Origin of the sequence: Salmonella sp. SJTUF14076, assembly GCF_015534835.1 — a bacterium.
Lineage (GTDB): Bacteria > Pseudomonadota > Gammaproteobacteria > Enterobacterales > Enterobacteriaceae > Salmonella > Salmonella enterica.
Map to the genome: position 1 here is coordinate 1 of NZ_CP064674.1, position 461,373 is coordinate 461,373.

A 461,373-nucleotide genomic window follows, 5' to 3' on the forward strand; every position below is an offset into this window, starting at 1 on the left:
GTGTCACTTTCGCTTTGGCAGCAGTGTCTTGCCCGATTGCAGGATGAGTTACCAGCCACAGAATTCAGTATGTGGATACGCCCGTTGCAGGCGGAACTGAGCGATAACACGCTGGCTTTGTATGCGCCAAACCGTTTTGTGCTCGATTGGGTAAGAGATAAGTACCTCAACAATATCAATGGATTACTCAACACATTCTGCGGCGCGGATGCCCCACAACTGCGTTTTGAAGTGGGAACAAAGCCCGTTACGCAAACGCTAAAAACGCCTGTGCATAACGTTGTCGCGCCTGCGCAGACAACAACGGCGCAGCCGCAGCGCGTAGCGCCTGCGGCCCGTTCGGGCTGGGATAACGTACCAGCGCCGGCGGAGCCGACCTACCGCTCCAACGTCAATGTAAAACATACATTTGATAACTTCGTCGAAGGTAAATCCAACCAACTGGCGCGCGCGGCGGCACGTCAGGTGGCGGATAATCCTGGCGGCGCTTATAACCCGTTATTCCTCTATGGCGGCACCGGTCTGGGTAAAACTCACCTGCTGCACGCGGTGGGTAACGGCATTATGGCGCGTAAACCCAACGCGAAAGTCGTGTATATGCACTCCGAGCGCTTTGTGCAGGACATGGTAAAAGCCCTGCAAAATAACGCCATCGAAGAGTTTAAACGCTACTACCGCTCCGTTGACGCATTGCTGATCGACGATATTCAATTCTTCGCCAATAAAGAACGATCCCAGGAAGAGTTTTTCCACACCTTTAACGCTCTGCTGGAAGGCAATCAGCAGATCATTTTGACGTCGGATCGCTATCCGAAAGAGATCAACGGCGTTGAGGATCGTCTCAAGTCCCGCTTTGGCTGGGGGCTAACAGTGGCGATCGAACCGCCAGAACTGGAAACCCGCGTGGCGATCCTGATGAAAAAAGCGGACGAAAATGATATTCGTCTGCCAGGCGAGGTCGCGTTTTTTATCGCCAAACGTCTACGCTCTAACGTACGTGAACTGGAAGGCGCGCTGAACCGGGTGATCGCCAATGCCAACTTTACCGGCCGGGCGATTACTATCGACTTTGTGCGCGAAGCGCTGCGCGATTTACTGGCGTTGCAGGAAAAACTGGTCACCATCGACAATATTCAGAAGACGGTGGCGGAGTATTACAAAATCAAAATTGCGGATCTGCTTTCTAAGCGTCGATCTCGCTCGGTAGCACGTCCGCGCCAGATGGCTATGGCGCTGGCAAAAGAGCTCACCAACCACAGTCTGCCGGAAATCGGCGATGCGTTTGGCGGGCGCGACCACACTACCGTACTTCATGCCTGTCGTAAAATTGAGCAACTGCGTGAAGAAAGCCACGATATCAAAGAAGATTTTTCGAATTTAATCAGAACATTGTCGTCGTGATCCTATGAAATTTACCGTTGAACGTGAACATTTATTAAAACCGCTTCAGCAGGTCAGCGGCCCGCTGGGCGGTCGTCCTACGCTGCCGATTCTCGGTAACCTGCTCCTCCAGGTAGCGGACGGTACGCTTTCTCTGACCGGCACCGATCTTGAAATGGAGATGGTCGCGCGCGTTACGCTTTCTCAGCCGCATGAGCCGGGTGCTACTACCGTGCCGGCGCGGAAATTCTTTGATATCTGCCGCGGCCTGCCGGAGGGCGCGGAGATTGCCGTTCAGTTGGAAGGCGATCGGATGCTGGTGCGTTCTGGCCGTAGCCGCTTCTCGCTGTCTACACTGCCTGCCGCCGATTTCCCGAATCTTGACGACTGGCAAAGCGAAGTTGAATTTACGCTGCCGCAGGCCACGATGAAGCGCCTGATTGAAGCGACCCAGTTTTCGATGGCCCATCAGGATGTGCGCTACTACTTAAACGGTATGCTGTTTGAAACGGAAGGCAGCGAACTGCGCACTGTTGCGACCGACGGCCACCGTCTGGCGGTGTGCTCAATGCCGCTGGAGGCGTCTTTACCTAGCCACTCGGTGATTGTGCCGCGTAAAGGCGTGATTGAACTGATGCGTATGCTCGACGGTGGCGAAAACCCGCTGCGCGTGCAGATCGGCAGTAATAATATCCGTGCGCACGTCGGCGACTTTATCTTTACCTCGAAGCTGGTGGATGGTCGTTTCCCGGATTACCGTCGCGTATTGCCGAAGAATCCGGATAAACATCTGGAAGCGGGCTGCGATATCCTCAAGCAGGCGTTTGCCCGCGCAGCAATCCTCTCGAATGAGAAATTCCGCGGCGTGCGTCTGTACGTCAGTGAGAATCAGCTCAAAATCACCGCCAATAACCCGGAACAGGAAGAAGCGGAAGAGATTCTGGACGTGAGCTATGGCGGGACGGAGATGGAAATCGGCTTTAACGTCAGTTACGTGCTGGACGTGCTCAATGCGCTGAAGTGCGAAACCGTGCGCATTATGCTGACGGATTCCGTATCCAGCGTACAGATTGAGGATGCGGCGTCACAGAGTGCTGCCTACGTTGTTATGCCAATGAGGCTGTAGAATCTGAAAAGGGGCTGGTTTACTTGCCATTTCGCCTCCCGGCAGTGCTCGAAATGCTCACGTACTTCGTGTACGCTCCGCTTTCTGCGCGCTGGCGGTAGACGAACTGGCTGCGACACACACGCCCCTGGACGAGTGTACTAATATATGTCACTGACGCGCCTTTTAATCAAAGACTTCCGCAACATAGAAAATGCGGATCTCGCTTTATCCCCCGGCTTTAATTTCCTGGTTGGCGCCAACGGTAGCGGCAAAACCAGCGTGCTGGAAGCTATTTATACGCTTGGTCACGGTCGGGCGTTTCGCAGTTTGCAGCCTGGCCGCGTGATTCGTCATGAGCAGGAAGCGTTTGTTCTCCACGGGCGCCTGCAGGGCGAAGAGCGTGAGACGTCGATTGGCTTAACCAAAGATAAGCAGGGCGACAGCAAAGTCCGTATCGACGGTACCGACGGTCACAAGATCGCGGAGCTGGCGCATTTAATGCCGATGCAGTTGATTACGCCGGAGGGGTTTACTTTACTCAACGGCGGCCCCAAATACAGAAGAGCGTTCCTTGACTGGGGATGCTTTCACAACGAAGCCGGATTCTTCACCGCCTGGAGCAACCTGAAACGATTGCTGAAACAGCGTAATGCCGCGCTGCGCCAGGTGAGTCGTTATGAGCAATTGCGCCCGTGGGATAAAGAGCTGATTCCGCTGGCGGAACAAATTAGTACCTGGCGGGCGGAGTACAGTAGCGCTATCGCACAGGACATGGCGGATACCTGTCAGCAGTTTTTACCTGAATTTTCCCTGACGTTCTCTTTCCAGCGCGGCTGGGAGAAAGAGACAGACTATGCGGACGTGCTGGAGCGAAGCTTTGAGCGTGACCGTATGTTGACCTACACCGCGCACGGGCCGCATAAAGCGGACTTTCGCATTCGCGCCGACGGCGCGCCGGTGGAAGATACCCTGTCGCGCGGGCAGCTAAAGTTATTGATGTGCGCCTTACGTCTGGCGCAGGGCGAGTTCCTCACCCGCGAAAGCGGGCGGCGCTGCCTGTACCTGATAGATGATTTTGCCTCTGAACTTGACGATGCGCGTCGCGGACTGCTGGCCAGCCGCTTAAAAGCCACGCAATCGCAGGTCTTTGTCAGCGCAATTAGCGCTGAACACGTTATAGACATGTCGGATGAAAATTCGAAGATGTTTACCGTGGAAAAGGGTAAAATAACGGATTAACCCAAGATTAAATGAGCGAGAAACGTTGATGTCGAATTCTTATGACTCCTCCAGTATCAAAGTCCTGAAAGGGCTGGATGCGGTGCGTAAGCGCCCGGGTATGTATATCGGCGACACGGATGACGGCACCGGTCTGCACCACATGGTATTCGAGGTGGTAGATAACGCTATCGACGAAGCGCTCGCAGGTCACTGTAAAGATATCGTCGTGACTATTCACGCCGATAACTCCGTGTCCGTAACGGATGATGGCCGTGGCATTCCTACCGGGATTCACCCGGAAGAAGGCGTCTCGGCGGCGGAAGTGATCATGACCGTTCTGCACGCGGGCGGTAAATTTGACGATAACTCCTATAAAGTCTCCGGCGGTCTGCACGGCGTGGGCGTCTCGGTAGTTAACGCTCTGTCGCAAAAACTGGAACTGGTTATCCAGCGAGATGGCAAAATTCACCGTCAGATCTACGAGCACGGCGTGCCGCAGGCACCCCTGGCCGTCACTGGCGATACCGATAAAACCGGCACGATGGTGCGTTTCTGGCCGAGCCACGAAACCTTCACTAACGTCACTGAATTTGAATATGAGATCCTGGCGAAACGCCTGCGTGAACTGTCATTCCTGAACTCAGGCGTCTCCATCCGCCTGCGCGACAAGCGCGACGGCAAAGAAGATCATTTCCACTACGAAGGCGGCATCAAGGCGTTTGTTGAATATCTGAACAAGAATAAAACGCCGATCCACCCGAATATCTTCTACTTCTCCACCGAAAAAGACGGTATCGGCGTGGAAGTAGCGCTGCAGTGGAACGATGGTTTCCAGGAAAATATCTACTGCTTTACCAACAACATTCCGCAGCGTGACGGCGGTACCCACCTGGCAGGCTTCCGTGCGGCGATGACCCGTACGCTGAACGCCTACATGGACAAAGAAGGCTACAGCAAAAAAGCCAAAGTCAGCGCCACCGGCGACGATGCCCGTGAAGGTCTGATTGCGGTGGTTTCCGTAAAAGTGCCGGACCCGAAATTCTCCTCACAGACCAAAGATAAGCTGGTCTCTTCCGAGGTGAAATCGGCGGTAGAACAGCAGATGAACGAACTGCTGAGCGAATACCTGCTGGAAAACCCATCTGACGCGAAAATCGTCGTCGGCAAAATTATCGACGCCGCGCGTGCGCGTGAAGCGGCGCGTCGCGCCCGTGAAATGACCCGTCGTAAAGGCGCGCTCGATTTAGCCGGTCTGCCGGGCAAACTGGCGGATTGTCAGGAACGCGACCCGGCGCTGTCCGAACTGTACCTGGTGGAAGGGGACTCCGCGGGCGGCTCTGCGAAGCAGGGGCGTAACCGTAAAAACCAGGCGATTCTGCCGCTGAAAGGTAAAATCCTCAACGTCGAGAAAGCGCGCTTCGACAAGATGCTCTCCTCTCAGGAAGTGGCGACGCTGATCACCGCGCTGGGCTGCGGTATCGGTCGCGACGAGTACAACCCGGACAAGCTGCGCTATCACAGCATCATCATCATGACCGATGCGGACGTCGACGGCTCGCACATCCGTACGCTGCTGTTGACCTTCTTCTATCGTCAGATGCCGGAAATCGTTGAACGCGGCCACGTCTACATTGCCCAGCCGCCGCTGTACAAAGTCAAGAAAGGCAAGCAGGAACAGTACATCAAAGACGATGAAGCGATGGATCAGTACCAGATTTCCATCGCGCTTGACGGTGCGACTCTGCACGCGAACGCCCATGCGCCGGCGCTATCCGGCGAAGCGTTAGAAAAACTGGTCTCTGAATATAACGCCACGCAGAAAATGATTGGTCGTATGGAGCGTCGCTTCCCGAAAGCGCTGCTCAAAGAGCTGGTGTATCAGCCAACTCTGACCGAAGCCGATCTTTCTGATGAGCAGACTGTAACGCGCTGGGTGAATGCGCTGATTACCGAGCTGAATGAGAAAGAGCAGCACGGCAGTCAGTGGAAGTTCGATGTTCATACTAATACGGAACAGAATCTGTTCGAGCCGATCGTTCGCGTGCGTACGCATGGCGTGGATACCGATTATCCGTTGGATCACGAGTTTGTGACCGGCGCGGAATATCGTCGTATCTGCACGCTGGGCGAGAAGCTGCGCGGTCTGATTGAAGAGGACGCGTTCATCGAACGCGGCGAGCGTCGCCAGCCGGTAACCAGCTTCGAGCAGGCGCTGGAGTGGCTGGTGAAAGAATCACGTCGCGGTCTGGCTATCCAGCGTTATAAAGGTCTGGGTGAAATGAACCCGGATCAGCTGTGGGAAACCACCATGGACCCGGAAAGCCGCCGTATGCTGCGCGTGACCGTCAAAGATGCAATTGCTGCCGACCAGCTGTTCACTACGCTGATGGGCGATGCCGTTGAACCGCGTCGCGCATTTATCGAAGAGAACGCCCTGAAAGCGGCGAACATCGATATTTAACCTGCCTTAATCCCCGGCCCGCCGCTGGCTGGCCGGGGCATCATGATGTTCATCCATATATCTGAATAGAAACTCTTTAAAGCGCTGCGTGGCGGGCGTTTGTGCGCGCCACGCATGGTAATACACGTTCATATTGCGCCGCAGCGGAGGCGTGAGCGAACAGGTCGCTAATTGATAGCTTTTGGCGTAATGGCGGGAAAAGGTTCCGGCGATCACCACGCCTTCACACTGCGCTGCCAGCGACATGGCGGTCGCCATATGTTCCACCGTCATTTTGGGCTTAATGCGCACGCCAGCGGTCGCGGAGATCATCGGAATGGATTCGTTGCCAACGGCGATCAGCTCTTCGCTCTGAATCTCTTCCCAGCGCACCGTTTTTTTATGCAGCCGATAGTCCGGATGGCAGTACAGGGCGATTTCCGTTGTGAACAGCGTTTGTTTATCGATTTCTGGTTCCAGCGGCCGCTCCGGGCCGATACCGAAATCCGCCTCCCCCAGCATAATGCTCTTTTGCAACTGCGACATGGGTTTATCAATAAGCTGTACGTGGGTATGCGGATGCTGCCGCTTAAAGGCATGGATGATTTGCGGTAGAAAAGCACAGGCAATCAGCGGCGCGCCAACAACCCGTACGAGGGATTTTTTGATCTCTTTCAGGTCGCGGGCATAATTTTCGGCCCGTTGAAACTCTTCAACAACCCGCATGGCGGCGGGTAAAAACTTTTCGCCGTCGGGCGATAGCTTCACCACGCGCGAAGTGCGGTCGAAAAGGGAAACCTCCATCTGGCTTTCCATTTCGTTGATTAAACCGCTAACAGCTCCCTGCGTGATGCACAGATATTTGCTGGCGGCGGTAAAACTACGCAAATCCGCGACGGCCAGAAACGCGCGAAATTGCCGGATAGTTAAATTCATTTGCCACCTGTGTTACCCCTTTACTGAGAGGATTTTATCTCAGGCTGGATAAGGTCGCGTTGATACGACTCGCAAATACAGGGTGTCTGCCTGCGGCGCAGGCAGACTGTTGGCTTATTTTACGGTAATGGTCGGCGACTTTTTCATGGTTTCTTCGGTCAGCTCCTGGCCGATGCCGGGAAGCTCCGGAACGTCGTACATGCCGTTTTTCGGCAGGTAGTTGTATTTACAGGTTTGCGTATTCGGCTCCAGCAGCGCATACCGGTGCAGTTCGTGGATGACGAAGTTCGGGATCGCGGTTTCCATATGCAGCGCCACCGCTGTGGAAATCGGCCCGCCGCAAACATGGATTTGCACCGTTTTGTCGTAAACGTGCGCCATATCGCAGATTTTCTTCACTTCGGTGATGCCGCCGCAGGTGCAGATATCGGGCTGAATAACGCTCAGGCTGCCGTTTTCCAGGAAAGGACGGTATCCCCAGCGCCAGTAAATACGTTCGCCAGCCGCCAGTGGAATATTGACCTTATCGGCAACCTGCTTCATCTGTGCGGGATTTAACGGCATGACCGGCTCTTCGTAGTAGAAGATGCCCAGTTCTTCGATCATGCGGCCAAACTGAATCGCCGAGGTGGTGTCGGTAAAGGCATGCATTTCGGCGATGATATCCACGTCCGGGCCGACTGCATCGCGAATGGCGGCCATACGGTCGTAGCCCAGACGCAGGATTTTATCGGTGAGAGGCCCGTTGAGGTTTTGCTGGTTCCAGTTGCCGTGGCGATCCATTGCGACGGTATCCACTTTTATCGCGTCATAGCCTTCGCTGACGGCGGTCAGCGCCGCCTGTGCATACTGTTCCGGCTCGGTCAGCATATCTTTATCGCTACCGTCCCCCCAGCCAAACTGTAGCTGGCTGGCATAGGTTCTTATTTTCTCGCGGCTTTTTCCGCCGAGCATCTTATACAGCGGCACACCCCACGCTTTACCTTTGATATCCCACAGCGCGATATCAATACCGCTCATTGCTGCGGAAAAGATGCCGCCGCCGCCCTGCCCCCAGAAGGTTTTTTTGAGCATCTTTTCCCAGATAGCTTCGTTATTCATCGGGTCCATGCCGATGATAATGGAGGCTAAATCTTTTGCCATGCCGATGCCCGCAGAGGCGCCGACGCCGTAAGCCAGCCCGACTTCGCCAAAACCGGAAATGCCCTCGTCGGTATTAATTTTTACCACCACCGGACGCCATTTGCTGGTGGCGGACGCAAAATCATTAGCAACATCAATAATATCAATGCTGGTAATTTTCATCATTTACTCCTTGTGATTAATATTTTTTAATCGTTAAAACGAATGCAGATACCACGGCGATAGCGCTGATGAAAACCAGACATAATAAGCCGCCGGTATAGGTTCCTGTAATAGAGATAAATAAACCGATAAATACTGGTGATAATGATGACAGGCCGTTCGCGACGCCGTTCATTACGCCGCTGGCGGCGGAAATAGATTTCCCGGACACCATCCCTTGTAATAATGTCCACGCAACAGGCGTACCCATCGTGCAAAAAGCGACGGCGAAGGAGAGTAGTACCGCTGACATATATTTGTGTTCGGTTATTGTGCCGAAATAGATACTGATACCGGCGAAAAACATTAACACCATTAATATGGGGGCGCTGCGTCCTATTTTATCGACGAAGACGCCCGCGGCGGCTTTGGAAAATATCGACAAGACAAACGGCAGCGACGCCAGCCAGCCCATTTCTGCCCAGCTAAATCCTCTGGCTGATTTAAGATAGGTTGGCAGCCAGGTAATCATCCCCCAGTACAGGCATTGCAGACACAGGTACCATAGCACCAGCAACCAGTAGCAATAGTTGGTAATCACCGGTTTTACCCGCAACATAAAACTTTCGCTGCTGCTTGCGCTTTCCGTTTCCTGCCCGGCTTTGATATAAGCCAGTTCCTGCTCGCTGATACCTTTAAGTTGTTCTGGTTTATCAGCAACATATCGCCATAGCAGCCAGAGTGGAATTAACCCGAGAGCGGCGCATAAAAAGAAGTTGGAACGCCAGCCGTGGGTGCCTATCCACCAGGTGAAAAAAGGCATCGCAATGGCGGGCGCGACCGACTGGCCGACGATCCACGCTGCGTTTGCCCGGCCACGCTCCTGCTTCGGAAACCAGTTTTTAATAAATACGCTTTGCAGCGGATAATAAAAACCCTCTCCGATACCCAGTAATATGCGGCAAATAATAATTAATGCAAACGATGTCGCAACTCCGCCAATAATTAAGGCGATGGTCCAGATTAGGATACAAAGCATCATCGCTTTTCTCGGACCAAGGTAGTCGCCAAGTGGTGATAATACAACATTAGCGATACCATAAGCGGCCAGAAAAACGGTCATCATCATGCCAATTTGCAATGGCATGCCTTCAATACCCATATAGGCTAAGAAGGGTTCGTTTGCGGCTAATACCGAAACATTAACGCGGTCGAGATAGGCAATGAATATTCCAATAAATAAACAGGCAACGATTAAAAATCTTTTCCTGCCAGGCGGGGCGGTAAGGGCCATCGACATTTGGCGATCTCCTTTAATTAAATTAACATCATTTTTGTTTATTTTTACAATAGGGTGATTTATGACCAGGGTAACAATATCGATGAGATTAGAAAAACGGTATTTTCTGTTTGATTAATGAGGTTATCTAATAAATGTGAGTATTCACTGCACAAAACTCGCCTTCTGTACTGAGCAAAAGAGGAAGGTTTGTCTTATTCTTTAGCCCCGTTTATCCCTGACTCTTTTGCTGTTTTTTGAGCGGAATCGCGTTAGCATGAGTCAGGACTCATTTAATGCGGGGATTTCATGGCTATTAAACTCATTGCTATCGACATGGATGGCACCCTTTTGCTGCCCGATCACACCATTTCTCCGGCGGTTAAAAACGCCATTGCCGCTGCGCGTGAAAAAGGGGTAAACGTGGTGCTGACCACAGGCCGTCCGTATGCGGGTGTACACAGCTATCTGAAAGAACTTCATATGGAACAACCCGGCGACTACTGCATCACCTACAACGGGGCGCTGGTGCAGAAAGCAGGGGATGGCAGTACGGTGGCGCAAACAGCGCTCAGCTATGATGACTACCGTTATCTGGAAAAACTGTCCCGTGAGGTGGGTTCTCACTTCCACGCATTAGATCGAAATACGCTTTATACCGCTAACCGCGATATCAGCTACTACACGGTGCATGAGTCGTATGTGGCGACCATTCCGCTGGTATTTTGTGAAGCGGAGAAGATGGACCCGAACACCCAGTTCCTGAAAGTTATGATGATCGATGAGCCTGCCGTTCTTGACCGGGCGATTGCGCGTATACCGGCAGAGGTGAAGGAAAAGTACACCGTGCTGAAAAGTGCGCCGTACTTCCTTGAAATCCTCGATAAACGGGTTAATAAAGGCACCGGCGTAAAATCACTGGCCGAGGCGCTGGGTATTAAGCCAGAGGAGGTGATGGCGATTGGCGATCAGGAAAACGACATTGCGATGATCGAATACGCCGGCATGGGCGTGGCAATGGACAACGCCATTCCGTCGGTCAAAGAGGTGGCTAACTTTGTGACTAAATCGAACCTTGAAGATGGTGTTGCCTGGGCGATTGAAAAATTTGTGCTGAACCCCGATCACTCATCCGGCCATTTTCCCGCCCGATAAGGCATAGTCGCCATCGGGCAAATACGCGCTTAACGACCCGCACTTGCTGCGGGTTTTTTTATGTCTTTCGTTTACGTCTTATAACGTTCCCATAACCAATTGTCGTTTTTGTGATCTAAATTGTAGTACAACATAATTGTGTTGTACTACATTAATGGCATGATAACGACGGTTGATATCACGCTAGTACTACAAAATTGCGGCGTAATTCAGCTATCGCGGTAAAGTAAGAGAGTTCACATCGAGCACAAGGACTCTCTATGACTCTCAATAAAACCGATCGCATCGTTATCACGCTGGGCAAACAGATTGTCAGCGGTAAATACGTACCCGGTTCGGCGCTGCCAGCGGAAGCGGATCTGTGCGAGGAGTTTGAAACGTCTCGCAACATCATTCGCGAAGTGTTTCGTTCGCTTATGGCGAAGCGGCTAATTGAAATGAAGCGCTATCGCGGCGCGTTTATCGCACCGCGTAACCAGTGGAATTATCTCGATACCGACGTGCTGCAATGGGTACTGGAAAACGACTACGACCCGAGGCTTATCAGCGCGATGAGCGAAATACGAAACCTGGTGGAGCCTGCAATAGCACGCTGGGCGGCGGAACGGGCAACATCAAGCGATCTGGCTGAAATTGAGTCGGCGCTAAACGACATGATTGCCAACAACCAGGACCGGGAAGCGTTTAACGAGGCGGATATTCGCTATCACGAGGCAGTGTTGCAGTCGGTGCATAACCCGGTGCTGCAACAGTTAAATGTAGCGATCAGCTCGCTACAGCGAGCGGTATTTGAACGGACCTGGATGGGCGATGCGGCCAACATGCCGAAAACGCTCCAGGAACATAAGGCGCTATTCGATGCGATACGGCATCAGGATGGCGATGCGGCAGAGCAGGCGGCATTAACCATGATCGCCAGCTCGACACGAAGGTTAAAGGAAATCACATGACAGCTCGCTACATCGCAATTGACTGGGGATCGACCAATCTGCGCGCCTGGCTTTACCAGGGCGACAAATGCCTGGAGAGCAGGCAATCAGAAGCAGGCGTTACACGCCTGAACGGTAAATCTCCTGACGCGGTGTTAGCAGAAGTCACAACACACTGGCGCGACAGCGCCACCCCCGTGGTAATGGCGGGCATGATCGGCAGTAACGTAGGCTGGCAAAATGCGCCTTATCTGCCGGTTCCCGCCCTGTTCTCCGCTATTGGCGAACAGTTAACCGCCGTTGGCGACAACATCTGGATCATCCCCGGATTGTGTGTCTCACGCGAGGATAACCACAACGTGATGCGCGGTGAAGAGACGCAACTGCTTGGCGCCCGCGAACTTTCTCCTTCATCTGTCTATGTCATGCCCGGCACGCATTGCAAATGGGTACAGACTGATACGCAACAAATTCATGATTTTCGTACTGTGATGACAGGCGAACTCCATCACTTGTTGCTGCGTCACTCGCTGGTCGGGGCTGGTTTGCCGGAACAGGAAGCTTCTGGCGACGCCTATGCCGCGGGGCTGGAGCGCGGTCTTAATTCTCCTGCCGTCCTGCCTTCTCTTTTTGAGGTTCGCGCCTCGCACGTGTTGGGACATCTTGCGCGTGAGCAGGTTAGCGATTTCCTCTCCGGCCTGTTGATTGGTGCGGAAGTCGCCAGCATGAGCGAATCCTTCGCGGCGCAACAGGCTATCACACTCGTCGCCGGACCCGCGCTGATCTCACGTTACCAACAGGCGTTTCGTGCTATTGGGCGTGATGTTTCAACCGTCGATGGCGATATGGCATTTCAGGCTGGAATAAGGAGCATCGCTCATGCAGTGGCAAACTAATCTCCCTCTCATCGCTATCTTACGCGGTATTACGCCCGATGATGCCCTGGCGCACGTTGGCGCGGTGGTGGATGCGGGATTTGACGCTATAGAAATTCCGCTTAACTCCCCACAGTGGGAAAAAAGCATTTCTTCCGTGGTGAAGGCGTATGGCGGCAGGGCGCTTATTGGCGCTGGTACCGTACTGAAACCGGAACAGGTAGACCAGCTTGCCGGGATGGGCTGCAAGCTGATCGTCACGCCAAATATCCAACCGGAGGTGATCCGCCGGGCAGTGAGCTATGGCATGACCGTGTGTCCGGGCTGCGCCACGGCAACGGAAGCCTTTTCTGCGCTGGATGCAGGCGCACAGGCGTTAAAAATTTTCCCGTCGTCGGCGTTTGGTCCGGGCTACATCAGCGCGCTGAAAGCGGTACTTCCGCCGGATGTTCCGCTATTTGCTGTCGGCGGCGTGACGCCGGAAAACCTGGCGCAATGGATTAAAGCAGGCTGTGTGGGCGCGGGACTGGGTAGCGATCTCTATCGCGCCGGGCAATCCGTTGAACGCACCGCGCAGCAGGCTGCGGCATTTGTTAATGCGTATCGAGAGGCAGTGAAATGAAAATAACTCACATCACCACGTACCGTTTACCTCCACGTTGGATGTTCCTGAAAATCGAAACGGATGAAGGCGTGGTTGGCTGGGGAGAGCCGGTCATTGAAGGTCGGGCACGTACTGTAGAGGCGGCAGTACATGAGTTTGCCGACTACCTGATAGGGAAAGATCCGGCGCGTATCAACGACCTGTGGCAGGTAATGTACCGGGCCGGTTTTTATCGCGGCGGCCCGATTATGATGAGCGCCATCGCCGGTATTGACCAGGCATTGTGGGATATCAAAGGCAAGGTGTTGAATGCGCCGGTCTGGCAGCTCATGGGCGGCCTGGTGCGCGACAAAATCAAGGCCTATAGCTGGGTGGGTGGCGATCGTCCGGCAGACGTCATTGACGGTATTGAAAAATTGCGCGGTATTGGTTTTGACACCTTCAAGCTGAACGGCTGTGAAGAGATGGGCGTGATTGATAATTCCCGTGCGGTGGATGCGGCGGTCAATACCGTGGCGCAAATCCGTGAAGCTTTCGGCAGTGAAATTGAGTTTGGGCTCGACTTCCACGGTCGCGTTAGCGCGCCGATGGCGAAGGTGCTGATTAAAGAACTGGAACCCTATCGCCCGCTGTTTATTGAAGAGCCGGTGCTGGCGGAACAGGCGGAATATTATCCACGCCTGGCGGCGCAAACGCATATTCCGATTGCCGCAGGCGAGCGTATGTTCTCGCGTTTTGAATTTAAACGCGTGCTGGACGCGGGCGGGTTGGCGATTCTACAGCCGGATTTATCCCACGCGGGCGGCATTACCGAATGCTATAAAATCGCCGGAATGGCGGAAGCATATGACGTGGCGCTGGCGCCGCATTGCCCGCTGGGTCCAATCGCCCTGGCTGCCTGCCTGCATATCGATTTTGTTTCGCGCAACGCGGTATTCCAGGAGCAGAGCATGGGCATTCACTATAACAAGGGCGCGGAACTACTCGACTTTGTGAAAAACAAAGAAGACTTCAGCATGGACGGCGGCTTCTTTAAACCCTTAACCAAACCGGGTCTTGGCGTAGACATTGACGAGGCCAGGGTGATTGAACTTAGCAAAAGCGCGCCGGACTGGCGTAATCCGTTGTGGCGGCACGCTGACGGATCGGTAGCCGAGTGGTGATCGCCACGCAGTAGGCTCAACAAACGTCGCCCTCCGGGCAACCCAATTTAAATATAAAAACACACCCTCTGTAATTTACAGGGCATGGTGAGCGGCCTCGCTATGCCCAGAATCTGGAGACAGATGACGATGGATATTTCAGTTACAGCAGCACAGCCGGGGCGTCGCCGCTATCTGACGCTGGTGATGATCTTTATTACCGTGGTGATTTGCTACGTCGATCGCGCCAACCTTGCCGTGGCTTCCATGCATATTCAAAAAGAATTCGGCATTACCAAAGCGGAAATGGGCTATGTCTTCTCCGCTTTTGCCTGGCTCTATACGTTATGCCAGATCCCCGGCGGCTGGTTTCTCGACCGTATTGGGTCCCGGCTGACCTATTTTATCGCTATCTTCGGCTGGTCAGTCGCGACGCTATTGCAGGGGTTTGCGACGGGACTATTGTCGCTTATCGGCCTGCGCGCTATTACCGGGATTTTCGAGGCGCCGGCCTTTCCGGCAAATAACCGGATGGTCACTAGCTGGTTTCCGGAGCATGAGCGCGCATCCGCAGTCGGGTTCTACACCTCCGGACAGTTCGTCGGACTGGCATTCCTTACGCCGCTGCTGATCTGGATTCAGGAAATGCTGAGCTGGCACTGGGTCTTTATCGTCACCGGCGGTATCGGGATTATCTGGTCATTGGTCTGGTTTAAGGTTTATCAACCGCCGCGTTTGACGAAAAGCCTTAGCCAGGCGGAGCTGGAGTATATTCGCGATGGCGGCGGTCTGGTGGATGGCGATGCGCCAGCGAAAAAAGAGGCCCGCCAGCCGTTGACGAAAGCCGACTGGAAACTGGTGTTCCATCGTAAGCTGGTGGGCGTCTACCTCGGTCAGTTCGCCGTAAACTCTACGCTATGGTTCTTTCTGACCTGGTTCCCTAATTATCTGACCCAGGAAAAAGGCATTACCGCGCTAAAAGCGGGCTTTATGACGACCGTACCGTTCCTGGCTGCTTTTTTTGGCGTACTGCTCTCCGGCTGGCTGGCGGATAAACTGGTGAAAAAAGGCTTCTCGCTGGGCGTGGCGCGCAAAACGCCGATTATTTGCGGTTTGCTCATCTCCACATGCATTATGGGTGCTAACTACACTAACGATCCGTTGTGGATTATGGCGTTGATGGCGATAGCTTTCTTCGGCAACGGATTTGCGTCCATTACCTGGTCGTTAATCTCTTCGCTTGCGCCGATGCGGTTGATTGGCCTTACCGGCGGTATGTTTAACTTTATCGGCGGGTTGGGCGGGATTAGCGTACCGTTAGTGATTGGTTATCTGGCGCAAAGCTACGGTTTTGCTCCGGCGCTGGTCTATATCTCCGTTGTGGCCCTGCTAGGCGCGCTGTCTTACATCCTGTTAGTGGGCGATGTGAAACGCGTCGGATAAGTTGGACGTGGCGAGCCGGAAGCCATTATGGCGAAGGATGACCGGCTATCCATGCGTCGAGCGCCGTCACTCCCTGCGTCACGATAGTTTTAATATCTATATCGCTAAGCGGTTGCAATTCCAGCTCCCGACAGGCTTCGGTTGCCTGCGTCATCCCCAGGCTGGCGCAGCCGCTTTTTAATTTATGCGCCAGCCGCTTAATGTTAACGTCGTCATTCATGGCGCGCGCCGCCTCGATCTCCTCGACTAAAGGCAGCGCGCTGTCTTTGAATAACGCGACCCATTGCCGGAGTTTTTCCGGGCCGACAGACGCCATATCGCCGGCAAGTTGATGTTCATTCAGCATCGCCCGCGCATTGTGAGATTTGCCCTGTAAATAGTGCGCTATCATGCGGTAAAGCTCCTCGCGGGGAACGGGCTTTTGAATAATCCCGCAGAAAAGACCGGCGGTACGCTGACGAAGATTATCGTCTATCACATGCGCGCTAAAACCAATGCGTTTCATGGCGGGATACAGGCTCATCAACTGCTGCGCCAGGGTTAAGCCGTCATAATCCGGTAAATCAAAATCCACCAGCGCCACATCAAAGGACTCGCCTTCGGCTAAACAGCGTAGCGCGTCATTCGCGCTTTCAGCTACTGAGACCTTCACCCCTTTACCCGTGAGCATTTCAGCGGTAATACGCTGCGTCAGCATATTATCTTCAATCAGCAACAGGCGTAGTCCGTTAAGATTTATCGGTTCCCTGAACGCATTTTTGCTTGCGGGTTTGGGGTGGCGAACCGGCAGTTGTAAGCGAAAACAACTGCCAACATGAAGCGTACTGGTGACGGTTAGCGTCCCGCCCATCGCTTCTGCCAGGCTGGCGCTGATAGCCAGCCCCAGGCCCGTCCCGCCCCGGCGTCCTGTCGCCTGCACAAACGGTTTGAAAATAGCCGTCAGCTTCGCTTCAGGGATACCGCATCCGGTATCTTCAACCTCAATAAACCAGCTCTGATCGTCGCAAAACGTGCGCAGCACTATGCTGCCGCGATCGGTAAATTTCGCCGCATTACTTAAAAGATTAATCACAATTTGACGTATCCGGCGCGGATCGCCTTGTAGCGTTGAGGGGAGTTGCTCGCTAAAGTCGGTGATGAGCGCCACCTGAACGCGGCTGTGCATTAAATGCAGCGCGCTATTCAACAATTGTCGCGGTTCAAACGGTTCCTCGCTAATGGAAACGTTGGTGCCGCCTACTTCAATCGCCGAGTAATCAAGAATATCGTTAAGAATCGCCAGTAGCGATTCGCCTGAATCATTAATGGCCTGTAAATCGTCGCGGTAGTTTGCCATGAGCGGTTTATCGGCCAGCAATTGTACCGTACCGAGAATGCCGTAAAGCGGCGTGCGAATTTCATGGCTCATGGCGGCAAGGAACGTCGATTTCGCCTCGTTGGCCTTTTCCGCTTCGGCGCGCGCCTGCCGGTGTTCCAGCACCAGCGCATGAAGCTCCGCCGTTTGCGATCGCACTTGTTCCGCCAAATCCTCACGATGGCGGTTCAATTTGCGCACGTTGGCGCGAAACGCTTCCATCAGACGGCTGATGGTATCCAGTTCGCTGACGCCAGCCGCCTCCGGAAACGGCGAGTCAATATCGCCCTCCAGTAGCCGCTGTAAGGCCTGCGTTTGTTGCGCCAGCGGGCGGGATACGGAACGGTAAACCACTCGCCAAAGAATAAAACTTAATGAGCACAGCGCCAGGATACCTAAGATCACTAACCCTATTTGCCCACGCTGACTGGCGTGTGTAAGACGCGCTAACCCAGCCTCGTTTCGTTTTTCGATGGCGTTCACCAACTGCGACACTTCCGTACTGAAGCGGGTAAACTGAAAGAGGTTATTGGCCATAAGCGTTTGAAGCTGGTCGCGGATGGCGTTTTCCTTACGAAACAGGGTAACCAGTGTGGTGTACTGGTTTATTTTCCCCAGCGCGTCGGCGATTTGGGCGCGAACGGTAGGATCTTCTATACGCTGCTGGCGGCGGGATAAAATTTTAACCAACTGATTAAGTTTTTCATCGGTTTCCTCGGCATCGCTCAGCCCTTGCGCGTCTTTTAAGGTCACAATGAGCTGCTTAAACCGCAGGGCATTGACCCGCAACTCATTCATCTGATTCACATACTCAAGGTCGATATCAATCAGTCGGTCAAGCGCGCGTTCAGCCTGATCCCCTTTACCGCTTTCGATAAGATCGTAAATACCGGCCTGGGTGGCGCCCGCAGATGTCGCTGCATTATTGGCCTGGCCGTGAGCCTGGGCGGCAATGCTTTCCGCCGCCTCGGCAATCTGGCGGCTTAACTGCTGTTGCTGTGCGCGCAGCGTGAGAATTTCACCGACCAGCGTTCCCTGCTGCCCAAGCGTTTGCGCAATCTCTTTTTCTTGCCGGGCGATGGCCGAGGTATTAAACCCCTGCTCGCTTAATGCCTGCAAAAGATGGTTAATTTTAAGGCTTTGCGCTTTCAGCATCTTCCCCTGCGCCAGCCAAACGCCCTCGCTGTCGGCATTGGTCAGATTTTGTGCGGAAAAGAGCTCGTAAGCGCTGGCTTCGCTTAACTGCCTGGCCATATTCATCGTGGGGAGCAGCGCTTGCGTATTGGTTTGCTCCACCTGACTAATGACGCGCAGGCTTATCCAGCCGATCACGGTGCTGAGCAGGGTGAGTGCCGCCATCAGGGCGAAGGCCAGCCATAATCTGCGGGTCAGTGAAGGCGTTGACATTTATGCGCCGCGGGTGAAATGGGTTGAGTTGCCGCCGGAAAAACCATTAGGATAAAACCTTGTTGCTGGTGGGGCTATCATGCGCGCGCTTATTTCGTTCTTTTTTTTGATAATCATCGTCTCGAATGTAGAAACGGCGTCAGCCGAAACCGGGTTGCTACACTGGACGCGCGCCGATCGGGCGATTCCCTGGCGGCAAACGTCAGTCAATGCGAGTAAACCCTGGAAACTGTGCGCATTATACCCCAGCCTGAAAGATTCTTACTGGTTGTCCGTCAACTACGGGATGCAAAAAGCGGCCAAATTGTATGGCGTTGATTTAAAAGTGCTGGAAGCGAATGGCTATCGGCAACTGGCGACGCAACAACAGCAAATGACGCAGTGCCGGGAGTGGGGCGCCGACGCTATTCTGCTTGGCAGCAGTACCGATCGTTTCCCGGAACTGGAACGGTATGCCGGTAATGTGCCGGTTATTGAACTGGTGAACATGATTCACGATGCCAGCGTCGCAACCCGCATTGGTCTGCCGTGGTTTCAGATGGGTTATCTGCCGGGACGTTTCCTGGTGCAGTGGAGCAAAGGAAAAACGCTTAACGTTTTACTCTTCCCGGGGCCGGAAGAAGCCGGCGGCAGTCAGGAGATGGTGGCGGGTTTTCGTCAGGCAATTAAAGGCAGCGCCATCAACATTGTGGATATCGCCTGGGGCGATAACGACATTGAAGTGCAGCGAAACTTGCTCCAGGAAATGCTGGAACGCCATCCGGACGCCAATGTGGTCGCCGGGTCGGCGATAGCGGCGGAGGCGGCGATGGGCGAAGGGCGAAATTTGACGACTCCGCTCACGATCGTCTCATTTTATCTGACGCATCAGGTTTATCGCGGTTTAAAACGCGGCCATATCCTGATGGCGCTCAGCGATCAGATGGCCTGGCAGGGAGAATTAGCGATAACGCAGTCGATTAAGGTCTTACAGGGGCAACCGGTGCCTGAAAATATCAGCCCGCCGGTACTTATTTTGACGCATAACAACGCCGACAGCGCGCGCGTTCGTCGTTCGCTATCGCCTCCGGGATTTCGGCCCGTCTATTTGTATCAATACACCTCCGAGGCTAAAAAGTAGCCTTCGCCATGCTGTGTGACCAGCAGTTCCGGCGTAATTTTATGGCGTAAGCGGCGAACCAGGACATCAATCGTGCGGAGATCCGGAGTCTCTACGCGGCGGGCGGAAAGCATTCGCAGCAGACGTTCGCGATGCAGCACTTTGCCTGGGTTGGTCACAAAGGCCAGCAGTAGCTCGTACTCCGCGCGCGTAAGCTTAATGGCTTCACCATTGTGCTCCAGCGTATGATTCATCACGTTCAGGCAGTAACCGGAAAACATATAGCAGTTTTCACTGGCATTTTGCGGCGTGGGGCGGGCCAGATCGATGCGCCACAAAAGGTTTTTCACCCGCACTACCAGTTCGCGCAGTTCCAGCGGCTTGGTGACGTAATCGTCCGCGCCCATCTCCAGCCCGACGATGCGGTCGATTTGGTCGCAACGCCCCGTCACCAGAATAATGCCCACCGTGGAGCGTTCGCGTAGCGCCCTGGTCAGCATCAACCCGTTTTCATCGGGGAGGTTGATATCCAGCAGGATCAGCGAAACGTGCTCATGCTCCATGATGTCGCGCAGGCCCGCGCCGCTGTCGGTCACCGAGACACGATACCCCTCCTGCTCAAAATAGGCCTGTAATCTGGCCTGAGTAACAGGTTCATCCTCAACAATAACAATGTGATGTGACATCCTGCGCGCGGTCTCTTTCTGTTCATATCTGTTCATATATTGCCGTATCCCGTTCATCCTGACCAGTGACGCTGTTCATATTTGCGGAATAAGATCTGCGCATTAAACCATATAATTACAGGGGCTATTATGCGAAAACTCTGGAGAGCGCTACTCAGGCCAAGCGCCCGTTGGTCGATACTGGCGCTGGTCATTGTCGGGATTGTGATCGGCGTTGCGCTGATCGTGTTACCTCACGTCGGTATCAAACTGACCAGTACGACAGAGTTTTGCGTCAGCTGCCATAGTATGCAGCCGGTGTATCAGGAATATAAACAGTCCGTACATTTCCAGAACGCTTCCGGCGTGCGCGCGGAATGCCACGATTGCCATATCCCCCCTGATATTCCAGGCATGGTGAAACGTAAGCTGGAAGCCAGCAACGATCTTTACCAGACATTTATCGCCCACTCGATTGATACCCCGGAAAAATTTGAAGCCAAACGCGCCGAGCTTGCCGAGCGAGAATGGGCGCGCATGAAAGAGAATAACTCCGCGACCTGTCGTTCCTGCCATAACTACGATGCGATGGATCACGCGAAACAGAACCCGGAAGCGGCGCGGCAAATGAAAATCGCCGCGAAAGAAAATCAATCCTGCATCGACTGTCATAAAGGGATTGCCCACCAGCTACCGGATATGAGCAGCGGTTTCCGCAAACAGTTTGATGAACTGCGCGCCAGCGCCAGTACGCATAATGACGGCGATACGCTCTATTCGCTGGATATCAAGCCGATTTACGCCGCTAAAGGCGATAAAGAACCGGCAGGTTCGCTGTTACCTGCTTCTGAAGTGAAAGTCCTTAAACGGGACGGTGACTGGCTGCAAGTGCAAATCGAAGGCTGGACGGAGACGGACGGTCGCCAGCGCGTGCTGACGCAGTTGCCCGGTAAACGTATTTTTGTCGCCTCGATTCGCGGCGATGTGCAACAGCATGTGAAAACGCTGGAAGAGACCACCGTCGCGGCGACCAATACTCAGTGGAGCAAATTACAGGCAACTGCGTGGATGCAAAAAGGCGACATGGTAAATGACATTAAACCGATTTGGGCCTATGCCGACTCCCTCTATAACGGCACCTGTAATCAGTGTCACGGCGCGCCGGACAAAGCGCACTTTGACGCTAACGGCTGGATCGGCACGCTCAACGGCATGATCGGTTTCACCAGTCTGGATAAGCGTGAAGAACGTACCTTGTTGAAATATCTCCAGATGAATGCGTCTGATACCACCAACACGCCGCACAGCGATAAGGGAGAACACAATGAAAAATAAGGACTCGTTACACGTCTCTCGTCGACGTTTTCTGGCGCAGCTTGGCGGTTTGACGGTGGCAGGAATGCTGGGGCCGTCACTGCTGACGCCCCGTAGCGCCCGCGCAGCGGATGCCGTTGCGCCAGGCGCCGCGACGAAAGAGGGTATCCTTACCGGTTCTCACTGGGGGGCGATTCGCGCCACGGTGGTTGACGGTCGATTTGTGGCGGCAAAACCGTTTGAACAGGATAAATACCCGTCCAAAATGATCGCCGGTCTGCCCGATCACGTCCACAACGCGGCGCGTATCCGTTATCCGATGGTGCGTGTCGACTGGATGCGCAAAGGTCATCAAAGCGACACCTCGCAGCGCGGCGATAATCGTTTTGTGCGCGTCTCCTGGGATGAAGCGCTGGATCTGTTCTATCAGGAACTGGAGCGGGTGCAAAAAACCTACGGGCCGAGCGCGTTACTAACGGCGAGCGGCTGGCAATCTACCGGCATGTTCCATAACGCCTCCGGGATGCTGGCGCGCGCGATTGCGCTACATGGCAATAGCGTCAGCACGGGAGGGGACTATTCGACCGGCGCGGCGCAGGTGATTCTGCCGCGCGTGGTGGGTTCAATGGAAGTGTACGAGCAGCAAACGTCATGGCCTCTGGTTTTACAGAACAGTAAAACGATTGTGCTATGGGGTTCTGATATGGTGAAAAACCAGCAGGCAAACTGGTGGTGCCCGGATCACGATGTCTATCAGTACTATGAACAATTAAAAGAGAAAGTTGCCAGCGGCGCTATCTCGGTCATCAGCATCGACCCGGTCGTCACCTCCACGCACGATTATCTGGGGCGCGATAAGGTCAAACATATCGCTATTAACCCGCAGACGGATGTCCCGTTACAACTGGCGCTGGCGCATACCCTGTACAGCGAGAAACTGTACGATAAAAATTTCCTCGATAACTATTGCGTCGGTTTTGACCAGTTCCTCCCCTATTTGCTGGGCGAGAAAGATGGACAGCCCAAAGATGCCGCCTGGGCGGAAAAACTGTGCGGTATTGATGCCGACACCATCCGCGCGTTGGCGCGGCAGATGGCGGGCGACAGAACGCAAATCATCGCTGGCTGGTGCGTGCAACGTATGCAGCATGGCGAACAGTGGTCATGGATGGTCGTCGTGCTGGCGGCAATGCTGGGACAGATTGGTTTACCGGGCGGCGGCTTTGGTTTTGGCTGGCACTACAACGGCGCCGGGACGCCTGGCCGTAAAGGGATCATTTTAAGCGGCTTTTCCGGTTCGACGACCGTTCCGCCAGTGCACGACAGCACGGATTACAAAGGCTACAGCAGCACCATTCCTATTGCGCGTTTTATGGATGCCATCCTTGAACCGGGCAAGGTCATTAACTGGAACGGCAAATCGGTTAAATTACCGCCGCTGAAGATGTGCGTATTCGCCGGGACTAACCCGTTCCACCGACACCAACAAATTAACCGCATAATTGAAGGGTGGCGCAAGCTGGAAACGGTCATCGCTATTGATAACCAGTGGACGTCGACCTGCCGCTTTGCGGATATCGTTTTGCCGGCTACCACCCAATTTGAGCGTAACGACCTCGATCAATTCGGCAACCACTCTAACCGCGGCATTATCGCCATGAAACAGGTGGTGTCGCCGCAGTTTGAAGCGCGTAACGACTTTGATATTTTCCGCGATCTCTGCCGACGCTTTAACCGTGAAGCGGCATTTACGGAAGGCCTTGATGAAATGGGCTGGCTGAAACGCATCTGGCAGGAAGGGAGCCAGCAGGGAAAAGGTCGCGGTATCCACTTACCGACTTTCGAGGTGTTCTGGAATCAACAGGAGTACATCGAGTTTGATCATCCGCAGATGTTTGTGCGCCATCAGGCTTTCCGTGAAGATCCGGACCTGGAGCCGTTGGGCACGCCAAGCGGTTTGATCGAGATTTATTCCAAAACGATCGCCGACATGCAATACGACGATTGTCAGGGCCATCCCATGTGGTTCGAAAAAATCGAACGCTCGCATGGCGGGCCGGGATCGAAGCGCTGGCCGTTGCACTTACAATCCGTCCACCCTGATTTCCGTCTGCACTCCCAACTGTGCGAGTCGGAAACGCTGCGTCAGCAATATACCGTTGGCGGCAAGGAGCCGGTCTTTATTAACCCACAGGATGCCAGCGCGCGCGGGATCCGCAACGGTGACATCGTGCGGGTATTCAATGCACGCGGACAGGTACTGGCAGGGGCGGTAGTTTCCGATCGCTATGCGCCGGGCGTGGCGCGAATTCATGAAGGTGCCTGGTACGATCCTGATAAAGGCGGCGACATCAACGCGTTATGTAAGTACGGCAACCCTAACGTATTAACGCTGGATATCGGTACATCGCAGCTCGCGCAGGCGACCAGCGCGCATACGACGCTGGTGGAAATTGAAAAATATACCGGCCCTATGGATAACGTCACGGCGTTTAACGGTCCGGTCGAGATGGTCGCGCAGTGTGAATATGTACCCGCATCGCAGGGGAATCCGCATGATTAAGCAGCCAGCGCTTGCTCAGGAACAGTACGCCTGCGTATATGCATGGCTGGCGTTACTCTTTTTCCGGGAAGTGGATGATGAAGGGTTAATACAATTACAGTCCGCGGAGATCGCGGACTGGCTGGCGCTGTTAAAGCGTCAGCCCGCGCTGGCGGCGTCGGTGGCGTTACTCGAACAAAAAATTGCCGCGCTTAGCCTGCGCCAGGATGCGCAGCTGGAGCTGGCCGCGGATTTTTGCGGATTGTTCCTGATGACGGATAAAAAATCGGCCTTGCCCTACGCCTCGCAATACCCGCAGCAGGAACCCGGCATGATTAAACATTTATTGCTTGAAGCCGGGATGGAAGTCAACGACGATTTTAAAGAGCCGGCCGACCACCTGGCGATTTATCTGGAATTACTCAGCCATTTACATTTTTCATTGGGTGAATCGTTCCAACAACGGAGAATGAATAAATTACGCCAGAAAACATTATCGTCATTACTGGAGTGGCTTCCGGAATTTACAAATAATTGCCTTAAGCATGATCCCTATGGTTTTTATGCTGCGTTAAGTCAATTATTGTTGGCTATCGTTCGTTTTGATGACGGAAAAGAGGATTTATCCATTGTTGCTGCTGAATAAACCCTGTGACGGACATCGCAAAATAAATCTTACGATAGTCGGGGGTTATCATATCTATAGGTTTAGCCAATTGTAATTATTGATACCAATCAATATCCACTATGGGTTTGTATTTAGTATTGACGGGCCTCATGAGTAAAAAAATAAAATTTAATTAATCATGCCGCAATACCCCATAAGGATAGTGATATGAAAAAAATTACCCTCTATGCGACAACGGTTATCACCGTTGGGCTGTTATGTTATTTAGGTTTGTCCGGGTATGTATGGTATTACGACAAACAGCGCAGTAAAAAAAGCGATGTGCAGGCCTCGGTTGTGGGTGAAAATAATAAAATACTGGGTTATTTCAGGGAGAAAGGATGTGATTATTGTCATACGCCTTCCGCTGAATTGCCTTTTTATTCCTCTTTTCCGGTGGCAAAGCAGCTAATGGATTACGATATCCAGCTCGGTTACAAGTCGTTTAACCTGGAGGCGGTACGGGCCGCCCTGATTGCGGATACGCCGGTGCCGCAAAGCGAACTGAATAAAATTGAATGGGTTATGCAACATCAGACTATGCCGCCAACCCGCTATGTCGCGCTGCACTGGGCGGGGGGCGTCAGCGATAAAGAGCGTACTGACATCCTGAACTGGATAGCCGATCAGCGTGAGCGCAACTATGCCAGCGCCGATACCGACGCCGCGCACCGGAATGAACCCGTTCAGCCTATTCCGCGCAATATTCCCGTCGATGCGAAAAAAGTCGACTTAGGTTTCCGTCTTTATCATGATGAACGTTTATCCGGCGACAGCACAATATCCTGTGCGCATTGTCACGCGTTAAATGCGGGCGGTGTCGATGGCAGAAAAACCTCAATTGGCGTTGGCGGCGCGGTAGGGCCAATAAATGCGCCAACGGTATTCAACTCCGTATTTAATATCGAACAATTTTGGGATGGCCGTGCTGCAACCCTGCAGGAGCAAGCAGGCGGACCGCCGTTAAATCCTATTGAAATGGCTTCTAAATCCTGGGATGAAATTATTAGCAAGCTTGATAAAGATCCTGTCCTGAAAAAAGATTTCCAGGCGGTTTATCCGCAAGGATTTACCGGGGAAAATATTACTGATGCGATCGCCGAATTCGAAAAAACGTTGATAACGCCGGATTCCGCCTTTGATAAATGGCTACGTGGAGATGAAAATGCGCTGACCGCGCAACAGAAACACGGTTATCAATTATTTAAAGAGAATAAATGTGCAACCTGTCACGGCGGTATCATTTTAGGCGGGCGCTCTTTTGAGCCATTGGGATTAAAGCGAGACTTTAATTTTGGCGAAATTACCGCAGCGGATATTGGTCGTATGAACGTCACCAAAGAGGTTCGCGATAAATTACGGCAAAAAGTCCCAGGCTTACGCAACGTCGCGTTAACAGCGCCTTATTTCCATCGGGGCGACGTACCGACGCTGGATGGCGCGGTAAAACTGATGCTGCGTTATCAGGTTGGCACCGATCTGCCGCAAAACGATATTGACGATATCGTCGCCTTCCTGGAAAGCCTGACCGGTGTTTATACGCCATATCAACCTGAATATGCGCAATGACAATGATGCTTGAAGCCAGAGATCTGCACTGCGAGCGGGACGAGAGGACGCTGTTTCGCGGGCTGTCGTTCACCGTGGACGCCGGGGAGTGGGTGCAGGTCACCGGCGGCAACGGCGCCGGAAAAACCACCCTGCTGCGCCTGCTGACCGGGCTGGCGCGCCCGGACGGCGGGGAGGTGTACTGGCAGGGCGAACCCCTGCGCCGCGTGCGCGACAGCTTCCATCGCAGCCTGCTGTGGATAGGGCACCAGCCGGGGATCAAAACCCGCCTGACGGCGCGGGAGAACCTGCACTTTTTCCACCCCGGCGACGGCGCGCGTCTCCCGGAGGCGCTGGCGCAGGCCGGGCTGGCGGGATTTGAGGACGTGCCGGTCGCCCGGCTCTCGGCCGGGCAGCAGCGCCGGGTGGCGCTGGCCCGCCTGTGGCTGACCCGCGCCGCGCTGTGGGTGCTCGACGAGCCGTTCACCGCCATTGACGTTAACGGCGTGGCGCGCCTCACCCGGCGGATGGCGGCGCACACGGCGCAGGGCGGGATGGTCATTCTCACCACCCACCAGCCGCTGCCGGGGGCCGCGGACACCGTCCGCCGCCTGGCGCTGACCGGCGGGGGGGCAGGGCTGTGATGTGGCGTGTCTTCTGTCTCGAACTGCGCGTGGCGTTCCGCCACGGCGCGGACATCGCCGGCCCGCTGTGGTTCTTCCTGATGGTCATCACCCTGTTTCCGTTAAGCGTCGGGCCGCAGCCGCAGCTGCTGGCGCGTATCGCGCCGGGCATCATCCAGGTGGCGGCGCTGCTGGCCTCGCTGCTGGCGCTGGAGCGGCTGTTTCGCGACGACCTGCAGGACGGCAGCCTGGAGCAGCTGATGCTGCTGCCGGTGCCGCTGCCGGCGGTGGTGCTGGCGAAGGTGCTGGCCCACTGGGCGGTGACCGGCCTGCCGCTGATTATGCTCTCCCCGCTGGTGGCGCTGCTGCTGGGGATGGACGTGTACGGCTGGAAAATCATGGCGCTGACGCTGCTGCTCGGCACGCCGGCGCTGGGGTTTCTCGCCGCGCCGGGCGTTGCGCTGACGGCCGGGCTGCGGCGCGGCGGCGTCCTGCTGGGCATTCTGGTGCTGCCGCTGAGTGTCCCGGTGCTGATTTTCGCCGCCGCGGCGATGGACGCGGCATCGATGCATTTACCCGCTGACGGCTATCTGGCGGTGCTGGGAGCGCTGCTGGCGGGCAGCGCGACGTTAAGCCCGTTCGCCACCGCGGCGGCGCTGCGCATCAGCGTGCAGTAGCGCCCCGGCACGACGGACATTTTATGGTTTCAGGAGGTCAGGTGACGACTATGTGGAAAACCCTTCATCAGCTGGCGGCGCCGCCACGGCTGTATCAGATTTGCGGCAGGCTTGTGCCGTGGCTGGCGGCGGCCGGCATCATCGCGCTGGCCACCGGCTGGGTCCGGGGCTTTGGTTTCGCCCCGGCGGACTACCAGCAGGGGGAGAGCTACCGCATTATGTACCTGCATGTCCCGGCGGCCATCTGGTCGATGGGTATCTATGCGGCGATGGCGGTGGCGGCGTTCACCGGGCTGGTCTGGCAGATGAAAATGGCCAGCCTTGCCGTCGCGGCGATGGCGCCGGTGGGGGCGGTGTACACCTTCATCGCGCTGGTCACCGGCGCGGCGTGGGGCAAACCGATGTGGGGCACCTGGTGGGTGTGGGACGCGCGCCTGACCTCGGAGCTGGTGCTGCTGTTTCTCTACGCCGGGGTCATCGCCCTGTGGCACGCCTTTGACGACCGTAAAATGGCCGGGCGCGCGGCGGGCATTCTGGTGCTGGTCGGCGTGGTGAACCTGCCGGTTATCCACTATTCCGTCGAGTGGTGGAACACCCTGCACCAGGGCTCGACGCGGATGCAGCAGAGTATCGACCCGGCGATGCGCTCGCCGCTGCGCTGGGCCATCGCCGGCTTCCTGCTGCTCTTTATGACGCTGTCGCTGATGCGGATGCGCAACCTGATTTTACTGATGGAAAAACGCCGCCCGTGGGTGAGCGAACTGATACTGAAAAGGGGGCACCGGTGAGTCCGGCATTTTCATCGTGGAGCGATTTTTTCGCCATGGGCGGGTACGCCTTTTTTGTCTGGCTGGCGGTGGCGATGACCGTGGCGCCGCTGGCGCTGCTGGCGCTGCACACGGTGCTGCAGCGCCGGGCCATTCTGCGCGGCGTGGCGCAGCAGCGGGCGCGCGAGGCGCGGATGCGTGCCGCACAGGCGCAACAGGAGGCCGCGTGAACCTGCGACGTAAAAACCGGCTATGGGTGGTCTGCGCGGTGCTGGCGGGCCTGGCGCTGACTACCGCCCTGGTCCTGTACGCGCTGCGCGCGAATATCGACCTGTTCTATACCCCCGGCGAAATCCTCTACGGCAAGCGCGAGACGCAGCAGCTGCCGGCGGTGGGCCAGCGCCTGCGCGTCGGCGGGATGGTGATGCCCGGCAGCGTCAGGCGCGACCCGGACTCGCTGAAGGTGAACTTCAGCCTCTACGACGCCGAAGGGTCGGTGACGGTGAGCTATGAGGGGATACTGCCGGACCTGTTCCGCGAGGGGCAGGGGGTGGTGGTGCAGGGCACCCTGGAGAAGGGCAACCACGTCCTGGCGCACGAGGTGCTGGCCAAACATGACGAGAACTACACCCCGCCGGAAGTGGAAAAGGCGATGCAGGAAAACCACCGCCGCCCGCAACGCGCTGATAAGGACACCTCATCATGATGCCTGAATACGGCCACGCGCTGCTGTGCCTGGCGCTCGGCGTGGCGCTGCTGCTGTCCGTTTACCCGCAGTGGGGCGTGGCGCGCGGCGACGCGCGGATGATGGCGTCGGCCGGGGTGTTCGCCTGGCTGCTGTTCATCTGCGTGGCGGGCGCGTTTTTCGTGCTGGTGCACGCCTTTGTGGTTAACGACTTCACCGTGGCCTATGTCGCCGGCAACTCGAACACGCAGCTGCCGGTGTGGTACCGGGTGGCCGCCACCTGGGGGGGCGCACGAGGGCTCGCTGCTGCTGTGGGTGCTGCTGATGAGCGGCTGGACCCTGGCGGTGGCGGTGTTCAGCCGGCGGGTGCCGGCGGATATCGTCGCCCGGGTGCTGGCGGTGATGGGGATGGTCTGCGCCGGTTTTCTGGCGTTCATCTTGTTCACCTCCGGCCCGTTCGCCCGCACGCTGCCGGCCTTTCCGGTGGAGGGGCGCGACCTGAACCCGCTGCTGCAGGACCCGGGGCTGATTTTCCACCCGCCGCTGCTGTACATGGGCTATGTCGGCTTCTCGGTGGCCTTCGCCTTCGCCATCGCCGCGCTGCTGAGCGGGCGTCTGGACAGCGCGTTCACCCGTTTTGCCCGCCCGTGGACGCTGGCGGCGTGGGTGTTCCTGACGCTGGGCATCGTGCTCGGCTCGGCGTGGGCCTACTACGAGCTGGGCTGGGGCGGCTGGTGGTTCTGGGACCCGGTGGAGAACGCCTCCTTTATGCCGTGGCTGGCGGGTACCGCCCTGCTGCACTCGCTGGCGGTCACCGAACAGCGCGCCGGCTTCAAGGCGTGGACGCTGCTGCTGTCCATCTGCGCCTTCTCGCTGTGCCTGCTGGGCACCTTCCTGGTGCGCTCCGGGGTGCTGGTGTCGGTGCACGCCTTCGCCTCCGACCCGGCGCGCGGAATGTTTATCCTCGCCTTTATGGTGCTGGTCACCGGCGGCTCGCTGCTGCTGTTCGCCGTGCGCGGGCACAGGGTGCGTTCGCGGGTGAACAACGCGCTGTGGTCGCGCGAGTCGCTGCTGCTCGGCAACAACGTCCTGCTGATGGCCGCCATGCTGGTGGTGCTGCTGGGCACCCTGCTGCCGCTGGTGCACAAACAGCTGGGGCTGGGCAGCATTTCGGTGGGGGAGCCGTTCTTTAACACCATGTTCACCTGGCTGATGGTCCCCTTTGCCCTGCTGCTGGGGGTGGGGCCGCTGGTGCGCTGGGGCCGGGACCGGCCGCGTAACATCAGGAAACTGCTGCTCACCGCCCTGGTCTCCACCCTGGTGCTGTCGGTACTTTTGCCATGGCTGCTGGAAGATAGAATCATCGCCATGACGGCGGTGGGGATGGCGATGGCCTGCTGGATTGCGGTGCTGGCGGTGGCCGAAGCCGTACAGCGCGTGTCCCGCGGCACGAAAACCTCTCTCAGCTACTGGGGAATGGTGGCGGCGCACCTCGGGCTGGCGGTGACGATTACCGGCATCGCCTTCAGCCAGAATTACAGCGTGGAGCGTGACGTGCGGATGCGGGCGGGCGACAGCGTGACCATTCACGACTACCGCTTCACCTTCCGGGAGGTGCGGGACATCACCGGGCCCAACTACCGCGGCGGGGTGGCCCTCATCGGGGTGACGCGCCACGGCGAGCCGGAGGCGGTGCTGCACGCGGAGAAACGGCTCTACAACACCAGCCGGATGGTGATGACCGAGGCGGCGATTGACGGCGGGCTGACCCGCGACCTGTACGCCGCGCTCGGGGAGGAGCTGGACAACGGCGCGTGGGCCGTGCGCCTGTACTACAAACCGTTTGTCCGCTGGATATGGGCCGGGGGGGCTGCTGATGGCGCTGGGCGGGCTGCTGTGCCTGGCGGACCCGCGCTACCGCCGCCGTAAACCATTGCCGGAGGCCGGATGAAACGCAACGTACTGTTATTACCGCTGCTGATTTTTCTGCTGATTGCCGCGGCGCTGCTGTGGCAGCTGGCGCGCAACGCGCAGGGGGATGACCCGACGAATCTCGAATCGGCGCTGACCGGGAAGCCGGTGCCGGCGTTCCGCCTGGAATCGCTGGAGACACCGGGTCAGTACTATGAGGCGGAGGTGCTGACGCAGGGGAAACCGGTGCTGCTTAACGTCTGGGCCACCTGGTGCCCGACCTGCCGCGCCGAACATCAGTACCTGAACCAGCTTTCTGCGCAGGGTATCCGGGTGGTCGGGCTGAACTATAAGGACGACCGGGCGAAGGCGGTGGCCTGGTTAAAAGAACTGGGCAACCCGTATGCGCTGAGTTTATCGGACAGCGACGGGATGCTGGGGCTGGACCTGGGCGTGTACGGCGCGCCGGAAACCTTCCTCATCGACGGCAGGGGGATTATCCGCTACCGCCATGCGGGCGATTTGAATGCCCGGGTATGGGAAAGTGAACTGAAACCGCTGTGGGACAGATACAGCCGGGAGGCGGCGCAATGAGACTGTTACCGGGCATGGTGATGCTGATGCTGGTGCTGGTTATCTCCGGGTCAGCGCGGGCGACCACCGACGTGATGCCGTTTAAAGATGAAGCGCAGGAGCAGCAGTTCCGCCAGCTCACGGAGCAGCTGCGCTGCCCGAAATGCCAGAACAACAGCATTGCGGACTCGAACGCGATGATAGCCACCGACATGCGCCGCAGGGTGTATGACCTGATGCAGGAGGGGAAGAGCCGCCAGGAAATCATCGATTACATGGTGGCGCGCTACGGCAACTTCGTCACCTACGACCCGCCGCTGACCCCGCTGACGGTGCTGCTGTGGGTGCTGCCGCTGGCCGCCATCGTGGCGGGCGGGTGGATAATCGTCGCCCGGACGCGCCGGCGGGTGCGCCTGCGCCGGGAGCCGCTGCCGGCGGACACCCCGGTTTGCGGCGCGCGCGCCGGGTGGGGCGTTTACGTGCCGGGGGCCGTCATTGCGCTGGCGGTCGGCGCCGGCAGCTACGCCCTGACCGGTGGCTATCCGCAGGTGAGGGCCTGGCAGCAGGCAACGGCGCAGACGCCCGGGCTGCTGGCGCGGGCGCTGGATCCGCAGGCGCAGCCGCTGAATGAGGAGGAGATGGCGCGGCTGGCGCTGGGGCTGCGCACCCGCCTGCAGAATGATGCCGGCAATGTTGAGGGCTGGCTCATGCTGGGGCGCACCGGTATGGTACTGGATAATGCCGGTACCGCCACCGGGGCGTATGCGAACGCCTACCGTCTGGACCCGGAAAACCGCGATGCGGCGCTGGGCTACGCGGAGGCGCTGACGCGCTCGTCCGACCCGGAGGATAACCGCCGCGGCGGGGAGCTGCTGCGCCGGCTGGTGAGCCGCGACCACACGGATATCCGGGTGTTAAGCCTGTATGCGTTTAACGCCTTTGAGCAGCAGCGCTTTGGCGAGGCGGTGGCGGCCTGGGAGATGATGCTGAAGCTGCTGCCGGCGGGTGACGCCCGGCGGGCGGTGATAGAGCGCAGTATCCGGCTGGCGCAGGAGAAATAAGACCCTGACGGCCCGGTGGCGTGGCGCCATCGGGCCTGGCTATCCCAACGATACGCTAAAGCCTGAAAGTGAAGCCCGTGTGCAGTATGATGACGAGCATCGTCTCTTATCAGGACATCCCATGAAACAAATCACCTTTACGCCGCGCCATCACCAGCTTACCAACACCAATACCTGGACACCTGACAGCCAGTGGCTGGTCTTTGATGTGCGGCCTTCAGGCGCGTCATTTACGGGCAAGACTATTGAGCGTGTCAATGTGCATACCGGCGACGTGGAGGTGATTTATCGCGCCGTGCAGGGCGCGCATGTCGGTGTGGTGACGGTGCATCCTGCCGACAATCACTATGTGTTTATTCATGGCCCTGAAAACCCTGATGAGACGTGGCATTACGATTTCCACCACCGTCGGGGCGTTATTGCAACGTCGGAGGGTGTGACTAACCTCGATGCGATGGATATTACTGCGCCGTATACTCCCGGCGCGCTGCGCGGCGGCAGTCACGTCCATGTGTTTAGCCCGAACGGCGAGCTGGTGAGTTTTACCTATAATGACCACGTTCTGCATGAGCGAGATCCGGCGCTGGATCTGCGCAATGTCGGCGTGGCCGCGCCGTATGGGCCGGTTACGGTGCCGGTTCAGCATCCGCGCGAATACAGCGGTAGCCACTGGTGCGTACTGGTTAGCCGCACGACGCCTGCGCCGAGACCTGGCAGCGATGACATTAACCGCGCCTATGAAGAGGGCTGGGTGGGCAACCGCCAGATTGCCTTTATTGGCGATACGCTGTCGCTGACGGGCAAAAAAGTCCCGGAGCTGTTTATTGTCGATTTACCGTGTCATGAAAACGGCTGGAAACAGGCAGGCGACACGCCGCTGACGGGAACCGAATCAACGATGCCATCGCCGCCGTTGGGCGTAGTTCAGCGGCGTCTTACCTTTACTCACCAGCGTGTTTACCCTGGGCTCACTAACGAACCACGCCACTGGGTCCGCAGTAATCCGCAGGCGACGGCGATCGCCTTTTTGATGCGGGACGATAACGGCGTAGCGCAACTGTGGCTGATATCGCCGCAGGGAGGCGAGCCCCGGCAGTTAACGCATCATGCGACCGGCGTACAGTCAGCGTTTAACTGGCATCCGTCGGGTAAATGGCTGGGACTGGTGCTGGAAAATCGGATTGCCTGCTGCGACGCACAAAGTGGGAGGATCGACTTCTTAACCGCCAGGCACGACAACCCGCCGTCTGCGGACGCCGTCGTTTTTTCACCGGATGGGCGACACGTCGCATGGATGGAAGAGGTGAAAGGGTTCCGTCAGCTATGGGTGACGGAAACCGGGCGATAAATCAGGGAGGAGGCATCTTCGCCGGGGGGATGACGGCATTGGTCATTTTCGTCTCCTCCTCGCTTTTCTCGACGCGCGATCTTACCGAACTGTCTTTGCGGAAGATGTCCCACGGCAGAAGGATCGTATCCATCACGGCGGTAAACGGCATATCCAGGATGGCCAACGATTTGGTGCCCCAGTTTGTCTCATCGTTACCGATCATCGTAGCGCTGGCGCGCGTGCCAGGATAAGTACCCTCTTTACCGCCGGTGTGCGACATGACGCTTGAACAACCGCCTAATAAAAGCATCCCATTCCATATTATCAGCGTTAACCACACGTTTTTTATCATCACTCATTCATCTGTTGGTTGTCGTTATTTGCATGATGAGTTATAGCGATCCGTTGCTAAAAATAACATCACCAGTACGTGGCACTGTGGCGGTAATCGCACTTTAACAATCAGTGCTGTCCCAACCAGTCTATGCAATAGCCAATAAACTGCAAAAAAAAGTCGGATTAAAATACTTGAAAAGTACGTATTCAGACCCATTTATAAGACGTAGTGAATAGAAGGGCACGCCTGATGGGTGTTCTGGCAATCCTGGCCTGTCCATGATGGAAGGTCTGACATTCTCGCTGATTTCAGGAGTTTATGATTATGCGTAACTTTGATTTATCCCCGCTGTACCGTTCTGCCATTGGTTTTGATCGTCTGTTTAACCTGCTTGAAAATAACCAAAGCCAAAGTAATGGCGGCTACCCTCCGTACAACGTTGAGCTGGTAGACGAAAACCACTACCGCATCGCCATTGCCGTTGCCGGTTTCGCGGAAAGCGAACTGGAGATTACTGCCCAGGATAATTTACTGGTGGTAAAAGGCGCTCATGCGGACGAGCAGAAAGAACGTACTTACCTGTATCAGGGCATTGCCGAGCGTAACTTTGAACGTAAGTTCCAGTTAGCGGAGAACATTCACGTTCGCGGCGCAAACCTGGTCAACGGGCTGCTGTATATCGAACTGGAGCGCGTGATTCCGGAAGCGAACAAACCGCGCCGTATCGAAATTAACTGATTCCGTCGGGTCGCGTTGCGCGGCCTGTCATCCCATGCTCGCCGTCAGGGAGCATATTCGCACGTAAAGTGTGAAGGTAAAAACTCGCTTCTTAGAAGGAGAAATGATTATGCGTAACTACGATTTATCCCCACTGCTGCGTCAATGGATCGGTTTTGACAAGCTGGCCAATGCGCTGCAAAACAGCGGCGAAAGCCAGAGCTTCCCGCCCTATAACATCGAAAAAAGCGACGATAACCATTATCGCATTACCTTAGCGTTAGCCGGTTTCCGTCAGGAAGATCTGGATATTCAACTGGAAGGCACGCGCCTGACGGTGAAAGGTACGCCGGAACAGCCGGAAAACGAGCCCAAATGGTTACATCAGGGCCTGGTCATGCAGCCTTTTAGCCTGAGCTTTACGCTGGCTGAGAATATGGAAGTTTCCGGCGCGACGTTTACCAACGGCCTGCTGCATATTGATTTAACCCGTAACGAGCCGGAAACCATTGCGCCGCAGCGTATCGCCATTAACGAACGCTCCGCATTAAATAGCTAATAAGCTCCTTGCCTTGCCCCGCCAGAGATGGCGGGGCTTTTTTGTGCCACGAAAAAGGGTAAGACGCTGCCGAAGTCAGGACGTCTGGGCGGTTTTGTAACATGAGAATGTGCGCCATGCTGTATATATGCCTTAACGGTTCAGTCATAATCCCTATAAATTGAAATGTTACTCACAGGGAAGAAAAGATGAGTGATATCGCATTGACGGTCAGCGTTCTGGCGTTGGTGGCGGTTGTCGGTTTATGGATCGGCAACATTAAAGTGCGCGGTGTCGGCTTTGGTATTGGCGGTGTGTTGTTCGGCGGTATTATCGTCGGCCACTTCGTCGATCAGGCTGGGGTGACGCTGAGCGGCGATATGCTGCACTTTATCCAGGAATTCGGCCTGATCCTTTTTGTTTATACCATCGGCATACAGGTGGGGCCGGGGTTTTTCGCCTCGCTGCGCGTTTCCGGGCTGCGTCTCAATCTGTTTGCTGTTCTGATTGTGATTATGGGCGGGTTGGTCACCGCGATTCTGCATAAAATTTTCGCTATTCCGCTGCCAGTGGTGCTGGGGATTTTCTCCGGCGCAGTCACCAATACGCCTGCGTTAGGGGCGGGTCAGCAAATCCTGCGCGATCTGGGAACGCCAGTGGATCTGGTGGATCAGATGGGGATGAGCTATGCGATGGCGTATCCGTTTGGCATCTGCGGTATTTTGCTCACCATGTGGCTGATGCGGCTGATTTTTCGCGTTAACGTCGAGGCGGAGGCGCAGAAGCACGAATCCTCTCTCGCTAACGGTCATTCATTAATTCAGACAATGAATATCCGTGTCGAGAATCCGAACCTCAATAATATGGCTATCCAGGATGTGCCGATCCTGAACAGCGATAAAATCATTTGCTCACGCCTGAAACGCGACGACACGCTGATGGTGCCGTCGCCGGGGACGATTATCCAGGCAGGCGACCTGCTGCACCTCGTCGGCCAATCTACCGACCTGCATAACGCGCAACTGGTGATCGGTAAGGAAGTGGACACCTCGTTGTCGACGCGCGGCACGGATTTACGTGTCGCGCGTGTGGTCGTCACCAACGAAAAAGTGCTCGGCAAACGTATCCGCGATTTGCACTTTAAAGAGCGTTATGACGTGGTTATCTCCCGCCTTAACCGCGCGGGCGTTGAGCTGGTCGCCAGCAGCGACGCCAGCCTGCAGTTTGGCGACATTCTCAATCTGGTGGGGCGTCCTGCCTCGATTGATGCGGTAGCCAATGTGGTCGGCAACGCGCAGCAAAAACTCCAGCAGGTGCAGATGCTGCCGGTGTTTATCGGCATCGGATTAGGGGTTCTGCTTGGGTCAATCCCGTTGTTTGTGCCGGGATTCCCGGTCGCGCTAAAACTGGGGCTGGCTGGCGGGCCGCTGATCATGGCGCTAATTTTGGGGCGTATCGGCAGCATCGGTAAGCTGTACTGGTTTATGCCGCCGAGCGCCAACCTCGCGCTGCGTGAATTAGGCATCGTTTTGTTTCTGGCGGTCGTTGGGCTGAAATCCGGCGGCGATTTTGTCGATACGCTGACACAGGGCGAAGGATTAAGCTGGATTGGCTACGGTATTTTCATCACCGCTATTCCGCTGATTACCGTCGGTTTGCTGGCGCGAATTTTTGCCAAAATGAACTACCTGACGCTGTGCGGGATGCTGGCCGGTTCGATGACCGATCCGCCAGCGCTGGCATTTGCCAACAATCTTCATGCCACCAGCGGCGCGGCGGCGCTCTCTTACGCGACCGTCTATCCGTTAGTGATGTTCCTGCGTATTATCACGCCACAACTGCTGGCGGTGATTTTTTGGGGAATGGGTTAGCGCCTGATGGCGCGTTGCTTATCCGGCCTATGCACTGTGTTAAATCCAGGCTGGATAACGCGCGCCGCACCGGCCACACTTCTGCTCTTCTTCTTATCTTCTTCCTCAATGAACGCGCTAATCAGCGTAATGGCAACGAGCATAATTCCAATTTTTTTCAGTTAGTTATCAATCTTCATCGCCTTTTTTTTCGTCGCGACGGGTGGTTTTTCAGCTTTTAATTCGGCAATAATGCCTTTCCTGGCGGTGGCGTTGAAAAAGGTCGCAACTGAAATGAAAAATAGCGGGAATGAGCGCGGTTGCGCCGAAACACGTCACCAGTGAACTACAGTTATTTTGCAATAAGATTCCCTTGCTGCGGGATAATGTGAAGCATATCAGCAACAACGTGAGTGGTATTCTGAAAACGAACGGGAATACATAAGAACGTAAAAGGAGTCGTCATGAAGATTTCCCGCCTCGGAGAAGCGCCGGATTATCGCTTCTCACTGGCAAATGAGCGCACCTTTCTGGCGTGGATTCGCACCTCGCTGGGATTTCTGGCGGCAGGCGTCGGTCTTGATCAGCTCGCCCCGGATTTTGCCACGCCGGTGATCCGTGAACTGCTGGCGCTATTGTTGTGTCTGTTTGCGGGCGGCCTGGCGATTTATGGCTATCTACGCTGGTTACGTAATGAAAAAGCGATGCGCCTGAAAGAGGATTTGCCCTATACCCATAGCCTGTTGATCATCAGCGTTATTTTGATGATTGTCGCGGTGATAGTGATGGGGCTGGTACTGTATGCCGGATAGTCGTAAAGCCCGTCGGCAGAACGATCCGGGACTGCAACCGGAGCGTACGTCGCTGGCCTGGTTTCGCACGCTGCTGGGATACGGGGCGTTAATGGCGTTAGCCGTCAGGCACCACTGGCATCAGGCGGGGTTCTTGTTCTGGGTGTCAATCAGCGTTCTGGCGATAGTGGCGGTGATTCTTTGGCGTTATACCCTGAGTCGTAATTTGATGGATGTCGCGCATAGCGATTTTTCCGAAACTCATGTCGTGCGTGACAAATTTTTGATCTCCCTCGCGGTGTTGTCGCTCGCAATCCTGTTTGCTGTTACCCATATTCGCCAACTTATTGCATTTATCGGGAATTTTATATGACAGGACGTCAGGACATTGTCGTGAGTGATGACCAGATTCAGGTCGTCGTAAATCGCCAGAATAGCCAGCGCCCTCAGCAACTGTATCGTAACTTACAACGGCTCGGCATTCGCAATGTCCATTTTATCCCATTGTTGGAACATGACCGGAACGGAATGTTGACCGAGGATTCATTGTGTTCAGCAGACTGGGGGCGGTTTTTAAATAGCGTATTTGATATTTGGGTACGTGAAGATATTCAGCGTATCTCGGTTCGCCTTTTTGATGAGACGCTACAGCAGTGGTGCGGCGGCAGGAATGGCGCTGAAGCGCCGGACAAGGTGCCGCTAAGCGCTGAATGTCAGAAGTGCTCTTTATTACGATTTTGCGGCGGCGGATGCCCTGAGCATCGGGATAGCCAGGGGAAAAATCAGCTTTGCGAGGGCTACCAGACCTTTTTTAACTACTCCTCGCCGCATATGCGGGTGATGCGGGATTTACTGAAGCAGCATCGCTCGCCGGAGGAGTTGATGGCGATGCTGCGTTAACGTTACAGGCCTGATAAGCGTAGCGCCATCAGGCGATGGCGTGCCGGATGGCGCTGCCGTCTTTCCGGCACTGAGTGAGTATTAGCGTCCTTTTGCCAGGTATTGTTCCATTTCATCTTCCGGCACCATGCCGCCCCCGGTTGCCCATACCAGATGCGTCGCGTTGCCGAGCTGCGTCTGACTGAATCCATGCCTTTGCTGATACGCGACGGAGGCGCAAATGCGCTGTGGCCCGGCCATCCCCGCCAGAGCTGATGGCTCCAGTCGAATTCCTTCCTCCTGCGCCAGCCAGCCCAGCATGTCATACATTGTTTGATCGTCTAAGGTATAGAGGCCGTCAAGCAGACGCTCCATTGCCCGACCAACAAAGCCCGAAGCGCGACCTACCGCCAGGCCGTCAGCCGCCGTCAGGTTATCAATACCGATATCCTGTACTGAGATGGCATCGTGCAGACCGGTATAAACGCCGAGTAACATACAGGGTGAATGGGTCGGTTCGGCAAAGAAACAGTGGACGTTGTCGCCAAACGCCAGTTTCAGGCCAAAGGCGACGCCGCCAGGGCCGCCGCCAACGCCGCACGGCAGATAAACAAACAGTGGGTGACTGGCGTCAACGACGCGTCCCTGCTGCGCGAATTGCGCTTTCAGACGCTGACCCGCTACCGCATAGCCCAGAAATAGCGTGCGAGAGTTTTCATCATCGATAAAGAAACAGTTTGGATCGGATTGCGCTGCTTTACGACCCTGCTCAACCGCCACGCCGTAATCATCTTCGTATTCCACGACCGTCACGCCGTGGCTACGCAGCTTCGCTTTTTTCCAGGCGCGGGCGTCGGCAGACATATGTACCGTCACTTTAAAACCGATGCAGGCGCTCATGATACCGATCGATAGCCCCAGATTGCCGGTTGAACCAACGGCGATACTGTACTGGCTGAAGAATTGTTTAAATTCCGGCGAAAGCAACACGCTATAGTCATCGTCGGTGGTTAACAGACCCGCCTCCAGCGCCAGTTTTTCCGCGTGCGTTAGCACCTCGTAGATGCCGCCGCGCGCTTTAATGGAACCAGATATTGCCAGGTGACTGTCTTTTTTTAACAGCATTTCACCGTCGATCGTTTGCCCATACTCTTTTTCCAGCCGTTTTTGCATGGCCGGAATAGCGACCACGTCAGATTCGATTATGCCGCCAGCGGCAGCGGTTTGCGGAAACGCTTTTGCCAGATACGGCGCAAAGCGCGCCAGACGGTCATGGGCGGCGTTTACGTCCTGCTCCGTCAGGCCGACATACGGTAGACCTTGTGCAAGAGAGGTGGCGCCCGGGTTAAACCAGGTGGTTTCTTTGAGGGCGACCAGATCCTCGACCAAAGGATACCGGGCGATGAGCTTTTGTATGTTTTCCATAGTACGTCTCTTTACGATCAGATGATAAAGGAAAGCAGGAATGTGCCAGCCAGTGCAACGACAGATGCGATAAACGTGGCCGTCGTATAGTATTTAAACGTTTCATTCAGCGTAGCGCCGCAATACTGCTTGACCAGCCAGAACAGGGAATCGGTCACGATCGTGCAGCCAATGGCGCCGGAACCGATGGCAATAGCGATGATCTCCGGGCTAACGTCAGGATAGAGCGGCAGCATGGGCGCAACAATCGCCGTGGCGCCCATCATGGCTACCGTCGCAGAGCCGACCGCCGCGTGCAGAATCAGCGCTACCAGCCACGCCAGCAGAATCGGGTGCATATGCATATTTGAGAGGATCACCGCCAGCGTGTCCGCCAGTCCGCTACTTTTGAGAATGGCGTTGAACGCGCCGCCCGCGCCGATAATCAGCAGGATGTTCGCAATGGCGCCAAAGCCGTTTTCGGTGTGGGTAAGTAGCGCGCTCATACCCATATGCTGGCGCAGACCGAGTATGTAATACGCCACAAAGACAGCGATAAACATCGCGGTGATCGGATTACCGATAAACTCCAGCAGCGTATACAACGTGCCGTCTTTCGCCATATTCAGTTCAGCGACGGTTTTCACCAGCATCAGGCCAATCGGCAGCAGAACGGTAAACAGCGTTGCGTCCAGCGACGGCAGGGTGTTTTCGGCGCGCACTTCAAGATCCGCAAACTCTGTCGGTACGGGCTTGAACGGCAGACGATTACCCAGAAACTTTAAGAACAGCGGACCGCCGACCAATGATGCCATCAGTCCGACCAGCAGACCGTAGACAATCACCGAGCCGATATCCGCCCCCAGTTTATTTGCGACAAACAGCGCAGCCGGATGCGGCGGTACCACGCAATGGACGGCCATCAGCGCGGTACACAGCGGAATGGCCAGCTTCAGCAGCGAGGTATGGGTCTTTTTAGCGATAGAAAACGCCAGTGGGATGAGCAACACGACGCCCACTTCCACGAACAACGTGATACCGCAAATCAGCCCCACCAGTACCATGATCACGTCAGCAGAGAGCCAGCGGCAGCGCTGGAGCGTAAGCCCGATGCGTTCCGCCGCGCCGGAAACCTCCATCATTTTGCCGAGGATGGTGCCAGGACCGATAACGGCGGCCAGAAAACCGAGCGTACCGCCTATTCCGTTTTCTATCGCCGTGACCATCTCCAGCGGCCCCATGCCCATCATCGCGCCGACAAAGAAACTGGCGAGCAGTAACGCCAGGAAGGGGTGGAATTTAAACTTCACGATGGTCAATACGATTAACACGATGCTGATCAGCAGCGTGCTCACTACCCAGATTTGAGCGTGCATATCTCACCTACCCTGTGATTAATCTGTTCTTATTGGACAGAAAAACAGCACCCCCTGACAAACGATATAATTTGCCATTCACATGATGTAAATTGAATCAACTATGTGATTTCCATCTAATATTGCCTTTATTTTGCGATATGGTTCATTTTGCTTCATCTATGTGCGGATTTTTTCAGCGTGTTTTTTTACACTTCGGGAAATTAAAAGATGACTGAGGTTGCCATGGAACCCCTTCGCGATACCCGAAACCGCTTACTCAACGGCTGGCAGTTATCCAAACTCTATACTTTTGAAGTCGCGGCCAGACACCAGTCCTTTGCTCTGGCGGCAGATGAGCTGTCGTTAAGCCCAAGTGCGGTAAGCCATCGTATCAATCAACTGGAAGCCGAGTTGGGAATCCAGCTATTTGTCCGCTCTCACCGTAAAGTGGAGCTTACCCATGAAGGCAAACGGGTATTCTGGGCGCTGAAATCGTCGCTGGATACGTTGAATCAGGAAATCCTCGATATCAAAAATCAGGAACTGTCCGGCACGCTGACCGTGTATTCACGTCCCTCTATCGCCCAGTGCTGGCTGGTGCCTGCGCTGGGGGACTTTACCCGTCGCTATCCGTCAATTTCTCTCACTATGCTGACCGGCAACGATAACGTTAACCTACAGCGTGCCGGCATTGACCTGGCTATCTATTTTGACGATGCGCCGTCGGCGCAGCTCACGCACCATTTTTTAATGGATGAGGCAATTTTGCCCGTTTGCAGCCCGGATTATGCCCGTCGTTTCGCCTTGCAGGATAACCTGAATAACCTACGGCACTGTACGCTCTTACACGACAGACAGGCGTGGAGTAACGATTCTGGCACCGATGAGTGGCACAGTTGGGCGCAGCATTTTGCGGTAAATTTGCCGGATTCATCCGGCATTGGCTTCGATCGTTCTGATTTAGCGGTGATTGCCGCGATGAACCACATTGGCGTGGCGATGGGGCGTAAACGGCTGGTGCAAAAGCGTCTCGACAGCGGCGAACTGATTGCGCCTTTTGGTGACATGAGGCTGAAATGTCATCAGCATTATTATGTCACCACTCTGCCTGGCAGGCAGTGGCCGAAAATCGAGGCATTTATTCGCTGGTTGCAGGAACAGGTGTGAAGATTTATTACGCTTTGTCGCTACACCTGCCGGGAGTGAATATGCTAAATACGTGCTATCACCGTGGTAAAAATTTTAGGGGGCGTCGTGTTTAAACCGCTTATTGCCTCTCTCATGCTGACCAGCGCGGTCGTCTATGCGAAACCGATGCCTTTGACGGCGGCGCGCTATGCGCAGCAGCTTGGCGTTGGGATGGATGTTGACTGGGCGCGAACGGAACGGGGTATCCGCGAGTTTGATCCGCTGGTCGTGCGGGATTTTAAGGCAAAAGGGTTAACGCATGTCCGTATTCGTGTGGCAGGCGCGCCGACGGAAGCGCGCCTCATCCATTTGCGTAAGCTGGTAGAGGCCTGCGAATACTATGGCGTCATACCCATTATTGCCTATCAGGCGGATGCGTATAAAACCGATCCCAGCGCCAGCCATGAAAAGGAGCTGATCAACTGGTGGAGTGTGGTCGCGCGCTATTTTGGTCAGACATCCCCGCTTCTGGGGTTCGATCTCATTTATGAGCCTGCCGACAAACTTAATCATAATATGGCGTCGCTGAATCGCGTATATGACAAAACCATCCGCCTGATTCACGCCATTGACCCACAGCGGATGATTTTCGTTGCCCCCCGCATGCGCGCCGCGCCAGAGGATTTGTCGGCGCTTAAACTGCCGGCGCAAAGCCAGAACTATGTACTGGCGGAGTGGCACATCTTCCCGTGGGGACCCCTGAAAAGCGGCGGTAAATATCCGTGGACGTCAGGCACGGCGGCGGAAAAAGCGGCGATTCGGGCACGGATTAATGCCGCGGTTCGCTGGCAGCATAAGACCGGCCATGCAAGCTGGGTGGGCGGATGGGCGCCGGGAGAGTCGATAAAAATGACGCCGGTCGCTTCACAGTTCGCGTTTGCCCGTTTTATGGCCTGCGAGCTGAAAAAAGCGCATATCCCGTATGCGATAAACGCGGACACTCAGTTTTATGACGGCGAAGAAGGAGCGTGGCGTCCGGCGCAGGAGCCCCTGCTCAATGCGATGATCGCGCCGGAATGTGAAACGCCCGGCAAAAAGCCGGGCGAGGGGAACGTTAAACCGTCTGCCCCTGATGCGATATCCGTGACGCCAGCGGCAGCCAGCACGCCAGGATCAGCAATCCCATAAGGGTCATCAGCAATCCCAGACTGCCCTGACCGGTTTGCGGCAGCATTGCCGAAAGCCACGCCAGTACGCCGGAACCAATATTTTGCAGCCCGCCGACCAGCGCGCCAGCGGTGCCTGCGAGGAACGGAAACGGCTCCATCGCGCCGCTGGTGGCCAGTGGAAATAACATCCCGGCGCCGAAGAAAAACAGCGCAGCGGGGATGAGTAGCGTCCAGACGTTCATCACGCCAAACCAGCCGGGAATCCACATCATAAGGCCTGCCAGCAGACAGCAAATAACTGACTGCCACATCAGGGTTGAGAAGCGTTTATTCGGGCGTCCGGCAAACCAGGCGCCGAAGAACGCCGCCGGAATCGGCAGAATAAACAGAATGCTTACCACCATACTGCTGAGACCTAATACTGCCCCCATCAGCACGCCGGAACAGGCTTCAAAGACCGCAATGCCAGCCAGCCCGCCGATTAGCATCAGCAGGTAACAGTTAAATGCGCCGTTACCAAACAGCGTTTTATAGCTGGCGATCAGCCGTGTGCGCGGCGCGCCGGCGGGGCGGGTTTCCGGCATCCAGCGCGCCATGCTGAAGGTGACGCCAGCGCAAAGCACCAGCAGGAAAGCGTAACACGCGCGCCAGTTCCACAGGGTATCCAGCAGGCCGCCAATCAGCGGCGCTAACAGCGGGCTGACCAGAATCCCCATATTTAACAGGCTATTGGCGTGACGAAGTTGCGTTCCTTCATACAGATCGCGCGGGAGCGTTCTCGCCATTACTCCGCCAACGCCGGTTCCCATCCCTTGCATGGCGCTGGCGGCAATCAACACCGTCAAACTATGCGTGGTCATGGCGAACAGGGTCGCTACCATAAAAATAGACATGCCGACGAGGATTACGGGGCGGCGCCCAACCCGGTCGGAAAGCGGGCCGTAAAACAGTTGCGAGACGCCGTAGGTCAGGAGGTAAGCAGCCATTACGCTCTGGACGGCGCCTTCCCGGACGTTTAGCGCTTGTGCCATATCGGCGATGGCGGGAATATAAATGGTTTGCGCCATCTGCCCTACGGCCACCAGTAACACCAACATCAACAACAAATTGACGTTTCTCTGCCTTTTCATTTCGCTGATTACTTTTCAAAAAAAGAAAAAATAAGAATAACTTGCTGCGCATTCCCATAAATGCGAGAGGAATCTATCACACCAGAAAAAGAAGGCCAGACAGCAACCAGCAATGGCAGACGAAGGAACGGCAGGATATGTAAACAAAAGCGGCAACAAATGTTGCCGAGAATGTGTTACGTCTGCGGCTGTCATTGGGCGATCATGACAGACGGAGTAAAATCGCCCCGAGGGCAATCCCGCCAGCCGCCACCAGACGTAGCCCGGCCACTTTCTCTTTAAGCAACAGCCAGGCTATCAGCGCGCCGAATAAAATCGACGTCTCACGCAGCGCGGCGACCACCGCCAGCGGCGCCTGGGTCATGGCCCATAGCGCCAGCCCATAAGATCCCATAGTGCCAATCCCGCCCAAAATGCCTTTTTTCCACTGTTGCGCCAGATAACGCGACGCTTCCCGCCGCCGCGCAATCATCGCCCAGGTTAACAGGCAGGCGCCGTTGAGAAAAAATGACCATAGCGTATAGCCCAGCGCCGTTTCGGAGAGTCTTACGCCGGTCCCGTCCACCAGCGTATATCCGGCAATAAAACAGGCGTTAGTTAATGCCAGCACGACACCACGTTGAGAACTGGCGCGGCCATTACAGGCCATCCCAAGTATCGCCATGCAGATCACTGCGATGCCGACCCAGGCCATCGACGACAGGCTGTCGCCAAGAAACAGAACGCTAATGAGCGCCACCAGCAGCGGCGCGGTGCCGCGCATAAGAGGATAGGTCTGGCTCATGTCCGAGACCTGATAGGTTTTCGCCACCAGGACGGTATACACCACCTGGAGCGCGGTAGAGGCCGCTAAAAAAGGGATACTGGCGTGAGCTGGCTGCGGCGAGAAGGGCAAAAGGATCAATGCCATGACCGCCGCGGAACCGCTGACGCCGATCGCGGCGTAGAGCTTATCGTTTCCCGCTTTGACAATGGCGTTCCAGCTGGCATGTAGCAGCGCGGCGAACAGCAAAATGCAGAAAACGGAAAGGGTCATAGCGTCAGGCGTCGTTGAGGGTGTCATAAAAACGTAACATACCCGGGAAGCGAAAGACCAGCGGATAAGGTGAAAGGGGAGCGGTTGCCCGCTCCCCTTCGGTGCGGCTTGAATCTGAATTACTTAAGGTATTTCAGAACAGCATCAAGCAGTTGCAGTGCTGCAACAATGAGTTTCAGGATAAGAATGGTGATATCCACTACGCTCATACGCGTCTCCTGTGGTTAAGGAGCACTGCCAGCCGACGTACCTTTCCGCTGCCTGTTGCCAGCTGTTGCGCACGCGATCCCTTTTGCGAGGAATAGTGTGCGTGTTGACATAACACAGTGTGCTCACGAGGGGGTTAAGGCGCTGACGGCACCACCCGTTTCAGCCAGGACTTCGTTGCGCCGGTTTACGATGCGGCCCCCGCATAACACATTGTGTCAAAGACATTATAGTTAAGTACTGTATAAATGAACAGTAATTTATAGACAGAACGGAGCTTCTGATCCATACTCAAATTCATCAAAATTCGCGCCGAAATTGCGCGTTCTGCACAGAACGCGTATACTTCTGCTGTTGACATAACACAGTGTGCTTCGCGGCTACCACCCGCATTACGCTGTAAGAACCTCGCTTCGGCGAGGTTTTTTGTTTTCCGGCATTGTGAAACGCGTGATCATCAATCCCGGCGATTACCGGAGGGCGCTACGCTTATCACGCCTATACTCAAAGCGTGTAAATTCGTAGAAAAATGTGATCGCTGACGCATTTTTGTGCAGATGAAAATTTTTCCGTTGTCATGCTGAAAGCGCTGTGCTTGTATAAAACGTGTTAATAACAAACAGACAAGGCCCCTAATGAACCCTTCCATGCTGAACGCGACCCTACTAACAACTGCGCCATCTCGCGCAGTGGTCGTCGTGCGTGTGGTGGTGGTCGTCGGCAATGCGCCGTAGGGTCCGGAACACACACGATTCCAAAACCCCGCCGGCGCAAACCGGGCGGGGTTTTTTGTTTAAGACACCTTCCCGGAACGTCGGCTCAGAATAAAAGGAATGGAGCATGGCAAGTTCGGGCACAACATCTACACCTCAGCGCTTTACGGGCGCGGAATTTATAGTTCATTTTCTGGAGCGCCAGGGGATTCGTATCGTCACCGGCATTCCCGGCGGTTCGATCCTCCCCGTTTACGACGCGTTAAGCCAAAGCACGCAAATCCGTCATATTCTGGCGCGCCACGAACAAGGCGCGGGGTTTATTGCGCAGGGGATGGCGCGAACGGAGGGTAAACCTGCTGTTTGTATGGCCTGTAGCGGGCCGGGCGCGACCAATCTGGTCACGGCCATTGCCGATGCGCGCCTGGATTCCATTCCGTTAATCTGCATTACCGGGCAAGTTCCGGCGTCCATGATCGGTACTGACGCGTTTCAGGAAGTGGATACCTACGGTATCTCTATCCCCATCACCAAGCACAACTATCTGGTCAGAAATATCAACGAGCTGCCTCAGGTGATGAGCGATGCTTTTCGTCTGGCGCAGTCGGGGCGTCCCGGCCCGGTGTGGATAGACGTTCCTAAAGATGTGCAGACGGCGACAATTGAGCTGGATGCGTTGCCGTCGCCGGCGGAAAAATCACCCCCGCCGGAGTTTAGCGCGGAGAGTATCCGCGAGGCCGCCGCAATGATTAACGCGGCGAAGCGTCCGGTGCTGTATCTGGGCGGCGGCGTGATCAATGCGCCGACACGCGTGCGCGAACTGGCGGAAAAAGCGCAACTGCCGACGACAATGACCTTAATGGCGCTGGGAATGCTGCCTAAGGCGCATCCGCTGTCGTTAGGAATGCTGGGGATGCACGGCGCGCGCAGTACCAATTTTATTCTGCAAGAGGCCGATTTACTGATTGTTCTGGGCGCGCGTTTTGATGACCGGGCGATTGGCAAAACGGAGCAGTTTTGTCCGAACGCCAAAATCATCCATGTGGATATCGATCGCGCCGAGTTAGGCAAAATTAAGCAGCCGCATGTGGCTATTCAGGCGGATGTCGATGATGTACTGGCACAGTTAATTCCCCATATCGAGGCACAGCCGCGGGAAGCATGGCATCAGTTGGTGGCGGACTTGCAGCAAGAATTCCCTTGCAGTATTCCCCAGGAAAATAACCCGCTTAGTCACTATGGGCTGATTAATGCGGTCGCCGCCTGTGTGGACGACAACGCGATTATTACCACTGACGTAGGTCAGCATCAGATGTGGACCGCGCAGGCTTATCCGCTCAACCGTCCGCGTCAGTGGCTGACTTCCGGCGGGCTGGGCACCATGGGGTTTGGTCTGCCCGCGGCGATTGGCGCGGCGCTGGCGAATCCGGGCAACAAGGTGCTGTGTTTTTCCGGCGACGGTAGTTTGATGATGAATATTCAGGAGATGGCTACCGCCAGTGAAAACCAGTTGGATGTGAAAATCATCCTGATGAATAACGACGCGCTGGGACTGGTACATCAGCAACAGAGTCTGTTCTATAAACAGGGCGTTTTTGCGGCGACCTATCCGGGAAGCATCAACTTTATGCAGATTGCCGCCGGGTTTGGTCTGGACACCTGTGATTTGAATAACGAAGCCGATCCGCAGGCGGCGTTGCAGGCTATCATTCGTCGTCCTGGACCGGCGTTGATCCATGTGCGCATTGATGCAGAAGAAAAAGTGTATCCGATGGTGCCGCCGGGCGCGGCAAATACAGAGATGGTGGGGGAATAAGCCATGCAGAAACAATCACATGATAACGTTATTCTGGAGCTGACCGTTCGCAACCATCCTGGCGTGATGACCCACGTCTGCGGGCTGTTCGCCCGACGCGCTTTCAACGTTGAGGGTATTCTCTGTTTATCGATTCAGGGTAGCGATCAGAGCCGCATCTGGCTTCTGGTCAATGACGATCAGCGGCTTGAACAGATGATCAGTCAGATCGATAAACTGGAAGACGTGGCGAAGGTGGTACGAAACCAGTCCGATCCCACCATGTTCAATAAAATTGCCGTCTTTTTTGAGTAAGTTATTCACTTTCCGAATCAGGCGTGATGACTTTGACGGAACCATTCCGACAGTGAACGGCATAATCTGTCGGTAATGGGCGATCGCTAATCAGGACATCAAAGGCAGAAAGCGGACCAATGCTGGCAGGCGCGACCTCATCAAACAGGGCGTGACGCGCCAGCAAAATTTTGCGCAGACCGCGCTCCATCGCTTTACGTTTGGCGGCAAGATCATCCGGGTTAAACCAGCTCACGCCAAAATGTTCATGTACGCCGCTGGCGGAAATAAACACTTTGCGCGGATTGAGCGAATCCAGCGCCGAAGGATTATTGGCATCATAAAAGGCATCGCTCTTGGCCCGATAGGTGCCGCCGCACAGAATCGCCGTGGCATTAGGCTTTTCATTCAGCGCGATAAATACCCGATGCGAGTAGCAAATCCCGGTAAAGGTAATATCATCCGGTATCATGCTGATAACTAATGGCATTTCCGGACCGTTATCAAAAAAAACCAGATCGTTTTCACGCACCAGGCCGGCGGCCAGGATCGCAACGGGAAGGTCGTCCCGATGATGCGTCTTTTTCGCTGGCAGCGGCATATTGGTTGAAGACGTAGGCTTATTTACCATGACGATATAGCCGCCGAGCAGCGTCAGCGGTAAAGGGTCATCATCCTGGCTGAGATCGCGGCGAATGGTCATCACCGAAACTTCCAGCATCCGCGCGGCGTCTTTCAGATGGATTCGATCGGTCTTTTTCAGTAACTCCATCAAGCGTCGGATACGTTCTTTTTGCTTGGTCTCCATTCACCCTCTCCGCAAATCATGTTGTTATGTTCCATCAGTAACATTTATGTGTTTCTGAGAACATTACAGTGTGGCACTACTATACGTCCGGCCGTCAGGAAATAAAAGTGGGTTTATTCGCGTTTTATAACAATAAATAGTTAATTTTCAGTAAATTGTAACCCTAAAAATGATTTAATGCGCGTATGTTCCGCCAGGGATTGTTCACGAAGTAAATGGCAAAATGATCCTCTAATCGCGATCATAATCACAAATGATACGGAAGTAACATGATAATGTTATTTTAATATCATTGTCGTGTGACGATTTCTGAGAGGGAGTAAAATGGATATCGCGGTTATTGGCTCTAACATGGTGGACCTTATCACCTACACCAACCAGATGCCCAAAGAAGGGGAAACGCTGGAAGCGCCGGCGTTTAAAATCGGCTGCGGCGGAAAAGGGGCGAACCAGGCCGTGGCGGCCGCTAAGCTCAATTCAAAAGTATTGATGTTGACCAAAGTGGGCGACGATATTTTTGCCGACAACACCATTCGTAATCTCGAATCCTGGGGGATCAATACGACGTATGTAGAAAAAGTACCGTGTACCAGCAGTGGCGTAGCGCCGATTTTCGTCAACGCCAACTCCAGCAACAGCATTCTGATCATCAAAGGCGCCAACAAGTTTCTCTCGCCGGAAGATATCGATCGCGCGGCGGAAGATTTAAAAAAATGCCAGCTTATTGTTCTGCAACTGGAAGTTCAGCTTGAAACGGTTTATCACGCAATAGAATTTGGCAAGAAACATGGGATTGAAGTGTTATTAAACCCTGCGCCAGCATTACGGGAATTAGATATGTCTTATGCCTGTAAATGCGATTTCTTTGTACCCAATGAAACCGAGCTGGAAATATTAACCGGTATGCCAGTGGATACCTATGACCATATTCGCGCAGCGGCACGTTCGCTGGTAGATAAAGGGCTGAACAATATTATCGTCACCATGGGTGAGAAAGGCGCGCTGTGGATGACGCGTGACCAGGAAGTCCATGTCCCGGCGTTTAGAGTGAGCGCTGTTGATACCAGCGGCGCGGGCGATGCCTTTATCGGCTGTTTCGCGCATTATTATGTCCAGAGCGGGGATGTGGAAGCCGCCATGAAAAAAGCCGTCCTCTTTGCCGCTTTCAGCGTCACCGGGAAAGGCACCCAATCCTCTTATCCAAGCATTGAGCAATTTAATGAGTATCTTTCGTTGAACGAATAACAATCACCCTGCACTGTTAAAGGTAGCACTATGAACGATAAAAACATCGTTCAGATGCCCGACGGGTATCTGAATAAGACACCTCTGTTCCAGTTTATTTTGTTATCCTGTTTATTCCCATTATGGGGATGCGCAGCCGCGTTAAATGATATTCTGATTACGCAATTTAAAAGTGTATTTTCGCTGAGCAACTTTGCTTCGGCATTAGTACAAAGCGCCTTTTATGGCGGTTATTTTTTAATTGCTATTCCGGCCTCGCTGGTCATTAAAAAAACCAGTTATAAAGTGGCGATACTTATCGGCCTGACGCTATACATTGTCGGCTGTACGCTCTTTTTTCCGGCGTCGCACATGGCGACCTACACCATGTTCCTCGCGGCGATTTTCGCCATTGCGATTGGCCTGAGTTTCCTGGAAACGGCGGCGAATACCTACAGTTCGATGATCGGGCCGAAAGCCTACGCCACGCTGCGGCTGAATATCAGCCAGACCTTTTATCCGATCGGCGCGGCGGCAGGCATTTTATTGGGTAAATATCTGGTCTTTTCCGAAGGGGAAAGCCTGGAAAAACAGATGGCGGGCATGAATGCCGAGCAAGTCCACAACTTCAAGGTGCTGATGCTGGAAAACACTCTGGAACCCTATAAGTACATGATTATGGTTCTGGTAGTGGTGATGGTACTGTTCCTGCTGACGCGTTTCCCGACCTGTAAAGTCGCGCAAACCGCGAGTCATAAACGCCCCTCGGCGCTGGATACGTTACGCTATCTCGCCAGCAACGCCCGTTTCCGTCGCGGTATTGTGGCGCAGTTCCTGTATGTGGGAATGCAGGTGGCGGTCTGGTCGTTCACTATCCGTCTGGCGCTGGAGTTAGGCGATATCAATGAGCGCGATGCCTCAACCTTTATGGTCTACAGCTTCGCCTGCTTTTTTATCGGCAAGTTTATCGCCAACATTCTGATGACACGCTTTAACCCGGAAAAAGTCCTGATCCTTTACTCTGTGATCGGCGCGCTGTTCCTGGCCTATGTGGCGCTGGCGCCCAGCTTTAGCGCGGTATACGTGGCGGTGCTGGTCAGTGTTCTGTTTGGCCCCTGCTGGGCGACCATTTATGCCGGAACGCTCGATACCGTCGATAACGAACATACCGAAATGGCGGGGGCGGTCATCGTGATGGCGATTGTCGGCGCGGCGGTGGTTCCTGCGATTCAGGGTTATGTGGCGGACATGTTCCACTCGCTACAGCTCTCATTCCTGGTTTCCATGCTGTGCTTTGTTTACGTTGGCGTTTACTTCTGGCGCGAAAGCAAAGTGCGCGGCAACCTGGCTGAAGTCGCCGCGTCCTGAGGAGATCAACCATGACAACACGTATTACATTATGGCGGGAGCTTTTTAGCGAGCAGCCGCGTATCTTGCTGGAAAATGATGATGTTACGGTTACGGCGTTTCGTTACGCCAGCGGCGTGGAAGGACTGAAAATACAAAACAGCCGCGGTCATCTGGTGATTCTGCCCTGGATGGGGCAGATGATTTGGGACGCGCAGTTTGACGGTCATGATCTGACTATGCGCAACATGTTCCGCCAGCCGAAGCCGGCTGCGGAAGTGGTGGCAACGTATGGTTGCTTTGCTTTCCATTCCGGACTATTGGCGAATGGCTGCCCGTCGCCGGAAGATACACATCCGCTGCACGGCGAGATGCCCTGCGCTGCCATGGACGACGCCTGGCTGGAGTTAGAGGGCGACAGTCTGCGCGTGACCGGTCGCTACGAGTATGTGATGGGGTTCGGTCATCATTATCAGGCGCAACCTGCGGTGGTAATGCGTAAATCAAGCGCGCTGTTTGATATTCAGATGACCGTGACTAACCTGGCTTCAGTCGCCATGCCGCTACAGTACATGTGCCACATGAACTATGCCTATGTGCCGAACGCCACGTTCCGCCAGAATATCCCGGATACCGCGCTGAAGCTACGCGAGTCGGTGCCAGCGCATGTCAAACCCACGGCGCAGTGGCTGGCGTTTAATCAACGACTTTTGCAGGGTGAAGCCTCGCTGGCAACGCTCAACGAGCCTGGCTTTTACGACCCGGAAATCGTGTTCTTCGCCGATGAACTGGACAAGTACACGAATACCCCGGAATTCAGTATGATCGCCCCGGATGGCACCACGTTCGTGACACGTTTCGCCAGCGCGGAGCTGAATTACGTGACCCGCTGGATTCTTTATAACGGCGATCAGCAGGTTGCCGCCTTTGCCCTGCCCGCGACCTGTCGGCCTGAAGGTTTTCTCGCGGCGCAGCGAAATGGAACCTTGCTTCAACTGGAACCGCAGCAAACCCGGACGTTCACCGTCACGACAGGCATTGTCTGACCGCTCAAGGCTTGAACACCCAGGCACTTATCGTTAAGGTAAGTGTTTTTGCCGGATGGCGGCATTAATGCCTTATCCGGCCTACAACGGCACCTGCCCGTAGGCCTGATAAGTGCAGCGCCATCAGGCATGTCTTAGCGCCAGGATGAACCCATGATTACCGTTGCCCTTATCGACGACCACCTTATCGTCCGCTCCGGCTTTGCACAGCTACTGGGGCTGGAACCTGATTTGCAGGTGGTCGCCGAATTTGGTTCCGGGCGCGAAGCGTTGGCAGGCTTACCGGGGCGCGGCGTACAGGTGTGTATCTGCGATATCTCAATGCCGGATATTTCCGGACTGGAGCTGCTAAGCCAACTGCCAAAAGGGATGGCGACGATCATGCTCTCGGTTCACGATAGCCCGGCGCTGGTGGAACAGGCGTTGAACGCCGGCGCGCGCGGTTTTCTCTCTAAACGCTGTAGTCCGGATGAGCTGATCGCCGCGGTGCATACGGTGGCGACGGGCGGCTGCTATTTGACCCCCGATATTGCCGTGAAACTGGCGGCGGGTCGGCAAGATCCGCTGACCAAACGCGAGCGTCAGGTGGCGGAAAAACTCGCCCAGGGTATGGCGGTAAAAGAGATTGCCGCCGAGCTGGGGTTGTCGCCAAAAACGGTGCATGTCCATCGCGCGAATCTGCTGGAAAAATTAGGCGTCAGCAATGACGTTGAACTGGCGCATCGCATGTTTGATGGTTGGTAATGAACACCTTTTTTTCCCGTTTAATCACCGTTGTTGCCTGCTTTTTTATTTTCTCCGCCGCGTGGTTCTGCCTGTGGAGTATCAGCCTGCATCTGGTAGAGCGCCCGGAGCTGGCGGCGCTACTCTTTCCCTTCGGCCTGCGCCTGGGACTTATGCTGCAATGTCCGCGCGGATACTGGCCAGTATTGCTGGGCGCGGAGTGGCTGCTGGTGTACTGGTTAGCGCAGGAAGTTGCGCTGGCCCATCTGCCGCTTTTGATGATCGGTAGTGTGTTGACGCTACTGCCCGTGGCGCTGACTTCGCGTTACCGCCATCAGCGCGACTGGCGCACGTTATTGCTTCAGGGCGCGGCCCTCACCGCCGCGGCGCTACTGCAATCCCTGCCCTGGCTGGGGCAGGGGGAAGCGGCATGGAACGCGCTACTGCTGACCCTCACGGGTGGTCTGACACTGGCCCCCATCTGCCTGGTTTTCTGGCACTATCTCACCAGCACTACCTGGCTGCCGCTGGGACCATCGCTGGTATCGCAGCCGGTAAACTGGCGCGGGCGGCATCTGATCTGGTATCTGCTGCTGTTTATCGTCAGTCTGTGGCTGCAACTGGGGTTACCTGCTGAACTTTCGCGCTTCACGCCGTTCTGCCTGGCGTTGCCGATTATCGCGCTCGCCTGGCATTATGGCTGGCAGGGCGCGCTCATTGCCACACTGATGAACGCTATCGCGCTGATCGCCAGCCAGACCTGGCACGATCATCCCGTCGATTTATTACTTTCGCTGTTGGCGCAAAGCCTGACCGGGCTACTGCTTGGCGCGGGCATTCAGCGTCTGCGCGAGCTGAACCAGTCGTTGCAAAAGGAGCTGGCGCGCAACCATCGGCTGGCGGAGCGTCTTCTGGAGACCGAAGAGAGCGTGCGGCGCGATGTTGCGCGTGAGCTGCACGATGACATCGGACAGACCATCACCGCGATTCGTACCCAGGCGGGCATTGTGCAACGACTGGCGGCGGATAACGGCGGCGTGAAGCAGAGCGGGCAACTTATCGAGCAGCTTTCGCTGGGTGTGTATGACGCCGTGCGTCGCCTGCTGGGGCGCTTGCGCCCGCGTCAGCTAGACGACTTAACGCTGGCGCAGGCCATCCGTTCGTTGCTGCGCGAAATGGAGCTGGAAAGCCGCGGTATTGTCAGTCACCTCGACTGGCGAATTGACGAAACGGCGCTGAGTGAAAGTCAGCGCGTGACGCTGTTTCGCGTCTGTCAGGAAGGGCTGAATAACATCGTAAAACATGCCAATGCCAGCGCGGTGACGCTCCAGGGCTGGCAGCAGGATGAGCGGCTGATGCTGGTGATTGAGGATGACGGCAGCGGCCTGCCGCCGGGCTCTCACCAGCAGGGCTTCGGCCTGACCGGAATGCGCGAACGTGTGTCGGCGCTCGGCGGGACGCTAACCATCTCTTGTACCCACGGTACGCGGGTGAGCGTCTCGTTGCCCCAGCGTTACGTTTAAGGAAGGATAATGCTTTCGTTTTTAAAAGCCCCGGCCAACGCGCCGCTCATCACCGATAAGCACGAGGTTGACGCCCGCTATCGCTACTGGCGGCGGCATATCCTGATCACCATTTGGTTGGGTTACGCGCTGTTCTATTTCACCCGTAAAAGCTTTAACGCCGCCGCGCCGGAAATCCTTGCCAGCGGCATTCTGACCCGCAGCGATATCGGCCTGCTGGCGACGCTGTTTTATATCACCTACGGGGTGTCGAAATTTGTCTCCGGCATCGTTAGCGATCGCTCTAACGCTCGCTATTTTATGGGCATCGGGCTGATTGCGACCGGCGTAGTGAATATTCTGTTCGGCTTCTCGACCTCGCTGTGGGCCTTTGCTCTGCTATGGGCGCTGAACGCCTTTTTCCAGGGGTTTGGATCGCCGGTTTGCGCCCGTTTGCTGACCGCCTGGTACTCGCGTACCGAGCGCGGCGGCTGGTGGGCGTTATGGAACACCGCGCACAATGTCGGCGGGGCGCTGATCCCTCTCGTTATGGCCGCTGTCGCCCTGCATTATGGCTGGCGCGTCGGAATGATGGTGGCCGGGTTGCTTGCCATCGGGGTGGGCATGGTCCTCTGCTGGCGGCTGCGCGACCGTCCGCAGGCGATTGGTTTACCGCCGGTAGGCGACTGGCGGCACGATGCGCTGGAGGTAGCCCAACAGCAAGAGGGCGCGGGGCTAAGTCGCAAAGAAATCCTCGCTAAATATGTGCTGTTGAATCCCTATATCTGGCTGCTTTCGTTGTGTTATGTCTTAGTGTACGTGGTGCGCGCGGCGATCAACGACTGGGGCAACCTGTATATGTCCGAGACGCTGGGCGTGGATTTGGTCACGGCCAACACGGCAGTATCGATGTTTGAGTTGGGTGGATTTATCGGCGCGCTGGTGGCGGGCTGGGGCTCGGACAAACTCTTCAACGGCAACCGCGGACCGATGAATTTAATCTTCGCTGCCGGGATTTTGCTCTCTGTGGGTTCGCTGTGGCTGATGCCGTTCGCCAGCTACGTCATGCAGGCGGCCTGTTTCTTCACCACCGGTTTCTTTGTCTTCGGCCCGCAGATGCTCATTGGCATGGCGGCGGCGGAGTGCTCGCATAAAGAGGCGGCGGGCGCAGCCACCGGCTTTGTCGGCCTGTTCGCCTATCTCGGCGCGTCGCTTTCCGGCTGGCCGTTAGCGAAAGTGCTGGAGATCTGGCACTGGACCGGTTTTTTTGCGGTCATCGCCATCGCGGCGGGGATCTCCGCGCTATTGCTGCTGCCATTTCTGAACGCCCAGGCCCCACGCGAGACCCACGAAGCGTGATGCACCTCACCTTTTTGCGCTGAATGGGGCAAAACTAAGAAATTTTCCCGGTTTTGCCTGGACGCTGTCGCAGGCCCCTTTTCCTGTGGATTTTTACAATGCCTGCCATTCGCAGGTATAAAAATTAGCTCAGGAGTAATCCATGCTGGCCTTCTTAAACCAGGTGCGCAAGCCGACCCTGGATCTGCCGCTCGATGTGCGGCGTAAAATGTGGTTCAAGCCGTTCATGCAGTCCTATCTGGTGGTTTTTATCGGCTACCTGACCATGTACCTGATCCGCAAAAACTTTAACATCGCGCAGAACGACATGATCTCTACCTACGGGTTGAGCATGACCGAGCTGGGGATGATTGGCCTGGGCTTCTCGATCACCTATGGCGTGGGGAAAACGCTGGTTTCCTACTACGCTGACGGTAAAAATACCAAGCAGTTTCTACCGTTTATGTTGATCCTCTCCGCTATCTGTATGCTCGGCTTCAGCGCCAGCATGGGCGCGGGGTCAACCAGTCTGTTTCTGATGATCGCTTTCTATGCCCTGAGCGGTTTCTTCCAGAGTACCGGCGGATCGTGCAGCTACTCGACCATCACCAAATGGACTCCGCGTCGTAAACGCGGCACCTTTCTCGGCTTCTGGAATATCTCCCACAACCTCGGCGGCGCGGGCGCGGCAGGCGTGGCGCTGTTCGGCGCCAACTACCTGTTCGACGGTCACGTCATCGGCATGTTTATCTTCCCGTCGATTATCGCGCTGATTGTTGGCTTTATCGGTCTGCGTTTCGGCAGCGACTCCCCGGAATCTTACGGTCTGGGTAAAGCTGAAGAACTGTTCGGCGAAGAGATCAGCGAAGAGGATAAAGAGACTGAAGAAAACGAAATGACCAAGTGGCAGATCTTTGTTGAATATGTGTTGAAAAACAAAGTGATCTGGCTGCTGTGTTTCTCCAATATCTTCCTGTATGTGGTGCGTATTGGTATCGACCAGTGGTCAACCGTCTACGCCTTCCAGGAACTGAAGCTTTCCAAAGAAGTGGCGATTCAGGGCTTTACCCTGTTCGAAGTGGGCGCGCTGGTCGGCACGTTGCTGTGGGGCTGGCTCTCTGATCTGGCGAACGGTCGTCGCGCGCTGGTGGCTTGCGTGGCGCTGGCACTCATCATCGCCACGCTCGGCGTCTACCAGCACGCCAGCAACCAGTATGTCTATCTGGCCTCGCTGTTCGCGCTCGGTTTCCTGGTGTTTGGGCCGCAGCTATTAATTGGCGTGGCGGCAGTCGGTTTCGTACCGAAAAAAGCCATCGGCGCTGCGGACGGTATCAAGGGAACCTTCGCTTATCTTATCGGCGATAGCTTTGCCAAGCTGGGTCTGGGCATGATTGCCGACGGCACCCCCGTTTTTGGTCTGACCGGCTGGGCAGGCACCTTCGCCGCGCTGGACGCCGCCGCGATCGGCTGTATCTGCCTGATGGCGATGGTCGCCGTGATGGAAGAGCGCAAAATCCGCCGTGAGAAAAAAATTCAGCAAGTCAATATCGCTTAAATGTGTGCATTTGGTAACGTTTTGCCCGGCTTAACGCCGGGCTTTTTTATGCCTTGCGTTCGTCAGACAGGACATCCGGCGTCTGGCGTAAATGAAGACAGGCGTTAATAAATCACATCCTGACAGGCCAGAACGTCGACAGTTATAAATTTACCGTTATGATGGGCATCCTGTTTGGTGACGGATGTGCGCATGATTTGGTTGATTCTGGCCACGTTTGTGGTGGTGTTTATTGTGGGTTTTCGGGTGCTGACATCGGATACCCGCCGGGCGATTCGCCGCCTGAGCGAACGTCTGAATATTGATGTAGTGCCGATAGAATCGATGATTGATCAGATGGGTAAAACGGCGGGCGGTGAATTTTTACAGTATCTGCATCGCCCTGATGAGTCGCATTTGCAAAATGCCGCTCAGGTGTTACTGATCTGGCAAATGGTGATTGTCGATGGCGGCGATCAGAATTTGCAGCGGTGGCATCGGTTGCTGCAAAAAGCGCGTTTAGCCGCGCCGATCACCGATACACAGGTACGGCTGGCGCTGGGCTTTTTGCGCGAAATGGAACCCGATATGCAGGAGATCAACGCGTTTCAACTGCGCTATAACGCCTTTTTTCAGCCGGAAGAGGGTGTCCACTGGCTGCATTGATACTCTTCACTATCTCGTTAACAAAAGACGAGATGAATGAGGCTGGCAAGGGCGGCGAGCCACGATTAACGGCCGGATGGCGCGATTCATCGTTAGCCAAATAAAGCGTAGCCGCCATCGTATTTGCTAAGGGTGAACCACAGAAGTAACGCACCGAATAACCGCTAACGACGCCAAAACGTCAGCGACTTATAGCTCATCATTTCCGTGACATATATCACGGAAATGTGATCTTGTTTTGAACACTAAAACTGTGACTCCTTGCCATACCTCCTGTCTCAAAATTTCTTATCATAAACTCGAAGTTGTACATGATTGTCTATAGACAACTCTAAATGTTTAGGCGCGCCCCATGAAAACATTGAGTAAAAGTTCACACATCCCACTGTATCAACAGGTTGTGGAATGGATAAGGGAAAGTATTTATAGCGGAGAATTAGTTGAGGATGACCGGATACCTTCAGAGTTTCAAATCATGGATATGCTGGAGGTGAGTCGCGGTACCGTTAAAAAAGCGGTTGACCAACTTGTCCGGGAAGGTGTTCTTGTGCAAGTGCAGGGTAAAGGAACTTTCGTAAAGAAGGAAAATGTTGCTTACCCACTGGGTGAAGGTTTGCTCTCCTTTGCTGAAGCCTTAGCCAGCCAGAAGATAAACTTCACAACCAGCGTCATAACCTCCCGACTGGAACCCGCTAACCGCTTTGTAGCAGAGAAACTGAGTATCAAACCGGGACAAGATGTTTTATTTCTTAAACGCCTTCGTTGTATTGGCGATGAAAAAGTCATGTTGATTGAAAATCGTATCAACATTGATCTCTGCCCCGGTATTATTGATGTAGATTTTACCAGGGAAAATTTATTTTCAGCAATAGAAAGATTATCTGATAAGAAAATAAGTTTTTCTGAAAGCCGTTACGCAGCCAAATTAATTGGTAATGAGCGAGGCCATTATCTTGATATTGGTGAAGACGCACCTGTTTTGCATTTGGAACAGTTGGTATTTTTCTCCAGAGGATTGGCCATTGATTTTGGTAACGTCTGGTTAAAAGGTAATAAATATTATCTTGGCACTATTTTACAGCGCCTGGATGCCTAACTAGCAAAGAGGAATCTATGCAGGATATTCATTTTCGCCGTCATTATGTTCGACACCTCCCTAAAGAGGTGAGTCAGAATGACATAATCAAGGCTCTTGCCAGTCCGTTAATTAACGATGGTATGGTTGTATCTGATTTTGCCGATCACGTCATTACGCGAGAACAGAATTTTCCAACGGGTCTACCGGTTGAGCCTGTAGGTGTCGCTATTCCACATACTGATCACAGGTATGTTCGCCAAAACGCCATTAGCGTTGGAATACTGGCAGAACCCGTCAATTTCGAAGATATGGGCGGGGAACCAGACCCCGTACCTGTCAGGGTGGTGTTTATGCTTGCTTTAGGTGAAAGCAATAAGCAGCTCAACGTACTGGGTTGGATTATGGATGTGATCCAGGATGAGGATTTTATGCAGCAGTTACTGGCCATGAATGATGATGAAATTTATCAGTCAATTTACACACGCATATCTGAAAGAGGTGAAGTATGAGTAAAATGATACTATTTGTTTGCGCAACGGGTGTTGCTACTTCCACGGCTGTGGCAGAAAAAGTAATGGAATATTGTAAAGACAATGGGCTTGATGTTAATTATTCCCAAACTAATGTAGCCTCATTGCCAAACAATACCGATGGTGCAGCTTTGGTTGTATCAACAACGAAAGTTCCTTATGAACTGGATATTCCGGTTGTTAGTGGTCTGCCAATCATTACCGGAGTAGGTGAAGATAAAGTTCTTGAAAAAATAGTTTCAATCCTTAAAGGCCAAGCCTGATTTCATAAATAAAAAACAGATAAATTACCCAGGCGCTAACGCGAGGTCTGGTCACATCTGAATAAGAGGTCGGATATGAATGATATAGCACATACTCTCTATACCGTTGTGCAATATGTCCTGGGATTTGGCCCAACGGTTTTATTGCCGCTGGTCCTTTTTTTCCTGGCATTGTTCTTCAAAGTAAAACCCGCTAAAGCACTTCGCTCATCGTTAATTGTCGGAATAGGGTTTGTCGGAATTTATGCCATCTTTGACATACTTACCAGCAACGTAGGCCCGGCTGCACAGGCAATGGTTGAGCGAACTGGTATTAGTCTTCCTGTTGTCGATTTAGGCTGGCCACCATTGGCCGCAATTACCTGGGGCTCGCCAATCGCACCTTTTGTCATCCCGCTGACGATGCTGATTAATGTCGCCATGCTGGCCCTGAATAAGACGCGTACTGTTGATGTCGACATGTGGAACTACTGGCACTTTGCCCTGGCTGGAACGCTGGTTTACTACAGTACAGGGAGTTTTGTTTTGGGTCTGTCCGCAGCCGCTATTGCCGCGATCGTGGTTCTCAAACTGGCGGACTGGTCTGCACCATTAGTGGCAAAGTACTTCGGTCTGGAAGGTATTTCACTTCCGACCCTGTCATCTGTCGTCTTCTTTCCGATTGGATTGCTGTTCGATAAAATTATCGACAAGATCCCGGGCGTTAACCGTATTCATATTGATCCGGAAAACGTTCAGAAAAAAATGGGAATCTTCGGCGAGCCTATGATGGTGGGTACTATTCTGGGGGTCTTGTTGGGCATCATTGCCGGGTATGATTTTAAACATATCCTGTTGCTGGGGATTAGCATTGGCGGTGTCATGTTCATTCTTCCGCGTATGGTACGAATTTTGATGGAAGGTTTATTACCTCTGTCTGAAGCCATTAAGAAATATTTGAATGCCAAATATCCTGGCCGTGATGATCTCTTTATCGGACTGGATATCGCGGTAGCAGTAGGTAACCCAGCCATTATATCTACAGCACTGATTCTGACACCCATCTCTGTCTTCATTGCATTCCTTCTTCCTGGCAATAAAGTCCTGCCACTCGGAGACCTTGCGAACCTGGCAGTCATGGCTTCCATGATTGTACTGGCATGTCGTGGCAATATTTTCCGGGCTGTGATAACCGCAATTCCTGTTATTGTCGCCGACTTGTGGATTGCGACCAAAATTGCGCCATTTATTACCGGTATGGCTAAAGATGTCAATTTCAAAATGGCTGAGGGGTCAAGTGGTCAGGTATCAAGCTTCCTTGATGGCGGTAATCCCTTCCGTTTCTGGCTGCTTGAAATATTCAACGGAAATATTATTGCTATCGGGCTGATTCCTGTGCTTGCGCTGATTATTTATGGTGTTTTTCGCCTGACAAAAGGAACGGTCTATGCCTGATTACCACGCAGCGCTTGTCATTGACATTGGCACAACTAACTGCAAAGTCAGCTGTTATACCTGTCATGACGTGTCAGTTCTGGAAGTCCGCAAGTTTCCGACGCCAATAATATCGTCGGACAAAGGCGAGGTAGATTTCGATATCGAAGCGCTGTGGCAGGCACTGCGACTGGTAATGGCTGAACTGGTGGCTTCAGTACCGTTTCCGGTAAAAAATATCAGTATTGCGAGTTTCGGTGAGTCTGGTGTCTTTGTGGATAAGGAGGGCGTCATTCTTACCCCGATGCTGGCCTGGTATGATCGACGTGGTGAATCTTATCTCTCGTCATTAAGCAAGGCAGAGGCTGAAGAACTGTATTCTATAACGGGATTGCCACCTCACAGTAATTACTCAGCATTTAAAATGAGATGGTTGCTTGATAACTACTCCTTGCATGAAAGAAAAGATATCTGCTGGTTACATGCTCCAGAAGTGTTGTTGTGGCGAATGACAGGTGCGAAAAAGACGGAAATATCGCTGGCCAGTAGAACGTTGTGTCTGGACATTGCTCACCGTACCTGGTCTCGTAATGCTGCCGGGATTCTCGGCATACCGTTCGGTGTACTGGCTCCGTTGATAAAGCCGGGTGAAGTGGCCGGATGGATGACGGCAACGCTCAGGCAGGAGTTGGGATTACCACATGAGGTAAAAGTCACCCTCGCTGGACACGATCATATGGTCGGTGCCCGCGCATTACAGATGCAACCGGGCGATGTGCTGAATTCTACCGGCACGACAGAGGGTATTTTACTGCTGAATACACAGCCAACGCTTGATGTGCAGGCTCGCAGGAATAAGCTGGCAAATGGTTGTTACTCCGATGGTGAATTTTTCACGCTTTTCGCTTCTCTGCCTGTCGGCGGTTATGCGCTTGAATGGGTGAAAAAAACCTTTCGTTTAACTGATAAGGAAATAAGCACAGGCCTGGAAAAAGCCATGGAGCAATACCTCAAACCTTCCTGGTCTGTCGAGCATGTGCCGGTATTTATTCCTCATTTGCGGGGCTCGGGTTCGCCAAATAAAAATCGGCACACTCGTGGCCTGCTTTTTGGGCTGACGGATTCACTTCCTCCGGAGTCTCTGCTTGAGAGTGTCTTTATTGGCCTGGCGATGGAGTTTGCACACTGTCACGGGTGTTTTAATATCCCGGCGGGCAGGACAGTAAAAGTCATTGGCCCTGCGGTGAAAAACCCATACTGGCTCCAGTTGAAGGCTGACATCCTCCAGTGTCCAATTGAGGCCATTGCTTTTGATGAAACCGTCTCCCTTGGAGCATTGTTGATAGCCTGTCCGAATGTTGTCCCCCCGACTGTTCCTGTGGCTGAGCGATATTTTCCTGACGCGGTTCGTTCTGCAAAGTTGAAAATATATCAGCAGCAATGGCTGTCATTTTACCAATTTAAACTGCGGCAAGAAGGGGCGCTTATTGGTGAATAACTGTGATAACTCAATAGTTCGATAATTTACTTACACTGCTCACATAAATATCTGGAGTTAATATGCCTTTAGTCAATGGTAGGATCCTGCTCAATTGTATTCAGGAAAAACATGTCCTTGCGGGGGCATTTAATACAACGAACCTGGAGACAACAATTTCCATTCTTAATGCAATAGAACGTTCCGGATTGCCCAATTTTATTCAAATTGCTCCTACTAATGCACAGCTTTCAGGTTACGATTACATTTATGAAATAGTTAAGCGACATGCCGATAAAATGGATATTCCTGTCAGCCTGCATCTGGATCATGGGAAAACTCTGGAAGATGTTAAGCAGGCTGTCCGGGCCGGATTTACCTCAGTAATGATTGATGGCGCGGCGCTACCGTTCGAAGAAAATATTGCATTTACCCGAGAAGCTGTCGATTTCTGTAAATCATTTGGTGTTCCCGTCGAAGCGGAATTAGGCGCTATTCTGGGTAAGGAAGATGATCATGTCAGCGAGGCTGACTGCAAAACTGAACCTGAGAAGGTTCAGCGCTTTGTTGAGGAGACAGGGTGCGACATGCTGGCAGTGTCAATTGGTAATGTACATGGTCTTGAAGATATCCCACGCATTGATATCCCGCTATTACAACGCATCGCGTCTGTCAGTCCGGTACCTTTGGTTATTCATGGAGGTTCTGGTATTGACGCGGATATTCTTCGCAGCTTTGTTAATTACAAAGTAGCCAAAGTGAATATTGCGAGTGATTTGCGCAAAGCCTTTATTACTACTGTTGGTAAGGCTTGGGTAAATAATAACAACGAGGCTAATCTGGCGCGTGTCATGGCGAACGCAAAACAGGCAGTTGAGGATGATGTTTATTCTAAAATTAAGATGATGAATAAACATCACTCAGCATTCCGCAAAGTCTCTTAAGGAAAATATATGATTAGACAAAAAGTACGCGTTATGAACAGTACGGGGCTTCATGCGCGGCCAGCCGCTACACTTGCGAAAATTGTCAAAAAATACCAGTCTTCATTAACGCTAGTTAATAATGACAAAGAAATTCCCATTAAAGGAATGATGAGTATTTTGGGGGCTGGCGTAAAGGGAAACACAATGATTGATTTAATTTGTGATGGACAGGATGAACTGGCTTTTATGGATGAATTAAAATCTGCATTTGCTGATGGCTTTGGTGAGTCAGTATAGTGCAATTCCCGTCAAACGGCGCAGGAAGTTGTAGAGGCTTCCTGCACTCATTATCGTATGAATAGCCTTAACAGACCATCGGTAAAACCCTCATTCCAGCACCTTTAGCCCGTGTTTTTGGACAACATTAAGTAGTTTCAGTGACATCCCGCTGGGACGCTTGGCGCCGCTTTCCCACTTTTGAACCGTTGATACGCTGGTATTCAGGTACCGAGCGAAAACCGGCTGGCTAACGTTGAGTTCTTCTCGTAACGCTTTTATTTCAAGTGGCTGCAGGTCTTTGATGCTGCTTAAGCAGGCCGTGTCAAAACTACGCATTGTCTCCTGGGGAATGGCATCCACGCTAAATAATCCAGATGCCGCGCTATGAATCGCTTCAAAGGCAGGGCTTTTGAATTTAGTTTTTGCTGACATGGCGCACCTCTACCAGTTCTTTGTTATTAATGAGTGCCGTTATCTGATCTTCGGTCAGGCAAGCATAGTGTTTTGCTAACTCACGGAAACCCGCGAGTTCGCGATAGCGAATGTTGGCCATATCCTGTTTGGCATACAGGAAGGTGTAAAACCAATGTTCGCCTCCCTTTGCCAATACGATTGCGCGATCGCGATTTTGATTGAGACGTTTTTTATAAACCCCGCCGCCGAGATTATCTGCTTTTCCTTGCAGTACGGCGTCGATGGCCTCGCTTAACTCGTCATCTTTTATCGTGTGGGACTTCGCTTCTCTGTTAAACCACCTGGTTTTGAAGATTCGCATCAGGTTGACATCCTGTAATCTAAAGTATAGCACCAGGTGATACACTATGTCTTACCTTTTGGTTTTACACGCAGCGAGAGAAGATAATTCTCAACGCTCGACCAGCCTCGCAAAATGCAGCGCAACAATGTCAGTTGCTAAAACGTTAATCAGATCACATTTTGTAATGTTACACTGCGTGGATTTTCCGCACTAAAACGACGCAGGTAACCACAATGAATGAAAATATCGCAGAAAAATTCCGCGCTGATGGGGTTGCCAGGCCTAACTGGTCAGCCGTTTTTGCCGTGGCGTTTTGTGTCGCCTGCCTGATTACCGTTGAGTTTTTGCCCGTTAGTCTGTTGACGCCGATGGCGCAGGATCTGGGGATCTCCGAGGGCGTCGCTGGTCAGTCGGTCACCGTTACGGCGTTTGTCGCGATGTTTTCCAGCCTGTTCATTACCCAGATTATTCAGGCGACCGACAGGCGTTATATCGTTATTCTGTTCGCCGTTTTGCTGACGGCTTCTTGTCTGATGGTCTCCTTTGCCAACAGCTTTACGCTGCTATTGCTGGGCCGCGCCTGTCTTGGGTTGGCGCTGGGCGGATTCTGGGCGATGTCGGCGTCGCTGACCATGCGACTGGTTCCCGCGCGTACCGTGCCGAAAGCGCTGTCGGTGATTTTTGGCGCGGTCTCCATCGCGTTAGTGATCGCCGCGCCGCTGGGCAGTTTTTTGGGCGGTATTATTGGCTGGCGTAATGTCTTTAACGCCGCTGCGGTGATGGGCGTACTGTGCGTCATCTGGGTGGTGAAATCACTGCCGTCGCTGCCGGGCGAACCTTCTCACCAGAAACAGAATATGTTTAGCCTGTTGCAACGCCCTGGCGTGATGGCCGGGATGATCGCCATCTTTATGTCTTTTGCCGGGCAGTTCGCTTTCTTTACCTATATTCGCCCGGTCTATATGAATCTGGCGGGCTTTGACGTTGATGGTCTGACGCTGGTGTTGCTTAGTTTTGGTATTGCCAGCTTCGTTGGCACTTCTTTCTCCTCCTACGTACTGAAACGTTCGGTAAAACTGGCGCTGGCCGGTGCGCCGCTGCTACTGGCGCTGAGCGCGCTGACGCTCATTGTGTGGGGAAGCGACAAAACCGTGGCGGCGGCAATAGCGATTGTCTGGGGGCTGGCGTTTGCGCTGGTGCCGGTGGGATGGTCAACGTGGATCACTCGTTCCCTTGCCGATCAGGCGGAAAAAGCCGGTTCCATCCAGGTCGCGGTGATTCAACTGGCAAATACCTGTGGCGCGGCAGTGGGCGGTTATGCGCTCGACAATTTCGGGCTGCTTTCGCCGCTGGCGCTTTCCGGCGGACTGATGCTGTTGACGGCGTTAGTCGTGGCGGCGAAAGTCCGTATTACGCCAATGAGTTGATATTGCTGCCATTTGTAGGCCGGATACGACGTTAGTCGTTATCCGGCAATAATAAATGCTTAATCAAAACCGTTATGCTCTGCGGTGGCGGCAAACCATTCTCCGCTTTTTTTCACCGTGCGCGTTTGGGTGGCTAAATCCAGTTGTACAAAACCATAGCGATTTTTATAGCCGTTCAGCCATGACCAGTTATCGATAAAGGTCCACATGTGGTAGCCAAGACAGTGACAGCCCTCGCTAATGCCTTTATGCAGCCATTTAAGATGCTCAGAGATAAAGTCAATCCGGTAATCATCGTGAATCTGTCCCGCTTGCACAAAACGTTGCTCGTTCTCAACGCCCATCCCGTTTTCGGAGATAAAACAGCGCGGATTGCCGTAATTATCCCGCAGGTTGGTGATGATGTCGTAAATTCCTGGCGCGTAAATTTCCCAGCCGCGGTAAGGGTTCATCTTGCGCCCCGGCATGTCGTAATAGTCAAATAACCACTCCGGCATAAACGGCGCTTGCGGATTCACCGCCGTATCACGGCATTTCACGCGGCGCGGCTGATAATAGTTAATCCCCAGTAAATCGATTTTGCCGTCGGCAATAAGCTGACGGTCGCCTGGCTGACAGGCAGGCAACTGGTCATAGGTTTTCAGCAGCGCCACCAAGTCCGCCGGGTATTCTCCCTTTAATACCGGGTCAAGAAAACTGCGGTTGAATAACAGATCCGCATGATGCGCGGCTTGCACATCGGCGGGATGCTGCGAGCGTGGGTAGGACGGCGTCAGATTCAGTACTATGCCGATTTCACCGTCGTAGCGCCCGGCGCGCCAGGCGCGCACGGCGGTCGAGTGCGCCAGCACGGTATGGTACGCCACGGTGGTCGCACGTTTAAAATCCACCACATTGGGATAGTGGAAGTCGTACAAATAGCCGCCTTCCACCGGCACAATCGGCTCGTTAAAGGTAAACCAGTGCTTCACGCGGTCGCCAAACAAGGTAAAACACGTTTGCGCGTACCGACCAAACGCCTCTACGACGTCGCGATTTTCCCAGCCGCCTTTCTCCTGCATGACCATCGGCATATCAAAATGGAACAGCGTAATAAACGGCGTGATGCCCTGCGCCAGTAGCTCGTCGATGACGTGATTGTAGAAGCTCACCGCTTGTGGATTCACCTCGCCGACGCCGTCTGGAATGAGCCGCGCCCAGCTTAGCGAGGTGCGAAAACTGTTGTGTTTTAACTGTTTCAGTAGCGCGATGTCTTGCTTCCAGTGGCGATAGAACGTTGAGGTTTCTGCTGGACCGACGCCCTGATGAAAACGACCCGGCTGGCGCTCGAACCACACATCCCACGTGGTCTGGCTTTTACCGCCATTCAGACTATCCCCTTCGGTTTGCAACGCTGAGCAGGCGCTGCCCCACCAGAAGTTATCGGGAAAACGGTATCGCATTGTCGTACTCCTTGATCGCGTAAATTCGCTCCAGAATACGCGGTTTTGGCGAACAGAAACCGGTTACAGTCCGCATTTTCGCGACCAAAAAACGGAAAAGGTGTGCTACATCTCAGGGCATTCCACCTTACCGAGAGCCTGCCAGTAGTTATGCTGATTGTTACGTTCTATCGCGATCATCGCCTCCCGAATATGCTGCTGGTTCCCCTCGCTCGCCATGATTTTTTTCTCCCAGGCTTCATCAGTTAGCGCGCCTTTGGGCGTACACATTTTGCGCAAATCCTTTAAAATCGTGGTTTTTTCATGCGCCGTCTGAAGCGAGCTAAACGGAGAGTCGGCATACGTGACGCCCGGTAGCGCGACAAGCGCGGCAATAAGCAGAAGCGTTTTTCGTTTCATAAACGGTATCCTTATCGGTTTGCACTTTTTCAAGAGTAAGTGTAGACCGCGCGACGCTCACTCATCGGGGCGTGCTATCCATTGGCGTTGAAGTCAGGCAAAAGTGGGAAGGCGGTTTCTCGCTGCGCCTTCACTTTCTTGCGTGGCAGAATAGTGTATGTTCTGACTACTCTTTTATTTCGTAAGCGGTAGTGTAATGAGACGTATTGAGATCGTACTGGGAGAGCTGGAACGGCTGACGCGCGGGCTATGTCTTGCCGATTTGGCGCAGGAGACGGCGTTTACGGCGGAGGCGATAGGTTTCAATCTTGGGCTGGCGCGTAACTCCGTCAGCAAAGATCTCAATCAGTTATGGAATGACGGCCTGGCAATCAAAAGCCGTGGCCGCCCGGTCTATTTTTTGCATCGCCAGGCGCTGGAAACGTTGCTGGGACGTCAGCTGGAAGAGTCTGAACGCGAGGTGCGGTCGGTGGCGGATGTGCTGCCGCATGAAGAGCATTACGCGCCCGACGATCCGTTTACCAGCCTGATTGGTTACGATCGCAGCCTGCGCGATGCGGTAGAAAAAGGCCGTGCGGCGGTGCTCTATCCGCACGGTTTACACGTTCTGCTTACCGGGCCGTCCGGCGTCGGTAAAACCTTTTTTGCGGAACTGATGCACCGTTTCGCCTGTGAACAGGCGAGCGGCGCTATCCCGCCGCTGGTCTACTTTAACTGCGCGGAATACGCCCATAATCCGGAACTACTCTCCTCGCATCTGTTTGGTCATCGGCAGGGGGCGTTTACCGGCGCGAATGAACATAAAACAGGCCTCGTGGAGCAGGCGGACGGTGGTTATCTGTTGCTGGACGAGGTGCACCGTCTGTCTTATGAAGGGCAGGAAAAGCTGTTCTCTATTCTGGATAAAGGCGAGTACCGTCCGCTTGGCGTGAGCAGCCAGCCGCGATCAATTTCGGTACGCCTGATTTGCGCCACTACCGAACCGGTCGGGTCGGCGCTGTTACGTACTTTCCAGCGGCGTATTCAGGTATGCATTGATTTGCCGGGTATTCGCCAGCGCTCCGTTGAAGAACAGATCGAACTGATCGTGGGGTTCTTACAACGGGAAAGCCGCAAAATAGAACGCACGGTCAGCATTGATAAACCGTTGTTGCTCTGGTTGCTGAATAAACCCCTGGAAGGCAATATCGGTCAGCTAAAAAGCGATATTCAGTTTCTCTGCGCTCAGGCGTGGGCATCGGGAATGACCGAGCATAACGACACGCTACAGCTGGATAAGCGGCTGGCGGAGATGTCGATTAACCCGACGCCGGAACAGCGTCTATTGGTGGATACTCTGTTTGAGGGTAAAGCGCGGCTAAATATAGACGCGCGCACGCTGCCCGCATTGAAGACGTCGCTGGCGACCGGGGCGGAAATTGAAGAGAGCGACCTCTTTTACAGCTTCCTGACGCGCGAATATGTTAATTTGCGCAACAGTAACGTCCCCCCGGCGGAGACGCTGGCGATCCTGAAAAATAAACTCAGCTCGATTTTTGAATACGGTCTCTACAGCCGCGACAGCGTGGCGCATCCGCCGCGCTATGGCGACCAGATTGAAGAGCGCGTGACGCTGCTGATAGGCTGCGTAGAGCAGGTGTTGGGTTTTTCGCTGCCGGAAAATCTGGTTAACCCACTGCGTAAACACTTCCTGGCGCTGATAGGCTACGTGCAGCGCGGCCTGATCCCGCAGCTTTACTCTTCCAGTTTGATCCTGGATCGCTGCAAAGACGAATATGACAACGCCACGCTGCTGTGTCGGAAAATCAACGAACTGCTGCATATACAGTGTCCGGCGACGGAAGTGGTCTGGCTATGCCTGTTCCTGAAAGAGTGCCGCCATTATCGTCAGCGTATCGATGCCAGCCCCGACTGCGGGGTCATTTTGATCGCTCACGGCGCGACCACCGCCACCAGTCAGGCGCAATATGTCAACCGCGTGCTGGAGCGCGAGCTGTTCAGCGCCATCGACATGCCGTTTGAACAGTCGGTGCATGACACGCTGGAAACGCTGACCCAAATGATTCAAACCCGACAATATCGGCGGCTTATCCTGTTGGTGGACATCGGTTCATTAATCCATTTCGGCAGTACGATCAGTAAGTTATTCCAGATAGATGTTTTGCTCATGCCGAACATCACGCTGACCAGTCTGCTGGAAGTCGGGCTGGATTTAAGCTATGAAACCAGCGATTTACCACAGTTGACGGCGCTCCTGCAGAGTAAAAATATCCCCTGCCAGCTTTGTACGCCGCAGCAGGAGAACGGTGGCAAAGTGCTGGTCATCTCCTGTATTACCGGCATGGGAACGGCGGAAAAAATCAAAAAGGTGCTGGAGGAGAGCTTTGGCGAACTGATGTCGCAGGACACCAGGATGGTGATCCTTGATTATAACGAGGTACGCAGTCTGGAGCGCGTTCAGCAGGCATTGAATGCCAGCGAGCGGCTGGCGGGGATTGTCGGCACTTTCCAGCCGGGGCTGCCGGATATTCCGTTTATTTCGCTGGAAGAGCTTTTCTCCGAACAAGGGCCGGAACTGGTGTTGAGCCTGTTAACGCCCGATCTGTCCAACGCTGAACGCCGTCTGGAGATGGAGCGCAGCGCTATGCGCTTTATCAGCGCGCTAACGATGGAGAGTATCATCAACCATATTTCCGTGCTTAACCCGCAGCGTATTTTGAAAGAGATGGAGGGCGTTTTTAACCATCTGACGTCTTCGCTTTCCCTGAAACCAAGCCGCCAGGTGACACTGCGCTTCCTGATCCACTGCTGCTGTATGGTAGAGCGTATTGTGATTAACCGAAAACCGTTACAGATGGCGCTGGAAAGTCAGCCGAATCTGGACGCGCGCGCATTTAGTGTCATCAAATCCGCTTTTCTGCCGATCGAAGACGCCTACGCCATCCGTTTATCGGATGCGGAATATTTTTATATCTACGAACTGCTCTATAGCTAATCCTTTTACTGGCGGGGCTTCGGGCCTCGCCAGGCCTATCTTCTTCCTCGCGTGACACAAATTCTGGCACAACCTTTGCTCTTCTGATGATGCGTTATGCCGGATAGCGGCGTAAACGCCTTATCCGGCCTAACGGGAGCGTCCTGTAGGCCCGGTAAGCGCAGTGCCACCGGGCAATATATGCCGGTGTTCTCATGTAATTGCGCCAGGAGGCCATTTTGACTACCACACAACCGTTGCCCCACATCCTGCTGCTGACGCATGGCGGCTGGGGACAGCCGCTTTGCAACAGCCTGCGTATGGTCACGGGCGAAATTAAAGGCGTGACGGAAATCGCGCTAATGCCTGTCGATACGCTGGGCGAGTTTTATCAACGCGTCGAGGCCGTGGTGAAAACGCTGCCGGAAGGCTCGCTGATCCTGACGGATTTTGTCGGCGGCACGACGTCCAACGTCGCGGCGCGGCTAAGCGCCGATTATCCGGTGGCGGTGATTGCCGGATTGAATGCGTCGCTACTGCTGGAGGCGCTGGACAGGCGCGAACAAGGGATGCTAACCGCCTGCGTGGATGAGTTAGTTGAGGCCGGGCGCAGTAGCTGCCTGGATGTGGTCGCCCATGTACGTCAGCTACAACAATCACTCTAAGGAAAACATCATGGCCAATATCGTTTTATGCCGCATCGACAGCCGTCTCATTCATGGACAGGTTGTCACGAAGTGGGTCGGACAATCTCAGGCGAACCGGATAGCCGTTGTGAGTGATGAACTGGACGCCGATCCGTTTATGAAAAATATCTACCTGATGGCGGCGCCGCCAAATATCAAAGTGGATTGCTTCGGCAACCAGAGTTTTGCCGCTGCATGGAAAGAAAATCAGCTTGGCGACGGTAACGTGCTGGTGCTTTTTCCCTCACTGGCGGCGGTGCAGGACGCCATACAATTGGGCTTTGACGTCACCCGCATTCAGGTTGGCGGTCTCGGCGGCGGGCCAAACCGCAAGGCGGTTTTTCAGAATATTACGCTGGATGAAAAAGACGTCGGCATTCTTAACGACCTGAAAAACCGTGGCGTTCAGGTATTTTTCCAGACCATTCCGGAAGATAAGCCGCAGCCGCTCGACGATATCCTGAAAAAATTCTAACCCTTTAATAGACACAAAATCATTCTGGATGCATCGAGGCGGCAACTGAGTGAATCCCCTGGAGCTTACTAAAGTAAGTGACTGGGGTGAGCGAAGGCAACCAACAAAGAGGCAGCCTGAAGGATGAAGTGTATAGGATAACACTATGGATACCTTACTCTTTGCAAGCCTGATGGGGTTGTATTACTGGTTTGCCCGTTTACGCCTCGGCTACACCTTCTCCGCGATGCTGTTACAACCGGTGGTGATCGCGGTATTTGTCGGGCTTTTGCTTGGCAATATGCAGACCGCGATGATCATCGGCGCAGGGATGCAGCTCGTTTATTTGGGCGTGACCTCAACGCCGGGCGGCAACGTGCCGTCGGACCCGGCGCTGGCGGCCTGTATCTCCATTCCTATCGCGGTGAAGGCCGGTATGGACCCAAACCTGGCGATCGCGCTGGCAATCCCGTTTGGCGTGATTGGCGTGTTTCTCGATCAGCTTAGGCGCACGCTGAACGCCGCCTGGGTGCATATGGCGGATAAACACGCGGAAACGGCAAACATGGCGGGCATCATGCGTTGCGCCTTTCTTTACCCGGCATTGCTGGGGCTGGTGCTGCGCTTCCCGGTGGTCTTTGCCGCTAACTACTTTGGCCAGGATGTGGTGGAAAGTTTCCTTAAACTGATGCCGCACTGGTTAACCCACTCCTTTGAAATCATGGGCGGCATTCTGCCGGCGCTGGGCTTTGCCATCACCATTATGGTGATCGGTAAAAAGAGCCTGTTGCCGTGGTTTATCGGCGGGTTCTTCGCGGTGTTGTACCTCAAGGTCGACATCATGGCGATGGCCATCTTCGGCACCTGTGTCGCCTTCCTGATTAAAGGCCTGGCGAAAAATGAAGGAGCAGCATGATGAGCAGTGACGTAATGCAACATGAACTGGTTGAGCGTGCGCGGGAAAGCGGGGCGCTGACCAAAGCAGATATCACCAAAGCCTGGTTTATCTACTGGCTGGGCGCCGAGGTTTCCAGCTCCTATGAGCGCTTACAAAGCCTGATTTTCTGCGCCTCGATGACGCCGATCATCAAAAAACTTTACCCGCAAAAAGAGGAGCAGGTAGAAGCGCTAAAACGCCACCTTAACTTCTTTAACTCCGAGCAGACCTTCGGCGCGGTGATTCAGGGCATCTCTATTGCCATGGAAGAACAAAAAACGCGCGGCGAGCCGATTAACGACTCGTCTATCACCGGCATTAAAACGGGCCTGATGGGGCCGCTTGCCGGGATGGGCGACTCGATTATCTGGGCGGCGGTGATGCCGCTGTTGATAGCGATCTTTATTCCGTTCGCGGCAAATGGCAGCGCGATGGGCGGTATTATCCCGCTGATCCTCTACCCGGCGATCACCCTGGCGATCAGCTACGGCATGGTCCACAAGGGATATACGTTGGGGCGTGATTCGATTATCGGCCTGCTGCAAGGGGGGCGAATCAAAGAACTGATCTACGGGGCCAACGTGCTGGGTTTGATCATGATGGGCGCGCTTTCCGCCAGCTACGTCAAAATCACTACGCCGTTAAAAATTAGCGCTTTGAAAGGATCTGAAGTGGTGGTTCAGCAGATCCTCGACTCTATCGCGCCGGGCTTACTGCCACTGGCGGCGGTATTCGCCATCTACTTCTATCTGGTAAAAAAAGGGCCGCGCTACACCACCATTTTGCTGTCGATTGTCGCACTGAGCATAGTCTGTTCGTTGTTGGGAGTGCTGTAAATCATGACGCCGAATATCTATCAACAACTGGGGTTGAAAAAGGTCATTAACGCCTGCGGCAAAATGACCATTCTGGGCGTCTCAAGCGTCGCGCCGGAGGTCATGCAGGCCACCGCGCGCGCGGCTTCCGCTTTCGTCGAGATTGACGCGCTGGTGGAAAAAACCGGCGAACTGGTATCGCGCTATACGGGTGCTGAAGATAGCTATATCACCTCGTGCGCCTCGGCGGGTATTGCCATTGCCGTCGCTGCCGCCATCACCCGCGGCGATCGGACGCGCGTCGCCCTGATGCCGGACAGCGCCGGGATGGCCAATGAAGTGGTGATGCTGCGCGGGCATAACGTCGATTACGGCGCGCCCATCACCAGCGCGATTCGCCTGGGGGGCGGGCGTGTGGTGGAAGTCGGGTCAAGTAACCTCTCCGCCCGCTGGCAACTGGAGAGTGCGATTACCGGGAACACTGCCGCCTTGTTGTACGTGAAATCACACCATTGCGTACAGAAAGGCATGTTGAGCATTGACGATTTTGTACAGGTGGCGCAGGCCAACCACCTGCCGTTGATTGTCGATGCCGCGGCGGAAGAGGATTTGCGCGGCTGGGTGGCGAGCGGCGCGGATATGGTTATCTATAGCGGCGCGAAAGCCTTTAATGCGCCAACCTCCGGCTTTATTACTGGCAAGAAAACGTGGATTGCCGCCTGCAAAGCGCAGCACCAGGGGATTGCCAGAGCAATGAAAATCGGCAAGGAAAACATGGTTGGGCTGGTGTATGCGCTGGAGAATTACCACCAGGGCCAGACGACCGTGACCGCAGCACAGTTACAGCCGGTCGCGGAAGCGATTTCCGCCATCCATGGACTTTATGCCGATATCGAACAGGATGAGGCCGGGCGTGCAATCTGGCGTATTCGTGTGCGGGTGAACGCATCTGAATTGGGGCTGAATGCGCAGGACGTCGAAGCGCAGCTGCGCGGCGGCGAGATAGCGATTTACGCCCGCAAATATCAGCTTCATCAGGGGGTTTTTAGCCTCGATCCACGCACGGTAGCCGAAGGGGAAATGGCATTGATTGTGGCGCGACTCAGGGAGATTGCAGAACATGCAGCAGATTAATTTTTATCGTCAGCGGGTAGCGATTAACGTACTGGCAAAGGATATCGCCAACGCGAAGGCTATCTATGAAGCCGCCGAAGGCCATGCGGTCATTGGCGTACTTTCCGCGCAGTTCGCTACGGTAGAAGAGGGCGTGCCGGAGGTGAAACGCTGGATGGCGGAGGTGCCGTCTATCTCGGTGGGACTGGGCGCAGGCGACCCGGCGCAGTACTACAAAGCGGCGATGATTGCCGCCCATACTCACCCGGCCCACGTCAACCAGACTTTTACCGGCAGCGGCTTCGCAGCGGGCGCACTGGCGGCGACAGGCGGCGAGCAAACACATATTAACGCCCTGGTCAGCCCGACGGGAACGCCTGGCGAGGTGTTGATTTCTACCGGCGTCAGCAGCAGCCAGGGAACGCCAGCCCGCGTTTCCTGTGAAGCGGCGGTACGCATGATGCAGGATATGGGCGCACATGCGGCGAAGTTTTTCCCGATGGGCGGCGAAAAGTCGTTACCGGAACTCTATGCGCTGGCGACAACCGCCGCCCGCCACGGCATGACGCTTATCGAGCCGACCGGCGGTATCTCACTGGATAATTTCGGTATTATCCTGCAAACCTGCCTGGAAGCAGGCGTGCCGCGCGTTATGCCGCATGTTTACAGCTCGATTATCGATCCGCAAACCGGCAATACGCGCCCCGAAGACGTCATTCGGTTGATGGAGATAGTCAAAGCGCTGGTGTGAGATTTATCGCCGAAGAGCGCTACGTTTACTGGGCCTACAGATGACGTGTATTTGTAGGCCCGGTTAGCGTTACGCTACCGGGCGATAATGCGTAGCAGGCTGGGCAAAAATGTACGTATTGCAGCCGTCAGTGATTCCCTTTCGAGCCTCCTCGCAGGGTTAAATTTTCCTGAATGCTGTCTGTATTTTTGGCGAGTACAGTGGCGTCATCTTATTCCTCAGGTGACGGATCGCCATGAAAAAAAGTCCCACGTCCACACCTCATGATGCGGTATTCAAAACGTTTTTACGCCATCCGGATACCGCGCGGGATTTTCTCAATATTCATCTTCCCCATTCGCTAAGAATACGTTGCGATCTGACGACGTTGAAACTGGCGCCGGACAGTTTTATCGAGAAAAATTTACGCGCGTTTTATTCCGATGTCCTTTGGTCGCTAAAAACGTGTGAAGGCGACGGTTATATCTATGTCGTTATAGAGCATCAGAGTACGCCGGACGCGCATATGGCATTCCGGTTAATGCGTTACGCGACTGCCGCGATGCAGCGCCATCTGGATGCTGGCCATAAAACGTTACCGCTGGTGATTCCCATGCTGTTTTACCATGGCGCGAAAAGCCCGTATCCCTTTTCGCTGTGCTGGCTGGATGAGTTTGACGATCCTGCGCTGGCGCGTCAGCTTTATGCGACGGCATTTCCACTGGTAGACATTACGGTGGTGCCGGATAACGAGATTATGCAGCATCGACGTATCGCGATGCTGGAGCTGGTACAAAAGCATATACGTCAGCGCGACCTGATGGGATTGGTCGAGCGCTTAGCGGTACTTCTGATTACGGGAAACGCTAATGACAGTCAGCTAAAAGCGCTGTTTAATTATTTGCTAATACAGCATGGCAGCACGCCTCGTTTTGGCAAGTTTATCCGCGAGGTGGCGCGTCGTGTTCCCCAACACAAGGAGAGATTAATGACGATCGTAGACAGAATACGTGAATCGGGGCGCAGAAAAGGTAAGCGTGAAGGCGTGCAACAAGGTATACATCAAGGTAAGCAGGAGGAAGCCTTGCGTATTGCGCATACGATGCTGGAACAGGGGATCGAGCGAGAGATGGTGCTGATGATTACCGGGCTTTCTGACGAAGAGATTAAGGCAAAGCGCCATTAAACTTTTCCCTCTTCCGCCCGGTCATCGTGATTATCAACGGCGTTAAGCGGCCCGCGCGCGTCGACGGGAATCGAGGGAGATCAGAATCACTGACGAGAGAATGAGCAGCGTGCCCAGCCAGTCCGGCAAGGTAAAACTAATCCCCAACAGCAGTAGCGACAGCAGGGCGCTGCTTAACGGTTCCGCGCAGCTTAAAATGCTGGCTTTGGGGCCACCAATCAGTTGCGCGCCTTTCAAATACAGGCTGAACGTCAGCGACGTACCGATCACCACCAGGTAGAAAAAGGCCAGAATCAGGCTGCCGCTCACCGCAAAGTGCGTTCCTTCTTTAGCGTAGAAGGGCAGCAGAATAAGGCCGCCAAAGGACATACTCCAGCCGACCACTGGCAGCGTGCCGTATTGGGCGATTAGCCTGGAAGGCCAGGTCGTATAAAAGGCGGCGGCAAATGCGGAGGCGATACCCCAGAACAGCGCGGCTGAAGAGATCGACAGCGATGTTGGATTGCCGTGAGTCACCAGTAAAAAGGTGCCGATAAGCGATGTAAGAATGGCGGTTAAGACCAGAATGCCTGGTCGTGTTCTTCGCGCTAATGCAAACCACGCTACAATAATGGTCGGCGATAAAAATTGCAGCACTGTCGCGGTGGCGGCATTGGATTTTTCAATCGTGAGCAGGAAGGTTAGCTGAACGGTGAGCGCGCCCACCACGGAGAAAATCAGCAGACTCAGGGCATCTTTGCGGTTTTTAAGAATTGAAAATATCTTATCGCCGTGCATAAAGGAGAAGGTCACCAGTATCAGCCCGGCGAATAACAAACGTATCATCGTCAGGAACTGTGACGACATACGGCTTTGCTCCATGATGTACTGCGCGCAAACGCCTGAACTCCCCCACAATACGGCGGCAATCAGGACGTTTAGCATCCCTTTTCTGGTGGAACCCATTTTTTCCTCGTCATGTTGTTTTATTTTTTTACGTGCAGGCATCATAACAGAGCTATCGCCGGTATTAAGCAGGAATTTATTGTTTAATGATTTCAGACGAGCTTGTTATCGACATAATATTGTCATTTTTTTGTCATAAGAAAAAATATCAAACAAACTTAAACAGAACGTCACTAAACCCGCCTTTGCACTTTACGGAACATATTGGCTGACTATAATAAGCGCAAATTCATGCAGGAGTAATATGTTGGACAGTCACTTTTACGTAAATCATCTGGCAAGTTAACGCACGCTATTCCTGCGCTGCTTGCCGAACCGGTGGGCAGCAATCTCCCCTTGTGACGATTGTCATCCCAATAATGTTACAACACGCGCATTGTCGCGAGGTAATCGTCATGTTCATGTTTAAACACGCTTTATTTCCTCCGCCGTTAACACGACGCTAATTGCCTCAGGGCAGAAATTTGTCGTGTGCTAAATATAGCACGTACTTATTCTTCCAGAAAAAATGGAGGAACGTATGTTAATGTTTCCTTATATTTTAAATTTACTGGCCGCTATGCTGTTGGGCGCGCTGATTGGCGCGGAAAGACAATGGCGTCAACGTATGGCGGGATTACGCACTAATGCGCTGGTGGCGACAGGCGCCGCCGTTTTTATTCTGAGCTCCATGACGACATCGCCAGACAGCCCCGGGAGAATTGCGGCGCAGATTGTCTCTGGTATTGGCTTTCTGGGGGCGGGCGTCATTATGCGCGAAGGGATGAATGTGCGCGGGCTGAACACTGCGGCAACGCTATGGTGTTCGGCGGGCATCGGTGTGTTATGCGGCTTAGGGCAGTTCAAAAATGCGCTGGCGGCGACGATCATTATTCTTTGCGCCAATATTTTATTGCGTGAAGCGGCGCAGCGTATAAATCAACTCCCAATATCCGCTGAGGGAGAAAAACGTTATATCCTGAAAGTAACCTGTAATAAAGAAGATGAGAGCGCGGTTCGTCAGTGGTTACTGAATATCGTAAAAGAGGCCGCGATCTGTTTACAAGGGTTAGGTTCGGTCCCCGCTCAGGAACAGGGCTATAAAGAAATTCGTGCCGAGCTCGTGGGTCATGCTGATTATCGTAAAACGCGAGAGCTGATTATATCCAGAATAGGTGATAACGATAATATCACCGCAATTCACTGGAGCATTGATAGTCAATAATAGTTTTTTATTCAATTGCAACATTACGCCAGGCGTATAAGGAGGGAATGATGGATATTCCCGAGTCGATAAAATAAAACCCACTCAAAATAGTGAGTAAGCAATAACCTTTTTTATGCATAGATAATTCTCCCGGGGCATTCACCTTGAAATCGTGAGTTTGCTATTCCCCGGGCGTGATATGCAGGAAACACTACACCTTAATTTTGGGGATTCATCATGACTGACATGAACATTGAAAACCGGAAACTCAATCGCCCGGCGTCAGAAAATGATAAGCAGCATAAAAAAGTATTTCCGATCGAAGCGGAAGCTTTTCATAGCCCGGAGGAGACACTGGCGCGGCTGAACAGCCATCGTCAGGGCCTCACGATAGAAGAGGCCAGCGAACGGTTGAAAGTGTATGGGCGCAATGAAGTGGCGCATGAGCAAGTTCCTCCGGCGCTGATTCAGCTTCTGCAGGCATTCAATAACCCGTTTATTTACGTTCTGATGGCATTGGCAGGGGTTAGTTTCATCACGGATTACTGGCTCCCGTTACGCCGTGGCGAAGAGACCGATCTCACTGGCGTGCTGATTATTCTGACGATGGTCAGTTTGAGCGGGTTATTGCGTTTCTGGCAGGAGTTTCGCACTAACAAAGCAGCCCAGGCGCTGAAAAAGATGGTGCGCACCACCGCCACGGTGTTGCGTCGTGGGCCGGGTAATATAGGCGCGGTGCAGGAAGAGATTCCCATTGAAGAACTGGTGCCGGGCGATGTGGTTTTTCTGGCCGCAGGCGATCTGGTGCCCGCCGACGTTCGACTGCTGGCGTCGCGCGATCTCTTTATCAGTCAGTCAATTCTTAGTGGTGAATCATTACCCGTAGAAAAATACGATGTTATGGCTGATGTGGCAGGTAAAGACAGCGAGCAATTGCCTGATAAAGATAAAAGCCTGCTAGATTTGGGCAATATCTGTCTGATGGGAACCAATGTAACCAGCGGCAGAGCGCAAGCGGTCGTGGTCGCGACGGGAAGCCGTACCTGGTTCGGCTCGCTGGCGAAATCCATTGTGGGTACGCGTACCCAGACGGCTTTCGATCGGGGAGTCAACAGCGTGAGCTGGCTGTTGATACGCTTTATGCTGATCATGGTGCCGGTTGTCCTGCTGATTAATGGTTTCAGTAAGGGAGACTGGGTAGAGGCTTCGCTGTTCGCGCTGGCAGTTGCGGTGGGGTTGACGCCGGAAATGTTGCCCATGATTGTCAGTTCCAACCTGGCAAAAGGCGCGATTGCGATGTCGCGGCGCAAAGTGATCGTCAAACGCCTGAACGCTATTCAAAACTTCGGCGCGATGGATGTGCTGTGTACAGATAAAACCGGCACCTTAACCCAGGACAATATTTTTCTGGAGCATCATCTGGATGTGAGCGGTGTAAAAAGCGGCCGGGTATTGATGCTGGCCTGGCTGAATAGTAGCAGCCAGAGCGGCGCCCGGAATGTGATGGATCGCGCCATACTGCGTTTTGGCGAGGGTCGAATCGCACCATCGACAAAAGCGCGCTTCATTAAACGCGATGAACTGCCATTCGACTTTGTACGTCGCCGGGTATCGGTCTTGGTGGAGGATGCGCAGCATGGAGACAGATGTCTGATCTGTAAAGGCGCCGTTGAAGAGATGATGATGGTAGCCACCCATCTTCGCGAAGGCGATCGTGTGGTGGCGCTGACGGAAACACGCCGCGAGCTGCTGCTGGCGAAAACCGAAGATTACAATGCGCAGGGATTCCGTGTATTGCTGATAGCGACACGTAAGCTGGATGGTTCCGGGAACAATCCGACATTAAGTGTGGAGGATGAGACCGAACTTACCATCGAAGGGATGCTCACTTTTCTCGATCCGCCGAAAGAGAGCGCCGGAAAAGCCATTGCCGCGTTGCGGGATAACGGCGTAGCGGTCAAAGTCCTCACCGGCGATAATCCGGTCGTGACGGCGCGTATCTGTCTGGAAGTGGGTATTGATACGCACGATATCCTGACCGGAACCCAGGTTGAGGCGATGTCAGACGCCGAACTGGCGTCTGAGGTGGAGAAACGCGCAGTATTCGCCCGGCTGACGCCGTTACAAAAAACGCGTATTTTGCAAGCGCTACAGAAAAATGGTCATACCGTTGGTTTTCTGGGGGATGGGATCAACGACGCGCCCGCGCTTCGTGATGCGGATGTGGGGATTTCCGTCGATAGCGCCGCCGATATTGCTAAAGAGTCATCAGATATTATTCTGCTGGAAAAAGATCTTATGGTGCTTGAGGAAGGCGTTATCAAAGGGCGGGAAACCTTTGGCAATATCATTAAATACCTGAATATGACCGCCAGCTCTAATTTCGGCAATGTTTTTTCGGTACTGGTAGCCAGCGCGTTTATTCCGTTTCTGCCGATGCTGGCGATTCATCTGTTGATCCAGAATTTGATGTACGATATTTCGCAGTTGTCGTTGCCGTGGGACAAAATGGATAAAGAGTTCCTGCGTAAGCCGCGGAAATGGGACGCGAAAAATATTGGTCGTTTTATGCTATGGATTGGCCCAACGTCTTCTATTTTCGATATCACAACCTTTGCGCTGATGTGGTACGTCTTTGCAGCTAATAACGTAGAGGCGCAGGCGCTCTTTCAGTCCGGCTGGTTTATTGAGGGTCTGCTCTCGCAGACACTGGTCGTGCATATGCTAAGGACGCAGAAAATACCGTTTATCCAAAGTCGGGCGACGTTGCCGGTATTATTGACGACCGGCTTGATTATGGCGATAGGCATTTATATTCCATTCTCACCTCTGGGCGCGATGGTTGGACTGGAGCCGCTGCCGCTGAGCTACTTCCCGTGGTTGGTGGCGACATTATTGAGCTACTGTCTGGTGGCGCAAGGTATGAAACGCTTTTATATCAAACGCTTTGGCCAGTGGTTTTAATGATGTTTGAGGATCGCCCAGATGAATCGCTCACCCGATAAAATCATCGCGCTGATATTTTTACTGATTAGCCTGTTGGTGTTGTGTTTAGCCCTCTGGCAAATCGTTTTCTAACGAGGTGACGCCATGCAAAAAAGAGGGTTGGACAAAATTTTTTATCAGGTTGTCCTGATAGCAATCATCCTGATTTTACTGACTATCTGGATACGATAAGTTGCTGTTGGCGAGCCCCGCTTAAAATAAGAATCGATGTAGTTGTTCTTTTTATGGCGGGGCGCTATTTTCATGGTATCCCACATCAGAAGGGCAATATCATGAATAATCGTCGTGGTTTAACCGCCGTCCTGGCGACGTTGATTACGTTTTCCCTGAGCGCTACGCCTGTGCTGGCGAATCCGGGAAATGGCAATGGCGGCGGACATAGTAATAACGCGGCTAATCAAGGTAATAACGGTAATGGGCATAAAGGAAATGCCGGGCAAAGAACGGAACACCGTAAAAATGGCGGTAAACCGGATCACGTCGAGTCGGACATTAGCTACGCTGTCGCCAGGCAACTGGCAGTGAATTTAGGGCTGACGGGTTATCAGTCTTTACCACCGGGCATTGCGAAAAATCTGGCGAGAGGAAAACCGCTGCCGCCGGGAATCGCTAAAAAAACGGTGCCGGCGTCTATGCTGGGACAATTACCTTATTATCCGGGCTATGAGTGGAAAATCGTTGGGGATAACCTGGTGCTGATCGCGCTCAGTACCGCGGTGGTCACGGCGATTATTAATGGCGTATTTGATTAAGAGCCTATCCCACCAGGCGTTATTGGCGCAGCCAGTTTGGACACGGACAGCGCGCAAAAACCGGAGCGTACACGTAGTACGTGAGGTTTGACTCGCTACGCTCGCCCTTCGGGCCGCCGCAAGCGGCGTTCAAAACGCTAACGCGTTTTGGCGAGCACAGCCCAGGTCCAAAATGGCAAGTAAAATAGCCCCATTAAATGGGGCTATTTAGTCTCTTCAGGGCGTTATTTATGCGCGTTGAGAATCCAGCAGTTCATTATTTTTTACTACTTCCTGCGCTTTGGTATAACTTTCAATCAGTAGCTGATAGGCCGGGAATATTTTGGTATATACATCCGCCCATTCTGCGGCATCTTCCCGATTCCAGGTACGTTGCAGCTCAGAGGCTACCGCCGCGGTATCCATTGGTACTACGCCCGCCTGCACCACGCGGGCCATCGTAATTTCCTGCGCCATTTTACTGTACGTACCGGAGGCATCAATTACCGCAAATACCTTGTACCCTTCCGCGACGGCGCTGATGGCTGGAAAAGCCATGCAGACACTGGTAATAGTACCAGCGATAATCAACGTTTTACGGCCTGTCGCTTTTACCGCCTGTACAAAATCGGCATTATCCCAGGCATTAATTTCCCCTTTACGCGCGACATATTGCGCGTAGGGTGCATTCGCATGGATTTCCGGAATCAGCGGACCATTTGGTCCCTGTGGTACGGATGCGGTAGTAATGACTGGCATATTGCATAAGGTAGCGATTTTAGCCAGCGCCGCGGCGCGCGCGCGTAATTCCGGCATCGGCATGTCGCCGACGGTCTGAAACAGGCCACTTTGGTGGTCAATCAGCAGCATTACTGCGTCGTTAGCATCAATGGCAGGGCGTTGACCGTTAAAATTCGCGGGTGTAGACATAATTCATTCCTTGTTGTTGCCTTTCACTGATAGTCACTATCAGTGTTAAAGTCATTAATCGCCGGGGCGATTTCCGTTTTTAAGCTGATGACAGTAATCTGTTGCCGATTCTGGATTACCTTATTGAGTTCTTTCTGAAGAAATATTCATCGGCATCACCTTCAGTCGATTTACTTTCACGCGAATCTGTTATCACAACAATATTCATATTATGAATAAATGTTTCTATTTTACATGTCAGAGAGGATTATTGATTGAAAAAACAAATTATATCCCTACAAATTGTTTCTGATGGATAGTTTTAAAATTATTTAGTATAAATTTGAAATATGTGGGTTAAGGATTAACTTATTTATATTTAAATAACATAAAGCACAGCTTAAATATTAAGTGGGAAGCGTGCTTTTATTAAGTATGGCTACTGTAACTCTTAATAAATTGGAAACTATCCCTATATAACGAGTGCTGCTTTTTGGGATATTACAAGCCATTATAGGAACACATTGAATAAACCTTGTCTTTCATGTGGGGTAGATTATCAGGATATTTTTTCTCATGATTTATATATGAGATATTAAAGCGTAGTGGCACAGTAAATTTGGCCACTTGATTAAAGGTGATATTCTCACCTCAATACAAAACAGGAGACTTAACGAACAAGAAAACCAAACGTACTTTCACCCCTGAGTCTGCTATAATGAGAAAAGCGGTGTCTACGCTTACCTGTTAATGTCTTATGCCTCTCGCTCTTCTATATGATCGGTATGTGCAGGGGACAATCCATGTCCTGCTACGCAGCCACAGCATCAGACTATACTCAGTGGTGTCTATTAACCCTCTCCAACTACGTTATGTTTTGGCATGGTAACAATGCGATGTTATGGATAATTAACGATAATATTGAATTTAATCCAGAAATGAATCGCCTGGCGTCATTATCGAGGCCAGATCTCAACATTATTCTGACAACGCCCGCCAGTCGCTGCTTGCGCCTTCTGCTGGAAAACGCCCCCTCCGTCGTCTCACAACAAACATTCTTTCAAAAAGTGTGGGAAGAAGACGGCATGGTGGTGTCGGCAAATACGCTTTATCAGAATATCTCCATTATTCGCCGCGGATTACGTACCGTTGGCGAAAATGAAGATACGCTGATAATCACGGTTCCGCGTAGAGGCTTTCAGATTGAGCCTGGTGTGAGCGTCATGACCATCCGTAAAGACTTCGCTCAGGCAATAGAAAAAAAGGGTGAGACGCCACCGCGTATGTCAGGGCGTTGGTTTAAACATTATGTACCTGTACTTTGGATGACCGGGACATTTGCTGTCGGTATTTTGCTTGGCACTATAAGCTGGCAAACCGTTCCTGATAAGGATTTTTACGATCGCTACACGCTGGTTGAAACAACCCTAGGTTGTCATTTTTTCTCGCGGAATGAAGATATCGAAAGCGGCAGCCGCTTTGCAAGCTATAAGTCAATGATTCTAAAAACCGGTATGGATTGTCAGAAATACCCATGGGTCTATTTCCCTTCCAGCAGTCGCACCCCAGCGGTTACGGCATTGATTTGTCAGCAACCTTATAAAACGCGCGGTGATACAGGCTGCGTGACGCTTTTTTTCCGCGGGGTGACACATGGGTAAAAAGGTACTGATGTTAGCCTGCCTGACGCTACTGTTTCTGGGTGTAGGGCTTGGACATCTTTTTCATTTGTATACGGAAAAGAACCGGGATCCAGAGAAATGTACGGCGCCTGTGATTGTGTTTTATAACAACACTCAGGCTAACCTGACGCTGGACTTTATGTATTCGCTGAAAAAACGCACTGGGGTGGTTTCCATCAGCGGAACGTATTACGTCGATAATAAAATGAGCGGTGTGATCCGCCGTGATGTTTCCTATGTATGGAGTGAAAATAAAGACAGCACCCATTTTATATCGACGGATATCAACAAAGTCACGCGTGACGAAACACTGTCCGATGCGGTTATCGAGACGGTTTTACCCGATTTTTATGTCTATCCAGGGAAAAGTATCAGTTACACCATCCTGACTCAGGGCCATCGTGGCTTTATGTTCACCATCGGGAAACGCCCGATATTTTTCTGTACACATTAAGCGGTTTTGGAAGCCGTTCATGAAACCTATCAGCCAAATGAAAGCGTTTCCGGGTAAAAGCCGCTGAAGATCAGCGGCTCTGTTGTTACCTGAATCAAAAACTGTATTTAACCCCCAGTAGGCCTTGGGTATTACTATAGCCCTGGTCACCTACCTGTTGCGCCACGTTACCCCATACGTTCAGGCGCGGGGTAATTTGTCCTTCAATACCCACTTTCACTTCACCAATATTTTTCGTACCACGCATATCGCTGCTGACATCGTCCATCTTCACGCTGGCAGGCTGCGTATTATGGATCCAGTTCGCCTCCACGAACGGCTGGAACTCTCGAGATTTATTGTCATCAATAGCATTGTGGCCGTTAATATAGGCTTTTACGCCCATGCGGGTTAGCAGATTACCGGCGGTATCATCCTTGACGAGGGTACCATTGGCTTCGCGATTGTCGTCAGCCTGCACGCCCATCCATACCACCTGCGCTTTGGGCTGCAACCAGTAGCTTTGATGCGCGCTTTCACCTAACCTGAAGCTGTAACCGGCTTCAACCGAGGCGGTAATTCCTTTGGATTTATATTTCTCAGCGGCCTGATCCTGACCCATGACCTTGTTATCAAACCAGTTGTACAGCATCCAGGTATCCACATAAGCCCCAGACCGATCGATATTGTTAGCATACCAGGTGCCGTAAAGGCCGACGCTGTAACCGGTGACTTGACCACGGGAATGATAGTCACTCACGGACGACTGCGTGCGGTTCTGGCTGTTGGCATAACCTGCCATTGCACCAATATGCCAACGGTCAAGACCGTCAGTGCTCCACTGTGCCAGATCGCCTCCCAGTTGTAACACATAGCTGTTGATGCGGGTTTTTAGCTGCCCGCTACCATCGTTGAAGCGAGTATGGGCGCCGACGTTACGCATCCACAGGCTGGTGACCTTCTTCTCACCCGTCAGCATGTCGGTGTACTGGGTTTCACCCAGACGGTCATGGAGACGCGTCATGAACAGCGTATTTGCCGCATAGTTGTTGGCAAGGTAGCTACCCACTTCCGGACGGAACTGATGTTCTGTTATCGGCGGTGTGTCAGATTGCCCTATGTCAGGAATTGTCGGATCAGGGATGACCGGGTCCACTGGCTCAGGGTCTACTGGATCAGGGTCCACCGGATCGGGAATAACAGGGTCAGGGATAACCGGGTCTACTGGATCAGGGTCTACCGGATCGGGAATGACAGGGTCAGGGATAACAGGGTCTACCGGATCGGGAATAATCGGTTCGTCCGGCTCAATGTAGCTGGTCAGATACCAGTTTTTACCTTTCTGCACCACGTTGTAGTCATAGGCTCCGGCAACAATACGGCTTGCTTTTTCGAAAGTACCGTTAGAATTGCCAGCAACGTTAACAATTTCAATACCTTCAATGGTTTGCGCCCCGGCTCCTCCAATATTATTTACTGCAACAAATGTGTTGCCTGAAGTATTGCCGAGAACCTGCAGCCTGTCCGTTTCGGAATCATCATCGTTGAGCACAGTATTAAAGACCAGCTTACCGCCGTTGCCTACATAATCTTCATTGATGGTGAGCGTTTGCCATGGCTCGCCATCTTCATGGCTGAAGTTAATGGTTGCGCCACTATTCAGCGTCAGGTCAGTGAGCGTTGAGCTGCTGGTCATATTCCAGGTCGCATCGCTCATTTGTACAGAGATAACGCCTGTGCCCGCCGTAGCGCTGGTGATGTATGACGCCCCGTCCCATCGCGAGTTGTCCGTCATATTGAGCTTAATCGTACTGTTCTGCTGCGGTAGCGTACTGGTAGCAGCGGTGGCGCCAGCAGCACGAATATCACCGTCGATGACGAAACGTCCTCCTGAAGAACCGTCAACAATGCCGCCAGTTTCCGTGCTGATAGCGTAACTTTCGCTACTGTTATCGCCCGCCATAGTAATAGCCGCACCGCCTGCCAGATTAATGGCGCCTCGGGAAAGGGCGTATAAACCGGCAGGGGCCTTACTATAGGATGCGGCCTTACTGGCGCTGTTAACGCTAATAGTGGCATTCTCTCCCAAATTAACGGTAGCGTTAGTTGCATATACCGCGTGTGCGCTGGCACCGTTCACCGTAATAGTAGCGTTGTTGCCAAGCTCGGTTCTGGAGGAGGATGCTGCGTAAATCCCCGTAGAGGATGCGCCGGAGGTTTCGATGGTTGCATCGTCACCCAGACGAATCAACGAACCGCTTTGTCCGGTACGCAGCCCCTCTGAACTGTCGCCGGTAGTAACAATATGCGCACGATTGCCGACGACAATCGTATTTTTGGCACGTGACGCATCCCGCATGGCGTTAGCTGTAATTCCACGTCCCTGGCTACCTGTTGTTTTGATATACAGATCGTCGCCGACGTAAATATTGGCCGATCCGGTCCAACCCTGGCCCAGTGAGTTATATCCGGCGTTAATACCGTCACCATCCTGACCATCCACGTAGATGTTGGTACGGTCACCGGTAATAATAAATACCGGGTTATCCGGAGTATTTGCGCCGTGAGTACGGATGCCATCGACGTCTCTACCATTATTCGCGGCATTCGCCGACTGCGTCCGAATGGTCAGGTCGTTGCCAAAAATCACGCCCGGACTTCCCGTCCCGCTGTTCTGAATAACCGTGACAGTGTGTTCAAACGCCTCCGCGCCCGGCCCATTAAGCGTGAGGCCATTGCCATAAACCGGGATGGTGCCGGTGTTCCACTGATAAACGTAGTTGGGCATGGTACCGACTTTGGTGAAACCGGTACTGGCCTGAGCGGGAATAATAGCCTGTAATTCCGGCGGCAACTGGCTGACCAGCCCACTGGATGGCAGACTATCAACGTCAACCCAGGCCGCCTGGGAGGGAAATACCATAGAGGCTAATGCTGCTGATACCGCTATGGCGATGAATGAGTAATTTTGGGGAGTTGGCATTCTGCCTCCTGCATTATGGCGTAAAGCGTCTTCCACATCGCAATAATATGGAAATAATAAAAATGGAAACGGATCTATAAAATATTTGATATTATTTTATGAATGCTATGCCCGAGCTTATTTTCAAGCCGCAGCTTATGCACATAAAGTTTCTTAATATCAATATTGTCAATATTTACAATCTGCTGAATACTTATTCCTGATACAAAGCGCTTCAGTAATATAAATTCCGTATAGTTAAGCGTTCGTCCACGTTTACTGTTGGCAAGCCGACCGGTAAACAAGCGGTGCATCTTTTGCTGTTGCACAATATCATCGTCATCGGAATAAATAATTCCTTGTATTTTATTGCTTTTCAAAATCCAGTAATTGGCCAGCGGAGTTAAACTTCTGTCAGAAATCAGGACAATATGCATACCACTGTTTGCCAGACTGTCAGCCCATTGTAAATCGGTAAATCGTCGAAGATTCGGGAAAGAAAAATCAACAAAGATAAAACCGCTGGATAAATGGTTGTGTCTATCAAGCAATAACTTTTCAATAAACCCTTTTTTCAGGAAAGCATTACCATCTGGCCAGATGGAAAATGCCGCATTATGACAGTATTGCACCCGTACTGCGCTGTCAGGGAATAATTGACAGGATAAATCGCAACTAATGCAATGGACAATTTGTGAAGGCTTTCTCATCATCCTGAACGACTCCCGTCGATGTTTCTATTAATATTTCATTGGTAAATAAATGTGTCAATCCAGATAATATAAAGTACTACGACTGTCAAAAGTCGCGAAATATTGTCAGTGTCATAAACTCCTGGAAAGCACTAAAATACAGCTTTAAAAAACCATGACAGATCCGACAGTCGTAATACATCATTTCGGATTTGTATTTCACGCATTGAGATTTTTATACAGTATCTCCAATATCATAAAAAATCTTAAAACAGCACTATTTGCTAAATCATGAGAGTGATAAATAACGGTTCTCAATACCATCTGTCTGCTGCCTTTGTCACTATCGGGGTGATGTGATGAAATATAAAAGTAAATCCTGTAAACCTGTAATGAATTCTTATTATTAAAACCTAATTTAAGATTTTTTCTTTTATTGCATTGTTATTCAATGACTTAATGGTGAAGTTTGTGCTCTCATCAACTTCTTATATACAAATTTAAGACTATTTTATAGAGACGCATGTAAACTTTAAGGGGGTGTAATGCTAATGCCATGAGAAAATCTTGTAACTTAACGCCGGGAGTCATACCTTGCCAATAAGTTGATCTGACTTAATTCTGATCGTGACAGTCTGAGCAAGTGACAGACTTATTGGTCGAAGCAACTTCAGCTTCTGGCTTCTCTTTTCAATCGCTCATCTGATGAAAACTCTTTCCCGGGGCACATTAGTGAGAAACAGGATGTGGTCAAACCTAATGTCTATAGATGTCGTCAGTCACTTCACAAATATCCGCCTCCTGGCAGATATCTTTAACCGTTCGTCCGGCTTCGACCAACTTAATTACGGCGATGTTCTGATGCTCAGTGAGACGGGCTTTATGCATAGAGATTCCTTCGTCAGCAGATCGATGACGTGATCTCTAAATGTGAATAGCACGATTATGTGGAATACGTACAAAAAATTAAATGAATCGCCACAGGTTTAACAGACACCGCAGAGTCATTTAAGATGGCTTAAAGAGAGGAGCCCATGAGCGGTAAACGTTATCCCGAAGAGTTTATAATTAAAGCGGTAAAACAGGTTATTGAGCGCGGCCATTCTGTTTCCAGCGTCGCAACACGTCTTGATATTACTACCCACAGTCTTTACGCCTGGATAAAGCCGCCATATTCACGACGGTATCATGCAATCACAGGAGTCTAATTTGATATCTTGGCCTGTTGAATTTATTGATTTTTATCTTGTTGGATTTTTACTGGTGCCCACTATTGTGCCCCCAAATGATTTTGCTTGTGGGGTTCTGGGCATTTTGAGCTACTTTTAAGGTTCTGTTTTCCATTGTAGCAAACCGGCGATATCCTTCTCACCTTCGGCTTCTTTTAAGCGCCGTTGTTGTTCAGCAAACTGACTATATTCCGCCTGCGCTTTTTCATCGGCCATTTTCTTACTGACTTTACCTGCGCCTTGTAAAACCTCACGGTCGTTAAATTGCAGGAACTGATCCAGCTTATCCTGCCAGTCGCGTAAAAAGACCTGCTGACGACGACGGGCCTGATCCTCGGCAAAATCCAGCCACATGTTAACTACGCGGTTAAGCTCGCTGACTTCATCTTGAGTGAGATAATTTTTTGCCACCGTCACGTCACCCTTACGTACCTCTTCACCTTTATAGCTGGTTAGCCCCATATGCGGCTGGCTGGCGTCAGCACGCTGATGAATGAGTTCAGCAGCGGTATGTCCGGTACAGGCAAAATGCAACTTGTTCTGGATGGTTTGAAAAAATTGCGTGGTTTCTTTGAGCGATGGTTGATAGTCGGCGGCTAACGCAAAGATCTCTCGTACCCGCAAATAAACCCGACGCTCGCTGGCGCGAATATCGCGGATACGCTCCAGCATCTCATCAAAATAGTCGGGTACAGCCGATGAACCCACGGGCGGATTTTTCAGCCGCTCATCGTCCATCACAAAACCTTTGATCAGGTATTCCTGGAGCGTCTGGGTTGCCCACTGGCGGAACTGTGTGCCGCGCGGGGAGCGAACGCGGTAGCCGACAGCAAGGATGACAGGCAGGCTGTAGTGAAGCCTGTTGCGGCTTACCTGACGGCTACCTTCCTGTTGAACTTGTAAGTAAGACTTACAGGTTGCGTTTTGCTCAAGTTCGCCTTCTTCATAGATCGCTTTAATGTGCTGTGTAACTGCCTGGGGAGTGATCTGATAAAGGTTGGCGATGGTTGCCTGAGGGAGCCATAGCGTCTCTTGCTCAAAGCGGCACTCCACACGAACTTCACCGTCATCGCTGGCAAACATAACAAATTCGCCTGCCGGGGATTGGGTTAAGTATTTGTCTGCCATGCCGCCTCCGCTTATATCTGACTCGCAATGCCGTAATCTGCCTAGTATGCCAGAAATTCCTGGTGAAGCTTATTACGCAGATAGCGTTTATTTTGCGGGCAGCGCCCCCGGATAATGCTTCGCCACGATATCATTCATCTTCTCCACCAGATCCAGACGCTTAAATGTGATATGTCCGCTGCCCTTCTGAAAGTAGCGGATGGTGAACATATCGTCTTCAAAGACCTGCCCTCTGTGATTCGTAGCGCTCCTGATACCATAATCTTGCCGTGCCAAGATAAAGCATGAGCGGGAGATCAACAGGCTGTTTATGTTCCTCATTACGAACCAGTTTTTGAAGCTACTCACCCCAGCGGGTAAATCGGGCTGCCATCGTATCTTCATGCGGCGGCTGTTCTCCTCGCTTGTCGAGCATCCAGGTTGCCGTTTTTCCACTTTCCCATTCCCCGGTAGCCGTAATCATGACCGGAGACGACATTTCCATGTTCAGCGCTTCGGGGCGGAAAACCAGACGTACATCTTCTGTACGGATCGCCAGCGATTTATCTTTTACGTAGAGGCTGGCATCAAAACCACGAATAAAGGGAAACAGCGCCAGGCGTATCGCATCCAGCACTGTCGTCTTGCCCGCGCCATTCGGTGCAACCAGAATCGTAATGTGCTCATCAAAAGTAATATCGAGCTGTCTGAAGCAACGAAAGTTAAGCAGTGAAAGTTTGTCGATTCTCATTACACCAGCCTCACCTGTTTTTATGTTTTAGTATAATAACATCTCTTGCCTGCAATATTGCCCGCTTTAAGCGGGCAAAGGTTACGCCTTTTATCACGTTTTAACTATTTATCCTGTTGATTAAAATGGTTTTTCTAAGGAATTAATAAAATCCTTTCCTGTCGTGTCCGTAGAATATCGACAGCCTGGAGACAAGGTGACTGTTGCTGGTAACCATATTCTTTGCGATCGATACCAACTCGTTCATGTTTTTTCTTCAGAAAGTTATGGCATCGACAAACGTAGCGCCTGCGTTGATAAACGTAAGGCTATAGTGCCTTCAAGTAGATGAGTAAGCTGCGACGTTACTGCTCGTATGAACACCATCCACCCTTATGATGTGAGCCTGTACCCCCATGTGGGTGTTGACCCTTTGGGCAGGCAAGCGCACTGGATGATGCCGTGACGGTAATAAAAACGATAATCATCGCTGTAAATAATCTCTTCATATATAACTCACATTAATAAATTAGAACATATTACTACCTTACAGAATACGCATACTTGATACGGATTTAGGGGATAATATAACGCGTACTTTAGTTTAAATTCTATCCTCCATGTGGCATAGGTTATCAGGATAGGTTTTCGTTATGAATTTTATCCGGGATATTGAAGCAACATATTGGGGGGGATATGAGTTATAAAGATGTTGGTAAGCATGGCTGTGATGTTGCATTGCGGATGGGCTATAAAGAATGCCCCGATGAAAATGCTTATGGTGATGCCTATTATATTAAAGATGGGTTAAAATGGATATTTAATATAACAGGCTTAAAAAAACGGCTTGGCGTATACAGCGACGACGATCTCCGTAAACAGAACTATGATGTAGATACCTATTATCGAGTTGAAAACCAAAAGGAAGAAAGTGCAGATGATGAAATGCAATCGTTATATCATAATTTAGCGGTAGAAGAAGGAGAACCCGTGTATCTGGAGGGAGGCATGTATCTTTATCCGGATGGCTCTATACGTTGATCTCATAATTTTGGCCTGGTAAGCGTTATTTCTTTTGAGAAAGGTTGAATCTGTAAGTATGACCTACAAGTTCGTTTGGTGATTAGTTAAGTCCCGCCCGCGTTAGTCCTGACGTACTTTTATCCCTTCTTTGCGGACGATATCCCACAATAAATGGACGTTCGGTTTTAGCAATCGGTAAATGGTGATTAATAAAATAATATTCCATTTTCTCTCTCAACCTTTCCTTTCACATTATATGCAAGAACTAGTCTTAATAATAAGCAAATACTTTGTCCCGAAATAGAGGACGAATGGTGGGCATAAGAGAAGGATTTTGGCGGAAGATCACAGGAGTCGAACCTGCCCGGGACCGCTGGCGGCCCCAACTGGATTTGAAGTCCAGCCGCCTCACCGGAGACGACGATCTTCCGCGCCTCGATTGCTACATGGAGGCGCGCGCATTATAGCTACTTCCTGGCGTTTCCACATCCCCTCCCGTGCTTTTTTAACTTCCCTTTCCTTCTGCCATGACCGGTTTCATATAAACCCCCATAAAATCCATTAGTTACATTTCATCACACTTTTTGACGCTACCCTGATCACAGAAAACAAGAATCGTAATTTGATAACTAAATAACGGAATATTCACGCTCGCAGGGAAGGTTTACAAAAACTGTAACCGGTATCAGTGAGCGTTGTGAGCGTTAAGGATGCGTAATGAAAAGTGAGATTCTCTCCGTTAAGGAGAAGATTGGTTATGGTATGGGCGATGCCGCGAGCCACATCATCTTTGATAACGTAATGTTATATATGATGTTCTTCTATACCGATATTTTCGGCATTCCCGCTGGTTTTGTCGGCACCATGTTTTTACTGGCGCGTGCGCTTGATGCCATCTCCGACCCTTGCATGGGCCTGCTGGCCGACCGTACCCGCTCTCGCTGGGGCAAATTCCGACCCTGGGTGCTGTTTGGCGCGTTGCCGTTTGGTATCGTTTGTGTGCTGGCTTATAGCACGCCGGATCTCAGTCTGAACGGCAAAATGATTTATGCCGCCATCACCTACACGTTGCTCACCCTTCTGTACACTGTGGTCAACATCCCTTACTGCGCGTTGGGGGGGGTAATAACCAATGACCCAACGCAGCGTATCTCCCTGCAATCCTGGCGCTTTGTGCTGGCAACGGCGGGCGGAATGCTTTCTACCGTACTGATGATGCCTCTGGTGAAACTGATTGGCGGCGAGAATAAGGCGCTGGGCTTCCAGGGGGGTATCGCGGCGCTCTCGGTGGTGGCGTTCCTGATGCTGGCGTTCTGCTTCTTTACCACCAAAGAGCGCGTTGAAGCGCCTGCCACCCATACCTCCATGCGTGAAGACCTGCGTGATATCTGGCACAACGACCAGTGGCGCATAGTCGGCCTGCTCACCATCCTGAATATTCTGGCGGTATGCGTGCGCGGCGGGGCGATGATGTATTACGTCACCTGGATATTGGGCAAACCGGGCGTGTTTGTCGCCTTCCTCACCACCTATTGCGTCGGCAACCTGATTGGCTCGGCGCTGGCAAAACCGTTGACCGACTGGAAATGCAAAGTGAGCGTTTTTTGTTGGACCAATGCTTTACTCGCAGTAATCAGCGTGGCGATGTTCTTCGTACCGATGCACGCCACGATCGCTATGTTCGTCTTTATCTTTGTGATTGGCGTATTGCACCAGTTAGTCACGCCTATCCAGTGGGTGATGATGTCTGACACCGTCGACTACGGCGAATGGTGTAACGGCAAACGCCTGACGGGGATCAGTTTTGCCGGCACGTTGTTCGTGCTGAAACTGGGTCTTGCCCTCGGCGGGGCGCTGATTGGCTGGATGCTGGCAGGCGGCGGTTACGACGCGGCGGCGAAAACGCAAAACAGCGCCACGATCAGCATCATCATCGCTCTGTTCACTATCGTTCCGGCCATCTGTTATCTGCTGAGCGCCGCGATCGCTAAACGCTACTACACCCTGAAAAGCCCGTTCCTGAAAACCATTCTGGAACAACTGGCGCAGGGCGCACACCGCAACGAACAAGAATTTACCCATAAAGAATTGCAAAACTAAAGGAACAGACTATGAAAATTAGCGACGGAAACTGGCTGATCCAGCCTGGCCTTAATTTGATTCACCCGGTTCAGGTGTTCGACGTTGAACAGCACGGGAATGAGATGGTGATCTATGCCGCGCCGCGCGATGTCCGCGAACGAACCTGGCAACTGGATACCCCGTTGTTTACCCTGCGCTTTTTCTCGCCGCAGGAAGGAGTGATAGGTGTACGGATGGAACACTTCCAGGGCGCTTTGGATAACGGCCCACATTACCCACTCAATGTCTTGCAAGATATCAACGTAGAGATGCAGAACAACGCTGAATTTGCCGAACTCAAGAGCGGCAGCCTGAGCGTGCGCGTCACCAAAGGCGAGCTCTGGTCTCTGGATTTTCTGCGCAACGGTGTACGTATCACCGGTAGTCAGGTGAAAAATAACGGCTATGTGCAGGACACCAATAGCGGGCGCAACTACATGTTCGAGCGTCTGGATCTCGGCGTGGGCGAAACCGTCTACGGGCTGGGCGAGCGCTTTACCGCGCTGGTGCGTAACGGTCAGACGGTGGAGACCTGGAACCGCGACGGCGGCACCAGCACCGAGCAATCGTACAAGAATATCCCGTTCTATATCACCAACCGTGGCTACGGTGTACTGGTGAATCATCCGCAGTGCGTGTCGTTTGAAATTGGCTCCGAGAAAGTCTCCAAAGTTCAGTTCAGCGTTGAGAGCGAGTATCTGGAATACTTCGTCATCGACGGCCCGACCCCGAAAGACGTGCTGAACCGCTATACCCAATTTACGGGTCGTCCGGCGCTGCCGCCCGCCTGGTCGTTTGGCCTGTGGCTGACCACCTCATTCACCACCAACTACGACGAAGCGACCGTTAACAGCTTTATCGACGGTATGGCCGAGCGCAATCTGCCGCTGCACGTCTTCCACTTCGACTGTTTCTGGATGAAAGCTTTTCAGTGGTGCGATTTTGAATGGGACCCGGTGACTTTCCCCGATCCGAAAGGGATGATTCGCCGTCTGAAAGCGAAAGGGCTGAAAGTCTGCGTGTGGATTAACCCCTACATCGGCCAGAAATCCCCGGTCTTCCAGGAGCTAAAAGAGAAAGGATATTTGCTAAAACGCCCGGACGGCTCCTTGTGGCAGTGGGATAAATGGCAGCCGGGACTGGCGATTTATGACTTCACCAACCCGCAAGCCTGCGAATGGTATGCCGACAAGCTGAAGGGCCTGGTGGAGATGGGAGTGGACTGCTTCAAAACTGACTTCGGCGAACGCATTCCAACGGATGTGCAGTGGTTTGATGGTTCAGATCCACAGAAAATGCACAACCATTATGCCTACATCTACAACGAACTGGTGTGGAACGTGCTGAAAGAGACCGTCGGCGTTGAAGAGGCGGTGCTGTTCGCCCGTTCCGCCTCGGTGGGCGCGCAACAGTTCCCGGTGCACTGGGGCGGCGACTGCTACGCCAACTACGAATCGATGGCGGAAAGCCTGCGCGGCGGGCTGTCCATCGGCCTGTCAGGGTTTGGCTTCTGGAGTCATGATATTGGCGGATTCGAGAATACCGCGCCGGCGCATGTCTACAAGCGTTGGTGCGCATTCGGCTTGCTCTCCAGCCACAGCCGCCTGCACGGTAGCAAATCCTACCGGGTTCCGTGGGCCTATGACGACGAGTCCTGTGACGTGGTGCGCTTCTTCACCGAACAGAAGTGCCGGATGATGCCGTATCTGTATCGGGAAGCGGCGCGCGCCAACGAAGCCGGTACGCCAATGATGCGGGCGATGATGCTGGAGTTTCCGGACGATCCGGCGTGTGATTATCTTGATCGCCAGTACATGCTGGGAGATGCGGTCATGGTAGCGCCGGTATTTAGTGAAGCGGGCGACGTGGAGTTCTACCTGCCAGAAGGCCGCTGGACGCACCTGTGGCGCAACGATGAAGTGCAGGGCAGCCGCTGGCATAAACAGCAGCATGACTTCCTGAGCCTGCCAGTGTACGTGCGTGACAATACACTACTGGCGCTGGGCAACAATAGCCAGAAGCCCGATTACGCCTGGCATGAGGGTACGGCCTTCCAGTTATTCCATCTGGATGACGGCTGCGAAGCGGTCTGCGAAGTCCCTGCTACGGATGGTTCGACAATCTTTACGCTGCAGGCGAAACGCACAGGCAATACCATTACGGTGAGCGGCGAAGGCGAGGCGCGCAACTGGACGCTGTGTCTGCGTAATATTACGCAGATTAGCGGTACCAAATGCGGTTCATATGCGGGAAGTGAACTGGGCGTAGTGGTCACCCCGCAGGGACATGAAGTGGTGATTACGCTTTAAATCTGAATCGCCGGATGGCGCTGTGAGCTGCGCTTATCCAGCCTACAAATGAGCAAGAACCGTAAGCCCGGTAAGCGCCATCGCCACCGGGCAAGCCCTCAATTACAGCGCTGGCTCCGTTGACGTAACTTCCCCGCCGGACACCACACCCGCTTGCATCGTTTGCGTTATCTGCTGCTTTTGTGCGTTGACCGCGTGTAATTGCCCGTTTACCGTCGGTTTCAACGGCGCATCGGCCTGAATATTGCCGCTGGCCGTGAGCTGAATATTGCCATCGCCAGCAATCGGTAATGCCGGCCAGCCCCACTGCTGTAGCACATCCATTGGTACGCCGCGTCCGTTCAGGCTGATTTGCGTCTGACGCTGCGGCAGTTGCGATACGCTGGCAGTGGCTTCCAGTATCCCTTTTCCAGTAAACGCGCTCAGATCGCTGATGTTGACCGTGCTGGCATTCGCCGTCAACGACAGCGACGGGCGGCGCACGTCCACACGGTTAAAGGTTGCCGCTGCGGCGTTGAGGGTCGCATTGCCGCTCCAGACGCCCCATTGATGATGTTGTACCAGCTCCAGATTTGCGCCGTAGCCGTCCAGAGCGGTGATTTGCCACGGGAAGGTCGGGTCGATATCGATCACCAGATTGCGGCTGGCGCTGAATTTTTTCAGCGTCAGGCTGTTCAGCCAGTCGGGCAACGGCTTCATCCATAACTGCTTCCAGTTTTCCGGCAGCGTATACTCCAGCCCGGCGATAGCGGTATCATCCAGAATCAGCGCTTTGCTCTCGCGTAACCAGGCGCCGGAGGTTCTGACCATACCGCCTTCCCAGCGGGTGGTGAACTGGCGTAGCGCAACGCCCTGTGGTGAAAATTCGGCGTTCAGGATTGGATCGAGCAAGTGCAGCGAGCCGTAAATAAACTCGCTGGCGTTCATCGATAATTTACCTTCCTGACTTTGCCAGTCTTCTTTGCGCAGAGTCAGATTGCGCAAACTCAGGTCAAGATCGGTGACAGCCCAGTCTGGTCCTTGCAGGCTGGAGTCCGTCACTTCAAGACGACCAATCTGCAAAGATGGAACCGTAGTAAGCGGCGCGAAAAACTCGCTCAGGGATTTATCGCTTTGTAACCGAATATCATTCAGCCGCAGATTTTCAACGACCCAACTACCGTCAGCGTTACGCCGGGCGACACCGGTTAACGCTCCGCGCGCCATATCGGCGCCGACGGTGTTTAACATCACCTGATTATGGTCGATACTGCCTTCAATAAGCACATTAGTGGCGGGAACGTCGTTTAACGTCAGCGAACCGGCGCTCAGTTGGATCTGGGCTTTATTACCCAATACCCGACCGGCTTCGGGGCGCCATGGCATAACGCCGCCGTTAACGCGCTGGGCGCTCAACCGCCATTCGCTACCGGGACTATTGAGCGCCATATTGCGAAGTTGCAGGCGGTCGGCCTCAAACGGGAAAGGGGCGGTTTGCACTGAAATATTCAGCGTGCCGTCCTGTAACAGAATCGTGTCGACATGCAGCGGCGCGGTTAACTGGCGAATGCTCAGACCGATATCTACGGTTTTCGCGACCAGGGTAGCAGGCTGACCATCACGACCAAAGGTCACATTCTCCAGTAAAAGATGGGATGGGGCGGAAAAACGATGATCCATCACGTCGAATGTGAGGTGATAACCGCTGTTCTCTGATATCCAGTTGCTGACATGATCTGCGCCCCAGCGCGTTTGCAGCAGAAAATAAAAGCCGAAAATCACCACTAAACAGGCGATCAGCACGTAGAGAAGCAACCTCCCAATCAATTTCATGGTCTTCCATCCCGTGAAATGCACATAGGGGATTTATGCACGATTTGCGTGCAATCCTCAAGACAGGAATGGTGAAAGAGCGTTACAGCAGCGGCGAATCGTGTCGCCGCCGCAGGGTTTTTACGGTTTTTCCGGCGGGAGAATCAGGTTCAGCACGATAGCCGTGATGCCGCCAGCGGCAATTCCGGATGAGAGCAGATTTTTCACCCATTCCGGCGCGAACTGCAGGATCTGCGGCTGTTGCGAGACGCCAAGACCCACGGCCAGCGACAGGGCGATAATCAGAATCGCGCGGCGGTTCAGCGGCTCACGCGAGACAATACGCACCCCGGAGGCGGCAATGGTGCCGAACATCACTAACGTGGCGCCGCCGAGCACCGGTTCCGGGATATGCTGCACAAAACCGCTTACCGCCGGGAACAGGCCGAGCACAATCAGCATCAGCGCGACGACAAATCCCACATAGCGACTGGCGACGCCGGTCAACTGAATGACGCCGTTGTTCTGACCGAAACAGGAATTCGGGAACGTATTAAATACCGCTGAAACAAATGAGTTCAGGCCGTTAGCCAGTACGCCGCCCTTTAGCCGTTTCATGTACAAGGGGCCGGATACCGGCTGCTCGGAGACATCAGAGGTGGCGGTGATGTCTCCGATGGTCTCCAGCGACGTAATCATAAAGACCAGCATCAACGGCAGTAACAGGTTCCAGTCAATGCCCAGACCATAATACAGCGGGGTCGGCACCATCAGGATGTCCTGCGAGACCGGCGCGTTATTCTCAGGCAACATGCCCATAAACCAGGCCAAAAGATAGCCTGCCGCCATGGCAATAACCAAAGAAGCCACGCGCAGGTAGGGATTACGTTGCCGATTCAGCAGGATGATAATGGCCAGGACGACGCCGGCCAGTAACAGGTTTTTCGGTGCGCCAAAGGTGTTGTCGCTCATGGCGGCATAGCCGCCGCCGATGGAAGTTAGCCCCACCTGAATCAGCGACAGGCCAATAATCATCACCACTACGCCGGAGACTAACGGCGTGATAATCCGGCGCGCCAGATGTAGAATGCGAGAAAGCACCATCTCGGTGCAGCTTGCCAGCATCAGCGTGCCGAACAGCGCCGCCATCATCGTCGGGACGTCCGCGCCGCCGGTTTTCAGCGCGGTACCGCCCATAATCAGCGGGGCGACAAAGTTAAAACTGGTTCCCTGGATGGATAACAGCCCCGATCCTACCGGCCCCCACGCTTTGATTTGAATAATAGAGGCTACGCCGGAGGCGAACAGCGACATGCTGATAATGTGCTGCGTATCCTGCGCCGGTAAACCCAACGCCTGGCAGATTAACAGCGCTGGCGTGATTACCGCGACAAACATAGCCAGCAGATGCTGACAAGCGGCAAAAAGGGTTTGAGGGAGCGGCGGTCGATCTTCAAGACGGTAAATTAATTCGCTGTTTTGCGTCTGCGCAACCGGTTGCGCATCTGCCGGCTCGATGGCGTTAACGGACATCAGGGACATTCTCGTGGTGGAAAAGCGGTGATTTTATCTGACCAGGTGGTAAAAGCAAACGATTGCGAGCGAATATTCTTAATATTTAAAAAAGATAAATGCACCTTTTTATATAACTTTTTGCCTTTTTCTGCTTAAAATCCATGCCGAAGACTCGCAAAGAGCTAAAAAACTGACTCAGGAAATGATTTGTGCGCACATGTCACAGCGCATTACAGGAGCTTTAAATGTTTGAACTCGATACCTTATCGACCCTTGTCGCCGCCACGCTGGTGCTGCTACTGGGTCGCAAGCTGGTCCAGTCTGTCTCCTTATTGAAGAAATATACGATTCCGGAACCGGTAGCAGGGGGGTTACTGGTCGCGGTTGCGCTGCTGGTGCTGAAAAAAAGCGTCGGTTGGGAGGTCAACTTTGATATGACCCTGCGCGATCCGTTGATGCTGGCGTTTTTCGCGACGATCGGCCTTAACGCTAACCTTGCCAGCCTGCGCAAGGGAGGACGCGTTGTTGGCGTCTTCCTGGTCGTCGTGGTCGGATTACTGCTGATGCAGAATGCCATCGGTATCGGCATGGCGAGTCTGTTGGGGCTGGACCCGTTAATGGGGCTGATTGCCGGGTCAATTACGCTGTCCGGCGGACACGGTACCGGTGCGGCGTGGAGTAAACTGTTTGTCGAACGTTATGGTTTTGCCAATGCTACCGAAGTTGCGATGGCATGTGCAACCTTTGGCCTGGTGCTGGGCGGGTTGATTGGCGGCCCGGTAGCGCGTTATCTGGTGAAACACTCCACCACGCCGGATGGAATGCCTGATGATCAGGCCGTGCCGACAGCCTTTGAAAAGCCGGATGTGGGCCGTATGATCACCTCTCTGGTGCTAATCGAAACTATCGCCCTGATTGCTATCTGTCTGACCGTGGGCAAAATCGTAGCGCAGCTACTGGCGGGAACGGTGCTTGAACTGCCGGTCTTCGTTTGTGTGCTATTTGTTGGGGTGATCCTCAGCAATGGCCTGGCGCTGGTGGGTTTTTATCGCGTATTTGAGCGTGCTGTTTCGGTGCTGGGGAACGTGAGTCTGTCACTGTTCCTGGCAATGGCGCTGATGAGCCTGAAGCTGTGGGAACTGGCGTCGCTGGCGCTGCCGATGCTGGCGATTCTGGTGGTACAGACCATCTTCATGGCGCTGTACGCGATCTTCGTCACCTGGCGCATGATGGGGAAAAACTACGATGCGGCGGTGCTGGCGGCGGGTCACTGTGGTTTTGGCCTGGGCGCAACGCCGACCGCCATTGCTAATATGCAGGCGATTACCGACCGTTTTGGCCCCTCGCATATGGCGTTCCTGGTGGTGCCAATGGTCGGCGCGTTCTTTATCGATATCGTCAATGCGCTGGTGATTAAGCTGTACCTGATGTTACCGATTTTCGCGCAATAAGGGTTTGTACGGCGGCATTAAAGCCGCCGTGCTCACTAGGCGTTGGAATAACGTTCGGTTTCCGGCATCCAGCGCTCAATCAGCGCTTGTGCCTGCTGCGGATAACGTTCGTGAATATGACGGGCAATACGCTGAACTTCGGGGATCATGGCTTGATCGCGCAGCAAATCAGCTACTTTAAATTCGGCGTTACCCGTCTGGCGCGTGCCCAGTAATTCCCCCGGGCCGCGAATCTCTAAATCTTTTTGTGCAATCACAAAGCCGTCGTTGCTGTCGCGCAATACCTGTAAACGCTTCTGCGCCGTTTTCGACAACGGCGATTTATAGAGCAGCACGCAGTGCGACGCGACCGCGCCACGGCCAACGCGCCCTCTGAGCTGGTGTAATTGCGCCAGGCCCAGTCGCTCAGGGTTTTCAATAATCATCAGGCTGGCGTTAGGAACATCGACCCCCACCTCAATCACCGTAGTGGCGACCAGCAGATGCAGTTCACCCTGCTTAAAGGCCTGCATCACCGCCTGTTTTTCGGCGGGCTTCATGCGGCCGTGTACCAGGCCGATATTCAACTCCGGTAACGCCAGCTTGAGCTCCTCCCAGGTGGCTTCCGCCGCCTGCGCTTCCAGCAGGTCAGATTCTTCAATCAGCGTACAGACCCAGTAGGCCTGACGGCCTTCGGTTGTGCAGGCGTTGCGCACACGATCAATGATTTCATGGCGACGGGTATCCGGAATCGCAACGGTAGTGACAGGGGTACGGCCCGGCGGTAGCTCGTCAATCACCGAGGTATCGAGATCGGCGTAGGCAGTCATCGCCAGGGTGCGAGGAATGGGCGTTGCGGTCATAATCAACTGATGCGGATGAAAGCCCTGCTGCTGGCCTTTTTCCCACAATGCCAGCCGCTGGTGGACGCCAAAGCGGTGCTGCTCATCGATAATGACCAGCGCCAGCCCGTTAAACTGCACCTGTTCCTGGAAGATAGCGTGGGTGCCGACAATCATCTGCACCTGACCGCTGGCAATAGCCTCTTGCTGCGCCTGACGCGCTTTACCTTTTTGCTTACCGGCCAGCCAACCCACTTCAACGCCCAACGGTTCGAACCAGTTGCGGAAATTATTTGCGTGCTGTTCAGCCAGCAGTTCGGTCGGTGCCATCAACGCGACCTGCTTACCGTGGGCAATAGCGCGCAAGGCGGCAAGCGCCGCAACCAGCGTTTTCCCTGAGCCGACGTCGCCCTGAACCAGACGCATCATCGGCACATCCAGCGCCATATCACGTTCGATCTCTGCTACCACCCGCGCCTGTGCGCTGGTGGGTTTAAACGGCAACGACGCCAGCAGCTTGTCTTTCAATATGTTGTTGGTACTTAGCGGCTGAGCGTGATAGCGCTGCGCGCCTGCGCGAAGCGCCAGCATACTGAGATTATGCGCCAGTAGCTCTTCAAGAATAAGCCGCCGCTGTGCCGGGTGTTTGCCGGTTTCTAAATCGGCGAGCTGGAGCGTCGGCGGCGGGCGATGCAAGGTACGTAGCGCCTCCGGCAGGCTCATCATACCCTGCGCCAGTTCCGGCGGCAGTAGTTCGGCAATGGCGCAGGTGTCGAGCAACTCCAGCGCCTGATCGGTAAGCTTGCGCAGTGTCGCTTGCTTCACGCCCTCGGTGGTCGGATAGACGGGGGTGAGCGTTTCCTGAAGTTCCGGCGTGCTGAGATCGCCCTGCAGGCGATATTCCGGATGGATCATCTCTGCGCCATACTTGCCGCGCTTCGCTTCCCCGTAGGCCAGCACACGTCGTCCCGTCGCCAGGCTGTTTTTCATCGCCGCGTTAAAATTGAAAAAGCGCATGGTAAGAATGCCGGAACCGTCGCTAATCTGGCAGGTCATCATCCGGCGACCGCCGAAAGTGATATTGCAGTTCAGCACTTCACCTTCAACGGTGGCGTAGATGCCAGGCAGCAGTTCGCCAATGGGGTAGAGATGGGTGCGGTCTTCGTAACGCAGAGGGAGGTGGAGCAGGAGGTCCTGCACGGTGTGCAGGCCAATTTTCGCCAGTTTACTGCTTTGCGCTGCGCCGACGCCTGTCAGGGAATTGAGCGGAACAGCGTCTAACAAGCGGCCTGACATGGTGATTACCCTGCCGCCTGCATCGTCGCCCACCAGTCAGCATCGGCGTCGATTTCGCCCTGCTGATTGACGCGAGGATAAGGCAGACCTTTACGTTTAGCGACTTTCGCCAGCACCGGATAACCACCCTCAAACAGCAGGCGCTGCTGTTCATCTTCCGGCAGCATACTATTTTCACGCAGATACATGCCCGCGTTCTGTCGCTGGCGCTGGGCTTCATAAAGAATGAGCGCGGAGGCGACGGAAACATTCAGCGACTGTACCATGCCGATCATAGGAATGATGATATCCCGATCCGCCAGGTCTAATGCTTCCTGAGTAATACCGGTTTTCTCCTGACCCATCAGAATACAGGTCGGGCGCGTGTAATCAATCTCGCGAAAGTCTACGGCCTTATCAGAAAGATGGGTTGCCAGAATCTGCATTCCCCGTCCTTTCAAATGGGCTACCGCATCGCCAATGGTACGGTGAGTTTTCACCTGTACCCAACTGTTGCTGCCCGCCGCCGCAGAAGCCATGGTGCGCATCCGGCTACCTGGCCAGATGGCATGGACTTCATGGACGCCAACGGCATCTGCGGTACGAATGATTGCAGAAACGTTATGAGGTTTGTGGACTTGCTCCATGCAGACCGTGAGATCAGGCTGACGCCTGGCGAGCATTTCGCATATACGCGCATAACGTTTTGGATTCATAGCGCTAGTTTCGGTTACGGGTGACTTTAATGACGTCTGGCATCACGCGGATTTTGCGCATGATATTCGCCAGATGTACGCGATCGCGTGCGGTAAGGCGAATAAAGGTACTATAGACGCGACCATCTTTCTCTTCAGTATTCAGGCTTTGAATATTGGAGGTGGTGGTATTAATCGCCGCCGTCAGGTTAGCCAGCGCGCCCTGATGGTTAAACATTTCCACCTTGATTTCGGTAATGAATTCCTGCTCCGTCTCTTTGTCCCATTCGACCGCCATAAATTTCTCTGGCTCTTTCTGGTATCCACGGATATTACGGCAGGATTCATGGTGGATCACCAGTCCTTTACCTGGGCTGACGTGAGCGATGATCGGGTCGCCTGGGATCGGACGACAACACTTCGCAAAGGTGATAAGCACGCCATCCGCGCCTTTAATCGGCAGGTGGCCGTGATTCGATTGCGCAACGGTCGGCACCACGGCTTCGCCTTGCTGCAGATTTTTCGCGACCACTACGCTCATCGCGTTGCCGAGACCGATTTCCGCCAGCAGATCGTCAAGCGTTGCCAGCTTCATACGATCCAACTCGCGCTGAATATTTTCCTGCGGAATTTCCGCCAGCTTACGACTGCCGCCTAAAGCATGGTTAAGCAGGCGACGGCCCAGGCTTACGGAGTCATCACGTTTGAGGTTTTTCAGCAACTGACGAATTTTAGCGCGCGCTTTAGAGCTGACGACAAAGTTCAGCCAGGCGGCGTTGGGACGCGCGCCCGGCGCGGTAATAATTTCGACGGTCTGACCGCTGCTAAGCGGCTGCGACAGCGGATAAGGCTGCCGGTCAACACGCGCGCCGACGCAGGCGTGGCCGATGTCAGTATGCACTGCATAGGCAAAATCCACCGGCGTAGCGCCAGCGGGCAGTTCGACAATGCGCCCTTCCGGGGTGAAAACGTAAATCTCATCCGGGAAGAGATCGGATTTTACGCTTTCGATAAATTCAAACGAACTACCGGCGCTCTGTTGTAGCTCCAGCAGGCTCTGCATCCAGCGCTGGGCGCGGATCTGCGCCGTGGTGCTGGTCTCACCGTGTTCTTTATATGCCCAGTGCGCCGCAACCCCCATTTCCGCCATCTGATCCATGTCTTCGGTACGGATCTGGACTTCAACAGGAACGCCGTGCGGGCCGATCATTGAGGTGTGCAAAGACTGATAGCCGTTCGCTTTGGGAATGGCAATATAGTCTTTCACCCGTCCCGGACGCGGCTTATAGAGACTGTGCATCTGGCCGAGTACGCGATAGCAGGTATCGGAGTCATGAACGATGACGCGGAAAGCGTAAATGTCCATGATCGAGTGAAAACGCTGCTCTTTGAGCACCATTTTGCAGTAGATCGAGTAAAGATGTTTTTCGCGACCGCTAACGCGACACGGAATTCCCGCCTCTTGCAAACGTCCTTCGATTTCAGAGAGGATTTTTTGGATCATCTCCTTACGGTTGCCGCGCGCCGCTTTTACCACTTCTTTGATGACGCGGTAACGATTGGGATACAGCGCTTCAAAACCCAGCTCTTCCAGCTCGGTTTTGATGTGATGAATACCTAAACGGTGCGCCAGAGGACTGTAGATTTCCAGCGTTTCACGGGCAATACGACGACGTTTATCCGGGCGTAACGAGCCCAGCGTGCGCATGTTATGGGTACGGTCAGCAAGCTTAATGAGGATGACGCGGATATCCTGCACCATCGCCATAATCATTTTGCGAAAGTTTTCGGCCTGCGCCTCTTTCTTATCGCGAAACTTGAGCTTATCAAGTTTCGACACCCCCTCTACCAGCTCGGCAACGCTTTTACCGAAAAGCTGTTCCATGTCCTGATAGGTGGCGGGGGTATCTTCAATCACGTCATGCAGCAGAGCGGCCATCAGCGTTTCGTAGTCGAGTTTCATCTCGGCCAGAATACAGGCCACCGCCACCGGGTGCGTGATATAGGGTTCACCGCTTGAACGTGTCTGGCCCTCGTGAGCGTCACGTGCAACGAGATACGCCTGCCGAAGACGCTTAATCTGGTCTTCCGGCAGGTAGGTTTGAATCAGTTGATTCAGGCTTTCAAACAGATACAAGGGCGACCCGCTTTGTGATTAACGACGACCTTCAGCAATAGCGGTAACGGCTTGTAATTCAGCGGCTTCCTGCTCTTGCTGTTCCTGGCGCTCGCGGACGTCGAGGATCTGGTTGTTAATCAGACCTTCTTCGATTTCGCGCAGCGCGATAACGGTAGTTTTATCGTTTTCTTCCGGTACCAGCGGATCCTTTCCGCCTACCTGCATCTGACGAGCGCGACGCGCGGCGACCAGTACCAGGTCAAAACGGTTACCAATTTTCTCTACAGCGTCCTGAACAGTTACGCGTGCCATACTTAAAATGCTCCACAGGTGAAGAAATGACTGGGCATGATACTGAAAGTGGGTTCAGTCTGCCAACAATTTGCTGATTAAAGCGTCATGACGCTGCTTTTGGCGGCTCATACGCAGACGTTCAGCGCGAATGATGGTTTTCAAGTCGCTTAACGCGGTATCAAAGTCGTCATTCACAATAAGATAATCATATTCGGCGTAATGGCTCATTTCTGCAACCGCTTGCGCCATTCGTTTGGCAATGACTTCTTCGCTATCTTGCCCGCGGCCGCGTAAACGGCGATCCAATTCGATCTTTGACGGCGGCAAAATAAAAATGCTGCGTGCTTGCGGCATCTTTTCGCGAATTTGCTGGGCGCCCTGCCAGTCGATATCCAGAAAAACATCAACGCCGGTTGCCAGCACTTGCTCAATGGTTTCGCGCGAAGTGCCGTAGTAATTGCCAAACACTTCCGCGTGCTCCAGAAACGCCTCCCTGCCAATCATGGTTTTAAACTCATCATGATTTACAAAGAAATAGTGCTCACCGTGCACTTCACCCGGACGCGGCGCGCGCGTGGTATGTGAAACGGAAACCTGAGTGTCATACAACGGTTGGGTTTTTAATAAAGCCTGAATCAGGCTGGATTTACCCGCGCCACTGGGGGCAGAAACAATATAAAGCGTACCTTGAGCCATGAGTATCTTACGTCTGTGATTATCGAAATAGAGCCTTGATACGGGCTTATTATACACATCGCCGTTATGCGACGTAGTCTTTGTCACACTTTTTGCGCCAGATTATTGCATTTTGCGTCCCTTTTTCCGCTTTTATCGCGTCGTTGCAGCAACCCACCAAAAAATCTGGAAAGCGGCTCGGATGGTGCATTTTTACCTGTCGGTTTTTATTCACTAAAGCGCTATACCTGCCGGGCAATGTGCGCAGGAGGTTGTGATGAGATTATGGAAAAGTATGGCGTGGGGAATTTTATTGTGGCATTCGCAGAGTGGGGCGCTTTGCCCGGCCTGGCCGCCAGCAAGGGCCGCTGAAGAAATCACCCGTTTACAGCAACAGCTCGCTGACTGGAATGACATCTACTGGAAACAAGGGGTTAGCGCGGTTGACGATAGTGTGTACGACCAACTCAGCGCAAGGCTGGTTCAGTGGCAACGCTGTGTTGGTCAGGATGTTTCATCTACTCCGGTTTCACCGCCGTTAAACGGTACAACAATGCACCCTGTTGCGCACACGGGCGTACGTAAACTCGCGGGCCGACAGGCGGTAGAACAGTGGATGCGCGGGCGCAGCGAGCTTTGGGTACAACCAAAAGTGGATGGTGTAGCGGTAACGCTGGTTTATCAAAACGGTAAACTGGCCAGGGCTATCAGCCGGGGTAACGGACTACAAGGCGAGGACTGGACGCCAAAAATTCGCCTGATCCCCTCTATACCGCAGTCAACACAAGGCGCGCTTGCTAACGCGGTGTTGCAGGGCGAAATCTTTCTACAGCGCGAGGGACATATCCAGCAACGGATGGGCGGGATGAATGCGCGCTCGAAAGTCGCAGGAATGTTAATGCGCCAGGATAACGCCTCCGCGCTAAATTCGTTGGGTATTTTTATTTGGGCGTGGCCGGACGGTCCGGCAAATATGCCCGAAAGATTAAGCCAACTTGCTAAGGCTGGATTCAGTCTGACGAAGAAATATTCCCTGGTGGTAAAAGATGCCAGCGAGGTCGAGCGGGCGCGCCAGTCATGGCTGACGTCAGCGTTGCCCTTTGTGACGGATGGCGTAGTGATACGCATGGCTAAAGAGCCCGCGTCACAATACTGGCGACCCGGGCAGGGCGACTGGCTGGCAGCATGGAAATATCCGCCAGTAGCGCAGGTCGCGCAAGTGAGCGCTATTCAGTTCTCGGTGGGGAAAAGCGGCAAAATTACCGTAGTAGCGTCGCTTGTCCCCGTTATATTGGATGATAAGCGGGTTCAGCGGGTCAATATCGGTTCTGTGAAACGTTGGGAAGCGTGGGATATCGCGCCGGGCGATCAGATCCTGGTGAGTCTGGCGGGGCAAGGCATTCCCCGGCTTGATGAGGTCGTCTGGCGGAGTCGTGAACGGAGTAAGCCTGTGCCGCCTGATAGCCATTTCAACTCGCTGACCTGCTTTTACGCGTCGGCAACGTGTCAGGAACAGTTTATCTCCAGGCTGATATGGCTGGGGTCACGGTCGGCGTTGGGTCTGGACGGAATGGGTGAAGCCAGCTGGCGGGCCTTGCATCAGACGCATCGCTTTGAGCATATCTTCTCCTGGCTTACCCTGACGTCAGCGCAAATAGCCAACACGCCAGGCTTTGCTAAAGGAAAAAGCGAGCAGATATGGCGGCAATTTAACCTGGCGCGCCGGCAGCCGTTTACCCGCTGGATCATGGCGATGGATATCCCCTTAACGCAGGCCGCATTACAGGCCAGCGGCGATCGTTCATGGGAGCAGTTATTAATGCGAACAGAGCAACACTGGCGGCAGTTACCAGCGACGGGCGAGCGTCGTGCCGGGAGAGTCATCGACTGGCGGAATAATCTGCAGATCAAAGCGCTGAGCAGATGGCTGGCTGCTCAGCATATTCCCGGATTTGGGTCTTAGTGCCCTTCATGGCGGTAATAAAATACCGGCAGGCCAAGTTTAAGACGTAGCGCTAATAACCTTGCTGTAAAGCCAAACAGTAGCGTAGAGATAACGACGACATCCGGATTCATGACGTAATGTTGCAGCGCAATATAGAGCACCGCCGAGGCGAACGAAATGCCGGCATATAGCTCTTTTTGAAACACCAGTGGAATGCGTTTGCAGAACATATCGCGGAGCACGCCGCCAAAGACGCCGGTAGTGACGGCGGCTACCACGGCGATAATTGGCCCTTCGCCCATATCAAGGGCTATCTGAGCGCCAATAATAGAGAAAACCACCAACCCCAGCGCGTCAAGTACCAGGAAAAGCTTGCGTAAATAGGGCATGACGGGGGCAACAATGGTGGTCAATACAGCGGCAGTCGCCACAATAATGACATATTCGGGATGCTTCACCCAACCCAGCGGATAGTGACCGAGCAGAATGTCGCGAACCGAGCCTCCACCAATGGCGGTGGCGGTAGCAATAATAATTACGCCGAATGTATCCATGCGACGACGACCCGCAGCGAGTGCGCCCGTCATGGCCTCGGCAGTGATGCCAATTAAATAAAGAACGTGCAACAGCATGATTTCCCCCTAATTTACTGGGGGCGAAGATTAACGATTTGTGCGCTGTATCACGATTGAGATTTTCTAAGGCATTACACGATTAATAAATTTTAGTAATGATTTTAAATTTATAATTAATAATTATTTATTATAAATATCAATAAATTGAACATCATTTTTGTGGTTTATTGTATGCGAGGTTTTTCTGTTTTGACTTAGATAATTTAAAAGAACGGCGCCCTGGACGCGCCGCCGGTGAGTTATTTCATTATGGCTGCTGTGCGGTAAGTTGTGTGATGAAGCGCTGGCGCGAGCGTTCCACATACTGTTGCAAGCCATTGGAATCAAAGAATGCCTGTGTATCGCCGTTACGAAGTTGCTGTCGTTTCTCCAGTAGCCCGAAGCGGTCACCTTTATTGGCAATAAAGATATCAACATGCTGGGCGGCCAGTGTCTTAAAGCTACCCTGAATATCAGTAACCAGGTCAGGGTAATTTTTGTTGTTAATCAGCAGATAGTCGGGCGTGGCGAGACTGTCAGCGTAAATTAGCGTCTTGCCGTTGCGGAGCGTTACGCGCCAGGAAGTTGAGCCGGGCAGATGTCCAGGCGTGAATAGTGCTGTCACGGTTATCCCTCCGAGGCTGATGCTTTCCTGGTTGTGGATAATTTTATCGGTGGTGACGGGCGGAAAGGGGAGCGCATCGCCAAGCGCAAAATCCTGTCGTCCACCCCTCGCCATCTGATCGGCGTTGGGTTGGCTGGCGACCAATTGTGCGCCGCTCCACGCTTTCAAACGTGCCATGCCCCCCGCTTGATCCAGCCGCGCATGGCTATTCAACAGATAGCGCACGTCTGTGAGGCGGAATCCTGCCGCTTCAATATTCGCTTTAATTTGCGGTGCGCTTTCATCCAACCCCGCATCAATAAGAATATGCCCTGCCGGAGTGGTCAGCAGAATAGAAGAGAGATTTTCCGTGCCGACATACCACACGCCTTCTGTGATTTGAAACGGCTTTATAGGCTTAGCCCACGCTTTAAACAGTGATAACGGAGGCGCGGGTGATAACGGTTGTGAAGGATCTAATGCCGCCATGGCAGGAAGTGCTGATGTTGAAAATATACATACAAAGAATAATGCATAGCGATTCATAATGTTCTCCTGATTGAAGCGCCCGCAGTATACCTGGCAGTAATTTAGCCAGGTTCAATAAGAGAGACGTTTAATGAACTTGCTGCAAATGGATATGAACCTGTTAAAAGTACTGTATGTGCTGCTGGAGACGAGCTCTACGGGGAAAACGGCGCAAAAGCTGGCTTTGTCGCCTTCTGCGGTAAGTCATGCGCTAATGAGATTGCGCGATGCGCTAAACGATCCGTTGTTTCGACGGGAAGGGAACCGCCAGATTGCTACGCCTTATGCGCAGGCGCTGCGTGACAAATTGGCGCCTGTGTTTGTTTCGCTTAATGAGGAGCTGTTTGGCGATAAAGAGAACGGCTCCCGTTGTTTCCGGGTGGTACTTCCTCCCGCATTGAACGCGCTGCTTACGCCCGTTCTCGCAGAGAAAGGTCATCTTCATCAGGCGGTGATCGAGTGCCTTCCTTTTGCCCGCCGACCCTGGCGTGATGAACTGTTGGATAGCTCGGTTGATTTGGTGCTGGCAATTGGCGACCATCAAAAGCAGGTAAGCGCTCTGCATTACGAGCGGGTGGGGACGACGCGTTTGATCGCGGTTTATGGCGCGCCATTGCGTTCACGTCTGGAGAATGCCACAGCGTTGAATTTTGCTGATCTACAGCATTATCAACACATTTACTGTTTGCCGTGGACAAAAGAGAACAACGAACTGGACAGGCAGCAGGCTCGTGCCGGGTTTGAACGTCCGCTGGCGTTTGTTTGTCATGATTACAGTCAACTGGCGCCTGCTGTCCAGTCGGCGCCGCTAATGGCGATTGTACCGCGCCCCTGGTATGAAAATTTATCCGATAAGCGCGGTCTTTTTGTCCTGCCGCTTGCCGGGGAGCAGGCGGAAGGCGCTATTTTTATGCAGTATCGGGCTTCAACGGTAGAGTGGAAGCGGCGCCTTATCGGCGCTATTCGCCGGAAATTAAAAACGTACTACCGATAAACGCGAGAGCCCGCATAAGGCGGGCTCTGTGACATATTGAGCGCCAGAATTATTCAATATTCTGAATTTGCTCGCGCATTTGCTCGATCAACACTTTTAATTCAATAGCGGAGTTAGTTACATCAGCGTTGATGGATTTGGAGGCCAGGGTGTTCGACTCACGGTTAAATTCTTGCATCATGAAGTCCAGACGGCGACCTACCGCCTCTTTTTTCTTCAGAATGTTGTAAGTCTCTTTGACGTGCGCTTCCAGACGATCCAGCTCTTCCGCCACATCAATGCGTTGCGCCATCATCACCAGCTCTTGCTCCAGACGGTTGTTTTCCAACTGAACCTGAGCATCTTCCAGCTTCGCGACCAGGCGTTCACGCTGCCATTGCAGGATTTCCGGCATATGCGCGCGGACTTTCGCTACTTCGGCGCTGACGCCTTCCAGACGTTGTTCAATCAGCGCTTTCAGCGCCTGGCCTTCCGTTTCGCGCGCGACGATAAAGTCATCCAGGGTACCGTCCAGCGCGGCTAAAATTTCTGCGGCAATCGCGTCCAGATCCTGCTCTTGCGCCGCCATGACACCTGGCCAGCGCAAAATATCAACCGGATTGATTTCCCCTTCGTCGCTCTGCATTTTGACCCAGTTTGCGGCGCTAACTAATTGTTTCGCGAGCTTTTCATTCAGAATAAGCTCGCCTTGCGCGCTGGCATCGGGTTCAAAACGCAGCATACATTCGACTTTGCCGCGCGTCAGGCGTGTACGAATGCGTTCGCGCACGACGGGTTCAAGACTACGGAACTGTTCCGGCAGACGAAAGTAAGTTTCCAGATAACGCTGGTTTACCGAGCGCATTTCCCAGGTCGCGCTACCCCATTCACCCTTGATTTCACGCCGGGCGTAGGCGGTCATACTGCGGATCATAGATGTTCCCGTTTTTAAAGGAGAGATGAGGGGATTATAGCTATCCATGCCTTGTCAGGATAGGAATAACCATCGGAAGTCCGTATAATGCGCAGCCACATTCGTTTTAAGCCGGAGATCTCAATATGCGTCCAGCAGGCCGTAGCGCTAATCAGGTGCGTCCCGTAACCCTGACCCGTAACTATACAAAACACGCTGAAGGCTCGGTACTGGTCGAATTTGGAGATACCAAAGTGTTGTGCACCGCCTCCATTGAAGAAGGCGTCCCACGTTTTCTGAAAGGACAAGGCCAGGGGTGGATCACCGCAGAGTATGGCATGTTGCCTCGCGCTACCCATACCCGTAATGCGCGTGAAGCAGCAAAGGGTAAGCAGGGCGGCCGTACTATGGAAATTCAGCGTTTGATCGCGCGTGCGCTGCGTGCGGCGGTCGATCTGAAAACGCTCGGCGAATTTACCATTACGCTGGACTGCGATGTAATCCAGGCCGATGGCGGTACGCGTACAGCGTCTATTACCGGTGCCTGCGTGGCGTTGGCGGATGCGCTGAATAAATTGGTTGCCAACGGTAAGCTGAAAACCAACCCGATGAAAGGCATGGTGGCGGCGGTTTCCGTAGGCATCGTTAACGGCGAAGCGATCTGCGATCTGGAATATGTTGAAGATTCCGCCGCAGAAACCGACATGAACGTCGTGATGACTGAAGACGGCCGCATTATTGAAGTACAGGGTACCGCGGAAGGCGAGCCGTTCAGCCATGAAGAACTTCTCACTTTGTTGGCGCTGGCCCGAGGGGGAATTGAATCCATTGTGGCGACGCAGAAGGCGGCGTTAGAAAATTGATTTTAAGGCGACTGAAAAGTCGCCTTTTTTTTGTCCGTAAATTTCGTAAATGATGAAAGTAAGAAAAGGAGCGAATCCATGAAACCGTATCAGCGCCAGTTTATTGAGTTTGCGCTTAACAAGCAGGTACTAAAGTTTGGCGAGTTTACGCTGAAATCCGGGCGCAAAAGCCCCTATTTCTTCAACGCCGGGCTGTTTAATACCGGGCGCGACCTGGCGTTGTTAGGCCGTTTTTATGCCGAAGCGCTGGTGGATTCCGGTATTGAATTTGATCTGCTGTTTGGCCCCGCGTACAAAGGTATTCCGATCGCGACGACGACGGCGGTTGCGCTGGCGGAACATCACGATAAAGACCTGCCGTACTGCTTTAACCGCAAAGAGGCAAAAGATCATGGCGAAGGCGGGAGTCTGGTGGGCAGCGCGCTACAGGGCCGCGTGATGCTGGTGGATGACGTGATTACCGCAGGTACGGCGATTCGCGAGTCGATGGAGATTATTCAGGCGCACGGGGCTACGCTGGCTGGCGTACTGATTTCGCTGGATCGTCAGGAACGTGGCCGCGGCGAGATTTCCGCGATTCAGGAAGTGGAGCGCGACTATGGTTGTAAGGTTATCTCCATCATTACGCTGAAAGACCTGATTGCCTATCTGGAAGAAAAACCTGATATGGCTGAGCATCTGGCGGCTGTGCGAGCATACCGGGAAGAATTTGGCGTGTAAGCGAATTGCCCGGTGGCGCTTTACCGGGCTTATGTTTCTGTCGCCTGGATAAGGCGTGAGCCACTATCCAGTCAGCGTTACTGTAGCTGAGCGGCAATGAGCGGCCAGCGGGCGTCGAAATCGTCCGTTGGGCGGTATTTAAATTCGCTACGCACGAACCGTGAAAGCATACCTTCACAGAAGGCTAACAGCTGGCTTGCCAGCAGATTTTCATCCGTCGTGTAGCCTTCGCCTTCACGCATTCTTTTTTCTCGTAGCACCTGGCGGAGCTGCGCTTCGATGCGTTCAAAAAGCTGATTAATGCGCCCCTGCAGGCGATCCTGTTCAAACATCAGCGCGTGCCCGGTAAGAATGCGCGTCAGGCCAGGGTTGCGTTCGCCAAAACCCAGAATCAGCAACACAATCAGGCGCAAACGCGTGCTGGTGTTTTTTTCATCTTTTAAAATCAGATTGATACGGGTAATCAGACTATCTTCGATAAACTCAATCAGGCTATCGAACATGCGGGTCTTGCTGGGAAAATGGCGGTATAGCGCCGCTTCGGAAACGCCGACCGAGGCCGCCAGTTTTGCCGTCGTGATGCGTTGGCTTCCATCGCTGGATTCAAGCATCAGCGCCAGTGACTGAAGTATTTCTTCGCGACGATTCCTTTTCGCAGTTTGTTTTTCTGCCATGTTACAAAATACCCCTGAAAATAAGCACTTGCCAGGCGAGCACCCACGCTATAACCGCAAACTCAGCGCTTGCGGCAGTATTATGACGTTATGGGGATGCGTAAAATTTACTTACGGCCAGAATGACCGAAGCCGCCCTCGCCACGTTCGGTGGCGTCAAATGCTTCCACCAGATTAAATTCGGCCTGAACGACCGGAACAAACACCATTTGCGCGATACGTTCGCCCGGTTCAATGGTAAAACTGTCCTGACCACGGTTCCAGATCGAAACCATCAGTTGCCCCTGATAATCGGAATCAATCAGCCCGACCAGGTTGCCCAGCACGATACCATGTTTATGGCCCAGGCCCGAACGCGGCAACATGACTGCCGCCAGTGATGGATCGGCGATATGAATGGCCAGTCCGGTAGGTACCAACGTCGTTGCGCCAGGTGCCAGTTCTACGGCGTCGTCGAGACAGGCGCGCAGGTCAAGCCCGGCAGAACCAGAAGTAGCATAAGTCGGCAGCGGAAACTGCTGACCAACACGCGGGTCCAGAATCTTAACGTCGATTTTTTTCATCATAACGGGTCACGATCTCGTCGAGTAATAATTGGCCCAGGAGTTCTTTTCGCTCAAGCGGTAAGACTTTATCTCCATCCTGCCAGAAAAGGTGTAAAGCGTTTTTATCGCTATTAAATCCCTGATTTGAAAGTGAAACATCATTTGCACAAATCAGGTCAAGGTTCTTGCGGATACGTTTTTGCCGGGCGTATTCTTCCACATTATTCGTTTCCGCGGCAAACCCAACAACGTAGGGGCGATTGTCACTGAGTGCGGCCACCCCGGCGACAATGTCCGGGTTTTTGACCATTTTTATTAGTAATTCATCACCTTGCGCCGCCTGTTTTTTGATTTTTTCACTGGCGATAGTCTCTGCGCGATAGTCAGCCACGGCGGCGCAGCTAATGAAAATATGCTGCTGTTGAACGGCGGCCTGAACAGCGGCTTCCATGTCCAGCGCGGTTATGACATCAACCCGTTTTACAAAAGGCGGCGTCGGTAACGAAACGGGACCGGAGACCAGCGTGACATTTGCGCCGCGACGCGCGGCGGCCGCCGCAATAGCGAAGCCCATTTTACCGGAGCTGTGGTTGGAAATATAACGCACCGGGTCGAGCGGTTCGCGCGTCGGACCTGCCGTAATCATGATATTAAGATGTCGCAGATCGTTGACGGCAGCGATTTGCGCGGCGGCCTTATCAACGATAGCTAATGGGTCCAGCATTCGGCCTGGGCCTACATCGCCGCACGCCTGACTGCCGCTATCCGGCCCCCAAATGAACAGGCCGCGAGAGGCGAGCACCTCCAGATTATATTGCGTGGCGGCAGCGCGGTACATCTGTTGGTTCATGGCCGGAAGCACGGCCACCGGGGCTGGCGTCGCCAGGCAGATGGTGGAGACTAAATCATTAGCCATACCCGATGCTACACGGGCGATCAGATCGGCGGTCGCGGGGGCAAGAATCACCAGGTCGGCCCATTTCCCCAACTCGATATGCCCCATCGCGGCTTCAGCGGCAGGGTCAAGCAGACTGTCGGATACGGGATAGCCCGACACTGCCTGTAAGCTCAGGGGGGTAATAAAGGCTTTTGCCGCCTCGGTCATTGCCACGCGCACGTCAGCGCCGCGCTCACGTAAACGGCGCACCAGCTCCGGCGTTTTATACGCAGCGATACCGCCGCTAACGCCGAGAACAATTTTTTTACCGGCCAGGCTCATCATGTCTTTCCTGTTGGATGACTTTGAAAGGCGGCTATTTTATCACAATCTCTACGGCGTCGTGTCTTTGCCTGCGCTCCACTTTGCGAGGCGCTACGCAAGAACAAAATCGGGGCGTCGATCTCTCCCAAAGGCTGTGCCACTATGCCGCTTCCTTAAAAAAGGAGGTGCGCGTATGGATACGTTGGAAGAATTATTGCCGCGTGAAAAAATGCTCAGATCCGGCATTGCTTCCCTCAGCGACGTGGAACTGCTGGCGCTTTTTTTACGTACCGGCACGCCGGGAAAAGATGTTATGACGTTGGCAAAAGAGATATTGCAGCACTTTGGGTCGCTGTATGGCCTGCTGTCGGCGGACTTTGCGCAGTTTCGCGGCGTAAACGGCATCGGCCTGGCGAAATTCGCGCAGTTGAAAGGCATTGCTGAGCTGGCAAGGCGCTATTACAGCGTGCGCATGAATGAGGAAAGTGCGTTGCTGAGTCCGGAAATGACGCGGGAATTTCTGCAAAGCCAACTGACGGGCGAAGAGCGTGAGATCTTTCTGGTGATCTTCCTCGATGCCCAGCACCGGGTGCTTCAGCACAGCCGCCTGTTTTCCGGCACGCTTAACCACGTAGAGGTGCATCCGCGTGAGATTGTTCGGGAAGCGATTAAACTCAATGCTTCAGCGGTCATTCTGGCGCATAACCACCCTTCAGGCTGCGCAGAGCCAAGTAAAGCAGATAAACTTATCACTGAGCGCGTGATAAAGTGTTGCCAGTTTATGGATATCCGGGTGCTCGATCACCTGATAATTGGGCGCGGAGAGTACGTTTCTTTTGCCGAACGCGGCTGGATTTAAGATTCTTTGCGCGATCCATCGGGATCTTTGTCTGTTCGGGACTTGAGCATATCGCCGGGTCAGCGTATACTACGCCACCTTTGAGAATCTCGGGTTTGGCATTTGGGCCTGGCAATCGAGAGTTCAATAGAACTGCGCGATGACCAGGCTGTAAAGCCTGACGAGGCGCCGATACCCCATACGAAGCTCGAGCTAATTTGATTTTTGGAGAATAGACATGTCCCGAGTCTGCCAAGTTACTGGCAAGCGTCCGGTGACCGGTAACAACCGTTCCCACGCACTGAACGCGACTAAACGCCGTTTCCTGCCTAACCTGCACTCTCACCGTTTCTGGGTTGAGAGCGAGAAGCGTTTTGTCACCCTGCGTGTATCTGCTAAAGGTATGCGTATCATCGATAAAAAAGGCATCGAAACAGTTCTGTCTGAACTGCGTGCCCGTGGCGAAAAGTACTAAGTACTAAGAGGAAATAAATCATGGCTAAAGGTATTCGTGAGAAAATCAAGCTGGTTTCTTCTGCTGGTACTGGTCACTTCTATACCACTACGAAGAACAAACGTACTAAGCCGGAAAAACTGGAACTGAAAAAATTCGATCCAGTTGTCCGTCAGCACGTGATCTACAAAGAAGCGAAAATCAAATAATTCTCGCTTTGATGTAACAAAAACCTCGCTTCGGCGGGGTTTTTTGTTTTCTGGCCGTCCCCATATTAATGAGACCTGCCACACAGCCGGAGACGTTATGCCTGAATTACCCGAAGTTGAAACCAGCCGCCGGGGTATTGAACCCCATTTAGTTGGCGCTACTATCCTGCACGCCCATATCCGTAACGGTCGTCTGCGCTGGCCGGTTTCAGACGAAATTTATCGTCTGAGCGATACACCCGTCCTTAGCGTTCAGCGTCGTGCTAAATATCTACTGCTGGAGCTGCCTGACGGCTGGATAATTATTCACCTGGGGATGTCGGGAAGCTTGCGGATACTGTCGGAAGCGCTGCCGGCGGAAAAGCACGACCATGTCGATTTGGTGATGAGCAATGGCAAAATTCTACGTTATACCGATCCTCGCCGCTTTGGCGCCTGGTTATGGACCAAAGAGCTGGAGGGGCATAACGTACTGGCGCATCTGGGACCGGAGCCGCTAAGCGATGAGTTTAATGGCGAATATTTGCAGCAGAAATGCGCGAAGAAGAAGACGGCGATTAAACCCTGGCTGATGGATAACAAGCTGGTGGTCGGCGTGGGGAATATCTACGCCAGCGAGTCGCTGTTTGCCGCTGGTATTCACCCTGACCGCCTGGCGTCGTCACTCTCGACAGAGGAGTGCGACCTGCTGGCGCGGGTGATTAAAGCCGTTTTGCTGCGCTCTATTGAACAAGGCGGGACAACGCTGAAGGATTTTCTGCAAAGCGATGGGAAACCGGGCTATTTTGCCCAGGAGTTGCAGGTGTATGGGCGCAAAGGCGAGCCGTGTCGGGTATGCGGTACGCCGATAGTCGCAACGAAACACGCACAGCGTGCGACGTTCTATTGCCGTCACTGTCAGAAGTAAAATGCCAGGCCCGGCAAGGAAGGAAACTTATTTCAACTTATCCATTAGCGCCTGATGCACATTGTCCGGCAGAAAGTGGGTCACATCGCCCTGATGGCGCGCCACTTCTTTGACCAGCGACGATGAAATAAACGACCACTCTTTGGACGGCATCAGGAAAACGCTTTCCAGTTGCGGCATCAGATGGCGATTCATATGCGCCAACTGCATTTCATATTCAAAATCCGCCACCGCGCGCAGACCACGAATCAGGATATTCGCCTGTCTGTCGCGGGCGAAATTGGCCATCAGGTCGCTAAAGCCCACCACCTCTACGTTACCCAGGTGTGCGGTCGCTTTTTGCGCCAGCGCCACACGTTCGTCCAGGGTGAACATGGGTTTCTTGCCGGGGCTGGCGGCGATAGCCAGAATGACATGGTCGAACATCTGCGTTGCGCGCGTCACAATATCGAGATGACCGTTAGTAATCGGATCAAACGTACCTGGATAAATCGCCCGTTTTTGCATGACAGTCCTCAATGCGTTTTCGGTGGCAGATAAGGTTCCAGCAGTTGCAGCAGACGCTGGAGCGCGCCCTGATTTTGATACAGCACTTCAACTGCGTGACGTCCGTAGAAATTACGATAATCAGCGTCGGTCAGTAAAGAGGAAATTTCTTTTGCCAGCGTAGCCGCATCGGTAATCGTGATAAGTCCGCTCGCCTGATCCAGACGGGCGCAAATATCTTTAAAGTTAAAGGTATGCGGACCCATCAGTACCGGAATCGCATGAGCGGCGGCCTCCAGCGGGTTATGACCGCCGCGTTCAACCAGCGAACCACCAACAAAGGCGAGATCGGCAATGCCATAGAGCAACATTAATTCGCCCATGGTATCGCCTACCACGACCTGGGTGCTGGCGGACGGCACTTCGCCCGAAGAGCGAGTGATGTAGCTTAACCCTGCCTGACGCACAAGATTGATAGCATCCGGGAAACGCTCCGGATGGCGGGGCACCAGAATCAGTAATAAATTCGGGAATTGATGTAATAACGCCTGGTGAGCGGCGATAACGATACTCTCTTCGCCATCGTGGGTGCTGGTGGCAATCCAGACCGGACGGTGCGGCGCCCACTGGCGGCGTAGCGTAACGGCTTTAGCCGCCAACTGCGGCGTAACTGAAATATCAAATTTCAGACTGCCGGTGACCGTGACCTGATTGTTCTTCGCGCCCAAGGCCACAAAGCGTTCGCCATCTTCTTCGTTTTGCGCGGCAATCAGGGTGATACGGCGCAGGAGCGTACGGACAAATTTGCCAAGCTTCGCATAACCCGCGGCGGAGCGGGCGGAAAGCCGCGCATTAGCGATAACCAGCGGAATATGACGTTTGTGCAACGCAGCAATCAGATTTGGCCAGAGCTCAGTTTCCATGATCAATACCAGCTTAGGATCAATCTCATTGAGGAAACGATTGAGCGCATCGGGCAAATCATAAGGCAAGTAAACGTGCTGAACATCGTTGCCAAAGGCAGACTGGACGCGCTCCGAGCCGGTCGGCGTCATGGTCGTTACGGTAATAGGCAGATCGGGATAGCGATGACGTAGAGCGCGGACCAATGGGATGGCCGCCAGAGTTTCGCCCACCGAGACGGAATGCAGCATGATTCCGCCTGGTTTCAACGGACGGCGGTAGAATCCGTAGCGTTCACCCCAACGTTTACGATAGGCCGGCGCTTTACGTCCACGCACCCAAAGCCGTATCCAGATCAGAGGCTGAATAAGGTAGAGAAGAGCGGTGTAAAGCAATTCGAGCATAGTAAATAGCTGACTTATGGATGTGCTGGGGATTCTATGTATTTAGCCTGGGCTTTACCATTACTTTTCCCATTTTTGCGCCAAATTGGCTCAGAAGCGAGGATTCCAGGCGCTGAACCCCATTATTTTTGCATTTTTACGCAATCCATTGAAATTTGCCGCCCTTGTCGCCCCAGACAATGGGAATGACCATTCACAAGAGAGGGATAAATTAATATCTCTTTGAATTTATGATTAAAAAAATGATTGTGTATAAAAATTATTCGTATCGGATTGCTGCGAAAGAAGTGTTACACTAGCGCATCTAAAATGAGTGCGGTATTAGCCATCGGGTTGCTGTGAAGCCTGGGGCGGTAGCGTGCTTTTTTCTGCTTATTTATCCGGACAATTTCAACCAAAGAGTCGCTTGTGGAAAAGCCATTTCGAAGAATTCTGATTATAAAAATGCGTTTTCATGGAGACATGTTACTTACCACCCCTGTCATCAGTACGCTGAAGCAGAATTATCCCGATGCAAAAATCGATGTGCTTCTTTACCAGAACACCATACCGATATTGTCGGAAAATCCGGAGATTAATGCACTCTACGGCATCAGTAACAAAGGCGCAGGAACAAAAGAGAAGATTAAAAACGCGCTATCGCTAATCAAAAAATTGCGTGCTAACTCGTATGATCTGGTCGTCAACCTCACCGATCAGTGGAGCGTGGCGCTTATTGTGCGTTTTTTAAACGCAAAAATAAAAATCTCGCAGGATTTCGGTAATCGTCAGTCTGCTTTATGGAAAAAGAGCTTTACGCATTTAGTACCTTATGCGGGAGAATATGCTGTTGAGCGCACATTATCCGCGCTAAAGCCGTTAGCGCTAAAAAAGTATGTCACGGAAACCACCATGAGCTATCGCCCGGAACATTGGGAAAACATGCGACAACAGCTCAAACAACTTGGTGTGACCCGACAATATGTTGTTATTCAGCCTACGGCACGGCAGTTATTTAAGTGCTGGGATAATGATAAATTCTCTCAGGTTATTGATGCCGTGCAGCGCCGCGGTTATCAAGTTGTACTGACGTCAGGCCCGGCCGCAGACGAGATGGCCTGCGTGGATGCTATTGCACGCGGCTGTGAAACAAAACCGGTTACTGGTCTGGCGGGTAAAACTCGCTTTCCTGAATTGGGCGCATTGATTGACCATGCGGATCTCTTTATCGGCGTTGATTCGGCCCCCGGTCATATTGCCGCAGCAGTCAAAACGCCGGTCATTTGTCTTTTTGGCGCGACGGATCATGTGTTCTGGCGTCCCTGGACCGACGACATCATTCAGTTTTGGGCAGGAAATTATCAGCCGATGCCTGAACGGCATGAGCTTGATCGTAATAAAAAATACCTTTCCGTGATTCCGGCTGAAGATGTTATCGCCGCGACGGAAAAAATGCTGCCGCATGAGGCACGCACCATAGATTTGGACAGCCTGCTATGAGAGTTGCCTTTTGCTTATATAAATATTTTCCTTTTGGCGGTCTGCAGCGTGATTTTATGCGTATTGCTCAAACCGTGGCGGCGCGAGGTCATCAGGTTCGTGTTTATACTCAGTCATGGGAAGGGGAATGCCCGGATAACTTTGAATTAATCCGCGTGCCGGTTAAATCCCGGACGAACCACGGTCGTAACGCAGAATATTATGCCTGGGTGCAACACCATTTGCGCGACCATCCTGTCGATCGGGTGGTTGGGTTCAATAAGATGCCAGGCCTTGATGTGTATTACGCCGCAGACGTGTGTTACGCCGAAAAAGTCGCACAGGAAAAAGGATTTTTCTATCGCCTGACATCACGCTATCGGCATTATGCTGCTTTTGAACGCGCCACGTTTGAACACGGCAAGCAGACGCAACTATTAATGCTGACGAATAAGCAGATTGCTGACTTCCAAAAACATTATCAGACTGAGGCGGAGCGTTTTCATATTCTTCCTCCGGGGATTTACCCGGATAGAAAATATAGCCAACAGATCCCGAACAGTCGTCAAATTTATCGTCAGAAAAATGGTATCTCAGAACAGCAAAAATTACTGTTGCAAGTAGGGTCTGACTTTACCCGTAAAGGTGTGGATCGCTCTATTGAAGCGCTGGCATCGCTACCCGAATCTTTACGGCAAAATACGGTGCTCTATGTTGTCGGGCAGGATAAGCCGAAGAAGTTTGCAGCACTGGCTGAAAGAAGCGGCGTCGGCACGAATGTGCATTTTTTCTCCGGACGTAATGATATTGCGGAGTTAATGGCGGCAGCCGACCTTTTACTGCATCCAGCCTATCAGGAAGCTGCTGGTATTGTTTTGCTGGAAGCCATTACTGCTGGTTTGCCGGTGCTGACAACCGCGGTATGCGGTTATGCACATTATATTGTGGATGCAAACTGTGGCGAAGCGATGACGGAACCTTTCCGCCAGGATGCGCTAAATGAGGTTTTACTCAGAGCGCTGACACAGCCTTCCTTACGCAGCGCCTGGGCTGAAAATGCGCGGTATTATGCTGATACCCAGGATTTATACAGCTTACCGGAGAAGGCCGCAGATATTATCACAGGTGATTTAGATGGTTGAGCTGAAAGCGCCGTTAACCACACTATGGCGCGGTAAAGATGCTTTTGAGGAAGTGAAAACGTTACAGGGCGAAGTGTTCAGAGAACTGGAGACGCGTCGAACATTGCGGTTTGAGCTGGACGGCAAAAGCTACTTCCTGAAGTGGCATAAAGGCACTTCGCTGAAAGAAATTGTGAAGAACCTGATTTCGTTACGTATGCCTGTTCTGGGCGCTGACAGAGAATGGCACGCCATTCATCGTCTACATGAGCTGGGCGTTGATACGATGCACGGCGTTGGTTTTGGTGAAAAAGGCGTAAACCCGCTAACCAGAACATCATTTATTATCACCGAAGATTTAACGCCTACCATTAGCCTTGAAGACTACTGTGTTGACTGGGCTGTTAATCCACCGGACGCGCAGGTGAAGTGGATGATTATTAAGCGTGTTGCGACTATGGTACGTAAAATGCACGCCGGGGGAATTAACCATCGCGACTGTTATATTTGCCACTTTCTTCTGCATTTACCTTTCACTGGTCGCGAAGAGGATTTAAAAATCTCCGTAATCGACCTGCATCGCGCGCAGATACGTCAGCACGTTCCCCTTCGCTGGCGTGACAAAGATTTAATTGGGCTTTATTTTTCTTCAATGAATATTGGCCTGACTCAGCGAGATATATTCCGGTTTATGCGTGAGTATTTCTCTCTCCCCCTGCGAGAGATTTTGCAAAAAGAATCGGGGTTGATTCATCAGGCGGATGTTAAAGCCGCTCGAATTAAAGAAAGAACAATAAGAAAAAATCTTTAATATAAATTTTGTATTTATAAATAGCATAGAGGCTGTATGTTCCTTTTCATATGCATGACTAACTTACAATTGCTCATTGCGCGGTCAATTATAGAAAAAGAGCAGTTGAAGAGTGTTGATGTTTTATTTATTGGCGATGTGCATAACGTAAAAAATCAGTACTATTTAAAAAAAATCCAACCGTTATGTCGGCACTCAAGCATAGTCTCTCAGGTTTCAAAATTTTCGGCATTTAAAACAATTCATAGAACACGGTATGCTAAAAAAATCATGGAATCATATGCCAGAGAATATCATACCGTTTTCTTTGCGAATTTTCATGTCCCGCTTATACACCATATTTTATCGTGTATCTCTTTTTCTGAAATAAAAACCTTTGATGACGGTACAAATAATATTAATCAGCAAAGTATAATGTATAAAAATAAGAATATAAGCGCAATATCAAAGTTAATACGAAAGCTGATGGGGCGTAAATATCATAAAGATGAAATATTAAAGTTAGACGCAAAGCATTACACTCTATTCCCTGATAGAACTAACATAATTAAAAACACCGAGGGAATTATATTGGTACACCACAACGCTCTTCCTGATACGAATAATGGCTTTAAAAAAATATTATTGGGCACTGTATATACTGATGCGTTAAAAAATAAAGAGGATGAGAGTGTTTTTCTTCAGCATCTTCAGATGTTTATCAAGAAAGAAGCGGTTGATATATATATACCACACCCTCGATATGACTCTCATCAGTTTAATGATGTATTGAATGTTAAGTCTGAGTTGATAGCTGAGGACATTATTTTAGAATATCTTGATAAAGGGATGTTATTAGAGATATATGGATTTAATAGCACGGTTCAGTATAACCTAAATAATATCTCAGCTATCAAAAACTATAAAATAACCAGTCCTTTTCTAAAAGATAGCTTTAATCATGGGCTGGGCTTCGATTTTAATCAGGTCTCAGTATAAATATAGTGTTGATCGGGTTTGTTCTTACAGTATTTTAAAAGTGAAGGAAACCGAATAACATGAGTGACAGTAAATGGTGACTTCATTGAAAATAGCGTTTATTGGCGAAGCGGTATCTGGCTTCGGAGGGATGGAAACCGTTATTAGCAACGTTATCCATACGTTTGAAAATAGCTCTCCGAAAATCAACTGTGAAATGTTTTTCTTTTGTCGTAATGACAAAATGGATAAAGCATGGCTAAAAGAGATTAAATATGCGCAATCATTCTCAAATATAAAATTAAGTTTTCTTCGTCGAGCTAAGCATGTTTATAATTTTAGTCAGTGGCTGAAAGAAACGTCACCGGATATTGTGATATGTATTGATGTTATCTCATGTCTTTATGCCAATAAAGCACGTAAGAAAAGTGGTAAACAATTTACTATTTTCTCGTGGCCGCATTTTTCGCTCGACCATAAAAAACATGCAGAATGTATAACGTACGCGGATTATCATCTGGCCATCAGTAGTGGTATTAAAGAACAGATGATGGCACGGGGGATCTCAGAGCAAGATATTAGCGTCGTTTACAATCCTGTCTCTATTAAAACAATCATTGTGCCGCCGCCTGAGCGCGATAAACCCGCTGTATTTCTCTATGTAGGGCGTCTTAAATTTGAAGGGCAGAAAAGAGTTAAAGATTTATTTGATGGCTTAGCTCGTACGACAGGGGAATGGCAGCTACATATTATTGGTGATGGCTCAGATTTTGAAAAGTGCCAGGCCTATAGCCGGGAGCTTGGTATTGAGCAGCGTGTGATCTGGTATGGTTGGCAAAGCGCGCCGTGGCAAGTCGTACAGCAAAAAATAAAAAATGTTACCGCGTTACTACTTACCTCTGCATTTGAGGGATTTCCTATGACTCTGCTGGAAGCAATGTCATATGGAATTCCATGTATTAGTTCTGATTGTATGTCTGGTCCGCGCGATATGATTAAACCCGGTTTGAATGGTGAGCTTTACACTCCGGGTGCTATAGATGATTTTGTAGGACACCTTAATCGAGTCATTTCCGGTGAAGTAAAATATCAGCATGATATTATTCCCGGCACGATTGAGCGATTTTACGATGTGCTATATTTTAAAAATTTTAATAATGCGATATTCTCGAAATTACAAAAGTGATCACTATGAGCAGAAAATATTTTGAAGAAGAAGTCATTCAACAGACTTTAGATTATAACTATGCACAACATAGTGATGCTAATAAATTTAATATAGCTTATGGGATTGATAAAAACTTTCTTTTTGGCTGTGGTGTCTCTATTGCATCGGTTCTCATTGCTAACCGTGAGAAGGCGTTAGCTTTCCATGTTTTTACCGATTTCTTTGGCCCTGAAGATCAGCAGCGATTTGATGCATTAGCAAAACAGTACGCTACGCAGATTGTTGTTTATCTCATTGACTGTGAGCGATTAAAATCGCTACCCAGTACCAAAAACTGGACCTATGCAACATACTTTAGATTCATTATTGCCGACTATTTTTCAGATAAAACAGATAGAGTGCTTTATCTGGATGCAGATATTGCATGTAAGGGAAGTATTCAGGAACTTATTGATCTTAATTTTGCTGAAAATGAGATTGCGGCGGTTGTTGCTGAAGGCGAGTTGGAGTGGTGGACTAAGCGCTCGGTTAGCCTGGCAACGCCTGGGCTGGTTTCTGGCTATTTTAATGCCGGTTTTATTTTAATTAACATACCTCTTTGGACCGCAGAAAATATCTCTAAGAAAGCGATTGAAATGCTAAAAGATCCGGAGGTAGTACAGCGCATAACGCACCTTGATCAGGATGTATTAAATATATTGTTAGTGAATAAAGCGCGTTTTGTTGATAAAAAATTTAATACGCAATTTAGTCTTAACTATGAATTAAAAGATTCAGTTATTAATCCAGTTGATGCTGAGACTGTATTTGTTCATTATATCGGACCAACGAAGCCCTGGCATAGTTGGGGGGCTTACCCCGTGTCACAATATTTTTTACGGGCTAAGAGCAACTCACCATGGTCTCATTGTGCACTTTTAAATCCAGTCACTAGCCATCAGTTACGTTATGCGGCAAAGCATATGTTTAATCAGAAGCATTATACTTCGGGTATAAATTATTATATAGCCTACTTTAAACGTAAACTTCTTGAATAAAACCCATAGGTGATGTAATGGATTCATTTCCTGAGATAGAAATAGCTGAATATAAAGTTTTTGATGAAAGTAATAATAATAATGATGATAACGTATTAAACATTTCTTATGGCGTTGATGAAAACTATCTTGATGGTGTGGGGGTGTCAATTGCTTCAGTTGTACTAAACAATAATATCCCGCTCGCTTTTCACATTATTTGTGATTCATACTCTCCGTGTTTTGTAAAATATATAGAGCGTTTAGCCGTACAGCATCACGTAAAAATTTCTCTTTATCTTATTAAAGTAGAAAGCCTTGAGGTATTGCCTCAAACTAAAGTATGGTCGAGAGCAATGTATTTTCGTTTATTTGCTTTCGATTATCTCAGCAAGAAGGTAAACACCTTACTTTATTTGGATGCCGATGTTGTATGCAAAGGATCTTTGCAAGATCTTCTACAGCTTGATTTGACAGAGAAGATTGCTGCGGTCGTAAAAGATGTTGATTCCATCCAGAATAAGGTAAATGAGAGATTAAGCGCTTTTAATTTACAAGGTGGTTATTTTAACTCCGGCGTGGTTTTTGTTAACCTGAAATTATGGAAAGAGAATGCCTTAACCAAAAAGGCATTTTTACTTTTGGCAGGTAAAGAGGCTGACTCTTTTAAATATCCCGATCAGGATGTTTTGAATATTCTCCTACAGGATAAAGTCATTTTTCTACCGCGACCGTATAATACCATTTATACTATTAAAAGTGAGTTGAAAGATAAGTCACATAAAAAATATAGCAATATAATTAATGATAATACTATTTTAATTCATTATACGGGCGCTACAAAACCATGGCATGCCTGGGCAAATTATCCTTCAGTTATCTATTATAAAAATGCACGACTGAACTCGCCCTGGAAAGATTTTCCCGCAAAAGATGCGCGTACCATAGTTGAATTTAAGAAGCGATATAAACATCTTCTCGTGCAAGGTCATTACTTTAAAGGCCTTCTGGCTGGAAGCGCATATCTTTATCGTAAACTTTTCCACAAATAATTCTCTTCCCTAAATCTCCATTATGATTATTGAAAAAAAGGTTAAAAACTATACCGTCTTTGTCAAAAAAGACGGTGAAAAATACATTGAGATATTCAAAGATTTTCTATCTTATAATCATCAGGTTATTAAAGTTTTCCGTAATATAGAAGATACAAAAGTTGTATTGATTAATACAGACTACGGAAAATATATTCTCAAAGTATTTAGTCCAAAAGTAAAAAATACTGAACGATTTTTCAAATCGTTAGTAAAAGGAGATTACTACGAAAAGCTTTTTCATCAGACAGATCGTGTGCGGCGTGAAGGGTTTGCGGCGCTTAATGATTTTTACCTGCTGGCGGAAATTAAAACATTACGCTATGTAAAAACATACGTGATGATAATTGAGTATATTGAAGGTATTGAACTTGTTGATATGCCAGAAATTTCTGACGAGGTGAGAGGAAAAATCAAACAGTCGATATATTCTCTGCATCAGCATGGTATGGTTTCGGGCGATCCCCATAAAGGTAACTTTATCCTGCAAGGCAATGAGATCAGAATTATCGATTTGTCCGGAAAAAGACCTTCCAGACAACGAAAAGCAAAGGATCGTATTGATTTAGAAAGACATTATGGTATCAAAAATAATGTGAGAGATATCGGATTTTACTTATTGATTTATAAGAAAAAACTCCGAAATTTCCTTCGTCGTATTAAGGGTAAGGAAAAGCGCTGATCAATGTAGCACGTTTGGTTTAATTTAAGGGGCTGACTGACTTTTATTTGCTGCAGCGTTATGACATACTTGAGAGAATTTGAGATGTAATATTAGTTATTGAATATAACATTTATTTATAGGTTGCATGATAAACATACGAGTTTTTTATGGGCAGCGTTAACTTCATAACTCACGCCGATGTTCTGCAACTTATTGCGAAAAGAACGGCTGAAGATTGTATTATTTTTCTTTCTGGTCCTACGTCCAGAAAGACGCCGCTGTCCTTGTTACGAATGAAAGATGTCATTGCAGTCAATGGTTCTGTTCAATATTTGCTAAACAATAACGTCAAGCCATTTTTGTACCTTCTGACGGATGTTCGCTTCCTCCATCGCCGGCGCGAAGATTTTTATAACTTTAGCCGTAACAGTCAGTTTACTATCGTCAATCTTGATGTGTACGAACAGGCTTCAGTGGATGATCAAAAATATATTGAAGAAAACTGTTTAATTATTCGCTCCTTTTATCGCCGAGAAAAAGGGGGCTTTTTAAAGAAAATTAAATTTAATATCCTCAAGCGGGTTCATAAAGCATTACTTATTTCAGTTCCTCTTTCGAAAAGAGGGCGACTGGCTGGATTTTGCAAGGATATCAGCATCGGGTATTGCTCTTGCCATACTATTGCTTATACCGCTATTCAGGTTGCCTATTCCCTCAAGTATGGCCGTATTATATGTTCTGGGCTTGACTTAACAGGGAGTTGCCCACGTTTCTATGACGAATCTACCAGCCCTATGCCATCTGAACTTAGTAAAGACCTGTTTAAAATACTGCCATTTTTTACTTTTATGAGAAAAAATGTGAGTGATTTAAATATCTTTAATTTATCAGATGATACTGCAATTCATTACGATATTATTCCATATATTACAGCCTCGGAACTTGAGGATGAAATATATTACGATAAAATTGTCTAGATACTAGATAAATCATTATTTTGCGTTGCTTCGGCACGCATTTCTTTTTGTATAACATTTCTTTTTCTATAAAGTTAACTATTCTGGATTATAGCTATTATGATTAAAAAAATCATATTTACTGTTACTCCTATATTTTCAATTCCTCCTCGTGGCGCGGCTGCGGTAGAAACCTGGATTTACCAGGTTGCAAAACGATTATCAATACCGAATGCTATTGCTTGTATAAAGAATGCCGGCTATCCTGAATATAATAAAATAAACGATAACTGTGATATTCATTACATTGGGTTTAGTAAAGTTTATAAGCGTCTTTTTCAGAAATGGACTCGTCTCGACCCACTACCCTATTCCCAGCGCATCCTTAATATTAGAGATAAAGTGACTACCCAGGAAGATAGCGTCATTGTTATTCATAATAGTATGAAACTGTATCGGCAGATCAGAGAGCGCAATCCGAAAGCAAAACTGGTTATGCACATGCATAACGCATTTGAACCAGAACTTCCTGATAAGGATGCAAAAATTATCGTGCCCAGTCAGTTTCTTAAAGCGTTTTATGAAGAAAGATTGCCCGCCGCTGCTGTTAGTATTGTGCCTAATGGTTTTTGTGCTGAGACTTATAAAAGAAACCCACAAGATAATCTTCGTCAGCAATTAAATATTGCAGAAGATGCCACTGTTCTCTTATATGCCGGGAGAATTTCGCCTGATAAAGGCATCCTGTTGCTTTTGCAGGCGTTCAAACAATTACGTACCTTAAGAAGTAATATTAAACTTGTCGTTGTTGGCGACCCTTATGCAAGCCGCAAGGGTGAAAAAGCAGAGTATCAAAAGAAAGTACTGGACGCTGCAAAAGAGATTGGAACTGATTGTATTATGGCTGGGGGGCAATCTCCTGACCAGATGCATAACTTCTATCATATAGCCGATCTGGTTATCGTGCCATCTCAGGTTGAAGAAGCATTTTGCATGGTGGCTGTAGAAGCGATGGCAGCAGGAAAAGCGGTTCTTGCCAGCAAAAAAGGGGGGATTAGCGAATTTGTGTTAGATGGCATAACGGGCTATCACCTCGCAGAACCTATGTCGAGCGACAGTATAATTAATGATATTAACCGTGCGCTTGCTGATAAGGAACGCCACCAGATTGCCGAAAAAGCAAAATCCCTGGTGTTTTCAAAATACAGTTGGGAAAATGTAGCGCAGCGTTTCGAGGAACAAATGAAAAACTGGTTTGATAAGTGATTGAGTCCTGATGATGGAAAACGCGCTGATACCGTAATAAGTATCAGCGCGTTTTTTTATCTATTTCTTAGCGCCAGCAGAAAACCGGTAATGATACCAATTTGAGCAATATCGACCTGTTCAAAATTGCCACGAACGATATAAAAACCGACGAAAGATAAAAATAGCAAGAGATGAGCATTGTAGGGGCTTATCTCTACTTTCCTGAAGGTAGAGCTGGCTGTTTCCCTGATGATAGCGCCATATAAATAGACCAGGCTCGCCAGACCCAATATGCCTGCACTAAACCAGATGTACAGAATGGTATTATGCGGACCGATAGATTCTTTAAAGGTCCACGTTGGATAATCGACAACGCGTTTATTATAAACACCATCATACACATCATTACCATAGCCGTAGCCCTTGATCGGGTTTTCCTGAATCAGTATCCACGCGGTGCCCTGGGTTCCGTTAGTATAACGATATGAGCTATCTGTCTGCTGTAATTTATACAGTAAATGTTCTGGGTCTGGTTTGTTATTATGTTGAGTGATAACCAAAGCGCCGATAATGGCTAATAAAATGGCACCAACTCCTATTAACTTCCATTGGCGGTTCAGTATTGCCCACAGAACACCTACTATAAGCACCGCCAACCATGCCCCTCGCGATAGGGTTCCCAGGATAAAGAAAAGGTAGATGGCGCTAAGCACCAAAAAAACCAACTTAATTGAATTTTTTCTAAACAACCAAATATTCAATAATGCTGGAAATAAGAAAACCATGGAATCGGACATATGTCGATGCGCATAGCTTATGAATGGCATAATCCCTTTATTATAGTCCTCGATATACAGAATACTCTCTGCAAGGCAGCGAAGTCCTAAACTTGTTAAAAAGGAGAAAAGTACTATTTTCGCAACCGTTTCTTTTGTTTCATCTTTTAATAGTACGGGAATTAATAAAGTATATAATAAGAAACCCTCCAGTACCGTATTTTCAAATTCCTTGAAACTTTCTTTCATATCTGGCGATATGAGTATGGAATAAACAAGGATTAATGATAATACTGCTACGCTATAAAATACGCTATTTTTGAAAAGAGGGGGGAAACTTTTCGGTGAGCGTGAGACCTGATAAATCGCGGTGATAACCATAAGTATGATTATCAAATGTTTATAACGCGTAATACCATCCAGAAAATACGTGGCAACAAAAAGAAAAACCAGCGCTTTATTCCAGATCGGCTTCCATTTCTCTTTATTTAACGTTAATGATGTGGTTAGCATCTTTTCTCCACAATAGGTTTGGGATGAGACAGAGTCTCTTTAATGAATCTTTCCAAATACGCTTGTGGCATCTAAATTCGCCAGGTTTTGTTCTGGTGAGCAGCATGCCATTTGGTTCTTCCCATAACCTCCAATTAACCCAGGGTCCGTTGGGCCATATAGCGTAATATTCGGTCTGTCGAGCGCGGCGGTGAGATGGCTCAGGCCGGTATCAACCGATACGACAAATTTTGCGCCAGCCAGCACTCTGGCGACCTCCTCCAGGCTCATGCGCGGTAACACATCCACATAGTCAAAGCCTTCGGCCAGTCGTTTAGCCCGGGCCTCCTCATGAGGCGCGCCCCAGGGAAGTTTTATCCGTAATCCGGTGTTGCCCACCATACCGATAAGCTCGCGCCAGTTTGCTTCCGGCCAGTGTTTATCATCGCGGGTTGTGGCATGTAAAAATACCGCATATGGATCGCTAACCGCCTGCTGGCAATGCAGAAAATGTTTTGCGATGGCATAATCGCCCTGCGACTGCGGTTTATCGTATCCCAGGCTTTTGGCGAACAGCTCGCGCGTCCGTTCAACCGCATGTTGTTGCTTTGCGATATGGTGTTTACGGTTATAAAACAGGCTGGCCAGCGGTTCGCGGGCGGTACTCCAGTCCATACCGTGCTTTATCCCATGCGCCAGACGCGTCACCAGCGCCGCGCTTTTTACCAGCCCCTGCGCATCAATCACAGCGTCGTATTGGTATGCGCATACCGCCCGATGAAAGGCTATGCGTTCCGCTTTAATGGGCGCGGAAAACCAGGCCTTGCGCCAACGGCGAATAGCGACGGGAATCACGCGATCGACAGCACTGTGCCAGGACGGAATTTGCGCAAACCCTTCTTCGACAACCCAATCAAATTGAATCCCCGGAATCGCCTGTTGCGCGTCGGTAAGCGCAGGCAGGGTATGTAATACGTCGCCCATCGATGATGTTTTAACGATCAAAACCCGCATTAAACGCCCTCTTCCGACAACAGCGAATGAAGCTCTTCCAGAACCCGCTGCGGCGTGATATCGATCAGGCTCTGGTGATAGCCTTGCGCCGTATCGCCTTTACGCACTTTGTGATAACCCGTAATGAGACGAATCACCCGGGCCTTATGAGACAGCGGCGGCGTGAAATCCGGGCTACTTGGGCCATACAAGGCGACCAGCGGGCGGTCGAGCGCCGCCGCGACGTGCATCAGCCCGGAATCGTTAGTAACGATGGCTTTACAGGCGGCTATCAGAATGACGGCCTGTTCCAGCTGGGTTTCCCCCGCCAGGTTGCGACACCATGCCTGCTGCTCGCTATTCAGCGCCGCCAGGATCTCATTTCCGGCTTCATGGTCTTTTGCCGAGCCAAACAGTACGACCTGATACCCTTCGTTAATGAGCTGCTTTGCCAGTTCGGCGTAGTGATAGTGCGGCCAACGTTTTGCCGGGCCAAATTCCGCGCCGGGGCAAAAGCCGATCAGAGGACGTTCAGAAGATAGTGAAAAGTCGCTGCACATCAGCGACTTTTCACCCTCGCTAACCTGGAGCTGCGGCCAGAGTAGCGGCTGCGGCAGATCTTTCGCCGTGCGCATCACGCCCTTGTCATAAGCCAGCGCCACGTAGCGCTCCACCATCAGCGGCCAAGCGTCCTTATCAAGGACGCGCGCATCGTTCAGCAGGCCATAGCGCATTTCGCCGCGCCAGCCGGTACGGTGCGGGATATTGGCAAAGAAAGGAATCAGCGCCGATTTAAACGAATTTGGCAACACCCAGGCGCGATCGTAGCGCTTCTCTCGCAGGCTATGGCCCAATCTGCGGCGCTCGCCGATTTCCAGCGCGCCGTGGCCCAACGGCATGGGTATCGCCTCGTTAACTTCCGGCATACGCGATAACAACGGACGACACCAGGCTGGCGCCATCACGTCGATTATCGCCTGGGGATAGCGCGCTTTAAGCGTGCGATAGAGACTTTGCGACATCATCATGTCGCCCACCCAGGACGGGCCAATGACCAAAATTTTCATACTTACGCGTCGCGGTTCAGCCAGGCCATATACTCCGTGACGCCTTCGGCGACGGTCTTAAAGGGTTTGTCGTAGCCCGCGTTGCGCAGATTGGTTAAATCCGCCTGCGTAAACGCCTGATAGCGACCTTTCAGCTTATCCGGGAACGGAATGTATTCAATGCTGCCTTTTTTATGGTATGCCAGCGTCGCGTCGGCGACGGCCTGGAAAGATTCCGCACGGCCTGTGCCCAGGTTAAAGATGCCGGACTTGCCGCTTTCCAGGAACCACAGGTTAACGGCGGCCACATCGCCCACGTAAACGAAGTCGCGCTTGAAGTTTTCGCTGCCTTCAAACAGTTTCGGGCTTTCGCCGTTGTTTAACTGTGTATTCAGATGAAATGCCACGCTTGCCATGCTGCCTTTATGGCCTTCACGTGGTCCATAGACGTTGAAATAGCGGAAACCGACAATCTGCGAGTTCGCTTCTGGCAGGATCTGGCGCACGTATTCATCAAACAGGAATTTAGAATAGCCGTAAACGTTAAGCGGTTTTTCGTATTCGCGCGATTCGATGAAGTCAGACGTGCGACCGCCATAGGTGGCGGCAGAAGAGGCGTAGAGGAACGGGATTTCGCGCTCAAGACAATAGTGCAGCAGCTCTTTGGAGTATTGATAGTTATTATCCATCATATACTTGCCGTCCCACTCGGTGGTGGAAGAGCAGGCGCCTTCATGGAAAATAGCTTCGATATCGCCGAGCTCTTCTCCGGACATAATCTGGATCAGGAAATCTTCCTTATCCATATAGTCAGCAATGTTCAGATCCACCAGGTTTACAAACTTGGTGCCGTCTTTCAGGTTATCCACCACCAGAATATCGGTGATACCTTTATCATTCAGGGCTTTAACGATATTGCTGCCGATAAAGCCCGCGCCGCCGGTAACGATGATCATAACTGTAACCTTTGAATTATGGTGTCAGAGACTGTCTCAGACATGAATGCTCTTATCATAACACTATTCATCCATTCACTGATAACCCGTGAGGATACGCGTGATTTATGCTGCATTTTAAAGAAGTGATGACGCGTCATCTCGTATCAACGTATCGCTTTGGGTAATATGTGCTGAAATTTGCCCAGTCTGGAGAATCGCAATGCGTGGGGATTTTTACAAACAGTTAACCAACGATCTGGAAACAGCCCGAGCGGAAGGATTGTTTAAAGAAGAGCGCATTATTACGTCTGCGCAGCAGGCGGATATCACCGTGGCGGATGGAAGCCACGTTATTAACTTTTGCGCCAATAACTATCTCGGGCTGGCTAATCACCCTGAGCTGATTAATGCCGCAAAAGCGGGCATGGACAGCCACGGTTTCGGTATGGCGTCCGTGCGTTTTATCTGCGGCACCCAGGACAGCCACAAAGCGCTGGAGCAAAAGCTGGCAAGCTTCCTCGGCATGGAAGATGCGATTCTGTATTCCTCCTGTTTCGACGCTAACGGCGGCTTGTTTGAGACGTTGCTGGGCGCGGAAGACGCTATTATTTCCGACGCGCTGAACCACGCGTCTATCATTGATGGCGTGCGTTTGTGTAAAGCGAAGCGCTATCGCTATGCCAACAACGATATGGTAGAGCTGGAAGCGCGGCTGAAAGAGGCGCGTGAAGCCGGTGCGCGTCATGTCCTGATCGCCACCGACGGGGTGTTCTCAATGGATGGCGTCATCGCCAATCTGAAAGGCGTCTGTGATCTGGCCGATAAATACGATGCGCTGGTGATGGTTGATGATTCTCACGCGGTAGGCTTTGTCGGCGAAAACGGTCGTGGTTCCCATGAATACTGCGACGTAATGGGCCGCGTAGATATTATTACCGGTACGCTGGGCAAAGCGTTAGGCGGCGCATCCGGCGGCTATACCGCGGCGCGTAAAGAGGTCGTTGAGTGGTTGCGTCAGCGTTCCCGCCCATATCTGTTCTCCAACTCCCTGGCGCCGGCGATCGTGGCGGCTTCTATTAAAGTGTTAGAGATGGTGGAAGCGGGCGCAGAACTGCGCGATCGCTTGTGGGCGAACGCCCGGCAGTTCCGTGAGCAGATGTCTGCCGCGGGATTTACGCTGGCAGGCGCGGATCACGCCATCATCCCGGTAATGCTGGGAGATGCGGTTGTCGCGCAGAAATTTGCCCGCGAACTGCAAAAAGAGGGCATTTACGTTACCGGTTTCTTCTATCCGGTCGTACCAAAAGGTCAGGCGCGTATTCGTACCCAGATGTCTGCGGCGCATACGCCTGAGCTAATTACGCGTGCGGTAGACGCGTTCACGCGTATTGGTAAACAACTGGGCGTGATTGCCTGAGGATGTAAGATGAAAGCGTTATCCAAACTGAAAGCGGAAGAGGGCATCTGGATGACCGACGTTCCGGAACCGGAAGTCGGCCATAACGATTTGCTGATTAAAATCCGTAAAACAGCCATCTGCGGCACTGACGTTCACATCTATAACTGGGATGACTGGTCGCAAAAAACCATCCCGGTTCCGATGGTCGTGGGGCATGAATATGTCGGCGAAGTGGTCGGCATCGGTCAGGAAGTGAAAGGCTTTAAAATCGGCGATCGCGTCTCCGGCGAAGGTCACATCACCTGTGGTCATTGTCGCAACTGCCGTGGCGGTCGTACTCACCTGTGCCGCAACACCACCGGCGTAGGCGTTAATCGTCCCGGCTGCTTCGCGGAATACCTGGTCATCCCGGCATTCAATGCGTTTAAAATCCCGGATAACATTTCTGATGATTTAGCCTCTATTTTCGACCCGTTTGGTAATGCGGTGCATACGGCGCTGTCTTTCGATCTGGTCGGCGAAGATGTACTGGTATCGGGGGCGGGGCCAATCGGCGTAATGGCCGCCGCGGTGGCGAAACATGTTGGCGCGCGTCATGTGGTGATTACTGACGTCAATGAATACCGTCTGGAGCTGGCGCGCAAAATGGGCGTCACCCGCGCGGTCAACGTCGCGAAAGAGAGCCTGAACGACGTCATGGCGGAGCTGGGAATGACCGAAGGGTTCGATGTGGGTCTGGAGATGTCCGGCGCGCCGCCGGCGTTTCGTACCATGCTGGACACCATGAATCACGGCGGTCGTATTGCGATGCTGGGGATTCCGCCATCAGATATGTCTATCGACTGGACAAAAGTCATCTTTAAAGGCTTGTTCATTAAAGGTATTTATGGTCGTGAGATGTTCGAAACGTGGTACAAAATGGCGGCGCTGATCCAGTCCGGTCTGGATCTGTCACCGATTATCACCCATCGTTTCTCTATTGATGATTTCCAGAAAGGTTTTGATGCCATGCGTTCAGGCCAGTCAGGAAAAGTTATTCTGAGCTGGGATTAATATGTATGGAGACCCGATAATTTTATCGGGTCTGATATACGTTTCATCGTAAAAGGTTGGTGTCATTCGCCAACCTTTTTTGTTAGGGAAAATCTGGAAAGCCGTAAAGAATTGTCATAGACATCAAGCATTCGTAATTGCGCTTTACTCTTATTTTACTCGCTAACGTCACGCTCTACTCTGGGTTTTGTGCTTGCTTTTTACTGTAAAAATTAATTATGGCGGCTTAATAGTTTCTTAATAGAGCCACAGTATAAAGGCAGGGTAAATTAAGGTTTTTCTGGTAATCGTTATGAAAAATAGTAAAACCAAAGTGAGTATCATTGTCCCGTTATATAATGCGGGAGCGGATTTTAATGCTTGCATGGCGTCGTTAATCGCGCAAACGTGGTCGGCGCTGGAAATTATTATTGTGAATGATGGATCGACGGATCATTCCGTTGAGATAGCAAAACATTACGCAGAACATTACCCGCATGTTCGACTGCTTCATCAGGCCAATGCTGGCGCATCTGTCGCCCGTAATCTTGGCCTGCAAGCAGCGACCGGCGATTACGTCGCCTTTGTCGATGCGGATGACCTGGTCTACCCGAAGATGTATGAAACGCTGATGACTATGGCGCTTAACGATGATCTGGACGTTGCGCAGTGTAATGCGGACTGGTGCGTCCGAAAAACCGGGCACGCCTGGCAATCTATTCCGACCGATCGTCTGCGCTCCACCGGAGTATTAAGTGGACCGGATTGGTTGCGTATGGCGCTGGCCTCTCGGCGCTGGACGCATGTTGTCTGGATGGGCGTTTATCGACGTGCGTTAATTACCGATAACAATATTACTTTCGTTCCCGGACTACATCATCAGGACATATTATGGTCGACGGAAGTTATGTTTAATGCCACGCGCGTACGTTATACCGAACAATCATTATATAAATATTTCCTGCATGATAATTCGGTAAGCCGTTTGCAAAGACAAGGCAATAAAAATCTTAATTATCAGCGGCATTATATTAAAATTACGCGATTATTAGAAAAGCTCAATCGTGATTATGCCCGTCGTATTCCGATTTACCCGGAATTTCGCCAGCAAATTACCTGGGAAGCGTTACGCGTTTGTCATGCGGTACGTAAAGAGCCTGATATTTTGACCCGCCAGCGTATGATTGCCGAAATTTTTACTTCTGGCATGTATAGACGGATGATGGCTAACGTCCGCAGCGCGAAAGCGGCTTATCAGACGCTGATCTGGTCCTTCCGGCTGTGGCAATGGCGCGACAAAACCTTGTCGCACCGTCGTATGGCCCGTAAGGCGCTCAATCTGTCTTAGCGCTCATGTTTTTAGGCGCGGCGATTTTCCCCCAGCCTTGCCACTGGTGCTGAAACCAGACAATCACGGAACTTTGCGTAATGCTCTCGCCGATGACGCTGAAAAAGCGCGTAGCGTAGACCGGTTGCAGCGGTTTTTTCGGCTTGCACATCTTCACGCCGCGGAAGGGATTGCGCGGCGCGTCAATTTTCTGCGGCGTCACACCAGGTCGGGACGTATCTACCTGCGGTTCGTTGAGCAGGCTGCCTGGGCGTACCAGGGTGATATCCGCCGGCAGGCGATAAACCATCTGTTGCAGCACGCGCACCGTTGCGGGATGCGGATGTCCAATCGCGATAGCGGAACCGTTGCGACGGGCCAGTTCGATAGCGCGATTAAACTGACGGCGAATATCCGCCTCGTTTTGCGTATCGTCGAGGAACACTTTGCGCTTGATCACTTTCACACCCGTACCGGATGCCGCGCGCATCGCCTGGCTATTGCCAATCGTCATGCTGTCGAGAAAATAGAGATTGTAATGTTCCAGCGCCTGCATAACTTTTTGCATACCGAACAGGCTGGAAGTCATTGCGCTGCCCATGTGGTTATTAAGCCCGACGGCATACGGCACGTTGTTTACCGCCTCGCGGATAATGCGCTCGATCTCATCGCTGCTCATATCTGGTCGCAGCGTATCCTTCTCCAGCGGCTGTTTGCTTAGCGGCGCCATCGGCAGATGGATTAACACCTCATGCCCGCTATTGTGCGCTTTAGTTGCCATTTCGCGCGCGTGCGGCGCGTTGGGCAGTACGGCGACGGAGATGTTTGGCGGCAGCGCCAGAACCTGGTTTTCCGTATGCGGGCGATAGCCAAAATCATCAATCACGATGGCGAGCTTGCCAGCGAAAACGGGATGTGCAAACGCCAGCAAAGTGGCCAGCGTGAGAATGGAGCGACGAAACTGAGGCAAAACTTATCTTCCCAACCACGGCTGTGGATTGACGGCCTGACCCTGGCGACGAATTTCGAAATAAAGCGAAGGTCTGCCCTGACCGCCGCTACTGCCCACAAGGGCGATAGGTTGTCCGGCGCGCACCTGCGCGCCTACGCTGACCAGCGCGCTCTGATTATAGCCGTAAAGGCTCATATCGCCTTTACCATGCTCCACGACCACCACCAGACCATAGCCTTGCAGCCAGTCCGCCAGAATCACCCTGCCGTCGGCGATGGCTTTGACCTCGGTGCCTTCCGACGCGCCGATCACCATCCCCTTCCAACGTAGCTCACCCTGCAGCCGTTCGCCATAGCGATGCAATATCGGGCCGCGTACCGGCCAGTATGCCTGACCGCGAGGCGCGCCCAGACCGCCGGTGCGGGACATTAGCGAACGCTCGCTTTCCGTCGGCTTATAGGTGCTGCCTTTACGCGAGGCTTCCTGCTGCTTATCGCGTACCGCCTGCGCTTCGCGGGCTTCACGCTCCGCTCGCGCTTTGGCCGCCGCTTCCGCCCGCGCGATACTGTTGCGTAGGCGTGATTCGTTGGCGCGCAGTTCGCTTAACTGTTGCTGGCCTTGCTGAATAGATGACTCCAGTCCGGCAAGCGTTTTCTTACGTTCATTACGCGCCTGTTCCAGCTTCGCCTGCTGAGCGCGCTGTTCATACAGCAACGTTTGTTGTTGGCTTTGCTTCTCTTCCAGCTCGGCTTTTTGCGTGGCGACCTGTTCGCGAGTCTGTTTCAGTTCGGCGATAGTCTCCTGGCGCGCCTGGTTCAGATAGCCGAAGTAGGCCTGCAGGCGTTGCCCACGCTGGCTCTCTTCTCCGCTAAGAATAAGCTGAATGCCGGTGTGTTCGCCCTGGCGGAAAGCGGCGTCCAACTGCGCGGCGAGATTACGCTCCTGGCTGGCTTTTTGCTGCTCCAGTTTGGCAATTGAGGCGTTCATCTCATCAATTTGCGCGTTTAACTGATCCAGAGTGCTTTGCGTTTCGCGCAGCTTACGCGCTGCGGCCGAGATGGCCTCTTCCTGGGCTTTCAGTTGTGCCAGGAGGCTGGCGCGCTGTTGCTGCTGCTGGCGTACGTCGCGTTCTTTCGCGGCGATATCGGCCTGAATAGATTTGAGTTGATCACGGTCATCCGCGTGGGCGGAAAAGGCGCACAACAATACGCCAGCGCTAAGTACGCTGGCGTAGAACAAAGGCCTGACTGAAAACGTTTTTAGTTTCACGGCCTGTTGAATGGTGTTAATCGCCTTTCCCCTCATGGGGAGGGATTATTCCACGATGAACAGCGGCTTACCAGTCATCTCTTGCGGGATTTCCATCCCCATCAGCGACAGCATGGTAGGCGCAATGTCTGAAAGTTTGCCGCCTTCGACCGCCTTCACGTTTTTCTCGCCGACATAAATCAGCGGCACCGGCAGGTTGGTGTGGGCGGTATGCGCCTGACCGGTCGCCGGATCGCGCATCTGCTCCGCGTTGCCGTGGTCCGCGGTAATCAACAGTTGTCCACCAACGGACTCAACCGCTTTTGTTACCTGTTCAATGCAGTTATCCAACGCTTCCACCGCTTTGATGGCGGCTTCCATCACGCCGGTATGACCGACCATATCGCCGTTTGGATAGTTACAAATGATGGTGTCGTACTTACCGCTTTCGATCGCCGCGACCAATTTTTCAGTCAATTCTGCAGAGCTCATTTCCGGTTGCAGGTCATAAGTGGCCACTTTCGGGGAGTTGATCAGAATGCGCTCTTCGCCAGCAAACGGTTCTTCTACGCCGCCGTTAAAGAAAAAGGTTACGTGCGCATATTTTTCCGTTTCGGAAATACGCAGCTGAGTTTTGTCGTTTTTCGCCATCCATTCGCCAAAGGTATTCGCCAGCGACGCTGGTGGGTAGGCAACGGCAGTTTTGATGTCGGCGGCGTATTCGGTCAGCATCACGAAGTTCAGATTAACCACTTTCTTACGCGCAAAGCCGTCGAAATCAGCATTAACGAAAGCGCGGGTAATTTCGCGCGCGCGGTCAGCGCGGAAGTTCATGAAAATCAGCGTGTCGCCGTCTTCCATCGTCGCATCAGCCTGGCCCTCGGCGCGGATAACGGTCGCTTTGACAAACTCATCGTTTTCATCACGAGCGTAAGCGGCCTGCAGGCCAGCCACAGCGGTATCCGCCTGGAATTCGCCCTGGGCCAGGGTCATCAGATCATACGCTTTTTCCACGCGATCCCAACGGTTGTCGCGGTCCATAGCGTAGTAACGACCGACGATAGACGCCACGCGGCCTTTGCCCAGCGCGGCGAATTTGTCTTCGAATTTTTTCAGCGAGGCTTCAGCGCTGCGCGGCGGCGTGTCGCGACCGTCGAGGAAGGCGTGCAGATAGATTTTTTCTGCGCCGCGCTCTGCGGCCAGTTCCACCATCGCCATAATGTGATCTTCGTGGCTGTGGACGCCGCCCGCGGACAGCAGACCCATAATATGAACCGCTTTACCGGCGTTTTTCGCCTGGTCTACCGCATTGGTCAGGACTGAGTTAGCAAAGAAAGTACGTTCTTTAATTTCAACGTCCAGACGCGTCAGGTCCTGATAAACGATGCGGCCTGCGCCCAGGTTCACGTGGCCCACTTCGGAGTTGCCCATCTGGCGGTCAGGCAGACCCACTTCCAGACCGGATGCGTCGATCAGGGTATGCGGACGTTTTGCCCACAGAGCATCCATCACCGGGGTTTTGGCGTTTAAGATAGCGTTATCCTGCTGTTCTTCACGGTAGCCGTAGCCATCCAGAATCACCAGTACCATAGGTTTTTTAGAAACCGACATTGCGACAACCTCATACTCAATAGACAAAATAATTGCGTAATTTTACTACAGCTGAATCGATAAAATAGCCTCAGAAGATCAAAGAAAGGGATCGCGCTGGCGTGAGAAGGCAAGTAATAGCGTGATTTTTTTTCGTAGCGCCCCGCAAAAATGCATTCCAGTGCACGCTCTGGCTGTATTTGCGCCACTGCACAGGTATACTCCTTTCCTGGTTTTTTAATCACTACGTCGGGAGTTGTTACCCCCCATGCAAGAAATTATGCAATTTGTTGGCCGTCATCCCATACTGAGTATCGCCTGGATTGCGTTACTGGTGGCGGTTTTATTTACCACGTTCAAAGGTCTGACTTCAAAAGTTAAGGTGATTACACGCGGCGAAGCCACGCGCCTTATCAACAAAGAGGACGCCGTTGTTGTGGATTTACGTCAACGTGACGATTTCCGTAAAGGCCATATCGCTGGCGCGACCAATTTGCTGCCGAGCGAAATCAAAGCCAACAATGTTGGCGAACTGGAAAAGCACAAAGACAAGCCGATTATCGTGGTCGATGGTTCTGGTATGCAGTGCCAGGAATCCGCTAACGCGCTGACAAAAGCCGGCTTTGAAAAGGTCTTTGTGTTGAAAGAAGGCGTAGCAGGCTGGAGCGGCGAGAATCTGCCTCTGGTGCGCGGTAAGTGATTACCCGTCGTTTTCATGACGCAAGGGGAATGACTTGCCCTTGCGTCGACATGAAATCCATCGGGTAAAAAAACAGGAGCGAAGTCATGGCCAATATTGAAATCTACACCAAAGCAACCTGTCCGTTTTGCCATCGTGCAAAGGCGCTGTTAAACAGCAAGGGCGTGAGTTTCCAGGAAATTGCGATTGACGGCGACGCCGTGAAGCGTGAAGAGATGATCAAACGTAGTGGCCGAACGACGGTTCCGCAAATTTTTATTGATGCACAGCACATTGGCGGTTGTGACGACTTGTATGCGCTGGATGCGCGTGGTGGACTGGATCCGCTGTTGCGTTAAGGCGTACTCAAGTATTTAAGGACAACACTAAAGGGTTTTACACATGTCAGAACAAAATAACACTGAAATGGCTTTCCAGATCCAACGTATCTATACCAAGGATGTTTCTTTCGAAGCGCCAAACGCACCGCATGTTTTCCAGAAAGATTGGCAGCCAGAGGTTAAACTGGATCTTGATACGGCATCTTCCCAACTGGCGGATGACGTTTATGAAGTTGTGCTGCGTGTTACCGTAACGGCTTCCCTGGGGGAAGAAACCGCGTTCCTGTGCGAAGTTCAGCAGGCCGGTATTTTCTCCATCAGCGGTATTGAAGGCACTCAGATGGCGCATTGCCTGGGTGCATACTGCCCGAACATTCTGTTCCCGTATGCTCGCGAGTGCATCACCAGCCTGGTTTCACGCGGTACGTTCCCGCAACTGAACCTTGCGCCGGTCAACTTTGATGCGCTGTTCATGAACTATTTGCAGCAGCAGGCTGGCGAAGGTACTGAAGAACATCAGGATGCCTGATGAACCAAAGTAATGCGTCAATGACAGTCATCGGTGCCGGCTCGTACGGCACCGCTCTCGCCATCACTCTGGCGAGAAACGGCCACCAGGTTGTCCTGTGGGGCCACGACCCAAAACATATCGCGACCCTGGAGCACGATCGCTGCAACGTCGCGTTCCTTCCCGATGTGCCTTTTCCCGATACGTTACACCTGGAAAGCGACTTAGCAATCGCGCTGGCGGCCAGTCGTAACATTCTGGTGGTGGTGCCAAGCCATGTTTTCAGCGACGTGCTGCGGCAGATTAAACCGCTGATGCGTCCGGATGCGCGTCTGGTATGGGCGACCAAAGGCCTGGAAGCGGAAACGGGGCGCCTGTTGCAGGATGTCGCTCGCGAGGCGTTAGGCGATCAAATCCCGCTGGCGGTGATTTCTGGCCCGACGTTCGCTAAAGAATTGGCGGCGGGTTTGCCGACGGCAATCTCTCTGGCCTCAACCGATGAGACCTTTGCCGACGATCTCCAGCAACTGTTGCACTGCGGAAAAAGTTTTCGCGTCTATATCAATGCGGATTTTATCGGCGTGCAGCTTGGCGGCGCGGTGAAAAACGTGATTGCGATTGGCGCGGGGATGTCTGACGGCATCGGCTTCGGCGCGAACGCCCGCACGGCGCTAATCACGCGTGGACTGACCGAAATGTCGCGGCTTGGCGCAGCGCTTGGCGCCGATCCCGCCACCTTTATGGGGATGGCGGGTTTAGGCGATCTGGTGCTGACCTGTACCGACAACCAGTCGCGCAACCGTCGTTTTGGCATGATGCTTGGCCAGGGCATGGACGTTAAAGGCGCGCAGGATAAGATTGGCCAGGTGGTCGAAGGCTATCGCAATACGAAAGAAGTTCGTGAATTGGCGCACCGTTTTGGTGTTGAAATGCCAATAACCGAGGAAATTTATCAAGTATTGTATTGCGGAAAAAACGCGCGCGAGGCAGCATTAACGTTATTGGGTCGCGCCCGCAAGGAAGAGCTGAGTCGCCACTAGCCGTAAGGAACTGTTTGCATAAACGACCCAACCCGCACAGAACGGGTTGGTCGTTTTCTGCCCGTCTGGAGTAAGCCATGCCGTGTGAAGAACTGGAAATCGTCTGGAAGAATATTAAAGCTGAAGCCCGCGCTTTAGCTGACTGTGAGCCTATGTTGGCCAGTTTTTATCACGCCACGCTACTCAAGCATGAAAATCTGGGCAGTGCGCTGAGCTATATGCTGGCAAATAAACTGGCTTCGCCCATCATGCCCGCTATCGCTATCCGTGAAGTAGTTGAAGAAGCCTATGCCGCCGACCCGGAAATGATCGCGTCGGCAGCCTGCGATATTCAGGCCGTGCGCACTCGCGATCCGGCGGTGGATAAATACTCCACGCCGCTGTTATATCTGAAAGGCTTTCATGCGCTACAGGCCTACCGCATTGGTCACTGGTTGTGGAATAAAGGTCGCCGCGCGCTGGCTATCTTCCTGCAAAATCAGGTTTCGGTCTCGTTTCAGGTGGATATTCACCCGGCAGCGAAAATTGGCCGCGGGATTATGCTCGACCATGCCACCGGTATTGTGGTGGGGGAGACGGCGGTTATTGAGGATGATGTGTCGATCCTGCAATCCGTCACCCTGGGCGGTACCGGGAAAACGAGCGGCGATCGTCATCCTAAAATCCGCGAAGGCGTGATGATTGGCGCGGGCGCGAAAATTCTCGGCAATATCGAGGTGGGGCGCGGCGCGAAAATTGGCGCAGGTTCCGTCGTTTTACAGCCTGTCCCGCCGCACACTACCGCCGCAGGCGTTCCGGCGCGTATTGTCGGCAAGCCGGGCAGCGATAAGCCGTCGATGGATATGGACCAGCATTTTAACGGGATACACCATACGTTTGAGTATGGCGACGGCATCTGAATTGCGCGGTACAACTAAAAAACGCTGTTCCGATGGAGTGCAATCCCGGAACAGCGGAGCGAAGAATTCGCAATGTGGACAATCAGGCTGCGGATGATGTCAGCGTGATGCGATCCAGCGGGCCGACGATAAACAGATATGAAATGAGACCAATAAGTCCCATCGAGCCAACGTATAAAATGGCAAAGTCGAACGACTGAGTATTGGCAAGAATCACGCCGATGACCAGCGGCGTAACGATGCTTGCCATATTGCCGCACATGTTAAATACGCCGCCGGCAATACCCAGAACTTCCTTCGGCGAGGTGTCGCTGAGTACGCACCAGCCCAGGTTACCAAACCCTTTGGCAAAAAAGGCCAGACTCATCGCCGCAATGACCACAAATTCTGAAGAGGTGTAGTTGGCGATCACAATTACGCAAGAGAGCAACATACCGCAGATAACAGGCAGTTTCCGCGCGACGGTAAGGCTATAGCCGCGTTTGAGTAGCCAGTCGGAGAACACGCCGCCGAGCAGGCCGCCAATAAAACCGGCAATGGCTGGAATACTGGCCACAAAACCGACTTTCAGAATCGACATGCCTTTCGCCTGGTACAGGTAGGTCGGGAACCAGGTCAGGAAGAACCAGGTGATAGAGGTGACGCAGAATTGCCCGATGTAAACACCGATCATCATCCGGTTAACACAGACGGTTTTAATCTGCGCGAACGTTATTTTCTGCGGCTCCTTTTTACAGCCCAGAGAGGGCTCGCCACCACCGCTACGAATATAGTCAATTTCCGCTTGATTAACTTTTGGATGGTGCATCGGATCTTTGACTTTCATTAACCAGAATATACCGAGCATCACGCCAATAGCGCCAATATAATAGAAGACAAAATGCCAGCTTAAATTATGCAGAATGATCGTCATTAGCGGGGTGATAATGCCCAGCGAGATATATTGCGCAGCCTGATAAACTGAAGTAACGAAACCTCGTTCATTATTGGGAAACCATTGTACGCTTAAACGACTGTTCGCCGGAAAGGCAGGCGCTTCAATCGCGCCCATCAGCAGACGTAGAATAACCAGTACAATTAATGGGCTGCCATACAGATAGATCGTTCCCTGAAACATGGTTACTAACGACCAGCCAATCAATGCGCAACCGTAAACCAGTCGTGAACCGTAGCGGTCTAATAGCCAACCACCGGGTAGTTGCATAATGACATAGGCGATACCAAATGAGGAGAAGGCCAGGCCCATCGCTTCCGGATCAAAACCTAATTCTTTACTCATTATTGGGGCAACTACGGATAGAGTTGCGCGATCCGCATAATTAAATACGGTAGCAAGAAATAAAAATATAAGAATGGTATGACGCACTTTTGTGCGCTTTATTATTATGTTCATTATCTACTCCTCAGATAAGGGCAGAATGCATCCTGTAAGGTAAGAGAGGCGGGACGGATTCCCGCCAGTCGGGTTAAGGGCGTTTGCCAAATTCACAGGTTAATTGTGTCCAGCGGCGCGCTTGTTCACTGAGCGTGAAACCCAGACCATGACGATCGGAAATCCACATGCGGCCATCGCGCAGCTCAAGTTGCTCGTTGAATAATGGGTTCAGCCACTCGAAATGTTCCAGCCACGGCTCCAGGGGATACGCTGCGGAAAGGTGCAGGTGTACTTCCATCGCAAAGTGCGGCGCCAGCTTACGCCCGTGTTTCGCCGCCAGATCCATAATCTTCAGGAACGGAGAGATACCGCCGACACGCGGCGCATCTGGCTGAACGAAATCGCTGGCATTGCCCAGAATCAACTGCTCGTGTTCCCGGAAACTGGTCAGCATTTCCCCGGTGGCGATAGGCGTATCCAGCGCGGCAGCAAGCTGGGCATGGCCTTCGATGTCGTAAGCATCTAATGGTTCTTCAATCCAGATAAGGTTGAACTGTTCCATTTTACGCCCCATGCGGATAGCCGTTTCGCGATCCCACTGCTGGTTAGCGTCAACCATTAACGGGAACTCATCCCCAAGCGCTTCACGTACTGCGGTTAAGCGGCGAATATCCTCAGCGCAGTTGGGTTGTCCGACTTTCAACTTAATACCGCCAATGCCATTTTCGCGGGAAATCACCACATTTTTCAGCACTTGATCGAGCGGTGTATGCAAGAACCCCCCTGAGGTGTTGTAACACTGAACGGAGTCGCGGTGCGAGCCCAACAGTTTTGCCAGTGGCAGACCGGCACGTTTAGCCTTCATATCCCATAAGGCGATATCGATAGGGGAGATAGCCTGTACCGCCATCCCGCTACGCCCCACCGAGGCTCCGGCCCACAGCAGCTTGGTGTATATTTTGTCGATATCATTGGGATCTTCGCCCAGTAGATTATCGGCTATCTCTTTGGCGTGAGCATAAATACCCTGGCCGCCAGCACGTTTGGAGTAGCTAAAACCAACGCCTTCAAAGCCGTCGCGACTGCGGATTTCGGCAATGATGATTGCCACTTCGGTCAAAGGTTTCTGGCGACCGGTCAGTACCTTCGCGTCACTCACTGGCGTCGCCAGCGGTAGAAAAGCCAGTGATAGCTTCACCCATTCGATACGATCGCCGGTTTCTGCCGCGGTTCTGGTATTCGCCGCTTTTGCATACGTTACGGCGTCGGAATTCGCGCTTAAAGCCATTTTTTTTCTCCTGATAATCACAAAATGATTGCGCTAACATTTTTATTATTAAGCGAGCGCAGGATCCAGAAAGTTGATGTTGATTTGAATATTTGATCACATATGTCGTATAAAAAGCAGGATTTATTGCAAAATGGATCACGATCCAAAAATATCTGGGGGAATGCATAATACAAAATGATGGCGCTATCATTTTGTAATGACTGAGCTTGATAAGCTACTGTATTTACGGCCTTTCCTGATGCGAAGCTGGCAATAGCCGCAGGCATGATGAATAATGCGCGGATAAATCAGCCAATCTTTGCAGGGGCATCAGACGTGAAGAGAACCAAATCACCTCGTGCGCCGACGCTGGAAGATGTAGCACGTAGCGCCGGGCTGTCTCCGATGACAGTCAGCCGGGCATTGAATTCGCCACAACTGGTTCGCCCCAAAACGGTTGAGAAAGTCATGCAGGCGGTTCGCGTCACAGGCTACATACCCAACGCGTTAGCCGGTGGTCTGGCGTCGCGACGGAGTAAATTAATCGCTGTCGTCGTGCCGCAAATTAACAACAACATGTTTGTCGATACCATCCAGTCGCTGAGCGATGAACTGGCCCGACGCGGATATCACATATTGCTGTGCGTGGCGGGATATACCGAACAAACGGAAGCGGAATTGGTGGCGACACTGCTTTCCCGCCGCCCCGATGGCGTGGTGCTTACCGGGATCCATCACACGATAGAACTGAAAAAGGTCATCCTGAACGCGGCTATTCCGGTGGTGGAAATTTGGGACTTAACGCCCACGCCGCTTGATATGCTGGTCGGTTTTTCCCATGAAAAAGTCGGGCAGGCGACGGGGGAGTATCTTCTGAGTAAGGGCTATCGTCGTCCCGGCTTGTTGTGGACCGCCGATCGCCGAGCCGCGCAACGTAAGCAGGGGTTATGTAGTGTTCTTCAACGCCACGCTATTCATGCCGTACCGCAGGTAGATGTCCCCCTTCCGGCATCGCTTTCGCTGGGGCGCAGCGGTTTAAGCCAGCTTTTTGACGAAGGGACGTTTGATGTCATTGTTTGCAGTTCTGATACCCTGGCACAGGGGGCGATGATGGAGGCGGAAAGCCGTGGTTTGCGCATCCCGCATGATTTAGCGGTTATTGGTTTTGGCGACCTTGATTTTGCCGCCAGCAATCGACCGTCAATTACTACCGTAAGCGTTGACAGACGCGCCATTGGCCAGCGCGCCGCTACGCTGTTGGCCGATCGTATTGAACAGAAACCGTGCGCAGAAGCTATTGTGGATATTGGCTTTCATTTGATTGAGCGAGAGTCCGCATAAACGGGAACATGCCATCGGGATCAGCCAGGCCGGATCAGGCGTTAGCCGCCATCCGGCATTGAATATATTACGACCGCAATACCGCGCCGGGATATCCTAACTGGCGCCACGCTTCATACACCACCACCGACACCGCATTCGACAGGTTCATGCTACGGCTATCCGGCATCATCGGAATGCGAATCTTCTGCTCTTTAGGCAACGCATCGAGAATGCTGGCGGGCAGGCCGCGCGTTTCCGGGCCAAACATCAAATAATCGCCATCCTGATAGCTTACGGCGCTATGGGCGGGCGTACCCTTTGTCGTCAACGCAAACAGGCGCTGCGGGTTTTCGGCGGCGACAAAGGCGGCATAATCGTGATGGCGCTGAACCGCGGCGAATTCGTGATAGTCCAGCCCTGCGCGGCGTAAGCGCTTATCATCCCAGGTAAACCCCATCGGTTCGATGATGTGCAGACGAAAGCCGGTATTGGCGCAAAGACGAATGATGTTGCCGGTATTCGGCGGGATTTCTGGTTCGAAGAGTACGATGTTAAGCATGATGCCCCCTTAAATGCGGGGGCAGAATAGCAGAAATTTACCGGGCTCTCACGCGCCAGGCGTTCAGGCGGCATCGCCTTTGCTCATTGGTGCCAGCGCGGCGGGCAAACTTTTCCCCAGTTCCTGCACCAGTGAATCGCCACTGATTTCGCTAATGGATTTCGCGCCGGTCAGGGTCATGGCGACTTTCATCTCTTTCTCGATCAGGTCCAGCAGGTTGGCGACCCCCGCTTTTCCTGCCGTCGCCAGCGCGTAGAGATAGGCCCGACCCAGCAGTACGGTATCGGCCCCCAACGCAATCATACGCACGACATCCAGCCCGTTACGAATCCCGCTATCCGCCAGAATGGCGATATCGCCTTTCACCGCATCGGCAATGGCGGGCAGGGCGCGGGCGGAAGAGAGCACGCCATCGAGCTGGCGGCCGCCGTGATTCGACACCACGATACCGTCAGCGCCGAAACGTACCGCATCGCGGGCATCTTCTGGATCGAGGATCCCTTTGATCACCATTGGGCCGTCCCAGAATTCGCGTATCCACTCCAGATCTTTCCAGGAGATGGACGGATCGAAGTTATTTGCCAGCCAGCCGATATAGTCCTCAAGGCCGGTCGGTTTACCCAGATAGGCGGAAATATTGCCTAAATCATGCGGGCGACCGTTCAGGCCGACATCCCACGCCCATTTAGGGTGCATCACCGCCTGCCAGTAACGGCGCATAGCCGCGTTTGGGCCGCTCATCCCGGAGTGGGCGTCACGGTAGCGCGCGCCCGGCGTCGGCATATCCACGGTAAAGACCAGCGTGGAGCAGCCCGCCGCTTTTGCTCGTTCCAGCGCATTACGCATAAAGCCCCGGTCACGCAGTACATAAAGCTGGAACCACATCGGGCGTTTAAGCGTGGGGGCTACTTCTTCTATTGGGCAGACGGAGACGGTGGAAAGGGTGAACGGAATGCCCTTTGCGTCTGCGGCGGCGGCGGCCTGTACTTCGCCGCGACGGGCATACATGCCGCACAGGCCTACCGGCGCTAATGCCACCGGCATCGACAACGTTTCGTTAAACAGGGTCGTTTCCAGGCTTAAATCGGACATATTTTTCAGCACGCGCTGGCGCAGAGCGACTTGCGACAGGTCTTCCACATTTCGGCGCAGGGTATATTCCGCATACGCGCCGCCGTCGATGTAGTGGAAGAGGAAAGGAGGCAACGTGCGCTGAGCTGCGGCGCGATAATCGCTGGCTGCTGAAATAATCATGATTTATTCTCCCTGGTCATCTCATTATGGTCGCCGGGCAGGCGAGTAATACGCGCCTGGCGGGCCTGGTCTTCATCAAATCGTTTAATCGTGGTGTGGACAAAACTGAGGTGCGCCATCATCGCTTTACGCGCGCCCTCGGCGTTACCGTCCAGAATGGCGTCCATCACCGCCTGGTGTTGTTCCGTCAGCTTTGAGAATACGGGCGGAACGAGATACATACGCTGGCGACTCTGTTTGACGGAGGATTGCAGGACGTCGAAGAAACCGCGCATGGTTTGCAACAGCACCACATTGTGCGAGGCTTCCGCGATCGCCAGATGAAAGCGCACGTCGGCCTGGGAGGCGAGATCCGGGTCTTCGCTGAGCGTCGCATCAAAGCAGAGTCTGATTTTCTCTTTGTCGGCAGCGGTGGCACGCATGGCGGCGTGCCAGGCCGTACTGGCTTCAATGGCGTGGCGGGCCTCCAGAATGTCGAAACTGTAGTCCGGATCGTTCGCCATCAGCATTTTCAGCGGTTGCACGATATTCTGTTCAGACCAGGTTTCGTGCTGCCAGCGGACAAATGTCCCGCCGCCGCGACGGCTCACCAGCACGCCTTCGCTGACCAGCTTCGCCAGCGCTTCGCGTAAAGAGTTGCGTGATACGCCAAGCTGTAGAGCCAACTGGCGCTCGGCGGGCAATTTCATGCCCGCTTCCAGGTTTTGTTCTTCAATCAGCGCCCGCACGCGAGAGGCAATCTCGTCTGACAGGCGTTTTGGCATCACAATCACGGAATCATCCAGGTTAAAACATAGGCCTGAAGCGTAGTGATCACGCCCACCATACAGGTGAAGATCAGGCTGTGTTTGACGGTAAAACGGAACAGATCGGACTCTTTCCCTACCAGTCCCACCGCCGCGCAGGCGATGGCGATAGACTGCGGCGAGATCATCTTCCCGGTTACGCCTCCAGTGGTGTTCGCCGCCACCATCAGTACATCAGAGACGCCGATTTGCTGCGCCGCGGTAGCCTGTAGAGAGGCAAACAGCGCGTTAGATGAGGTATCCGAACCGGTCAGGAAGACACCCAGCCAGCCGAGGAACGGCGAGAAGAACGTGAAGGCGCTGCCGGTGTGCGCCAGCGCTAACGCCAGCGTGGAAGAAAGCCCGGAATAGTTCGAGATAAACGCGAACGCCAGCACCATGCCGATGGAGTAAATCGGCAACGCCAGCTCTTTCAGCGTGCTGCCAAAGGTCTGGATTGCGGCTGAGGGTTTCATTTTCAGCCAGACGATAGACAACAGCGCGGCAAACAGGATCGCCGTGCCGGTGGCGGAGAACCAGTCAAATTTATACACCGCCGCGTAAGCGGTCGCTTCGTGTACAACCGGCGGCATACGGGCGACCAGTTTATCGAGATACGGTACCGGAACGTTAATTACCCAGTCATACAGCGCGCCGCCGGGGGCAAACAACGCTTTAAACGGCGGTACGCTCCAGAGCGTGACCGTGGCGGTCAGGAACAGAAACGGCGACCAGGCGCGAACAATTTGCCCTGTCGTATAGCGGGTGCGGGCCAGCGTCTGATCGACCTGCGACGCGCCCATATCGCCGAAGCGGAAGATGCGTACCGGCTGCCAGCGTTTGAGGAACAGCGTCAGACACACCAGAGACACCAGTGAAGAGATGATGTCCGGCAGTTCCGGCCCGATAAAGTTGGAGCTGAGATACTGGGCGATAGCAAATGAGCCGCCAGAGACCATCACCGCAGGCCAGGTTTCTTTCACGCCGCGCCAGCCGTCCATAATCGCCATAATCCAGAACAGCACGATAATGGTCAGGAACGGTAGCTGACGACCGACCATCTGACCGATTTCAAAGCTGTCCAGGCCCGTGACCTGTCCGGCAACCAGAATCGGGATCCCCATCGCGCCAAAGGCGACAGGCGCGGTGTTTACAATCAGGCACAGCCCTGCCGCATACAGCGGATTAAAGCCCAGACCCACCAGCAGCGCGGCGGTTATCGCCACCGGCGCGCCGAAACCCGCCGCGCCTTCAAGGAACGCGCCGAAGCAGAAGCCGACAATCAGCATTTGCAGACGTTGATCGGGGGTAATCGACAGAATTGACGAGCGAATAATGTCGAATTGCCCGGTCTTTACCGAAATTTTATAGACGAAGACCGCGGCGATGATTATCCAGGCAATCGGCCATAGCCCGTAGAAGAAGCCATACACGACCGATGCCAGCGCGTGATCGACCGGCATTTTATAGAACAGCAGCGCGACGGCGAGCGCGATAACCACCGTCCACGAAGCGGCAACGTAGCCTTTCAGCTTGAGTTTAATCAGGGCGAAAAAGAAGAACAGGATTGGGAGCGATGCGATCAGGCTGGAAAGCCAGATATTACCCGCCGGGTCATAGTTTTGTTGCCAGAGGTTCATTGCAGGTCTCCTGAGAACCACACGCATAATGGGATGAATCTTTGCTCATCTCTTCGTCACATTATGTGTAAAAGTGGTCCTGCCAATATTGTTGTGTATGGATAATGACAACAAATAGTTAACCAGATGTTATTTATTGGCAACGGTATTGTAGAGTTAATTTAGTGAAATGTGAGTAGGCTGTGGTAACGGGCTAAAATTGGTAGGGCCAATTGAGGGGAGAGGACAGCAAAGGGAAGTGAAAAGGCAATGGCATTATGCCATTGCCTTTGATGTCGGGAGTGTTGTTACTTCATTACCACTGGAAGCCCGCGCCAATGGCCGCAGAGTAATCGCCCTGGCTGTTGCTGGTTCCTTGCAATTTATACACCCAGCCCCCGCTTTCACTTACCATGGAGACACCAATGGCGACGGCACTTTCACCATTAAACGTACCGCCAGCAATCGAGGTCATGTTGGCGCCCGGGGCGTAGGCTTGTGGCAGACCGGCCATCGCCATCGCTGAAGCGATACCGCCGCTCATCTTGTTTTCTACACCTTTGATTTTGCTGTTCATTTCACCCATTTTCTGGTCGGTATAGGTGTTTGCTTCTTCGACGCTGCGTTTCAATTGCGCATAGTTAACCGCATCCGTATCATTCACCGCCGCTGAAACATTGCCGATCCGAGTGGTACCGCCACTCCCGTCTCCCAGGTTGAGCACGCTATAGTTAACCGAGCCATCTGCATTGGTTTCATAACGCACGGAGCCTGCTTCTGAGGCTTTCAGTTGCGCCACATTAACCGCGTCAGTGTTGTTCACCCCTGCGGCAACGTTGGTAATACGGCGTTGTTGAGTAGAAGAGCCGACAGACACAGTATTAGCTTCATCTGCGACGGAATTTGTGCCTAACGCCACGCTGTTTTCAGCGGCAGCAATAGAGCCAGAGCCAATCGCGACGCTGTCCGCACCCTGGGCATTTGCATCTGCGCCATCGGTGTTGGTCTTGAAGTACTTGGTGCTACCGGTAGTGACGATATCGCCAATGCCGTTTTCGATATTGGTGACGCGGGTATCCAGATTCGATACCTGAGTATTCAGGTTAGTAATGCTCTGGGTATTCCTGGAAACCTGCGCGTCCGTTACTTTCAATTGACTCACGTTAACGGCATCGGTATCTGCCGAACCCGCCGCGACGTTAGTGATCTGACGTTGACCGTCTTCACTGCCGACAGAGAACTCACCGACAGAGTTCTGCGGTGTGTCCATGTTGTAGGCGGTGTAGTCAGTCTGTGCGCCGCGAGTGGTCTGAGAACCATTACCCATTGCAATACTGTTTGCATGGTTGGCGCGTGCGTTAGAACCGATAGCAATCCCGTTGATGGCATCAGCCATCACCAGTGTATTCAGACCAATACCAATACCTGCATCAGCATTGACGATAGTCTTCGCACCCATTGCCAGTGAGTCAGTTCCGACAGCCAGTGAATCTTCTTCCGTTGAGTTTGCGTGGTAGTACTTGGTCGGTGTAGTAGTGACCGCACCAATGGCATTTTGTAACTGACGAACTGTTACCGCATCTTGCGCTTCAGAGCCGTCAGCAACGTTGGTAATTTGACGATAGCTTTCTCCATCCGTCCCCAATGACAACGCGCCCAGCAACTCTCTGTCTGTTGTATTGTAGCCAATCACCACGCCATCGCTTGTTGCGCTCGTTTCTCGTATACCGGTTGTAATAGCGCGGTTAGAGGTGGAGCCACTGCCCAAAGCGATACTGCCCTCAATGCTGCTGCTGCTGTTTTGGCCAAGAGCCAGACTGCCAGCGCCAGAGGCGACGGCGTCGTAACCTACTGCCGTTGCGCCGTTACCCGTTGCGTATGCATCCTGGCCTTCAAGCCCGTTATCATTCGTACGGATGTATTTCACGCCGGTACCATTTTCCGTGATATAGGTTTCGCTGGTATCGCCGGCTAGTTGGCTAATAGATTCATTATACTGAGAAATCATCATGTTAGTTTCATAGAGCTGAGAGCCATTAACGGCGTCAGTACTGTCACTGGCGATTTCACCTGCTGCCACATTGGTTATCTTATTGGTACCGCTGGTACCGTGGCTGGCGCTGAACGCACCCTCTTCGTCATCCCAGCTCAGTGCATCGGTACCAAGGTTGGTGATGGACGTATTGATATCCGCGATAGCAGAGGTGTTTTGATCCACCTTCTGGTTGGTTTCATACAACTGTGATCCGTTTACCGCGTCTGTACTGTCCTCAGAAAGCGCCCCGGCGGCGACATTGGTTATTTTACTGGTGCTTCCACCGTGGTTTGCGCTGAAAGCGCGGGTGTCTTCGTCCCATAACAGAGCGTTATCAGTGAGGCCGGTAATGGACGTATTAATGTCGGAGACAGAAGTATTCAGGTTCTCAATCGCGGTGCTGTTCTGAGTGATGTTGGTGGTATTGGCGGCGATATCGGTCGTGTTCTGATCCACTTTTTCATTGGTTTCGAACAACTGCGATCCGTTAACCGCGTCGGTACTTTCTTCAGACAGCTCTCCGGCAGCAACGTTGGTGATTTTGTTTGTCGTACTACTTCCGTGGCTGGCAGAGAACGAACCCGTTGTTTCATTCCAGCTCAGGTTGTCAGAGCTAAGATTGGTGATGGACGTATTAATATCTGCGATAGCAGAGGTGTTTTGATCCACCTTCTGGTTGGTTTCATACAACTGAGAGCCGTTCACCGCGTCTGTACTGTCTTCAGAAAGGTCCCCGGCGGCGACATTGATGATTTTACTGGCGCTTCCGTTGCGGTTAGCGTTGAATGCGCTAGTGTCAACATCCCACAACAGGGCATCGTCAGTGAGCGTGGTGACGGAATTGCTCAGGTTGTTGATGCTGGTGGTGTTGGTGGCAATATCAGTGGTGTTCTGATTAATGCTGGTTGTATTGGCAGCGATATCAGTGGCGTTCTGAGACACATTTTCGTTGGTGGCAAACAGCTGGGAGCCGTTAACGGCATCGGTGCTGTCCGCAGCCAGGGTACCCGCCGCCAGATTGGTGATTTTACTGTCGCTTCCGTTGTGCTTAGCGCTGAATGCGCCAGAGGCTGCATCCCAAAGCAGGGCATCATCGGTGAGCGTGGTGACGGAGTCGCTCAGACTGTTGATATTGGTGGTGTTGGTGGCGATATCAGTGGTGTTCTGATTGATGCTGGTGGTGTTGGCAGCGATGTCAGTGGTGTTCTGCGACACATTTTCGTTGGTGGCAAACAACTGAGAGCCGTTAACGGCGTCGGTGCTGTCCGCAGCCAGGGTACCCGCCGCCAGATTGGTGATTTTACTGTCGCTTCCGTTGTGCTTAGCGCTGAATGCGCCAGAGGCTGCATCCCAAAGCAGGGCATCGTCGGTGAGCGTGGTGACGGAGTCGCTCAGGCTGTTGATATTGGTGGTGTTGGCGGCGATATCAGTGGTGTTCTGATTGATGCTGGTCGTATTGGCGGCGATATCGGTTGTGTTCTGGTTAATGCTGTCGGTATTAGCGGTAATTTCAGCGGTGTTCTGGTTAATGCTGCCGGTATTGGTGGCGATATCAGCAGTGTTCTGATCCACTTTCTCGTTCGTATCAAACAACTGAGAGCCGTTAACGGCGTCGGTGCTGTCCGCAGCCAGGGCGCCTGCCGCCAGATTGGTGATTTTGCTGACGTTTCCCGTGTGGCTAGCGCTAAAGGCGCTGGTGCTGTCATCCCACAACAGCGCGTCTTCGGCTAATCCTGCGACAGAGGCCTCTGTATTAGTGATAGAAGTGTTAAGTGCGCTTAATGCACTGCCTACGTTATTGTAGATGCCTGTGCCTACCTCGTAGAGGGGCGCATTCACTGTACCATCAGAATTAACGGAAGCCCCTCCGCCGAGTCGATCGGCGACGGATTGACTTAAAGAATAAATTTGCGCACCTGTAACGGCATCGGTACTGGTGGAATTGATGTCGCCTTTAGCAACGTAGGTGATCTGCCGCTGAGTGGTGCTGTTACCCACGGCGACGGAATTGTCTTCCTGGGCGATAGAGCCCGAGCCAAGGGCAACTGAGTTGGTGCCTACCGCTTTTGCGCCATTACCAAAAGCAGCGCTGTCGTCGCCGCTCGCAGTGGCTTGATAACCTAATGCAGCAGAAGTTGCTCCGCTTGCGACAGATTTATAACCTAATGCAACCGATTTTGCGCCGCTCGAATTGGCATACACGCCCATTGCCATTGAATAACTTCCACTGGCTGAGGATGAGGCCCCCATCGCAATGGCCCGGTCACCGGCTGAAGTCGATTTTACGCCAAGCGCTAGCGAAGAGTCGCCGGTGGACTGGCTGTATGAACCAATGGCGGTACTCCATTTCCCCATTGCGGAGGCATGATAACCCATTGCGGCGCTTGCGCCATCAACGTTGGTGTAAGTATTGGCTGTGGCATCAGTACCAATTGCAATCCACCCGCTTCCCGTTGTGCCTGATACCGTAACACCGCTGCCGGTATCGTTCCCTGCATTGGCCAGCGCATCTGCAGAGACCATAATACTGCTAAGACCGACGAGTGCGGAAACCGCCAGCTTTCTGCGGCCGCTTTTTTTTCCGCGGCTTTTTGCCGTCTCGCTGGTGACAATAAATGTTCCCGTAGCGGCATTCCAGAGGACTTTAAATATTCTGTTCATGAATAAGTGCTTTCCTTTTCTAAAATAGTTGTATCAATGGCTATTATTTTTTTGGCTTCTTTTTCGTATCATTAATAGGTTGTATGCTGTCGAATATGACATTCTCCATGTCAATACCTATTTTTAGATACTTAAGATTATTGGGCGCTACGCCTTTTAATGTTAGCGTGACGTTTGTCCATGCTCCCGGTAAGAGTTCGATTGTCGAGTCCATTTTCGTGTTGAGCAGGAGTTGTCGCCAGCGAGGCAGATCTTTTGCCTCGGAGGGTTTTTTCGTACCCCATGTCATATTAAACGCAAGGTTTGATACGGGAATGCTGAGTAAGTTAACTAAATCAAGATGAATAACACTTCCATTATCTATTGGCTCAATAGATAGAATACGCCCGGCTAATCCGATATTGCCGTTGTTAATAATAAAATAGTGCGTTTGTGATGGGTCCAGTTCTGTATAGTCGAATAGCCGTTGTTTGCGTTCAACGCGGCCAACGACTTCGGCAATCTTTTGAGTCGTGCTGATAACCGTAGTTTGTTGTTTTTCTAGCAAATTTATCTTTACTTCTTGTTCTTTTTGTTGTTTTTCTAACAGGTTTATCTTTGCTTCTTGTTCTTTTTTTTGTTTTTTCAGTTCTTCAACAAGGTGCTTATCTGCGAAGTAATCACAACCAGACAAAAAAAATGTGAATCCCAAAGCAAGCAGGGGGATAAATTTTCCATTTTTGTACATATAAAATATCCTTGTTAATAATTTATATAATATAAATAGTTAACCTATTATTTATACAGCCAACTCATCATTTTGCGAGCATTGCCAATAGCCATTAACGTATGGTTATAATGAAAACATTCATTGCTTCTATAGGAGTGTGCAAATACCCGACGTTGTTTATCAATTACTCATAACAATGCTTTATAAAAATATAATTATAATATTTATGTATGAGCATTTTTTTTCATGGATGATAATGTTATTTAATTTCGCGGGTCAATTATATTCTGCGGGTTATGAGAAAAGAGGATGAAAAAATTCATTGTATAAATACAAACAGGCACGATAGTGGAATTTTTTATCCTGAAAAAGCAGGGATTGCCGTTAAAAATGAACCTGTATATAAACTATGTAAATACTTCTATGAAAAATTCGGAATATAGCCCGATGCATTCAAGACACCCTCCGTACAACGGGTGTCTTGAGAGCCTGGGATGCGGAAGGTTTAGAACTCGCTCTTCGCGAAACCTGTCATCTCTTTGAGCCCCATTTCCCGGCCCAGCGCCGTCATCGGGTGGACAACAATCAGGCCACGCACGCTTTTCTTCAACTTGCCCATGTCGGCCTGCTCTTTTTTAGTGATCGCGCGGCGAAACGGCAGGTTCATCAGCTTCTGCGCTTCTTTACTCAGTTTCTGGCTGTGTACTTCGCGCAGACGGATAATTTCTGCTTCCAGCGTCTCTTTTTCTTTTTCCAGCTCCGCGTATTTATCGGCGGATTCAACCAGAGAGAGACCTGCCTGCTGGTGGCGAATAGCGTCAAGACGATCGCTCAGGCGTTTAATTTCGTTTTTTTCGACTTCTTTCATGGGATAGCTTCTGATAGAAATGGGATAGATACCCTATAGTATGCGCGCAGTGAGTGATTCTTCACAACTCATGACGTAAAGATAATCAATTATGGCAAGTATTACACTGCTCATTATTTAATTATCTCGTTGAGAATAAAATCCTTTTTGACGAAAGAAAAGATGAAGCGCCCTTTTGTCGGCAAGAAAAGCGATTAAGCACATTTTCCTCAATGACAACGCTAAATTGATCCTAAACTCAAATAAGCGACCGCGGGAGTCAGACGCGGGTCACACATGGAGGATCTATCATGGCAAAAATAGGTGAGAACGTACCACTTCTTATTGATAAAGCCGTCGATTTTATGGCGTCCAGCCAGGCGTTCCGTGAATACTTGAATAAAACGCCGCCGCGTGATTATGTTCCTTCCGAAGTGCCGTCGGAGAGCGCGCCCATTTATTTGCAGCGTCTGGAATATTACCGGCGGCTGTACCGACCAAAAGAAGAAGAAAGAGGTTAACGGCGGGATTTACTTTTGAAAGGCCTTTTTTAAGCTGATTTTAGAAATCAGCTCGGTCAGAGAGAGGACCATCGTCGAACGCACCGCCTGTTGGTAGCGCTGAATTTGCATGGCGTATAGCGCCGCGTCGGACGTATCAAAATGCGGCGGCGGCGGCAGCGCCATGACGCAGTGCAGTTCGCCAAACGGCCCGAGGATTTCATCGTCGGTAAAGGCGTACTCATTGCCGTCGTGATTCAGCTCTTCGCGCAGCGCCATTAACAGCTCCGCATCTTCATATTCGGTGCGGCTGAGTACGCCCAGGCCATAGATAAGTTTCAGACGTACCGAAAGATCGCCCAGCGGCCCGTCGCCGTCCAGCAACGGTTCCACAGCGTATTTCACGGCATAGTCGTCTTTGCGAAACACCTGGAGCACCAGAATATTCACCGCCTCGGTCAGTAACTCGACGGCGGTAATCAGGAAGCTCCGTACGGTTTTGCCAGCATTCAGACGCTCAAGCACACGATTTTCAAAGGCCTGGGTTTGTTCCATTATTGCCTGCATATCTGACAATCTGTTATTTGGGCGCAGGCTAACCTGCGCCGGGTTCTGCGTCATTTGGTCGCGTTATATGCGTTAACCGCCTCCGCCACCACATCGCTATTGGCATCCAGCCCGGAAATTTGCGCCAGCGCGGCCTGCGGGCCTTTTTCGGTAATCAGCGCCGCCAACTCTTGCGCCTGCGGATCTTCATCGCTACGGAAATGCATCGCCGCCGCGATCCCTTTGACCAGATTCACATGCGGCAGACCATATTCCAGGGTGCCAAGCAGCGGTTTGATCAGACGGTCGCCCGCGCTGAGTTTGCGTAACGGCTGACGGCCTACGCGTTCGACATCATCTTTCAGATACGGGTTTTCAAAACGACCGAGGATTTTCTGAATGTATGCCGCATGTTTGTCGGCATCAAAACCGTAGCGTTTGATCAGCACCGCGCCGCTTTCTTCCATCGCGCCTTTCACCACCGCGCGAATACCCTCATCGAGAATGGCGTCGCGAATGGTTTGATGACCGGCTAATTTGCCGAGGTACGCGGTTATAGCATGACCTGTGTTCAGCGTGAAGAGTTTACGTTCGACAAATGCCATCAGGTTATCCGTTAACTCCATCCCCGGAATGTTTGGCAACGCGCCTTTAAACTGGGTTTTATCGACGATCCACTCGCTGAAGGTTTCTACCGTCACTTCCAGCGGATCGTTGGTCGCAGAAGCAGATGGCGGCACAATACGGTCAACGGCGGAATCGACAAAACCGACGTGCTGTTCAACCCAGGCTTTATCGCCATCCGCCAGCGCGTTCATTACGTGGCCTTTCAGCTGCGTGGTGCCGCGCACCATATTTTCGCAGGCGATGATATTCAGTGGGGCATCCACTCCCTGCGCCTTACGTTTTGCCAGCCCTTTAGCGATGGCCGGAGCGATACGCTCAAGCACAACCGGACCCACGGCAGTAGTGATTAAATCAACGTGGGCAATCAGGTCGACAACATCATCGCCGATGCTGCTGACAGCGTTGACGCCGGAAACGGTATCCACCTGCTCATTTTCACCCACAACATGAACCTGATAGCTATGACGGGCATTCAGGGCATCGAGTACGACCTGATTTACATCCGCAAACGTCAGTTGTATCCCCGCGTCAGCCAGCAGTTTGCCGATAAAGCCACGACCGATATTACCTGCGCCAAAATGTAATGCTTTCATAGTATTAACCTTCATTAATGTTTTTACCCGAGAGGGCTGGGGTGAGGCTTTTCCCTCAACCTAACCCTCTCCACAAGGGAGAGGATTTTGTAGGCCCGGTAAGCGTGAGCGCCACCGGGCAATAACGCTTACTTACGACCTGCCAGCAGTTCCAGCACTTCATCCACGCTGGTGGTGTGCGCCAGACGTTCGATCACGGATTCATCATCCAGCGCGTTGGTCAGGCTGGTAATCACTTGAATGTGCTCATTGTTACGTGCGGCGATACCAATGACCAGACGGGCAATATCGTCTTCTTCTTCACCGAAGCGTACGCCTTCCGGATACTGGCAGAACACCACGCCGGTTTTCAGCACGCGGTCTTTAGCTTCTACTGTACCGTGCGGTACTGCGATGGATTCACCGAGGTAAGTCGGCGTCAGCTTTTCGCGGTCCAGCATCGCCTCGACGTATTCCGGCTCAACATAGCCGCCTTTCACCAGTTGTTCACCGGCAAAGCGAATCGCCTCTTCTTTGTTAGCGGCTTTACGGCCCAGGAAGATATTCTCCGCGCCCAGCTTGAACAGGTTGTTATCACCCTCCTCAAAGCTGTCTTTCAGATGGTCGCGGACTTTCTCTTCATTAGTATTGTGGCGCTGTGCGGCAACCAGACGTTCGGTCAGGCTGGTGTACAGGCCGCTATCCAGGAAGTTGGTCAGCGAAATATGCTGTGCCTGCGGTACCTGACGCATCGCGCGCTCGGTCAGGTCACGGTGAGTAATGACCAGATCCACATCCGGCGGCAGATTATTAATGGCGCTGTTGGTGACGGAAATCTGAGACAGACCCGCATCCTGCACTTTCTTACGCAGTACCCCTGCGCCCATGGCGCTGGAACCCATACCGGCATCGCAAGCCACGATGATTTTACGCACATGGCTGAGGTCATTGGTGACGTCGCCAGCCGCCAGCGGAGAGGCGCCTTTAGATTCCGCTTTCATGTCATGCATACGACGGGTGGCCGCTTCAATGTCATCTTCTTCTTTCACTTTGCTGGTTTTCAGCAGAATTGCAGACACCACGAAGGAGACCGCCATTGCCGCCACGATGGCCGCGATGTTAGCGAAGTAAGCGCCTTTTGGCGTCATCGCCAGTACCGCCAGAATGGAACCCGGAGATGCCGGAGAGACCAGACCGCCGTTCAGGATGGTCAGGGTGAATACGCCGGTCATACCGCCGAGAATCACCGCCAGAATCAGGCGTGGGTTCATCAGCACGTACGGGAAGTAAATTTCGTGGATACCGCCCAGGAAGTGGATAATTGCCGCGCCGCCCGCAGACTGTTTAGCGCTGCCGCGACCGAAGAACATGTACGCCAGCAGGACGCCCATCCCCGGACCCGGGTTAGCTTCAATCAGGAAGAAGATGGATTTACCCATCTCATGGGACTGCTGGATACCCAGCGGTGAGAAGATGCCGTGGTTAATCGCGTTATTGAGGAACAGGATTTTCGCCGGTTCAACAAAAATGGACGCCAGCGGCAGCATATCGTGCGCCACCATGAAGTTAACGCCCGCCGCCAGAATTTTGGACAGGACTTCAACCGCCGGACCAATACCGAGGAACGCCAGCATGGCGAGGATCATACCGATGATGCCAGCGGAGAAGTTGTTCACCAGCATCTCAAAACCGGATTTGATCTTACCGTCTACCCAACTGTCGAATTTCTTAATGCAGTAGCCGCCTAATGGACCGGCGATCATCGAGCCGAGGAACATCGGCATATCCGCGCCGACAATAACGCCCATGGTAGTGATAGCGCCCACTACGCCGCCGCGTTCGCCGCCAACCAGACGACCGCCGGTATAACCGATGAGCAGCGGCAGCAGGTAGGTGATCATCGGACCAACCAGTTTCGCCAGCGTTTCGTTAGGCAACCACCCTGTTGGAATAAATAATGCGGTGATAATACCCCACGCGATAAACGCGCCGATATTAGGCATCACCATATTGCTGAGGAATCGACCAAAGCTTTGCACTTTGATCTTAATATCGGATGACATAAAAACACCCCTTCTTATGTTGCTGTCGCGCAGGCTGAAAGCCCGAGGTTTGTTAATGTAGCGGCAGAGGTAGCCGGACCCTGTAGTGTAGATACTGCGCAATCTGGCACTGAATCGTTCAACTGTCCAGACAGGGACAATTTATGTGATTTGTGTCACATAAATATAGGGGGTAGAGAGGTAATTGATGTGATATTGATCACAAAGTTACTGTGTAAAAAAACAACGAATCTCATTTTTAGCCCTTAAAAGGCTATTTTATGTGAGATATTTCACACTTTTATTTTGGTGCTTTGTTGAATTTTTGTGATCCTCTTCACAAGAAATTTTAAGCCCGGGTAACGTCAATACGATCCGACAAACATTTTGTCGCGAGCCCTCTCACGTTATGTCATTCAGCAACTTCCTTTTGTGTCTCTTTTCGTCTTATTTGAGCCATACTATGATTTTTACTGGTTGGCAAAAAGGACACGGCATGAAACTCATCGGTAGCTACACCAGCCCTTTTGTGCGCAAAATCTCTGTTCTGCTGCTCGAAAAGGGTATTACCTTCGAATTTATTAATGAACTACCTTACGAGGCGGATAACGGCGTGGCGCAATACAACCCTCTGGGTAAGGTGCCAGCGCTGGTGACGGAGAAAGGGGAGTATTGGTTCGATTCGCCGATCATCGCGGAATATATTGAGCTGCTGGATATCGCGCCAGCGATGCTCCCGCGTGACCCGATGGCAGCGCTTAAAGTTCGCCAGCTTGAAGCGTTGGCTGACGGCATTATGGATGCAGCGTTGGTTTCTGTACGCGAACAGGCGCGCCCGGCGGCGCAACAATCGGAAACGGAACTGTTGCGCCAGCGGGAAAAAATCAACCGCAGCCTGGATATGCTCGAAAGTTATCTGAGCGACGGGACACTAAAAACGGATACGGTCAATCTGGCGACTATCGCGATTGCCTGTGCGGTAGGCTATCTCAACTTCCGCCGGGTCGCGCCTGGCTGGTGCGTTAGCCGCCCCCACCTGGTCAAACTGGTCGAAACGCTTTTTCAGCGCGAAAGCTTTGCCCGCACCGAAGCGCCAAAGGCTTGACGCGCATTATGTCCGCCTGAGCAAACTCACGTTACAATCCCCCTTATGTCGATATCCCTCTCCCGCCAGGAGAGGGCCACCAACAGCCAGGCATTTTCATGACAAGCGAAACGCGTACACTCTACAGCCAGCTTCCTGCTATCGATCGTTTATTGCACGATAGCGCTTTTCTTTCTCTGCGCGATCGGTATGGCCATACCCAGGTGGTTGATCTGCTTAGGCGGATGCTTGACGACGCGCGCGACGTCATCCGGAATACGCAAACACTTCCCGACTGGTACGCAGACTGGGCGCAAGAGGCGAAACTCCGGCTGGAAAATGCGGCGCAAAGCGCGCTGCGCCCGGTGATTAACCTGACGGGGACGGTGTTGCACACCAATCTTGGCCGCGCATTGCAGGCGCAAGAAGCGATTGAGGCGGTAACGCAGGCGATGCGCGCGCCGGTGACGCTGGAATACGATTTGGATGGTGCCGGGCGGGGGCATCGCGACCGGGCATTGGCGACGCTGTTATGCCGTATCACCGGGGCGGAGGACGCCTGTATCGTCAATAACAATGCGGCGGCGGTATTGCTGATGTTGGCGGCGACCGCCAGCGGCAAAGAGGTGGTGGTTTCGCGTGGCGAGCTGGTCGAAATCGGCGGCGCGTTTCGTATTCCGGATGTTATGCGCCAGGCGGGCTGTACGCTGCATGAAGTGGGCACCACCAACCGGACGCACGCGAAAGATTACCGTCAGGCGGTAAATGAAAATACCGGGCTGTTGATGAAGGTGCATACCAGTAATTACAGCATTGAAGGCTTTACCAAAACGGTAGAGGAAGCGGAACTGGCGGAAATCGGGCGAGAGCTGGATATTCCGGTGGTGGCGGATCTGGGCAGCGGTTCGCTGGTGGATTTAAGCCAATATGGCTTACCCAAAGAGCCGATGCCGCAGCAGCTCATTGCCGCAGGCGTCAGCCTGGTAAGCTTCTCCGGCGATAAGTTGTTGGGCGGGCCGCAGGCCGGGATCATCGTCGGCAAAAAAGCGATGATTGCCCAACTGCAAAGCCATCCGCTGAAACGAGCCCTGCGTGCGGATAAAATGACGCTGGCGGCGCTGGAGGCAACGTTACGTCTGTATCTGCACCCGGAAGCGTTGGCGGAGAAATTACCCACCCTGCGTCTGTTAACTCGCAGTGAAGCGTCGATTCGCGAACAAGCGCAGCGGTTACAGGCGCGGCTGGCGGCACGTTACGGCGATGAATTTGCGCTGGAGGTTAAACCCTGCCTGTCGCAAATCGGCAGCGGTTCATTACCAGTAGACCGCCTTCCCAGCGCCGCCATGACCTTTACCCCGCACGACGGGCGCGGTAGTCGGCTGGAGGCGCTGGCGGCCCGCTGGCGCATGCTGCCTGTACCGGTCATTGGCCGAATTTATGATGGCCGTTTATGGCTGGATATGCGCTGTCTTGAAGACGAAAGCCGGTTTATGGAGATGATGCTGAAATGATTATTGCAACTGCCGGACACGTAGACCACGGTAAAACGACGTTGCTCCAGGCGATTACCGGGGTCAATGCCGATCGCCTGCCGGAAGAGAAAAAACGCGGGATGACTATCGATCTGGGCTACGCCTATTGGCCGCAGCCGGATGGTCGTGTGCTGGGCTTTATCGATGTGCCTGGGCATGAAAAATTCCTCTCTAACATGCTGGCGGGCGTAGGCGGTATCGATCACGCTTTGCTGGTGGTCGCCTGTGATGACGGCGTCATGGAGCAAACGCGCGAGCATTTACAGATCCTGCAACTGACGGGCAATCTCCAGCTCACCGTCGCGCTGACCAAAGCCGATCGCGTGGACGAGGCGCGTATCAGTGAAGTACGTGAAGAGGTGCTGGCGGCGCTCGACAACTATGGCTTCGCCGATACCGTTTTATTTGTCACCGCCGCCAATGAAGGACGCGGTATTGCAGAACTTCGTGCTCATTTACAGCAGCTTCCTGCACGTTTACACGCCGCGCAGCATCGCTTCCGTCTGGCTATCGACCGTGCGTTTACGGTGAAAGGGGCGGGACTGGTAGTGACCGGAACGGCGTTGAGCGGAGAGGTAAACGTGGGCGATACGCTATGGTTGACCGGCGTTAATACGCCGATGCGCGTACGAAGTCTACACGCGCAAAATCAGCCCACCGACCATGCGTATGCCGGGCAGCGTATTGCGCTCAATATTGCGGGCGATGCGGAGAAGGAGCAGCTTAACCGCGGCGACTGGCTGCTTTCCGATGCGCCGGTGGGGGAAGCTTTTCCCCGGGTGATCGTTTCTCTGGCGCTTCATGCGCCGCTTTCCCAATGGCAGCCGCTACATATTCACCATGCCGCCAGCCATGTGACCGGTCGCGTCTCTTTGCTGGAAGGCGGGCTGGCCGAGCTGATCTTTGATACGCCGTTGTGGCTGGCCGATAATGACAGACTGGTGCTGCGTGATATTTCCGCACGCGCCACCCTTGCCGGCGCACGCGTGGTGACGCTTAAGGCGCCGCGTCGCGGTAAACGTAAACCAGATTATTTGCACTGGCTTTCAACGCTTGCCGACGCGCAGGACGATAGCGCGGCGTTGGCCATTCATCTGGAACGCGGCGCCGTCAACCTGCCGGATTTCGGTTGGGCGCGTCAGCTTAATCCTCTCGGTATGCGTCAGCTTATTGAGCAACATGGTTTTATCCAGGCCGGAGACAATCTGTTAAGCGCGCCCGTCGCCGCCCGCTGGCAGCGTAAGATTCTTGATACGCTGGCGACCTACCACGAACAGCACCGCGATGAACCGGGGCCGGGACGCGAGCGTTTACGCCGCATGGCCCTGCCAATGGAAGATGAAGCGCTGGTCCTGATGCTGATCGAGCGGATGCGCGACGACGGCCTGATTCATAGCCATCACGGTTGGTTGCATCTGCCGGATCATAAAGCGGGATTTAGCGATGAGCAGCAGGCCGTCTGGCAAAAAGTCGAACCGCTATTTGGCGATGAGCCCTGGTGGGTACGCGATCTGGCGAAAGAGACCGGAACGGAAGAACAATTGATGCGGCTGGTGCTGCGACAGGCGGCACAGCAAGGCATCATTACCGCGATCGTAAAAGATCGGTACTATCGTAACGATCGGATTGTCGCTTTCGCCAATATGATCCGCGAGCTGGATCAAGAGAGAGGATCAACCTGTGCGGCGGATTTTCGCGACAGGTTGAATGTAGGGCGGAAACTGGCTATTCAGATCCTTGAATATTTTGACCGGATTGGATTTACACGACGTCGTGGGAATGATCATTTATTACGTGATGCGTTATTATTTCCGCAAAAAGAATGAAATGGTTAAATTAAATAACAAATGAAGCAATACAATTATTGCGTTGCTTTTTATTTTTCTGGCTTCTTAAAATAGCCAGCGTGAACCTGTTATCAGAATAATTTTGCCCGTATTCTTTGCGCCTTATTCAGGCGACTCACGATGAGATTGTGGAACTTTATCGCACGGCGATGTAACGCCTTTGCCCGGTGGCGCGGACGCTTACCGGGCCTGCGTAGACGATGCAGGCCGGATAAGGCGTAACACGTTAGCTTCGATCGAGCTTTTGCTGCGCCAGCCAGACGGCGCCCAGCCTGCCCGCCTGATTTCCCAGTTGGCAGGGCTGAATCGGCACCTGGAGCGCCTCCCACATTTCAAACGTTTCAAGATGCCGTGTCAGGAGCGGGTAGAGCTTTTCCTGTTCGCTAATTCCTCCGCCGATCAGCACCACGCCCGGATCAAACATAGAGATCACGCTGTAAACGCCGCGTGACAGATAACGCGCCCAGTCATTGACCGCCTCACGCAGATGAACATCGGTCGCCATTCGTTCGAAGATCACATCCGCAGGCGGCATCTCTTCGGCAGGCAGCGCCAGCGCCTGGCGGCACGACGCCATTAATCCGCTGGTTGACGCGATTTTATGCATACTTTCGCCATTGTTCCCGACCGGCATGACGCCGAATTCACCGGCGTGAAAATGCGCGCCGCGATACAGTTCCCGTCCGACGATAATACCGCCGCCAATGCCGGTTCCAATGGTGATACAGACCATGTTTTCATAATGCTGCCCGGCGCCTCGCCACATTTCGCCCAGCGCCGCACAGTTCGCGTCGTTCTCCACGACCAGCGGCAGATCGGTTAGCCCGCTGAACAACTCCATCAGGTTGACATCATCCAGGTAAGCCAGCGCGCCCGCTTTTGCCGCATGACCGTTATGGGGATTAATATGGCCGGGGAAACTGACCCCGATTGCCGCAATGTCATAGTCCTGTTGGCAACGCGCCACCACATCCTGCCATTTGCGGGTAAACGTGGAGGCGTCCTCTGGCGTATCGAATTGATGATGGGTTAATTCTTCGCCGTCACTGTTAATCACGCCATATTTGACGTGAGTTCCTCCCACATCAATACCGATATATTGCTGCATAGTGTTCTCCGTACGTTAAACAGGCACCTGTTTAGTATGGCTAAAACCAGACGGGGAAACGTAAAGGAAAGTAATTCGTGATTGCTGTCGTAAAGCGGGAAACCATTGGCGAAAAATTCACCAGTACCGTCTACCCTTGTGGAGTACCTTTACAATAAGGAGTTGGTCATGACGAACAATCCCCCTTCAACACGTATTCAGCCAGGTGAATACGGGTACCCACTGAAGTTAAAAGCCCGCTATGACAATTTTATTGGCGGTGACTGGGTTGCGCCCGCCGACGGCGAATATTATCAAAACCTGACGCCAGTGACCGGCCAGCCGCTATGTGAAGTCGCTTCCTCCGGTAAAAAAGATATCGATTTAGCGCTCGACGCCGCGCATAAGGCGAAAGATAAGTGGGCGCATACGTCAGTACAAGACCGTGCCGCTATCTTGTTTAAGATCGCCGATCGGATGGAACAAAACCTCGAACTGTTGGCGACAGCGGAAACCTGGGATAACGGTAAACCGATTCGTGAAACCAGCGCCGCCGACGTACCGCTGGCGATCGATCATTTCCGCTATTTCGCCTCCTGTATACGTGCGCAGGAGGGCGGGATCAGCGAAGTTGATAGCGAAACCGTGGCCTACCATTTTCACGAACCGCTTGGCGTCGTGGGGCAGATAATTCCGTGGAACTTTCCGTTGTTGATGGCAAGCTGGAAAATGGCGCCAGCGCTGGCGGCGGGTAACTGCGTGGTGCTTAAACCGGCACGCCTGACGCCGCTTTCCGTTTTGCTGTTGATGGAAATCATTGGCGATCTGTTACCGCCGGGCGTCGTCAACGTCGTGAACGGCGCGGGCGGCGAGATTGGCGAGTATCTGGCGACCTCGAAACGTATCGCGAAGGTGGCGTTTACCGGTTCGACGGAAGTGGGTCAACAGATCATGCAGTACGCCACGCAGAATATTATTCCGGTGACGCTGGAGTTAGGCGGCAAGTCGCCAAATATCTTCTTCGCCGACGTGATGGATGAGGAAGATGCGTTCTTTGATAAAGCGCTGGAGGGATTTGCCCTGTTTGCCTTTAACCAGGGCGAGGTGTGTACCTGTCCAAGCCGTGCGCTGGTCCAGGAGTCCATCTATGAGCGCTTTATGGAGCGCGCTATTCGCCGGGTAGAGAGCATTCGCAGCGGGAACCCGCTAGATAGCGGTACACAGATGGGGGCGCAGGTCTCCCACGGCCAGCTTGAGACTATCCTCAATTATATCGATATCGGTAAAAAAGAGGGGGCCGATATTCTGACCGGTGGGCGACGCAAGGAGCTGGATGGCGAACTTAAAGAGGGCTATTACCTTGAGCCTACTATCCTGTTTGGTAAGAACAATATGCGCGTCTTTCAGGAGGAGATCTTTGGCCCGGTGCTGGCGGTAACCACCTTTAAAACCATGGAGGAGGCGCTGGAAATCGCTAACGATACCCAATACGGCCTGGGCGCTGGCGTCTGGAGCCGCAACGGCAATCTGGCCTATAAGATGGGGCGCGGCATTCAGGCCGGGCGCGTGTGGACCAACTGCTATCACGCCTATCCGGCACATGCGGCGTTTGGCGGCTATAAACAGTCGGGCATCGGGCGCGAAACGCATAAGATGATGCTGGAACACTACCAGCAAACCAAGTGCCTGCTGGTGAGCTATTCCGATAAGCCGCTGGGGCTGTTCTGACGCAAGAGGTAATGCCCGATGGCGCTGCGCTTATCGGGCCTACCGCATTGATATCAGCCTGGTGGTAATGCCCGATGGCGCTTCGCTTATCAGGCCTACCGCATTGATATTAGCCTAGTGGTAATGCCCGATGGCACTTCGCTTATCGGGCCTACCGCGTTGATATTAGCCTGGTGGTAATGCCCGATGGCGCTTCGCTTATCGGGCCTACAAAAATTCATCGCAATATACTGATATTGCAAATCTTGTAGGCCGGATAAGGCGCAGCCGCCATCCGGCACAGTGTTACCGCTCGTTAACCCAAATCCGCATTTCGCCCTCGCCACGGTTGGCCCAGCTAAACCACGGAATGAACGTTAGCGTCTGCGGCTGGCGCGATGACGGCGCGTTATCGTAGTGCCACAACGCCTGATGCTGCGCATCTGGGGCGCTTTGCTTCTCGCCTTCAGCCTGAATCAGCATCTTATGCGCAAAAATCCCTTTGCCCTCAAAGACCCGGAATTCACTCTCTTTCGGTAGCCACAGATTATGCAGTTCTTCGCCGTTATCGGCCTGCTCAAGGCAATAGACCAGCGGCCCGCGCTGAATAGCGACCTTACCGGCGACGTGACGCGCCAGCGGATTGCCATACACGCGGCGAACCGGCATCGGCAGCGTCAGGCTTATCGTATCGCCCTCCTGCCAGGTTCGACGGATATGCAGATAACCTTTGCGAATATCCTGCTCCACTTCCAGCCCGTTGAGCGTCACTTTTGCCTCAGGGCACCAGTCCGGCAGGCGTAGCGCCAGTGTGTGACGTACCGGCTGCACAGAGTCGATGGTGATCTTCACCTGCTCTTGCCACGGGTAGTTCCCGCTGATTCGCAGTTTGAGCGCGCCATTTTCAACGGGTATTTCCATGCTGTTACCCACGTACATATTGATGTACAGCGCATCCGCACGCGGCGTGTAGATGTAGTGACCAAGGGAGGTGAGCACGCGGGCGATGTTCGGCGGGCAGCAGGCGCAGCCAAACCAGCGCTGGCGGATGGGCTTAACGTGATCGTAAATATGGTTGAATTTTAACGATTTTGGATGCACTTCCAGCGGGTTGACGTAGAAGAAATGCTTGCCATCGAGCGCCATACCACCGAGGACGGTGTTGTACAGCGCGCGCTCCATCACGTCGGCGTACTGGCTATCGGCTTCCATTTCCAGCATCCGGCGGGCGAACATCATCAGGCCGATTGAAGCGCAACTTTCCGCATAGACCGAATCATTCGGTAAATCGTAATCGCTGCTAAAGGATTCGCCGCTGCTCTGCGAGCCAATCCCGCCGGTGATATACAGCTGACGCTGCGCCATATTTTTCCACAGGCGCAGGCAGTCCTGGCGTTTGCCTTCATCGTTGCTCAGGCGAGCGAGATGCGCCACGCCGGTCATCAGATAGACAAAACGTACCGCGTGGCCAATGGCCGTCTGCTGCTGCGAAATTGGCAGATGCGCCTGGCTGTAGGCTTTGTCTTTGACCATCCACGCCGGGCCGTAGGTATGCCAGTACGAGGTCTGGCCGCGTTTTTCGTACTCTTCGTCGTAGAAGTGCGGTTGGGCGCCGCGCTGCCCGATAAAGTAGCTTGCCAGAGCCATATAGCGCGGCTGCTCTGTTACCTCATACAGACGCATCAGCGCCAGCTCAATTTCCGGGTGGCCCGGATAGCCGTGCAGCTGATTTTCGCCAGGGCCGAAAGTGCTGTCGATATGATCGGCCAGGCGACAAACGACGTCTAGCAGCCGACGCTTGCCGGTGGCCTGAAAGAAGGCGACGCCCGCTTCAATCAGATGCCCGGCGCAATAAAGCTCATGGCACTCCGCCAGGTTGCTCCAGCGTTCTTGCGGGGCTTTTGCCGTAAAGTACGTATTGAGATAGCCATCGTCACACTGCGCGGCGGCCACCAGTTCAATCACCTCATCGGCGGTTTTCTCAAGCGCTGGATCGGGCTTCTGGCACAGTGACCAGGCAACCGCTTCCAGCCATTTCGCCACGTCGCTGTCCTGAAAGACCATGCCGTAAAAGTCGCCCGTCTGCTGGCCTGCGGCAATGCGGAAATTTTCAATGGCATGGCTGGGTTCAGCCTCTGGAATACGATCGTTTAACGCATCCCACTGGTAAGGAATAACCACATCGCGAACCAGTTGTTGATACTGTCCGAGGAACGGATCGCTGACCGTCAGTTTATGCAGATCGACTTCCAGTACGTTCATTTCGTGCTCCTTAAGGCTGTAGAGGTCATAGATATTCCTCGCTGACGGGGTATTTTATGGCAGTAATTTTTATTTTCGCGTTATGACCTGATTCATTTTGCCCAGATAGCGGTGAGCGACAAGGCGATAAAAGAGTAAAAAAAGATGACGATTCCGACCCGCATTTAAAAATGTGAGATGGATCGAGTGAAATGACTATTTTTAGTTAATAATCAAAAGCTAATATGAAATACGGTGCTGAATGAGCGGGAAATGACATATTAATGCTCGAATTATCCATAACATTACCGATTAAAGTCCAAAACGGCGGATTATTTATTTCTCGCGGCATTGGGCGTCATCCTGCCAGGCGTCTGCAATCGTGGGAAATTATATTTGTGGAAAAAGGCTGCCTGAAAATTCAGGAAGAAGAATGTGTTTTCTGTGTCGAAGCCGGGGAAAGCCTGTTGCTTTGGCCGCATCGCCGCCATATTGGCGTTGAGGAGTTTCCCGCCGATCTTAAATTTTACTGGCTCCATTTTGAGGTCAAAGCGCCGGACAGTGACCCGCGCTGGCTGACGCATCTTTCCGTGCCGCAGCATACCCAGGTTGCCGATCCGCAGGCGCTGATTGCGCTTTTTCGCCAGTTTATGAACGAGCAGGAAAAGCACCAGCGCAGCCCGGCGCTGGAGTTCATTGTGCTGCTGATTTTGCAGCAGCTCACCGTTGACGCCCGGCAGAATGAAAACGCCGAGGCCGCTGGCGTGTCGCTGGCCTGGAAAGTACAGCAGTTGATTCGAACGCACTATCACCTGCCGCTTTCCAGCTCGGTTCTGGCGAAAGAACTGCATTGCAATGTGGATTATCTGGGACGCGTTTATCGGCGGGTATTTCACCTTACGCTAACGGAAGCCATCCACCGCCAGCGGGTGCGCGAGGCGGAAAAGTTGCTGATTAGCGACGCGCGTTCGTTAAAAGAGGTGGCGGAGCGGTGCGGTTTTAATGACGTTGGTTACTTTCGCCAGATCTTCCGCAAGCACACCGGCCTGACGCCTACCGCCTGGAAGCGGCGCTACAGTAAGGAACACGTTAATTCTTGAGTATAATCTTTGGCCCTCTGACAACGCGGTTGCAAACTGAATGTCCGATGGCGCTTTGCTTATCGGGCCTACAAGAGTTCATCACAACGTATTGATATTGCACATCTTGTAGGTCGGATAAGGCGCAGCCGCCATCCGACACAGGCTGTGACTGCCGGTATTACTGCCCGTAATAGGCATTCGCGCCATGTTTACGCAGATAGTGTTTATCGAGCAGTTCAGGTTGCATATCCGGTAGCTGCGGGGCCAGCTGGCGCGAAAACAGCCCCATATAGGCGCACTCCTCAAGCACCACGGCGTTGTGGACGGCATCAGCGGCATTTTTACCCCAGGCAAACGGGCCGTGCGAATGAACCAATACCGCCGGGATTTGCGCCGGATCCAGACCGCGCTCTTCAAAGGTTTTAATAATCACCTCGCCGGTCTGATACTCGTACTCGCCGTTAATCTCCTCAACGGTCATCAGTCGGGTACAGGGGATCGCGCCATAGAAATAGTCGGCGTGGGTGGTGCCCCAGGCGGGCAGATCGAGCCCGGCCTGCGACCAGATCGTCGCATGGCGGGAATGGGTATGCACGATCCCACCGATCTGCGGATAGCGGCGATAGAGCGCCAGATGGGTCGCGGTATCGGACGACGGTTTTTTGTTGCCTTCAACGACCTTACCGCTGGCGATCTCTACCACCACCATATCGTCGGCGGTCATCACCTCATATTCGACGCCGGAAGGCTTAATGACCATCAGCTTGCGCATCTCATCGACCGCGCTGACGTTGCCCCAGGTAAAGGTGACCAGCCCGTGCGCCGGGAGGGCCAGGTTGGCCGCCAGCACCTCGGCTTTCAGTTGCTCTAACATGTGAAACCTCCTTCCTGCATCCGTGATTCAATCCAGCGGCGGGCCTGGATAATTTCCAGCACCGGCTCGCTGGCTTTCTCTGTCCACATCTCAATCAGAAATGAACCGCGATAGTTCAGCTCATGCAGCGTTTTGAAGATGCCGACAAAATCAACGCATCCTTCGCCAAACGGCACGTCGCGGAACTGGCCGGGGCTGTCACCGGTCACCGGCAGCGTGTCTTTCAGGTGGATAGCGGCGATACGGTCGATACCCAGCTTCAGTTCGGCGGTCACGTCGTTCCCCCAGGCGCTGAGGTTGCCGACGTCTGGATAAACGGTGAACCACGGTGACGAAAGCATCTCGTCCCACTTTTTCCACTTGCTGATGGAGTTCATAAACGCGGTATCCATGATCTCCACCGCCAGCATCACCTGCGCCGCTGCGGCCTGTTCCACCGCCCACGCCAGCCCTTCGGCGAAACGCTGCTGGGTGCCTTCGTCGTGCTCTTCGTAATAGACGTCGTAACCTGCCAGCTGGATGGTGCGGATACCGAGATCGCGCGCCAGACGGATGGCTTTGGTCATGATTTCACGCGCCCGCTGGCGTACCGCTTCGTCGCGGCTGCCAAAAGGGAATCGACGATGGGCGGAGAGGCACATCGACGGGATGGCGACGCCGCTTTCCAGCATCGCGTTCACCAGCGAAGCGCGTTGGGCTGGCGTCCACTCGAGGCGAGAAAGACGTTCGTCGGTTTCGTCCACCGACATCTCGACAAAATCAAAACCGCAGCTTTTTGCCAGCACCAGCCGCTCTGGCCAACTGAGATCTTTCGCCAGTGCTTTCTCGTAAATACCTAATGGATGATTACGCATGCTTTTCTCCCCAAATGGCGTCAATTTGGGCGTGGAATTCGGCGGCGACCTGCGCCGGATGGGCGGCACCTGCCAGCGCGCGTCCGGCGATAAATGCCTTGACGTTAATGTCGCGGAACAGCGGCAGATCCGCTGGGGTAATGCCGCCGGTAATCGATAGTTCAAGGCCGATGTCGGACAACGCCTTCATACGCGCCAGGTCCGCTTCGCCCCACTGCTGCCCGCTGGCCTGCGCATCGCGTCCGCGGTGGTAAATCGCCTGGCGAACCCCGACGCGGTACCAGTCTCGGGCGTCGTCCAGCGTCCAGTTGCCGAACAGTTCCATTTGGATTTCACCGCCACAGGATTGCGCGACGGCATGGCCTTTCTCGACGGTCGCGAGCGGCGCGGCGCAGATGATAGTCATCCAGTTAGCGCCAGCGCCAAAAGCCTGCTGCGCCAGGGTTTCACCGGCATCGGCCACTTTCCAGTCGGCGACGATGATTTTTTCCGGGCACTGCGCTCGCAGGGCTTTCACCGCGCTAAGGCCTTCGGTTAAACAAAGGATGGTTCCGGCCTCAACGATATCGACATGATCCTGTAGCAGGGCGACATCGCGTTGGGCTGCCTCCAGACTGGTGTGGTCGAGCGCCAGTTGCAGTAATGGTCGGCTCATAATGCGTGCTCCTTAATACGGGCGTGATAGCCCTGTAGTGCTTCAATCAAATCCTGGTATTGGCGGTATTTGCGCTGGTAGAGGGCGTGCGCGGTCATGTCCGGCAGCAGCGTGCGCACCGGGTGCTGCAGGTCGCGTTGGGCCTCGCGGAAATCGCGATATACGCCGGTGCCGACGCGGGCAGCCAGCGCCGCGCCGAAGCAGCCGGTCTCCTCCACCTGCGGCAGCTCAATGCGTAAACCGCTGACGTCCGCCAGCATCTGCATCCAGACGTCGGAGTGGGCCGGGCCGCCGGTAACGCGCAGGGCGCAAACGTCGGTAAAGCGTTCACGCATGCGGTTGAGGTGGGTCATATGGCTGAAGACCACGCCTTCATAAATCGCCTGCAGCAGGTGGGCGCGGGTGTGCAGCGCCTGCATGCCGTAAAAGCCGCAGGTCATCTCCAGCCCGGCATTGCTGCCGTAGAGAAACGGGAGAAAAAAGAGGTCGCTACCGGCTTTCGGCAGGCTGGCGACCGCCTGGTTGATCTCGTCAAAAGAGAGGTCGCCCCACTGGGCGGTAAACCATTCGAGGTTGCCGGAGGAGGTCGGGCTGGCTTCGTGAACGATATACTGCCCGTCATTGACGTAGCGGCCATAGACGTAAGGATGGGCCTCATGGTCGCGCAGACCGTGAGCGATGCCGCTGGTGACGGCCCAGGTACCCATCACCGCATTGAGCGTTGATTCATCCTCAATACCGGCGCAAAGGGCGGTGGAAACCACATCAAACAGGCCGCCGACGACGGGGGTACCCACTGCCAGACCGGTGATGGCGGCTGCCTGAGCGGTGATCTCCCCGCATATTTCGGCTGAACCCACCACGGGGGGCAGCGCGCTGTCGATTTCACTGATGCCCAGCCACTCGGTCAGAAGCGGGTCGTACTGGCCCGTCGCCATGTTGTAGAGGTTGGACTCGGAGATGTTGCTCTCCTCACAGCCTTTCACGCCGGTTAAGCACCAGCGCAGATAGTCATGCGTCATCATGACGCAGCCTATCTGCGCGTAGCGCTGCGGCTCATTCTCTTTTACCCAGCGTAAAAGGGAGACCGGATGCCCGGTCCACAGGGTTTGCCGGGTCAGCGGGTAGAGTTTTTGCGGAACCGCTTCTTTTTGCCAGCGCTGGACAATTTCCATGGCGCGACGGTCGGAAGAGAGTATCGCTTTACCTAATGGCCGATCGCTTTTATCTAACAGGAACAGGCCCTTACCCTGAGCGGAAATACCCAGACCGCGGATTTGTGAGCCGCTCACCCCCGTGTGCGCCAGCAGTTTGCTGATGACCGAGCCGCACTGTTGCCACAGTTCGGTCATATCGCGTTCAACCCAGCCTGGCTGCGGGCTTAAAGCGTGCAGCGGCAGGCGTTGCACCGCTACTTCCCGGCCTGCGCCATCGTACAACCCGGCTTTTAGCCAACTCCCACCACAATCTAACCCCAGCCAGTAATTGCTCATGACTTATTGCACCTCGTCCACGGCTTTCAGGAGATCAGCGCCCTGCGGGTTGTCTTTCAGGAACATATCGCGCACCTGGCTGCCCAGCGCATCGCTGAAGGCTTTACGGTCGATATCAGTCAGGACTTCAACTCCGGCTTCTTTCATGCCATCGATAATTTTTTGCTGATCTTCGGCGACCAGTTTGCGCTGATAGTCACCCGCTTCTTTGGCGGAACTCAGCAGTGCCTCCTGGAACTGCGGGCTTAAAGCGTCGAATTTGGCTTTATTGATCACCAGCAGCAGAGGCGAATAGGCGTGATGAGTGAGGGAGAGGTATTTCTGTACCTCATAGAATTTCGCTGACCATACGACGTTGATAGGGTGTTCCTGGGCATCAATCGTACGGGTTTCGAGGCCGGTATAGACTTCGGAGAACGGCATCGGAATAGGGTTCGCGCCGAAGATTTTAAAGGCCGCGATATTCATTGGGCTGTTGTTAGTGCGGATTTTTAAGCCTTTCAAATCGCCCGGCGTTTTTACCGGCGCGCGGGAGTTGGTGACGTCGCGCCAGCCGTTTTCCCAGTAGGCCAGCACTTTTAACCCTTTTGAATCGAGTGATTTTTTCAGTTCATCGCCGACTTTGCCGTCGAGCGTTTTATGCGCATGCGCGGTATCGCGAAACAGGAAGGGTACATCAAGTAAGTTGAATACAGGGGCCAGGCCGGTGAAATTGTTCGAACCGGACATTTCCATATCAATGGTTCCGCCGCGCACCCCGCTGATCATTGCCTGGGCGTTACCTAATGTGCTGTCAGGAAAGAGTTTTAGCGTTAATTCGCCGTTGGTTTTTTCTTTTAATAATTCGTTAAATTTTTTCGCGGCAATATGTTGGGAGTCAGTTTGCGGTGTTTCATAACCAAAACGTAAAGATTGCGCCGCCAGAGACGACACGCTGAAAACCGTCAGACCAGCTATCAATAATGAACGAGCAATAACGTGTAATTTCATAATATTATCCTTTAATTAATCCATTTAAGCGGTGTGATAATTAGCTCGGGAATAAAAATAAATAAAACCAGCAGCGACATCAGTACGACAACGTAAGGGAATACACCTCTTACCGCGTCATCAAATTTCAATTTTGCTACCCCGGAAATAACGTTGAGGACGTTGCCAACGGGCGGTGTGATTAATCCAATAGAGCAGTTAATAATGAACATGACGCCGAAATAAATCGGATCAATATTGGCTTCTTTAACTAATGGCAATAATACAGGGGTAAGAATTAACACCGTTGGCGTTAAATCCATCACCATACCGACGACCATAATTGAGATCATAATGACGATAAATAAGAGTCGCGGAGAGTCGACCAGCGGCTGCAGCAAATCTGACACCATCATAGGTAATTCCGCGATCGTAATCAGCCAGGCGGATACCTGGGCCGCGGCCACCAGAAACATGACGACTGACGTCGTTTTGGCGGCATTGACCAGCACGTGGTAGAGACTGGAAAACGTTAATTCCCGATAGATAACCACGGCGACAAAGAGGGCGTAAAAGGCGGCAACCGCCCCTGCCTCCGTTGGCGTGAAAAGTCCGGAACGGAAGCCGCCGATAATAATCACCGGTAAAAACAGCGCCCAGATACCTGAAACCAATGATTGCCAGATTTCACGCGGTGTTGCTTTGGGCTGAGAAGGGAGATTTAATCGCCCGGCCTGCCACCACCAGGTGAGCATAAGCGCCGCGCCCATCATGATGCCCGGTGCGATCCCGGCCATAAACAGCTTGCTGATCGACAAGCCGCTGGAAACGCCGAAGATAATAAAAGGAATCGAGGGGGGAATAATGGGCGCAATGATCCCGCCGGAAGCGATTAACCCAACGGAGCGGTTGATCGGGTAGTTTGCGGAGCGCATCATCGGCACCAGCAGCGCGGCGACCGCAGCGGTATCTGCTACCGCAGAGCCGGAAAGGCTGGCCATAATCATTGCCGCAATAACGCCCACGTAGCCCAGGCCGCCGGGCTTATGGCCGACCAGCTTCATCGGCAGGTCGACAATTCGCTTTGACAGGCCGCCCGCGTTCATGATTTCACCGGCCAAAACAAAAAAGGGAATGGCCAGCAGGGAGAAACTGTCCGCGCCGTTAACCAGGGTTTGCGCCATAATCTGTACGTCAAACATATCCAGGTATGCCATCAGAGCAGCGCCGCAAAGCAGCAGCGACCAGGCGATGGGTAAACCTATCGCGATCCCGCCGAGCAGGCAGCAGAGAAATATCACCACGGCCATGATTAGGCTCCTTGCTGTGGTTGTTGAAAGGAATCGTTATGCGTTATTAAGTGATAAAGCCGACGCAGCTCGATTAACGCGATGGCAACGCTTGTGGGCAAACAGGCGATATACATCAGGCCGATCGGTAAACCGAGGATTGGCGAGTGATCGCTCCAGTCCTGCAACGCTTTTTGCAGGCTGCCCCAGCCTAATGCGAGGCATAACAATAAAATCAGCGAATGCGTCAGCAGCGAGAGTCGACGCTGATTCGCTGGCGAAAGTTTTTCCACCACAAAAGTGACCTGAACGTGAGCGTTATCCATAAATGCAACGATGGCGCCAATAAACGTCAGCCATACAAATAGATAACGTGATAGTTCATCTACCGACAAAATACTGCTCTCAAAACCGTAACGTAAAATAACATTAATAAATACAATGCAGGAAAGTACGGCAATTAATACCGCAAGTATGCCCTCAAGTACCCGCTTCATAACGACTCCATCAGGTTATAGAAACTTATTTCTTTCGATGCTGAATAGTGGAACTTAATTTATTATGTTTGGTTTATATTAGGTCGGCGCAACGTTGAGTTGCAGGCCGAGAATTAAGGTGATGATGTTTAATTCAGGTTAGCTGCGTGTGGCCTTTTCATCATGTTAATACCATCGCGTAATATATCGATGCGGTGATTAATATCGGCGCTGGCATTGATTTCCAACAATTTAATGCCGGTAAACTGCAACAGTTCGGGAGCGGCGGAGGTAATGAGTTCTTTAACATGTTTCTCCGTCATCAGACTTTGTGGACAGAAAGGTGCAAACGGAGCATGGAGGTCCTGCCATTCGCCATATTCTCCATCCAGCGTTGTACCGGAGAACATCAGCGCCCCGAGTTTTCCAGCCTGTTTGGCCTGCTGCGTGTGGATCAGCGGTAGAGAGGTATCCCGCCCTTCAATAGCCGAGCGCGCCCAGTTAATGCAGACGCTTATGTCATAGTCGGCAATAGTTTCCAGTACGTTTACCAACGGTAAGAATCCTTTGCGCGGTGCGGGGCCGGTCATCGCGTCGCAGTGTTCAAGCACCAGGTCGCAGGACCAGTCCCAGTTGGCAATCTCTTTTAATGAGCGCGCAAAGGCGTCGGTTGCCTGCGCCACGTTCGGATTGCCCGCCAGAGGAGCGGCATGAAGCTCAAGGGCTATGACTTTGCCGGTATTGTTCCCATTGATTTTATTGATCTTCTGATGCAGATGACGATAGTACTCCACGCAGGCTTTACGCTGTTCCTCGTCACTGGACGCTAATCCAAAACCGCCGTTTTCGCTACGGCGACGCATGGTTTCCATTATCGCGGTGACCACGATTTGCCAGTTTCCCGGTGTATGGCGCAATAACCACTCGTCGCCGAGCGGGTGAAGATGTTCAAGACAAGGCTGCTCCAGCCCCCGGATATCCGGAGTATCAGAGAGTTGCCGCCAGAATTCCGTCTCTTCCTCTTCACTCTTCTGGTGAAATGAGGGTGCACAAGGGTACGCACCGATAATATAACCGGTATTATTTTTCATTTTGTGCTCCAGTAAACTCTATTTTATAAAACGTCTATGGCGACTTTTACGACTATTTTCCGTATCGGCGTAGCAATGCTTTTATTACAACCGGGACGATGAACATCCTGCGGGAAAAACAGGGCATAACTTCCCGGTATCATTTCAATGAATGATTCATGTTCACTGTCGTGATAAAAAATAATATCGCGCTGTTCTAATAATGACTCGCTGATTTGATTATTACCGGTATCAATGGCAACCCCAATTGTCTCTTCGCCCCATGCCAGAAACTGAATATCCAGATAGCGGCGATGGACTTCCGGACGATTTTCAGCAGCATCGCGGGTGGTCATATCGATAATCTGCGCGAAGATATTTTTGCCGTCGATTTCCACTACGCCGGGTTCCAGCGTGCGAAAGTCCGTATTGCGCAGGAAATCGAGCGCCTGCTCTATGGCCGACGGTAGTCGGCACGGATTAGGCTGCGCGATATGTCCAAAAATCATGATGTGGCTCCTTACAGCGCCTGAATTTTGGCCCAGACGCTGTCGTCAATGGTGATACCGTTACGGCGGTTGTCATCCAGCAGTTTGGTAAATTCGTGGCCTGGCAGCCGAATCTCGACGTTGTCGTCGGCACGTTCAGCAGTGGTGATGAAATCCATAATCCGCTGCAGTTTGGCATCGCGGGTTGCGCCATCGATCAGCTTATCGACTTCAATGGCGATAAAAATTTGTGAGACGCCATATTCATCGCTGTTTTCCTGGGTCACTTCAGCAACGGAAGAACCGTTGGCAAGCAGGGTGGCAATCATGTCCAGCACAATCGACAGACCAGATCCTTTCCAGTAACCCATTGGTAAAATGCGGCGATTTTTCTCGATAACGCCCGGTTCTTTGGTCAACTGACCGTTATCGTCGAAACCGCCGTCCACCGGCAGTTCGCGGCCCGCCAGACGGTTAACTTCTAACATTCCGTAGGAGAACATCGACATCGACATATCTACCATCGTGATCGGCGTAGACGGGATGGCGACGATCAGCGGATTGGTACCGATACGGCACTCTTTCGCGCCCCACGGCGGCATGACGGCGATGGAGTTGGTCCAGCAAATGCCGATATAGCCTTTTTCCGCCGCCTGCCAGCCGTAGCTGCCGCCGCGCATCCAGTGGTTAGCATTACGTAACGCCACCAGGCCAATACCATGATCGGAAGCCAGCTCGATGGCCCGGTCCATCATCTTTTTCGCCGTCAGGTTGCCGATAGCGCGCTGAGCATCCCACTGTTCGATGGCGCCGAGGCTGGTAACTCGCTGCGGTTTAGCATCAGGAATAATGTCGCCGTTATCCAGTTGCTGGATGAAGCGAGGAAAACGGTTCACGCCGTGGGAATAGACACCGGACTCGGTTGTTCTGGCGAACATTTCCGCGCACTCGTCGGCGGTATCTTCCGCAATATTCCGCGACCGCAAGACGCGGTAGAAGGCCCCTTTTAACTCTTCGAAAGCTACTTTCATCCCTGTTCTCCTGGTCGATTGTTAGAAATTTTAGTATGTTTTTTTGTCGATAAATTTCATAATGCGAAATGTAGTTCCAAATATATAGATCAAAAATTGACATGGCAACGCCAGAGAAGGTTTTTAAAAACGATTAAAATCATCGGTTTATGTTTTTTATGCTGATATCGTGAACTGCAACACACTTTGAGCTACCATCTGATCGCCCAAGAAAGGAGAGAGTTTTCTGATGAGCCAGAACAACGATAAAGAGAAGCCTGCGGGGAGTCAGAGCCTGTTTCGTGGCCTGATGTTGATAGAAATTTTGAGTAACTACCCGAACGGTTGCCCGCTGGCGCACCTGTCGGAGCTGGCGGGGCTGAACAAGAGTACCGTCCATCGTTTGTTGCAGGGGCTTCAATCCTGCGGATATGTGACGCCAGCGCCGGCGGCCGGGAGCTACCGTCTGACGACAAAGTTTATTGCCGTCGGCCAAAAAGCCCTGTCATCGCTGAATATCATCCACGTTGCGGCACCGCACCTTGAGGCGCTCAACCTGACCACCGGCGAGACGGTGAATTTTTCCAGCCGTGAAGATGACCACGCTATCCTGATTTATAAGCTGGAACCGACCACCGGTATGCTGCGCACGCGTGCCTACATTGGCCAGCATATGCCGCTGTACTGCTCGGCGATGGGGAAAATTTATATGGCGTTTGGTCAGCCGGATTATGTGGCGTCTTACTGGGAAAGCCATAAAGAACAGATCCAGCCGCTGACTCGTAATACCATTACCGATTTACCAGCAATGTACGATGAGCTGGCGCAAATTCGTGAAACCAGCATGGCGATGGATCGCGAAGAAAATGAACTGGGCGTTTCCTGTATTGCTGTGCCTGTGTTTGATATTCACCATCGAGTGCCTTACGCCATTTCTATTTCACTGTCGACGTCACGGCTAAAACAGATCGGCGAGAAAAATCTGCTCAAACCGTTGCGTGAAACCGCACAGGCTATCTCTAATGAGCTGGGATTTACCGTTCGCGAATAAGACAGCTCGCCAGGTTTTATCAGGCATCTGACAAAATTTGTCCGTTTGCGTAGTGGGATCAAAGCGGCGGGGAATGGCTCTCTGGCATTCTGGCGTTTTAACGCAGGGGGAGAACAATGAACCGGTTTATTATGGCGGATGCGTCGGCGTGTATCGGGTGTCGTACCTGCGAGGTCGCCTGCGTGGTGTCGCACCAGGAACAGCAGAATAGCGCGGCGGTGACGACGGCGGACTTTGTGCCGCGTATCCGGGTGATAAAAGAGGATAGCTTCACCACGGCCACGGTCTGCCATCAGTGTGAGGACGCGCCGTGCGCGAATGTCTGCCCGGTACAGGCGATTCGCCGTGATCGGGGGCATATCTTCGTGACGTCATCGCGCTGCATTGGTTGTAAAAGCTGTATGCTGGCTTGCCCGTTTGGCGCGATGACTGTGGTGGCGTCCGCGTCAGGCGCGCAGGCGATTAAATGCGATCTTTGCTGGCATCGGGAAGCGGGGCCGGCGTGCGTGGAAGCCTGCCCGACCAGTGCGTTACAGTGCGTTGACGCAGCACACGTGCAGCGCCAGCGCCTCTATTCTCAACCTTTCTGAATGTCGTTCCGGCCTGCATGATGGCTGGAATAACCGTCAGCCTTCACGCCAGGCGCGTTCTATCTCTTCTGCCAGAATTTTTACGCCCGCCTCGATTTTGTCCGGTTCAGGCACGTAGTTCATCCGCATACACTGGTGTGTGTGCGGCCAGGGTTTATCCAGTCCGGGAAAGAAATAGTGGCCCGGCACCATCAGCACGCCGCGCGCTTTCAAGCGTTGATAGAGTAGCTCGGTGGTAATCGGCAGATCTTTAAACCACAGCCACAAAAATATTGCGCCTTCCGGTTTATGAATCAGGCAGCGTTCTTCGGATAAATAGCGACGAATGATCGCGATCGTCTGTTGAACGCGCTGATAGTAGAAAGGTTTGATAACCGTTTCCGACAGCCGCAGCAGATCGTTACGCTTAATCATTTCGCACATCATCGCCGGACCCATGCCGCCGGGCGCAAGGCTGATGATGCCGTTCATGTTGGCAATGGCGGAAATCGTCTTATCATTGGCGATGATAATCCCGCAGCGGGAACCGGGCAGCCCCAGCTTCGAGAGGCTCATGCATAGGATAATATTGGGATTCCACAGCGGGCGCGCCTCGCTAAAGATAATGCCCGGAAACGGTACGCCGTAAGCGTTATCAATCACCAGTGGGATGTTGTGCTGATTCGCCAGTCTGTCCAGCTTCATCAGCTCTTCGTCGGTGATAACGTTACCGGTTGGGTTGGTCGGGCGCGAGACGCAAATCATCCCCGTTTCTTCGCCGATGTGCAGATGCTCAAAATCGACGTGATACTTAAACTGGCCTTCCGGCAGCAGTTCAATATTTGGGCGCGCCGAAACGAAGAGGTCGTCTTCCAGACCGGAATCCGCATAGCCGATGTATTCCGGCGCAAGCGGGAATAGTACCTTTTTCGTACTGCCATCGGCGCGACGTCCGGCGAAGAGATTAAATAAGTAGAAAAACGCGCTCTGACTGCCATTTGTCAGCGCAATATTCTGTGGTTCGATATCCCATCCCAGCGTTTCACGTAGCAGTACGGCCAGGGCATTCAGTAGCGCCGTTTTTCCCTGGGGACCGTCATAATTACAAAGCGCATCAGCGGCTTTGCCGCTTTCTACCATCTCTGTCAGTAGCGTCTGGAAATAATCCTGCATTGCAGGGATATGTGCCGGGTTACCGCCGCCAAGCATGATGGCGCCTGGCGTGCGTAAGCCGTCGTTGAGATCCTCCATCAGGCGGGTAATGCCTGAATGGCGGGTAAATTTATCGCCGAAAAGTGAAAATGTCATAACGGGTGATCTATCGAACTGTCTGTCAAAGTGGATAACCATAACGCTACAAATGGCGGGGCGCAAATGGGGGTCAGGCGGTAGTGTTGATGTTTTATGCTACAAATTTTTATCAGGTTAGTTTTTTATTTTGAAGGGGCTACCGGTACGCGAGGAGACCGGTAGCGCCACGATTAGCGGCGGCCCGCCCAGACGACCATCACCGTATCGTCGCCGTACTGGCGTACAAAACCGTACCCATGTTTTAGCGTCAACGTGGTTTGTTGGCCTGCGCCGATGGCGGGATGTCTGGCGCGGAACTGACTAATACGCTGCCAGTGCGCGACGGCTGCGGCTGACTTTCCGCTCACGTCCTGCCAGTTCATATCTGAACGGGTGCCTTGCAGCGGGTCGGAGCCGGTGGGGCCGAAGGGACGAGCGGATTCATCGCCGTAAAAGATCTGCACCGCGCCCGGTGAAAGCAGCAGCAGTTCCGCCGCCTTATCACCGCCCTCACGGAAAAGGCGCGTATCATGCGAGGAGAGGTAACTTAATACGTTGAAATCCTGCATTTTATCCGCCATCTGCTGCCAGACTGGCCCCATTTCCGCCAGGCAATCGACCGCTTTCGCCGCCTGCTCCTGATAATCAAAATTGATCATCGCGTCGAAACCATAGCGATAATAATCACTTTTCATGACGCCGTGGCCCCACGCTTCGCCAGTCATCCAGAACGGGCTATCATCCAGCGCTTTGTCCGGATTGGCCTGCTTCCATTCATGTAACGCCGCGCTGGCCTGGGTTTTTAGCTGTTGCCAGGCAGGAAGCTCAACGTTTTTGGCGGTATCGACCCGGAACCCGTCAATGCCGTAATCATGCACCCACTGGCTTAACCAGTGAGTCAGATAATCCCGTGGCGTATAGCCTTCAATGAACTTTGCTTTAGTATCGGGTTTGTTGGCATAGAACGCGGGTAGGCCGGAAGGCGTGGTAGATTCCGTTTTTATATCCGGCAGGAAGGCCAGCGACAGGGTTAAATCGTCAAATCCCGGACTGTCGTAGTCGCCAATATCGGTACGAATCCACTTTTTCCCCCACCATTTTTCCCAGGCGGCGCTGTCGCTGAAGTTGATGTAGTCGTTAAAGCTGTGCCAGCTTTGTCCGGCGGCGGGTCGCCAGTTTGTCCAGCGATCGCCGAGAATTTTTTGCCGTTCCGCGCCGGATAAATAGAGCGCGCCGAACTGATACTCCTGCATATCCGCCAGCGTGGCGTAACCGGCATGATTCATTACTACGTCAAATAAAATACGGATGCCGCGCTGGTGTGCGCCGTCGACCAGTGCGCGGAGATCGGCTTCGCTGCCCATATTGGCATCCAGCGTCGTCCAGTCCTGAGTGTAATAGCCGTGATAGGCGTAATGAGGAAAATCGCCTTTTGCTCCGCCGCCGACCCAGCCGTGGATCTGTTCAAACGGCGAGCTTATCCACAAGGCGTTCACGCCTAATTGCTGTAGATAGTCCAGTTGACTCGTCAACCCGCGCAAATCGCCGCCGTGGAAAGTGCCAATCTCTTGCATACCATCCTTATGGCGACCATAGCTGTGGTCGTTGGTTGCATCGCCATTGCGAAAGCGATCCGTAAGCACAAAATAAACGGTGGCGTTGCGCCAGTTAAAAGGCGCTGATGCATGGGTTTCCGCGCGTTCCAGCAATAAAAGCCCGTGGTTGTCGGCAGGTTGCAGCGTGATTTGCCCGTTTTGGACGGTATCGGTTTGACCACTGTAATAATCGCGCACTACCGTCCCTTCCGGAAAGGTCTGGCGAACATCCAGCGTGAGCGGCGAACCATCCCAGACGGGACACTGGTAGGCGAGCTGCGCGATGCGTTCAGGTTCAGTTTTTATCGATAACAACAGGGTCGGCGTACCGGAGCGGGTATCTACCGTTATCGTATAGTCGCCATCTTTAAACAAACGCCATTGCGGCGGCGCGCCTTCGCAAGGTTTTAACGACAACATTTGGTTGAGTTTTATGGCGCCGGAGGGCTGCCAGCACTGCTGGTCAATATGGAGCGTTAACGCGCGTGTACCTTTTGTTAATGCAGCATGGCTGGTAAAGCGCCCGGTTTCCTGCGTCGAGAACGTCGGAAAACCGGGCGAGGTCCATGATGAGGCGATCGCGATACCGGGTATCAGCGTCAGAGCGAAGGCGGCAAGTTTCATCACGCTATCCTTTGTGGGCAATATTCATCAGCTTGCCTGGTTTTTAGGCGAATGAACTCCTCCCCAGCAGAGAGTCGCGCAGGAGGAGGCGCGAGGGTGAGCGACGAGGCGCAAAAAAACGCCTCTATTTGCGATAAGCACCACATTTTATTGGCATTATTGCTGCCTGTTATCGTTAATAGTTGACATAGTTTCGGATTAAGACTATTCCCTGAGGTGCTTTTTAAGCCTATTTTTGCTAGAATTTGGGGTTTAAACCTTAACTTCGTGAAAAATAAAAGGTGTTGGAATGTATCAATCCGACCAGGAGACCTAATGATATTGACTCCCATGCGACGATATGGGGCAATGATTCTTATGTTACTCACCATCGCATTTTCGGGTGAGGTGCTGGCAAAGACGCACGCAACACAAACGAGTCAAAAGTCCCACATAACTGAGACAAGTTATAAACAGGTTAGCAGTAAACAAGAGTATTCTCGCAATAGTGCAAAGAGCAGTTCACTTCCTGATTTGCGAAAATACCCTTCCGGAACCCCCAGAAAAAAAGCGTTTCTCCGGACCGTTATGCCTTACATCACCAGCCAAAATGCCGCGATTACCGCGGACCGTAATTGGCTGATCTCAAAACAGTACCAGAACCGCTGGTCGCCGTCTGAACGCGCGCGTATGAAAGATATCGCGAAGCGCTATAAAGTGAGCTGGTCCGGCAACACGCGTCGTATTCCGTGGAATACGTTGCTGGAGCGCGTCGACATTATCCCAACCAGCATGGTGGCGACGATGGCGGCGGCGGAAAGCGGCTGGGGAACCTCTAAACTGGCGCGTAGCAACAATAACCTGTTCGGCATGAAGTGCACGAAAGGGCGTTGTACCAATACGCCGGGTAAGGTGAAAGGTTACTCGCAATTCGCGTCGGTTGAGGAGTCGGTGAGCGCGTATGTCGCTAACCTGAACACGCATCCGGCTTATTCCTCTTTCCGCAAGTCGCGCGCCCAACTGCGTAAGGCGGATCAGGAAGTCACCGCCACGGCGATGATTCATAAGCTGAAGGGTTACTCTACCCAGGGGTCGCGCTATAACAACTACTTGTTCGCGATGTACCAGGACAACCAGCGTCTGATCGCCGCGCATATGTAATTCTGTGTGCCGGATGGCGCTACGCTATCCGGCTTACAAGGCGTCTGTAGGCTGGATAAACTACAACAACGCTTCACTATGCTGGTCGCGATACTCCTTAGGCGTAGTGACGTACTCCTTTTTAAACACCGAATAGAAATATTGCAGTGACGGGTAGCCGCACATTTGCGAAATTTCGTTTATCGCCAACGTGGTGGAAATCAACAAACTACGCGCTTTTTCCAGCTTTTCGGCGTGGATCAGCGCATGTATCGTCTCGCCAACTTCTTCCTTAAAACGTTTTTCCAGGTTTGAACGTGAAATCCCAACCGCGTCCAGCACCTGCTCGACTTTAATGCCCTTACAGGCATGGTTACGAATAAAGTGCATCGCCTGGATAACCGCCGGATCGGTCAGGGAGCGATAGTCTGTCGAGCGGCGCGCAATGACGCGCACCGGCGGCACCAGAATGCGCTGTAACGGCATCTCTTCGCGCGCCAGCAAACGGTGCAGCAGCTTCGCCGCCTGATAACCCATTTGCCGCGCCCCCTGCGCGACGGAGGAAAGCGCGACGCGTGACAGGTAGCGTGTAAGCTCTTCGTTATCAATACCGATAACGCAAAGTTTTTCCGGCACCGGAATATGCAGGTGTTCACAGGCCTGCAATACGTGACGGGCGCGGGCATCCGTTACGGCAATGATGCCGGTTTGCGGCGGCAGCGTCTGAAGCCAGTCGGCGAGGCGATTTTGCGCGTGCTGCCAGTTTTCCGGCGCGGTTTCCAGTCCCTGATAGACTACGCCGCGGTATTTTTCCTCGGCGACCAGCTGGCGAAAGGCGTATTCCCGTTCCGCCGCCCAATGTTTGCGGCTGGAGTCGGGCAAACCGTAAAACGCGAAGCGGTTAACGCCTTTTTCTTTTAAATGCAGGAAAGCGCTTTCAACGAGCGCATGATTATCGGTGGCGATGTAATGAACGGCGGGATAATTTTCAGCAAGATGGTAAGAACCGCCGACCCCGACAATGGGTACGTCGACATCGGCCAATAATTGCGCGATATCGTCATCATCGTAATCGGCAATAACGCCGTCGCCTAACCACTCTTTAATGTTATCGATACGGGCACGGAAATCTTCCTCAATAAATATATCCCATTCGGATTGCGAGGCTTGTAAATATTCACCCACCCCCTCCACTACCTGACGGTCATAGGCTTTATTCGCGTTAAATAACAGAGTGATGCGGTGACGTTTATCAAACATGAGGATATATCCTGCAAAAGTGAACCTGGACTCATGGATACTATCAAAACGGCTGACATAACGGTCTGGCGAATGATGACAAATTATTTTGCGCCTGAAACGTTATGCGAAATTCATCACAGCAAACGGCGGATGACAATTGTCATTTCTTATCTATATATTACGGTTTTTTGTTTATTTGCCAGGATTCGATCGCGATCGCTTTTTTCTTCTGTGGTTTTCAGCGTTTTTTTGAGAGCCAGCGCACATTTGGGGATTCTCTTAATAGCGGTGTGAAATAACGTAATTGAGCAATAAATCAGGAAATTCCAGTATGACGTTATGTCGTTTACTTGCCGTCTTATCTGATTATGGAGCTCACTATGCAGGCTTATTTTGACCAACTCGATCGTGTTCGCTATGAAGGCCCTCAATCGACTAACCCGCTGGCATTTCGTCATTACAATCCCGACGAGCTGGTTTTAGGTAAACGTATGGAAGATCACCTGCGTTTCGCGGCCTGTTACTGGCATACCTTCTGCTGGAACGGCGCGGATATGTTTGGTGTAGGCGCGTTTAATCGTCCGTGGCAGCAACCGGGCGAAGCGCTGGAGCTGGCGAAACGCAAAGCGGACGTGGCGTTTGAATTTTTCCACAAACTGAATGTGCCTTTTTACTGCTTCCATGACGTGGATGTGTCGCCGGAAGGCGCGTCGTTGAAAGAATATAAAAATAACTTCGCGCAGATGGTGGATGTGCTGGCGGCGAAACAGGAGCAGAGCGGCGTAAAACTGCTGTGGGGAACGGCGAACTGCTTTACCAACCCGCGCTATGGCGCAGGCGCCGCCACTAACCCGGACCCGGAAGTCTTTAGCTGTGCAGCGACGCAAGTGGTTACGGCAATGAACGCCACGCATAAACTGGGCGGCGAAAATTACGTCCTGTGGGGCGGACGCGAAGGTTATGAAACGTTGCTGAATACCGATCTACGCCAGGAACGCGAACAGATTGGCCGCTTTATGCAAATGGTGGTTGAGCACAAACATAAAATGGGCTTCCAGGGCACGCTGCTGATTGAACCGAAACCGCAGGAACCGACAAAACATCAGTATGATTATGACGTTGCAACGGTCTATGGCTTCCTCAAACAGTTCGGCCTGGAAAAAGAGATCAAAGTGAACATTGAGGCGAACCACGCGACGCTGGCGGGCCATTCGTTCCACCATGAAATCGCGACCGCTATCGCGCTGGGTATTTTTGGCTCCGTTGACGCCAACCGCGGCGATGCGCAACTGGGCTGGGATACCGATCAGTTCCCGATTAGCGTTGAAGAGAACGCGCTGGTGATGTACGAAATCCTGAAAGCTGGCGGATTCACAACGGGCGGTCTCAACTTCGACGCCAAAGTTCGTCGCCAGAGCACCGATAAATACGATCTGTTCTACGGTCATATCGGCGCGATGGATACGATGGCGTTGTCGCTGAAAATCGCCGCGCGTATGGTCGAAGACGGCGAGCTGGATAAGCGCGTGGCGAAGCGCTATGCCGGCTGGAATGGCGAGCTGGGGCAGCAGATTCTGAAAGGACAACTCTCCTTAGGCGAACTGGCGCAGTATGCGGAGCAGCACCATCTGGCGCCGGTACATCAAAGCGGTCATCAGGAGCTGTTAGAAAATCTGGTTAACCGTTATCTGTTTGATAAATAATTCTATCTACCGGGCGACTCCGCGTTAGCCCGGCCTGTAGTCGTGATTAGCCCGGTAAGCGTAGCGCTGCCGGGCGCTTTCAGTAAAGGAACCCACACTATGTATATCGGGATCGATCTTGGTACATCGGGTGTAAAAGCTATCCTGTTGAATGAGCAGGGCGATGTGCTGGCTACGCATACTGAAAAACTGACCGTATCGCGTCCGCATCCCTTATGGTCGGAACAGGAACCAGAGCAGTGGTGGCAGGCGACGGATCGTGCGGTTAAAGGTTTAGGTCGGCAACAGTCGTTAAGTGGCGTCCGGGCGTTGGGCATCGCCGGACAAATGCATGGCGCGACATTACTTGATAGCCGTCAGCAGGTTCTGCGACCAGCGATTTTATGGAATGACGGACGCTGTAGCGAAGAGTGCGCCTGGCTGGAAAAACAGGTGCCGCAGTCGCGAGCGATAACCGGTAATCTGATGATGCCCGGTTTTACCGCGCCCAAATTAGTTTGGGTGCAGCGCCACGAACCGGATATTTTCTACCAGATAGACAAGGTTCTGCTGCCGAAAGATTTTCTGCGGCTGCGAATGACAGGCGTCTTTGCCAGCGATATGTCGGATGCGGCGGGAACGATGTGGCTGGACGTGAAAAAGCGCGACTGGAGCGACGTTATGCTCAACGCCTGTCATTTAACCCGACAGCAGATGCCAGCGTTATTTGAAGGTAGTGACATTACCGGAACGTTGCTGCCAGAGGTCGCCAGCGCATGGGGAATGCCAGCAGTACCTGTGGTGGCAGGCGGCGGCGACAATGCGGCTGGCGCGGTCGGCGTAGGAATGATCGATGCCGGACAGGCGATGCTCTCACTCGGAACATCGGGCGTCTATTTTGCCGTCAGCGACGGCTTTCTGAGTAAACCGGAGAGCGCAGTACACAGTTTTTGCCATGCGCTGCCGGAACGCTGGCATTTAATGTCTGTGATGTTGAGCGCCGCCTCTTGTCTGGACTGGGCGGCTAAACTCACCGGGCAGGAGAACGTCCCGGCGCTGATTGCCGCCGCACAGCAGGCGGATGAGCATGCCGATTCGATCTGGTTTTTGCCGTACCTGTCCGGCGAGCGCACGCCGCATAATAATCCGCAGGCAAAAGGCGTTTTCTTTGGTTTAATCCATCAGCATGGCCCGGCGGAACTGGCGCGGGCGGTACTGGAAGGCGTGGGATATGCTTTGGCGGACGGTATGGATGTGGTTCACGCCTGCGGCGTCAAACCCGCCAGCGTGACGCTTATCGGCGGCGGAGCGCGCAGCGAATACTGGCGTCAGATGCTATCTGATATTAGCGGGCTACAGCTTGATTATCGTACTGGCGGCGATGTAGGGCCAGCGCTGGGCGCGGCGCGTCTGGCGCAAATTGCGGTGAATAAACAGACTCCGCTCGCCGATGTATTGCCGCAGTTGCCGCTGGAGCAGGCGCATTATCCTGATGCGCAGCGTCATGCGGTTTATCAACAACGTCGTGAAACCTTCCGTCGACTCTATCAGCAGCTGTTGCCGTTGATGTCATAAGTCAGAATGCCTTTCAGTTTTGGCTGAAAGGCATTTCCCGTAAATATTAATTCTATTGAATTATATCGAAGTAAGTATGTGTGTTTTCTGATTTTTATATTATTGCTGAGCAGGCGCCTTTTTCATCGCTATTTCTTCGCTTAATGTGTCTCACTCAACCACAAGGAGAGTGAGATGGACGATCACGTTGCACGCAGGAAACGGATATTCGGCCTGGGAATGTTAGTTGTCGGTGCAGTGGTATACCTGGTGGGATTGTGGCCAGGCTGTCATACATTAAGCGAAAAGGGATATTTTTTTGCGGCAATCGTCATGTGCGGTTTTCCAGTCTTAATTCGCCAGGAACACACGGGGAATGACCGCTTGCTTTCTCGTTGCAAATCTTTGCTGTTGCTTGGCATCGGCATGGTCGCGGTCGGCGTATTTAACCTGGCGCTGGCGGGTGCGCTGAAAATACTGTGTCTGGTGGCGCTGGGGGTCAGTATATATGGAACCGATCTTTACGCTTCCTACAGTGATGATGAATGATGGCCGGAGCCATCATTGTCGTTTAGCTAACCCATTTCCGTTTATCAATACGCTGTAATAGCATGGAAAGTAGCAGGCTTCCTGTCACCGTCGCGGCAAAAACCCACACGATGTCTAACGGCGGCCAACGTTTTAATTCCAGACCATTAGTACGTAGCGCATGGATAATCAGCGCGTGGAAACCATAAATACCCAGCGAGTGGCGGGAGATAAGCCCCAGTCCAGGTAACGTCCGCGCATTCAGCTTATTTTTAACTACCGTGAACAGTGAGACGGCGCAAATAAACACCATGGGGCCGCAATACAGATACCAGGTATCGGCAAAATTTCCGCGCCAGCGTAATTCATGCAATGTGCCGCGAGAAATAACAAATACCGCGATGATGAACAGGGCAGCGCAGATAAGCGTCAGCGATGGCTTTTGCGTCTCCATCATTCCAATGGCGCGGCCCAGGATACCGTAGAGAATGTAGTAGAACGTGTCGCCGCTGATATACAGATTGATGGGCAACCATTCAACGCCGCCGATTTTTTGCGGCACAGTATTTGGGTTAGCAATAATGCCAATGACCACCATCAGCATCAGGAGCATTTTGCCGCTCACGTTTTTTACCTGGATTAATGGCGATACCAGGTAGATCACCGTAATCGCAAAGAAAAACCACAGGTGGTAAAACACGGGTTTTTGCAGCACATTTTTTAGCGAAAGCTCGACGTTGATCGAAGTAAAAAGTGAAATGTAAGCCAGGGCGACAACGCTGTAAAAGATAAGGCACAGGGCGATACGTAAAAAATGCCGCGGTTGCGCGCAGCGCTCGCCAAAAAAAAGATAGCCTGAAATCATAAAAAACAGGGGAACGCTAACGCGCGAAGCCGAATTCAGGACATTCGCAATATCCCAGTTTAGCGGGCTGACGCTGTGGGCGTTGGTGATGTACCACGTTGTAGTATGGATCATCACTACCATTAAACAGGCGATCCCTCGCAGGTTATCAATCCAGTTAATTTTAGGCTGCATCAGTTCCTCAGCTTCCGTTTCAATAGAGTTCCAGCGCGGTGGCTCACTGGAAAAATCCGACTTTCTACGCTACATCTTGTGATGGCGTAAGGAGATTCGCACAATGTGTCTGTTACCCACAAACCTTAATAATAAGACTGACCAGCAAACCAGACGGTAATAAAAATGACAATGAAGTATTTCTGTTCTGTGATGATAGCCATCGCTCTGGTGGGATGCACAGCGACACCGCCACCGACGCAAAAAGCCCAGCAGAGTAAAGTGAGCCCAACACGCACGCTGGATATGGAAGCATTGTGTAAAGCTCAGGCGGCGCAGCGTTACAACACTGGCGCACAGAAAATTGCTGTTACCGGTTTCGAACAGTTTCAGGGGAGCTATGAGATGCGTGGTAATACCTTCCGTAAAGAGAGTTTTGTCTGCTCTTTTGATGCAGATGGGCAGTTTTTACATCTTTCTATGCGGTAAAAGCCGCGCCTGGTGAGGTGTGATGCCGCGAAATCCGGCAATTTTCGCTAAACAAACCGGTTTCATACTGTATATCTCGCATCCAGCGGGTATACTGGCTCCTTCCTTTAAATCCACACGTATCCAGCACGAAATAATATGCAAAAGTTTGATACCAGGACCTTCCAGGGCTTGATCCTGACCTTACAGGATTACTGGGCTCGCCAGGGCTGCACCATTGTTCAACCATTGGACATGGAAGTCGGCGCGGGAACATCTCATCCAATGACCTGCCTGCGCGCGCTGGGGCCAGAGCCGATGGCGACTGCCTATGTGCAGCCTTCTCGTCGTCCGACCGATGGCCGCTACGGCGAAAACCCGAACCGCTTACAGCACTACTATCAGTTCCAGGTAGTGATTAAGCCGTCTCCGGACAACATTCAGGAGCTGTACCTCGGTTCTCTGAAAGAGCTGGGTATGGACCCGACCATTCACGACATCCGTTTCGTGGAAGATAACTGGGAAAACCCGACGCTGGGCGCCTGGGGACTCGGCTGGGAAGTGTGGCTGAATGGCATGGAAGTGACGCAGTTCACCTACTTCCAGCAGGTCGGCGGCCTGGAGTGCAAGCCGGTGACCGGTGAAATCACCTACGGTCTGGAACGTCTGGCGATGTATATCCAGGGCGTGGACAGCGTTTACGACCTGGTCTGGAGCGATGGCCCGCTGGGTAAAACCACCTACGGCGACGTGTTCCATCAGAACGAAGTGGAGCAATCCACCTATAACTTTGAATACGCCGATGTGGATTTCTTATTCACCTGCTTCGAGCAGTATGAGAAAGAAGCCCAGCAGCTGCTGGCGCTGGAAAACCCGCTGCCGCTGCCGGCCTACGAACGTATTCTGAAAGCCGCCCATAGCTTCAACCTGCTGGATGCGCGTAAAGCTATCTCCGTCACCGAACGTCAGCGCTACATTTTGCGTATTCGCACCCTGACCAAAGCAGTGGCAGAAGCTTATTATGCTTCCCGTGAAGCCCTCGGCTTCCCGATGTGCAACAAAGACAAGTAAGAGGCGGCCATGTCTGAGAAAACTTTTCTGGTGGAAATCGGCACTGAAGAGCTGCCACCAAAAGCACTGCGCAGTTTGGCTGAGTCCTTTGCTGCGAACTTCACTGCGGAGCTGGATAACGCTGGCCTCGCGCACGGTAACGTTGAATGGTTTGCCGCCCCGCGCCGTCTGGCGCTGAAAGTGGCGAATCTTGCTGAATCTCAGCCCGATCGCGAAGTCGAAAAACGTGGTCCGGCGATTGCTCAGGCGTTCGACGCCGAAGGCAAACCGAGCAAAGCGGCAGAAGGCTGGGCGCGCGGCTGCGGGATCACCGTTGATCAGGCCGAGCGTTTGAAAACCGATAAAGGCGAATGGCTGCTGTATCGCGCCCACGTGAAGGGCGAAAGTACCGAAGCGCTGGTGCCGAACATGGTAGCCACCTCGCTGGCGAAACTACCGATCCCGAAACTGATGCGCTGGGGTGCGTCTGACGTCCACTTCGTGCGTCCGGTGCACACTGTGACTCTGCTGCTGGGCGATAAAGTGATTCCGGCGACCATCCTGGGCATTCAGTCTGACCGCGTCATTCGCGGCCATCGCTTTATGGGTGAGCCGGAGTTCACTATCGACAATGCTGACCAGTACCCGCAAATTCTGCTGGAGCGCGGTAAAGTCATTGCCGACTACGAAGCGCGTAAAGCCAAAATCAAAGCGGACGCTGAAGAAGCAGCACGTAAGATTGGCGGTAATGCCGACCTGAGCGAAAGCCTGCTGGAAGAAGTGGCCTCGCTGGTGGAATGGCCGGTGGTACTGACGGCGAAATTCGAAGAGAAATTCCTCGCCGTGCCTGCCGAAGCGCTGGTATACACCATGAAGGGCGACCAGAAGTATTTCCCGGTTTATGACAACGCGGGCAAGCTGCTGCCAAACTTTATCTTCGTCGCCAACATCGAGTCGACAGATCCGACCCAGATTATCTCCGGTAACGAGAAAGTGGTGCGTCCGCGTCTGGCAGATGCTGAATTCTTCTTCAATACCGACCGTAAAAAACGTCTGGAAGACCATCTGCCGCGTCTGCAAACCGTGCTGTTCCAGCAACAACTGGGCACGCTGCGCGACAAGACCGACCGCATTCAGGCGCTGGCGGGCTGGATTGCCGGTCAGATTGGCGCTGACGTCAATCACGCCACTCGTGCCGGCCTGCTCTCCAAGTGCGACCTGATGACCAACATGGTCTTCGAGTTCACCGACACCCAGGGCGTGATGGGGATGCATTACGCGCGCCATGATGGTGAAGCGGAAGATGTGGCCGTGGCGCTGAACGAGCAGTATCAACCGCGCTTTGCCGGTGATGACCTGCCGTCTAACCCGGTGGCCTGTGCGTTGGCGATCGCCGATAAGATGGACACCCTGGCGGGTATCTTCGGTATTGGTCAGCATCCGAAAGGCGACAAAGACCCGTTTGCGCTGCGTCGTGCCGCGCTGGGCGTGCTGCGTATTATCGTTGAGAAGAACCTCAACCTTGATCTGCAAACGCTGACCGAGGAAGCGGCGCGTCTGTATGGCGACAAGCTGACCAATGCCAACGTAGTCGATGATGTGATCGACTTTATGCTGGGTCGTTTCCGCGCCTGGTATCAGGATGAAGGTTACACCGTCGACACCATCCAGGCGGTACTGGCGCGTCGTCCGACCCGTCCGGCAGATTTTGATGCCCGCATGAAGGCGGTGTCTCATTTCCGCACCCTGGAAGAAGCCTCTGCGCTGGCGGCGGCGAACAAGCGCGTCTCCAACATCCTGGCGAAAGCCACTGAGCCGCTGAACGATATCGTCCACGCCTCCGTACTGAAAGAAGCGGCGGAAATTGAGTTGGCCAGACATCTGGTTGTGCTGCGTGATAAGCTTCAGCCGTACTTTGCCGATGGTCGTTATCAGGAAGCGTTGATTGAGCTGGCTGCTCTGCGTGCGCCGGTGGATGAATTCTTCGAAAATGTCATGGTTAACGCGGAAGAGAAAGATATCCGTATCAACCGCCTGACGTTATTGTCGAAACTACGCGAACTGTTCCTGCAGGTTGCGGATATTTCGTTACTGCAATAAGCGTTCAGTTAATTAAACAAAAACCTGCTTTCGGGCAGGTTTTTTTATTGTCTATGGAAAACCCCCAGCTAGGCTGGGGGTTCCGGAAAGCTTTCAGCTTTAAGCCAGTTATTAAAACCCCTTTTGATTTGTTAAAACATCTTGCGGTCTGGCAACTGCAAAAGTTCAACAAGAAATCAAAAGGGGGTCCCAATGGGGGACGAAAAGAGCTTAGCGCACACCCGATGGAACTGTAAATATCACATAGTTTTCGCGCCCAAATACCGAAGACAAGCGTTCTATGGAGAGAAGCGTAGGGCAGTAGGCAGCATATTAAGAAAATTGTGTGAATGGAAAAACGTACGAATTCTGGAAGCAGAATGTTGTGCAGATCATATTCACATGCTTCTGGAGATCCTGCCGAAGATGAGTGTGTCGAGTTTCATGGGATATCTGAAGCGTAAAAGTAGTCTGATGCTTTACGAGCAGTTTGGGGATCTAAAATTCAAATACAGGAACAGGGAGTTCTGGTGCAGAGGGTACTATGTCGATACGGTGGGTAAGAATACGGCGAAGATACAGGACTACATAAAGCACCAGCTTGAAGAGGATAAAATGGGTGAGCAATTATCGATCCCTTATCCGGGCAGCCCGTTTACGGGCCGTAAGTAACGAAGTTTGATGCAAATGTCAGATCGTATGCGCCTGTTAGGGCGCGGCTGGTAAGAGAGCCTTACAGGCGCATCTGAAAAACCTCCGGCTATGCCGGAGGATATTTATTTTTAACGTAATGGTAATTCCGTCAGACAGGTCTGGCTGTCATCTCTGGTGGCAATGGCATGTGACGCCGTTTTACCGTTGTAGCTTACTTCGAGCGTCCCTTCCATATTGCGCGGTAGCCAAACACCGATAAATCCGTTTCGATAGCTTTGCATCTCTTTTTGTACGATGACAGCGCCTTTACTGTCTGTCACTTTTACAGTGAACGGTTTATTCGGCATTTCTCCCTGACAGCCGGAAAGGCTGTGGTTAAAACAGGGGTGTGTCCGCCATTCATAGGGCGCAAAAGAGAGATAGAATTTGTCGCCTAACGGTAGCGTATAAATCTGCTCTCCGTCAGATAATTTGAGCTCGGTGCTGGTAATCGACGCGGAGTAAGGCAAAGGACGGCTCTGCGGAGTTTGATCAATCGTATCCACGATCTGCTCAACCGTTTTTCCCGCCAGCCCATGTTGCGCCAGAAAAGCGGATTCTGAGGATGCCGCAAGCGCGGAGCCGCTGGCGCATAAACCCAAAAGTAATAACCATGATGATTTCGACATAACTTCAATTCCTTGTGAACAATCTCCTTACCTACTATAGGGGTTCCCCTAAGGGAAAGGTCAAAGGGACACAGGGTAAAGTAATGCAAAGTTATGCTGGGGGGAGAGGGGGAATTGGAATAAAAAAATCCCCGCCATCAGGCAGGGATTCAAAATTCTGAGCTTTTTAAGCTTACAGGCTGGTTACGTTGCCAGCTGCCGGGCCTTTAGCGCCGCTTTCGATGGTGAAGGAAACTTTCTGACCTTCGTCCAGAGATTTGTAACCATCGTTCTGAATAGCGGAGAAGTGTACGAACACGTCTTTAGAACCGTCATCAGGAGTAATAAAGCCGAAGCCTTTATCAGCGTTGAACCATTTTACGATACCAGTCATTTTACCGGACATAGTGTATTACCTTTTAAAAAATAAGTGTGCCTTTCGGCGTTATGGCGTGCTTTACAGATTTTTTAAGCGTTAAGGAAATGCGCACTACGAGGGGTATCTAATGGATAACTCTTGAAGGGACTTGCCTTACTAAACTGCTTTAATGGTCTGTACGTCAAACCGTTGAGCACATTAACTCATGTAATGCCGGGCGATGCAACTTTTATTTTACTTTATTTCTCCAGGCCAGTAATCGGGCGGGGGAAACGGCCCTTACGCAGGACCGTTAAAACAGGAAATGGTAAAAATTACTCCATCAATTGCTTACTTAAGCGTGGGTTTGCCTGTATCAGGCGCATCAATTTGAGCTCTGCTGGCGTGGGTTTTTCGCGTTTCGATTCCCATTCCTGAACCATGGCAACCGTTACGCCCAGCGCTCTGGCGAATTCATCTGTTTTTAGTCCCGTTCCTCTCCGTAACTGTTCAAATTCGGTAAAAGGATTGGGTTTTTGCGTCAGGGTGATCTTTCGCGTTTCATCTTTAAAAACAATTTGTTCCAGGCTGCTCAGCAGCTCAAACATCGGATCTTTATATTCCATTGAGAACTCCTGTAAATCACACAGCGGGATCGTGAAATGCATCGAAGCCTCTTAAGAATAGTCGGGAAACTTGCGGGTGGGGGGCGACGCGCCGCCAGGAAGCGCTATCGATTCGTTTCGATGCCTTACGCTACGCGACTTTTAGGACGCTAACAATTTGATCCAGGAAGATATATCCGTCTTTCAGAAAATAATTGTAAAGATTAAAAAAATATTACATCACCCGCTGGAAAGCTTTCTTGCCGCGTTTTTTATCGCAGTGTCAGGTCAAAAATTAACAATAAAATAACAAATTAAGCATTGATGCAGATAAACATAATTTTCCGCTACAAGATCGCGTGGAAAGGGTATCCTGCAAGCCTGACCTGGACTATCCTTGTAAGCCGTCAGGCACGCAGGTGTCGTTGTGCGCATTTTTGGGTGAAAGGAGTATTAACAATGGCGACAGGTAAGTCCTGCTCTCGCTGGTTTGCGCCTGTTGTGGCGTTATTAATGGTGTTTAGCCTGAGCGGGTGTTTTGATAAAGAAGGCGATCAGCGCAAAGCGTTTGTCGATTTCCTGCAGAATACAGCAATGCGTAGCGGAGAGCGTTTACCAACGCTGACGGCCGATCAGAAAAAACAGTTTGGTCCGTTCGTGTCTGATTACGCGATACTGTATGGCTACTCGCAGCAGGTAAACCAGGCGATGGATTCCGGTCTGCGCCCGGTGGTCGATAGCGTTAACGCCATCCGCGTTCCGCAGGATTATATGACGCAACGCGAGCCGCTGCGGCAGGCAAATGGTTCGTTAGGCGTGCTGGCGCAACAGTTGCAGAATGCAAAACTGCAGGCTGATGCCGCGCATGGCGCGTTAAAGCAGGCCGATGACCTGAAACCTGTGTTTGATCAGGTCTACAAAAAAGTGGTCACCGTGCCGGCAGATGCTTTGCAGCCGCTGATCCCGGCGGCGCAGATCTTTACGCAGCAGTTGGTACAAGTGGGCGATTATATTGCGCAACAGGGCGAGCAGGTGAGCTTTGTCGCGAACGGCATTCAGTTCCCGACCTCACAGCAGGCCAGCCAATATAATGCGCTGATTGGGCCGTTGGCCTCGCAGCATCAGGCGTTTAATCAGGCCTGGACGGCGGCGGTAAACGCGACCCAGTAATGACAGTCTGCCCGATAAGCGCAAGCCAGCGCTTATCGGGCCTGTAGCGTTATCCCGCCGCTTGCGGATTGACGCAGTTCTTCTCTATTTTTCCCTGCAGCGCATCAATCAAATTATCCACCGCACAGGCCATCATGTTGTAGCGCGTCTCATGCGTTGCCGAGCCAATATGCGGCACCGCGACGACATTAGGCATGTTCAGCAGGGGCGAATCCACGGATAGCGGTTCCTGCTCAAAGACATCCAGACCTGCCGCATATATTTCACCGTTTTGCAGCGCGGCAATCAGCGCGTTTTCATCGACCACCGGGCCGCGTCCGGCATTAATAAAAATGGCGGACGATTTCATTCTGGCAAACTGTGTTGCGCCAAACAGATGTCGCGTTTCTGCCGTTAGCGGCAGGATCACGCAGACAAAATCAGCCTCCTGCAACAACGTATCCAGATCGCAGTAGCGGGCGTTAAACCGGTCTTCTGCCTCCTGATGCCGCCGACGGGCGTGATAGAGAACCGGCATGGTAAACCCAAAGTGCGCTCGCTGCGCCAGCGCCATCCCGATACGCCCCATCCCAACGATACCGAGTGTTTTGTGATGCACATCGACGCCAAACCACGCCGGGCCAATGCTTTCCGTCCATTCACCCGCTTTAACCCGTTCTGCGACGTCCACCACGCGGCGGGCAGTGGTCAGCATCAACGCCATCACCGTATCGGCAACGGTTTCCGTCAAAACGGCAGGCGTGTGCATCAGGACTATTTTGCGGGCAGTAAGGGCGTCCACCTCGACATTATCGTATCCCACCGAGATGGTTGACGCCGCGCGTAGCGCCGGCATTTTTTCCAGCAGCGCGCGGTTAACGGTTTCGCTGGCGCCCAGAAGGCCTTGCGCGCTGGCAAATGCCTGCGCGTGTCGCGCGACCGTTTCCGGATGCAGGTTCGGTACCTGGGTGACGGTAAAATGCGCCTCCAGGCGATGCAGCAAATCATCAGGCAGGGTTTTGTAGAGAATGATGGACGGCTTCATGCGACTCTCCGTAAATCGAAAGGTAAGCGCGGCATGCGCCAACCGGAACAGGCTTATTATTAACCCGTTTAGCCATCATCGACCAGCCAATTTCCCCGCTGTCGGCAGCCGTGTCGTGGTAAATGATGAATGAATACCGAGTAATGCGACGTGTATCCGGTCTGGCGAGGGAATGGCGAGGGAATAGTGCAGGCCGGGTAAAGCATACCGCTTTACCCGGTACGGTAGTTTACTGCAATGGACTCAAGGTAATTTCGACGCGGCGGTTTTGCGCCTTACCTTCTGCCGTACTGTTGCTGGCGATCGGGTTCGCCGGCCCCATTCCGCTGGTACGGATACGGCTGGCATCGACGCCCTGGGTGATCAGCGAACTGGCGACGGAGTCAGCACGCTGCTGCGACAGACGCATATTCAGATCGTGGCTACCGGTGCTGTCGGTGTAGCCCACCACATTGACGGCGGTCTTGGGATACTCTTTCAGCACCATCGCCACGCCGGTCAGCGTGTTAGCGCCTGCCGGTTTCAGCGTCGCGCTGCTGCTGTCGAAGGTGACATTATTCGGCATATTCAGAATGATATTATCGCCGCTTCGCGTCACGCTAACGCCTGTGCCCCGCATTTTGTCACGCAGTTTCGCTTCCTGTACGTCCATGTAGTAACCCACGCCGCCGCCCAGCGCCGCGCCAGCCGCCGCGCCAATCAGCGCGCCTTTACCGCGATCTTTTTTGGAGGAGGAGAGTGCGCCGATGCCTGCGCCGACCAGCGATCCAATACCCGCGCCAATGCCGGATTTACCTGCTTCGCGTTCGCCGGTGTAAGGGTTTGTTGTGCAGCCAGATACTGCCAGGGCGCCGCTCACGATGGCAGCAATCACAAATACACGTTTTTTCATCTTAAATCCTTATCACTTTTTTATTTTTACCACAGCGACCGTGGCGGTTGATTATGACGTCTGCACATGAAGAAAATTCCAGGGAAAACTCTGAAATTTGTAAGTAACATTGATCGGCAAAATAAATAATCCCAATAATTCAGGAGCGAACCTTGACCCACGCACCATCGCGTCATTCGGTATTGACCGCCGCACACTGGGGGCCAGTCCGCGTTGAAACCGACGGAGAACGCATTTTTGCCTCGTATGGCGAACTCCCGACGGCACACCAAAATTCCCTGCAAACCGTTGTGCATGACCAGGTGCACAGTAAAACGCGGGTTCGCTTCCCGATGGTGCGTAAAGGGTTCCTGGCTTCCCCCGATAAGCCGCAAGGCATACGCGGGCAGGATGAGTTTGTTCGCGTAAGTTGGGATGACGCGCTGGATCTGATCCACGCTCAGCACAAACGTATTCGCGAAAGTTATGGGCCATCGTCCATCTTCGCCGGCTCCTACGGTTGGCGTTCGAACGGCGTATTGCATAAAGCGGCTACGCTATTGCAGCGTTACATGGCGCTGGCGGGAGGGTATACCGGCCATCTTGGCGATTATTCCACCGGCGCGGCGCAGGCTATCATGCCTTATGTGGTGGGTGGCAACGAGGTTTACCAGCAGCAGACTAGCTGGCCGGTGGTGCTGGAACACAGCGAGGTGGTGGTGCTCTGGAGCGCGAACCCGCTGAATACTCTGAAAATTGCCTGGAATGCCTCGGATGAACAGGGGCTCGACTATTTTGCGGCGTTGCGACAAAGCGGCAAGCGCCTGATCTGCATCGATCCGATGCGATCGGAAAGCGTCGACTTTTTTGGCGATAAGATGGAGTGGATCGCCCCACATATGGGCACCGATGTGGCGTTAATGTTGGGAATCGCCCATACGCTGGTGGAAAACGGTTGGCAGGATGAAGCGTTCCTTGCCCGCTGCACGACGGGTTATGACCGCTTCGCCGACTATCTTTTGGGCACGACCGACGGTACGGCCAAAACAGCGGAATGGGCGGCAGAAATTTGCGGCGTTTCTGCGGTGAAAATCCGCGAACTGGCGGAAATATTTCATCATAACACCACCATGTTGATGGCTGGTTGGGGAATGCAGCGTCAGCAGTTCGGCGAGCAAAAGCACTGGATGATCGTTACGCTGGCCGCAATGCTGGGGCAAATTGGTACGCCTGGCGGCGGGTTTGGTTTTTCTTATCATTTTGCTAACGGCGGAAACCCGACGCGCCGCGCCGCCGTGTTAGCGTCGATGCAGGGGAGCATCCCTGGCGGGGTCGATGCGGTAGATAAAATACCGGTGGCGCGTATTGTCGAGGCGCTGGAAAACCCCGGTGGGTTTTACCAACACAATGGGATGGATCGCCGCTTCCCGGATATTCGTTTTATCTGGTGGGCGGGCGGCGCGAACTTTACCCATCATCAGGATACCAACCGTCTGATTCGCGCGTGGCAAAAACCGGAACTGGTCGTTATCTCGGAATGTTTCTGGACGGCCGCCGCGAAACACGCGGATATTGTTCTGCCTGCGACCACCAGCTATGAGCGCAACGATTTAACCATGACCGGCGACTATAGCAATCAGCATTTGGCGCCGATGAAGCAGGTCGTGTCGCCCCAGTGGGAGGCGCGGAATGATTTTGACGTTTTTGCTGAACTGAGCGAACGGTGGGAAGCCGGCGGTTACGCTCGGTTCACCGAAGGAAAAAGCGAGCTGGCGTGGCTGGAGACCTTCTACAATATTGCCGCCCAGCGTGGCGCCAGCCAGGGGGTGACGCTGCCGCCGTTTGCCGCATTCTGGCAGGCTAACCGTTTACTGGAGATGCCGGAAAATCCCGCCAACGCGCAGTTTGTGCGCTTCGCGGATTTTCGCCGCGATCCTGATAACCATCCGCTAAAAACGGCCAGCGGCAAAATCGAAATCTATTCTGCGCGCATTGCCAGCTATGGTTATGCGGATTGTCCCGGTCATCCGATGTGGCTGGTGCCGGATGAGTGGCACGGGAACGCCGATGCGGGGCAGGTTCAGCTACTTTCCGCGCATCCGGCGCACCGTCTGCATAGCCAGCTTAACTACAGTTCGTTACGGGAGCGGTATGCGGTGGCCGGACGCGAACCGGTGACGATTCATCCGCAGGATGCGACAACGCGCGGAATCGTCGATGGCGATACGGTACGCGTCTGGAATCATCGCGGGCAGGTTCTGGCGGGCGCGGTCGTTACCGACGGAATTCGGCCTGGCGTTATCTGTATTCACGAAGGCGCATGGCCGGACCCTGAACCTACCGCAGGCGGCATATGCAAAAACGGCGCGGTAAACGTCCTGACAAAAGATCTTCCCAGTTCCCGGCTGGGGAACGGTTGTGCGGGCAACACCGCGCTGGTCTGGTTTGAGAAATATACCGGCCCGGCGCTACCGCTTACGGCGTTTGATCCGCCTGCCAACTCATAATCCAGGTGGGGTGGGCGGTATCCTCCTGCCAGGCGCTATCTTCAATACGAAAACCGAGCGCATGGTAGAAGTTTACGGCGGATTGATTTTTCTGGTAAACCTCAAGGCTCAGCAGAGGAAAACGTTGCTGGACATATTCCAGAAGCGCTTTGCCAATGCCGTGTCTTAACGCGTCGGGGGCGACAAACAGCGCCCCGACAAAACGGGCTTCCAGTACGCTGACGAAGCCTTTCAGTTGTCCATTTTCCTCCCATACCCAGGTTTGCGCGGCGGGTAAATAGACGTCGCGTACAATTGCTTCGCTCTCGTGCCAGTAACGTTCTTCGATAAAGGGATGGGCATAAATGGTACTTTTCATCCACAGCGCCAGAATAGACGCCATGTCTTCACTCTGGGATTTGCGAATCATGTTTTTCTCCCGGATGGCAAAAACAGCCGGTAATATGGTCATTGACCAGTCCGCACGCCTGCATAAAGGAGTAACAGATAGTCGTACCGACAAACTTGAAACCGCGTTTTTTCAATGCCTTAGCAAGCGAATCGGACGCAGGTGTTGAGGTAGGGATCTCATCCAGGCTGGCCGCCTGGGTGATCTGCGGCTGGCCATCAACGAATGACCAGACAAAATCGGCGAAAGACTCGCCGTTTTGCTCCATCGCAAGCCAGGCGCGGGCGTTACTGATAATGGCCTGAATTTTACCGCGATGTCGTATGATGCCTGTGTTCTGCAGCAGGCGTTCAACATCCTCCTCCTGCATAGCTGCGATGCGTACCGGGTCAAACTGATGAAAACAGGCGCGGTAGTTCTCCCTCTTTTTAAGCACGGTGATCCAGGATAAACCGGCCTGTTGACCTTCAAGACAGATCATTTCAAACAGCTTTCTGCTATCGGTTTCCGGTACGCCCCACTCGTTATCATGATAGGCAATGTAAAGGGGGGCCTGGCTGACCCAGTCGCAACGCTGCATAGACTTCCTCGTTATTGTGGTTACCGCGAAAATTTCCTTCAACCCGCCTTGACGGGCCCGCTAAAAGGACAATAGTTAATACAGGGCTGATGCCCGACATCCTTCATTCAATGACAATAATATCGCCGAATTCGGCTCTACTCTGGAGTCGCGTTGATGATTGTAAGAAAACGCCGTGGTCGCCGGACATTGCGTTGTCTGGCGTGCCTTATGGCCTGCTCGTTTTTTATCAATACCACGTATGCCTGGCAACAAGAATATATCGCTGAAGCGGCTCCGGGACATACGACGGAACGCTATACCTGGGACAGCGATCACCAACCGAATTACAACGACATACTGGCCGAACGTATTCAGTCTACGCAAAATACGGTGGGGCCGGTGCTTAGCCTGGCGGATGAAACCCCGCTTGATGCGACCAGCGGTATCAGTATGGGCTGGAATTTTCCGCTTTCCCGACGCGTGACCACTGGGCCGGTCGCGGCGCTGCATTACGACGGTTCGACGTCATCAATGTATAACGAATATGGCGATAGCGCGACGACATTAGCGCTTACCGATCCGTTATGGCATGCCAGCGTCAGTACGTTAGGCTGGCGGGTAAACTCGCAGTTCGGCGATGTCCGTCCCTGGGCGCAAATCAGCTATAACCAACAGTTTGGGGAAAATATCTGGAAAGCGCAGTCCGGGTTGAGTCGTATGACCGCAGGAAATCAGGCGGGAAACTGGCTGGATGTCACCGTAGGCGCGGACGTGTTACTTAACCCGCACCTGGCGGCGTATGCGGCGTTTTCCCAGGCGGAAAATAGCGCTACGGATAGCGATTATTTGTATACCCTGGGGGTGAGCGCCAGGTTTTAACAGGATAAACCGCCACCTGGACTTATTAGAAGTTCAGCTAATACCCTATCTATATATTTACAAAAATATATAGGTCAATCACATTCTCTATAGACACTTTTTGCGCTTCCTGTGGTCTACTTAGCCGCGCTGGTAGACTTTCTCACATCTGCGTTAGCCGCATATTTACCTGTTTGATTAAAGAATCGTTGTACAGGTCGTTTTTATCCCGATTCCCAGGGTTTGTTTGCATGAGATACATTAAATCGATGACGCAGCAGAAACTTAGTTTCTTGCTTGCGCTCTATATCGGTCTGTTTATGAATTGCGCCGTGTTTTACCGCCGTTTCGGCAGTTATGCGCAAGAATTTACCATTTGGAAAGGCCTTTCCGCAGTTGTCGAACTTGGCGCCACGGTGCTGGTCACTTTCTTCTTACTTCGTCTTCTTTCACTGTTTGGCCGACGCGTCTGGCGCGTGCTGGCCACGCTGGTGGTGCTGTTTTCCGCTGGCGCCAGTTATTACATGACCTTCCTGAACGTGGTGATTGGCTACGGCATTATTGCGTCTGTTATGACCACCGATATCGATCTCTCGAAAGAGGTGGTGGGGCTGCACTTCGTATTGTGGCTGATTGCCGTGAGCCTGCTTCCGCTCATCTTTATCTGGAGTAACCACTGTCGCTACACGTTGTTGCGCCAGCTACGTACGCCGGGGCAGCGTTTTCGCAGCGCCGCTGTAGTGGTACTCGCAGGCGTAATGGTGTGGGCGCCTATCCGCCTGCTGGATATACAGCAAAAAAAGGTTGAACGGGCGACAGGTATCGACTTACCCAGCTATGGCGGCGTGGTAGCGAACTCCTATCTGCCTTCAAACTGGTTATCTGCGTTAGGGCTGTATGCCTGGGCGCAGGTAGATGAGTCGTCGGACAATAATTCGTTAATAAACCCGGCCAGGAAATTTACCTATGTTGCGCCGAAAGATGGGGATGACACCTACGTCGTTTTCATTATCGGTGAGACGACCCGTTGGGATCACATGGGGATTTTCGGCTACGAGCGTAATACCACGCCGAAGCTGGCGCAGGAAAAAAATCTGGCGGCATTCCGCGGCTATTCCTGCGATACCGCGACGAAGCTTTCTTTACGCTGTATGTTTGTACGGGAAGGCGGGGCGGATAATAACCCGCAGCGTACCTTAAAAGAGCAGAATGTTTTTGCCGTACTCAAACAGCTCGGATTCAGTTCCGATCTGTACGCCATGCAGAGCGAGATGTGGTTCTATAGCAATACCATGGCGGATAATATCTCCTACCGCGAGCAGATCGGCGCCGAGCCGCGTAACCGCGGTAAAACGGTTGATGACATGCTGTTGATTGATGAGATGCAGAACTCGCTTGCCCAGAACCCGGAGGGTAAGCACCTGATTATCCTGCATACTAAGGGGTCGCATTTTAACTATACGCAACGTTATCCGCGCAGCTACGCTCAGTGGAAGCCCGAATGTATTGGGGTCGATAGCGGCTGCACGAAAGCGCAGATGATCAACTCTTACGATAACTCCGTGACCTATGTGGATCACTTTATTACCAGTGTGTTCGATCAGCTACGTGATAAAAAAGCGATTGTGTTCTACGCGGCTGACCACGGCGAGTCGATTAACGAACGCGAACATTTGCACGGTACGCCGCGCAATATGGCGCCGCCGGAGCAATTCCGTGTTCCGATGCTGGTATGGATGTCGGATAAATATCTTGCCAGTCCGCAACATGCGCAGATGTTCGCTCACCTGAAGCAGCAGGCGGAGATCAAAGTGCCGCGTCGTCATGTGGAGCTGTACGATACGATAATGGGCTGCCTGGGGTATACATCGCCGGATGGCGGCATTAACCAGAACAACAACTGGTGCCATATTCCCGATGCGCAGAAAGTCGCCGCGAAGTAGGTTGTCTGCCGACTTTCTCGCCGATTGAATTGTATTTTGCGACTAAGGGATTGACGGGCGTGCGCCTGAGCAGTAAGATGCGCCCGCATTCGGTGATTGGCGCAGCCTGGTAGCGCACTTCGTTCGGGACGAAGGGGTCGGAGGTTCGAATCCTCTATCACCGACCAAATTCAGAAACCCTGCTCAACGAGCAGGGTTTTTTTGTATCTGAAGCCTGACGAGGATGAGAACCTCCGGGGGCAAGAGGTTCGACCCGAGCGAAGCGAGAAAACGTTGCGTCAGCAACGGCCCGCAGGGCGAGCCACGCAGTGGCGAGTCATCCTCTATCACCGACCAAATTCAGAAACCCTGCTCAATGAGCAGGGTTTTTTTGTCTATGGAAAACCCCCAGCTAGGCTGGGGGTTCCGGAAAGCTTTCAGCTTTAAGCCAGTTATTAAAACCCCTTTTGATTTGTTAAAACATCTTGCGGTCTGGCAACTGCAAAAGTTCAACAAGAAATCAAAAGGGAGTCCCAATGGGGGACGAAAAGAGCTTAGCGCACACCCGATGGAACTGTAAATATCACATAGTTTTCGCGCCCAAATACCGAAGACAAGCGTTCTATGGAGAGAAGCGTAGGGCAGTAGGCAGCATATTAAGAAAATTGTGTGAATGGAAAAACGTACGAATTCTGGAAGCAGAATGTTGTGCAGATCATATTCACATGCTTCTGGAGATCCCGCCGAAGATGAGTGTGTCGAGTTTCATGGGATATCTGAAGGGTAAAAGTAGTCTGATGCTTTACGAGCAGTTTGGGGATCTAAAATTCAAATACAGGAACAGGGAGTTCTGGTGCAGAGGGTACTATGTCGATACGGTGGGTAAGAACACGGCGAAGATACAGGACTACATAAAGCACCAGCTTGAAGAGGATAAAATGGGTGAGCAATTATCGATCCCGTATCCGGGCAGCCCGTTTACGGGCCGTAAGTAACGAAGTTTGATGCAAATGTCAGATCGTATGCGCCTGTTAGGGCGCGGCTGGTAAGAGAGCCTTACAGGCGCATCTGAAAAACCTCCGGCTATGCCGGAGGATATTTATTGTATCTGAAGTCTGACGAGGATGAGAACCTCCGGAGGGCAAGAGGTTCGACCCGAGCGAAGCGAGAAAACGTTGCGTCAGCAACGGCCCGCAGGGCGAGCCACGCAGTGGCAAGTCATCCTCTGTCACCGGCAGGTTGACGCTCGCACCACCAGTTCAGGCATGATCCCGTCGCTGTAGCTGACCTTCTCACCCGACAGAACGGCAAACAGGAGTGTGATTGCCTGTCGCGCCACCTCATCAAGATGCATATTCACTGCCGTCAGCGGCGGCAGCGATTCGCGCGCGCGGATACCGTCATAGCGGGTAACCACCCGCATTTGTTCAGGTATGGCGATGTCTTGTTCCTGGAAAGCCCGTACCGCGCCGCTGGCAAAGGTGTCGATCAGCACCAGCACGCCGTCAACGTCGGGATGCGCCTGTAATAGCTGCTGCGCGGCCTGGTAGCCGGCATTTTCACCCTCGCTTTCATTGAGAGAGTAGACGACGGGGGCCTGGCGTCCCGCGCACCAGCGCTGGTAAGCCGCTTCGCTCTCCAGAACTGATGTTCGCCGTGTGTTACCGACAAATAACGCACATTTGCTGGCGCCGGAGGCCTCCAGATGCGTTAGCAGAAGCTGTGCTGTTGCCGCCGAGTGCAGCTCCACCCACGGCACAGGCGTGTCGGTCCCCGGCGTGCGGCCAATGGTGACGCAGGGAATGCCCGCTTGCGCCAGCGCCTGGAGCTGCGGGTCGTTCTCCGCCGGTTCAATCAGGATCGCCGCGTCAAAGCTGACGGCATCCAGTGGATTTGCCCCCGGCGGCACCAGAATCAGCGCATGCTGTTTTTCCAGCGCCATCATCGCGGACGTTAACGCCACCTCCATCATAAATCCCAGTCGTGACGCGCCGGAGGCAATCGCCAGCGGCACCGAAGAGAGCAAGGCAATGGTATTGGTTTTGCCGGTTCGCAACTGGCGGGCGCGAATATTCGGCGTGTAGTTGAGCGCAGCAATGGCCTCTTCAATACGCCGTCGCGTCTGCGGCTCGACAAAGCGGGTGTTGTGCAATGCATTGGATACCGTCCCTGGCGACACGCCTGCATGGCGGGCAACATCAATCAACTTTGCGCGTTTTTTATTTTGAACAGCCATCTGCTTCCTGACCTGCGAAAATTTGCGCACAGGGTAGCATATTTACCAGACGGTAACGTTTGCTTTTTTTCAGTGAGGATCGTAAAAAACTCTTCATTAAAACGTTTTAATGGGGTATTTTGGCGCAAATTTATTCCTCAGGAGGCGATGTGGCACACTTAACTCAGGACTCGACTTTTACCCTTGGACGCCGTCTGGCGGGCCTTATCTACGCTGATAAGGCGAAGAGCTTTGGCGGCTATACCCTCTTTGCGCCGCAAACCGCCGAAGGGCGGGTTTACCTGGTGGACGAGCAGGGCGAAGTCGCGCATCAGTGGCAGCTTCCGGTTCGCGCCGGGCGTGATGCGGTGCTGCTGCCGAACGGTAATCTGGGTTATAACGGCAGCCACCGCACTTCAGCGAACCTCTATCCGGCGTGGGATCTCTGGCACGGCGGCGACTTCTACGAAGTGACGCCGGATAACGAAATCGTCTGGCACTATGAAGACATCTTCCATCACCATGATGCGCAATGGTTGGCGAACGGTAATCTGCTGTATACCGCCGCGTCGCCGTTGCCTGCCGATATCGCCGCCCGTGTTATCGGCGGCGACCCGCGCCGCGATGCGCCGGACGGCGTGATTCAGAGCGACGTCGTCAAAGAGGTCAATCGCGACGGTGAAGTGGTGTGGGAATGGCGTGCCTGGGAGCATTTGAATCCGGAAGATTTCCCGATTCATGATATTTTCGACCGCCGCCACTGGCCGATGATTAACGGCCTGTCCGTCACCCGTGATGGCCTGGTACTGATGAGCCTGCGTACCACTTCCGGCGTCATTGCCGTGGATAAAGAGAGCGGGAAGGTTATCTGGCATGCAGGGCCGGAAGTCGTAGCGCAGCAGCACACGCCGGTTGAGATGGAGAACGGGTCGATTCTGGTTTTCGATAACGGCAACCTGCGTCCCGGCGTCACCTCGCCGCATTCCACGGTGCTGGAGTTCGATCCGCAGACCAAAGCGATTACCTGGCAGTATCGCGATATCTTCCCGCCGGCGTTTTTCTCGCCATATATGGGGAGCGCGCAGCGGCTGGCGAACGGCAACACCTTTATCTGTGAATCGGCGTTTGGTCGCCTGTTTGAAGTTACTCCGGAAGGCGAAACGGTATGGGAATATATCATTCCGTTCTTTAATGAATATCCGGAGCACCTCAGTAAAGGCATTATTCCTGGAAAACAGAACAGCGCCTTCCGTGCGCATCGCTATGCCGCTGATGCCATTAGTTGGTTGAAATAATACAGACCGCCAGCCCGCGCTGGCGGTTATTTTTTTGATGTTTTATGGGAGTTAATCATGCCGCAACCTGGCCTTACTACGCCGGATAACGATGCATTACCCTGGCAAACCACCTTACTTTTGGCGCTTCAGCATGTGCTGGTCGTTGCCGCCACCCCCATTACCTCCGTCTTTCTGATCGCCAAAGCGCTCCACTTTACCGATACGGTGACCGCCTCGGTACTTAGCGCGACCTTTCTGATGTGCGGTCTGGGCGCTATTTTGCAAAGCCTGGGTGTGAAAGGGGTGGGCGCGCGTTTGCCGTTTATTATGGTACCGGGGGGCGCGCCGATTGCGATTTTCGTTGCGATCGCTTTACAGACCAATATCCAGACCGCGATTGGCGCCGTAATTCTGACCTCGCTGTTCTACTTTATCGCGTTGCCGATTTTCCGCCGCTGCCTGCACCATTTTCCCCCTTTTATCATTGGCATCATGCTGCTAATGGTGTCGATTAACCTTATTCGCCTGTACGGCGGATTGATCATTGGCCAGCCAGGGAGCGCCGACTTCGCTCATCCAACCAGTATCATTTTATCGCTGGGGACTATCCTGATAACGCTGATTTTCGCGCTGGCGTTTAGCGGTATTTTGCGCCAGCTGGCGGTGATGTTCGGCCTTTTAGCGGGAACGTTGCTGGGAATGGCGCTGGGCAGCACCGATTTTAGCGGTGTTAGTCACGGGCCGCTGTTTAGTTTCCCACAGCTTTTGCCGTTCGGCTGGCCGATTTTTGATCTCTCCGCCTCGCTGCCTTTACTGATTTACGCGGTCATCTCTATGGCTGAAGCAACCGGGCAAACGATTGCGACCGCGGAAATAGTCAATTCCACGCAAAATGTGCAGCAGACGATTCCACGTACCATTCGTGGTGATGCGGTAATGTCGCTGCTGGGGGGTATTTTTGGCACCTCCTTAATTATCACCTCCGGCGAAAATATTGGGGTGGTACGCACCACTAACGTGAAATCGCGTTTCGTGACTGCGGCTGCTGGAGGATTGTTAATCCTGATTGCCATATTCGCGCCGCTGGTACGTCTGGCGACCTGTCTGCCAGGTTCGGTGGTGTGCGGTACGGCGGTGATTGTCTTCAGCATTATCGGGGTCATCGGCATTGATATGATTGCGCGTGAGCCACTGCATACGCCGGGTAAAACCTACGCGCTGGCGATGGGGCTGGCCATGGGAATGCTACCTATACTGGTACCCGGCCTGTATCAGAATTTCCCAGCGGGCGTACAGATGGTCTTTGGCAACGGCATGGCAGCGGGGACGTTGACGGCGATTCTGGTGAACTCGTTGTTTAACTGGAGCGAAAAGCGCACGCAGGCCAGGGTCAAAAGTTAGTTTTTGTGATCGCGGTAGGCCGCACGACGGCCTACTTATTTACAATTTTGTGACATATTCGATGGTGTTTTTCAATGTCCGGATCACTCTTTTTTGCATACGGCTTATGGATAACCTCAGCATTTTCGCCTGTGCGTCTTAGCGTTAGTGGTATTAATCGCTCAGATAATCAACATATCGAAAGAAATTTTTTAATTAATGGCTAATTGTTAATCACTAACTGTTGCAAAATATTAAGTGAATAACTCTGCCTTTCTGCCTATAGCACAAATTTCCCTGCTGAAAATACCCTTCTGAACTTTTTTTAATCTTTGTTTGTTAATTCTCACCGTTGTTGTAAAAGCTGGTTACCTGTATTGACGTTTTGACATTCTATTGACAGATTGTAGGGAATGAGGGGCATTTTATGGAGAATCCGCACTGCAACTCAGTCGATTATGCGAACGGAATCCCCACCTCTCACTACTGACCTGACCAGGTAAAAAACAAAAAAGGCCGGGCGGTAAAAGCCTTTGCAAAGGGCAAAACAACATACATCACAATTGGAGCAGAAGAATGAGTATTTCCTTGAAGAAGTCAGGGATGCTGAAGCTTGGTTTGAGCCTGGTGGCCATGACCGTTGCAGCAAGCGTGCAGGCCAAAACCCTGGTTTATTGTTCAGAAGGCTCGCCGGAAGGCTTTAACCCACAGCTCTTTACGTCTGGCACCACCTATGATGCCAGCTCCGTACCTATCTATAACCGTCTGGTTGAATTCAAAACCGGCACCACGGAAGTGATCCCGGGTCTTGCTGAGAAGTGGGATATCAGCGAAGACGGTAAAACCTATACGTTCCACCTACGTAAAGGGGTGAAATGGCAATCCAGCAAGGATTTCAAACCCACGCGCGAGCTGAACGCCGATGATGTCGTGTTCTCTTTTGACCGGCAGAAAAACGAGCAGAACCCGTACCATAAAGTGTCTGGCGGCAGCTATGAATACTTTGAAGGCATGGGGCTGCCGGATCTGATTAGCGAAGTGAAGAAGGTAGACGATCACACGGTGCAGTTTGTGCTGACGCGTCCGGAAGCGCCGTTCCTTGCCGATTTAGCCATGGACTTCGCCTCTATTCTTTCCAAAGAATATGCTGACAACATGCTGAAAGCCGGTACGCCGGAAAAAGTGGATCTGAACCCGGTCGGCACTGGCCCGTTCCAACTGGTGCAATATCAGAAAGACTCCCGCATTCTCTACAAAGCCTTTGACGGCTACTGGGGCACGAAGCCGCAGATTGACCGTCTGGTCTTCTCCATCACGCCTGACGCCTCTGTGCGTTACGCCAAACTGCAGAAGAACGAATGTCAGGTGATGCCGTATCCGAACCCGGCGGATATTGCGCGCATGAAAGAAGATAAAAACATCAACCTGATGGAGCAGGCCGGTCTGAACGTGGGTTATCTCTCCTATAACGTGCAGAAAAAACCGCTGGATGATGTCAAAGTTCGCCAGGCGTTGACCTATGCCGTGAATAAAGAGGCCATCATCAAAGCCGTTTATCAGGGCGCGGGCGTTGCGGCGAAAAACCTGATCCCGCCGACGATGTGGGGCTACAACGACGATATTAAAGACTACGGCTACGATCCGGAAAAAGCCAAGGCGCTGCTGAAAGAAGCCGGTCTGGAAAAAGGCTTCACCATCGATCTGTGGGCGATGCCGGTACAGCGTCCCTATAACCCGAATGCGCGTCGTATGGCGGAAATGATCCAGGCGGACTGGGCGAAGATTGGCGTTCAGGCCAAAATTGTCACCTATGAATGGGGCGAATACCTCAAGCGCGCTAAAGATGGCGAGCACCAGACGGTGATGATGGGCTGGACCGGCGATAATGGCGATCCGGATAACTTCTTCGCCACGCTGTTCAGCTGCGATGCCGCCCAGCAAGGCTCCAACTATTCAAAATGGTGCTACAAGCCGTTTGAAGACCTGATTCAGCCTGCGCGTGCGACCGATGACCACAACAAGCGTATTGAGCTCTATAAACAGGCCCAGGTTGTGATGCATGACCAGGCGCCAGCGCTGATCATCGCTCACTCCACGGTTTATGAGCCAGTGCGTAAAGAAGTTAAAGGCTATGTGGTTGATCCATTAGGCAAACATCACTTCGAAAACGTCTCTGTCGAATAATTAAAAGAGCGCTGCGCCCCGGTGTTGTGTAGGCCGGATAAGCGCAGCGCCATCCGGCGTAATGCTTTATCCGCGATGCAGTTTGCGTGGGATAAGATTTGTGAGCAATACAGACTCACGGTTCCAGGCCGTGCGTCATGAGAGAGAATTCGGGTTATGTTGCAGTTCATTCTCCGACGTTTGGGACTCGTTATCCCGACGTTTATCGGTATTACCCTTCTCACCTTTGCCTTTGTCCACATGATCCCCGGCGATCCGGTGATGATCATGGCGGGTGAGCGAGGTATTTCCCCTGAGCGTCATGCTCAACTGCTGGCTGAACTCGGTCTTGATAAACCGATGTGGCAGCAGTACCTCCATTATATCTGGGGGGTAATGCATGGCGATTTAGGCATCTCGCTGAAAAGCCGAATCCCTGTATGGGACGAGTTTGTGCCTCGCTTTAAAGCGACGCTGGAACTTGGCGTCTGCGCCATGATTTTTGCCGTCGCCGTGGGGATTCCGGTGGGCGTGCTGGCCGCAGTGAAGCGCGGTTCTATCTTCGATCACACTGCCGTTGGCCTGGCGCTGACCGGTTACTCTATGCCTATCTTCTGGTGGGGCATGATGCTGATCATGCTGGTCTCCGTCCACTGGAACCTGACGCCGGTTTCCGGGCGCGTGAGCGATATGGTGTTCCTTGATGATACCAATCCGTTGACGGGCTTTATGCTGATCGACACCGCTATCTGGGGCGAAGAGGGTAACTTTATTGATGCGCTGGCGCATATGATCCTGCCTGCGATGGTGCTCGGCACAATCCCTCTGGCCGTCATTGTGCGTATGACCCGTTCGTCGATGCTGGAAGTGCTGGGGGAGGATTACATCCGTACCGCACGCGCCAAAGGGTTGACCAGGATGCGCGTCATTATCGTCCATGCTCTGCGTAACGCCATGCTGCCAGTCGTCACCGTGATCGGCCTGCAGGTCGGGACGCTGCTGGCAGGCGCGATTCTGACAGAAACTATCTTCTCGTGGCCCGGTCTGGGACGCTGGCTGATCGATGCGCTGCAACGTCGCGATTATCCGGTAGTGCAGGGCGGCGTGTTACTGGTAGCGACGATGATTATTCTCGTCAACCTGCTGGTAGACCTGCTGTACGGCGTGGTGAACCCGCGTATTCGGCATAAGAAGTAAGGGGCCATCATGTCACAGGTTACTGAAAATAATGTTAATGCCGCACCGGCGCCCATGACGCCATTGCGGGAGTTCTGGCACTATTTCAAACGCAATAAAGGCGCGGTCGTCGGGCTGGCGTATGTTCTCATCGTGATCCTGATTGCGGTGTTTGCCAACTTTATTGCGCCGTACAACCCGGCAGAGCAGTTCCGCGATGCGCTGCTGGCGCCGCCGGTCTGGCAGGAAGGCGGCAGTTGGGCGCATATTCTGGGAACGGATGATGTTGGTCGCGATGTCCTCTCGCGCCTGATGTATGGCGCGCGTTTGTCGCTGCTGGTCGGCTGTCTGGTGGTCGTCCTGTCGCTGGTAATGGGGATTATTCTCGGCCTGGTCGCGGGTTACTTCGGCGGTCTGGTCGATAACATCATCATGCGCGTGGTCGATATTATGCTGGCCCTGCCGAGCCTGCTGCTGGCGCTGGTGCTGGTGGCGATCTTCGGTCCCTCCATCGGCAACGCGGCGCTGGCGTTGACGTTTGTGGCGCTGCCGCACTACGTCCGCTTAACCCGCGCGGCGGTTCTGGTAGAGGTGAACCGTGATTATGTGACTGCCTCCCGTGTGGCGGGCGCAGGCGCGATGCGTCAGATGTTCGTCAATATTTTCCCGAACTGCCTTGCGCCGCTGATCGTGCAGGCGTCACTGGGCTTCTCTAACGCCATTCTCGATATGGCTGCCCTCGGCTTCCTGGGGATGGGCGCACAGCCGCCTACGCCGGAATGGGGCACCATGCTCTCTGACGTATTGCAGTTCGCGCAAAGCGCCTGGTGGGTCGTGACCTTCCCGGGGCTGGCGATTCTGCTGACGGTGCTGGCATTTAACCTGATGGGTGACGGTCTGCGTGACGCGCTCGATCCCAAACTGAAGCAGTAAGAGGTTCGAGATGGCGTTATTAAATGTAGATCAATTATCGGTGCACTTCGGCGACGAAGGGACACCGTTCAAAGCCGTCGACCGCATTAGTTACAGCGTGAAGCAGGGTGAGGTGGTCGGTATTGTCGGCGAGTCTGGTTCCGGCAAATCTGTCAGCTCGCTGGCGATTATGGGGCTTATCGATTACCCAGGCCGCGTGATGGCGGAAAACCTGCTCTTTAACGGACAGGATCTGAAGCGCATTTCCGAGAAGGAACGTCGCAACCTGGTGGGCGCTGAAGTGGCGATGATTTTCCAGGACCCGATGACCAGCCTCAATCCTTGCTATACCGTTGGCTTTCAGATTATGGAAGCCATCAAGGTACATCAGGGCGGGAACAAGAAAACCCGTCGTCAGCGAGCGATTGACCTGTTGAACCAGGTGGGCATTCCCGATCCGGCCTCTCGTCTGGATGTCTATCCGCACCAGCTTTCTGGCGGCATGAGTCAGCGCGTGATGATTGCGATGGCCATAGCCTGTCGACCAAAGCTGTTAATTGCCGATGAACCGACCACGGCGCTGGATGTGACTATTCAGGCGCAAATTATTGAGCTGCTGCTGGAGTTGCAGCAAAAAGAGAACATGGCGCTGGTGCTGATTACCCATGACCTGGCGCTGGTGGCGGAAGCGGCGCACAAAATTATCGTCATGTACGCCGGGCAGGTCGTCGAAACCGGCGCTGCGCAGGATATTTTCCGCGCGCCGCGTCATCCCTACACCCAGGCACTGCTACGCGCGTTACCAGAGTTTGCTCAGGACAAAGCGCGTCTGGCGTCGCTGCCGGGTGTGGTGCCGGGGAAATATGACCGACCGACGGGTTGTCTGCTTAACCCGCGCTGCCCCTACGCCACGGACAGATGTCGTGCGGAAGAACCTGCTCTCAACCAACTGGACGATGGACGTCAGTCAAAATGTCATTACCCACTCGATGATGCCGGGAGGCCCACACTATGAGTACGCATGAGGCCACCTTGCAACAGCCGCTGTTGCGGGCTATCGACCTGAAAAAACACTATCCGGTGAAGAAGGGGATCTTTTCTCCGGAACGGCTGGTAAAAGCGCTGGACGGCGTGTCGTTTAATCTCGAACGCGGTAAAACGCTGGCCGTAGTGGGGGAGTCCGGTTGTGGAAAATCCACACTGGGTCGCCTGCTGACGATGATTGAAACGCCAACCGGCGGCGAGCTTTATTACCAGGGGCAGGATCTGCTCAAACACGATCCGCACGCGCAGAAACTGCGGCGGCAGAAAATTCAGATTGTGTTTCAGAACCCCTACGGTTCCCTGAACCCACGCAAGAAAGTGGGGCAAATTCTGGAAGAGCCGTTGCTGATCAATACCAGCCTGAGTAAAGCGCAGCGTCGTGAAAAAGCGCTGGCGATGATGGCGAAGGTGGGGCTGAAAACCGAGCACTACGACCGCTATCCGCATATGTTCTCCGGCGGCCAGCGTCAGCGTATCGCTATCGCCCGCGGTCTGATGCTTGATCCGGACGTAGTGATTGCCGACGAACCGGTCTCCGCGCTCGACGTGTCGGTGCGCGCCCAGGTGCTGAACCTGATGATGGATTTGCAACAGGATATGGGGCTGTCTTATGTCTTTATCTCGCACGACCTGTCGGTGGTGGAACACATCGCCGATGAAGTGATGGTCATGTACTTAGGCCGCTGCGTGGAGAAAGGGACCAAAGAGCAGATTTTTAACAATCCACGTCATCCCTATACCCAGGCGTTGCTCTCCGCCACGCCACGGCTGAATCCGGACGATCGCCGTGAGCGGATTAAGCTGACCGGCGAGTTGCCGAGCCCGCTGAACCCGCCGCCGGGCTGCGCCTTCAACGCCCGCTGCAGCCGCCGCTTCGGACCCTGTACGCAGTTACAGCCGCAGCTTAAAGAGTACGACGGCCAGTTGGTGGCCTGCTTTGCCGTCGATCAGGATGAAAATCCGCAGAAACCGCTGAGTTAATTGCGTTTTATGCCGGATGGCGGCTGCGCCTTATCAAGCCTACACCGTACCTGTAGGCCTGGTAAGCGTAGCGCCACCGGGCATGGCTCTTTGGCACGGCTTATTCAATCAATTTTAATAACGGCGACAGGCACAACAATATTCCATATAACAGAATAAGCCAGGTTTTCAGGCCGCGTAATTTTTCCAGTTGCGCTACTTTATAAATCAGGAAAAAGGGAATAATACACGCGACAATGCCATAAAGCGGACTGCCTAACTGGAAAAAGACCAATACTGAGACGCGAAACGAAACCCAAATAACCAGAGTAACCACGATAAAGACACAGATTCCAGATGTCAGTAACAGTGGGTTGACGTTTTTGACATCCATAATACGACTCAATACATTCAGTACAATACCTTTAAGCGCTTCGTGAAAACCTAAATAAATACCAAAGAACGCGGTAAGTACGGCAAAAATATTGAGGATGGTAGAGGTAATGTGGATGATATGGCCAGGGATTACCTGAGCTGCCAGCGCAAGAGCGGAAATATTCTGCTCGAATGCTGATACCGCTTCTTCATGGCTAATCGAAAAGGTAAATGAGAACGAGAAAAAGAGAATAATGGCAATCAGCGTAATATAGCTAATGCGATGCGTGCGAATCGCCATCCGGGTAGCCAGCACACGGTCAGGCTCGCGCTTACGATAGGCGATGTTCATTGGGTTTAGCACCTGAATGAAGACCGCAGAAAAGAAGCAAAATGGGATAGTGAGCAGTACGTCGCGAAAGAAAACTGATGCGGCGGGAAAGGCTGAAATATTATCAAGATTCCAGTGTGGGATCATCGCAAAACCGAATATCAGAATGATCCCGACTTTTACCACCACCATCGGGCCGGAAATTTTAAATAATAGCTTTTCCCCGCCGGAGGCAATCGCCACCAGCACGGCGAAAATCGCGACTTTATAGATAATAGACTGCGAAAGATCGGCCTCAGTAAGGCCGAAGGTTTTGATATAGGAGGCGCTATCAAACACCACCGACAGGGAGTAAATAAACACCCCGTGGATAATCATAAGAAAATAGATTACACCGAGAAAAACGCCCCAGTTTTTGCCAAGATAGTGACTGATAATATCGGTATAATCGTCACAGGTTTCGCTTTCAGATAACGTTTTTAGATAAATATCCTGCACAATATAGGTAGCGGGATAGGCGATGATAAAAGCGGTAATAAATACCCAGATCCCCTTGAGACCGATTTGCACTGGCATTAAGACGGTACCGGCGCCGATCGCCATTCCGATACACAAGAGCACCCAGCCAAAATCATATTTTGTAAACGGTAATCTCGTTGAAAGCGGTGTGGTCGTAGCGTTACTGTTATTTAATGGTAATGTGTCGTCCTGCATAGAGCCCCCTGCCCAAAATATACGCAGCTCTCTCATAAAGAATGCTGCCTATAACCAGGCTATAGTGCCTTGATACCCGATGCGGCAAACCGGTGACAGCGGTTCGCCGAGCAATCGTCAGAATGCTGCTTTTCTGCTGGCGCGTTCAAGGTCATGAATAATATCGTCGGGATCTTCAGGTCCCGCTGAAAGACGGATAAGTTCGTCGGTAATACCTGCTTTTAGCCATTCCTCTGGCGCAACAGGCGAATATGTCATAGACGCAGGATGCTGAACGAGGGTTTCGGTATCACCGGGACTGGCCGCGAGGAGGCATAATTTACAGAATTGAGCGGCTGACTGCCAGCGTCAGAAATGCTGAATGTATTCTGGCAAATAAAAGTAGTCGTCTGCGAAGCGTCACGCAGATTGCGCGTTAGCGCCGTGCCGGGACGGGGATTTTGCCGTAATATCAGCAGCAAGCCGGGTTTACCCGGTGAGGCGCAATGTTGCGGGGGCTTGATCCCCGGCGGCATTGGTTGCTGGAAAGAGAAAACCTCCGCACGTTGACTGGTATAAACCTGGCAACCTGACGGAGGCTAACTTGATCCTCAACACATCAAGGATAGCCGCGAACGGTTGCCATTGCAACAAGGCGGCTATATGACGCTTACGCAGTTGGGCGTGGCCTTCTGGCACGATCTGGCGGCGCCGATCATTGCTGGCATTATCGCCAGTGTGATCGTCAACTGGCTACGTGACAGGAAGTAACGCGTTTTGAGCGTCTGTCCGCCGTAATGGCAACATGCGCCCGAACCAGGCCGCAGGGGAAACCTTGCGGCCTTTTTCGGTTTACTGCGGGTAAGGCACCCAGTCGCCGCCATTCAGACGAACGTAGGGCTTACCCTGGTACTGAATCACCACCGCATTAGCGTTTTCTGAAACCGGCGCGGTTTGCGGCAGATTGCTGGTCAGCTTGTTCCAGTTCACACTGTCTTCGGTAAAGAGCTTACCGTCCACGGCGCGTACGACCAGTTCGGAAATCGCCAGGTAGCTGCTCGGCTGATTAATATCAATCGGCGCGCCCTCATGCGGGGCTTTCATGCCAAAAAATTTCACGCCCGCCGGGACATTGGTGATGGAGGGGCTGGGAATATCGCGCAGGCCTGAGATCTGCATTCTGTCGCCCTTCAGCGCGCCGCCGTGCTCCGGTACGACCACCACCATCACCTTACGCCCGGATTTCTCCAGTTCGGTAAAGAAAGCGTCCAGTTCATCGAACAGTTTCTGCGCGCGGATTTTATAATCTGCCGTTTTGCTGACGCCGGGGAAATGGTTGCCATCGTGCAGCGGCAGCAGGTTAAAGAAAGTCGCGGAGCGGGAATTGGCTTCACGTTCTTCCCCTGTCAACCAGCGGTTCAGGACCGCCAGATCGTCATATACCGGCGAGCCGTCGAATGACAGCAGGGCGGTTGGCAGGCCGGACTGGTTCATCAGTTCGCTCTGCATACCGCCGTTTTCGCGAACTTCTTTCAGGAAGCCGCCAAATTCACCGTTATGATCCATCATCAGATGCTGAGTAAAACCCAGCTTCGCCAGATTATCAAACAGATAACATTCGTTATCGGCTGGTTGATAAAGTCGGGTATGCGATGGTTGACCACAGCTGGCGCGCAGCAGACGAATGGCCGCCGGGCCGCTGTAAGACGTGCCGGAATTAAAGTGTTTAAACAAAATGTCAAAGTGCGACCATAGCGGATGTGACATCAAGCCTGCCGCTTCGACATCCGACCAGGAGAGCGAACAAATATTGATGACCAATAGGTCGAACGGCTGCGCATCAGGCGGAAGCTGCGCCGGGAACGTCGTTTTCCGCTTTTCTTCCGCGGCATAGAAGGTGTTCAACCAGGCGTTCAGATTCGCGGTCGTCGGCGGCGCGGTTTGCGCAGGCATATCGCCGATGACCGGCTTATCGCCCGCTGTCGCGACGGTAGCGGCTGCGTTACCGCCAGTCGTCGTCACCGTATCGGTTGGCTGGCCTGCCGGCCACAGAGTAAAAACCGGGCCGGTTAATGTCAGGACATTCAGCCATACCATGATGGCGACCACAAACACCGTAACCCGAATCCACTGTGATAAAAAAAGCCAGGCAACCAGCAGTACGAAGATGGCGCCGATCATGTGCCAGTTAATAAAACGGGCGATCAGATCGAGCAGATAACCGGAGCTGAATTCCGCCACCTGCGTCCCCTGGCTCATAATGCTTTGCGGGCCGGGCAGCCAGGTATCATGCCAGAACAGCGCGAAGCCGACGGGAATGGCAATCCAGTGGCGCAACCGGTGAAGGCGATATTTTGGTATTGGCATGAGCAGAAACGCCATGAATACCAGATTCAGTAAAGGATGAAAATTCAGATAGCCTGCCCACAGCAGGCCAAACTTGACCAGAAAATAGAAGTTCCAGCCGGAAAGACCGCGCCAGTACTGCCAGAGCGGAGAAGGCATTGAAGGAGTTTGAGTATGCTGAGTCATTTTTTGTCTGCCTTGACTTTCGTAGCGCGGCGCAGAGTTCCGGCTGGTTTTACATAACGAGGTTTGGCAAATAGCAGCCGGGTTGTATCACTGATACGGCGTAGCGAATGACGCGCCAGATACCCCAGCGGAAAGAAAATCAGCGCGCAAAAAAGAATAATTTGCACGATATCGCTGATGGTCATCATGATGCACGCTCCGCGGTGTCGTCGAGCAATCGCAGGGGTTCAGGAATACGACGCCAGATGCGGCCATCGTGTTCGGCATTTATTACCGGGTCGGCGCGTTTTGCCAGCGGTAGCGGCGTTCCCCACAGTTCCGGCGACAATAAGCGCATCTGCACCAGCTCGGCGCTGATTTGTTTATCTTCGAACCAGACCATACGATTAGAGAAAATATCGCCCGTCGGCAAAGGGAAAATATGGTTTAACGCGGTATCCAGATCGTTGACCCGGCAGAATGATAAAAACAGCACCAGACGGTTGCCGCCGATGGTCATAATATCGCCGGTTCGGTTTGGCCGACATAATGTTAACGCCTGCTCAACCCGAATGCCCGGCACCGGGCGCAGCGCGACCAGAACGCCTTTCCCGTCGGCGGGGAGTAGGGTGTTGCTCATCATCGTATGGATGGCATCGCAGAAGGTATCCCACGGCTGAAAACCGCGCAGTTTCAACGGCTGCGTCATCGACAGTAGCGTGGTGATGTCTTCCGGTACGTAACGGCTGAACTGCTGCCCCTGCACGCTTTCAATAAGCGTCAGGCAGCGTGAAAGCGGGGCGTTCCAGGGAATGATCATATTCGCGCCGCAGCCCAGCAGCAGGCGCTCATCGGTGGCGCGCAAACTGGCGATATTTTCGCGCACGACAATTTTCAGCGCGCTTCCCCGCTGGCGTCGCAAAGTATGAATGCGACGAGCAAGCGGCTCGATTTGGTTGTTCTGTGTAAGCGAAAAAATAATTGTCGCGGCCTGCGCCGTGCGCGCGTCGTTGAATAGCGCTTCGTTATTGTCGAAAAGCGTCCAGTGTTCCGAGAGCGGCGGCGCGCCTTCAAGGACGGCGACGTGGCTAAGAATGCGTTTTTCGTCGCTACGCGGCTGAATTGCCGTCTCCTCCTGATGGGATAGCGTCCAGCGTTCGTCCTGCTGACACAGCAATAACTGCTGTCGGGCGCTGACGCCTTTTTCGTTACACCAGAAGGCAATATCGAACAAATGTTGGTCGCCCTGAAAACGTAAACTGGCGAGGCCGAAAAGTGAGCGATACTCGCCCATCAACAACGAGGACTGTTTATCGCTATTATTACAAGGGTTAATAACCAACAATGAACAGTGATGAAAACGAGTCCATTTATTCATTTTTTCCAGCCATTTATGCAGGCTTTCTGACGTTATATTCCGCCACGTGTTATTTGCACAAATAAGAATGAAAAAGTAATGCGTCGGGTTAACAGAACAAAGCAAATCGTGGGGCAAAGAGTATAGCCCTTTTTCTGAATCCGGCATGGTAAATAAGCGGATTTTCTCCGGACCGTGAGATTCATCTAATTTGATTACTTTGCCAGGATCGCCTTCCATGCCGATGACGGCGACATTTGCATTCTCCGTTTGTGACGCAATCGTTTGATTCACCAGGCTGATGGCATCTTGCTGGCGATCGGCGTTAACCCACCAGACGCCGCCGGTTGGCATATGGCGCAGTTCATCCCATAATGATGAGATGCCGAGAGAAAATACGGGGTCCACAGTGTCCCTCATGTCACTATTTTAACTGTTTATCAGTTTACTAGCGAAAGCACAGAAATAAACCTAACATTGAAATTAAAACGCATCAGATTTAGCATGTGAATCAATTTGTCCGGCAGGATGCCCTGTAACTCTGCGCTTTGCATTTTTACACATTATAAATGATGTCACGGAAAGATGAAAAATGTGCGTTCTCCCGTATTGACGACGGGGCGTAATGCTGCCAGTGAGAAATATTTAAAAAGGAGCAACCAGAATGTATAACAATGAACCTGGCGCTCAGTCCGATCCAACGTTGGGCTACACTTTTCAAAATGATTTTCTGGCATTAAGCCAGGCGTTTTCACTACCCGAAATAGATTATACCGATATTTCCCAACGCGAACAGTTGGCGGCGGCGATTAAAAGATGGCCGCTCCTGGCTGAATTTGCGCAACCACATTCATTAAGGAAGCCATGAATGGCGATTCTGGGACTGCAGGGCGTGCGCGGCGGGGTGGGAACCACATCTCTCACCGCAGCACTCGCCTGGGCGTTACAAATCTTAGGGGAAAATGTCCTGGTGATTGACGCCAGCCCCGATAACCTGCTGCGCATGTCGTTTAACGTCGACTTTGTCCATCAGGGCGGTTGGGCGCGATCGTTGCTGGACGGTCAGGACTGGCGCGATGCCGGGTTACGTTATACCTCGCAGCTTGATCTACTGCCGTTTGGACAGCTCACCGCGCAAGAGCGGGAAAATCCGCAGGCCTGGCAGGAGACGCTGGTAGAGATCGGATCGGCTATCCAGGCGCTGAAAGCGAGCGGGCGTTATAGCTGGATTTTACTGGACTTGCCCTACGGCGCGTCACCGCTGACACGGCAGCTGCTGAGCCTCTGCGACCATACGCTGGCGATAGCCCAGGTTGACGCTAACTGCCATATTCGCCTTCATCAGCAGGCGTTGCCTGCCGGAGCGCATATTCTGATCAATGACTTACGCATTGGCAGCCAGTTACAGGACGATCTGTACCAGGTTTGGCTGCAAAGCCAGCGCCGGTTGCTGCCTATTGTGATCCATCGCGATGAAGCGATGGCGGAGTGCATGGCGTCGAAACAGCCGTTAGGCGAATATCGCAGCGATTCGTTAGCCGCCGAAGAGGTGTTAACGCTGGCGAACTGGTGCCTGCTGCATGATGCGGGTGACAAAACGTCCGCCGGGAGCCTGCGATGAGCGCCCTTTCCCGGTGGCTGCTTATCCCGCCGGTTAGCGCGCGTTTGAGCGAGCGCTATCAGGGTTACCGCCGCCACGGCGCGTCGCCGTTTAGCGCAGCGCTCGGCTGCCTGTGGACGATTCTGGCGTGGATAGTGTTTCCGCTTGAGCATCCGCGCTGGCAGCGTATTCGCGACGGGCATAAAGCGCTTTATCCGCATATTAACGCCGCCCGCCCGCGCCCGCTGGACCCGGCCCGCTACCTCATTCAGACCCTCTGGCTGGTGATGATCTCGTCGACTAAAGAACGTCATGAACCGCGCTGGCGGTCATTTGCGCGCCTGAAGGACGTTCGTGGACGTTACCATCAATGGATGGATACCTTACCGGAACGGGTGCGTCAAAAGACAACGCATCTGGAAAAGGAAAAAGAGCTGGGACATCTTAGCAACGGCGCCCGGCGTTTTATTCTGGGCGTTATCGTGACCTTTTCACTGATACTGGCGCTGATCTGTATTACGCAGCCATTTAACCCGCTATCGCAATTTATCTTTCTGCTGTTGCTGTGGGGCGTTGCGCTGTTGGTACGACGTATGCCGGGACGCTTTTCCGCGCTGATGCTCATCGTGCTGTCGCTAACGGTCTCCTGTCGTTATATCTGGTGGCGCTATACCTCGACGTTAAATTGGGACGACCCGGTCAGTCTGGTGTGCGGGCTGATTCTGCTGTTTGCGGAAACCTACGCCTGGATTGTACTGGTGCTGGGGTACTTCCAGGTGGTGTGGCCGTTAAATCGTCAACCGGTGCCGTTGCCGAAAGAGATGTCGCAGTGGCCGACGGTGGATATTTTTGTACCGACCTATAACGAAGACCTTAATGTGGTCAAAAATACCATTTACGCTTCGCTTGGCATTGACTGGCCGAAGGACAAGCTGAATATCTGGATCCTTGATGACGGCGGGCGCGAATCATTTCGTCAGTTTGCCCGACATGTTGGCGTGCATTACATTGCCCGCACCACGCATGAACACGCCAAAGCCGGCAACATCAACAATGCGCTAAAACACGCGAAAGGCGAGTTTGTGGCGATCTTCGATTGCGACCATGTGCCGACACGCTCGTTTCTGCAAATGACAATGGGCTGGTTCCTGAAAGAGAAACAGCTGGCGATGATGCAGACGCCGCATCATTTCTTCTCCCCGGACCCGTTTGAGCGCAACCTGGGACGTTTTCGTAAAACGCCTAACGAAGGCACGCTGTTTTACGGACTGGTGCAGGACGGTAACGATATGTGGGACGCCACTTTCTTTTGCGGATCGTGCGCGGTGATTCGCCGTAAGCCGCTGGATGAGATTGGCGGTATCGCCGTTGAGACGGTGACGGAAGATGCGCATACTTCGCTCCGACTGCACCGGCGAGGTTATACCTCAGCGTATATGCGCATTCCGCAGGCGGCGGGGCTGGCGACGGAAAGCCTGTCGGCGCATATCGGGCAGCGTATTCGTTGGGCGCGGGGCATGGTGCAAATTTTCCGCCTCGATAACCCTCTGTTTGGTAAAGGCTTAAAACTGGCGCAGCGGCTGTGCTACCTCAACGCGATGTTCCATTTCTTGTCCGGCATTCCGCGCCTGATCTTTCTGACCGCGCCGCTGGCTTTTCTGCTGCTGCACGCCTATATCATTTATGCGCCTGCGTTGATGATTGCGCTATTTGTGATACCGCACATGGTCCACGCCAGCCTGACTAACTCGAAGATTCAGGGCAAGTATCGTCACTCTTTCTGGAGTGAAATCTATGAAACGGTACTGGCATGGTATATCGCACCACCGACTCTGGTCGCGTTGATCAATCCGCACAAAGGGAAATTTAACGTCACGGCGAAAGGCGGACTGGTGGAAGAGAAGTACGTCGACTGGGTAATCTCGCGTCCGTATATCTTCCTTGTCTTGCTTAACCTGCTCGGCGTGGCGGCGGGCGTATGGCGATACTATTACGGGCCGGAAAATGAAACGCTGACCGTCATCGTTAGCCTGGTGTGGGTCTTCTACAACCTGGTCATTCTCGGCGGCGCAGTTGCGGTTTCGGTAGAGAGTAAACAGGTCAGGCGCGCGCATCGGGTCGAGATTGCCATGCCGGGGGCCATCGCCCGCGAAGATGGACATTTGTTCTCCTGTACCGTACATGACTTCTCCGACGGCGGGTTAGGCATCAAGATCAACGGTCAGGCGCAGGTGCTGGAAGGGCAGAAAGTGAATCTGTTGCTTAAACGCGGGCAGCAGGAATATGTCTTTCCAACGCAGGTGGTGCGCGTAACGGGCAATGAGGTCGGACTACAACTGATGCCGCTCACCACCAAACAACATATTGATTTTGTGCAGTGTACCTTCGCGCGCGCCGATACGTGGGCGCTTTGGCAAGATAGCTTCCCGGAAGATAAACCGCTGGAAAGCTTGCTGGATATTCTGAAGCTGGGCTTCCGCGGATATCGCCACCTCGCGGAGTTCGCGCCGCCTTCAGTAAAAGTAATTTTCCGATCGTTGACGGCGTTAATTGCCTGGATTGTATCGTTTATTCCGCGTCGCCCGGAGCGGCAAGCGGCGATACAGCCGTCGGATCGGGTTATGGCTCAGGCTCAACAATGATGATAATGCGATGAAAAGAAAATTGTCCTGGATGTGTGCGGCGGTAATAGGATTAAGCGCGTTTCCTGCTTTCATGACGGCGGCGGCGCCTGCGATGCCGCCATTGATCAATGCTGAACCCACCGAGCCTGCGCAGTCGCCCGCAACTGAGGCGCCCGTCGTGGCGCAGACCGCGCCTTCGCGCGAGGTCAAGCTGACCTTTGCGCAAATCGCGCCGCCGCCGGGCAGTATGGCGCTGCGTGGCGTTAACCCTAACGGCGGCATTGAATTTGGTATGCGCAGCGATGAAGTGGCGTCGAAAGCGGTGTTGAATCTGGAATATACGCCCTCGCCGTCGCTCCTGCCGGTTCAGTCGCAGCTCAAGGTTTATCTCAATGATGAACTGATGGGCGTACTGCCGGTGACAAAAGAGCAGTTGGGGAAAAAGACGCTGGCGCAGGTACCTATCAATCCGCTATTTATCACCGACTTTAACCGGGTGCGGCTGGAGTTTGTCGGCCACTATCGCGACGTGTGTGAAAACCCGGCCAGCAGTACTCTGTGGTTAGACATCGGGCGAAATAGCGCCCTGGATCTGACCTATAACATGCTGGCGGTGAATAACGATCTGTCCCACTTCCCGGTGCCGTTTTTCGATCCGCGGGATAACCGTCCGGTGACGTTGCCGATAGTGTTTGCTGACATGCCGGATCTGGCGCAGCAGCAGGCGGCTTCTATTGTCGCGTCCTGGTTTGGCTCGCGGGCGGGCTGGCGCGGTCAGCGCTTCCCGGTGTTGTATAATCACCTGCCGGATCGCAATGCGATCGTGTTCGCCACCAACGATCGACGCCCAGATTTCCTGCGCGATCATCCTGCGGTTAACGCGCCGGTTATCGAGATGATGAACCATCCGGATAATCCGTATGTGAAGTTGCTGGTCGTGTTTGGTCGAGATGATAAAGACCTGTTGCAGGCGGCAAAAGGTATCGCGCAAGGGAATATTCTCTTCCGTGGTTCCAGCGTGGTGGTCAACGATGTAAAACCGCTGCTGGCGCGCAAACCGTATGATGCGCCGAACTGGGTGCGTACCGATCGCCCGGTCACTTTTGGCGAGCTGAAAACCTATGAAGAGCAGCTCCAGTCGAGTGGGCTGGAGCCGGCGCCCATCAACGTTTCTTTGAATCTGCCGCCGGACCTCTATTTGCTGCGTAGCAACGGTATTGATATGGATCTCAACTACCGTTATACCTCGCCGCCGACCAAAGACAGTTCGCGGCTGGACATCAGTCTGAATAACCAGTTCCTGCAAGCCTTTAGCCTTAACAGCACGCAGGAAACTAATCGACTCCTGTTGCGCCTGCCGGTACTTCAGGGACTGCTGGATGGTAAAACGGATGTGTCTATTCCGGCGCTCAAACTGGGGGCGATGAACCAACTACGTTTTGACTTCCGCTACATGAACCCGATGCCGGGCGGGTCGGTGGACAACTGTATTACCTTCCAGCCGGTACCGAATCATGTGGTGATAGGGGATGACTCCACTATCGATTTTTCGAAATATTACCACTTTATCGCGATGCCGGATTTACGCGCGTTCGCCAATGCGGGTTTCCCGTTCAGCCGGATGGCCGACCTGTCTGACACGCTGGCGGTGATGCCGAAGACCCCAACCGAAGCGCAAATGGAAACGCTGTTGAATACGGTCGGTGCCATTGGCGGGCAGACCGGTTTCCCGGCAATTAATCTGACCATCACCGATGATAGCGCTCAGATAGCCGACAAAGACGCCGATCTGCTGATTATTGGCGCTATTCCGGGCAAGCTAAAAGACGATAAGCGTATCGATCTGTTGGTGCAGGCGACACAAAGCTGGGTAAAAACCCCGATGCGGCAGACCGCTTTCCCGTCGATTATGCCGGATGAGGCCGATCGCGCGGCGGATGCGCAGTCCACCGTCACCGCCAGCGGCCCGATGGCGGCGGTGGTGGGCTTCCAGTCGCCGTTTAACGATCAGCGCAGCGTGATTGCTCTGCTGGCTGATAGCCCGCGCGGCTACCAGCTACTGAACGACGCCGTGAACGACAGCGGTAAACGCGCCGCGATGTTTGGTTCCGTGGCGGTGATCCGCGAGTCCGGCGTTCACAGTCTGCGCGTTGGCGATATCTATTACGTCGGACATCTGCCGTGGTTTGAGCGGCTGTGGTATGCGCTGGCGAATCACCCGGTGCTGCTGGCGGTACTGGCGGCCCTCAGTGTGGTATTACTGGCGTGGGTATTGTGGCGTCTGCTACGTATTCTCAGTCGCCGTCGTCTCGACCCTGACCATGAGTAACGCATGATGACTATGCTGCGCGGATGGATAACGATGATCGTCATGCTGACGGCAATAAATGCGCAGGCAGCCTGTAGCTGGCCTGCGTGGGAACAGTTCAAGAAAGATTACATTAGCCAGCAGGGACGCGTTATCGATCCGGGCGATGCGCGAAAAATTACCACCTCCGAAGGGCAGAGCTACGCCATGTTCTTTGCCCTGGCGGCGAACGATCGACCGGCGTTCGCGCAACTGTTTAACTGGACGCAAAACAATCTGGCGCAGGGATCGCTGCGTGAACATCTGCCCGCCTGGCTGTGGGGGCAAAAAGATCCCGACACCTGGTCGGTGCTGGACAGCAACTCCGCGTCCGACGGCGATATCTGGATGGCATGGTCGCTGCTGGAGGCCGGTCGTCTGTGGAAAGAGACGCGTTATACCGAGGTGGGCACGGCGTTGCTAAAACGCATCGCTCGCGAAGAGGTCGTGAATGTGCCGGGGCTGGGCTCAATGCTGCTACCTGGCAAAATCGGCTTTGCCGAGGCGAATAGCTGGCGTTTTAACCCAAGCTATCTGCCGCCGCAGTTGGCGCAATACTTTAGCCGTTTTGGCGCGCCGTGGTCGACGCTACGGGAAACCAATTTGCGGCTTTTGCTGGAAACCGCGCCGAAAGGTTTCTCGCCGGACTGGGTGCGTTATGAAAGCAAGCAAGGCTGGCAGTTGAAAGCGGAAAAGACGCTGATCAGTAGCTACGATGCGATTCGCGTCTATTTATGGGCGGGAATGATGCATGATGGCGATCCGCAAAAAGCGCGTTTACTGGCGCGATTTAAACCGATGGCGACGTTAACGATGAAAAACGGCGTTCCACCGGAGAAAGTGGATGTCGTCAGCGGGAATGCGCAGGGGACGGGGCCGGTCGGGTTTTCCGCCGCTTTACTGCCTTTCCTGCAAAATCGCGACGCCCAGGCCGTGCAGCGACAGCGGGTCGCAGACCATTTTCCTGGCAGCGATGCCTATTACAACTATGTGCTGACTCTCTTTGGACAAGGCTGGGATCAGCACCGTTTTCGCTTCACCGTCAAAGGTGAATTATTACCTGACTGGGGCCAGGAATGCGTAAGTTCACGTTAAGTCTCATGCACGCTTTTTTGCCGGCTGGCGGTCGAAACGCCTTACCTGGCAAAAGGGGCGTTTCTCGGGCATTGTTGGGTTTATCGCTTGGTATGGCGCTAACACCGCTTGCCGACGCAGCGACCTCCGCGCAGCAACAGTTGCTGGAGCAGGTTCGGCTGGGCGAGGCCACGCACCGTGAGGACTTAGTCCGTCAGTCGCTCTATCGCCTGGAGCTGATCGACCCCAATGATCCACAGGTTATCGCCGCCCGTTTCCGCTATCTGTTGCGCCAGGGGGATAGCGACGGGGCACAGAAGCTACTTGACCGGCTGGCGCAACTGGCACCGGAGTCGACGGCGTATCAATCTTCCCGCACCGCGATGCTGCTCTCCACGCCGCAAGGACGCCAGTCTTTGCAGGAGGCGCGTTTACTGGCGACGACCGGCCATACTGAACAAGCGATCGCCAGCTACGACAAGCTGTTTAAAGGTTATCCGCCGGAGGGCGAACTGGCGGTCGAATACTGGACGACCGTGGCGAAATTGCCCGCCCGCCGTCACGAAGCGATTAACCAGCTACAGAAAATCAATGCCGTCAGTCCGGGTAATAACGCTCTGCAAAATGCGCTGGCGCAACTGTTGTTCGCCAGCGGGCGGCGCGATGAGGGATTTGCGGTGCTAAAACAGATGGCGACATCCAGTACGGGACGCAGCGCGGCCTCCGCCATCTGGTACCAGCAGATAAAAGATCTCCCGGTGAGCGACGCCAGCGTAAAAGCGTTGCAAGACTATCTGACGCAGTTTAGCGAAGGCGATAGCGTGTCTGCCGCCCGCGCCCAGCTTAGCGAGCAGCAAAAACAGTTAGCCGATCCGGCGTTCCGCGCGCGCTCGCTGGGCATCGCGGCGGTTAATGCCGGAGAAGGCGGTAAGGCCATTGCGCAATTGCAGCAGGCGGTGAGCGCCCGGCAGGACGACAGCGAGGCGGTCGGCGCGCTGGGGCAGGCATACTCACAGCGTGGCGATCGCGCCCGCGCCGTCGCGCAGTTTGAAAAAGCGCTGGCGATGGCGCCGCACAGCAGCAGCCGCGATAAGTGGGAGAGTCTGCTGAAGGTCAATCGCTACTGGCTGTTAATTCAGCAGGGCGACGCGGCCTTAAAAGCGAATAATCTGGCCCAGGCGGAGCGTTTCTATCAGCAGGCGCGAGCAGTGGATAACACCGACAGCTACGCGGTGCTGGGGCTGGGGGATGTGGCGATGGCGCGCAAAGATAATGCCGCCGCCGAACGTTATTATCAGCAGACGCTGCGTATGGATAGCGGTAATAGCAATGCTGTACGCGGGCTGGCGAATCTTTATCGCCAGCAGTCGCCGCAAAAAGCCGCCGCGTTTATCGCTTCTCTTTCCGCCAGCCAGCGGCGCAGTATCGACGATATCGAACGCAGTCTGGAAAATGACCGTCTGGCGCAGCAGGCGGAAACGCTGGAAAGCGAGGGCAAATGGGCGCAGGCCGCAGAACTGCACCGTCGTCGGCTGGCATTAGATCCGGGGAGCGTGTGGGTGACGTACCGACTGTCACGCGATCTGTGGCAGGCCGGGCAGCACGCCCAGGCCGATGCGCAAATGCGCTCTCTGGCGCAGCAGAAGCCAAACGATCCGGAACAGGTCTATGCTTATGGGCTTTATCTTTCCGGCAGCGATCGGGACCGGGCGGCGCTGGCGCATCTCAATACCCTACCGACCAGCCAGTGGAACAGCAATATTCAGGAACTGGCGGGCCGATTGCAAAGTAACCAGGTGCTGGAAAGCGCTAACCGCTTGCGCGATAGCGGCAAAGAACGCGAAGCGGAAGCGTTGTTACGTCAGCAGCCGCCCTCTACGCGCATTGCGTTAACGTTGGCGGACTGGGCGCAGCAGCGTGGCGATAATGCGGCGGCCCGCGCCGCTTATGACGCCGTTCTGGCGCGGGAACCGGGTAATGTCGATGCCATGCTGGGGCGGGTGGAAATCGACATCGCACAGGGCGATAACGCTGCGGCGCGCGCTCAGCTGGCGGCGCTGCCTGCGTCGCAAATCACCTCTATTAACATGCAGCGCCGCGTCGCGCTGGCGCAGCTCCAGCTTGGCGATATCACGGCGGCGGCGCGGACCTTCAACCGCATTACGCCGCAGGCAAAAGCACAGCCGCCATCAATGGAAAGCGCGATGGTATTGCGTGACGCCGCCGCTTTTCAGGCGCAAACGGGCGAGCCGCAGCGGGCGCTGGAGACCTACAAAGACGCAATGGTCGCCGCGGCGATTACGCCGGTTCGTCCCCAGGATAACGATACCTTTACCCGCCTGACGCGCAATGATGAAAAAGACGACTGGCTAAAACGCGGCGTGCGTAGCGATGCGGCGGAGTTGTACCGTCAGCAGGATCTCAATGTCACGTTGGCGCACGATTATTGGGGGTCGAGCGGGACTGGCGGTTACTCCGATCTGAAGGCGCATACCACGATGCTTCAGGTGGATGCGCCCTGGTCGGACGGACGGGCGTTCTTTCGTACTGATATGGTGAATATGGATGTTGGCCGCTTCTCTACGGATGCGGATGGAAAATACGATAATAACTGGGGTACCTGTACGCTGGAGAAATGCAGCGGACATCGTAGCCAGGCCGATACGGGCGCGAGCGTGGCGGTCGGCTGGCAGAATGAGACCTGGCGCTGGGATATCGGCACGACGCCGATGGGCTTTAATGTCGTTGATGTGGTCGGCGGCGTCAGCTATAGCGACGATATCGGGCCGTTGGGTTATACCCTGAACGCGCATCGTCGCCCGATCTCCAGCTCGCTGCTGGCGTTTGGCGGGCAAAAGGATGCCAGCAGCAATACCGGCACCAAATGGGGCGGCGTGCGGGCCAACGGCGGCGGCGTCAGTCTCAGCTATGATAAAGGCGAAGCAAACGGTGTCTGGGCGTCGCTCAGCGGCGACCAGTTGAGCGGTAAAAATGTAGAAGATAACTGGCGCGTGCGCTGGATGACCGGTTATTACTATAAGGTGATTAACGAGAATAACCGCCGTGTTACCGTCGGGCTGAATAACATGATCTGGCATTACGACAAAGATCTGAGCGGTTATTCACTGGGTCAGGGCGGTTATTATAGCCCGCAGGAATACCTGTCGTTTGCGGTGCCGGTGATGTGGCGGCAGCGTACGGAAAACTGGTCGTGGGAGCTGGGCGGCTCGGTATCCTGGTCGCACTCCCGCACCCGTACCATGCCGCGTTATCCGCTGATGAATTTGATCCCGGCGGATTATCAGGAGGATGCGCGTGACCAGACCAACGGCGGCGGCAGCAGCCAGGGATTTGGCTATACCGCGCGGGCGCTCATTGAACGCCGGGTCACTGCCAACTGGTTTGTGGGTACGGCTGTCGATATTCAGCAGGCGAAAGATTATACCCCCAGTCATCTGCTGCTGTATGTCCGTTATTCCGCGGCGGGCTGGCAGGGGGATATGGATTTACCGCCGCAGCCTCTGGTGCCTTACGCTGACTGGTAATCATTGCGTCAGGCCTACGAATTGACAGGCGTTGTAGGCCTGAGAAGCGCAGCGCCATCAGACGCTATCATTAACCGTTATTCAGAAAAGTCCTTTTCAGATACAGCCTCTCTTAATGCCGCTGCAATCGGGTATACTCAGGCGGCAGTCCGGGATATCCAGGGAGAGTCAATTTGCGCGTCAGCCGCTCGTTAACAATTAAACAGATGGCAATGGTTGCGGCCGTTGTCATGGTGTTTGTTTTTGTCTTTTGCACCGTTTTGTTGTTCCATCTGGTACAGCAGAACCGCTACAACACGGCTACGCAACTGGAAAGCATCGCGCGATCTGTTCGGGAACCTCTTTCTTCCGCGATTTTAAAAGCGGATCTCCCCGGCGCGGAAACCATTCTGGAAAGTATTAAACCTGCGGGCGTGGTGAGTCGCGCCGATGTGGTATTGCCGAATCAGTTCCAGGCGTTGCGTAAGCGCTTCATTCCTGAACGCCCCGTCCCGGTTATGGTGACGCGTCTCTTCGAACTGCCGGTACAAATTTCTTTGCCGGTTTATTCGTTGGAGCGTCCTGCCAATCCGCAACCGCTGGCCTACCTTGTATTGCAGGCGGATTCGTACCGTATGTACAAGTTCGTCATGAGCGCGCTCTCTACGTTAGTGACCATTTACTTACTTTTATCGCTGATCCTGACGGTGGCCATCGCCTGGTGCGTAAACCGCCTGATTGTGCATCCGCTGCGCAAAATCGCCCGCGAGCTGAACGACATTCCGCAGCAGGAGCTGATCGGACATCAGCTGGCGTTGCCGCGTCTGCATCAGGATGATGAAATTGGGATGCTGGTGCGCAGCTATAACCTCAACCAGCAGCTTATGCAGCGTCAACGCGAGGAGCAAACGGACAACGCGATGCGTTTTCCGGTTTCCGAGCTGCCCAATAAAGCCTTTTTAATGGCATTGCTGGAACAGGTTATCACCCGCCAACAAACCACCGCGCTTATCATCGTGACGTGCGAAACGTTGCGTGACACGGCAGGCGTGCTGCAAGAAACGCAGCGGGAGATTCTATTACTGACGCTGGTTGAGAAGCTGAAGTCGGTGCTGGCGCCGCGCATGGTGCTTACGCAGGTCAGCGGGTATGACTTTGCCATTATCGCCCACGGCGTTAAAGAGCCGTGGCACGCCATTACATTAGGTCAGCAAATACTCACTATCATTAATGAACGACTGCCCATCCAGGGTATTCAACTGCGCCCAAGCTGCAGTATTGGCATTGCGATGTATTATGGCGATCTGACCGCCGAAGCGCTCTATGGTCGCGCCGTCTCCGCCGCCTTTACCGCGCGCCGAAAAGGTAAAAATCAGATCCAGTTCTTTGACCCGGCGCAGATGGAGGCCGCTCAACAGCGCCTTACCGAAGAGAGCGATATCCTTACCGCGCTGGATAACCATCAGTTTGCCATTTGGCTGCAGCCGCAGGTCGAGATGCGCAGCGGCAACGTATTAAGCGCCGAAGCCTTGTTACGTATGCAGCAGCCGGACGGTAGCTGGGAATTGCCGGAGGGGCTGATTGAGCGCATTGAATCCTGCGGCCTGATGGTCACGGTGGGCCATTGGGTGCTGGAAGAGTCCTGCCGCCAGCTTGCCGCCTGGCAGGAGCGCGGCGTGACATTGCCGCTCTCCGTCAATCTTTCCGCGTTACAGCTCATGCACCCTGGCATGGTGTCGGATCTGCTGGAATTGTTAAACCGCTATCGTATTCAACCGGGTACGCTGATTCTTGAGGTCACTGAAAGCCGCCGTATCGACGATCCGCACGCTGCCGTCGCTATCTTACGTCCGTTACGTAATGCTGGCGTGCGTATCGCACTGGATGATTTTGGCATGGGTTACGCGGGGTTGCGCCAGTTACAGCATATGAAGTCGCTACCGGTCGATATCCTTAAAATTGATAAAATGTTTGTCGATGGGTTACCGGATGATCACAGTATGGTGACGGCGATTATCCTGATGGCCCGCAGTCTTAATTTACAATTGATTGCCGAGGGCGTGGAGAACGAGGCGCAACGCGCGTGGCTGGAACAGGCTGGAGTCAACGTGGCGCAAGGCTTCCTGTTTGCTCGGCCCGTTCCCGCGGATATCTTTGAAGAACGGTATCTGTCGCACGAAAATCCTGATTACAAAAGTTAAAAAAGGTCGCGCTTGTGCGAGTCAGCTCAAACTTTTTAACATTTTTGTTTCAATTATGATCCTGGCGCATTTCTGTCATGTTGTGTGGGTGTTATTTTAAGGCCGCAGGTTACTCATAACCTTACAAGACCTGTGGTTTTTACTTCAAGGACACCCTATGAAAACCTCTCTGTTCAAAAGTCTTTATTTTCAGGTCCTGACAGCAATCGCCATTGGTATTCTCCTTGGCCATTACTATCCTGAACTGGGCGCACAAATGAAACCGCTTGGCGACGCGTTCGTTAAGCTCATTAAGATGATCATCGCTCCTGTCATTTTCTGTACTGTCGTGACGGGCATCGCAGGCATGGAAAGCATGAAGGCGGTGGGCCGTACCGGCGCGGTCGCGCTGCTTTACTTTGAAATTGTCAGTACGATTGCGCTGATTATCGGTCTTATCATCGTCAACGTTGTGCAACCTGGCGCCGGGATGAACGTCGATCCGGCAACGCTGGATGCGCAGGCGGTGGCCGTTTATGCCGCACAAGCCAAGGAGCAGGGCATTATTGCCTTCCTGATGGATGTCATACCGGGCAGCGTGATCGGCGCGTTTGCCAGCGGCAACATTCTGCAGGTCTTATTGTTTGCGGTGTTGTTTGGTTTTGCGCTGCACCGTTTGGGCAGCAAAGGCCAGCTCATTTTCAATGTGATTGAGAGTTTTTCGCAGGTCATTTTCGGCATCATCAATATGATCATGCGCCTGGCGCCGATTGGCGCATTCGGCGCGATGGCCTTCACCATCGGTAAATACGGCGTCGGTTCTCTGGTGCAACTGGGGCAGCTCATTATCTGCTTCTATATCACCTGTATTCTCTTCGTGGTGGTGGTGCTGGGGACGATTGCACGGGTAACGGGCTTTAGCATTTTTAAATTTATTCGCTATATCCGGGAAGAATTACTCATTGTGCTCGGCACCTCCTCTTCCGAGTCAGCGTTGCCGCGTATGCTCGATAAGATGGAAAAACTGGGGTGCCGTAAATCGGTGGTGGGGCTGGTGATCCCGACGGGGTATTCGTTCAACCTCGATGGCACCTCTATCTACCTGACGATGGCGGCGGTGTTTATCGCCCAGGCGACCAACAGCCATATGGATATCTTCCACCAGATAACGCTGCTGGTCGTGCTGCTGCTTTCGTCAAAAGGCGCCGCGGGCGTGACCGGAAGCGGCTTTATCGTGCTGGCGGCCACTATCTCCGCCGTAGGTCATTTGCCGGTGGCGGGACTGGCGTTAATCCTCGGTATCGACCGCTTTATGTCCGAAGCGCGCGCGCTGACTAACCTGGTGGGTAACGGCGTGGCGACGGTGGTGGTTGCCAAATGGGTGAAAGAGTTAGATCACCAAAAGCTGGACGATGTGCTTAATAATCGTGCGCCGGATGGCAAAACGCACGAAATTTCCTCCTAATCTCGCCACTTATGCCCGTAGTCCCTTCCAGGACTGCGGGTGTTTGCGCATAATTGACCCCTGCGCCCAAAGCATACAGCATGATGCTTAGGGATTATTTCACTTCTTCCGTGACATTTTTAGGTTCTCGCGGTCTAACACGAAGTGTTTTTACGTCATATTCAGGCATCCCTGCCGGGGCTGTCTTTTTATTACCAGGATTGTTGATCAGGGGTTCACATGCAGGGCACAAAAATTCGACTCTTAGCGGGCAGTCTGTTGATGTTGGCCTCTGCCGGCTATGTGCAGGCAGATGCGCTCCAGCCCGATCCGGCATGGCAACAGGGGACGCTGGCTAATGGGTTACAGTGGCAAGTGTTGGCTACGCCTCAGCGCCCCAGCGATCGTATTGAAGTTCGTCTCCAGGTTAATACCGGTTCGCTCACCGAAAGTACGCAACAGAGCGGGTTCAGCCATGCGATTCCCCGTATCGCGCTGACGCAAAGCGGTGGTCTGGATGCCGCACAGGCACGTTCTTTATGGCAGCAAGGGTTTGATCCGAAACGTCCCATGCCGCCCGTTATTGTTTCTTATGATTCCACGCTCTATAACCTCAGTTTACCCAATAACCGTAACGATCTGCTGAAAGAAGCGCTGACCTATCTGGCTAACGTCTCCGGTAAATTAACCATTACGCCAGAGACGGTGAATCATGCGTTAAGCAGCGAAGATATGGTTGCGACGTGGCCAGCAGATACTAAAGAGGGCTGGTGGCGTTATCGGCTGAAAGGGTCGGCGTTATTGGGGCACGATCCCGCGGAACCGTTAAAGCAGCCGGTAGACGCAGCCAAAATTCAGGCTTTCTATGAAAAATGGTACACCCCGGATGCCATGACGCTGATTGTTGTCGGCAATATTGATGCGCGCTCCGTCGCCGAGCAGATCAATAAAACGTTCGGTACGCTGAAAGGTAAACGCGAAACGCCCGCCCCGGTGCCGACGCTTTCGCCGCTGCGGGCGGAATCAGTGAGCATTATGACCGATGCGGTGCGCCAGGATCGCCTCTCCATTATGTGGGATACGCCGTGGCAACCGATTCGCGAATCGGCGGCGCTGTTGCGCTACTGGCAGGCGGATCTGGCGCGCGAAGCGCTGTTCTGGCATATCCAGCAAGAGCTTACTAAAAATAACGCGAAAGATATTGGTCTGGGGTTTGACTGCCGGGTTCTGTTTCTGCGCGCGCAGTGCGCCATCAACATTGAATCACCTAATGAGAAGCTCAATACCAATTTGAGCCTGGTGGCGAATGAACTGGCGAAAGTACGCGATAAAGGTTTGTCGGAAGAGGAGTTTACTGCGCTGGTGGCGCAGAAAAATCTCGAATTGCAAAAGCTATTCGCGACCTACGCGCGTACCGATACTGACATTTTGACTGGACAGCGTATGCGCTCGCTGCAGAATCAGGTGGTGGATATCGCGCCGGAGCAGTATCAGAAGCTGCGTCAGAATTTCCTCAACAGCCTGACCGTCGATATGCTCAATCAGAATCTACGTCAGCAGCTATCGCAGGAGATGGCATTAATTTTGCTGCAACCGCAAGGCGAGCCGGAATTTAATATGAAGGCGTTAAAGGCGACGTGGGATGAAATCATGGTTCCGGCAACTGCCGCCGCTGTTGAAGCAGATGAGGCGCATCCGGAAGTGACGGAGACACCGGCGGCACAGTAAGCTGCCGCCTGCCGGCCCGGTAAGCGCAGCGCCACCGGGCAAGAGCAAATGACTTACTGCGGCATCGCGTCGTGCGGAATAATGGCCCCACGGTACTGAATCACCGTGCTGGCCGTCAGGTGTCCGCGCTTCGCGGCATCCGTCGCGCTGCCGCCCGTCAAACGAACGGCCAGATAACCGGCGCTGAAGGAGTCGCCTGCGGCAGTGGTGTCTATCACTTTCTCTTTCGGCAGTTTCACTGCCGGAACGTCAATGCGCGCCTCGCCCTGAATCGAGACCAGGCAAGAGTCCGCCCCGCGTTTTACCACCACTTCCTGCACGCCTGCCGCATGGGTGCGGGCAATGACCTCTTCCACCGGTTGTTTACCCCATAGCGCGTCTTCATCGTCCAGTGTCAGGAAGGCGATATCAGTACATTCCAGCATCTTTTGATAGACCTGCTGCGTTTCTTCGCGACTTGTCCATAAACGCGGGCGATAGTTATTATCAAAAATGACTTTCCCGCCGTTGGCCCGGCATTCACGCAATAAAGACAGCAGCTTAACACGGCTGGTTGGGCTTAAAATCGCGAGGCTAATGCCGCTCAGGTAGAGATAATCGAAGGTCGCCAGCGCCTTGCAGATAGCCGCTGACTGCTCGCTCTCCAGCCAGAATTTCGCTGCCGCTTCGTTACGCCAGTAGTAGAAGGTACGCTCGCCAGTGTCATCGGTTTCGATGTAATAGAGGCCTGGCAGGCGATTTTCCATCCGCTGCGTTAGCGAGGTATCCACATTTTCATGCTGCCACGCCTCCAGCATCTGTTGGCTGAAACTGTCGGTACCCAGCGCCGTCACATAGTGAACGGCCAGAGCGGCAGAATCGACCTGACGGGCAATATAAACGGAGGTATTCAGCGTGTCGCCGCCGAAGCCGCGCTGAACATCAGCGCCTTTCTGCGACAGCTCAATCATGCATTCGCCAATCACGGCAATCTTTTTAGACATAGTCGTGAACCTGATCTGTAAAAATTAGCGTTAGTGTGCGCTGTGGATGTTTAGTGGTCAATAATATTAAAACATCGGTCCATTATTTTTTTGAGCAAGTGCGTATTTTTGACAAGTTTCGGGGTCTGTTTTTATTTTGCCAGGGACTGAGGGTAAAGTTCTCTGCCTGAACGCCGATAACCTTTGACGAGTCCGGACAGTCACACTCCCATTAACAGGACAACTGAGATGATAAAGCAGGTTATCCAGCAGCTACGCGTTCCTGATGCAGGTATAGAGAATTTGCAGGAACGGCGCTATTGGCTGCAATGCGAGCGTGCCTATACTTACCAGCCGATATACCAGACGGATGGCCGTCTGATGGCGGTTGAACTTCTCACTGTCGTCACCCATCCTGATAACCCTTCCAGACGTATTGCCCCGGATCGTTATTTCGCGGAGTTAGCGGTTCGACACCGCATTGACGTAGTGAAAGAACAACTTCATCAGCTCGAACAAAAAGCGGATTTTTTCACTCGCCATCACTTATTGGCATCGGTCAATGTCGACGGCCCTACGCTGATTGCCATGCGACGACAGCCGGACATTCTGGCAGCGATGGAGCGCTTACCCTGGCTGCGTTTCGAACTGGTGGAACATATTCGTTTGCCGAAAGACTCCTCTTTCGCCTCGATGTGTGAGTTCGGCCCGCTGTGGCTGGATGATTTTGGTACTGGTATGGCCAATTTTTCAGCGCTGAGCGAAGTGCGTTATGACTACATTAAAGTGGCGCGCGAGCTGTTCGTCATGCTGCGTCAGTCTCCGGAGGGACGCAACCTGTTCATTCTGCTGCTGCAACTGATGAACCGCTACTGCCGCGGCGTTATTGTCGAGGGCGTGGAGACGCTGGAAGAGTGGCGTGATGTGCAGCGTTCGCCCGCCTTTGCCGCCCAGGGCTATTTTCTTTCTCGACCCGTGCCGCTGATATCGCTCGAAGAGGTGATTCTGACCCTGTAACGCCAGACTGTTCCCGTAATACGTGGTATTACGAGGCGCGGTCATCCTCCTTTTTCGTCTGGCTGAACTATCTTTAGGACAGGCAAGGGAAGAAGTGAGGAAATAACACATGACTAAAGCAGGCAAAATAACCGCCGCCATCACAGGGACTTTCTTGTTGTTGATCGCCATAGTGATTTTGTTGATCGCAACATTTGACTGGAACCGCCTCAAACCGACCATCAACCAGAAAGTCTCTACCGAATTGAACCGGCCTTTCGCTATTCGCGGCGATTTAGGCGTGGTGTGGGAACGCCAAAAACAGGAGACCGGCTGGCGAAGCTGGGTACCGTGGCCGCATGTTCACGCGGAAGACGTCATTCTTGGCAATCCGCCGGATATTCCGGAAGTCACGATGGTGCATCTGCCACGCGTTGAGGCGACGCTTGCCCCGCTGGCGCTCCTGACCAAAACCGTCTGGCTGCCGTGGATCAAACTAGTGAAACCCGACGCGCGTCTTATTCGTCTGTCCGAGAAAACCAATAACTGGACCTTTAACCTCGCGCAAGACAAGAATACGGACCCCAATGCTAAACCTTCCGCCTGGTCCTTCCGGCTGGATAATATTCTCTTCGACCAGGGGCGAATCGCGATCGATGATAAGGTCAGCAAAGCGGATATCACTATTCTGATCGATCCGTTAGGCAAACCGTTGCCGTTCAGCGAAGTGACGGGAACGAAAGGCAAAGCAGACAAATCCACCGTGGGCGACTATGTCTTCGGCCTGAAGGCGCAGGGGCGTTATAACGGGGAACCGTTGACCGGTACGGGGAAAATAGGCGGTATGCTGGCGCTACGCAGCGAAAGTACGCCTTTTCCTGTGCAGGCCGATTTCCGCTCTGGCAATACGCGGGTGGCTTTTAGCGGCGTGGTGAACGAGCCGATGAAAATGGGCGGCGTCGATCTGCGGCTTAAATTCTCTGGCGATTCACTGGGCGATTTATATGATTTAACCGGCGTGCTGCTGCCGGATACGCCGCCGTTTGAGACCGATGGGCGATTGGTAGCGAAAATTGACGCCGAAAAGTCATCGGTATTTGATTATCGCGGTTTTAACGGGCGCATTGGCGACAGTGATATCCACGGCTCCCTCACTTATACCACCGGTAAACCGCGCCCTAAACTGGAAGGTGATGTCGAATCGCGCCAGTTACGCCTGGCCGATCTTGGGCCGCTGATTGGCGTGGATTCCGGGAAAGACGCTGAGCAGTCGAAACGGTCTGAACAGCGCAAAGGCGAGAAGAATGTTCAGCCAGCGGATAAAGTGTTGCCTTACGATCGCTTTGAAACCGACAAATGGGATGTTATGGACGCCGATGTCCGGTTTAAAGGCCGGCGTATTGAGCATGGCGGCAGTCTACCGATTAGCGATCTTTCGACCCATATCATCCTGAAAAACGCCGACTTACGTCTACAGCCGCTGAAGTTTGGTCTGGCAGGCGGCAGTATTGTCTCCAACATCCATCTGGAAGGGGATAAAAAGCCGATGCAGGGGCAGGCGGATATACAGGCGCGTCGGCTGAAGCTTAAAGAACTGATGCCGGATGTGGAGCTGATGCAGAAAACGCTGGGCGAGCTGAACGGCGATGCGGATATTCGCGGCACGGGCAACTCGGTTGCCGCGCTGCTTGGCAACAGTAACGGCAATCTCAAATTATTGATGAATGATGGATTGATTAGCCGCAACCTGATGGAAATCGTGGGGCTGAACGTCGGCAACTATATTGTCGGGCAGATTTTTGGCGATGACGAAGTGCGGGTTAACTGCGCGGCGGCGAATCTCAATATTGCGAACGGCGTGGCGCGACCGCAAATTTTTGCTTTTGATACAGAAAATGCGTTGATTAACGTGACCGGTACGGCGAGCTTCGCCTCTGAACAGCTCGATTTAACCATTGATCCGGAAAGTAAGGGGATTCGTATTATTACGCTGCGATCGCCGCTGTACGTGCGTGGGACATTTAAAAATCCGCAGGCGGGCGTCAAGCCCGGCCCGCTGATTGCGCGCGGCGCGGTTGCGGCAGCGCTGGCGACGTTGGTAACGCCCGCCGCCGCGCTATTGGCGCTCATTTCGCCCTCTGAGGGCGAAGCCAATCAGTGCCGGACGATTTTAACGCAGATGAAGCAGTAATGTGAAACGTAGCGCCGGATGACACCATCCGGCGCCCTATTACAACGCCTGATGACGCGTCTCATGGGTTAACAGCAGTGCAATCAGCGTCAGCGCCGCCATTGACGCCAGGTAAACCCCTACCGCCGCCAGCCCGTAGTGGCTTTGCAGCCATGCGGCAATATACGGCGCGACGGAAGCGCCCAGAATCGATGACACATTGTAGGAAAACGATGCGCCGGTATAGCGTACTTCCGTCGGAAATAGCTCCGGCAGCAGCGCTCCCATTGGGCCGAAGGTCAGCCCCATCAGGCTCAGACCTAACAACAGGAACACGAAGACCAGCGCTGGATTGCCTGAACCCAGCAGCGGGGTAAAGGCGAACAACGCGAAGAGAATGATGAGCGTGGTAATGATGACCATGCTTTTCCGACGGCCAAATGCGTCCGCCAGCAGGCCGGCGACGGGCACCATCACGCCGAAACCAATCACCGCCATCATCAGCATCCACAGTATTTCATTGCGCGGCAAGCCAAGCCCCACCGGCGCGGCGGCAGTGCTGTAAGTCATGGAATAGACGGTCATGATATAGAACAGCGTGTAGGTCGCCAGCATGATAAACGTGCCGAGAATGGTTACGCGGACATGCTTCGTCAGCAACGTGCCCAGCGGTATTTTTACCTGCTTTTTCGCTGCGGCGACTTTCGCAAACACCGGCGTTTCATGCAGCGACACGCGCACATACAGGCCGATAATCACCAGTACCGCCGAGAAGATAAACGGCACGCGCCAGCCCCAGCTCATAAATTGCTCGTCGGTCAGCAGCCAGGAGAGCAACAGGAAGGTGCCATTGGCAAAAAAGAAGCCGATCGGCGCGCCCAACTGCGGGAAGGAGCCATACAGCGCGCGTTTGCGCGGCGGCGCATTCTCCGTCGCTAATAACGCTGCGCCGCCCCATTCGCCGCCCAGCCCCAGTCCCTGTCCGAAACGCGCCAGCGCCAGCAGCAGCGGCGCGAAAATACCTATCGTCGCGTAGCCCGGTAATAGACCGATAATGACCGTGGAGATCCCCATCGTCAGCAGCGAAGCCACCAGCGTGACTTTGCGGCCTACCCGGTCGCCGAAGTGACCAAATAGCGCAGAGCCGATCGGACGCGCCACAAACGCGATAGCGAAGGTGGCGAGCGATTGTAGCGTTGCCGCAGTGGGATCGCCCTGGGGGAAGAAGATAAGGGGGAACACGATCACCGCTGCGGTGGCGTAAATATAGAAGTCGAAGAACTCAATCGCGGTGCCGATAAGCGAGGCAATAACGACTTTATTGCGTGAGTTTACCGGAACATGTTCCTGTTCATGGTCGAGTGTTGTGGCGGTTGCTTGCATACTATTTTCTTATTTTTAGCGAACGAATAGCCATATTACGCACAGCAAAAGTTATATTTCAATGTGTAACAAAAGCCAAAAATGGTCAAAAAAAGCGCAAAAAGGGGATAATGTTTAAGCCAGCCATTTTGCGTCTATGAAATGCTTCACATAATTTTAGAATTAGTGGATAAAACTGGTTTATGGTTAAATAAAAGTTAATTACTGGATTTATATGCTGAAACAATGAGATGAGGCGGAAGGTCGTGCCTGATTGTACCGCCGGGTACGCTTTGCTTGCCCGGCCTGGGTCCACACAGCAGTAGGCCGAATGACGACGCCGTGCGTGCCATCCGGCAGCAAGCCGCAGACTAGCGTTGCGTTTTACCCGGCATTCGCGGGTCGTCCTTATATTCGGCGGTGGCTATCCAGGCCGCGCAGAATAACGTCAGGCGGGCAAAAAAGTAGAAGAATGCCATCAGACCGAGTACGGAGCCAAACGCCGCGCCGGAAGGCGATTTCACCAGTGACGGCAGCGTATAAGTCATAATGATTTTAATCACCTCAAAACCGATAGCGGCAATAAATGTGCCGCGAATCAACGCTTTTTTACGGGGACGATGGCGAGGCAGTCGCCAGAAAATCCAGAAGAAAAGCAGATAGTTGGCAAAAATAGAGATGGCCAGACCGATCAAATGCCAGGCCGGTTTTAACCATTCGATGCTGTCGAGATACAAGGCGGAGATGATCATCTGCTGGGCGGAACCGGCGATGGAAGTAATGGACAGCGTAATGATTAAAGCGATTAATAATCCAATCAGCGAGATAAAATCGCGCAGATATTTGAGCCAGATTTTCTCCTGATCCTGCGGCTTGCGCTCCCAGACGTCCCGTGACTGGGCGCGAATCGCTTCCCGCAGGTTGCCCATCCAGTTAACGCCGGAATAGAGCGCGATACCCAGTCCGACCAGCCCTACCGTGGTACGCTGTTGAACCGCCGTATTAATCGTATTTTTAAGCGTGGACGCCAGCGTAGGATCGCTCACATTCATCAATATCTTGCTGAAAATATCTTCCAGTAGATTAGGGTGCGAGGCGAGGATAAAACCTGCCGCGGCAAAGGACACCATCATTATCGGGATCATCGACAGAAACGAAAAGTAGGTGATAGCCGCGCCAAACTGATTACCCAGTCGATCGTTAAAACGTTCGGTCGCGCGAATGAGGTGGGCCACCATCGGTTGACGCTGAATTTTTTGCATCAGGGTGGTGACGGAATGCAACGCCTGATTTGCCTTTTCGTTTTTTTCCGGGGCGTCATGCGGCTGCGTTTCTATTTTTTGTATCGGGTCGTGCTCCAGTTCCTGAATAGGGCGTTTTACGTCATTTTCCTGCGTCATCAGGTCGGTAGTCCTTCATCATTAATAGAATATGTCAGTATAGCTTCTCCCCGGTGGATGCTGAAAATGCGGCTACTCTGCGGCCTCTTTAATGGTTTCAGTCAGCCATACCATAAACAGGTGTACCCGGCGGGAAAGATTACGGCGATGGGGATAATGCAGCGTCATCGGCAGTGGAGCGGCGCGATATTGCGGTAAAATTTCAATGAGCGCTCCGGCGCGTAACGCCTCCCGTACAGCAATGCGCGGCGTCTGAATGATCCCTAATCCTGCCAGACAGGCCGTATGCCAGGTCTCCGTACTGTTTACCGTTAGCATTCCGCCGGTTTTTACCCATTGCATACCGTGGGGAGTTTCAAAGGCAAAACCCGGTGAAGAGACTCCCGGGGTCAATGAATAATGCACCATCGCATGTGAGGCGAGGTCGTCAAGGTTTTCTGGATACCCAAAGCGCGCCAGGTATTGTGGGCTGGCGCAGTTCACTCTTCTCAGTTTGCCAAGCGGGCGCGTCAGTATCCCTGGCGCATGTAGCGGCTCTGTGCGTACCACGCAGTCGAAATCTTCCCGTAGTAAATCGACCTGTCGATCGCTACTACAAAGTTCCAGCGCAATGCCGGGATACTGATGCAAAAAAGTGGGCAGGCGCGGCATGATGAGGCTGTTCGCGAGACCTGGCGGGATATCTACCCGTATTTTGCCACTGATACTGGCGGGATCAGGCTGGAAAAGACCCTCCAGTTCATCCAGGTTACTCAACAGATCTTTTGCCCGTTCGTAGTAAACCATACCGTCCTGAGTAAGCTGTACCCGCCGGGTGGTGCGGTGGAGCAGGCGGATGCCCAGTTGATGTTCTAACGCTTGTATTTGCCGTGAGACGCTGCCTTTGGGAAGGCCGATATCCTCTGCTGCGCGGGAAAAACTTTCCCGTTCCGCCACGCGTACAAACAATTTCATTGCATATATTTTATCCATCATCAGGCTCTATTATTGTTTTTATTGAAACAGTGACGCTGAAGCGGCTGGTTTTATTGATTTTCTAGCATCTAATAAGCCCTTTCGCAATCATTGCTCGCGTGACGAATACGTCTGATCGCGTTGCGCGGCGGATTTATCGCCTTCCGGCCAGGCTTTTTAGCGCCAAAAAGCCGATAAACGGGACGAGAGCGGTAAAACACGCTGATAGCCGCGGGTGTAGTGGGAGAGAGAAATGCATGTACATACACGGTATTGTCATTGACCCATCGTCGCGGTTTTCAGGCGGATTGGCTATTTTTTAACAAAATGTGCTACTTTATTTTTTGTAACACATCAGGTGAAAAGCAGATATTTCCTTTGTGACGCGCCAGGCGTACTCTTCATTGAATTAATATTCAAATTAGCCTTGGCTGTTCGCGCTAATAAGATATTCCTTACTTTAAAAGGCTAATTTTAGCGAATTCTGTAATCCCGATGTTGAAGCTGTAAATATTCATAACCTTTCCCTTCCTCAACCAATGACTATCGGTAAAATGGCCTATACCAAATGGCGACTTCTTATTTTACCCTACGGGTAATACCCTTCCTCATCTTGAGACTATTATCTTACCCAGGTGGAGAAAAGTAATGCAGGTAATCATGTTTGACAGGCAGTCAATATTTATTCATGGAATGAAAATCAGTTTGCAGCAGCACATTCCAGGAATAAGTATCCAGAGTGTCGGTCAGGCAGAAGAACTCTGGCAAAAAATAGAAAGCGCGCCGGATGCGCTGGTCATGCTGGATAGCGGCCTGGATGCTGAATTTTGCCGCGAGGTGTTACAAAGAATCGCGCAGCAATTTCCGGAGGTGAAGATTATTATCACGGCGATGGATGGCAGTCAAAAGTGGCTGCATGAAGTCATGCAATTTAACGTTCAGGCCGTGGTGCCACGCGATTCTGATGCCGAAACCTTTGTCCTTGCGCTCAATGCTGTCGCTCGCGGGATGATGTTTTTACCGGGGGATTGGTTAAATTCAACGGAGCTGGAGTCCCGTGATATAAAAGCGTTAAGCGCCCGCCAGCGGGAAATTTTACAGATGCTTGCCGCAGGAGAATCAAATAAACAAATTGGGCGGGCGTTAAATATTAGTACCGGGACGGTTAAAGCGCATCTGGAGTCGCTTTACCGGCGGCTGGATGTAAAAAATCGTACCCAGGCCGCCATGATGTTAAATGAATCGAATTAACGACGTTAAATTCGTAGTCCGCTTATTTCTGGCTGTGAAATATCACCCGTATTGATTCATGATAAAAAACGCTGATGTCCGATACTGAACATCAGCGCAATAAGCGTTTCGCGTTGAAACCGATCGTTAAGTTCCGGCAAACAATTCTGTAGCAGCATATCGCAGCTATTGAGGTCATCCAGCAAGAATGCCTCCGCCTGTTCGGGCGTAATGAACGTCAGCGTCTCATCTGGCGTCAACATATGCCCGTAACCAATCACCCAGTTACCCTGCCGATCGCGATACTTTTCCAGCGACAGACCCTGCCACTGTTTAATAAACGCGATGCAGGCGGAGCTAAAGCGAGATGAAATGTGCGGCATGGCATCTTTCTCATAAAAAGCGCGATTATAAAGTGTGCTGCACGCGTGGCTAGCGGTCAGACGGCCAAACGCAGGCAGGGAAAAGGTCTATGCCGTTCAGCGTCACGCCGCGTTGACAGAATGAAAAACTGATGTTTTTGGTTAGTAACCGATCTTCTTATAAATTTGCAATCATTAAGATTAAGTCATTGAAATGTGGCTAAATCTGTTATATCTATGAAAAAACATAATTAAAAGAAAACGAAGATCTCGTCGCGGGATCGTCTTTTTAGGGAAGATAATGACGAATAGCGCTTCGCAGGCGACACGCGCGCCTTTTGAACATAGCCTGGGGATTATCCGCCAGGCATCAATAGAAATCCTGCTGCTGCTGGGTATTCATACCACAGAGGGAAAAGAGCCCCGGTGGTTCATGGAACAACTTGAGCAGGCGCGTCTTAACCTGGGCGGTTGGGGCGCGGTGGCGAAAAAATTGCGGATAAATGACGCGCAGCTGAGCCAGTTTATGCTGCAACTGCGTCACCTTCAGCAGCATGTTCCCCAGTATGACAGCGGGCAAGAGGTGAGCGAAAATCAACTCCTTGCCGCGTTGCGTTTTGTCACCTCGCTGGAACATCTACGTCAGCAGCAGCCGCTACTGACGTATCAAACTGAGCTGGAAGACCCCGACCAGGAGGCGCATCTTGAGGCGCAGCGTCAGCTGCGAGCGATAGAACTGACGTTAAAAGCGCTTATTGCGCGCGCATGGCCGGATCGGGCGTCGCTGAATCACTACCTCAAGCAACATTTTGGCCCGGACCGTTTGCGCCAGTGGTTAAAACAGGGAGAAGATCAACATGCGCTGGAAGGCATGTTGTTCAGCGAACTGGCGCTTATGGTGGTCGATAAAAAATTGTTTGCCCGTCATTACGTCAGAATTTTTAATGACGCCTCAGCGTTAACGCTGTTCGCCGAGTCGCGCACCACCCTGCGTATGTTTCTGGATGATTGCCGCCTCGCGCGAAACGAGGTTATCGCCAGGCAGCCGCTTACCTCAGCGCAGCTTATGCTGCTAAACGTTCAGTATCAGCAAATCGTTCGGCCCATCCAGCGCGCCTATGCCGAAAAACGTACCCGCGTGAATCCCGCTTCGTTTCTGCTGGCGGATGAACGTGAATTGCGCCAGTTCTGGGAAACCGCGCGGCTTAAAGATCGGCAGGCCGGGGGAGATAAGCATGAGATTAGCGAGAGCATAGAACCACCGCGTAAGCGGCCTCCGCGTACGCCTGAAGAGCGTGAGCAACTTATTTCCGGCGCTTTGTGGGGCGCGGTTGGCGTCATGACGCTGGCGATACTGGCGGGCGCGTTCTGGCTATTTAGTTCGTTGTCGCCAGGCTCCGATAACGGGCAAGCTCCCGCAATGGCGCAGGATGAACCGCCGCGCGAGGCGCCTTCCGCGCGGGAAACGCTCAATCATATGGGGATTACCTGGGATGCGTTTACCATGCGGGCGGCGATAGAGCGCAATGATACGCGGGTGACGGCGCTGTTCCTCCAGGGCGGAATGAACTGGCAGCTCGCGTGGACGGAGCAGGCGTTTGCGGCAGGACATACCGAGGTGCTGCAACTGTTGTTGCGTTATCCCGCGCTGATGGATGAGGTCAAACCTTGCCGACGATTTATCACAACGTTAAGTCATGACATGTCGAGCGGCGCGCCGCTGACCGCGATGCATAAAACCTATTTGCAAACGTTTTGCACCGTTCCGGCTGTTGTGACGCGTCAGCAGCACGATACGGAGCAGGCCCGATTGCGCGCTCAGGCCCGGCCCAGCGCAGACAATAAAAAATGGCTGAAAATTCAGTCAGCCATTTATGATGCGATTCACTGAGCCCGGAGCAGGTTAAGGCTCTCCGTAAAGGCCAATCAGGCGGCGCACCACGCCATTGGTCCAGCCGAACCCGTCCTGTAGCGGATACTCGCCCCCGCCGCCTTCGCGGGGCGTACCGCCGGAAATATGGTATTTCTCGATCAGTTTATGGTGCTCCTGATAAAAATGGTTCACCGTTTTTAACCAGTTATGGGCGATTTCATCGCCCAGCATATCGTCGCCATACCGTTTGAAGCCCTGAATCGCCATCCATTGCAGCGGTGCCCAGCCGTTCGGTTTATCCCACTGTTCGCCGGTTTCGTATTCGGTCGCCATAATCCCGCCGGGCGTTAACAGACGGCTACGTACCACATTTGCCAGGCGGTCGGCCTGCTCATGGTTCGCCATACCGACATACAGCGGCACGATACTGGCGGCGGAAAAGAGCGCCATTTCTTCGCGTCGCCAGTCATAGTCCCGATAACAGCCGTTTTCATCATCCCACAGATAATGGTTCACGGCGGCGCGTCGGTCGCTGGCTTTCTGGCGAAATAGCGCCTCGGTGTCACGTTCGCCTTTCAGCGCTGAAATATTGGCGATAGCGCTCTCCAGTTTATACAGAAAAGCGTTCAAATCGATAGGGATAAATTGAGTTGTACGTATGCTGGCAAGCCGGCCCGCATCGCGTAGCCAGCGTGAAGAATAGTCCCAGCCGGACGCCGCCCCGGCGCGCAAATCCCGGTAGACTTCATTGGGCGGACGACCGGAATGTTTTGCGGTTTCGACATCTTCCAGCCAGGACTCGTCGCGCGGCGTGTCGCGATCGTCCCAGTAGCGGTTCAGCAGGGAACCGTCCGGCATCCGCACAACGTGGCGATAAGCCTGGTTGAGCGCCAGCGATTCGGCGCCGTCCATCCAGAAGGCGTATTCCATTTTGAGATGGTCGAGATAACGCCGCGCGCCGCGCACGCCATCTTCTTCGAACAGTTCAACCATCAGGGCGAAAACCGGCGGCTGCGAGCGGCTCAGGTAATAGGTGCGGTTGCCGTTGGGAATATGACCATAGTTTTCAATCATCCAGGCGAAATTATCCGCCATACATTTAAGTAAGTCTTCGCGCCCGCTTTCCGCCAGACCCAGCATGGTAAAATAAGAGTCCCAATAATAGGTTTCGCTAAAACGGCCTCCCGGCACGATATAGGATTGCGGCAGCGCCAGCAGCGAAGACCACGGAATATGATCCTGCGGTTCGCGCGTCAGTATCGGCCAAAGCTGGTCAATATGTTCTTTGAGCGAGTTTTCGGGGTTAGAGACATACTCGCTGGATAAGGTTTCCGGTAGCCAGAAATGGTTCTCGACGAAGCGGCGTAAGTCAAAATCACGGTGGCGTCTGACCTTACGGTAGCGAATCAGGATATCAAGCGGGTCCATCTTCGGCGCGCAGTCCGGGAACGTTTTACTGTCTGGAAACAGTTTTGTTGACTGTACATGCTCGAACAGTTCGAGATACCGATCGGCAGGGGTCAGGGCGTCAGAGGCGGGAAGCCCCTCGATCATCTCCGGCTCCGGTTCCGCCTCGATCATTTCATCCAGCTTTAACTCGCACGGGTCTGTTTCATAAAGCAGATCGACATCAATAGTCAGATCTTCAGAAGGCGTGGGGTTTAATTTCTGGTTGAGCATAATGACAAGGACCTCCGGCTTGCGTCGTAAAAGATACGGGTGTTGCCCGGCTGTCTATTAAGCGTAGACATTCGCTTCGATACCTGAGTGGCAAAGTGTGCGGTAGATCACATTTTGCAATTTACCTCTCAAGAAAAAACACTTCATAACTTACTGAATAGTATTGCGAAAATCCTATTTTCATGACGCCCTCCCCAGACCTAAAATCAGAACATTCGTTTCATAGCGGTATCACTACGTCACCGCATGGCGTGGATTCACAAGCAAAGGTAACGTAAATAGTTATAATACAAGCTATGGCACCATGATAATACAAATGGATACAAATGATCGAGCAACCCGACAGTAAAAGCGCCAAACCGCTTTATAAGCAGCTTGAAGCCGCCTTAAAAGAGGCTATTGCGCGTGGAGAGTATAAACCAGGCCAGCAGATCCCGACGGAAAATGAACTGAGCGTGCGCTGGCAGGTGAGCAGGGTCACGGTCCGTAAGGCGCTGGATGCGCTGACGCGTGAAAATTTGCTGACCCGTGTCTCCGGCAAAGGCACCTTTGTCTCTGGTGAGAAATTTCAGCGTAGCATGACCGGCATCATGAGTTTCAGCGAGTTATGCCAGTCCCAGGGACGTCGCCCGGGGTCACGCACCATCAAATCCGTTTTTGAATCGGTAGACGATGAGACAAAAGCGTTACTGAATATGAACGATGGCGAAAAAGCGGTCGTCATTGAACGTATCCGCTATGCCGACGATGTGGCGGTATCGCTGGAAACTGTACATCTTCCCCCACGTTTTGCGTTTTTGCTGGACGAAGATCTTAATAATCACTCTTTGTATGAATGCTTACGCGAGAAATACCATTTATGGTTTACCCACTCCCGTAAGATGATCGAACTGGTTTATGCCAGCTTTGAAGTCGCCCATTATCTTGGCGTCAACGAGGGTTATCCGCTGATCCTGATAAAAAGTGAAATGATTGATAACAAAGGAGAACTCTCCTGCGTTTCGCAACAGTTGATTGTCGGCGATAAAATACGGTTTACCGTATGATGTCAGCATTACGCTAACGAAGAGCAGGCTGAATCGGGATCCAGATCGCGGATCCCGATTTTTTTTGGTTTCCATCTTGATCAAATGTCTTTAAATGTCATATAAAAATAATAATACATTATGAGTCATTTATGGCGAATCCTCGCCTGTATCATTGATGGAACCAGAGGAAAGCATGATGGGTATGAAAGAGACAGTTAGCAATATTGTGACCAGCCAGGCAGAGAAAGGAGGCGTTAAACATGTCTATTATGTGGCGTGCGGCGGTTCTTATGCGGCGTTCTATCCGGCGAAAGCATTTTTAGAAAAAGAAGCGAAAGCGTTGACTGTCGGTCTGTATAACAGCGGAGAATTTATTAACAACCCGCCGGTAGCGCTGGGAGAAAATGCCGTTGTGGTTGTCGCCTCCCACAAAGGTAATACGCCAGAGACAATTAAAGCGGCTGAAATCGCCCGTCAGCACGGCGCGCCGGTCATTGGTTTAACCTGGATAATGGATTCACCGTTGGTGGCGCATTGCGACTATGTGGAAACGTACACGTTTGGCGACGGTAAAGATATTGCCGGAGAGAAAACGATGAAAGGCCTGCTGAGTGCGGTCGAACTGCTCCAGCAGACGGAAGGGTATGCGCACTACGACGATTTTCAGGATGGCGTCAGCAAAATCAACCGTATCGTCTGGCGCGCTTGCGAGCAGGTTGCGGAGCGTGCGCAGGCGTTCGCGCAGGAATATAAAGACGATAAAGTCATTTACACCGTCGCCAGCGGCGCGGGCTATGGCGCAGCCTACCTACAGAGCATCTGTATCTTTATGGAAATGCAATGGATACATTCCGCCTGTATTCATAGCGGTGAGTTTTTCCACGGGCCGTTTGAAATTACCGATGCGAATACGCCTTTCTTATTCCAGTTTTCCGAGGGCAATACGCGGGCGGTGGATGAACGCGCGTTAAACTTCCTGAAAAAATATGGCCGCCGGATTGAAGTTGTCGATGCGAAAGAACTGGGGCTATCGACCATTAAAACCACGGTTATTGATTACTTTAACCACTCTCTCTTTAATAACGTTTATCCCGTTTACAATCGGGCGTTAGCTGAGGCGCGTCAGCATCCGTTAACGACGCGCCGCTATATGTGGAAAGTGGAATATTAATTACATCAGGATGGATAAAAAAGCAGGGACGCTTTTTATTGTAAAGACAAACAAGGAATAATGATGAGCATCAGCGTATTGGGTATTGGCGACAACGTTGTCGATAAATACCTGCATTCCGGCATCATGTACCCCGGCGGTAATGCATTAAATTTTGCTGTCTATGCGAAATTAGCAGACATCCCCAGCGCGTTTATGGGGGCGTTTGGCAATGACGACGCCGCGCAGCACGTACAGGATGTATTACACCAGCTACAGATAGACATCTCTCACAGCCGCCATTATACCGGCGAAAATGGGTATGCCTGTATCCGTCTCTCGCATGGTGATCGACAATTTGTCGCCAGCAACAAAAACGGCGTATTGCGGGAACATCCTTTTAGTCTGTCTGACGACGATCTTCGCTATATATCACAATTTACCTTAGTCCATTCCAGTATTAACGGCCACCTGGAATCGGAACTGGAGAAAATTAAACAACAAACCGTCTTACTCTCTTTTGATTTTTCCGGGCGCGGTACAGACGACTATTTTGAAAAGGTATGCCCGTGGGTAGATTATGGATTTGTCTCCTGTAGCGGGTTATCGCCAGATGAAATCAAAATAAAACTCAATAAACTTTATCGTTATGGCTGTCGGCATATTATTGCCACCTGCGGGCATGAAAAAGTTTATTATTTTTCCGGCGCGGATTATCTGGAGTGGCAACCTGTTTATATCGAACCTGTCGATACGCTGGGCGCAGGCGACGCGTTCTTAACCGGTTTTTTGCTTTCCATTTTGCAATCGGGTATGGCGGAACCCGATAAAGAAAGCGTGTTACGCGCCATGCGGCAGGGCGGGAAATCGGCGGCGCAGGTGTTATCTCATTACGGCGCATTTGGTTTTGGTAAACCGTTTGCACAATAGGTTACGTCCCTCAATGTAAAGCGACACTCACTCCAGATAACCCAGGAGGAAGTATGTTTTGGACGGAATTATGTTTTATCCTTGTGGCCCTGATGATAGGCGCCAGGATCGGCGGCGTATTTTTAGGGATGGTCGGCGGGTTAGGCGTCGGCGTGATGGTTTTTATTTTTGGCTTGACGCCTTCTACGCCACCGATTGATGTTATTCTGATTATTCTTTCTGTTGTCCTGGCGGCCGCTTCTTTACAGGCCTCCGGCGGGCTGGATTTACTGGTCAAACTGGCGGAAAAAATTCTGCGTCGCCACCCTCGTTACATTACGTTATTAGCGCCGTTTATCTGTTATATCTTCACTTTTATGTCAGGAACGGGGCATGTCGTTTATAGCTTGTTACCGGTTATTTCTGAAGTCGCACGGGATTCTGGTATTCGACCGGAACGTCCTTTATCTATTTCCGTTATCGCATCGCAACAGGCGATCACCGCCAGTCCTATATCTGCCGCCATGGCGGCGATGATTGGTTTAATGGCGCCGTTGGGCGTCTCTATTTCAACCATTATGATGATTTGCGTGCCCGCCACGTTAATCGGCGTAGCGATGGGGGCAATAGCGACCTTTAATAAAGGAAAAGAGTTAAAAGACGATCCGGAATATCAACGTCGGCTTGCTGAAGGGTTAATTAAACCTGCGCAGAAAGAAAGTAAAAATACGGTGGTCACTTCGCGCGCCAAATTGTCGGTGGCGTTATTTCTGACCAGTGCGATCGTTATCGTTCTGTTAGGACTGATTCCGGCGCTGCGGCCCATGGTGGAAACAGCGAAAGGGCTACAACCGCTTTCGATGTCCGCCGCTATCCAGATTACGATGCTCTCTTTTGCCTGCCTGATTGTGTTGTTATGCCGACCGCAGGTCGATCAGATTATCAGCGGTACGGTATTTCGGGCGGGCGCGCTGGCGATTGTCTGCGCCTTCGGCCTGGCCTGGATGAGTGAGACGTTCGTGAATGGTCATATCGCGTTGATTAAGGCAGAAGTGCAAACTCTATTGCAACAGCATACCTGGCTTATCGCCATTATGATGTTTTTTGTGTCCGCTATGGTCAGCAGCCAGGCGGCAACGACGTTAATTCTATTGCCGCTGGGACTGGCGTTAGGGTTGCCCGCTTATGCGTTAATCGGCTCCTGGCCTGCCGTTAACGGCTATTTCTTTATTCCGGTGGCGGGGCAGTGTCTGGCGGCGCTGGCGTTTGACGACACCGGTACGACGCGTATCGGCAAATATGTGCTTAACCATAGTTTTATGCGTCCGGGATTAGTTAACGTGATTGTCTCGGTCATTGTCGGGCTGTTAATAGGAAAAATGGTTCTGGCCTGATTGTTATTAAATTTTTTATAGCACACGTCACTTATTATTTTTAATTCAGAGGAAGAAAATGAAAATCAGAGTTTTCATGGCCACCGTGTTGCTGCTCATCAGCCACTGTGTATTTAGCACAACGTCACTACCGCATATTGTTATTCTCGCGACAGGCGGTACCATCGCCGGGACGGCAGCCAATAATACGCAAACCGCCGGATATAAATCCGGTGAACTTGGCGTGCAAACATTAATAAATGCCGTGCCGGAAATGAATAATATCGCTCGCGTTGACGGCGAGCAGGTGGCGAATATTGGTAGCGAAAATATGACCAGCGATATTATCCTGAAACTTTCACAGAAGGTGAATGCGTTATTGGCGCGGGACGATGTTGACGGTGTGGTTATTACTCATGGCACTGACACGCTCGATGAAACCGCCTACTTTCTTAATTTGACCGTGAAAAGCGACAAACCGGTGGTGTTTACCGCTGCAATGCGGCCCGCGTCGGCAATCAGCGCCGATGGTGCAATGAACCTGCTGGAAGCGGTCACGGTGGCTGCTGACCCGAATGCGAAGGGACGCGGTGTAATGGTGGTTTTAAACGATCGTATTGGTTCGGCGCGCTTTGTAACGAAAACCAATGCCACGACTCTGGATACCTTTAAAGCGCCGGAAGAGGGCTATCTGGGGGTCATCGTTAATGGTCAGCCACAGTTCGAAACGCGGGTGGAAAAAATTCATACCCTGCGCTCTGTTTTTGACGTACGTAATATCAAGAAATTACCCAATGTGGTGATTATTTACGGCTATCAGGACGACCCGGAATATATGTATGATGCGGCGATCGCCCATCATGCGGACGGTATTATTTATGCCGGAACCGGCGCTGGTTCGGTCTCGGTACGTAGCGACGCGGGGATTAAAAAAGCGGAGAAAGCCGGGATTATCGTGGTGCGCGCTTCCCGCACCGGAAACGGCGTAGTACCGTTGGATAAAGGACAGCCTGGACTGGTGTCTGACTCGCTCAACCCGGCGAAGGCGCGAGTGTTGCTGATGACGGCATTAACTCAGACGCGTAATCCGGAACTGATCCAGAGTTATTTCAGTACGTATTAATCATGAAGGCCTGTGCGCCCACCCTCGAAGATGGGCGCACAAGATATTAACGCATGGTCACAAACTCTTCCGATGCGGTCGGGTGAATAGCGACGGTATTATCGAAGTCTTTCTTAGTAGCGCCCATCTTCAGCGCCACTGCGAAGCCCTGCAACATTTCATCCATGCCGAAGCCGATACCGTGGATACCCACAATTTTTTCTTCCGGCCCGACGCAGACCAACTTCATACGGCACGGCTGGCGGTGCGTCGTCACCGCGGTATACATAGCGGTAAACGATGATTTATAGACTTTAACCTGCTCGTCGCCGTACTGCTCGCGCGCCTGCGGCTCGCTTAACCCGACAGTGCCGATAGGCGGATGGCTAAAGACCACGGTCGGGATGTTGCTGTAGTCCAGATGCTCGTCCGGCTTGTTGTTAAACAGGCGCTCGGAGAGACGGCGACCGGCGGCGACGGCGACTGGCGTTAGTTCTACCGCGCCAGTATTGTCGCCAACGGCGTAAATGCCTTCAACGTTGGTATTCTGGAATTTATCGACAATGATGTAACCTTTTTCATTGGTTTTCACGCCCGCTGCCGCCAGATTAATATTGTTGGTCGACGGTTCGCGACCAATGGCCCAGATCAGGCAATCAACGGTTTCACTGCGGCCATCTTCCAGTTCCAGAGTCAGACTGCCGTCGGCGTTTTTCACCACCGCTTTCGGCACGGCGTGAGTATGCAGTTGCGGGCCTTCGGCGTTCATCACCTCAACCAGCGTTTCGCTAATCATCGGGTCAAAACTGCGCAGCGGCGCATGTTTACGGACAAACAGATGCGTTTTCGCCCCCAGCGCGTTGATAACGCCAGCCAGTTCAACGGCGATATAACCTGCGCCTACCACCGCGACGCGCTCCGGCAAGGCAGATAGCGCAAAGAAACCGTCGGAATCAATGCCGTATTCCACGCCTGGAATGCTCGGATGGCTCGGACGGCCGCCGGTAGCGATCAAAATATGGTCGGCGGTGATGGTTTCGCCGTTCACTTCAATGGTTTTGGCATCGACAAAGCGGGCAAAGCCTTTAATCACATCCACGTTATTTTTGCCCAGCACGTTGTCGTATGAAGTATGGATGCGGTCAATATACGCGGTACGGCTGGCAATCAGCTTGCTCCAGTCGAACTGATTAATCGTGGTGTCAAAACCGTAGTCCGGGCCATACAGATGAATCGCTTCACGAATCTGCGCGGCATGCCACATCACTTTCTTCGGCACGCAGCCCACGTTAACACAGGTGCCGCCCAGCTCTTTGGCTTCGATGAGCGCGCATTTCTGGCCGTACATAGCGGCGCGGTTAATCGAGGCGATACCGCCGCTGCCGCCGCCGATAGCGATGTAATCATAGTGTTTGGTCATGACCGCTCCTTTATGTTCGTTGTCGGACGGATAGATTCTGCGCTACCCGCCAAAATATTCGCGATTGTATACCTGAAGGTGAAAGGTTCCACCGATGGCTGTGATTACTCCGGCACGATCCAGCTTACCGAAGTGTGTCCGTGACCGTTTGGCGCCAACCTGCTGTGCAGCCACGGTAGCACGTTGTTCATCTGCTGCTCCAGTTTCCACGGCGGGTTAACCACGATCATACCGGACGCCGTCATCCCGCGCTGATCGCTGTCCGGGCGGATCGCCAGCTCAATTTGCAGGATTTTACGGATGCCGGTGGCCTCCAGATCATGAATCATGCGCTTAATTTGCTGGCGGAGCACCACCGGATACCATAGCGCGTATGTCCCGGTGGCGAAACGTTTATAACCCTCGCTGATGCCGCTGACTACCGCCTGGTAGTCGGTTTTCATTTCATAAGGTGGGTCAATGAGGATCAGACCGCGGCGGGAAACCGGCGGTAATTTGGCTTTCAGTTGCTGATAGCCGTCAGCGCGTTCCACGCGGGCGCGGTTGTCTTTTTGAAACTCCGCGCGCAACAGTGGGAAGTCGCTGGGATGCAATTCCGTGAGTTGCAGACTGTCCTGCTCACGCAGCAACTGGCGGGCGATTAACGGGGAGCCCGGATAGTAGCGTAACTGCCCGCTGCGGTTGAAATGTTTTACGACGCTAATATACGGTTCCAGTTCGGCGGGCAGATCGTCCTGCTGCCAGATACGGGCGATGCCTTCCAGATACTCTCCGGTACGTTCAGCATGTTCGCTGCCCAACTGATAACGCCCCGCGCCCGCGTGCGTGTCCAGATAGAGAAACGGTTTTTCTTTCTCTTTTAGCGACTCGATGATCAGGCTCTGAACGGTATGTTTAAGGACGTCGGCGTGGTTGCCAGCGTGAAAGCTGTGACGATAACTGAGCATGGATGCAGATATTCCGGGAAGTAAACAAGTTAGCCGATAGTTTACCGCAGATCCGTAGAGATTACCCCAGTACCGCCATGTTGTTTCGCGCGTTGTGAAAGTATTGCAAGACGTGTTCGTATCATCAAACCGTCAACTGCGCAGGCCAGCATCGCCTGTGGGCAAGGTAGTGGTTTTGACCTGGCGTTATTTTTAATGAAAGGAACCATAATGAAACTACACATTACTGTACTGGCGTCATCTCTGGCGCTGGCGATGCCGGCACTGGCGAAAGATATTCCCCTGTCCCAGGCGGAGTCGATAGCGAAAAGCGTGACGCCCGACTCGGCGAGCGTCGCCTTTAATGACCTTGAGGCTCAATGGCTGACACAGTTGCGTAAGGCATTACAAGGCGATACCGCCGCGTTGACTCGCGACGCCCTGGCTCAGATGCGACAGAATTCCATCCAGGCGGATAATGCCTGGTTACAGGCTAGCGGTTATGATTTTCATACTACTGAGAATCAACAGATGGGGATTACCCTACTTTCCGCCTTCAATACATTGCCGGAAGCAGTATTGAAAGACAATCTGGCGACGGTGACGGCGATTAATCACGATGCCGATGTTAATACCCGTCACCAGGCGCTGGCGGATGCGGAAAGCGTGGAGTATCTCTATTTCCTGAGCGACGCAATGGGGCCGCGGCTGGGGCGGGCATTTCTCGCCGCTTATGATAAAGGTGAGTTGGGCAAAGCGGCAGCGTTGATTAAAGCCTCGGAAGTCAGCACCGGCGCGGCGAAAAAATATTTTCATTACCCGCGTCCTTACCAGGTGCCGGGTAATACTATCCATCTGACGCCGGATGATGTGGTGGTAAAAGATGGTCATCCTTATACCGCAGGTGGCGGTGCTTTCCCCAGCGGACACACGAATACCGGTTATACGGATGCGCTGTTGATGGCGGAAATGATCCCGGAACGCTTTGATGCGCTGGTGATTCGTGGCGCGCGTTATGGCTATTCTCGCCTGGTCCTTGGCGTACACTATCCGCTGGATGTGATGGGCGCGCGGATGGTCGCGCAGCGTAATGTCGCGCATTATCTTAACGATCCGTATTACCGTACGTTATTCAACGAAGCTCGCGCTCAACTGCGTGAGGCGCTGGTGAAAGAGTGCGGTACGACGATTGTCGAATGCGCGGCATCGACCGGAAAAGACGATCCGTACCGCGATCCGGCCATGCATACCTTCTACCGCTTCACCATGACTTATAACCTGCCGCAACAGAAAGGCGAGCATCAGCCGTTGAAAATACCAAAAGGCGCCGATGTTCTGCTACAGACAGCGCTGCCGAACCTGTCGCCAGCGCAGTGTCAGGCGTTAATGGAAGAGACGGCGTTACCGGCAGGATATCCGTTGTCGGGCGAGACCGAGGATCAACAGTTCTGGCAGCGTCTGGATCTGTCCGCTGCTTACGAGATGGCGAGAAAAACGCGCTGACGTTGTCACCCGGCTTATAAAACGTAAGCCGGGATGATGTTAAAGGGGCGGCTTATTGCAGCGATACCCACGTCTGTACGCTGTCCATCATTGAAATTCCCCTTACTATCCCCCATTCTAGATCTCATCGCGAGAGCGCCAAAAGCGCGCTCCACTCACCTTCTTCTACAGGACTGCGCATATGACCAATCCATTACTAACGTCTTATTCACTGCCGCCTTTTTCTGCAATTAAACCGGAGCATGTGGTGCCTGCGGTCACCAAAGCGTTGGCCGATTGCCGGGCGGCGGTAGAAGGCGTTGTGGCGCATGGCGCGCCGTATAGCTGGGAAAACCTCTGCCAGCCGTTGGCGGAAGCCGACGATGTTCTGGGGCGTATTTTCTCGCCAATTAGCCACTTAAACTCGGTGAAAAATAGCCCGGAGCTGCGTGAAGCCTACGAACAGACGTTGCCGCTGCTGTCGGAATACAGCACCTGGGTTGGCCAGCATGAAGGGTTGTACAACGCGTACCGTGACCTGCGCGACGGCGATCATTACGCCACTCTGAATACCGCGCAGAAGAAAGCGGTTGATAACGCGCTGCGTGATTTTGAACTGTCCGGCATCGGCCTGCCGAAAGAGAAACAGCAGCGTTACGGCGAAATCGCCACTCGCCTGTCTGAGCTGGGCAACCAGTACAGCAATAATGTGCTCGATGCCACCATGGGCTGGACGAAGCTCATCACCGACGAAGCCGAGCTGGCGGGAATGCCGGAAAGCGCGCTCGCCGCCGCTAAAGCCCAGGCGGAAGCCAAAGAGCAGGAAGGTTACCTGCTGACTCTGGATATCCCGAGCTATCTGCCAGTGATGACCTACTGCGACAACCAGGCGTTGCGTGAAGAGATGTATCGCGCCTATTCCACTCGTGCCTCCGACCAGGGGCCGAACGCCGGTAAGTGGGATAACAGCCCGGTGATGGAAGAAATTCTTGCGCTGCGCCATGAACTGGCGCAACTGCTGGGCTTCGAAAATTATGCCCATGAGTCACTGGCCACCAAGATGGCGGAAAATCCGCAGCAGGTGCTCGATTTCTTAACCGATCTGGCGAAACGCGCCCGTCCGCAGGGGGAAAAAGAGCTGGCCCAGCTGCGCGCCTTCGCCAAAGCCGAATTTGGCGTTGAGGAGCTGCAACCGTGGGATATCGCGTACTACAGTGAAAAGCAAAAACAGCACCTGTACAGCATCAGTGATGAGCAGCTACGCCCGTACTTCCCGGAAAACAAAGCCGTGAACGGCCTGTTTGAAGTGGTGAAACGTATTTACGGCATCACCGCCAAAGAGCGTACTGATGTTGATGTCTGGCACCCGGAAGTGCGTTTCTTCGAACTGTATGACGAAAATAACGAGCTGCGCGGCAGCTTCTACCTTGACCTGTACGCGCGCGAACACAAACGCGGCGGGGCGTGGATGGACGACTGCGTCGGCCAGATGCGTAAAGCGGACGGCACATTGCAAAAGCCGGTCGCTTATCTGACCTGTAATTTCAACCGTCCGGTGAACGGTAAACCCGCTCTGTTTACCCATGACGAAGTGATCACCCTGTTCCACGAGTTTGGTCATGGCCTGCATCATATGCTGACCCGCATTGAGACCGCCGGGGTCTCCGGTATCAGCGGCGTGCCGTGGGACGCGGTCGAACTGCCAAGTCAGTTTATGGAAAACTGGTGCTGGGAGCCGGAAGCGCTGGCGTTTATTTCCGGCCACTATGAAACCGGCGAGCCGTTGCCGAAGGAACTGCTGGATAAAATGCTGGCGGCGAAAAACTATCAGGCGGCGCTGTTTATTCTGCGTCAGCTGGAGTTCGGTCTGTTTGATTTCCGTCTGCATGCGGAATTTAATCCGCAGCAAGGAGCGAAAATTCTTGAGACGCTCTTTGAAATCAAAAAACAGGTCGCCGTGGTGCCGTCACCGACATGGGGCCGTTTCCCACATGCGTTCAGCCATATCTTTGCTGGCGGCTATGCGGCAGGCTACTACAGCTATCTGTGGGCCGACGTACTGGCGGCGGACGCTTATTCCCGCTTTGAGGAGGAAGGCATTTTCAACCGTGAGACCGGTCAGTCGTTCCTTGATAACATCCTGACTCGCGGTGGTTCTGAAGAGCCGATGGAACTCTTTAAACGCTTCCGTGGCCGTGAACCACAGCTGGATGCGATGCTGGAGCATTACGGGATTAAAGGCTGATTTTACGTGCAAATCTGCTTAATGGATGAAACGGGCGCCACAGACGGCGCCTTATCTGTTCTGGCTGCCCGCTGGGGACTGGAGCATGACGAAGACAACCCGATGGCGCTGGTATTGACGCCGCAACATCTGGAGCTGCGCAAGCGCGACGAACCGAAGCTCGGCGGCATTTTCGTCGATTTTGTCGGCGGCGCGATGGCCCATCGACGTAAGTTCGGCGGCGGGCGCGGCGAAGCGGTGGCGAAAGCCGTTGGTATCAAAGGCGATTATCTGCCGGACGTGGTTGATGCCACGGCCGGACTGGGGCGCGATGCGTTTGTGCTGGCGTCCGTCGGTTGCCGCGTGCGGATGCTGGAGCGTAATCCGGTGGTCGCCGCGTTGCTCGACGACGGCCTGACGCGCGGCTACGCCGATGCGGACATTGGCGGCTGGCTTCAGGAGCGTTTGCAGCTGATTCATGCCTCAAGCCTGACGGCGCTAACCGATATCACGCCGCGCCCGCAGGTGGTCTACCTCGATCCGATGTTTCCTCACCGGCAGAAAAGCGCGCTGGTGAAGAAAGAGATGCGGGTATTTCAGTCGTTGGTGGGGCCGGATCTCGACGCCGACGGACTGCTGGAACCGGCGCGTCAGTTGGCGACCAAACGCGTGGTGGTTAAACGTCCCGATTATGCGCCGCCGCTGGCGGATGTCGCGACGCCCAACGCCATCGTCACCAAAGGCCACCGGTTTGATATTTATGCCGGAACCCCTCTGACGGAGTAACGGATTGCCCGATGGCGCTACGCTTATCGGGCCTACGATTCTCAATTATTTGTAGGCCGGATAAGGCGTAAGCCGCATCCGGCACTGAGTATTACTGTTCGGTATCTGGCGTATTAATCATCCGGTTTAACCACGGCACCATAATGGCCATCACCACGGTGACCGCCAGCGTTACCAGACCAATTTTGCTAAAGACGCCGGTATAAATTGGCAGCGTCTGTAACGGATCGGTGATGTTTTCCGGTACGGCAGTGAAGGTCGCCACATAACCGCCGAGCAGGAAGGCGGCGGCCTGGGTCAGGAACCACATTCCCAGAATAAAGCCCATCAGATGCTGCGGCACCAGAGCGGCGACCATTGCCAGTCCCAGCGCGCTAATCAGCAACTCGCCCAGACTCTGGAACAGATACACCAGCACGATAAACCACGGCGACGTCAATCCTTGCGCATCGGCAAACCACATCCCGGCGGCGGCGGCGGTCAGAAAACCCAGCGCGCAGAGGAACATGCCGAGCGTAAACTTCATCGGCATAGTCAGATCTTTGCCTTTGCTACCCAGTCGGGTGTAAATCGCTGCCAGTACCGGACTGGCGACGACCACCCAGAATGGGTTCAGCGCCTGAAAACTCACCGGGTTAATGGCGAATCCAAGAATTTCATGATGCACGTTATTAATCGCAAAGAAGTTCAGTGAGGTAGGCATCTGCGCATACAGAATGTAAAACAGCACGGCTTCAATCATCAGAATAAACGCCACGAACATTTTATTGCGGCCGGTTTTATCCAGACGAAACGCTTCGCGAAAGAAGAAAATAGTGACGACGATAGAAAGGACGATGAGCACCAGATTGGCAATCTTAACGTTGTGCATCAGCCAGGCGCAGAGGAAAATCATGACGACGGTGCCGAGTAGTACCAGCAGCAAATTGCGAAAACGTAGCGGTTTATGATCCGGTTCAGAACCGATATTTTTCACCATGCCACGGCAGGCGAAGTACACCAGAAGCGCAACAATTAAACCAGCGCCGCACAGATTATAGGTCACCGCATAGCCAAATTTATCGGCAATCACCGGCGCCAGCGATAGCGATAACAAAGAACCGATGTTAATCGACATATAAAACAGGGTGAAAGCGCCATCCAGCCGGGGATCTTTAGGCTGATAGCATTTAGAGAGCAGGCTGGCGGGATTGGCTTTAAATAACCCGTTGCCCACGGCAATCGTACCCAGTGCGATAAAAATCAGATCGGGATTTAATAGCGACATGCCGGTCATAAAATAGCCAATCGCCAGCACAATCGCGCCCAGGACCAGGGTGCGTTTAGTCCCTAACAGATGGTCGCCAACATAGCCGCCGATGGAGATCAGGCCATAAACCAGCGCCGCAAAAGCGCCAAAAGTAATAAAGGCCTGTTCCTGAGAAAAACCCAATTGTTTAACGAAAAAGACCGCCAGGATGCCCTGGACGCCGTAATAGCCAAATCGTTCCCATAATTCTACAAAAAAGATCATGAAAAATGGACGAGGTTGCTGCAGCAAGCCCGTAGGTGCAGTTGTATTCATATTCCTTCGCCTTTTAATGCCATCCCGAAACGTATGAGCGCGTATATCAAAACGCGCCGAAAAGACTTACCCTGATATAGACTGCGGTTATTAGCCTGATCAATAGGTTATTATACAAATGATACGCAAACTAATTAGTGGATCACACTAATTATGTTTGGTGTGATGGAATGATGTACTGAGTACTGCGAAGAAGGGGGGATAAACAAAACGCCCACAGAAGCGGGCGTTGTTGTTGATAACCAGAATTTGCCAGATGGTTCAGGCCAACCTGATTGACTATAGACCAGACGCGGTCTTAGCCGCCAGCCGGCACGGCAAGTATTACTCTTCTTCGTCGCGCAGCGGCACAATCAGCATGTCAACGTGAACGGTGTTGATCAGCTGGCGCGCAGAAGACATCAGTTTGCTCCAGAAGTCCTGGTGATGACCGCAAACGACCAGATCCATATCGTATTTCTTGATGGCGTCAACCAGCACCTGGCCCAAATCGCCGCTACCGCTCAGGGTTTCAGTGATAGGGTAGCCAGCGTTGGTAGACAGCTCGGTCAGCGCGTGGTGGGTTTCTTCGGAGATACGTTTCTGCATATCTCCCAGATTGACGTCAATCAGACCGGTGTACAGGTCTGAATAATTCACGTCAACGTGGATGAGGGAGATTTTCGCGTTGTAGGGGCGCGCCATAGAGACCGCTTTTTCAACCAGAACTTTACTTTCCGGGGAGAGATCAACTGCGATAAGAATGTGTTTATAAGCCATAGTGTTACTCCTTCCATAAGTTGTCGATGACCATTGAGCTACTGGCGTTTCTTATGCCGCCGCGTCACCCGCGTCCTGCGAACTCTATGCGCGGGGCTAGCTCAGCCGTTTACCATAACTATCCTTACATTATAGCGACCAGGATAATCCGTCAATCTGCCTTGCTTGCCAGTTAGTTAAACAAAATTTTCAGGGAATTGCATTGATAGTGATTAACCTTCTGGTAAAAAAATTAACTGATCTCCTACAATGTGTATAAGAGCCGTTCGAATGCGGAGCGCTAATATGGGCGGCTTTCGTAGTACTCTTTCACTGATTGTCTGGCAGGGTATCGGGGAGCGGTAGTCCCGGAGAGGAACTCCGTGGGCGGGTCGCCGGGGAGGAGATATGATAAGCACCGTCTCACTATTCTGGGCTTTATGTGTCGTTTGCATTGTTAATATGGCGCGCTATTTCTCATCGCTACGCGCACTGTTAGTGGTACTTCGTGGTTGCGATCCTTTGCTCTATCAATATGTCGATGGCGGCGGCTTCTTTACCACGCATGGTCAGCCCAACAAACAGGTGCGCCTGGTATGGTATATCTACGCTCAGCGCTATCGCGATCATCATGATGAAGAATTTATTCGCCGTTGTGAACGCGTGCGCCGCCAGTTTCTGCTGACCAGCGCGTTATGCGGTTTAGTAGTGGTGAGCTTGATTGCGCTCATGATTTGGCACTGAATAAAAAAAGCGGGCCAGTTTCCTGACCCGCTCGTATTAGATAAGCCTCCCGGATGACAGGCCTGTGTTGCTTCATCCTGACAGGCCGGATTAGCGACAGCGCTATCCGGTCCATTTGGCTTAAATAATCTTCAGGGAAAGCCAGTACAGCACGCCGGAAAGAATAATCGCCGCCGGTAACGTAAATACCCAGGCCATCAGAATGCTGGTCACGGTTTTACGCTGCAACCCGCCGCCATCAACGACCATGGTTCCCGCCACTGAAGAGGAGAGTACGTGAGTGGTAGAAACTGGCATACCGGTGTAGCTGGCAAGACCGATAGAGACTGCCGCCGTCATCTGCGCCGACATTCCCTGCGCATACGTCATGCCTTTTTTACCAATTTTCTCGCCGATAGTGGTCGCCACGCGACGCCAGCCGATCATCGTACCTATACCCAGCGCCAACGCCACTGCCATAATGATCCACACCGGCGCATACTCAATGGTGCTTAACATATCGGTCTTCAGCTTTTTCAGCAGGCGCTGGTCATCGCTGCTTACGCCAGGCAATTTCACGACTTTATCGGTCGTGTCGGAAATGCACAGCATAATGCGACGCAACTGACTACGCTGTTCAACGCTTAACTTGTCGTAGCTTTCCACGTTTGCCAGCATCCCTTTCGCACGGTTAAGCGCGTTAATGGTGTTAGCCGGATGGCAGTGGAATTCAGTCGGTTCAGTCGCGCCCGGCTCCGGAGAGGGAATCAGTTGGTCAACGCCGGTGACGGCTTTCAGCAGGTCAGGACGCTGCTCAAAGTACGTTTCGACATTGTTGATAGCATCGCGCGTACGGGTGATTTCGTAGCTGGAGGCATTCATATTGACCACGAAACCCGCAGGCGCGACGCCAATCAGCACCAGCATGACCAGGCCAATGCCTTTCTGACCATCGTTCGCGCCATGCGAAAACGCCACGCCGATAGCGGAGAGGATCAGCGCGATACGCGTCCAGAACGGCGGCTTTTTCTTGCCGTCTTTCTTTTCACGTTCGGCTGGCGTCAGGTGGATACGGGCGCGTTTCTTAGTACCGCTCCAGTAGCGGCGCAGCAAGAAAATCAGACCGCCGGCGAATACCAGACCGACAATAGGGGAGATAATGAGTGAACCGAAAATATTGATAACTTTCGGGATGTTAAGCGCATCCACCACTGACGTGCCGGTCATCATCGCATTGGTTAAACCGATGCCGATAATGGCGCCAATCAGCGTGTGGGAACTGGACGCCGGCAACCCGAAATACCAGGTACCGAGGTTCCAGATAATCGCCGCCAGCAACATGGAAAAGACCATAGCGAGGCCGTGCGCGGAACCCATGTTGAGCAGGAGATCCGTCGGTAGCATATGCACAATGGCATACGCCACGCTGAGACCCCCCAGCAAAACGCCAAAAAAGTTAAACACCGCCGCCATGACAACCGCCAGCTGCGAACGCATCGCACGGGTGTAAATCACGGTTGCGACTGCATTGGCTGTGTCATGGAAGCCGTTAATCGCTTCGTAGAACAGCACAAAAGCCAGAGCAAGCAATAATAAAAGCCCGGTATGTAAATCCAGGCCAGCAAACAAATGTAGCATAGGACGTTACGCCATTTTGAGGACATGAACGCGGCGCATTATCAGTGACTTTGGCGGCGCGGGCAAAGTGAAATATAGACTTTTTTTGATGTACTTCGTGCTTTGTTTGATATCACTAAAGAATTATCTTATATATTTCAGATAAATACCATTTTCAGGCGCTTTTCGCGCTGGTGCGACCACTGAGGAAACTTTACAATTCCCGCCCGAATTTGAGAGAGGAAGGCGACGTGGAAAGGTTTGATGCCGTTATTATAGGCGCTGGCGCAGCGGGCATGTTTTGCGCCGCGCAGGCAGGACAGGCGGGTAGCCGCGTGCTGCTCATCGATAATGGCAAGAAGCCAGGACGTAAAATCCTCATGTCCGGCGGTGGGCGCTGCAACTTTACTAATCTTTATGTTGAGCCTGCTGCGTATTTGAGCCAGAACCCCCATTTTTGCAAATCAGCATTAGCCCGCTATACCCAGTGGGACTTTATCGATCTGGTCGGCAGGTATGGGATAGCCTGGCATGAGAAAACGCTGGGACAGCTTTTTTGCGATGATTCCGCCCAACGCATTGTCGATATGCTGGTTGCCGAGTGCGACAAAGGCGGCGTAACGATGCGCCTGCGTAGCGAGGTATTGAGCGTCGAGCGTGATGAGTCGGGTTTCATACTGGCGTTGAACGGCGAGACGGTGACTACGCAAAAGCTGGTGATTGCCAGCGGCGGTCTGTCGATGCCGGGGCTTGGCGCATCGCCGTTTGGCTATAAAATCGCCGAACAGTTTGGTCTCAAGGTGTTGCCGACGCGCGCCGGGTTGGTGCCCTTTACGCTGCATAAGCCGCTGTTAGAACAGCTCCAGACGCTGTCTGGCGTCTCTGTGCCCTGCGTAATTACCGCCCGCAATGGCACGGTATTTCGGGAAAACCTACTTTTTACCCATCGTGGGCTGTCCGGCCCCGCTGTTTTACAGATTTCCAGCTACTGGCAACCGGGGGAGTTAGTGAGCATTAACTTATTGCCGGACCTCTCGCTGGAAGATGTTCTCAATGAACAGCGTAACGCGCACCCGAACCAGAGTCTGAAGAACACGCTGGCGATGCATTTGCCGAAACGGTTGGTGGAGTGTTTACAACAGTTGGGGCACATCCCGGATGTATCGCTCAGACAGTTGAACGTTCGTGACCAGCAGGCGTTGGTTGACACGCTTACGGCCTGGCAAGTGCAGCCTAACGGCACCGAAGGCTATCGGACAGCGGAAGTGACGCTGGGCGGCGTGGATACAAACGAACTATCATCGCGGACTATGGAAGCGCGCCGCGTGCCGGGTCTCTATTTTATCGGCGAAGTGATGGACGTCACCGGCTGGTTGGGCGGCTATAACTTCCAGTGGGCGTGGTCGAGCGCCTGGGCCTGCGCGCAGGATTTGGCGGCAAAACGCTAAGTACCATTACAAACAATAAGCGAATAGACATCCCGGACAGAGGTGTTAGTATCGATTTATAGCAGTTATGAGTATGCGTGTTTCATTTACGGCCAGGAACGCTGATGATGACAACATTACTCCCTCTTTTCCGGGTACCTACATCATTCACTCCCTTTGACGGCGAGCGCTTCATCGGCGTCTGTTCGTCGTCTGGCCCCTTTTCTTTTTTCATTCTTATCCCGAATGGAAACCCCCGCTGAGCGCACGCCCGGCGGACTTTGTGACACGCATGGTTAGACAACAGGGATTACGGCGGGTCGATTATGGACAAAATGAAGCGTCATCTGGTGTGGTGGGGAGCGGGGATTCTTGTGGCGGTGGCCGCGATAGCCTGGTGGATGCTGCGCCCTGCGGGAATACCGGAGGGATTTGCCGCCAGCAACGGCAGAATTGAAGCCACCGAAGTGGATATTGCCACTAAGATTGCCGGGCGTATTGATACCATCCTCGTTTCGGAAGGGCAGTTCGTTCGTCAGGGCGAGGTGCTGGCGAAAATGGATACCCGCGTGCTGCAGGAGCAGCGGCTGGAGGCGATTGCGCAGATTAAAGAGGCCGAAAGCGCGGTTGCCGCCGCCCGTGCCTTGCTGGAGCAACGCCAGAGTGAAATGCGCGCCGCGCAGTCGGTCGTCAAACAGCGGGAAGCTGAGCTGGACTCCGTCTCTAAACGTCACGTGCGTTCCCGTTCGCTGTCGCAGCGTGGCGCGGTATCTGTACAACAGTTAGATGACGATCGCGCGGCGGCGGAAAGCGCGCGCGCCGCCCTGGAGACCGCCAAAGCGCAGGTATCTGCGGCAAAAGCGGCGATTGAGGCGGCGCGTACCAGTATTATCCAGGCGCAAACGCGCGTGGAAGCGGCGCAGGCGACCGAGCGGCGTATTGTCGCCGACATCGACGACAGCGAATTAAAAGCGCCGCGCGATGGACGCGTGCAGTACCGCGTTGCGGAGCCGGGCGAAGTGTTATCGGCTGGCGGCCGGGTGTTGAACATGGTCGATCTCAGCGACGTTTATATGACATTTTTCCTGCCGACCGAACAGGCTGGGTTGTTGAAGATCGGCGGCGAAGCGCGACTGGTGCTGGACGCCGCGCCGGATCTGCGTATTCCGGCGACGATCAGTTTTGTCGCCAGCGTGGCGCAGTTCACGCCCAAAACCGTGGAAACCCACGATGAACGGCTGAAGCTGATGTTCCGCGTCAAAGCGCGTATTCCGCCAGAGCTACTGCGACAGCATCTGGAATATGTCAAAACCGGTTTGCCGGGAATGGCCTGGGTTCGTCTGGATGAGCGCGTGCCCTGGCCTGACGCTCTAAGCGTGAGGCTGTCGCAATGACGTCGCTGAAGCTGGTGCCTGTTCCTCCCGTGGCGCAGCTTGAGGGGGTGAGCCAGCATTACGGAAAAACAGCCGCGCTGAACAATATCACGCTGGACATTCCCGCCCGTAGTATGGTCGGGCTGATTGGTCCGGACGGGGTGGGTAAGTCGAGCCTGCTGTCGCTGATTTCTGGCGCGCGGGTGATTGAGCAAGGGAACGTTATCGTCCTGGGCGGCGATATGCGCGATGCGAAACATCGCCGCGACGTCTGTCCGCGCATCGCCTGGATGCCGCAGGGGTTGGGGAAAAACCTTTATCACACGTTATCGGTTTATGAGAACGTCGATTTTTTCGCTCGTCTCTTTGGTCATGACAAAGCTGAACGCGAAGCGCGTATTACCGAGCTGCTGAACAGCACCGGCCTGGCGCCGTTTCGTGACCGTCCTGCCGGGAAGCTGTCCGGTGGGATGAAACAAAAGCTGGGGTTGTGCTGTGCGCTGATTCATGACCCGGAATTGCTGATTCTTGATGAGCCTACCACCGGCGTGGACCCGCTCTCCCGCGCTCAGTTCTGGGACTTAATCGACAGTATCCGCCAACGGCAGACCAATATGAGCGTGTTGGTCGCAACGGCCTATATGGAAGAGGCGGAGCGTTTTGACTGGCTGGTGGCGATGAATGCGGGCGAGATACTGGCAACCGGCAGCGCGCAGCAACTGCGGGCAAAAACCCATAGCGCGACGCTGGAACAGGCGTTTATCGCCCTGTTGCCAGAAGCGCAGCGCCAGGCGCATAAGCCAGTGGTGATCCCGCCCTATCACGCTGAGCAGGAAGAGATTGCTATTGAGGCGAAAGATCTGACCATGCGCTTCGGTAAGTTCGTCGCGGTTGACCATGTTAATTTCCGCATTCCGCGCGGCGAGATTTTTGGCTTCCTCGGTTCAAACGGTTGCGGCAAATCGACCACCATGAAAATGCTGACCGGTCTGCTTCCCGCCAGCGAAGGCCAGGCCTGGCTATTTGGCCAGCCGGTAGACCCGAACGACATCGATACCCGTCGCCGGGTCGGGTATATGTCGCAGGCTTTTTCGCTCTATAACGAACTCACCGTGCGGCAGAATCTGGAACTTCATGCCCGCCTGTTTCATATTCCGCCAGCGGAGATCCCGGCGCGCGTCGCGCAGATGATCGAACGCTTTATGCTAACGGAGGTGGAAGATACGCTCCCCGCTTCGTTGCCGCTCGGTATCCGCCAGCGTTTATCGTTGGCGGTAGCGGTGATCCATCGCCCGGAAATGCTGATTCTTGATGAGCCAACGTCCGGCGTTGATCCGGTCGCCAGGGATATGTTCTGGCAGCTTATGGTCGATCTTTCGCGTCAGGATAAGGTGACGATTTTTATCTCGACCCATTTTATGAACGAAGCGGAACGTTGCGACCGAATGTCATTGATGCACGCCGGTAAAGTGCTCGCCAGCGGTACGCCGCAGGAATTGGTGCAACAGCGGGGCGCGGCCAATCTGGAGGCGGCGTTTATTTCCTGGCTACAGGAAGCTGCGGGAGCGGCGCCTGAAACCCCAATACCGCCATCCCAGACGCCCGCCGCGTCAGGTAAACCGTCGCGGCAGGGATTGAGCTTCCGGCGTTTGTTCAGCTACAGTCGCCGCGAAGCGCTGGAGCTACGCCGCGATCCGGTACGCTCGACGCTGGCGCTGCTGGGAACGGTAATTCTGATGCTGATTATGGGCTATGGCATCAGTATGGACGTGGAGAACCTGCGTTTTGCCGTACTCGATCGCGATCAAACCGTCAGCAGCCAGGCATGGTCGCTCAATCTGGCGGGATCGCGCTATTTTATCGAACAGCCGCCGCTCGCCAGCTATGACGAGCTTGACCGGCGGATGCGTTCGGGAGAGTTGGCGGTTGCCATTGAGATCCCGCCTAATTTTGGCCGCGATATTGCTCGCGGTACGCCAGCGCAGATTGGCGTCTGGGTGGATGGCGCCATGCCCAGCCGCGCCGAGACGGTGAAGGGGTACGTTCAGGCGATGCACCAAAGCTGGCTGCAGGAGGCGGCAAGTCGTCAGCCGAACCCGGTTAAACAGACCGGGCTGCTCAACATTGAAACGCGCTATCGCTATAACCCGGATGTGAAAAGTCTGCCCGCTATCGTTCCGGCGGTCATTCCGCTGCTGCTCATGATGATCCCGTCAATGCTTAGCGCCCTGAGCGTGGTGCGGGAGAAAGAGCTGGGGTCGATGATTAATCTGTACGTAACGCCGACGACGCGCAGCGAATTTTTGCTGGGTAAACAACTGCCGTATATCGCGCTGGGTATGCTGAACTTCTTGCTACTGTGCGCGCTGTCGGTCTTTGTGTTCGGCGTGCCGCTGAAAGGCAGCTTTCTCACGCTTACCCTCGCGGCGCTACTTTACGTCATCATCGCCACCGGTCTGGGGCTGCTGATCTCTACGTTTATGAAGAGCCAAATCGCCGCTATTTTTGGGACGTCGATTATTACCCTCATTCCGGCAACACAATTTTCCGGCATGATCGATCCGGTGGCTTCGCTGGAAGGACCGGGAAGATGGATCGGCGAGATCTACCCGACCAGCCATTTTCTGACGATCGCGCGCGGGACGTTTTCCAAAGCGTTGGATCTGTCCGATCTCTGGCCGTTATTTATGCCGTTACTGATTGCCGTCCCGGTGGTGATGGGTCTGAGCATTCTGCTGCTGAAAAAACAGGAGGGGTAATGCGCGGATTACGTAATATTTATAACCTCGGCGTCAAAGAACTGCGCAGTCTGCTGGGCGACAAAGCGATGCTGGCGCTGATCGTCTTCGCCTTTACGATTTCGGTTTACTCCTCTGCTACCGTCCTGCCCGGTTCGTTGCATCTTGCCCCTATCGCCATCGCCGATATGGATCAGTCGCAGTTGTCGAACCGTATTGTGAATAGTTTTTACCGCCCGTGGTTTCTGCCGCCGGAGATGATTACGGCAACGGAAATGGATGCCGGACTGGATGCCGGACGCTATACCTTTGCGGTCAATATTCCGCCGAATTTCCAGCGTGATGTGCTGGCCGGACGTCAGCCTGATATTCAGGTTAACGTCGATGCGACGCGCATGAGCCAGGCGTTTACCGGCAACAGTTATATCCAGAATATTATTAGCGGCGAGGTCAACAGCTTTGTGGCGCGCGCGCGGGGAGATAACGTTCAGCCGGTGTCGCTGGAGATTCGGATGCGCTTTAACCCGAATCTCGACCCGGCGTGGTTTGGCGGCGTGATGGCGATTATCAACAACATTACCATGCTGGCGATAGTGCTGACCGGATCGGCGCTGATCCGCGAGCGAGAACACGGCACGGTAGAGCATCTGTTGGTGATGCCGGTCACGCCCTTTGAGATCATGATGGCAAAAGTATGGTCGATGGGGCTGGTTGTGCTGGTGGTTTCCGGTTTGTCTTTGATGCTGATGGTGAAAGGCGTGCTTGGCGTACCGATTGAAGGATCGATCCCATTGTTTATGTTGGGCGTGGCGCTGAGCCTGTTCGCCACCACTTCAATTGGGATTTTTATGGGCACCATCGCCCGTTCGATGCCGCAGCTGGGGTTATTAATGATTCTGGTGCTGTTGCCGCTACAAATGCTCTCCGGCGGTTCCACGCCGCGCGAAAGTATGCCGCAGGCGGTGCAGGATATTATGCTGACCATGCCGACGACGCATTTTGTCAGCCTTGCCCAGGCTATTCTTTATCGCGGCGCAGGTTTGAGTATCGTCTGGCCGCAGTTCCTGACCCTGCTGGCGATAGGCGGCGTGTTCTTCCTGATAGCGCTGTTACGCTTCAGAAAAACGATTGGCACAATGGCGTAAACATTATTGCCGGATGGCGGCTGCGCCTCATCCGGCCTACAAACGACGACGTGCGAACGTAGGCCGGGCAAGCGAAGCGCCCCCGGCAAAGCGCTGGGGCGTTAGTCTTCTTTCGGCAAACACTGCAAGTGGCCGTGGCGCACGCCGCGCTGGGCGATAACATCATCGGCAAAATGCTGTACGTCGCCCATATCGCCCTTCAGAACGGCGATCTCCAGACAGTCATCGTGGTTGATATGGACGTGCAGCGTGGCGACGGATAAATCATGATGATGATGCTGGGTGGAGACGATGCGGCTGGCTAAATCCCGTTTCTCATGTTCATAAACATATGAAAGTACCGCGAAACCCTGTGTGCCGTGTTCCTGAGTGGCCTCCTGCGCCAGAGCGCCGCGCAGAATATCACGGATCGCTTCGGAGCGATTGTTATAGCCGCGTCGCTGGCTCAGGCTGTCCAGCGTTTCCAGTAAATCGTCATCGAGGGTGATGGTGACACGTTGCATCTGACTTAAACCTTTTGGTATGGCGCGTCGGCGCATGGGAAGCTCCGCATTTTGTAACACACGTCCGCCGCCAGAGGGAAAAATTAATGTGTCATAGCGCTTTCGTTATCGTCTGCGGCGTCAGCGTAAACGGTGTGGGGGTACAGACTGCCAGACTGAGCGTATCGAGCTGACACTGGCTGACCGACAAGGCAGAGGGCAACGTGCTGTCCACGCTGACGATTTGCCAGGCGCTGCCGCCGCGTTGTTTTACGATGGCTTCTTTACGCGTCCAGATACGCCAGAATGCCGCCAGTTGTTGCTCCGGACGTTCCGCTTCCATTTCAGCATGTTCGCCGAGGCTGAATACCGCATTTGCCAGCGAACGCCAGTTATCGCGCGGGCGGATCACTTCAATATCGCAGCCGACTTCACCTTCGTCGCTAAGCAACAGAGCAATAGTGTCGCCGCTATGACTGAGGTTAAACCACAGCGGCGCTCCGGCGGAAAAAGCCGGTTTACCCTGTTCGCCATACACCATCTCCGGTAGCGGCGAGAGCGCACGGGAAAGCAGCACGCGCCCGGCCAGCCAGCTTGCCCGGCGAACGCCCTGCGGCGCCTGAGCGATTAACGCGTCGGGCAATTGACCTGCGCTTAATGTTGACACTTTTCCCAGAACGATCTGGTACATATCAGGACCAACGTTGCCTATGAAGAAGAGGAGATTGTAGCATCTGTCGCCTCATCCCGGTAAACGGCTTTTCGGTCGGCCTGGCCCCAGTAAGATCGCCAGTTTGCTGCCGCCTTTAGTGGTTTCCATCCAGATTTTGCAGACGCTGGTCAAAGGAACGGACAAGAGCATCCCGACCGGGCCTAATAGCCATCCCCAGACCAGTAACGAAAGAAATACCACCAGCGTGGACATTCCCAGACGATGGCCCATCATGCGTGGCTCCATAATGTTGCCAATCACCATATGGACCACCAAAAAGAGCGCGCCGACCAGTACGCACTCGTAAAAACCGTTAAATAACAGCGCCTGAATCATGGGGGGAACGGCGGAAATCACCGAGCCGATATTAGGAACGTAATTGAGCAAAAAGGCCAGTACGCCCCACATTAGCGCAAACTGAATATCCATTAACGCCAGCCCTAGCCAGATAATCGCGCCCGTCCACAGACTGAGCAGCGTTTTCAGCGCCAGATAATGCGAGACGCCTTTCAGGGCGCGGTGCAGACCGGCAATATGGATTTGTGGATTGTTAAGCGCGAAACGTAATTTATAAGGCACGTGACGCACCTCAAACAGCATAAAAACCACGGTCATCACCAGCAGCACAATGCTTGCCATCGCGCCCGATACGCCGGTCATTAATGTTGTGGTGAAGAGCATGATTTTATCGGAATCCATCCCGCGGAGCATACGTTCCGGCGACATATGTAAATTCAGGAAGGGCATTAACTCCTGAAGGTGTAAGACTTTACGCGTCAGCTCCTTGCTGTATTTAGGCAGCATAGCGATAAATTCATTAAGCGATGCGGCAAGCACACCCACCAGCGCGGTAAGCACGATCAGCATGACAACCACCACGATAGTAATCGCCAGCGGTCGCTTCACGCCCCGGCGAATAAACCAGGTCACTAATGGGTTAAGAACGATGGCGAAAAAGAGCGCCAGCAAGAGTTGTACAATAATATCCGCCGCGGCATGAATCCCGGCGAGAATAATAACCAGGGAGGCCAGTTTCAGCAGAATATGCATACCCGTTTTGTCGGGTTGAGCGGTTGCCATGAAGTTTTCCTTGTTGTGTTTTTTTCTAAGTGTAGCGGCTGCCCTGATACCGATAATCTGAATCTCACTACTGATTTTCACCGCGCGCCATGATAGAAAAGAAAACATGTTGTAAAAATGCGGTGATACTCATGCCCGAACCCGTCGCTGAACCGGCGCTAAACGGATTGCGCCTCAATCTGCGTATTGTCTCCATTGTGATGTTTAACTTTGCCAGCTACCTGACCATCGGCCTGCCGCTCGCCGTCTTGCCCGGCTATGTGCATGATGCGATGGGATTCAGCGCGTTCTGGGCGGGGCTTATTATCAGCCTGCAATACTTCGCCACTCTGTTAAGCCGTCCCCATGCCGGGCGGTATGCGGATGTATTAGGGCCGAAAAAAATCGTTGTCTTTGGCTTATGCGGCTGTTTTTTAAGCGGACTCGGCTACCTGCTGGCGGATATCGCCAGCGCCTGGCCGATGATCAGTTTGTTGCTACTGGGGCTGGGTCGCGTGATTTTGGGGATTGGGCAAAGTTTTGCCGGCACCGGTTCGACACTGTGGGGCGTCGGCGTCGTCGGGTCGTTGCATATTGGTCGGGTCATCTCCTGGAACGGTATCGTCACCTACGGCGCAATGGCGATAGGCGCGCCGCTGGGCGTGCTGTGTTATGCCTGGGGCGGGTTACAGGGGCTGGCGCTAACGGTGATGGGCGTGGCGCTGTTGGCGATACTGTTAGCCCTTCCACGTCCGTCGGTGAAGGCGAACAAAGGCAAGCCGCTGCCGTTTCGCGCGGTGCTGGGGCGTGTCTGGCTGTATGGTATGGCGTTGGCACTGGCCTCGGCAGGGTTTGGCGTCATCGCGACGTTTATTACCTTATTTTATGATGCTAAAGGTTGGGATGGTGCCGCCTTTGCGCTCACGTTATTTAGCGTCGCGTTTGTCGGCACGCGTTTGCTGTTCCCTAACGGCATCAATCGTTTAGGCGGGTTGAATGTCGCCATGATCTGCTTTGGCGTGGAGATTATTGGTCTGTTACTGGTGGGAACGGCAGCCATGCCGTGGATGGCAAAAATCGGCGTTTTACTCACGGGGATGGGTTTTTCTCTGGTCTTTCCGGCGCTGGGCGTGGTGGCCGTCAAAGCCGTGCCGCCGCAGAACCAGGGCGCGGCGCTGGCGACCTATACCGTCTTTATGGATATGTCTTTGGGGGTGACCGGGCCGCTGGCGGGGCTGGTGATGACCTGGGCGGGCGTGCCGGTGATTTATCTGGCGGCGGCCGGGCTGGTAGCGATGGCGCTATTGCTGACCTGGCGCTTAAAAAAACGGCCTCCGTCTGCACTGCCGGAGGCCGCATCATCATCGTAAAGGTTACTTAATAACTAACGTATTGATGATGTTTTCAGCCGTGGTTTGCGCTTTTTGCTGATTGTCCGCAGGCAGCGTGACCTGAATCGTCAGCAATTGGTTATCCACTTTGCCCAGCACGATGGAAGAGTACGCCGTCTGGCCTTTCGCGGAGATAATGCTGTCCAGTTGTTGCAACGTATGGCCTTTGAGCTCAATAGACTTATTGGTGACCACCTGAAGCTGCGGGTCGCGGCTACGCTGTTGCTCAAGCAGGCGGTTCGCCAGCACCGGCAACGCTTCATCGGTATTATCGCCGACGATAACAATCACCGCTTTCTGGCCCGTCGGGTCAGAATAAACGTGCATATTATTCGCCTGGGTGCCCAGCTTACCGCTTTGATCGGTCATATCCGCCGGCAGCGAGAAACTGAGTTTGCCATCCATCAGGCTGATGGGCTGACCGGATGCCTGGCTTTCCGCGGCGGCGCTTTCTGCCGACGCTTTTGTATCATTGTTATCACAGGCCGCAAGCCCCATAACCAGCAGGCCAATACCGGCATATTTAACCAAATTGCGCATTGACTTCTTCCTTTCGATAAACGGCCATAACGGCTCATTCGCTCATCTTATCACAACTCGGAAAACGAACCTTTAACTTGCCGGTAATGGGGAAATTTCAGATTTATCTGCCAGCTTTTTCAGCAACATATTCAGTAGAACGCCGTACATCGGCAGGAAGAAAATAATGCTGATGAGCACCTTAAAGCAATAATCCACCAGCGCAATTTCCATCCAGTGCCCGGCCATAAAGGCATCGGGGCTTCGCCAGAACGCAATGAAGAAAAAGGCAAGGGTATCGCTGATATTGCCAAACAGCGTTGAAGCGGTCGGCGCCAGCCACCAGCGACGATTTTGGCGCAGGCGGTTAAACACATGGACATCAAGGATCTGTCCCAGCGCGTAGGCCATAAAGCTGGCGGCGGCGATACGGGCGACAAACAGATTAAAGTTCGCCAGCGCGGCGAAACCTTGCCAGGCGCCCATATAGAACAGCGATGACACCACATATGACACCAGCAGCGCAGGGATCATGACGGCGAAGATAATGCGGCGCGCCAGCGGTGCGCCAAAAATACGCACGGTAAGATCGGTGGCGAGAAAAATAAAAGGAAAACTAAACGCGCCCCAGGTCGTGTGGAAACCAAAAATAGTGATGGGGAGCTGCACCAGATAGTTACTGGAAATGATCACCAGTAAATGGAATAGCGATAGCCAGAACAACGCTTTTATGCGCTGTGATTGTGTAAACGGAGTCATATTGTGACCTTTTTGTTGGATGGGGTGAGGGAACCCAATAAAGAACCGCCGCATAATACTGTTTTGCGCTGGCATTGCAATGGCTAATTTTCACGCAATCGTTAACCTGCCTGGCTTACTGACGAAGATGGGCGTAAAATATCGCCGTTTTTCTACCATTGAGACGAAGATGAGCGATCTGTTTTCCTCCCCTGACCATACGCTTGACGCCCTGGGGCTGCGTTGCCCTGAACCGGTAATGATGTTGCGCAAAACGGTGCGCAACATGCAAACTGGCGAAACATTGCTGATTATCGCCGACGATCCGGCGACGACGCGTGATATTCCGGGGTTCTGTACCTTTATGGAACACGATTTGCTGGCGCAAGAGACGGAGGGTCTGCCGTACCGCTATTTATTGCGTAAAGCGCATTAACCGCACGGCAGATACTATTCTGATTAGAAGCTTTCCCAGTTCGCCTGTTCTGCGGCGGGCTGTGGCGTTAAACCTTTGCTTAACGTCGTTGGCGACGCCTCCCGACGAGGCTGTTTCTGGATGCGGAACGCGGCGACCGCCTGACGAAGTTCGTTAGCCTGATCTTCCAGCGCCGCCGCCGCTGCTGCGGATTCCTCTACCAGCGAGGCGTTTTGCTGCGTCACGCTGTCCATTTCCGATACCGCCTGCGCCACCTGCTCAATGCCTTTGCTTTGCTCATCGGAGGCAGAGGCGATTTCGCCCATAATATCGGTCACGCGGGTCACGGCGTTAACGATCTCTTTCATGGTTTCTCCCGCTTCGCGTACCTGCGTAGAGCCGGTATCAATGCGCGACACGGAGTTTTCAATCAGTACTTTGATCTCTTTGGCGGCCTGCGCGCTACGGCTGGCCAACGTGCGTACCTCTCCGGCCACGACCGCGAATCCTCGCCCCTGTTCGCCGGCGCGGGCGGCTTCTACCGCGGCGTTCAGCGCCAGGATATTAGTCTGGAAGGCGATACCGTCAATCACGCTGGTGATGTCCACGATTTTTTCCGAGCTTTCGGCGATATCGTTCATGGTGTTCACTACGTTATCCACCACGCGTCCTCCTTTACGCGCGGTTTCTGATGCGGTTTTCGCCAGACCCGTCGCCTGGCGTGCGTTATCGGTGTTTTGCCGTACCGTGGCGGTTAACTGTTCCATGCTGGCGGCGGTCTCCTCCAGCGCCGAGGCCTGTTGTTCGGTACGGGAAGAGAGGTCGCTGCTGCCGGCGGAAATTTCGCCTGCGCCAGTATAGATAGAGTCCGCGTTATCGCGCACCGCGCTGACGGTACGGATTAACGACTGCTGCATCGTTTTAAGACCGGCGGCCAGTTGGCCCATTTCACTGCGTCCTTCGGCCTCTATCTCATGGGTAAGATCGCCGTCGGCGATCGTTTGAATGTGCGCCATAATCCGTTGCAGCGGGCGGAGTAGAACGCGTTGCAGCCCCAGCCAGATAAACGCCAGCACGATGAGTACGATAAGTAGAATTATCCCCAGCGTCCATTGCATCTGGGTAAAGCTGCTCTGATTCTGATCGCTGGCTAATTTTATTAATTGCGCATTTTGAGAGAGCCACTGGTCATATACCTGCTCCATGTCATCCTGCGCTTTTTGCGCGTCAAGGTTGCCATAGGCGGCGTAATTATCGGCTTTAAGATAGTGGATAGACTGCTGCAAAACGTCATACATCTGCTTAAAGCTGGCTTCGGCCTGGGCATCCAACGCCGGATCTTTGCCCGCGATCGCTTCGGAGTTCACGTAGTTGTTGAAATGCTTTTCCGCTTCGTTGAGCGACGCGCCAGCGTTGGTTAACAGCGTGTTCATGGCGTCCAGTGAGGCGGGATCGCGCTGATTTTTTAACATGCGTATCGCCACGCGGTTAATGGTGACGCGGGTTTCGATCAATGTCTGAAAACTGCCGCCCAGTTCCTGTTGTTGGTAACTCAGCGCGCTCGCATTCTGGAAATTCAGCCGATCGCTGCTGACGGCGGAATAAAACAGTATTCCTGTCACCAACAATAAGGCGCTAAATATGCCCAGCGTCGCGATAACGCCGGTGATGACTTTGATATTTTTCATAGTGCCTAACATTCCTTATTTTGTAGACGGTATGATCAATATCGGTTGGATAAATATTAACCTTACATCAAATCACGCTATTTCTGATTAATGGTTTGATAAGTAATAGAAAATAAATAATTTTCGCGTGAATAATATGTACAAAGAAAGGAATATCGCGGGATAACCCGGCGACACGACGCCGCCGGGCGGGAGAAGATTAGTTTTTACGCAGCAAACGTAGCGCGTTGGCGGTCACCAATACCGTGGCTCCCGTATCCGCCAGGATTGCCAGCCATAGCCCGGTAAAACCCAGTAGCGTCGTCACCAGGAAAATAGCTTTCAGCCCCAGCGCAATGGTGATGTTCTGCCGGATATTCGCGTGGGTAGCGCGCGCCAGCGTAATCATCTGCGCTAACCCGCGCAGACGGTTATGAGTAAGGGCGGCGTCAGCCGTTTCCAGCGCGACGTCAGTACCGCTGCCCATCGCAATTCCGATACTGGCGGCTTTCATCGCGGGCGCATCATTAATGCCGTCGCCCACCATCGCCAGCGGCGCTTGTTGGTTAAGGGCGGTGACTGCCCGTACCTTATCTTCCGGCAGTAGTCCGGCTTTAAACGCCAGATCCAGCTCGCCGGCAATCGCTGCCGCCGCCCGTGGGTTATCGCCGGTCAGAATCACGCCGTTAACGCCTAACTGATGCAGTTCGCGGATGGCGTCGCGCGCATCGTCACGCAACGTATCCTGGAGGGCGAGGACGCCAACAACGGTCTCGTTACGCAGCACCAGAACCACCGTCTGCCCGGCGTTTTCCAGTTCGCTAATTTGCCCGGCAAACGCTGCCGCAGGCTGTTTTCCCGCCGCGCAAATCAGAATTCGTTCGCCGTTAACCTGCGCTTCAATCCCGGTGCCGGCCAGCGTTCGCTGCGATTCCGCCGTCGGGATCGCCAGATCGCGTGTCTGCGCTTCGCGGACAATAGCCTGCGCCAGCGGGTGCGTAGCGCCTTGTTCTACGGCTGCCGCCAGCGCCAACAGTTCAGCTTCGCTGATACCGCTTGCCGGATGAATCGCCGTCACCCGTGGTTTACCAATGGTCAACGTACCGGTTTTATCAAAGGCGACCTGCGTGATACGGCCCAGTTGCTCCAGCGCTGCGCCGCCTTTAATCAATGCGCCGCGCCGTGCCGCCGCCGCCAGCCCGGAGGTAATGGCCGCGGGCGTGGAGATCACCAGCGCGCACGGGCAACCGATTAATAGCAGCGTCAGCCCTTTATAAATCCACTCCTGCCAGCCGCCCTCGAACATCAGCGGCGGAATAAGCGTCACCAGCAGCGCGATGACCATAATGACTGGCGTATAGATGCGGCTGAAACGGTCAATAAACCGCTCAATGGGCGCACGGCGCTCTTCCGCCTCTTCAATCAGCGTCAGGATACGGTCAATCGCGCTGGCGCCAGGTTCAGATAGCACCTCCAGGGTGACGAGACGGTCAACGCTGGTCGCGCCTGCCGGGACTTTGTCGCCCGTTGCGCGCTCCACAGGGATAGACTCGCCGGTGAGCGCGCTTTCATCAAAGCTGGCGAAACCGGAAACCAGTTTACCGTCGGCGGGTAAACGCCCCCCGGCGGCGACTTCGATAATATCGCCCGGTCGCAGGGTATTAATAGCGACCTCTTCCCGCACGCCGTCGCGCAGACGGGTCGCCGTTTCCGGTTTAAGCGCCATTAACGCGCTGACGCCTTTACGGGCGCGGCTGGCGGCCCATCCTTCCAGGCGCTCGCCGATGAGGAACAGCAGCAATACCATTGCCGCCTCCGCCGTCGCGCCAATAAACAGCGCGCCAATAGCGGCGACGCTCATCAGCGTTTCAATAGCGAACCAACTGCCGCTTTTCATCAGTCGCAGCGCCTGGCGGGCAATAGGATACAGACCGACCAGGGTGGTGGCGATAAAGGCCAGTTGGCCGAACGGGTGGTTAAATTGCTCCAGCCCCCAGCTTATCGCCATCATAATGATCAGCGTAATAAGCGGCAGGTTCTCTTTAAGACGAGATTCAGGTGCGGCGTCGCGCGAATCTTCACTACGCAAGGTATAACCCGCCTTCTGTACGGCGCGTTCAATTTGCGTGCGGAGGTCGGCGTCGGCATCGACCACTAACTTTTCGGTGGCGAACAGCACTTGCGCCTGGTTGACGCCGCGAATTTGGCGTACCGCATTCTCCACTTTTCGGGCGCAGGCGGCGCAGTCCATGCCGGAGATTTTCCAGGTATAGCGCGTGCCTGCCACGGCAGTAGAAACAGGCGCGCTGGACGCGCAATGTTCTTCGCAGCAGCAGCTATCGGCCTTCTGTATTGCCGGGGCTAATCTGAAGGAGGTAAAGGGCGGGACTTTTTTGCCATCGGTATCAGGGGTCGACATAACGTCCTCCGGTTGATGATAATTTTCTCATTAACCGGAGGATACACTCTGGAGTCGACTCCAGAGTCAAGCGCTATTATTTACAGGTACAGCGAGCGAACAATCAGGAAGTGTCCGGCAAAGTAGCAGGCGGCGGCAATCGCGTTATCCGCCCGGAAACGGCGGCGGTAATGGCTACCCAGCCAGACGATATTGCCGATGAACAGCAGCGTCGCGCCGGTAAAGGCCGAAAGGGCTGGCGCCGTTGGGCGGAAGAACCACAGTTCGCCCGCCAGCCAGACCATGACCAGAGTCATGGCGATAAAAGTACATACCGGCCAGCGTAGCTCCTCCAGTCGCGTCCAGATAACGGCGATAAGCAACGCGCCGACTATCAGTAACGCCAGCGGCAGCGGCCAGAAGAACGACAACGTCATTTGGCTGGCAAAATAAATGGTGTAGAGCAGATGCGATAAGAAAAATGCCCCGACGGCGTACAGCAGGCGTTGACGCGGCAAGAGCGTTAACGCATCGCCGACCAGCGAGGCGCACAGTCCGGCCAACACAAGATAACTGATGGCGTCAAACATCGGCGCTTGCCAGGCCAGTAACAGCAATAGTAATAACGTGACGGGCTTAAAAACCCAGCGTTGCCAGGCTGGCCCGCGATAGGAGGCGTCCACATACAGCCATGCGGACAGGCAGACAGCGATAAACGACCAAAGCATCTTAATTCCTTGAATTCGTTATTTTTTCGCAAACGGTATGCTTGCGGCTCTATTATTCAGTGTAGAGGCCGTGACGGTCAGATGACAACACTATAACGGGCAGGGTATGCTTATTTCCGCATTTTCTGACAGGTTAACAGTATGAGTAAGCCACCGCTTTTCTTCATTATAATCATTGCATTAATCGTGGTTGCCGCGTCGTTTCGCTTCGTTCAGCAACGGCGGGAAAAAGCCGCTAATGAGGCGGCGCCGTTACAGCAAAATCAGGTCGTGGTCAGCAATAAACGGGAGAAGCCGGTTAACGACCGACGCTCTCGCCAGCAGGAAGTGATCCCGGCGGGAACCAGTATGCGCTATGAGGCAAGTTTTAAGCCGCTCAATGGCGGTCTGGAAAAAACGTTCCGTTTACAAGCGCAGCAGTACCACGCTTTGACGGTGGGCGAACAAGGTACGCTGAGCTATAAGGGAACGCGGTTCGTCGGGTTTGTTAGCCGTACCCCGGATAACGAATGAACCGTCATCCGGCAGCAAACGTTATTTTTTGTTCTTAAACTTCTTCTGCCAGACCAGCAGCTCAAACACGCCGAACAGGAAAATGCGGATTTTTTCTCCCGTCGTCATCTGCGGATCCTCTTTCGGTATCGTTGATTTCAGTAACGCCAACTGCATACCGTGCATCAGCGCCATGAACACCAACGCCACGTTGACGAAGATATTGAGCGGGCGCGGGAAGGGATGCACCAGATTAAGAATCAAAAATGCCCACACGAAGAGCATTAATAAGCGGCCCAGATTAATCAACATCATTTTCTCCTTGCGCGTCGCGCTGATACAGACGATAAGCGACCTGTCCGGCCACCTTTTCTCGATACAATGCCCAGTTCGCCGGAACGGGCGGCAGACCGTTTTCCACCTCGCTTTCTACGTAGATTAGCGCGTCGTCGGCCAGCCATCCCTGGGTTTCCAGCAATTGTAACGTCTCTTCCAGCAGCCCTTTACGAAACGGCGGGTCGACAAAGACGACGTGATGCGGCGTCCCCGGCTGGCTGAGGAAGGCCAGAGTATTGGTATTGACGACGCGAGCATTGTTGGCTTTCAGCGTCGCCAGATTTTTTTGCAACTGCTGCGATACGGCGCGATCCATTTCCAGTAACGTTGCCTGGGCCGCATAACGCGATAGCGCTTCCAGACCCAGCGCGCCGCTGCCGGCAAAGCAATCCAGACAATGGGCGTCTACCATTACCGGAGCCAGCCAGTTAAATAACGTTTCGCGCACGCGATCGGTGGTGGGACGCAGACCCGGGCTGTCCGGAACCGGTAATTTACGGCCACGCCATTGCCCGCCAATAATGCGGATTTGGCCGCTGCCAGAGTGAGTCGGTTTTTTCATTTCTCTTGCTCGAACCGCCTGTTGCAAGTTATTCCAGGCGGTGATGTGAATTAAGTTAAGTGATAGACTATTTCATCATTTTTTTAGCTTCCATGTATATAGCGCCGCGAGGGGTGTAGTCGCAGATGGCAAAACAGAAAAAACGTGGCTTCTTTTCCTGGTTGGGCTTCGGTGATAAAGAGCAGAAGCAGGAACAGACCGAAGAACAGCAGATTGTTGAGGAACAACGACCGGTTGAGCCCCCTGTTGAAACGGCGGCAGACGTAGACGCGCAAACGCCCGCGCACAGCAAAGCAGAAACCGAAGCCTTTGCGGAAGAGGTGGTGGACGTTACTGAGAAAGTTCAGGAGAGCGAAAAACCGCAGCCGGTAGAGCCGGAGCCCGCGGCGGCTGTTGAGACGGCAGCGCCGCAGATCGCGGTGGAACGCGAGGAATTGCCGCTGCCGGAAGAGGTCAAAGACGAGGCTATTTCGCCGGAAGAGTGGCAGGCCGAAGCGGAAACTGTAGAGGTCATTGCCGCGGTAGAAGAAGAGGGCGAAAACGCGGCGAAATTCACCGACGAAGAGCTGGAAGCGCAGGCGCTGGCCGCTCAGGCGGCGGAAGAGGCGGTGATGGTTGTTCCGCCGGCGGAAGAAGACGCGCCGGTGGAAGCGATCGTTCAGGAACAGGAAAAACCGACTAAAGAAGGTTTCTTTGCCCGCCTGAAACGCAGCCTGCTGAAAACCAAAGAAAATCTCGGTTCCGGATTTATCAGTCTGTTCCGCGGCAAGAAAATCGACGATGATTTGTTCGAGGAGCTGGAAGAGCAGTTGCTCATCGCTGATGTCGGGGTGGAAACCACGCGTAAGATTATCGCTAATCTGACGGAAGGCGCCAGCCGCAAACAGCTTAAAGATGCCGAGGCGCTGTATGGTCTGTTGAAAGACGAGATGGGCGAGATTCTGGCGAAGGTAGACGAACCGCTTAATATTGAAGGTAAAACGCCTTTTGTTATTCTGATGGTTGGCGTGAATGGCGTGGGTAAAACCACCACTATCGGTAAACTGGCGCGCCAGTTTGAGCAGCAGGGTAAATCAGTGATGCTGGCGGCGGGGGATACTTTCCGCGCGGCGGCGGTCGAACAGCTACAGGTCTGGGGACAGCGTAACAACATTCCGGTTATTGCCCAGCATACCGGCGCGGACTCCGCCTCGGTGATTTTTGACGCTATCCAGGCCGCGAAGGCGCGTAATGTGGATGTGTTAATTGCCGATACGGCAGGGCGTCTGCAGAACAAGTCGCACCTGATGGAAGAGCTGAAAAAAATCGTTCGCGTCATGAAAAAGCTGGACGAAGAAGCGCCGCATGAGGTTATGCTGACCATTGACGCCAGCACCGGACAGAACGCGGTAAGCCAGGCCAAACTGTTCCATGAAGCGGTAGGCTTAACCGGTATTACCCTGACCAAGCTTGACGGTACGGCGAAAGGCGGGGTGATTTTCTCGGTAGCTGACCAGTTTGGCATTCCTATCCGTTACATTGGCGTGGGCGAACGTATCGAGGATTTGCGTCCGTTTAAGGCGGACGATTTTATTGAGGCACTTTTTGCCCGAGAGGATTAACAATGATTCGCTTTGAACATGTCAGCAAGGCCTATCTCGGCGGGAGACAAGCGCTGCAGGGAGTGACATTCCATATGCGGCCAGGCGAGATGGCGTTTCTGACCGGCCACTCCGGCGCGGGGAAAAGTACCCTGCTGAAGCTAATCTGTGGGATTGAGCGGCCCAGCGCCGGCAAAATCTTCTTCAGCGGGCATGATATTACGCGTCTGAAAAACCGCGAAGTGCCGTTTTTGCGCCGCCAGATTGGGATGATTTTCCAGGATCACCATCTGCTGATGGATCGCACGGTCTATGACAATGTGGCGATACCGTTAATCATTGCCGGCGCCAGCGGCGATGATATCCGTCGTCGTGTGTCGGCGGCGCTGGATAAGGTTGGACTACTGGACAAAGCGAGAAACTTCCCGATTCAACTCTCCGGAGGCGAACAACAGCGCGTGGGCATCGCCCGCGCGGTGGTCAATAAGCCAGCGGTATTGCTGGCGGATGAACCGACCGGGAACCTGGACGACGCGTTGTCGGAAGGGATTTTACGTCTGTTTGAAGAGTTTAACCGCGTAGGGGTGACGGTACTGATGGCGACGCACGATATTGGACTTATCTCCCGTCGTTCCTATAGGCAGCTCGTCCTGAGCGATGGACATCTGCATGGAGGCCTGGCCAATGAATAGGCGCGACGCGATTAACCAAATCAGGCAGTTCGGCGGACGGCTGGATCGACTGCGTAAGTCTCGCGGCGGAACAGGCGGCGGGCGCAACGCGCCAGGACGCCAGAAGCCGACGCCGAAACCGAACTCACGTAAAACAAATGTCTTTAATGAACAGGTGCGCTATGCCTGGCACGGCGCGCTGCAGGATCTGAAAAGCAAACCGCTGGCGACGTTTCTGACGGTGATGGTGATCGCCATCTCCCTGACGCTGCCCAGCGTCTGTTACATGGTCTATAAGAACGTCAACCAGGCGGCGACTCAGTATTATCCGTCGCCGCAGATCACCGTTTATCTGCAAAAAACGCTGGATGATGACGCGGCGGCACGGGTTGTTGGGCAGCTTCAGGCCGAGCAGGGCGTTGAGAAGGTCAACTACCTGTCCCGTGAGGACGCGTTGGGAGAATTCCGCAACTGGTCGGGTTTTGGCGGCGCGCTGGACATGCTGGAAGAGAACCCGCTACCGGCGGTGGCAGTGGTGATCCCCAAGTTGGACTTCCAGAGTACCGCCTCGCTTAATACGCTGCGCGACCGTATCTCGCAGATTAACGGCATTGACGAAGTCCGCATGGATGATAGCTGGTTTGCGCGTCTGGCGGCGCTCACCGGGCTGGTGGGCCGCGTGTCGGCGATGATTGGTGTGCTGATGGTCGCGGCGGTCTTCCTCGTTATCGGCAACAGCGTGCGCCTGAGCATTTTTGCCCGTCGCGATACCATTAACGTGCAAAAGCTGATTGGCGCGACCGATGGCTTTATCCTGCGTCCGTTCCTCTATGGCGGCGCGTTGCTCGGTTTTTCCGGCGCGTTTCTTTCACTGATATTGTCTGAAATTTTGGTGATGCGTTTATCATCGGCGGTGACTGAAGTGGCGCAGGTCTTCGGCACGAAGTTTGATCTCAATGGTTTATCGTTCGATGAGTGCCTGTTGCTGCTGCTGGTCTGTTCCATGATCGGCTGGATCGCCGCCTGGCTGGCCACGGTGCAACATTTACGTCACTTTACTCCCGATTGATAAAATCGTGGTATAATCTTTCCCTGCAATGGGCTTCCGTTCGCAGGGAAAGAGTCCCCGTTGTCTCTTCCCCGCGTTTCATCTTCATGTCACATTATGTGTGTAAATTATGCACAGTGTTACATTGAACTTGTGGATAAAATCACTGTCTGATAAAAGAGTGGATGATATTCTCGTTGCTCATCGGCTTTGGCACGGTTGTTGCTCGCTGACGGTGCCAGGCAATACTGATTGAGAGGATTTGAATGACCAAAGAAATGCAAAATTTAGCTTTAGCCCCTGTTGGCAACCTGGAATCTTATATCCGGGCGGCGAACGCGTGGCCGATGTTATCGGCTGACGAGGAGCGGGCATTGGCTGAAAGGCTGCATTACCAGGGCGATCTGGAAGCAGCTAAAACGCTGATCCTGTCTCACCTGCGCTTTGTTGTTCATATTGCTCGTAACTATGCGGGCTATGGTCTGCCGCAGGCGGATTTGATCCAGGAAGGCAACATCGGCCTGATGAAAGCCGTACGTCGTTTCAACCCGGAAGTAGGCGTGCGCCTGGTCTCCTTCGCCGTACACTGGATTAAAGCAGAAATTCACGAATACGTGCTGCGTAACTGGCGTATCGTTAAAGTCGCAACCACGAAAGCGCAGCGTAAGCTGTTCTTTAATCTGCGTAAAACCAAGCAGCGTCTGGGCTGGTTTAATCAGGATGAGGTTGAAATGGTGGCGCGCGAACTGGGTGTTTCCAGTAAAGACGTGCGTGAGATGGAGTCGCGTATGGCGGCGCAGGACATGACGTTTGACATGTCTTCGGACGATGAGTCCGACAGCCAGCCAATGGCGCCGGTGCTGTATCTGCAGGATAAATCGTCTAACTTTGCCGACGGCATTGAAGACGATAACTGGGAAGAGCAGGCCGCTAACCGACTGACCGACGCGATGCAGGGGCTCGACGAGCGTAGCCAGGATATTATCCGCGCTCGCTGGCTGGACGAAGACAATAAGTCTACGTTGCAGGAGCTGGCCGATCGTTACGGCGTCTCCGCTGAGCGTGTGCGCCAGCTTGAAAAGAACGCCATGAAAAAGCTTCGCGCTGCGATCGAAGCGTAATCTTCGCGAATTGCCAATGAACCCTCGAATGTGAATTCGGGGGTTTTGTTTTTTGTAGGCCGGATAAGGCGTTTACGCTGCCATCCGGCAACACGTTTGCCCGATGTCGCTTCGCTTATCTGGCCTACGGGCCCTTCCTCTCCCCCACCGACACAAATCTGTTATCTGGATGTAAATTTAGCTATTCCAAAATAATAAAAATCGGGTATGTTTTAGCAGAGTATGCTGCTAAAGCACGGGTAGCTAGCCAATAATCGAAATAAAGTGCTGAACAATAACACCACAACACACGTAACAACCAGAATAATGGGGATTATCAGGATGAATATGAAGGGTAAAACGTTATTGGCAGGATGTATCGCCCTGTCATTAAGCCATATGGCATTCGCCGAGGACATTAAAGTCGCGGTTGTCGGCGCGATGTCCGGTCCGGTGGCGCAGTATGGCGACCAGGAATTTACCGGTGCGGAGCAGGCAATTGCCGATATCAATGCGAAAGGCGGTATTAAAGGCGATAAGCTCGTCGCGGTGAAATATGACGACGCCTGTGACCCGAAACAGGCGGTAGCTGTCGCTAACAAAGTGGTGAACGACGGCATCAAGTATGTTATCGGTCACTTATGCTCCTCTTCCACACAGCCAGCGTCTGATATCTACGAAGACGAAGGCATCCTGATGATAACCCCGGCGGCGACCGCGCCGGAGCTGACCGCGCGCGGCTATAAGCTGGTTTTGCGCACGACCGGTCTGGACTCTGACCAGGGGCCAACGGCGGCAAAGTATATTCTGGAGAAGGTAAAACCGCAGCGCATCGCGATTATCCACGATAAGCAGCAGTACGGCGAAGGGCTGGCGCGCGCGGTGCAGGACGGTCTGAAGAAAGGCGGCGTTAACGTCGTATTCTTTGACGGCATCACCGCCGGCGAAAAAGATTTCTCCACTCTGGTAGCGCGCCTGAAGAAAGAGAATATCGACTTTGTCTACTACGGCGGTTATCACCCGGAAATGGGGCAGATTTTGCGCCAGTCCCGCGCCGCAGGGCTGAAAACCCAGTTTATGGGGCCGGAAGGGGTGGCGAACGTGTCGCTGTCTAACATCGCCGGAGAGTCGGCGGAAGGCTTACTGGTCACCAAACCGAAGAACTACGACCAGGTCCCGGCGAACAAACCGATTGTGGATGCCATCAAAGCCAAGAAACAAGATCCTAGCGGCGCATTCGTGTGGACCACCTACGCCGCGCTGCAATCGTTGCAGGCGGGTCTGAATCAGTCTGACGATCCGGCGGAAATTGCCAAATACCTGAAAGGCGCCACGGTCGACACCGTAATGGGACCGCTGTCGTGGGATGAGAAAGGCGATCTGAAAGGATTTGAGTTCGGCGTGTTTGACTGGCATGCGAATGGTACGGCGACAGACGCTAAGTAATTTTCCTGGCGCCTTTCGCGCTGCAGGTGCGTTGGCTACGTTATTCAACCCCGGTCACTTACTTATGTAAGCTCCCGGGGATTTCATAACTTGCCGCCTGCCTGCAACGCGAAATTCTTGGAAAATTGCGAGGTGGTTTTTATCTTTTCTCCCGGCATGTAGGCCGGATAAGCGTCAGCGCCATCCGGCTTTCTTTTAGCGCTTCTCCCAGCCGTCATGCTGGGCGGTAAAACCTAACGCCTGCATAAACGCGGCCATCACGCTGCGGTCTTCAACACCGACATCCGCCATCCACCACGACGAGACGTTGGGATTATCGCGGATGACCTCTTCTACCAGGTATTGCCCGACGCCGCGGCGACGGGTGATTTCACGCACGCGTAAGGAATCCAGCGCGCCCTGCGTTCCGCTCAGCGTCACTCTTACGGCGCCCAACAAACGCTCGTTAAACCGCGCGGCATAAATCCGGTGCGTTTCATCTACGCTTAATGAGGAGGCGGAATATTCCGGCCAGATTTTGCCCAGATCGATCTGATCCTGAGCGCTAAAGTGTTCTAAACGAAGAATGGTCAGCTTCATCGACGGCTTGTCCCGATTTCAAAAGATGCGATCAGTGTACCGAAACAGGCAGGCCAGATGCTTTCTCTTTTTTGTGTCATTTACCAGGTTATTAATTTTTTAACAACGATAATTACAGTTTGAAGCATTAGAGAATGGAAAACAGGCAGCATAATTCCCTGAATGCTAGTGAATTATTCCGCTTAATGTGCCGTTATTTTATGCTGACAAGCGTGCTTTTTTTTGTTTATCTATAGCGAAAAGCAGAATATTATCTTTTCTTAATAGACTGAAAAATAGAGATTTTAATCTTATTATGCTTTAAATGCTGCGCTAACTCATTAATGAGTCAGTAAAAAGCGCACCATTTATAAAAAGTACAGTCTGCTTTTTAACCAGCAAAAAACAAAACATATAACATCACGAATGGGGATACAGGCACATGAAACGGAAAGCGAAAACAATAATCGCAGGGATTGTTGCATTAGCAGTCTCGCAGGGGGCAATGGCAGATGATATTAAAGTCGCCATAGTCGGGGCGATGTCCGGCCCGGTAGCGCAATGGGGCGATATGGAATTTAACGGCGCGCGCCAGGCCATTAAAGACATCAACGCTAAAGGCGGTATTAAAGGCGATAAGCTGGTCGGCGTAGAGTACGATGATGCCTGCGATCCAAAACAGGCGGTGGCGGTGGCCAACAAAATCGTTAACGACGGTATTCAGTACGTTATTGGTCACTTGTGTTCTTCTTCTACTCAGCCAGCATCCGATATCTATGAAGATGAAGGTATTCTGATGATCTCCCCGGGGGCGACTAACCCGGAGCTGACCCAGCGCGGCTATCAGTACATTATGCGTACCGCCGGCCTGGACTCCTCCCAAGGGCCAACGGCCGCGAAATACATCCTGGAAACGGTGAAACCGCAGCGCATCGCTATCATTCACGATAAACAGCAATACGGCGAAGGACTGGCGCGCTCCGTGCAGGATGGCCTGAAGCAGGGTAATGCCAATATTGTCTTTTTTGATGGTATTACCGCCGGTGAAAAAGATTTCTCCGCCCTGATTGCCCGCTTGCAAAAAGAGAATATCGACTTTGTGTATTACGGCGGCTACTACCCGGAAATGGGGCAGATGCTGCGCCAGGCGCGGGCTAATGGCCTGAAAACGCAATTTATGGGGCCGGAAGGAGTGGGTAACGCGTCGCTGTCCAATATTGCGGGCGGTGCGGCGGAAGGCATGTTGGTGACGATGCCAAAACGTTATGACCAGGACCCGGCGAATAAAGCGATTGTCGAGGCGCTGAAAGCCGACAAGAAAGATCCCAGCGGTCCGTATGTCTGGATCACCTACGCCGCCGTCCAGTCGCTGGCGACCGCAATGACGCGTAGCGCCAGCCATGCTCCACTGGATCTGGTGAAAGATCTTAAAGCTAACGGGGCTGATACCGTTATTGGGCCGCTGAAATGGGATGAAAAAGGCGATCTTAAGGGATTTGAATTTGGCGTCTTCCAGTGGCACGCCGACGGCTCGTCAACCGTCGCGAAGTAATGCCAGAAGATAAGTTATCCCACCGCCCGCACGCCGGGCGGGTTTAAAAAGGTTACCTTATGTCCGAGCAGTTTCTCTATTTCTTGCAGCAGATGTTTAACGGCGTCACGCTGGGGAGCACCTACGCGCTGATTGCTATCGGTTATACGATGGTGTACGGCATTATCGGCATGATCAACTTCGCTCATGGCGAGGTGTATATGATCGGCAGCTACGTCTCTTTTATGATCATCGCCGCGCTAATGATGATGGGAATAGACACCAGTTGGCTCCTGGTGGCCGCTGGATTTATCGGCGCGATTATTATTGCCAGCGCCTACGGCTGGAGTATCGAGCGAGTCGCTTACCGGCCCGTGCGCAATTCCAAGCGCCTGATCGCCCTGATTTCCGCCATCGGGATGTCCATCTTTCTGCAAAACTACGTCAGCCTGACGGAAGGTTCGCGCGACGTGGCGTTACCCAGCCTGTTTAACGGCCAGTGGATTGTGGGCAGCAGCGAAAACTTTTCCGCGTCCATCACCACCATGCAGGCGGTTATCTGGATAGTCACCTTTCTGGCTATGCTGGCGCTCACCATTTTCATTCGCTACTCCCGGATGGGCCGCGCCTGCCGCGCCTGCGCGGAGGATCTGAAAATGGCCAGCCTGCTCGGCATTAATACCGACCGCGTCATTGCGCTAACGTTTGTTATCGGCGCGGCAATGGCGGCGGTGGCGGGCGTGCTGCTCGGCCAGTTCTATGGCGTGATTAACCCCTACATCGGTTTTATGGCCGGGATGAAAGCGTTCACCGCGGCGGTGCTGGGCGGGATTGGCAGCATTCCGGGCGCGATGATCGGCGGTCTGATTTTGGGCGTTGCCGAAGCGCTCTCGTCTGCATATTTAAGTACCGAATATAAAGATGTCGTATCGTTCGCTCTGCTGATTCTGGTACTGCTGGTGATGCCGACCGGTATCCTGGGGCGTCCGGAGGTAGAGAAAGTATGAAACCGATGCATATTGCGATGGCTCTGTTCTCTGCGGCGATGTTCTTCGTTCTGGCTGGCGTCTTCATGGGCGTACAACTGGAGCTGGACGGCACCAAACTGGTGGTGGATACCGCCGCCGACATCCGCTGGCAGTGGATCTTTATCGGTACGGCAGTGGTTTTTTTCTTTCAGTTGCTGCGTCCGATGTTCCAGAAAGCGGTGAAGCACGTCTCCGGACCGAAGTTTATTCTGCCGGCGATCGATGGCTCTACCGTTAAGCAAAAGCTGTTTCTGATGGCGCTGCTGGTTATCGCCGTGGCGTGGCCGTTTATGGTGTCGCGCGGTAGCGTGGATATCGCCACTATGACCATGATTTATATCATCCTCGGTCTGGGGCTGAACGTGGTGGTGGGGCTGTCCGGTCTGCTGGTATTGGGCTACGGCGGCTTTTACGCCATCGGCGCTTATACCTTTGCGCTGCTCAACCATTATTATGGTTTGGGTTTCTGGACCTGCCTGCCGCTGGCGGGATTGGTCTCCGCCGCTGCTGGTTTCCTGCTCGGCTTCCCGGTACTGCGTCTGCGCGGCGACTATCTGGCGATTGTGACGCTCGGCTTCGGCGAAATCGTCCGTATCCTGTTGCTCAATAACACTGAAATTACCGGCGGCCCGAACGGCATCAGCCAGATTCCCAAACCGACGCTGTTTGGTCTGGAGTTTAGCCGCAACACCCGCGAAGGCGGCTGGGATACCTTCAGCAATTTCTTTGGCGTGAAGTACGACCCATCCGACCGGGTCATTTTCCTCTATCTGGTGGCCCTGTTGCTGGTGGTCTTATCGCTGTTTGTCATTAACCGCCTGCTGCGTATGCCGCTGGGCCGGGCGTGGGAAGCGTTGCGTGAGGATGAGATCGCCTGTCGCTCATTAGGTTTAAGCCCGACGCGCATCAAGCTGACCGCTTTTACTATCAGCGCCGCGTTTGCCGGTTTCGCCGGGACGTTGTTTGCCGCCCGCCAGGGCTTTGTCAGCCCGGAATCTTTCACCTTCGCCGAATCCGCCTTCGTGCTGGCGATTGTGGTGCTGGGCGGAATGGGCTCGCAGTTTGCGGTGATCCTGGCGGCGGTTCTGTTGGTGGTGTCGCGCGAGTTGATGCGCGACTTCAACGAATACAGCATGTTGATGCTCGGCGGTTTGATGGTGTTGATGATGATCTGGCGCCCGCAGGGATTGCTGCCGATGACGCGTCCGCAGTTGAAGCTGAAAAGTGGTCAGGCGAAAGGAGAGCAGGCATGAGTCAGCCATTATTAGCGGTTAACGGCCTGATGATGCGCTTTGGCGGTTTGCTGGCGGTCAACAATGTATCGCTGGAATTGCGTGAGCGGGAAATTGTGTCGCTGATTGGCCCTAACGGCGCGGGTAAAACGACGGTGTTTAACTGCCTGACCGGTTTCTATAAGCCGACAGGCGGTACGATCATGTTGCGCGAGCGGCATCTGGAAGGATTGCCGGGCCAGCAGATCGCCCGCATGGGCGTGGTACGTACTTTCCAGCATGTGCGTCTGTTTCGCGAAATGACGGTGATTGAAAACCTGCTGGTGGCGCAGCACCAGCAACTGAAAACGGGCCTCTTTTCCGGCCTGTTGAAAACGCCCGCTTTCCGCCGCGCGCAAAGCGAAGCGCTGGACCGCGCGGCGACCTGGCTTGAGCGTATTGGCCTGCTGGAACATGCCAATCGCCAGGCCAGTAATCTGGCCTACGGCGACCAGCGCCGGCTGGAGATTGCCCGCTGCATGGTGACGCAGCCAGAAATTCTGATGCTCGACGAACCGGCGGCCGGCCTTAACCCGAAAGAGACCAAAGAGCTGGATGAGCTGATTGCCGAACTACGTAACCATCACAACACTACTATCTTGCTGATTGAACACGATATGAAGCTGGTGATGGGAATTTCCGACCGTATTTACGTGGTGAACCAGGGCACGCCGCTGGCGAACGGCACGCCGGAAGAGATCCGCAACAACCCGGACGTCATCCGCGCTTATCTGGGTGAGGCATAAGATGGAAAAAACGATGTTAACGTTTGAAAAAGTCAGCGCCCACTACGGCAAGATTCAGGCGCTGCACGACGTCAGTCTGCACATCAACCAGGGGGAAATCGTTACCCTGATTGGCGCTAACGGCGCGGGGAAAACGACGCTGCTTGGCACCTTGTGCGGCGATCCGCGCGCCTCCAGCGGACGGGTGGTGTTTGACGGTAAAGACATCACCGACTGGCAGACGGCGAAAATCATGCGTGAAGCGGTGGCGATAGTGCCGGAAGGGCGGCGCGTCTTCTCGCGGATGACGGTGGAAGAGAACCTGGCGATGGGCGGTTTTTTTGCCGAGCGCGATCGGTTTCAGGAGCGTATCAAATGGGTGTACGAGCTGTTTCCGCGCCTGCATGAACGCCGTATCCAGCGAGCGGGCACCATGTCCGGCGGCGAACAGCAGATGCTGGCGATTGGTCGCGCGCTGATGAGCCAGCCGCGCCTGTTGCTGCTGGATGAACCGTCGCTGGGGCTGGCGCCGATCATCATCCAGCAGATCTTCGACACCATTGAGCAGTTGCGCGAGCAGGGTATGACCATCTTCCTTGTCGAGCAAAACGCTAACCAGGCGCTGAAGCTCGCCGACCGCGGTTATGTGCTGGAAAACGGCCACGTAGTGCTATCCGATACCGGTGATGCGCTGCTGGCGAACGAAGCGGTGCGCAGCGCCTATCTGGGCGGATAAGGCGCAGTTTACAGCTGCCATCTGGCAAACGCGCCCGGTGGCGCTACCGCTTACCGGACCTGGCGGATTACTCGCCATTCGGCAAATCAGTAGAACATTTTTCGTACCAATATGTTATAGTTGAGAATAGTTATCAACTATAACCACCGAAGAAGGAGCAAGGATGATACGTTCAGGCGCCTGCATAATGGGAACGCTGTTGTTCGCGGCTTCGTTCAGTGTTAACGCCTTAACCTCAAACGATTTTGATCCCCGCGATCCTGCTATCTGGCAAGAAGAAACCGCAACGCCTTATCCACTGGCCGCAACGACCTGCGAAGTGCGTCATCATCCGGATTGTGCAACGTGGGAGGATGAAAAATCCGACATTCAGCGTGAACGCGAGCGGCGAGATCAGCGGCGCTTACAAAATCAGTACAAAAAGTATTCTCATCGTGATTAACTGCTGACGCCAGCCAAATAACGCATGTCTGGTCAGCATTACGCTGTCAGACGTGCCGTAGCTCCCACTTTTCTTTTCCGGCGCTTTCACTGCCTTGCCATCTCTCTGTCGCCTTACTATCTTTTTTTTGTAATAAAAAAGTTATTTTTCTGTCATTCGAGCATGTCATGTTACCCCCGCGAACATAAAACGCGTGATATCGCGCATCCCGGCACAAAAAGAGAGATAACCGATGATATCGTTACGACATACAGCTTTAGGACTGGCGCTGAGTCTGGCATTTACGGGTCAGGCGTTGGCTGTCACCACTATTCCATTCTGGCATTCAATGGAAGGGGAGTTAGGCAAAGAAGTTGATTCACTGGCGCAACGTTTCAACCAGGCCAATCCGGATTACAAAATCGTTCCGGTCTATAAGGGGAACTATGAACAGAACCTGAGCGCCGGGATCGCGGCATTCCGTACCGGCAACGCGCCGGCAATATTGCAGGTTTATGAGGTTGGGACGGCGACCATGATGGCCTCGAAAGCCATTAAGCCGGTTTATGAAGTGTTTAAAGACGCCGGTATTAACTTTGACGAGTCCCAGTTTGTACCGACCGTTGCAGGCTACTACACCGATGCTAAAAGCGGGCATCTGCTCTCCCAGCCCTTTAACAGCTCCACGCCGGTACTGTACTACAACAAAGACGCCTTTAAGAAAGCCGGTTTAGATCCGGAACAGCCGCCGAAAACCTGGCAGGAGCTGGCTGACTATACCGCGAAACTGAGAGCGGCAGGCATGAAATGCGGTTACGCCAGCGGCTGGCAAGGCTGGATCCAACTGGAAAACTTCAGCGCCTGGAACGGTCTCCCCTTTGCCAGTAAAAACAATGGCTTTGACGGTACAGATGCGGTGCTGGAGTTTAATAAGCCAGAGCAGGTGAAACATATCGCGCTGCTGGAAGAGATGAATAAGAAAGGCGATTTTAGCTATGTTGGGCGTAAGGACGAGTCTACCGAGAAGTTTTATAACGGTGACTGCGCGATGACAACCGCGTCCTCCGGCTCGCTCGCCAATATCCGCCAGTATGCCAAATTTAACTATGGCGTGGGTATGATGCCGTACGACGCGGATATCAAGGGCGCGCCGCAAAACGCTATTATCGGCGGAGCCAGCCTATGGGTCATGCAGGGTAAAGATAAAGAAACCTATACCGGCGTCGCCAAATTCCTCGACTTCCTGGCAAAACCGGAAAACGCTGCTGAATGGCATCAAAAAACCGGCTACCTGCCGATTACCACCGCCGCCTACGAGCTGACCCGCGAGCAGGGTTATTACGATAAAAACCCCGGTGCGGATATCGCCACTCGCCAGATGTTGAATAAGCCGCCGTTACCCTTCACCAAAGGCTTGCGTCTGGGCAATATGCCGCAGATTCGTACCATCGTGGACGAAGAGCTGGAAAGCGTCTGGACCGGGAAGAAAACCCCACAACAGGCGTTGGATACCGCGGTGGATCGCGGGAATCAGTTACTGCGTCGTTTTGAGAAAGCGAGCAAATCTTAAGTGTATAAGTGCCTGATGGCGCTGCGCTTATCAGGCCTACAGCGTTTGTAGGCCGGATAAGGTGCTTGCACCGCCATCCGGCACCTTCCAGGAAAAGAATCTTCATGTCATCATTCCGTCCGGTGTTCCGCTCGCGCTGGCTGCCGTATTTACTGGTTGCTCCGCAGTTGGTTATCACCGTTATTTTCTTTATCTGGCCTGCGGGCGAAGCGCTGTGGTATTCGCTGCAAAGCGTCGATCCGTTTGGTTTTTCCAGCCAATTTGTCGGGCTGGAGAATTTCGTCGCGCTTTTTCACGACAGTTATTATCTCGATGCCTTCTGGACGACGATTAAATTCAGCGCGCTGGTCACGTTTAGCGGCCTGCTGGTCTCGTTGTTTTTCGCCGCCCTGGTGGATTACGTGGTGCGCGGCAGCCGTTTTTATCAGACGCTGATGCTGCTGCCTTATGCCGTCGCGCCCGCCGTCGCCGCCGTATTGTGGATTTTCCTGTTTAACCCGGGGCGGGGATTAATCACCCATTTCCTTGGCGAATTCGGCTATGACTGGAACCACGCGCAAAACAGCGGTCAGGCGATGTTCCTGGTGGTATTTGCGTCAGTCTGGAAGCAGATTAGTTACAACTTTTTATTCTTCTTTGCCGCGCTGCAATCCATTCCCCGCTCGCTGGTGGAAGCGGCGGCCATTGACGGCGCCGGGCCGATTCGTCGTTTCTTCCGGCTTTCTTTGCCGCTTATTGCGCCGGTCAGTTTCTTCCTGCTGGTGGTCAACCTGGTGTATGCCTTTTTCGACACCTTCCCGGTGATCGACGCCGCGACCGCCGGCGGGCCGGTACAAGCCACCACGACGCTGATTTATAAGATTTATCGCGAAGGGTTTACCGGCCTGGATCTCTCGGCGTCCGCCGCGCAGTCGGTGGTGTTGATGTTCCTCGTCATCATTCTGACGGTGGTGCAGTTCCGCTATGTGGAAAGTAAGGTGCGTTACCAATGATAGAGAATCGTCGCGGGCTGACAATATTCAGCCATACCATGCTGATTCTGGGGATCGCGGTCATTTTGTTTCCGCTGTATGTCGCGTTTGTCGCGGCGACGCTGGACGACCGCGCGGTGTTTGAGACGCCGATGACACTGCTTCCCGGCACGCAGTTACTGGAGAATATCAAAACTATTTGGGTCAACGGCGTCGGTGTTAATAGCGCGCCATTCTGGCTGATGATGCTTAACAGTTTCATTATGGCGTTCAGCATTACGGTAGGCAAAATCACGGTATCTATGCTTTCCGCATTCGCCATCGTCTGGTTTCGTTTTCCCCTGCGTAACCTGTTCTTCTGGATGATTTTTATCACCCTGATGCTGCCGGTTGAAGTGCGTATCTTCCCGACGGTGGAAGTGATCGCCAACCTGAAAATGCTCGACAGCTATGCTGGTCTGACGCTACCGCTGATGGCGTCCGCTACCGCCACTTTCCTGTTTCGTCAGTTCTTTATGACGCTTCCGGATGAACTGGTGGAGGCGGCCCGTATTGACGGCGCGTCGCCGATGCGCTTTTTCCGCGACATCGTGTTGCCGCTGTCAAAAACCAACCTGGCGGCGTTATTCGTCATCACCTTTATCTACGGCTGGAACCAGTATCTGTGGCCGCTGTTGATTATCACCGACGTGAATCTTGGCACTGCCGTAGCGGGTATCAAAGGGATGATCGCCACTGGCGAAGGTACCACGCAATGGAACCAGGTGATGGCGGCAATGCTGCTGACTCTGATTCCCCCGGTCGTAATTGTGTTAGCCATGCAACGGGCGTTTGTGCGTGGTTTAGTGGACAGTGAGAAGTAGGTTGTATCCCTTGATTATTCGTGACGTCGACGCTGAGCCGAAATCGCGTAATCAAGGCGGAGGATGATGGACATAGTGGGCCTATGTCCAAATCCGACAACGCAGAGTACGCGATTTCGGCACGCGTCCCAAAGGGCTGGGGCTATTTTTGCCCAGTGCCGCGTTACTCGCGTCTAATTTGGGCCCACCAAACTTCGTCGCTCGCGCCTTGCCCTGGGCAAAAATAGCCGCCAGCGACGTTCATGAATAATCAAGGGATGCAACCTCTATGGCTGGTTTAAAACTACAGGCAGTAACCAAAAGCTGGGACGGCAAAACCCAGGTCATTCAACCGTTAACGCTGGACGTGGCGGATGGCGAATTTATCGTGATGGTCGGGCCGTCCGGCTGCGGCAAATCAACGTTGTTGCGGATGGTGGCTGGTCTGGAACGCGTGACCAGCGGCGATATCTGGATTGATCGCAAACGGGTCACCGAGATGGAGCCCAAAGATCGCGGCATCGCGATGGTATTTCAGAACTATGCTCTCTATCCCCATATGAGCGTAGAAGAGAACATGGCGTGGGGACTAAAAATTCGCGGTATGAGCAAAGCGCATATTGAAGAACGTGTGCGGGAGGCTGCGCGCATTCTGGAGCTGGACGGCCTGCTTAAACGCCGTCCACGCGAGCTTTCCGGCGGTCAGCGGCAGCGCGTGGCAATGGGGCGCGCGATCGTCCGCGAGCCGGCAGTCTTTTTATTCGACGAACCGCTTTCTAACCTCGACGCCAAGCTGCGCGTGCAGATGCGTCTGGAGTTACAACATCTGCATCGTCGTCTTCGTACCACCTCGCTCTATGTTACTCACGATCAGGTAGAGGCGATGACGCTGGCCCAGCGGGTGATGGTGATGAATAAAGGCGTCGCAGAACAGATTGGCACGCCGGTAGAGGTGTATGAAAAACCGGCCAGTCGCTTCGTGGCGAGCTTTATTGGCAGCCCGGCGATGAATCTGTTGGACGGCGTTATCAGCGCTTCCGGCGACCGTTTCGAATTGCCTGGCGGTCTGGCGTTGCCGATAAGTGCGGACTATCGGGGTCATGCCGGACGTAAAATGACGCTGGGTATCCGCCCGGAGCATATTGCGTTAAGCTCGCAGGCGGAAGGCGGCGTGCCGTTAACGGTAGACACGCTGGAGATTCTGGGCGCGGATAATCTGGCGCATGGGCGCTGGGGCGATCAGAAACTGGTGGTGCGGTTGGCGCATCAGCAACGCCCGGCGGCGGGCAGTACGCTATGGCTGCATCTGCCGGAACATCAGCGGCATCTTTTTGATGGCGAAACAGGACAACGTGTATGAGTAACTGGCCTTATCCCCACATTGTCGCCCATCGCGGCGGCGGTAAACTGGCGCCGGAAAACACTCTGGCGGCGATTGACGTGGGCGCGCGATACGGGCACACCATGATTGAGTTTGATGCCAAGCTGTCGAAAGACGGCGAAATTTTCCTGCTGCATGACGATAACCTGGAGCGCACCAGCAATGGTTGGGGCGTGGCGGGCGAGTTGAACTGGCAGGATTTATTGCGTGTGGACGCTGGCGGTTGGTTTAGCGGCGAATTTAAAGGCGAGCCGCTGCCGTTGCTCTCGCAGGTGGCGGAGCGCTGCCGTAAACACGGCATGATGGCGAATATTGAGATCAAACCGACAACGGGGAGCGGAAGGCTAACAGGACGCGTCGTGGCGTTGGCCGCCCGCGAACTGTGGGCCGGGATGACGCCGCCGCTGCTTTCTTCCTTTGAGATAGAGGCGCTGGAAGCGGCGCAGGCGGCAGCACCTGAACTGCCGCGCGGGTTACTGCTGGATAAATGGCGTGAAGACTGGCGTGAACTGACGACCCGTCTGGGCTGTGTTTCCCTCCATCTCAACCATAAATTACTCGATGAGACGCGAGTGCAAGAGATTAAGGCCGCGGGTCTGCGGATTCTGGTGTATACCGTCAATCAGCCCCAGCGGGCGGCAGAGCTGCTGCGCTGGGGCGTGGATTGTATCTGCACCGATCGCATTGATGACATCGGCCCTCACTTTCAGTTTTAAGGGCCGTCAGTTTTAAGGGCTGATGGTTTTCAGCGGGATGTCAGGCTGCGGCGTCCCGCTGCCCTGCTGCAACATTGGCTGGGAATGGTTTAGCATCCGGTCCGGATTTCCGCTGCCGCTGAGCATTCCGCCCTGCGTATTGGGCAGCGTTTGCTGACCGAGCATACCGCTGCCCGGCTGTCCCTGCTGAACCCGCTGCGTATTGGCATTCAACTGCGACTGTAGATTTTGCTGCTGGCTGCGTGCCTGCGTTTGCATCTGTTGTTTCAACATACCCTGCTGCTGAATCTGCTGCGTTTGCATCTGCGTCTGCATACGCTGCTGGCTGGGGATCTGATAACCTGGCTGATTAGGATTATTCATAGTGTTAATTGGCTGGGCCAATACAGCAAAGGGTAACAAAGCCGTAATAAGTAATAAGCGTTTCATTGTCGTCTCCTCCCGATGAGGCCTCTTTTTAAGTGTACCTCTATTTCGCCATGATGATGATTTTTTAAGCGTTGTGGACCAGGATTAAACGGGACATACACCCATTTATCTGGAGAAAAACAACGATGAAACCAACGTTTATGCGCTGGGTGGCGATCGCCGCTCTGCTGGCCGGGGGGACGTTTAGCGCGGTGGCCAATCCTCCCGTCGCGCCGCCAGTCTCCTATGGTGTTGAAGAAGATGTCTTTCATCCTGTACGGGCGACGCAAGGGATGGTGGCGTCCGTGGATGCAATGGCGACGCAGGTTGGCGTGGATATCTTAAAGCAGGGCGGTAATGCCGTGGATGCCGCCGTCGCCGTGGGCTATGCGCTGGCTGTCACGCATCCGCAAGCCGGGAATCTGGGCGGCGGGGGATTTATGCTGCTGCGCACTAAAGATGGCGCTACCACGGCGATTGATTTTCGTGAAATGGCGCCTGCTGCCGCGACCCGTGATATGTTCCTCGACGATCAGGGTAACGCCGATGCGAAAAAGTCGCTGACGTCGCATCTGGCATCCGGTACGCCTGGCACCGTGGCGGGGTTCTCGCTGGCGCTGGAGAAATACGGCACGATGCCGCTGAATAAAGTGGTGCGTCCGGCGATGAAGCTGGCGGAAGAGGGTTTTGTGGTTAACGATGCGCTGGCCGACGACTTAAAAACTTACGGCAGCGAAGTGATCCCTAATCATGAGAACAGCAAAGCCATTTTCTGGAAAGACGGCGAGCCGCTGAAAAAAGGCGATAAGCTGGTCCAGAAGAATCTGGCGAAAAGCCTGGAAATGATTGCCGAAAACGGCCCGGCTGCGTTTTATAAAGGGGCGATTGCCGACCAGATTGCCGGGGAAATGCAGAAGAACGGCGGTCTGATGACCAAAGAGGATTTAGCCAGCTATAAAGCCGTTGAGCGTACGCCAATCAGCGGTGACTATCGCGGGTATCAGGTTTTCTCCATGCCGCCGCCGTCCTCGGGCGGTATTCACATCGTGCAAATCCTCAATATTCTTGAAAACTTCGATATGAAGAAGTACGGCTTTGGCAGCGCCGATGCCATGCAAATCATGGCGGAAGCGGAAAAATATGCCTACGCTGACCGCTCAGAGTATCTGGGCGATCCGGACTTTGTGAAAGTGCCGTGGCAGGCGCTGACCAACAAAGCCTATGCGAAAACGTTGGCCGATCAAATTGATATCAACAAGGCCAAACCTTCCAGCCAGATAAAACCTGGCAAGCTCGCCCCGTATGAAAGCAACCAGACCACCCACTTCTCGGTGGTGGATAAAGACGGCAATGCCGTGGCGGTGACCTATACCCTGAACACCACCTTCGGCACAGGAATTGTGGCGGGAAATACCGGTATTCTGCTGAATAATCAAATGGATGATTTTTCTGCTAAACCCGGTGTACCCAATGTTTATGGCCTGGTGGGCGGCGATGCTAACGCGGTCGAACCAAAAAAACGTCCGCTGTCGTCGATGTCGCCGACTATCGTGGTAAAAGACGGCAAAACCTGGCTGGTGACCGGTAGCCCTGGCGGGAGTCGAATCATCACTACCGTGCTGCAAATGGTAGTGAACAGTATTGATTTTGGCATGAACGTCGCCGAAGCGACCAACGCGCCGCGCTTCCATCATCAATGGTTGCCGGACGAACTGCGGGTAGAAAAGGGTTTCAGCCCCGATACGCTGAAGTTGCTGGAACAGAAAGGGCAGAAAGTCGCGCTGAAAGAAGCGATGGGCAGCACCCAAAGTATTATGGTTGGACCGGATGGCGAACTGTACGGTGCGTCTGACCCGCGTTCCGTAGATGACTTAACGGCGGGATACTGATTTTTAATACCAGGCCCGGTGTCAGGCACCGGGCTATTTGCAGATTATGCCGTGAGTAATCGGGCTGGATTATCAATACAGAGCTTGCGCAGAGTATCGTTGTCTACTCCACGGGCAGCCAGATAGGCGAGGAAGACATTTGGTACAAACCCCCAGCCATTTCCGCCATTTTTCGCCCACATCTGTTTGAGAAAAACGTCATGGCTTAAAACGATTTGGTCGGCGTAACCTAACTCAATCAGATGTGCTACCGCATCAGCTGTCTCCTGAACGCCCGGCGCGACACCTTCTTTTGGGAAGGTAATGTCCAGACCAATCATGTCAAATTCAAGCCATACGCCGCGGTCGAGCATTTTACGTTGATAGGCGACATCTTTTCCTGAAGGGTCCGAATGCGCCAGCGAGACTTTTGCCGGGGAGACGTTCATTTCTTCCAGCACAATATCCAGCACCTCATCCCCCAGTCGCAGCCACCCCGGCATATGGATATTCATCGCCGTGTGGGGGTTGCTACATTGTGCCAGAGACGCTGCCCGCAGGCTGTTACGCTCCGCTTGGGTAAAAGCAGGTGATACGCCGATTTCACCGATCATGCCCGCGCGAATATCCGTCTCACCAATACCCTGATTCAGTTCTTTATCAATGAGTGAGGCTAACAGCTCAACAGGTTTATGGATCCGGGTGCTTTCAAATTTCTCCAGATAAGGCCCGGATGACGCAACGATATTCAAACCCGTTTTTAAGGCAACTTCTCGTAGCGCTGAGGCATCCCGTCCAATGGATTCTGAACCGGTGGCGTCGACAATCGTCCTGCCGCCCAAAGACATAAAGTTATTGATTTCGAAGATAACATCATCAATCTCTTTTCTGTCCATGTTATCGGCGCAGCAGTATGGGTCGTGTTTCAGCCCCCACTGCAGGTCAGCACTGACTTTCTTTCCCACCAGTTGCTGTGAAAAAGCATAATGTGGCTCGTCTACGACCGAAGACAGATCGTTAAACAGATGCTCATGCGGTAGCGTCAGCCCCATATCCGTATGCGCCACCGGGCCTGTTACGGTTTGCAGGAAACCTTTCATTCTGACACCTCCATTCTTTGCGCCATTTTGGATGCTCTGTATTCAGGGATGGTGGTCACAATCGCACCGACTAACGCGAACAGCGTACCGATGATGGTGACCAGGTAGACCGTATTGCCTAATGAAGGGATCAATTCATCAATTAGCACTGAGCCAAGCAGTTGGCCTGCTGTTGATGCTACGCCCAGCATCAATAGTCCTAAGCCTCTCACCAGAATCGCCATTAGCCCGATGGACAGCAGACCCAGCGGGCCACCGAGATACATCCACCATGTATCGGGTAACTGGATGGTGACATGGCCTAATGCGATACGTATCGCCAGCGCCGCGCCCAGGACACAGAAGCCGACGATGAAGTTCCATGTAATGGACACCAGCATGGAGCCCGTTGCCTCGGCGACTTTAGCATTCCCCGCAGGCTGCCAGCCAGCGAGTAACCCTGCCAAAAAGGGGAGGATAGCGAGCAGGATAAACGAGGTTGAGTGCCACTGTGGCGACACGACAAAAATGGTGGCGATAACGGCGAACAATGCGCCAGTAATGCGCCATGGCGTAAAATATTTCTTCTCATCCACACCAACGCCAAAACGGTCGCACAGCAGGCCGGAAAGGAGCAGAGCGGAAATTAATGCCGTTTGAAAGGTGGCAACGCCCAGCGCGCTGGCAGATGCGCCTTCAGAAAATACGACCATCGCCCCGCATAATCCTGCAAACCAATTCCATAGCGGGATTTTTCTCTTTTTAATCAGAGTAGGGATTGAGGCGAATTGCTGGCGTGTTTCTTTGCGCGCAATAATAATAAAAAACATGACGACCAGACCGCTGGCAAATGAGATTACTGCGCAAGCATTACCGTCTTGTAACCAATGTCCTAACTGCCCATTAACGGCAGACTGCATCGGGGAAAGCATACCGGCTAAGATGGTGGCAAGCATCAGTAAGGGGGTTGAGTACTTATTCTTGTTCATACATCAATCCTTATATTTTATAAAAGGAGTAACTTTCGTTACTCCATTGTTTTTTATTTTCTGGCGATGAATTGAAGCGTGTTGACCCACAGGTCGGTATAAAACGGCCATGACATAAACTGCTGGGTTCCCCAGTGTGGGGAGCAGTCACTCATAAAGCAGGCGGTTTTACCCTGTTGGTATTCACCGAACACTAACAATGGGTCATTATTTATTGTTAATACGACATCGGCATCGTCTCTGGCGACGGCCTGGTTATATCCAAGAAATACCGGGTAATCTGAGAACCCGTTAACAACAGGATGTTCAGGTGAGACAGCCTCAGCACAAATACCCTCTGGCTTTTCTACCCGGTCATCGCCATCAAGCATAATAACTGGCAGAACCTCAGCAAGAACGGTGTTCTTATAATTGGCTTTTGCCTCAATACCCATAAATGACAGATAGCCGCCAATCATGAGTAGTCCACCGCCATTTTTGACGTACTCTTTAATGGACTCCAGAGCGTTTGGTTTTATTTTTAGCTGATAGAAGGTTTCATTTTGTAGCAAGAAGGTATTACTACCAATGTCGCTAATAACAATCACATCATAACGATTTAATTCGTCAATACTCTCTGGAAAGGCAATTTGTACCGTGTGGGCAGGCATGTAATCAATATCAACGCCGCCTTTCCTCAGGCATTCCAGTAACCATGTAGCGCCTTCTTCATATTTACTGGAGGTGAAACTGTCATAACCTTTTGAATGAATCATATGAATATGCCAGGATTCTCCAATAAAGAGCACCTTTAGTTTTTTCTGCGTATTGTTCATAGTCTGCTCCTTGATTTAGTGAGTAGAGATAGTTTGTTTGTAATGTGAACCCTGAATACGATGAAGAACGGAGTCGTTTTCCGGCATATCAGAGGCATTAGGCGTTTCAACCGCAAGTGAGGCAAATGCGCTGGCGTAGCACAATGCGGATGCCAGTGACTTTCCTTTTGCAAGGCCAGATGCGAGGGCGCCATTGAAAGCGTCACCCGCTCCCGCAGTATTTTTTACAACTGCCGGAAATGCCGGGGAATAGATGAATTGTGTGCCATCATAAGCAAGCGAACCTTTGCTACCTAATGTAATAATGGTATTTTTGACGCCTTTCTGGTGAATAATTTTGGCCGCGCATTTGGCTGATTCGATATCATTAACCGCCATATTGGCCAGCAGGCCTGCTTCCGTTTCATTTGGCGTAATATAGTCAATGTTATCAATGATGGTGTTAACCATGTCATTGTACGGCGCTGGATTGATGATGACCGGTATGTCATTTTTTTGTGCAAGACGAATTGTTTGCTGCAGCGCTTCGTAATTCGTCTCCAGTTGGACAAGAACAATATCTGAATGAACAATGGCCTCTTTCTGAATGGTGATTTCATCAGGGGAAATTGTCATGTTGGCGCCGGGGTAGATAGCGATGACGTTATCTCCGGTATCTCCATTCACCATGATGGTTGCTGTACCTGTTTGTGTTTCTTTGGTCTGGTAGATAACACTTTTATGGATTTTTGATGAGTTTATAAAATTAATGGCGTAATCACTAAAATGATCTGAGCCGACTTTAGTAATAAAATGCACATCAGAGTCGGCATAGCTTGCTGCTAATGCCTGATTACATCCCTTACCGCCGGGTGAAAAAATAAATTTATCGGCCAGCAATGATTCTCCCGTTGAGGGTAATCTCGGTAGATAACTGATGATATCAACATTGAACGAGCCAATAACACATACATTATTTTTCATGGCAGAGAGACCTTTTTTTATTTTCTGCGCTGATTCATATTTTTCCAGCACATAAGCAATTTCATTTTTTGCGACGTTATCAAGAGAATCAAGGGTAATAAATGCACCACCATGACAGCGAGTAAGATATCCCTGTCCGGCAAGTTCATTGAGATCTGAACGAATAGTTTCCTTTGTTACCTTGAGACTTTTCGCCAGATTTGAAACTTTTACAACTCCCGAAATACTGAGTTCCTTCAATATTCTATGATGGCGTTCAAATTTCATTTTTTACCTCACCGTGGTTAAATTAGTCCCGGGAGGAGTATATTGTTGTGATTGTCACCATAAAGTGATGGCAGAAACCAAAAAAAAACAAAAATGTAATATTAATATTGCTAAAATTACGAAAAAAACGGTGATAAAGCTTAAAGCGGCAATAACCATGAAATTCAGATGGTTATTGTTTTGATATAGGGGAAGTAGGTTGCAATAACTGGAATGTGATGAAGGTTTGTGACGTTTCGCCCCACAGGATGGGGCGGGGAAGCGCTATTTCACGCGCGCCATAAAGTACGCATCAACGTACTCACCGTTGCGCAGGCCGTATTTCTTACCGGTGCCTTCGATTTCAAAGCCGTACTTCTTATACACCGCCACCGCGGGCTCGTTATCAACAAACACTGTTAGCTCAATACGCTCGACGCGCAGCCAGTTGTCGCACATGTCGATCATCGTGCGGATCAGCGCGCTGGCAATACCGCGATTGTGCCACCGGGCATCCACGCAGATACCAAAATCGGCCACGTGGCTGCGGCGAGGGCGTTGGGTGACCTGAATAGAAAGATGGCCAACGACAATATCGTCAATGCAGGCAACCAGTTGTTTAACCCCGGCTTGCTCGGTTAGCCGCGCCTGCCACATTTCGAGGGAAGGATGAGGAACCTGTAGCGTGTTGTGGTACACCTCCGGCTGGGCGTGGATCTGACGAATGGCGTCGTAATCTTTCGGTTCAGCGTGGCGTATCACTATTTCGCTCATTCCTTATCTCCTGCAGGGGTAATTGTGTATTTACACTCGCTGAGAAAGAAAATTCCGTCAACCGCATTTTTTTGCAAAAAGAAGTAGACAAGTGCGAATGAGAATGATTATTATTGCCTTGCATTCAGGGGAACCCCTACGGAGAACCTGAAAGCACGACATTGCTCACATTGCTTCCAGTATTACTTTAGCCAGCTTTTGCTGGCTTTTTTTTGGGTTTTGTTTCAGCCTAGCTTACTTGTCATTTTGTCCCCGGGAAGTGCTCGTGCTCCTCACGTACATTTAGTACGCTCCGGGCCCTGCGCGCTTGCCGTGAACAAACTGACCGCGACGCCGACGGCCGATCTTGAGGCATCTGCTTTTGTAGGCCCAAAAAGGCAACGTCGCATCCGGCAAAGAATCCAACATTCAGTCTCCTCACGCTTTGCGCTATGGTGTAAACAATCATCTTCAAAAGGATCGTCTTATGACCTTACACTGCGCATTTATTGGATTCGGCAAAAGCACCACCCGTTACCATCTCCCCTACGTTCTGAATCGGAAAGATACCTGGCATGTCGCGCATATTTTCCGTCGTCACGCTAAACCGGAAGAGCAGGCGCCGCAGTATTCACATATTCACTTCACCAGCGATCTGGATGAGGTGTTGGGCGATCCGCAGGTAAAACTGGTGATCGTCTGTACGCATGCTGACAGCCATTTCGAATACGCCAAACGCGCGCTGGAAGCGGGTAAAAGCGTGCTGGTTGAGAAACCTTTCACGCCGACACTGGCGGAAGCAAAAGTGTTGTTCGAACTGGCGCGAAGCAAAGGACTGACCGTCACGCCGTATCAGAATCGGCGTTTTGATTCCTGTTTTCTCACGGCTAAAAAAGCGATTGAGAGCGGCAAACTGGGCAAGATTGTCGAAATTGAAAGCCATTTCGATTATTACCGCCCGGTAGCAGAAACCAAACCGGGCCTGCCGCAGGATGGCGCATTCTATGGACTTGGCGTCCACACTATGGATCAAATTATTTCGCTATTTGGCCGCCCGGATCATGTCGCGTATGACATTCGTAGCCTGCGTAATAAAGCGAATCCGGATGACACCTTTGAAGCGCAATTGTTCTACGGTGCCCTGAAAGCCATTGTGAAAACCAGCCATCTGGTGAAAATCGACTATCCGAAGTTTATTGTTCACGGCACCAAAGGTTCGTTTGTGAAATACGGTATCGATCAACAAGAAACCAGCCTGAAAGCGAACATTATGCCTGGTGAACCCGGTTTTGCCGCTGACGAATCCGTCGGCGTGCTGGAATATGTTAACGATGACGGCGTGACCGTGAAGGAAGAGGTGAAACCGGAAACGGGTGACTATGGTCGCGTCTATGATGCGCTGTACCAGACGTTGACCATCGGTACGCCTAATTACGTCAAGGAATCTGAAGTTCTTACCAATCTGGAAATCCTCGAACGTGCCTTCGAACAGGCAACGCCTGCGACGATAACCCTCGCTAAATAGCCATTACAGACTCCTCTGCGCTTATTCATATTTTTTGAACAGAGGAGTCAATTTTCACCCTCTATGATCCCGGACGGAATGAGTCCACACTTATTCCATCGAAAACATCTGGGGGTGAACACAATGATCTACTTACGCAAAGCAAACGACCGCGGTCATGCGAATCATGGCTGGCTTGACTCCTGGCATACTTTTTCTTTTGCCGATTATTACGATCCGAACTTTATGGGGTTCTCGGCGCTGCGTGTGATTAACGACGATGTGATCGACGCAGGCCAGGGGTTCGGCACGCATCCGCATAAAGACATGGAAATTTTGACCTATGTGCTGGAAGGCGCCGTAGAACACCAGGACAGTATGGGCAATAAAGAACAGGTTCCGGCAGGTGAATTCCAGATTATGAGCGCCGGGACCGGCGTTCGCCACTCCGAGTACAACCCGAGCAAAACGGATCGTCTGCGGCTGTACCAGATCTGGATCATTCCGCAAGAAACCGGCATCACGCCGCGCTATGAACAGCGCCGCTTCGACGCCGCGCAGGGCAAGCAACTGGTGCTTTCGCCAGATGCTCGCGATGGTTCGCTGAAGGTCCACCAGGATATGGAGCTGTACCGCTGGGCGCTGCTCAAAGATGAGCAGTCGGTGCATCAGATTGCCGCTGAGCGCCGCGTCTGGATCCAGGTGGTAAAAGGTAACGTGACCATTAACGGCACCAAAGCGACGACCAGCGACGGCCTGGCGATTTGGGATGAGCAGGCAATCTCGATTCATGCCGACAGCGACAGCGAAGTGTTGTTGTTTGACTTGCCGCCAGTCTAACGTGCTGTAACCTTTTGTAGGCCGGATAAGACGCGAAAGCGTTGCCATCCGGCTTTTCATCGTTTGTCATTAATTCCGCACGTCCGTGGTAAACTGGGCAAATCTATCCCTTTTATACCTTTCAGGACGATGAAAAAGAAAAGACCCGTACTTCAGGATGTGGCCGACCGTGTGGGCGTGACCAAAATGACGGTCAGCCGTTTTTTGCGTAATCCGGAGCAGGTCTCCGTCGCGCTGCGGGGTAAAATTGCGGCTGCGCTTGATGAGCTCGGGTACATTCCTAATCGCGCGCCTGACATTCTTTCCAACGCCACCAGTCGCGCCATTGGCGTTCTGCTGCCGTCTTTAACCAACCAGGTCTTTGCGGAAGTGTTACGCGGCATTGAGGCTGTCACCGACGCGCATGGTTATCAAACCATGCTGGCGCACTACGGCTATAAACCGGAGATGGAGCAGGAGCGCCTGGAATCGATGCTCTCCTGGAATATCGACGGTCTTATCCTCACTGAGCGTACCCATACGCCGCGCACCTTAAAAATGATCGAAGTCGCCGGGATTCCGGTGGTGGAACTGATGGACAGCCAGTCGCCGTGTCTCGATATTGCCGTCGGTTTTGACAACTTCGAGGCCGCCCGTCAGATGACCGCCGCGATTATCGCGCGTGGTCATCGTCATATCGCCTATCTGGGGGCGCGCCTCGACGAACGTACTATCATCAAGCAGAAGGGCTATGAACAGGCGATGCGGGACTCAGGCCTGGTTCCTTACAGTGTGATGATGGAGCAATCTTCATCCTACTCTTCCGGTATCGAACTCATGCGCCAGGCGCGACGCGAATACCCACAGCTTGACGGTATTTTTTGCACCAACGATGACCTGGCGGTGGGGGCGGCCTTCGAATGCCAGCGCCTGGGGCTAAAAATCCCGGACGACATGGCGATCGCCGGGTTCCACGGTCATGACATCGGCCAGGTGATGGAACCGCGTCTGGCAAGCGTCCTGACGCCGCGCGAGCGAATGGGCAGCATTGGCGCGGAACGTCTGTTGGCCCGCATTCGCGGCGAAACGGTCACGCCGAAAATGTTAGATTTAGGTTTCACCTTGTCACCGGGCGGATCTATTTAGTCTGACAACTTTGAAGTAGCTCACACTTATTCACTTTTGGCACGAATGGTCATTGCGTCGTGAATGGTGCGGTTGGACAATGTTACCGATAACAGTTACCCGTAACAAATTTTGCAACTTGTAGAGTGGGGGCCCGCTTTGAGCACGACTAATCATGATCACCACGTTTACGTTCTGATGGGCGTATCAGGCAGCGGTAAATCCGCTGTCGCAAGCGCCGTGGCGCATCAGCTTCATGCCGCGTTTCTGGACGGCGATTTTCTGCATCCGCGCTGCAATATTGAAAAAATGGCTTCCGGCGAGCCGTTGGATGATGATGACCGCAAACCGTGGTTGCAGGCGCTGAACGACGCCGCTTTCGCGATGCAGCGTACCAATAAAATCTCGCTGATTGTCTGTTCCGCACTGAAAAAACACTATCGCGACCTGCTGCGCGAGGGAAACCCGAATCTCTCCTTTATCTATCTGAAAGGTGATTTCGACGTCATTGAAAGCCGTCTGAAAGCGCGCAAAGGTCATTTCTTCAAAACCCAAATGCTGGTGACGCAGTTTGAAACGCTGCAAGAGCCGGGTGCCGACGAACGCGATGTTCTGGTGGTGGATATCGACCAGCCGCTGGAAGACGTCGTGGCGAGCACCATTGAGGTCATCAATAAAGGCAGTACGCTGTGAGTACATTAACACTGGTTTTAACCGCCGTCGGTTCCGTCTTACTGCTGCTGTTTCTCGTGATGAAGGCGCGTATGCACGCCTTCGTCGCGTTAATGGTCGTCTCAATGGGCGCGGGGCTTTTTTCAGGGATGCCGCTTGATAAAATCGCCGCGACCATGGAAAAAGGGATGGGCGGCACGCTGGGCTTCCTGGCGATTGTGGTCGCGCTGGGGGCGATGTTCGGCAAGATTCTGCATGAAACCGGCGCGGTCGATCAGATAGCCGTGAAAATGCTTAAATCCTTTGGCCATAACCGCGCGCACTATGCGATTGGCCTGGCCGGGCTGATTTGTGCGCTTCCGCTGTTCTTTGAAGTGGCGATTGTGCTGCTGATAAGTGTGGCATTCTCTATGGCGCGTCATACCGGCACAAACCTGGTGAAGCTGGTCATTCCGCTGTTTGCGGGCGTGGCGGCAGCCGCGGCGTTTTTGTTGCCTGGGCCTGCGCCGATGCTGCTGGCTTCCCAGATGCATGCTGATTTCGGCTGGATGATCCTGATTGGGCTGTGCGCCGCCATTCCTGGCATGATTATCGCCGGGCCGCTGTGGGGGAATTTTATCAGCCGTTACGTTGAGCTGCGTATTCCTGACGACATTACCGAGCCGCATCTGGGCGAAGGCAAAATGCCTTCTTTCGGCTTCAGCCTGTCGCTGATCCTGCTGCCGTTGGTGCTGGTAGGACTGAAAACGATCGCCGCGCGCTTTGTGCCGGAAGGTTCCACCGCTTACGAATGGTTTGAGTTTATCGGCCACCCCTTCACTGCGATTCTGGTCGCTTGTCTGGTAGCGATTTACGGCCTGGCGATGCGCCAGGGGATGCCGAAAGACAAAGTGATGGAAATCTGCGGCCACGCGCTGCAACCGGCGGGCATTATCCTGCTGGTGATTGGCGCAGGCGGGGTGTTCAAACAGGTACTGGTTGACTCCGGCGTCGGCCCGGCGCTGGGCGAAGCGTTAACCGGTATGGGACTGCCGATTGCCATTACCTGCTTTGTGCTGGCGGCGGCGGTGCGCATCATTCAGGGTTCCGCGACCGTGGCGTGTTTAACCGCGGTCGGTCTGGTGATGCCGGTCATAGAGCAACTGAATTTCTCCGGCGCGCAGATGGCGGCGCTCTCTATCTGTATCGCCGGCGGTTCAATTGTGGTTTCTCATGTTAACGACGCTGGCTTCTGGCTGTTCGGTAAATTTACCGGCGCGACCGAAGCGCAGACGCTGAAGACCTGGACGATGATGGAGACTATCCTCGGCACGGTCGGCGCGATTGTCGGGATGATTGCTTTCCAACTGCTGAGCTGAGTCTTGTTGCCCGGTGGCGCTGTGCTTACCGGGCCTGGAAACGGGCACATATCGACACCGTAAGCCGGGTAAGGCGTAATCGCTACCCGGTTTTTTTATTGAGGTGTGAATGGCAATCGCCCAACGACGTTTTGCCTCGCCATGTTTCAGTACGCGCATAAAAACAGGCAAATTTCTACGCTGATCCATAATTAGGATCAATAAAACAGCGACGGAAATGATTCCCTTCCTAACGCAAATTCCCTGATAATCGCCACTGGACTTTCTGCTTGCGCGGTAAGGCAGGATAAGTCGCATTACTGATGGCTTCGCTATCATTGATTAATTTCACTTGCGACTTTGGCTGCTTTTTGTATGGTGAAGGATGCGCCACAGGATACTGGCGCGCATACACAGCACATCTCTTTGCAGGAAAAAAACGCTATGAAAAATGTTGGTTTTATCGGCTGGCGCGGAATGGTCGGCTCTGTTCTCATGCAACGCATGGTAGAGGAGCGCGATTTCGACGGTATTCGCCCTGTTTTCTTTTCTACCTCCCAGTTTGGACAGGCGGCGCCCACCTTCGGCGACACCTCCACCGGCACGCTACAGGACGCTTTTGATCTGGATGCGCTAAAAGCGCTCGATATCATCGTGACCTGCCAGGGCGGCGATTATACCAACGAAATTTATCCAAAGCTGCGCGAAAGCGGATGGCAGGGTTACTGGATTGACGCGGCTTCTACGCTGCGCATGAAAGATGATGCCATTATTATTCTCGACCCGGTTAACCAGGACGTGATTACCGACGGCCTGAACAATGGCGTGAAGACCTTTGTGGGCGGTAACTGTACCGTTAGCCTGATGTTGATGTCGCTGGGCGGTCTCTTTGCCCATAATCTCGTTGACTGGGTATCCGTCGCGACCTATCAGGCCGCCTCCGGCGGCGGCGCGCGCCATATGCGCGAGCTGTTAACCCAGATGGGTCAGTTGTATGGCCATGTCGCCGATGAACTGGCGACGCCGTCTTCCGCAATTCTTGATATTGAACGCAAAGTTACGGCATTGACCCGCAGCGGCGAGCTGCCGGTTGATAACTTTGGCGTACCGCTGGCGGGAAGCCTGATCCCCTGGATCGACAAACAGCTCGATAACGGCCAGAGCCGCGAAGAGTGGAAAGGCCAGGCGGAAACCAACAAGATTCTCAATACTGCCTCTGTGATTCCGGTTGATGGTTTGTGCGTGCGCGTCGGCGCGCTGCGCTGTCACAGCCAGGCGTTCACCATCAAGCTGAAAAAAGAGGTATCCATTCCGACGGTGGAAGAACTGCTGGCGGCACATAATCCGTGGGCGAAAGTGGTGCCGAACGATCGTGATATCACTATGCGCGAATTAACCCCGGCGGCGGTGACCGGCACGTTGACTACGCCGGTTGGTCGTCTGCGTAAGCTGAACATGGGGCCAGAGTTCTTGTCGGCGTTTACCGTAGGCGACCAGTTGTTATGGGGCGCCGCCGAGCCGCTGCGTCGAATGCTGCGCCAGTTGGCGTAGTAGCTATTGCAGCGCTTATCGGGCCTGCGTGTGGTTCTGTAGGCCGGATAAGGCGCGTCAGCGCCGCCATCCAGCAATATCCGCCAGATAAGGCGTAGTCGGCAAGCAGACGTCAGATTGATATGTAGGGTGCATCGTCACCCTTTTTTTTGCGTAATACAGGAGTAAACGCAGATGTTTCATTTTTATCAGGAGTTAAGCAGAGCATTGGCTATTCTTTAAGGGTAGCTTAATCCCACGGGTATTAAGCCTAACCTGAAGGTAGGACGACGCAGATAGGATGCACAGTGTGCTGCGCCGTTCAGGTCAAAGAAGTGTCACTACCTGATGTTGAATTCAGTGAGATGGAGTGACGCCACAAAACAGGATGACAAACCATGTCCAGTCGTATCGATAGAGACGTGATTAATGCGCTAATTGCAGGACATTTTGCGGACCCTTTTTCCGTACTCGGAATGCACCAGACCCAAGCCGGACTAGAAGTCCGCGCCCTATTACCTGACGCCACCGACGTATGGGTGATTGAACCCAAAACCGGACGTAAAGTCGGCAAACTGGAATGTCTCGACGCTCGCGGTTTTTTCTGCGGCGTTTTACCCCGACGTAAAAATTTCTTTCGCTATCAGCTCGCCGTGACCTGGCACGGACAGCAGAACCTCATCGACGATCCTTACCGTTTTGGTCCATTAATACAGGAAATGGATGCCTGGCTATTGTCGGAAGGCACCCACCTGCGTCCTTATGAAACGCTGGGCGCGCACGCCGATACGATGGATGGCGTCACCGGCACCCGTTTCTCCGTCTGGGCGCCTAATGCTCGTCGCGTTTCGGTTGTCGGGCAATTCAACTATTGGGATGGGCGTCGCCACCCGATGCGTCTGCGCAAAGAGAGCGGTATTTGGGAGCTGTTTATCCCCGGCGCGCATAATGGACAACTGTATAAATTCGAGCTGCTTGATGCGAACGGTAATCTGCGCATTAAAGCCGATCCCTATGCTTTTGAGGCGCAGATGCGTCCGGAAACGGCGTCGATGATTTGCGGACTGCCGGAGAAAGTGACGCCAAGCGAAGAACGACAAAAAGCCAATCAGTTTGATGCGCCGATCTCGATTTATGAGGTGCATTTAGGTTCATGGCGCCGCCATACGGATAACAATTTCTGGCTGAGCTATCGTGAGCTGGCGGATCAGCTTGTGCCTTACGCCAAATGGATGGGCTTTACGCACCTTGAACTCTTGCCGGTTAACGAACATCCGTTTGACGGCAGTTGGGGCTACCAGCCGACCGGCCTCTACGCGCCGACCCGCCGCTTTGGTACGCGGGACGACTTCCGCTATTTCATCAATGCGGCCCATGCGGCGGGCCTTAACGTCATTCTCGACTGGGTGCCGGGCCATTTCCCGTCCGATGAATTTAGCCTCGCGGAGTTTGACGGCACCCACCTCTATGAGCACAGCGACCCGCGCGAGGGCTATCACCAGGACTGGAATACGCTGATCTACAACTATGGTCGTCGTGAAGTCAGTAATTATCTGGTGGGTAACGCTCTGTACTGGATGGAGCGTTTTGGGATTGATGCGCTGCGTGTCGATGCGGTGGCCTCTATGATCTACCGCGACTACAGCCGCAAAGAGGGCGAGTGGATACCGAACGAGTTCGGCGGTCGTGAAAACCTGGAAGCCATTGAGTTTCTGCGTAATACCAACCGCATTATTGGCGAGCAGGTGCCCGGCGCGGTCAGCATGGCGGAAGAATCGACAGACTTCTCTGGCGTGACGCGTCCACCGGAAACGGGCGGCCTGGGGTTCTGGTACAAGTGGAATCTGGGCTGGATGCACGACACGCTGGACTACATGAAGCTGGACCCGGTGTACCGCCAGTATCATCACGACAAGCTGACCTTTGGTATGTTGTACAACCATACCGAAAACTTTGTTCTGCCGCTGTCGCACGATGAGGTGGTTCACGGCAAGAAATCCATTCTCGATCGTATGCCGGGCGATGCGTGGCAAAAATTCGCCAACCTGCGCGCCTATTATGGCTGGATGTGGGCCTTCCCCGGCAAGAAACTGCTGTTTATGGGGAATGAGTTTGCCCAGGGACGCGAGTGGAACCATGACGCCAGCCTCGACTGGCACCTGCTGGAGGGGGGCGATAACTGGCACCACGGGGTTCAGCGTCTGGTACGCGATCTCAACCACACCTATCGCCACCATAAAGCGTTGCATGAGCTGGATTTCGATGCTTACGGCTTTGAGTGGTTGGTGGTCGATGACAATGAACGCTCGGTACTGATTTTTGTACGCCGTGATAAAGCCGGTAACGAGATCATCGTCGCCAGCAACTTTACGCCCGTTCCTCGCCACGACTACCGCTTTGGCATCAACCAGCCGGGACGCTGGCGTGAAATTCTCAATACTGATTCGATGCATTATCACGGTAGCAACACCGGCAACGGCGGCGTGGTGCACAGCGATAAGATCGAAAGCCATGGCCGTCAGCACTCTCTTAACCTGACGTTACCGCCGTTGGCGACGATCTGGCTGATGCGGGAGGGGGAATGACGCAGCTTGCGATCGGCGAAGCAACGCCGCATGGCGCAACGTATGACGGTCATGGCGTGAATTTCACGCTCTTTTCCGCCCATGCGGAGCGCATAGAGCTGTGCGTTTTTGATTCCCGAGGGAATGAGCGTCGCTATGACCTGCCAGGACGTCGCGGCGATGTCTGGCATGGTTATCTGGCAGGCGCCAGGCCAGGTTTGCGCTATGGCTATCGCGTACATGGCCCGTGGCAACCAGCGCAGGGGCATCGGTTTAATCCGGCGAAGTTACTGCTTGATCCTTATGCGCGCCGGGTCGAGGGCGAACTAAAAGATCATCCGCTGTTGCACGGCGGACACGATGAACCGGACTACCGCGATAACGCGGCGGTGGCGCCGAAAAGCGTGGTAATCAGCGACCATTATGACTGGGAAGATGACGCCGCGCCGCGCACGCCGTGGGGAAAAACGGTCATCTATGAAGCGCATGTCAAAGGGCTTACCTACCTGCATCCGGAGCTCCCCCAGGAGATACGCGGCACCTATAAAGCGCTCGGTCATCCGGTCATGGTGGCGTACTTCAAACAGCTTGGCATTACGGCGCTGGAACTGTTGCCGGTGGCGCAGTTTGCCAGCGAGCCGCGCCTGCAACGTATGGGACTGACCAATTATTGGGGTTACAACCCGATGGCGATGTTCGCGCTGCATCCCGCCTGGGCCAGTTCGCCCGAGACGGCGCTGGACGAGTTTCGCGATGCGGTGAAAGCGCTGCATCGCGCGGGGATTGAGGTCATTCTGGACATCGTATTAAACCATAGCGCCGAGCTGGATCTGGACGGTCCAACCTTCTCCCTGCGCGGAATTGATAACCGTAGCTATTATTGGATAAGGGACGATGGCGATTATCACAACTGGACGGGGTGCGGCAACACGCTCAATTTAAGCCATCCCGGCGTGGTGGAATACGCGTGCGAGTGTTTGCGCTATTGGGTGGAAACCTGTCATGTCGATGGTTTTCGTTTTGATTTGGCGTCCGTCATGGGGCGCACGTCGACGTTTCGCCAGGATGCGCCGCTGTTCGCCGCGATTAAAGCGTGTCCTGTGTTATCAACGGTCAAGCTGATTGCTGAACCGTGGGATATTGGCGAGGGCGGCTATCAGGTCGGGAATTTTCCGCCACCGTTTGCCGAGTGGAACGATCATTTTCGCGATGCGGCCCGCCGATTCTGGTTGCCGCGTAACCTGACGACCGGGGAGTTTGCCTGTCGTTTCGCCGCTTCCAGCGATGTGTTTAAACGCAATGGCCGCGCGCCCGGCGCCTCTGTCAATCTGCTCACGGCGCATGACGGTTTTACGCTCCGGGACTGCGTCTGTTTCAATCAGAAACACAATGAGGCGAACGGTGAGGAAAATCGCGACGGCACCAACAGCAATTACAGCGACAATCATGGTAAAGAAGGATTAGGCGGTCCGCTTGATTTAATGGAGCGGCGGCGCGACAGCATTCATGCCCTGCTGGCGACGCTACTGCTCTCTCAGGGAACGCCGATGCTGCTGGCAGGCGATGAACACGGCCATAGCCAGCACGGCAACAATAACGCCTACTGTCAGGATAATGCCTTAACCTGGCTGGACTGGCAGCAGGCAAATCGTGGGTTAACCACGTTTACCGCCGCGCTGATTCGTTTGCGTCAGCAGATACCGGCTTTAACCGGCAATAGCTGGTGGGAAGAAGGCGATGGCAACGTGCGTTGGCTGAATAAAAACGCGCAACCCTTGAGTGCGGATGAGTGGCAAAACGGGCCTAAGCTGATGCAAATTCTGTTGTCGGACCGTTTTCTGATTGCGATAAATGCCACGCTTGAGGTGACAGATATAGTTTTACCCGAAGGGGAATGGCGCGCCGTTCCCCCATTCGCTGGAGAGGATAATCCGGTGATAACGGCGGTCTGGCAGGGACCTGCGCATGGACTGTGTGTGTTCCAGAGAGGATAAAAAAGGAGTTAATCATGGTGAGTTTAGAGAAGAACGATCGTGTAATGTTGGCGCGCCAGCTGCCATTGAAATCTGTTGCCCTAATCCTGGCCGGCGGCCGCGGCACGCGTCTAAAAGATTTAACGAACAAACGCGCCAAACCAGCCGTCCACTTTGGTGGGAAGTTCCGCATCATCGATTTCGCCTTATCTAATTGTCTGAACTCCGGGATTCGCCGTATCGGCGTGATCACTCAGTATCAGTCCCACACGCTGGTGCAGCATATTCAGCGCGGCTGGTCACTGTTTAGCGAAGAGATGAACGAATTTGTCGATCTGCTGCCAGCCCAACAGCGTATGAAGGGCGAAAACTGGTATCGCGGCACGGCAGACGCGGTGACCCAGAACCTGGATATTATTCGTCGCTATAAAGCGGAATATGTCGTCATCCTGGCAGGCGATCATATCTATAAGCAGGACTACTCGCGTATGTTGATCGATCACGTTGAAAAGGGCGCGCGTTGCACGGTGGCCTGTATGCCGGTGCCGATCAAAGAAGCGACGGCGTTCGGCGTGATGGCGGTCGATGAAAGCGACAAGATTATTGATTTTGTCGAAAAACCGGCGAATCCCCCCGCAATGCCTGGTGACGCCAGCAAATCGCTGGCCAGTATGGGCATTTACGTTTTTGACGCCGATTACCTGTATGAATTGCTGGCGGCAGACGATAAAGATGACGCTTCCAGCCACGATTTCGGTAAAGACATTATCCCCAAAATCACCCGCGAAGGTATGGCTTACGCGCATCCTTTCCCGCTCTCCTGCGTGCAGTCCGATCCGCAAGCCGAACCGTACTGGCGCGATGTAGGTACGCTGGAAGCTTACTGGAAGGCGAACCTGGATTTAGCCTCGGTGACGCCGGAGCTGGATATGTATGACCAGAACTGGCCTATCCGTACGCATATGGAATCGCTACCGCCTGCGAAATTCGTGCAGGACCGCTCCGGTAGCCACGGTATGACGCTGAACTCGCTGGTCTCCGGCGGCTGCATTATCTCCGGTTCGGTGGTGGTGCAATCTGTGCTCTTCCCACGGGTGAGAATAAATTCTTTTTGTAATATTGATTCGGCAGTGTTGTTACCTGAGGTTTGGGTAGGACGCTCCTGCCGTTTACGTCGCTGTGTTATTGACCGTGCCTGTATTATCCCGGAAGGCATGGTGATTGGTGAAAATGCGGAAGAGGACGCTCGTCGTTTCTACCGTTCAGAAGAAGGTATTGTACTGGTCACGCGTGAAATGCTGCGCAAACTGCAGGTCAAACAGGAGCGATAATGCAGGTTTTACATGTATGTTCAGAGATGTTCCCCCTGCTGAAGACTGGGGGGCTGGCGGATGTGATAGGCGCGTTGCCTGCGGCACAAATTGCGGATGGTGTTGATGTTCGCGTTCTGCTTCCAGGGTTTCCCGATATCCGTCGGGGGATACCCGACGCGCATGTGGTGAGCCGCCGCGATACTTTCGCAGGTAAGATATCGCTGCTGTTTGGGCATTATAACGGCGTAGGCATTTATCTAATCGACGCGCCGCATCTGTACGAGCGTCCAGGCAGTCCCTATCACGATACGAATTTATATGCCTATACCGATAACGTGCTGCGCTTTGCCCTGTTAGGGTGGGTCGGCTGTGAAATGGCCTGCGGACTTGATCCATTCTGGCGCCCCGACGTGGTGCACGCCCATGACTGGCACGCCGGGCTGGCGCCCGCCTATCTGGCGGCGCGCGGGCGGCCGGCGAAATCGGTCTTTACCGTACACAACCTGGCCTATCAAGGCATGTTTTATGCAAAGCATATGGATGACATCGAACTGCCGTGGTCATTCTTTAATATGCATGGGCTGGAGTTCAACGGACAACTCTCCTTTTTGAAGGCCGGTTTGTACTATGCCGACCATATTACGGCGGTGAGCCCGACCTATGCGCGTGAAATTACCGAACCGCAGTTTGCTTATGGTATGGAAGGCCTGCTGTGTCAGCGTCATCTGGAAGGGCGCTTGTCCGGCATACTGAACGGCGTGGATGAGAAGATCTGGAACCCGGAATCCGATCTGCTGCTGGCGTCGCGCTACACGCGCGATACCCTGGAAGAGAAGGCGGAAAACAAACGTCAGCTACAAATTGCGATGGGGTTGAAGGTTAACGACAAAGTGCCGCTGTTTGCCGTGGTAAGCCGTCTGACCAACCAGAAAGGTCTGGATCTGGTGCTGGAGGCGTTACCGGGGCTGCTGGAGCAGGGTGGGCAGTTGGCGCTACTCGGCGCGGGCGATCCGGTGCTTCAGGAAGGGTTCCTCGCGGCGGCGGCGGAACACCCAGGGCAGGTTGGCGTACAGATCGGCTATCACGAAGCTTTCTCGCATCGCATTATGGGCGGCGCGGACGTTATTCTGGTGCCCAGTCGTTTCGAACCGTGCGGCTTAACGCAGTTATATGGCTTAAAGTATGGCACGCTGCCTCTGGTGCGGCGTACCGGGGGGTTGGCCGATACGGTCTCCGACAGTTCGCTGGAAAATCTGGCGGACGGTATCGCCAGCGGTTTTGTCTTTGAAGACAGTAATGCCTGGTCGTTGCTACGCGCGATTCGGCGTGCTTTTGTGTTGTGGTCACGGCCTTCGCTTTGGCGGTTTGTACAACGGCAGGCGATGGCGATGGATTTTAGCTGGCAAGTTGCCGCGAAATCATACCGCGAGCTGTACTATCGCTTGAAATAGTCATCCAGGAATCATTTATATGAATGCTCCGTTTACTTATGCATCGCCCACACTCAGCGTTGAGGCGCTTAAGCATTCTATTGCCTATAAGCTGATGTTTACGATTGGTAAAGACCCGGTCATTGCCAATAAACACGAATGGCTGAACGCCACGTTGTTCGCGGTGCGCGATCGTCTGGTGGAGCGCTGGCTGCGTTCTAATCGAGCCCAATTATCGCAGGAAACCCGGCAGGTTTATTACCTGTCGATGGAGTTTTTGATTGGTCGTACTCTCTCTAACGCGCTGCTCTCGTTGGGCATTTATGACGACGTTAAAGGCGCGCTGGAGGCCATGGGCTTAGATCTCGAAGAGCTGATCGATGAAGAGAATGACCCAGGGCTTGGCAACGGCGGCTTAGGACGGCTGGCGGCTTGCTTCCTGGACTCGCTGGCGACGCTAGGATTACCGGGTCGCGGGTATGGCATTCGCTACGACTACGGCATGTTTAAGCAGAATATTGTCGACGGGCGGCAAAAAGAATCTCCGGATTACTGGCTGGAATATGGCAACCCGTGGGAGTTCAAGCGCCACAATACGCGCTATAAGGTGCTTTTTGGCGGGCGCATTCAGCAGGAAGGTAAAAAAGCGCGCTGGATTGAGACGGAAGAGATTCTGGCCGTCGCGTATGATCAGATCATCCCCGGTTACGACACCGACGCCACTAACACACTGCGGCTGTGGAATGCGCAGGCCAGTAGTGAAATCAACCTCGGTAAATTCAACCAGGGCGACTACTTTGCGGCGGTGGAAGATAAAAACCACTCTGAGAACGTTTCACGGGTGCTCTACCCGGACGATTCCACCTATTCCGGACGAGAGCTACGCCTGCGCCAGGAGTATTTTCTGGTCTCGGCGACAGTGCAGGATATCCTGCACCGTCATTATCAACTGCATAAAACCTATGAGAATCTGGCGGATAAAATCGCCATTCACCTCAATGATACGCATCCGGTGCTGTCAATTCCGGAGCTGATGCGCCTGCTGATTGATGAACATAAATTTAGCTGGGACGACGCGTTTGAGGTGTGCTGTCAGGTCTTCTCTTATACCAACCATACGTTGATGAGCGAGGCGCTGGAAACCTGGCCCGTCGATATGCTGGGGAAAATTCTGCCCCGTCACCTGCAGATTATCTTCGAGATTAACGACTATTTCCTGAAAACGTTGCAGGAGCAATATCCCAACGATACCAGCCTGCTTGGACGCGCGTCGATTATTGATGAGTCGAACGGTCGCCGGGTACGGATGGCCTGGCTGGCGGTGGTGGTCAGCCATAAAGTCAACGGCGTTTCTGAACTCCATTCCAACCTGATGGTGCAGTCGCTGTTCGCGGATTTTGCGAAGATTTTTCCGACCCGTTTTTGTAACGTCACGAACGGCGTTACGCCGCGCCGCTGGCTGGCGCTGGCAAACCCGCCGCTGTCTGACGTACTGGATGAGAATATTGGTCGTACCTGGCGTACCGATCTTAGTCAGCTCAGCGAGCTGAAGCAGCATTGTGATTATCCGTTGGTCAATCATGCGGTGCGTCAGGCGAAGCTGGAAAATAAAAAACGGCTGGCGGTAGTGATAGCGCAACAACTGAATGTGGTGGTGAACCCTAAAGCGTTATTCGACGTGCAGATTAAGCGTATTCACGAATACAAGCGGCAGTTGATGAACGTACTGCATGTCATTACCCGCTATAACCGCATTAAAGAAAATCCGGAGGCCGACTGGGTGCCGCGGGTGAATATTTTTGCCGGTAAGGCGGCTTCCGCCTATTACATGGCAAAACACATTATTCATCTGATCAACGACGTGGCGAAAGTGATTAACAACGATCCGCAGATTGGCGACAAGCTGAAAGTAGTGTTTATCCCGAACTACAGCGTCAGCCTGGCGCAGGTGATCATTCCCGCTGCCGACCTGTCTGAGCAGATTTCGCTGGCAGGGACAGAAGCTTCCGGCACCAGTAATATGAAATTTGCCCTGAACGGCGCGCTCACCATTGGCACGCTGGATGGCGCGAACGTAGAGATGCAGGAGCATGTCGGCGAGGAGAATATCTTTATCTTCGGTAATACTGCAGAAGAGGTGGAAGCGTTGCGCAGGCAGGGTTATAAGCCTCGCGACTATTATGAAAAAGATGAAGAGCTACATCAGGTACTGACGCAGATTGGTAGCGGCGTCTTTAATCCGGAAGAGCCAGGCCGTTACCGCGATCTGGTAGATTCGCTGATTAACTTTGGCGATCACTATCAGGTGCTGGCGGACTACCGCAGCTACGTGGACTGCCAGGATAAGGTGGATGAGTTGTATCGTCGCCCGGAAGAGTGGACGACGAAAGCGATGCTCAACATTGCCAATATGGGCTACTTCTCATCGGACAGAACCATCAAAGAGTATGCCGAAAATATCTGGCATATTGATCCGGTGCGGTTGTAGCGGTTTAACGCTTGAGAACGGGGCCAAACGGCCCCGTTTTTTATCGTGGTATATTCGGGGGGTATGCCGATATTCGTCTGCTGAATCTGTTAGCGGCACTTGGTCTCTGTCATGGAAAAAGGGTTGAGTACTGGTGTATAGTATTAGCAGAAAAATCCATAATTAATTGATAATAATATGAAAAAGATTACGACATCTATTCCGGCTCTCGATAAAATTATGCGCGTATTTGCTTACCTTCTGGAGTGCGATGGCGCAACGTTTACCCAGATCCATCAAAATTCAGGGATTGCGAAAAGCAGTACCTCATCTTTGCTCAACGGCATGGTGGAGCATGGGTTATTACGCCAGGAAAAAGACAAGTATTATCTGGGGCTACGCCTGTATGAATTAGGTAATAAAGCGGCGGAACAGTATGACATTAAAAAAATCGCGTTACCGATTCTTGAAGAGATTCGCGATAACACCGGCCTGACCTGCCATCTTGGCGTTCTGGAGGGCGATGCCCCCATTTATCTTCTGAAAGTCGAAAGCCCACAGGCTATTGTGATTCGAAGCTGGGAGGGCAAGCGCCTCTCATTACATAGCTCAGGGCTGGGGAAGGTGCTGATTGCATGGCTTAGCGGGGAAGAGCTGGAGGAGTTGCTGCCTCCAGATCAGATATTAACGCGTTTTACGGATACGACGATCACAGATGTGAATATCCTTAAGCAGGAGTTAGCAGGAATTCGCCGTCGCGGCTGGGGTTATGATAACGAAGAAGACTCCCTTGGCGTGCGCTGCATTGCGGTGCCGGTATTCAATACGCAGGGGAAAGTGATCGCCGCCCTGAGCGTATCCGGCGTTACGTTCCAGATCCCCGATGATAAACGCGAGTCGCTTGCTACGCTGATGATGGATGCCAGCCGTAGCCTGACGCGTCTGATGTGCTGAAATAAAAAGACACAGCGGGCAAGAAGCCCGCTTTCGTCATAGCTTAAAGTCCCGCACGCTGTAAGATCTGCTTCAAATTCGAAATATGTTCTTCATTTGCCGGCAAAACGGGGGGCATTACATGAGTTGAAATATCGACTCCGCTAAGCTGAATTGCCTTTTTGATTATCCCGAAGAAAGGTGAATCCAGGCTGTAAATAGTGGAAAGCGCGGACAGCCGGCGCTGTAATCCGAACATTGTCTCATACTCTTTTTCACACCACGCGCGGTAGATCCCGCAGGTTAGCTGCGGCGCAAAGTTCGCTGTCGCTGGGATCCCGCCGTTGCCGCCTAAGATAAGTGTATCCATCATATATTCATCATAGCCGGAGAAAATAACGAAGTCCGGACGCACTGGCCTGACATTATTGATGATTTCACGAATATGGCTGATATTATCAACGGTATCCTTAATGCCGATAATATTGGGGTGATCCTGCGCCAGCCGGGTAATTAAATCAACGCTAAGGTCCTGTCCCGTCAATGCTGGAAAGTTGTAGAGAATGACCGGGCTTTTTATGTTATTAGCCACGGTTTTGAAATGATGATAAATATACTCATCGGTCAATCTGGCATAGTAGGGATTGAGTACCAGCACGGCATCGACTTCGAGTCGGTCGGCATGCTGACCATACTCAATCACTTCCTGCGTGCTGGTGCTGCTAATACCTAATAGTACTGGAATACGGCGGTTAATATGACGGACGCAAAACTCTGCGGTTTCCAGACGCAGCGCATTGGTCATATGGCAAAATTCCCCCCCGCTGCCCAGCAGTAATACGCCATTGACCTTGCTTGCAATAAGATGATCCAGCAAGGTTGCCATGCCGACTTTATCTAACTCTCCCTGCGCATTAACAATGGTCGGAACTGGCGGAAATACGCCGTGAAATTTCGTAATCTGAGTCATGTATTGATCCTTAAAACAGGCGAGCCGTAGCCCGCTAGGGATATTATTTAAGCCACGCTCCGGCCATTAATGATGTTGCATTAGCGGTGAACTGTTTAAAGACGCCGCGACGGTTTGAATAATCAGGTTTCTTCCAGCTTGCTCGACGCTCTTCAAGACAGCGGCGTATTTCCTCTTCTGTTTTAGGCACCCCGTCGATCCCTACAATATTGAGCTTGCGGCCTTTCACATCCATTTCGATTAAATCACCATCTTCCACCAGGGCAATCGGCCCGCCATCAGCGGCTTCTGGCGAGACGTGTCCGACACATGGCCCGCTGGTCGCTCCAGAGAAACGACCGTCGGTAATCAATGCGACTTTTCCGTCGAGGCGTTTGTCATACACGATGGCATCGGTGGTCATCAGCATTTCCGGTGCGCCAGAGCCTTTTGCGCCTTCGTAGCGAATGAAAATGACGTCGCCGGGTTCGATATGGTTATGGATGATGGCCTGCTGAGCGTCTTCTTCGGAGTTAAAGACCCGAGCCGGACCGGTATGGTGGTGCATATCCGGCGCACAGGCCGCGTATTTAATGACCGCTCCTTCAGGCGCGATGTTGCCTTTCAGTACCGCAATCGACCCTTTTTTGGTGGCATTTTCTGGTTTACGGATCACCTCCTCCGGGCTGACTTTGTAATTGTTGAGGTAACCGTGGTTGCGGGTAAAGAAGCCGGATTGATGGAGCATTTCCAGGTTGTCACCGAGCGTACGGCCAGTCACGGTAAGAACATCAAGATCCAGATAATCGCGCAGATACCATTGCACCATTGGCACGCCGCCAGCGAACCACATCATTTCGGTAACGTATTCACCGCTGGGCTGAATATTGGTCAGATAAGGGATTTCGTTATTGATCCGATCAAACAGTTCGGGCTTCAGCTCCCATCCAAGTTCATGAGCGATGGCCGGAAGGTGGATCATCGCATTGGTGCTGCCACCAATAGCAGCATGGACTTTGATAGCATTTTCAAACGCCGCAGGAGTCAGGATCTTATGGGTGGTGATATTTTTCTCCGCCAGATACAGCGCCTGGTGGCCTGCGGTTCTGGCAACGCGGCGAATTTCCGCCAGGGTCGATGGCAGCAAAGCGCTGCCTGGCAGGGCCAGCCCCAAGGCCTCTGACATGCACTGCATGGTACTGGCCGTTCCCATAAACTGGCAGGCTCCGGCGGTGGGGCAACCGCATTGCTGCATGGCTTCTACTTGCTGAATGCCGATTTCGCCTTTCTTCAACTTAGCAGTGATCCCGCCGAGGTCAGAAGTACTCATATTCGGTGCCGGACGCATAGAACCGCCGGGAATATGCAGCAGCGGCAGGTTCAGGCGTGCGGCGGCAATCAGATGCGCCGGGATAGATTTATCGCAGCTTGAGATCAGAATACCGGCATCATAAGGCACCACTGAGGCATGAATTTCGACCATGTTGGCAATGGCTTCGCGAGATGCCAGGATGTAGTTCATCCCATCGTGGCCCTGACCCCAGCCGTCGCAGATATCCGTCACATGGTGACGGACCGCGCGCCCGCCGCTTTCATGAACACCCAGCACGGCTTCATCGCCCAGTTGGTTAAGATGGAAACTGCCCGGATGACTTTCACCATAGCAATCATCCACCAGGACCTGCAGTTTATTGACATCTTCTTTGCTGTAATTCATTCCAAGACGCAGGGCGTCGAGCTGCGACCACAGGTCGCGAGCATGTTGACATTTTTGGCTCATTTGGCGATTCCTTCCTGTTTAAGTGACGCACCCGGCGTCGAGGTGTTAGGTGTGTTGCTGCTACCTGCAGGACGAGCGGTAACAGAAGGTAAGCTGAAAAGCAGTCCAACGGCGATAAGCAGGGCGGCAACCAGTACGGTCATTCCTGCTGTTTGCGAGAACGTCACCGTTAACAGCCCGACGAGGTACGGACCGATAAAGCCGCCGATGTTGCCCAGGGCGTTGATCGTGCCGCGTACGCCGCCCAGAACGTTGGGGGCGAAGAGTAATGGCGGCAGCGTCCAGAATGGACCGGCATAGGCTTGCAGGAAGAACCCGCAAATAACCATCATGCCGTAGGCGAGCCAGACGTTATCTTTCAGTAATAAGGAGAGGGCGAGGCAGACCGCGAAACCCAGCAGAGGAATAGCCGTGTAAAGGCGGCGATTCATCGTCTTATCACACCATTTGGCGATGTAATACTGACCGATAATGCACAGAACGTAAGGCGCCGCGGTGAGTACCCCAACGATGGTCATGCCGCTGCCGGTCAGGTGTTTAATCAGATTTGGCATCCATAGCGCGAAGCCATAGAAGCCGACCTGTACGAAGAAATAGATACCGACAAGCTTCCACAGGTTGATGCTTTTTAATACGCCGCGAATGCTGCTTTGCTCTCCGCCAATACTCAACGCGCGATCGGCCAGCAATTTTTGTTCGATCCAGGCGCGCTCTTTCGGATCCAGCCACTTTGCCTGATGCGGGTGATCGGAAACCAAAGGTAGCCAGACAAAGAGCAGTCCCAGAGAGAGCAAGCCTTCGATGATAAACATCTCCCGCCAGCCGTAGGTTTCAATAAGCCAGCCGGAAAGCGGCCCGGTAATAATAGAAGCGACGGCCAGGTTCATCTGGAAATAGGCGATAGCCCTGGCGCGCTCCTCATTTGGGAACCAGTGGCCAATCAGCGCCAGAATGGCGGGATACACAGCACCTTCCGCCACGCCGAGCACAAAGCGGATAATCAACAACTGCGTCGGTGTCTGAACAAAACCGGTCAGCAGGGCAAAGCCACCCCAGGCGACGATTGTCCAGGCAATTAACTTTTTGGCGCTTAGCCGCTCGGCTATCTGACCGCCGGGAATTTGCAGGAAGATATAACCAATAAAGAAGATCCCGGCTACCAGACCGGCAAAAGAAGCCGTCATGCCTAAATCTTCATCCATGCCGCCTGCGATCCCAATGGCGATATTGGTCCTGTCCATATAGGCCACGATATAAACGAGGATCGTGGCTGGAATAATATGCAGCCAGCGCCCTCGTGTGGTCGGTTTCTCTATTTCAATGCTCATCATTGCATCCCTTTAGTATCAAAAATTTGTTCTGTATATGGAACTACTGTTCTGTATATTGACACTATGCCGACGTATTCATACAGCGTCAATTCCATACTCTAAGGAAGGTTATATTTTGTGATTTGCTTCAAAAATGAACGGAGATAAAGTGAGAAAGAGCGGATAACCCACTGGAAACTGCTCATCGGTCTAATACATCGCCAAAATTGTGCGCTGCCTCACAGGTTAAGATTATGCTCTCACCTGGTCATTGTGCGTTCAGAGTAAACAGCATTAAATTCTTTATGTGGAATTTGTGTTCTGTATATTGAACTTTAATGCTTTTTAAGGAGAAACAATGGTTACTACCGCGATCTTTCCGTCACGATATGTTCAGGGTAAAGGAGCGTTGACAACGCATCTCCCGCAGGAATTGGCCGCACTCGGTCATAAGGCGCTGATTTTGCAGGATCCTGTTGTTCACAACACCTACCGGGATACAGTTGCAACAGCACTGCACGGGGTGATTGAATTTGATATCGAAGTGTTCAGTAGCGAGTGCAGTGATGAGGAAATTGCTCGCATCTCCGCACGCGCGCAGGAAATTGGCGCCGATGTGATTGTTGGTATGGGGGGCGGGAAAACCTTGGATACGGCAAAAGCAACCGGCGCCAGCCTGCGGCTGCCTATTGCCGTGGTTCCTACTCTGGCCTCAACGGATGCGCCGTGCAGTTCACTGGTTGTTATCTATACGCCAGAAGGGAAATTCAAACGCTACCTGATGATTCCACGTAACCCGACGCTTGTGCTGGTGGACAGCAGTATTATTGCTGCCGCGCCGGTACGCTTTTTGGTTTCCGGGATAGGCGATGCGCTGGCAACCTGGTTTGAAGCGGAAGATTGCCGCATCAAAGGGGCAGGCAATATGACCACCAGGCCAGGACCGATGACCGCATTTGAGCTGGCGCGCTTTTGCTACACCACCTTAATGCGCTATGGGCGCCTGGCGAAGCTTGCCTGTGAACAACATCAGGTTACTCCGGCGCTCGAACATGTTATCGAAGCGAATACGCTATTATCCGGGCTCGGTTTTGAAAGCGGTGGGCTGGCGGCGGCGCACGCCATTCATAACGGTCTGACGGTACTGCCCGCCACGCACAAATACTGGCATGGGGAAAAGGTTGCGTTTGGCACGCTGGCAATGCTTATGCTCACCGATAGAGCGCCTGAGCTTATCGAGGAGGTTTATCAATTTTGTGAAGATATAGGCTTGCCCACCACGCTGGCGGATATTGGTCTGGCTGGCGTTAGCGATGATGAACTGCTGGTCGTTGCCAGGGCGTCTTGTCAAACTGGGGAAACGATACACAACGAGCCGTTTACCATTACGCCGGAGGCTGTGCAGGCGGCATTGCGGGCCGCCGATGCTGTTGGGCAGGCGCGGAAAAAGATCGATCTTGCAGGTTAATGTGAGCCTGTAAATAAAAAACGGCAGCCGGAACTTTCAACTTCTGTCTGCCGCTATCGTGAATGTTTTAACGTCGCGATTTCAGAAAAATGCATGGGGGGTGCTCAGGACTACCGGGTTTATACTTCCGCTATCGCAGGGATTAGCGGATAGAAAAATGAAAAATGCTAAGTGGCTTTTTTTGTCAATCATGATGGCGTTTATCGGCGTGCCGCTGCTGGTGAACATTATTACGATTATCGTGGGGGGAACGTGGGCGTGCATTAGCGTTCTTGAAAATAGTATCCCCGTCGCGCAATCTATTGAGAAGGCGACCATTATCCCGGTAGCGCTTCTGGGCGCAGGGTTAATTTTTCTCTGTGGCCGGATATGGGGAAAGGGAAATGCATCAGAGGTAAATCCAGAATGGCGTGATTGCTGCCTGCTTATGCCCGCTCTGGTAGTGCTGATGGGGTGGGTCATCCTGATGTTTCTCACCGATCTTAATATTCACGCGATAGGGCGTAAACCCATCGCCCAGGTGGTGCAAACGCTTTGGTTAGTACCCAGCGTAATATCCTTTTTCAACGGCTGGGTATGGGCAGCGTTGCTCATCCCGGTTGGCTCGCAGCTCTGTTTTGCATTAGGGTATGGCGGTGCGCGTTGGGGAGTGCTACGCGGCGGTGCGGGCTACACTTGTCGTAATCTGCTGGTGATTTGCCTGCTGTTTTTCGGGAGCTGTGCCGTATACCAGTCACATCTTTATGCCGTGAAGTATCCCGCTCCCGAGAGCAGTGAATATCTTTATTTCCGCGATTATCAGGCGCACACATGGGGCAACAAGCTAACCGGGCTGCGCGATGAACCGACACTTCTGCTCACCCAAAATTGGCCGCGGCTCGATGGCGCAACGGCTGGCTTGCCGTTATACGCCTCGGCTTTTTATGCGCTTACGCGCTTTCCGGATGATATCTGCCCTGAAGACTACCTTGAAAACCAGGGAACCATTGAAGCCTATCAAAATATCCTTAACGGTAATGCCGATCTTATTTTTGTCGCCCAGCCTTCCACTGCTCAAAAGCAATTGGCCGAGGCCAGTGGCGTAAAACTGGTTTACACCCCCTTTGCACGTGAAGCGTTTGTGTTTATCGTCAACCAAAGCAATCCCGTGTCATCGTTGAGTGATGTACAAATTCGCGGCATTTTTAGCGGAAGAATCACCCACTGGAATGAGGTAGGCGGAGAGGCAATCGACATTAAGCCCTGGCAGCGGCCAGAAAACTCTGGCAGCCAAACGGCGATGCTGGCGAAGGTAATGAAAGAAACAAAGCTGATGCCAGCGCAAACAACATCAGTGGCAACCGCGATGGGGGAAATGGTGGATATCGTGGCTGAGTATCGCAATACGCACAACGCCATTGGCTATACCTTTCGTTATTACGCTACGCAGATGCACAGCAATAAAGAGATTAAATTACTGGCGATAAACGATGTTGCGCCGACGGTTGAAAATATTCGTAACGGCAGTTACCCGTACACGGTTGATGTTTATATGGTTACCCGTGAACACCCCACAGCGGAAACACAAAATCTGGTGGACTGGTTTCTAAGCCCGCAGGGACAACAGTTGGTGCAGGATGTGGGATATGTGCCGCTGTATCCGGCCGCGAAATAAAGGGACTAAATGGAAGATGTTAAATTATATGTGGAACGGGTAGGCGTAGACCCGGCCAGCGGCGCTGATATTCGTATTGCACGGCGTGAATCCACTTCGTGGCATAAAGATATTGTTGCTGAGCTGATTAATCAGGTTCTCCGGTGTGGCGCGGCATTAATCATCGTCGCTGTGCTGACCGCCTGCGATGATCGCCAGGTAAGCTATTTTCCTGATTATGCCGCCATACCGGAGCAATCCGGTATCTGGACCTGGCTACCTGTGTTCTTTCCATCGTCCGCCAGTGAAATAGAGATGACGTTTAACCTGGACAGCAATCTTTTTTATGCTGACTTTAGCGTGGCCGACGGTGATAAACGCGCGCATTTTGAAAGCGTGCTGGGGGAGGAGAGCGTGGTTCATTATGCCAACTTTTCTCATAAAAGCTGGTGTAAAACGGGGAAAACTCTCTGGAATAGCGAAGCGCGGGCAAAACCCTTTTTTATTACCAAAATAAGTGTCGATCGCTACCGTATCACTAATCATATGCCCGGCTGTACAAAACCCGGCGAGTGAATGCGGTATGTGGCGAAAAGGGCGGTATAAACCGCCCCGGATTTTATTACGACGCCAGTGAAAGTTGGTGTTTCTCAACATACGTCGCCAGCCACTGAGTGATGCGGGACTGCTGTTCGGCGGTCAGCCACATGCCTTCTTTGGTGCGACGCCAGATAGCGTCTTCAGTACGGCGCACCCATTCGTGATCCACCAGGTACTTGAGTTCCGCTTCGTAAAACTCATGACCGAAATCTTCGCCTAAATCAAGCAGTGACGTAGCTTCGCCGAGAATCCACTCCGTGTTGCTACCGTAAGTGCGCGAATAGTGGCGCGCCAGCGATTCCGTCAGGAACGGATAACGACGACGCAGCTTCGCCGCGTAATCTTCGCGGCTGCCGTCGATGTCGCCGCCGGGCAGTACGCACGTTTTGGTCCATGCCGGCCCGATGCCTGGATAATAAGACGCCAGTTTTTCCATCGCGTGTTCGGCCAGCTTACGGTAGGTCGTGAGCTTACCGCCAAACACGGAAAGCAGCGGCGCTTTGCCGTTTTCATCATGGATATCCAGGGTATAATCGCGAGTGATCGCCTGTGGTGAGTCGGACTCATCATCGCACAGCGGACGGACGCCGGAATACGTCCAGACGATGTCATCGCGCCCCAGTTGTTTCTGGAAGTGCGCGTTATAGACCTTCAACAGGTAATTAATTTCGCTCTCTTCAATTTTTACCGCTTTCGGATCGCCTTTATATTCGACATCGGTTGTGCCAATGATCGAAAACTCTTCCATCCACGGAATGACAAAGACGATACGCTTATCTTCGTTTTGCAGAATATACGCCTGCTTCTGATTATGGACGCGCGGCACGACGATATGGCTGCCTTTGATCAGGCGGATGCCATACGGTGACGGCAGATGCATCCCTTCGTCGAAGAACTGTTTGACCCACGGTCCGGTGGCGTTAACCAGTCCGCGCGCCTGCCAGACATATTTTTTACCGGTGTCGATATCTTCCGCTTCGACAATCCACAGGCCATTTTCCCGACGAGCGGCGGTTGCGCGAGTACGGGTAAGGACTTCGCCGCCTTTACGCACCACCATCTGTGCGTTAGCCAGCACCAGACGCGCATCGTCTACCCAGCAGTCGGAGTATTCGAATCCGCGCACGATTTCAGGTTTGAGTACCGAATCTGCGCCAAACCGCACACCGGTGGAACCGGGTAAACTGGTACGTTTTCCGAGGTGATCGTACATAAACAGACCGATACGGATCATCCAGGCCGGACGTAAATGCGGGCGGTGCGGCAGACGAAAACGCATCGGGAAGGCGATGTGCGGCGCCATTTTCAACAGCACTTCACGTTCTGCCAGCGCTTCGCTGACCAGACGGAACTCATAGTGCTCAAGGTAGCGTAAGCCGCCGTGGATAAGTTTCGAACTGGCGGAAGAGGTCGCGCAGGCCAAATCCTGCGCTTCCAGCATGAGTACGGACAAACCGCGTCCGGCGGCATCAGCCGCGATGCCTGCACCGTTAATGCCCCCGCCTATCACGATCAGATCTTTGGTTTCCATGCTGCCCTCTTGCACTTTCGTTAAAGTTCAAAAATGTTCGTTATCGAACATAATAGCAAAGAAACGCGCTATTGGTAACATCGAAAAAACATTTTAGAGTGATATGTATAACATTATGGCGTTAAGCTACTCCGTCAACGTACACTGGGCGATAAAATGCCTTAATTGGCTTCACCGGCAATAATGAAAGAGCGATACATGGAACAATTTGAATGTATCACTGTAGAAGAGGCGTATCAGAAACTGCACCAGGGCGCGGCGGTGCTGGTCGATATTCGCGATCCGCAAAGTTATGCCATGGGTCATGCGCCGCAGGCGTTTCACTTGACTAACGATACGCTGGGCGCGTTTATGCGTGAGCATGGTTTCGATACCGCGGTGATGGTAATGTGCTATCACGGCAACAGTAGTAAAGGCGCCGCGCAGTATCTGCTCCAGCAAGGCTATGATGCGGTTTACAGCATTGACGGCGGGTTTGAGGCCTGGCATCGCCGTTTCCCTGCCGATGTCGCGAATGGCGCGTAATCCCATAAAGATGCAGCCTCCGACGAGAAGGGTATATATACTGTCTTCTTTTGTATGGACTAAGCGACAGCAATAATGTTGATGATTACTTCCTTTGCGAATCCTCGCGTGGCGCAGGCATTTGTTGATTACATGGCCACCCAGGGCGTCATTCTTACTATTCAGCAACATAATCAAAGCGATATCTGGTTGGCGGATGAATCGCAGGCCGAACGTGTGCGGGTCGAGCTGGCGCGGTTTATAGAAAATCCCGGCGATCCGCGTTATCTGGCGGCTAGCTGGCAGTCCGGGCAGACTAACAGCGGGCTACGCTACCGCCGTTTTCCCTTTCTCGCCACGCTGCGTGAACGAGCCGGCCCTGTTACCTGGATCGTGATGCTCGCCTGCGTGCTGGTCTATATCGCGATGAGTCTCATCGGCGATCAGACGGTGATGGTGTGGCTGGCGTGGCCGTTCGATCCGGTTTTAAAATTTGAATTCTGGCGCTACTTCACCCATATCTTTATGCACTTCTCATTGATGCATATTCTTTTTAACCTGCTGTGGTGGTGGTATCTCGGCGGGGCGGTAGAGAAGCGCCTGGGCAGCGGTAAATTAATCGTCATTACGGTGATAAGCGCGCTGCTAAGCGGCTATGTACAGCAGAAATTTAGCGGCCCGTGGTTTGGCGGGCTGTCTGGCGTCGTCTATGCGCTGATGGGTTACGTGTGGCTGCGTGGAGAGCGCGATCCGCAAAGCGGAATTTACCTCCAGCGCGGCTTAATTATTTTTGCATTATTGTGGATAGTCGCTGGTTGGTTTGACTGGTTTGGCATGTCTATGGCGAACGGCGCGCACATCGCCGGGCTTATCGTCGGTTTAGCGATGGCCTTTGTTGATACGCTGAATGCGCGAAAACGAACGTGAGGCGTATCCGGCCTGTGGTCGAGATATTTTTCCAGGCCGGGTAGGGCGAATGCCGCTATCCGGCGCAAGGTTGGTTACTTTCAGAGATTATTCATGAAACAAACACAACGGCATGACGCGATCATTGAACTGGTGAAAAAACAGGGGTACGTCAGTACGGAAGAGCTGGTGGAGCATTTTTCTGTCAGCCCGCAAACCATTCGTCGGGATCTTAACGATCTGGCGGAACAGAATATGATTTTGCGCCACCACGGCGGCGCGGCGTTGCCCTCCAGCTCGGTGAATACGCCGTGGCACGATCGTAAGGCGACGCAAACGGAAGAAAAAGAGCGCATCGCTCGCAAAGTCGCGGCCCAGATCCCCAATGGTTCAACGCTGTTTATTGATATCGGCACGACGCCGGAAGCCGTAGCGCACGCTCTGTTAGGGCACAGTAATTTGCGGATCGTGACCAACAATTTGAACGTAGCGAACACGCTAATGGCGAAAGAGGATTTTCGTATTATCCTCGCCGGCGGTGAACTCCGTAGCCGCGACGGCGGCATTATTGGCGAAGCGACGCAGGACTTTATCGCCCAGTTCCGCCTCGATTTCGGCATTCTCGGTATTAGCGGTATTGATAGCGATGGTTCGTTGCTGGAATTTGACTACCATGAGGTACGCACTAAGCGCGCGATTATCGAAAATTCGCGCCACGTGATGCTGGTGGTGGATCACTCTAAATTTGGCCGTAACGCGATGGTAAACATGGGCAGCATTAGTATGGTCGATGCGGTCTACACCGATACCCTACCACCGCCGGGCGTGATGCAGGTGATTGCTGACCATCATATTCAATTGGAGCTGTGCTAACGAGCCAGCCTTATCTGGCCTACACTCTGCGCGCGATGGTAGGCCTGATAAGCGAAGCGTTATCAGGCACACGTTAAACCCCATACCCCATCATCTTCAGCAACTGCTGCGCGTGCTGTACCGCGTCCTGACGGTGCGCGACGCCGAGTTTCTGGTAGAGGTTGCGGATATGCGTCTTAATGGTGGTCGCGGCCACCGCCAGTTCGCCGGCAATCTGTTCGTTGCTGTAACCGGAATAGATAAGCCCTAACACCTGCCATTCACGCTGGGTGAGCGGGCTGGTGCGAATAAGCTCCGGGACATCCGGATGGTTAAGCAGGCGCTCGACGAAGCCTTCGTCAAAATGGGCGAATTTATGCCGGTGATGTTGGTTAATCTCTCGTAGGATGCGCTGCGCGCGATGCTGCTCCATCTCCGGCAGCGTATTGAGCTGGATAAGCTGACGCAATTGTTGCGCCATGGCTTCGCCTTCAATCACAAAATGGCTGATAAATCCGGTCCGGTTGGCGAGCTGTAAGGCATCAAGCAATACGCGCTGGGCATCGTTTTTCCGCCCGGATTGCCAGTAAAGCTGATTGAGTAACAGCAGATTGCGGTTTAAATCGCTCATTAAGCGCAGGCTACGGGCATTCTCATTTAACTCTTCCAGCACGATTTCCGCAGGCTCGAATTCGCCCAGCAGGATTTGCGCGCGGGCGATATTCCGCCATTGCCCTTGCAGAAAATGGTTATTGGCAAACGCCGGTTTGGGCGTATGACGTAACCAGTTGGCGGCGGATTTTTTGTCGCCGGTTAACTGCCAGTAAATGACACGCACCTTATCGGCGTTAGAGATCCAGTCGCAGTGATAACGACCATTGCCTAATAAATTTTCCAGTCGGTTAAGCTGACTACGGGCATTATCCAGATCGCCGCGCGCCAGCGAGCACTGCACCAGTAACGTCAGGCACTGCAACTGTTGTTGCGGCTGGAAGGTGGACAGCACAGCGATACCGCTGCGCGCCGAGGCCTCCGCTTCGTCAAGGCGCGCCCACGCCCACAGCAATTGCGCGCGGATACGTACCAGAAACTCATGCATCGGCAGTTGTTCCAGATGTTGCTCTTTGATCAACTGGAAGGCTCTCTCCTGCGTTTCCCATGCGGCCTGCAGGAATCCCTGGGCGAACTGAATTTCGCTTTGTTGAATTAAGCTCCACAGCGCGTAATGCCAGACGTCATGATGGCGCGCCATTTGTTCGGTTTGCTGCATCAGCGATAAAGACTGGCTGAGATCGCCTTTACAGTGCAGCACTTCGCCGTGAACGGAGGTCGCGACAATACGGCTATAAAACCAGGCGAGAGGAAGCTCATCCAGCGCCAGTTTCGCCAGCCGCTCTGCCTCTTCCGGATTGCCGTCGTTGATGGCGACCTGGGCGCGCAGCGCGTTAAATTCAGCATGTAGCGTGCCGTCCATGACCCCTTTGATCTCTTGCTCGGCGCGCGCCAGCAGCGTATTCACTTCGCTGTAGCGGTGTTGGCTTTGCATCAGCCAGGCCTGTAACAACACCAGCCGCGGATTTTCCAGCAGGCTTTCCCACGGCAGCGCTTTTAATGACTCTTCCAGCAGCGCCAGTTCACTGTGATTAAACAGCCCCCACGCATGGTTAAGCAGGATATCGCGCAGCATTTGCGCGTCACCCGCCGCCAGCGCATGATGTATAGCTTCGCTGGGAAAACCCTGTTCCATCCAGCTTTCCGCGGCCGCACGGTGGATCTCCGGCAGTTCCGCCGCCAGTTCCCACTGGCAACGCTGGCGCAGAAAGCTACCAAACAACGGGTGATAGCTAAACCATTCGCCCGTGTCGTCCATGCGTTGCAGGAATAACCCCTGGCGCTCAATCTCCTCCAGCCGCATCTGGCCGTTTTCTTCGCCGGTCACGCGCACGATCAACGCGTCATTCATTGAGCGTAAGATCGCGCTTTTAAGTAAAAAATGTCGGGTGCTGACATCCACGTTATCCAGTACTTCGTCCACCAGATAATCAGAAAGGTGGCTGGCATTAATCCCGGCAAGACGGCGGGCGGAGTGATGCGCAGAGGTATGGTTCTGGCGCGCGGAGAGGGCGATCAACTGTAGCGCAGTGGCCCAACCGGCCACATCATCGCACATGCGGCTGCTCTCAGCGGCTTCAATGGGCGACGAAAGACGACGGTCAAAAAATTGCTTTGCTTCCTGATGGTTAAAAGCCAACTGCTGGCTGCCGATTTCCAACAGCTGATCGCGCACGCGCAGGTTAGCGATGCCCAGTTGCGGCAAATTACGCGATAACACCACCAGGGTGAAATTTTCCGGCTGATGCCGTAAGAAAAAGCGCATCGCGTCGTGAATCACCGGATTGGTAATCAAATGGTAGTCGTCAATCACCAGATAAAGCGGGCGATGCCACTGCGCCAGTTCAATAAAGAGCTGTGCGAAGAGAGACGTCAGGCTGGCGTACTGACGTTTTTGCGCCATCGCTTCGCTGGTAGAGCAGTGTCCGCCGGTGGCCTGTTGGATAGCGGCGATTAAGTAACTGGCGAATCGCTCTTGCTGGTTATCGCCTTCGTCGAGAGAGTACCAGCCTAATTCATTTTTGCCCGCCGCCCACTGTGAGACAAGCGTGGTTTTCCCATAGCCAGCAGGACTGGTTACCAGGGCGAGCCTGAAATTGTTCGCGCCGGAAAGTTTAGCCAACAGCCGCTCACGAACCACGGTATGGTCGAGACGAACCGGACGACTTAATTTAGACGGAATCAACATAGCAATCACTTCACTGTGGGAAATGGGGGAACTGCGATTTTTTTTGCGCTTCGTAATTAATAGATATAAGGTCGGCCAGAAAGCATTTTAATGCAAGCTAAGCAGACTTTTTATGTGTCTGAATTTGCACTCTGTCACAATTCTAAATAACGGTATTAAAAAAGTATTCGGCGCGGTTGAAACGAGCGTCAGAGCTGGGCTGAGGTCATATTTCCGTTATTGTAAATAATGTCCTGGACAGGATGCGGATTTAACACAATGGCGATACCAGGCGTTTAATTAATTATGTTTAGTGAGTGAATCTCCCGCCGCTGAATATTTCAGGTAAGAAACTATTTCGGCGTCCATATAATCTTTCGAAAATACCCCTTCGCGATTTACTGTTATTTCTGTTTATTCATTTGATTATGCGTAACACTGGGTGTCGTTGACAGGAATCGGCGCGTTTATACAGGGGTAAGTGGCGGCGATCACACTTTTATGCTCATCCCCGCTCCTCCTCCCTCCCTAATCATTGCCGGGAGGAGGAAGGTCAACATCGAGCCTGGCAAACTAGCGATAACGTTGTTTTATTACCCGAGGACGGATTTCCTATGTCACAGCCAACCTTCAATAAAGATCAATTCCAGGCTGCCCTGACGCGTCAGTGGCAGCGTTTCGGTTTACTGTCGGCGTCCGACATGACGCCTCGTCAGTGGTGGCAGGCCGTTAGCGGCGCACTGGCGGAATTACTGAGCGCGCAACCGGTAGTGCAGCCGACGAAAGGCCAGCGTCATGTGAACTACATTTCGATGGAATTTTTGATTGGCCGCCTGACGGGAAATAACCTGTTAAATCTGGGGTGGTACCAGGACGTTAGCGATGTGCTGAAAGCGCACGATATTAATCTGACCGATCTGCTGGAAGAGGAAGTCGATCCGGCGCTCGGCAACGGTGGTCTGGGACGTCTGGCCGCCTGCTTCCTCGATTCGATGGCCACCGTCGGGCAGTCCGCTACGGGCTATGGTCTGAACTACCAGTATGGGCTGTTCCGTCAGTCATTTGTTGAGGGCAAGCAGGTGGAAGCGCCGGATGACTGGCATCGCGGCAGCTATCCGTGGTTCCGCCACAACGAGGCGCTGGACGTCCAGGTTGGGATCGGCGGTAAAGTCACCAAAGAAGGGCGCTGGGAACCCGGTTTTGTGATTACAGGCCAGGCCTGGGATCTGCCGGTGTTAGGCTATCGTAACGGTGTCGCTCAACCGCTGCGTTTGTGGCAGGCGACCCACGCGCATCCGTTTGATCTGACCAAATTCAACGACGGCGCTTTCCTGCGGGCGGAACAGCAGGGTATCGATGCGGAAAAACTGACGAAGGTGCTTTATCCCAACGATAACCACACGGCTGGCAAAAAACTGCGTCTGATGCAGCAATACTTCCAGTGCGCCTGCTCGGTAGCGGATATTTTGCGTCGCCATCATCTGGCCGGACGCAAACTGCATGAGCTGGCGGATTACGAGGTCATTCAGTTGAACGATACTCACCCGACCATCGCCATTCCGGAACTGCTGCGCGTGCTGATTGACGAGCACCAGCTGAGCTGGGATGACGCCTGGGCTATCACCAGCAAAACCTTCGCCTACACCAACCATACCCTGATGCCGGAAGCGCTGGAGTGCTGGGACGAGAGGTTAATCAAAGCGCTGTTGCCGCGTCATATGCAGATTATCAAGCAGATTAACGATCGCTTTAAGACGCTGGTCGATAACACCTGGCCTGGCGATAAGCAGGTATGGGCAAAACTGGCGGTGGTGCATGACCGTCAGGTACGCATGGCCAATATGTGCGTGGTCAGCGGCTTTGCGGTCAACGGTGTGGCGGCGCTGCACTCCGATCTGGTGGTGAAAGATCTGTTCCCGGAATATCACCAGCTTTGGCCGAACAAATTCCACAATGTCACCAACGGCATTACGCCGCGTCGCTGGATCAAACAGTGCAATCCGCAGCTTGCGGCGTTGCTGGATAAAACGCTGAAAAAAGAGTGGGCTAACGATCTCGACCAGTTGATCAATCTGGAAAAATACGCCGACGACGCCACATTCCGTCAGCAATATCGCGACATCAAACGGGCGAACAAACAACGGCTGGTGAAATTCATCCAGGCCCGTACCGGGATTGAGATTTCGAGTCATGCGATTTTTGATATTCAGATCAAACGCCTGCACGAGTACAAGCGTCAGCACCTGAACCTGTTGCATATTCTGGCGCTGTACAAAGAGATTCGCGAAAACCCGCAGGCTGACCGCGTACCGCGCGTATTCTTGTTTGGCGCGAAGGCGGCGCCGGGCTATTACCTGGCGAAGAACATCATTTTTGCTATCAATAAGGTTGCGGAAGCCATTAATAACGACCCGGCGGTGGGTGATAAGCTGAAGGTGGTTTTCCTGCCGGATTACTGCGTCTCGGCGGCGGAAATGCTCATTCCGGCGGCGGATATTTCCGAGCAAATTTCTACTGCCGGGAAAGAGGCGTCCGGCACCGGCAACATGAAACTGGCGCTGAACGGGGCGTTGACAGTGGGAACGCTGGACGGGGCTAACGTTGAAATCGCTGAAAAGGTGGGTGAAGAGAATATCTTTATCTTTGGCCATACTGTGGAAGAGGTCAAGGCGCTCAAAGCCAAAGGCTACGATCCGGTGAAATGGCGTAAAAAAGACAAAGTGCTGGATGCGGTGCTAAAAGAGCTGGAAAGCGGTCAATACAGCGATGGCGATAAACATGCCTTTGACCAGATGCTGCATAGCCTCGGCAAACAGGGGGGCGATCCGTACCTGGTCATGGCGGACTTCGCCGCTTATGTCGAGGCGCAAAAGCAGGTGGATGCGCTGTATCGCGACCAGGAAGCGTGGACGCGCGCCGTGATCCTCAATACCGCGCGCTGCGGTATGTTCAGTTCCGATCGCTCTATTCGCGATTATCAGGCCCGTATCTGGCAGGCAAAACGCTAAGGGAGCGCGATGGAAAATAAACGTCTCGATAGTGCCGCGCTGGCGGCGGGGATCAGCCCCAGTTACATCAATGCTCATGGCAAACCGCAGTCTATTGGCGCTGAAACCAAGAGACGTTTGCTGGCGGCGATGCACGGCACGACAACAGGACCACAGGCGGTCGTGCCGAATGTGAAGGTTTATACCGCGGGTAAAAAAATGGCGTTGCCGGTAGAGGGGCGCGGTGAGTTTGCCTGGCTGCTGACTACGGAAGAGGGCGAGCATTACAAAGGGCGCGTGACGGGCGGTAAAAAACTTAACCTGCCGGCTACGTTGCCGGAGGGCTACCACACCCTGACGTTGACCCAGGATGAACAGCGTACGCACTGCCGGATTATCGTCGCCCCGCCGCGATGCTATGAGCCGCAGGCGCTGCTGGAAGGGAAAAAACTGTGGGGGGCCTGCGTCCAGCTTTATACTCTGCGTTCAGAAAAAAACTGGGGTATTGGCGATTTCGGCGATTTGAAGTCGATGCTGGTCGACGTGGCGACACGCGGCGGCGCGTTTATCGGCCTGAACCCGATCCACGCGCTTTATCCGGCGAATCCGGAGAGCGCCAGTCCCTACAGCCCCTCGTCTCGTCGCTGGCTGAACGTGATATATATCGACGTCAACGCCGTCGAAGATTTCCGCCTGAGCGAAGAGGCGCAGGCATGGTGGCAAATGCCCGCCACACAGCAAAAGCTGCGACAGGCACGCGATGCGCAATGGGTGGATTACGCTACCGTTACCGCGCTGAAAATCACGGCGCTGCGGATGGCGTGGACGCGGTTTGCCGCTCGCGACGATGCGCAAATGGCGGAGTTTCGTCACTTTATCGCCCGCGAAGGCGAGAGCCTTTACTGGCAGGCGGCATTTGACGCGCTGCATGCGTATCAGGTGAAAGAGGATGAGCAGCGCTGGGGCTGGCCAGCCTGGCCGGAGGCTTACCAGTCGGTAGAGTCTCCCGCGGTAAAACAATTCTGTGAAGCGCACCGCGAAGAGGTGGAGTTTTACCTCTGGCTTCAGTGGCTGGCCTGGCGCCAATTCGCCGCCTGCTGGGATACCTGCCAGAGTTTTAAACTACCGATTGGTCTGTACCGCGATCTGGCGGTTGGCGTAGCGGAAGGCGGCGCGGAAACCTGGTGCGACCGGGAGTTGTACTGCCTGAAAGCATCTGTCGGCGCGCCGCCGGATATCCTCGGCCCGCTCGGTCAGAACTGGGGGCTGCCGCCAATGGACCCGCATATCATTGTCGCCCGGGCGTATGAGCCCTTTATCGACCTGCTGCGCGCCAATATGCAAAACTGCGGCGCGTTGCGCATTGACCATGTCATGTCGTTGCTGCGTCTGTGGTGGATACCGTATGGCGAAACAGCGGATCAGGGGGCTTACGTCCATTATCCGGTAGATGATTTGCTTTCTATTCTGGCGCTGGAGAGTCAACGTCACCGTTGTATGGTGATAGGCGAAGATCTGGGGACGGTGCCAGTTGAGATTGTCGGCAAGCTGCGCGATAGCGGGGTCTATTCTTATAAAGTGCTGTGGTTTGAAAATGACCTTGAGAAAAACTTCCGCGCGCCAGGCGCGTATCCGCAACAATCGATGGCTGTCGCCTCGACGCACGATCTCCCCACGCTGCGCGGCTATTGGGAATGCGGTGACCTGACGTTGGGTAAAGCTCTGGGGCTTTATCCGGATGAAGTGATTCTGCGCGGGCTGTATGAGGATCGCGAGCGGGCGAAACAGGGGCTATTGGACGCGCTGCATAAATATGGCTGTCTACCAAAACGCGCCGGGCATAAGGCATCGTTAATGTCGATGACGCCAACGCTAAATCGCGGGCTTCAGCGCTACATCGCCGACAGTAACAGCGGTCTGTTGGGGCTTCAGCCGGAGGACTGGCTGGATATGGCCGATCCGGTTAACGTACCGGGCACCAGCGATCAGTATAAAAACTGGCGGCGGAAATTGTCTGCATCTCTTGAGGCCATGTTTGCCGATGAGGGCGTAAACAAGCTGATTAAGGATTTGGATAAGCGCCGAAAAGCGGCCGCGAAGAAGAAGTAATAAAGCCGGGGATTTCCCCGGCTTTATGATGGTGAGAGCACGTAGGTCTGATAAGCGCAGCGCCATCAGGCAATCCTGGCGCACATTGCTACCTTATCCGGCCTACAAGCCGTCTCGCTTAAACCACCATACCCAGTAGCAGACAGCCGATCAGGCCGCAGACGGAGATGATCGTTTCCAGCATCGACCAGGATTTAATGGTCTCGCCGATAGTCAAATTGAAATACTCTTTGAACAGCCAGAAGCCCGGGTCGTTGACGTGAGAGAAAATCACGCTCCCGGAACCGACTGCGATAACCATCAGTTCAGGGCTAACGCCGGTAGTGGCGATCAGCGGCGCCGCAATGCCGCCTGCGGTAATCGCCGCGACAGTCGCGGAGCCCAGCGCGATACGCAGCACCGCCGCGATAGACCACGCCATCAACAGCGGAGAGACATTGGTTTCATGCATCATTGAAGCGATGTATTTATCCACGCCGCTATCGACCAGCACCTGCTTGAATGCGCCGCCGCCGCCGATGATCAGCAGCATCATGGCGATAATTTTGATGGAAGAGACCAGCGTATCGTTAATCTGATCCATGGAACGCCCGCGGTTCAGGCCAAAGGTGAACATCGCAATCAGTACGGCAATCAACGTAGCCATTACCGGGTCGCCCAGGAACTCGGCAACAGGCAGGAAAGCGTGGCCTTTTGGCAGAATCATCTCGGCAACCGCACGCATCGCCATCAGAATAACCGGAACCAGCGACGTCCAGACGCTGACGCCAAAGCCCGGCATCTCTTCTTCCGTAAAAGTTTTCGCGCTGTACAGGCCTTCCGGGATCGGCTTATCGATGCCTTTCAGGAAACGGGCGTAAACCGGTCCGGCAAGGATCACGGTCGGGATCGCCAGAATCGTACCAAACAGCAGCGTCTTACCCATATCGGCATGGAAAATCGTGGCGATTGCGGTTGGACCCGGGTGCGGCGGCAGGAAACCATGTGTGACGGAGAGCGCCGCGGCCATCGGCACGCCGACGTACAGTAACGGGATATTCGCCGCTGCGGCAATGGTGAATACCAGCGGCAGCATCAGAACGAAGCCCACTTCATAGAACAGAGCGAAGCCGACGGTAAAGCCGGTTAACACTACGGCCCACTGAATATACTTTTTACCAAATTTCGCGATCAGGGTAGTGGCGATACGTTGAGCGCCGCCGCAGTCGGCAAGCATTTTGCCCAGCATGGCGCCGAACCCCATAATCAGGGCCAGACTGCCAAGCGTACCACCGACACCGGCTTTGATGGAGCCGATGACTTTATCCAGAGGCATTCCCTGCATCAACCCGACAGCGAGCGCTACCAGGACAAGGGCGATAAATCCGTTCATTTTGAAGCGGATCATCAGAAGAAGTAACAAGATAACACCGATAGCAACGATGACTAATGGCATGATTTACCTGGCCTTTACTTTGTTATGGGTAACGTCATTGTTTCGACGACAAATTCCTGTTGTTCCCGACGGGAACAGAGTCGCAATAGCACCAATACTGATTACCGTTGAAACGAATGAGCGTAGTCAGATGTTATATGGATGTTAGGTGCCCATAAGAATGATACGGGTAACATATGGGTGTTGAAAATGACCCTGGCAGGCAAAATTTAAATTATGAGACACAGGTCATGTTATCGGCGAAAGAAGAAGGGCCATTGTTATGAGATGTGGTTGATAGCGCCGGATGGCGGCGTAGACGCCTTATTCGGCCTACGGTGGGGCAGACAAGGCCCGACAGGCGCAAGCGCCATCGGGCATGGATGCGGGGAAAATCTTAGTAGTAGGAGTGCTCGCCGCGCTGGTGTTCGGTCAGATCGCGAACCCCTTTCAGTTCCGGGAATTCATTCAGCAACTGTTTCTCGATCCCTTCTTTCAGCGTGACGTCAACCATCGAGCAACCGTTACAACCGCCGCCAAACTGCAGAATTGCATAGCCTTCATCGGTAATTTCCATCAGCGAGACGCGACCGCCGTGGCCCGCCAACTGCGGGTTAATCTGCGATTGCAGAGCATATTCCACGCGCTCCATCAGCGGCGCGTCATCGGCCACTTTGCGCATCTTCGCGTTTGGCGCTTTCAATGTGAGTTGAGAACCTAGCTGGTCGGTCACGAAATCAATTTCCGCGTCTTCCAGATAGGGCGCGCTCAGCTCGTCGACATAAGCGGTCAACAGGTCAAATTTTAGTGCAGTATCGGTGGCTTCTACGGCGTCGGGCGGACAATAAGAAACGCCGCACTCTGCGTTAGGAGTGCCGGGATTAATGACAAATACGCGGATTTGCGTCCCTTCTTCCTGATTTGCCAGCAGTTTGGCAAAGTGCGCTTGTGCAGCATCGGAAATACGGATCATAGTAATGGCCTAATAGTTGACTATTTTAGTTGGTTATAATACGCCCATCATCGAGGCTCTACAAGGTTCGACACAGGCACCATACCTGGACAGTCGCTGCGCCGTTGCGCAAAAGCAGTTGCGCGATTTCCGCGACGGTACTTCCGGTAGTGACGACATCATCCACAATAACCATATGGAGACCCTGTACCGGCAATTCAAGGCGAAACGCGTTTTTCAAATTGCGCTTACGTAACCTGGCGCTGAGATGATGTTGTGTTGCGGTCGCCCGTACCCGCGTGATGGTCTGGCTGTCCCACGCGCAGCCCAGCCAGTGCGCTAACGGTTGGCATAACAGATCGCTTTGGTTAAATCCCCGCCGCCAGTGTCGGCGCGACCAGAGCGGAACGCTGACGATTCTGTCGGGAAGCTGCAAGCCAGTGCTGCGGCGCGCCATGAGGACTTCCTGCAACAGTAGACGCGCCAGAGCGGCGGCAATTTCGCTACGGCGGGTAAATTTAAGCTGATGCACCAGTAAACTCAAGGGCGGCGTATAGTCACTGACGCTCACCAGACGCTGCCAGGGCGGCGGTTTTTGCAGGCAGCGACCGCAGGGAAGCGAAGGATGCCCGGCAGGTAATCCGCATTGCGGACACAGGCTGACGCGCTGACGAACGGCGCGCGCGCATACGGAACAAATCCCCCAGTGGCTTAACGCCAGCGGCATTCGGCATAGCCAGCATAATCCCGGTACTGTTAGCATAGGTGCATCCTTGTTAGACAAAAGAGAACAGTAACTGATGAATGACATCTGGTGGCAGACCTACGGCGAGGGAAATTGTCATCTTGTGCTGCTGCACGGATGGGGATTGAACGCGGAGGTATGGCATTGCATTCGCGAGGAACTCGGCTCGCATTTTACGCTGCATCTGGTCGACTTGCCGGGCTATGGTCGCAGCTCGGGGTTTGGCGCCATGACGCTTGAAGAGATGACGGCGCAGGTAGCGAAAAACGCGCCGGACCAGGCTATCTGGCTTGGCTGGAGCCTGGGCGGCCTGGTGGCGAGTCAGATGGCGCTCACCCACCCTGAACGCGTTCAGGCGCTGGTGACAGTCGCCTCTTCGCCATGCTTTAGCGCGCGTGAGGGGTGGCCGGGAATAAAACCAGAAATCCTCGGCGGATTCCAGCAGCAGCTTAGCGACGATTTTCAGCGCACGGTGGAGCGTTTTCTGGCGCTGCAAACGTTAGGGACGGAGACGGCGCGTCAGGATGCCCGCACCTTAAAAAGCGTGGTGCTGGCGCAGCCTATGCCGGATGTAGAGGTGCTCAATGGCGGACTGGAAATCTTAAAAACGGTCGATCTACGAGAAGCGCTTAAAAATGTGAACATGCCGTTTTTGCGTTTGTATGGTTATCTGGACGGTCTGGTGCCGCGTAAAATCGTGCCTTTGCTCGATACGTTATGGCCGCACAGTACATCACAGATAATGGCGAAGGCGGCCCATGCGCCGTTTATCTCGCATCCGGCGGCGTTTTGCCAGGCGCTGAAGACGCTAAAATCATCGCTGTAACCAGGGCGTTGCCGGGCCCGGACCATTCTGCAAGATTAATGACTTTCAGACGCCAGATCGGCAGGCGCCAGCCCGGTAACCCTAAGCACGGTATCGCGATCGAAACCATCGTTTAGCATGGAGCGGGCAATGCGCAATGCGGCGAGCCGTTGACCTTCCTGCTTGCCTTGCTGTAACCCGTTACGATGTCCTTCCTGACGTAATCTGTCTGCGATAGTCATGATCTTCTCCTTATGCTGTGGGATACGCATAGCCACCTGGCGGATAAACGTATTGAAGCGCGCGGCGTCGCCAGTGTGCATCATGTAATTAAACAAACTTTGAAGCTGGGTGTCATTAGCGTATCCCTTAACCAGCAGGGCGACCAGCTGTTCGACAAGCCCCATCAGATCGCGCTGGCGGATGTGTTTTTGTATGAGTTCCAGCAGCGCGACCCGTCGGTGCCGCATAATCTCGTCGTCCGGCACGACCGTAATATCGACCAGAGGAAAGGCGGTGGCGTATAGCTTACGCGCCATCACCGGGTCGGCAAATTCATCCAGCCAGCATAATGAGAACGGATACGGGCTGCGGTTTCCGTGATAAAACAGCATTGGCACCACTAACGGCAACGTCTTATGCCCGGCCTCCAGGTGCCGTTGCATTGCAGCCATTGCGTAACGCATCAGCCGAAATGCCATATGCGCGTCCGGCGTACTCTGATGTTCAATAACCACGTAAATGTAACCTTCACCTTCACTTGTTTCCAGCGACCAAAGAATATCGGAATAATGGGGGCGTAAATCCTCTTCAATAAAGCTACCTGACTCCAGCCGTAACGTATTCAGATTACAGATTTGACGTAATGTCGACGGGAGATGGATTTCCAAAAAATCCCGTGCAGTATCGGGGTGGCATAAAAACTGTTTGAATACCGCGTCATGCGGCGTGGATGTTGTTGAGGTCGCCATATCGATCCGTCATCGGTGAAGTTCAATGGCGTGACACTACGCGCAGACCGGGCTGATTGCAGTAGAGGATTAGTGCGCTTGCGAGGCGCGTGGGGAGATAAATGCGCACGGCGGTAACGCTTTCATCTTTGTGGAAGGCATGACGCAAAATTGCCCGGCAGCGTGACGCGTACCAGGCAATATAACGCGGGATAAAGGCCGGATAAGACGCGTTACGTCGCTACCCGGCGAAGGTCAACGCAAGGCCCACCATTCGCGCAGGCAGGCTTTACCTTCCGGACAACTTTTACAGCTGCCTGAAAGGCAGCCGTCCGGTTCTTCCGGGATACGTACCGCTTTACCCATGCTCTCCAGTTGATTCAGCATGGCGTCGATCATGGGCTGCGGAGCGTGCAGCGTATGGCTGATTTGCGTTGCCTCCATGCGCCCCCGTAGCGCCAGTAGATCGCGAACCTGTATCAATGAAGCCATTTTTTACATCCCTTAGTGACAATTGCCCGCAGTGCCCGAACAACAGGATGTGACGCTTTTGCGGGTTGCCAGCAGTTCAATGTCTACACGGCTGCGGGCGCGGCGTAGCAGACTTAATACCACAACGTTAAAGACGATTACCGCCAGAATACAGATCAGGCTGTAAGTCGGGTGCTGACTGAAGCTGGTAACCTGGTAGAACAGCGTGGCGAGCGAATAGGCGATATTCAGCCCCCACAGGATGGAGAAGCTCATCCAGCCGCGGCTGGACTCGCGGGCGATAGCGCCCATTACCGAGATACACGGTACGTAAAGCAGGACGAAAATCAGGTAACTGTACGCCGCCGCGGCGCTGCCGAATTTTTGATCCATCACGCCCATCGCGCCGGTCGCCATTTCGCCGTCGCCTTTACTCGCTTCGATCGGGTTAGCCAGTACGCTCAGGCTAAAGGTGTCTTTCAGGCTTTGCCAGGTATCGTCAACCGCGCCCAGCAGTTCATCGCCGAGGTGAAAGTCAGCAGGATTAAACGCTTCGTCCTGAATATTTTCGGCGGTATAGAGTGTGTTCAGCGTACCGACGACAACTTCTTTCGCCATGGCGCCCGTAAACAGACCCACGGTTGCTTGCCAGTTATCCTCATGGACGCCGATCGGTTTAAAGACCGGCGTGATGACGCGGCTTACGGAGGCGAGGGCGGAGTCATTAATGTTATCGACGATTTTGCCGCTCAGCGAGAAACTGTTAAACGCGCTCAGGAAAATACTCACGATGATAATGACTTTACCGGCGCGTAGTACAAAACCTTTCAGGCGTTGCCAGGTCTGGATGATCAGGCTCTTGATATGCGGTACGTGGTAAACCGGCAGCTCCATCACAAACGGAGAGGCTTCGCCGCGCATAATGGTATGCTTCAGCATCAGGCCGGTTAATACCGCCATGACAATACCCAGCACGTACAGCGAGAAGACCGCCAGCGCGCCGTTTTGCCCGAAGAAGGCGGCGGCAAAGACGGCGAAAATCGCCAGGCGCGCGCCACAGGACATAAACGGCGCCATCATGATGGTCATCAGACGTTCGCGCGGAGCGTCAAGCGTGCGGGCGCCCATCACGGAAGGCACGTTACAGCCGAAGCCGACAATCAGCGGCACGAAGGATTTACCCGGTAGTCCCAGCGCCTGCATCAGGCGATCCATGACGAAGGCCGCGCGCGCCATATAACCGGAGTCTTCAAGGAAGGAGAGGAACAGGTACATCATCCCGATTTGCGGCACCAGCGGCAGGACGGTATTGATCCCGCCGCCAAGACCTTGCGCCAGGAAGATGGTTAACCAATCCGGGAAGTGCAACGTGTAGCCAATCCATTGAATGCCATGAATAAAGATGGCGACGGAACCGGCATCAAACAGGGGTTGCAACGCGCCGCCGATGTTAATGGCGAGTAGGAACATCAGGTACATCACGAACAAAAAAATCGGTAAGCCGAGGAAGCGGTTCAGGATAATTTTATCGACCGCCCTGGTGAAGCGGCTGGGTTCGGCTGTCAAGGTATTGCTGACCACGTCGCAAATAGCGGCGATACACTGGTAACGGGCGTCGGCGATATGCAGCGCCGGGTCGTCCATTTCGTCCTTCAGACGGGCAAGGGAGGTGTCCAGGTTTTGCGCCGCCTCGCCTGCGTAAGCCCGACTGTAGATATCGCCCTCCAGCATTTGCAGACCCAGCCAGCGGCGCTGTTGTAAAGGCATCTCCTGGGCCATCGCGTCGGCCAGGAAACCCGCTTCGCGCAGCAGCGGCTGGGCATAATGCACCAGTTCGACGTTGTCGTTAGCGTTGTGACGGTCAATGGCCAGTTTCAGCGCCTCGATACCGCGACCGCGAGTCGATACCAGCGGTACGACAGGGCAACCCAGACGCGTGGACAGAGCGTCGACATCAATACGAACCTGCTGTTTTTCAGCGATATCCAGCATATTGAGCGCGACAATACAGGGGATACCCAGCTCCAGCAGCTGCAGCGTCAAATAGAGGTTGCGCTCCAGATTGGAGGCGTCTACAACGTTTATCAACAGGTCGGCGTCGCCGCTCAGGATGTAGTGGCAGGCGATCTGTTCGTCGAGAGAGGTTTGTGACGAGATGGTCGTCAGAGAATAGGTGCCGGGTAAATCTACCAGCGTGACCTGGTGGTCAGTTGTCGAGAACTGGCCCTCTTTACGCTCGACGGTGACGCCCGCCCAGTTCCCCACGCGCTGACGCGCGCCGGTGAGTTGGTTAAATAAGGTGGTCTTGCCGGAATTAGGATTACCAATTAAACCAATGGTTAATTTTTTCATTTTTATAGACTCACTGTATTAACAGGAAACCGCTTCCACTTCTATTAACGCCAAATCCTTTTTACGTAAAACCAGACTCACGCGTCGTGTTTCGATATGGATCGGATCGCCTAAGGGCGCGACGCGGACGACATTAAATGAAGAGCCGGGCAACATGCCGAGCGAAAGCAGTTTTTGACGATACGCCGGGCTGATTTCACGCGCAAAGCCGGTGATTTTCCACGCAGTGTCAGGAGTGAATTGCATACGACCTACTTGTTTCTTACTAACTGGATGTATACCTCATGCGGCGCTCAGGGGGGCGGCAGGAGACCCGATGTTTAGCCAACGAAGGAAAGAGTAAATAATCAACAACACAATGATAATGAGAATGGTTTCTATCTTCAACGATTAAAATGTGACGGAATGTACAAATAAGCGATAATTTGCGCCGATGTTGATATGGCTCAACATTTATTTGTCTTTTTGCAAATACCCCTAATGTGCAAATATCCACCGTTTTTAATGTTTAATTAAGGTTTCATCTGTTAATAAAGTGATAATTAATAGTGCGGATAGCAGAAGAAAATTAATTAACAGGTTCTAATGGGTAAGATTTAATTGTTAATTAAAAAAGAAAGGGTTGGACGTATTGCAAAATCGCAGGCCGGATAAGAAGTAACCCGGCCTGCGTATTACCCGATTAGCGTTTTTTTCCCATTGCGGCTGCCAGCGCGTCCATCATGGCGCTGTTACCGGCTGGCTGAGCGTCACGACCGCGCGGTTTCGCCGCTTTAGATGCCGGGCGGTTGCCCTGCGCGCGATCGGCGGCGCCGCCGCGGCGAGCGGCGGTTTCGCCGGGCTGTTCGTCCAGACGCATCGTCAGCGCAATACGCTTACGTTGCAGATCCACTTCCAGCACTTTCACCTTCACAATATCGCCCGCTTTCACCACGGTGTGTGGATCTTCAACGAACTTATTCGAGAGCGAGGAGATATGCACCAGGCCATCCTGATGAACGCCGATATCGACAAACGCGCCGAAGTTAGTGACGTTAGTGACCGCCCCTTCCAGAATCATCCCCGGTAGCAGGTCGTTCATGGTTTCGACGCCATCGGCGAATTGCGCGGTTTTAAATTCAGGACGCGGGTCGCGGCCCGGTTTTTCCAGCTCTTTGATGATATCGCTCACGGTCGGCACGCCGAATTTATCGTCGGTAAAATCAGCGGCCTTGAGGTGGCGTAATTCGTTGCTGTTGCCCATCAGATCTTTTAGCGCTTGCTGCGTCGCCGCCAGAATGCGTTCGACAACCGGATAGGCTTCCGGGTGGACGGTGGACGCATCCAGTGGGTTATCGCCGTGGTTAATACGCAGGAAGCCCGCGCACTGCTCAAACGCTTTCGGCCCCAGACGGCTCACCTTCAACAGTTGCTGGCGGTTCTGAAACTGACCGTTCTCATCGCGCCAGGCGACGATGTTTTGCGCCATCATGCGCGTTAAGCCCGCGACGCGGGTCAGCAGCGGCACGGAGGCGGTATTCAAATCGACGCCGACGGCGTTTACGCAGTCTTCGACCACCGCATCCAGTTTACGGGCCAACTGGGTCTGGCTGACATCGTGTTGATATTGGCCGACGCCGATGGATTTCGGATCGATTTTCACCAGTTCCGCCAGCGGATCCTGCAGACGACGCGCGATAGAGACCGCGCCGCGCAGGGAGACGTCGAGATCCGGAAACTCCTGCGCCGCCAGCTCAGAAGCGGAATACACGGACGCCCCCGCTTCGCTGACGATCACTTTCTGCGCCGTCACGTTCGGGAACTGTTTCTGTACGTCGAGATAGAAGCGTTCGGTTTCACGCGAGGCCGTACCGTTGCCAATCGCGACCAGTTCGACATGGTATTTTTCGCACAGCGCGGCGATCACGGTAGCCGCTTTGGCCGCCTGACCGGTATGCGGATAAATGGTATCCGTCGCCACCAGCTTGCCGGTGCCGTCAACGACAGCGACTTTTACGCCGGTACGCAGGCCAGGATCAAGGCCCATCGTGGCGCGCAGGCCTGCGGGGGCTGCCATCAGCAGGTCGTGCAGGTTACGCGCAAACACGTTAATCGCTTCGTCTTCCGCACGTTCGCGCACGGTGCCCATCAGTTCGGTTTCGAGGTGCATTAAGACTTTGATACGCCACGTCCAGCTCACTACGCCTTTGCGCCAGCTATCCGCCGGGGCGTTATTTAGCCGCAGGCCGAGATGGTCCATGATGATTTGCTCGCAGTAGCTCTCTTTCGGCGGCTCATCAAACTGTGGGTCGGCATTGAGCGAAAGTTGCAGAATGCCTTCGTTACGACCACGGAACATGGCCAGCGCACGGTGAGACGGGACGTTAGCAATGGGCTCATGATGGTCGAAGTAGTCGCGGAATTTTGCCCCTTCTTCCTCTTTGCCGCTCACGACGGTGGCGACCAGATGGGCGTTCTTCCACAGGTAATCACGCACTTTCGCCAGCAATGCGGCGTCTTCGGCAAAGCGCTCCATCAGAATGTAGCGTGCGCCGTCGAGCGCGGCTTTCGTGTCCGCCACGCCTTTGTCGCCATCAATGTACTTTGCCGCTTCCACGTCAGGATCGTGGGACGGCTCGTTCCAGAGCAGATCGGCCAGCGGCTCAAGGCCGGCTTCAATGGCGATTTGTCCACGGGTGCGGCGTTTAGGTTTATAGGGCAGGTAGAGGTCTTCGAGCTCGGTCTTACTTAACGTAGCGTTGATGGCGCCAGCCAGCTCATCGGTCAGTTTGCCTTGTTCGGAAATGGACTTGAGGATAGCCTGACGCCTGTCTTCCAGCTCACGCAGATAGCCCAGACGCGTTTCCAGGTTACGCAACTGCGTGTCATCCAGACCGCCGGTGATTTCTTTACGATAACGTGCGATAAACGGCACGGTGTTCCCTTCGTCAAGCAGGCGAACGGCAGCTTCAACCTGCCCGGCATTTGCCTGGATTTCACCCGCAATAATGCGGCAGAAAGAATCATTCATCATGGGTTAGCTTCGTCTTCAGGATAAAAATCAGGGGATAGTTATACGGATTGGCTGGCAAAAATGCCAGCCATCAGCGGGGGCTTAGGATTCTTCTTGTCTTATTTGACGTATTCGATCGCATTGACGTACCAGTTTGCTTCGCCGACAGGGGTGTTGACCACCGCCAGATCGCCCACTTCTTTTTTCAGTAGCGCCCGCGCCATCGGCGAGTCGATAGAGATGTAATCCTTACGTCCGAAAATTTCATCGTAGCCGACAATGCGGAACTTCAGCGTATCGCCGTCATCATTTTCGATTTCCACCCAGGCGCCGAAGAAGACTTTGCCCTCCTGCTGCGGGGAATAATCCACGATTTTGAGATTTTCCATGCATTTGGTCAGATATCTGACGCGTCTGTCGATCTCACGCAGGCGCTTTTTATTATACTGATAGTCGGCATTCTCGCTGCGGTCGCCCAGACTCGCAGCCCAGGTCACTTTTTTGGTGACCTCCGGGCGCTCTTCACGCCAGAGATAATTGAGCTCTTGTTTGAGTGTTTCGTACCCTTCGCGGGTGATCAGGGGCGTTTTCATCTCGTTGATTTACCTTTGCTGTCGATATTGCGCACACGGGGTATAACGTGATCGTCCCGACAGAATAAATAATGGGGTTGCCGATTAATTGTATATTTAAGCTGCTGTTAAATATGCTTTGTAACAATTTAGCCTGAAATTCATACCAGAATTTGCTGGTGACTCACGTGAGCTTTTTTAAGAATACACACTTACATTTGTTGCGAACCTTTGGGAGTACAGACAATGCAAGAGAATTATAAGATTCTGGTGGTTGATGACGATATGCGTCTGCGGGCGCTACTGGAACGTTATCTGACCGAGCAGGGCTTCCAGGTTCGAAGCGTCGCTAACGCCGAGCAGATGGATCGTCTGCTGACCCGTGAATCTTTCCATCTCATGGTACTGGATTTAATGCTGCCAGGTGAAGATGGTCTGTCGATTTGTCGTCGCCTGCGTAGTCAAAGTAATCCAATGCCGATCATTATGGTCACGGCGAAGGGTGAAGAGGTTGACCGTATCGTCGGGCTGGAAATCGGTGCCGATGACTACATTCCTAAACCGTTTAACCCGCGCGAGCTGTTGGCGCGTATTCGCGCCGTGTTGCGTCGTCAGGCAAACGAACTGCCCGGCGCGCCGTCGCAGGAAGAGGCCGTTATCGCGTTCGGTAAGTTTAAACTGAACCTCGGTACGCGCGAGATGTTCCGTGAAGATGAACCGATGCCGCTGACCAGCGGGGAGTTTGCGGTACTGAAAGCGTTAGTCAGCCATCCGCGCGAGCCGCTCTCTCGCGATAAGCTGATGAATCTGGCCCGTGGTCGCGAGTATTCCGCGATGGAACGCTCCATCGACGTCCAGATCTCCCGCCTGCGCCGTATGGTGGAAGAAGATCCGGCGCATCCGCGTTATATTCAGACCGTATGGGGCCTGGGCTACGTCTTCGTACCGGACGGTTCTAAAGCATGAGGCGAATGCGCTTCTCGCCGCGAAGTTCATTTGCCCGCACGCTGTTGCTCATCGTCACCTTGCTGTTCGTCAGCCTGGTGACGACCTACCTGGTGGTGCTGAACTTCGCGATTTTGCCGAGCCTCCAGCAGTTTAATAAGGTTCTGGCTTACGAAGTCCGTATGCTGATGACCGATAAGCTGCAACTGGAGGACGGCACGCAGTTAGTCGTGCCGCCTGCGTTTCGCCGGGAAATCTATCGCGAGCTGGGGATCTCTCTCTACACCAACGAAGCCGCCGAAGAGGCCGGGTTGCGTTGGGCGCAACACTACGAATTCTTAAGCCACCAGATGGCGCAGCAATTAGGCGGCCCGACGGAAGTGCGCGTTGAGGTCAACAAAAGCTCGCCCGTCGTGTGGCTCAAAACCTGGCTGTCGCCCAATATCTGGGTGCGCGTGCCGCTGACCGAGATTCATCAGGGCGATTTTTCTCCGCTTTTCCGTTACACGCTGGCGATCATGCTCCTGGCGATAGGCGGCGCGTGGCTGTTTATTCGTATACAGAATCGACCGTTAGTGGATCTTGAACATGCCGCCTTGCAGGTAGGGAAGGGAATTATTCCGCCGCCGCTGCGTGAATATGGCGCCTCTGAGGTGCGCTCTGTGACCCGGGCGTTTAACCATATGGCAGCCGGCGTGAAACAATTGGCCGATGACCGTACGCTATTGATGGCGGGCGTCAGCCACGACTTGCGCACGCCGCTGACCCGTATTCGTCTGGCGACGGAGATGATGGGCGAGGAAGACGGTTATCTCGCGGAGTCGATCAATAAAGACATCGAAGAGTGTAACGCCATTATCGAACAGTTTATTGACTATCTGCGTACCGGTCAGGAAATGCCAATGGAGATGGCGGATCTCAATTCCGTACTGGGCGAGGTGATTGCGGCGGAAAGCGGCTATGAGCGTGAGATTAACACTGCGCTTCAGGCAGGCAGTATCCAGGTGAAAATGCACCCGCTCTCGATTAAGCGCGCGGTGGCGAATATGGTGGTCAATGCTGCCCGCTATGGCAACGGCTGGATTAAGGTCAGCAGCGGCACCGAGTCGCATCGCGCCTGGTTTCAGGTAGAAGATGACGGGCCGGGCATTAAGCCGGAGCAGCGTAAACATCTGTTCCAGCCTTTTGTGCGCGGCGACAGCGCCCGTAGCACCAGCGGTACAGGGCTGGGGCTGGCGATTGTGCAGCGCATTATCGATAACCATAACGGGAGGCTGGAGATTGGGACCAGCGAGCGTGGCGGATTGTCAATTCGCGCCTGGCTGCCGGTTCCTGTGGCTCGCGTCCAGGGGACGACAAAAGAGGCATAGGAAAGGGAGGTATTACCCTCCCTTTCTTCTTGACGCCGGATGACGCAATTCAAAGCCGCCATCCGGCCTGTTCCTTACAGCTTCGGTCCGGCGCTAACCAGCGCTTCGCCTGCCGGGGTATCCGTATACTTCTCGAAGTTCTCAATGAACAGTTTCGCCAGCGCGGTGGCTTTTTCCTGCCATTGTTCCGGCGACGCGTAGGTGTTACGCGGGTCGAGAATGTGGGTATCCACGCCTGGCAGTTCAGTCGGGATCGCCAGATCGAACAGCGGCAGACGGAAGGTTTCCGCGTTATCAAGAGAACCGTTCAGAATGGCGTCGATAATTGCGCGCGTATCTTTGATGGAGATACGTTTGCCGGTGCCATTCCAGCCGGTGTTAACCAGATAAGCCTGCGCGCCTGCTGCCTGCATACGTTTCACCAGCACCTCAGCATACTGCGTCGGGTGCAGCGTCAGGAACGCGGCGCCGAAGCAGGCGGAGAAGGTGGGGGTCGGTTCGGTGACGCCGCGTTCGGTGCCGGCCAGTTTAGCGGTGAAACCCGACAGGAAGTGGTACTGCGTCTGGTTAGCGGTTAAACGGGAAACCGGCGGCAACACGCCGAAAGCATCCGCCGTCAGGAAGATAACCTTGGTGGCGTGACCTGCTTTGGACACGGGCTTAACGATGTTATCGATATGATAGATCGGGTAAGAGACGCGGGTGTTTTCGGTTTTGGAACCATCGTCGAAATCAACGGTGCCGTCTTCGCGCACGGTGACGTTTTCCAGCAGCGCATCACGGCGAATCGCATGATAAATTTCTGGCTCCGCTTCTTTCGACAGTTTGATGGTTTTGGCGTAGCAGCCGCCTTCAAAGTTGAACACGCCGTCGTCATCCCAACCGTGCTCATCATCGCCAATCAGACGACGTTTCGGGTCGGTGGAGAGAGTGGTTTTTCCGGTACCGGAAAGGCCGAAGAAGACCGCGACATCGCCTTTTTCACCCACGTTGGCGGAACAGTGCATTGAGGCGATACCTTTTAGCGGCAGCAGGTAGTTCATTACCGAGAACATCCCTTTTTTCATTTCGCCGCCGTACCAGGTGCCGCCAATAAGCTGAATACGTTCAGTCAGGTTGAACGCCACGAAGTTTTCCGAGTTCAGCCCTTGCTCTTTCCACTGCGGGTTGGTGCACTTCGCGCCGTTCATGACAATAAAGTCAGGTTTGAAGCCTACCAGCTCTTCGTCCGTTGGGCGAATGAACATATTTTTAACGAAGTGGGCCTGCCAGGCGACTTCCGTAATAAAGCGCACGGAAAGACGCGTATCGGCATTTGCGCCGCAGAACGCATCAACAATGAATAAGCGTTTACCGGAAAGCTGATGCGTCACCAGACCTTTCAGGTGTTGCCAGGTTTCCTGGGAAAGCGGCTTATTATCGTTTTTACCTTTACCCTTATCGGACCACCACAGCGTATCACGCGTGGTGTCGTCGCGAACAATATACTTATCCTTAGGCGAACGACCGGTAAAAATACCGGTATCAACGGCAACAGCGCCCAGGTTAGTTAACACGCCACGCTCATAGCCTTCCAGACCAGGATTAAGTTCTTCCTGATAAAGGGTGTCGTAGCTGGGATTGTAAACGATATCCTGGACGTCGTTGATACCATAAGCCTTGAGATCTTGCGGGGTTAAATTGTTAACGCGCATATCACTGCTCCTTAGCCAATATATATTACCGAAAATAGTAAGGTTTTTTGAGGTTGGTTAACCGCGACAAGGCTCATAGATTTACGTATCTGGACAAAATCACGATTGACGAAAAACACTGTGACTCCTGTCACGCAGCGGCGGTTATTATGGCAGGAAACCTACTTTTGTTGTGGAAAATGTTCTGAAAACGTTAAAAGGAAGTGTTTTTGACCGACATAATGTGACTGTAATCGCATTCATGTAAGAAAGTTACGTAACACCAACATTAACAATATCGATTCACCTCTCTGCGTTTTTTTCTGAATTATGCATGACGACGCCTGGCGGTGAACAGATGATGCAATAATGCGACTTTCTCATCATTCTGGATAACGACATGGAAAGTGTAGCGCTTTCACGTACTACTCGCTGGGGTATGTTGCTCACCGGTTTGCTGCAGGGCGTCTTGTGCTACCTGCTGATGGCCTGGCTGGTACCACAAAATAGCGACTGGCTGTTCTATGGTATGCCTGCGACGATAGCGTTGTCGTCAATGCTATTGCTTACCGTGGTCTCTTTTAAACAGCGCGCGCTGTGGGGCTGGCTGGGGCTGATCTTTGTGGTCGTGCTGGCAATGAGCGGCTGGCTGAAATGGCAGGTTGAGGCGGTGGAGAAATGGCGTCTGGCCGAGCTCCTCTGGCTGTATGGTCTCCGGCTTGTGTTGATGGCGATGCTGGTATTACCCTGGATGCAATATCAGCTACATTCGCAAACCGGTTCGGCGCGTTATCCCCAGTTTTATCTGCGGTTATGGCATAACGTACTGACATTGTTTATCGTCCTGGTCGCTAACGGACTGTTCTGGCTGGTGCTTCTGCTCTGGAGCGCGCTATTCAGGCTGGTGGGCATCCGCTTTTTCAGCACCCTTTTCTTTGAAACTGAAGCCTTTATTTATGTGACCATCGGCTTGATTACGGCACTGGCGGTCATTCTCGCCCGCACGCAGTCGCGCCTTGTAGCGGCGGTGCAAAAGCTGCTGACGCTGATCGCGACGGGTTTACTGCCAGTGGTGTCGCTGCTGGCATTGCTGTTTATTGTGACGTTACCCTTTACCGGACTGGAGGCGATTTCTGCGCGTGTTTCCGCTGCGGGGCTGCTATCCACGCTGACGCTGATGCTGCTGCTCCTCGTGGCGATTGTCAACGAACCGCAAAAGCGCGTATTACCCTATCCGCGCGTATTACGCGGTTTGATTAGCGCCTCGCTGTGCGTTGCCCCGATATATATGCTGCTGGCGGGCTGGGCGCTATGGGTACGCATTCAGCAATACGGCTGGACGCCGGATCGTTTGTATGGCGCGCTGACGGTGTCTGTCTTGCTGATATGGTCCTTCGGTTATCTGATCGGTCTGTTACGCCGCGGACGCGACCCTGGTGAGTGGCAAGGCAAGGTGATACTAAGCGTCTCTTTGTTGACGCTGGTGATATTGCTGTTGCTGGCCTCGCCTGTACTTGATGTCTGGCGTATTAGCGTCAACAGCCATATGGCGCGTTACCATAGCGGTAAAATTACTGCGGATCAGATCAGCCTGTATATGCTGGATCACAGCGGCAAACCTGGCCAGGAAGCGCTGAAATCGTTGCGGGATGACGAGGCGTTTACGCAGAACAGAAAGCGCAATCGTGAACTGATGACGTTTTTGCAGAGAAATAAGGTCTCTCCGACGGCGGACGATTTAGCGCGGGTGGTGATGATTGCGCCCGGTAGCCAGAAGCCGGATGCCGCATTTTGGGCGTTTGTCAAAGAGCAGAGTTATTCGGGCGCTTCCTGCCTTGAACCGGATGCCTGCGTGCTGGTGAGTCAGGATCTTAACGGCGACGGTCAGCCTGAGCAGGTGCTGTATAACTTTATTGTTGCCGAGAGCCAGGTCTACGGCTTAAAAGAGGGGAAATGGACGCAGAAAGCGTTCGCCCGATTGCCGGACGGGTTTTCTAAGACGCAACTGTTGCACGCGATTGCCGGGCATCAGTTATACTCAGCCCCCAAAGCCTGGCGCGATATCATTGTTAATGGTAAGCGGTTGGATGTGGATTACTACAACGAGTAAGCTTTTTGCCGGATGGCGGCATAAATGCCTTATCCGGCCTACGGAGCAGGATGCTGTAGGCCAGATAAGCGCAGCGCCATCAGGCAATGACGTTGCCGACTACGAGGCGATTAATGAACCTGTGGATCGGCAGGAGAGGCGTTGTTACGGATCTCCGCGATATCCATCGCATTGAACAGGTAATGATTGCCGCAGTAATCGCAGTGCATATCGATTTCACCTTCTTCCGCCAGAATGCTGTCCACTTCTTCATCCGGCAATGTTTTCAGCGCGCCCGCGCAACGTTCGCGTGAACAGGTGCATTTGAATTCAACATCTTGCGGATCGTAGAGCGTGACTTCTTCTTCGTGATACAAACGCCACAGCACGTCATTTGCCGGTAACGTCAGCAGCTCTTCGCTTTTAATGGTTTCCGTCAACATAGCCAGATGGTCGAAATCCTCCGCCTGCGCGTTCTGTGCCGGCATCACCTGGAGCAACATTCCACCTGCCGCCGGTTTACCGTCGACATCGCCGGTACGAATAAACAGGCGCGTCGGCAACTGCTCGGAGCGCAGGAAGTAATCTTCCAGGCACGCCGCCAGAGTATCGCCTTCCAGACCCACCACGCCCTGATAGCGTTCACCCTCTTCCGGCGTAATGGTGATCACCAGATAGCCGTTGCCAACCAGCGTTTTGAGATCCGCATTGTCAGGGATGTCGCCCTGAACGCGAGCCACGCCGCGCATCTGCTGCTGATTATTGCCATTGATCACCGCCAGGCTTAACGGCCCGTCGCCCTGGAGCTGTACCGTAATGTCACCGGCAAACTTCAGCGTTGCGGTCAGCAGGCTAGTGGCGACCAGCAGTTCGGCCAGTACGGTTTTCACCGGCTGCGGGTAGGTATGATTGTCGAGGATCTGTTGCAAGGTTTCCGAAACGGTCACCAGCTCGCCGCGAACGGCAAAGTTTTCAAACAGATAACGATGTAATTGGTCATGTTGCGGCATAATCATCTCTCTTGCGGGTGACAGTTATTCGCTGTCGCCGTGTTTAAATCGTAACAGGTCGCGGCGCTCTTTCTTGTCCGGTCGCCTGTCCGGATGCGGCATGGTCAGGGCGTTAAGCTTGCGCGCCTGCGCCATTTTTTCGCGTTTTTCCACGCTTTCCGCCGTCTCTTCATACAGAGCGACGGCTTCGCTGGCCGGACGGCGCTGTTCGGTGATGGCTTTAACGATCACCGTCCGTTCGTCATTTCCCTGACGCAGGGTAAGGGTTGCGTTCAGCTCGACGATTTTGCTCGGCTTACTGCGCTGGCCGTTGTAATGCACCTTACCGCCTTCAATCATCTCGCGGGCCAGCGCGCGGGTTTTATAAAAACGCGCGGCCCACAGCCATTTATCCAGTCTGACCTCAACGGAGGACTTTTCTTTCATGGCGTCTCCTTCACTTCAGCGAGGGGATCAGACGGCGGTAATCGTTCAGGGACGGATGGCGCGTATATTGCTTTTCCGCCAGGCCGGAATCGGGATTCGTCACGCCAAGACAGTAGCGAATACCAAACCGGGCAGCGGCGTCGAGAATCGGTTCGCTGTCATCGATAAACAGCGTTTTCTCTGCGTTTATTCCCGTTTCCTCAGTGACAGCGCGCCATAACCGCTGATCCTCTTTGGGATAACCAAATGTGTGGGTGGAAAGTAATAAATCAAGGTGTGAGGCCAGACCGGTATGCTCCAGCTTCACCGCCAGGTTATGTGGATGCGCATTGGTGAGCAGAATCCGACGTTTTCCGCTGGCTTTTAACGCATTCAGAAACGGTACGGTATCGTCGCGCAAAACGGCGCGCGGCCCTTGCGCCGTCGTCATGGCGCAAATATCCAGACCCAGACGCTCGCTCCAGTAATCCAGACAGTACCAGTTTAGCGTATGCTGTACGGCATGATACTGCTGGCGAATATATTCCTGCGCGTCCTGCGGCGAAATACCCTGCTGCGCGCCGTAGGTTTCCGGTACCAGCTTTTGCCAGAAATAGTTATCGAACGCGAGATCGAGCAGCGTGCCGTCCATATCCAGCAAAACGGTATCCACGTTTTGCCAGTCAATATCAATATGCATGGGGAACTCCAGGGTAACGCAATTTGCGCGACAGGGTAGCATACCCTGTCGCACGGCGGCGCTATCAGATGAGATTTTCCGGAGAGACGGTTAACCTGGGATTGAGGCAGCTTTCATAGTATTCCTGGATGTCCGCCATACGGGTACGGTGGCGTTGATAACGTCTGAACGCCTGAAGGCCGTTGTAGACCGCGCTCACTATCATTGCCAGCATCAGCAGCGTGGTGCCGAGGTAACGCCACCAGCCGGATTTATCGGGGATACGATGCAGGCTGATATGCTGCGTGCCGTTGGCATCGGTATACACGCTGGTGACAATGCCCTCGGCGCTAAATGGCGTCTGCATGAGCGTTTGCGCCAGACGCTGGAAGGCGCTCCACTGTTCCTGCGCGGGATAGTCATACAGCGGCGTTGACGGCCAGGCCTGATCAACCAGTTCGCTGCCTTCATCGCTGGCGATCAGGAATCCGCCGGGAGCGGGGCTATTCAGCGACTGGGCGGCACGCGCGGTCTCGCGAGAAATAAACGGCGCCGTTGAGGTCGTGACCAGATTTTCCAGCGACTCTGCGCTTACGGGGCGTAGCAGCACGTTGACGCCGTCCAGTTTGCCGGCGTTCGCGCGTTTCACCAGCGCGTTCCAGTCCTTACTGTTACCGAGATTAACCAGCGCATTTTTCAGACGCACGCACTCGTCTTCCGCCGCGCACAAATCAGCGGTTTTCAGAACAATATCGCCAAAGTCATCTAATAATACCATGCCCGATTTTTGTATCGCGGAGCGTAAAGATGCGCTGACGCGCGAGTCGTCTTCGGGTTTTGGATGGAGCTGACGATTTACCGCCTGGCTTAGCGCCATCGCTTTATTCACCAGATCTGATTCCGGCAGCGGTAGCGCAGGCGCGTCATTCCAGATGATTTGCGAGCAATCGAACGGCATAAACGGGGAGTTAGACTGGCCGCTCCAGGTCGCCCCGGAATGAATATTACACATTCCTTTACCGCTCAGGTGCAGCGTATCGCCCACCCGCACGCCAGCCTTTTCAAGCTGTTTTACCGTTGTCGCTTCAATGGTTTGCGCGCCTTTCATCCACGATAGCGTGAACTTGATTGGCATATCCAGCGGGATCCAGAACAGCAGCATAAACAACACCAGCAGCGAACCGATAGCAATAACAGTGCTGCGTAACCAGTGCTGCAACGGGAAGTTTTTCACTTCATCATGCAGGGATAAAAAACGGCCCTGGCGGGCGACATGGCGATCAAGGTAAATATCAATATCCGTTTGTTGCCCAAGATCCTGCGTAATGTAGGGTTGCCAGTGGGCAGGGTAAATAAGGTCGATGATGCCCAGCGAAATATTGTTAATCTGCTCCTGATTATTCTCCCCAAACAGTCCCCAGCGGCGGGGCGTTCCCCGCAGACAGTGAATTTCCCGCAGCGCGCTTTTCGACGGCGGCGCAAAAAGCCCCCAAAGTCCGGCTGCCAGCAGCAGGATAGCGCCGCCTATCATCCACGGTACAAAAACGTCTGGCGTTATCAGACAGAAAAAGAATAACAAAAAGGAGGCGACGATTAACAACGCTTCGCGCAAGCCAGCCGGGCGGCTGAGCGCATATTCTTCGTGGGTCTCCTGACGGATGTTCAACAGCTCAATCTGCTCGCTCTCTTCGCCGCGAATCGACGCCTGCGTAGAGGCCGTATTCTGTAACGCGTAGCCGCGCGACTCCTGCATATACTCTTGCAGCGTATGGCCGTTTAAAGAGATCACCAGCGGCAGCGTATCCGTGAGGATCAGCTCAACGTTGTTTTCATCATTGATGTACTGTTCCCAGAAAGGCGGCAGATGGACTTCGACGGAGTCGAGGTAGTAGCGCCATTTATTAGGATCGTCAGTGGTAATGCCGTAGCGGGTGATGGAGTGGGTCAGTATCACGACACTGTTGCTTTCCGCGTTCAGCGTCAGCGAGATGGGCGCAGCACTGGCGCCTGTCGGCCCCGGAACTTGCTGGATCTGGCTAAGGTTATCGAGATAGTTTTCTACCGCGCTGCGCTCTTCGGGCAACAGTTTACGCGTTTGCGCGTCCTGAAAGGCGCTGATCCACGGTAAGCTTCCTCGTCTGGACTTTACCCGGAACCGCCATATTGCCAGTAGAGAGCAGGCCAGCAAAGCAGCTATAAAAATCAGAATGGTGCTCATGCTTTCCCCATCTTACTAAGTCTGTCAGGCGTGGTCAGTCGCACCCTGTCCAATAAACATTTTTCTGTGGTTGGCTATCGGCAAGCGTGGAGTTGAACTTGAGCATTGTAAAGCGCATCCCAGTGAAGGCAAATCATAGCAATACCACCAAAAACGGAATATCAGCAAATTCCTGGAGTTATTTCAACCTATTGACTTTTAATTTGAAATAAGAATTAATTTTTATTACGTTACATAAATGTAAATAAACGGCAATTCGCATTGCCGAAACCGTGCGGTATGTCGCACAATGACCACAGATTACACTGCAAAGATTCTCACAATGAGCAAATCATTACAAAAACCCACCATTCTGAAAGTGGAAACCGTCGCACAATCCCGACTGTTTAACGTAGAAAGCGTGGATCTGGAGTTCAGCAACGGCGTGCGTCGCGTGTATGAACGTATGCGACCATCAACCCGTGAGGCGGTAATGATTGTGCCGATCGTTGATGAGCATCTGATTCTTATTCGTGAGTATGCGGTGGGAACCGAATCCTATGAGCTGGGCTTCTCGAAAGGATTGATCGACCCGGGCGAGACCGTTTTTGAAGCGGCGAACCGGGAGCTCAAAGAAGAGGTCGGGTTTGGCGCGCATAACCTGACCTTCTTAAAAAAACTCAGCATGGCGCCCTCTTATTTTTCCAGCAAAATGAATATCGTGGTGGCGGAAGATCTCTATCCGGAGTCGCTGGAAGGCGACGAGCCTGAGCCATTGCCGCAGGTTCGCTGGCCGCTGGCGCATTTAATGGATCTGCTGGAAGACCCCGATTTTAACGAGGCCCGCAACGTCAGCGCGCTGTTTCTGGTACGCGAGTGGTTGAAAGCGCAGGGCCGAATTGCCTGATGGCGCTGCGTTGATCAAGCCAACGGAAAGTTCGTCTCCCCGTTCGCCGTCATCCGCTAAACACAATAAAAAAGGCGCCGGAGCGCCTTTTTTGATCAGAACAGTTCGTGTGTTTCACCATTATCAATAATGGTGGTTCCCACCTCGTGTACCGCCTGTTGTGTCGGCTGCGTGCCTTCGATGAAATACTCTTCACGGCTGTTACCGCCGCTCGCCAGTTGTCCGGTACTGCGGTCGATATTCACCGTGACGATGCCCGGCGGCGGCGTTAGCGGCTGTTCCGGCACGCCTTCCAGCACGGCTTTCATATAGGCGTCCCATGCAGGTTGCGCGCTCTTCGCGCCGCCCTCATAGCCGGAGATTTGATCTTTGATCGCGCCGGAAGCGGTGGTGCGGCCTAAATCACGGCGGTGATCGTCAAAGCCGATCCATACGGAAGTGACGACGCCAGGACCATAGCCGGAGAACCATGCGTCTTTCGAGCTGTTGGTCGTACCGGTTTTGCCGCCGATATCGCGACGTTTAAGGTCGCGCGCCGCACGCCATCCGGTACCCATCCAGCCGGGTTCGCCGAAGATATTGGTGTTCAGCGCGCTTTTAATCAGAAACGCCAGCGGCGTATTGATCACATGCGGCGCGTATTCCTGCGTGCCGTTTTGCGCGACCAGCGCCTGGTTTGCCTGTTCCAGCTCAGGCATAGGTACGGCGCTGTTTTGCTGCTCTTGCGAAACCGCGACCTCTTCCACATTGGTGTTTTCCAGCACGTCGGATTTCTGCGTATTGCCGTAAATGACCGGGATATCGCACTCCGGGCAGGCGATTTTCGGTTTCGCTTCGAAGATCACGCCGCCCTGATCGTTCTCAATCTTGCTGATGAAATACGGGTCGATCAGGAAACCGCCGTTCGCCATCACCGCATAACCGCGCGCAACCTGCATCGGCGTGAAGGAGGCGGAGCCCAGCGCCAGCGATTCGGTATGCACGATATTCTGCGCCGGGAAGCCGAAGCGTTGCAGATATTCCGCCGCATAGTCGACGCCCATGGCGCGCATGGCGCGTACCATCACCACGTTTTTCGACTGCCCCAGCCCCTGGCGTAAACGAATCGGTCCGGCGTACTGCGGCGGGGAGTTTTTCGGACGCCAGTCTGAACCTGCCCCGGCGTCCCAGCGGGAAATCGGCACATCGTTGAGCATACTGGCGAGCGTCAGCCCTTTATCCATTGCGGCGGTGTAGAGGAACGGTTTGATGTTCGACCCCACCTGACGCAAAGCTTGCGTCGCGCGGTTAAATTTACTCTGATTAAAATCGAAACCGCCGACCAGCGCCAGTACCGCGCCTGTTTGCGGGTTAAGCGAAACCAGCGCGGAGTTCACTTCCGGTACCTGCGCCAGCCACCAGTCGTTATCCACCTGACGAACCCAGATTTGCTGACCTGTCTGGACGACATCGGTAACTTTACGCGGCGTCGGCCCCTGCTGTGTATCCGAGCGGTAAGGCCGCGCCCAACGCATTCCTTCCATATGTAGCGAAACGGACGTACCGTCGGCAAGCGCAGCGGTCGCCCCTTGCGGATTAGCGCTGGTGACCACGGCGGGAAGCAGCGGTCCGTAGGTCGGTAACGCTTTCAACGTATCGGTAATTTTTTTACTGTCCCACGCCGTTTCGCCCACTTTCCATAGCACATTCGCCGGGCCGCGATAACCGTGGCGCATGTCATAGTTCAGCACGTTATTACGCACCGCCTGTTGCGCGGCCTGCTGCACTTTGCGGGTGATGGTCGTGTAAATACGATAACCATCTTCGTAGGCGCTTTCGCCATAACGGTTATACATTTCCTGGCGCACCATTTCCGACAGATAAGGTGCGGAGAAGGCGATTTCCGGCGCGTGATAATTTGCGTCGATAGGTTCGCTACGGGCCTGATCGTACTGCGCCTGAGTGATATATCCCTCGCTTAACATTCGCGAAAGCACTACGTTACGGCGCGCCACCGCCCGATCCATCGAGTAGAGCGGGTTAAAGGTAGAAGGCGCTTTAGGTAGCCCGGCGATAACCGCCATTTCGCTTAGGCTAAGCTGATCGACCGTCTTACCAAAGTAGACCTGTGCCGCCGCGCCAACGCCATAGGCGCGGTAGCCGAGATAGATCTTGTTCAGATAGAGTTCGAGGATCTCATTTTTATTCAGCAACTGCTCAATACGAATCGCCAGAAACGCTTCCTTGATCTTGCGCATCAGCGTGCGTTCGGGGCTAAGGAAGAAGTTTCGCGCCAGTTGCTGGGTAATGGTACTTGCTCCCTGCGATGCATGACCGGAGAAGAGCGCGACGCTGGCCGCACGGAAAATACCTACCGGGTCAATGCCGTGATGCTCATAAAAGCGGCTATCTTCGGTGGCGATAAAGGCGTTGATCATTTCCGGCGGAATTTGATCGAGCGTAACGGGAATACGGCGTTTTTCGCCATATTGCGCGATAAGTTCGCCATCCGCGCTGTAAACCTGCATCGGAATTTGCAAACGCACATCTTTCAATGTCGCGACGTCAGGTAGCTGTGGCTCAATATAGCGATAAAGGCCATAAATCGAGCCTGCTCCCAGCAGGATGCAACATACTGCAAGGATCAATAAATACTTTACGAACTTCACTGGAGATTTCCCATTTAGTGTCATTTGGGCAGTTTATAAACAAACGCGCGGTAGTATAAAGGCAAGCCAGACGCATTGATATACCCGTTAACGCGACGGGTGATAAGGAGATCGACCGTTATGGCTTTTAAAACCTGGCAAATAGGATTGCATATTCAGCAGCATGAAGCGCTGGCCATCGCCGTTATTCGCGGCGCATCGGGCTGGTCCCTGCAACGTTGGTGGCGACTGCCGCTGATGAACGCCTCGACGGCAGAGGGTTCGATTCCTGACCCGCAATCGCTGGCTCACGTACTGCGACCCTGGAGCCGCGAGCTGCCGCTACGTCACCGTATTTATCTCTCTTTTCCCGCAAATCGGACATTGCAACGCGCTTTTCCACATCCGCCGATGCGTCTGCGGGAACGTGAGCAAGTCGCATGGCTTTCACAAACGATGGCGCGTGAGCTGGATATGGATCCGGACTTATTGCGTTTCGACTTTCAGGACGATGCGCTGAGCCCCGCGTTCAACGTTACCGCCGTGCAAAGCAAAGAAATTTCAGCGCTGTTAACGCTGGCGCAAACGCTCAATGTGCGCATCGCTGCTGTAACGCCCGATGCCTGCGCGTTACAGCGCTTGCTGCCGTTTATACCTTCGGGGCGGCAATGTCTGGTCTGGCGCGATGAGAGCCAGTGGCTGTGGGCGACGCGCTATGCGTGGGGGCGTAAATCGGCGCGCGAGGCGACGACGCTGCATGACCTTGCCGCGACGTTATCCGTCGTGCCGGAACATATTTCATTATGCGCCGAAGGCGAGTTCGACCCCTGGCGCGCCGTTACCGTCCGCCAACCGCCGGTTCCGCCGGACGGTTATCGCTTTGCGATTGCGCTGGGTTTAGCCATGGGGGAGATACGCTGATGGCGCATTCTGTCAATTTGCTCCCCTGGCGGCGCCAACATTACGTAGCGCGTCTGCGGCTGTGGTGCGTGGTATGGGGCGCATCCCTGCTGCTGATAGCAAGCCTCGCGACGATCGCCCGGTTGGTTTTTTGGCAGGAGGGGAGGATTAATGAACTGCTACTAACGGCGGAAAACGGACACACGACGGCGCTTGCGGCGAACATACCGCAGTTGCAGCAGCGTCAGCGACAGCAACAGGCGCGATTACAACGTCAGGCGCAGCGTGAACTGACGCAAGCCTGGCAATCTATCTTGACTGACCTTGCCAACCTGTTGCCAGAGCAGGCATGGCTGACAAGCCTCAATTATCAGCAAGAGACGCTAGAGCTGGAAGGGCTGGCGAGAACGTTTGACGCCCTGCTCACGCTTGAGACATCGCTTCGTCACTATGTCAGTTTTCCGCTAAACCGCACGGGCGCCACGCGGCAGGATGCGCAAGGGCGCTGGCAGTTCCATTATCAGTTAACGAGGAGCGCCGCCCGTGAACGCGCTCTTTGATATCTGGTACGGGATGTCGCGCCGTGGTCGGGTTTTTTGTTGGTGTGCAGGCGTGCTGTGCCTGACGCTGACGGTCGCGTTATCTGTGGGCTATCCCGGCTGGAAAACGCTGGATACGCAACATGCGCGGTTAAGCCAGCAGCGCGAGGCCGCCCGGCAACAGTGGCGTCATCTGCGCCGTCTGAGCGTCGCGGCTGAACCGCTTTTCGGGGGCTCCGTTGAAAATCCGCGTCCTTTTTCGCCGTTAGATTTCCAGGCGCCTCCCTTGCGTTTGCTGCACTGGCAGCCATCGGCGCAGGGGGGAGAAATGGCGCTGAAAACGTCCTGGGATGCGGTGCCGTCGCTGTTTGTCCGGTTGGCCGAAAGCGAGATGAGCGTAAGTCGGTTTTCATTGCGTAGAGAGGGGGCGGAATTATTGATGACGCTGCAACTGGAGCGCCTGGCGAATGAAGGTTAGCCGCGGTGTATTGCTCTGTTTTTGTTTGCTGACGTTGACGGGAATGCGCGATCCCTTCCGCCCGCCGGAAGATCGCTGCCGGATAGCCGAACTCTCGCAGTGGCGATATCAGGGCGCGGTGCGTAAAGGCGAGCGATGGACAGGCATTCTTAAAGACAGTCAGCAAAAATGGCGACGAGTGGAAGAAGGGCAGACGCTGGAAAACGGTTGGACGATTGTCCGCCTGACGGCGGAAGCCTTAACGTTAACGACCGGTAAAAATTGTGCGCCGCCGCAGTGGCGGTGGCTACGTCAGGGAGCGGACAATGAAGCGATGGATAGCCATAATACTGATAGCCTTGATGCCCGCCGCGCAGGCGGGAAAAGCGGCGAAAGTGACGCTAGTGGTTGATGACGTCCCTGTGGTGCAGGTTTTGCAGACTTTAGCCGAGCAGGAGCGGCAGAATCTGGTGGTGTCGCCGGACGTCAGCGGGACATTATCGCTACATCTGACGGATGTGCCGTGGAAACAGGCGCTACAGACGGTGGTCAATAGCGCGGGGCTGGTGCTACGTCAGGAGGGGAATATTCTCCATGTTCATTCACAGGCCTGGCAGAAAGAACACAGTGCGCGGCAGGATGCCGAGCGGTTAAGGCTTCAGGCTAATTTACCGCTGGAAAACCGCAGCATTAGCCTGCAATACGCCGATGCCGGCGAACTGGCGAAAGCGGGCGAGAAACTCCTGAGCGCGAAGGGAACCATCATGGTAGATAAGCGCACCAACCGCCTGCTGTTGCGCGATAACCGCGCGGCCCTGGCGGAGCTGGAAAAATGGGTATCGCAAATGGATCTGCCGGTGGCGCTGGCGGCGCATATCGTCACCATTAACGAAAAGAGTCTACGGGAACTGGGCGTAAAGTGGACGCTGGCTGACGCGACGCAAGCGGGCGCGGTGGGTGACGTGACGACGCTTTCCAGTGATTTATCCGTCGCCGCCGCCACCTCACGCGTCGGGTTTAACATCGGGCGCATTAACGGACGCTTGCTGGATCTGGAGCTGTCAGCGCTGGAGCAAAAGCAGCAGTTGGATATTATCGCCAGCCCCCGGCTGCTGGCTTCCCATCTGCAGCCAGCCAGTATCAAGCAAGGCAGCGAAATTCCTTATCAGGTTTCCAGCGGCGAAAGCGGCGCGACCTCCGTGGAATTTAAAGAAGCGGTGCTGGGAATGGAGGTGACGCCCACCGTTTTGCAAAAAGGGCGCATCCGCCTGAAGTTACATATCAGCCAGAATGTCCCCGGTCAGGTACTACAACAGGCTGACGGCGAAGTGCTGGCGATAGATAAACAGGAAATTGAAACGCAGGTAGAGGTAAAAAGCGGCGAGACGCTGGCGCTGGGCGGTATTTTTTCGCGAAAAAATAAATCGGGTAGCGATAGCGTGCCGCTGTTGGGGGATATTCCCTGGCTTGGTCAGCTCTTCCGCCATGACGGCAAAGAGGACGAGCGACGCGAATTAGTGGTGTTTATCACCCCCAGACTGGTGGCGACAGAATAATTTATGCATAAAAAAGCGCTGTTTTTGCACTGAACGCATCTGCGGGATTTGACGTGCGGATGTATTTAGCATACAAGGAGTACCGATTTGAGAGTCGTGCTTTTCGTTGCTTACGCATTGATTAATGCGCTTTGCCTTGCCGAAGGTGTGCATAAGACCGATGATAAACGGCTGAATGTCCGCTGATGCAGACGTATTGGTTCTGCGGATTGCGCACAATTGTTTGAAAGTAGAGCAATTTGTAGGCCGGATATGTTGTTCTGGTCGCCATTCGGCAACGCTAACTCGGGTTTTGCAACAATCAGGCTTGGTGATTTATTCAGTTGCCAAACCCGCTTGAGTATTGAGATAATTTTCAGTCTGACTCTCGCAATATCTTATGAGGTTTCAGTTCATGTCCTGCTGCGCTGGGTGTCTGTGAAGCGGGTTTACCATTAACGAATAGTCTTAGTAGTACCGAAAAAATGGCAGAGAAACGCAATATCTTTCTGGTTGGGCCTATGGGTGCCGGAAAAAGCACTATTGGGCGCCAGTTAGCTCAACAACTCAATATGGAATTTTACGATTCTGATCAAGAGATTGAGAAACGAACCGGAGCTGATGTGGGCTGGGTCTTCGATGTTGAAGGTGAAGACGGCTTCCGTAATCGTGAAGAAAAAGTTATCAACGAATTGACGGAAAAACAGGGTATTGTGCTGGCAACCGGCGGTGGCTCTGTAAAATCGCGTGAAACGCGTAACCGTCTCTCCGCGCGTGGCGTCGTGGTCTACCTTGAAACGACCATCGAAAAACAACTGGCGCGCACGCAGCGTGATAAAAAACGCCCGCTGTTGCAGGTTGAAGCACCGCCTCGCGAAGTTCTGGAAGCGCTGGCTAACGAACGCAATCCGCTGTACGAAGAGATTGCCGACGTCACCATTCGCACCGACGATCAAAGCGCTAAGGTTGTGGCAAACCAGATTATTCATATGCTGGAAAGCAACTAATTCAAGCAGAATACGCTGGGTAAGCGGGCACAAGTAACTAAGGTGGATGTCGCGTCATGGAGAGGATTACAGTCACTCTCGGGGAACGTAGTTACCCGATCACCATCGCGGCTGGTTTGTTTAACGAACCAGCTTCATTCTTGCCGCTGAAATCAGGCGATCAGGTCATGTTAGTGACCAACGAAACCCTGGCGCCGCTTTATCTGGACAAGGTTCGCGGCGTACTCGAACGGGCGGGCGTTAACGTAGACAGCGTGATTCTTCCTGACGGCGAGCAGTATAAGAGCCTGACGGTGCTGGATACGGTGTTTACGGCGTTACTGAAAAAACCGCATGGTCGTGATACCACGTTGGTCGCGCTTGGCGGCGGCGTGATTGGCGATCTCACCGGTTTTGCGGCGGCCAGCTACCAGCGAGGCGTACGTTTCATCCAGGTGCCAACTACCTTACTGTCGCAGGTTGATTCTTCCGTGGGCGGGAAGACCGCCGTCAACCATCCCCTTGGCAAAAACATGATTGGCGCGTTTTACCAACCCGCTTCTGTGGTTGTCGATCTTGATTGCCTGAAAACGCTTCCCGCACGCGAACTGGCATCGGGACTGGCAGAGGTGATCAAATACGGCATTATACTCGACGCGGACTTCTTCACCTGGCTTGAGGGTAATCTGGATGCGCTATTGCGTCTGGACGGCCCGGCGATGGCGTACTGTATTCGTCGTTGTTGCGAGCTGAAAGCCGAAGTTGTTGCCGCCGACGAGCGTGAAGCGGGCTTACGTGCTTTACTGAATCTTGGACATACCTTTGGCCACGCCATTGAAGCGGAAATGGGATATGGCAATTGGTTACATGGTGAAGCCGTTGCCGCAGGTATAGTGATGGCTGCGCGCGCATCCGAGCGTTTGGGGCAGTTCAGTTCTGCTGATACGCAGCGCATCATCGCGCTACTCGAACGGGCCGGGTTGCCAGTCAATGGCCCTTGCGAGATGTCCGCGCAGGACTATTTGCCGCACATGCTGCGAGATAAAAAAGTGTTAGCGGGGGAGCTGCGTTTAGTGCTTCCGCTGGCCATAGGGAAAAGTGAAGTGCGCGGCGGAGTGTCGCACGAAGTCGTTCTTAGCGCGATTGCTGACTGTCAGCAGGCGTAACAACAAGAAAGGTCAGACTGATATTGCGTAGATGTCAGTCTTTTAGCTTCAGGTTATGTGCAATGTCGTAAGCATTAACCTTTGAGTGGGGTGTTAAATGGATGAATTCAAACCAGAAGACGAGCTGAAACCCGATCCCAGCGATCGTCGTACTGGTCGTTCTCGTCAATCTTCAGAACGCGATAATGAGCCGCAGATCAACTTTGATGACGTTGATCTGGATGCCGACGATCGCCGTCCGACGCGTACGCGTAAAGCGCGTAGTGAAGAACCTGAAGTTGAAGAAGAGTACGAATCCGATGAAGACGATACGGTGGACGAAGAGCGTGTTGAACGCCGTCCACGTAAGCGTAAAAAAGCGGCCCATAAGCCAGCCTCTCGTCAATACATGATGATGGGCGTTGGCGTACTGGTGCTGCTGCTGTTGATTATCGGTATCGGCTCCGCGCTGAAAGCCCCCTCAACGTCTTCCAGCGAGCCGTCGGCCTCTGGCGAAAAGAGTATCGATCTTTCCGGTAACGCCGCCGATCAGGCGAATGCGACCCAGCCTGCGCCGGGCGCCACCTCCGCAGAACAAACCGCGGGCAATACGTCGCAGGATATTTCGTTGCCGCCGATTTCTTCAACGCCGACGCAGGGACAGTCACCTGTGGTCGCTGACGGTCAGCAGCGCGTGGAAGTACAGGGCGATCTGAATAATGCGCTGACGCAGAATCCAGAGCAGATGAACAATGTTGCGGTGAACTCTACGTTGCCGACGGAGCCTGCAACCGTCGCGCCAGTTCGCAATGGCAGCACGACGCGTCAGGCGGCGGTTAGCGAACCTGCTGAGCGTCATACCACGCGTCCGGAACGTAAACAGGCCGTTATTGAACCTAAGAAACCGCAGGCAACGGCGAAAACCACGACTGCGGAACCGAAGAAACCGGTCGCGCCAGTGAAACGCACGGAACCGGCAGCGCCAGCCGCGACGCCGAAAGCGACCATCACGACGACTGCGCCGCAAGCGACGGCAAGCGCTGCGCCGGTACAAACCGCGAAGCCAGCGCAAGCCTCGACGACGCCTGTCGCAGGCGGCGGGAAAAGCGCTGGCAACGTTGGCGCATTAAAGAGCGCGCCATCCAGCCACTACACATTGCAGCTCAGTAGTTCTTCAAATTACGACAACCTGAACGGTTGGGCGAAGAAAGAGAACCTGAAAAATTATGTGGTATACGAGACGACGCGTAATGGACAACCGTGGTATGTGCTGGTAACGGGGATGTATGCTTCGAAAGAAGATGCTAAACGTGCGGTGTCCACCTTACCTGCCGATGTGCAGGCGAAAAACCCGTGGGCAAAACCGTTGCATCAGGTTCAGGCCGATCTGAAATAATCCAGGCTGTGTCCTGCAATTGCCTGTGAGTGTCGCTGACAGCTATTTTTGTTCAGGACAGGCGCGAGGGGCGCATTTGCTACCGTCAAATGCGCCGTAAAGCAACGCGGCACAGCCTAAAGCGCAGGATGCTGTCGGAGCTTTCTCCACAGCCGGAGAAGGTGTAATTAGTTAGTCAGCATGAAAAAAAATCGCGCTTTTTTGAAGTGGGCAGGGGGAAAATACCCTCTGCTTGATGATATCAAACGACATTTGCCAAAAGGCGAGTGCCTTGTCGAACCTTTTGTGGGTGCCGGATCGGTGTTTCTTAACACCGACTTTTCTCGTTATATCCTCGCCGATATCAACAGCGACCTTATTAGCCTCTATAACATCGTGAAGTTACGTACTGACGAGTATGTACAGGCTTCGCGCGAGCTGTTTATGCCTGAAACTAACCAGGCTGAGGTCTATTACCAACTCCGTGAGGAGTTCAACACCTGCCAGGACCCCTTTCGTCGGGCGGTACTGTTTTTATATCTGAACCGCTACGGTTATAACGGACTCTGTCGCTATAACTTACGCGGGGAATTTAATGTACCGTTTGGTCGTTATAAAAGACCTTACTTCCCGGAAGCGGAGTTGTACCACTTTGCAGAAAAAGCGCAGAATGCGTTCTTTTACTGTGAGTCATACGCAGACAGTATGGCGCGTGCGGACAAGTCGTCGGTGGTCTATTGCGATCCGCCTTATGCGCCGTTGTCCGCCACGGCTAACTTCACAGCGTATCACACCAATAGTTTTAGCCTGACGCAACAAGCGCATCTGGCGGAAATCGCTGAGAATCTGGTCAGTAACCGGATACCGGTGCTCATTTCCAACCATGATACGGCGCTCACACGCGAGTGGTATCAACTCGCAAAATTGCATGTCGTCAAAGTTAGACGCAGTATAAGCAGCAACGGCGGCACACGTAAAAAGGTGGACGAACTGCTGGCTCTGTACCAACCAGGAGTCGCAACGCCTGCAAGAAAATAATTCTCAAGGAGAAGCGGATGAAACAGTATTTGATTGCCCCCTCAATTCTGTCGGCTGATTTTGCTCGCCTGGGTGAAGACACCGCCAAAGCGCTGGCTGCCGGTGCTGATGTTGTACACTTTGACGTCATGGATAATCACTATGTGCCGAACCTGACTATCGGCCCGATGGTGCTGAAATCCCTGCGTCAGTACGGTATTACCGCGCCTATTGATGTCCACCTGATGGTCAAGCCAGTCGACCGTATCGTGCCCGACTTTGCCGCCGCTGGCGCGAGCATCATTACCTTTCACCCGGAAGCCTCCGAACATGTTGACCGCACGCTACAGCTGATTAAAGAGCACGGCTGTAAAGCGGGGCTGGTATTCAACCCGGCAACGTCGCTCAGTTATCTCGATTACGTCATGGACAAACTGGATGTGATCCTGCTGATGTCCGTGAACCCAGGCTTCGGCGGCCAGTCTTTTATTCCGCAGACGCTGGATAAACTGCGCGAAGTGCGTCGCCGCATTGATGCGTCCGGTTACGACATTCGCCTGGAAGTGGACGGCGGCGTGAAGGTGAACAATATCGGCGAGATCGCCGCAGCTGGTGCGGACATGTTTGTTGCGGGGTCGGCAATTTTCGATAAACCCGACTACAAAAAAGTGATTGATGAAATGCGCAGTGAGCTGGCAAAGGTAAGTCATGAATAAGTTGCAGAATATTCGGGGCGTCGCCTTTGATCTTGACGGCACGCTGGTGGATAGCGCGCCGGGTCTTGCCGCGGCGGTGGATATGGCGTTGTATGCGCTGGAACTGCCGGTCGCGGGCGAGGAGCGCGTGATTACCTGGATTGGTAACGGCGCAGACGTATTGATGGAACGCGCGCTGACCTGGGCTCGCGAGGAGCGCGCCACGCTGCGTAAGACGATGGGGAAACCGCCCGTTGATGAAGATATTCCTGCCGAGGAACAGGTACGCATTCTGCGTAAACTGTTCGACAGGTATTATGGCGAAGTGGCGGAAGAGGGCACCTTTTTATTTCCGCATGTCGCCGACACGCTGGGCGCGCTGCACGCCAGCGGATTGTCATTAGGTCTGGTGACGAATAAGCCGACGCCGTTCGTCGCGCCGTTGCTGGAATCGCTTGATATCGCCAAATACTTTAGCGTGGTTATCGGCGGCGATGATGTGCAAAATAAGAAGCCGCATCCAGAGCCGTTGTTGCTGGTGGCAAGCCGGCTGGGCATGATGCCGGAGCAGATGCTTTTTGTCGGCGATTCGCGTAATGATATTCAGGCCGCAAAAGCGGCGGGCTGCCCTTCGGTTGGCCTGACATACGGCTACAATTATGGCGAAGCGATCGCCCTTAGCGAGCCGGACGTCATTTATGACAGTTTTAACGATCTTTTGCCCGCACTTGGGCTTCCGCATAGCGATAACCAGGAAATAAAAAATGACTAAGCCCATCGTTTTTAGTGGCGCACAGCCCTCAGGTGAATTGACCATTGGCAACTATATGGGGGCATTGCGTCAGTGGGTAAACATGCAGGATGACTATCATTGCATCTACTGCATCGTAGACCAACATGCTATTACCGTGCGTCAGGACGCGCAGCAGCTACGTAAAGCGACGCTGGATACGCTGGCGCTGTACCTGGCATGTGGTATTGATCCTGAAAAGAGCACTATTTTCGTTCAGTCCCATGTGCCGGAACATGCGCAGCTTGGCTGGGCGCTGAACTGCTATACCTATTTCGGCGAGCTGAGCCGTATGACGCAGTTTAAAGATAAATCTGCGCGCTATGCGGAAAACATTAACGCCGGTCTGTTTGATTACCCGGTGCTGATGGCGGCAGACATCCTGCTGTACCAAACCAATCTGGTGCCGGTAGGCGAAGATCAGAAGCAGCATCTGGAACTGAGCCGTGATATCGCCCAGCGTTTTAACGGGCTGTATGGTGATATTTTCAAAGTACCGGAACCGTTTATTCCAAAATCCGGCGCGCGCGTGATGTCGTTGCTGGAGCCGACGAAGAAAATGTCCAAATCGGACGATAACCGTAATAACGTGATCGGCCTGCTGGAAGATCCGAAATCGGTAGTGAAGAAAATCAAACGTGCGGTCACTGACTCCGACGAGCCGCCGGTAGTGCGTTATGATGTGAAAGAGAAAGCGGGTGTCTCTAACCTGCTGGATATCCTTTCCGCCGTGACCGGTCAGAGCATTCCTGAACTGGAAAAACAGTTTGAAGGTAAAATGTATGGCCATTTGAAAGGTGAAGTGGCGGAGGCGGTTTCCGGAATGCTGTCTGAGTTGCAGGAGCGCTATCACCGTTTCCGCAACGACGAAGCGTTCTTGCAGAAGGTGATGAAAGACGGGGCGGAAAAAGCCAGCGCACGTGCGGCCGAAACGCTGAAAGCCGTTTACGAAGCCATTGGCTTTGTGGCGAAACCGTAACGGTAATTGCTTGCCCGATGGCGCTAGCTTATCGGGCCTACCAACGAACGTAAGTTGGACAAGGCACCTGTGCCGTACCGTTTATCAGAACTGTAAAAAAACCGGGAAATCCCGGTTTTTTTGTATCTGCGCAGTCGTTTCTATTATTGATCGGCAGCCGGGCCGCAACCGCCAATAATTTTAGAAATAGAAATTGCAGGGTGCAGCAAATAATCGTAGCTGCAGTTATTTTTTTTGTTTTCGATATGACCAGTACAGGCGGTAAGCGTCGCCAGAACCCCTGCCACAACGGCAATTTTTACAAATTTAAACATGTCAAAATCCTTATTGATAAAACGAGCACTACTGGTGGAATAAATATAAGATCTATTTAGCGTATAGTACGATAGCAATTATTAAACTATACAGGTAGTCCAAATAAGGACTTTATCTTTACCAGAGGATATGATTTAAAAAGGCCGCTTAATAATAAGCGGCCTTTATTTGTGTTATATAATGTCGTTTATTTAACGAAATGTTTTCTTAACGTTAAGCATAAAGCCTTTATCGCTGATACCGTCCTCCTTCCACTGGTATGCATCCAGATGTAGCGCGGTATCATTGCTGCTATATTTCACGCCGATAGTTGCCAGACCATTAACGCCGCCGCCTTTTTGACCGTCATCCACGCCGAACGATTGACCCGCCGCACCCTGTAATGACGCTGTACGCTGGCTCTTGCTGTAGCTCAGGTTCGGGCCGCCTTCCAGGGTAGCTGTGGCGCTCCAGCCGTCTTTCCCGGCGTAATCCAGCTTCAGGCCGACAATAGAGTCTACCGCCGTTTCGTTGCCAGAATTCATGGACAGGTTAAAATCTCCGGCGCTGCGCTCTTTGTAGCCTCCTTCCATGGTGTGACGGAATTTCACCCCGGCATACGGCGTGACTTTCAGCGTATCACTCATCATGGTGAAAGTTTTCGCCCCTTCACTGCGAAACTCAAGGTACTGCTGACGCATGTCGGAATCGGCAATTTTGTTGACATCGCCATAGGCGACAGAACGGCTACTGTCGAGGTTGTGTACGTCATAACGTAGGCTGTTATTCCACGCCAGACCTTCATCAAACGCCATGCTGTGCTTCAGGCCAAAGAACTGGCTGTAGCCGCCGGTCAGGCCGTTGTCGCCCGCTTTTTCTGAACCGTCGCCGTCCAGACGGGCGATACCGTATTCCAGCGTCAGGTTCTGGTTTTCGGTTAAGTCCAGTTTCTGACGCAGCGCCAGCATGTCGTACTGGGTGTCGTTGCCCAGCTCCGCGCGCGGGTCGCCTTTCGCTACGACGTTAAACGCCAGGCCATCTTTGATCTGCGGCGCGGCGTCGGCCAGCATGGTAAAGCGGTTGCTTAACACCCGGGCTTCACGGAATACCGTGGTGGCCTGGCTGCCGCTGACCTGTTTCAGGGCGCTGTTCAGTTCGGCGGTGGTGCCAACGTTGAGGCTGGTGTACAGCTCGTTGTTGGTGTAACCGGCGTCCAGCGCCTGCGCCACGTCAGACACGCTACCGTCGGTCGCCACATCGGCGTAGGCGTTTTTGGTCATGGTGACGTCAACGTTGCCGCTGGCATCGGTGCTTCCCTGGGCGTTCCACACCACGCTGGTAGACTGGATAGCGGAAGCGTCGGTGAGGTTGCTGCCCTCCACCACGTTGGCAAAGCTGACGGTGGTGTCGGCGGTGCCTGCGGTGAAGCCGGTATTGATGCCCACGCCTTCCATGCTGGCGTTGCTGACCATCAGCTTACCGGCGCTGCCGTCGGCGTTCGTGCCAACCACGTAGCCGTTCAGGTTGTTGGACGCGCCGGACGTGTCGCCGGCGGCGGAGCCGGAGGTCGTGTTGCTGCTGGGTTCAACAGGCGTTCCCGGCAACGTATAGTCGGCATAATGCGCCTCGTCGCTGTTGCCGTTATTACCGTTTGTCCCTTCGACGTTAACGCTGTCACCCTGTTTAATAATACCGGAACCCGTTACGCCATCGGCAATGACTACCGTCCCGTTATTAACCACATGCCCCGCACCCGCCACGCTAAACGCGTAAGAGTTATTCGCGTAAATATTAATGGTGCCGTTGTTCTCAATGACAGCATCAGCGGTGGCATTTTTATCCAGCGCCATCGCGACCATGCCGGTGTCGGTGGTGCCTTCAGTACCTAAATTGATCGTATTGTTATTGACCAGTTGCGCATTCTTGCCGCCATACATGCCGTAAGCGTTATTACCGCTGATATTCATGGTGCCGTCGTTGACCGCCACGTAATTGTTATAGGCGGAGAAATCGACGGCGCGGCCATTATCCGCATCGTAATTGATTACGCCGTTTGACTGGTTCCAGAAGAAAGCGTGTTTATCCGGGGCGTTACCTGCGCCACCGCCAGCATAAGCCAGTGCCGCAGTAGTGGCATTTACCGTACCGTCATTGATAAATGCCGCTCCCGCGCCCCAATAGTTAATCGCGCCCTTATTGGAGGTTGCCGTAAGCTCCATCGTCCCGGTGTTGTACAGCGTTCCGTTATTCGCATTCAGGTGAATGGCATTTTTGTTGTTATCAAGGATTAACGTACCGGTATTAAAGAATTGCGCGAAATCATTGATTTCCAGCATGGACGCATTTTTAGCGTCAGTCGCGGAGCCAAGATAGAACGTGCCGTCGTTAATGATTGCACTGTTAGCGCCAGTCACTTTTGCGCCGGAAGTCATCGTGCCATCCGTGCCGTTAGTTAATACGCCGTTGGTCGTCAGGCTACGGCTGTCAATGGTGCCATTATTAACGATATCGCCGCCATTTTGCGTCAGCGCACCGTTTATGACGCCGTCATTGACAAGGTTGCCGGATACCGTGGTGTTGCTATTGATAACGCCGCTGTCGTTGTTGGTCAGCGTGCCGCTATCCAGGACGGTAATGGACTCGCCGCCGACCACTCCGGCGTTATTAACGTCTCCGGTCACAACTGCTTTATTATCAAGTGTTGTGCTGGTTCCGGTATCGGCAAGAGTAGCGCCGTCTGTGTAAGGGATAGAAACGTCACTGTTTGTTGGATTGTACTCGTCGCTGTCCTGGCAATCGTCGCCAAAACAGACGGTGCCGTAGTTAACAATCAGGCTATTGCCGTCGGTCAGGAAAGGCTTGCCGTAATCGGCATAAATATTGATTTTGCCTGTGGTATCGTTGACAACGGTTCCGCCGTTGAGCGCCGCCATGCCTACCAGTTGATTCGGGTCGGTCCCTTCAACGCCCGCATCAGCGGTCAGATTAATCACCCCCTGGTTAATGGCGGTGCCGCCGTTAAGCGCCATCATGCCGAACCCGGCGTTATTGACGTTAATGGTGCCGGTGTTGGTGGCGGTGGCATCGCCATAACCGCTGTCGGTGGTGCCTGCGACCATCGCGGCGCTGGTGACATAAAGTTTCGGTGGCGTCCAGTAAGTTTTGTCGGTGATGTTATTTTCATCATCCAGCGTCGGGACAAAGCCGTCCAGGTAGATATCACCAGCGTTGAGCGCCGTGCCTTTGCTGGCGGATACGCCGTATACCCCTGCGCCCTGCAAATATATGGTGGCGCCGGCGTCGTTACTCACCTCGCCGTAGTCCTCTGCCAGCATGGCGTACAGGGTATTTTTGTACCAGATTAGTGGGAAGTTGCCCGCGCCGGTATTTGAAAACGGAGTTAATGATGAAACTAAGGTGATTGTCCCTTCCGCTTCATTATTAACGGTGGAACCCTGGCCGTTAGCCGCGGCGATCGCATTACGGCTGGACGTCCCTGTTGTGGCATACGCGGTAATCTTGCCGCTGTTTTGTGCCTGTGCGCCGCTATCCGCCAGTAATAAAGCGACGGCGCCATCGTCAACGACAGTGCCCTGATTATTGATTGAGGAGCCCTCGCCGCTGGCGGTTAACAGGGCCTGCGTCATGTAATAATTAGAAAGAATAACCGTTTCATTGATATTAACCGTTGAGTTTTGATCTAACGTTAAGTTGCCGCCATTTCTCACATTCGCCAGCGTCACCGCGCCGCCGGGGACGGTGGCAATATTGAGCGTGGATTCACCGCTTAGCGTTACGCTACTGTCTCCGCTGATGTTTATACCGGTAACGGCTGATTCGAGGCCGTCAGCATCTTCGGTGTAGTTGATATTAATACCGCCGGCTAAGTCCACGGTATTGCCATCACCTGCCACATCAAGGCCAACGGTATTCAGATATTGTTCGTCCACGTTACTCATATCGCTGACGTTAATATTGAGCGTGCCGGTCAGGTCCACCGCATTATTGCTGCCGCTGATAGACATCCCCATAAGGGTATCGCTGCTGCCGGCCATCACGCTGTCTTTGTCATAGTCGCCGTTGACCGTGACGCTGCCGATAATATTCAGCGTGTTGTTATTCCCCGTCATGTCGAGGCCCGTCGCGCCACGATAAACGTTATCCCCGTCCTCTGTTGCGGTGACATTAATATCGCCATCCAGCGTCGCCTGCGACGCATTGCCGCTTACCAGCGCGCCGGTGCCGTTAAGGCTGATGTTAATATTCCCCTTGTTTTTGAAGGTGTTTTGTTCGCCTGCGACCACAAACCCCACTGAGTCTGCATCACGCACGGTGGCGTTGCCGGTATTTTTGGCTTCATTTCCGGCGCCGTAGGTGATGATGCCCATCGCGCCGCCGGTGACCAGCAGATCGCCCGCCTGGGTCAGGCTGCTATTGTCGCCATTAATAATCGCCGCCGCAGAGCCTGCGCCATCAACGGCGATATCGCCGGTATTGGCGATACGGGCGTCGTCGCCGTCAATTCGCGTACCAATGGCGCCGCCGGAAATAGTCTGATTACCTTCATTGATAATGAGCGCATTGTCGCCGTCGATATACAGTGCCGTTGAGCCCGTGCCGCTGACGGTGGTGTCCCCGGCGTTATCGATAACCGCGTTATCGCCGGTGATGTGAGCACCGGTGCCGCCATCGGTGATGGTCATATCACCGTCATTGTTGACGCGGGCGTTATTGCCGTCAATGACGGTGCCGGTGGAGCCTGTGCCGTTGATGGTGGAGGTACCAGTATTCTTAATCGTGGCGTTGTCGCCGTCGATGATGATGGCGGTGCCGCCGCCGCTCACGGCAATGTCACCGGCGAAATTGGTGGTGGTTCCGTTGCCGGAAATCAGCGCGCCGGTGGCGTTGTCCACCGTTGAGTGGCCCGAAATGGTGTTGGTGGTGCCATCGCCAGTGATCACCATGCCGATGGCGCCGTCGGTCACACTGGAACCCCCGGTGAGCGTGTTGACGGTTCGATTGCCGGAAATAATCACGCCGGTGCGATCCTGGCCGCTGATATCCATGCCGCGATCGGAGGTATGCGATTCGCCGTCGCCGCTGATAACGGTGGTTTTATCGTCGGCAAGGATCAGATAGCCCCGGCTGTCATACTTCCAGTAGAGACCATTTTCCTGGGTGCCTTCAATCACGGCGGCATTAGCGTCGGTCACGTCCCAACCGGTGACGTTCAGCGTTTTGCCGCCCAGGGTGGTGAGCTGCCACTGGTTGTTCTGTTCTGAATAATTCCACACGGCACCCTCGAGAACGCTGCCGCTATCCAGTTTGAAGCTATCGAAGGCCAGGGTGTCTTTGCCTTTATCGATGGTGACGCCGTTGCTGAAGGTTATAACAGAGTCATCCGGGGGCGTGTCGTCGTCATCGGGCGGGGTCACATCGTCATCGCCGCTATCATCGGGCGGGGTTACATCGTCATCGCCGCTATCGTCGGGTGGGGTCCCATCGTCATCGCCGCTATCATCGGGCGGGGTTACATCGTCATCGCCGCTATCATCGGGCGGGGTTACATCGTCATCGCCGCTATCATCGGGCGGGGTCACATCGTCATCGCCGCTATCGTCGGGCGGGGTCACATCGTCATCGCCGCTATCATCGGGCGGGGTTACATCGTCATCGCCGCTATCATCGGGCGGGGTTACATCGTCATCGCCGCTATCATCGGGCGGGGTTACATCGTCATCGCCGCTATCATCGGGCGGGGTCACATCGTCATCGCCACTATCGTCGGGCGGGGTCACATTGTCATCGCTGCCATCGTCAGGCGGGGTGACATTGCCGCCATCGTCGGGCGGGGTAACGTTGCCGCCATCGTCGGGCGTAGGGGGAATATAAGAATGAGTAGAATCTCCGCCACCGTTATTTTCAACGCCAATAGCCACACCCGCGACCAGTGCGGCAACGCCGCCAGCAACCCAGCCCCAGTGATTATCATTTTCAGGTAATGTAGCAAGGCAGGTCGGTGAGAGTTTTGCGCGTTTTTCTTTAGGCAGGGAGGCGATATTACTGGGACATTCTTTTTCATCATCGTTATTCTCTGCGGCGATGGCCGGAATGTAATAACTTTGCAGCGTTAAAGCGATAGCGATAGAAATAAGTTTTTTCTTTTGCATAGAGTTCATCCTTAATTAATATTTCCTTGCGTACTAAACATATGCGGATAGCGATACAGGCAATGATGAAATGGCCAGAAGAAAATTATGATTTAGTGTTTATTTTATCACCCGATAACCAGGTCGGGTCAAATTGAAGGCTTAACGATATTATTTGTTGGGTGAATGAATAATGGGTGAATTTGACGAATGAAAGGGTTTTTACGCAATATAATTGCTATTTAAATTCGTTTGGTGCATTTAAAATGGATTGCTTAATTCAATTTTAAGTAAAAATAATTTTAGATTACGAGTAGTTGTAAAATAAAGCCCTGAATAACAGGGCTTTATTTTAATTAATGATTAGAGAACCAATTTAATTTATCGCGTAAGGCTACCACGCGACCAACGATAATCAGCACCGGGCTTTCAACCTGTTGCGCTAATTCACCGAGCTGCGTCAGCACACCGTGGACGACGCGTTGCTTCACGGAGGTACCGTTTTCTACCAGCGCAACCGGCATATCGGCCTGCATACCGAATGCGATCAGTTTTTCCTGGATAGTCGCTGCCTGATTCAGCCCCATGTAGAACACCAGCGTCTGTTTTTCTGCCGCCAGGTTTTCCCAGTCCAGCTCGCCGTCGGTTTTCAGGTGACCCGTGACCAGACGTACGCTCTGTGCGTAATCGCGATGGGTTAGCGGAATACCGGAGTAGGCGGAGCAGCCGGAAGCCGCGGTAATCCCCGGTACTACTGAGAAAGGAATACCGGCATGACACAGCGTTTCCAGCTCTTCGCCGCCGCGACCAAAGATAAAGGGATCGCCGCCTTTCAGGCGTACCACGCGTTTACCTTTTTGCGCTTCACGCAGCAGGATCTGGTTGATTTCCTCCTGTGGGACGCAGTGGTAACCCGCGCGTTTCCCCACAAAGACCCGATCGGCATCGCGGCGTACCAGGTTCATAATGTCGTCGGAAACGAGGCGATCGTAAACCACGATATCCGCCTGTTGGATTTGTTGTAATCCTTTCAGCGTAAGCAGCCCGGCATCGCCCGGCCCGGCGCCGACCAGCACGACTTCGCCACGGTGATCCAGCGGCTCGCTAAACAGGTGTTCAGTTGTCGCGTTAACCGCTTTCTCATCGGCATTCGCCAGCGACTGCGCCAGCCGGTCATTGACGAAAAATTTTTCCCAGAAGCGACGACGTTCGCCCATGGTGGCAAACTGCTTTTTCACTCGGGCGCGGAGCTGTCCGGCATAGCGCGCGACCTGCCCCAGATGCTGCGGCAGCAGCGATTCCAGTTTCTCGCGCAGCAGACGCGCCAGCACCGGGGAAGTGCCGCCCGAGGAGACGGCGACCATCAGCGGCGAGCGGTCAATAATGGAGGGCATGATAAAGCTGGCGGCTTTCGGCGCATCCACCACGTTGCAGAAGATACGGCGTGACTCCGCCGCGTCGCTGACGCGCTGGTTGACGGTATCGTCGTCAGTGGCCGCGATCGCCAGCCAACACGAGTCGAGAAGCGTTTCGTCGAACGGTCCCTCAACCAGAGTCAACATGCCTTCATTTGCCCATACGGTGAACTGTGGAATAAAGGTCAGCGCATTGACCGTTAAACGTGCGCCTGCTTCCAGCAATAACCGTGTTTTGCGTTCTGCGACATCGCCACCGCCGACGATCAGACAGTCGCGGTCGCGTAATTGACAAAATATAGGCAAATGGTCCACGACATTACCCCTTAATGGTTGGCTGTAACCTTAATTTGGTTGGTTTTTTGCGGAACAGGACGCTCCGATTTCGGCGTAGCATACCAATAACCCAATCCCATGAACACGACGCCGGACAAAGTATTACCCAGAGTGACCCATAACAGGTTGTGTCCGATTCCGGACAGGGTATAGGCGTCGCTGTGATGGCCAAACCAGGAGAGGGCGAACAGCGTCATATTCGCGACGGAGTGCTCGTAGCCGGAAGCGATAAAGGCCAGCAGACACCACCAGATAGCAAGAAATTTTGCCGTGCCTTCGGTGCGAATCGCCATCCAGATTGCCAGACAAACCAGCCAGTTACACAGCGCGCCTTTGAAGAACAGTACCGTGGCGGGCGCGGTGGTTTTTGCCAGCGCGACTGAGTGAACGATACTGGTATCGACCGGCAACAAACTGCCGCCGCCCCAGCTGTAAAGCAGGGCGACAAACACGGAACCGACCAGGTTGCCGAGCCAGGTTTGCGGCAGGATAGCCCACATTTGACCGTGGCTGATGGTGCCTGCTTTGACGCCCAGCGTCAGGAACATGGTGTGGCCGGTAAACAGTTCGGAACCGGCGATGATGACCAGCGTTAAGGCGATACCGAAGGTCGCTCCCATCACCAAAGGACGCACGGACGGGTCGAGCAGATTGCCGAGGGTGAAAATAAGAATGATGCCGAGACCGACATAAGCCCCGGCCATTGCCGAACTGACCCAGAAGCCGAGCGGATTATTCGCCGACAGGCGTGCGATGCGCGCAGCGTTAGCCGCACACTTATTGATAGTGTCTGTAAACATTTGATTATCCTTTTCTCACTTCATCCTTTGCACTGCCTCTTTGTTGGCTGCCCTCGCTCACCCCAGTCACATAGTGAACTATGCTCCTGGGGATTTGCTCAGTTGCCGCCGCGATGCAGTACAAATGATTTTGTGATAACAATTAAAATGAAAAAAAATACAAAAAAGGGGAGGCGTTGCGCCTCCCAAAAATAATTAACCGCGCAACTGCACCACGCCGTCTTTTACCCGCGCGTCGTACTGTTTCACAGAAAACTGCTCATCTTCCATGCACAAACCATCGCTCAGGCGGAAGCGCTGCTTTTTCAACGGGCTGGCGACCCACAGTTCGCCCTGGTGTTCCGCAATCAGCCCACGAGACAGCACACTGGCCTCAAAGAACGGGTCGATGTTGCTGATCGCAAACACCTGATCGCTATGGTAAGGACGGAAAATCGCCACCTGCTCGCCGCCTGACAGCGCGCAGACGCCGGTTCCCGGCAGGATGTCATCAATTTTGCAGATGTTTTGCCACTGGCTCATGCGTTTTCCTCCACCAGAGTGACCGGGATGCGTTCATACGGTGTGGCCGGACGATGCTGTTCGCGTTCAGGCACAACCTGGACATTTGGGTCGCGTTTGTCGCTGTTGATGAAGTGTTTGAAACGAACCTGCGCCGCTGGCGTGTTGACGGTCTCCGTCCACTCGCAGACCACCGCTGCACGCAGGCGCGCCATCTCTTCTTCCAGATGTTCGTTCAGGCCCAGCTTATCGTCGATGATGACCGATTTCAGATACTCGATGCCGCCTTCCAGATTATCCAGCCACGGCGCGGTACGGGTCAGTTTGTCGGCAGTACGGATGTAGAACATCATAAAGCGGTCGAGGTACTTGATCAGCGTGTCGCGATCGAGATCGGCTGCCAGCAGATCCGCATGACGCGGTTTCATGCCGCCGTTACCGCAGACGTACAGGTTCCAGCCTTTCTCAGTGGCGATGATACCGACATCTTTACCCTGAGCTTCCGCACATTCACGGGTACAGCCGGAGACGCCGAACTTCATTTTGTGCGGGGTGCGAATGCCTTTGTAGCGGTTTTCCAGCTCCACGCCGAAACCGACGCTGTCGCCCACGCCGTAGCGGCACCAGGTGCTGCCGACGCAGGTTTTCGCCATCCGCAGCGCTTTGGCGTACGCGTGACCGGTTTCGAAACCGGCTTCAATCAACTGACGCCAGATTTCCGGCAGATCGTCTTTTTGCGCGCCAAACAGACCGATACGCTGAGAACCGGTAATTTTGGTATAGAGGTTAAACTCGCGGGCGATACGACCCACGGCCACCAGACCTTCCGGGGTGATTTCACCGCCCGCCGAGCGCGGGATCACCGAGTAGGTGCCGTCTTTCTGAATATTCGCCAGGAAGTTATCGTTAGTATCCTGTAGCGGCGTGTGCTGCGGTTTGAGGATGTATTCGTTCCAGCACGACGCCAGCAGGGAACCGACGGTCGGCTTACACACTTCGCAGCCGTAGCCTTTACCGTGTTTCGCCAGCAGTTCTTCAAAGGTTTTGATACCTTCCACGCGGATTAAGTGGAACAGTTCCTGACGAGAATAAGCAAAGTGCTCGCACAGGTTGTTGTTGACTTCAATACCCTGTTTCGCCAGTTCGGCGTTCAGTACCTGCGTCACCAGCGGGATGCAGCCGCCGCAGCCGGTTCCGGCTTTGGTTTCCGCTTTCAGCGCCGCCACGGTATGGCAGCCTTTATTGATAGCGGCGATCAGATCGCCTTTAGTCACATCGAAGCAGGAGCAGATCTGCGCGCTGTCCGGCAGTTTATCCACGCCGATAGCGGGTTTACCACTGCCCGCGTGCGACGGCAGGATCAGCGAATCCGGGTTTTCCGGCAGTTCGATGGCGTTCAGTACCAGTTGCAGCAAATTGCCGTAATCGCTGGTGTCGCCGACCAGTACTGCGCCGAGCAGAGTTTTGTTATCTTCGCTGACAATAAGACGTTTGTAGACTTCTTTGCTTTCATCGAGGTAAACGTAACTACGCGCGCCCGGCGTGCGGCCATGCGCGTCGCCGATGCCGCCGACGTCCACGCCCAGCAGCTTCAGCTTGGCGCTAAGATCCGCCCCTTCAAAGGCGTTTTCACTGCCGAGGATATGGTCAACGGCGACCTGGGCCATTTTATAGCCTGGTGCGACCAGACCGTAAACGCGGTTGTTCCAACTGGCGCACTCGCCGATAGCGTAGATATCCGGGTCGGACGTCTGGCAGGTGTCGTTAATCACGATCCCGCCGCGCTGCGCGACGGCCAGACCGCACTGGGTAGCCAGCTTGTCGCGGGGGCGAATACCGGTAGAGAAGACGATGAAATCGACTTCCAGCTCGCTGCCGTCGGCAAAACGCATAGTCTTACGCGCTTCGTTACCCTGCTGAACAATCTCTTGCGTGTTTTTACTGGTGTGTACACGCACGCCCATGCTTTCGATCTTGCGACGTAGCTGCTCGCCGCCCATCTGATCGAGCTGTTCCGCCATCAGCATTGGCGCAAATTCAATGACGTGCGTTTCCACGCCGAGGTTTTTCAGCGCGCCAGCGGCTTCCAGCCCCAGCAGACCGCCGCCGACCACCGCCCCGCGCTTGCTGCGACGGGCGCAGGCTTCGATAGCGTTGAGGTCTTCAATGGTACGGTAAACGAAGCAATCCTGGGTTTCGGAGCCTTTAATCGGCGGAATCCACGGATAGGAACCGGTCGCCATGATCAGCTTGTCATAATAAACGGTACGACCCGCGCTGGAGTGAATCACTTTCTCCTGACGGTTAATGGTAATTGCGCGTTCGCCAACCAGTACCTTTACGCCGTGCTTCTCGTAAAATCCTTCACGCACCAGAGAGAGCTCTTCCGCGGTGTGGTGAGAGAAGTAGGATGACAGGTGGACACGGTCATAGGCTTTACGGGGTTCTTCACAGAACACGGTAATGTCGAACAGGCTAGCGTCGGATTTATCAAGGAGATCCTCAATAAAGCGGTGGCCGACCATACCATTACCGATAATAGCGAGTCTGACTTTGCTCATTTTTGCCTCGATTTCTTTTCTATTACCGCCTACCTTAACGATTCAGCAACCCCGCTTATTGATGTAAATCAAATTCACCTTTATATACCTCTTAATGGGTATATGGCTGATTTGTCTGGATTTTTATAAGTGGCGGAATTGTCAGGCTTTTCAGGTTTGTACAAATAACATACAAAATGAGGGGTTTTTAGGCCAACAGGCCTACCCCGTCAGGAGGGGGGATAGAGTGCCGGAGGGCGACGTCGCCTTATCCGGCCTACCAACAGCTTACGCTGTAGCTACCGTCTTGAACGTCAAGCGGTAGCTACATAATTTTCATCCCACGGAAGCCGCGTTTTCAACACGCCGAAGCATAAATGTACCAGTTTGCGCATCACAGCTCCCAGCGCGGCTTTCTTCGCCTTGCCCTTTGCGACCAGCCTTTCATAGATAGCCTTCGCCTGTTTGTTCCAGCGGCTCGCGGTCAGCGCTGCAACGTACAGCTTAGCCCGCACTCCTGACGGTCCTGTTTTTGACATATGTGGTCTGCCACGCACTGAGCTCCCCGACGTTTTCTCTACCGGTGTCAGTCCCAGATAGGCCGCCACCTGTGAGGCGCTTTTGAACGTCCCGTCTTTCAGCAACGCCAGCATCTCCCGCCCGACCTGATCTTTCACTCCCTTGATTGATTTCAGTAACTCGAGATCAGCCTTCAGCCCCGGATCGTTATCCGTATGATCGGTTATCAGCTTCTCTATCCGGGCCAGTTCCTCGTTCAGCCAGCTCTTTGTTCGCTCAAGTGAACGGATGACCTCCTGTGGTGTGGATGTGGAATTCGCTTTTTCCAGCCGGTTCACCGTACGCTGTACATCCTCTCTCAGCGCATCCCGCTGGCGCAGCAATGCCCTCAGCTTACGTACTTCAGGCGAAGGAGGAACCCAGACAGCCGGGGACTTCAGCTCGCCATAACAGGCCAGCACGAAGGCATCGACAGCATCATTCTTGTTGAGGATATCCATCCCGTGGGCAAATTCGCGGACACGACAGGGGTTGGCCATGCAGACGCTGACACCGGCCTCATGCAGGCCATACGCCAGATTTTCATGGTAAATACCCGTCGCTTCCAGTACGACAGTCACGCTTTCAGGAACACATTTTTGTGCGTTCAGCCAGTCGATAACTTTACGGGCAACGGCGGGTTCGTTAGTCAGAACCTTGTGCTTTTTTTTACCGCCGGGGCCGGCAGTAAGCAGACAAAGATCGATTTTATTTTTACTGACATCAATACCGAGAGTACACACAGAACACCTCCTTTCACCTGAGCCAACACGCCATTCCAGCCTTGTACATACGAAGTCAACGCTTCTGGTTACCGTTCGGATTTTGAGTGACGTGAAAGGTGAAACGGGAGGCTTAAGCTACATCGGAAGCTCAGAGTCTTCAGGCCGGATACAAGCTTCTCCCGTTTCAGATAGCTGACAGCTAATCAGCTATCTGTTCAGGATACAAGGCCGGATAAGACGCATCGCGTCGCCATCCGGCAATCATTATCAATGCGCCGCTGGCGAACTATGCTGACGATGACGGGAGACAAAGCCGAGCGCAAAGCACATCACAAAGACCACCGCATACAGACCATTCGCGGTGAGTAACGCCGCCTGTGGGCCGCTGTGCGCTACAATCGGGCCGGTGACGACGAAGGTCAGCATTGTTCCGATGGTGCCGCAGGTCAGAATAAAGTTAACCAGCTTAGGCGAGGCCACTTTCGTTTGCTGCGATCCCAGCGTAATGATGGAGGTATAAATGGCGCTGGAGAAGAAGCCCAGCGTCAGAATAAACCACGGCATATGCGCCTGCGTGCCGGTAATAAACAGATACATCAGTACCGCCGCCATACCCGCCAGTACGGTCAGAATGCGTTGCAGATCGAAAAAGCGCAGGATAAAGCTAAACGCCCACATGCCAAACATATAGGACATCCAGAAATCACTCACCAGCGCCCCGGCGTCATTCAGGCTCATGCCGAGGCCTTTGGCGTATTCCGGCACCCAGGAGATAAAGCCTAATTGACCGAGGATATAGCACAGCGCGGCGACGGCGAGAAACAGTACGCCAATGCCCCATTTTTCTTTGACGGCAGGTGCCTGAGAGTGCTGCGCATGTTTACCCAGCGCCGGAAATTCACAGCCGAAGGTCAGGATGAAAATCGCCAGGTAGACCAGGCCGATGCAGGCGTAGACCCAGTACCACTCAATACTACGCGCCAGCAGGAAGGCGGCGACCATAGGAAAAATCATCCCCGCCATGCTGAAGAAGGAGTCGGTAAACAGCAGTCGGGAACCACGCTGACGCCCTTCATACAGTTGCGTAATCAGGAAGGTGCCAATCGACATGGTGATCCCGCTGACCAGCCCCAGCACAAACATCGCCGCTGAGAACAACGCCAGGCTATGGCTGAACATCAGCCCGGCCACCGCCAGCACCATCAGGATAAAACCAAAGCGTAGCTGTGTTTTCAGCGGGATGATTTCCATCAGCCACGCATTGAGGAAGATCGAGATCAAAATCCCGGCATTCAGGAAAGTAAAGGTGTTACTCATGCTGGAAACGGGCAGCTGAAAATAGTCTGCGATATTTCCCATCACCATCCCGGTGACAATCACCAGCGCCCCGGTCAGGGCGTAGGAAAGAAAGCTGATCCATGTGAGCTTGATGCGGTTGCTGTTAGTCATGTCTGGCCTTGAAGAGAAGTGAAGCGCGTGGAGGGCGCGTTAAGCGGGCAGATTTTAGGCGCTTTTGTGATGCATTTAAATAATTATTAGTGATAGTAATGTTCATTACATTTTTTAATGTGATGTTTGTCACATCATATTGCAAGAATACGGCGTTGCGTCGTAACGTTACATTTGTTTCATATACGTAAAATTAGGTAAAGGGCTGGCCTGGCCCAGGAAGGCTCTTTAAAATCATTCCACTTGCTTTATTTCTGCTCTCTTTAAGGAAATCTCATGCTCAAATCGACTCTGGCGGCTGTCGCAGCTGTTTTCGCTCTTTCTGCTCTTTCTCCCGCAGCGTTGGCAGCAAAAGGCGATCCTCATGTGCTGTTAACCACCTCCGCCGGGAATATTGAGCTGGAGCTGAACAGCCAGAAAGCGCCGGTTTCTGTGAAAAACTTTGTCGATTACGTCAACAGTGGTTTCTATAACAACACTACGTTTCACCGCGTTATTCCTGGCTTTATGATTCAGGGCGGTGGTTTTAACGAGCAGATGCAGCAGAAGAAACCGAATCCGCCGATTAAGAATGAAGCCGACAACGGCCTGCGTAATACTCGCGGCACGATCGCGATGGCGCGCACCGCAGATAAAGATAGCGCCACCAGCCAGTTCTTTATTAACGTCGCGGATAACGCTTTTCTCGACCACGGCCAGCGCGACTTTGGCTATGCGGTATTTGGTAAAGTGGTAAAAGGTATGGATGTCGCCGATAAAATCTCACAGGTACCGACGCACGATGTCGGGCCTTATCAGAATGTGCCGACAAAACCAGTCGTTATCCTTTCCGCGAAAGTCCTGCCATAAAACATGCCTGCGCGGGTGCGAGCCGCCCGCGTTTTCTCCCTGTCTCAGCGTAACCTGAAATTGCTGCTTATACTTGTGGTCAAGCACAGGCATATTCAGGGAGGCCCGGTGAAGAAACTTACCGATAAACAAAAGTCACGCTTTTGGGAACAGCGGCGCAACGTTAACTTCCAGCAAAGCCGCCGTCTCGAAGGTATTGAGATCCCCTTAGTAACCCTGACCGCCGATGAAGCGCTGGCACGTCTTGACGAGCTTCGGAGGCACTATGAGCGATAAATTTGGCGAAGGGCGCGATCCGTACCTCTATCCGGGGCTGAATGTGATGCGTAATCGGCTGGGGATTCATCAGGCCCAGCGACTGGCGCAAGCGGCATATGAAATGACCGCGCTCCGCGCCGCCACGATTGAACTGGGGCCGCTGGTACGCGGCTTGCCTCATCTGTGCGCGATTCATCGCCAGCTCTATCAGGATATTTTCGACTGGGCAGGGCAACTGCGGGAGGTCGATATTTACCAGGGCGATACCCGTTTTTGCCACTTTGCCTATATCGAAAAAGAGGGCAACGCTCTGATGCAGGATCTGGAAGAAGAGGGCTATCTGGTCGGTCTGGCGCACGAGAAGTTTGTCGAGCGGCTGGCGCATTACTACTGTGAAATTAACGTGCTTCATCCGTTTCGTTTGGGGAGCGGGCTGGCGCAGCGTATCTTCTTTGAACAACTGGCGCTACATGCAGGCTACGCGCTGAGTTGGCAAGGTATTGCGGTTGACACATGGAAGCAGGCGAACCAGAGCGGCGCGATGGGCGATCTCTCCACTTTGCAGGCGATTTTTCAGAAAGCGATAAGCGAAGCTCGCGAAACTGAGTAAAATAGGGCGGTTCTACTGACCCGGAGCCGCCATGATCCTGCTTATCGATAACTATGATTCCTTTACCTGGAACCTCTACCAGTATTTTTGTGAACTGGGCGCGGAAGTGCAGGTTCGGCGCAATGATGCGCTGACGCTGGCGCACATTGACGCTTTGAACCCGCAAAAAATCGTTATCTCTCCTGGCCCCTGTACGCCAAATGACGCTGGCATTTCACTGGCGGTCATCCGCCATTATGCCGGACGTATTCCGATGCTGGGCGTTTGCCTGGGTCATCAGGCGATGGCGCAGGCCTTTGGCGCGTCGGTGGTGCGGGCAGCGAAAGTGATGCACGGTAAAACGTCACCTGTTACGCATAATGGACAGGGCGTGTTTCGGGGATTGCCCAGCCCGTTAACCGTGACACGTTACCACTCGCTGATTGTCGACCCTGCCACGTTGCCAGAGTGTTTTGAGATCACCGCCTGGAGCGAAACGCAGGAGATTATGGGCATTCGCCACCGCGAGTGGGATCTGGAAGGCGTGCAGTTCCACCCGGAAAGTATTCTTAGCGAACAGGGACACGCGCTACTGGAAAATTTTCTTCAACGTTGATTAATGGTTGTCATTGAGTGATTTTTTATTCATATTTTGTGAGTATAATTTCACTGAATTTTCTGCTTAACCGGGTGGTAATGATATGGCAACTGAACAAACGGCTATTACGCGCGCAACTTTTGATGAGGTGATTCTGCCTGTTTATGCACCGGCGGACTTTATTCCGGTCAAAGGTAAAGGCAGCCGCGTATGGGATCAGCAGGGCAAAGAGTATATCGATTTCGCCGGCGGGATTGCAGTGACTGCGCTGGGCCATTGCCATCCGGCACTGGTCGAGGCGCTGAAATCCCAGGGGGAAACCTTGTGGCATACCAGTAACGTTTTTACCAATGAACCGGCGTTGCGTCTGGGACGTAAACTGATCGACGCCACGTTTGCCGAGCGCGTGCTGTTTATGAATTCCGGCACTGAAGCGAACGAAACCGCTTTTAAACTGGCGCGTCATTATGCCTGCGTGCGCCATAGCCCGTTCAAAACGAAAATCATTGCCTTCCATAACGCCTTTCATGGCCGTTCCTTGTTTACCGTCTCTGTCGGCGGGCAGCCGAAATATTCCGACGGCTTTGGACCGAAACCCGCCGATATTATTCACGTTCCCTTCAACGATCTTCATGCGGTGAAAGCGGTAATGGATGACCACACCTGCGCGGTGGTGGTCGAGCCGATTCAGGGTGAAGGCGGCGTGCAGGCGGCTACACCGGAATTCCTCAAAGGGTTACGCGACCTGTGTGACGAGCATCAGGCGTTGCTGGTGTTTGATGAAGTGCAGTGCGGGATGGGGCGCACCGGAGACCTGTTTGCCTATATGCACTACGGCGTCACGCCGGATATCCTCACCAGCGCCAAAGCGTTAGGCGGCGGTTTTCCGGTGAGCGCCATGCTGACCACGCAGGAGATCGCCTCGGCCTTCCATGTTGGTTCGCATGGTTCAACCTATGGCGGCAATCCGCTGGCCTGTGCGGTGGCTGGCGCGGCATTCGATATTATTAATACGCCAGAAGTACTACAAGGCATTCACACTAAGCGGCAACAGTTTGTGCAACATTTGCAGGCGATTGACGAGCAATTTGACATTTTCAGCGATATTCGCGGCATGGGGCTGCTGATTGGCGCGGAACTGAAACCGAAGTACAAAGGTCGGGCGCGTGATTTTCTGTACGCAGGCGCGGAGGCTGGCGTGATGGTGCTCAATGCCGGAGCCGACGTGATGCGTTTTGCCCCGTCGCTGGTGGTGGAAGAGGCGGATATCCATGAAGGAATGCAGCGCTTTGCGCAGGCGGTAGGGAAGGTGGTGGCCTGATGGCGGATTGCCGGATAAGCGTAGCGCATCCGGCAGTCGGTCTTAACCTTTTGTATCCCGTAGCCGCTTACTCAGCCAGATACCGTGATGCGGACGCTGACGCCAGGCCATCGACGAAATTGTGTGCATGGTGTTCAGATGGCCAATGATGCGCTGTAAATGTTGTTCCAGAGTGCTCAATAAGCCATGTGACGGCATGTCCGGCGACTCCAGAATATTGACATCGCCGGAGCCGCCTGGCCTGTCGTACTCCAGGCGCTGCTGGCAGCGCTGAATCGCAATCTCGCAAGATTCCAGATAGCGCTGCGCCAGATCCGGCGTCAGTATGGTGTGTTCCCGCGCCAGCGTCGTCATAGCGTTGATATGCTCGACAATAAACTGGCTGTGCGTGACCCACAGTTTCATATCCGACAGATAGTGGGTATTGAATCCGGGTTCCTGCATTGCCTGATTTAACGAGTTGAATAACGTGTTATGCGCCTGGTTGACCCGCATTCTTTGATAAGCGAGCGGGGTGGCCTGCGGATCGTTACTGAGGATCAGTCGGATGGCTTCTTGATCGGCTTCCAGCGCATCATGGGCGTTTTTACGTAATAGCCCGCTTTGCCATTGCGGCCACAGCCAGACCATGCCGCCAAAGGCAATTAAACAGCCAATCAGCGTATCGATCAGCCTCGGCACAATAAACTGCTCTCCGTTTAACGTCAGTAACTGGATGGTGTATACCGCCGTCACCGTAAAGCCGACCGTCGCCCAGCCGTAGTTTTTACGAATAATCAGATAACTTGCCAGCGTTAGTACCAGCATGACCGCCAGCGTAATGCTTTCGGGAATATGTAAGTGCAGCGTGACGCCGGCAATCACCAGGCCGACCAGCGTTCCGACCGAACGGTGCAGAATACGTACGCGCGTCGCGCCATAGCCGTTTTGGGTGACAAACAGCACCGTCATGAGTATCCAGTACGGTTTAGGCAGGTGCAACGCACTGCCCATCAGACTGGCGATACTCATCATCACGCTGATGCGTCCGGCGTTGCGTAGCGCCGGCGATTTAAGAGACATATAATTTTTCAGCGCCGGAAGTAGCGGCAAACGACGCTGTTTATCGGCCATCAGGTCGCGGGCGTACAGCGGTCGCTGAGTACGCAGCACACGGGCGATTCGACTGAAGTGCCAATAGCAGAACTGGCCTACCGGATTTTCAGGATGCTGATTGGCGATCTTCTCCAGAGCGCCAATCTGTTTTTCCATGGAGAAGCGCGTCGGCAGACGATGATACAGAATGTCATCCGCCAGCACGCGCAGACGGGCGGCGACCGTTTGCGCATTCCAGCGAATCACCTCTTCCGCATGGCTGCGTTCTACCAGTTTCTGTACCTCTTCCGGCTGATGCAAGCTGACGGAGATGTGCTCCTGCAAATCCATCGCTTCCTGAAAAGCCCGTAGTAGACGCTTGTAATCATTATTGTTGTGCGCCGAAAGCATATGCATCTGTTGGTAACACTGGGTAATGAGATCGACCGCTTTTTGCTGGCGTATCAGCAGGGGAGGCAGCGCTTTTTCCGGATCGATATGTTGGGTGAGCAGGCTGTATTTCGCTTCACAATAATCGGCCAGTTCACGGTATAACAAACTCAATGACTCGCGCAGCGGCTGTTCGCGCCATAGCCAGAACCAAAACCAGTTAAACACGCCGTACCATAGCGTGCCCAGCGCATAAATGAGCAGCGGCTCCCAGACGGGCATGTATCCCGCAAGGCTCAGGGTAAAGATGGCGGCAATCAGCGACGCTGGCAGTAGCCGCGCGTGAAGCGGGCTAATTTCCGCCGTCACGCCAAGCACCAGCGTCAGCCCGGTCAGGATCAACGGCAGGGGGATGGATTCCGCCAGCAGAAGTTGCGTTACCAGACTGCATCCGGCGAACAGCGATGCGCCGATGATCAGGCGTTTAAAAAAGCGTTTGTGCGGGGTATCCAGACCTGCAATGTTGCAGCAGGCGGGAACGAGAGAGAAAAGCAAGCCCAGGTGTAGCTGGCCTATCAATAAACCAACAGCCACAGGCAGGCACAGCACCAGCGTTTGCCGTAGTGCGTAATTAATCTCTGGGTGATAAATCAGTCTTCGCCACATCGATGCAAACAAAAATGGCGCATGATAAAACGCGCCATTCTGACGGGATTAACGGGTGCCGTAGACGACGATGGTCTTGCCATGCGCGGAGATCAGGTTTTGATCTTCCAGCATTTTCAAAATACGACCAACGGTTTCGCGGGAGCAGCCGACGATCTGGCCGATTTCCTGACGGGTGATTTTGATCTGCATCCCATCCGGGTGCGTCATGGCATCGGGCTGTTTCGCCAGATTCAGCAGCGTCTGAGCGATACGCCCGGTGACGTCAAGGAAGGCGAGGTTACCTACTTTTTCAGAGGTGACTTGTAAGCGACGAGCCATCTGGGAAGAGAGGCGCATCAGAATATCCGGGTTGACCTGGATTAATTGGCGAAATTTTTTGTAGGAAATTTCAGCGACCTCACATGCGGTTTTCGCACGTACCCAGGCGCTGCGTTCCTGGCCTTCTTCAAACAGGCCCAGTTCACCAATAAAATCACCCTGATTCAGATAAGAAAGGATCATTTCTTTCCCTTCTTCATCTTTGATCAGCACTGCCACGGAGCCTTTAACGATGTAGTACAGCGTTTCTGCTTTTTCACCCTGGTGAATCAGCGTGCTCTTTGACGGGTACTTATGAATGTGGCAATGAGACAAGAACCATTCAAGAGTCGGGTCTGTTTGCGGTTTGCCAAGCACCATGCGCGGTTATCCTCTGTTATAAGCTGTCTCCAGAGCCAGAAAACGGCACTGTCTCTGGGGTTGCAAAAATATACTTCCCGCTACCTGGGAAGGGGGCTACGAAAATAGATTGTAGCCTGTAATGTGATGTCCTCTGCATACATGCAGTACGTCAATGTATTACTGTAGCATCTTGTCTGTTTTAGCATAGCTTTCGCCGTGTGTCTCCTGGTGTCTCGCTTCAGCATGACCCAGGTCGCCTTCCATTGCGACTTTTGTTGTATGCGCGTAATCTTTCAGGAAAATTGAAACATTGGAGTTACGAAATATGCAAGCGCGTGTAAAGTGGGTTGAAGGACTCACATTCCTCGGAGAGTCCTCCTCCGGCCACCAGATTTTAATGGATGGCAACTCCGGTGACAAAGCGCCGAGTCCGATGGAGATGGTATTAATGGCGGCTGGCGGATGTAGCGCTATTGATGTGGTATCAATCCTGCAAAAGGGCCGTCAGAATGTCACCAACTGCGAAGTGAAGCTGACATCCGAGCGCCGGGAAGACGCGCCGCGCCTGTTTACGCACATTAATTTGCATTTTATCGTTACCGGCAGCGATCTGAAAGAGGCTGCCGTCGCGCGCGCTGTCGATCTCTCCGCGGAAAAATATTGCTCGGTGGCGCTAATGCTGGAAAAAGCGGTCAATATTACCCATTCGTATGAAGTGATTGCGGCGTAACACGTGATGCCGGATGGCGGCGTGGCCTTATCCGGCCTACCCGTTTTTATCTCGTAGGCCCGATAAGCGTAGCGCCATCGGGCATTTCACCGCGGTTATTCGATTTTTTTGCCTTCCATTAATCGCTGCACCAGCGGCAACATAATCAGCTCCATCGCCAGCCCCATTTTGCCGCCCGGCACCACTAATGTATTAATGTGAGAAATGAACGAGCCCTGGAGCATCGCCAGGAGCCAGGGAAAATCGATCCCTTCCAGGTTGCGGAAATGGATCACCACAAAACTCTCATCCAGCGAGGGAATACCCTTTGCGGCGAACGGATTGGACGTGTCGACGGTCGGTACGCGCTGGAAGTTGATATGGGTACGCGAGAACTGCGGCGTAATGTAATTGATGTAGTCGTCCATGGAACGCACCACGGAATCCATCACCGCTTCACGGGAGTGTCCGCGCTCGCTGGTGTCGCGAATCAGTTTCTGAATCCACTCGAGGTTGACGATAGGCACCACGCCAACCAACAGATCAACATGACGCGCGACATCATGTTGTGGGGTGACGACGCCGCCGTGCAGTCCTTCATAAAACAGCACATCGGTCGGTTCAGGAAGCGGCTGCCAGGGGGTAAACGTGCCGGGAACCTGATTCCACGGTACGGCTTCATCATAGGTATGCAGATATTTACGCGACTGGCCTTTACCCGTCTGCCCGTACTCAATAAAGGTATGTTCCAGTAGGCTGAAGTCATTGGCTTCAGGCCCGAAATAGCTGATATGCCGCCCGGCGTCACGCGCTTTGCGGATCGCCATGTCCATTTCCGGGCGGGTGTAACGATGAAAACTGTCGCCTTCCACCTCGGCGGCGTGCAGATTTAACTGCGCGAAAATTTTACGAAACGCGAGACTGGTGGTGGTGGTCCCCGCGCCGCTTGACCCTGTTACTGCTATCACCGGATGTTTGGCTGACATGGCAACTCCATGATTGAGCTTTAATAATAATGTCTTGTTGGCAAAGGCGTTTTATTCGCGAAACTGCTTTTTCGGCATAATATTGACCGTTTCATGTAATTCAGACCATACCAGCACGGCCTCGCCGGATTGCAGTTGGCGTTTTACGTCAGCGACTTTTTGTTCAAGCGAACGTTCATGTTCACCATAATCGGTGCCTTCGCGCAACACAAAGCTTTCGATCAGGTTGTCCAGCGTGTCGGGGGCGAGCCCCTGCCAGGGAATGATCATGATGACGCCTCCAGGTACGTTGTCAGCCAGTCAGGAATTCGGCGTTCCAGCCACATTTCAGGGCGCAGCGGCGTACCGCCGATAAATCCTACGTGTCCGCCATGCTCAGTCAGCTGATACTCCACCTGCGGGGGCAGATCTTCCGCTTTAGGGATCACGTGATGATCCATAAACGGATCGTCTTTAGCGTGAATAATCAGCGTCGGTTTAGCAATCTGGTTAAGCAACGGCATGGCGCTACACTGACGATAGTAGTCGATGGCGTCGGCAAAGCCGTGAATTTTCGCGGTGATCAGGTCGTCAAACTCGCGAATACGGCGCATTGATTTCAGTTGCGCCAGATTCACCGGCAGCGACCCGGGGTACGCCGCCAGCTTGCGTGACGCATTCGCTTTTAACAGATTAAGCAAATAACGCTGATAGACGCGGGAAAACCCTTTGTCCATGTGGTAGCTACAGGCTTCGAGAACGAAAGGCGCAGAAACAATTACCGCCGCCTCGATGGGAATATCGCGGCCTTCTTTCGCCAGCAGGCACGCCAGCATATTACCGCCGAGCGAATAGCCCACGGCGGCTGTCGGAACGGCGCCGAACTCCCGCTGTAGCCAGCGTAAAAACCAGGCTCCGTCCTCCGTTTCACCGGAGTGGTAAATACGATTCAGACGGTTGGGTTCGCCGCTACAGCCGCGAAAGTGCATCACCACGCCCAGCCAGCCGCGCTTTTGCGCCGCCTCAATCAGCCCGTGGGCATAGGGGCTGTTCAGGCTGCCTTCCAGACCGTGAAAGACCACCAGCCGCGGTTTATGCTTTGCCTGTTGCGGTTCTTCGCTCCATGCCAGATCGACAAAATCGCCGTCCGGTAGCTCCAGCCGCTGCCAGTGGGCGTTGAACTTCACTTTGCGGCGGATTAAGCGCGGCAGCATAGTTTGTAAATGGCGATTACGAATGCCACGCATGGGAATAAATTCATGCGAGTCATTGACAGGCGGGGTCATTTCTGTGGACGTGATCTCAACCATAGCACCAGAACAATTGATAATTGGAAACAATACTATACCGCGCATAAGGTTCACAGATTAGTCAATATGTGATTTTACGTTCAATTGGTCGCTGGGGAAATAAAATTGCGCCTCATTTCACCAGAGAGGGCAGTATGCAAGGCGCGCGCAATACCCCACAGAAATCGCGTGAACCTCTGCATCAGCCGAATTAATCGTGGTAGTGTGGCAACACGATAGTTATGTGACTCAAGGAGAAGGCATGTCGAAGACACTTTTACAGATCCATTTTAACTTTAGCGGCCCTTTTGGCGAGGAGATGACTCAGCAACTGGTCGGGCTGGCGGAGTCTATCAATGAGGAGCCGGGCTTCATCTGGAAAATCTGGACAGAAAGCGAGAAAAACCAGCAAGCTGGCGGCATTTACTTGTTTGAATCCGAAGAAACGGCGCAGGCTTATATTAAAAAACACACTGCGCGTCTGAAAAATCTTGGCGTTGATGAGGTGACGTTTACATTATTTGGCGTGAACGACGCGCTGACGAAAATAAATCACGGCAACCTTTGCCGCTAAATCACATAACGCAGCCTTCTGTTCCGGTGCTGCCGACCGCAACGGTAACCTTTATATCGGGACGAGTACCGAAGAGGCCTTTATGGACGAACAGCGGACAACGAACGTTCTCTTTCAGCGTGTGCAGCGCCTCGGCGGTGCGGGCGATGTTACCCTTCTCCACAAGCATCATGAAGATGGTGAGCTTGCGGAAGGTAATGTCATCGGTGATAGACAGGTTCATCGTCCGCCCCGTGCGTTAGAGCCTAATGGGATAGGCTCTTAGTCGTTCTGCATCATCTGCTCAAGCTGCTCCTGCGCCTCAAGCCATGCCATTTCACATTCTTCCAGCCCGGATTTGGCGCTGGCCTGCAGTTGCAGGCACTCGGTCATCTCCGCTTTACGGCTTGGGTCATACAGGCTGCTGTCGCCGAGCTTCTCTTCCGCCTGCGCTAACTGGGCGTTGAGCTTTTCCATCTCTTTTTCCAGACGGGTAATCTCTTTACGCAGCGGTTGCGTCAGAGTGCGTAGCTCGGCTTCGCGACGCTTCTGATCTTTGCGTGACTGAGCGCTGTTGGCGTTGTTTTCCTTCGGCGCGTTGTCGGCCTGGTTTTCCTGTTTCTGCACGTCGCTCAGCCATTGCTGATAATCCTCCAGGTTGCCGTCGAACGGTTCGACCTTTTTGTCGTGAACCAGATAGAGGTCGTCAGTGGTGGAGCGAATCAGGTGGCGGTCGTGCGACACGACGACCAATGCGCCTTCAAAATCAATCAGCGCTTCGGTGAGCGCCTGGCGCATGTCGAGATCCAGGTGGTTGGTCGGTTCATCGAGCAGCAGCAGATTTGGACGCTGCCAGACGATCAGCGCCAGCACCAGACGCGCTTTCTCGCCGCCGGAGAAGCGTTGCGTCTCTTCCGTTACTTTGTCGCCCTGGAAACCGAAGCCGCCGAGATAGTCGCGCAGCTTCTGCTCCAGTTCCTGCGGCGCCAGACGCGCCATATGTTGCAGCGGGGATTCATCGGCGCGCAGGAACTCCAGTTGGTGCTGGGCGAAGTAGCCGAGCTTAATGCCTTTGGCGAGGCCGATTTCACCGTGCAACGGTTCCAGTTCGCCCGCCAGCAGCTTGATCAGCGTCGATTTCCCCGCGCCGTTGCGACCCAGCAGGCCGATACGCGAGCCGGGCACCAGGTTCAGCTTGATGGATTCCAGAATGATGCGATCGCCATAACCTGCGCTGACTTTTTCCATCTTCAGCAGCGGGTTCGGCAGGCTTTCCGGTGCGCGGAAGCTGAAATGGAACGGGTTGTCGACATGAGCCGGCGCAATCAGCTCCATACGCTCCAGCATCTTGATACGGCTTTGCGCCTGCTTGGCCTTGGTCGCTTTGGCGCGGAAACGGTCGATGTAGCTTTGCAGATGCGCCACACGCTCCTGCTGACTCTCATACATCGCCTGCTGCTGCGCCAGGCGCGTGGCGCGCTGAACTTCAAACGCGCTGTAGTTGCCGGTGTACTCGAACAGAGTCTGCTGTTCGATATGGATAATTTTATCCACTATCGGGTCAAGAAAGTCGCGATCGTGGGAAATCAGAATCAGGGTGCCCGGATAGCTCTTCAGCCATTTTTCCAGCCAGATGACGGCATCCAGATCGAGGTGGTTGGTCGGTTCGTCGAGCAGCAGTAAATCGGAACGGCAAATCAGCGCCTGGGCCAGGTTAAGGCGCATCCGCCAGCCGCCGGAAAAGTCGCTGACCGGACGTTCCAGCTGATCGTTAGAGAAGCCGAGGCCGTGTAACAGGCTGGCGGCGCGCGAGCGAACGGTCCATGCGTCGATGGCGTCCAGCTTGCCATGTATGGAGGCGATAGCATGTCCGTCGTTACGTTCGTTGGCGTCGTTAAGCTGCGCCTCCAGCTGCCGGTATTCACGGTCGCCGTCAATGACATACTCAATCGCTGGCTGAGGCAACGCAGGTGTTTCCTGATTCACCCACGCTAATTGCCAGGTTCCGGGCAGGGTAAAACTCCCGGCATCGGCGCTGATTTCATTTTTTAGCAATGCCAGCAGGGTAGATTTACCGCAGCCGTTTTTACCCACCAGGCCGACTTTCTGGCCTGGATTAATGGTAGCCGAGGCATTGTCCAGTAGGACGCGCACGCCGCGACGAATTTGTAACGAGGAGAAAACAATCATAAGGCGCCGTATGTTCAGACTATGTTAATTTATCATTATGATAATGTAATATTCGGGCGTACCGCCGCGCTGGAGCGCAATGGTAGCTCAAAACAACAACGATACACAAAATCATTCAGGCCGCCTTTGGTGAGGGACAAGAATATCTCTCATTAATCCCCAGCGGCGGACATAGAGTACGTTCCTGAGTTGAACAAACGCTGTCAACGTAGAAGCGGCCTGAAGAATGGCATGTATCGACCCAAAACAACCGGGAGGGGGATTGATGTCTCAGCCAGCGAAAGTCTTGCTGTTGTATGCCCATCCGGAATCTCAGGACTCGGTTGCTAACCGGGTACTGCTTAAACCGGCCATACAGCACAATAACGTAACCGTGCACGATCTTTATGCGCGCTATCCTGATTTTTTTATCGACACGCCCTATGAACAAGCCCTGTTACGTGAGCACGACGTCATTGTTTTTCAGCATCCCCTTTACACCTATAGCTGTCCGGCTTTACTGAAAGAATGGCTTGATCGCGTTTTGAGTCGGGGGTTCGCCAGCGGACCAGGGGGAAACCAACTGGTGGGAAAGTACTGGCGTAGCGTGATTACGACCGGCGAGCCGGAGAGCGCTTACCGGTATGACGCGCTAAACCGCTATCCAATGAGCGATGTACTCCGCCCTTTTGAACTGACCGCGGCCATGTGCCGGATGCACTGGATGCCGCCCATTATTGTGTACTGGGCGCGCCGCCAGTCGCCGCAGACGCTGGCCAGTCATGCGAAAGCCTATGGCGAGTGGCTGGCGAATCCTGTGAGCGCGGGAGGCTATTGATGGAAGGTGCTGATTTATTGACCGCGGGAGTGTTGTTCCTCTTCGCGGCGGTAGCGGCGGTGCCGCTGGCCGCGAGGCTGGGCATCGGCGCGGTGCTAGGGTATTTACTGGCGGGAATCGCCATCGGTCCGTGGGGACTGGGATTTATCAGCGACGTTGACGAGATCCTGCACTTTTCCGAACTGGGCGTCGTGTTTCTGATGTTTATCATTGGTCTCGAACTCAATCCGTCCCGGCTTTGGCAACTGCGGCGCTCTATCTTCGGCGTCGGCGCTGCTCAGGTGCTGTTAAGCGCGGCGGTGCTGGCGGGATTATTGATGCTTGCTGATTTCTTATGGCAGGCGGCGGTCGTCGGCGGGATTGGCCTGGCGATGTCTTCGACGGCGATGGCGCTACAACTGATGCGCGAGAAAGGCATGAATCGTAGCGAGTCCGGGCAGTTAGGGTTTTCCGTCTTACTGTTTCAGGATTTAGCGGTGATCCCCGCGCTGGCGTTGGTGCCTTTGTTGGCGGGTTCGGCCGACGAGCATTTCGACTGGTTTAAAGTGGCAATGAAGGTATTGGCCTTCGCGGTAATGTTGATTGGCGGCCGCTACCTGCTGCGCCCGGTATTTCGTTTTATTGCTGCGTCCGGCGTGCGGGAGGTCTTCACTGCCGCGACGCTGTTGCTGGTGTTGAGCGCCGCCTTATTTATGGATGCGCTGGGACTGTCGATGGCCCTGGGAACCTTCATTGCCGGCGTTTTACTGGCAGAGAGCGAATACCGGCATGAGCTGGAAAATGCTATCGATCCCTTTAAAGGTTTACTGCTTGGGCTGTTCTTTATCTCCGTCGGTATGTCGCTAAATCTCGGCGTACTTTATACCCATTTACTGTGGGTGGCGGCGAGCGTTGTTATTCTGGTCGTCATAAAAATGCTGACGCTGTATCTGCTGGCGCGGTTATATGGAATAAGAAGTTCTGAACGGATGCAGTTTGCCAGCGTGCTGAGTCAGGGGGGCGAGTTCGCTTTTGTGCTCTTTTCTACCGCCTCTTCTCAGCGCCTGTTTCAGGGCGATCAGATGGCGTTATTATTGGTGACTGTCACGTTATCAATGATGACCACGCCGCTACTGATGAAAGGGATTGATAAGTGGTTATCGCGCCGCCTTAATGGCCCGGAAGAGAATGATGAAAAGCCGTGGGTTGAGGATGATAAGCCCCAGGTAATTGTCGTCGGCTTTGGCCGTTTTGGTCAGGTGATCGCTCGCTTATTGATGGCGAATAAGATGCGTATCACCGTGCTGGAACGCGATATCGGCGCCGTTAATCTGATGCGCAAATATGGTTATAAAGTGTATTACGGCGACGCTACACAAGTCGAGCTGCTGCGTTCTGCGGGCGCGGAGGCGGCGGAGTCGATAGTCATCACGTGTAATGAACCGGAAGACACGATGAAGCTGGTGGCGCTGTGTCAGCAGCATTTTCCTCATCTGCATATTCTTGCGCGAGCGCGTGGACGTGTGGAGGCCCATGAGTTATTACAGGCTGGCGTCACGCAGTTTTCCCGTGAAACGTTTTCCAGCGCGCTGGAATTGGGACGTAAAACTCTGGTGTCGTTAGGTATGCATCCGCATCAGGCGCAACGCGCGCAGTTGCATTTTCGTCGGCTGGATATGCGAATGTTGCGGGAACTGATCCCGGAGCATAGCGACATGGTACAGATTTCGCGCGCCAGAGAGGCCCGACGCGAGCTGGAGGAGATTTTTCAGCGCGAAATGCAACAGGAACGGCGCCAGTTGGATGGCTGGGATGAATTTGAGTAGGGGTAAAACAATGGCAATCCGTAAACGTTTTATTGCAGGCGCGAAATGTCCGGCCTGTCAGGCGCAGGATACAATGGCGATGTGGCGTGAAAATAATGTCGATATTGTTGAATGCGTTAAGTGCGGGCATCAAATGCGGGAAGCGGATAAAGACGTTCGCGAGCATGTTCGCAAAGAAGAGCAAGTGATCGGGATTTTTCATCCGGACTAGCGATATGCCGCAGGTTTTTTTAAGCTAAGGGGTACACGGCTGCAGAATTCCGCTACAATCTGCGCCACTATTCTTCCCATGCTCAGGAGATATCATGAAAGTAGCAAAAGACCTGGTGGTCAGCCTGGCCTATCAGGTACGTACAGAAGACGGTGTGTTGGTTGATGAGTCTCCGGTGAGTGCGCCGCTGGATTACCTGCACGGTCACGGCTCCCTGATCTCTGGTCTGGAAACCGCGCTGGAAGGCCATGAAGTTGGCGACAAATTTGATGTCGCTGTTGGCGCGAACGACGCTTACGGTCAGTATGACGAAAATCTGGTGCAGCGTGTGCCTAAAGACGTCTTTATGGGCGTTGATGAACTGCAGGTAGGGATGCGTTTCCTGGCGGAAACCGACCAGGGCCCGGTACCGGTAGAGATTACCGAAGTGGAAGACGATCACGTTGTGGTTGATGGTAACCACATGCTGGCTGGCCAGAATCTGAAATTTAACGTAGAAGTTGTTGCGATTCGTGAAGCGACTGAAGAAGAACTGGCTCACGGTCATGTTCACGGCGCGCACGATCACCACCACGATCACGGTGAAGACGGCTGCTGTGGCGGTCATGGTCATGACCATGGTCACGAGCACGGCGGCGAAGGCTGCTGCGGTGGTGGTGGTAAAGGCGGCTGCGGTTGCCATTAATCCCCGTCGTCTTTCAAGCCACCGCGGTGTTGGCTACGCTTTCAAACCCCGGTCACACACATAGTTATCTATGCTCCCGGGGAATTTTCAAGCTTGCCGCCTTGCTGTGACTCGAAATTCTTAGGGTATTATCATTGGTTCGATAAATCATCGGGCACAAAAAAAGCGGGTTAACCCCGCTTTTTTTTTGTCTCAATAATGCGGCGGCGGCGTTTCTTCTGCCTGAGAGGCGATATTTGACGGCTGACTGGCTTTTAACTTTTCCGTGAGCAAACGCAGATGATCGCGCAGCTTCGCCATCTCCATTTCATGTGCGGTTACCGTCAGGTTTAGTTCTTCTATGGTAATCTCCTGGAACGCCAGACGGCTTTCCAGTTCAGCCAGACGAGCTTCCATCGTGATATCCTGCATGATGTACCTCTTTATGTTGTCTCCGTCGGCGGATTCTACTTAACTTTACCGGCTTTCACAGCAACCATTACGCGCCCTACGAAACTAATTTAAACAAAAAGAGTCTGAAAAGAAGTGATAATAGGGCGTGTTCGTATGTTGATTTGTTCTGCAACGATTTATAGTACGCTTCTTACGTAAGTTAACATGGGGCGAGATGCCCCGGCCCTGGAGATATGGATGAAATCACTGTTTAAAGCCACGCTGCTGGCAACTACGATGGCCGTTGCTATGCACGCACCGATCACTTTTGCTGCTGATGCGGCGAAACCGGCAGCTACCGCTGATAGCAAAGCAGCATTTAAAAACGACGATCAAAAAGCGGCTTATGCGCTGGGCGCCTCGCTGGGTCGTTACATGGAAAATTCGCTTAAAGAGCAGGAAAAGTTGGGCATCAAACTGGATAAAGATCAGTTGATTGCCGGCGTTCAGGATGCCTTTGCCGATAAGAGCAAACTGTCCGATCAGGAAATTGAGCAAACGCTGCAGACGTTTGAAGCACGCGTGAAGAGCGCTGCTCAGGCGAAGATGGAAAAAGACGCTGCCGATAACGAAGCAAAAGGTAAAGCGTTCCGCGACGCTTTTGCTAAAGAGAAAGGCGTGAAAACCTCCTCTACCGGTCTGCTTTACAAAGTAGAGAAAGAAGGCACAGGCGAGGCGCCGAAAGATAGCGATACCGTTGTGGTGAACTACAAAGGTACGCTGATCGACGGTAAAGAGTTTGATAACTCTTACACGCGCGGCGAACCGCTCTCCTTCCGTCTGGACGGCGTTATCCCTGGCTGGACTGAAGGCCTGAAAAATATTAAGAAAGGCGGCAAGATCAAGCTGGTTATCCCACCGGCGCTGGCCTACGGTAAAACGGGCGTTCCGGGTATCCCGGCGAACTCCACCCTGGTATTCGACGTAGAGCTGCTGGATATCAAACCAGCGCCGAAAGCGGATGCTAAACCTGCCGATGCGGCTGACGCTAAAGCCGCAGATGCTGCTAAAAAATAAAAACTGAGAGCCGCCGCTTGTAATAGCGGCGGTTTTTTTTATTCAGGCCGGATATATTACTCACCATAATTTGATTTGCGGATAACGGCGCTTGCGCTGGTCGTTAAGGGCGAGACCGTAGGCTGAATGACCGCCAACGCACACGTAGTCTGAAATAGACGAGCAAATTAGTACTGGAAAGATGAACCCTCACTGTATTAATTTAATCATCCGCGTAAATAATGAGCCTGCCCTGAAAACATAACGACAGGCTCCTGAAAAGGAGTGTTTTTTTTCATGTCCAGGTCGCTTTTAACCAACGAAACCAGTGAACTTGATTTGCTGGATCAGCGTCCCTTCGAGCAAACCGACTTCGATATTCTGAAATCCTACGAAGCGGTAGTGGACGGGTTAGCGATGCTTATAGGTTCCCATTGTGAAATCGTATTGCACTCTTTGCAGGATCTAAAATGTTCAGCCATTCGTATTGCCAATGGCGAACATACGGGCCGTAAAATTGGCTCGCCGATTACCGACCTGGCGTTGCGTATGTTGCACGACATGACAGGGGCGGACAGTAGCGTGTCGAAATGCTATTTTACGCGCGCGAAAAGCGGTGTCTTGATGAAGTCGTTGACGATTGCCATTCGCAACCGCGAGCAGCGCGTCATTGGTCTACTGTGCATCAACATGAATCTTGATGTGCCATTTTCACAGATTATGAATACCTTTATTCCGCCGGAAACGCCGGAAGTCGGCTCAGCGGTTAATTTTGCCTCCTCAGTCGAAGATTTAGTCACCCAGACGCTGGAGTTCACGATCGAAGAAGTGAATGCCGATCGTAATGTCTCTAACAATGCGAAAAATCGTCAGATCGTCCTTAACTTGTACGAAAAAGGCATTTTCGATATTAAAGACGCCATTAACCAGGTAGCCGATCGTCTGAATATCTCAAAACACACGGTTTACCTCTATATTCGCCAGTTCAAAAGCGGCGATTTTCAGGGGCAGGATAAATAATGCGTTATGCCATTATGGTCACCGGGCCGGCATATGGCACCCAGCAGGCCAGCAGCGCATTGCAGTTCGCCCACGCGCTGCTCAATGAGGGGCATGAGTTAGCCAGCGTCTTTTTCTATCGGGAAGGTGTCTATAACGCCAATCTCCTGACCTCGCCGGCGAGCGATGAATATGATCTGGTACGCGCCTGGCAGAAATTGAATACGCAGCATGGCGTAGCGCTGAACATCTGTGTCGCGGCGGCGCTTCGTCGCGGTATTATTGATGAAACTGAAGCCGGCAGACTGGGGTTGCCGTCCGCCAATCTTCAGCCGGGCTTTACGCTAAGCGGCCTGGGCGCGCTGGCGGAGGCTTCTCTCACCTGCGATCGGGTGGTGCAGTTTTAATGAAACGTATTGCATTTGTCTTTTCCACCGCGCCGCACGGTAGCGCCTCAGGCCGTGAAGGACTGGATGCGCTGCTGGCGACGTCAGCGCTAACGGAAGCGCTGGGCGTCTTTTTTATCAGCGACGGCGTCTTTCAGTTATTACCGGGACAAAAACCAGACGCTGTGCTGGCGCGTGATTATATTGCTACTTTCAAGCTCTTTGATTTGTACGATATTGATCAATGCTGGATCTGCGCGGCATCGCTGCGCGAGCGTGGTCTGGAAAACGTTAATTTTGTGGTAGACGCCACGCCGCTGGAACCCGTGGCGTTACGCCGCGAGCTTGGCAACTATGATGTCATCCTGAGATTCTGAGTCGTTTATGCTGCATACCTTACCTTATTGCGCCTCGGGCGTTGATTTTCCCGCTTTGCTGCGTCTGCTAAAAGAGGGCGATGCGCTTTTGTTGCTCCAGGATGGCGTTACCGTCGCGATTGAAGGTAACCGCTACCTTGAAAGTCTGCGCGATGCCCCCATAACGGTCTATGCCTTGAAAGAAGACATTGACGCCCGCGGCCTGGGCGGTCAAATTTCAGACAGTGTCGTCAGGGTTGACTATACTGAGTTTGTCAGACTCACGGTTAAGTATGCCAACCAGATGGCCTGGTGATGGCGGGATCGTTGTATATTTCTTGACACCTTTTCGACACCGCCCTAAAATTCGGCGTCCTCATATTGTGTGAGGGCGTTTTATTACGTGTTTACGAAGCAAAAGCTAAAACCAGGAGCTATTTAATGGCAACAGTTAACCAGCTGGTACGCAAACCACGTGCTCGCAAAGTTGCGAAAAGCAACGTGCCTGCGCTGGAAGCATGCCCGCAAAAACGTGGCGTATGTACTCGTGTATATACTACCACTCCTAAAAAACCGAACTCCGCACTGCGTAAAGTTTGCCGTGTTCGTCTGACTAACGGTTTTGAAGTGACTTCCTACATCGGTGGTGAAGGTCACAACCTGCAGGAGCACTCCGTGATCCTGATCCGTGGCGGTCGTGTTAAAGACCTCCCGGGTGTTCGTTACCACACCGTTCGTGGCGCGCTTGACTGCTCCGGCGTTAAAGACCGTAAGCAAGCTCGTTCTAAGTACGGCGTGAAGCGTCCTAAGGCTTAATGGTTCTCCGTTAAGTAAGGCCAAACGTTTTAAATTAATGTCAAACTAAACTCGTAGAGTTTTGGACAATCCTGAATTAACAACGGAGTATTTCCATGCCACGTCGTCGCGTCATTGGTCAGCGTAAAATTCTGCCGGATCCGAAGTTCGGATCAGAACTGCTGGCTAAATTTGTCAATATCCTGATGGTAGATGGTAAAAAATCTACTGCAGAATCAATCGTATACAGCGCGCTGGAGACCCTGGCTCAGCGTTCTGGTAAATCTGAACTGGAAGCTTTCGAAGTCGCTCTCGAAAACGTTCGCCCGACTGTAGAAGTTAAATCCCGCCGTGTAGGTGGTTCTACTTATCAGGTACCAGTTGAAGTCCGTCCGGTCCGTCGTAATGCTCTGGCAATGCGTTGGATCGTAGAAGCTGCTCGTAAACGCGGTGATAAATCCATGGCTCTGCGCCTGGCGAACGAACTTTCTGACGCTGCAGACAACAAAGGTACTGCAGTTAAGAAACGTGAAGACGTTCACCGTATGGCAGAAGCCAACAAGGCGTTCGCACACTACCGTTGGTAATCCCTTCGGAGTCATAGTCACCAGGCGGGCGCTTCAGGTAAGTCGCCCGTTTTGGATAACTTAACTGAACGCCTAAAGATATCAACGAGGAATCAAATGGCTCGTACAACACCCATCGCACGCTACCGTAATATCGGTATCAGTGCGCACATCGACGCCGGTAAAACCACTACTACCGAACGTATTCTGTTCTACACCGGTGTAAACCACAAAATCGGTGAAGTTCATGACGGCGCAGCTACCATGGACTGGATGGAGCAGGAGCAGGAGCGTGGTATTACTATCACCTCCGCAGCGACTACTGCATTCTGGTCTGGTATGGCTAAGCAGTATGAACCGCATCGCATCAACATCATCGACACCCCGGGGCACGTTGACTTCACTATCGAAGTAGAACGTTCCATGCGTGTTCTCGATGGTGCGGTAATGGTTTACTGCGCAGTTGGTGGTGTTCAGCCGCAGTCTGAAACCGTATGGCGTCAGGCAAACAAATACAAAGTTCCGCGCATTGCGTTCGTTAACAAAATGGACCGCATGGGCGCGAACTTCCTGAAAGTTGTTGGTCAGATCAAAACCCGTCTGGGCGCGAACCCGGTTCCGCTGCAGCTGGCAATTGGTGCTGAAGAAGGTTTCACCGGCGTTGTTGACCTGGTGAAAATGAAAGCCATCAACTGGAACGATGCCGACCAGGGCGTTACCTTCGAATACGAAGATATCCCGGCTGACATGCAGGACCTGGCTAACGAATGGCACCAGAACCTGATCGAGTCCGCCGCAGAAGCTTCTGAAGAGCTGATGGAAAAATACCTGGGTGGTGAAGAACTGACTGAAGAAGAGATCAAACAAGCTCTGCGTCAGCGCGTTCTGAACAACGAAATCATCCTGGTAACCTGTGGTTCTGCATTCAAGAACAAAGGTGTTCAGGCGATGCTGGATGCGGTAATTGATTACCTGCCATCCCCGGTAGACGTACCTGCGATCAACGGTATTCTGGACGACGGTAAAGATACTCCGGCTGAGCGTCACGCAAGCGACGACGAGCCGTTCTCTGCGCTGGCGTTCAAAATCGCTACCGACCCGTTTGTGGGTAACCTGACCTTCTTCCGTGTGTACTCCGGTGTGGTTAACTCTGGTGATACCGTACTGAACTCCGTGAAAACCGCACGTGAGCGTTTCGGTCGTATCGTTCAGATGCACGCCAACAAACGTGAAGAGATCAAAGAAGTTCGCGCGGGCGACATCGCGGCTGCTATCGGCCTGAAAGACGTGACTACCGGTGACACCCTGTGTGATCCGGAAAACCCGATCATTCTGGAACGTATGGAATTCCCTGAGCCGGTAATCTCCATCGCGGTAGAACCGAAAACCAAAGCTGACCAGGAAAAAATGGGTCTGGCTCTGGGCCGTCTGGCGAAAGAAGACCCGTCATTCCGCGTATGGACTGATGAAGAATCTAACCAGACCATCATCGCTGGTATGGGTGAACTTCACCTGGATATCATCGTTGACCGTATGAAGCGTGAATTCAACGTTGAAGCTAACGTGGGTAAACCTCAGGTTGCTTACCGCGAAGCGATTCGCGCGAAAGTTACCGACATCGAAGGTAAACACGCGAAACAGTCTGGTGGTCGCGGTCAGTATGGTCATGTTGTTATCGACATGTACCCGCTGGAGCCGGGCTCTAACCCGAAAGGTTACGAGTTCATCAACGACATCAAAGGTGGTGTAATTCCTGGCGAATACATCCCGGCCGTTGATAAAGGCATCCAGGAGCAGCTGAAATCTGGCCCGCTGGCGGGTTATCCGGTAGTTGATCTCGGTGTGCGTCTGCACTTCGGTTCTTACCATGACGTTGACTCCTCTGAGCTGGCGTTTAAACTGGCTGCGTCTATCGCCTTTAAAGAAGGCTTTAAGAAAGCAAAACCAGTTCTGCTTGAGCCGATCATGAAGGTTGAAGTAGAAACACCTGAAGAGAATACCGGTGACGTTATCGGCGACCTTAGCCGCCGTCGTGGTATGCTCAAAGGTCAGGAATCTGAAGTTACAGGCGTTAAGATCCACGCTGAAGTACCGCTGTCTGAAATGTTCGGATATGCAACTCAGCTGCGTTCTCTGACCAAAGGTCGCGCATCGTACACTATGGAATTCCTGAAGTATGATGATGCGCCGAACAACGTTGCTCAGGCCGTAATCGAAGCCCGTGGTAAATAAGCCGCAGGGTTAAAAACCAAAATCCCGTGCTCTCTCCTGAAGGGGAGAGCGCTATAGTAAGGAATATAGCCGTGTCTAAAGAAAAATTTGAACGTACAAAACCGCACGTTAACGTCGGCACCATCGGCCACGTTGACCACGGTAAAACTACCCTGACCGCTGCAATCACCACCGTACTGGCTAAAACCTACGGCGGTGCTGCTCGTGCATTCGACCAGATCGATAACGCGCCGGAAGAAAAAGCGCGTGGTATCACCATCAACACTTCTCACGTTGAATACGATACCCCGACCCGCCACTACGCACACGTAGACTGCCCGGGGCACGCCGACTATGTTAAAAACATGATCACCGGTGCTGCTCAGATGGACGGCGCGATCCTGGTTGTTGCTGCGACTGACGGCCCGATGCCGCAGACCCGTGAGCACATCCTGCTGGGTCGTCAGGTAGGCGTTCCGTACATCATCGTGTTCCTGAACAAATGCGACATGGTTGATGACGAAGAGCTGCTGGAACTGGTTGAGATGGAAGTTCGCGAACTGCTGTCTCAGTACGACTTCCCGGGCGACGACACTCCGATCGTTCGTGGTTCTGCTCTGAAAGCGCTGGAAGGCGACGCAGAGTGGGAAGCGAAAATCATCGAACTGGCTGGCTTCCTGGATTCTTACATCCCGGAACCAGAGCGTGCGATTGACAAGCCGTTCCTGCTGCCGATCGAAGACGTATTCTCCATCTCCGGTCGTGGTACCGTTGTTACCGGTCGTGTAGAACGCGGTATCATCAAAGTGGGCGAAGAAGTTGAAATCGTTGGTATCAAAGAGACTCAGAAGTCTACCTGTACTGGCGTTGAAATGTTCCGCAAACTGCTGGACGAAGGCCGTGCCGGTGAGAACGTAGGTGTTCTGCTGCGTGGTATCAAACGTGAAGAAATCGAACGTGGTCAGGTACTGGCTAAGCCGGGCACCATCAAGCCGCACACCAAGTTCGAATCTGAAGTGTACATTCTGTCCAAAGATGAAGGCGGCCGTCATACTCCGTTCTTCAAAGGCTACCGTCCGCAGTTCTACTTCCGTACTACTGACGTGACTGGTACCATCGAACTGCCGGAAGGCGTGGAGATGGTAATGCCGGGCGACAACATCAAAATGGTTGTTACCCTGATCCACCCGATCGCAATGGACGACGGTCTGCGTTTCGCAATCCGTGAAGGCGGCCGTACTGTTGGCGCGGGCGTTGTTGCTAAAGTTCTGGGCTAATTACTCGTTAATTAGTTTTGAATTGAAGAGGGCGCTTCGGCGCCCTTTTTGTTGCCTGCTATTTAGCCGCTGTTATATTTATTCACCCTTTTTAACGCTTCTCCCGTGGCGTAAATCGCTTTGTGCTATTGTAATCATAACCATTCTCATTTACACTTTGTGCGGAAATTGAACGGGAGCGATCATGTACGTTTGTTTGTGTAATGGTATAAGCGATAAAAAAATCCGCCAGGCTGTACGACAATTTCATCCACAGTCATTTCAACAGTTGCGTAAATTTATTCCTGTGGGAAATCAATGTGGTAAGTGTATTCGCGCCGCGCGAGAAGTGATGCAGGATGAGTTAACGCAAATGCCGGAATTTAAAGAGATCGCCTGAGTCACACTCTTTTTTTTGACATCCCTGTAGCCCCATCTACGCTCTAGAGAGTGGAAGCGGAGGGACTATAAAATGAAAGGTGATGTTAAAATCATAAATTATCTCAATAAACTATTGGGAAATGAGCTTGTCGCAATTAATCAGTATTTTCTTCATGCCCGTATGTTCAAAAACTGGGGCCTGACCCGGCTTAATGATGTTGAGTACCATGAATCCATTGATGAGATGAAACACGCCGATAAGTATATTGAGCGTATTTTATTTCTGGAAGGCATACCGAACCTACAGGATCTGGGCAAGCTGGGCATCGGTGAAGATGTCGAAGAGATGCTACGATCGGATCTCCGACTCGAACTGGAAGGCGCAAAAGATCTACGTGAGGCAATAGCCTATGCCGATAGCGTTCATGATTATGTCAGCCGGGATATGATGATTGAAATTCTTGCCGACGAGGAAGGCCACATCGACTGGCTGGAAACTGAGCTGGATTTGATTGCCAAACTTGGTATGCAAAATTATCTGCAATCACAAATTAAGGTTACCGATTAACCGTCTGGAAAGAAAACTTTCCAACCTGTTATGAAACCCGCCACCGCCAGCCATGGCCCAAAAGGTAGCGGGTTTATTAATGCCGATTTACCTCTCACCAGTAGCGCGACGCCAAACCCGCCACAGGCCAACATAGCGGCAAGGAAAACCAGTAACGGCAGTGTTTCCCAACAATGCCACGCCCCTAAGGCAGCAAGGTACTTGACGTCGCCATATCCGAGCCCCTCTTTCTGATAACGCAGGCGATAGCCCCAGTAAATTAACGCGAATCCGCCATAGCCGGCGATAGCGCCCCAAAGCGCATCCGGTAAACGCTCCGGCAGGCAAATCTGGTGATAAAGCAGACCACCCCACAGCAATGGACAAGTAAACCGGTCAGGCAGCAGACCGGTACGCGCGTCGTATATGCCAAGTAATAAAGAGAACGACGCATAAAAAATGAGAAAGGGGAGGGCAACAAACATAAGCAAATCCTCGTCAAGGCTTGCGCTCACCTTTATAGATTTATGCGACAGCGACAACGACGTATTGCCAGGTTTGCCTGATGCCTTCCAAAGAAAAGATGCGCGTTGCCATTCCATGCGTACCATCTGGAATCATGCTCGCATAAGAATAAAGCGCTTAATTTCTATCCGACACTTGCGTCAGGCTGAGATTTACGTATAATGCGCGGGCTTGTCGTAATTGACGGCAGGTTCGATTTGAACCTCGAATAGCCGATTTGGCTATTTAACAATGCTCCCAATCGGGGAGCTACGTAAGAACGGTTACACTCTCCCATCAATCGTAATGGGTGTGAGGAGTAATCATTTTCGTTTATAAAATAATTGGAGCTCTGGTCTCATGCAGAACCAAAGAATCCGTATCCGCCTGAAAGCGTTTGATCATCGTCTGATCGATCAATCAACCGCGGAAATCGTCGAGACTGCCAAGCGCACTGGTGCGCAGGTTCGCGGTCCGATCCCGCTGCCGACCCGCAAAGAGCGCTTTACCGTTCTGATCTCTCCGCACGTTAACAAAGATGCGCGCGATCAGTACGAAATTCGCACTCACAAGCGTCTGGTTGACATCGTTGAGCCAACCGAGAAAACCGTTGATGCTCTGATGCGTCTGGACCTGGCTGCCGGTGTAGACGTGCAGATCAGCCTGGGTTAATCAGGTCATCGAGCGATTGAGAGGTTGATACAATGATTGGTTTAGTCGGTAAAAAAGTGGGTATGACCCGCATCTTCACTGAAGATGGCGTCTCTATCCCAGTAACCGTAATCGAAGTTGAAGCAAACCGTGTTACTCAGGTTAAAGACCTGGCTAACGATGGCTACCGCGCTGTTCAGGTTACTACGGGTGCTAAAAAAGCTAACCGTGTCACCAAGCCGGAAGCGGGTCACTTTGCTAAAGCTGGCGTAGAAGCTGGCCGTGGTCTGTGGGAATTCCGTCTGGCTGAAGGCGAAGAATACACCGTAGGTCAGAGCATCAGCGTTGAACTGTTTGCTGACGTTAAAAAAGTTGACGTAACCGGTACCTCTAAAGGTAAAGGTTTCGCTGGTACCGTTAAGCGCTGGAACTTCCGTACCCAGGACGCTACTCACGGTAACTCCTTGTCTCACCGCGTTCCGGGTTCTATCGGTCAGAACCAGACTCCGGGCAAAGTGTTCAAAGGCAAGAAAATGGCAGGTCAGATGGGTAATGAGCGCGTAACCGTTCAGAGCCTTGACGTAGTACGCGTTGACGCTGAGCGCAACCTGCTGCTGGTTAAGGGTGGTGTTCCGGGTGCAACCGGTTGCGACCTGATCGTTAAACCAGCTGTGAAGGCGTAAGGGGATAGCAATGGAATTAGTATTGAAAGACGCGCAGAGCGCGCTGACTGTTTCCGAAACTACCTTCGGTCGTGATTTCAACGAAGCGCTGGTTCACCAGGTTGTTGTTGCTTATGCAGCTGGTGCTCGTCAGGGTACTCGTGCTCAGAAGACTCGTGCTGAAGTAACTGGTTCCGGTAAAAAACCGTGGCGCCAGAAAGGCACTGGCCGTGCGCGTTCAGGTTCTATCAAGAGCCCGATCTGGCGTTCCGGTGGCGTGACCTTCGCTGCTCGTCCGCAGGACCACAGTCAAAAAGTTAACAAGAAGATGTACCGCGGCGCGCTGAAAAGCATCCTGTCCGAACTGGTACGTCAGGATCGTCTGATCGTTGTCGAGAAGTTCTCTGTAGAAGCGCCGAAAACTAAGCTGCTGGCACAGAAACTGAAAGACATGGCTCTGGAAGATGTGCTGATCATCACCGGTGAGCTGGACGAGAACCTGTTCCTGGCCGCACGTAACCTGCACAAGGTTGACGTACGCGATGCGACTGGTATCGACCCGGTTAGCCTGATCGCCTTCGACAAAGTCGTAATGACTGCTGATGCTGTTAAGCAAGTTGAGGAGATGCTGGCATGATTCGTGAAGAACGTCTGCTGAAGGTGCTGCGCGCACCGCACGTTTCTGAAAAAGCGTCTACTGCGATGGAAAAAACCAACACCATCGTTCTCAAAGTTGCTAAAGACGCGACCAAAGCAGAAATCAAAGCTGCTGTGCAGAAACTGTTTGAAGTCGAAGTCGAAGTCGTTAACACCCTGGTCGTTAAAGGGAAAGTTAAACGTCACGGACAGCGTATCGGTCGTCGTAGCGACTGGAAAAAAGCTTACGTCACCCTGAAAGAAGGCCAGAATCTGGACTTCGTCGGCGGCGCTGAGTAAGTCGGAGGAGTAATACAATGGCAGTTGTTAAATGTAAACCGACATCTCCGGGTCGTCGCCACGTCGTTAAAGTGGTCAACCCAGAGCTGCACAAGGGCAAACCTTTTGCTCCGCTGGTTGAAAAAAACAGCAAATCCGGTGGTCGTAACAACAATGGCCGTATCACCACTCGTCATATCGGTGGTGGTCACAAACAGGCTTATCGTATTGTTGACTTCAAACGCAACAAAGACGGTATCCCGGCAGTTGTTGAACGTCTTGAGTACGATCCGAACCGTTCCGCGAACATCGCGCTGGTTCTGTACAAAGACGGCGAACGCCGTTACATCCTGGCCCCGAAAGGCCTGAAAGCTGGCGACCAGATTCAGTCTGGCGTTGATGCTGCAATCAAAGCAGGCAACACCCTGCCGATGCGCAATATCCCGGTTGGTTCTACCGTTCATAACGTAGAAATGAAACCAGGTAAAGGCGGTCAGCTGGCACGTTCCGCTGGTACTTACGTTCAGATCGTTGCTCGCGATGGCGCTTATGTCACCCTGCGTCTGCGTTCTGGTGAAATGCGTAAAGTCGAAGCAGACTGCCGTGCAACCCTGGGCGAAGTTGGCAATGCTGAGCATATGCTGCGCGTTCTGGGTAAAGCAGGTGCTGCACGCTGGCGTGGTGTTCGTCCTACCGTTCGCGGTACTGCGATGAACCCAGTAGACCACCCACATGGTGGTGGTGAAGGTCGTAACTTTGGTAAGCACCCGGTAACTCCGTGGGGCGTTCAGACCAAAGGTAAGAAGACCCGCAGCAACAAGCGTACTGATAAATTCATCGTACGTCGCCGTAGCAAATAATTTTAGAGGATAAGCCATGCCACGTTCTCTCAAGAAAGGTCCTTTTATTGACCTGCACTTGCTGAAGAAGGTAGAGAAAGCGGTGGAAAGCGGAGACAAGAAGCCCCTGCGCACCTGGTCCCGTCGTTCAACGATCTTTCCTAACATGATCGGTTTGACCATCGCTGTCCATAATGGTCGTCAGCACGTTCCGGTATTTGTTTCCGACGAAATGGTCGGTCACAAACTGGGTGAATTCGCACCGACTCGTACTTATCGCGGCCACGCTGCTGATAAAAAAGCGAAGAAGAAATAAGGTAGGAGGAAGAGATGGAAACTATCGCTAAACATCGCCATGCTCGTTCTTCTGCTCAGAAGGTTCGCCTTGTTGCTGACCTGATTCGCGGTAAGAAAGTGTCGCAGGCTCTGGATATTCTGACCTACACCAACAAGAAAGCGGCTGTACTGGTCAAGAAAGTTCTGGAATCTGCCATTGCTAACGCTGAACACAACGATGGCGCTGACATTGACGATCTGAAAGTTACGAAAATTTTCGTAGACGAAGGCCCGAGCATGAAGCGCATTATGCCGCGTGCAAAAGGTCGTGCAGATCGCATCCTGAAGCGCACCAGCCACATCACTGTGGTTGTGTCCGATCGCTGAGACTCTGGAGACTAGCAATGGGTCAGAAAGTACATCCTAATGGTATTCGCCTGGGTATTGTAAAACCATGGAACTCTACCTGGTTTGCGAACACCAAAGAATTCGCTGACAACCTGGACAGCGATTTTAAAGTACGTCAGTACCTGACGAAGGAACTGGCTAAAGCGTCTGTATCTCGTATCGTTATCGAGCGTCCGGCTAAGAGCATCCGTGTGACTATTCACACCGCTCGCCCGGGTATCGTTATCGGTAAAAAAGGTGAAGACGTAGAAAAACTGCGTAAGGTCGTAGCGGATATCGCTGGCGTTCCTGCACAGATCAACATCGCCGAAGTTCGTAAACCTGAACTGGACGCTAAACTGGTTGCTGACAGCATCACTTCTCAGCTGGAACGTCGCGTTATGTTCCGTCGTGCGATGAAGCGTGCTGTACAGAACGCCATGCGTCTGGGCGCTAAAGGTATCAAAGTTGAAGTTAGCGGCCGTCTGGGCGGCGCGGAAATCGCACGTACCGAATGGTACCGCGAAGGTCGCGTACCGCTGCACACTCTGCGTGCTGACATCGACTACAACACCTCTGAAGCGCACACCACTTATGGTGTAATCGGCGTTAAAGTGTGGATCTTCAAAGGCGAGATCCTGGGTGGTATGGCTGCTGTTGAACAACCGGAAAAACCGGCTGCTCAACCGAAAAAGCAGCAGCGTAAAGGCCGTAAATAAGGAGCGTCGCTGATGTTACAACCAAAGCGTACAAAATTCCGTAAAATGCACAAAGGCCGCAACCGTGGTCTGGCTGCAGGCGCGGATGTTAGCTTCGGCAGCTTCGGCCTGAAAGCTGTTGGCCGTGGTCGTCTGACTGCCCGTCAGATCGAAGCAGCACGTCGTGCTATGACCCGTGCAGTTAAGCGTCAAGGTAAGATCTGGATCCGTGTATTCCCGGACAAACCGATCACTGAAAAGCCGCTGGCAGTGCGTATGGGTAAAGGTAAAGGTAACGTGGAGTATTGGGTTGCCTTGATTCAGCCGGGTAAAGTCCTGTATGAAATGGACGGCGTACCGGAAGAGCTGGCCCGTGAAGCATTCAAGCTGGCAGCAGCGAAACTGCCGATTAAAACCACCTTTGTAACTAAGACGGTGATGTAATGAAAGCAAAAGAGCTGCGTGAGAAGAGCGTTGAAGAGCTGAACACCGAGCTACTGAACCTGCTGCGTGAGCAGTTCAACCTGCGTATGCAGGCTGCAAGTGGCCAGCTGCAACAGTCTCACCTGTTGAAGCAAGTGCGTCGTGATGTCGCACGCGTTAAGACTTTACTGACTGAGAAGGCGGGTGCGTAATGACCGATAAAATCCGTACTCTGCAAGGTCGCGTGGTTAGCGACAAAATGGAGAAATCCATTGTTGTTGCTATCGAACGTTTTGTGAAACACCCGATCTACGGTAAATTCATCAAGCGTACGACCAAAATGCACGTACATGACGAGAACAACGAATGCGGTATCGGCGACGTGGTTGAAATCCGCGAATGCCGTCCGCTGTCCAAGACCAAATCCTGGACTCTGGTTCGCGTTGTAGAGAAAGCGGTTCTGTAATACAGTACGCATTCTCAACGAATAAACGGCTCAGCGATGGGCCGTTTATTTTTTCTACCCATATCTGATTTGCGGTGTTATAATGCCGCGCCCTCGATATGGGGTTTTTTTAACGACCTGATTTTCGGGTCTCAGTAGTAGTTGACATTAGCGGAGCACTAAAATGATCCAAGAACAGACTATGCTGAACGTCGCCGACAACTCCGGTGCACGTCGCGTAATGTGTATCAAGGTTCTGGGTGGCTCGCACCGTCGCTACGCAGGCGTAGGCGACATCATTAAGATCACCATCAAAGAAGCGATTCCGCGTGGTAAGGTCAAAAAAGGTGATGTGCTGAAGGCGGTAGTGGTGCGCACCAAGAAGGGTGTTCGTCGCCCGGACGGTTCTGTCATTCGCTTCGATGGTAATGCATGCGTTATTTTAAACAATAACAGCGAGCAGCCTATCGGTACGCGTATTTTTGGGCCGGTAACTCGTGAACTTCGTAACGAGAAGTTCATGAAAATTATCTCTCTGGCACCAGAAGTACTCTAAGGAGCGAATCATGGCAGCGAAAATCCGTCGTGATGACGAAGTTATCGTGTTAACCGGTAAAGATAAAGGTAAACGCGGTAAAGTTAAGAATGTCCTGTCTTCCGGCAAGGTCATTGTTGAAGGTATCAACCTGGTTAAGAAACACCAGAAGCCGGTTCCGGCTCTGAACCAACCGGGCGGCATCGTTGAAAAAGAAGCTGCAATTCAGGTTTCTAACGTTGCAATCTTCAATGCGGCAACCGGCAAGGCTGACCGTGTAGGCTTTAGATTCGAAGACGGCAAAAAAGTCCGTTTCTTCAAGTCTAACAGCGAAACTATCAAGTAATTTGGAGTAGTACGATGGCGAAACTGCATGATTACTACAAAGACGAAGTAGTTAACAAACTCATGACTGAGTTTAACTACAATTCTGTCATGCAAGTCCCTCGGGTCGAGAAGATCACCCTGAACATGGGTGTTGGTGAAGCGATCGCTGACAAGAAACTGCTGGATAACGCAGCAGCAGACCTGACAGCAATCTCCGGTCAAAAACCGTTGATCACCAAAGCACGCAAATCTGTTGCAGGCTTCAAAATCCGTCAGGGCTATCCGATCGGCTGTAAAGTAACTCTGCGTGGCGAACGCATGTGGGAGTTCTTTGAGCGCCTGATCACTATTGCTGTTCCTCGTATCCGTGACTTCCGTGGCTTGTCCGCTAAGTCATTCGACGGTCGTGGTAACTACAGCATGGGTGTCCGTGAGCAGATCATCTTCCCAGAAATCGACTACGATAAAGTCGACCGCGTTCGTGGTTTGGATATTACCATTACCACTACTGCGAAATCTGACGAAGAAGGCCGTGCTCTGCTGGCTGCCTTTGACTTCCCGTTCCGCAAGTAAGGTAGGGTTACTAAATGGCTAAGCAATCAATGAAAGCACGCGAAGTAAAACGCGTAGCTTTAGCTGATAAATACTTCGCGAAACGCGCTGAACTGAAAGCGATCATCTCTGATGTGAACGCAACCGACGAAGATCGTTGGAATGCGGTTCTTAAGCTGCAGACTCTGCCGCGTGATTCCAGCCCGTCACGTCAGCGTAACCGCTGCCGTCAAACTGGTCGTCCGCACGCTTTCCTGCGGAAGTTCGGGTTGAGCCGTATTAAGGTCCGTGAAGCCGCTATGCGCGGTGAAATTCCGGGTCTGAAAAAGGCTAGCTGGTAATTGTCACCAATTGAATCACGGGAGTAAAGACAGATGAGCATGCAAGATCCGATCGCGGATATGCTGACCCGTATCCGTAACGGTCAGGCCGCGAACAAAGCTGCGGTCACCATGCCTTCCTCCAAGCTGAAAGTGGCAATTGCCAACGTGCTGAAGGAAGAAGGTTTTATTGAAGATTTTAAAGTTGAAGGCGACACCAAGCCGGAACTGGAACTGACTCTTAAGTATTTCCAGGGTAAAGCTGTTGTAGAAAGCATTCAGCGTGTCAGCCGCCCAGGTCTGCGCATCTACAAACGTAAAGATGAGCTGCCGAAAGTTATGGCCGGTCTGGGTATCGCAGTTGTTTCTACCTCTAAAGGTGTTATGACTGATCGTGCAGCGCGCCAGGCTGGTCTTGGTGGCGAAATTATCTGCTACGTAGCCTAATCGGAGGAAAAAATGTCTCGTGTTGCTAAAGCACCGGTCGTTGTTCCTGCCGGCGTTGATGTCAAAATCAACGGTCAGGTTATTACGATCAAAGGTAAAAACGGCGAGCTGACTCGTACTCTCAACGATGCTGTTGAAGTTAAACATGCAGATAATGCACTGACCTTCGGTCCGCGTGATGGTTACGCAGACGGTTGGGCACAGGCTGGTACCGCGCGTGCCCTGCTGAACTCAATGGTTATCGGTGTTACCGAAGGCTTCACTAAGAAGCTGCAGCTGGTTGGTGTAGGTTATCGTGCAGCGGTTAAAGGGAATGTAGTAAACCTGTCTTTAGGTTTCTCTCACCCGGTTGACCATCAGCTGCCGGCAGGTATCACTGCTGAATGTCCGACTCAAACTGAAATCGTGCTGAAAGGCGCTGATAAGCAGGTGATCGGCCAGGTTGCAGCAGATCTGCGCGCCTACCGTCGTCCTGAGCCTTACAAAGGCAAGGGTGTTCGTTACGCCGACGAAGTCGTGCGTACCAAAGAGGCTAAGAAGAAGTAAGGTAACACTATGGATAAGAAATCTGCTCGTATCCGTCGTGCGACCCGCGCACGCCGCAAGCTCAAAGAGCTGGGCGCAACTCGCCTGGTGGTACATCGTACCCCGCGTCATATTTACGCACAGGTAATTGCACCGAACGGTTCTGAAGTTCTGGTAGCTGCTTCTACTGTAGAAAAAGCTATCGCTGAACAACTGAAGTACACCGGTAACAAAGACGCGGCTGCAGCTGTGGGTAAAGCTGTCGCTGAACGCGCTCTGGAAAAAGGCATCAAAGATGTGTCCTTTGACCGTTCCGGGTTCCAATATCATGGTCGTGTCCAGGCACTGGCAGATGCTGCCCGTGAAGCTGGCCTTCAGTTCTAAGGTAGAGGTGTAAGATGGCTCACATCGAAAAACAAGCTGGCGAACTGCAGGAAAAGCTGATCGCGGTAAACCGCGTATCTAAAACCGTTAAAGGTGGTCGTATTTTCTCCTTCACAGCTCTGACTGTAGTAGGCGATGGTAACGGTCGCGTAGGTTTTGGTTACGGTAAAGCGCGTGAAGTTCCAGCAGCGATCCAGAAAGCGATGGAAAAAGCCCGTCGCAATATGATTAACGTCGCGCTGAACAACGGCACCCTGCAGCACCCGGTTAAAGGTGTTCACACGGGGTCTCGTGTATTCATGCAGCCAGCTTCCGAAGGTACCGGTATCATCGCCGGTGGTGCAATGCGCGCCGTTCTGGAAGTTGCTGGGGTTCATAACGTTCTGGCTAAAGCATACGGTTCCACCAACCCGATCAACGTGGTTCGTGCAACTATTGATGGCCTGGAAAATATGAATTCTCCAGAAATGGTCGCTGCCAAGCGTGGTAAATCCGTTGAAGAAATTCTGGGGAAATAAACCATGGCAAAGACTATTAAAATTACTCAAACCCGCAGTGCAATCGGTCGTCTGCCGAAACACAAGGCAACGCTGCTTGGCCTGGGTCTGCGTCGTATTGGCCACACCGTAGAGCGCGAGGATACTCCTGCTGTTCGTGGTATGGTCAACGCGGTTTCCTTCATGGTTAAAGTTGAGGAGTAAGAGATGCGTTTAAATACTCTGTCTCCGGCCGAAGGCTCCAAAAAGGCGGGTAAACGCCTGGGTCGTGGTATCGGTTCTGGCCTCGGTAAAACCGGTGGTCGTGGTCACAAAGGTCAGAAGTCTCGTTCTGGCGGTGGCGTACGTCGCGGTTTCGAGGGTGGTCAGATGCCTCTGTACCGTCGTCTGCCGAAATTCGGCTTCACTTCTCGCAAAGCAGCGATTACAGCCGAAGTTCGTCTGTCTGACCTGGCGAAAGTAGAAGGCGGCGTTGTAGACCTGAACACGCTGAAAGCGGCAAACATTATCGGTATCCAGATCGAGTTCGCGAAAGTGATCCTGGCTGGCGAAGTCACTACTCCGGTAACTGTTCGTGGCCTGCGTGTTACTAAAGGCGCTCGTGCTGCTATCGAAGCTGCTGGCGGTAAAATCGAGGAATAAGTAGCAGATGGCTAAACAACCGGGATTAGATTTTCAAAGTGCCAAAGGTGGCTTAGGCGAGCTGAAACGCAGACTGCTGTTTGTTATCGGTGCGCTGATTGTGTTCCGTATTGGCTCTTTTATTCCGATCCCTGGTATTGATGCCGCTGTACTTGCCAAACTGCTTGAGCAACAGCGAGGCACCATCATTGAAATGTTTAACATGTTCTCTGGTGGTGCTCTCAGCCGTGCTTCTATCTTTGCCCTGGGGATCATGCCGTATATTTCGGCATCGATCATTATCCAGCTGTTGACGGTGGTTCATCCAACGCTCGCAGAAATTAAGAAAGAAGGGGAGTCTGGTCGTCGTAAGATCAGCCAGTACACCCGTTACGGTACTCTGGTGCTGGCGATATTCCAGTCGATCGGTATTGCTACCGGTTTGCCGAATATGCCTGGTATGCAGGGCCTGGTGATGAATCCAGGCTTTGCATTCTATTTCACCGCTGTTGTAAGTCTGGTTACAGGGACCATGTTCCTGATGTGGCTCGGCGAACAGATTACTGAGCGCGGTATCGGTAACGGTATCTCAATCATCATCTTCGCTGGTATCGTTGCGGGACTCCCGCCAGCCATTGCCCATACTATCGAGCAAGCGCGTCAAGGCGACCTGCACTTCCTCGTGTTGCTGTTGGTTGCAGTATTAGTATTTGCAGTGACGTTCTTTGTAGTATTCGTTGAACGTGGTCAACGCCGTATTGTGGTAAACTACGCCAAACGTCAGCAAGGTCGTCGTGTCTATGCTGCACAGAGCACACATTTACCGCTGAAAGTGAATATGGCGGGGGTAATCCCGGCAATCTTCGCTTCCAGTATTATTCTGTTCCCGGCGACCATCGCGTCATGGTTCGGGGGCGGTACTGGTTGGAACTGGCTGACAACAATTTCGCTGTATTTGCAGCCTGGGCAACCGCTTTATGTGTTACTCTATGCGTCTGCAATCATCTTCTTCTGTTTCTTCTACACGGCGTTGGTTTTCAACCCGCGTGAAACAGCAGATAACCTGAAGAAGTCCGGTGCATTTGTACCAGGAATTCGTCCGGGAGAGCAAACGGCGAAGTATATCGATAAAGTAATGACCCGCCTGACCCTGGTTGGTGCGCTGTATATTACCTTTATCTGCCTGATCCCGGAGTTCATGCGTGATGCAATGAAAGTGCCGTTCTACTTCGGTGGGACCTCACTGCTTATCGTTGTTGTCGTGATTATGGACTTTATGGCTCAAGTGCAAACTCTGATGATGTCCAGTCAGTATGAGTCTGCATTGAAGAAGGCGAACCTGAAAGGCTACGGCCGTTAATTGGTCGCCTGAGAAGTTACGGAGAGTAAAAATGAAAGTTCGTGCTTCCGTCAAGAAATTATGCCGTAACTGCAAAATCGTTAAGCGTGATGGTGTCATCCGTGTGATTTGCAGTGCCGAGCCGAAGCATAAACAGCGCCAAGGCTGATTTTTTCGCATATTTTTCTTGCAAAGTTGGGTTGAGCTGGCTAGATTAGCCAGCCAATCTTTTGTATGTCTGTACGTTTCCATTTGAGTATCCTGAAAACGGGCTTTTCAGCATGGTACGTACATATTAAATAGTAGGAGTGCATAGTGGCCCGTATAGCAGGCATTAACATTCCTGATCAGAAACACGCCGTGATCGCGTTAACTTCGATCTACGGTGTCGGCAAGACCCGTTCTAAAGCCATCCTGGCTGCAGCGGGTATCGCTGAAAATGTTAAGATCAGTGAGCTGTCTGAAGAACAAATCGACACGCTGCGTGACGAAGTTGCCAAATTTGTCGTTGAAGGTGATCTGCGCCGTGAAATCAGCATGAGCATCAAGCGCCTGATGGATCTTGGTTGCTATCGCGGTTTGCGTCATCGTCGTGGTCTCCCGGTTCGCGGTCAGCGTACCAAGACCAACGCTCGTACCCGTAAGGGTCCGCGCAAACCGATCAAGAAATAATCGGGGTGATTGAATAATGGCAAAGGCACCAGTTCGCGCACGTAAACGTGTAAGAAAACAAGTCTCTGACGGCGTGGCTCATATCCATGCTTCTTTCAACAACACCATCGTGACTATTACCGATCGTCAGGGTAATGCGCTGGGTTGGGCAACAGCCGGTGGTTCCGGTTTCCGTGGTTCTCGCAAATCCACTCCGTTTGCAGCTCAGGTTGCAGCAGAGCGTTGCGCTGACGCCGTGAAAGAATACGGTATCAAGAATCTGGAAGTTATGGTTAAAGGTCCGGGTCCAGGCCGCGAATCTACTATTCGTGCTCTGAACGCCGCTGGTTTCCGCATCACTAATATTACTGATGTGACTCCGATCCCTCATAACGGTTGTCGTCCGCCGAAAAAACGTCGCGTATAACGCTTCGTTTTCCAGGTTAGTTGGAGAAAGAAAATGGCAAGATATTTGGGTCCTAAGCTCAAGCTGAGCCGTCGTGAGGGCACCGACTTATTCCTTAAGTCTGGCGTTCGCGCGATCGATACCAAGTGTAAAATTGAACAAGCTCCTGGCCAGCACGGTGCGCGTAAGCCGCGTCTGTCTGACTATGGTGTGCAGTTGCGTGAAAAGCAAAAAGTTCGCCGCATTTACGGTGTGCTGGAGCGTCAGTTCCGTAACTACTACAAAGAAGCAGCACGTCTGAAAGGCAACACCGGTGAAAACCTGTTGGCTCTGCTGGAAGGTCGTCTGGACAACGTTGTATACCGTATGGGCTTCGGCGCCACTCGTGCAGAAGCACGTCAGCTGGTTAGCCATAAAGCAATTATGGTAAACGGTCGTGTTGTTAACATCGCTTCTTATCAGGTTAGTCCGAATGACGTTGTTAGCATTCGTGAGAAAGCGAAGAAGCAGTCTCGCGTGAAAGCCGCTCTGGAGCTGGCTGAGCAGCGTGAAAAGCCAACCTGGCTGGAAGTTGATGCTGGCAAGATGGAAGGTACGTACAAGCGTAAGCCTGAGCGTTCTGATCTGTCTGCGGACATTAACGAACACCTGATCGTCGAGCTTTACTCCAAGTAAAGCTTAGTACCAAAGAGAGGACACAATGCAGGGTTCTGTGACAGAGTTTCTAAAACCGCGCCTGGTAGATATCGAGCAAGTGAGTTCGACGCACGCCAAGGTGACCCTTGAGCCTTTAGAGCGTGGCTTCGGCCATACTCTGGGTAACGCACTGCGCCGTATTCTGCTCTCATCGATGCCGGGTTGCGCGGTGACCGAGGTTGAGATTGATGGTGTACTACATGAGTACAGCACCAAAGAAGGCGTTCAGGAAGACATCCTGGAAATCCTGCTCAACCTGAAAGGGCTGGCGGTGAGAGTTCAGGGTAAAGATGAAGTTATTCTTACCTTGAATAAATCTGGCATTGGCCCTGTGACTGCAGCCGATATCACCCATGATGGGGATGTCGAAATCGTCAAGCCGCAGCACGTGATCTGCCACCTGACCGATGAAAACGCGTCTATTAGTATGCGTATCAAAGTTCAGCGCGGTCGTGGTTATGTGCCGGCTTCTACCCGAATTCATTCGGAAGAAGATGAGCGCCCAATCGGCCGTCTGCTGGTCGACGCCTGCTACAGCCCTGTAGAGCGTATTGCCTACAATGTTGAAGCAGCGCGTGTAGAACAGCGTACCGACCTGGACAAGCTGGTCATCGAAATGGAAACCAACGGCACAATCGATCCTGAAGAGGCGATTCGTCGTGCGGCAACCATCCTGGCTGAACAACTGGAAGCTTTCGTTGATTTACGTGATGTACGTCAACCGGAAGTGAAAGAAGAGAAACCAGAATTCGATCCGATCCTGCTGCGCCCTGTTGACGATCTGGAATTGACTGTCCGCTCTGCTAACTGCCTCAAGGCAGAAGCTATCCACTATATCGGTGATCTGGTACAGCGTACCGAGGTTGAGCTTCTTAAGACGCCTAACCTGGGTAAAAAATCTCTTACCGAGATTAAAGACGTGCTGGCTTCCCGTGGACTGTCTCTGGGTATGCGCCTGGAAAACTGGCCACCGGCAAGCATCGCTGACGAGTAACCGGATCACAGGTTAAGGTTTTACTGAGAAGGATAAGGTCATGCGCCATCGTAAGAGTGGTCGTCAACTGAACCGCAACAGCAGCCATCGCCAGGCTATGTTCCGCAACATGGCAGGTTCACTGGTTCGTCATGAAATCATCAAGACGACCCTGCCTAAAGCGAAAGAGCTGCGTCGCGTAGTTGAGCCGCTGATTACTCTTGCCAAGACTGATAGCGTTGCTAATCGTCGTCTGGCATTCGCCCGTACTCGTGATAACGAGATCGTGGCAAAACTGTTTAACGAGCTGGGCCCGCGTTTCGCGAGCCGCGCCGGTGGTTACACTCGCATTCTGAAGTGTGGCTTCCGTGCAGGCGACAACGCGCCGATGGCATACATCGAGCTGGTTGATCGTTCAGAGAAAACAGAAGCTGCTGCAGAGTAATCTGTAGTAACGTAAAAAAACCCGCTTCGGCGGGTTTTTTTATACCCTCCTGAACCCCACATATCTACAATAATTGTATTCTTTTCGTTCAATCCCTGGAGCGACACATGTGGTTACTTGACCAGTGGGCAGAGCGTCATATTATCGAGGCACAGCGTAAAGGCGAGTTTGATAATCTGCCTGGCCGCGGCGAACCGCTTATTCTGGATGATGATTCTCATGTGCCAGCGGAACTTCGTGCGGGTTATCGCTTACTGAAGAGTGCGGGCTGTCTTCCCCCTGAACTGGAGCAGCGCAGAGACGCTATTCAGTTACTTGATATCCTCAACAGTATCCGGGAAGATGACCCTCAATACCATCAGGTTAGTCGCCAGCTCTCGCTGCTTGAACTAAAACTTCGGCAGGCTGGGTTGAGTACCGATTTTTTACACGGTGAGTATGCAGAAAAACTGCTGCATAAAATCAACGATAATTAACGGAGCTTGTATGTATCGCATTGGTGAGCTGGCAAAGCTGGCAGACGTAACGCCTGATACCATTCGCTACTATGAAAAACAACAGATGATGGATCATGAGGTACGTACTGAAGGCGGGTTTCGTCTGTATACCGAAAACGATCTGCAGCGTCTCAAGTTTATTCGTTATGCTCGGCAGTTGGGTTTCACGCTTGAGTCGATCCGCGAACTTTTATCGATCCGAATTGATCCTGAGCACCATACCTGTCAGGAATCAAAAAGTATTGTGCAAGAGCGATTGCAGGAGGTTGAAGCCAGGATTGCGGAACTGCAAACGATGCAGCGTTCGTTACAAAGGCTTAATGATGCTTGTTGCGGAACGGCCCACAGTAGCGTCTATTGTTCCATTCTGGAAGCCCTGGAGCAGGGGGCCAGTGGGGCGAAATCAGGATGTTGATTTATTGAACCGACGGGGCTACACTCGCGCCGTTAATTTATACAATCGGGAGACATTATGAGTCGTTATCAACATAAGAAAGGGCAGATAAAGGACAATGCCATTGAGGCATTACTGCACGATCCCCTTTTCAGGCAACGCGTTGAAAAAAATAAGAAAGGCAAAGGAAGTTATCTGCGTAAAGGTAAACACGGTAATCGAGGGAACTGGGAGGCCAGTGGCAAGAAAGTAAGTGACTTTTTTACCACTGGCCTTCTGCTTATTAAGAACGGTTATTTTGTTCTTTCAGCAGATCGCGGATTTCGCCCAATAACACTTCCTCTTTAGAAGGCGCTGGCGGAGCTGCCGGCTCTTCTGCTTTTTTACGGTTGAGTCTGTTGATAAGCTTAATGGCAACAAAGATAGCAAAGGCCACAATCACAAAATCAAATACGTTCTGGATAAACACGCCGTAATGCATGACGACCGCCGGAATATCTCCCTGCGCTTCGCGTAACGTAAAAGCAAATTGTTTAAAGTCGATCCCGCCGATTAACAATCCCAACGGCGGCATAATGATATCGGCAACCAGTGAAGAAACAATCTTACCGAATGCCGCGCCAATAATGACACCCACTGCCAAATCCACAACATTCCCGCGCATCGCGAATTCGCGAAATTCTTTAATAAAACTCATTTTTATTCTCCCTATGCAGCTGACGTTATAAGTTTAACAAATGCTAAGGCATTTTCCATTTACAGCTTCTGTTTAGCGAAATAAATTAAACCTTGATAAATAAAGGGAATTAAAAAGGGCGCTGAATGAGCGCCCCTTAAATTAGAGGAAGAAAGGACTTGGCTGGAACAGACGTTCGACGTCGGTAATAAACTTTTTATCGGTCAAAAACATAATGACGTGATCGCCTTGTTCAATGCGCAAATTGTCATTAGCAATCATGACATCATTACCACGAACGACCGCGCCAATAATGGTGCCTGGCGGCAGTTTAATTTCGTCAATGACGCGGCCAACCACGCGGGAAGTGCTTTCATCGCCGTGCGCGACGGCTTCGATGGCTTCGGCAACCCCGCGACGTAGTGAGGAAACGCCGACGATATCCGCTTTACGCACATGGCTCAGTAATGCAGAGATGGTGGCCTGCTGCGGAGAAATCGCAATATCTATAACGCTACCCTGCACAAGATCGACATAAGCGCGGCGCTGAATCAGCACCATCACTTTTTTGGCGCCCATCCGCTTGGCCAACATCGCGGACATGATATTGGCTTCATCATCGTTAGTGACCGCGATAAAGAGATCGACCTGATCAATATGCTCCTCCGCCAGCAATTCCTGATCGGAGGCGTCGCCAAAAAAGACGATCGTGTTTTGCAGTTTCTCAGCCAATTCTGCGGCGCGTTGTTGATCGCGTTCGATCAATTTAACGCTATAGTCTTTTTCCAGACGCCTTGCCAGCCCGGCGCCGATATTGCCGCCGCCCACCAGCATGATGCGCTTGTAGGGTTTTTCCAGACGCTGTAATTCGCTCATTACTGCACGGATATGCTGTGAAGCCGCAATAAAGAAGACTTCATCCCCTGCTTCCACGATAGTCGAGCCCTGAGGGCGGATTGGTCTGTCATGGCGGAAAATTGCGGCAACGCGGGTATCGATATGCGGCATATGCTCTCGCATTGTCGAGAGCGCGTTACCTATTAGTGGACCGCCATAGTAGGCTTTAACTACTGCCAGACTGACTTTCCCTTCGGCAAAGTTTACAACCTGTAATGCTCCCGGATACTCGATCAGGCGATAAATATTATCGATAACCAACTGCTCCGGCGCGATCAGATGATCAATCGGAACCGCTTCAGAATGAAAGAGTTTATCCGCATCGCGAACATAGTCCGGGGAGCGAATGCGGGCGATACGGTTTGGAGTGTTGAAGAGTGAATAGGCTACCTGGCAGGCAACCATATTAGTTTCATCTGAACTGGTGACAGCGACCAGCATATCCGCATCGTCAGCGCCCGCTTCGCGCAACACGCGGGGATGCGAACCATGCCCCTGAACTACGCGTAGATCGAACTTATCTTGCAAACTGCGTAACCGTTCGCCGTTGGTATCAACCACCGTGATGTCGTTGTTTTCGCCGACCAGGTTTTCCGCCAGTGTTCCGCCAACTTGCCCTGCGCCCAGTATGATAATTTTCATCAGTCGTGGCCCGTTATCTCATCACTTCTTGATTAGCTTAGCGTAAAAGAACCCATCACCTTCTTCGCCGCCCGGCAGATTCTGCTGTCCTGGCTGATCAGGTGTTCCCGTTTCGCTGAGCGCGGCATCGGGAGTGCGTTGTAAAAAGGTTTTGATCTGATCGCGGTTTTCTTCCGGCAGTACGGAACAGGTGGCGTAAACCAGCGTCCCGCCGGGCTTCAGGCGCGGCCAGACGGCATCAAGAATTTCCGCCTGTAATTGCGCCAGTTCCGCGATATCGCGATCGCGACGCAGCCATTTGATATCTGGATGACGGCGAATGACGCCGGTTGCGGAGCAGGGCGCATCCAGCAGAATACGGTCAAACTGCTGCTCGCCGCACCATTGGGCGGGATAACGTCCATCCCCTTGTTTAACGGTCGCTTTCATCCCAAGACGCTTTAGGTTGTCGTAAACGCGGGAGAGTCGTTGTTCATCAATATCAACCGCCAACACGTCTGCTTCGGGGGCCACTTCGAGAATATGCGTGGTTTTACCGCCGGGCGCGGCGCACAAGTCTAAAATGTGCTCACCGTTCTGAGGAGCGAGAAAAACCGCACATCCCTGCGCAGAGGCATCCTGGACAGTTACCCAACCCTCAGCAAAACCGGGTAAAGCATGTACCGGAGCTGGCGTTTCCAGACGTACAGCGTCGGGATAATCGGGATGGGGATATCCCTTCATGCCTGCGTCTTCAAGTAAGCCAAGCCAACCGTCGCGGGTGTGGTGTGTACGATTTACACGTAGCCACATCGTTGGACGCTGGTTATTCGCTTCAATAATGTGTTGCCACTGTGTGGGGTAAGCATTTTGCAAACGCTTTACCAGCCAACCTGGATGTAAAAAGCGCGCATCGCTGGTCGCAAACTCATTAAGCAACGTTTCCTGCTGGCGCTGAAACTGGCGCAGGACGCCGTTAATTAACCCTTTCAACTGCGGACGTTTGATGGCGACCGCGCCTTCAACGGTTTCAGCCAGCGCCGCATGGGGAGGAACGCGGGTGTACAGCAACTGATAAAAGCCGACCATAATTAAGTAATGCACTGTACGCTGCTTGCCGGTCATTGGACGAGACATCAGCTTATTGATCAGCCATTCCAGCTGTGAAAGGGTGCGCAGGACGCCAAAGCACAGCTCCTGAAGTAGCGCTTTGTCTTTATCGGCGACTTTTTGTTGCAGCGGCGGGAGCACATTACTTAATGATTGTCCCTGTTCGACGACCAGTTCAACGGCCTGTGCTGCCAGACTACGTAAATTGTTTTGTTTTTTCATATGTATAAAATAAAAATGCCCGGTAACACCGGGCTTATAAAGACGTGACCGTCAGGCAAGACGGTTACCAGGAATAAACCATTCCCGGCGTGAATTTAACAGATCTTGGGCGCTCATCGCTTTTTTGCCGGCAGGCTGAAGCGAAAGCAAATTTAATATCCCCTTGCCTGTTGCAACCTGAATGCCCTGTTTCGTCGCGGCCAGAATGGTTCCCGGCAGCGACTGCGTGGCATCCTCAATGACGGACGCCTGCCAGACTTTTACCGGCTGACCGTCGATTTCCAGCCAGCTCATTGGCCACGGATTAAAGGCGCGAATGCAACGCTCCAGCTGTGCTGCGGAGAGAGACCAGTCAATACGCGCTTCTTCTTTACTGAGCTTTTCCGCATGAGTGACCAGCGCTTCATTCTGCGCTTCAGGCGTCGCTGTGCCGTCCGCCAGTTGTTTTAGTGTGGTAATTAACCCCTGCGGGCCAAGTTCAGCCAACTTATTATACAGTGAGCCACTGGTATCTTCTGCGGTAATCGGGCACGCAAGTTTATACAGCATGTCGCCGGTATCCAGCCCTACATCCATCTGCATAATTGTGACGCCGGTTTCCGCATCGCCTGCCCAGAGTGAGCGCTGAATAGGCGCCGCGCCGCGCCAGCGTGGAAGCAGCGAACCGTGAACGTTGATACATCCGAGACGGGGCATATCCAGCACTGCCTTTGGGAGAATCAGACCATATGCTACGACAACCATGACGTCGGCATGTAAGTCAGCAACCAGATGCTGGTTTTCCTGAGGACGAAGCGACACGGGCTGGAAAACGGGCAGGCCTTTTTCTTCCGCCAGCACTTTTACCGGGCTGGGCATCAACTTTTTGCCGCGACCTGCTGGACGATCGGGTTGGGTAAATACGCCGACAACGTTATGTCCAGAAGTTAACAGCGCGTCGAGATGACGCGCTGCAAAGTCAGGTGTACCCGCAAAAATAATACGTAGTGAATCTGACACGTTGGTTCTTGTCCTTTAAGCCCGGGCGTTCAGGCGGTCGAGTTTTTCTACTTTCTGACGAATACGTTGTTGCTTCAGCGGCGACAAATAATCGATAAACAGTTTACCGACCAGGTGATCCATCTCATGCTGAATGCAGATTGCCAGCAAACCATCCGCTTCAAGCTCAAACGGGTTGCCGTCGCGATCCAGCGCGCGGATTTTCACTTTCTCGGCGCGCGGCACTAAAGCGCGCTGTTCCGGGATCGACAGACAGCCTTCTTCTATACCCGTTTCGCCACTTTTCTCCAGCAATTCCGGGTTAATGAGTACCAGGCGCTCGTCGCGGTTTTCCGAAACGTCAATCACGATGATCCGCTGGTGGATATCGACCTGCGTTGCGGCCAGACCGATACCTTCTTCCGCGTACATCGTTTCGAACATATCATCGACGATACGCTGAATTTCTGCATTCACTTCTTCAACCGGCTTTGCGACTTTGCGAAGGCGCTCGTCCGGAATATGTAACACTTGCAAAACTGACATAATTATCCAGAGTTGTGTTCAGGAGTTGAAAAGATTATTACCTCTATTCTAGACAAATCCCCACCTGATTGACAGCATCAGTGACCAATCGCAAAGATTGTTCAGACTGCTTGTGGCAGGGGAGTGAAAGGATGGCCCGTACCGAAATTTGGTTACGTTTAATGTACGTCGGCGACCTTTATGGCGAGGCGATGTTGAACATGGCGAATTCGCTTATTCGCCAGCCTCAGATAAATCGCACGCACCTTCAGGAGGCTGGTCTTACTGCGCGGCAAGCTGAACGTTTTTTACAGCTTCCAGCAGGTGTGCTTGATGAGACATTACGCTGGCTTGAACTACCGCAGCACCATTTTCTGTGTGCGGATAGTGAGATTTATCCTCCCCAACTGCGTGCTATTGACGATTATCCCGGCGCTATTTTTATTGACGGCGATCCTGCCTGTCTGCATACCTGCCAACTTGCCGTCGTAGGAAGCCGGAGCCACTCCTGGTATGGAGAACGCTGGGGACGTCTGCTTTGCGAAAGCCTTGCGAAAAGCGGTTTGACGATCACCAGCGGCCTTGCCCGGGGAATTGATGGCGTAGCACACAACGCTGCGGTGAGTATGGGGGGAAAAAGTGTAGCGGTGTTAGGGAATGGCTTGGCAAAGATTTATCCTCGCCGACATGCCATGCTGGCTGAAAGCTTGATTGCCACCGGCGGCGCAGTGGTCTCAGAATTTCCGCTTTCAACGCCTCCGCTACCGCAACATTTTCCTCGCAGAAACCGCATTATCAGCGGACTGAGCAAAGGCGTGCTGGTGATTGAGGCGGCGTTGCGCAGCGGTTCGTTGGTGACGGCGCGCTGCGCGCTTGAACAGGGGCGGGACGTTTTTGCATTACCAGGTCCTATCGGTAGTCCGGGAAGCGAAGGCACGCACTGGTTAATTAAACAAGGGGCCACGCTTGTGACGACGCCGGAGGATATTCTGGAAAATTTGCAATACGGCTTACACTGGTTGCCAACTACGGCGGAAAATTCACTTTATTCACTAAATCAGGATGAGGCGGCATTGCCATTTCCTGAGCTCCTGGCTAACGTAGGAGATGAGGTAACACCTGTTGACGTCGTCGCTGAACGTGCCGGCCAACCTGTGCCAGCGGTAGTGGCTCAGCTACTCGAACTGGAGTTAGCAGGATGGATCGCAGCTGTACCCGGCGGCTATGTCCGATTAAGGAGGGCAAGCCATGTTCGACGTACTAATGTATTTGTTTGAAACATACATCCATAACGAAGCCGAGCTGCGCGTGGATCAGGACAGGCTGGAGCGTGATCTCACCGACGCTGGGTTTGATCGCGAAGACATCTACAATGCGCTGCTGTGGCTGGAAAAACTCGCTGACTATCAGGATGGCCTCGCGGAACCCATGCAACTTGCTTCCGACCCTCTTTCAATGCGCATTTATACGGTTGAAGAGTGTGAAAGGCTTGATGCCAGTTGCCGGGGGTTCCTGTTATTCCTTGAGCAGATTCAGGTGCTAAACCTCGAAACACGAGAAATGGTGATTGAGCGTGTGCTGGCGCTGGATACCGCAGAGTTTGACCTGGAAGACTTGAAATGGGTTATTTTGATGGTGTTATTCAACATTCCGGGCTGTGAAAACGCCTATCAGCAAATGGAAGAATTACTCTTTGAGGTAAATGAAGGTATGCTGCATTGATAGGTGTTAATGCTGCATGAGTGAATATGGCTAAATCAGCACTGTTTTCGGTGCGTAAAAATGAGCCCTGCCCGCAGTGCGGGGCCGAACTGGTAATTCGTTCCGGGAAACATGGTCCGTTTCTCGGCTGTTCTCGCTATCCGGAATGCGATTACGTTCGTCCGCTGAAAAGTCAGGCGGACGGACATATCGTTAAAATTCTGGAGGGGCAACTGTGCCCTGAGTGTGGCGCCGTGCTGGTGCTGCGTCAGGGGCGCTTTGGCATGTTTATCGGATGTAGCCAGTATCCGCAATGTGAACATACAGTGGTTATTGATAAACCGGATGAAACGGCGATTGCCTGTCCAGCCTGCCAGCAAGGACATTTGGTCCAGCGCCGTTCTCGTTACGGTAAAATCTTTCATTCCTGCGATCGCTACCCGGAATGTCAGTTCGTCATTAACTTCACACCGATTGCGGGGGAATGCCCCGAGTGCCATTATCCGCTACTCATCGAAAAGAAAACCGCGCAGGGCGTGAAGCGCTTTTGCGCCAGTAAACAATGTGGAAAGCCGGTTCCGGTGGAATAAACAAGTGAATAATAACCTGCCAACAGGATCTATCGCCGCGGCGGTAGCGCTCCTGAATAAAGAAAATGTCATCGCTTATCCAACAGAAGCCGTTTTCGGCGTCGGCTGCGATCCCGATAGTGAAACAGCTGTTACGCGCCTGCTGGCGTTAAAACAACGGCCCGTCGATAAGGGACTCATTTTGATTGCCGCCAGCTTTGAGCAGTTAAAACCTTATATTGATGACAGCATACTTACCGCCGCACAGCGTAAAGCGGTATTTGATTGCTGGCCCGGGCCGGTAACGTTTGTTTTTCCTGCGCCCGCGACAACGCCGCGGTGGCTCACGGGACGTTTTGATTCCCTGGCCGTTCGTGTTACCAACCACCCGCTGGTGGTCGCGCTATGCAATGCGTATGGCAAACCGCTGGTTTCCACCAGCGCCAATCTGAGCGGATTACCGCCATGCCGTACCGTTGAAGAGGTGCGTGCGCAATTTGGCGATGATTTTCCGGTGGTTGAAGGCGCAACGGGTGGGCGTTTAAATCCTTCAGAAATTCGCGATGCTCTGACGGGCGAACTGTTTCGACAGGGGTAATATGATGGAAACCTATGCTGTTTTTGGAAATCCGATTGCGCACAGCAAATCGCCATTTATTCATCAGCAATTTGCTCAGCAGCTAGATATTGTTCACCCCTATGGTCGCGTGCTGGCCCCTATTAATAATTTCATTAATACGCTTGATGCCTTTTTCGCGGCAGGGGGAAAAGGCGCAAACATCACAGTACCTTTTAAAGAGGAGGCGTTTGCGCGATCGGATGAGTTAACGGAACGAGCATCGCTGGCGGGAGCCGTCAACACATTAAAACGGCTGGAAGATGGTCGTTTGCTTGGCGACAATACTGACGGTATCGGTTTATTAAGCGATCTCAAACGTTTAAATTTTATCCGCCCAGGATGGCGTATTTTGCTGATTGGCGCGGGCGGCGCATCCCGGGGCGTGCTGTTACCTCTGCTTTCTTTGGATTGCGCGGTCACTATCACTAACCGTACAGCTTCACGTGCCGAAGCGTTGGCGAAAATCTTTGCTCATACCGGCAGCGTTCATGCCATGGATATGGACAAGCTGGATGGTTGTGAGTTTGACCTGATTATTAATGCGACCTCCAGCGGCATACGGGGCGAAATCCCGGCGATTCCGGCGTCACTTATTCACCCTTCCCTCTGTTGCTATGACATGTTCTATCAAAAAGGGAATACGCCATTTCTCTCCTGGTGTGTACAACAGGGCGCAAAACGCTACGCAGATGGGCTGGGAATGCTGGTGGGGCAGGCTGCACATGCCGTTTTGCTTTGGCACGGTGTATTACCGCAGGTCGAGCCAGTGATTGAGCTGCTACAGCAGGAATTATTAGCGTGAACCAGGCCATACAATTTCCTGACCGCGAAGAATGGGATACTGCCGCCAGCGCTGTCATCTTTCCCGCCCTGGTTAATGGGATGCAACTCACGTGTGCAATAAAAAAAGATGTACTGGCGTATCGCTTTGGTGGAGAAACAGCGGAGCAATGGCTGGCCATTTTTCGTGAGTATCGCTGGGACCTGGAAGAAGAGGCTGAAGCATTAATCCTGGCCCAGCAGGAAGACGATCACGGTTGGATATGGTTATCCTGAGAAAGATAGTCGTCTTTCCATTTTACATAGTTATTGGCGGAGTACTGCAGGCCCGATCTCTCAGCATCGCTCAGGGGGCGGATCTGTTTTACCGGACTGCCAAGATATAAATAGCCGCTTTCCAGCCGTTTGTGCTGCGGCACCAGGCTTCCCGCGCCAATCATTACGTCATCTTCTATTATCGCGCCATCCAGCACAATGGAGCCCATACCGACCAGTACGCGGTTACCGATGGTGCAGCCGTGCAGCATAACTTTATGGCCAACGGTAACATCTTCGCCAATGATTAATGGGTTGCCGTGTGGATTGGATGGAGACTTGTGGGTTACGTGAAGAACGCTGCCATCCTGAATGTTCGTACGAGCCCCTATCGCAACGTAATTCACATCGCCGCGAATCACCACAAGCGGCCAGATCCCGACATCATCCGCCAGACGGACATCGCCAATAACCACGCTGCTGGTATCGATCATCACGCGCTGACCGATTTCAGGAAAAAGATCCTTATAAGGACGTAATGTGTCAGACATGTCTACCTCATCATAAATGAATAGTCATGAAGACTTTGGTTGCTTTAACGGCGTTGTGCAAGGGGAGATAGCATCAAAAAATCGCCACTTTGCGCAGGAATGGAGCGAAAGGGATGAAAAATCAACAAACAGAAAAAAAGATCCAAAAAACGCTTGTGCAAAAAAATGGGATCCCTATAATGCGCCTCCATCGACACGGCGGATGTGAATCACTTCACACAAACAGCCGGTCGGTTGAAGAGAAAAATCCTGAAATTCAGGGTTGACTCTGAAAGAGGAAAGCGTAATATACGCCACCTCGCGACGGTGAGCTGCAAGCCGCGTCGCACCTGCTCTTTAACAATTTATCAGACAATCTGTGTGGGCACTCGAAGATACGGATTCTTAACGTCCTCGGACGAAAAATGAATACCAAGTCTCAAGAGTGAACACGTAATTCATTACGAAGTTTAATTCTTTGAGCATCAAACTTTTAAATTGAAGAGTTTGATCATGGCTCAGATTGAACGCTGGCGGCAGGCCTAACACATGCAAGTCGAACGGTAACAGGAAGCAGCTTGCTGCTTCGCTGACGAGTGGCGGACGGGTGAGTAATGTCTGGGAAACTGCCTGATGGAGGGGGATAACTACTGGAAACGGTGGCTAATACCGCATAACGTCGCAAGACCAAAGAGGGGGACCTTCGGGCCTCTTGCCATCAGATGTGCCCAGATGGGATTAGCTAGTTGGTGAGGTAACGGCTCACCAAGGCGACGATCCCTAGCTGGTCTGAGAGGATGACCAGCCACACTGGAACTGAGACACGGTCCAGACTCCTACGGGAGGCAGCAGTGGGGAATATTGCACAATGGGCGCAAGCCTGATGCAGCCATGCCGCGTGTATGAAGAAGGCCTTCGGGTTGTAAAGTACTTTCAGCGGGGAGGAAGGTGTTGTGGTTAATAACCGCAGCAATTGACGTTACCCGCAGAAGAAGCACCGGCTAACTCCGTGCCAGCAGCCGCGGTAATACGGAGGGTGCAAGCGTTAATCGGAATTACTGGGCGTAAAGCGCACGCAGGCGGTCTGTCAAGTCGGATGTGAAATCCCCGGGCTCAACCTGGGAACTGCATTCGAAACTGGCAGGCTTGAGTCTTGTAGAGGGGGGTAGAATTCCAGGTGTAGCGGTGAAATGCGTAGAGATCTGGAGGAATACCGGTGGCGAAGGCGGCCCCCTGGACAAAGACTGACGCTCAGGTGCGAAAGCGTGGGGAGCAAACAGGATTAGATACCCTGGTAGTCCACGCCGTAAACGATGTCTACTTGGAGGTTGTGCCCTTGAGGCGTGGCTTCCGGAGCTAACGCGTTAAGTAGACCGCCTGGGGAGTACGGCCGCAAGGTTAAAACTCAAATGAATTGACGGGGGCCCGCACAAGCGGTGGAGCATGTGGTTTAATTCGATGCAACGCGAAGAACCTTACCTGGTCTTGACATCCACAGAACTTTCCAGAGATGGATTGGTGCCTTCGGGAACTGTGAGACAGGTGCTGCATGGCTGTCGTCAGCTCGTGTTGTGAAATGTTGGGTTAAGTCCCGCAACGAGCGCAACCCTTATCCTTTGTTGCCAGCGATTAGGTCGGGAACTCAAAGGAGACTGCCAGTGATAAACTGGAGGAAGGTGGGGATGACGTCAAGTCATCATGGCCCTTACGACCAGGGCTACACACGTGCTACAATGGCGCATACAAAGAGAAGCGACCTCGCGAGAGCAAGCGGACCTCATAAAGTGCGTCGTAGTCCGGATTGGAGTCTGCAACTCGACTCCATGAAGTCGGAATCGCTAGTAATCGTGGATCAGAATGCCACGGTGAATACGTTCCCGGGCCTTGTACACACCGCCCGTCACACCATGGGAGTGGGTTGCAAAAGAAGTAGGTAGCTTAACCTTCGGGAGGGCGCTTACCACTTTGTGATTCATGACTGGGGTGAAGTCGTAACAAGGTAACCGTAGGGGAACCTGCGGTTGGATCACCTCCTTACCTTAAAGAACTGTTCTTTGAAGTGCTCACACAGATTGTCTGATGAAAAGTGAATAGCAAGGCGTCTTGCGATTGAGACTTCAGTGTCCCCTTCGTCTAGAGGCCCAGGACACCGCCCTTTCACGGCGGTAACAGGGGTTCGAATCCCCTAGGGGACGCCACTTGCGCGGTAATGTGTGAAAGGCGTTGCCATCAGTATCTCAAAACTGACTTACGAGTCACGTTTGAGATATTTGCTCTTTAAAAATCTGGATCAAGCTGAAAATTGAAACACAGAACAACGAAAGTTGTTCGTGAGTCTCTCAAATTTTCGCAACACGAAGTGAAACATCTTCGGGTTGTGAGGTTAAGCGACTAAGCGTACACGGTGGATGCCCTGGCAGTCAGAGGCGATGAAGGACGTGCTAATCTGCGATAAGCGCCGGTAAGGTGATATGAACCGTTATAACCGGCGATTTCCGAATGGGGAAACCCAGTGTGACTCGTCACACTATCATTAACTGAATCCATAGGTTAATGAGGCGAACCGGGGGAACTGAAACATCTAAGTACCCCGAGGAAAAGAAATCAACCGAGATTCCCCCAGTAGCGGCGAGCGAACGGGGAGGAGCCCAGAGCCTGAATCAGCATGTGTGTTAGTGGAAGCGTCTGGAAAGGCGCGCGATACAGGGTGACAGCCCCGTACACAAAAGCGCATGTGCTGTGAGCTCGATGAGTAGGGCGGGACACGTGGTATCCTGTCTGAATATGGGGGGACCATCCTCCAAGGCTAAATACTCCTGACTGACCGATAGTGAACCAGTACCGTGAGGGAAAGGCGAAAAGAACCCCGGCGAGGGGAGTGAAAAAGAACCTGAAACCGTGTACGTACAAGCAGTGGGAGCACAGGTTTACCTGTGTGACTGCGTACCTTTTGTATAATGGGTCAGCGACTTATATTCTGTAGCAAGGTTAACCGAATAGGGGAGCCGGAGGGAAACCGAGTCTTAATTGGGCGTTAAGTTGCAGGGTATAGACCCGAAACCCGGTGATCTAGCCAT

Annotated in this window: 423 protein-coding genes, 3 tRNA genes, 2 rRNA genes, 2 other RNA genes, 9 pseudogenes and 1 other annotated feature (1 of these 440 only partly in view); of the genes and pseudogenes, 276 read left to right on the forward strand and 163 right to left on the reverse strand. The window is 53.2% G+C overall.

Features of this window, described 5'->3' with window-relative positions; translation table 11 throughout:
- The 4 genes from dnaA (at position 1) to gyrB (ending at position 6,170) form a co-directional block, all read left to right on the forward strand.
- The gene (dnaA, locus tag HU143_RS00005) at positions 1-1,401 is read left to right on the forward strand and encodes a chromosomal replication initiator protein DnaA (RefSeq protein WP_000059093.1); all 1,401 of its coding nucleotides are present in this window, start codon (positions 1-3) and stop codon (positions 1,399-1,401) included.
- Between the two features lie 4 nt (positions 1,402-1,405).
- Positions 1,406-2,506, forward strand: coding sequence for a DNA polymerase III subunit beta (gene dnaN, locus HU143_RS00010; protein ID WP_000673474.1), 1,101 nt, complete (start codon positions 1,406-1,408; stop codon positions 2,504-2,506).
- 147 nt (positions 2,507-2,653) lie between these two features.
- Positions 2,654-3,727, forward strand: coding sequence for a DNA replication/repair protein RecF (recF, locus tag HU143_RS00015; protein WP_000060081.1), 1,074 nt, complete (start codon positions 2,654-2,656; stop codon positions 3,725-3,727).
- 28 nt (positions 3,728-3,755) lie between these two features.
- Positions 3,756-6,170 (forward strand): DNA topoisomerase (ATP-hydrolyzing) subunit B, encoded by a 2,415-nt coding sequence (gene gyrB, locus HU143_RS00020; protein ID WP_000072047.1) that lies wholly within the window; start codon positions 3,756-3,758, stop codon positions 6,168-6,170.
- A gap of 6 nt (positions 6,171-6,176) precedes the next feature.
- Here the strand turns inward: gyrB and HU143_RS00025 are convergent, their stop codons facing one another.
- The 3 genes from HU143_RS00025 to HU143_RS00035 form a co-directional block, all read right to left on the reverse strand.
- Positions 6,177-7,085, reverse strand: coding sequence for a LysR family transcriptional regulator (locus HU143_RS00025; RefSeq protein ID WP_001581291.1), 909 nt, complete (start codon positions 7,083-7,085; stop codon positions 6,177-6,179).
- A gap of 114 nt (positions 7,086-7,199) precedes the next feature.
- The gene (locus tag HU143_RS00030; protein ID WP_023227709.1) at positions 7,200-8,393 is read right to left on the reverse strand and encodes a mandelate racemase/muconate lactonizing enzyme family protein; all 1,194 of its coding nucleotides are present in this window, start codon (positions 8,391-8,393) and stop codon (positions 7,200-7,202) included.
- Between the two features lie 13 nt (positions 8,394-8,406).
- Entirely contained in the window at positions 8,407-9,669 is a 1,263-nt protein-coding gene (locus HU143_RS00035; RefSeq protein WP_000061246.1) for an MFS transporter, read from the reverse strand.
- Positions 9,670-9,957: 288 nt separating this feature from the next.
- Between HU143_RS00035 and yidA the strand changes: the two genes are divergently transcribed.
- From yidA to HU143_RS00065, 6 genes are all read left to right on the forward strand, one after another.
- A complete protein-coding gene (yidA, locus tag HU143_RS00040) occupies positions 9,958-10,803 on the forward strand; it encodes a sugar-phosphatase (protein WP_000985570.1) in 846 nt (281 codons plus the stop codon).
- A gap of 260 nt (positions 10,804-11,063) precedes the next feature.
- Complete coding sequence (gene dgoR, locus HU143_RS00045; RefSeq protein ID WP_000174317.1) at positions 11,064-11,753, forward strand: D-galactonate utilization transcriptional regulator DgoR; 690 nt, start codon at positions 11,064-11,066, stop codon at positions 11,751-11,753.
- A complete protein-coding gene (locus tag HU143_RS00050) occupies positions 11,750-12,628 on the forward strand; it encodes a 2-dehydro-3-deoxygalactonokinase (protein ID WP_000127129.1) in 879 nt (292 codons plus the stop codon). The genes dgoR and HU143_RS00050 overlap by 4 nt, the downstream gene beginning before the upstream one ends.
- A complete protein-coding gene (locus tag HU143_RS00055; RefSeq protein WP_001198742.1) occupies positions 12,612-13,229 on the forward strand; it encodes a 2-dehydro-3-deoxy-6-phosphogalactonate aldolase in 618 nt (205 codons plus the stop codon). The genes HU143_RS00050 and HU143_RS00055 overlap by 17 nt, the downstream gene beginning before the upstream one ends.
- Entirely contained in the window at positions 13,226-14,374 is a 1,149-nt protein-coding gene (gene dgoD, locus HU143_RS00060) for a galactonate dehydratase (protein ID WP_000704735.1), read from the forward strand. The genes HU143_RS00055 and dgoD overlap by 4 nt, the downstream gene beginning before the upstream one ends.
- An 84-nt stretch (positions 14,375-14,458) precedes the next feature.
- Positions 14,459-15,796: an MFS transporter gene (locus HU143_RS00065; protein ID WP_000253524.1), complete on the forward strand. Its 1,338-nt coding sequence runs from the start codon at positions 14,459-14,461 to the stop codon at positions 15,794-15,796.
- A 25-nt stretch (positions 15,797-15,821) separates the two neighbouring features.
- On the opposite strand, the gene torS is transcribed toward HU143_RS00065, so the two are convergent.
- Positions 15,822-18,557, reverse strand: a complete 2,736-nt coding sequence (gene torS / locus HU143_RS00070) for a TMAO reductase system sensor histidine kinase/response regulator TorS (RefSeq protein WP_023227708.1) — start codon at positions 18,555-18,557, stop codon at positions 15,822-15,824.
- Positions 18,558-18,636: 79 nt separating this feature from the next.
- Here torS and torT point away from each other — a divergent pair, with 79 nt between their 5' ends.
- Positions 18,637-19,677, forward strand: coding sequence for a TMAO reductase system periplasmic protein TorT (torT, locus tag HU143_RS00075; RefSeq protein ID WP_001202046.1), 1,041 nt, complete (start codon positions 18,637-18,639; stop codon positions 19,675-19,677).
- Here the strand turns inward: torT and torR are convergent.
- The gene (gene torR, locus HU143_RS00080; RefSeq protein ID WP_001562512.1) at positions 19,650-20,342 is read right to left on the reverse strand and encodes a two-component system response regulator TorR; all 693 of its coding nucleotides are present in this window, start codon (positions 20,340-20,342) and stop codon (positions 19,650-19,652) included. The genes torT and torR overlap by 28 nt on opposite strands.
- 129 nt (positions 20,343-20,471) lie before the next feature.
- Between torR and torC the strand changes: the two genes are divergently transcribed.
- From torC to HU143_RS00145, 13 genes and pseudogenes are all read left to right on the forward strand, one after another.
- Positions 20,472-21,656: a pentaheme c-type cytochrome TorC gene (gene torC / locus HU143_RS00085; RefSeq protein WP_001230254.1), complete on the forward strand. Its 1,185-nt coding sequence runs from the start codon at positions 20,472-20,474 to the stop codon at positions 21,654-21,656.
- Positions 21,646-24,198, forward strand: coding sequence for a trimethylamine-N-oxide reductase TorA (torA, locus tag HU143_RS00090; protein WP_023227707.1), 2,553 nt, complete (start codon positions 21,646-21,648; stop codon positions 24,196-24,198). Before torC ends, torA begins: the two co-directional genes overlap by 11 nt.
- Positions 24,191-24,823: a molecular chaperone TorD gene (gene torD, locus HU143_RS00095; protein WP_000595415.1), complete on the forward strand. Its 633-nt coding sequence runs from the start codon at positions 24,191-24,193 to the stop codon at positions 24,821-24,823. The genes torA and torD overlap by 8 nt, the downstream gene beginning before the upstream one ends.
- A 189-nt stretch (positions 24,824-25,012) precedes the next feature.
- Positions 25,013-26,413, forward strand: coding sequence for a cytochrome-c peroxidase (locus HU143_RS00100; RefSeq protein WP_000724469.1), 1,401 nt, complete (start codon positions 25,013-25,015; stop codon positions 26,411-26,413).
- Positions 26,414-26,418: 5 nt separating this feature from the next.
- Positions 26,419-27,036, forward strand: coding sequence for a cytochrome c biogenesis heme-transporting ATPase CcmA (gene ccmA / locus HU143_RS00105; protein ID WP_064441833.1), 618 nt, complete (start codon positions 26,419-26,421; stop codon positions 27,034-27,036).
- Complete coding sequence (ccmB, locus tag HU143_RS00110; protein WP_023226629.1) at positions 27,033-27,692, forward strand: heme exporter protein CcmB; 660 nt, start codon at positions 27,033-27,035, stop codon at positions 27,690-27,692. Before ccmA ends, ccmB begins: the two co-directional genes overlap by 4 nt.
- 50 nt (positions 27,693-27,742) lie before the next feature.
- Positions 27,743-28,480, forward strand: a complete 738-nt coding sequence (locus tag HU143_RS00115) for a heme ABC transporter permease (protein WP_000266003.1) — start codon at positions 27,743-27,745, stop codon at positions 28,478-28,480.
- Positions 28,477-28,689, forward strand: a complete 213-nt coding sequence (ccmD, locus tag HU143_RS00120; RefSeq protein ID WP_000074110.1) for a heme exporter protein CcmD — start codon at positions 28,477-28,479, stop codon at positions 28,687-28,689. Before HU143_RS00115 ends, ccmD begins: the two co-directional genes overlap by 4 nt.
- Positions 28,686-29,165 (forward strand): cytochrome c maturation protein CcmE, encoded by a 480-nt coding sequence (gene ccmE, locus HU143_RS00125; RefSeq protein ID WP_001053607.1) that lies wholly within the window; start codon positions 28,686-28,688, stop codon positions 29,163-29,165. The genes ccmD and ccmE overlap by 4 nt, the downstream gene beginning before the upstream one ends.
- Positions 29,162-31,095, forward strand: a pseudogene (locus tag HU143_RS00130) (heme lyase CcmF/NrfE family subunit). Before ccmE ends, HU143_RS00130 begins: the two are co-directional and overlap by 4 nt.
- A complete protein-coding gene (gene dsbE, locus HU143_RS00135; RefSeq protein ID WP_000828293.1) occupies positions 31,092-31,649 on the forward strand; it encodes a thiol:disulfide interchange protein DsbE in 558 nt (185 codons plus the stop codon). The pseudogene HU143_RS00130 and the gene dsbE overlap by 4 nt, the downstream one beginning before the upstream one ends.
- Positions 31,646-32,689: a cytochrome c-type biogenesis protein CcmH gene (locus HU143_RS00140; protein ID WP_064441632.1), complete on the forward strand. Its 1,044-nt coding sequence runs from the start codon at positions 31,646-31,648 to the stop codon at positions 32,687-32,689. Before dsbE ends, HU143_RS00140 begins: the two co-directional genes overlap by 4 nt.
- Positions 32,690-32,810: 121 nt before the next feature.
- On the forward strand, positions 32,811-34,037 hold the full coding sequence (locus HU143_RS00145; RefSeq protein ID WP_000809950.1) for a DUF3748 domain-containing protein: 1,227 nt from the start codon (positions 32,811-32,813) through the stop codon (positions 34,035-34,037).
- 1 nt (position 34,038) lies between these two features.
- Here the strand turns inward: HU143_RS00145 and HU143_RS00150 are convergent, their stop codons facing one another.
- The gene (locus HU143_RS00150; RefSeq protein ID WP_001675643.1) at positions 34,039-34,371 is read right to left on the reverse strand and encodes a YceK/YidQ family lipoprotein; all 333 of its coding nucleotides are present in this window, start codon (positions 34,369-34,371) and stop codon (positions 34,039-34,041) included.
- Positions 34,372-34,613: 242 nt separating this feature from the next.
- Positions 34,614-34,687, forward strand: a sequence feature (ROSE (Repression Of Heat Shock gene Expression) occurs in the 5'-region of heat shock genes and acts as an RNA thermometer to modulate expression.).
- On the opposite strand from HU143_RS00150, the gene ibpA reads away from it, so the two are divergent.
- The 6 genes from ibpA (at position 34,681) to HU143_RS00180 (ending at position 39,152) form a co-directional block, all read left to right on the forward strand.
- Positions 34,681-35,094, forward strand: a complete 414-nt coding sequence (ibpA, locus tag HU143_RS00155; RefSeq protein ID WP_001532742.1) for a small heat shock chaperone IbpA — start codon at positions 34,681-34,683, stop codon at positions 35,092-35,094. It overlaps the preceding feature by 7 nt.
- A gap of 109 nt (positions 35,095-35,203) precedes the next feature.
- Positions 35,204-35,632, forward strand: coding sequence for a small heat shock chaperone IbpB (gene ibpB / locus HU143_RS00160; protein ID WP_001246919.1), 429 nt, complete (start codon positions 35,204-35,206; stop codon positions 35,630-35,632).
- 188 nt (positions 35,633-35,820) lie between these two features.
- Positions 35,821-37,482 carry a putative transporter gene (locus HU143_RS00165; protein ID WP_001279790.1) on the forward strand — a complete coding sequence of 554 codons (1,662 nt, stop codon included), beginning with the start codon at positions 35,821-35,823 and terminating at the stop codon, positions 37,480-37,482.
- A 443-nt stretch (positions 37,483-37,925) separates the two neighbouring features.
- Positions 37,926-38,273 (forward strand): YidH family protein, encoded by a 348-nt coding sequence (locus HU143_RS00170; protein ID WP_000703964.1) that lies wholly within the window; start codon positions 37,926-37,928, stop codon positions 38,271-38,273.
- The gene (locus tag HU143_RS00175) at positions 38,263-38,625 is read left to right on the forward strand and encodes a DUF202 domain-containing protein (RefSeq protein WP_001113454.1); all 363 of its coding nucleotides are present in this window, start codon (positions 38,263-38,265) and stop codon (positions 38,623-38,625) included. The genes HU143_RS00170 and HU143_RS00175 overlap by 11 nt, the downstream gene beginning before the upstream one ends.
- Positions 38,622-39,152 carry a radical SAM protein gene (locus HU143_RS00180; protein ID WP_000147832.1) on the forward strand — a complete coding sequence of 177 codons (531 nt, stop codon included), beginning with the start codon at positions 38,622-38,624 and terminating at the stop codon, positions 39,150-39,152. The genes HU143_RS00175 and HU143_RS00180 overlap by 4 nt, the downstream gene beginning before the upstream one ends.
- An 81-nt stretch (positions 39,153-39,233) precedes the next feature.
- Here the strand turns inward: HU143_RS00180 and dsdA are convergent, their stop codons facing one another.
- Together dsdA and dsdX are read right to left on the reverse strand one after the other, a co-directional pair.
- Positions 39,234-40,556, reverse strand: coding sequence for a D-serine ammonia-lyase (gene dsdA, locus HU143_RS00185; protein WP_023227702.1), 1,323 nt, complete (start codon positions 40,554-40,556; stop codon positions 39,234-39,236).
- 17 nt (positions 40,557-40,573) lie between these two features.
- The gene (gene dsdX, locus HU143_RS00190) at positions 40,574-41,911 is read right to left on the reverse strand and encodes a D-serine transporter DsdX (RefSeq protein WP_064441634.1); all 1,338 of its coding nucleotides are present in this window, start codon (positions 41,909-41,911) and stop codon (positions 40,574-40,576) included.
- 225 nt (positions 41,912-42,136) lie between these two features.
- Here dsdX and dsdC point away from each other — a divergent pair, with 225 nt between their 5' ends.
- On the forward strand, positions 42,137-43,060 hold the full coding sequence (gene dsdC, locus HU143_RS00195; protein WP_001541637.1) for a DNA-binding transcriptional regulator DsdC: 924 nt from the start codon (positions 42,137-42,139) through the stop codon (positions 43,058-43,060).
- Positions 43,061-43,123: 63 nt separating this feature from the next.
- Complete coding sequence (locus HU143_RS00200) at positions 43,124-44,209, forward strand: cellulase family glycosylhydrolase (RefSeq protein WP_000238924.1); 1,086 nt, start codon at positions 43,124-43,126, stop codon at positions 44,207-44,209.
- On the opposite strand, the gene emrD is transcribed toward HU143_RS00200, so the two are convergent.
- The 4 genes and pseudogenes from emrD to HU143_RS00220 all read right to left on the reverse strand — a co-directional run bounded on the left by emrD (position 44,136) and on the right by HU143_RS00220 (position 46,676).
- Entirely contained in the window at positions 44,136-45,320 is a 1,185-nt protein-coding gene (emrD, locus tag HU143_RS00205; RefSeq protein WP_000828737.1) for a multidrug efflux MFS transporter EmrD, read from the reverse strand. The two genes, HU143_RS00200 and emrD, sit on opposite strands and share 74 nt — an antisense overlap.
- A gap of 202 nt (positions 45,321-45,522) precedes the next feature.
- Positions 45,523-46,383 carry a DMT family transporter gene (locus tag HU143_RS00210; protein ID WP_020437762.1) on the reverse strand — a complete coding sequence of 287 codons (861 nt, stop codon included), beginning with the start codon at positions 46,381-46,383 and terminating at the stop codon, positions 45,523-45,525.
- A gap of 92 nt (positions 46,384-46,475) precedes the next feature.
- Positions 46,476-46,565, reverse strand: a complete 90-nt coding sequence (tisB, locus tag HU143_RS00215; RefSeq protein WP_000117642.1) for a type I toxin-antitoxin system toxin TisB — start codon at positions 46,563-46,565, stop codon at positions 46,476-46,478.
- Positions 46,562-46,676: pseudogene (locus HU143_RS00220) on the reverse strand (hypothetical protein). The gene tisB and the pseudogene HU143_RS00220 overlap by 4 nt, the downstream one beginning before the upstream one ends.
- Positions 46,677-47,198: 522 nt before the next feature.
- On the opposite strand from HU143_RS00220, the gene ivbL reads away from it, so the two are divergent.
- The 3 genes from ivbL (at position 47,199) to ilvN (ending at position 49,386) form a co-directional block, all read left to right on the forward strand.
- On the forward strand, positions 47,199-47,297 hold the full coding sequence (gene ivbL / locus HU143_RS00225; RefSeq protein WP_001541152.1) for an ilvB operon leader peptide IvbL: 99 nt from the start codon (positions 47,199-47,201) through the stop codon (positions 47,295-47,297).
- Positions 47,298-47,403: 106 nt separating this feature from the next.
- Entirely contained in the window at positions 47,404-49,092 is a 1,689-nt protein-coding gene (gene ilvB, locus HU143_RS00230) for an acetolactate synthase large subunit (protein ID WP_000168439.1), read from the forward strand.
- A gap of 3 nt (positions 49,093-49,095) precedes the next feature.
- Positions 49,096-49,386, forward strand: a complete 291-nt coding sequence (ilvN, locus tag HU143_RS00235; RefSeq protein WP_023227700.1) for an acetolactate synthase small subunit — start codon at positions 49,096-49,098, stop codon at positions 49,384-49,386.
- A 1-nt stretch (position 49,387) separates the two neighbouring features.
- Here the strand turns inward: ilvN and HU143_RS00240 are convergent, their stop codons facing one another.
- The gene (locus HU143_RS00240; protein WP_000448642.1) at positions 49,388-50,173 is read right to left on the reverse strand and encodes a DeoR family transcriptional regulator; all 786 of its coding nucleotides are present in this window, start codon (positions 50,171-50,173) and stop codon (positions 49,388-49,390) included.
- Positions 50,174-50,497: 324 nt separating this feature from the next.
- Between HU143_RS00240 and rbsK the strand changes: the two genes are divergently transcribed.
- The 15 genes from rbsK to HU143_RS00315 all read left to right on the forward strand — a co-directional run bounded on the left by rbsK (position 50,498) and on the right by HU143_RS00315 (position 65,537).
- A complete protein-coding gene (gene rbsK, locus HU143_RS00245) occupies positions 50,498-51,418 on the forward strand; it encodes a ribokinase (RefSeq protein ID WP_023227699.1) in 921 nt (306 codons plus the stop codon).
- 30 nt (positions 51,419-51,448) lie between these two features.
- Positions 51,449-52,765, forward strand: coding sequence for an L-fucose:H+ symporter permease (gene fucP, locus HU143_RS00250; RefSeq protein ID WP_000998359.1), 1,317 nt, complete (start codon positions 51,449-51,451; stop codon positions 52,763-52,765).
- 11 nt (positions 52,766-52,776) lie between these two features.
- Entirely contained in the window at positions 52,777-53,790 is a 1,014-nt protein-coding gene (locus HU143_RS00255; RefSeq protein WP_023227698.1) for an aldose 1-epimerase family protein, read from the forward strand.
- A gap of 153 nt (positions 53,791-53,943) precedes the next feature.
- Positions 53,944-54,534 (forward strand): transcriptional regulator UhpA, encoded by a 591-nt coding sequence (gene uhpA / locus HU143_RS00260; protein WP_000633672.1) that lies wholly within the window; start codon positions 53,944-53,946, stop codon positions 54,532-54,534.
- Positions 54,534-56,036, forward strand: a complete 1,503-nt coding sequence (gene uhpB / locus HU143_RS00265; RefSeq protein WP_001091262.1) for a signal transduction histidine-protein kinase/phosphatase UhpB — start codon at positions 54,534-54,536, stop codon at positions 56,034-56,036. Before uhpA ends, uhpB begins: the two co-directional genes overlap by 1 nt.
- Positions 56,037-56,045: 9 nt before the next feature.
- Positions 56,046-57,374 (forward strand): MFS transporter, encoded by a 1,329-nt coding sequence (locus HU143_RS00270; RefSeq protein ID WP_000948173.1) that lies wholly within the window; start codon positions 56,046-56,048, stop codon positions 57,372-57,374.
- Positions 57,375-57,516: 142 nt separating this feature from the next.
- A complete protein-coding gene (gene uhpT, locus HU143_RS00275; protein ID WP_000879181.1) occupies positions 57,517-58,908 on the forward strand; it encodes a hexose-6-phosphate:phosphate antiporter in 1,392 nt (463 codons plus the stop codon).
- A 192-nt stretch (positions 58,909-59,100) separates the two neighbouring features.
- Positions 59,101-59,553, forward strand: a complete 453-nt coding sequence (locus HU143_RS00280; RefSeq protein ID WP_001519640.1) for a DUF1198 domain-containing protein — start codon at positions 59,101-59,103, stop codon at positions 59,551-59,553.
- A gap of 352 nt (positions 59,554-59,905) precedes the next feature.
- The gene (locus HU143_RS00285; protein ID WP_000854956.1) at positions 59,906-60,649 is read left to right on the forward strand and encodes a GntR family transcriptional regulator; all 744 of its coding nucleotides are present in this window, start codon (positions 59,906-59,908) and stop codon (positions 60,647-60,649) included.
- 17 nt (positions 60,650-60,666) lie between these two features.
- Entirely contained in the window at positions 60,667-61,140 is a 474-nt protein-coding gene (locus HU143_RS00290; protein ID WP_023227697.1) for a PTS sugar transporter subunit IIA, read from the forward strand.
- Entirely contained in the window at positions 61,137-61,424 is a 288-nt protein-coding gene (locus HU143_RS00295; RefSeq protein WP_000041396.1) for a PTS sugar transporter subunit IIB, read from the forward strand. Before HU143_RS00290 ends, HU143_RS00295 begins: the two co-directional genes overlap by 4 nt.
- A gap of 75 nt (positions 61,425-61,499) precedes the next feature.
- On the forward strand, positions 61,500-62,858 hold the full coding sequence (locus HU143_RS00300; RefSeq protein ID WP_000997824.1) for a PTS galactitol transporter subunit IIC: 1,359 nt from the start codon (positions 61,500-61,502) through the stop codon (positions 62,856-62,858).
- Positions 62,851-64,335, forward strand: a complete 1,485-nt coding sequence (locus HU143_RS00305; protein ID WP_023227696.1) for an FGGY-family carbohydrate kinase — start codon at positions 62,851-62,853, stop codon at positions 64,333-64,335. The genes HU143_RS00300 and HU143_RS00305 overlap by 8 nt, the downstream gene beginning before the upstream one ends.
- A 62-nt stretch (positions 64,336-64,397) precedes the next feature.
- Positions 64,398-65,258, forward strand: coding sequence for a class II aldolase (locus HU143_RS00310; protein WP_001131797.1), 861 nt, complete (start codon positions 64,398-64,400; stop codon positions 65,256-65,258).
- Positions 65,259-65,267: 9 nt separating this feature from the next.
- Complete coding sequence (locus HU143_RS00315; RefSeq protein ID WP_000621026.1) at positions 65,268-65,537, forward strand: HPr family phosphocarrier protein; 270 nt, start codon at positions 65,268-65,270, stop codon at positions 65,535-65,537.
- Between the two features lie 90 nt (positions 65,538-65,627).
- Here HU143_RS00315 and HU143_RS00320 read toward each other — a convergent pair whose 3' ends face one another.
- Together HU143_RS00320 and HU143_RS00325 are read right to left on the reverse strand one after the other, a co-directional pair.
- The gene (locus tag HU143_RS00320) at positions 65,628-65,951 is read right to left on the reverse strand and encodes a helix-turn-helix domain-containing protein (protein ID WP_023227695.1); all 324 of its coding nucleotides are present in this window, start codon (positions 65,949-65,951) and stop codon (positions 65,628-65,630) included.
- Positions 65,935-66,294 carry a type II toxin-antitoxin system RelE/ParE family toxin gene (locus tag HU143_RS00325; protein ID WP_023227694.1) on the reverse strand — a complete coding sequence of 120 codons (360 nt, stop codon included), beginning with the start codon at positions 66,292-66,294 and terminating at the stop codon, positions 65,935-65,937. Before HU143_RS00325 ends, HU143_RS00320 begins: the two co-directional genes overlap by 17 nt.
- A gap of 215 nt (positions 66,295-66,509) precedes the next feature.
- Between HU143_RS00325 and nepI the strand changes: the two genes are divergently transcribed.
- Entirely contained in the window at positions 66,510-67,703 is a 1,194-nt protein-coding gene (gene nepI / locus HU143_RS00330; RefSeq protein WP_001004799.1) for a purine ribonucleoside efflux pump NepI, read from the forward strand.
- 59 nt (positions 67,704-67,762) lie between these two features.
- Here nepI and HU143_RS00335 read toward each other — a convergent pair whose 3' ends face one another.
- Together HU143_RS00335 and HU143_RS00340 are read right to left on the reverse strand one after the other, a co-directional pair.
- Positions 67,763-69,145 carry a glycoside hydrolase family 1 protein gene (locus HU143_RS00335; protein ID WP_023227693.1) on the reverse strand — a complete coding sequence of 461 codons (1,383 nt, stop codon included), beginning with the start codon at positions 69,143-69,145 and terminating at the stop codon, positions 67,763-67,765.
- Between the two features lie 105 nt (positions 69,146-69,250).
- A complete protein-coding gene (locus HU143_RS00340) occupies positions 69,251-69,544 on the reverse strand; it encodes a YicS family protein (RefSeq protein ID WP_000824215.1) in 294 nt (97 codons plus the stop codon).
- 196 nt (positions 69,545-69,740) lie between these two features.
- Here HU143_RS00340 and dagR point away from each other — a divergent pair, with 196 nt between their 5' ends.
- The 8 genes from dagR (at position 69,741) to HU143_RS00380 (ending at position 78,439) form a co-directional block, all read left to right on the forward strand.
- Positions 69,741-72,539, forward strand: coding sequence for a transcriptional regulator DagR (dagR, locus tag HU143_RS00345; RefSeq protein WP_001252665.1), 2,799 nt, complete (start codon positions 69,741-69,743; stop codon positions 72,537-72,539).
- Between the two features lie 218 nt (positions 72,540-72,757).
- Positions 72,758-73,183 (forward strand): PTS sugar transporter subunit IIA, encoded by a 426-nt coding sequence (locus HU143_RS00350; RefSeq protein ID WP_000214106.1) that lies wholly within the window; start codon positions 72,758-72,760, stop codon positions 73,181-73,183.
- A 10-nt stretch (positions 73,184-73,193) separates the two neighbouring features.
- A complete protein-coding gene (locus HU143_RS00355; protein WP_001284295.1) occupies positions 73,194-73,679 on the forward strand; it encodes a PTS system mannose/fructose/N-acetylgalactosamine-transporter subunit IIB in 486 nt (161 codons plus the stop codon).
- Positions 73,680-73,824: 145 nt separating this feature from the next.
- Positions 73,825-74,574 carry a PTS mannose/fructose/sorbose/N-acetylgalactosamine transporter subunit IIC gene (locus tag HU143_RS00360; RefSeq protein WP_000380259.1) on the forward strand — a complete coding sequence of 250 codons (750 nt, stop codon included), beginning with the start codon at positions 73,825-73,827 and terminating at the stop codon, positions 74,572-74,574.
- Entirely contained in the window at positions 74,571-75,431 is an 861-nt protein-coding gene (locus HU143_RS00365) for a PTS system mannose/fructose/sorbose family transporter subunit IID (RefSeq protein WP_001526325.1), read from the forward strand. Before HU143_RS00360 ends, HU143_RS00365 begins: the two co-directional genes overlap by 4 nt.
- A 3-nt stretch (positions 75,432-75,434) precedes the next feature.
- Positions 75,435-76,544, forward strand: a complete 1,110-nt coding sequence (gene dgaE / locus HU143_RS00370) for a D-glucosaminate-6-phosphate ammonia lyase (RefSeq protein ID WP_020838466.1) — start codon at positions 75,435-75,437, stop codon at positions 76,542-76,544.
- Positions 76,531-77,274, forward strand: a complete 744-nt coding sequence (dagF, locus tag HU143_RS00375; RefSeq protein WP_001186140.1) for a 2-dehydro-3-deoxy-phosphogluconate aldolase — start codon at positions 76,531-76,533, stop codon at positions 77,272-77,274. Before dgaE ends, dagF begins: the two co-directional genes overlap by 14 nt.
- A gap of 235 nt (positions 77,275-77,509) precedes the next feature.
- Positions 77,510-78,439, forward strand: a complete 930-nt coding sequence (locus tag HU143_RS00380) for an Rpn family recombination-promoting nuclease/putative transposase (protein ID WP_000749536.1) — start codon at positions 77,510-77,512, stop codon at positions 78,437-78,439.
- Between the two features lie 42 nt (positions 78,440-78,481).
- On the opposite strand, the gene HU143_RS00385 is transcribed toward HU143_RS00380, so the two are convergent.
- Positions 78,482-79,384 carry an EamA family transporter gene (locus HU143_RS00385; RefSeq protein WP_001682335.1) on the reverse strand — a complete coding sequence of 301 codons (903 nt, stop codon included), beginning with the start codon at positions 79,382-79,384 and terminating at the stop codon, positions 78,482-78,484.
- Positions 79,385-79,892: 508 nt separating this feature from the next.
- Here HU143_RS00385 and HU143_RS00390 point away from each other — a divergent pair.
- The 5 genes from HU143_RS00390 (at position 79,893) to cigR (ending at position 84,328) form a co-directional block, all read left to right on the forward strand.
- Positions 79,893-80,588 (forward strand): MgtC family protein, encoded by a 696-nt coding sequence (locus HU143_RS00390; protein ID WP_000392694.1) that lies wholly within the window; start codon positions 79,893-79,895, stop codon positions 80,586-80,588.
- 219 nt (positions 80,589-80,807) lie between these two features.
- Positions 80,808-83,534 carry a magnesium-translocating P-type ATPase gene (gene mgtA / locus HU143_RS00395; RefSeq protein WP_023227692.1) on the forward strand — a complete coding sequence of 909 codons (2,727 nt, stop codon included), beginning with the start codon at positions 80,808-80,810 and terminating at the stop codon, positions 83,532-83,534.
- Between the two features lie 21 nt (positions 83,535-83,555).
- Complete coding sequence (mgtR, locus tag HU143_RS00400) at positions 83,556-83,648, forward strand: protein MgtR (RefSeq protein ID WP_001082117.1); 93 nt, start codon at positions 83,556-83,558, stop codon at positions 83,646-83,648.
- Positions 83,649-83,660: 12 nt separating this feature from the next.
- The gene (gene mgtU / locus HU143_RS24720) at positions 83,661-83,747 is read left to right on the forward strand and encodes a magnesium transporter protection protein MgtU (RefSeq protein WP_252515021.1); all 87 of its coding nucleotides are present in this window, start codon (positions 83,661-83,663) and stop codon (positions 83,745-83,747) included.
- 101 nt (positions 83,748-83,848) lie between these two features.
- Positions 83,849-84,328, forward strand: coding sequence for an anti-virulence regulatory inner membrane protein CigR (cigR, locus tag HU143_RS00405; protein WP_001065327.1), 480 nt, complete (start codon positions 83,849-83,851; stop codon positions 84,326-84,328).
- A gap of 228 nt (positions 84,329-84,556) precedes the next feature.
- Here cigR and HU143_RS00410 read toward each other — a convergent pair whose 3' ends face one another.
- A complete protein-coding gene (locus tag HU143_RS00410) occupies positions 84,557-85,237 on the reverse strand; it encodes an isochorismatase family protein (protein WP_000106467.1) in 681 nt (226 codons plus the stop codon).
- A 782-nt stretch (positions 85,238-86,019) separates the two neighbouring features.
- Here HU143_RS00410 and HU143_RS00420 point away from each other — a divergent pair.
- The gene (locus tag HU143_RS00420; protein WP_001736782.1) at positions 86,020-86,877 is read left to right on the forward strand and encodes a winged helix-turn-helix domain-containing protein; all 858 of its coding nucleotides are present in this window, start codon (positions 86,020-86,022) and stop codon (positions 86,875-86,877) included.
- A 10-nt stretch (positions 86,878-86,887) separates the two neighbouring features.
- Positions 86,888-87,352 carry a hypothetical protein gene (locus HU143_RS00425; RefSeq protein ID WP_001521985.1) on the forward strand — a complete coding sequence of 155 codons (465 nt, stop codon included), beginning with the start codon at positions 86,888-86,890 and terminating at the stop codon, positions 87,350-87,352.
- A 94-nt stretch (positions 87,353-87,446) separates the two neighbouring features.
- Here HU143_RS00425 and misL read toward each other — a convergent pair whose 3' ends face one another.
- The 3 genes and pseudogenes from misL to HU143_RS24365 all read right to left on the reverse strand — a co-directional run.
- Positions 87,447-90,314, reverse strand: coding sequence for an intestinal colonization autotransporter adhesin MisL (gene misL, locus HU143_RS00430; RefSeq protein ID WP_023227690.1), 2,868 nt, complete (start codon positions 90,312-90,314; stop codon positions 87,447-87,449).
- 74 nt (positions 90,315-90,388) lie between these two features.
- On the reverse strand, positions 90,389-91,006 hold the full coding sequence (locus HU143_RS00435) for a helix-turn-helix transcriptional regulator (protein WP_000984812.1): 618 nt from the start codon (positions 91,004-91,006) through the stop codon (positions 90,389-90,391).
- A gap of 756 nt (positions 91,007-91,762) precedes the next feature.
- Positions 91,763-91,873: pseudogene (locus HU143_RS24365) on the reverse strand (transposase); the annotation flags it as partial.
- A gap of 146 nt (positions 91,874-92,019) precedes the next feature.
- On the opposite strand from HU143_RS24365, the pseudogene HU143_RS00440 reads away from it, so the two are divergent.
- Positions 92,020-92,151, forward strand: a pseudogene (locus tag HU143_RS00440) (transposase); the annotation flags it as partial.
- Between the two features lie 159 nt (positions 92,152-92,310).
- Here HU143_RS00440 and rhuM read toward each other — a convergent pair.
- The 4 genes and pseudogenes from rhuM to HU143_RS00460 all read right to left on the reverse strand — a co-directional run bounded on the left by rhuM (position 92,311) and on the right by HU143_RS00460 (position 94,332).
- The gene (gene rhuM, locus HU143_RS00445) at positions 92,311-93,342 is read right to left on the reverse strand and encodes a virulence protein RhuM (RefSeq protein WP_023227688.1); all 1,032 of its coding nucleotides are present in this window, start codon (positions 93,340-93,342) and stop codon (positions 92,311-92,313) included.
- Positions 93,343-93,429: 87 nt separating this feature from the next.
- Positions 93,430-93,582: pseudogene (locus HU143_RS00450) on the reverse strand (DUF4942 domain-containing protein); the annotation flags it as partial.
- Positions 93,575-94,072 (reverse strand): annotated as a pseudogene (locus HU143_RS00455) (AAA family ATPase); the annotation flags it as partial. The pseudogenes HU143_RS00455 and HU143_RS00450, both read right to left, overlap by 8 nt.
- Before the next feature lie 134 nt (positions 94,073-94,206).
- Positions 94,207-94,332, reverse strand: coding sequence for a TA system toxin CbtA family protein (locus HU143_RS00460; RefSeq protein ID WP_153644955.1), 126 nt, complete (start codon positions 94,330-94,332; stop codon positions 94,207-94,209).
- 415 nt (positions 94,333-94,747) lie between these two features.
- Here HU143_RS00460 and HU143_RS00465 point away from each other — a divergent pair, with 415 nt between their 5' ends.
- On the forward strand, positions 94,748-95,092 hold the full coding sequence (locus HU143_RS00465; protein WP_023227686.1) for a hypothetical protein: 345 nt from the start codon (positions 94,748-94,750) through the stop codon (positions 95,090-95,092).
- A 317-nt stretch (positions 95,093-95,409) separates the two neighbouring features.
- Here HU143_RS00465 and HU143_RS00470 read toward each other — a convergent pair.
- Positions 95,410-95,504 (reverse strand) — tRNA-Sec (locus HU143_RS00470).
- Between the two features lie 287 nt (positions 95,505-95,791).
- Here HU143_RS00470 and HU143_RS00475 point away from each other — a divergent pair.
- Together HU143_RS00475 and yicI are read left to right on the forward strand one after the other, a co-directional pair.
- Positions 95,792-97,174 (forward strand): glycoside-pentoside-hexuronide family transporter, encoded by a 1,383-nt coding sequence (locus HU143_RS00475; RefSeq protein ID WP_000834256.1) that lies wholly within the window; start codon positions 95,792-95,794, stop codon positions 97,172-97,174.
- A gap of 11 nt (positions 97,175-97,185) precedes the next feature.
- Positions 97,186-99,504 (forward strand): alpha-xylosidase, encoded by a 2,319-nt coding sequence (gene yicI / locus HU143_RS00480; RefSeq protein ID WP_023227685.1) that lies wholly within the window; start codon positions 97,186-97,188, stop codon positions 99,502-99,504.
- A gap of 102 nt (positions 99,505-99,606) precedes the next feature.
- Here the strand turns inward: yicI and HU143_RS00485 are convergent, their stop codons facing one another.
- Both HU143_RS00485 and xanP read right to left on the reverse strand, forming a co-directional pair.
- Positions 99,607-101,316, reverse strand: coding sequence for an AsmA family protein (locus tag HU143_RS00485; protein WP_023227684.1), 1,710 nt, complete (start codon positions 101,314-101,316; stop codon positions 99,607-99,609).
- 120 nt (positions 101,317-101,436) lie between these two features.
- The gene (xanP, locus tag HU143_RS00490; RefSeq protein WP_000115428.1) at positions 101,437-102,828 is read right to left on the reverse strand and encodes a xanthine/proton symporter XanP; all 1,392 of its coding nucleotides are present in this window, start codon (positions 102,826-102,828) and stop codon (positions 101,437-101,439) included.
- A 227-nt stretch (positions 102,829-103,055) separates the two neighbouring features.
- Here xanP and gltS point away from each other — a divergent pair, with 227 nt between their 5' ends.
- Positions 103,056-104,261 (forward strand): sodium/glutamate symporter, encoded by a 1,206-nt coding sequence (gene gltS, locus HU143_RS00495; protein WP_000462250.1) that lies wholly within the window; start codon positions 103,056-103,058, stop codon positions 104,259-104,261.
- A 35-nt stretch (positions 104,262-104,296) separates the two neighbouring features.
- Here gltS and recG read toward each other — a convergent pair whose 3' ends face one another.
- The 5 genes from recG to gmk are packed head-to-tail and all read right to left on the reverse strand — an operon-like array spanning position 104,297 to position 110,161.
- The gene (gene recG / locus HU143_RS00500; protein WP_000016748.1) at positions 104,297-106,378 is read right to left on the reverse strand and encodes an ATP-dependent DNA helicase RecG; all 2,082 of its coding nucleotides are present in this window, start codon (positions 106,376-106,378) and stop codon (positions 104,297-104,299) included.
- A gap of 5 nt (positions 106,379-106,383) precedes the next feature.
- A complete protein-coding gene (trmH, locus tag HU143_RS00505) occupies positions 106,384-107,073 on the reverse strand; it encodes a tRNA (guanosine(18)-2'-O)-methyltransferase TrmH (protein WP_001068436.1) in 690 nt (229 codons plus the stop codon).
- Between the two features lie 4 nt (positions 107,074-107,077).
- On the reverse strand, positions 107,078-109,189 hold the full coding sequence (spoT, locus tag HU143_RS00510; RefSeq protein WP_000280481.1) for a bifunctional GTP diphosphokinase/guanosine-3',5'-bis pyrophosphate 3'-pyrophosphohydrolase: 2,112 nt from the start codon (positions 109,187-109,189) through the stop codon (positions 107,078-107,080).
- A gap of 18 nt (positions 109,190-109,207) precedes the next feature.
- Entirely contained in the window at positions 109,208-109,483 is a 276-nt protein-coding gene (gene rpoZ, locus HU143_RS00515; protein ID WP_000135058.1) for a DNA-directed RNA polymerase subunit omega, read from the reverse strand.
- Positions 109,484-109,537: 54 nt separating this feature from the next.
- Entirely contained in the window at positions 109,538-110,161 is a 624-nt protein-coding gene (gmk, locus tag HU143_RS00520) for a guanylate kinase (RefSeq protein WP_000046966.1), read from the reverse strand.
- Between the two features lie 256 nt (positions 110,162-110,417).
- Between gmk and ligB the strand changes: the two genes are divergently transcribed.
- Entirely contained in the window at positions 110,418-112,103 is a 1,686-nt protein-coding gene (gene ligB / locus HU143_RS00525; protein WP_023227683.1) for an NAD-dependent DNA ligase LigB, read from the forward strand.
- Here the strand turns inward: ligB and HU143_RS00530 are convergent.
- Positions 112,100-112,717 carry a trimeric intracellular cation channel family protein gene (locus tag HU143_RS00530; protein ID WP_000924334.1) on the reverse strand — a complete coding sequence of 206 codons (618 nt, stop codon included), beginning with the start codon at positions 112,715-112,717 and terminating at the stop codon, positions 112,100-112,102. The genes ligB and HU143_RS00530 overlap by 4 nt on opposite strands.
- Before the next feature lie 250 nt (positions 112,718-112,967).
- Positions 112,968-113,849 (reverse strand): HARLDQ motif MBL-fold protein, encoded by an 882-nt coding sequence (locus HU143_RS00535; RefSeq protein ID WP_001082961.1) that lies wholly within the window; start codon positions 113,847-113,849, stop codon positions 112,968-112,970.
- A 73-nt stretch (positions 113,850-113,922) separates the two neighbouring features.
- Here HU143_RS00535 and HU143_RS00540 point away from each other — a divergent pair, with 73 nt between their 5' ends.
- Positions 113,923-114,825: a LysR family transcriptional regulator gene (locus tag HU143_RS00540; RefSeq protein ID WP_023227682.1), complete on the forward strand. Its 903-nt coding sequence runs from the start codon at positions 113,923-113,925 to the stop codon at positions 114,823-114,825.
- A gap of 49 nt (positions 114,826-114,874) precedes the next feature.
- On the opposite strand, the gene HU143_RS00545 is transcribed toward HU143_RS00540, so the two are convergent.
- On the reverse strand, positions 114,875-115,738 hold the full coding sequence (locus HU143_RS00545) for a YicC/YloC family endoribonuclease (RefSeq protein ID WP_000621352.1): 864 nt from the start codon (positions 115,736-115,738) through the stop codon (positions 114,875-114,877).
- 125 nt (positions 115,739-115,863) lie between these two features.
- On the opposite strand from HU143_RS00545, the gene rph reads away from it, so the two are divergent.
- Complete coding sequence (gene rph, locus HU143_RS00550; RefSeq protein WP_001247078.1) at positions 115,864-116,580, forward strand: ribonuclease PH; 717 nt, start codon at positions 115,864-115,866, stop codon at positions 116,578-116,580.
- Positions 116,581-116,658: 78 nt separating this feature from the next.
- Positions 116,659-117,300 carry an orotate phosphoribosyltransferase gene (pyrE, locus tag HU143_RS00555; protein WP_000806167.1) on the forward strand — a complete coding sequence of 214 codons (642 nt, stop codon included), beginning with the start codon at positions 116,659-116,661 and terminating at the stop codon, positions 117,298-117,300.
- Positions 117,301-117,377: 77 nt separating this feature from the next.
- Here pyrE and slmA read toward each other — a convergent pair whose 3' ends face one another.
- The 3 genes from slmA to coaBC all read right to left on the reverse strand — a co-directional run bounded on the left by slmA (position 117,378) and on the right by coaBC (position 119,738).
- On the reverse strand, positions 117,378-117,974 hold the full coding sequence (gene slmA / locus HU143_RS00560) for a nucleoid occlusion factor SlmA (RefSeq protein WP_000818607.1): 597 nt from the start codon (positions 117,972-117,974) through the stop codon (positions 117,378-117,380).
- Between the two features lie 107 nt (positions 117,975-118,081).
- Positions 118,082-118,540 (reverse strand): dUTP diphosphatase, encoded by a 459-nt coding sequence (dut, locus tag HU143_RS00565; protein ID WP_000976078.1) that lies wholly within the window; start codon positions 118,538-118,540, stop codon positions 118,082-118,084.
- Positions 118,518-119,738: a bifunctional phosphopantothenoylcysteine decarboxylase/phosphopantothenate--cysteine ligase CoaBC gene (coaBC, locus tag HU143_RS00570; RefSeq protein WP_023227681.1), complete on the reverse strand. Its 1,221-nt coding sequence runs from the start codon at positions 119,736-119,738 to the stop codon at positions 118,518-118,520. Before coaBC ends, dut begins: the two co-directional genes overlap by 23 nt.
- 175 nt (positions 119,739-119,913) lie before the next feature.
- Between coaBC and radC the strand changes: the two genes are divergently transcribed.
- From radC to mutM, 4 genes are all read left to right on the forward strand, one after another.
- On the forward strand, positions 119,914-120,579 hold the full coding sequence (gene radC, locus HU143_RS00575; protein ID WP_000380156.1) for a RadC family protein: 666 nt from the start codon (positions 119,914-119,916) through the stop codon (positions 120,577-120,579).
- Positions 120,580-120,796: 217 nt separating this feature from the next.
- Positions 120,797-121,033 (forward strand): 50S ribosomal protein L28, encoded by a 237-nt coding sequence (rpmB, locus tag HU143_RS00580; protein ID WP_001519051.1) that lies wholly within the window; start codon positions 120,797-120,799, stop codon positions 121,031-121,033.
- 20 nt (positions 121,034-121,053) lie between these two features.
- Positions 121,054-121,221 (forward strand): 50S ribosomal protein L33, encoded by a 168-nt coding sequence (gene rpmG, locus HU143_RS00585; RefSeq protein WP_001051798.1) that lies wholly within the window; start codon positions 121,054-121,056, stop codon positions 121,219-121,221.
- Positions 121,222-121,318: 97 nt separating this feature from the next.
- Positions 121,319-122,128, forward strand: coding sequence for a bifunctional DNA-formamidopyrimidine glycosylase/DNA-(apurinic or apyrimidinic site) lyase (gene mutM / locus HU143_RS00590; protein WP_001114515.1), 810 nt, complete (start codon positions 121,319-121,321; stop codon positions 122,126-122,128).
- Between the two features lie 27 nt (positions 122,129-122,155).
- On the opposite strand, the gene coaD is transcribed toward mutM, so the two are convergent.
- A complete protein-coding gene (gene coaD / locus HU143_RS00595) occupies positions 122,156-122,635 on the reverse strand; it encodes a pantetheine-phosphate adenylyltransferase (RefSeq protein WP_001171884.1) in 480 nt (159 codons plus the stop codon).
- An 8-nt stretch (positions 122,636-122,643) separates the two neighbouring features.
- Positions 122,644-123,921: a lipid IV(A) 3-deoxy-D-manno-octulosonic acid transferase gene (gene waaA / locus HU143_RS00600; protein WP_051129325.1), complete on the reverse strand. Its 1,278-nt coding sequence runs from the start codon at positions 123,919-123,921 to the stop codon at positions 122,644-122,646.
- Positions 123,922-124,329: 408 nt separating this feature from the next.
- Between waaA and rfaQ the strand changes: the two genes are divergently transcribed.
- The 10 genes from rfaQ (at position 124,330) to HU143_RS00650 (ending at position 134,429) form a co-directional block, all read left to right on the forward strand.
- Entirely contained in the window at positions 124,330-125,400 is a 1,071-nt protein-coding gene (gene rfaQ / locus HU143_RS00605) for a lipopolysaccharide core heptosyltransferase RfaQ (protein WP_071787800.1), read from the forward strand.
- Positions 125,397-126,521 (forward strand): glycosyltransferase family 4 protein, encoded by a 1,125-nt coding sequence (locus HU143_RS00610; RefSeq protein ID WP_001261583.1) that lies wholly within the window; start codon positions 125,397-125,399, stop codon positions 126,519-126,521. Before rfaQ ends, HU143_RS00610 begins: the two co-directional genes overlap by 4 nt.
- Complete coding sequence (rfaP, locus tag HU143_RS00615; RefSeq protein WP_023227678.1) at positions 126,514-127,311, forward strand: lipopolysaccharide core heptose(I) kinase RfaP; 798 nt, start codon at positions 126,514-126,516, stop codon at positions 127,309-127,311. The genes HU143_RS00610 and rfaP overlap by 8 nt, the downstream gene beginning before the upstream one ends.
- 36 nt (positions 127,312-127,347) lie before the next feature.
- Positions 127,348-128,289: a glycosyltransferase family 52 gene (locus tag HU143_RS00620; protein WP_023227677.1), complete on the forward strand. Its 942-nt coding sequence runs from the start codon at positions 127,348-127,350 to the stop codon at positions 128,287-128,289.
- Positions 128,290-128,374: 85 nt separating this feature from the next.
- Complete coding sequence (gene waaB, locus HU143_RS00625; protein WP_023227676.1) at positions 128,375-129,454, forward strand: lipopolysaccharide 1,6-galactosyltransferase; 1,080 nt, start codon at positions 128,375-128,377, stop codon at positions 129,452-129,454.
- A gap of 5 nt (positions 129,455-129,459) precedes the next feature.
- On the forward strand, positions 129,460-130,473 hold the full coding sequence (gene waaO / locus HU143_RS00630; protein ID WP_000088491.1) for a lipopolysaccharide 3-alpha-galactosyltransferase: 1,014 nt from the start codon (positions 129,460-129,462) through the stop codon (positions 130,471-130,473).
- Positions 130,474-130,490: 17 nt separating this feature from the next.
- Complete coding sequence (rfaJ, locus tag HU143_RS00635; protein WP_023227675.1) at positions 130,491-131,504, forward strand: lipopolysaccharide 1,2-glucosyltransferase RfaJ; 1,014 nt, start codon at positions 130,491-130,493, stop codon at positions 131,502-131,504.
- A gap of 22 nt (positions 131,505-131,526) precedes the next feature.
- On the forward strand, positions 131,527-132,225 hold the full coding sequence (rfaY, locus tag HU143_RS00640) for a lipopolysaccharide core heptose(II) kinase RfaY (RefSeq protein WP_000582820.1): 699 nt from the start codon (positions 131,527-131,529) through the stop codon (positions 132,223-132,225).
- Positions 132,226-132,374: 149 nt separating this feature from the next.
- Positions 132,375-133,184, forward strand: coding sequence for a 3-deoxy-D-manno-oct-2-ulosonate III transferase WaaZ (gene waaZ, locus HU143_RS00645; RefSeq protein ID WP_000536017.1), 810 nt, complete (start codon positions 132,375-132,377; stop codon positions 133,182-133,184).
- 99 nt (positions 133,185-133,283) lie between these two features.
- Entirely contained in the window at positions 133,284-134,429 is a 1,146-nt protein-coding gene (locus HU143_RS00650) for a lipopolysaccharide N-acetylglucosaminyltransferase (protein WP_023227674.1), read from the forward strand.
- A 56-nt stretch (positions 134,430-134,485) separates the two neighbouring features.
- Here HU143_RS00650 and rfaL read toward each other — a convergent pair whose 3' ends face one another.
- Genes rfaL through rfaD form a run of 4 tightly spaced genes read right to left on the reverse strand, consistent with a single transcriptional unit; the run spans position 134,486 to position 138,674 of the window.
- Positions 134,486-135,700 carry an O-antigen ligase RfaL gene (gene rfaL, locus HU143_RS00655; RefSeq protein ID WP_023227673.1) on the reverse strand — a complete coding sequence of 405 codons (1,215 nt, stop codon included), beginning with the start codon at positions 135,698-135,700 and terminating at the stop codon, positions 134,486-134,488.
- Between the two features lie 39 nt (positions 135,701-135,739).
- A complete protein-coding gene (rfaC, locus tag HU143_RS00660) occupies positions 135,740-136,693 on the reverse strand; it encodes a lipopolysaccharide heptosyltransferase RfaC (protein ID WP_001264611.1) in 954 nt (317 codons plus the stop codon).
- The gene (gene rfaF / locus HU143_RS00665) at positions 136,693-137,739 is read right to left on the reverse strand and encodes an ADP-heptose--LPS heptosyltransferase RfaF (RefSeq protein WP_000699196.1); all 1,047 of its coding nucleotides are present in this window, start codon (positions 137,737-137,739) and stop codon (positions 136,693-136,695) included. Before rfaF ends, rfaC begins: the two co-directional genes overlap by 1 nt.
- Positions 137,740-137,741: 2 nt before the next feature.
- Positions 137,742-138,674 (reverse strand): ADP-glyceromanno-heptose 6-epimerase, encoded by a 933-nt coding sequence (gene rfaD, locus HU143_RS00670; protein ID WP_000587771.1) that lies wholly within the window; start codon positions 138,672-138,674, stop codon positions 137,742-137,744.
- Between the two features lie 202 nt (positions 138,675-138,876).
- Between rfaD and kbl the strand changes: the two genes are divergently transcribed.
- The 3 genes from kbl (at position 138,877) to HU143_RS00685 (ending at position 142,435) form a co-directional block, all read left to right on the forward strand.
- Positions 138,877-140,073, forward strand: a complete 1,197-nt coding sequence (gene kbl / locus HU143_RS00675; protein WP_023227672.1) for a glycine C-acetyltransferase — start codon at positions 138,877-138,879, stop codon at positions 140,071-140,073.
- Positions 140,074-140,082: 9 nt separating this feature from the next.
- Positions 140,083-141,108, forward strand: coding sequence for an L-threonine 3-dehydrogenase (tdh, locus tag HU143_RS00680; protein ID WP_000645990.1), 1,026 nt, complete (start codon positions 140,083-140,085; stop codon positions 141,106-141,108).
- A 292-nt stretch (positions 141,109-141,400) separates the two neighbouring features.
- Complete coding sequence (locus HU143_RS00685) at positions 141,401-142,435, forward strand: glycosyltransferase (protein WP_023227671.1); 1,035 nt, start codon at positions 141,401-141,403, stop codon at positions 142,433-142,435.
- Here HU143_RS00685 and HU143_RS00690 read toward each other — a convergent pair.
- From HU143_RS00690 to gpmM, 3 genes are read right to left on the reverse strand one after another with little or no spacing between them, the layout of a single operon-like run.
- Entirely contained in the window at positions 142,422-143,384 is a 963-nt protein-coding gene (locus HU143_RS00690; protein WP_001627139.1) for a divergent polysaccharide deacetylase family protein, read from the reverse strand. The genes HU143_RS00685 and HU143_RS00690 overlap by 14 nt on opposite strands.
- Before the next feature lie 3 nt (positions 143,385-143,387).
- A complete protein-coding gene (envC, locus tag HU143_RS00695) occupies positions 143,388-144,647 on the reverse strand; it encodes a murein hydrolase activator EnvC (RefSeq protein ID WP_228770042.1) in 1,260 nt (419 codons plus the stop codon).
- A 33-nt stretch (positions 144,648-144,680) separates the two neighbouring features.
- The gene (gene gpmM, locus HU143_RS00700) at positions 144,681-146,225 is read right to left on the reverse strand and encodes a 2,3-bisphosphoglycerate-independent phosphoglycerate mutase (protein WP_023227670.1); all 1,545 of its coding nucleotides are present in this window, start codon (positions 146,223-146,225) and stop codon (positions 144,681-144,683) included.
- A gap of 247 nt (positions 146,226-146,472) precedes the next feature.
- Between gpmM and HU143_RS00705 the strand changes: the two genes are divergently transcribed.
- The 5 genes from HU143_RS00705 (at position 146,473) to cysE (ending at position 149,671) form a co-directional block, all read left to right on the forward strand.
- Positions 146,473-146,904, forward strand: coding sequence for a rhodanese-like domain-containing protein (locus tag HU143_RS00705; protein ID WP_001156179.1), 432 nt, complete (start codon positions 146,473-146,475; stop codon positions 146,902-146,904).
- A gap of 86 nt (positions 146,905-146,990) precedes the next feature.
- Positions 146,991-147,242 (forward strand): glutaredoxin 3, encoded by a 252-nt coding sequence (gene grxC, locus HU143_RS00710; protein ID WP_001273795.1) that lies wholly within the window; start codon positions 146,991-146,993, stop codon positions 147,240-147,242.
- A gap of 43 nt (positions 147,243-147,285) precedes the next feature.
- The gene (gene secB, locus HU143_RS00715; protein WP_000003370.1) at positions 147,286-147,753 is read left to right on the forward strand and encodes a protein-export chaperone SecB; all 468 of its coding nucleotides are present in this window, start codon (positions 147,286-147,288) and stop codon (positions 147,751-147,753) included.
- A complete protein-coding gene (gene gpsA / locus HU143_RS00720) occupies positions 147,753-148,772 on the forward strand; it encodes an NAD(P)H-dependent glycerol-3-phosphate dehydrogenase (protein WP_001076594.1) in 1,020 nt (339 codons plus the stop codon). The genes secB and gpsA overlap by 1 nt, the downstream gene beginning before the upstream one ends.
- 77 nt (positions 148,773-148,849) lie before the next feature.
- Positions 148,850-149,671, forward strand: coding sequence for a serine O-acetyltransferase (cysE, locus tag HU143_RS00725; RefSeq protein ID WP_001112113.1), 822 nt, complete (start codon positions 148,850-148,852; stop codon positions 149,669-149,671).
- An 82-nt stretch (positions 149,672-149,753) separates the two neighbouring features.
- On the opposite strand, the gene HU143_RS00730 is transcribed toward cysE, so the two are convergent.
- On the reverse strand, positions 149,754-151,064 hold the full coding sequence (locus HU143_RS00730; RefSeq protein WP_051129324.1) for an MFS transporter: 1,311 nt from the start codon (positions 151,062-151,064) through the stop codon (positions 149,754-149,756).
- 73 nt (positions 151,065-151,137) lie between these two features.
- Positions 151,138-152,334, reverse strand: coding sequence for an L-talarate/galactarate dehydratase (locus HU143_RS00735; RefSeq protein ID WP_023226526.1), 1,197 nt, complete (start codon positions 152,332-152,334; stop codon positions 151,138-151,140).
- A 318-nt stretch (positions 152,335-152,652) separates the two neighbouring features.
- Between HU143_RS00735 and HU143_RS00740 the strand changes: the two genes are divergently transcribed.
- Positions 152,653-153,657, forward strand: a complete 1,005-nt coding sequence (locus tag HU143_RS00740; protein ID WP_001537635.1) for a LacI family DNA-binding transcriptional regulator — start codon at positions 152,653-152,655, stop codon at positions 153,655-153,657.
- A 67-nt stretch (positions 153,658-153,724) separates the two neighbouring features.
- Here the strand turns inward: HU143_RS00740 and trmL are convergent, their stop codons facing one another.
- The 7 genes from trmL to HU143_RS00775 all read right to left on the reverse strand — a co-directional run bounded on the left by trmL (position 153,725) and on the right by HU143_RS00775 (position 164,129).
- Positions 153,725-154,198 carry a tRNA (uridine(34)/cytosine(34)/5-carboxymethylaminomethyluridine(34)-2'-O)-methyltransferase TrmL gene (trmL, locus tag HU143_RS00745; protein WP_000932335.1) on the reverse strand — a complete coding sequence of 158 codons (474 nt, stop codon included), beginning with the start codon at positions 154,196-154,198 and terminating at the stop codon, positions 153,725-153,727.
- Positions 154,199-154,261: 63 nt separating this feature from the next.
- Positions 154,262-155,452 (reverse strand): FMN-dependent L-lactate dehydrogenase LldD, encoded by a 1,191-nt coding sequence (gene lldD, locus HU143_RS00750; protein WP_001635973.1) that lies wholly within the window; start codon positions 155,450-155,452, stop codon positions 154,262-154,264.
- The gene (lldR, locus tag HU143_RS00755) at positions 155,449-156,225 is read right to left on the reverse strand and encodes a transcriptional regulator LldR (RefSeq protein WP_000636696.1); all 777 of its coding nucleotides are present in this window, start codon (positions 156,223-156,225) and stop codon (positions 155,449-155,451) included. Before lldR ends, lldD begins: the two co-directional genes overlap by 4 nt.
- Complete coding sequence (gene lldP, locus HU143_RS00760) at positions 156,222-157,877, reverse strand: L-lactate permease (RefSeq protein ID WP_001055309.1); 1,656 nt, start codon at positions 157,875-157,877, stop codon at positions 156,222-156,224. The genes lldR and lldP overlap by 4 nt, the downstream gene beginning before the upstream one ends.
- A gap of 295 nt (positions 157,878-158,172) precedes the next feature.
- Entirely contained in the window at positions 158,173-162,552 is a 4,380-nt protein-coding gene (sadA, locus tag HU143_RS00765; RefSeq protein WP_051129323.1) for a trimeric autotransporter adhesin SadA, read from the reverse strand.
- A 43-nt stretch (positions 162,553-162,595) separates the two neighbouring features.
- Positions 162,596-163,279 (reverse strand): DUF3251 domain-containing protein, encoded by a 684-nt coding sequence (locus tag HU143_RS00770; RefSeq protein WP_023234006.1) that lies wholly within the window; start codon positions 163,277-163,279, stop codon positions 162,596-162,598.
- Positions 163,280-163,766: 487 nt separating this feature from the next.
- A complete protein-coding gene (locus HU143_RS00775; protein WP_000665687.1) occupies positions 163,767-164,129 on the reverse strand; it encodes a YibL family ribosome-associated protein in 363 nt (120 codons plus the stop codon).
- A 290-nt stretch (positions 164,130-164,419) separates the two neighbouring features.
- On the opposite strand from HU143_RS00775, the gene HU143_RS00780 reads away from it, so the two are divergent.
- Positions 164,420-164,629 carry a hypothetical protein gene (locus HU143_RS00780; protein WP_001062558.1) on the forward strand — a complete coding sequence of 70 codons (210 nt, stop codon included), beginning with the start codon at positions 164,420-164,422 and terminating at the stop codon, positions 164,627-164,629.
- A gap of 9 nt (positions 164,630-164,638) precedes the next feature.
- Here the strand turns inward: HU143_RS00780 and mtlR are convergent, their stop codons facing one another.
- The 3 genes from mtlR to mtlA form a co-directional block, all read right to left on the reverse strand.
- Positions 164,639-165,229, reverse strand: coding sequence for a mannitol operon repressor MtlR (mtlR, locus tag HU143_RS00785; protein ID WP_000193201.1), 591 nt, complete (start codon positions 165,227-165,229; stop codon positions 164,639-164,641).
- Positions 165,226-166,374, reverse strand: a complete 1,149-nt coding sequence (gene mtlD, locus HU143_RS00790) for a mannitol-1-phosphate 5-dehydrogenase (RefSeq protein ID WP_023227141.1) — start codon at positions 166,372-166,374, stop codon at positions 165,226-165,228. The genes mtlR and mtlD overlap by 4 nt, the downstream gene beginning before the upstream one ends.
- Before the next feature lie 128 nt (positions 166,375-166,502).
- Positions 166,503-168,416 carry a PTS mannitol transporter subunit IICBA gene (mtlA, locus tag HU143_RS00795; protein ID WP_023227140.1) on the reverse strand — a complete coding sequence of 638 codons (1,914 nt, stop codon included), beginning with the start codon at positions 168,414-168,416 and terminating at the stop codon, positions 166,503-166,505.
- 475 nt (positions 168,417-168,891) lie between these two features.
- Here mtlA and HU143_RS00800 point away from each other — a divergent pair, with 475 nt between their 5' ends.
- The 3 genes from HU143_RS00800 (at position 168,892) to selB (ending at position 172,837) form a co-directional block, all read left to right on the forward strand.
- On the forward strand, positions 168,892-169,500 hold the full coding sequence (locus HU143_RS00800) for a glutathione S-transferase (protein ID WP_000766681.1): 609 nt from the start codon (positions 168,892-168,894) through the stop codon (positions 169,498-169,500).
- 98 nt (positions 169,501-169,598) lie between these two features.
- Entirely contained in the window at positions 169,599-170,990 is a 1,392-nt protein-coding gene (gene selA / locus HU143_RS00805; RefSeq protein ID WP_000200187.1) for an L-seryl-tRNA(Sec) selenium transferase, read from the forward strand.
- The gene (selB, locus tag HU143_RS00810; RefSeq protein ID WP_023227139.1) at positions 170,987-172,837 is read left to right on the forward strand and encodes a selenocysteine-specific translation elongation factor; all 1,851 of its coding nucleotides are present in this window, start codon (positions 170,987-170,989) and stop codon (positions 172,835-172,837) included. Before selA ends, selB begins: the two co-directional genes overlap by 4 nt.
- Before the next feature lie 247 nt (positions 172,838-173,084).
- Here the strand turns inward: selB and HU143_RS00815 are convergent, their stop codons facing one another.
- Positions 173,085-173,966 carry an ROK family protein gene (locus HU143_RS00815; protein ID WP_001188275.1) on the reverse strand — a complete coding sequence of 294 codons (882 nt, stop codon included), beginning with the start codon at positions 173,964-173,966 and terminating at the stop codon, positions 173,085-173,087.
- Positions 173,967-174,134: 168 nt separating this feature from the next.
- On the opposite strand from HU143_RS00815, the gene aldB reads away from it, so the two are divergent.
- Positions 174,135-175,673 carry an aldehyde dehydrogenase AldB gene (gene aldB, locus HU143_RS00820; RefSeq protein ID WP_000183985.1) on the forward strand — a complete coding sequence of 513 codons (1,539 nt, stop codon included), beginning with the start codon at positions 174,135-174,137 and terminating at the stop codon, positions 175,671-175,673.
- 285 nt (positions 175,674-175,958) lie between these two features.
- On the opposite strand, the gene HU143_RS00825 is transcribed toward aldB, so the two are convergent.
- Complete coding sequence (locus tag HU143_RS00825) at positions 175,959-177,914, reverse strand: glycoside hydrolase family 127 protein (RefSeq protein ID WP_053505613.1); 1,956 nt, start codon at positions 177,912-177,914, stop codon at positions 175,959-175,961.
- A 263-nt stretch (positions 177,915-178,177) separates the two neighbouring features.
- Between HU143_RS00825 and HU143_RS00830 the strand changes: the two genes are divergently transcribed.
- Positions 178,178-178,993 (forward strand): AraC family transcriptional regulator, encoded by an 816-nt coding sequence (locus HU143_RS00830; RefSeq protein ID WP_000891808.1) that lies wholly within the window; start codon positions 178,178-178,180, stop codon positions 178,991-178,993.
- A 160-nt stretch (positions 178,994-179,153) separates the two neighbouring features.
- Here the strand turns inward: HU143_RS00830 and araD are convergent, their stop codons facing one another.
- The 10 genes from araD to yiaK form a co-directional block, all read right to left on the reverse strand.
- Positions 179,154-179,849, reverse strand: a complete 696-nt coding sequence (araD, locus tag HU143_RS00835; protein ID WP_023227137.1) for an L-ribulose-5-phosphate 4-epimerase — start codon at positions 179,847-179,849, stop codon at positions 179,154-179,156.
- Positions 179,843-180,703 carry an L-ribulose-5-phosphate 3-epimerase gene (locus tag HU143_RS00840; RefSeq protein WP_001244031.1) on the reverse strand — a complete coding sequence of 287 codons (861 nt, stop codon included), beginning with the start codon at positions 180,701-180,703 and terminating at the stop codon, positions 179,843-179,845. The genes araD and HU143_RS00840 overlap by 7 nt, the downstream gene beginning before the upstream one ends.
- Positions 180,696-181,358 carry a 3-keto-L-gulonate-6-phosphate decarboxylase UlaD gene (ulaD, locus tag HU143_RS00845; RefSeq protein ID WP_000089529.1) on the reverse strand — a complete coding sequence of 221 codons (663 nt, stop codon included), beginning with the start codon at positions 181,356-181,358 and terminating at the stop codon, positions 180,696-180,698. Before ulaD ends, HU143_RS00840 begins: the two co-directional genes overlap by 8 nt.
- Positions 181,355-182,851, reverse strand: a complete 1,497-nt coding sequence (locus tag HU143_RS00850; RefSeq protein ID WP_000074079.1) for an FGGY-family carbohydrate kinase — start codon at positions 182,849-182,851, stop codon at positions 181,355-181,357. The genes ulaD and HU143_RS00850 overlap by 4 nt, the downstream gene beginning before the upstream one ends.
- 3 nt (positions 182,852-182,854) lie before the next feature.
- Complete coding sequence (gene yiaO, locus HU143_RS00855) at positions 182,855-183,841, reverse strand: 2,3-diketo-L-gulonate TRAP transporter substrate-binding protein YiaO (RefSeq protein WP_000766337.1); 987 nt, start codon at positions 183,839-183,841, stop codon at positions 182,855-182,857.
- A gap of 11 nt (positions 183,842-183,852) precedes the next feature.
- Complete coding sequence (yiaN, locus tag HU143_RS00860; protein WP_000301822.1) at positions 183,853-185,130, reverse strand: 2,3-diketo-L-gulonate TRAP transporter large permease YiaN; 1,278 nt, start codon at positions 185,128-185,130, stop codon at positions 183,853-183,855.
- 2 nt (positions 185,131-185,132) lie between these two features.
- On the reverse strand, positions 185,133-185,606 hold the full coding sequence (gene yiaM, locus HU143_RS00865; protein ID WP_000832315.1) for a 2,3-diketo-L-gulonate TRAP transporter small permease YiaM: 474 nt from the start codon (positions 185,604-185,606) through the stop codon (positions 185,133-185,135).
- A gap of 128 nt (positions 185,607-185,734) precedes the next feature.
- Complete coding sequence (locus tag HU143_RS00870; RefSeq protein WP_023227136.1) at positions 185,735-186,676, reverse strand: DUF4862 family protein; 942 nt, start codon at positions 186,674-186,676, stop codon at positions 185,735-185,737.
- Positions 186,677-186,699: 23 nt separating this feature from the next.
- Positions 186,700-187,164, reverse strand: a complete 465-nt coding sequence (locus tag HU143_RS00875) for a YhcH/YjgK/YiaL family protein (RefSeq protein ID WP_000576102.1) — start codon at positions 187,162-187,164, stop codon at positions 186,700-186,702.
- A gap of 11 nt (positions 187,165-187,175) precedes the next feature.
- Positions 187,176-188,174, reverse strand: a complete 999-nt coding sequence (yiaK, locus tag HU143_RS00880; protein ID WP_023227135.1) for a 3-dehydro-L-gulonate 2-dehydrogenase — start codon at positions 188,172-188,174, stop codon at positions 187,176-187,178.
- 229 nt (positions 188,175-188,403) lie between these two features.
- Between yiaK and yiaJ the strand changes: the two genes are divergently transcribed.
- Both yiaJ and HU143_RS00890 read left to right on the forward strand, forming a co-directional pair.
- Positions 188,404-189,204 (forward strand): IclR family transcriptional regulator YiaJ, encoded by an 801-nt coding sequence (gene yiaJ, locus HU143_RS00885; RefSeq protein ID WP_000081341.1) that lies wholly within the window; start codon positions 188,404-188,406, stop codon positions 189,202-189,204.
- Positions 189,205-189,320: 116 nt separating this feature from the next.
- Complete coding sequence (locus tag HU143_RS00890) at positions 189,321-189,794, forward strand: 4Fe-4S dicluster domain-containing protein (RefSeq protein ID WP_001078820.1); 474 nt, start codon at positions 189,321-189,323, stop codon at positions 189,792-189,794.
- A 36-nt stretch (positions 189,795-189,830) separates the two neighbouring features.
- Here the strand turns inward: HU143_RS00890 and avtA are convergent, their stop codons facing one another.
- Positions 189,831-191,081 (reverse strand): valine--pyruvate transaminase, encoded by a 1,251-nt coding sequence (gene avtA, locus HU143_RS00895; RefSeq protein ID WP_000144383.1) that lies wholly within the window; start codon positions 191,079-191,081, stop codon positions 189,831-189,833.
- A 173-nt stretch (positions 191,082-191,254) separates the two neighbouring features.
- Positions 191,255-193,282, reverse strand: a complete 2,028-nt coding sequence (locus HU143_RS00900; protein ID WP_023227134.1) for an alpha-amylase — start codon at positions 193,280-193,282, stop codon at positions 191,255-191,257.
- A 315-nt stretch (positions 193,283-193,597) separates the two neighbouring features.
- On the opposite strand from HU143_RS00900, the gene HU143_RS00905 reads away from it, so the two are divergent.
- Positions 193,598-194,422, forward strand: a complete 825-nt coding sequence (locus HU143_RS00905) for a protein bax (protein ID WP_001575119.1) — start codon at positions 193,598-193,600, stop codon at positions 194,420-194,422.
- A 60-nt stretch (positions 194,423-194,482) separates the two neighbouring features.
- Here the strand turns inward: HU143_RS00905 and xylR are convergent, their stop codons facing one another.
- Positions 194,483-195,661 (reverse strand): D-xylose utilization transcriptional activator XylR, encoded by a 1,179-nt coding sequence (xylR, locus tag HU143_RS00910; RefSeq protein WP_000459824.1) that lies wholly within the window; start codon positions 195,659-195,661, stop codon positions 194,483-194,485.
- A gap of 362 nt (positions 195,662-196,023) precedes the next feature.
- On the opposite strand from xylR, the gene xylA reads away from it, so the two are divergent.
- The 3 genes from xylA (at position 196,024) to HU143_RS00925 (ending at position 199,428) form a co-directional block, all read left to right on the forward strand.
- The gene (gene xylA / locus HU143_RS00915) at positions 196,024-197,346 is read left to right on the forward strand and encodes a xylose isomerase (protein WP_001149557.1); all 1,323 of its coding nucleotides are present in this window, start codon (positions 196,024-196,026) and stop codon (positions 197,344-197,346) included.
- A gap of 99 nt (positions 197,347-197,445) precedes the next feature.
- Positions 197,446-198,900, forward strand: a complete 1,455-nt coding sequence (gene xylB / locus HU143_RS00920) for a xylulokinase (RefSeq protein ID WP_023227133.1) — start codon at positions 197,446-197,448, stop codon at positions 198,898-198,900.
- Between the two features lie 174 nt (positions 198,901-199,074).
- Positions 199,075-199,428, forward strand: a complete 354-nt coding sequence (locus HU143_RS00925; RefSeq protein WP_000340932.1) for a YiaA/YiaB family protein — start codon at positions 199,075-199,077, stop codon at positions 199,426-199,428.
- A gap of 22 nt (positions 199,429-199,450) precedes the next feature.
- Here the strand turns inward: HU143_RS00925 and HU143_RS00930 are convergent, their stop codons facing one another.
- A complete protein-coding gene (locus tag HU143_RS00930) occupies positions 199,451-200,446 on the reverse strand; it encodes an acyltransferase (RefSeq protein ID WP_001182589.1) in 996 nt (331 codons plus the stop codon).
- Positions 200,447-200,611: 165 nt separating this feature from the next.
- Between HU143_RS00930 and HU143_RS00935 the strand changes: the two genes are divergently transcribed.
- The 4 genes from HU143_RS00935 to tnpA (HU143_RS00950) all read left to right on the forward strand — a co-directional run bounded on the left by HU143_RS00935 (position 200,612) and on the right by tnpA (HU143_RS00950) (position 204,694).
- A complete protein-coding gene (locus tag HU143_RS00935) occupies positions 200,612-200,914 on the forward strand; it encodes a YsaB family lipoprotein (protein ID WP_000178128.1) in 303 nt (100 codons plus the stop codon).
- A gap of 138 nt (positions 200,915-201,052) precedes the next feature.
- Entirely contained in the window at positions 201,053-201,964 is a 912-nt protein-coding gene (glyQ, locus tag HU143_RS00940) for a glycine--tRNA ligase subunit alpha (protein ID WP_001168551.1), read from the forward strand.
- 9 nt (positions 201,965-201,973) lie between these two features.
- A complete protein-coding gene (gene glyS, locus HU143_RS00945) occupies positions 201,974-204,043 on the forward strand; it encodes a glycine--tRNA ligase subunit beta (RefSeq protein WP_023227132.1) in 2,070 nt (689 codons plus the stop codon).
- Positions 204,044-204,235: 192 nt separating this feature from the next.
- Positions 204,236-204,694 carry an IS200/IS605-like element IS200F family transposase gene (gene tnpA / locus HU143_RS00950; protein ID WP_053505608.1) on the forward strand — a complete coding sequence of 153 codons (459 nt, stop codon included), beginning with the start codon at positions 204,236-204,238 and terminating at the stop codon, positions 204,692-204,694.
- 110 nt (positions 204,695-204,804) lie between these two features.
- Here the strand turns inward: tnpA (HU143_RS00950) and cueP are convergent, their stop codons facing one another.
- The 3 genes from cueP to HU143_RS00965 all read right to left on the reverse strand — a co-directional run bounded on the left by cueP (position 204,805) and on the right by HU143_RS00965 (position 206,307).
- On the reverse strand, positions 204,805-205,344 hold the full coding sequence (gene cueP, locus HU143_RS00955; protein ID WP_000047148.1) for a copper-binding periplasmic metallochaperone CueP: 540 nt from the start codon (positions 205,342-205,344) through the stop codon (positions 204,805-204,807).
- A gap of 172 nt (positions 205,345-205,516) precedes the next feature.
- Entirely contained in the window at positions 205,517-205,729 is a 213-nt protein-coding gene (gene cspA / locus HU143_RS00960; protein ID WP_000014594.1) for an RNA chaperone/antiterminator CspA, read from the reverse strand.
- A gap of 287 nt (positions 205,730-206,016) precedes the next feature.
- Complete coding sequence (locus tag HU143_RS00965; protein ID WP_000455790.1) at positions 206,017-206,307, reverse strand: HTH-type transcriptional regulator; 291 nt, start codon at positions 206,305-206,307, stop codon at positions 206,017-206,019.
- 438 nt (positions 206,308-206,745) lie between these two features.
- Here HU143_RS00965 and HU143_RS00970 point away from each other — a divergent pair, with 438 nt between their 5' ends.
- Positions 206,746-207,456 (forward strand): DUF3053 domain-containing protein, encoded by a 711-nt coding sequence (locus HU143_RS00970; protein WP_000190524.1) that lies wholly within the window; start codon positions 206,746-206,748, stop codon positions 207,454-207,456.
- Positions 207,457-207,505: 49 nt separating this feature from the next.
- Here HU143_RS00970 and ghrB read toward each other — a convergent pair whose 3' ends face one another.
- Together ghrB and HU143_RS00980 are read right to left on the reverse strand one after the other, a co-directional pair.
- Positions 207,506-208,480: a glyoxylate/hydroxypyruvate reductase GhrB gene (gene ghrB / locus HU143_RS00975; RefSeq protein ID WP_000804682.1), complete on the reverse strand. Its 975-nt coding sequence runs from the start codon at positions 208,478-208,480 to the stop codon at positions 207,506-207,508.
- A 229-nt stretch (positions 208,481-208,709) separates the two neighbouring features.
- Positions 208,710-209,372: an OmpA family lipoprotein gene (locus HU143_RS00980; protein WP_000747548.1), complete on the reverse strand. Its 663-nt coding sequence runs from the start codon at positions 209,370-209,372 to the stop codon at positions 208,710-208,712.
- A 152-nt stretch (positions 209,373-209,524) separates the two neighbouring features.
- Here HU143_RS00980 and HU143_RS00985 point away from each other — a divergent pair, with 152 nt between their 5' ends.
- Complete coding sequence (locus tag HU143_RS00985; RefSeq protein ID WP_023227718.1) at positions 209,525-211,858, forward strand: molybdopterin guanine dinucleotide-containing S/N-oxide reductase; 2,334 nt, start codon at positions 209,525-209,527, stop codon at positions 211,856-211,858.
- Here the strand turns inward: HU143_RS00985 and HU143_RS00990 are convergent.
- Entirely contained in the window at positions 211,827-212,267 is a 441-nt protein-coding gene (locus HU143_RS00990; protein WP_000619902.1) for an N-acetyltransferase, read from the reverse strand. The two genes, HU143_RS00985 and HU143_RS00990, sit on opposite strands and share 32 nt — an antisense overlap.
- Positions 212,245-212,826, reverse strand: a complete 582-nt coding sequence (gene tag, locus HU143_RS00995) for a DNA-3-methyladenine glycosylase I (RefSeq protein ID WP_023193821.1) — start codon at positions 212,824-212,826, stop codon at positions 212,245-212,247. Before tag ends, HU143_RS00990 begins: the two co-directional genes overlap by 23 nt.
- Positions 212,827-212,982: 156 nt before the next feature.
- Here tag and HU143_RS01000 point away from each other — a divergent pair, with 156 nt between their 5' ends.
- The 6 genes from HU143_RS01000 to HU143_RS01025 all read left to right on the forward strand — a co-directional run bounded on the left by HU143_RS01000 (position 212,983) and on the right by HU143_RS01025 (position 216,826).
- Positions 212,983-213,687, forward strand: coding sequence for an autotransporter outer membrane beta-barrel domain-containing protein (locus HU143_RS01000; RefSeq protein ID WP_001522000.1), 705 nt, complete (start codon positions 212,983-212,985; stop codon positions 213,685-213,687).
- Between the two features lie 230 nt (positions 213,688-213,917).
- Positions 213,918-215,609 carry a kdo(2)-lipid A phosphoethanolamine 7''-transferase gene (gene eptB / locus HU143_RS01005; protein ID WP_001269247.1) on the forward strand — a complete coding sequence of 564 codons (1,692 nt, stop codon included), beginning with the start codon at positions 213,918-213,920 and terminating at the stop codon, positions 215,607-215,609.
- Between the two features lie 90 nt (positions 215,610-215,699).
- A tRNA-Pro gene (locus HU143_RS01010) sits at positions 215,700-215,776 on the forward strand.
- Positions 215,777-215,811: 35 nt separating this feature from the next.
- Positions 215,812-215,945, forward strand: a non-coding RNA gene (locus HU143_RS01015) — RtT sRNA.
- 179 nt (positions 215,946-216,124) lie between these two features.
- On the forward strand, positions 216,125-216,583 hold the full coding sequence (tnpA, locus tag HU143_RS01020; protein ID WP_000502119.1) for an IS200/IS605-like element IS200F family transposase: 459 nt from the start codon (positions 216,125-216,127) through the stop codon (positions 216,581-216,583).
- Positions 216,584-216,692: 109 nt separating this feature from the next.
- A non-coding RNA gene (locus tag HU143_RS01025) (RtT sRNA) lies at positions 216,693-216,826 on the forward strand.
- Here HU143_RS01025 and HU143_RS01030 read toward each other — a convergent pair.
- On the reverse strand, positions 216,817-217,824 hold the full coding sequence (locus HU143_RS01030) for a substrate-binding domain-containing protein (protein WP_023227403.1): 1,008 nt from the start codon (positions 217,822-217,824) through the stop codon (positions 216,817-216,819). The genes HU143_RS01025 and HU143_RS01030 overlap by 10 nt on opposite strands.
- Positions 217,825-217,973: 149 nt before the next feature.
- Here HU143_RS01030 and HU143_RS01035 point away from each other — a divergent pair, with 149 nt between their 5' ends.
- From HU143_RS01035 to dppF, 7 genes are all read left to right on the forward strand, one after another.
- Positions 217,974-219,098, forward strand: coding sequence for an aryl-sulfate sulfotransferase (locus HU143_RS01035; RefSeq protein WP_023227404.1), 1,125 nt, complete (start codon positions 217,974-217,976; stop codon positions 219,096-219,098).
- Positions 219,099-219,155: 57 nt separating this feature from the next.
- A complete protein-coding gene (locus HU143_RS01040; RefSeq protein ID WP_001136082.1) occupies positions 219,156-220,481 on the forward strand; it encodes a uracil-xanthine permease family protein in 1,326 nt (441 codons plus the stop codon).
- A gap of 555 nt (positions 220,482-221,036) precedes the next feature.
- Positions 221,037-222,644, forward strand: coding sequence for a dipeptide ABC transporter periplasmic-binding protein DppA (gene dppA / locus HU143_RS01045; RefSeq protein WP_000028047.1), 1,608 nt, complete (start codon positions 221,037-221,039; stop codon positions 222,642-222,644).
- A gap of 156 nt (positions 222,645-222,800) precedes the next feature.
- Positions 222,801-223,820, forward strand: a complete 1,020-nt coding sequence (gene dppB / locus HU143_RS01050) for a dipeptide ABC transporter permease DppB (protein ID WP_000938843.1) — start codon at positions 222,801-222,803, stop codon at positions 223,818-223,820.
- Between the two features lie 9 nt (positions 223,821-223,829).
- Positions 223,830-224,732, forward strand: a complete 903-nt coding sequence (gene dppC / locus HU143_RS01055; RefSeq protein WP_000084690.1) for a dipeptide ABC transporter permease DppC — start codon at positions 223,830-223,832, stop codon at positions 224,730-224,732.
- Between the two features lie 10 nt (positions 224,733-224,742).
- Positions 224,743-225,726 (forward strand): dipeptide ABC transporter ATP-binding protein, encoded by a 984-nt coding sequence (gene dppD, locus HU143_RS01060; protein WP_001196509.1) that lies wholly within the window; start codon positions 224,743-224,745, stop codon positions 225,724-225,726.
- A complete protein-coding gene (gene dppF / locus HU143_RS01065; protein ID WP_000103563.1) occupies positions 225,723-226,736 on the forward strand; it encodes a dipeptide ABC transporter ATP-binding subunit DppF in 1,014 nt (337 codons plus the stop codon). The genes dppD and dppF overlap by 4 nt, the downstream gene beginning before the upstream one ends.
- Before the next feature lie 100 nt (positions 226,737-226,836).
- Here the strand turns inward: dppF and HU143_RS01070 are convergent, their stop codons facing one another.
- Both HU143_RS01070 and HU143_RS24370 read right to left on the reverse strand, forming a co-directional pair.
- Positions 226,837-228,135: an aromatic amino acid transport family protein gene (locus tag HU143_RS01070; protein ID WP_001150175.1), complete on the reverse strand. Its 1,299-nt coding sequence runs from the start codon at positions 228,133-228,135 to the stop codon at positions 226,837-226,839.
- 117 nt (positions 228,136-228,252) lie between these two features.
- A pseudogene (locus HU143_RS24370) lies at positions 228,253-228,405 on the reverse strand (PLP-dependent transferase); the annotation flags it as partial.
- A 372-nt stretch (positions 228,406-228,777) separates the two neighbouring features.
- Between HU143_RS24370 and HU143_RS01080 the strand changes: the two are divergent.
- Positions 228,778-228,885 (forward strand): type I toxin-antitoxin system toxin Ldr family protein, encoded by a 108-nt coding sequence (locus tag HU143_RS01080; protein ID WP_001537650.1) that lies wholly within the window; start codon positions 228,778-228,780, stop codon positions 228,883-228,885.
- Between the two features lie 81 nt (positions 228,886-228,966).
- Here the strand turns inward: HU143_RS01080 and bcsG are convergent, their stop codons facing one another.
- The 3 genes from bcsG to bcsE are packed head-to-tail and all read right to left on the reverse strand — an operon-like array spanning position 228,967 to position 232,402.
- The gene (gene bcsG / locus HU143_RS01085; protein ID WP_023227405.1) at positions 228,967-230,646 is read right to left on the reverse strand and encodes a cellulose biosynthesis protein BcsG; all 1,680 of its coding nucleotides are present in this window, start codon (positions 230,644-230,646) and stop codon (positions 228,967-228,969) included.
- Positions 230,643-230,834, reverse strand: a complete 192-nt coding sequence (gene bcsF / locus HU143_RS01090; RefSeq protein WP_000988321.1) for a cellulose biosynthesis protein BcsF — start codon at positions 230,832-230,834, stop codon at positions 230,643-230,645. The genes bcsG and bcsF overlap by 4 nt, the downstream gene beginning before the upstream one ends.
- On the reverse strand, positions 230,831-232,402 hold the full coding sequence (bcsE, locus tag HU143_RS01095; protein ID WP_001205771.1) for a cellulose biosynthesis c-di-GMP-binding protein BcsE: 1,572 nt from the start codon (positions 232,400-232,402) through the stop codon (positions 230,831-230,833). The genes bcsF and bcsE overlap by 4 nt, the downstream gene beginning before the upstream one ends.
- Before the next feature lie 244 nt (positions 232,403-232,646).
- Between bcsE and bcsR the strand changes: the two genes are divergently transcribed.
- The 9 genes from bcsR to HU143_RS01140 all read left to right on the forward strand — a co-directional run bounded on the left by bcsR (position 232,647) and on the right by HU143_RS01140 (position 248,503).
- The gene (bcsR, locus tag HU143_RS01100) at positions 232,647-232,850 is read left to right on the forward strand and encodes a cellulose biosynthesis protein BcsR (RefSeq protein WP_000282616.1); all 204 of its coding nucleotides are present in this window, start codon (positions 232,647-232,649) and stop codon (positions 232,848-232,850) included.
- Positions 232,851-233,603 carry a cellulose biosynthesis protein BcsQ gene (bcsQ, locus tag HU143_RS01105; protein WP_023227406.1) on the forward strand — a complete coding sequence of 251 codons (753 nt, stop codon included), beginning with the start codon at positions 232,851-232,853 and terminating at the stop codon, positions 233,601-233,603. It begins immediately after the preceding gene.
- Positions 233,600-236,224: a UDP-forming cellulose synthase catalytic subunit gene (gene bcsA / locus HU143_RS01110; RefSeq protein WP_001275346.1), complete on the forward strand. Its 2,625-nt coding sequence runs from the start codon at positions 233,600-233,602 to the stop codon at positions 236,222-236,224. Before bcsQ ends, bcsA begins: the two co-directional genes overlap by 4 nt.
- A gap of 10 nt (positions 236,225-236,234) precedes the next feature.
- Entirely contained in the window at positions 236,235-238,535 is a 2,301-nt protein-coding gene (gene bcsB / locus HU143_RS01115; RefSeq protein WP_023227407.1) for a cellulose biosynthesis cyclic di-GMP-binding regulatory protein BcsB, read from the forward strand.
- Positions 238,536-238,538: 3 nt separating this feature from the next.
- Positions 238,539-239,648, forward strand: coding sequence for a cellulose synthase complex periplasmic endoglucanase BcsZ (gene bcsZ, locus HU143_RS01120; protein WP_000988802.1), 1,110 nt, complete (start codon positions 238,539-238,541; stop codon positions 239,646-239,648).
- Positions 239,630-243,172 (forward strand): cellulose synthase complex outer membrane protein BcsC, encoded by a 3,543-nt coding sequence (bcsC, locus tag HU143_RS01125; RefSeq protein ID WP_023227408.1) that lies wholly within the window; start codon positions 239,630-239,632, stop codon positions 243,170-243,172. Before bcsZ ends, bcsC begins: the two co-directional genes overlap by 19 nt.
- Before the next feature lie 173 nt (positions 243,173-243,345).
- Complete coding sequence (gene hmsP / locus HU143_RS01130) at positions 243,346-245,352, forward strand: biofilm formation regulator HmsP (RefSeq protein ID WP_001266354.1); 2,007 nt, start codon at positions 243,346-243,348, stop codon at positions 245,350-245,352.
- A gap of 157 nt (positions 245,353-245,509) precedes the next feature.
- On the forward strand, positions 245,510-246,796 hold the full coding sequence (gene dctA / locus HU143_RS01135) for a C4-dicarboxylate transporter DctC (protein ID WP_000858228.1): 1,287 nt from the start codon (positions 245,510-245,512) through the stop codon (positions 246,794-246,796).
- A gap of 219 nt (positions 246,797-247,015) precedes the next feature.
- A complete protein-coding gene (locus HU143_RS01140; protein WP_023227409.1) occupies positions 247,016-248,503 on the forward strand; it encodes a M16 family metallopeptidase in 1,488 nt (495 codons plus the stop codon).
- 53 nt (positions 248,504-248,556) lie between these two features.
- On the opposite strand, the gene HU143_RS01145 is transcribed toward HU143_RS01140, so the two are convergent.
- The gene (locus HU143_RS01145; protein WP_023227410.1) at positions 248,557-249,486 is read right to left on the reverse strand and encodes a sugar kinase; all 930 of its coding nucleotides are present in this window, start codon (positions 249,484-249,486) and stop codon (positions 248,557-248,559) included.
- A 228-nt stretch (positions 249,487-249,714) separates the two neighbouring features.
- On the opposite strand from HU143_RS01145, the gene pdeH reads away from it, so the two are divergent.
- Positions 249,715-250,482: a cyclic-guanylate-specific phosphodiesterase gene (gene pdeH / locus HU143_RS01150; protein ID WP_000595625.1), complete on the forward strand. Its 768-nt coding sequence runs from the start codon at positions 249,715-249,717 to the stop codon at positions 250,480-250,482.
- A gap of 109 nt (positions 250,483-250,591) precedes the next feature.
- Entirely contained in the window at positions 250,592-252,652 is a 2,061-nt protein-coding gene (locus HU143_RS01155; RefSeq protein ID WP_023227411.1) for an AsmA family protein, read from the forward strand.
- A gap of 39 nt (positions 252,653-252,691) precedes the next feature.
- On the opposite strand, the gene HU143_RS01160 is transcribed toward HU143_RS01155, so the two are convergent.
- From HU143_RS01160 to HU143_RS01170, 3 genes are all read right to left on the reverse strand, one after another.
- Positions 252,692-254,014, reverse strand: a complete 1,323-nt coding sequence (locus tag HU143_RS01160; protein WP_001148981.1) for an MFS transporter — start codon at positions 254,012-254,014, stop codon at positions 252,692-252,694.
- A gap of 350 nt (positions 254,015-254,364) precedes the next feature.
- The gene (yhjD, locus tag HU143_RS01165; protein WP_000191231.1) at positions 254,365-255,393 is read right to left on the reverse strand and encodes an inner membrane protein YhjD; all 1,029 of its coding nucleotides are present in this window, start codon (positions 255,391-255,393) and stop codon (positions 254,365-254,367) included.
- A 72-nt stretch (positions 255,394-255,465) separates the two neighbouring features.
- A complete protein-coding gene (locus HU143_RS01170) occupies positions 255,466-256,365 on the reverse strand; it encodes a LysR family transcriptional regulator (protein WP_023227412.1) in 900 nt (299 codons plus the stop codon).
- Positions 256,366-256,995: 630 nt separating this feature from the next.
- Between HU143_RS01170 and HU143_RS01175 the strand changes: the two genes are divergently transcribed.
- The gene (locus HU143_RS01175) at positions 256,996-257,598 is read left to right on the forward strand and encodes a response regulator transcription factor (RefSeq protein ID WP_001196081.1); all 603 of its coding nucleotides are present in this window, start codon (positions 256,996-256,998) and stop codon (positions 257,596-257,598) included.
- A gap of 56 nt (positions 257,599-257,654) precedes the next feature.
- Here HU143_RS01175 and HU143_RS01180 read toward each other — a convergent pair whose 3' ends face one another.
- On the reverse strand, positions 257,655-257,960 hold the full coding sequence (locus HU143_RS01180) for a glycoside hydrolase family protein (protein ID WP_023227413.1): 306 nt from the start codon (positions 257,958-257,960) through the stop codon (positions 257,655-257,657).
- A 280-nt stretch (positions 257,961-258,240) separates the two neighbouring features.
- On the opposite strand from HU143_RS01180, the gene HU143_RS01185 reads away from it, so the two are divergent.
- Positions 258,241-259,830: an STY4199 family HEPN domain-containing protein gene (locus HU143_RS01185; RefSeq protein WP_023227414.1), complete on the forward strand. Its 1,590-nt coding sequence runs from the start codon at positions 258,241-258,243 to the stop codon at positions 259,828-259,830.
- 12 nt (positions 259,831-259,842) lie between these two features.
- Here the strand turns inward: HU143_RS01185 and HU143_RS01190 are convergent, their stop codons facing one another.
- Positions 259,843-261,492 (reverse strand): alpha,alpha-trehalase, encoded by a 1,650-nt coding sequence (locus HU143_RS01190; RefSeq protein ID WP_000934257.1) that lies wholly within the window; start codon positions 261,490-261,492, stop codon positions 259,843-259,845.
- Positions 261,493-261,818: 326 nt separating this feature from the next.
- On the opposite strand from HU143_RS01190, the gene HU143_RS01195 reads away from it, so the two are divergent.
- The 5 genes from HU143_RS01195 (at position 261,819) to fraE (ending at position 267,075) form a co-directional block, all read left to right on the forward strand.
- On the forward strand, positions 261,819-262,538 hold the full coding sequence (locus HU143_RS01195; RefSeq protein ID WP_000572568.1) for a GntR family transcriptional regulator: 720 nt from the start codon (positions 261,819-261,821) through the stop codon (positions 262,536-262,538).
- A 175-nt stretch (positions 262,539-262,713) separates the two neighbouring features.
- Positions 262,714-263,691 carry a 6-phosphofructose-aspartate deglycase gene (gene fraB / locus HU143_RS01200; RefSeq protein ID WP_077906047.1) on the forward strand — a complete coding sequence of 326 codons (978 nt, stop codon included), beginning with the start codon at positions 262,714-262,716 and terminating at the stop codon, positions 263,689-263,691.
- 63 nt (positions 263,692-263,754) lie between these two features.
- Complete coding sequence (gene fraD, locus HU143_RS01205; RefSeq protein WP_023227415.1) at positions 263,755-264,600, forward strand: fructose-aspartate kinase; 846 nt, start codon at positions 263,755-263,757, stop codon at positions 264,598-264,600.
- Between the two features lie 53 nt (positions 264,601-264,653).
- Complete coding sequence (locus HU143_RS01210) at positions 264,654-265,973, forward strand: anaerobic C4-dicarboxylate transporter family protein (RefSeq protein ID WP_000498935.1); 1,320 nt, start codon at positions 264,654-264,656, stop codon at positions 265,971-265,973.
- Positions 265,974-266,031: 58 nt separating this feature from the next.
- Positions 266,032-267,075 (forward strand): fructose-asparagine asparaginase, encoded by a 1,044-nt coding sequence (gene fraE, locus HU143_RS01215; protein WP_000702755.1) that lies wholly within the window; start codon positions 266,032-266,034, stop codon positions 267,073-267,075.
- A 46-nt stretch (positions 267,076-267,121) separates the two neighbouring features.
- Here the strand turns inward: fraE and gorA are convergent, their stop codons facing one another.
- Together gorA and HU143_RS01225 are read right to left on the reverse strand one after the other, a co-directional pair.
- Positions 267,122-268,474: a glutathione-disulfide reductase gene (gene gorA, locus HU143_RS01220; protein ID WP_023227416.1), complete on the reverse strand. Its 1,353-nt coding sequence runs from the start codon at positions 268,472-268,474 to the stop codon at positions 267,122-267,124.
- A 104-nt stretch (positions 268,475-268,578) separates the two neighbouring features.
- Complete coding sequence (locus tag HU143_RS01225) at positions 268,579-269,421, reverse strand: 23S rRNA (adenine(2030)-N(6))-methyltransferase RlmJ (protein WP_000954233.1); 843 nt, start codon at positions 269,419-269,421, stop codon at positions 268,579-268,581.
- A gap of 210 nt (positions 269,422-269,631) precedes the next feature.
- On the opposite strand from HU143_RS01225, the gene HU143_RS01230 reads away from it, so the two are divergent.
- The 3 genes from HU143_RS01230 (at position 269,632) to rsmJ (ending at position 273,892) form a co-directional block, all read left to right on the forward strand.
- Positions 269,632-270,903 carry an acid phosphatase gene (locus HU143_RS01230; protein WP_021000875.1) on the forward strand — a complete coding sequence of 424 codons (1,272 nt, stop codon included), beginning with the start codon at positions 269,632-269,634 and terminating at the stop codon, positions 270,901-270,903.
- Positions 270,904-271,084: 181 nt separating this feature from the next.
- Positions 271,085-273,127 (forward strand): oligopeptidase A, encoded by a 2,043-nt coding sequence (gene prlC / locus HU143_RS01235; RefSeq protein ID WP_001582994.1) that lies wholly within the window; start codon positions 271,085-271,087, stop codon positions 273,125-273,127.
- A 6-nt stretch (positions 273,128-273,133) separates the two neighbouring features.
- Positions 273,134-273,892, forward strand: coding sequence for a 16S rRNA (guanine(1516)-N(2))-methyltransferase RsmJ (gene rsmJ, locus HU143_RS01240; RefSeq protein WP_001165127.1), 759 nt, complete (start codon positions 273,134-273,136; stop codon positions 273,890-273,892).
- A gap of 91 nt (positions 273,893-273,983) precedes the next feature.
- Here the strand turns inward: rsmJ and dtpB are convergent, their stop codons facing one another.
- Both dtpB and uspA read right to left on the reverse strand, forming a co-directional pair.
- Positions 273,984-275,456, reverse strand: a complete 1,473-nt coding sequence (gene dtpB / locus HU143_RS01245) for a dipeptide/tripeptide permease DtpB (RefSeq protein WP_001098274.1) — start codon at positions 275,454-275,456, stop codon at positions 273,984-273,986.
- A 324-nt stretch (positions 275,457-275,780) separates the two neighbouring features.
- On the reverse strand, positions 275,781-276,215 hold the full coding sequence (uspA, locus tag HU143_RS01250; protein ID WP_000323565.1) for a universal stress protein UspA: 435 nt from the start codon (positions 276,213-276,215) through the stop codon (positions 275,781-275,783).
- Between the two features lie 387 nt (positions 276,216-276,602).
- On the opposite strand from uspA, the gene uspB reads away from it, so the two are divergent.
- Positions 276,603-276,938, forward strand: a complete 336-nt coding sequence (gene uspB / locus HU143_RS01255; RefSeq protein ID WP_000626193.1) for a universal stress protein UspB — start codon at positions 276,603-276,605, stop codon at positions 276,936-276,938.
- A gap of 120 nt (positions 276,939-277,058) precedes the next feature.
- Here uspB and pitA read toward each other — a convergent pair whose 3' ends face one another.
- A complete protein-coding gene (pitA, locus tag HU143_RS01260) occupies positions 277,059-278,555 on the reverse strand; it encodes an inorganic phosphate transporter PitA (protein WP_000902764.1) in 1,497 nt (498 codons plus the stop codon).
- 230 nt (positions 278,556-278,785) lie between these two features.
- On the opposite strand from pitA, the gene HU143_RS01265 reads away from it, so the two are divergent.
- From HU143_RS01265 to HU143_RS01280, 4 genes are all read left to right on the forward strand, one after another.
- Positions 278,786-279,982 (forward strand): NAD(P)/FAD-dependent oxidoreductase, encoded by a 1,197-nt coding sequence (locus tag HU143_RS01265; RefSeq protein ID WP_001627041.1) that lies wholly within the window; start codon positions 278,786-278,788, stop codon positions 279,980-279,982.
- A 305-nt stretch (positions 279,983-280,287) separates the two neighbouring features.
- Positions 280,288-281,355 (forward strand): HlyD family secretion protein, encoded by a 1,068-nt coding sequence (locus tag HU143_RS01270; RefSeq protein WP_000359836.1) that lies wholly within the window; start codon positions 280,288-280,290, stop codon positions 281,353-281,355.
- On the forward strand, positions 281,352-284,093 hold the full coding sequence (rbbA, locus tag HU143_RS01275; RefSeq protein WP_000202482.1) for a ribosome-associated ATPase/putative transporter RbbA: 2,742 nt from the start codon (positions 281,352-281,354) through the stop codon (positions 284,091-284,093). Before HU143_RS01270 ends, rbbA begins: the two co-directional genes overlap by 4 nt.
- The gene (locus HU143_RS01280) at positions 284,093-285,217 is read left to right on the forward strand and encodes an ABC transporter permease (RefSeq protein WP_001214750.1); all 1,125 of its coding nucleotides are present in this window, start codon (positions 284,093-284,095) and stop codon (positions 285,215-285,217) included. Before rbbA ends, HU143_RS01280 begins: the two co-directional genes overlap by 1 nt.
- 101 nt (positions 285,218-285,318) lie before the next feature.
- Here HU143_RS01280 and nikR read toward each other — a convergent pair whose 3' ends face one another.
- The 3 genes from nikR to HU143_RS01295 form a co-directional block, all read right to left on the reverse strand.
- On the reverse strand, positions 285,319-285,720 hold the full coding sequence (gene nikR / locus HU143_RS01285) for a nickel-responsive transcriptional regulator NikR (RefSeq protein ID WP_001190057.1): 402 nt from the start codon (positions 285,718-285,720) through the stop codon (positions 285,319-285,321).
- 91 nt (positions 285,721-285,811) lie between these two features.
- The gene (acpT, locus tag HU143_RS01290; protein ID WP_023227417.1) at positions 285,812-286,390 is read right to left on the reverse strand and encodes a 4'-phosphopantetheinyl transferase AcpT; all 579 of its coding nucleotides are present in this window, start codon (positions 286,388-286,390) and stop codon (positions 285,812-285,814) included.
- Between the two features lie 51 nt (positions 286,391-286,441).
- Positions 286,442-287,491, reverse strand: a complete 1,050-nt coding sequence (locus HU143_RS01295) for an AI-2E family transporter (protein WP_000179588.1) — start codon at positions 287,489-287,491, stop codon at positions 286,442-286,444.
- 89 nt (positions 287,492-287,580) lie between these two features.
- Here HU143_RS01295 and HU143_RS01300 point away from each other — a divergent pair, with 89 nt between their 5' ends.
- Positions 287,581-288,840: an MFS transporter gene (locus tag HU143_RS01300; protein WP_077909992.1), complete on the forward strand. Its 1,260-nt coding sequence runs from the start codon at positions 287,581-287,583 to the stop codon at positions 288,838-288,840.
- 3 nt (positions 288,841-288,843) lie between these two features.
- Here the strand turns inward: HU143_RS01300 and HU143_RS01305 are convergent, their stop codons facing one another.
- Both HU143_RS01305 and HU143_RS01310 read right to left on the reverse strand, forming a co-directional pair.
- On the reverse strand, positions 288,844-289,401 hold the full coding sequence (locus tag HU143_RS01305) for a DcrB family lipoprotein (RefSeq protein ID WP_001245277.1): 558 nt from the start codon (positions 289,399-289,401) through the stop codon (positions 288,844-288,846).
- A 72-nt stretch (positions 289,402-289,473) separates the two neighbouring features.
- The gene (locus HU143_RS01310) at positions 289,474-290,139 is read right to left on the reverse strand and encodes a 7-cyano-7-deazaguanine/7-aminomethyl-7-deazaguanine transporter (protein ID WP_000187489.1); all 666 of its coding nucleotides are present in this window, start codon (positions 290,137-290,139) and stop codon (positions 289,474-289,476) included.
- A gap of 169 nt (positions 290,140-290,308) precedes the next feature.
- Here HU143_RS01310 and tusA point away from each other — a divergent pair, with 169 nt between their 5' ends.
- Positions 290,309-290,554 carry a sulfurtransferase TusA gene (gene tusA / locus HU143_RS01315; protein ID WP_023227419.1) on the forward strand — a complete coding sequence of 82 codons (246 nt, stop codon included), beginning with the start codon at positions 290,309-290,311 and terminating at the stop codon, positions 290,552-290,554.
- Between the two features lie 23 nt (positions 290,555-290,577).
- On the opposite strand, the gene tcp is transcribed toward tusA, so the two are convergent.
- The 3 genes from tcp to HU143_RS01330 form a co-directional block, all read right to left on the reverse strand.
- Positions 290,578-292,221 (reverse strand): methyl-accepting chemotaxis citrate transducer, encoded by a 1,644-nt coding sequence (gene tcp, locus HU143_RS01320; protein WP_001522104.1) that lies wholly within the window; start codon positions 292,219-292,221, stop codon positions 290,578-290,580.
- Positions 292,222-292,420: 199 nt separating this feature from the next.
- Positions 292,421-294,619, reverse strand: coding sequence for a Zn(II)/Cd(II)/Pb(II) translocating P-type ATPase ZntA (gene zntA, locus HU143_RS01325; RefSeq protein ID WP_023227420.1), 2,199 nt, complete (start codon positions 294,617-294,619; stop codon positions 292,421-292,423).
- An 80-nt stretch (positions 294,620-294,699) separates the two neighbouring features.
- Complete coding sequence (locus HU143_RS01330; RefSeq protein ID WP_000964735.1) at positions 294,700-295,326, reverse strand: lysoplasmalogenase; 627 nt, start codon at positions 295,324-295,326, stop codon at positions 294,700-294,702.
- 141 nt (positions 295,327-295,467) lie between these two features.
- On the opposite strand from HU143_RS01330, the gene HU143_RS01335 reads away from it, so the two are divergent.
- On the forward strand, positions 295,468-295,839 hold the full coding sequence (locus HU143_RS01335) for a DUF2500 domain-containing protein (RefSeq protein ID WP_023227421.1): 372 nt from the start codon (positions 295,468-295,470) through the stop codon (positions 295,837-295,839).
- A 21-nt stretch (positions 295,840-295,860) separates the two neighbouring features.
- Here HU143_RS01335 and HU143_RS01340 read toward each other — a convergent pair whose 3' ends face one another.
- The gene (locus tag HU143_RS01340; RefSeq protein ID WP_023227422.1) at positions 295,861-296,130 is read right to left on the reverse strand and encodes a DUF1145 family protein; all 270 of its coding nucleotides are present in this window, start codon (positions 296,128-296,130) and stop codon (positions 295,861-295,863) included.
- Complete coding sequence (gene rsmD, locus HU143_RS01345) at positions 296,120-296,716, reverse strand: 16S rRNA (guanine(966)-N(2))-methyltransferase (protein WP_000743275.1); 597 nt, start codon at positions 296,714-296,716, stop codon at positions 296,120-296,122. The genes HU143_RS01340 and rsmD overlap by 11 nt, the downstream gene beginning before the upstream one ends.
- Positions 296,717-296,841: 125 nt before the next feature.
- On the opposite strand from rsmD, the gene ftsY reads away from it, so the two are divergent.
- The 5 genes from ftsY (at position 296,842) to livJ (ending at position 302,561) form a co-directional block, all read left to right on the forward strand.
- Positions 296,842-298,317: a signal recognition particle-docking protein FtsY gene (gene ftsY / locus HU143_RS01350; protein ID WP_023227423.1), complete on the forward strand. Its 1,476-nt coding sequence runs from the start codon at positions 296,842-296,844 to the stop codon at positions 298,315-298,317.
- Positions 298,318-298,319: 2 nt separating this feature from the next.
- On the forward strand, positions 298,320-298,988 hold the full coding sequence (ftsE, locus tag HU143_RS01355) for a cell division ATP-binding protein FtsE (protein ID WP_000617729.1): 669 nt from the start codon (positions 298,320-298,322) through the stop codon (positions 298,986-298,988).
- Positions 298,981-300,036: a permease-like cell division protein FtsX gene (gene ftsX / locus HU143_RS01360; RefSeq protein ID WP_001081707.1), complete on the forward strand. Its 1,056-nt coding sequence runs from the start codon at positions 298,981-298,983 to the stop codon at positions 300,034-300,036. Before ftsE ends, ftsX begins: the two co-directional genes overlap by 8 nt.
- A gap of 245 nt (positions 300,037-300,281) precedes the next feature.
- Positions 300,282-301,136: an RNA polymerase sigma factor RpoH gene (rpoH, locus tag HU143_RS01365; RefSeq protein ID WP_000159621.1), complete on the forward strand. Its 855-nt coding sequence runs from the start codon at positions 300,282-300,284 to the stop codon at positions 301,134-301,136.
- Positions 301,137-301,457: 321 nt separating this feature from the next.
- A complete protein-coding gene (gene livJ, locus HU143_RS01370) occupies positions 301,458-302,561 on the forward strand; it encodes a branched chain amino acid ABC transporter substrate-binding protein LivJ (RefSeq protein ID WP_001535347.1) in 1,104 nt (367 codons plus the stop codon).
- Between the two features lie 83 nt (positions 302,562-302,644).
- Here the strand turns inward: livJ and HU143_RS01375 are convergent, their stop codons facing one another.
- Positions 302,645-302,779: a hypothetical protein gene (locus HU143_RS01375; protein WP_001517957.1), complete on the reverse strand. Its 135-nt coding sequence runs from the start codon at positions 302,777-302,779 to the stop codon at positions 302,645-302,647.
- The gene (gene panM / locus HU143_RS01380; RefSeq protein WP_000778873.1) at positions 302,757-303,140 is read right to left on the reverse strand and encodes an aspartate 1-decarboxylase autocleavage activator PanM; all 384 of its coding nucleotides are present in this window, start codon (positions 303,138-303,140) and stop codon (positions 302,757-302,759) included. Before panM ends, HU143_RS01375 begins: the two co-directional genes overlap by 23 nt.
- 421 nt (positions 303,141-303,561) lie before the next feature.
- Between panM and livK the strand changes: the two genes are divergently transcribed.
- The 11 genes from livK (at position 303,562) to ugpQ (ending at position 314,311) form a co-directional block, all read left to right on the forward strand.
- Positions 303,562-304,671 carry a high-affinity branched-chain amino acid ABC transporter substrate-binding protein LivK gene (livK, locus tag HU143_RS01385; RefSeq protein ID WP_000822976.1) on the forward strand — a complete coding sequence of 370 codons (1,110 nt, stop codon included), beginning with the start codon at positions 303,562-303,564 and terminating at the stop codon, positions 304,669-304,671.
- Positions 304,672-304,730: 59 nt separating this feature from the next.
- Positions 304,731-305,657 carry a high-affinity branched-chain amino acid ABC transporter permease LivH gene (gene livH, locus HU143_RS01390; RefSeq protein WP_000003007.1) on the forward strand — a complete coding sequence of 309 codons (927 nt, stop codon included), beginning with the start codon at positions 304,731-304,733 and terminating at the stop codon, positions 305,655-305,657.
- Positions 305,654-306,931 (forward strand): branched chain amino acid ABC transporter permease LivM, encoded by a 1,278-nt coding sequence (gene livM, locus HU143_RS01395; RefSeq protein WP_000803764.1) that lies wholly within the window; start codon positions 305,654-305,656, stop codon positions 306,929-306,931. The genes livH and livM overlap by 4 nt, the downstream gene beginning before the upstream one ends.
- Positions 306,928-307,695, forward strand: coding sequence for a high-affinity branched-chain amino acid ABC transporter ATP-binding protein LivG (livG, locus tag HU143_RS01400; RefSeq protein WP_000082080.1), 768 nt, complete (start codon positions 306,928-306,930; stop codon positions 307,693-307,695). The genes livM and livG overlap by 4 nt, the downstream gene beginning before the upstream one ends.
- A 1-nt stretch (position 307,696) precedes the next feature.
- Positions 307,697-308,410: a high-affinity branched-chain amino acid ABC transporter ATP-binding protein LivF gene (livF, locus tag HU143_RS01405; RefSeq protein WP_000416114.1), complete on the forward strand. Its 714-nt coding sequence runs from the start codon at positions 307,697-307,699 to the stop codon at positions 308,408-308,410.
- Between the two features lie 163 nt (positions 308,411-308,573).
- Positions 308,574-308,852 (forward strand): hypothetical protein, encoded by a 279-nt coding sequence (locus tag HU143_RS01410; RefSeq protein ID WP_020838617.1) that lies wholly within the window; start codon positions 308,574-308,576, stop codon positions 308,850-308,852.
- 232 nt (positions 308,853-309,084) lie between these two features.
- Positions 309,085-310,401: a sn-glycerol-3-phosphate ABC transporter substrate-binding protein UgpB gene (gene ugpB / locus HU143_RS01415; protein WP_000624747.1), complete on the forward strand. Its 1,317-nt coding sequence runs from the start codon at positions 309,085-309,087 to the stop codon at positions 310,399-310,401.
- 104 nt (positions 310,402-310,505) lie between these two features.
- Positions 310,506-311,393, forward strand: a complete 888-nt coding sequence (gene ugpA, locus HU143_RS01420) for a sn-glycerol-3-phosphate ABC transporter permease UgpA (RefSeq protein WP_000094074.1) — start codon at positions 310,506-310,508, stop codon at positions 311,391-311,393.
- Positions 311,390-312,235 carry a sn-glycerol-3-phosphate ABC transporter permease UgpE gene (gene ugpE, locus HU143_RS01425; RefSeq protein ID WP_000572196.1) on the forward strand — a complete coding sequence of 282 codons (846 nt, stop codon included), beginning with the start codon at positions 311,390-311,392 and terminating at the stop codon, positions 312,233-312,235. The genes ugpA and ugpE overlap by 4 nt, the downstream gene beginning before the upstream one ends.
- Before the next feature lie 268 nt (positions 312,236-312,503).
- Positions 312,504-313,574 carry a sn-glycerol-3-phosphate import ATP-binding protein UgpC gene (locus tag HU143_RS01430; protein WP_000907846.1) on the forward strand — a complete coding sequence of 357 codons (1,071 nt, stop codon included), beginning with the start codon at positions 312,504-312,506 and terminating at the stop codon, positions 313,572-313,574.
- Positions 313,571-314,311 carry a glycerophosphodiester phosphodiesterase gene (ugpQ, locus tag HU143_RS01435; protein ID WP_000073548.1) on the forward strand — a complete coding sequence of 247 codons (741 nt, stop codon included), beginning with the start codon at positions 313,571-313,573 and terminating at the stop codon, positions 314,309-314,311. Before HU143_RS01430 ends, ugpQ begins: the two co-directional genes overlap by 4 nt.
- Positions 314,312-314,323: 12 nt before the next feature.
- On the opposite strand, the gene HU143_RS01440 is transcribed toward ugpQ, so the two are convergent.
- A complete protein-coding gene (locus HU143_RS01440) occupies positions 314,324-314,740 on the reverse strand; it encodes a DUF2756 family protein (RefSeq protein ID WP_023227424.1) in 417 nt (138 codons plus the stop codon).
- Between the two features lie 125 nt (positions 314,741-314,865).
- Between HU143_RS01440 and ggt the strand changes: the two genes are divergently transcribed.
- Positions 314,866-316,608 (forward strand): gamma-glutamyltransferase, encoded by a 1,743-nt coding sequence (ggt, locus tag HU143_RS01445; protein WP_023227425.1) that lies wholly within the window; start codon positions 314,866-314,868, stop codon positions 316,606-316,608.
- Positions 316,609-316,652: 44 nt separating this feature from the next.
- Here the strand turns inward: ggt and HU143_RS01450 are convergent, their stop codons facing one another.
- The 5 genes from HU143_RS01450 to yhhY all read right to left on the reverse strand — a co-directional run bounded on the left by HU143_RS01450 (position 316,653) and on the right by yhhY (position 321,453).
- On the reverse strand, positions 316,653-317,687 hold the full coding sequence (locus HU143_RS01450; RefSeq protein ID WP_023227426.1) for a phosphotriesterase family protein: 1,035 nt from the start codon (positions 317,685-317,687) through the stop codon (positions 316,653-316,655).
- Entirely contained in the window at positions 317,684-318,655 is a 972-nt protein-coding gene (locus HU143_RS01455) for a DMT family transporter (protein WP_023227427.1), read from the reverse strand. The genes HU143_RS01450 and HU143_RS01455 overlap by 4 nt, the downstream gene beginning before the upstream one ends.
- A gap of 53 nt (positions 318,656-318,708) precedes the next feature.
- Positions 318,709-319,470: a glutamine amidotransferase gene (locus tag HU143_RS01460; protein WP_001066509.1), complete on the reverse strand. Its 762-nt coding sequence runs from the start codon at positions 319,468-319,470 to the stop codon at positions 318,709-318,711.
- 15 nt (positions 319,471-319,485) lie between these two features.
- Positions 319,486-320,700 carry a PfkB family carbohydrate kinase gene (locus HU143_RS01465; RefSeq protein ID WP_000667440.1) on the reverse strand — a complete coding sequence of 405 codons (1,215 nt, stop codon included), beginning with the start codon at positions 320,698-320,700 and terminating at the stop codon, positions 319,486-319,488.
- Positions 320,701-320,964: 264 nt separating this feature from the next.
- Positions 320,965-321,453 carry an N-acetyltransferase gene (gene yhhY, locus HU143_RS01470; RefSeq protein WP_001290279.1) on the reverse strand — a complete coding sequence of 163 codons (489 nt, stop codon included), beginning with the start codon at positions 321,451-321,453 and terminating at the stop codon, positions 320,965-320,967.
- A 466-nt stretch (positions 321,454-321,919) separates the two neighbouring features.
- On the opposite strand from yhhY, the gene HU143_RS01475 reads away from it, so the two are divergent.
- From HU143_RS01475 to gntU, 5 genes are all read left to right on the forward strand, one after another.
- Positions 321,920-322,957: an oxidoreductase gene (locus tag HU143_RS01475; protein WP_023227428.1), complete on the forward strand. Its 1,038-nt coding sequence runs from the start codon at positions 321,920-321,922 to the stop codon at positions 322,955-322,957.
- Positions 322,958-323,080: 123 nt separating this feature from the next.
- Entirely contained in the window at positions 323,081-323,776 is a 696-nt protein-coding gene (locus HU143_RS01480) for a pirin family protein (protein WP_000639789.1), read from the forward strand.
- A gap of 129 nt (positions 323,777-323,905) precedes the next feature.
- A complete protein-coding gene (gntR, locus tag HU143_RS01485; RefSeq protein ID WP_000730243.1) occupies positions 323,906-324,901 on the forward strand; it encodes a gluconate operon transcriptional repressor GntR in 996 nt (331 codons plus the stop codon).
- A 138-nt stretch (positions 324,902-325,039) separates the two neighbouring features.
- Positions 325,040-325,573, forward strand: coding sequence for a gluconokinase (gene gntK, locus HU143_RS01490; protein ID WP_023227429.1), 534 nt, complete (start codon positions 325,040-325,042; stop codon positions 325,571-325,573).
- Complete coding sequence (gntU, locus tag HU143_RS01495; RefSeq protein ID WP_000105950.1) at positions 325,570-326,910, forward strand: gluconate transporter; 1,341 nt, start codon at positions 325,570-325,572, stop codon at positions 326,908-326,910. Before gntK ends, gntU begins: the two co-directional genes overlap by 4 nt.
- On the opposite strand, the pseudogene HU143_RS01500 reads toward gntU, so the two are convergent.
- Positions 326,833-327,207: pseudogene (locus HU143_RS01500) on the reverse strand (MarC family protein); the annotation flags it as partial. The gene gntU and the pseudogene HU143_RS01500 sit on opposite strands and share 78 nt — an antisense overlap.
- Before the next feature lie 126 nt (positions 327,208-327,333).
- Between HU143_RS01500 and asd the strand changes: the two are divergent.
- The 7 genes from asd (at position 327,334) to HU143_RS01535 (ending at position 339,120) form a co-directional block, all read left to right on the forward strand.
- Positions 327,334-328,440 carry an aspartate-semialdehyde dehydrogenase gene (gene asd / locus HU143_RS01505; RefSeq protein WP_023227430.1) on the forward strand — a complete coding sequence of 369 codons (1,107 nt, stop codon included), beginning with the start codon at positions 327,334-327,336 and terminating at the stop codon, positions 328,438-328,440.
- A 377-nt stretch (positions 328,441-328,817) separates the two neighbouring features.
- A complete protein-coding gene (glgB, locus tag HU143_RS01510; protein WP_023216694.1) occupies positions 328,818-331,004 on the forward strand; it encodes a 1,4-alpha-glucan branching enzyme in 2,187 nt (728 codons plus the stop codon).
- Entirely contained in the window at positions 331,001-332,977 is a 1,977-nt protein-coding gene (gene glgX / locus HU143_RS01515; protein ID WP_023227431.1) for a glycogen debranching protein GlgX, read from the forward strand. Before glgB ends, glgX begins: the two co-directional genes overlap by 4 nt.
- 14 nt (positions 332,978-332,991) lie before the next feature.
- The gene (gene glgC, locus HU143_RS01520; protein WP_000253995.1) at positions 332,992-334,287 is read left to right on the forward strand and encodes a glucose-1-phosphate adenylyltransferase; all 1,296 of its coding nucleotides are present in this window, start codon (positions 332,992-332,994) and stop codon (positions 334,285-334,287) included.
- Positions 334,287-335,720, forward strand: a complete 1,434-nt coding sequence (glgA, locus tag HU143_RS01525; RefSeq protein WP_051129278.1) for a glycogen synthase GlgA — start codon at positions 334,287-334,289, stop codon at positions 335,718-335,720. Before glgC ends, glgA begins: the two co-directional genes overlap by 1 nt.
- Before the next feature lie 19 nt (positions 335,721-335,739).
- Positions 335,740-338,187, forward strand: a complete 2,448-nt coding sequence (gene glgP / locus HU143_RS01530) for a glycogen phosphorylase (RefSeq protein WP_000993424.1) — start codon at positions 335,740-335,742, stop codon at positions 338,185-338,187.
- A 177-nt stretch (positions 338,188-338,364) separates the two neighbouring features.
- Positions 338,365-339,120, forward strand: a complete 756-nt coding sequence (locus HU143_RS01535) for an IclR family transcriptional regulator (RefSeq protein WP_000724553.1) — start codon at positions 338,365-338,367, stop codon at positions 339,118-339,120.
- A 43-nt stretch (positions 339,121-339,163) separates the two neighbouring features.
- Here the strand turns inward: HU143_RS01535 and HU143_RS01540 are convergent, their stop codons facing one another.
- The 3 genes from HU143_RS01540 to HU143_RS01550 are packed head-to-tail and all read right to left on the reverse strand — an operon-like array spanning position 339,164 to position 343,159.
- Positions 339,164-340,069 carry a dihydrodipicolinate synthase family protein gene (locus tag HU143_RS01540; protein ID WP_000192193.1) on the reverse strand — a complete coding sequence of 302 codons (906 nt, stop codon included), beginning with the start codon at positions 340,067-340,069 and terminating at the stop codon, positions 339,164-339,166.
- Between the two features lie 43 nt (positions 340,070-340,112).
- Positions 340,113-341,828, reverse strand: coding sequence for a dihydroxy-acid dehydratase (ilvD, locus tag HU143_RS01545; protein ID WP_000078497.1), 1,716 nt, complete (start codon positions 341,826-341,828; stop codon positions 340,113-340,115).
- Positions 341,825-343,159 (reverse strand): MFS transporter, encoded by a 1,335-nt coding sequence (locus HU143_RS01550; RefSeq protein WP_001518078.1) that lies wholly within the window; start codon positions 343,157-343,159, stop codon positions 341,825-341,827. The genes ilvD and HU143_RS01550 overlap by 4 nt, the downstream gene beginning before the upstream one ends.
- A gap of 337 nt (positions 343,160-343,496) precedes the next feature.
- Between HU143_RS01550 and HU143_RS01555 the strand changes: the two genes are divergently transcribed.
- The 3 genes from HU143_RS01555 to HU143_RS01565 all read left to right on the forward strand — a co-directional run bounded on the left by HU143_RS01555 (position 343,497) and on the right by HU143_RS01565 (position 346,815).
- Positions 343,497-344,606: a glycerol dehydrogenase gene (locus HU143_RS01555; protein ID WP_000258841.1), complete on the forward strand. Its 1,110-nt coding sequence runs from the start codon at positions 343,497-343,499 to the stop codon at positions 344,604-344,606.
- Positions 344,607-344,763: 157 nt separating this feature from the next.
- Entirely contained in the window at positions 344,764-346,260 is a 1,497-nt protein-coding gene (locus HU143_RS01560) for a PstS family phosphate ABC transporter substrate-binding protein (RefSeq protein WP_023227432.1), read from the forward strand.
- 9 nt (positions 346,261-346,269) lie between these two features.
- Positions 346,270-346,815, forward strand: a complete 546-nt coding sequence (locus HU143_RS01565; RefSeq protein ID WP_023193670.1) for a hypothetical protein — start codon at positions 346,270-346,272, stop codon at positions 346,813-346,815.
- Positions 346,816-346,861: 46 nt separating this feature from the next.
- Here HU143_RS01565 and glpD read toward each other — a convergent pair whose 3' ends face one another.
- Positions 346,862-348,370 (reverse strand): glycerol-3-phosphate dehydrogenase, encoded by a 1,509-nt coding sequence (glpD, locus tag HU143_RS01570; RefSeq protein ID WP_000448180.1) that lies wholly within the window; start codon positions 348,368-348,370, stop codon positions 346,862-346,864.
- A 198-nt stretch (positions 348,371-348,568) separates the two neighbouring features.
- Here glpD and glpE point away from each other — a divergent pair, with 198 nt between their 5' ends.
- From glpE to HU143_RS01585, 3 genes are all read left to right on the forward strand, one after another.
- On the forward strand, positions 348,569-348,895 hold the full coding sequence (glpE, locus tag HU143_RS01575) for a thiosulfate sulfurtransferase GlpE (RefSeq protein ID WP_000434523.1): 327 nt from the start codon (positions 348,569-348,571) through the stop codon (positions 348,893-348,895).
- Between the two features lie 75 nt (positions 348,896-348,970).
- Entirely contained in the window at positions 348,971-349,801 is an 831-nt protein-coding gene (glpG, locus tag HU143_RS01580; protein WP_000928701.1) for a rhomboid family intramembrane serine protease GlpG, read from the forward strand.
- 93 nt (positions 349,802-349,894) lie between these two features.
- Entirely contained in the window at positions 349,895-350,653 is a 759-nt protein-coding gene (locus HU143_RS01585) for a DeoR/GlpR family transcriptional regulator (protein WP_000815084.1), read from the forward strand.
- 73 nt (positions 350,654-350,726) lie between these two features.
- On the opposite strand, the gene malT is transcribed toward HU143_RS01585, so the two are convergent.
- The gene (malT, locus tag HU143_RS01590; RefSeq protein WP_000907030.1) at positions 350,727-353,432 is read right to left on the reverse strand and encodes an HTH-type transcriptional regulator MalT; all 2,706 of its coding nucleotides are present in this window, start codon (positions 353,430-353,432) and stop codon (positions 350,727-350,729) included.
- 593 nt (positions 353,433-354,025) lie between these two features.
- Here malT and malP point away from each other — a divergent pair.
- Both malP and malQ read left to right on the forward strand, forming a co-directional pair.
- A complete protein-coding gene (malP, locus tag HU143_RS01595) occupies positions 354,026-356,419 on the forward strand; it encodes a maltodextrin phosphorylase (protein WP_023227433.1) in 2,394 nt (797 codons plus the stop codon).
- A 9-nt stretch (positions 356,420-356,428) separates the two neighbouring features.
- Positions 356,429-358,507, forward strand: a complete 2,079-nt coding sequence (malQ, locus tag HU143_RS01600; RefSeq protein ID WP_023227434.1) for a 4-alpha-glucanotransferase — start codon at positions 356,429-356,431, stop codon at positions 358,505-358,507.
- 118 nt (positions 358,508-358,625) lie between these two features.
- On the opposite strand, the gene gntT is transcribed toward malQ, so the two are convergent.
- The 3 genes from gntT to gntX form a co-directional block, all read right to left on the reverse strand.
- Positions 358,626-359,942 carry a gluconate transporter gene (gene gntT / locus HU143_RS01605; RefSeq protein WP_023227435.1) on the reverse strand — a complete coding sequence of 439 codons (1,317 nt, stop codon included), beginning with the start codon at positions 359,940-359,942 and terminating at the stop codon, positions 358,626-358,628.
- Between the two features lie 376 nt (positions 359,943-360,318).
- Positions 360,319-360,894 carry a Fe-S biogenesis protein NfuA gene (gene nfuA / locus HU143_RS01610; RefSeq protein WP_000619387.1) on the reverse strand — a complete coding sequence of 192 codons (576 nt, stop codon included), beginning with the start codon at positions 360,892-360,894 and terminating at the stop codon, positions 360,319-360,321.
- Positions 360,895-360,952: 58 nt separating this feature from the next.
- Positions 360,953-361,636 (reverse strand): DNA utilization protein GntX, encoded by a 684-nt coding sequence (gntX, locus tag HU143_RS01615; RefSeq protein ID WP_023227436.1) that lies wholly within the window; start codon positions 361,634-361,636, stop codon positions 360,953-360,955.
- A gap of 37 nt (positions 361,637-361,673) precedes the next feature.
- Between gntX and bioH the strand changes: the two genes are divergently transcribed.
- On the forward strand, positions 361,674-362,444 hold the full coding sequence (gene bioH, locus HU143_RS01620) for a pimeloyl-ACP methyl ester esterase BioH (RefSeq protein ID WP_023227437.1): 771 nt from the start codon (positions 361,674-361,676) through the stop codon (positions 362,442-362,444).
- 35 nt (positions 362,445-362,479) lie between these two features.
- Here the strand turns inward: bioH and HU143_RS01625 are convergent, their stop codons facing one another.
- The 6 genes from HU143_RS01625 to greB form a co-directional block, all read right to left on the reverse strand.
- On the reverse strand, positions 362,480-363,394 hold the full coding sequence (locus tag HU143_RS01625) for an Rpn family recombination-promoting nuclease/putative transposase (RefSeq protein WP_000235946.1): 915 nt from the start codon (positions 363,392-363,394) through the stop codon (positions 362,480-362,482).
- A 234-nt stretch (positions 363,395-363,628) separates the two neighbouring features.
- Complete coding sequence (gene feoC / locus HU143_RS01630; protein WP_023227438.1) at positions 363,629-363,865, reverse strand: [Fe-S]-dependent transcriptional repressor FeoC; 237 nt, start codon at positions 363,863-363,865, stop codon at positions 363,629-363,631.
- A 12-nt stretch (positions 363,866-363,877) separates the two neighbouring features.
- Positions 363,878-366,196: a Fe(2+) transporter permease subunit FeoB gene (gene feoB, locus HU143_RS01635; RefSeq protein ID WP_023227439.1), complete on the reverse strand. Its 2,319-nt coding sequence runs from the start codon at positions 366,194-366,196 to the stop codon at positions 363,878-363,880.
- An 18-nt stretch (positions 366,197-366,214) separates the two neighbouring features.
- On the reverse strand, positions 366,215-366,442 hold the full coding sequence (feoA, locus tag HU143_RS01640) for a ferrous iron transporter A (protein ID WP_001160955.1): 228 nt from the start codon (positions 366,440-366,442) through the stop codon (positions 366,215-366,217).
- A 436-nt stretch (positions 366,443-366,878) separates the two neighbouring features.
- A complete protein-coding gene (locus HU143_RS01645) occupies positions 366,879-369,209 on the reverse strand; it encodes a Tex family protein (protein WP_023227440.1) in 2,331 nt (776 codons plus the stop codon).
- A 98-nt stretch (positions 369,210-369,307) separates the two neighbouring features.
- Entirely contained in the window at positions 369,308-369,781 is a 474-nt protein-coding gene (gene greB / locus HU143_RS01650; protein WP_000856695.1) for a transcription elongation factor GreB, read from the reverse strand.
- A gap of 225 nt (positions 369,782-370,006) precedes the next feature.
- Here greB and ompR point away from each other — a divergent pair, with 225 nt between their 5' ends.
- Together ompR and envZ are read left to right on the forward strand one after the other, a co-directional pair.
- Complete coding sequence (gene ompR, locus HU143_RS01655; protein WP_001157751.1) at positions 370,007-370,726, forward strand: two-component system response regulator OmpR; 720 nt, start codon at positions 370,007-370,009, stop codon at positions 370,724-370,726.
- On the forward strand, positions 370,723-372,075 hold the full coding sequence (gene envZ / locus HU143_RS01660) for a two-component system sensor histidine kinase EnvZ (protein ID WP_023227441.1): 1,353 nt from the start codon (positions 370,723-370,725) through the stop codon (positions 372,073-372,075). Before ompR ends, envZ begins: the two co-directional genes overlap by 4 nt.
- 74 nt (positions 372,076-372,149) lie before the next feature.
- On the opposite strand, the gene pckA is transcribed toward envZ, so the two are convergent.
- Positions 372,150-373,769: a phosphoenolpyruvate carboxykinase (ATP) gene (gene pckA / locus HU143_RS01665; RefSeq protein WP_001265689.1), complete on the reverse strand. Its 1,620-nt coding sequence runs from the start codon at positions 373,767-373,769 to the stop codon at positions 372,150-372,152.
- 379 nt (positions 373,770-374,148) lie between these two features.
- Between pckA and HU143_RS01670 the strand changes: the two genes are divergently transcribed.
- A complete protein-coding gene (locus tag HU143_RS01670; RefSeq protein ID WP_023227442.1) occupies positions 374,149-375,858 on the forward strand; it encodes a DUF4153 domain-containing protein in 1,710 nt (569 codons plus the stop codon).
- Positions 375,859-375,968: 110 nt separating this feature from the next.
- Here the strand turns inward: HU143_RS01670 and hslO are convergent, their stop codons facing one another.
- The 4 genes from hslO to igaA all read right to left on the reverse strand — a co-directional run bounded on the left by hslO (position 375,969) and on the right by igaA (position 380,149).
- Positions 375,969-376,847: an Hsp33 family molecular chaperone HslO gene (hslO, locus tag HU143_RS01675; protein WP_001135571.1), complete on the reverse strand. Its 879-nt coding sequence runs from the start codon at positions 376,845-376,847 to the stop codon at positions 375,969-375,971.
- Between the two features lie 24 nt (positions 376,848-376,871).
- The gene (gene hslR, locus HU143_RS01680) at positions 376,872-377,273 is read right to left on the reverse strand and encodes a ribosome-associated heat shock protein Hsp15 (RefSeq protein ID WP_000660721.1); all 402 of its coding nucleotides are present in this window, start codon (positions 377,271-377,273) and stop codon (positions 376,872-376,874) included.
- A 10-nt stretch (positions 377,274-377,283) separates the two neighbouring features.
- Entirely contained in the window at positions 377,284-377,952 is a 669-nt protein-coding gene (yrfG, locus tag HU143_RS01685; protein ID WP_001522119.1) for a GMP/IMP nucleotidase, read from the reverse strand.
- Between the two features lie 64 nt (positions 377,953-378,016).
- Positions 378,017-380,149 (reverse strand): intracellular growth attenuator protein IgaA, encoded by a 2,133-nt coding sequence (gene igaA, locus HU143_RS01690; RefSeq protein WP_021000848.1) that lies wholly within the window; start codon positions 380,147-380,149, stop codon positions 378,017-378,019.
- A gap of 322 nt (positions 380,150-380,471) precedes the next feature.
- Between igaA and nudE the strand changes: the two genes are divergently transcribed.
- On the forward strand, positions 380,472-381,035 hold the full coding sequence (gene nudE, locus HU143_RS01695; protein ID WP_000045725.1) for an ADP compounds hydrolase NudE: 564 nt from the start codon (positions 380,472-380,474) through the stop codon (positions 381,033-381,035).
- Between the two features lie 95 nt (positions 381,036-381,130).
- Here nudE and mrcA read toward each other — a convergent pair whose 3' ends face one another.
- Positions 381,131-383,683, reverse strand: coding sequence for a peptidoglycan glycosyltransferase/peptidoglycan DD-transpeptidase MrcA (gene mrcA, locus HU143_RS01700; RefSeq protein ID WP_053505561.1), 2,553 nt, complete (start codon positions 383,681-383,683; stop codon positions 381,131-381,133).
- A 120-nt stretch (positions 383,684-383,803) separates the two neighbouring features.
- Here mrcA and HU143_RS01705 point away from each other — a divergent pair, with 120 nt between their 5' ends.
- From HU143_RS01705 to trpS, 12 genes are all read left to right on the forward strand, one after another.
- The gene (locus HU143_RS01705; protein ID WP_023227444.1) at positions 383,804-384,583 is read left to right on the forward strand and encodes a hypothetical protein; all 780 of its coding nucleotides are present in this window, start codon (positions 383,804-383,806) and stop codon (positions 384,581-384,583) included.
- Positions 384,583-385,122: a PilN domain-containing protein gene (locus HU143_RS01710; protein WP_000951382.1), complete on the forward strand. Its 540-nt coding sequence runs from the start codon at positions 384,583-384,585 to the stop codon at positions 385,120-385,122. The genes HU143_RS01705 and HU143_RS01710 overlap by 1 nt, the downstream gene beginning before the upstream one ends.
- Complete coding sequence (locus tag HU143_RS01715; RefSeq protein ID WP_000992479.1) at positions 385,106-385,579, forward strand: hypothetical protein; 474 nt, start codon at positions 385,106-385,108, stop codon at positions 385,577-385,579. The genes HU143_RS01710 and HU143_RS01715 overlap by 17 nt, the downstream gene beginning before the upstream one ends.
- A complete protein-coding gene (locus HU143_RS01720) occupies positions 385,569-385,970 on the forward strand; it encodes a HofP DNA utilization family protein (RefSeq protein ID WP_000868833.1) in 402 nt (133 codons plus the stop codon). The genes HU143_RS01715 and HU143_RS01720 overlap by 11 nt, the downstream gene beginning before the upstream one ends.
- Positions 385,885-387,114 carry a DNA uptake porin HofQ gene (hofQ, locus tag HU143_RS01725; protein WP_023227445.1) on the forward strand — a complete coding sequence of 410 codons (1,230 nt, stop codon included), beginning with the start codon at positions 385,885-385,887 and terminating at the stop codon, positions 387,112-387,114. Before HU143_RS01720 ends, hofQ begins: the two co-directional genes overlap by 86 nt.
- A 464-nt stretch (positions 387,115-387,578) precedes the next feature.
- On the forward strand, positions 387,579-388,100 hold the full coding sequence (gene aroK, locus HU143_RS01730; protein WP_000818621.1) for a shikimate kinase AroK: 522 nt from the start codon (positions 387,579-387,581) through the stop codon (positions 388,098-388,100).
- A 56-nt stretch (positions 388,101-388,156) separates the two neighbouring features.
- On the forward strand, positions 388,157-389,245 hold the full coding sequence (gene aroB, locus HU143_RS01735; RefSeq protein ID WP_000439824.1) for a 3-dehydroquinate synthase: 1,089 nt from the start codon (positions 388,157-388,159) through the stop codon (positions 389,243-389,245).
- 97 nt (positions 389,246-389,342) lie between these two features.
- Complete coding sequence (damX, locus tag HU143_RS01740) at positions 389,343-390,620, forward strand: cell division protein DamX (protein WP_000343141.1); 1,278 nt, start codon at positions 389,343-389,345, stop codon at positions 390,618-390,620.
- Positions 390,621-390,800: 180 nt separating this feature from the next.
- Complete coding sequence (gene dam, locus HU143_RS01745; protein WP_000742132.1) at positions 390,801-391,637, forward strand: adenine-specific DNA-methyltransferase; 837 nt, start codon at positions 390,801-390,803, stop codon at positions 391,635-391,637.
- A gap of 17 nt (positions 391,638-391,654) precedes the next feature.
- Entirely contained in the window at positions 391,655-392,332 is a 678-nt protein-coding gene (gene rpe, locus HU143_RS01750) for a ribulose-phosphate 3-epimerase (RefSeq protein WP_000816285.1), read from the forward strand.
- Entirely contained in the window at positions 392,325-393,083 is a 759-nt protein-coding gene (gph, locus tag HU143_RS01755; RefSeq protein ID WP_001038037.1) for a phosphoglycolate phosphatase, read from the forward strand. The genes rpe and gph overlap by 8 nt, the downstream gene beginning before the upstream one ends.
- Positions 393,076-394,080 carry a tryptophan--tRNA ligase gene (trpS, locus tag HU143_RS01760; RefSeq protein ID WP_000165562.1) on the forward strand — a complete coding sequence of 335 codons (1,005 nt, stop codon included), beginning with the start codon at positions 393,076-393,078 and terminating at the stop codon, positions 394,078-394,080. Before gph ends, trpS begins: the two co-directional genes overlap by 8 nt.
- Positions 394,081-394,223: 143 nt before the next feature.
- Here trpS and HU143_RS01765 read toward each other — a convergent pair whose 3' ends face one another.
- The 8 genes from HU143_RS01765 to tsgA all read right to left on the reverse strand — a co-directional run bounded on the left by HU143_RS01765 (position 394,224) and on the right by tsgA (position 408,847).
- Positions 394,224-394,394: a YhfL family protein gene (locus HU143_RS01765; protein WP_000472323.1), complete on the reverse strand. Its 171-nt coding sequence runs from the start codon at positions 394,392-394,394 to the stop codon at positions 394,224-394,226.
- A 192-nt stretch (positions 394,395-394,586) separates the two neighbouring features.
- Positions 394,587-400,544 (reverse strand): hypothetical protein, encoded by a 5,958-nt coding sequence (locus tag HU143_RS01770; protein ID WP_064441641.1) that lies wholly within the window; start codon positions 400,542-400,544, stop codon positions 394,587-394,589.
- A gap of 335 nt (positions 400,545-400,879) precedes the next feature.
- Positions 400,880-402,253, reverse strand: coding sequence for a siroheme synthase CysG (gene cysG, locus HU143_RS01775; protein ID WP_023227447.1), 1,374 nt, complete (start codon positions 402,251-402,253; stop codon positions 400,880-400,882).
- Positions 402,254-402,264: 11 nt separating this feature from the next.
- Positions 402,265-403,074: a nitrite transporter NirC gene (gene nirC / locus HU143_RS01780; protein ID WP_000493576.1), complete on the reverse strand. Its 810-nt coding sequence runs from the start codon at positions 403,072-403,074 to the stop codon at positions 402,265-402,267.
- 195 nt (positions 403,075-403,269) lie between these two features.
- On the reverse strand, positions 403,270-403,596 hold the full coding sequence (gene nirD, locus HU143_RS01785) for a nitrite reductase small subunit NirD (protein WP_000084817.1): 327 nt from the start codon (positions 403,594-403,596) through the stop codon (positions 403,270-403,272).
- The gene (gene nirB, locus HU143_RS01790) at positions 403,593-406,136 is read right to left on the reverse strand and encodes an NADPH-nitrite reductase large subunit (protein WP_000049247.1); all 2,544 of its coding nucleotides are present in this window, start codon (positions 406,134-406,136) and stop codon (positions 403,593-403,595) included. The genes nirD and nirB overlap by 4 nt, the downstream gene beginning before the upstream one ends.
- Before the next feature lie 293 nt (positions 406,137-406,429).
- Positions 406,430-407,416 carry an IS110 family transposase gene (locus HU143_RS01795; protein WP_023226548.1) on the reverse strand — a complete coding sequence of 329 codons (987 nt, stop codon included), beginning with the start codon at positions 407,414-407,416 and terminating at the stop codon, positions 406,430-406,432.
- A 249-nt stretch (positions 407,417-407,665) separates the two neighbouring features.
- Positions 407,666-408,847 carry an MFS transporter TsgA gene (tsgA, locus tag HU143_RS01800; RefSeq protein WP_023226790.1) on the reverse strand — a complete coding sequence of 394 codons (1,182 nt, stop codon included), beginning with the start codon at positions 408,845-408,847 and terminating at the stop codon, positions 407,666-407,668.
- 276 nt (positions 408,848-409,123) lie between these two features.
- On the opposite strand from tsgA, the gene ppiA reads away from it, so the two are divergent.
- From ppiA to argD, 5 genes are all read left to right on the forward strand, one after another.
- Positions 409,124-409,696: a peptidylprolyl isomerase A gene (gene ppiA / locus HU143_RS01805; protein ID WP_000920478.1), complete on the forward strand. Its 573-nt coding sequence runs from the start codon at positions 409,124-409,126 to the stop codon at positions 409,694-409,696.
- A 108-nt stretch (positions 409,697-409,804) separates the two neighbouring features.
- Positions 409,805-409,972: a YhfG family protein gene (locus tag HU143_RS01810; protein WP_001519136.1), complete on the forward strand. Its 168-nt coding sequence runs from the start codon at positions 409,805-409,807 to the stop codon at positions 409,970-409,972.
- Complete coding sequence (locus HU143_RS01815) at positions 409,962-410,564, forward strand: putative adenosine monophosphate-protein transferase Fic (RefSeq protein ID WP_023226789.1); 603 nt, start codon at positions 409,962-409,964, stop codon at positions 410,562-410,564. Before HU143_RS01810 ends, HU143_RS01815 begins: the two co-directional genes overlap by 11 nt.
- 31 nt (positions 410,565-410,595) lie before the next feature.
- Positions 410,596-411,159, forward strand: a complete 564-nt coding sequence (gene pabA / locus HU143_RS01820) for an aminodeoxychorismate synthase component 2 (protein WP_000601878.1) — start codon at positions 410,596-410,598, stop codon at positions 411,157-411,159.
- Positions 411,160-411,244: 85 nt separating this feature from the next.
- Positions 411,245-412,462 carry a bifunctional acetylornithine/succinyldiaminopimelate transaminase gene (gene argD, locus HU143_RS01825; protein WP_000190023.1) on the forward strand — a complete coding sequence of 406 codons (1,218 nt, stop codon included), beginning with the start codon at positions 411,245-411,247 and terminating at the stop codon, positions 412,460-412,462.
- A 42-nt stretch (positions 412,463-412,504) separates the two neighbouring features.
- Here the strand turns inward: argD and HU143_RS01830 are convergent, their stop codons facing one another.
- Together HU143_RS01830 and crp are read right to left on the reverse strand one after the other, a co-directional pair.
- On the reverse strand, positions 412,505-414,592 hold the full coding sequence (locus HU143_RS01830) for a YccS/YhfK family putative transporter (RefSeq protein ID WP_000269310.1): 2,088 nt from the start codon (positions 414,590-414,592) through the stop codon (positions 412,505-412,507).
- A gap of 48 nt (positions 414,593-414,640) precedes the next feature.
- Complete coding sequence (crp, locus tag HU143_RS01835; protein ID WP_000242758.1) at positions 414,641-415,273, reverse strand: cAMP-activated global transcriptional regulator CRP; 633 nt, start codon at positions 415,271-415,273, stop codon at positions 414,641-414,643.
- Between the two features lie 307 nt (positions 415,274-415,580).
- Here crp and HU143_RS01840 point away from each other — a divergent pair, with 307 nt between their 5' ends.
- Positions 415,581-415,985, forward strand: coding sequence for an OsmC family protein (locus tag HU143_RS01840; RefSeq protein WP_001148919.1), 405 nt, complete (start codon positions 415,581-415,583; stop codon positions 415,983-415,985).
- Between the two features lie 95 nt (positions 415,986-416,080).
- Here HU143_RS01840 and HU143_RS01845 read toward each other — a convergent pair whose 3' ends face one another.
- Genes HU143_RS01845 through HU143_RS01855 form a run of 3 tightly spaced genes read right to left on the reverse strand, consistent with a single transcriptional unit; the run spans position 416,081 to position 418,284 of the window.
- Entirely contained in the window at positions 416,081-416,950 is an 870-nt protein-coding gene (locus tag HU143_RS01845; protein WP_001274690.1) for a phosphoribulokinase, read from the reverse strand.
- A 51-nt stretch (positions 416,951-417,001) separates the two neighbouring features.
- Entirely contained in the window at positions 417,002-417,220 is a 219-nt protein-coding gene (locus HU143_RS01850; protein WP_000586568.1) for a YheU family protein, read from the reverse strand.
- Positions 417,217-418,284: a hydrolase gene (locus HU143_RS01855; protein ID WP_001214115.1), complete on the reverse strand. Its 1,068-nt coding sequence runs from the start codon at positions 418,282-418,284 to the stop codon at positions 417,217-417,219. The genes HU143_RS01850 and HU143_RS01855 overlap by 4 nt, the downstream gene beginning before the upstream one ends.
- Before the next feature lie 196 nt (positions 418,285-418,480).
- Between HU143_RS01855 and HU143_RS01860 the strand changes: the two genes are divergently transcribed.
- The gene (locus HU143_RS01860) at positions 418,481-418,792 is read left to right on the forward strand and encodes a monooxygenase (RefSeq protein WP_000047690.1); all 312 of its coding nucleotides are present in this window, start codon (positions 418,481-418,483) and stop codon (positions 418,790-418,792) included.
- A gap of 1 nt (position 418,793) precedes the next feature.
- Here HU143_RS01860 and HU143_RS01865 read toward each other — a convergent pair whose 3' ends face one another.
- Positions 418,794-419,015, reverse strand: coding sequence for a LysR family transcriptional regulator (locus tag HU143_RS01865; RefSeq protein ID WP_001054035.1), 222 nt, complete (start codon positions 419,013-419,015; stop codon positions 418,794-418,796).
- Positions 419,016-419,053: 38 nt separating this feature from the next.
- Complete coding sequence (locus tag HU143_RS01870; RefSeq protein WP_023226788.1) at positions 419,054-420,961, reverse strand: ABC transporter ATP-binding protein; 1,908 nt, start codon at positions 420,959-420,961, stop codon at positions 419,054-419,056.
- 265 nt (positions 420,962-421,226) lie between these two features.
- Here HU143_RS01870 and kefG point away from each other — a divergent pair, with 265 nt between their 5' ends.
- The 4 genes from kefG to slyD all read left to right on the forward strand — a co-directional run bounded on the left by kefG (position 421,227) and on the right by slyD (position 424,479).
- A complete protein-coding gene (gene kefG / locus HU143_RS01875; RefSeq protein WP_000081820.1) occupies positions 421,227-421,778 on the forward strand; it encodes a glutathione-regulated potassium-efflux system ancillary protein KefG in 552 nt (183 codons plus the stop codon).
- A complete protein-coding gene (gene kefB, locus HU143_RS01880; protein WP_000398133.1) occupies positions 421,778-423,583 on the forward strand; it encodes a glutathione-regulated potassium-efflux system protein KefB in 1,806 nt (601 codons plus the stop codon). The genes kefG and kefB overlap by 1 nt, the downstream gene beginning before the upstream one ends.
- A gap of 10 nt (positions 423,584-423,593) precedes the next feature.
- Entirely contained in the window at positions 423,594-423,794 is a 201-nt protein-coding gene (locus tag HU143_RS01885) for a YheV family putative zinc ribbon protein (RefSeq protein WP_001007735.1), read from the forward strand.
- 94 nt (positions 423,795-423,888) lie between these two features.
- Positions 423,889-424,479, forward strand: coding sequence for a peptidylprolyl isomerase (gene slyD / locus HU143_RS01890; protein ID WP_000861341.1), 591 nt, complete (start codon positions 423,889-423,891; stop codon positions 424,477-424,479).
- Positions 424,480-424,671: 192 nt separating this feature from the next.
- On the opposite strand, the gene HU143_RS01895 is transcribed toward slyD, so the two are convergent.
- A complete protein-coding gene (locus HU143_RS01895; protein ID WP_001152701.1) occupies positions 424,672-424,890 on the reverse strand; it encodes a protein SlyX in 219 nt (72 codons plus the stop codon).
- A 219-nt stretch (positions 424,891-425,109) separates the two neighbouring features.
- Here HU143_RS01895 and fkpA point away from each other — a divergent pair, with 219 nt between their 5' ends.
- The 11 genes from fkpA (at position 425,110) to bfr (ending at position 433,425) form a co-directional block, all read left to right on the forward strand.
- A complete protein-coding gene (gene fkpA, locus HU143_RS01900; RefSeq protein ID WP_000838222.1) occupies positions 425,110-425,928 on the forward strand; it encodes an FKBP-type peptidyl-prolyl cis-trans isomerase in 819 nt (272 codons plus the stop codon).
- 276 nt (positions 425,929-426,204) lie between these two features.
- The gene (locus HU143_RS01905) at positions 426,205-426,927 is read left to right on the forward strand and encodes a helix-turn-helix transcriptional regulator (RefSeq protein ID WP_000091471.1); all 723 of its coding nucleotides are present in this window, start codon (positions 426,205-426,207) and stop codon (positions 426,925-426,927) included.
- Positions 426,927-427,313 (forward strand): sulfurtransferase complex subunit TusD, encoded by a 387-nt coding sequence (gene tusD / locus HU143_RS01910; protein WP_001268012.1) that lies wholly within the window; start codon positions 426,927-426,929, stop codon positions 427,311-427,313. Before HU143_RS01905 ends, tusD begins: the two co-directional genes overlap by 1 nt.
- Positions 427,313-427,669, forward strand: a complete 357-nt coding sequence (tusC, locus tag HU143_RS01915) for a sulfurtransferase complex subunit TusC (protein ID WP_000820705.1) — start codon at positions 427,313-427,315, stop codon at positions 427,667-427,669. The genes tusD and tusC overlap by 1 nt, the downstream gene beginning before the upstream one ends.
- Positions 427,670-427,676: 7 nt before the next feature.
- The gene (gene tusB / locus HU143_RS01920) at positions 427,677-427,964 is read left to right on the forward strand and encodes a sulfurtransferase complex subunit TusB (protein ID WP_000903403.1); all 288 of its coding nucleotides are present in this window, start codon (positions 427,677-427,679) and stop codon (positions 427,962-427,964) included.
- 125 nt (positions 427,965-428,089) lie between these two features.
- The gene (rpsL, locus tag HU143_RS01925) at positions 428,090-428,464 is read left to right on the forward strand and encodes a 30S ribosomal protein S12 (RefSeq protein ID WP_000246815.1); all 375 of its coding nucleotides are present in this window, start codon (positions 428,090-428,092) and stop codon (positions 428,462-428,464) included.
- Between the two features lie 95 nt (positions 428,465-428,559).
- Entirely contained in the window at positions 428,560-429,030 is a 471-nt protein-coding gene (rpsG, locus tag HU143_RS01930) for a 30S ribosomal protein S7 (protein WP_001138042.1), read from the forward strand.
- 96 nt (positions 429,031-429,126) lie between these two features.
- Positions 429,127-431,241 carry an elongation factor G gene (fusA, locus tag HU143_RS01935; protein ID WP_000124693.1) on the forward strand — a complete coding sequence of 705 codons (2,115 nt, stop codon included), beginning with the start codon at positions 429,127-429,129 and terminating at the stop codon, positions 431,239-431,241.
- A 71-nt stretch (positions 431,242-431,312) separates the two neighbouring features.
- Positions 431,313-432,497 (forward strand): elongation factor Tu, encoded by a 1,185-nt coding sequence (gene tuf, locus HU143_RS01940; RefSeq protein ID WP_000031748.1) that lies wholly within the window; start codon positions 431,313-431,315, stop codon positions 432,495-432,497.
- Positions 432,498-432,681: 184 nt separating this feature from the next.
- Positions 432,682-432,876 (forward strand): bacterioferritin-associated ferredoxin, encoded by a 195-nt coding sequence (bfd, locus tag HU143_RS01945; RefSeq protein WP_000289082.1) that lies wholly within the window; start codon positions 432,682-432,684, stop codon positions 432,874-432,876.
- 72 nt (positions 432,877-432,948) lie between these two features.
- Positions 432,949-433,425: a bacterioferritin gene (gene bfr / locus HU143_RS01950; protein WP_000675530.1), complete on the forward strand. Its 477-nt coding sequence runs from the start codon at positions 432,949-432,951 to the stop codon at positions 433,423-433,425.
- On the opposite strand, the gene hopD is transcribed toward bfr, so the two are convergent.
- Positions 433,422-433,889: a prepilin peptidase gene (gene hopD / locus HU143_RS01955; protein ID WP_000495848.1), complete on the reverse strand. Its 468-nt coding sequence runs from the start codon at positions 433,887-433,889 to the stop codon at positions 433,422-433,424. The two genes, bfr and hopD, sit on opposite strands and share 4 nt — an antisense overlap.
- 379 nt (positions 433,890-434,268) lie before the next feature.
- Here hopD and rpsJ point away from each other — a divergent pair, with 379 nt between their 5' ends.
- The 31 genes and pseudogenes from rpsJ to HU143_RS02110 all read left to right on the forward strand — a co-directional run.
- Positions 434,269-434,580, forward strand: coding sequence for a 30S ribosomal protein S10 (gene rpsJ / locus HU143_RS01960; protein WP_001181005.1), 312 nt, complete (start codon positions 434,269-434,271; stop codon positions 434,578-434,580).
- Positions 434,581-434,612: 32 nt separating this feature from the next.
- Positions 434,613-435,242, forward strand: coding sequence for a 50S ribosomal protein L3 (gene rplC / locus HU143_RS01965; protein WP_000579838.1), 630 nt, complete (start codon positions 434,613-434,615; stop codon positions 435,240-435,242).
- Between the two features lie 10 nt (positions 435,243-435,252).
- The gene (gene rplD, locus HU143_RS01970; protein ID WP_000424395.1) at positions 435,253-435,858 is read left to right on the forward strand and encodes a 50S ribosomal protein L4; all 606 of its coding nucleotides are present in this window, start codon (positions 435,253-435,255) and stop codon (positions 435,856-435,858) included.
- Positions 435,855-436,157 (forward strand): 50S ribosomal protein L23, encoded by a 303-nt coding sequence (rplW, locus tag HU143_RS01975; RefSeq protein WP_000617546.1) that lies wholly within the window; start codon positions 435,855-435,857, stop codon positions 436,155-436,157. The genes rplD and rplW overlap by 4 nt, the downstream gene beginning before the upstream one ends.
- A 17-nt stretch (positions 436,158-436,174) precedes the next feature.
- Entirely contained in the window at positions 436,175-436,996 is an 822-nt protein-coding gene (gene rplB / locus HU143_RS01980; protein ID WP_000301869.1) for a 50S ribosomal protein L2, read from the forward strand.
- 16 nt (positions 436,997-437,012) lie between these two features.
- Positions 437,013-437,291, forward strand: a complete 279-nt coding sequence (gene rpsS, locus HU143_RS01985; RefSeq protein WP_001138115.1) for a 30S ribosomal protein S19 — start codon at positions 437,013-437,015, stop codon at positions 437,289-437,291.
- 14 nt (positions 437,292-437,305) lie between these two features.
- On the forward strand, positions 437,306-437,638 hold the full coding sequence (rplV, locus tag HU143_RS01990; RefSeq protein ID WP_000447529.1) for a 50S ribosomal protein L22: 333 nt from the start codon (positions 437,306-437,308) through the stop codon (positions 437,636-437,638).
- A gap of 17 nt (positions 437,639-437,655) precedes the next feature.
- Positions 437,656-438,357, forward strand: coding sequence for a 30S ribosomal protein S3 (rpsC, locus tag HU143_RS01995; RefSeq protein WP_000529945.1), 702 nt, complete (start codon positions 437,656-437,658; stop codon positions 438,355-438,357).
- 12 nt (positions 438,358-438,369) lie between these two features.
- Positions 438,370-438,780, forward strand: a complete 411-nt coding sequence (gene rplP / locus HU143_RS02000) for a 50S ribosomal protein L16 (protein WP_000941208.1) — start codon at positions 438,370-438,372, stop codon at positions 438,778-438,780.
- A complete protein-coding gene (gene rpmC, locus HU143_RS02005; RefSeq protein ID WP_000644742.1) occupies positions 438,780-438,971 on the forward strand; it encodes a 50S ribosomal protein L29 in 192 nt (63 codons plus the stop codon). The genes rplP and rpmC overlap by 1 nt, the downstream gene beginning before the upstream one ends.
- Positions 438,971-439,225 carry a 30S ribosomal protein S17 gene (gene rpsQ / locus HU143_RS02010; protein ID WP_000130101.1) on the forward strand — a complete coding sequence of 85 codons (255 nt, stop codon included), beginning with the start codon at positions 438,971-438,973 and terminating at the stop codon, positions 439,223-439,225. The genes rpmC and rpsQ overlap by 1 nt, the downstream gene beginning before the upstream one ends.
- A 163-nt stretch (positions 439,226-439,388) precedes the next feature.
- Positions 439,389-439,760, forward strand: a complete 372-nt coding sequence (gene rplN, locus HU143_RS02015; protein ID WP_000613954.1) for a 50S ribosomal protein L14 — start codon at positions 439,389-439,391, stop codon at positions 439,758-439,760.
- A gap of 10 nt (positions 439,761-439,770) precedes the next feature.
- The gene (gene rplX / locus HU143_RS02020; RefSeq protein ID WP_000729185.1) at positions 439,771-440,085 is read left to right on the forward strand and encodes a 50S ribosomal protein L24; all 315 of its coding nucleotides are present in this window, start codon (positions 439,771-439,773) and stop codon (positions 440,083-440,085) included.
- 14 nt (positions 440,086-440,099) lie between these two features.
- Positions 440,100-440,639 (forward strand): 50S ribosomal protein L5, encoded by a 540-nt coding sequence (rplE, locus tag HU143_RS02025; RefSeq protein WP_001096206.1) that lies wholly within the window; start codon positions 440,100-440,102, stop codon positions 440,637-440,639.
- Between the two features lie 14 nt (positions 440,640-440,653).
- The gene (gene rpsN / locus HU143_RS02030) at positions 440,654-440,959 is read left to right on the forward strand and encodes a 30S ribosomal protein S14 (protein WP_001118932.1); all 306 of its coding nucleotides are present in this window, start codon (positions 440,654-440,656) and stop codon (positions 440,957-440,959) included.
- A gap of 33 nt (positions 440,960-440,992) precedes the next feature.
- Entirely contained in the window at positions 440,993-441,385 is a 393-nt protein-coding gene (rpsH, locus tag HU143_RS02035) for a 30S ribosomal protein S8 (protein WP_000062611.1), read from the forward strand.
- A 12-nt stretch (positions 441,386-441,397) separates the two neighbouring features.
- Positions 441,398-441,931 (forward strand): 50S ribosomal protein L6, encoded by a 534-nt coding sequence (gene rplF, locus HU143_RS02040; protein WP_000091939.1) that lies wholly within the window; start codon positions 441,398-441,400, stop codon positions 441,929-441,931.
- Between the two features lie 9 nt (positions 441,932-441,940).
- Positions 441,941-442,294, forward strand: a complete 354-nt coding sequence (rplR, locus tag HU143_RS02045; protein ID WP_000358956.1) for a 50S ribosomal protein L18 — start codon at positions 441,941-441,943, stop codon at positions 442,292-442,294.
- A gap of 14 nt (positions 442,295-442,308) precedes the next feature.
- On the forward strand, positions 442,309-442,812 hold the full coding sequence (gene rpsE, locus HU143_RS02050; RefSeq protein ID WP_000940121.1) for a 30S ribosomal protein S5: 504 nt from the start codon (positions 442,309-442,311) through the stop codon (positions 442,810-442,812).
- A gap of 3 nt (positions 442,813-442,815) precedes the next feature.
- Positions 442,816-442,995, forward strand: coding sequence for a 50S ribosomal protein L30 (rpmD, locus tag HU143_RS02055; RefSeq protein WP_001140434.1), 180 nt, complete (start codon positions 442,816-442,818; stop codon positions 442,993-442,995).
- A gap of 3 nt (positions 442,996-442,998) precedes the next feature.
- Positions 442,999-443,433 (forward strand): 50S ribosomal protein L15, encoded by a 435-nt coding sequence (rplO, locus tag HU143_RS02060; RefSeq protein WP_001238917.1) that lies wholly within the window; start codon positions 442,999-443,001, stop codon positions 443,431-443,433.
- A gap of 7 nt (positions 443,434-443,440) precedes the next feature.
- The gene (secY, locus tag HU143_RS02065) at positions 443,441-444,772 is read left to right on the forward strand and encodes a preprotein translocase subunit SecY (protein WP_001118864.1); all 1,332 of its coding nucleotides are present in this window, start codon (positions 443,441-443,443) and stop codon (positions 444,770-444,772) included.
- 31 nt (positions 444,773-444,803) lie between these two features.
- Positions 444,804-444,920 (forward strand): 50S ribosomal protein L36, encoded by a 117-nt coding sequence (gene rpmJ / locus HU143_RS02070; protein WP_000868187.1) that lies wholly within the window; start codon positions 444,804-444,806, stop codon positions 444,918-444,920.
- A 146-nt stretch (positions 444,921-445,066) separates the two neighbouring features.
- Positions 445,067-445,423, forward strand: a complete 357-nt coding sequence (gene rpsM, locus HU143_RS02075) for a 30S ribosomal protein S13 (protein WP_000090780.1) — start codon at positions 445,067-445,069, stop codon at positions 445,421-445,423.
- Between the two features lie 16 nt (positions 445,424-445,439).
- Positions 445,440-445,829 (forward strand): 30S ribosomal protein S11, encoded by a 390-nt coding sequence (gene rpsK / locus HU143_RS02080; protein ID WP_001029758.1) that lies wholly within the window; start codon positions 445,440-445,442, stop codon positions 445,827-445,829.
- A 33-nt stretch (positions 445,830-445,862) separates the two neighbouring features.
- Complete coding sequence (gene rpsD, locus HU143_RS02085; RefSeq protein WP_000135226.1) at positions 445,863-446,483, forward strand: 30S ribosomal protein S4; 621 nt, start codon at positions 445,863-445,865, stop codon at positions 446,481-446,483.
- A gap of 25 nt (positions 446,484-446,508) precedes the next feature.
- Positions 446,509-447,498 (forward strand): DNA-directed RNA polymerase subunit alpha, encoded by a 990-nt coding sequence (locus HU143_RS02090; RefSeq protein WP_001162094.1) that lies wholly within the window; start codon positions 446,509-446,511, stop codon positions 447,496-447,498.
- A 40-nt stretch (positions 447,499-447,538) separates the two neighbouring features.
- Positions 447,539-447,922, forward strand: a complete 384-nt coding sequence (gene rplQ, locus HU143_RS02095; RefSeq protein WP_001216370.1) for a 50S ribosomal protein L17 — start codon at positions 447,539-447,541, stop codon at positions 447,920-447,922.
- A gap of 107 nt (positions 447,923-448,029) precedes the next feature.
- On the forward strand, positions 448,030-448,398 hold the full coding sequence (locus HU143_RS02100; RefSeq protein ID WP_023226786.1) for a DUF1992 domain-containing protein: 369 nt from the start codon (positions 448,030-448,032) through the stop codon (positions 448,396-448,398).
- A 10-nt stretch (positions 448,399-448,408) separates the two neighbouring features.
- Positions 448,409-448,834, forward strand: coding sequence for a Zn(2+)-responsive transcriptional regulator (gene zntR / locus HU143_RS02105; RefSeq protein ID WP_000285588.1), 426 nt, complete (start codon positions 448,409-448,411; stop codon positions 448,832-448,834).
- Positions 448,835-448,891: 57 nt separating this feature from the next.
- Positions 448,892-449,095: pseudogene (locus HU143_RS02110) on the forward strand (alternative ribosome-rescue factor A); the annotation flags it as partial.
- Position 449,096: 1 nt separating this feature from the next.
- On the opposite strand, the gene mscL reads toward HU143_RS02110, so the two are convergent.
- The 5 genes from mscL to def form a co-directional block, all read right to left on the reverse strand.
- A complete protein-coding gene (gene mscL / locus HU143_RS02115; protein WP_000008119.1) occupies positions 449,097-449,510 on the reverse strand; it encodes a large-conductance mechanosensitive channel protein MscL in 414 nt (137 codons plus the stop codon).
- Positions 449,511-449,651: 141 nt separating this feature from the next.
- Complete coding sequence (trkA, locus tag HU143_RS02120) at positions 449,652-451,028, reverse strand: Trk system potassium transporter TrkA (protein ID WP_000691374.1); 1,377 nt, start codon at positions 451,026-451,028, stop codon at positions 449,652-449,654.
- A gap of 21 nt (positions 451,029-451,049) precedes the next feature.
- Positions 451,050-452,339, reverse strand: coding sequence for a 16S rRNA (cytosine(967)-C(5))-methyltransferase RsmB (gene rsmB / locus HU143_RS02125; protein WP_023226785.1), 1,290 nt, complete (start codon positions 452,337-452,339; stop codon positions 451,050-451,052).
- 51 nt (positions 452,340-452,390) lie between these two features.
- Entirely contained in the window at positions 452,391-453,338 is a 948-nt protein-coding gene (fmt, locus tag HU143_RS02130) for a methionyl-tRNA formyltransferase (RefSeq protein ID WP_001285165.1), read from the reverse strand.
- 15 nt (positions 453,339-453,353) lie between these two features.
- Positions 453,354-453,863, reverse strand: coding sequence for a peptide deformylase (gene def / locus HU143_RS02135; protein WP_000114987.1), 510 nt, complete (start codon positions 453,861-453,863; stop codon positions 453,354-453,356).
- A gap of 131 nt (positions 453,864-453,994) precedes the next feature.
- On the opposite strand from def, the gene dprA reads away from it, so the two are divergent.
- From dprA to HU143_RS02165, 6 genes are read left to right on the forward strand one after another with little or no spacing between them, the layout of a single operon-like run.
- Positions 453,995-455,119 carry a DNA-protecting protein DprA gene (gene dprA / locus HU143_RS02140; RefSeq protein ID WP_023226784.1) on the forward strand — a complete coding sequence of 375 codons (1,125 nt, stop codon included), beginning with the start codon at positions 453,995-453,997 and terminating at the stop codon, positions 455,117-455,119.
- Positions 455,091-455,564, forward strand: coding sequence for a DUF494 family protein Smg (gene smg, locus HU143_RS02145; RefSeq protein WP_000460663.1), 474 nt, complete (start codon positions 455,091-455,093; stop codon positions 455,562-455,564). Before dprA ends, smg begins: the two co-directional genes overlap by 29 nt.
- A 26-nt stretch (positions 455,565-455,590) precedes the next feature.
- Positions 455,591-456,133: a type I DNA topoisomerase gene (locus tag HU143_RS02150; protein WP_023226783.1), complete on the forward strand. Its 543-nt coding sequence runs from the start codon at positions 455,591-455,593 to the stop codon at positions 456,131-456,133.
- Positions 456,134-456,137: 4 nt separating this feature from the next.
- A complete protein-coding gene (gene tsaC, locus HU143_RS02155) occupies positions 456,138-456,710 on the forward strand; it encodes an L-threonylcarbamoyladenylate synthase type 1 TsaC (RefSeq protein ID WP_023226782.1) in 573 nt (190 codons plus the stop codon).
- A 4-nt stretch (positions 456,711-456,714) separates the two neighbouring features.
- Complete coding sequence (gene aroE, locus HU143_RS02160) at positions 456,715-457,533, forward strand: shikimate dehydrogenase (RefSeq protein WP_000451202.1); 819 nt, start codon at positions 456,715-456,717, stop codon at positions 457,531-457,533.
- Complete coding sequence (locus HU143_RS02165) at positions 457,530-457,787, forward strand: DUF1488 domain-containing protein (protein WP_001070575.1); 258 nt, start codon at positions 457,530-457,532, stop codon at positions 457,785-457,787. Before aroE ends, HU143_RS02165 begins: the two co-directional genes overlap by 4 nt.
- On the opposite strand, the gene HU143_RS02170 is transcribed toward HU143_RS02165, so the two are convergent.
- Complete coding sequence (locus HU143_RS02170; protein ID WP_001285635.1) at positions 457,763-458,317, reverse strand: gamma carbonic anhydrase family protein; 555 nt, start codon at positions 458,315-458,317, stop codon at positions 457,763-457,765. The genes HU143_RS02165 and HU143_RS02170 overlap by 25 nt on opposite strands.
- A 113-nt stretch (positions 458,318-458,430) precedes the next feature.
- On the opposite strand from HU143_RS02170, the gene HU143_RS02175 reads away from it, so the two are divergent.
- From HU143_RS02175 to HU143_RS02190, 4 genes are all read left to right on the forward strand, one after another.
- Positions 458,431-458,583, forward strand: coding sequence for a hypothetical protein (locus HU143_RS02175; RefSeq protein WP_000795911.1), 153 nt, complete (start codon positions 458,431-458,433; stop codon positions 458,581-458,583).
- Between the two features lie 208 nt (positions 458,584-458,791).
- Positions 458,792-460,333 (forward strand): 16S ribosomal RNA (locus HU143_RS02180).
- Positions 460,334-460,418: 85 nt separating this feature from the next.
- Positions 460,419-460,494: transfer RNA gene (locus HU143_RS02185), tRNA-Glu, on the forward strand.
- A gap of 183 nt (positions 460,495-460,677) precedes the next feature.
- A 23S ribosomal RNA gene (locus tag HU143_RS02190) occupies positions 460,678-461,373 on the forward strand; it runs 2,212 nt beyond the window's last position.
- The 16S and 23S rRNA genes sit together here with 1 tRNA gene alongside, the layout of an rRNA operon.

Excerpts from the sequence above, each read along its gene's own strand:
- dnaN (WP_000673474.1), top strand. The coding sequence starts at position 1,406 with ATGAAATTTACCGTTGAACGTGAACATTTATTAAAACCGCTTCAGCAG.
- recF (WP_000060081.1), top strand. The coding sequence starts at position 2,654 with ATGTCACTGACGCGCCTTTTAATCAAAGACTTCCGCAACATAGAAAAT.
- gyrB (WP_000072047.1), top strand. The coding sequence starts at position 3,756 with ATGTCGAATTCTTATGACTCCTCCAGTATCAAAGTCCTGAAAGGGCTG.
- HU143_RS00025 (WP_001581291.1), bottom strand. The coding sequence starts at position 7,085 with ATGAATTTAACTATCCGGCAATTTCGCGCGTTTCTGGCCGTCGCGGAT.
- HU143_RS00030 (WP_023227709.1), bottom strand. The coding sequence starts at position 8,393 with ATGATGAAAATTACCAGCATTGATATTATTGATGTTGCTAATGATTTT.
- HU143_RS00035 (WP_000061246.1), bottom strand. The coding sequence starts at position 9,669 with ATGTCGATGGCCCTTACCGCCCCGCCTGGCAGGAAAAGATTTTTAATC.
- yidA (WP_000985570.1), top strand. The coding sequence starts at position 9,958 with ATGGCTATTAAACTCATTGCTATCGACATGGATGGCACCCTTTTGCTG.
- dgoR (WP_000174317.1), top strand. The coding sequence starts at position 11,064 with ATGACTCTCAATAAAACCGATCGCATCGTTATCACGCTGGGCAAACAG.
- HU143_RS00050 (WP_000127129.1), top strand. The coding sequence starts at position 11,750 with ATGACAGCTCGCTACATCGCAATTGACTGGGGATCGACCAATCTGCGC.
- HU143_RS00055 (WP_001198742.1), top strand. The coding sequence starts at position 12,612 with ATGCAGTGGCAAACTAATCTCCCTCTCATCGCTATCTTACGCGGTATT.
- dgoD (WP_000704735.1), top strand. The coding sequence starts at position 13,226 with ATGAAAATAACTCACATCACCACGTACCGTTTACCTCCACGTTGGATG.
- HU143_RS00065 (WP_000253524.1), top strand. The coding sequence starts at position 14,459 with ATGGTGAGCGGCCTCGCTATGCCCAGAATCTGGAGACAGATGACGATG.
- torS (WP_023227708.1), bottom strand. The coding sequence starts at position 18,557 with ATGTCAACGCCTTCACTGACCCGCAGATTATGGCTGGCCTTCGCCCTG.
- torT (WP_001202046.1), top strand. The coding sequence starts at position 18,637 with ATGCGCGCGCTTATTTCGTTCTTTTTTTTGATAATCATCGTCTCGAAT.
- torR (WP_001562512.1), bottom strand. The coding sequence starts at position 20,342 with ATGTCACATCACATTGTTATTGTTGAGGATGAACCTGTTACTCAGGCC.
- torC (WP_001230254.1), top strand. The coding sequence starts at position 20,472 with ATGCGAAAACTCTGGAGAGCGCTACTCAGGCCAAGCGCCCGTTGGTCG.
- torA (WP_023227707.1), top strand. The coding sequence starts at position 21,646 with ATGAAAAATAAGGACTCGTTACACGTCTCTCGTCGACGTTTTCTGGCG.
- torD (WP_000595415.1), top strand. The coding sequence starts at position 24,191 with ATGATTAAGCAGCCAGCGCTTGCTCAGGAACAGTACGCCTGCGTATAT.
- HU143_RS00100 (WP_000724469.1), top strand. The coding sequence starts at position 25,013 with ATGAAAAAAATTACCCTCTATGCGACAACGGTTATCACCGTTGGGCTG.
- ccmA (WP_064441833.1), top strand. The coding sequence starts at position 26,419 with ATGCTTGAAGCCAGAGATCTGCACTGCGAGCGGGACGAGAGGACGCTG.
- HU143_RS00115 (WP_000266003.1), top strand. The coding sequence starts at position 27,743 with ATGTGGAAAACCCTTCATCAGCTGGCGGCGCCGCCACGGCTGTATCAG.
- dsbE (WP_000828293.1), top strand. The coding sequence starts at position 31,092 with ATGAAACGCAACGTACTGTTATTACCGCTGCTGATTTTTCTGCTGATT.
- HU143_RS00140 (WP_064441632.1), top strand. The coding sequence starts at position 31,646 with ATGAGACTGTTACCGGGCATGGTGATGCTGATGCTGGTGCTGGTTATC.
- HU143_RS00145 (WP_000809950.1), top strand. The coding sequence starts at position 32,811 with ATGAAACAAATCACCTTTACGCCGCGCCATCACCAGCTTACCAACACC.
- HU143_RS00150 (WP_001675643.1), bottom strand. The coding sequence starts at position 34,371 with ATGATAAAAAACGTGTGGTTAACGCTGATAATATGGAATGGGATGCTT.
- ibpA (WP_001532742.1), top strand. The coding sequence starts at position 34,681 with ATGCGTAACTTTGATTTATCCCCGCTGTACCGTTCTGCCATTGGTTTT.
- ibpB (WP_001246919.1), top strand. The coding sequence starts at position 35,204 with ATGCGTAACTACGATTTATCCCCACTGCTGCGTCAATGGATCGGTTTT.
- HU143_RS00165 (WP_001279790.1), top strand. The coding sequence starts at position 35,821 with ATGAGTGATATCGCATTGACGGTCAGCGTTCTGGCGTTGGTGGCGGTT.
- HU143_RS00170 (WP_000703964.1), top strand. The coding sequence starts at position 37,926 with ATGAAGATTTCCCGCCTCGGAGAAGCGCCGGATTATCGCTTCTCACTG.
- HU143_RS00175 (WP_001113454.1), top strand. The coding sequence starts at position 38,263 with ATGCCGGATAGTCGTAAAGCCCGTCGGCAGAACGATCCGGGACTGCAA.
- HU143_RS00180 (WP_000147832.1), top strand. The coding sequence starts at position 38,622 with ATGACAGGACGTCAGGACATTGTCGTGAGTGATGACCAGATTCAGGTC.
- dsdA (WP_023227702.1), bottom strand. The coding sequence starts at position 40,556 with ATGGAAAACATACAAAAGCTCATCGCCCGGTATCCTTTGGTCGAGGAT.
- dsdX (WP_064441634.1), bottom strand. The coding sequence starts at position 41,911 with ATGCACGCTCAAATCTGGGTAGTGAGCACGCTGCTGATCAGCATCGTG.
- dsdC (WP_001541637.1), top strand. The coding sequence starts at position 42,137 with ATGGAACCCCTTCGCGATACCCGAAACCGCTTACTCAACGGCTGGCAG.
- emrD (WP_000828737.1), bottom strand. The coding sequence starts at position 45,320 with ATGAAAAGGCAGAGAAACGTCAATTTGTTGTTGATGTTGGTGTTACTG.
- HU143_RS00210 (WP_020437762.1), bottom strand. The coding sequence starts at position 46,383 with ATGACACCCTCAACGACGCCTGACGCTATGACCCTTTCCGTTTTCTGC.
- tisB (WP_000117642.1), bottom strand. The coding sequence starts at position 46,565 with ATGAGCGTAGTGGATATCACCATTCTTATCCTGAAACTCATTGTTGCA.
- ivbL (WP_001541152.1), top strand. The coding sequence starts at position 47,199 with ATGAACCCTTCCATGCTGAACGCGACCCTACTAACAACTGCGCCATCT.
- ilvB (WP_000168439.1), top strand. The coding sequence starts at position 47,404 with ATGGCAAGTTCGGGCACAACATCTACACCTCAGCGCTTTACGGGCGCG.
- ilvN (WP_023227700.1), top strand. The coding sequence starts at position 49,096 with ATGCAGAAACAATCACATGATAACGTTATTCTGGAGCTGACCGTTCGC.
- HU143_RS00240 (WP_000448642.1), bottom strand. The coding sequence starts at position 50,173 with ATGGAGACCAAGCAAAAAGAACGTATCCGACGCTTGATGGAGTTACTG.
- rbsK (WP_023227699.1), top strand. The coding sequence starts at position 50,498 with ATGGATATCGCGGTTATTGGCTCTAACATGGTGGACCTTATCACCTAC.
- fucP (WP_000998359.1), top strand. The coding sequence starts at position 51,449 with ATGAACGATAAAAACATCGTTCAGATGCCCGACGGGTATCTGAATAAG.
- HU143_RS00255 (WP_023227698.1), top strand. The coding sequence starts at position 52,777 with ATGACAACACGTATTACATTATGGCGGGAGCTTTTTAGCGAGCAGCCG.
- uhpA (WP_000633672.1), top strand. The coding sequence starts at position 53,944 with ATGATTACCGTTGCCCTTATCGACGACCACCTTATCGTCCGCTCCGGC.
- uhpB (WP_001091262.1), top strand. The coding sequence starts at position 54,534 with ATGAACACCTTTTTTTCCCGTTTAATCACCGTTGTTGCCTGCTTTTTT.
- HU143_RS00270 (WP_000948173.1), top strand. The coding sequence starts at position 56,046 with ATGCTTTCGTTTTTAAAAGCCCCGGCCAACGCGCCGCTCATCACCGAT.
- uhpT (WP_000879181.1), top strand. The coding sequence starts at position 57,517 with ATGCTGGCCTTCTTAAACCAGGTGCGCAAGCCGACCCTGGATCTGCCG.
- HU143_RS00280 (WP_001519640.1), top strand. The coding sequence starts at position 59,101 with ATGATTTGGTTGATTCTGGCCACGTTTGTGGTGGTGTTTATTGTGGGT.
- HU143_RS00285 (WP_000854956.1), top strand. The coding sequence starts at position 59,906 with ATGAAAACATTGAGTAAAAGTTCACACATCCCACTGTATCAACAGGTT.
- HU143_RS00290 (WP_023227697.1), top strand. The coding sequence starts at position 60,667 with ATGCAGGATATTCATTTTCGCCGTCATTATGTTCGACACCTCCCTAAA.
- HU143_RS00295 (WP_000041396.1), top strand. The coding sequence starts at position 61,137 with ATGAGTAAAATGATACTATTTGTTTGCGCAACGGGTGTTGCTACTTCC.
- HU143_RS00300 (WP_000997824.1), top strand. The coding sequence starts at position 61,500 with ATGAATGATATAGCACATACTCTCTATACCGTTGTGCAATATGTCCTG.
- HU143_RS00305 (WP_023227696.1), top strand. The coding sequence starts at position 62,851 with ATGCCTGATTACCACGCAGCGCTTGTCATTGACATTGGCACAACTAAC.
- HU143_RS00310 (WP_001131797.1), top strand. The coding sequence starts at position 64,398 with ATGCCTTTAGTCAATGGTAGGATCCTGCTCAATTGTATTCAGGAAAAA.
- HU143_RS00315 (WP_000621026.1), top strand. The coding sequence starts at position 65,268 with ATGATTAGACAAAAAGTACGCGTTATGAACAGTACGGGGCTTCATGCG.
- HU143_RS00320 (WP_023227695.1), bottom strand. The coding sequence starts at position 65,951 with ATGTCAGCAAAAACTAAATTCAAAAGCCCTGCCTTTGAAGCGATTCAT.
- HU143_RS00325 (WP_023227694.1), bottom strand. The coding sequence starts at position 66,294 with ATGCGAATCTTCAAAACCAGGTGGTTTAACAGAGAAGCGAAGTCCCAC.
- nepI (WP_001004799.1), top strand. The coding sequence starts at position 66,510 with ATGAATGAAAATATCGCAGAAAAATTCCGCGCTGATGGGGTTGCCAGG.
- HU143_RS00335 (WP_023227693.1), bottom strand. The coding sequence starts at position 69,145 with ATGCGATACCGTTTTCCCGATAACTTCTGGTGGGGCAGCGCCTGCTCA.
- HU143_RS00340 (WP_000824215.1), bottom strand. The coding sequence starts at position 69,544 with ATGAAACGAAAAACGCTTCTGCTTATTGCCGCGCTTGTCGCGCTACCG.
- dagR (WP_001252665.1), top strand. The coding sequence starts at position 69,741 with ATGAGACGTATTGAGATCGTACTGGGAGAGCTGGAACGGCTGACGCGC.
- HU143_RS00355 (WP_001284295.1), top strand. The coding sequence starts at position 73,194 with ATGGCCAATATCGTTTTATGCCGCATCGACAGCCGTCTCATTCATGGA.
- HU143_RS00360 (WP_000380259.1), top strand. The coding sequence starts at position 73,825 with ATGGATACCTTACTCTTTGCAAGCCTGATGGGGTTGTATTACTGGTTT.
- HU143_RS00365 (WP_001526325.1), top strand. The coding sequence starts at position 74,571 with ATGATGAGCAGTGACGTAATGCAACATGAACTGGTTGAGCGTGCGCGG.
- dgaE (WP_020838466.1), top strand. The coding sequence starts at position 75,435 with ATGACGCCGAATATCTATCAACAACTGGGGTTGAAAAAGGTCATTAAC.
- dagF (WP_001186140.1), top strand. The coding sequence starts at position 76,531 with ATGCAGCAGATTAATTTTTATCGTCAGCGGGTAGCGATTAACGTACTG.
- HU143_RS00380 (WP_000749536.1), top strand. The coding sequence starts at position 77,510 with ATGAAAAAAAGTCCCACGTCCACACCTCATGATGCGGTATTCAAAACG.
- HU143_RS00385 (WP_001682335.1), bottom strand. The coding sequence starts at position 79,384 with ATGGGTTCCACCAGAAAAGGGATGCTAAACGTCCTGATTGCCGCCGTA.
- HU143_RS00390 (WP_000392694.1), top strand. The coding sequence starts at position 79,893 with ATGGAGGAACGTATGTTAATGTTTCCTTATATTTTAAATTTACTGGCC.
- mgtA (WP_023227692.1), top strand. The coding sequence starts at position 80,808 with ATGACTGACATGAACATTGAAAACCGGAAACTCAATCGCCCGGCGTCA.
- mgtR (WP_001082117.1), top strand. The coding sequence starts at position 83,556 with ATGAATCGCTCACCCGATAAAATCATCGCGCTGATATTTTTACTGATT.
- mgtU (WP_252515021.1), top strand. The coding sequence starts at position 83,661 with ATGCAAAAAAGAGGGTTGGACAAAATTTTTTATCAGGTTGTCCTGATA.
- cigR (WP_001065327.1), top strand. The coding sequence starts at position 83,849 with ATGAATAATCGTCGTGGTTTAACCGCCGTCCTGGCGACGTTGATTACG.
- HU143_RS00410 (WP_000106467.1), bottom strand. The coding sequence starts at position 85,237 with ATGTCTACACCCGCGAATTTTAACGGTCAACGCCCTGCCATTGATGCT.
- HU143_RS00420 (WP_001736782.1), top strand. The coding sequence starts at position 86,020 with ATGTCCTGCTACGCAGCCACAGCATCAGACTATACTCAGTGGTGTCTA.
- HU143_RS00425 (WP_001521985.1), top strand. The coding sequence starts at position 86,888 with ATGTTAGCCTGCCTGACGCTACTGTTTCTGGGTGTAGGGCTTGGACAT.
- misL (WP_023227690.1), bottom strand. The coding sequence starts at position 90,314 with ATGCCAACTCCCCAAAATTACTCATTCATCGCCATAGCGGTATCAGCA.
- HU143_RS00435 (WP_000984812.1), bottom strand. The coding sequence starts at position 91,006 with ATGATGAGAAAGCCTTCACAAATTGTCCATTGCATTAGTTGCGATTTA.
- rhuM (WP_023227688.1), bottom strand. The coding sequence starts at position 93,342 with ATGGCAGACAAATACTTAACCCAATCCCCGGCAGGCGAATTTGTTATG.
- HU143_RS00465 (WP_023227686.1), top strand. The coding sequence starts at position 94,748 with ATGAGTTATAAAGATGTTGGTAAGCATGGCTGTGATGTTGCATTGCGG.
- HU143_RS00475 (WP_000834256.1), top strand. The coding sequence starts at position 95,792 with ATGAAAAGTGAGATTCTCTCCGTTAAGGAGAAGATTGGTTATGGTATG.
- yicI (WP_023227685.1), top strand. The coding sequence starts at position 97,186 with ATGAAAATTAGCGACGGAAACTGGCTGATCCAGCCTGGCCTTAATTTG.
- HU143_RS00485 (WP_023227684.1), bottom strand. The coding sequence starts at position 101,316 with ATGAAATTGATTGGGAGGTTGCTTCTCTACGTGCTGATCGCCTGTTTA.
- xanP (WP_000115428.1), bottom strand. The coding sequence starts at position 102,828 with ATGTCCGTTAACGCCATCGAGCCGGCAGATGCGCAACCGGTTGCGCAG.
- gltS (WP_000462250.1), top strand. The coding sequence starts at position 103,056 with ATGTTTGAACTCGATACCTTATCGACCCTTGTCGCCGCCACGCTGGTG.
- recG (WP_000016748.1), bottom strand. The coding sequence starts at position 106,378 with ATGTCAGGCCGCTTGTTAGACGCTGTTCCGCTCAATTCCCTGACAGGC.
- trmH (WP_001068436.1), bottom strand. The coding sequence starts at position 107,073 with ATGAATCCAAAACGTTATGCGCGTATATGCGAAATGCTCGCCAGGCGT.
- rpoZ (WP_000135058.1), bottom strand. The coding sequence starts at position 109,483 with ATGGCACGCGTAACTGTTCAGGACGCTGTAGAGAAAATTGGTAACCGT.
- gmk (WP_000046966.1), bottom strand. The coding sequence starts at position 110,161 with ATGGCTCAAGGTACGCTTTATATTGTTTCTGCCCCCAGTGGCGCGGGT.
- ligB (WP_023227683.1), top strand. The coding sequence starts at position 110,418 with ATGAGATTATGGAAAAGTATGGCGTGGGGAATTTTATTGTGGCATTCG.
- HU143_RS00530 (WP_000924334.1), bottom strand. The coding sequence starts at position 112,717 with ATGCTGTTGCACGTTCTTTATTTAATTGGCATCACTGCCGAGGCCATG.
- HU143_RS00535 (WP_001082961.1), bottom strand. The coding sequence starts at position 113,849 with ATGAATCGCTATGCATTATTCTTTGTATGTATATTTTCAACATCAGCA.
- HU143_RS00540 (WP_023227682.1), top strand. The coding sequence starts at position 113,923 with ATGAACTTGCTGCAAATGGATATGAACCTGTTAAAAGTACTGTATGTG.
- HU143_RS00545 (WP_000621352.1), bottom strand. The coding sequence starts at position 115,738 with ATGATCCGCAGTATGACCGCCTACGCCCGGCGTGAAATCAAGGGTGAA.
- rph (WP_001247078.1), top strand. The coding sequence starts at position 115,864 with ATGCGTCCAGCAGGCCGTAGCGCTAATCAGGTGCGTCCCGTAACCCTG.
- pyrE (WP_000806167.1), top strand. The coding sequence starts at position 116,659 with ATGAAACCGTATCAGCGCCAGTTTATTGAGTTTGCGCTTAACAAGCAG.
- slmA (WP_000818607.1), bottom strand. The coding sequence starts at position 117,974 with ATGGCAGAAAAACAAACTGCGAAAAGGAATCGTCGCGAAGAAATACTT.
- dut (WP_000976078.1), bottom strand. The coding sequence starts at position 118,540 with ATGATGAAAAAAATCGACGTTAAGATTCTGGACCCGCGTGTTGGTCAG.
- coaBC (WP_023227681.1), bottom strand. The coding sequence starts at position 119,738 with ATGAGCCTGGCCGGTAAAAAAATTGTTCTCGGCGTTAGCGGCGGTATC.
- radC (WP_000380156.1), top strand. The coding sequence starts at position 119,914 with ATGGATACGTTGGAAGAATTATTGCCGCGTGAAAAAATGCTCAGATCC.
- rpmB (WP_001519051.1), top strand. The coding sequence starts at position 120,797 with ATGTCCCGAGTCTGCCAAGTTACTGGCAAGCGTCCGGTGACCGGTAAC.
- rpmG (WP_001051798.1), top strand. The coding sequence starts at position 121,054 with ATGGCTAAAGGTATTCGTGAGAAAATCAAGCTGGTTTCTTCTGCTGGT.
- mutM (WP_001114515.1), top strand. The coding sequence starts at position 121,319 with ATGCCTGAATTACCCGAAGTTGAAACCAGCCGCCGGGGTATTGAACCC.
- coaD (WP_001171884.1), bottom strand. The coding sequence starts at position 122,635 with ATGCAAAAACGGGCGATTTATCCAGGTACGTTTGATCCGATTACTAAC.
- waaA (WP_051129325.1), bottom strand. The coding sequence starts at position 123,921 with ATGCTCGAATTGCTTTACACCGCTCTTCTCTACCTTATTCAGCCTCTG.
- HU143_RS00610 (WP_001261583.1), top strand. The coding sequence starts at position 125,397 with ATGAGAGTTGCCTTTTGCTTATATAAATATTTTCCTTTTGGCGGTCTG.
- rfaP (WP_023227678.1), top strand. The coding sequence starts at position 126,514 with ATGGTTGAGCTGAAAGCGCCGTTAACCACACTATGGCGCGGTAAAGAT.
- HU143_RS00620 (WP_023227677.1), top strand. The coding sequence starts at position 127,348 with ATGTTCCTTTTCATATGCATGACTAACTTACAATTGCTCATTGCGCGG.
- waaO (WP_000088491.1), top strand. The coding sequence starts at position 129,460 with ATGAGCAGAAAATATTTTGAAGAAGAAGTCATTCAACAGACTTTAGAT.
- rfaJ (WP_023227675.1), top strand. The coding sequence starts at position 130,491 with ATGGATTCATTTCCTGAGATAGAAATAGCTGAATATAAAGTTTTTGAT.
- rfaY (WP_000582820.1), top strand. The coding sequence starts at position 131,527 with ATGATTATTGAAAAAAAGGTTAAAAACTATACCGTCTTTGTCAAAAAA.
- waaZ (WP_000536017.1), top strand. The coding sequence starts at position 132,375 with ATGGGCAGCGTTAACTTCATAACTCACGCCGATGTTCTGCAACTTATT.
- HU143_RS00650 (WP_023227674.1), top strand. The coding sequence starts at position 133,284 with ATGATTAAAAAAATCATATTTACTGTTACTCCTATATTTTCAATTCCT.
- rfaL (WP_023227673.1), bottom strand. The coding sequence starts at position 135,700 with ATGCTAACCACATCATTAACGTTAAATAAAGAGAAATGGAAGCCGATC.
- rfaC (WP_001264611.1), bottom strand. The coding sequence starts at position 136,693 with ATGCGGGTTTTGATCGTTAAAACATCATCGATGGGCGACGTATTACAT.
- rfaF (WP_000699196.1), bottom strand. The coding sequence starts at position 137,739 with ATGAAAATTTTGGTCATTGGCCCGTCCTGGGTGGGCGACATGATGATG.
- rfaD (WP_000587771.1), bottom strand. The coding sequence starts at position 138,674 with ATGATCATCGTTACCGGCGGCGCGGGCTTTATCGGCAGCAATATCGTT.
- kbl (WP_023227672.1), top strand. The coding sequence starts at position 138,877 with ATGCGTGGGGATTTTTACAAACAGTTAACCAACGATCTGGAAACAGCC.
- tdh (WP_000645990.1), top strand. The coding sequence starts at position 140,083 with ATGAAAGCGTTATCCAAACTGAAAGCGGAAGAGGGCATCTGGATGACC.
- HU143_RS00685 (WP_023227671.1), top strand. The coding sequence starts at position 141,401 with ATGAAAAATAGTAAAACCAAAGTGAGTATCATTGTCCCGTTATATAAT.
- gpmM (WP_023227670.1), bottom strand. The coding sequence starts at position 146,225 with ATGTCGGTTTCTAAAAAACCTATGGTACTGGTGATTCTGGATGGCTAC.
- HU143_RS00705 (WP_001156179.1), top strand. The coding sequence starts at position 146,473 with ATGCAAGAAATTATGCAATTTGTTGGCCGTCATCCCATACTGAGTATC.
- grxC (WP_001273795.1), top strand. The coding sequence starts at position 146,991 with ATGGCCAATATTGAAATCTACACCAAAGCAACCTGTCCGTTTTGCCAT.
- secB (WP_000003370.1), top strand. The coding sequence starts at position 147,286 with ATGTCAGAACAAAATAACACTGAAATGGCTTTCCAGATCCAACGTATC.
- gpsA (WP_001076594.1), top strand. The coding sequence starts at position 147,753 with ATGAACCAAAGTAATGCGTCAATGACAGTCATCGGTGCCGGCTCGTAC.
- cysE (WP_001112113.1), top strand. The coding sequence starts at position 148,850 with ATGCCGTGTGAAGAACTGGAAATCGTCTGGAAGAATATTAAAGCTGAA.
- HU143_RS00730 (WP_051129324.1), bottom strand. The coding sequence starts at position 151,064 with ATGAACATAATAATAAAGCGCACAAAAGTGCGTCATACCATTCTTATA.
- HU143_RS00735 (WP_023226526.1), bottom strand. The coding sequence starts at position 152,334 with ATGGCTTTAAGCGCGAATTCCGACGCCGTAACGTATGCAAAAGCGGCG.
- trmL (WP_000932335.1), bottom strand. The coding sequence starts at position 154,198 with ATGCTTAACATCGTACTCTTCGAACCAGAAATCCCGCCGAATACCGGC.
- lldD (WP_001635973.1), bottom strand. The coding sequence starts at position 155,452 with ATGATTATTTCAGCAGCCAGCGATTATCGCGCCGCAGCTCAGCGCACG.
- lldP (WP_001055309.1), bottom strand. The coding sequence starts at position 157,877 with ATGAACCTCTGGCAACAAAACTATGACCCGGCGGGTAATATCTGGCTT.
- sadA (WP_051129323.1), bottom strand. The coding sequence starts at position 162,552 with ATGAACAGAATATTTAAAGTCCTCTGGAATGCCGCTACGGGAACATTT.
- HU143_RS00770 (WP_023234006.1), bottom strand. The coding sequence starts at position 163,279 with ATGTACAAAAATGGAAAATTTATCCCCCTGCTTGCTTTGGGATTCACA.
- HU143_RS00775 (WP_000665687.1), bottom strand. The coding sequence starts at position 164,129 with ATGAAAGAAGTCGAAAAAAACGAAATTAAACGCCTGAGCGATCGTCTT.
- HU143_RS00780 (WP_001062558.1), top strand. The coding sequence starts at position 164,420 with ATGGCAAAAATAGGTGAGAACGTACCACTTCTTATTGATAAAGCCGTC.
- mtlR (WP_000193201.1), bottom strand. The coding sequence starts at position 165,229 with ATGACGCAGAACCCGGCGCAGGTTAGCCTGCGCCCAAATAACAGATTG.
- mtlD (WP_023227141.1), bottom strand. The coding sequence starts at position 166,374 with ATGAAAGCATTACATTTTGGCGCAGGTAATATCGGTCGTGGCTTTATC.
- mtlA (WP_023227140.1), bottom strand. The coding sequence starts at position 168,416 with ATGTCATCCGATATTAAGATCAAAGTGCAAAGCTTTGGTCGATTCCTC.
- HU143_RS00800 (WP_000766681.1), top strand. The coding sequence starts at position 168,892 with ATGAAACTCATCGGTAGCTACACCAGCCCTTTTGTGCGCAAAATCTCT.
- selA (WP_000200187.1), top strand. The coding sequence starts at position 169,599 with ATGACAAGCGAAACGCGTACACTCTACAGCCAGCTTCCTGCTATCGAT.
- selB (WP_023227139.1), top strand. The coding sequence starts at position 170,987 with ATGATTATTGCAACTGCCGGACACGTAGACCACGGTAAAACGACGTTG.
- HU143_RS00815 (WP_001188275.1), bottom strand. The coding sequence starts at position 173,966 with ATGCAGCAATATATCGGTATTGATGTGGGAGGAACTCACGTCAAATAT.
- aldB (WP_000183985.1), top strand. The coding sequence starts at position 174,135 with ATGACGAACAATCCCCCTTCAACACGTATTCAGCCAGGTGAATACGGG.
- HU143_RS00825 (WP_053505613.1), bottom strand. The coding sequence starts at position 177,914 with ATGAACGTACTGGAAGTCGATCTGCATAAACTGACGGTCAGCGATCCG.
- HU143_RS00830 (WP_000891808.1), top strand. The coding sequence starts at position 178,178 with ATGCTCGAATTATCCATAACATTACCGATTAAAGTCCAAAACGGCGGA.
- araD (WP_023227137.1), bottom strand. The coding sequence starts at position 179,849 with ATGTTAGAGCAACTGAAAGCCGAGGTGCTGGCGGCCAACCTGGCCCTC.
- HU143_RS00840 (WP_001244031.1), bottom strand. The coding sequence starts at position 180,703 with ATGCGTAATCATCCATTAGGTATTTACGAGAAAGCACTGGCGAAAGAT.
- ulaD (WP_000089529.1), bottom strand. The coding sequence starts at position 181,358 with ATGAGCCGACCATTACTGCAACTGGCGCTCGACCACACCAGTCTGGAG.
- HU143_RS00850 (WP_000074079.1), bottom strand. The coding sequence starts at position 182,851 with ATGAGCAATTACTGGCTGGGGTTAGATTGTGGTGGGAGTTGGCTAAAA.
- yiaO (WP_000766337.1), bottom strand. The coding sequence starts at position 183,841 with ATGAAATTACACGTTATTGCTCGTTCATTATTGATAGCTGGTCTGACG.
- yiaN (WP_000301822.1), bottom strand. The coding sequence starts at position 185,130 with ATGGCCGTGGTGATATTTCTCTGCTGCCTGCTCGGCGGGATCGCGATA.
- yiaM (WP_000832315.1), bottom strand. The coding sequence starts at position 185,606 with ATGAAGCGGGTACTTGAGGGCATACTTGCGGTATTAATTGCCGTACTT.
- HU143_RS00870 (WP_023227136.1), bottom strand. The coding sequence starts at position 186,676 with ATGAAAAATAATACCGGTTATATTATCGGTGCGTACCCTTGTGCACCC.
- HU143_RS00875 (WP_000576102.1), bottom strand. The coding sequence starts at position 187,164 with ATGATTTTTGGACATATCGCGCAGCCTAATCCGTGCCGACTACCGTCG.
- yiaK (WP_023227135.1), bottom strand. The coding sequence starts at position 188,174 with ATGAAAGTAGCTTTCGAAGAGTTAAAAGGGGCCTTCTACCGCGTCTTG.
- yiaJ (WP_000081341.1), top strand. The coding sequence starts at position 188,404 with ATGAGCCAGAACAACGATAAAGAGAAGCCTGCGGGGAGTCAGAGCCTG.
- HU143_RS00890 (WP_001078820.1), top strand. The coding sequence starts at position 189,321 with ATGAACCGGTTTATTATGGCGGATGCGTCGGCGTGTATCGGGTGTCGT.
- avtA (WP_000144383.1), bottom strand. The coding sequence starts at position 191,081 with ATGACATTTTCACTTTTCGGCGATAAATTTACCCGCCATTCAGGCATT.
- HU143_RS00900 (WP_023227134.1), bottom strand. The coding sequence starts at position 193,282 with ATGAAACTTGCCGCCTTCGCTCTGACGCTGATACCCGGTATCGCGATC.
- HU143_RS00905 (WP_001575119.1), top strand. The coding sequence starts at position 193,598 with ATGATATTGACTCCCATGCGACGATATGGGGCAATGATTCTTATGTTA.
- xylR (WP_000459824.1), bottom strand. The coding sequence starts at position 195,661 with ATGTTTGATAAACGTCACCGCATCACTCTGTTATTTAACGCGAATAAA.
- xylA (WP_001149557.1), top strand. The coding sequence starts at position 196,024 with ATGCAGGCTTATTTTGACCAACTCGATCGTGTTCGCTATGAAGGCCCT.
- xylB (WP_023227133.1), top strand. The coding sequence starts at position 197,446 with ATGTATATCGGGATCGATCTTGGTACATCGGGTGTAAAAGCTATCCTG.
- HU143_RS00925 (WP_000340932.1), top strand. The coding sequence starts at position 199,075 with ATGGACGATCACGTTGCACGCAGGAAACGGATATTCGGCCTGGGAATG.
- HU143_RS00930 (WP_001182589.1), bottom strand. The coding sequence starts at position 200,446 with ATGCAGCCTAAAATTAACTGGATTGATAACCTGCGAGGGATCGCCTGT.
- HU143_RS00935 (WP_000178128.1), top strand. The coding sequence starts at position 200,612 with ATGACAATGAAGTATTTCTGTTCTGTGATGATAGCCATCGCTCTGGTG.
- glyQ (WP_001168551.1), top strand. The coding sequence starts at position 201,053 with ATGCAAAAGTTTGATACCAGGACCTTCCAGGGCTTGATCCTGACCTTA.
- glyS (WP_023227132.1), top strand. The coding sequence starts at position 201,974 with ATGTCTGAGAAAACTTTTCTGGTGGAAATCGGCACTGAAGAGCTGCCA.
- tnpA (WP_053505608.1), top strand. The coding sequence starts at position 204,236 with ATGGGGGACGAAAAGAGCTTAGCGCACACCCGATGGAACTGTAAATAT.
- cueP (WP_000047148.1), bottom strand. The coding sequence starts at position 205,344 with ATGTCGAAATCATCATGGTTATTACTTTTGGGTTTATGCGCCAGCGGC.
- cspA (WP_000014594.1), bottom strand. The coding sequence starts at position 205,729 with ATGTCCGGTAAAATGACTGGTATCGTAAAATGGTTCAACGCTGATAAA.
- HU143_RS00965 (WP_000455790.1), bottom strand. The coding sequence starts at position 206,307 with ATGGAATATAAAGATCCGATGTTTGAGCTGCTGAGCAGCCTGGAACAA.
- HU143_RS00970 (WP_000190524.1), top strand. The coding sequence starts at position 206,746 with ATGGCGACAGGTAAGTCCTGCTCTCGCTGGTTTGCGCCTGTTGTGGCG.
- ghrB (WP_000804682.1), bottom strand. The coding sequence starts at position 208,480 with ATGAAGCCGTCCATCATTCTCTACAAAACCCTGCCTGATGATTTGCTG.
- HU143_RS00980 (WP_000747548.1), bottom strand. The coding sequence starts at position 209,372 with ATGAAAAAACGTGTATTTGTGATTGCTGCCATCGTGAGCGGCGCCCTG.
- HU143_RS00990 (WP_000619902.1), bottom strand. The coding sequence starts at position 212,267 with ATGATTCGCAAATCCCAGAGTGAAGACATGGCGTCTATTCTGGCGCTG.
- tag (WP_023193821.1), bottom strand. The coding sequence starts at position 212,826 with ATGCAGCGTTGCGACTGGGTCAGCCAGGCCCCCCTTTACATTGCCTAT.
- HU143_RS01000 (WP_001522000.1), top strand. The coding sequence starts at position 212,983 with ATGATTGTAAGAAAACGCCGTGGTCGCCGGACATTGCGTTGTCTGGCG.
- eptB (WP_001269247.1), top strand. The coding sequence starts at position 213,918 with ATGAGATACATTAAATCGATGACGCAGCAGAAACTTAGTTTCTTGCTT.
- tnpA (WP_000502119.1), top strand. The coding sequence starts at position 216,125 with ATGGGGGACGAAAAGAGCTTAGCGCACACCCGATGGAACTGTAAATAT.
- HU143_RS01030 (WP_023227403.1), bottom strand. The coding sequence starts at position 217,824 with ATGGCTGTTCAAAATAAAAAACGCGCAAAGTTGATTGATGTTGCCCGC.
- HU143_RS01040 (WP_001136082.1), top strand. The coding sequence starts at position 219,156 with ATGCCGCAACCTGGCCTTACTACGCCGGATAACGATGCATTACCCTGG.
- dppA (WP_000028047.1), top strand. The coding sequence starts at position 221,037 with ATGAGTATTTCCTTGAAGAAGTCAGGGATGCTGAAGCTTGGTTTGAGC.
- dppB (WP_000938843.1), top strand. The coding sequence starts at position 222,801 with ATGTTGCAGTTCATTCTCCGACGTTTGGGACTCGTTATCCCGACGTTT.
- dppC (WP_000084690.1), top strand. The coding sequence starts at position 223,830 with ATGTCACAGGTTACTGAAAATAATGTTAATGCCGCACCGGCGCCCATG.
- dppD (WP_001196509.1), top strand. The coding sequence starts at position 224,743 with ATGGCGTTATTAAATGTAGATCAATTATCGGTGCACTTCGGCGACGAA.
- dppF (WP_000103563.1), top strand. The coding sequence starts at position 225,723 with ATGAGTACGCATGAGGCCACCTTGCAACAGCCGCTGTTGCGGGCTATC.
- HU143_RS01070 (WP_001150175.1), bottom strand. The coding sequence starts at position 228,135 with ATGCAGGACGACACATTACCATTAAATAACAGTAACGCTACGACCACA.
- HU143_RS01080 (WP_001537650.1), top strand. The coding sequence starts at position 228,778 with ATGACGCTTACGCAGTTGGGCGTGGCCTTCTGGCACGATCTGGCGGCG.
- bcsG (WP_023227405.1), bottom strand. The coding sequence starts at position 230,646 with ATGACTCAGCATACTCAAACTCCTTCAATGCCTTCTCCGCTCTGGCAG.
- bcsF (WP_000988321.1), bottom strand. The coding sequence starts at position 230,834 with ATGATGACCATCAGCGATATCGTGCAAATTATTCTTTTTTGCGCGCTG.
- bcsE (WP_001205771.1), bottom strand. The coding sequence starts at position 232,402 with ATGAGGGACACTGTGGACCCCGTATTTTCTCTCGGCATCTCATCATTA.
- bcsR (WP_000282616.1), top strand. The coding sequence starts at position 232,647 with ATGTATAACAATGAACCTGGCGCTCAGTCCGATCCAACGTTGGGCTAC.
- bcsQ (WP_023227406.1), top strand. The coding sequence starts at position 232,851 with ATGGCGATTCTGGGACTGCAGGGCGTGCGCGGCGGGGTGGGAACCACA.
- bcsA (WP_001275346.1), top strand. The coding sequence starts at position 233,600 with ATGAGCGCCCTTTCCCGGTGGCTGCTTATCCCGCCGGTTAGCGCGCGT.
- bcsB (WP_023227407.1), top strand. The coding sequence starts at position 236,235 with ATGAAAAGAAAATTGTCCTGGATGTGTGCGGCGGTAATAGGATTAAGC.
- bcsZ (WP_000988802.1), top strand. The coding sequence starts at position 238,539 with ATGATGACTATGCTGCGCGGATGGATAACGATGATCGTCATGCTGACG.
- bcsC (WP_023227408.1), top strand. The coding sequence starts at position 239,630 with ATGCGTAAGTTCACGTTAAGTCTCATGCACGCTTTTTTGCCGGCTGGC.
- dctA (WP_000858228.1), top strand. The coding sequence starts at position 245,510 with ATGAAAACCTCTCTGTTCAAAAGTCTTTATTTTCAGGTCCTGACAGCA.
- HU143_RS01140 (WP_023227409.1), top strand. The coding sequence starts at position 247,016 with ATGCAGGGCACAAAAATTCGACTCTTAGCGGGCAGTCTGTTGATGTTG.
- HU143_RS01145 (WP_023227410.1), bottom strand. The coding sequence starts at position 249,486 with ATGTCTAAAAAGATTGCCGTGATTGGCGAATGCATGATTGAGCTGTCG.
- pdeH (WP_000595625.1), top strand. The coding sequence starts at position 249,715 with ATGATAAAGCAGGTTATCCAGCAGCTACGCGTTCCTGATGCAGGTATA.
- HU143_RS01155 (WP_023227411.1), top strand. The coding sequence starts at position 250,592 with ATGACTAAAGCAGGCAAAATAACCGCCGCCATCACAGGGACTTTCTTG.
- HU143_RS01160 (WP_001148981.1), bottom strand. The coding sequence starts at position 254,014 with ATGCAAGCAACCGCCACAACACTCGACCATGAACAGGAACATGTTCCG.
- yhjD (WP_000191231.1), bottom strand. The coding sequence starts at position 255,393 with ATGACGCAGGAAAATGACGTAAAACGCCCTATTCAGGAACTGGAGCAC.
- HU143_RS01170 (WP_023227412.1), bottom strand. The coding sequence starts at position 256,365 with ATGGATAAAATATATGCAATGAAATTGTTTGTACGCGTGGCGGAACGG.
- HU143_RS01175 (WP_001196081.1), top strand. The coding sequence starts at position 256,996 with ATGCAGGTAATCATGTTTGACAGGCAGTCAATATTTATTCATGGAATG.
- HU143_RS01180 (WP_023227413.1), bottom strand. The coding sequence starts at position 257,960 with ATGCCGCACATTTCATCTCGCTTTAGCTCCGCCTGCATCGCGTTTATT.
- HU143_RS01185 (WP_023227414.1), top strand. The coding sequence starts at position 258,241 with ATGACGAATAGCGCTTCGCAGGCGACACGCGCGCCTTTTGAACATAGC.
- HU143_RS01190 (WP_000934257.1), bottom strand. The coding sequence starts at position 261,492 with ATGCTCAACCAGAAATTAAACCCCACGCCTTCTGAAGATCTGACTATT.
- HU143_RS01195 (WP_000572568.1), top strand. The coding sequence starts at position 261,819 with ATGATCGAGCAACCCGACAGTAAAAGCGCCAAACCGCTTTATAAGCAG.
- fraB (WP_077906047.1), top strand. The coding sequence starts at position 262,714 with ATGATGGGTATGAAAGAGACAGTTAGCAATATTGTGACCAGCCAGGCA.
- fraD (WP_023227415.1), top strand. The coding sequence starts at position 263,755 with ATGAGCATCAGCGTATTGGGTATTGGCGACAACGTTGTCGATAAATAC.
- HU143_RS01210 (WP_000498935.1), top strand. The coding sequence starts at position 264,654 with ATGTTTTGGACGGAATTATGTTTTATCCTTGTGGCCCTGATGATAGGC.
- fraE (WP_000702755.1), top strand. The coding sequence starts at position 266,032 with ATGAAAATCAGAGTTTTCATGGCCACCGTGTTGCTGCTCATCAGCCAC.
- gorA (WP_023227416.1), bottom strand. The coding sequence starts at position 268,474 with ATGACCAAACACTATGATTACATCGCTATCGGCGGCGGCAGCGGCGGT.
- HU143_RS01225 (WP_000954233.1), bottom strand. The coding sequence starts at position 269,421 with ATGCTCAGTTATCGTCACAGCTTTCACGCTGGCAACCACGCCGACGTC.
- HU143_RS01230 (WP_021000875.1), top strand. The coding sequence starts at position 269,632 with ATGAAACTACACATTACTGTACTGGCGTCATCTCTGGCGCTGGCGATG.
- prlC (WP_001582994.1), top strand. The coding sequence starts at position 271,085 with ATGACCAATCCATTACTAACGTCTTATTCACTGCCGCCTTTTTCTGCA.
- dtpB (WP_001098274.1), bottom strand. The coding sequence starts at position 275,456 with ATGAATACAACTGCACCTACGGGCTTGCTGCAGCAACCTCGTCCATTT.
- uspA (WP_000323565.1), bottom strand. The coding sequence starts at position 276,215 with ATGGCTTATAAACACATTCTTATCGCAGTTGATCTCTCCCCGGAAAGT.
- uspB (WP_000626193.1), top strand. The coding sequence starts at position 276,603 with ATGATAAGCACCGTCTCACTATTCTGGGCTTTATGTGTCGTTTGCATT.
- pitA (WP_000902764.1), bottom strand. The coding sequence starts at position 278,555 with ATGCTACATTTGTTTGCTGGCCTGGATTTACATACCGGGCTTTTATTA.
- HU143_RS01270 (WP_000359836.1), top strand. The coding sequence starts at position 280,288 with ATGGACAAAATGAAGCGTCATCTGGTGTGGTGGGGAGCGGGGATTCTT.
- rbbA (WP_000202482.1), top strand. The coding sequence starts at position 281,352 with ATGACGTCGCTGAAGCTGGTGCCTGTTCCTCCCGTGGCGCAGCTTGAG.
- HU143_RS01280 (WP_001214750.1), top strand. The coding sequence starts at position 284,093 with ATGCGCGGATTACGTAATATTTATAACCTCGGCGTCAAAGAACTGCGC.
- nikR (WP_001190057.1), bottom strand. The coding sequence starts at position 285,720 with ATGCAACGTGTCACCATCACCCTCGATGACGATTTACTGGAAACGCTG.
- acpT (WP_023227417.1), bottom strand. The coding sequence starts at position 286,390 with ATGTACCAGATCGTTCTGGGAAAAGTGTCAACATTAAGCGCAGGTCAA.
- HU143_RS01295 (WP_000179588.1), bottom strand. The coding sequence starts at position 287,491 with ATGGCAACCGCTCAACCCGACAAAACGGGTATGCATATTCTGCTGAAA.
- HU143_RS01300 (WP_077909992.1), top strand. The coding sequence starts at position 287,581 with ATGATAGAAAAGAAAACATGTTGTAAAAATGCGGTGATACTCATGCCC.
- HU143_RS01305 (WP_001245277.1), bottom strand. The coding sequence starts at position 289,401 with ATGCGCAATTTGGTTAAATATGCCGGTATTGGCCTGCTGGTTATGGGG.
- HU143_RS01310 (WP_000187489.1), bottom strand. The coding sequence starts at position 290,139 with ATGACTCCGTTTACACAATCACAGCGCATAAAAGCGTTGTTCTGGCTA.
- tusA (WP_023227419.1), top strand. The coding sequence starts at position 290,309 with ATGAGCGATCTGTTTTCCTCCCCTGACCATACGCTTGACGCCCTGGGG.
- tcp (WP_001522104.1), bottom strand. The coding sequence starts at position 292,221 with ATGAAAAATATCAAAGTCATCACCGGCGTTATCGCGACGCTGGGCATA.
- zntA (WP_023227420.1), bottom strand. The coding sequence starts at position 294,619 with ATGTCGACCCCTGATACCGATGGCAAAAAAGTCCCGCCCTTTACCTCC.
- HU143_RS01330 (WP_000964735.1), bottom strand. The coding sequence starts at position 295,326 with ATGCTTTGGTCGTTTATCGCTGTCTGCCTGTCCGCATGGCTGTATGTG.
- HU143_RS01335 (WP_023227421.1), top strand. The coding sequence starts at position 295,468 with ATGAGTAAGCCACCGCTTTTCTTCATTATAATCATTGCATTAATCGTG.
- HU143_RS01340 (WP_023227422.1), bottom strand. The coding sequence starts at position 296,130 with ATGTTGATTAATCTGGGCCGCTTATTAATGCTCTTCGTGTGGGCATTT.
- rsmD (WP_000743275.1), bottom strand. The coding sequence starts at position 296,716 with ATGAAAAAACCGACTCACTCTGGCAGCGGCCAAATCCGCATTATTGGC.
- ftsY (WP_023227423.1), top strand. The coding sequence starts at position 296,842 with ATGGCAAAACAGAAAAAACGTGGCTTCTTTTCCTGGTTGGGCTTCGGT.
- ftsE (WP_000617729.1), top strand. The coding sequence starts at position 298,320 with ATGATTCGCTTTGAACATGTCAGCAAGGCCTATCTCGGCGGGAGACAA.
- ftsX (WP_001081707.1), top strand. The coding sequence starts at position 298,981 with ATGAATAGGCGCGACGCGATTAACCAAATCAGGCAGTTCGGCGGACGG.
- rpoH (WP_000159621.1), top strand. The coding sequence starts at position 300,282 with ATGACCAAAGAAATGCAAAATTTAGCTTTAGCCCCTGTTGGCAACCTG.
- livJ (WP_001535347.1), top strand. The coding sequence starts at position 301,458 with ATGAATATGAAGGGTAAAACGTTATTGGCAGGATGTATCGCCCTGTCA.
- HU143_RS01375 (WP_001517957.1), bottom strand. The coding sequence starts at position 302,779 with ATGACGGCTGGGAGAAGCGCTAAAAGAAAGCCGGATGGCGCTGACGCT.
- panM (WP_000778873.1), bottom strand. The coding sequence starts at position 303,140 with ATGAAGCTGACCATTCTTCGTTTAGAACACTTTAGCGCTCAGGATCAG.
- livK (WP_000822976.1), top strand. The coding sequence starts at position 303,562 with ATGAAACGGAAAGCGAAAACAATAATCGCAGGGATTGTTGCATTAGCA.
- livH (WP_000003007.1), top strand. The coding sequence starts at position 304,731 with ATGTCCGAGCAGTTTCTCTATTTCTTGCAGCAGATGTTTAACGGCGTC.
- livM (WP_000803764.1), top strand. The coding sequence starts at position 305,654 with ATGAAACCGATGCATATTGCGATGGCTCTGTTCTCTGCGGCGATGTTC.
- livG (WP_000082080.1), top strand. The coding sequence starts at position 306,928 with ATGAGTCAGCCATTATTAGCGGTTAACGGCCTGATGATGCGCTTTGGC.
- livF (WP_000416114.1), top strand. The coding sequence starts at position 307,697 with ATGGAAAAAACGATGTTAACGTTTGAAAAAGTCAGCGCCCACTACGGC.
- HU143_RS01410 (WP_020838617.1), top strand. The coding sequence starts at position 308,574 with ATGATACGTTCAGGCGCCTGCATAATGGGAACGCTGTTGTTCGCGGCT.
- ugpB (WP_000624747.1), top strand. The coding sequence starts at position 309,085 with ATGATATCGTTACGACATACAGCTTTAGGACTGGCGCTGAGTCTGGCA.
- ugpA (WP_000094074.1), top strand. The coding sequence starts at position 310,506 with ATGTCATCATTCCGTCCGGTGTTCCGCTCGCGCTGGCTGCCGTATTTA.
- ugpE (WP_000572196.1), top strand. The coding sequence starts at position 311,390 with ATGATAGAGAATCGTCGCGGGCTGACAATATTCAGCCATACCATGCTG.
- HU143_RS01430 (WP_000907846.1), top strand. The coding sequence starts at position 312,504 with ATGGCTGGTTTAAAACTACAGGCAGTAACCAAAAGCTGGGACGGCAAA.
- ugpQ (WP_000073548.1), top strand. The coding sequence starts at position 313,571 with ATGAGTAACTGGCCTTATCCCCACATTGTCGCCCATCGCGGCGGCGGT.
- HU143_RS01440 (WP_023227424.1), bottom strand. The coding sequence starts at position 314,740 with ATGAAACGCTTATTACTTATTACGGCTTTGTTACCCTTTGCTGTATTG.
- ggt (WP_023227425.1), top strand. The coding sequence starts at position 314,866 with ATGAAACCAACGTTTATGCGCTGGGTGGCGATCGCCGCTCTGCTGGCC.
- HU143_RS01450 (WP_023227426.1), bottom strand. The coding sequence starts at position 317,687 with ATGAAAGGTTTCCTGCAAACCGTAACAGGCCCGGTGGCGCATACGGAT.
- HU143_RS01455 (WP_023227427.1), bottom strand. The coding sequence starts at position 318,655 with ATGAACAAGAATAAGTACTCAACCCCCTTACTGATGCTTGCCACCATC.
- HU143_RS01460 (WP_001066509.1), bottom strand. The coding sequence starts at position 319,470 with ATGAACAATACGCAGAAAAAACTAAAGGTGCTCTTTATTGGAGAATCC.
- HU143_RS01465 (WP_000667440.1), bottom strand. The coding sequence starts at position 320,700 with ATGAAATTTGAACGCCATCATAGAATATTGAAGGAACTCAGTATTTCG.
- yhhY (WP_001290279.1), bottom strand. The coding sequence starts at position 321,453 with ATGAGCGAAATAGTGATACGCCACGCTGAACCGAAAGATTACGACGCC.
- HU143_RS01475 (WP_023227428.1), top strand. The coding sequence starts at position 321,920 with ATGACCTTACACTGCGCATTTATTGGATTCGGCAAAAGCACCACCCGT.
- HU143_RS01480 (WP_000639789.1), top strand. The coding sequence starts at position 323,081 with ATGATCTACTTACGCAAAGCAAACGACCGCGGTCATGCGAATCATGGC.
- gntR (WP_000730243.1), top strand. The coding sequence starts at position 323,906 with ATGAAAAAGAAAAGACCCGTACTTCAGGATGTGGCCGACCGTGTGGGC.
- asd (WP_023227430.1), top strand. The coding sequence starts at position 327,334 with ATGAAAAATGTTGGTTTTATCGGCTGGCGCGGAATGGTCGGCTCTGTT.
- glgB (WP_023216694.1), top strand. The coding sequence starts at position 328,818 with ATGTCCAGTCGTATCGATAGAGACGTGATTAATGCGCTAATTGCAGGA.
- glgX (WP_023227431.1), top strand. The coding sequence starts at position 331,001 with ATGACGCAGCTTGCGATCGGCGAAGCAACGCCGCATGGCGCAACGTAT.
- glgC (WP_000253995.1), top strand. The coding sequence starts at position 332,992 with ATGGTGAGTTTAGAGAAGAACGATCGTGTAATGTTGGCGCGCCAGCTG.
- glgA (WP_051129278.1), top strand. The coding sequence starts at position 334,287 with ATGCAGGTTTTACATGTATGTTCAGAGATGTTCCCCCTGCTGAAGACT.
- glgP (WP_000993424.1), top strand. The coding sequence starts at position 335,740 with ATGAATGCTCCGTTTACTTATGCATCGCCCACACTCAGCGTTGAGGCG.
- HU143_RS01535 (WP_000724553.1), top strand. The coding sequence starts at position 338,365 with ATGAAAAAGATTACGACATCTATTCCGGCTCTCGATAAAATTATGCGC.
- HU143_RS01540 (WP_000192193.1), bottom strand. The coding sequence starts at position 340,069 with ATGACTCAGATTACGAAATTTCACGGCGTATTTCCGCCAGTTCCGACC.
- ilvD (WP_000078497.1), bottom strand. The coding sequence starts at position 341,828 with ATGAGCCAAAAATGTCAACATGCTCGCGACCTGTGGTCGCAGCTCGAC.
- HU143_RS01550 (WP_001518078.1), bottom strand. The coding sequence starts at position 343,159 with ATGATGAGCATTGAAATAGAGAAACCGACCACACGAGGGCGCTGGCTG.
- HU143_RS01555 (WP_000258841.1), top strand. The coding sequence starts at position 343,497 with ATGGTTACTACCGCGATCTTTCCGTCACGATATGTTCAGGGTAAAGGA.
- HU143_RS01560 (WP_023227432.1), top strand. The coding sequence starts at position 344,764 with ATGAAAAATGCTAAGTGGCTTTTTTTGTCAATCATGATGGCGTTTATC.
- HU143_RS01565 (WP_023193670.1), top strand. The coding sequence starts at position 346,270 with ATGGAAGATGTTAAATTATATGTGGAACGGGTAGGCGTAGACCCGGCC.
- glpD (WP_000448180.1), bottom strand. The coding sequence starts at position 348,370 with ATGGAAACCAAAGATCTGATCGTGATAGGCGGGGGCATTAACGGTGCA.
- glpE (WP_000434523.1), top strand. The coding sequence starts at position 348,569 with ATGGAACAATTTGAATGTATCACTGTAGAAGAGGCGTATCAGAAACTG.
- glpG (WP_000928701.1), top strand. The coding sequence starts at position 348,971 with ATGTTGATGATTACTTCCTTTGCGAATCCTCGCGTGGCGCAGGCATTT.
- HU143_RS01585 (WP_000815084.1), top strand. The coding sequence starts at position 349,895 with ATGAAACAAACACAACGGCATGACGCGATCATTGAACTGGTGAAAAAA.
- malT (WP_000907030.1), bottom strand. The coding sequence starts at position 353,432 with ATGTTGATTCCGTCTAAATTAAGTCGTCCGGTTCGTCTCGACCATACC.
- malP (WP_023227433.1), top strand. The coding sequence starts at position 354,026 with ATGTCACAGCCAACCTTCAATAAAGATCAATTCCAGGCTGCCCTGACG.
- malQ (WP_023227434.1), top strand. The coding sequence starts at position 356,429 with ATGGAAAATAAACGTCTCGATAGTGCCGCGCTGGCGGCGGGGATCAGC.
- gntT (WP_023227435.1), bottom strand. The coding sequence starts at position 359,942 with ATGCCATTAGTCATCGTTGCTATCGGTGTTATCTTGTTACTTCTTCTG.
- nfuA (WP_000619387.1), bottom strand. The coding sequence starts at position 360,894 with ATGATCCGTATTTCCGATGCTGCACAAGCGCACTTTGCCAAACTGCTG.
- gntX (WP_023227436.1), bottom strand. The coding sequence starts at position 361,636 with ATGCTAACAGTACCGGGATTATGCTGGCTATGCCGAATGCCGCTGGCG.
- bioH (WP_023227437.1), top strand. The coding sequence starts at position 361,674 with ATGAATGACATCTGGTGGCAGACCTACGGCGAGGGAAATTGTCATCTT.
- HU143_RS01625 (WP_000235946.1), bottom strand. The coding sequence starts at position 363,394 with ATGGCGACCTCAACAACATCCACGCCGCATGACGCGGTATTCAAACAG.
- feoC (WP_023227438.1), bottom strand. The coding sequence starts at position 363,865 with ATGGCTTCATTGATACAGGTTCGCGATCTACTGGCGCTACGGGGGCGC.
- feoB (WP_023227439.1), bottom strand. The coding sequence starts at position 366,196 with ATGAAAAAATTAACCATTGGTTTAATTGGTAATCCTAATTCCGGCAAG.
- feoA (WP_001160955.1), bottom strand. The coding sequence starts at position 366,442 with ATGCAATTCACTCCTGACACTGCGTGGAAAATCACCGGCTTTGCGCGT.
- HU143_RS01645 (WP_023227440.1), bottom strand. The coding sequence starts at position 369,209 with ATGATGAATGATTCTTTCTGCCGCATTATTGCGGGTGAAATCCAGGCA.
- greB (WP_000856695.1), bottom strand. The coding sequence starts at position 369,781 with ATGAAAACGCCCCTGATCACCCGCGAAGGGTACGAAACACTCAAACAA.
- ompR (WP_001157751.1), top strand. The coding sequence starts at position 370,007 with ATGCAAGAGAATTATAAGATTCTGGTGGTTGATGACGATATGCGTCTG.
- envZ (WP_023227441.1), top strand. The coding sequence starts at position 370,723 with ATGAGGCGAATGCGCTTCTCGCCGCGAAGTTCATTTGCCCGCACGCTG.
- pckA (WP_001265689.1), bottom strand. The coding sequence starts at position 373,769 with ATGCGCGTTAACAATTTAACCCCGCAAGATCTCAAGGCTTATGGTATC.
- HU143_RS01670 (WP_023227442.1), top strand. The coding sequence starts at position 374,149 with ATGGAAAGTGTAGCGCTTTCACGTACTACTCGCTGGGGTATGTTGCTC.
- hslO (WP_001135571.1), bottom strand. The coding sequence starts at position 376,847 with ATGCCGCAACATGACCAATTACATCGTTATCTGTTTGAAAACTTTGCC.
- hslR (WP_000660721.1), bottom strand. The coding sequence starts at position 377,273 with ATGAAAGAAAAGTCCTCCGTTGAGGTCAGACTGGATAAATGGCTGTGG.
- yrfG (WP_001522119.1), bottom strand. The coding sequence starts at position 377,952 with ATGCATATTGATATTGACTGGCAAAACGTGGATACCGTTTTGCTGGAT.
- igaA (WP_021000848.1), bottom strand. The coding sequence starts at position 380,149 with ATGAGCACCATTCTGATTTTTATAGCTGCTTTGCTGGCCTGCTCTCTA.
- nudE (WP_000045725.1), top strand. The coding sequence starts at position 380,472 with ATGAGCAAATCATTACAAAAACCCACCATTCTGAAAGTGGAAACCGTC.
- HU143_RS01705 (WP_023227444.1), top strand. The coding sequence starts at position 383,804 with ATGGCTTTTAAAACCTGGCAAATAGGATTGCATATTCAGCAGCATGAA.
- HU143_RS01710 (WP_000951382.1), top strand. The coding sequence starts at position 384,583 with ATGGCGCATTCTGTCAATTTGCTCCCCTGGCGGCGCCAACATTACGTA.
- HU143_RS01720 (WP_000868833.1), top strand. The coding sequence starts at position 385,569 with ATGAAGGTTAGCCGCGGTGTATTGCTCTGTTTTTGTTTGCTGACGTTG.
- hofQ (WP_023227445.1), top strand. The coding sequence starts at position 385,885 with ATGAAGCGATGGATAGCCATAATACTGATAGCCTTGATGCCCGCCGCG.
- aroK (WP_000818621.1), top strand. The coding sequence starts at position 387,579 with ATGGCAGAGAAACGCAATATCTTTCTGGTTGGGCCTATGGGTGCCGGA.
- aroB (WP_000439824.1), top strand. The coding sequence starts at position 388,157 with ATGGAGAGGATTACAGTCACTCTCGGGGAACGTAGTTACCCGATCACC.
- damX (WP_000343141.1), top strand. The coding sequence starts at position 389,343 with ATGGATGAATTCAAACCAGAAGACGAGCTGAAACCCGATCCCAGCGAT.
- dam (WP_000742132.1), top strand. The coding sequence starts at position 390,801 with ATGAAAAAAAATCGCGCTTTTTTGAAGTGGGCAGGGGGAAAATACCCT.
- rpe (WP_000816285.1), top strand. The coding sequence starts at position 391,655 with ATGAAACAGTATTTGATTGCCCCCTCAATTCTGTCGGCTGATTTTGCT.
- gph (WP_001038037.1), top strand. The coding sequence starts at position 392,325 with ATGAATAAGTTGCAGAATATTCGGGGCGTCGCCTTTGATCTTGACGGC.
- trpS (WP_000165562.1), top strand. The coding sequence starts at position 393,076 with ATGACTAAGCCCATCGTTTTTAGTGGCGCACAGCCCTCAGGTGAATTG.
- HU143_RS01765 (WP_000472323.1), bottom strand. The coding sequence starts at position 394,394 with ATGTTTAAATTTGTAAAAATTGCCGTTGTGGCAGGGGTTCTGGCGACG.
- HU143_RS01770 (WP_064441641.1), bottom strand. The coding sequence starts at position 400,544 with ATGCAAAAGAAAAAACTTATTTCTATCGCTATCGCTTTAACGCTGCAA.
- nirC (WP_000493576.1), bottom strand. The coding sequence starts at position 403,074 with ATGTTTACAGACACTATCAATAAGTGTGCGGCTAACGCTGCGCGCATC.
- nirD (WP_000084817.1), bottom strand. The coding sequence starts at position 403,596 with ATGAGCCAGTGGCAAAACATCTGCAAAATTGATGACATCCTGCCGGGA.
- nirB (WP_000049247.1), bottom strand. The coding sequence starts at position 406,136 with ATGAGCAAAGTCAGACTCGCTATTATCGGTAATGGTATGGTCGGCCAC.
- tsgA (WP_023226790.1), bottom strand. The coding sequence starts at position 408,847 with ATGACTAACAGCAACCGCATCAAGCTCACATGGATCAGCTTTCTTTCC.
- ppiA (WP_000920478.1), top strand. The coding sequence starts at position 409,124 with ATGCTCAAATCGACTCTGGCGGCTGTCGCAGCTGTTTTCGCTCTTTCT.
- HU143_RS01815 (WP_023226789.1), top strand. The coding sequence starts at position 409,962 with ATGAGCGATAAATTTGGCGAAGGGCGCGATCCGTACCTCTATCCGGGG.
- pabA (WP_000601878.1), top strand. The coding sequence starts at position 410,596 with ATGATCCTGCTTATCGATAACTATGATTCCTTTACCTGGAACCTCTAC.
- argD (WP_000190023.1), top strand. The coding sequence starts at position 411,245 with ATGGCAACTGAACAAACGGCTATTACGCGCGCAACTTTTGATGAGGTG.
- HU143_RS01830 (WP_000269310.1), bottom strand. The coding sequence starts at position 414,592 with ATGTGGCGAAGACTGATTTATCACCCAGAGATTAATTACGCACTACGG.
- crp (WP_000242758.1), bottom strand. The coding sequence starts at position 415,273 with ATGGTGCTTGGCAAACCGCAAACAGACCCGACTCTTGAATGGTTCTTG.
- HU143_RS01840 (WP_001148919.1), top strand. The coding sequence starts at position 415,581 with ATGCAAGCGCGTGTAAAGTGGGTTGAAGGACTCACATTCCTCGGAGAG.
- HU143_RS01845 (WP_001274690.1), bottom strand. The coding sequence starts at position 416,950 with ATGTCAGCCAAACATCCGGTGATAGCAGTAACAGGGTCAAGCGGCGCG.
- HU143_RS01850 (WP_000586568.1), bottom strand. The coding sequence starts at position 417,220 with ATGATCATTCCCTGGCAGGGGCTCGCCCCCGACACGCTGGACAACCTG.
- HU143_RS01855 (WP_001214115.1), bottom strand. The coding sequence starts at position 418,284 with ATGCGCGGTATAGTATTGTTTCCAATTATCAATTGTTCTGGTGCTATG.
- HU143_RS01860 (WP_000047690.1), top strand. The coding sequence starts at position 418,481 with ATGTCGAAGACACTTTTACAGATCCATTTTAACTTTAGCGGCCCTTTT.
- HU143_RS01865 (WP_001054035.1), bottom strand. The coding sequence starts at position 419,015 with ATGAACCTGTCTATCACCGATGACATTACCTTCCGCAAGCTCACCATC.
- HU143_RS01870 (WP_023226788.1), bottom strand. The coding sequence starts at position 420,961 with ATGATTGTTTTCTCCTCGTTACAAATTCGTCGCGGCGTGCGCGTCCTA.
- kefG (WP_000081820.1), top strand. The coding sequence starts at position 421,227 with ATGTCTCAGCCAGCGAAAGTCTTGCTGTTGTATGCCCATCCGGAATCT.
- kefB (WP_000398133.1), top strand. The coding sequence starts at position 421,778 with ATGGAAGGTGCTGATTTATTGACCGCGGGAGTGTTGTTCCTCTTCGCG.
- HU143_RS01885 (WP_001007735.1), top strand. The coding sequence starts at position 423,594 with ATGGCAATCCGTAAACGTTTTATTGCAGGCGCGAAATGTCCGGCCTGT.
- slyD (WP_000861341.1), top strand. The coding sequence starts at position 423,889 with ATGAAAGTAGCAAAAGACCTGGTGGTCAGCCTGGCCTATCAGGTACGT.
- HU143_RS01895 (WP_001152701.1), bottom strand. The coding sequence starts at position 424,890 with ATGCAGGATATCACGATGGAAGCTCGTCTGGCTGAACTGGAAAGCCGT.
- fkpA (WP_000838222.1), top strand. The coding sequence starts at position 425,110 with ATGAAATCACTGTTTAAAGCCACGCTGCTGGCAACTACGATGGCCGTT.
- HU143_RS01905 (WP_000091471.1), top strand. The coding sequence starts at position 426,205 with ATGTCCAGGTCGCTTTTAACCAACGAAACCAGTGAACTTGATTTGCTG.
- tusD (WP_001268012.1), top strand. The coding sequence starts at position 426,927 with ATGCGTTATGCCATTATGGTCACCGGGCCGGCATATGGCACCCAGCAG.
- tusC (WP_000820705.1), top strand. The coding sequence starts at position 427,313 with ATGAAACGTATTGCATTTGTCTTTTCCACCGCGCCGCACGGTAGCGCC.
- tusB (WP_000903403.1), top strand. The coding sequence starts at position 427,677 with ATGCTGCATACCTTACCTTATTGCGCCTCGGGCGTTGATTTTCCCGCT.
- rpsL (WP_000246815.1), top strand. The coding sequence starts at position 428,090 with ATGGCAACAGTTAACCAGCTGGTACGCAAACCACGTGCTCGCAAAGTT.
- rpsG (WP_001138042.1), top strand. The coding sequence starts at position 428,560 with ATGCCACGTCGTCGCGTCATTGGTCAGCGTAAAATTCTGCCGGATCCG.
- fusA (WP_000124693.1), top strand. The coding sequence starts at position 429,127 with ATGGCTCGTACAACACCCATCGCACGCTACCGTAATATCGGTATCAGT.
- bfd (WP_000289082.1), top strand. The coding sequence starts at position 432,682 with ATGTACGTTTGTTTGTGTAATGGTATAAGCGATAAAAAAATCCGCCAG.
- bfr (WP_000675530.1), top strand. The coding sequence starts at position 432,949 with ATGAAAGGTGATGTTAAAATCATAAATTATCTCAATAAACTATTGGGA.
- hopD (WP_000495848.1), bottom strand. The coding sequence starts at position 433,889 with ATGTTTGTTGCCCTCCCCTTTCTCATTTTTTATGCGTCGTTCTCTTTA.
- rpsJ (WP_001181005.1), top strand. The coding sequence starts at position 434,269 with ATGCAGAACCAAAGAATCCGTATCCGCCTGAAAGCGTTTGATCATCGT.
- rplC (WP_000579838.1), top strand. The coding sequence starts at position 434,613 with ATGATTGGTTTAGTCGGTAAAAAAGTGGGTATGACCCGCATCTTCACT.
- rplD (WP_000424395.1), top strand. The coding sequence starts at position 435,253 with ATGGAATTAGTATTGAAAGACGCGCAGAGCGCGCTGACTGTTTCCGAA.
- rplW (WP_000617546.1), top strand. The coding sequence starts at position 435,855 with ATGATTCGTGAAGAACGTCTGCTGAAGGTGCTGCGCGCACCGCACGTT.
- rplB (WP_000301869.1), top strand. The coding sequence starts at position 436,175 with ATGGCAGTTGTTAAATGTAAACCGACATCTCCGGGTCGTCGCCACGTC.
- rpsS (WP_001138115.1), top strand. The coding sequence starts at position 437,013 with ATGCCACGTTCTCTCAAGAAAGGTCCTTTTATTGACCTGCACTTGCTG.
- rplV (WP_000447529.1), top strand. The coding sequence starts at position 437,306 with ATGGAAACTATCGCTAAACATCGCCATGCTCGTTCTTCTGCTCAGAAG.
- rpsC (WP_000529945.1), top strand. The coding sequence starts at position 437,656 with ATGGGTCAGAAAGTACATCCTAATGGTATTCGCCTGGGTATTGTAAAA.
- rplP (WP_000941208.1), top strand. The coding sequence starts at position 438,370 with ATGTTACAACCAAAGCGTACAAAATTCCGTAAAATGCACAAAGGCCGC.
- rpmC (WP_000644742.1), top strand. The coding sequence starts at position 438,780 with ATGAAAGCAAAAGAGCTGCGTGAGAAGAGCGTTGAAGAGCTGAACACC.
- rpsQ (WP_000130101.1), top strand. The coding sequence starts at position 438,971 with ATGACCGATAAAATCCGTACTCTGCAAGGTCGCGTGGTTAGCGACAAA.
- rplN (WP_000613954.1), top strand. The coding sequence starts at position 439,389 with ATGATCCAAGAACAGACTATGCTGAACGTCGCCGACAACTCCGGTGCA.
- rplX (WP_000729185.1), top strand. The coding sequence starts at position 439,771 with ATGGCAGCGAAAATCCGTCGTGATGACGAAGTTATCGTGTTAACCGGT.
- rplE (WP_001096206.1), top strand. The coding sequence starts at position 440,100 with ATGGCGAAACTGCATGATTACTACAAAGACGAAGTAGTTAACAAACTC.
- rpsN (WP_001118932.1), top strand. The coding sequence starts at position 440,654 with ATGGCTAAGCAATCAATGAAAGCACGCGAAGTAAAACGCGTAGCTTTA.
- rpsH (WP_000062611.1), top strand. The coding sequence starts at position 440,993 with ATGAGCATGCAAGATCCGATCGCGGATATGCTGACCCGTATCCGTAAC.
- rplF (WP_000091939.1), top strand. The coding sequence starts at position 441,398 with ATGTCTCGTGTTGCTAAAGCACCGGTCGTTGTTCCTGCCGGCGTTGAT.
- rplR (WP_000358956.1), top strand. The coding sequence starts at position 441,941 with ATGGATAAGAAATCTGCTCGTATCCGTCGTGCGACCCGCGCACGCCGC.
- rpsE (WP_000940121.1), top strand. The coding sequence starts at position 442,309 with ATGGCTCACATCGAAAAACAAGCTGGCGAACTGCAGGAAAAGCTGATC.
- rpmD (WP_001140434.1), top strand. The coding sequence starts at position 442,816 with ATGGCAAAGACTATTAAAATTACTCAAACCCGCAGTGCAATCGGTCGT.
- rplO (WP_001238917.1), top strand. The coding sequence starts at position 442,999 with ATGCGTTTAAATACTCTGTCTCCGGCCGAAGGCTCCAAAAAGGCGGGT.
- secY (WP_001118864.1), top strand. The coding sequence starts at position 443,441 with ATGGCTAAACAACCGGGATTAGATTTTCAAAGTGCCAAAGGTGGCTTA.
- rpmJ (WP_000868187.1), top strand. The coding sequence starts at position 444,804 with ATGAAAGTTCGTGCTTCCGTCAAGAAATTATGCCGTAACTGCAAAATC.
- rpsK (WP_001029758.1), top strand. The coding sequence starts at position 445,440 with ATGGCAAAGGCACCAGTTCGCGCACGTAAACGTGTAAGAAAACAAGTC.
- rpsD (WP_000135226.1), top strand. The coding sequence starts at position 445,863 with ATGGCAAGATATTTGGGTCCTAAGCTCAAGCTGAGCCGTCGTGAGGGC.
- HU143_RS02090 (WP_001162094.1), top strand. The coding sequence starts at position 446,509 with ATGCAGGGTTCTGTGACAGAGTTTCTAAAACCGCGCCTGGTAGATATC.
- rplQ (WP_001216370.1), top strand. The coding sequence starts at position 447,539 with ATGCGCCATCGTAAGAGTGGTCGTCAACTGAACCGCAACAGCAGCCAT.
- HU143_RS02100 (WP_023226786.1), top strand. The coding sequence starts at position 448,030 with ATGTGGTTACTTGACCAGTGGGCAGAGCGTCATATTATCGAGGCACAG.
- zntR (WP_000285588.1), top strand. The coding sequence starts at position 448,409 with ATGTATCGCATTGGTGAGCTGGCAAAGCTGGCAGACGTAACGCCTGAT.
- mscL (WP_000008119.1), bottom strand. The coding sequence starts at position 449,510 with ATGAGTTTTATTAAAGAATTTCGCGAATTCGCGATGCGCGGGAATGTT.
- trkA (WP_000691374.1), bottom strand. The coding sequence starts at position 451,028 with ATGAAAATTATCATACTGGGCGCAGGGCAAGTTGGCGGAACACTGGCG.
- rsmB (WP_023226785.1), bottom strand. The coding sequence starts at position 452,339 with ATGAAAAAACAAAACAATTTACGTAGTCTGGCAGCACAGGCCGTTGAA.
- def (WP_000114987.1), bottom strand. The coding sequence starts at position 453,863 with ATGTCAGTTTTGCAAGTGTTACATATTCCGGACGAGCGCCTTCGCAAA.
- dprA (WP_023226784.1), top strand. The coding sequence starts at position 453,995 with ATGGCCCGTACCGAAATTTGGTTACGTTTAATGTACGTCGGCGACCTT.
- smg (WP_000460663.1), top strand. The coding sequence starts at position 455,091 with ATGTTCGACGTACTAATGTATTTGTTTGAAACATACATCCATAACGAA.
- HU143_RS02150 (WP_023226783.1), top strand. The coding sequence starts at position 455,591 with ATGGCTAAATCAGCACTGTTTTCGGTGCGTAAAAATGAGCCCTGCCCG.
- aroE (WP_000451202.1), top strand. The coding sequence starts at position 456,715 with ATGGAAACCTATGCTGTTTTTGGAAATCCGATTGCGCACAGCAAATCG.
- HU143_RS02170 (WP_001285635.1), bottom strand. The coding sequence starts at position 458,317 with ATGTCTGACACATTACGTCCTTATAAGGATCTTTTTCCTGAAATCGGT.
- HU143_RS02175 (WP_000795911.1), top strand. The coding sequence starts at position 458,431 with ATGAAAAATCAACAAACAGAAAAAAAGATCCAAAAAACGCTTGTGCAA.